This window comes from Streptoverticillium olivoreticuli subsp. olivoreticuli (assembly GCF_003391135.1).
Taxonomy (GTDB): domain Bacteria; phylum Actinomycetota; class Actinomycetes; order Streptomycetales; family Streptomycetaceae; genus Streptomyces; species Streptomyces blastmyceticus.
Genome location: NZ_CP031455.1, coordinates 2,374,441 through 2,829,723, shown reverse-complemented (window position 1 = coordinate 2,829,723; position 455,283 = coordinate 2,374,441). Strand labels below are relative to the sequence as shown.

Sequence of the window (455,283 nt, the reverse complement as noted above, 5' to 3'; positions counted from 1 at the left end):
CACCGGCGTCCACGTCACGCGGGGCCCGGCGGGGCCGGGGCGGGGCGGGGGGGCCGTGCCCGTGGCCGGGGTCTTCAGTTCGTACAGCACCGCGTCCTCGTTGGAGAGCACCCGCCGCAGCTCCGGCCGGCCGTCGAGGGCGCGCCGCACCCGGTCGTCCCAGTCGGGGGCGTAGCCCGAGTCGAGCTGGAGATAGACCGACTGGCCGCGGTCGACCATGATGTACGCCCGGGGCCCGGCCTTGCGCAGGGCGGTCACGAGGTCGTCCACCCGGGCCGGGTCGCGGGGCGCGAGCGTCGGTTCGTACAGCACCCGCTCCATGTCGCGGCTGCCCCACGGCATGGCCGGAGTGACGTTCTTGGCGGTGTCGTTGCTCATCCACAGCAGCTGCACGGTCGGCTTGTCGTGCGCGTACACATAGTCCATGGCGGCGACCTCGCCGGGCCGCACCCGCTCGAAGGACTCGTTGCCCCAGCGGGCCACCAGGAAGCCGAAGACGAGGACGAGCCCGGCCAGCAGCGCGGCCACCGGACCGAGCACACCGGCGCTAGCCGTCGCGCGCGGGCGGGGGAAGAGCGCGAGCGCGGCCAGGACGCAGGCGCCCGGCACCGCGAACAGGAAGACCCGCAGGGCCACTTCACCGCCGTACGACTGCATCCCGAAGGCCAGGAAGGGCACCCCGGTGAGCAGCAGCAGCGCCAGATCGCCGATCCCGGACCGGCGGCGGCGCCACCAGCCGAGCGCGGCGAACGCCAGCACTCCGCCCGCCAGCGCCACCCGGACGTACAGCACCAGCTTGTGCGTGGCGCTGCCGCCCTCGATGCGGCCCGAGACCGACGAGGAGACATTGCCGCCCAGGGACCCCAGACCGCCGAAGAGCTCGTTGAAGTGGCCCGACCAGTAGGGCTCCGCGAGGAAGCCCACCCACACCGCGAGCATCACCGCGCACAGCAGCGGCAGTCCGCGCAGCGTGCAGCGCCGGGTGACGACCAGCGCGGTCAGCACCCCCAGCATCACGAACGGGGTGAGCTGATGGCTCGCGACCGACGCGGCGAACAGCGCGAGCACCACCGCGAGCAGGATCCCCAGCTCGCTGCGGCCCGCAGGGACGACCTCCGCCTCGCCCGGCAGCAGCTTGCCGCGCAGCTGCCTCGGCCAGCGGAACCACACCAGCAGCACGGCCACGAACAGCAGGTAGAAGAGGTAGTTGAGGGCCTGCGGGGAGAAGTAGTCCTGGCCCACCCAGCCGCACAGCACGAACAGCCAGGCCGCCGTCCACTTCGCCCGCCAGCCCGCCCGCACCGCCCGCAGCAGCAGGGCCAGCGGCGCCAGGCTCAGCAGCTGCACGGTCAGCGGCCACCAGCGCAGCACCTCGGTGAGGTCGCTCACCCCGCAGGCCCGGGCGAGGAACGCGGCGAGGGCGAAGAAGCCCGGCCAGCTCCAGCGGGCGTCGAGGTCGGGCGCCGCCACCCCCGTACGGTCGATGAAGTCGATGAACCCCAGGTGCTGCCACGCCGTCGCGAAGCGCGGCTGCGCCTCCAGCACGGCGGGCGCGGCGTGCAGGGACACGACGGTCAGCAGCAGCACCGCCGTCAGCAGCCACCGGCGCTGCCGGGGCAGTGCCAGCGCGGCCGCGAACGATGTCACCAGCAGGGCGGTGCCCACCAGCGTCGCCACCGGCAGCACGGAGATCAGCCCGAGCCCGCCCATGCCGTCCAGGCCGGACTCGCCCAGGGAGCCCAGCGGCGTCCAGTAGAGCGCGAGCGCACCGAGGAACAGCAGCCAGATCCCCGCCTCGGGCCGCCACCACCGGGGGGCGGCCGGGCGGGGGAGCGGGCCTTCCACGGCCGCCGCGGCTGCCCGCGCGGGCGTCACGGGCGCCGCCGTGGGCGCCTTCGGCACGGGCGGCCGAGCCGCGACCGGCACTGGCCGGGCCTCGGGCGGCGCCGTCGCGGCGAGCTTCGCCACGGGCTTGGCCGGGGACGGCCCGGCCGGGGCAGGCCGTGCTGAGGACGCGTCGGCGGCCGAAGGCTTCGGCAGCGGGGGCGGCATCGAGGCCGACCCGACCCCGTCGGGGGTGTGGCGGAGGTCGGGGCGCCGCTCCAAGTGGTCGAAGTCCAGCCGCACACCCAGCGGCATCGTGTCCGCGTCGAGCGCCGCTCTCAGCGCCCAGCGCGTGCCGTACCGCCCGCCCTCGCGCTGCCCGCCGTCCGAGGCCGTCCGGGATCCTAAGCCGCGCCCGATGCCCCGCCGGGCCGGGCGCGGCTCGGTGCGCGGGCCGTCCCGCCGGTCACCGCGCACCGCGAGGTCGGCGAGGTCACCGTCCGGTGCCACGTCGGGCGCGTAGGCCACCGGGGCGCCGAGCGCAGGTGCCGCCGCCTTGAGGATCCTGCGCAGTTTCACCGCGGAGATGGAAACGATCACCGCGAGGCTGGAGATCTCCGCGACGCCCGCGCCGGTGAGCCCCATCCGGGGCAGGAGCAGCAGCGTCAGACCGAGCACCAGCACGCACAACAGACCCTGGAGATAGGCGAGTCCGGCCGTGCGGCTCTGGGCCCGCAGCACCGCGAAATAGGTCTCCATCACCACCCGCAGCGCCGCCCCCACCGCGAACCAGCGCAGCAGCGGCGTCGCCGCGTCCGCGTACCCCTGGCCGAAGACCCGCAGGATGTACGGCGCGAGGACGAACAGCAGCACACAGACCGGCACCATGATCTTCGCCATCCGGCGCAGCGCCGCCCGGCAGTTCTCCGCCAGCCGCGCCGGGTCGTGCGACCCCTCGACCGTGAGGGAGGCGCCCATGTTGATGGCGAGCAGATTCGTGGTGCCGCCGATGGTGGTGGTGATGTAGAAGTACGCGTTGTCGGTGGAGCTGACCTGCGAGGCGATGATCACCGGCACCAGATAGACCACGGCCAGCGAGAACAGCGACCCGGTGTAGTCCCCGGCGAGGAAGCGCCCCATCTCGCGGTACGACGCCGTCCGCGCCGTCGCCTCGGTCGCCGCCACATGCCGCGGCACCAGCCGCCGGAACACCAGCCACCCCAGCGGCACCACCGAGACGGCGATCGAGACGACCCAGGAGACGAACACCCCGGACGTCGGCAGCGCCGCGGACATTCCCACCAGCAGCGCCAGCTTCACGGCCGAGAAGACCGTATTGCCCACCGGCACCCAGAACGCGCTGCGCAGCCCGGTCAGCACCCCGTCCTGAAGGGTGAGCACCGACCAGGCCGCCACGGCGATCACGAACCCGAAGCCGTGCAGGGGCCCGTGCAGGAAGCGGTACGACGGGCCCCACAGGTTGAGCGTGAGCAGGAAGACCGTCGCGGCCAGTGCCACGACCACCGAACTCCCCGCGTACGTACGGAAGACGAGCCGTCCCGTCATCCGTCCGGCGGTGGGGATGAAGCGGGCCAGCGCCCCCGTCAGGGTGACCGCGGTGAGCCCCGCGAGGAGCTTCATCGCGGCGATGGCCGCGGAGCCCTGGCCGACCGCCTCCTCGGAGTAGTACCGGGCGGCGACCAGCCAGTACCCCACGCCGAGAACGGCGCTGATGCCCGTGTTGAGCATCAGCGCGAAGGCGTTGCGGAACAGCGGACTTCCGCCGCCCCGCCCCGGCAGCCGCAACTTGCGGCCGGCCGGCCCCTCCGTCTCCCGTTCCTCGGTGCGGGTGGACGTGTCAGACACGGGCTTCGCTTGCCTTCCTGACGACTTGTCGGGTTCTGCGATATATGGCGTACCCCTTGGTCAGGGTGCGGTCCCGGACGAACAGCCGGCCCAGCGCCCGCCCCTCGACGAGCCGCTCGAACTCGCCGAGCCCGGTCGAACGCCGCACCGTCACCCGCTCCAGGGCGTACGGCCCCTGCGGGCGCGCGGCGAGGGTGTTGCCCACGGCCAGCGAGACGCTGAAGCCCGCCGCCCGGACCGTGCGCCGCACCCGGCGGTCGGAATAACCGTAGGGATAGGCGAAGGACACCGGTGGACGCCCCAGCTCACCCGCAAGGATCTCCCGGCACCGCTGCACCTCGAACCACAGCCGTTCATCGGCCAGTTGATCGAGCTGGGGGTGGGTGTGGCTGTGCCCGCCGATCTCCAACCCGGCCCCGGCCAGCTCCCGCACCTGGTCCCAGGTCAGCATCAGGTCGAGCGCGCCGCCCGTCTCGTGCGCCCCGCGCAGCCACCCCGTGGACGCGAAGAGCGTCGCGGAGAAGCCGTGCTCGACGAGCGCCGGGAGGGCGTGCCGGTGCACGCCCTCATAGCCGTCGTCGAAGGTGATCAGCACCGGCTTCGGCGGCAGCACGGCGCTGGTGCGCCAGGCGACGGCGAGCTGCTCGGCCGTCAGCGGGGTGAACCCGCGCTCGGCCAGCAGCCGCATCTGTCCCGCGAACGAGTCGGGGGACACCGACAGGCCGTACGTCGCCCGGGCGGGTGAGTCCGCCACGGCGTGGTACATCAGTATCGGCACCCGGTCCGCACTCACGCGCCGGCCTCCTCGGGAGGGCCCGCTGCCGGGCCGTTCGGACCGTGCCCACCGTGCGGCTCCTCCGTCGGCGTGCCGCCCGAGGGCACTTCCGCGACCGCGAACCGGACCCCGCCGCGGCGCGCCCGGACGCTGCCGAGGGCATAGCCGCCCACCGTCGCCGCGAGCCCGGCCACGATCGCCCCGGCCCGGCCCGCGCCGCCCGGCCTGCCGAGCAGGGCGTCCCGCACGCCGCGCGCGACGCCCGCGGGCAACACGCGCGTGGTGTAGCGGCGCTCCGAGGACAGCCCCGACTGCGCCCCCACACTGCGGGTGACCAGGGCCTTGGACAGCCCTTCTGCATACGCCCGGGTGCGGAAGTAGCGGAAGCGCTCCCGCACGGCCGGCACCCGGTGGTGGATCACCGACCGGTCGTCGATCAGCAGCACCGCCTCCGGCATGGCCCGGGTCAGCCGGATGCACAGCTCCGTCTCCTCGCCGCCCAGCGGCAGCCGGTCGCCATCCCGCCCGATGCCGCTGGCGAACCCCCCGGCCAGGGTGAACGCCGACCTGCGGAAGGAGGCGTTGCCGCCGAGGACGTTGCGCACCCGGACCCGGCCGGGCGGCAGACCGCGATAGGAACAGCCCACCACCCAGTCGAACTCCTCGGGGAACCAGGCCGGCCTGCGCCGGGACTCCCACACCGGCTCCGTACGGCCGCCGACCGCCATCACCCGGGGGTCGGCATAGGCCCGCGCGAAGTGGCGCAGCCACTCCCGCTCGGCGACCGCGTCGTCGTCCAGGAACGCGATCACCTCGCCGGAGGAGGCGGCGATGCCGGTGTTGCGGCCCGCCGACAGGCCGCGGGGGCCCGCGTTGGCGAGCACCCGCACCCCGGCCGTCGCACCGGCGCCGTCGTCGCCGTACCGCTTGGCGAGGCGGCGCAGCAGCGCGGCGTTGTGGTCCACGACGACCAGGGTCTCCAGGGCGGGCCAGGACTGGTCGCGCACCGAGGCCACCGCGGCGAGGATGTCGTCCCAGCGGTCCTCGGTGTAGACACAGATGACCACCGAGACATCCGGCACGCCGGCCGGGCGGTGGTCGGGTGGGCTGCTCAAGAGACTTCCCTGCGGTTGGCGGCCGGCGCGATGGCGAGGCGGTGCGGGCGCCGGCGACGGGCGCCGTGCTCCTTGAGGATGACCTTCAGGACCCGCAGCCCGTCGCGCACGGCACGCAGATTGCTGGTGCCGTGGATGCGCACGAACTCATGGCTGGGGATCTCCTGGACCTTGAGGCCCGCCTTGACGACTCTGATGTTCATCAGGGTCTCGACCTCGAACCCGGCGCAGTCCAGGGCGATGTCGTCCAGGCAGTGCTTCCAGAAGGCGTTGTATCCGTAGCACAGATCGGTGTAGCGGGCGCCGAACTTGTGGTTGACCAGGGAGCACAGGACGCGGTTGCCGAGCTTGCGGATGGGCGTCATGTCGTCGGTGCCGCCGCCGTTGGCGAAGCGGGAACCCTTGGCGAAGTCCGCGCCGCCGACGAGCGCGGAGACGTAGCTGACGATCTCGTTGCCGTCCGCGGAGCCGTCCGCGTCGACCATCACGATGATCTCGCCCGTACAGGCCGCGAAACCCGTGATCAGCGCGTCGCCCTTGCCCTTGCCGCGCTGCTCGACGACCTTGACGTCGGGCCACAGCCCCCGGGCGACCGCGATGGTGTCGTCGGTCGAATTGCCGTCCACGAGGACCACTTCGTGGATCCAGCCCGGCAGCGTCTTGAACACGTACGGAAGGTTCTCCGCCTCGTTCATGGCCGGGATGACGACGCTCACCGGTGGCGCTATCGCGAGATGCGAGCTCACCGGGCGGTAGTGGCCGGCCGGCGCCGGCTCCTGATCGGTCGCAGGGCGAAGGAAAGAACTCATGAGTCGGATTTCCCTCTCGTCCGGTGGACCGCCCCCCGGCGGTCCAGTGGCTTATCCGGTTCGAAAAGGGGGTACTCGCCTCGCCCGACGCTGCCTGAAGCACCGTACGGCCAGGGTGAGTTGACAACGAAGACCGGTCGCGCGGTACGCGACTGAGCGACCGTGACTACCGAACGCGGCACCCCCCACCGCGCCCCGCCCCCGACACCATCGCGGCGCTCGAGCCCTCCCCTTGAGCCGCTGAAACCGATGGGCCGATGCGGGTGGATGTACGACGGTATTGATGGTTGAGACTGTATGGCAAGAGCTGGTGCGGTGACTCCTCCTTTGGGTGTTTTTTGCGCCCGTTTCACACGTCCGGTTGACGTAGTGCGCCGTCAACGGCGCACTACGGGGGCGCGCCCCCGCGCCTCAACTGCCCGCGCGGAACCGCCCCATGCGCTTGAGCAGCCGGTCCGCGCGCTCGAAGAGCTCCGGCCGGGCCAGCACCGTGTTGCGCAGGGCCCGCACCGGCGCGCGCCGGACCCGGTGCCCCAGGGCCACGGGGTGATGGCGCGTCACCCACCCTTCGGAGACGCTGAGTTCACGTGTCTTGAGGGAGTTCTTGTACGCCTTCTCGCCGCGCCCCAGGTCCAGGTAGGCCATCCCCGCGGCGGCGGCCCCCTCGGCCATCCGCAAGTGCAGCACCAGACCCGGCGAGTACTTCGCGAACGCCGGGTCGTACGCGGGGAACCAGCAGGCGAGCACCGGACCCGAGCACAGCCCGAAGTGCGCCGCGACCGGCCGGCCGCCGGCGTAGAGCACCGACAGCAGACCCGTGAACGACGCGCCGCGGGTGTGGAAGAGCTGCTCCACCAGATGCGAGATCCACGGCCGCGCGAAGCGGTCGCTGCGCCCCGTTCTTCGGTACTGCGCGGACTTCCAGCCGATCAGGGTGCCCAGCACCGTCGGGTCGCGCTCGTCGTGCACATAGCGCACCTCGCCGACGTCCCGGCCGAGCTTGCGCTCCTTGGCGAGGGTGGTGCGGGTGAACTTCGGCGACTGCTTGCGCAGCGCCGCCAGATAGGAATCGAAGCCCTGCTCGACATCGACCACGGGTGAGCCGTACGACCCGGAGGCGCCCACCTCGAAGGGCTTCTGCCCCTCCACCAGGTGGTCGAACTCCCACACCGAGAGCCCGCACGCGATCAGCAACTCCCGTGCGTCCCACTGGAATCCGGGGCGGTGGATCAGGCCCTGGGCGTCCGAGACGCCCAGGCCGATGGCCCGGCCCACCCCCATCGGCGAGCGCTGGTAGGGGAAGAAGGCCACCGGCTCGCCCTCTTCCCGCACGACCGCGATCCGGGCCCCGTGCCGGCAGCGGCCGACGGCCAGGGCGAACTCCGGTGCCAGGAAGGGGTTCGCGAGCTGTGGTGAGCCGTCCTCGACGGCCCGTGACTGCAGGGCGGACCAGGCCGCCCGGTCGGCCGCGGTGAGCTCGCCGGGCCGGTACACGCTGATGTTCACCTCAGGAAGCCCGACTTTTCGCCGCGCGGCCCCGGCGGTGCCGCGCGTGTGCCAGCAGGAACAGGAGGAGGCTGACGGCCGCGACGGCGGCGACGCCACCCCGCACTGTCCAGGTGTGCAGCGCGAGCATGACCTGTGCGATCAGCAGGTCGACGGCGACGGCGCCGCCGGCCGCCACCACGGAGCGGCTGAGCGGGTCGAGGCCGCGCAGCGCGGCCCCGATGGCACACGCCGGCGCGACTATCAGGAAGAACAGGGTGAACGGCGCGCGCAGCGGTGAGCCGATGTCGGCGAGCGCGAGCGCGGCGCCCACCCCCGCGATGGCCGTGGCGGCTCCCGCGATCATGGGAAGGGAGTCGCCGGCCGACGGCATCCCGCCGGCGCCGGTGTACTCCTGGGCCGGGGCGGCCGCTTCGGCGGGCGCGCGGGGCCCGGCGGGTCCGACGGCGGACCCGGAGGACTCGTCAGGTTCGGAAAGCTCAGACAGATCGGTCAGCTCGCTCACGCCGGTTGGACCAGTTGGATCAGTGAGACCGGTGGGATCAGTGAAGCTCTGCATTGGCGACTTTGCCCCCCGAAGCGCCGGATGCCAAGTTTCAATGTCGCGCAATCGGCGGAGGCACGTCAAGATGTGAAGGCCGTGCAAACAGACTCCGGTTACGCCATAGGTGAGCGAACCGGAGTCTTTCCGTCAGGGCGGCCCCCAGCGGAATCTGTCGATCCGTCAGAAGATCTCCACGAGACGATCGTCAAGCATTCACCTTTTCCATGTTCTTGTCATGGACACTTCCATCGCATGAGGGCGACTGCTACTACGGAGTAAGTAGCGCCCCTGGTAAAGGAGGTTCCATGAAGCTGAACAGAGTCGTGGGTTCCGTATCCGCGCTGGCGCTCACCGCCACCCTCGCCTTCCTCGGCGCAGGACCCGCCCAGTCCGCCGAGAAGACCGCAACTACCGGCTATGTGGCCCTCGGTGACTCCTACTCGGCCGGTGTGGGAGCCGGCAGCTACGACTCCGGGAGCGGTTCCTGCAAGCGCAGCACCAAGGCGTACCCCGCGCTCTGGGCCGCCGGGCACACCCCCGCGAGCTTCGCGTTCACCGCTTGCTCGGGCGCCCGAACGGGTGATGTTCTCAGCGGCCAGCTGGACCCGCTCGACGCGTCCACCGGACTCGTCAGCATCACCATCGGCGGCAACGACGCGGGCTTCGCCGACACCATGACGACCTGCGTGTTCAGCAGCGACAGCGGCTGCCTGGACCGGATCGCCCAGGCCCGCGACTACATCCAGAACACGCTGCCCGGCCAGCTGGACGGCGTCTACTCCGCCATCAGCGACAGGGCGCCCTCCGCCCACGTCGTCGTCATCGGCTACCCGCGCTTCTACAAACTCGGCGGGAGCTGTTTCGGCGGCCTGAGCGAGACCAAGAGATCCGCGATCAACGCCGCGGCCGACCACATCGACACCGTCATCGCCAAGCGCGCGGCCGACCACGGCTTCGCCTACGCCGACGTCAACTCCACCTTCGGCGGCCACGAGCTCTGCTCCGGCAGCCCCTGGCTCAACAGCGTGACCCTGCCCGTCGACGAGTCCTACCACCCGACCGCCGCAGGCCAGTCGCAGGGCTATCTGCCGGTCTTCGCCTCAGCCGCCTGACCCGTACGGAGCCGTCTCGCCGTACGTCCCGCCGTACCCCCCGCCGCCCGGGGTCGAGCCGCCCGCCGAGGGTGACCGGCCCGGCGTCCCCGAAGGGCTCCATGAAGGCGACGGGCCGCCCGTCGACGGCTTGTCGCAGCGCACCGTGAACGACACATGAGAGGAGGTCAGCTGCTGCGGGCTCTTGACCTCGACGGCGATCCAGTCGTCGCCCGCGTCCGACGGGCCGCGGTCCGACTCCACATGGCTCAGGGTCTGCGTGCGGGCCGAGGTGAAGCGGAGCGTCCGCCAGCCGCCGTCCGCGACTTTACCGCTGCCCGTCACCCAGCGGTAGACGACGTCCACCGGGGTGCGCCCCACGGCGACGGACGCCTTGAACGCCGGCGCGGACCCCGCCGGGGGCGGGCAGGTGCCGGTGTACTGGTCGCGCTGCGCGGTGACCGTGACGCGCACCCCGTAGTCGGCGGAGTCGCCGGGGGAGGCGGCCGAGGCGGCGGAGCTCCCGGGGCCGGTGGCCGGTGGCGCGCCCGCGTCGCGGCCGTCGGCCGAGGAGGCTCCGCCGGCGGACGCCGTGCCGCCGGAGTCCCCGCCGCCGCGGGTGAGCGCCCACACCAGACCGCCCACCAGCAGCGCGGCGACCAGGGCGGCGACGATCAGCACCGTGGCGGTCCGCCGGTGCTGCCCGTCGGGCTCGGGCCCCGGTGCCGGACCGGCGGCCGCGGGGCCGAAGCTCCCGGGAGGGGTGTGGGCCCCGGCGCCCGCGAGCGGCGCCGGGGCGGCCGGGTGCGCCGGGACCGTCGGCGCGTGGGAGACGGTGGGCGGGGCATCCGCCCCCGCGGGGCCCTCCGCGACCGCGCGCAGCATCCGCTCCGCCTCGGCCGCGTCGAGCCGCCGCTCCGGCTCCTTGCGCAGCAGCCCTTCCAGTACGGGTGCGAGCGCGCCCGCACCGCGCGGCGGCGGCAGCTCCTGGTCGACCACGGCCCTTATCGTGCTCAGCGGGGTGTCCTGGCGGAACGGCGAGAAGCCCTCCACCGCCGCGTAGAGCGTCACCCCCAGCGACCAGAGGTCCGAGGCGGGGCCGGGCGGCCGCCCGAGCGCCCGTTCGGGGGCCAGGTACTCGGGCGAGCCCACCAGCTCACCGGTCCTCGTCAGCGCCGAGCTGCCCGCGACCGTCGCGATCCCGAAGTCGGTGAGCACCACCCTGCCGTCGTTCGCCAGCAGCACGTTGCCCGGCTTCACGTCGCGGTGCAGCACCCCCACCTGATGCGCGGCCCGGAGCGCGGCGACCGTCTCCGCGCCGATGTGCGCCGCGCGCGCGGGCGTGACGCAGCCCTGTGCTTCCAGAACATCGGCGAAGGAGAGGCCCCGGATCAGCTCCATGACGATCCAGGGGCGGCCGTCCTCGGTCACCACGTCGTAGACGGTGACGACATTGGGGTGCGATATGCGGGCCGCCGCCCGGCCCTCGCGCTCCATCCGGGCGTAGAGCTGCCGCACCTCGTGGTCGAGCAGCCCGGCCGGGGCCCGCACCTCCTTCACGGCCACCTCGCGGTCCAGCACCTCGTCCCGCGCCCGCCACACCACGCCCATACCACCTTGGCCGAGCCGGTCCAGCAGTCGGTACCGGTCCGCCACCACCCGATCGCCCTGGTCGCCGTACCCGGCTCCGGAATTCCCGCTCATCGACGGGCCCCCTCCCGCAAGAGAGCAATTCGGGGTGAATGTACCGCAACGGAGCGTGATTGCCCCCCGTTCCGCGCATTCCGGCCCGAGTCAACTAGCGCCCAGTGACGGCAGGTTCACGCCAGGTTCGTCAACGCCCTTGACGGAGTGGTGAATACGGCCCGCCGATGCGCGGGTGACGGAATGGGGCGGTAGGGTTACTCTGCCTGGGCCGGGGTGCCTCGTACGGGTGGGGAGTTTCGATGGATCAGATAGCAATGCGCGGCAGGCCTCGAGTGCCTGCGATCAACTGCAACAGCGGTGCGACCAGTGCGCGCCTCGACCGCCATCTCGCGGTGCTGGGCGGACCCGCCCTGCCGCAGCGGGAGGTCGAGAACGCGACCCTGCTGATGCGGGAGCTGACCGCGCGCGACCGCGCGACGACCAAGCAGAGCAGGACCGCCAAGGTCTCGCTCCTGGCGCCGCTCAGACGCCTGCGCCGCTCACTCTTCGGCAACCACGGCTGACCCGGACCCCGGCCCGGATCACAGAGCCACCCACCACTCCGACCCGGCTCAGCGCCGTCGGCCGTACGCCCTCTCCCCAGGGCCGGCCGGACGGCGCTGTGGCTTGCCCGGGGCCGTCAGGCCGCGTCGCGCCCGTACCGACGGACCGTCAGCGGCACGAAGACCGCCAGCAGGACCGCGGACCAGGCGAGCGACGCCGCGACGGGGTGCGCCACCGGCCAGGGTGCGTCGGCTGACGGTCCGCCGTTGCCGAAGAGGTCCCGCGCCGCAGTGACCACCGCGCTGATGGGATTCCACTCGGCCGCCGTGCGCAGCCAGCCGGGCATGCCGTCGGTCGGCACATAGGCGTTCGACAGCAGCGGGAGCATGAAGGTGGCGGCACCCAGCTGTCCCGCGGCCTCCTCGGTCCCCACCACCAGCCCGAGGTAGTGCCCCAGCCAGGCCGTGACCAGCCGGAAGAGCAGCAGCAGCGAGAAGGCGCCGACGGCACCGGCCACCCCGCCCTCGATGCGCCAGCCCACCGCGAGCCCGCACAGCGTCAGCGGCACCATGCCGAGCGCGGCCAGCACGACATCGGAGGCGGTCTGCCCGGCCGGGATCGCGAAGCGGCTCATCGGCAGGGTGCGGAAGCGGTCCATGACGCCCCGCTGGGAGTCCTGCGCGGAGGCCAGCATCGCGGTCATGACGCCGTTGACCGCGGTCGCGGCGAACAGTCCCGGCACCAGGTAGGCCCGGTAGTTCCCGCCGCCGTCCAGCACCACCGCGCTGCCGAAGACATAGCCGAAGAAGAGCAGCATTGTCACCGGCACGGTCATGGTGATGACGAACAGGCCGGGCGCGTGCTGCATCCGCCGGAGGTTGCGGCCGAGCATCGACCAGCTGTCGGACAGGGCGAGCGTGGTCATGCGAGCGCCTCCTCGGCGTCGGTGAGGGCGGCGGCGGGGGCGGTGAGACGCAGGAAGACCTCGTCCAGGGTGGGCCGGCGCAGGGTCGCGTCGACGACGGGCACGCCCGCGGCGTCGAGTTCGCGCACGATGCGCGGCAGGGTCAGGTCCGGGTCGGTGGTGGCGGCACCCGCCGCGCGGCGTCCGGCGTCGAGCGCCGCGGGCCGGCCGGTGAGGCGGCCCAGTACGACGGCCGCGCCCGGCAGCGCCGCGGCGTCGGCGACGACCACCTCGGCGTACGCGCCGATCTCCGCCTTCAGCGCGGCCGGCGTGCCGCGGACCGTGACCCGGCCCCGGTCGATGAGCGCGATGTCGTCGGCCAGTTGGTCCGCCTCCTCCAGATACTGCGTGGTCAGCAGCACCGTGGTGCCCGCCAGGGTCAGTTCGCGGACGACGTCCCAGATCGCGGTGCGGCTCGCGGGGTCGAGGCCGGTCGTGGGCTCGTCGAGGAAGAGCACCCGCGGCCTCGTGAGCAGGCTCGCGGCGAGGTCGAGCCGCCGCCGCATCCCGCCGGAGTAGGTGCGGGCGGGCCGGTCCGCCGCGTCGCCGAGCGCGAAGCGGTCCAGCAGCACGTCGGCGCGGGCGCGCGCCACCGCGCCGCCCAGCCGGTGCAGCCGGGCGAACAGCCGCAGGTTCTCCCGCCCCGTCAGATCCGTGTCCACCGAGGTGGACTGGCCGGTCACCCCGATGGCCCGGCGCACCGCGGCGGGGTCCCGCGCCACGTCGTGCCCGGCGACCTCGGCCCGGCCCCCGTCGGGCGCGAGCAGGGTGGTGAGCAGCCGGACCGCGGTCGTCTTGCCCGCGCCGTTGGGCCCGAGCAGCCCGCACACGGTGCCCTCGGGCACGGCCAGGTCCAGCCCGCGCAGCGCGTGGACCTGGCCGAATCGCTTCTCCAGACCCTCACTAAGTACAGCGTACGTAGTCATGGAGGTGACCATACTCCACTACGTACGCTGTACGTAACTACGATGGGGGGCGAGGTGATGATCGATGACAGCCAGCGGTCGCCCGTCCGGGCCCGAGGTGATCTGGGCGCGCCCCGAACGCGCCGGCCGCGGCCCGCGCCCCGCGCACACCCGCGCCGAGATCGCGGCTGCGGCGGTGCGCGTCGCCGACGCCGAGGGGCTCGACGGCGTCTCCATGCGGCGCGTGGCGGCCGAGACCGGCTGCGGCACGATGTCGCTGTACAACTACGTGCCGCGCAAGGAGGACCTGTACGAGCTGATGGTCGACGCCGTCGTCGCCGAGTACGAGTTCCCCGACGCGCCATCGGGCGACTGGCGCGCCGACCTCAAGGCGCTCTGCCGGCAGACGCGCGGCATCATGCACCGCCACCCCTGGGTGCCCCGGTTGATGTCGCCCGCCCACGGCTTCAGCCCGAACGCGCTGCGCTACTTCGAATACGCCCTGTGGGCCATGGAGGGGCTGGACGTCGACAACGGCACCAAGGTCGAGCTGCTCGCCATGCTCAACGGCGTCATCACAGCCTATGTCTCCAACGAGCTGTCGACGGCCGAGCGCGCCCGTACCTCGCCGTACTCGCCCGAGCAGGAACAGGCCGCCCGCACGGCCTACATCATGCGGGTGCTGGCCGGTGGCGCGTACCCGCGCATGGCGAAGACGCTGACCGAGGGGCCGGGGAGGTTCGACCCGGACGAGGTGTTCGCCCGCGCCATCGACCGCGTCCTGGACGGCTTCGAGGCCGAGAGCCGCCGCGGCTCATAGCAGCGCGAACTGCCCCTCCGGGCCCTCCTCCTGATGGCCCAGCACCGTCGCGGGCCGCCGGGAAGAGGGCGGCGGCGGGAGCACGCCCGCCCGGCGCAGCCCCGCGGCGTCCGGCCCGCTGTCCGGCACCGGCAGTGGACGCCGGACGGCCGGCTCCGCCAGCAGCGCCAGGACCGTGATCAGCTCCAGCAGCTCGGACGTCCACTCCGGCGGCCAGGCCGCGGGCCGCACGGCCTCCAGCGTCCCGGGCCCGCCCCGCTCCGTACGCTCCGCGAACCAGCTCTCCAGCACCCGCACCCCGCCCGCGCGGAACTCCCAGGCGCCCACCGGCACCGGCGCGATCCTGCCCTCACCCAGCCGCAGCGTCTCCTCCGCCGGGTCGTACTCCAGGCTCCCGGGCAGCCCCGGTGCGAGAGCGGCACGGACGTACGGCCTCCGGCCACCCGGCAGCCGGGGGCGTTCCCCCGGCGTGGGGGCGCACCGCGCGCCCCGGGTGTGCAGCCACAGCGCGCGGCGGCCCAGTGCGACCCCCTCTTCCCACAGCCGGGGCGAGGCGGTCAGCGGCACGGTGGTACCGGCGCGGGAGGGGCGGGCGACGGCGGCGGTCCAGGCGAGGAAGTCCTCGGCGGACACCGGCCGTCCGAGGCGGCCGGTGAGGTGGTCGAGGAGACCGGGCGCGAGATTGGGCTCCAGGCCGCCGGGCCGCCGGTGGAGCGGCCGGATCCGGCCGGGCCTGCCGCCGGGGGAGTGCCCGTCGGGCAACAGGGCCGAGAAGGCCGGGCCGTCCGTGCCGGGCGCCGGGTCAAGCAGGTGGATCTGATGGCCGTCGGCCACCCGCCACAGCTCCGGCCGCGCCGCGTCGACGAGCCGGTGGTCGGGCAGCAACCACTGCTCGTCGTACGGCCCGTGGGCGATCCGCACCGGCTCGGGACACGGCCCCACCTCGCGCGCCAGCCGCCCGGTCGGCGTGGCCTGGCCGGGCAGCTGCGGGACGGCGCTGTGCGGCGTGCGGGAGCGGGTCGGGCGGAAGAGCGCGGCGCGGGCGGCGGGGTCGGCGCCCGCGAGCGCGGCCCAACGGGCCTTCAGCGAACCGGGATCGGGGGCCATGATCCACGCGCGGCCGAGTCTCAGCGGCGCGACGGACCAGGGCATGAGGTCGTCCAGCAGCGGCGCGCCGTCGGGCTGAGGGGTGGTCACGGGCCTGCTCCTCCTCGATCCGCACGGTCGGGCCGGGGCATCGTAGCGGGGGCGGCCCACGCACCGGCTACGGCGCGTCCACCGTGACGGTGAAGGAGAAGCGGTCGCCGCGGTAGTGGATGCGGGCCACGTCCACCACCCGGCCGCCCTCGTCGTACGTGACCCCCGTGTAGTAGAGGATCGGGCTCAGCAGCGGCACCTGGAGCAGCCGCGCCGTCTCCGGGTCCGCGAGCCGCGCCTCGACCGTGTCCGTGATGCGGCTGATGCGCACGCCCACCGCGTCCCGCAGCACCTTGGTCATCGGCCAGCGCTCCAGATCGGCGAGCTCGATGCGCTCGGCGAGCTCGGGGCGGACGAGGTTCTCCGCCCAGTTGGTGGGCTCCCCGGTCCGCTCGTCGCAGCGCAGCCGCCGGTAGGCCACCGCCTCGTCGAGACCGGGGAAGTGCTCGGCCAGCTCGGCCGGTACCTTCTCCGGGCCGTGGCCGAGCACCTCCGTCCGCTCCCCGGACTGCTGGGCCACGATGGCGTCCACCGAACCGAGCAGCCGCACCGGCGAACTCCGCCGCGCGCTCGGCTCGATGAAGGTGCCGCGCCGCCGGTGCCTGCTGATCAGCCCCTCGGTCTCCAGCTCCTTCAGCGCCTGCCGCATGGTGAGCACGCTGACGCCGTAGTGCGCGGCGAGCGCGTCCTCGGTGGGCAGCCGCAGCGGATCGTCGGCGCGCCGCCCGAGTATCGAGGCGCGCAGTGACTGCGACACCTGATACCAGAGCGGCAGCTTCCGGTTGAGCGCGACGGAGTCGGGGGCGAAGGTGGTCACGGAGAACTCCGGCTCTACGGCTACGGCGGCTGGTGGACCATCACCGGCGGTAATGGCGCTCCAGACCCTGCCACACGTCGTCGTAACCCGGCTGAAGGTGGTCCGCCGTCCTGGCCCGCTCCGTCGTCATGACCGGCCAGCGCGTCTCGAACATGAAGGCCAGCCCGTCGTCCACCTTCTGCGGCCGGAGCTCCGCCGCGCTCGCCCGGTCGAAGGTCTCCCGGTCCGGCCCGTGCGCCGACATCATGTTGTGCAGCGACCCGCCGCCGGGCAGGAAGCCCTCCGCCTTCGCGTCGTACGCGCCCTCGATCAGCCCCATGTACTCGCTCATCACGTTCCGGTGGAAGTACGGCGGCCGGAAGGTGTCCTCGCCCACCAGCCAGCGCGGCGCGAAGACGACGAAGTCGACTCCCGCCAGGCCCGGGGTGTCCGACGGGGAGGTGAGCACGGTGAAGACCGACGGGTCCGGGTGGTCGTAGCTGATCGACCCGATCACATTGAAGCGCCGCAGGTCGTAGACGTACGGGACGAGGTTGCCGTGCCAGGCCACGACGTCCAGCGGCGAGTGGTCGTAGGTCGCCGACCAGAGGTTGCCGCAGAACTTGTTGACGACCTCCACGGGGCGCTCGACGTCCTCGTACGCGGCGACCGGCGCCAGGAAGTCCCGGGCGTTCGCGAGCCCGTTGGCGCCGATCGGCCCGAGCTCGGGGAGCGTGAACGGCTGCCCGTAGTTCTCGCAGACGTAACCGCGGGCCGACCCGTCCGGCAGCTCCACCCGGAACCGCACCCCGCGCGGGATCAGCGCCACATGGCCGGGCTCGGCGCGCAGCAGTCCGAACTCCGTCCGCAGCAGGAGCGCCCCGCGCTCGGGGACGATCAGCAGCTCGCCGTCCGCGTCGCTGAACACCCGGTCCGTCATGGAGGCGTTGGCGGCGTAGAGGTGAACGGCCATGCCGGTGCGCTGGGTGACGTCGCCGTTGCCGCCCAGCGTCCACAGCCCGGCGACGAAGTCGGTGCCCTCGGCGGGCTCGGGCAGCGGGTTCCAGCGCAGCCGGTTGGGGTCGGGCACGGAGTCGGTGAAGGGGGCACTGCTGATGTTGCCGTTGCCGGTCCGGGTGAACGGCGGGTGCGCCGCGGAGGGCCGGACGCGGTAGAGCCACGAACGCCGGTTGGTGTGCCGGGGTTCGGTGAACGCGGTCCCGCTCAGCTGCTCCGCGTACAGCCCGAGCGGCGCCCGCTGCGGAGAGTTCCGCCCGTGCGGCAGTGCCCCGGGGACGGCCTCACTGCTGTGCTCGTTGCCGAAACCGGCCGAGTAGGCCAGTGCTCCGGCGGCCTTCCGGGCCTGCTCGTCGCCCGTATCGCTCATCGCGTGCTCCCCGCGCCGATGGATTCCTATGGGAGACCGTAGGATTCCGCGCCGGGCGAGTCAATGGATCAGGGCCGTGGTGCGCGATTCGGCCCGTCGGCGTTCGTCAGCCGGTGTGGCCGACCATGCGGAGGACCAGGTCGGCGTAGAGCTCGCCCACCTCGTCCGGGGTGCGCTTGCCCTCCGCGTTGAACCAGCGGGCCACGTCGATGCACAGGGAGAGCACGGCGAGCGTCGTGCCGCGCACGTCGGGGACGTCGAAGTCGCCCGTCGCGACCCCGTCCTCGACGATCGCGCGGACCGCCGCGTCCGTGTCCCGGCGCAGCTCGACGATCTCGGTGTAGTGCTCCTCGCCGAGCGCCCCCAGCTCGTACTGCACCACGCGGGCGGTGGTGTGGTGCTCCGCGTGCCAGCGGACGAAGGCCCGTACGGCGCGGGCGAGGCGCTCGGCGGGGGTGCCGTCGCGGTCCCGCTCCCGGCGCAGGATGTCGAGGGCGAGCCGGTGTCCGACGCTGCTGATGCGGTAGAGCAGCTCTTCCTTCGTCCGGTAGTGGATGTAGAGCGCGGCGGGGCTCATGCCCGCGCGGCCGGCGATGTCGCGGGTGGTGGTGGCGTGATAGCCGCGTTCGGCGAACGCGGCGACGGCGGCGGTCACCAGCCGGCGCGCGGCGTCGGGCGTGACCTCGGCCCACTCCTCGCTGTGCGTGTGCTTCGCGTCCATCCCGAGCCCCCGCTCTTCGGCTGCGCCGCGGACTGCCCGTCGGCGAGACGAACACCATACCCTTGGGGCTGAGCAAGCGCTTAGGCTGTGGCCTGGGCGACTCCCACTCCCCGCCGTTGCCGGGCCCGGCCCCGGACCCTCGTTCGCGTGCGGCCCGGCGGGCTTCTTCCCCATCCCCGCCCCTTCCCGAAACCGGGGGAAGCCCCCCAGACCCCCGAAGCGGCTGCGCCGCTTGTCCTCAAACGCCGGACGGGCTGATTTCGCGGACCGTAGCCAACGAAATCAGCCCGTCCGGCGATTGAGGACGCGCCCGCAGGGCGCTCCCGCCGCTGGGGGCACCTCCCAGCGGTAGCTGGGGGAGGCAACACACCCGCACTGTTCGCGTATACCGCCCACGACACGGGCATGCATCCCGCAGGGGCAGGCGCGCGCGAGGGCGGGAGACTCACATGGCGAGCAAATGGCAAAGGCAGGCGCAGCGCATCGGCACGCTTCAGGTCGTCGGGCTCGCGCTGACCGCGACCGTGGCGTTGTACACGGCACTCGTCGCCTTCGGCAACATCACCGACTTCGGCACCAACCGGGAGTTCGTCCGGCACGTCCTGGCGATGGACACGACGTTCAAGGACGACGACCTCATGTGGCGGGCGATCACCGACCACGCCCTGCAGGACATCGCCTATGTCGCCATCATCGTCTGGGAGACCGTCGCCGCCCTCGTGCTGATCACCGGCACCGCGCTCTGGGTGCGCGGCCCGGCGGCGCGCAGGGCCGCCCGGCGCGTCACCACCGTGGGGCTCGTGATGATCCTGCTGCTCTTCGGGATGGGCTTCATCGCGATCGGCGGCGAGTGGTTCGCCATGTGGCAGTCCGCCAAGTGGAACGGGCTCCAGGCCGCCGAGCGCAATTTCGTCGTGGCGGGCCTGGTGCTCCTGCTGATCCATCTCCCGGTGCGCGACGATGCGTGAGGCGGCGCGCCCCCTGTTCACCCTTCCGGGAAGACCACCAGCGACCGGCCGCCCCGCCCCGCCAGCATCGCGTCGAACGCCTCCGGGATGCCGTCCAGGCCGATGCGGTCGGTGACCATCGCGGACAGGTCGAACCGCCCGGCGCGCACATGCCCGGCGATCACCGGGAGATCCTCCGCCGGGTCGCTGTTGCCGTAGACGCAACCCGACAGCGTACGGCCGAAGTGGAAGAGCTCCAGGGCCGTGAACGTCACCCGCTGGTCCTTGCCGCCGATGCCCACGACCGTGGTGCGGCCGCCCCTGCGCGTGGACGACCAGGCCGTACGGATCGCCTCGGCGCGGCCCGCGCACTCGATGGCCACGTCGGCGCCGTGGCCGCCGGTGAGTTCACGGATCCGCTTCGCGGTGCCGTCGCCGGCGACGAGGAAGTCCGTGGCACCGGCGGCGCGCGCCAGCTGCTCCTTCTCCGGGGACACGTCGACCGCCACGATCGTCCCCGCACCGGCGATCCGCGCCGACTGCAGGGCTGCCAGGCCCACCCCGCCGATGCCGTGGACGGTGACGGACTCCCCGGCGCGGACCCGTGCCGAGTGGTGCACCGCGCCGTGGCCGGTGAGCACCGCGCAGCCCAGCAGCGCCGCCTCCGCCAGCGGCACGCCCTCCGGCAGGGGGAGGGCGGCGCTCGCCCGGACGACCGTCTCCTCCGCGAAGACGGCGGTGCCGAGGCCCGGGTGGAGCGCGGTGCCGTCCTCGGCGAGCGTGGCGTACGGAACGGTGGCCGCCGCGCCGGCGCCCGCGCACAGCCAGGGCTCGCCGAGCCCGCAGAAGTGGCAGCTGCCGCAGGAGGGAGCCCAGTTGAGCACCACTCTGTCACCGGGCTTCACGTGCGTGACGCCCTCGCCGACGGCGCTGACCGTGCCGGCTCCCTCGTGCCCGAGCACGGCGGGGACGGGCTGGCGGAGCGTGCCGTTGGAGAGGGACAGGTCGGAGTGGCAGACGCCGGCGGCGGCGAGCTTGATCCGCACCTGCCCTTGGGATGGGGCGGGGAGGTCGATCTCGGCTATGCGCAGGGGAGTGCCGGTGGAGTGGAGGACGGCGGCGCGGACCATGGTTCGGGTTTCCTCTCGGTGGTACGAGTCGCGGCGGAACCGGCGGGGCGCCCCGGCAGGGTCAGAACTGGAGGGACTTCGTCTGGAGGTATTCCGCCAGGCCGTGCGCGCCCAGCTCGCGGCCGACACCCGACTGCTTGTAGCCGCCGAACGGCGCCAGGATGTTGAAGCGGCCGCCGTTGATCTCGACCTGCCCCGCCTCCAGGCGGCGCGCGAACGCCGCGGCCTGCTCCTCGTCCGCCGCCCAGACGGCCGCCGCGAGCCCGTACTCCGTGCCGTTGGCGATCCGCAGGGCCTCGTCCTCGTCCTCGTACTTGAGGAGCGAGAGCACCGGGCCGAAGATCTCCTCCCGGGCGATCGTCATCTCCGGGGTGACGTCCGCGAAGACCGTCGGGCGGACGAAGTAGCCCTTGTCCCGGCCCTCCGGCGCGTGGGAGCCGCCGGCGACGAGCCGGGCGCCCTCCTCGACGCCCTTGTCGATGTAGCCGCGGACGCGGGCGTGCTGCTTGGCGTTGACGACCGGGCCGACGCGGACCGCGGGGTCGGTCGGGTCGCCGGGCACGAACGCGGCGACGGCGGCGGCCGCGAGGGAGACGGCCTCCTCGTAACGGTCGGCGTGGACGAGCAGCCGGGTCAGGGCGTTGCAGGACTGCCCGGCGTTGCGGCACACGTCGGCGACATTGGCGGCGACGGCCTTCTCCAGATCGGCGCCGGGGAGGACGACGTTCGCCGACTTGCCGCCCAGTTCGAGGGCGACGCGCTTGACGCCCGCGCCCGCGATCGCGCCGATCCGCCTGCCGACGGCGGTGGAGCCGGTGAAGGAGACCAGGTCGACGCCGGGGTGCTCGGCGAGCGCCTGACCCGCGACCGGGCCGAGGCCGGTGACGAGGTTGAAGACGCCCGCCGGAATCTCCGCCGCGGCCACGCACTCCGCGAACAGCTGGGCGGTGAGCGGCGTGTCCTCGGCGGGCTTCAGGACGATCGTGCAGCCCGCCGCGAGCGCGGGGGCCACCTTGTTGACGATCTGGTGCAGCGGGTAGTTCCACGGCGTGATCGCGCCGACGACGCCGACCGGCTCGTGGAGGACCGTGGAATTGCCGATCCGCTCCTCGAAGGCGTACGTGGCGGCGAGTTCCGCGTACGACCCGGCGACGGCGACGGGCACCCCGGCGTGCACCCGCGTGGCGAAGCCGATCGGCGAACCGAGCTCGGTGGTGACCGTCGCGGCGATCTCGTCCTGCCGGGCGGCGAGCTGGTCGCGCAGCGCGGCGATGCGCTCGCCCCGCAGCGCGGGCGGGGTGGCGGCCCAGCCGGGCAGGGCGGCGCGGGCGGCGGCGACCGCGGCGTCGACGTCCTCGGCGGAACCCGCGGGCACACTGGCGACGACCTGCTCGTCCGCGGGGTTGACGACCTCGATGGTGCCGGTCCCGACGGCGGGCCGCCAGCTGCCACCGATGTACATACCGTCGTGCGCGATCACGGGCCATCTCCCTGCGGTGTCGGTGCCTTGACGTTCCGTACGGAACGTCGCCGTCCGACCTCAACCTAACGCCGCGGGATTCGGGGCACCAGAGGCCCCCGGACGGCCCCTCACCACGTGAAGCGGCTCACCGACTCCGCCACGCACACCGGCTTGTCGCCGCCCTCGCGCTCGACCGTCACCGCCGTCGTCAGCTGGACGCCGCCCTCGACCTCGGACACCCCGGTGATCACCGCCCGCGCGCGCAGCCGCGAGCCGACCGGCACGGGAGCGGGGAAACGGACCCTGTTCAGCCCGTAGTTGACGCCCATCCGCACGGGCGAGATCCGCATCAGGAGCGGCACCAGGGACGGCAGCAGGGAGAGCGTGAGATAGCCGTGCGCGATCGTCGTGCCGAACGGGCCCGCCGCCGCGCGCTCCGGGTCCACGTGGATCCACTGGTGGTCCCCGGTCGCCGCCGCGAAGAGGTCGATCCGCTTCTGGTCCACCTCCAGCCAGTCGCTCGGGCCGAGCTCCTCGCCGACCGCCGCCCGCAGCTCGTCGGACGAGGAGAAGATCCGGGGTTCCGCCATGCCGCTGCCTCCCGTGCACGACCATTGTTTCCAAGCGCTTGCTCAGAATGTTCGGCCCTCGTCACGATGTCAACGCCCACCGCTGACGTAAGGTCGGACGCGTGCCGCAGATTCCTTTCGAGGTCCATGAACTCACCGTCGGACAGCTGTCCGCGCGCAGCGGCGCGGCCGTCTCCGCGCTGCACTTCTACGAGACCAAGGGCCTGATCAGCAGCCGCCGGACCGCGGGCAACCAACGGCGCTACGACCGTGACGCGCTGCGCCGCGTCGCCTTCATCCGGGCCGCGCAGCGCGTCGGCATCCCGCTCGCCACCATCCGTGACGCGCTCGACGGGCTGCCCGACGGGCGCACCCCCAACCGGGAGGACTGGGCGCGGCTTTCGGAGCTGTGGCGTGAGGAGCTCGACCGGCGGATCGAGCAGCTCGGCCGGTTGCGGGACCACCTGGACGACTGCATCGGGTGCGGGTGCCTCTCGCTGAAGAGCTGTGTGCTCTCCAACCCGGACGACGCCATAGGAAGGCTCGGCAGCGGTTCCCGCCTGCTGGTGGAGGGCCGGGGCCCGTCGGACAGCCAGGGCGGTCGGCCCGCGGCCGGGGCTCCGCCCCGGACCCCGGACGGGCCGGATTGCGCACCCAACTTCAGCTGAATCAAGCCCGTGGGGGCACCTCCCAGCAGTAGCTGGGGGAGTTTGAGGACACGCGGCGGAGCCGCGGCAGGGGGTCTGGGGGCTTGCCCCCAGAAGCCCCGGGTCACCACATCGGAGGTCGCCGCGCAGCCCACGGCTTGGCCGACTCCAGCTGTGCCGACAGCGAGATCAGCGTCGCCTCGTCCCCGTACCGGCCCGCGAGCTGGATGCCGATCGGCAGGCCCTGCGCGGTCCAGTGCAGCGGCACGCTCACCGCGGGCTGCCCGGTCGCGTTGCACAGCGGGGTGAAGGGCGTGAAGGGGACCAGGCTCGCGAACTCCGCCGCCGGGTCGTCGTCGTTGCGCAGCGCCCCCACCGGCAACGGCGGCCGGGCGAGCGTCGGGGTGAGGATCACGTCGTAGCCGGTGCCCGGTGTCTGGAGGCCGTCGGCCACCAGCTGGGTGAACTTGCGCAGCGCGTACAGGGCCCGCGCCAGCTCCGGCCCGCCGACCTGTTCGCCGCGCTCGCGCAGATGCCGGGTGAGCGGCGTGAGCAGGTGGGCGCGGGCGTCCGGTACGGGCTGGACCGCCGCCAGCACCCCCCACACGCGCGTGAACGCCTCGGCGAGCGCCGGGTCGGCGGGCAGGGACAGCTCCTCGACCTCGTGGCCGAGATCCCTCAGCAGGGCGGCGGCCTCGTCCGCCGCGGCGCGGCAGTCGGGGTGCACCTCCACGCCCGGCACCGGGGGTCCCGCCAGTTGCACCACCCGCAGCGGCCGCGGGGCGCGCCGCGCGTGGTCGGCGAAGGTCTCGCCCGCCGGCAGCGGGGGCACGCCGTACGGGTCGCCCGGCTCCGGGCCCGCGAGCACGTCGAGGAGCGCCGCCGCGTCGGCGACGGTGCGGGCCAGCGGCCCGGAGGTGGCGAGCCCGGTGACGTCGTGCAGCACGGGGCCGGAACTCACCCTGCCGCGGCTCGGCTTGATGCCGAAGAGCCCGCACACCGACGCCGGGATGCGGATCGAGCCGCCGCCGTCACTGGCGTGCGCGAGCGGCGCGAGCCCGGCCGCCACCGCGGCGGCCGCACCGCCGCTGGAGCCGCCCGCGGACCGGGTGAGGTCCCACGGGGTGCGGGCGGGCGGCGCGATGTCGTTCTCCGTGTGGGACGGCAGGCCGAACTCCGGGGTGTTGGTCTTCCCCAGCAGGATCGTCCCCGCCGCGCGCAGCCGCGTCACCACGTGGTCGTCCACGGCCGGTATGTGGTCCGTCAGCGTCGCCGACCCCAGCGTGCACCGCACGCCCGCGACGAAGTTGAGGTCCTTCACCGGCACCGGCACCCCGTGCAGCGGGGACAGCGCGCGCCCCTCGCGGCGGGCGGCCGCCGCCTCGCTCTCGGCGTCGGCCGCCTGTTTCCGGGCGATCTCCGGGGTGACCGTGATGAACGCCCCCACCGACGCGTCCAGCCGGTCGACGCGCTCCAGGTAGTGCTCGGTCAGCTCGACGGGCGAGACCTGTCCCGCCCGTACCGCCGCACCCTGCTCCAACGCGGTCAGATCGTGCAGCTGCGCCATGCCGTCCGCCTTCTCGTCGCCCGGAAAAGCCGTGTGCGCCGCATCCTCGCACCACGGACGGCCGGCGGTCACCACCTCCTGCTCCGCGCGGTCACACCACCGCGTACCGGTCCTCGAACGTACGGCGCCGCGCGGCCGCCAGCGCCCCGGCGGTGAGCACGGGCACCGGCACCACGATGCCGCAGTCCGTGCAGACGGGCCCTTCCGAGGGGTAACGCTCCAGGTCGGAGCGCCATTCGAGCTGCTCCTGGCGGCACACCGGGCAGGCGTCCCCGGGTCCGGTCTCCATCGCGGCGATCACCCGGCGCAGGACGTCGGCGAGCCGCGGGGCGGGATACACCATGGGGCTCACACAGGGCACGACGTCACAGCCGCCCCAGGTGTTGCGGTGCCAGTCGTCCACCCCGCAGGGCTGGCGGATGCCGTCGTGCTTCTCGCGCTTGCGGCGGTCGGCGAAGGACGCCTCATGGGCCAGCCAGACCGCGCGGGCCTCCTCCAGTTCGGTCAGCGCCGCGATCAGCCGGGCCGGATCGGGGGCGCGGTCCTCGGGGTCGAGCCCCGCCAGGGCGCACAGGTGGTGCCAGGTCGCCCGGTGCCCGTAGGGGGCGAAGCGTTCGAGACATTTGCGCAGGGAGGTCCGTCGCAAAGCGATGGAGTTCCGTGGATTGCGCACCTCTCGTGCGAGTGCTCTGAAACCGGCCACTGCATCCCACCTCCGACTGCGCGGACTCGGATCGACATGGAAGGGACGTAACGCGTCGCGATTCGGATCCATCGGGACGTGCCACGCCGCCGACTCCGCTCTGCTACCCCGAAGTCGTGCACAGATGTGGGGCGGGTGGGAGATTGCGCGGAGGTGGCGGATCCGCGACCTCCGCGCGGCGGACGCCCTGTTCGGGCGCGTACGGTTCCGGGGCGCTCAGCGCGTGATGCCCCCGGCCAGCAGGACCACGCGTGCCAGCTCCTCGTGGCAGATGTCGCCGTGCGCGCCCGACGGCGGCCCGCCGTGCGCGACGACCGCCGAGGCGTCGACGTTCACACAGCCGTACGCCGGGAGCCCGCCGGCCGGCGCCCGCGCGATGGGGAGCCCGGCGCAGGCGTCCACGGACTGCATGCCGTCGTGCCCCAGCGCGCCCCAGCGGGTGTCGTCCAGGCCCAGCACCGAGTCGTCGTCCCCACAGGCCAGGGACGCGAGCGGGTACAGCACCCCGAGCGCCGTGTCGTGGCTCGAATAGCAGCACACCAACGGCCCGTTCACCCGGTCGTACAGCCCGCTCAGCGCGCCGCCCCGGTCGCTCGCGAACGGCAGGCTCGTCGCGAACGCGTAGTGCGAGAAGGCCCCCTGCAGCAGCGTGACGGAGAAGACCGGCGAGGCGCCGTCCGGGAGCCCGCCCAGGGCGAACGACACCAGCCGCGCGCCGAAGCTGTGCCCCACCAGATGCGTCCGCACCCCCGTGCCGGAACCGGCCAGCAGGCCGAGGAAGGGGCCGAGCCCGTGCTCGCCGACGACGCCCGCGCGCCGCTTCATCGTGTAGTACGAGAGCTGCCGCAGCAGTTCGTACGCCCCGTGCCACAGCCGCTTCAGGCCGCTGCCGAGCAGGTCGGACGGCAGGGCGCCCATGCTCGCCAGCGCGGCGGAGAAGCTCTCGCACACCGTCCGCGCGTCGGCCGTGAGGATCGCGGGCAGCGGGCCCGGCCCCAGGTCGGGCACCCCCGGCGGCGGGTCGGCGACCAGCCCGCGGGCGGTGGAGACGAACTCCTCCAGCCGCGCCGGGTCCTCGGGCCGCTGCGCGAGCAGCTCCGACAGCCGGTCCACCACGGCCTCCTCGCACGGCAGGATGCGCACGAGCGCGTCCCGGGTGGCCGGATCGAGCCCGGCCCCGGGCGGGGCCGCGGCAGCCACTGAGGACGGGAAGTGGGGGATCGGCTCGTCGGGGAAGTCCATCGACGGCCAGATCACCCCCGCGTAGCCGAGGCGCTTCCCGCCCGCGGCCCCGGTGAGCAGGCCGGGGAAGGGCGCGAAGAACCGGTCGTACAGCCGGGTCGCCGTCGACCGCTCGTTGTTCCAGCCGTGCGCGAACACCACCAGGTCCGTGACGCCCGCCCGCGCGACCCCCTGCACCAGGGCGTCCCGCTCGGCCGGATCCACGTCCCCGTCCTTGTCGAACGTCAGCTCCCAGTAAGGCTCCACACTCATGTCCGGCATGGCAGGTCCCCCTTGTGCGGCCAGATGCGCGGGCATCGTCCCGCTGTCAAGGGGGCCTGTCCAGCCGTGCGGCACGGTTTCACACTCCCGTGCCGCACGGGGCTCAGGGAGCCAGGAGGTCCGCCGCCCGGATGCGGTGGAGATGGATGAGGATGTCGTACGCGCGGCCCAGCGCGGTCTGGTACTCCGGCGTCGGATAGTCCGTGCCGATGTTGCGCGTCGGCCGTGCCACGTCCAGCCAGGCCCGCGCGGCGGCGGGTGCCGTCCGCATGTCGAGGACGTAGTTGCGGTGGGGCACCTTGTCGAGCGTGTACTCGTTGCTGCCGGGGGCGGCCGGCGGGACGGTGACGACGCGGGTGGGCTGCCCGTCCTGCATGGCGTTGAGGGAGCCCGCGTCGAAGGTGAGCCGCACGTTCACATAGCGCGGGCCCAGCCGGTCCCGCAGGAAGGCCCCTTGCACCTTGGGGTAGTTCTTCGGGTCGTCGGTCACGTAGGAGACGTGCGCGTTGTGCGCGGACAGCAGGATCTTCCGTCCGGTCCGCTCCTGCCACCAGACGGTGTTGGCCGCCATCGTCTCGTCCCGGTAGCGCATGCAGTCGGCGACCTGCTTCGGGTCGTCCAGGTCGAATTCGTACATCCCCGCCACCTGCGCGATGGCCCGCGCGTGCTGCACCGCCCACGCGAAGTCGTCCCGGCTGCCGTCCGGGCGCTGCCGCGACAGCAGGCCGAGGGCCTCGCGCGCGTTGTCGGCCATGGCGCGCCGCTCGCCCATCGGACGCTTGAGGTAGTCGTTCATGTAGCCGTCCACGCCGGTGCCGGGCGCGGGCCGCTGCACGCGGTACAGCTCGGTGAAGCGGGGCAGCAGCGCGGGGTGGTGGGCGCGGACGTAGTCGGTCACCTTGTCGAAGAGCGCGGGCCCCGCGTAGGCCGCGTCGTCCCCCATGAACCGGACCTTCTTCGCGTGGCTCGTGTTGTACGCGCGCATCCACTCGATCAGGTCGAGATATTCGCGGGTGTTCCACATGCGGTACGAGTTCTGGAACTCCTCCCGCATGATCTGCCGCGCGTCGCCCTTGCCGTGCAGCACATAGTCGTCGAGCCGCACGCCCGCGCTCCAGTTCGCCTCCAGGGCGAAGGTGGTGAACCCCTTCTCCTCCACGAGGTAGCGGAAGACGCGGTGCTTGTTGGTGAAGAACTCGTGCGAGCCGTGCGTCGCCTCGCCCAGCCCCACCACCTTGGCATCGCCCACCATGGCGCCCAGCGGCCGCAGGTCCCGCAGGTCACCCGTGGGGTCCGTGGTGCGCAGCGGACGGGCGGCGCGGGTCAGTGCGGACACCGGGTCGGCGGGAACGGGCCGCGCCGCGGCCGGCCGCTCCGCCGCGAGCGTGCCCAGCGCGGCCAGCAGCGGGAGGGCGAGCGCGGACCGGCGGGAAAGCCGTGCGGAAACCATGGGGAACACTCCAGGAGATCGATCGGAACTCTCCCGGTCACCCTCCGTTCCGGGGCGCACCCGCCACCATCCGGTGCGCCCCCCTTCCCGGGTGGGGCCAGCCCCACCCCCGCACCCGACGCCCCCTTCCGCCCTCACATACCGACTGGTTAGTCTGCCCGTGCAGCCGAGCGAGGGAGACGTCAGCGTGGGCACAGTGCGGGACGCGGGAGTTGTGGTCACCGGAGCGGGCGGCGGCATCGGCGCCGCGCTCGCCCGCAGGTTCGCCGCCGAGGGTGCCCGCGTCGTGGTCAACGACCTCGACGTCGACAAGGCCCGGGCGGTGGCCGAGGAGATCGGCGCGACCGCCGTCCCCGGCGACGCCTCCACCGTGGTCCCGGCCGCCCGCGAGGCGCTCGGCGGCCGGGTCGACATCTACTGCGCCAACGCGGGCGTCGCCCCCGCGGGCGGACCCGAGGCGGAGGAGGACCTGTGGGAAGCCGCCTGGGACGTCAACGTCATGGCGCACGTGCGGGCGGCCCGTGAGCTGCTCCCCGAGTGGCTGGACCGCGGCAGCGGCCGGTTCGTCGCCACCGTCTCCGCCGCCGGGCTGCTCACCATGCTCGGCTCGGCGCCGTACAGCGTCTCCAAGCACGCCGCCTTCGCCTTCGCCGAATGGCTCTCCCTCACCTACCGCCACTGCGGGATCGACGTCCACGCCATCTGTCCGCAGGGCGTGCGCACGGACATGCTGCGCGGCACCGGCGCGGCCGGTGAGCTGGTGCTCGTGCCCACCGCGATCGAGCCCGCGCAGGTCGCGGACGCCCTCTTCGAGGGCATGGCCGCGAACCGCTTCCTGATCCTCCCGCACCCGGAGGTCGCCGACTACTACGCGGCCCGCGCCACCGACCCCGACCGCTGGCTGCGCGGCATGAACCACCTCCAGCGCAGGCTCGAAGAGGTGCCCGGCCAGGGCCGGATGTAAGCCATGGCCCCCTCCTACCGGGACACCCCCTGGCTCGCGCGCCTCAGCCCCGCCCAGCGGGTCCCCGGCACCCCGCCGCCCACCGTCCTGCACGCCTTCCGCGCCACCGTGCGGCGCGCCCCGGACCGGTGCGCGCTCGCCTACTTCGACGGGCGGCTGACCTACCGGCGGACCGACGAGCTGTCCGGCGCGCTCGCGGGCGCCCTCGTGGCCTCCGGCTTCCGGCGGGGCGACCGGGCCGCGGTCATGCTCCAGAACACCCCGCACTTCGTGCTCGCCGTCCTCGCCGTGTGGAAGGCCGGCGGCACCGTCGTCCCCATGAACCCCATGTTCAAGGCGGGCGAGGTCCGGCACATCCTCGACGACTCGGGGGCCACCGCGCTGATCTGCGAGGACCGGGCCTGGGCGGCCTTCCTGCGGGACGCGGCGGCCGGCTCGGCCGTCCGCATCGCGCTCACCGCCTGCCCGTTCGGCCTCCAGACGCGCGACGACGCCCGGGTGCTGCGCGGCGAGCGCGTGCCGCCACCCGACGGCGCCGAGGACCTGCTGACCGTCGCGCGCTCCGGGGCCCGCCCGCCCGCCGACCCCGGCCTCGGCCCCCAGGACCCCGCCCTCATCAGCTACACCTCGGGCACCACCGGCGCCCCCAAGGGCGCCGTCAACACCCACGGCAACATCGCCCACAACGCCGAGCGGGCACGCATCGGCTCCGGACTGCCCGACGGATCCACCTACTTCGCGCTCGCCCCGCTCTTCCACATCACCGGCATGGTCGCCGAGCTCGGCTCCTGCCTGGTCAACGCGGGCACGCTCGCGCTCGCGCACCGCTTCGAGGCCGGGGTGGTGCTCGACGCGTTCCTGGAACACCGCCCCGCCTACACCATCGGCCCCGCCACCGCCTTCATGGCCCTCATGGCACAACCGGGCGCCGGCCGCGACCACTTCGCGTCCTTCCGCCTGGTCTCCTCCGGCGGCGCGCCGCTGCCGCCCGCCCTGGTGGAACGGTTCCGCACCGCCTTCGGCCACTACCTCCACAACGGCTACGGCCTCACCGAGACGACCGCCACCACCGCCTCCGTCCCGCCCGGCACCGAGGCCCCGGTCGACCCCGCCTCCGGCACCCTCGCCGTCGGCGTGCCCGGCCCCGGGACGCTCGTGCGCATCGTGGACGAGCGCGGCGCGGAGGTGCCCTTCGGCGGCCACGGCGAGATCGTGGTCAGCGGCCCCCAGGTCGTCCCCGGCTACTGGCGGCGCCCCGACGCCACCGCGGGCGCCCTCCCCGGCGGGGAACTGCGCACCGGTGACATCGGTTTCATGGACCCCGACGGCTGGCTGTACGTGGTCGACCGCAAGAAGGACATGATCAACGCCGCCGGGTTCAAGGTCTGGCCCCGCGAGGTCGAGGACGTCCTCTACACCCACCCCGCCGTCCGGGAGGCGGCCGTCGTCGGGGTGCCGGACGACTACCGCGGCGAGAGCGTCATGGCGTACGTCAGCCTCCGCCCCGGCACCGCGCCACCGGCGGCCGAACTGATCGCGCACTGCCGGGAGCGGCTCGCCGCGTACAAGGCCCCGCGCGAGGTGCGGATCCTCGCGGACCTGCCGAAGACGACCAGTGGCAAGATCCTCCGCCGGGAGCTGCGCGACGAGGCCGCGGACCGGGCACGACAAGGGAAGACAGGTGGCGGCGCATGACCAGGACGGTGACGGCCGGGACGACGGACGGCGGCGCGAGACCCGTGCCGCAGCGGCTGCTGGCCGCCGCCACCCGGCTCTTCGCGGACCAGGGCTACGACCGCACGTCCGTCCAGGAGATCGTCGAGGCGGCGGGCGTCACCAAGGGCGCCCTCTACCACTACTTCGGCTCCAAGGACGACCTGCTGCACGAGGTCTACGGCCGGGTGCTGCGCCTCCAGCAGGAGCGGCTGGACGCCTTCGCGTGCGCGGACGCGCCCGTGGAGCGCAGGCTGCGCGACGCCGCCGCGGACGTCGTGGTCACCACCATCGAGAACCTCGACGACACGAAGATCTTCTTCCGCTCGATGCACCACCTGGGCGCGGAGAAGCACAAGCAGGTACGGGCCGAACGGCGCCGCTACCACGAGCGCTTCCGCGCCCTGGTCGAGGAGGGCCAGCGCGCGGGCGTCTTCAGCGCGGGCACCCCCGCGGACCTCGTGGTCGACTACCACTTCGGCTCCGTCCACCACTTGGCGAACTGGTACCGCCCGGACGGCGCCCTGAGCGCGGCCCAGGTCGCGGACCACCTGGCGGACCTGCTGCTGCGCGCCCTGCGCCCCTGAAGCGTGTCGTGCGGCGCCGGACGTCGTTGAGCGGATGAAGGGCTTTCGGCCCATTCGTCCGCTGTCGAGAAAAAGGATCAGGGATGCGCCTTTTCCGTCCTGTCGTCGTCGCCCTCGCGGGGCTCGCCCTCGCCCTGACCGTGCCCACGGGCCCGGCCGTCGCCTCGGAGGGCCAGTTCTCCTGGGTGGGCCCCAAGGGCAAGCCCTTCTTCGTCGATAACCCGCCGGACGGCAAGTGCCTGACGATGAGTCAGGAGGCCCGCAGCCCGTACAACGGGACGGCGGGCCCGGCCACCGTCTACGCCGGCAAGAAGTGCGACGGGACCTCGCACCGCCTCACCCGCGGCAAGCGGGCCGACGCGACGTTCTCCAGCGTGAGGTTCAGCGCGCACTGACGCTGTCGCCTCGGCCGCCGGGCGGGCCCGGCCCGTCCGGCGGCCGAGGAGCTCAGACGTACCGCTTCAACTCCCGCCGCGCCAGCGACCGCTGATGGACCTCGTCCGGCCCGTCCGCCAGGCGCAGCGTCCGCGCCGCGGCCCACAGCTCCGCCAGCGGGAAGTCCTGGCTCACGCCCCCCGCCCCGTGCAGCTGGATCGCCCGGTCGATGATGCCCACCACCGTCCGCGGTGTCGCGATCTTGATGGCCTGGATCTCCGTGTGCGCGCCGCGGTTGCCGACCGTGTCCATCAGCCACGCCGTCTTGAGCACCAGCAGCCGCAGCTGCTCCACGGCGACCCGGGAGTCCGCGATCCACTCCTGGACGACGCCCTGCCGGGCGAGCGGCTCGCCGAAGGCCGTACGGGAGACCGCCCGTCGGCACATCAGCTCGATCGCGCGCTCGGCCATGCCGATCAGCCGCATGCAGTGGTGGATCCGGCCGGGGCCCAGGCGCGCCTGGGCGATGGCGAAGCCGCCGCCCTCCTCGCCGACGAGGTTCGCCGCGGGGACGCGCACACCGTCGAGGACGATCTCGGCGTGGCCGCCGTGGGCATGGTCCTCGAAGCCGTAGACCCGCATCGCGCGGCGGATCTCCAGGCCGGGCGCGCCCCGGGGGACGAGGACCATCGACTGCTGGCGGCGCGGGTCCGCGCCCTCCGGGTCCGTCTTCCCCATGACGATGAAGATCTCGCAACCGGGGTGCATGGCCCCGGAGATGTACCACTTGCGGCCGGTGATGACGTACTCGTCGCCGTCCCGCTCGATCCGCGTCTCGATGTTCGTCGCGTCCGAGGAGGCGACCTCCGGCTCGGTCATCGCGAACGCCGACCGGATCTCGCCCGCGAGCAGCGGCTCCAGCCACCGCTTCTTCTGCTCCTCGGTGCCGAACTGGGCGAGCAGCTCCATGTTTCCCGTGTCGGGGGCGGCGCAGTTGAGGGCGGTGGGCGCGAGGTGCGGGCTGCGGCCGGTGATCTCGGCGAGCGGCGCGTACTGGAGGTTGGTCAGCCCCGCCCCGTACTCCGCGTCAGGAAGGAACAGATTCCACAGCCCCCGCCGCCGGGCCTCCGCCTTCAGTTCCTCGACGACCGGGGGAGTGTCCCAGGGGGAGGCGAGCGCGGCCCGCTGCTCCTCGGCGGTCGCCTCCGCGGGGTGGACGTGCTCGTCCATGAAGGCCAGCAGCTCGCCGCGCAGCTCTTCCGTACGGGCGTCGAATGCGAAGTCCATGGTGCTCAGCCCTCCTGAAGGGTGGTGAGTCCGTTGTCGATGAAGAGCGGTACGAGCTGCCCGATGCGGTCGAAGCCCGCCCCGACGGTCTGCCCGAGGGTGTAGCGGTAGTGGATGCCTTCGAGGATCACGGCGAGCTTGAAATAGGCGAAGGCGGTGTACCAGGGCAGCGCCGAGACGTCGCGGCCCGACCCCGCCGCGTACCGCTCGACCAGCTCGGCAGGCTCCGGGTGGCCGGGGGCGTCGCGGGTGGTGGCGATGGGCGAGCCGGGCACGGGCCGCTGCTCGCTGTACATCACCAGCAGGCCGAGGTCGGTCAGCGGATCGCCGAGGGTGGACATCTCCCAGTCGAGGACCGCCCCGACGGTGTCGTCCGCGCCGACGAGGACGTTGTCGAGACGGTAGTCGCCGTGCACCACGGTGGGCGCGGGCGATGCGGGCAGCGCCTTGGCCAGCGCCGCGTGGAGCTCGTCGATGCCCGGCAGCTCGCGGCTGCGGGAGGCGTCGAGCTGCTTGCCCCAGCGCCGCAACTGCCGCTCCAGGAAGCCGTCCGGCCGCCCGAAGTCGCCGAGGCCGACCGAGGCCGGGTCCACGGCGTGCAGCTGCACGAGGGTGTCGGCGAGGCCCAGCACGACCCGGCGGGTCCGCTCCGGGCCGAGCGCGCTGAGCTGCCCGGCCGTGCGGTACGGCGTGCCGGTCGCGAACTCCATGACGTAGAACGGCGCTCCCACGACGCTCTCGTCCTCGCACAGCAGCAGCGCCCGCGGCACCGGCACGGCCGTCGGGTGCAGCGCGCTGATCACCCGGTGCTCGCGCCGCATGTCGTGCGCGGTGGCCAGCACGTGCCCGAGCGGTGGCCGGCGCACCACCCAGCGGCCGGTGCCGTCGGTGACGGCATAGGTGAGGTTGGAGCGGCCCCCCTCGATCAGCTCGGCGCTCAGCGGCCCGCGCACCAGCCCCGGCAGCTCGCGCTCCAGGTGTCCCCGCAGCCGGTCCAGGTCGAGTCCTGGGGGATTGCCCTTGCTCATCGAGTGCTCCTCCATGGGGAATTGGGCCCGCGGACGCGTGGGGGCCGGGGCCGCGGCGGGCGCGGCACCGGTCCGGGATCATCATGCCGACCGGTCGGTATGCCGTCCAGACCCCCTGGCGACAAACCGCCACCGGGGTACGGGTCAGGCGTGGCAGACGAGGGGCTGTCCGCCGTTCATCGTCCTCATGTCCCCGAGCACCAGGGGCAGGTCCAGCTGGGCCCCCAGTGGCAGGCCGTCGAGCTCGGCGTACGCGCGGTGCAGGTTGCCCACCAGCCGCTCGCTCTCGTGCAGCTGCGCGAACTCGCCGAGGTCCGCTCGGCGGGCGGCCTCCAGGGGCGTGCGGCCGGCGGCGTGCTCGGTCGCGGCGAGGTCCTGGAGCCAGCGGAAGTAGCGTTCGAGGACGTCGTAGACGCCCGGGTCGGTGACCGGGCCGTGCCCCGGCACGACTCTCTCGGCGTCCAGGCCCCGCAGCACCTCCAGGGCGCGCAGCGACCCGGCGAGGGAGCCCATCGGGATGAAGGGGGTGCCGCCGTTGAAGACGAGGTCGCCGGTGAAGACGATGCCCTGCTCGGGCAGGTGGACGATCGTGTCGCCGATGGTGTGCGCCGGGCCCGGGTGGATCAGCCGCGCCTCGATGTCACCGACGTGCAGGGTGAGCGAGTCGGCGTAGGTGACGAAGGCGGGGGTGATGGCGATGTCGCCGTAGTCGACCCGGGGCCACTGGCCGTGCAGCTGGAAGCCCACGGCGAGGGTCTCCTCGCGGCAGCCGGTGTGCCCGATGATCGTGGCCTCGGGGAAGACGCAGTTGCCGTAGGTGTGGTCGCCGTGGTGGTGGGTGTTGACGACGGTCGTGGGCGGCGCCGCGCCGTGCGCCGTGGCCATCTCGCGCAGCAGCCGGGCGCGGCGCTCGGTCGCCGCCGTGTCGATCAGCGCCGTACGGCCGCCGGAGCCGATGATCCCGGCGTTGTTGAGGCACCAGCCGCCGTCGGGCTGGACGAACGCGCGGACGCCTGGGGCGAGCCCGACGGTGTACGGCTCCGTCGCTTCGGTGCCGGTGGGCGACGCGGTGGTGTTGGTGGACATCGAAGGGCCTCCCCTCGCCGTCCGCGCGGGGTGCGCGGATCGGACTGCCCGTCAGAATACGGGCGCGAGGTGATCAAGGGTGCGGTTCAGCCGCGCCGCTCCATGCCCGGCCGGAGCCGCTCCAGGAGTCCGTAGAGCGTGGTGCGCTCCTCCTCGTCCAGGGCGTCGAGGGCGGTGTGGGTGGCCTGCATCTCGGCCCGCACGCGGCGGATGGTCTCGTGGCCCTCGTCGGTGGCCACCACGTTCTTCACCCGCCGGTCGGCCGGGTCGGGCTCGCGGCGGACGAGCCCGCGCGCTTCGAGGCGGTCCACGATGCCGGTGACGTTGGAGGCGTCGCAGACCAGCAGGGTGGCCAGGCCGCGCATCGGGACCGGGCCCTTGAGCTGGGCGAGGAGCTTGGCCTGCACGGAGGTGAGGCCCTGGCGGGCCGCGGCGGCGGCGAAGTCCTGCCACTGGGCGGTGCCGAGCGCCGCCACCAGCTCCAGGAGCTGGGCCTTCGTCGGGGGCTGTGGGGAGGTGGCGGTCATGCCTCGAGTCTACTCAAGAGCTTGAGGTAATGAAACATTAACTTGACTACCTGAAGTATCTGGGCCTAGCCTTTCCCAGTTGCTTGACGATCTCAAGCATCAACGTCGTGAAGCAATGTCGTGAAGCAATCCGGAGGATTCCCCGCATGAGCTCCCCAGCCCCCGCCACCGAGGGCGGAAGACGCAACGAGACGGTCATCGTCTTCGCCCTGAGCCTCGCCGCCATGGTCGTCTCGATGATGCAGACCCTGGTCGTGCCGATCCTCGGCCTCATCCAGAAGGACCTCGGCACGACCTCGGCCAACGTCAGCTGGGTGACGACCGCCACCCTGCTCTCCGCCGCCGTCTTCACCCCGCTGCTCGGCCGCTTCGGCGACCAGCACGGCAAGAAGAAGACCCTCGTCGGCGTGCTGATCGTGATGGTCGCGGGCTCCGTGCTCGCCGCCGTCACCCACTCCCTGCTGTGGCTGATCGTCGGCCGGGTGCTCCAGGGCGCCGCCACCGCGATCTTCCCGCTCGCGCTCTCCGTGCTGCGCGAGGAGGTGCGCCCCGCCAAGCTGCCCGGCGCCATGGCCATGGTCAGCGGCACCCTCGCCTTCGGCAGCGGCCTCGCGCTCGTCGCCACCGGCCTGCTCACCTCCGGCGACAACCCCGACTACCGCAGCGCCTTCTGGCTGGCCACCGGCCTCGCCGCGCTCGCCCTGATCGCCGTCGTGTTCCTCGTGCCCGCCACCCGGCAGACCACCGGCGGCCGCACCGACGTCCTCGGCGCGCTCAGCCTCGCCGCCACCCTCGTCCTGCTCCTGCTGCCCATCACCCAGGGCCACGAGTGGGGCTGGTCCTCCGCCCGTACGATCGGCTGCTTCGTCGGCGCCGTCGTGATGGCCGCGGTGTGGACGCTCGTCGAGCGCAAGGTGAGCGAGCCGCTGGTCGACATGAAGATGTTCGCCCACCGCCCGGTGCTCTTCGCCAACCTCTCCGGCCTGCTCGTCGGCTTCGGCTCCTTCGCCCTCTTCATCGGCGTCTCCTACCTCGTGCAGATGCCGTCGAAGATCGCGGGCTACGGCTTCGACGCCAGCGTCCTGCGCGCCTCCGTCGAATTCCTGCTGCCCAGCACCATCGTGTCGCTGCTCGCCGCCCCCGTCGGCGGCCAGCTCGTCCGCCACAAGGGCCCGCGCCTGGTCCTGCTGCTCGCCTCGCTCTTCGGCACCGCGGGCTTCGCGTGGATCACCCTCGACCACGACCACGCGTTCTCGGTCATCGCCGCCGGCATCCTCGTCGGCGCGGCCATCAGCTTCGGCTACGCCGCGATGCCCGCCGTGATCGTCTCCAGCGTGCCGCACCACCAGACCGGCATAGCCAACGGCATCAACTCCATCTCCCGCTCCACCGGCAGCGCCATCGGCAGCGCGATGATCACCACGGTGCTGGCCTCCAAGAGCATCGAGCACCTGCCGCCGGGCGCCCCCAGGCTGCCCGCCGAGAGCCAGTTCACGCTGACCTTCGTCATCGCGGGCGTGGCGCTCCTGCTGGTCGCCCTCGTCGCCGGGCTGGGGCTGCGCAAGATCCACACCCTGCGCTCCGAAGTGGCGGGCCACGCCCCCGCGAAGGACGCTGAGACCGCGCGCGCCACCGCCTGACCCGCCTCCCACCCCCACAAGGAGCACCACCATGAAGGCCATCAGCTACCGCGGCTACGGCGGACCCGAGGTCCTGGAGTACGGCGAGCTGCCCGACCCCAAGGTCGGCCCCGACTCCGTCCTGGTCAAGGTCAAGGCCGCGGCCGTCAACCCCGTCGACTGGAAGGCGCAGGCCGGCTACCTCGACGGGGCCCTGGACGCCGTCTTCCCGGTCGTCCCCGGGTGGGACGTGTCCGGCGTGGTGGTGCAGCCCGGCGCCGACGTCCAGGAGTTCGCCGTCGGCGACGAGGTCATCGGCTACGTCCGCGAGGACTTCCTCTCCCGCGGCACCTTCGCGGAGTACGTCGCCGCACCCGTACGGACCCTCGCCCGCAAGCCCGCCAACCTGACCTTCGAGCAGGCCGCGGGGCTCCCGCTCGCGGGTCTGACCGCCTACCAGTCGCTGGTCAAGGCGCTCCGGGTCGGACAGGGGCAGACCGTGCTGATCCACGCGGCGGCCGGGGGCGTCGGCTCCATGGCCGTCCAGATCGCGAAGCACCTGGGCGCGCGGGTCATCGGCACCGCGAGCGAGCGCAACCACGACTACCTGCGCGGCCTCGGCGCGGAGCCGGTCGTCTACGGAGAGGGGCTGGCCGACCGCGTACGGGCCCTGGCCCCGTCCGGCGTCGACGCCGTGCTCGACCTGGCGGGCGGCGAGGCGCTCACCGTCTCCCCGGGCCTCCTCGTCGAGGGCGGCCGCCTCGCCTCCATCGCCGACCCGTCCGTACTCGGCCTCGGCGGCCGCTACGTCTTCGTCCGCCCCGACACGGCCGACCTCACGGCCCTGACGGAACTGGCGGAGAGCGGCGCGCTCACGGTCGAGGTGGCTGAGGTGTTCCCCCTGGAGAAGACGGCCGCCGCGCAGCGGCTGAACGCGGAGGGGCACACGCGGGGCAAGATCGTGGTGACGGTCCCGTAGCACGGCGGCCCTCAAACGCCGGACGGGCTGGATTTCCAGCCCGTCCGGCGTTTGAGGACACCGCGCGAAGCGCGGTTCGGGGTCCGGGGCGGAGCCCCCACGCGGCGGAGCCGCAAATCGACACAGCCGGGAAGGGGCGGGGCTGGGGAACAAGCCCGCCGCAGGCGCAGCGGCGCCGAGGCACTCCCGGTCAAAAACCCTCGCGCAGCAACCGATACGCCGCCAAACCGTCCGGCACCCAGTCCCACTCCGGAAGCCGAGCCTCCAGCTCCTCCTCGGAGAGAAACGCGTGCCACGCCACCTCGGCCACCTGGGGCGAGACGGCCGCCGCGGCGCAGCGGACCTCGTACACCGCCGACCACCACGACTGCCCCGGCGCCTCGTAGAGGAAGCGGAAGAGCGGGGTCGGGGCGGGCAGGCCGCTGACGCCCAGCTCCTCCTCCGCCTCGCGCAGGGCCGCCTCGTCGTAGGACTCGCCCGCCCCGACGACGCCGCCCACGAACATGTCGTAGCGCGAGGGGAAGACGAGCTTCTGCGCGGTGCGGCGGTGGACGAAGATCCGGCCCCGCGCGTCCCGGGCCCGCACGAAGACGCAGCGGTGCCGCAGCCCCCGCGCGTACGCCTCACCGCGCGGCGCCCGGCCCACCACCCGGTCCTGCTCGTCCACGATGTCCAGCACTTCGTCCGCGGGCTGCGGCTGCAGATCGGTCATGCGCCCATCCAACCAGCGGCTGCGACGGGTTGGAATGCGCACTCACATCAGCCATATCCAGCCCGTCCGGCGTTTGAGGACGTGCCCGAAGGGCGCCCCCGCCGCAGGCGGCAACGGACCCGCACCCGGAGACAAACCCGTCGGCAAAGCGCAGCGGATCAGTGGGGCTGGAGGTCCCGCACCCGGTCCGGCTCCGCGGATCCGGACGGCATCGCCGGATGCCGTCCGATCAGCACGATGCCGACCACGATCGCGACCAGGCCCGCCGCCTGCCAGGCCAGCGCCCCCGGCGTCGTCCGCAGCCGGTCGCCCAGGAAGCCCACGCCGCAGGCGATACCGGCCAGCGGCTGGGCCGCGGTCAGGGCGGGCAGCGACAGCCGCAGCGGCGCCGTCTCGAAGGCGCTCTGCACCAGGACCAGCGCCGTGACGCCGAGCACGAGCACCCCGTACGGCTGCCAGCTCACCAGCAGCGAGGTCCAGCCGTCGTGCGCGAGGCGCTGCCCGCTGACCCGGGTGAGGGCGTCCTGCACGCCGTAGAGCAGGCCGGCCGCCACCGCGAGCAGCGCCGCCTCCACGCTCATCCGCAGCCGCTTGGAGACCGTCGCGAGCAGCAGCGCCGAGCCCACCATCAGGCCGATGATCAGCCAGTGCCGCAGCGGGTCGGTGACCGAGTCGCCGCCGTGCGGGCGGCCCGCGACGATGAAGGCCGTCACCCCGCCGGCCAGCAGCCACAGCCCGCACCAGCCCGTGGCGCCCAGCGGCTGCCGGGTGCGCCAGCGCGACAGGGCCATGGCGAACAGCAGGTTCGTCGCCAGCAGCGGCTCCACCAGGGAGACCTCGCCCCGCCCCAGCGCGATCGCGCCGAGCACCATTCCGGCGATCATCAGTGCGATGCCGACCAGCCACTGCGGCATCCGGACCAGGTCGAGCAGCAGCCGGATGGAGAGGAAATCGCTCATCGGGGCCCGCTGCGCCGCGCTCTGCTGGTAGACGAAGCCGACCCCCAGGCAGCAGGCGGCACTCACGGCGAAGGCGAAGACCATCACGTCGCGCACCTCAAGACCACTGGGTCGTAGGGGACTTGACAGAAAAACGATAGCCGCCCCGTGGGCGGTGTGACGGCCGAGTACCCGCCTTTCGGCCGCGCATTCCCTCCCGCGTTCCCCCTAATGGCGTATAGAACGCATGTACGAAAAATGCCCTTCCGGTCACGCCTCCACCGTACGTCCGGGCGGCCGCGGGCGTACCCTGATCCGGGCGAGCCGCCCGACCGCAACCCGATCTGACGGGGTGCCAGTTGAGGTGGTGTCAGTTCCAAGATCGCCCTTGACTCGGAGCCGTGACTACCGCTTTGCTGTGCGTGACCGAAGTGGTCGGTTCGCGGACGCCTCGCGCGGGCGCCGGGAGGGGACGCACGCCCGTGGAGGAAGCCCGCCGATGACGCCCCCACCCTTGGGCCGCCCCCGGAACAAGGACGGACCGGCTTTCGACCCCGCCCTGGACGACACCGAACTCGCCGCCGTGCGCGACGCCCTCGCCCGCGGCCGCTGGACCGAGGCCCGCAGGCTCCTCGCCGAGACCGGCGACGACTGGGACCGCCGCGGCCACCGCCTCGTCGTCCTCGCCGAGGGCGCCGCCAGCAGCGCCTGGGCCCGGGAGTGGCAGCTCGCCGAGCCCGACAGCCCCGACGCCGCCGCGCTCCTCGCCTGCGCCACCGTCTGCCGGGCCGTCCGGGGCCAGGAGATCCCCGAGGTGGCCCGCGCCGCCTGCCTCACCGCGGCGAGGATGGCCCCCGCCGACCCCACCCCCTGGCTCGGCATCCTCATCCTCGCCCGCCGCACCGGCACCGACGACGAGCGCGTCCGCGCCTTCGACCAGGTGCGCGCCCGCCACCGGGACCACCACCACGCCCACCACCTCATGGCCGCCTGCCTCGCCGAACACCAGAGGGGCGACCGCGACGACCCCCTCCACGAGGTCTACGACTTCGCCTCCTGGGCCGCGGAACAGGCCCCCGCCGACTCGCCCCTGGCCGTGCTCCCCGTCGTCGCGCACGCCGAGCGCTACCGCGTACTCGCCCGCGCCGGCGTCGAACCCGGTGACCCCGCACGCTCCGGGCACTGGGCCACCCGCCGGGCCCGCCAGGTCATGAAGGCCGCCTTCGACTGGTGGCTCGAATGGGACGTCGACGACGGCACGGCCCACCCCCGCCGCAAGGTCGACCTCAACTACCTCGCCCACGCCAAGCTCCACGAGGGCCGCCCGGCCGAGGCGGCCGCCCTCCTCACCCGCATCGGCCCGCACGCCACCCACGCCCCCTGGTCCTATCCCGACCAGGACGCGCGCAAGGCGTTCCGGGCCGCCCGCCGGGCCGCGCTCGGATCGGCCTGAACCCCGCCGCGCACGCCCCCGCTCACCCCCATGGGAAGGACGACCCCGCCATGCCGACGGGCACGACGAGCGAGATCAGCACATTCAAGGGCCAGGAGAGACGGCTGCGCGCCGACCGGATAGGACTGGCCGGCCTCCTGCTGTCCGTGGTCGCCGCCAGCGCGCCCCTGATGGTGACGGCGGGCGTCATGCCCACCACGTACGGCACGATGGGCATCGTCGGCCAGCCCCTGCTCTTCGTCATCCTCGGCGTGGTGCTCACCCTCTTCAGCTTCGGCTACGCCGAGATGAGCCGCCACGTCCACAACGCCGGCGCCTTCTACGCCTATATCGCCCGCGGCCTCGGCGGCACCGCCGGAGCCGCCGCCTCCGTCGTCGCCCTGGTCGCCTACAGCGCCCTCCAGTTCGGCATCTACGGCATCTTCGGCTTCGAGCTCGCCGGCCTCCTCGACAAGCACCTGGGCATCAGCGTCGCCTGGTGGGTGCCGGCCCTCGCCGCCGTCCTCGCCGTCGGCGTCCTCGGCTGGCTGAAGATAGACCTCAACGCCAAGGTCCTCGGCGCCCTCCTGCTCGTCGAGTGCGTCATGGTCGTCGTCTTCGACCTCGCGGGCATCGCCAGCCCCGGCAAGGAAGGAGTCTCCTTCCACGCCTTCGACCCCACGACCCTCGGCGGCGGCGGCCTCGGCACCGCCCTGTGCTTCACCATCGCCGCCTTCGTCGGCTTCGAACAGGCCGCCGTCTACGCCGAGGAGACCAGCAGGCCCCAGGTCGTCGTCGCCCGCGTGACCTTCCTCGCCGTCGGCTTCGTCGCCCTCTTCTTCGCCGTCAGCTCCTGGGCGCTCAGCGTCGCCGCCGGACCCGGCAGCGTCGTCGGCCTCGCCCGGGAGCAGGGCCCGAACCTCCTCTTCGCCCTCACCGAGGACCGGCTCGGCGGCGCCGTCGCCGACGTCATGCACGTCTTCTACGTGACCGGCATGTTCGCCGCCATGCTCAGCTTCCACAACGTCGTCGCCCGCTACGCCTTCGCCATGGGCCGCGAGGGCCTGCTGCCCGCCGCCATGGGCCGTACGACCAAGGGCAGCGGCGCGCCCGCCCACGGCTCACTGCTCCAGAGCGCCGTCTCGGTCGTCGCCGTCGTGCTCTTCGCGGTCACCGACGGCCGACCCAACGGCGACCCGACCGCCCCCATACAGCGCCTCTTCACCTGGACCGGCAACGTCGGCGCCCTCGGCGTCATCGTGCTCATGGCCGCCGCGTCCGCCGCCGTCATCGCCTTCTTCGTGCGCCGCGGCGCGGCCCGCGCCCAGGCCCCCCGGCTCATCGCCTCCGGGCTCGCGGGCCTCGCCCTGCTCGTCATCGGCTGCTACGCCGTCAAGGACTTCGACGTCCTCCTGGGCGCCGACCCCGGCTCGCCCCTGCGCTGGATCCTGCCGGGCATCATCGGCGCGGCGGTCGTCGCCGGCATCTGCTTCGGCGTCGTCCTCAAATACGTGCGCCCCGCCGTCCACGCCGCCATCGGCCTCGGCAACGAGGCGTTCCAACTGGAGAAGGCGGCGGCTTCCGAGGCCGGCTGAACGCGGCGGGGCATCTTCTCCGCGGCCCTCCGCTAGCCCTCCAGCGCCTTGCCCACCCGCCGCGACGCGGTGAACTCGTACAGGTCCAACACCCCCGGCGGATCGGCCACCCCCGGTCCGCCGGACCGCACCCACGCCGCGATGTCCGCCAGCGCGTCGTCGTCGTTGACCAGCCCCAGCCACACCGGCCTGCCCCCGGCCGCCCGGCCCGCCGCCGACGGCTGAACGACCATCACATTCGCCTGGTCGCACACGTCGAGGCACTCCGACGCCCGCACCTGCGCCGCGTCCCCGACCGCCGCCCGCAGCCGGGCCGTCTGCCCCGCGTGGTCGACGCCGGGCACCTTCCGCGGATCGCCGCAGCAGCAGCCGCGGCACACGGTGATCCGGCAGGGAGCGGTTTCCTGGGCGGCGCGGCGGGCGCGTTTCGAGGTCATCAGCCAGATGATACGCACGGCCGTTACGCACGGCCGCACCGCTCAACACCCGTGGAGAGGAAGCCCGCGGGGACAGTGCCCCAGAGGCAAACATGAGGCTCATCCTTGCCAAAATCCCCGCCGTTTTCCGGAGTCACGTTTTCAACCCCGTGTCACTTGGGAATCCGTCATCCTTGACGCCGATTTTTCCAAATCTTGATGATTCTGCGATGCAGAGAGGGGGGTCCTTGTCTCCAGAGCACCCCGGCGGGCAGGGGGCCAAGAACCATCTTCGTGAACTCCTGAGACAGTGCCGCGCCCGGCTCGGCCCGGACGACCGCGCGTCCCGCGGTCCGGCCCGGCGCAGACCGGGCATCTCCCAGGAGAGCACGGCCGCGCTCCTGGGCTGCTCGACCCGGTGGTACGCCACTTTGGAGTCCGGGCGCATGGACCACCCCACCAGGGAATTCCTGGAGGGTGTGGCCCGGGCGCTGCGGATGAACTGCCATGAGCGGCAGGCCCTGTTCGTCTACGCCACCGGCCGGCTCCCCCCGCCCGACGACTTCTCCGACGCCCCTCCGCACCCGGACTGGGACACCCTGGTGCAGAGCCAGCCCCAGCCGTCCTGCATCTACACCCGCTCCTGGCGCCTGGTGGCCGCCAACGCCGACTATCTGGACCTCTTCTACGGGGACGCCCGGGGTGGTGTGGCGGGGCTCGACGACCGCAACATCCTGCGCCGGGTGCTGCTGAACCGCGCGCCCCACCTGCCCAGACCGGTGGCCTGGAAGGAAGGGTGGGCCATTCCCATGCTGGGCGAGCTGCGGGCCGCGATCGCCGAGTCCCCCGACTCCCGGGAGCTCAGGGCGCTGCTGCACGGGCTGCTGGCCGACCCGGTGGTCGCCGGGCTGTGGAACGACGCGGCCCTCCTGAGCCACACCCACCCGGACGGCGACACCCGGGCCATCGACCACCCCTGGCGCGGCCGGGTCGAGTTCACCATGCTGGCCGCCAACCTGATGGACGCCAGGGGCCTGCGCTTCGTGACCCTGATGACGTCCGGGCCGGTGTCCGCGGACGCCGCCCCGGCCGGGGCGGTCCCCGGGGGGAACCCCGGCCGGGTGGGCAACTGCCTGTCGGGCCGCTGACCGCGGCCCGGACGGCACGGCGTCCAGGGATCACCTGTGGACGAGGAACGGGCCGAGCGCGAGCGCGTCGAGGGGGGCCCTGGCAAAGGTCGCCAGGGCGTCCCCCGGCGAGCTGACGACGGGCTCGGCGTTGCCGTTGAACGATGTGTTGAGCACCACGGCGTGTCCGGTGTGCTCCGCCACCTGCCCCAGCAGCCGGTGGTACAGCGGATCGGCCTCGGCCGAAACCGTCTGCGGACGCGTGGTGCCGTCCACATGGGTGGCGGCGGCCATCAGGGCGCGGCTGCGCTCGGGAACCGGCGTGGTGACGATCATGTAGGGCAACGGGCGGTCCAGGTCGAGCAGTTCGGCGCCGGACTCCTCCCGCAGGCTCGGTGCGAACGGGCGCCACCGCTCACGGTTCTTGATGGTCAGGTTGATCCGGTCCTGCTGCGTGGCCGGGGACGGCGCCGCCAGGATGCTGCGGTGTCCCAGGGCCCGCGGGCCGCCCTCGCCCCGCCCCTGGTGCCAGCCCACGATCTCCCCCCGCGCCAGCAGCCGCGCGGTGTGCGCCGCGATGTCGTCGGGCTCGGTGTAGGGCGTGCCCGCCCGGTCGAGCACCTGCCGGATGGCCCGGGCGTCCCACTGGGGGCCCCAGGCGACCGTGCCGCGCATGGGCCGGATGCGTTCCCCGGCCTGGGCGGCCACCCACCCGGCCGCGCCCAGGCTCACCCCCTGGTCACCGGCGAGCGGCTGCACGAACAGCTCCCCGACCTGCGGCAGCCGCATCAGCTTGCCGTTGAGCGTGGCGTTGAAGCCCACCCCGCCTGCCACCAGCAGCGTCGACTCGCCGGTGTCGCGCAGCAGGCCGTGCACCATGGCCAGGACGCACTGCTCCAGCGCCTCCTGCGCGGTGGCCGCCAGGTCCCGGTAGTCGAACGGATCCCGGTCGGTGCGGCGGACATAGCGGCCGAGCAGCGGATCGTAGCGGCGTGAGACGCCGTTGGGCGGGGTGCGCAGGACCTTCTCCAGCCGGCTCATCCACAGCCGGATGGTGTCGTCCTCCTCGTCGGTGCGGCCGTGCGAGAGCAGGTCCTCGGGCACCGCGTCCACGCTGTAGCCGTCCTCGTGGACGCGCAGCGCGCCGCCGAAGGTGGTGTCCTGGACGGTTCCGTAGGGGGCCAGCCCCATCAGCTTGCCCGCGGCGTCGGCACCCAGGCCCGCGTACTCGCACACCGCGGCGTAGAAGTACCCCAGCGACCAGCCCGGCGACACCGAGCGCAGCACCTTGAGGTTGCCCCCGCTGCCCAGCGCCAGGGTGGCGCTCTCGGTCTCCCCCTGCCCGTCGAGGATCAGCACCGCGCCGCTGTCGTGCCCCGAGAAGTGGTAGGCGCTGGCGGCGTGGGCCATGTGGTGCTCGACGAACAGCAGCCGGGGGTCCCGGCGCCTGGGGAACAGGCTGCGCGGGAGGAGGAACTCCAGCGCCTCCGAGGTGGTGGGGAACCACTCCAGGCCGCGCCGGGCGAGCAGCTCGGGCATCTCCCAGCCGTGCGCCACGAAGTCGATGTCTTCGATGCCCAGCCCCGCCTCGGCCAGGCAGTAGGCGACCGCGTGGTGCGGGGCCTGGCCGTAGGAGTGCTTGTCGCGGGTGAACCGCTCCTCCTCCGCGAAGGCCACCACCTCGCCGTCGACCAGCAGGCAGGCCGAGGCGTCGTGGCTCGCGCCCGGCCACCCATTCACACCGAGAATTCGCATGAATATCTCCTGAGAACGATATCCGTGGGTGCAGCCGTTGACATTCGCCGCCCCTCACGCCAACACTGGGGAAAGCGCCTCGGAAACGGGAATTAAAATCCCGCCGAGGGTTTCGCGCTCTTTTCCTTCCGGGACTTTGTTCCCACACTCTGAGTCGGGCACCGGCCTCCCGTCAATAGGTATTCCATGACGAGGTGTTCCGTGCCGCCTGCCCTGATTCCGTGCTGGTCCGGTCGATTTTCGGAGGTGCAGTGGTGCGGGTCGAGAACCGTGCTGGAATTACGGTCGAGGATTTCCACGATTACCGGGACTTCCATCAGGACGGCGAGCGGATGCGTTTTCTGCGCCGCCAGGGGGTCGACGTGCGCCGCTTCGCGGCGGGCGATGCCGCGATGCTGCTGGAGAAAGCCGAGGACGGGTGGTTCATGTGGAAGGGGCCCAGCGGGGTTCCCGATGCCGGGGCGCTGCGCCGGCTGCTCGCCGACTGCGCCTCCCTGACCGGGGTCACGCTGGTGCTCCAGCCCGGGTGGGAGATGCCCGACGTGCTGGCCGCCGCCGGGTTCCGGGCGGCCGGGAGGTTCGGCACGCTGCTCGTCGACGCCCGCGGGAGCGATGAGGAGCTGCTGGCCAGGATGCGCCCCAGCACCCGGAGCCGGGTCCGGCGGGCCCTGCGGTCCGGGTTCGCCTTCATCGAGGATCCCGGCCTGCTGGGCCGTTTCCACCCCTTCTACGCCGACGCGATGCGTACCGCGGATTCCCCCGACTTCGCCTCGGAGGAATACCTGCGGGAGCTGCTGGAGCTCCCGCGGGTACGCCTCTTCTCGGCCGTTTCCGGACCGGAAGTGGCCGCGGGCTCGGTGTGCCTGGTCAACGGGACGTCGGTGGAGGCCCGTTATGTGGCCACCAATCCCGAGTTCCGTGCGCAGGCCGCACTGAACTTCGTGCACTTCCGGACGATGAAGTGGGCGGCCGAGCACGGCAAGCGCTATCTCGACCTCAGCGGCATCGACACCGACGGGACCAGCGAGAAGACCCGGCTGATCAACCGGTTCAAGCTCGGTTTCGGCGGCAGCGAGTGCGGTTACCCGGTCTACTGCCGCTGAACCAGGGACGGTTCGGGGGCGGGGACGCGGAAGACCGACAGGTCCTTGACCGGTTCGATGACCCGCCCCCGCTCCCGGTGGGCCTGCCGCAGCTTCTCCCGCTGCTCCGCGGTGAGCTTCGGGCAGTGCTCGGGCACCGACCGCAGCATGCGGGTGCGCCGGGCGTGGGCGGGCAGCCGGCCGCGGACCTGGAACGGGTCGCGCAGCAAGTGGTAGACGGTTCCGGTGTGGAAGGCGGACTGCATCAGGGCGTAGAGGGCCGCCGCGAGCGGCCCTTTGTCCCGGGCGCAGCCGACCAGCGTCCGCGCCGAGTCGTAGACCCGCCACGCCACCGGGATCGCGGGCGTGGTGAAGATGCCGAGCTGCTGCCCGATGCCCTCTCCGATGCCGTAGCGCCAGTAGCTGCGCAGGTTCTGCAGGCCGTGCTGGGCGTCGTGGTGGATCACGGCGTCCGGCAGGTGCACCACCGGGATCTCCGCCAGCTGGAGGCGGAAGTCGAACTCCCGGTCCTCGCACCAGTGGACCAGCGGATCGTAGTGGTAGCCCCCGATGCAGTCCGCGACCCGGCGGTCGTAGACGAGCGGCGGCGACAGGGCGCTGACGTAGTCGCCCTCGTCGAACTCCCGCACCCGGGCGGTGAGCCGGCTCAGCAGCCGGTCCGACTCCCCGTAGACCACCTGGCCCTTGACCACGGGGTGGTCCAGCACGGCCCGGACCATCATCCGGATGACGCCGGGGGCGAAGACGCAGTCGGAGTCCATATAGAGCAGGTACTGGCCGGAGGCCGCCTCGGCCCCCGCGTTGTAGGCGGCGCCGAGGTTGCCCGCGTCGGGGATCTCGGTGACCACCAGCCGGCGCGGGTGCTCGGCGATGACGCGCCGGATTTCGTCGGAGGCGCCGTTGAGCGCCAGGACGATCTCCACCTCCTCGTCCACCGACGCGATGCAGTCGACTATCCGTACGTCGTCCTTGAGCGCGATGACGACGCTGGTGCGGGCGATGCCCTCCTTGAGCGCTGCCTCGGGGTCCTTCATCGTTCTCCCTGATGTGCCTGGGCGGGTCCGTCGGTGGGGTGGTTCAGTCCTTGCGCAGGACGTAGACGTGCGTGGTGTGCTGCGGGGAGTAGGTGTCGCTGTCGATGTTGCGCACCGAGAGGGTCTGGAGCCCGTGCCCGCGCGCGATCTCCTCGAGCGTGAACGGATCCATCACGTACTGGACATGGGTCTCGCGCCAGAGCGTCTGCCCGTCGCGGCGCAGGGTGAGCACGGTGCGGCTGCGGTCGAACGCCGCCTCGTAGTGGTGCCTGCGGTGCAGCCGGTATCCGTCCTTCTCCTGCTCGTACGCGAGCGCCCGCCAGTCCGAGGACAGCACCTTGCGGGAGGAGTAGTCGAAGATCAGGTGTCCGCCGGGCCGCAGGGCGTCGGCGACGCAGGACAGGCAGCTCGCCAGGGCCTGCGGGGGCAGGTAGTTGAGCGCGTCGAAGCCGGAGACGACGAAGTCGTAGACCGAGTCGGTCCGGAAGTCGGCCATGTCACCGACCAGTTGGCGTTCCTTGGGCACCTTGCCCCGGTCGAGCATCTCCGGGGACCGGTCCAGGGAGGTCACCTGGAGTGCGGGCAGCAGCTCGGTGAGCACCCGGGCTCCCACGCCGGTGCCCGCGCCGAGGTCCAGCACGGTGGCCGGTCCTCCGGCCAGCTTGGCCAGATCGGCGGCGATCCCCTGCCGCCAGGTGTCCTGTGCGGTCTCTCCCTCGAACAGCTCATAGGTGTCGGCCCATTGGGCGTAGGCGATCGTCATCGGACCCCTTTCAGGTGGTGTGCGGTGGGTCGAGGGTGTCGGCGGAGAGCTTCAGCGGCAGCCCCGCCAGCACCTCTTGGGCGGTGGCCGCGGCCTGTGCGGTGTCGTCCCCGGTGGCGATCACGCCTGCCAGCGGATCCGAGCCTCCGGTGTAGGGCGGCAGGGTCATGCCCGGCCGCAGTTCCCGTCCCCAGAACACGTCGTGGACCTCCGGCGGGGCGGCGGCCTCGCGGAGGTCGCCGACCCATTCGACGGTGCCGCCGGTGCAGGGCAGATAGCGCTGCACCACGGCCCGGCCGGGACGCGGCGCCGGCTCCGCCAGGTCGACGGGCCGGCCCAGGGCCAGGCGTACCGCGTGGGGCAGCGGGTCGATGCCGCCTCCCAGCGGCATGATCTCGGTGGCGATCCGCGCCCCGGTCAGCCGGCAGGTGAGCTCCAGCAGGACCACCCGGCCGTCCCGGGTGCGCAGGATGTCGGTGTTGACCACGGCCTCGTCCAGGCCGAGCGCCCGTACGCCCGCCCGCACCACGGCCACCACCTCGTCGGCCTGTTCGGTGCTCAGCGCGGTGGGCATGGTGTCGCCGCCCTCGAAGAAGTACGGGGCGAACTCCTCCTTGCGCCCGTACTCGCGGTCGGCGAACCCGGTGACGTGGAAGGTGCCCGCGGTCACCAGTCCGGCGACGGTGTGCTCGGTGCCCGCCAGGAACTCCTCCACCACGACCCGGCCGGAGACGCTCAGCCGCAGTGCCTCGCGGATGCGGTCCGGCGCGGTCCGCGGCGAGTCCAGCTTGTACACCCCCGCGGAACCGGTGAGGTCGCGCGGCTTGACCACCGCGGGCAGCCCGGTCTCCGCCAGGGCGGCCAGCGCGCCCGCCAGGTCGTCGGCGGCCCGGTGCCGGGGCAGGTGCAGGCCCGCGCGGCCCAGGACGGCGAGCCTGCGGTCCTTGAGGGTGCAGTCCAGGGCGACCTCTTCCGGGACGCCCGGGCAGCCGAAGCGGCGGGCGAGCCGGGAGATCACCGGGGGGTTGTCGTACCCGAGCGAGAGGACGCCGTCCACACCCCTCAGCCCGGCCGCGGTGACGGCGCGGTCCACCGACCGCTGGTCGCCCGGGTCGGCGACCAGCACCGTGCCGGTGGCCCGGCCGACCCGCTCGGTGCGGCGGTCGGTGATCACCGCCAGGTCCAGGCCCAGGTCCTTGAGCGCGGCCAGCGACCTGTCCATCCCGGCGCCGATGCCGCACACCAGCAGCCGTTCGCTCATGAGGCTCCCCGGCTCCCCAGGCTGAGCACCTCGAAGACCTCCGCGTGCGAGGTGCCGGTGGCGACCGCGCCCCGGTACTCGGCCAGCGCCCGCACCGCCTGGTCCCAGGCGGCGTGCCGCAGCTGGGACCGGTAGGCGCGCATCGCCTCGACCTTGCGGTCGACGAACCCGGTGACGTCCTCGGCGTACTGGAACTCCGGCAGTGGGGACCAGACCTCGTAGCCGAGCACCAGCCGGGGCGCGGGAGCGGGCTCGCCGCACTCGCCGAAGAACGCGGAGGTGGCCATCCACAGCGCCTCGATCGCCAGTTGGTGCACCATGCGGTGCTCCACGTCCCCGTCCCGGCGGTGCGGTACGTAGAGGACGTCGGGCCGCTCCTCGCGGATCAGACGGACCAGGTCCAGGTGCACCTTGCGGGTGAGCCGGAAGTCCCGCGAGGGCTCGTCCAGCAGCACCCAGCGGTGCACCCCCAGCGCGGCGCAGGATGTGCGGATCTCGTCGGTGAAGTCCTCGTCGGTGCGTTCGGTGTCGTAGAGGCTGCGCTCCCGGCCGATGACGATGGCCACGGTCACCCGGGCGCCCTCCTCGGTGTGCTTGGCCATCGAGGCGCCGCAGCCGATGACGTCGTCGTCCGGGTGCGGGGCGACGACCAGTACCCGGGTCATCCGCCGGCCCCCGCCGCGGTGAGCCTCTTGGCCCCCAGCCCGGCCCACTGGGCCCAGGCGTCGGTCAGGTCCATGCCCTCGCGGAGCGTGGTGGCGCACCGGGTGCCCAGCAGCCGGGCGGCGCGGTCCGAGGCGATGCGCGCGCCCGAGCGGTACAGCTCGGCCTCCCAGTCCGGGACGTCCGCCGCCGCGGCGTCGGCCGCTGCCGGGTCCAGGGCCCGGATGGCGCGGAAGCAGTCGAAGAACCGGCCCCAGGTGATGCGCTCCCGGCCCGCCAGCAGGATGCGCCGGCCCGCGGCGCCGGGGCGATGGCAGGCGGCGAGCACCGCGTCCGCCACATCGTCCACGTACACGGCGTTGCACACTCCGCCGTCCCCGCCCGAGGGGAGCACCGCGTAGTCGGCGGCGGGCCGCCGGAGCTGGGCGGTGGTCCACTGCCCGCCCCACGGCCCGTACACCACTCCCGGCTGGAGCACCACGACGTCGGGACCGCCGTCGCCCGCCCGCAGCACCAGTTCCTCGGCCGCCAGTTTCTGCTGCTCGTACTCGCGATCGGCGGGGTCGGCCGGGCGGGCGGCGGCGGTCTCGTCGAAGTCCCCCTCGGCGGGGGCGTACACGTCGACCGTGCTGAGGTGGACGACCCGGCGCACCCCGGCGGCCCGGGCCGCGGCGAGGACGTTCGCGGTGCCGTCCACGGTGGCCGCCCACCGCTCCTCCACCGTGCCCTCGCTGCCGAAGGCGCAGTGCACCACCACCTCGCAGTCCTCGAACGCAGCCCGCAGCGCGTCGGTACGGCCGAGTTCCGCGATCCGGAAGGCCAGCCGGTCCTGGGGCAGGGCGGAGAGCCGCGAGGCACGGCCGAAGCCGCGCACCAAGGGCCGGACCTCCGCCCGGGTGCCCAGGGCGAGCCGTTCGACGACGCGACCGCCGATGAAGCCGCCGGCCCCGGTGACCGCGATCCGGACCCCGCTCAGCTCGTCCTTGTTCTTCTCGACGTCCTTCTCGACGTCCTTCTCGGCGTTCACGCGCCACTCCTCGTGCGGTCGGTGGTCCAGGGCTGGGGCATGGCCCGTCGGGCCGGTCCGCGGTAGCAGGCGTCGATCAGGTCGACCACCCGCTTGCCGTCCTCGGCCGTGGAGTACGGCTCCACGCCCCGCTTGCCGCAGGCCGTGGCGAAGTTGGCCAGCTGCTCCACGAACAGGGCCTCCCACTCGTCCTGGGCCGGGGCGATGGCGGCCACGTCGCCGCGGTGCAGGACCTTGCCGTTCTTGGTGACCAGGGCGCATTCGCCGGCCGGGAAGTCGGTGCCGATGCTCACCTCGGCCTCGCTGCCGGTGATGACGCAGGCGGTGCCCAGCGGGCGCAGCCGGCTCAACTCCACGATCACGTCGACCGATCCGAAGCGGAGCCAGGTGCGGGTGTCGCTGTCCACTCCGCCCAGCGAGTTGTCCTGGTGGTCCAGCAGGGTCGTCTCCTCGCCCAGCCACCAGAAGAGGGTGTCGAAGACGTGCGATCCGGTGTCGGTGAGCACTCCGCCGTGGGCGAGCCTGCGGTCGAACATGGACCAGGTGAGCGGCTCCCAGCTGTAGGGGTGGCCCTCGGTCCAGTGGATGCGTTCCACGGTCCCCAGCGCCCCGCTGCGGATCAGCCGCCGCACCCAGGCGTAGGCGGGGAACAGACGGCGCGGGTGGGCCATGGCCAGGAGCGTCTCCGGGTGGTCGGCGGCCGTCTTGAGCAGCCGGTCGGCGTCCTCCGGGGTGGTGGTCATGGGCTTTTCCATCAGGACGTGCTTGCCGTTCTCCAGCAGTTCCACGGCGAGTGGGGCGTGCGCGGTGTGCGGCACCGCGACCACCGCGGCGTCGAACGAGCCGAGCGCCTCCTGCCAGGTGGTGGCCAGTTCGGGGGAGCCCTCGCCGCCGAACTCGCGGTAGGCCGCGAGGGCGCTCTCGGCGTGGGCGGCGTCGGAGTCGATCAGCGCGGTGAGCCGGGCCCCCGGGACCCGGGGCAGGGCGGGCAGGTGACAGGCCCGCGCCGCGGCGCCACAGCCGATGACGGCCAGGCGTAGTGAAGACATGAGCACTCCGTTCGGAAAGGGGGATGTCGAGTCCGGTGCCGGGCCCGGTGTCAGGCCCGGTGGAACATCCAGACGTTGGGCTCGGCGTAGGTGGCCGTGCCGTCCGCGTCGGCACGGACCGTGGTGAGGGCGCCGGGCACCGCGTACTGCCCGGGACCGGGCATCGGCAGGTCCAGGGCCTGCTCCCAGCGCCGCACCGGCTGCCGGATCACCAAGGACCGCTCGGCGAGGCCGAGTTGCTCGGCGCCCAGCCGCGCGTGGGTGCGCAGCCAGGGGTCGAAGGGCTCGCCGCCGGGGGTCCGCCACCGCGCGTACCGGCTCATCGGGATCACCGGGTAGCGGGTCTTGCCGGTGGGCCGCACCGGGACGACCAGTCCGCGCCATCCCGCCTGGGCGGCGTCCGTACGGGCCCGCTCCAGCAGCAGTTGCGGCAGCCGGGTGCGGCGGTGTTCGGGGGCCACCGACACCGACAACAGGCACAAGGCGGTGGCCCGTTCGGCCAGGTCGCCGTCGGTGGCCCGCACCAGGACGTCGTCGGCGCCGCCGGGCAGGCCGCCCACGGTGCCGTCCCACCGCACCGGCAGGCCGTTGGCCGCCGCGACCAGGGCGCCCCGCTCGTCGGTCACGCACAGCTGGTGCGCCGCGAACCGTTCGTAGAGGTGGTGCCAGCGCCAGTTCCCCGGGGACTCCCAGGACATGAAGACGGGCATGTTTGCGGTGATCAGCTCGTCCACGGAGTCCCGGAGCCCGGGGGCCCGGTCCAGCGTGGTGATGGCCAGGCGCGCCGGGGCGGCGTTCGACGGCATGGCGGTGCTAGCCGATCAGCCGGGAGTCGGCCGACGCCCGCATCTCACGGGACTTGCGCAGGTCGCTGGTGATGTTGACCCGTTTGAGCCAGCGGTCGGTGCCGTCGTAGCGCGCCTTGAACGGCAGCCGGCCGTGCACCGCGAGGTGGTTGTTGACGCACAGGACGTCGCCCTGGAGGAGGGCGACCTCGCTCATTCCCCGGTCCAGCACCTCGGTGATGGCCTGGAGCGCGGCACCGGCCTCCGGGTCCTCCGGGATCTCCATGAAGTAGGGGTCGAGCCGGACGTACGGCGCGGTGCGCGAGCCGTACAGCACCGCCACCCGCTCGCGGTTGTCGATGAGCCGTTCGATGCTGGCGAAGCGCTCGCCTGCCGCGGTGTCGTCGCCTGCCGAGTTGTTCTTGGGCAGGTGGGACTCGTCCGGGGCGATGTAGTAGCGCGGCTCGAAGAGGGCCTCGAGGTGCTCCGGCGACAGGGCGTCCGGGTCGAGCTCGCCGATGGTGGTGGCCACCCGGTCCGGGTTGCGCAGGGCGGACAGCATCAGATAGTCGCCCCGGTAGGGGTGGAAGGCGTCCTCGATGTGCCAGGTGAGCAGCTCGGCGCTGCCGGTGCCGAGCTGCTCGCCGTCGTGGCCCTCGATGGGGAAGACGTCGTGGACGAGCCGGCCGTCCTGCTGGGTGGCCCAGCCGAACGGTTCGCCGATGACGGCGCCGTAGAGCAGCAGGAGTATTTCCTCGGGGAACTCCGGGGCGGGGCGGGAGCGGCCGCGCCAGTGGTCGGGCGTGGGGCCGATGCGTGCGGAGTCGATGTGGTGCCCGCGCAGCACGCAGTGGCCGTGCCGGTCGCCCAGCGCGAAGTCGCGCAGGAACCTCCGGGTGCGTTCGGGCAGCCGGGCCGCCAGCAGCGGGAGGTCGAACAGGAGCTGGGGGTCTTCGGGCGAGACGTAGCGCCGGGAGAGCTCGACGGTGAGTTCGACGGAGCTCCGGGCCTCCTCCTCGGTGAGTTCGAGGACGTATTCGGTGACGGTTTCCACGGTTCCGGTTCCTGATTCGTGAGGGGATGGAGGTGGTTCAGTGACCGGTGATGCGTTCGGTCAGACGTCGGGGGGTGCGGCAGTCGAAGAGTGCCGAGACCCGCAGGCCGCCTGCCGCCGGGAGCTCCGAGCGCAGCTCGCTGACCAGGCGCATGGCGAGGATCGACTGGCCGCCGTGCGCGAAGAAGTCGTCGTCCGGCCCCAGCGAGGGCGCCTGGAGGACGGTCCGGAAGCGGTGGAGCACGGCTCTCAGCGGGACGTCGCCCGCCTCGGCGGCCGGGTCTGGGGCCGCGTCGGCCGCAGGCCCTGCGAGTGCGGCCAGCGCCGCCGTGTCGATCTTTCCGTGCGGGTTCTTGGGGAGTTCCGCGACCCAGTACAGGCGGGTGGGCACGGCCCAGTCGTGCAGGGCCGCGGCGACCGGGCGCACCGCCCGCAGGCGCTGTGCGGCGGTGAGCCGCCGCGCGGTCCCGGCCGGGGGCCGCAGCGTCCGGTCCGCCGGGACCAGCGCGGCCACCAGCGAGCTGTCGTCCGCCGGGTCCAGCAGCACGGCGGCCTGGGCCACCGCGTCGCCGCTCTCCAGCGCGCGCTCCACGGCGGCGGCCTCCAGCCGGTGCCCGCGGACCTTGAGCTGTGCGTCCTTCCGGCCCAGGAACACCAGGTCGCCGTCGGGCAGTCGGCGCCCGAGGTCGCCGGTCGGATACATCCGCGCCCCGGGCGCGGCCGGGTCGGAGCGGAACCGCAGCGCGGTCTGCCGCTCGTCGTGGAGGAATCCCCGGGCGAGCGAGGGGCCCGCGATGTGGATCTCGCCCACCTCGCCGAGGGGCACCGGCCGTCCGTCGCGGCGCACCGTGACCAGGGCGTTGGCCAGTGGCGAGCCGATGGGCACCTCGTCGGCGTCCTCGGGCAGCCGCCCGGTGTACATGGTGGAGGTCACCGTGGTCTCGGTCAGCCCGTACACATGGACCAGGGCGGCCGCCGGGTGCCGTTGCTGCCAGTCGCGGTAGGCGGCCGGGTCCATCCGCTCGCCGCCGACGAGCACCGTCCGCAGGCTCGCCGGGGTGGTCCGCCCGGCCGCGCGCAGCCAGCGGGCGTACTCGTGCCAGTACTGGGTGGACAGCTCGACCACAGTGGACGCGCTGTCGCTCAGCAGCCGGTGCAGGTCCTCCGGTTCCAGGGGCCGGGAGTCGGGCCGGCACACCACCGCGCCGCCCGCTGCGAGCACCGGGAAGACTTCCTCGATCACCACGTCGAAGCCGAGCGAGCAGACCTGCAGCCAGCGGTCGGCGGAGTCCAGTGCCAGCCGGTCCCGGACCGCCTCGGCGAAGCCGCCCAGCGGCCCCCGCTCGATCATGACGCCCTTGGGGACACCGGTGGATCCGGAGGTGAAGAGGATGTAGGCGAGCCGGGAGTCCTGGACGGGGAGGTTCCGGCGGGGTGGCGCGCTGTCGCCCCCCTCGGCGATGTCCAGCCGGGGAGTGCCGGAGGGCAGCGGGTGCGCGGGCCGTGGGCCGCTGTGCAGCCAGAGGGCGGCGTCGATCTCGCGGACCAGGTGTGCCCGCGGCTCCGGGGGCAGTCCGGGGTCCAGGACGGTGAACGCCGCCTGGGCCTTGAGCACGGCGAGCATGGCGAGTACGGCCTCGCGGGGCCGGTCGAGGGCGAGGCCGACCACGCTCCCGGGCCCGGCGCCCGCCGCCGCCAGCCGCGCGGCGAGGGCCTCGGCCCGGGCGTCCGTCCGGCCGTAGGTCCAGATCTCCGAGCCCTCCACCAGGGCCGGCGCGCAGGGTTGTCGGCCGGTGTGGCGGTCCCAGTGGTGGAGGAAGTCGGCCCCGGTGCCGCTCATCGCCGGCTCTCCCGGGTGCGGAGGAAATCCGAGAGCCGCGCCAGGCCCTCGCTCAGCTCCCGTTCCGCGCCGCCGAACCCCAGGCGCACGCCGTCCGGGAGGTCGAAGGCGGTGCCGGGCACCAGCAGGGTGCCGTGCCGGTCGAGCAGTTCCCGGCAGAAGGCTTCGGTGTCCTCGACCCCGGGCAGCCGGAGCAGCCCGCACACCCCGCCCTGGGGGCGCTGCCAGGCGACGCTGTCCGGGTGCCGTGCCACCCAGGCGTCGACCAGGGCCAGGTTGCGCCGGGCCTGCTGGGCGCGGGGCCCGATCAGCCGGGGTGCGGCGCGCATCGCGTGCAGGGCGATGCGTTCGACGAGGGGCGAGAGGAACAGGGTGGTGCGGTCGCGCAGCGCGAAGGTCGCCTCGATCAGCTCGGGAGCCGCGACGCACCAGCCGAAGCGCAGGCCGGGCAGGCCGAACACCTTGGAGAACGTGCCGTAGGCGATGGTGCGCGGGTAGCTGTGGGCCGGATTGGGCAACACCTCGGTGCCGTGGGTGATTTCGGCGGTGGCGGCGTCCCACACCAGCAGGGCGCCGACCTCGGCCACGCGCCGGACGAAGCTGTCGTAGCCCGCTCCGGAGAGCGTGCGGCCCGTCGGGTTGTGCGGGAAATTCGCCACGACGGCCCTGGTCCCGGGGGTGATCACCTCGTCGAGCACGGATTCCGGGAAGGCGCCCTGGGACAGCGGGCCCAGGGGCAGCGTGCGTACCGCGCAGCCCCGCTCCCGTACGAAGTGTCCGAGCGAGTGGTAGACGGAGTCGGGCAGCACCACCCGGTCGCCCGGTTCCAGCACGGTGGCGAGGGTGAGCGCGATGGCCTCGCTCGAACCGTGGGTCACCATGACGTGGTCGGCCCGGCCGCCCGCATAGCGGTCGGCGATCGCCTGCCGGAGTTCCTGTGGGCCCTGTGAGGTGCTGTCGTCCATGACGACCCGGTCCAGGTCCTCCTGCTCGATCCCGGCGATGCGCCGCAGTTCGGCGAAGGAATAGGGCTGCACGCCGCTGGAGCTGATATCGAATTCGGCCCGGTGCAGCTGCCGCCGGTACCACTCCTCGAGTACGGGTGGCCGTTGCGGAGTGCTCACTGCGCCGTCGTTGAGTACGCGCGACAAATCTACCCCCGATTGCTGGCGGAAAAGCGGGCAGTGGTTGTACGCCGGGAAGCGAACCCCAGGCGTGCGGAGATCCGCAAGCATGAAAGGGCGAAGGCGAGTTCACTTTTCATCGGGCGGAAACTTGGTTAGGGAAGGCTTCGTTGCGGGCAGTGTGGCGGTCATGGACGGGATACCGCTCAGCGTTCCGCAGATGTTGGACCGCGCCATCGGCCACGGCATCCCGGTGGTCCCCGGCTCGGCGGTCGTGGACGAGTCCGGCTGGGATTTCCGGGTCGTGCACTGCACGGACGGTCGCGGCCGGAAGTGGATTCTGCGCTCCCCACGGCGCGCGGAGGTGCCGGTCCGTGCGGCGGTGGAGGCCCGCCTGCTGGAGCTGCTGCACGGCCGGCTGCCCGTTCGGCTGCCCGAATGGCGGGTGCACGAACCGGAGTTGACCGTCTACCCCAGGCTGCCGGGCTCCGCCGCCGGGACCGAGCATCCCGAGACGCTGCGCTACCGGTGGGCCATCGACCCGCTCGCCCGCACCGCGGACTACCTGGGTGCGCTGGGCCGCGTCCTGGTGACGCTGCACTCGGTGCCGGCCCGCGACGCCATCGCCACCGGGGTGCCGGAGGTGTCGGCGCGGCTGTCGAGGGAGCGGGCCGAGCGCGAACTGCGGGAGGCGGACGAGGTGTTCGGGCTGCCGGCCGAGCGCTATCGCCGCTGGCGGCGCTGGCTGGCGGACGACGCGGCCTGGCCCGCGGAGACCGTGCTCGTGCACGGTGACGTGCACCCGGGGCACACCCTGGTCACCCGCACCCCCGACGGCGGCGGGCGGCTTTCCGGACTGCTCGACTGGACCAATTCCCAGCTGGGCGATCCGGCCCTGGATTTCGTCGACATGTACTACGCCGGAGGGCCGGACGTCCTGGACGCGCTGCTGCGGGCCTACCGGGAGCACGGCGGCCGGGTGCCCGAGGGAATGCGCGACCGGATTGTGATGCGCGGCGCCTTTCTGTGGGTCCATGTGGCGCTGCTGGGCCGGCGCACCGATCGCCCGAACCTGGTGAACACCGCCGCGGCACACCTGCTGGGTGCCGCCCCATGACTCCGGTTCCGGAACTGAGACTTCTGGAACGATTCCTTCGTTGAAAATCCGGGGGAGTGTGCCAAGGATGAGCCTCACCCCACGCCCGCCGCTCCTTCTTCAGCACCAGGAAAAACCGTGTGAAGGATGTACCTAAATTGCCGGAAGATATCCCGAAAACCGCTGCCGATCGGGCATTTCGCATACTCAGGGCACTGGACACGCTCGGCCCGGGTGCGCACTCCCTCGACACGTTGACCCGGCTGACCGGCCTGGCCCGCTCCACCGCCCACCGCATCCTGCAGTCGGCCGTCCGCGAGGGCGCGGTCCTGCAGAGCGGGTACGGCCGGTACCGGCTCGCCCAGAGCTTCGCCACACCGGCCGACGGCCCCTTTCCCAACCTCCCGCTCTCCCTGGCCCGAGTGCGCTTCGAGCTCGCCGAGTTGCGCAAGCGGGCGGGCCAGGCGTCCTTCCTCCACGTACCGGTGATGCTCCGGCCCCCGCTGCGGGTCGCCCTGAGCCACGACCAGGAACAGGGCGGTGACTTCGAGACGGTGATGCGCTCCAGCGACCGGGCGTACCTCCTGTTCCGGGCGCCCCTGCGGGCGGACGCCGCGGGCCTGGTCCTGCTGGCGCACCTGCCCGGGGCCTTCCCCGCCGACCCCGTACTGGAGCGCATCCGCGTCCTGGGGCATGCCCGGACCCCGTCGGCCCTGGCGGGCTGGGACCTGGTCGCCGCCCCGGTGCGGCGCGGCACCGTCTGTGTGGCCGCGGTCAGCCTGCTGGTGCGGCGCCCGGAGGAGCCCGGTCAGCGCAAGCGGGAGGCCCTGGAGGTCATGAGGGCCGCCGTCCGCCTGTGTGGTTCGTCCCCCGCCGCCACACCCGCGCCGTCGTCGTCGATGCCCTCGTCCTCCATGCCCCCGCTGCCGGAGGGCGATCCGACACCCGTGGGAGCGTCCTGCCATGCCCGCTGAAATCGTCGTCATCCGGGCGGGCCGGCCGCTGCCCGCGTCGTGGACGGCCTCCGTCTATCTCTGCGGGCCCACCCCCCTGGACCCCGCCGTCCCCTCCTGGCGGGCCGAGGCGGTGCACCACCTCGGCCGGCTCTGGGACGGCGACGGGGAGCTGGCGGTCTTCCTCCCCGAACCCGAGGCGGGAGAGCCGCTCTCCTACCCGGACCAGATCCGGTGGGAGGAGGACGCGATGCGGATGAGCGATGTCGTCCTCTTCTATGTGCCCCGCGCCCTGCCCTCGCTGCCCGGCCTGGTGACCAATGTGAAGTGGGGGGCCTGGCACCGCACCGGCCGGGTGGTGCTCGGCTCGCCCGCCGAGGCGGAGCGGAACGAGTACCTCCTGCACTTCGCCCACGAGCTGGAGGTCCCGGTGGCCGGGTCCGTCGAGGAGACCACCCGCCGGGCGCTGGCCCGGCTGGGGTCCGGCGCCCGGCGGTCGGGCGGCGAACGCCGGATTCCGCTCCAGCTGTGGTCCACACCGGAGTTCCGGCGGTGGTACGGCGAACAGCGGGCCGCCGGGCGGGTGCTGTGCTCGGCCGAGGTGCTGTGGGCCGACGGCAGCCCGGCCCGTGAGTGGGCGCTGCGCGCGGTACTGGCGGAGGCCGCCGCGCCGGAGCGGACGAGCAGCACGCTGGTGGTCCGCGCGGCGGGGTGCGAGGCCCTGGGCTGACCGCCCCGCGTCATGGGTACGGCCCCGGCTCGCCCGAGCCGGGGCCGTACCCACGACCGCCGAGGGCGGCGGGGTCAGTCGGTGTCGAGCACCGGCAGCAGCAGCCGCGACGGCCGGGGGCCGCCGTGGTGCACGGTGTTGACCAGAGCCTCGCCGTACTGCTCGGCGAGCGCCGTGGAAGGCCCGCCGGTTCCCGGATTGACGTCGAACCGCGGGAAGTTGCTCCCCGCCACCTCCAGCCTGATCCGGTGTCCGGCGGCGAACACATGGCCGACGGCACCGAGCCGGACCGTGAGCTCGACGGTCCGGTGCGGGGTGAGCGGCCGGGGCCGGTCGAACGATTCGCGGTAGCGGGCCCGGACGATGCCGTCGCAGAGGATCTCCGCCCGGCCGCTCGGGGCCACGTCCACCAGCTTGGCCGTGAGGTCGGTGTCCGCGCCGGTCGAGGAGAGGTGGGCGATCAGGGTCACCTCGCCGATCACCGTGAGGTCCGCCCGCAGGACGTCGCCGGTGTAACAGAGCACGTCCTGGCGCCGTTCCACCTCCCGCTGGTCCAGCGGGCCGCAGTCACCGCCCGTCGACTGGCCGGTCATCAAGGTCGCACCGCCGGTGGTGGGCACCGGATCGCCGGGGTCGTGGCGGAAGCGGTCGCTGCCGGGCGACCGCGGCCCGGTGGTGAGCAGCCGGCCGTCGCCCGCGGCGGAGTTGGCGTGCCGGGGGCCACTGGTGAGGTGGAGGGCGGTGGGCCGGACGGACGGCACCGGCCACTCCTCGAAGGTCTCCCAGCGGTCGGCGCCGGTCAGGAAGAGCCGCACCCTCCCGCGCGGGGCGCCGCCGACTCCCTTGAGCGCGCGGTCGAAGTGGGCGATGTGCATCGCGGTCACATCCGCGTACTGTTCGTCGGCCCGGATACCGTAGCGGCGCTGCGGGAAGATCCCCCCGGTGACGCCGTGCGCCCAGGGCCCGACCACCAGCGTGGAGAGATCCCGGGCCGCCGCCGAGCCGCCCCGGGCGCGCATTCCCGTGTAGCTCTCGAGAGTTCCGCCCAGGAAGGTGTCGTACCAGCCGCCGATGTGCAGTCCGGCCGCCGTCATGGACCGGTACGTACGGTTGGGGGCGGCCCGCGCCCAGTACGCGTCCGGCACCGGGTGTTCCAGCCAGCGCCGGTAGTAGGGGGCGAGCCGGTCCAGCAGACCGAGTGCGCGCCAGGGCGTGCGGTAGAGGTCCTCGATGCCGTCGAGCGCCTCGAGCACCCGGGCCGTGTCGGGGCTTTCGGGGTCCGCCGGGGGAAGCTGCGGAAGTATCAGGTCCATCAGGGTCCAGTGCAGGCAGAAACCGAGTTGGAAGGCGCCGCCCTGATAACTCCAGCCCTCGTAGAACTCCGAACCGGCCACATGCGGGGCGATCGCCCCCAGGGCGGGGGGTGCCGAACCGGCCGCCAGCAGGGCGGCGGCGCCTTCGTAGGAGCGGCCCAGCATGCCGACCGTTCCGTCGCAATGGGGCTGGGCGGCCGCCCAGTCGACGGTGTCGGCGCCGTCCGCCGCCTCGTTCCGGAAGGGCTCGAAGCCGCCCGCCGAACCGCCGCGCCCCCGCATGTCCTGGACCAGCAGGTTGTAACCGGCCTCCACCAGGCGGAAGGCGTCGAGCGAGGCTCCGCCCGGGGGGCCGCCGCGCCCGTAGGGGGTGCGTCTGACGAGGGTCGGCAGCCGGTTCCGGGAGTCCGGCCGGTAGAGATCGGCCCGGAGCACCGTGCCGTCCTTCAGCGGGACCTTCACATCGTGTTCCACAACGACACGCAAGACCGGATCCTTTCGGGGGAGTTGCCGCCAGCAAGGATCGGCCACTTTCCGGATCACCGGAACGGGAAAAGGCCAAGGTTTCCGTCCCGAGGAATCTTCGGGGCCGCCGGCCGATTCCGGCGAGTACGGTTTCTTCCGACCCTCGCGACTCGATGGTTCCTCGATGGTTGTCGACAGTTCTTGGAGAAAATCCCTTGCCCGTCGGTATGTTCCGGCCCGCCGAGTCCCCGGAGGCCGTTCCCGAAGCCGATCACGGCGGCGCCTGGCGCTTTCTGTGGTGGCTGGTCCGTGTCCGCCCCGGGCCGCTGGTGCTGAGCGCGGTGCTGGGTGCGCTGTGGATGCTTCCGCTGGCGCTCCTGCCGCTGGTCGTCGGATACGCCATCGACGACGGCATCCGCGACGGCTCCACCGGCTCGCTGCTGGGCTGGGTGGGCGTCGTCGGCGTGCTGGCCGTGGTGCAGGCCGCCGCGGGAGCGGGGCTGATCCAGGCGGCGATGGGCGGCCAGATGCACGCGGTCTCCTTCGGCCACCGGGTGCTGGTGCGCCAGGCCGCGCGGCTCGGCGCCTCGCTGCGCCACCGGAGCGGCTCCGGCGATGTGGTGGCCGTCGCCGCGGGCGACGTGCCCAACATCGGCCACGCCTTCGAGGTGGTGGGCAGGTCCTCCGGCGCCGTCGCCTCCTTCCTGGTGATCGCCGTCGCCCTGACCCTCACCTCGCCCGTCCTGGGGGTGGTGGTGCTGATCGGGGTGCCCGCGGCGCTGCTGGGCATCGGCCCCCTGCTGCGACCGCTGCAACGGCGCAACGAGGAACAGCGCGACCGCCTCGGTACGGCGACGGCACAGGCCGGGGACATCTGCTCCGGGCTGCGCGTGCTGCGCGGCATCGGCGGTGAGCGCAAGTTCACCGACCGCTTCGTGGACATCAGCCAACAGGTGCGCCGCGCCGGGGAGTCGGCGGGACGCCTGGAGGCGTGGATCGGGGCCGCCGGGGTCTTCCTCCCCGGTCTGGTCACCATCGGCGTGGCCTGGCTGGGCGCCCGGCTGGTCCTCTCCGGCGACATCACCCCCGGCGAACTGGTCGCGTTCTACGGCGCCTCGGTGTTCCTGGTGATTCCGGTGAGCACCGCGACCGAGGCGGTGGAGGCGATCAGCCTGGCCCATGTGGCGGCCGGGCGGATCTGCCGGTTCCTGAGCCTGACGCCGGAGCCGGTGCCCCCGGCCGAGCCGCTGCCGCTGCCGGACGGCCCGCTGCCGCTGGCCGACCAGGGCAGCGGGATCCACGCCCCGGCCGGGTGTCTCACCACGGTGGTCGCCTCCGGCGAGCACGCCTCCCGGACGGCGGCGCGCCTCACCCACTACGGCCCCTTCGACGACCGCGAAGGCCGGCCCCGCGTCGGCGACGTGCCGCTGGACCGGGCCGACCTCACGGAGCTCAGACGGCGGCTGGTGCTCTCCGGCCACTCGGACATCCTGTTCAGCGGCCCGCTGCGGGCGGAACTCGCCGGCGAACGCGACCGCGGCGACGCCGCGTTGCTCGACGCCCTGCACGCGGCGGCGGCCACCGACGTCCTGGAGGCCCTGCCACAGGGCCTGGACGGTGTTCTGGTCGAAGGCGGCCGGTCGCTGTCGGGCGGCCAGCGACAGCGACTGGTCCTGGCCAGGGCCCTGCTGACCGATGCCGATGTACTGGTCCTCGACGACCCCACCTCCGCGGTGGACGCGTCGACCGAAGCCCTGATCGCCCAGCGGGTGGCGGCCTACCGGGCGGAACGGACCACGGTCGTCTTCAGCGGCAGCCCGCTGTGGGCGAACGCGGCCGACGCCGTGGTCCGCCCCGCCCCGGGCACCGATGGGGACGCCCTGCTGACACCCGGAGCGGAGCAGCCTGCGCCATGACGATCCAGACCACTGACAGCACCGGAGAGGGCGCCGTGCGGACGGCGGCCGCTCCGGGCGCCCCGGAGCCGGACCGGCTGCCGCTGGCCCGCCAGCAGGACGTACGGCGCTGGCTGCGGGAGTTCGTCCGCCGCAACCCCGGCCGGATCTCCGCCATGCTGGCCCTCTTCGGACTCGCCCTCGTCGCCGAACTGGTCGGCCCCCGGCTGCTGGGCTACCTGGTCGAGTCCGTGCAGAAGGACACCACCGTGCACCGCGTCGACCTGGTCGCCCTGGCCTTCGTGGCCGTGCTGGCCGCCCAGGCCGTCCTCAGCGGGTTCGCCCGGGCGCAGACCACCCTGCTCGGCGAGAAGGTGCTCGCCGAGACCCGGGAGAGCTTCGTACGGAGGGTGATGCGGCTGCCGCTGGGCACCGTGGAATCGGTGGGCACCGGCGACCTGCTCAGCCGCGCCACCTCAGACGTCGACCGGCTCAACGAGGGGATCCGGCTGGCGATGCCGCGGATCCTGCTGGCGGCCGTCACCCTCGCCCTCACCGTGGTGGCGATGCTGCTGACCTCGCCGCTCCTCTCCCTGGTGCTGATCACCGGCCTGCCGTTCGCGGTCCTCTCCACCCGCTGGTACCGCCCGCGGGCCACCAGCGGCTATGAGCGCCTGCTGGCGGACGAGGCCGATGTGCTGGCCAGTACGCACGAGACGGTCAGGGGCGCCGCCTCGGTCGAGGCGCTGGGCCTGGCCCGGCGCAGGACGGCCCGGCACGGGGCCGCCGTGGGGCGGGTGGTGGGCCACCGCCGCCGCATCACCTGGCTGCAGACCGTCTGGTACCCCAGCCTGGACCTGTCCACCATGATCCCCATGGCGCTCACCCTGCTCGCGGGCGGAGCCGCCTACCGTCAGGGCTGGGCCGGACTGGCCGAGATCACCGCGATGATGCTCTACATCCAGGGCCTGAACGGTCCGCTGGTCGAACTGCTCTCCTGGACGGACGAGTTGCAGGTGGGCAATGCCGCGCTGCGCCGCATCCTGGGCGTGGAGCGGCTCCCCGTGGAGCGGGCGCAGGACGGTGCCGTGCCGGACGGGCGGCGGATCCGGCTGCGCGATGTGCGCTTCGGCTACGAGGAGGGCCGCGAGGTCCTGCACGGCATCGATCTGGAGATCGCGCCCGGCGAGCGGATCGCCGTCGTCGGCACCTCGGGCGCGGGCAAGTCCACGCTCGGCAAGCTGCTGGCCGGAGTGCACCATCCGACCACGGGCGTGCTGGAGATCGGCGGGGCGGCGGTGACCGCCATGTCCGTGGAGACGCTGCGGCGCGAGGTCGCCCTGGTCACCCAGGAGAACCATGTGTTCGCCGGCAGCGTCCGCGGCAATCTGACCCTGCCGGAGAAGCCGCACGAGCAGGACGGCGGCAACGGCCCCGGGGGCGCTCGCGGAAGCGTCCCCCGGGACGGCTCCTGGAGCGATGACGAGCTCTGGGCCGCCCTGGAGACCGTGGGACTGGCGGACTGGGTCCGCGCCCTGCCCGAGGGCCTGGACACCGGGATCGCGACCGGGAACGTCGACGTCTCCCCGGCCGTCGCCCAGCAACTCGCCCTGGCGCGCCTGCTGCTGGCCGACCCGCACACCCTGGTGCTGGACGAGGCCACGGCGCTGATGGACACCACGGCCTCGCGGCAGGTGGAGCGGTCCATGGCCGCCCTGCTGGAGGGCCGGTCGGTGATCTCGATCGTGCACCGGCTCGACTCCGTGCAGGACGCCGACCGCATCGCGGTGATGGACGGCGGGCGGATCGTCGAGATCGGCAGCCACCGTGAGCTGCTGGCACTGGACGGCGCCTATGCCCGGCTGTGGTCGTCCTGGTCCGCGGCGGCGCGGATCTGAGGCACCCGACCGCCGGAAGGGCGCCCGCGCCCGCGGGCGCCCTTCCGGCGCGCAATCAGCGCTGCGGCTCCCCGAAGAACTCCAGCAGGGCGCCGTTCAGCGCGGCGGGTTGCTCCAGAGCGCCGTAGTGCCCGCAGCCCTCGATCTCCGCATAGCGCCCCCGGGGCAGGGCCGCGGCCACCTCACGGCCGAGCTGCGGCCGCACCACGGTGTCGTGCTGGAAGCCGACGACCAGCACCGGAACGGAAACCCCGGCCAGGGCGGCGAGTTGATCGCCGAACCCGGTGCCCGGATCCGGCGCCAGGGGCGCGCTGCCGGAGCGCGCGGCCGCCTCGAAGAGGTCCAGCCAGTCCAGCACCAGCTCCGGCTGCTGCCGGGTGCCGGGGGCCAGGTGCAGCGCGGCCTGCAGGAACGCCTGGTACTCCGGCGGCAGTTCGACGCCCGAGGCCCGGAACGCCCGCTCCGCGGCCAGCATCGCGTCGCCGACCGGGTCCGGACGCCCCCGGGTGGCCAGCAGCACGGCCTGGGTGCAGACCTCCGGGTGACGGGCGAGCACCTCCTGGACGAGGCGGGCACCGGCGGAGAACCCGACGAGCCGGCACGGCCCGATGCCCAGCTCGCCCACCAGCGAGGCGATCTCGTCCGCCCGCTCCGGCCCGTCGAGGGTGATGGCCTCGTACCCGGCACGGACCAGCGCGGGCACCTGGTGCGGCTGCCACAGACTCCGGCCGACGAGCAGCACCGGTTCCCCCGAACCGCTTCGCTCATATCGCGGTCCTGGCCCGTTCACTTCGGACATCGGCATGGTTGCGTTTCCCCCCAGGAAAGAACTCAGCCACGTGCGGAGGGAAGTACCCTCCGCACGTGGCTGGGTCGCACGGCCCGTTCAGAATGCGGCGTCGGTCAGTGCCATTCCCGGTACACATTCGCGTAGTACGCCACCAGTTCGTCCTGCTCCGCGCGCTCGGAGAACATGATGGCGGTCATCAGGTCGGCGGGCGGCGTATAGGTGTCGCTCAGCCGGTCCGCCAGCTCCGCGAAGGGTGCCTCCAGGAAGGTCTCCATCAAGTGCGGCCATTCCAGCGGCAGCCGCCAGGGGAACTCGTATCCCGTCGCCATGGTGTGGCGCACGACGTCCCGCAGGATCTCCTCCCGGCTCCATGCCGAGATCGGCTCGCGCTCGGGGTGGAATTCCGCCAGTTCGCCGACGCCCGTACCGCCGTTCACCAGCGAGGCGATATGGCGGCCGATGAGCGGGGACATGTGCAGACCGTCGCGGTACGTTCCGGACAGCATCCACAATCCGTCGACCGAGGTGCCGCCGATGAGCGGGAAACCGTCGATCGACGCAGGCCGGCTGCCCGCTTGTATCTTGCGTATCCCGGATCCGTTCAGCCCCCGGTGCAATTGGTGGATCGCACAGTTGAAGAGGAAGACCGCCTCCTCGATGCTGGCCGCACCACGCGGTTCCAGGCAGACCGCGTTGGTGGCGCCGATATAGACCGAACCGCCGGCCCGGGGCACCAGGTGCAGCCCGCAGGCGAAGGCCCGGTTGGTGGTGCGCAGCACCGTGGCGGGCGCCGAGCCGTCCCAGGTGTCGATCAGCGCCGAGACGCCCACGCCGTCGTAGACCCGGGGAACGCGGTGCGCCAGCGAGGGCAGCGTGGAGACCAGCGCATGGCTGCGGGCTCCGGCGGCGACGACCACCTGCCCGGCCGGGAGGAAGTCCCCGGCCTCGGTGACCACACCCTCGATCCGCCCGTTCCCGGCCCGGAGCTCCGCCGCGTCCACCGGCAGGAGCACGCCCCCCGCCCGCTTGAAGGCACGCTCCAGCGAGCTGAGCAGAATCCCGGAGTCGACCGAACCCTCGCCCTCGATGTGCAGGGCGCGCAGCGGACGGGAATTGGGATCCGGATCGATCCAGTCGACCGATTCGACGGCGATTTCCTCGTGCGGCGCGTTCGCCTCCTTCAAAGCCGTGCGAACCGCGGCGAAGTTGGCGTCGTCGAGAGCGGCGTGCCCCACGGTGTTGAGCAGCATCACCGTGTCGTCCGAGGTCCGGATCCTTCCGTCCTCGGCGGAGCCGGTGGCTTCCAGGCTTTCGATCCACTCGGGCCACAGCCGCTGCGCCTGAACGGCGAGCGCGTGCTTCTTCCGGCCGTGTTCGGAAGCGAGCAGATGGGCGGTCACTTCTCCGAAGGCGCCAAGCATGGCCCCGGCGGCGGGAGTTGCCCCATAGCGCCGTGAGGCCTTCCCCAGAACGACCACCCGGGCTTCGGGCCGGGAGCGGGCGATTTCCACGCCGGCTGTCAGACCGAGCACTCCGTTGCCTATGACGACAACGTCCGCGCTGCCAATTGCGTCGACCGTCTCCGACATCTTCACCTCATCCGTGTACGAAGCATCATCGGGCTGGTGCACATGCTGGGAACTGCCCATCGTCAGGCCGGGTGAGGGGGCGGGCAGTGGTGGTGCTGCCGGTAAGCGAACCGCAGCCGATCAAGGGTCCGCAAGGAAGCGCCGGAAAAGGGCGGCCGACATTTCACGCGGCGGAAAGTTGCCCCACGGCGGGACCGCGGCCCGTCCCGCGGGTCGCGCAGGGGCAAGGTCATGATCGCTGGGCCGTTGGTCACGTGATGGTCGCGGCAGGGCCGCGCCAGTGCCCGAAAAAGCAAAAAACCCCAGGTGAACTGGGGTCTCTGCTGGTGTCCGAGGGGGGACTTGAACCCCCACGCCCGATAAAGGGCACTAGCACCTCAAGCTAGCGCGTCTGCCATTCCGCCACCCGGACCAGGTGTTTTGTCTTCCGGGCTGTTCCCCTTCCGACGAGGAAAACAATACCAAAGATCTGGAGTGCTCGATCACGCGGTCGGTCCCACGGCCCGGCGGTCGTGACGGGCACATGTCGGCGGCATTGCGGCCTTGGGCTGCGGAGACGGGAGAGAGAGGATGGCGGAGGACCCACACCGCGTCCCGCCCGGCAGCGGGCGGGACGCGGCAGCGAACCAGAGGAGGCAGCGTGAGCGAGTCGAAGCCGGTCGGCGACGGGCCGGGCAGGAGCGCCGAGGACGAGGTCGTCGACCTGTGCCGCGATCTGATCAGGATCGACACCAGCAACTACGGCGACCACTCCGGGCCGGGCGAGCGCGCCGCCGCCGAGTACGTAGCGGAGAAGCTCGCCGAGGTCGGGCTGGAGCCGCAGATCTTCGAGTCCCACAAGGGGCGGGCCTCGACCGTGGCCCGGATCGAGGGCGAGGACCCGTCGCGGCCCGCCCTGCTCATCCACGGCCACACCGACGTCGTGCCGGCCAACGCCGAGGACTGGACCCACCACCCCTTCGCGGGCGAGATCGCGGACGGCTGCCTGTGGGGGCGCGGCGCGGTCGACATGAAGGACATGGACGCGATGACGCTCGCGGTCGTCCGCGACCGGATGCGCTCCGGGCGCAAGCCCCCGCGGGACGTCGTGGTCGCCTTCCTCGCCGACGAGGAGGCCGGCGGCACCCACGGCGCCCGGTACCTGGTCGACAACCACCCCGGGCTCTTCGAGGGCGTCACCGAGGCGATCAGCGAGGTCGGCGGCTTCTCCTTCACGGTCAACGAGAACCTGCGCCTCTATCTCGTCGAGACCGCCCAGAAGGGCATGCACTGGATGCGGCTCACCGTGGACGGCACCGCGGGGCACGGTTCGATGACCAACACCGACAACGCGATCACGGAGCTGTGCGAGGCGGTCGGGCGGCTGGGGCGGCACGAGTTCCCGGTCCGGGTGACCAAGACCGTGCGGTCCTTCCTCGACGAGCTGTCCGACGCGCTCGGCACCCCGCTCGACCCGGAGGACATGGAGACCACGCTGGCCAAGCTCGGCGGCATCGCCAAGATGATCGGCACGACCCTGCGGAACACCGCGGCCCCGACGATGCTCGGCGCGGGCTACAAGGTCAACGTGATCCCGGGCCAGGCCACCGCGCATGTCGACGGGCGCTTCCTGCCGGGCTACGAGGAGGAGTTCCTCGCCGACCTCGACCGGATCCTGGGGCCGCGGGTCAAGCGCGAGGACGTGCACGCGGACAAGGCGCTGGAGACGAGCTTCGACGGCGCCCTGGTCGACGCCATGCAGACGGCGCTGCGCGCCCACGATCCGATCGCGCGTGCCGTTCCGTACATGCTCTCGGGCGGCACCGATGCCAAGTCGTTCGACGACCTCGGCATCCGGGGCTTCGGGTTCGCCCCGCTCCAACTGCCGCCGGAGCTGGACTTCGCGGGAATGTTCCACGGCGTGGACGAGCGAGTGCCGCTGGAGGGCCTGAAATTCGGGGCACGGGTGCTCGACCGATTCCTCGACGAGTGCTGAAACCTCGCAAATCTGTGCTGAGTTAACCGAAAAGTGTGAACGATCATAGGGTTGCGTAGCCCGATTACCTCCTCGTCGTTACAGGTGTGCGGTCCGCGGCTGGGACCGCATTGCCAACAAGGAGGAACCAATGCTCAAGAAGGTTGCCGCTGCCGCGGCTGCCACCGGTGGTCTCGTGCTCGCGGGTGCGGGTCTGGCCGCTGCCGACTCGGGTGCCCAGGGCGCTGCGGTGAACTCGCCCGGCGTCGTCTCCGGCAACGTGATCCAGGCCCCCATCGAGGTCCCGCTGAACGTCTGCGGCAACTCGATCAACGTCGTCGGGCTGCTGAACCCCACCTTTGGCAACAAGTGCGTCAACGAGTGACGTTGTGCCTCAACCCGTAAGGGTATGAAGGCGGCTCCGGAGTGCGCATATCCGCGCGCTCCGGGGCCGCTGGACTTTCGCGCGTGGGTATTCATCCCGTGCGCATCCCGCAAGAAGGTCTAGAGAGGCAGTACAGAACTCATGCGACACGTGACCAAAAAGAGCCTGATCAGTGTGGCGGCTGCCACCGGTGTCATCGCCATGACCGGTGGCATCGCCAGCGCGGACTCCGGCGCCCGTGGCGCCGCGGTGAACTCGCCGGGCGTCGTGTCCGGCAACACCGTGCAGGTCCCCGTGCACATCCCGGTCAACGCCTGTGGCAACACCGTGACCGTGATCGGGGCTCTCAACCCCGCTGTGGGCAACCGCTGCTTCAACGGCGGGGTCGGCCACGGCCACCAGGGCCACGGAGGCAGCGGCCACGGTGACCGTGACCACGACCACGGCAAGGGCGGGCACAACGGCCACGGCGGCTCGGGTGCCCAGGGGACGAGCGTCGGTTCGCCCGGCGTGATCTCCGGGAACACCGCGCAGGTGCCCGTGGAGGTGCCGGTCAACGCCTGCGGCAACAGCGTCAACGTCGTCGGTGTCGGCAACTCCGCCACCGGCAACGACTGCGTCAACAACGGTGGCCACGACCACCGTGGGTGGGACAACGGCGGGGAGCACAAGCCGCCGCACGAGCCGGGCAAGCCGGGGGAGCACCAGCCCCCCTGCGACGACGACCACGGCCACAAGCCGCCGGCCGGTCACCACCCCGGGGACCACCACCCCGGTGACCACAAGCCGCCGGCCGACCACACGCCGGGCGACCACACGCCCGGCGACCACAAGCCGGACGAGCACGGTCCGGCCCAGCACCCGGGCGGCCACAAGCCGACCGACGTGCACCCGGCGCACCTCACCCCGGCCGGTCACCACACCCCGGCCACCGCGGTGAAGTCGGTGCGCAAGGAGGCCGGCGTCCTCGACGTCGCCGCCGCCCCGGTCACCAAGGCCGCCCAGCTCGCGCACACCGGCGCGGGCCAGCTCGGAATGGCCGGTGCCGCCAGCGCCGGTCTGCTGCTCGGCGGCGCGGTGCTCTACCGCCGCGCGCGCTCCGCGCAGAACTGATCCGGGCACACAGGGCTGACTGCACCTTCAGCACGGAGCGGGCCCCGCAGCAGCGGGGCCCGCTCCGTTCGTGCCTTCACCACGTCGCGCGCAGTTGGCGGATGATCCGACGGCGCAGCCGCACCTTGCGGCTGCCGTCGGGATAGAGACGCAGTCGGTCCAACTCCCAGTGTCCGTACTCGGCGTGATCGGTCAGCAAGCGTGTGGTCGCCCCTCGGGAGACACCCCGCGGCACATACACATCACAGAATTCGTATTCCGGCATCGCATCTATTGTGCGGGAACCGGCCCGGTGCGGATAGCGTCTGCACTATGTCTGATGCTGCGCAGCCATCCGCTGCCGAGGTACGCGCCGCCGCCGAGGCGGTCAAAGCCGCGCTGGACCGCCACCTCGACGCCGTCGAACGCCGGTCGGGGGAGGACGATCCGGCCGTCTACGCCGCGTTCAACGAGCTGGCCGCGACAGCCGAGGCGTACGACGAGCTGCTCTACGACGTCTATGACGAGGTCACGCCCTTCGAGATCCCCGGCGACGACACCCTGCCGGCCTATGCCGGGCCGGAGGAGCCGAGCGCGCTCAGCGTCCTGATCCGCCGGGACTACGCGGTGGTCGAGCCCCCGCGGCTGCTCGCCCAGGCCCAGCGGGTCGCCGACCTGGACCCCGACGTCGACGCGGACACCCCCGGCAGCACGGCGGGCATCGTCGGCAGCAGTGTGCACGCCGCGCTCGGTGTGCTCTTCGGAGAGTACGAACCGGATGAGATCGCCTCCCGGCACAAGGAGTTCGGCCTGGAGGAGGGCGACTCCACGCTCTGGGTCGCCGCGGCCGACCGCCCGGCGGAACCGGGGGACTGGCTGGGCGCCCCCTTCGACCAGGCGGACCCCCAGCGGGTCATCTGCCGCTTCGACGTCAGCGCCGTCTTCGACGAGGAGGCGGATCCGGACGAGGACGGCCTCGACGACGAGGACGCCCTGGACGAGGACGCCCTGGACGAGGACGCTCTGGACGACGACACCCTCGACGACGAGGGCGGCGGCGTACCGGGCCGGGGGACCGCGCCCCGGGGCTGAACCGCGGACACCCCCGCGTGCCGTACGGGGTTCCGGGCGCTCACCCGGAACCCCGTACGCACGCCCCCGGTCAGGCGGGCTGGTTCTGGGCGCGCAGCAGGGACTTCAGCCGGGTCGTCCGCTCCTTCGCGGGGACCTCGGCCACGGCGCGGGGCAGCGCCTGGTCCACCCCCTGCACCACCGACAGGTGGCGCTCCGCCCTGCCGAAGGCCGTGTAGACCCACGACCTCGTCAGCGTCCGGGCGGCGTCGCCCGGCAGCACGACCACGGCCGCGGGCCACCGCGCCCCGACCGCCTGGTGGGCGGTGACGGCCCAGCCGTGCCGCACGGCTTGGCCGACGAGCTCCTTGGGCACGACCACGGGCGTGCCCGCGCAGTCCAGGCGCAGCCCCTCCGCGTCCGCGGAGACCACGGTGCCGGGGAGCATGCGGCCGGGGGCCGGGACGTACGCCACGCGGTCGCCCGGGTCGAAGCCGCCGAACCGGCCGGGCCCGGGGTTGAGCCGCTCCTTCAGCGCCGCGTTGAGGGCGCGCGTACCCGCGGGGCCGCCGTGGCCCGGCGTGATGACCTGGGTCTGCTCGGCCGGCACGCCGATGGCCCGGGGGACGGAGTCCGCGACGAGCTGCACCGTGCGGTGCACGGCCTCGCCCGGGTCCCGGACCGGGACGATCACGACCTCCTTGCCGGGGGCCGCCACCTGGTTCAACTCGCCGATGCCGATGCCCGACACGAGCTCGCCGATCGGGCCCGGGTCCGGGGTGCGCGAGACGACGGCGGGGCACGCCTGGGCGGCCACCACATCGGCGAAGACCCGGCCCGGGCCCGCCGACCACAGCACGCCCGGGTCGCCGCTCAGCACCAGCCGGGTGCCGTCCGCCAGGGACTCCACGAGCACGGCCGCCGTCTCGACGTCGAGCTGGGGGGCGTCCAGAACGGCGAGCACATCGAGGGCGAGCGAGCCGTCGGCGTCGCGGCCGGGACCCTCCAGGCCGGACAGCAGCCCGGCGACGGTCACCGCCGCGGCCTCATCGGGGCCGTGCGCCCGCTGCTTCCCGCTCTCGGCGTGCACGGCCGCCCAGGCCCGCAGCCCGACGGCGCGCGCAGCGCCGACCAGCGCGACGACCTCGGCACGAGCGGCTTCCCCGCCGCTGTGCGTCACCAGCCCGGCACCGGCGACGGCCCGGATCAACTCCTTGGCGGAGGCCGAGGCGTCGGCGGACGACGCGGCGTCGGCGAGGGCCTCCCAGCGGCGGGCCGCGGCGGCGGGGTCGGCAGGGGGCGCGGTGTCGTCCGTAAGGCTTTCGCTCCCGCCTTCGTCCTCGGCCTGGACGGGCTCCTCTTCGGCCCCGGCTCCCTCCGGCCCGGAGCGCGGCCCGAACGTGCTGATCAGCCGCGTCAGGCCGTCGGCGAGGCTCTCCTCCGCCATCGCGCAGCGGTCCAGCCCCAGGAGCACGCGGACCGGCGTCTCCGGCTCCTCGCCGTCCTCGGCGGTCCCCGCGCCCGCGCCCCGCGCACCGGTCGCCGGGGTCTCCAGCGCCTCCTGGAACACCAGCACCGCGCCCTCGGCGATGGCGCTCTGGAGCGCCTCGTCCGGATCCGGCACCGCGTGCCGGGAGAGGGCCTCGCGCAGGGTCGTCGCCTCCAGCACGGTGTGCCCTTCGAGCGCGGCGCGCTCCAGCAGCCAGACGGTCAGGGCCACGGCCCGGCGCTCGTCACCGGGGCCGCACTCGGCGCCCAGCAGCGCCCGTGCGAAGCCGTCGGCCTGCTCGGGGCGCACGCCCTGGACGGCCAGCAGCTGCCAGGGGTCCTCCCGCAGGGCCGCGGCCGCCTGCTCGCCCAGAGCGTCGATCGCCTGCGCGGCCAGCTGCTCCGGGGCACCCCCGGCGGCGAGCACCTCCCGTACGCCACCGAGCCCCTCGGCGAGTGCGGCGTCCGACAGGGGGCGGCGCGGGGCGGCGACGGCGGTCCGGGCGACGGCGGGGCCCGCCGCGGACGCGCCCGCGGCCGGGACGGCGGGCTTGCGGGCGGCGGGCGCCGGACGGCTCGGCTCGGTGAAATACGAGGCGGCCGACCGCTCGCCGCTCTCCACGGCGCGCACCGCGGCGGCCAGCGCCTCGGCCACGGCGGACCGCTTCCCCGGGTCGGCGGCAGGGCCACCCTGCGTCTCACCGGAGCCGGAGCCGGAGCCGGAGCCGGAGACAGAGCCGGAACTCTCGGTGGGCGCCTCGGCGGTGGCGGCCTCGCCCTCGCCCGTCGCCTCCGCTTCCTGTGCCGCGTCCGTCGAAGCGGTGTCCTCCGCGACCGCGTCCCCCGAAGCCGCGTCGACCGAACCCGCGTCAGCCGGAGCCGCGTCGGGTGACGGTGTGCCACGGGACCCCAGGGGCTCCTCCCCCTGGGGGTCCGGCGAGGCGGGGCGGGGGTCGGTGCTCACAGGGTGCTCCAGTCCTGATCGGGGTAGCGGTGCACAGGGGCCGACACGTCGTCGAGCGCCTGGCAGATCTCGTCCGGAAGCGTAAGCGCTTCCACTGACAATGCCGCTCTGAGCTGCTGCTCGTTGCGCGCGCCGATGATCGGGGCGACCACGCCCGGCCGGTCCCGCACCCACGCCAGGGCCACCTTCAGGGGTGTCGTGGCGAGCCCGTCGGCCGCCGTGGTGACGGCGTCCACGATGCGCCCCGCGGGCTCGTCGAGATACGGGGCGACGAAGGGGGCCAGATGCTCGGAGGCGCCCCGGGAGTCGGCGGGGGTCGCGTGGCGGTACTTGCCGGTGAGCACGCCCCGGCCGAGCGGCGAGGACGGCAGGATCCCGATGCCGAGGTCGAGCGCGGCGGGCAGCACCTCGCGCTCGATGCCCCGCTGGAGCAGTGAGTACTCCATCTGCGTGCCGGCCAGCCGCGTCCGGACGCCGGGCGCGGCCAGCTGCCAGGTGGCCGCCTTGGCGAGCTGCCAGCCGCAGAAGCCGCAGACGCCGGCATAGCGGGCGCGCCCGCTGCTGACGGCCATGTCGAGCGCCTGCAGGGTCTCCTCGAGAGGGGTGTACGGATCGAAGGCGTGGAGCTGCCACAGGTCGACGTGATCCGTGCCGAGCCGCTCCAGGGAGGCGTCGAGCGCGTCGAGCAGATGGCCCCGCGAGCCGTCGAACCGCCGGTCGGCGTCGAGGACGCTGCCGGACTTGGTCGCGATGACCAGGTCGCGGCGCGGAACCAGATCCTCCATCAGCCGGCCGAGCAGATACTCGGCGCCGCCGTCCGCGTAGACGTCCGCGGTGTCGACGAGCGTGCCGCCCGCCTCCCAGAACGTCTTGAGCTGGTCGGCGGCGTCGGCCTCGCCGGTGTCCCGCCCCCAGGTGAGCGTGCCCAGCCCGATCCGGGATACCCGCAGGCCCGTGCGGCCCAGATGCCTTTGCTCCATGAGCGCTGAGATTACTGGCCGTGGCGCGGCCCGTGTCCGCCTGTGGACAACTCCTCGCGGCGGCCTGTGGACAACTCACCGATGACGTACCCCCGGCCGGCGCGCTACAGTCCCCGGAACAACGACGTTACTGATGGGTAAGGGGACCGGCATGAGTCGAATGAGGCTCGGGATCAACCTCGGCTACTGGGGAGCCGGGATGGACGCCGACAACCTCGAGGTCGCCCGCGAGGCGGACCGCCTCGGCTACGCGGTCTGCTGGGCCGCCGAGGCGTACGGCTCCGACGCGCCCACCGTCCTGTCCTGGGTCGCGGCGCAGACCGAGCGGATCGACATCGGTTCGGCGATCTTCCAGATCCCGGCCCGTACGCCCACGATGACCGCGATGACCGCCGCCACCCTCGACTCGCTCTCCGGCGGCCGCTTCCGGCTCGGCCTCGGCGTCTCCGGCCCGCAGGTCTCCGAGGGCTGGTACGGCGTGAAGTTCGACAAGCCGCTCGCCCGCACCCGCGAATACGTCGACATCGTCCGCAAGGCCATGTCCCGCGAGCGCGTCACCCACGACGGGGACCACTGGACCCTCCCGCTCCCCGGCGGCCCCGGCAAGCCCATCAAGCTCACGGTCCACCCCGTGCGCGAGCGCATCCCGCTCTACATCGCCGCCATCGGCCCCAAGAACCTCGAGCAGACCGGCGAGATCGCCGACGGCGCCCTCGTCGTCTTCTTCGCCCCCGAGCACGCCGAGGAGACCACCCTGGGCGCGCTCCGCGCGGGCCGCGCCAAGGTCGGCAAGGACCTCGACGGCTTCGACCTGGCCCCGACCGTCCCCATGGCCGTCGGCGACGACGTCGGTGCACTCGCCGACCTCTTCCGCCCCTACACCGCCCTCTACGTCGGCGGCATGGGCAGCGCCAAGCAGAACTTCTACAACAAGCTTGCCCAGCGCATGGGTTACGAGAAGGCCGCCGCCGAGATCCAGGAGAAGTACCTCTCCGGGGACAAGGAGGGCGCCGCCGCGGCCGTCCCGCGCGAGCTGATCGACTCCACCACCCTGCTCGGGCCCGTCGAGCGCATCTCCGACCGCATGCAGGCCTACGCCGACGCCGGGGTGACCACCCTGTCGCTGGCCCCCGCGGGCTTCACCCTGGACGAGCGGATCGCGAGCCTGCGCGCCGGAGTCACCGCCCTGGAGCGCGCCGGACTGGCGTAGCCGCGCGGGGGGTTCGAGGGATCGGACCTGCGGCCGTGGTGGGGGCTCGGGGTGTCTTCCCCGCCACGGCCGGTACAGAACACAACGCCCGTACGGGCGTTGTGGTTACGCGCCCCGGCCACCTTTGACGCACCTTCGACACGCCGGGCCGCGTCCCGCCTCCGCCGCACCCCGTGGGCGCTGCGCGGCTCACAGCCAGCCGCGCCGCCTGAAGTACCGGTGCAGCCAGAACACCAGCCCGGCCATCAGCGCGACCGCCGCCGGATACCCCCAGGGCTGCCGCAGCTCCGGCATGTGCGTGAAGTTCATCCCGTAGATACCGGCGATCATCGTCGGGACCGCCGCCATCGCCGCCCACGCCGAGATCTTGCGCATGTCGTCGTTCTGCTGGACGCCCATCTGCGCCAAGTGCGCGGACAGTATGTCCGTCAGCAGCCGGTCCAGCCCGTCCACGGACTCGTTCGCCCTGGTGAGGTGGTCGCTCACGTCGCGGAAGAACGGACGCGAGGGCTCCGGCACGAAGGGCACGCCCGCCCCCGTCAGCCGCGTCATCGGCTCCGCCAGCGGCCCCGACGCCCGCCGGAACTCCATGACCTGGCGCTTGAACGCGTAGATCCGCGACGCCGTGTTCTTGGTGTCCCGGCTCACCGGGGCGAACACCTCGGTCTCCAGCTCCTCCAGGTCCGCCTGGAGCTCGGACGCCACCTCGGTGTACTGGTCCACGACCGCGTCGCTCACCGCGTACAGCACCGCCGCGGGCCCGTGCCTGAGCACCTCCGGCTCCTGCTCCAGCCGGTGGCGCACCTCCGCGAGCGGGCTGCCCTCGCCGTGCCGCACGGTCACCACGAAGGAGTCGCCGAGGAACAGCATCAGTTCGCTCGTGGTGACGGTGTCCGCGTCGTCGTCATAGGTGACGGGCTTGAGCACGACGAACAGCGAGTCCTCGTAGACCTCCAGCTTCGGCCGCTGATGCGCCTTCAAGGCGTCCTCGACGGCCAGCGGGTGCAGCCCGAACTCACTGGTCACCAGCTCGAACTCGCGCTCCGTGGGCTCGTGCAGCCCGATCCAGAGGAAGGAGTGCCCCTCCGCCCTCGCCTCGTCGAGGGCGTCGGAGAAGTCGGCGGGGCCCTCGGTGCGGCGTCCGTCCCGGTAGATAGCGCAGTCCACGATCACGCGGTGCATTCTGCCGCTGTTCGGCCCCGGAACACCAAGCCCGTACGGGGATTCGCCGCCGGAACCCGGGTGCGGGAAGGTACGGACCACGGCACGACCCCGCCGCCCACCGCCTAAGGTGAACCGCATGCCCACGCTGATCCTGCTCCGGCACGGCCGGTCCACCGCCAACACCGGCGGAGTCCTCGCAGGGTGGACCCCCGGTGTCGCCCTGGACGAGCGCGGCGCCGCCCAGGCCGCCGCCCTCCCCGCCCGGCTCGCGGAACTCCCGCTCGCCGCCGTCGTCACCAGCCCGCTCCAGCGCTGCCGGGAGACCCTCGCCCCCCTGCTCGCCGCCCGGCCCGCGCTGCCCCTGCACGCCGACGACCGGATCGGCGAGTGCCACTACGGCGACTGGTCCGGCCGCAAGATCGCCGAGCTCACCGGGGAACCCCTCTGGGAGGTCGTCCAGCGGCACCCCTCCGCCGCGGCCTTCCCCGGCGGCGAGTCCGTACGCGCCATGCAGGCACGGGCCCTCGACGCCGTACGCGACTGGAACGCCCGCGTCGAGGAGGAGCACGGCCCCGACGCCGTCTACCTCATGTGCTCGCACGGCGACATCATCAAGTCCCTCGTCGCCGACGCCCTCGGCGCCCACCTCGACCTCTTCCAGCGGATCGCCGTCGACCCCTGCTCGGTCACCGCCATCCGCTACACCCGGCTGCGCCCCTTCCTGGTGCGCCTCGGCGACACCGGCGACCTCCGCGGCCTCGCCCCGGCCGAGGAGACGCCCGCCGGGCCGGGCGCCGAGGAGGACGGCGTCGTGGGGGGCGGGGCGGGAGCACCGTGATCGTCGTGCGCAGTAGGGTGGTGACGCGGCCCCGGCCGCCTCTCCACCCGTGATCAGCACCCGGAAGTCCGGTCCCACGACCGGTCCGCCGGCCGACTGAGACCACCAGCCGACCACCCGAAGCAAATGGAGCAGGACGTTGTCCCGTCAGGTGTTCCTCTATGACCCGCCGGACCGTTTCGTCGCCGGTACGGTCGGGCTGCCGGGCCGCCGCACTTTCTTCCTCCAGGCCACCGCGGCCGGCCGGACCACCAGCGTCGCCCTGGAGAAGGCACAGGTCGAGGCGCTCGCCGAGCGCATCGACGAGCTGCTGGACGAGGTCGTCCGGCGCACCGGCGGCAATGCCCCGGTGCCCGCCGTGGCCCCCACGGAGCTCGCCGACACCGCGCCGCTGGAGACCCCCGTCGACGAGGAGTTCCGGGTCGGCACCATGGCCCTGGCCTGGGACGGCGAGGGCCAACGGATGATCGTGGAGGCCCAGGCGCTCGTCGAGCTGGACGCGGACACCGACGAGGACCTCGCCGAGGCCGAGGAGCGCCTGCTCCAGGACGAGGCGAACGGCCCGCCCATGCTGCGCGTACGGCTCACCGGCACCATGGCCCGCGCCTTCGCCAAGCGCGCCCTGGAGGTCGTCAACGCCGGCCGCCCGCCCTGCCCCCTGTGCAGCCTGCCGCTCGACCCGGAGGGACACGTATGTCCGCGCCAGAACGGATACCGCCGCGGAGCGTGACCCCGCACGAGCTGCTCACCCTGGGCGAGCTCACGGTGCGCGGCCGGGTCCGCGAGGCGTCCAACGCCGTCCTCTACTGCACGGTCGAGTACGAGGGCGTGAGCGCCGCCTGTGTCTACAAGCCGGTCGCCGGGGAGCGCCCCCTGTGGGACTTCCCCGACGGCACGCTCGCCCAGCGCGAGGTGGCCGCCTACGAGCTCTCCGAGGCCATGGGGTGGGGCCTCGTCCCGCCCACGGTGCTGCGCGACGGCCCGTACGGCGAGGGCATGTGCCAGCTGTGGGTCGAGGCCTCCGAGGACGAGGCCGACGGCCGGCTCCTCGCCCTCGTCGACGGCGAGGAGCCCGGACAGGGCTGGAAGGCCGTGGGCTTCGCCGACGTGGGGGAGGAGCGCACCGCGCTGCTCGTGCACGCCGACGACGAACGGCTGCGCCGCCTCGCCGTGCTCGACGCGGTGATCAACAACGGTGACCGCAAGGGCGGTCACCTGCTGCCCGCCGCAGACGGCCGGCTCTACGCCATCGACCACGGTGTGACCTTCAACGCCGACGACAAGCTGCGCACGCTGCTGTGGGGCTGGGCGGGTGAACCGCTGCCCGAGGAGGCGATCGAGGCGCTGCGGCGACTTTCGGCCGATCTGGCCGAAGGGCGACCACTGGCCGACCGCCTGGTGGAATTGATCACCCCTGCCGAGATCGACGCGCTGCGCGACCGTGTCGCGGACCTCCTGCGCACGGGGAAGCACCGCGAACCCAGCGGCCAGTGGCCGGCCATCCCCTGGCCCCCGGTGTAACCCACGCCCTGCGGGCTCTGTTCCCGCCGGCGCGGCGGAGCCGCGAAGCACACCCGTGGAGTCATACGCAAGACGGTCTATTCGGCCAACAGCCGGATCCGGTTCGTATCCGGAACATGCGTCCGGTTACGCTCATGGCATGCATGCCTGGCCCGCTTCTGAGGTTCCCGCCCTGCCCGGCAGTGGCCGCGACCTCCGGATCCACGACACCGCGACCGGTGGACGGGTGACCCTCGTCCCCGGCCCCGTCGCCCGTATCTATGTGTGCGGCATCACGCCGTACGACGCGACCCACATGGGTCACGCGGCGACCTACAACGCGTTCGACCTCGTGCAGCGCGTGTGGCTCGACACCAAGCGGCAGGTTCACTACGTCCAGAACGTCACCGACATCGACGACCCGCTGCTGGAGCGGGCCGTGCGTGACGGTGAGGACTGGACGGCCCTCGCCGAGCGTGAGACCGCACTCTTCCGCGAGGACATGACCGCCCTGCGGATGCTCCCGCCCCGGCACTACGTCGGCGCCGTGGAGTCGATACCGAAGATCGTCCCCCTGGTGGAGCGGCTGCGCGACGCCGGGGCCGCCTACGAGCTCGAGGGCGACATCTACTTCTCCGTCGCCGCCGACCCCGCCTTCGGCAGCGTCTCCGGCCTCGACGCCGAGGCGATGCGGCTGCTGTCCGCCGAGCGCGGCGGCGACCCGGAGCGCCCCGGCAAGAAGAACCCCCTCGACCCGATGCTGTGGATGGCCGCCCGCCCGGGCGAGCCCAGCTGGGACGGGGCCTCCCTCGGCCCCGGCCGCCCCGGCTGGCACATCGAGTGCGTCGCCATCGCCCTCGACCACCTCGGCATGGGCTTCGACCTCCAGGGCGGCGGCTCCGACCTGGTCTTCCCGCACCACGAGATGGGCGCCTCGCACGCCCAGGCGCTGACCGGCGAACACCCCTACGCCCAGGCGTACGTCCACGCCGGCATGGTCGCCCTCGACGGCCAGAAGATGTCCAAATCCCGGGGCAACCTCGTCTTCGTCTCCGCGCTGCGCCGCGAAGGGGTCGACCCGGCCGCCATCCGGCTCTCCCTGCTCTCCCACCACTACCGCGCGGACTGGGAGTGGACCGACGCCGTCCTGACCGAGGCGGTGGACCGGCTCGCCCGCTGGCGCGCGGCCGTCTCGCGCCCCGACGGCCCGTCCGCGGACGCGCTGGTGGAAGAGGTCCGCGAGGCCCTCGCGGACGACCTCGACGCACCGCGCGCCCTCGCCGCGATCGACGCCTGGGCCGCGGCCCAGTCCGCCGAAGGCGGCACGGACGAGGGAGCACCGGGCCTGGTCTCCCGCACGGCGGACGCCCTGCTGGGCGTGGCGCTGTAGCCCCACCCTCCGCTCATGGGCGCTCTTCCGGCTTCGGCCGGGGGAGCGCCCCTTGCGTTTGCGATGCCTTGAGGTGCCTTACGGTGTCGCGGTCAGCGCGTCCAGCGCGAGGTGCCACGGGTACGTCTCCCGGCGGCCGTCGCCGGTGCCGGGCGGGTGGGGCGTCCACTCTCCCGGCCCGTGGAGCACCCGGACGCCGGTGGCGCGCAGGGTGTCCACCGCGCGACGTGTCGCGGGGTGGACGTCCAGGGCCGTCGACCAGAACGGGAGGGCCACCACGGGCAGCCCCAGCCCCACGGCTTCGGCGACCACGCCGAGGGCGTACGTGTCGGCGATACCGGCGGCCCACTTGTTGACGGTGTTCATCGTCATCGGCGCCACGACGACAGCGTCCGCCGGAGGGTTGCGCCTCGCCTCGCCGACGCGACGCCACGTGCTCCGCACCGGCCGCCCGGACGCGGCCTCCAGCGCGGGCCGGTCGATGAATTCACCATCGGCGGCGGCGGGGGTGGCGATGACACAGACGTCCCAGCCGCGGTCGGTGGCGGCGGTCACCAGACGCACGGCGTCGGCGGCGGGGCCTGCGGCGCAGATGATGACGTACAGGACTTTGGGGGTGCTCGTGCTCATCGGGGCCGGGCTTCATGTGCCGTGGCGATGCGATCGATCCGTTCCGCCAGGTCGAAATCCGCGACGGTGAGCCGGTGTCCCGCGTCGTGCGTCGTGATCGAGAAACGGACGTGGTCCCATCGCAGGTCGATGTCGGCGTGATGGCCGATGAGCCGTTCGATGTCGGCGACGTGCACGATCAATGCCACCCCGCCGTGGTAGCGGACCGAGAAGGAGCGGGTGATCGCGTCCCCCTGCCGCACCCACCCCGGCACGCCCAGGAGCCGCTCCTCGATCTCGTCATCCGACAGCGGTACGGGCTTCTCGGACACGTCATCCCCTCACTGTCACGGGAGCCAGGACATCGCCCAGCTCGTGGCCGACTGCGGCATCCTGCCATGGCTTCATCGCCGCCTCCAGCAGGCCCAACTCCCGGTGCATCCGGGTTGATCCGGTGTCCACCGCGATCCTGACGGCTTCCCGGGCGACCTCGACCGCCTGCTCAGGCTGCCGGTCCACCGCGGCTGCCGTCGCATACCGCGCCAAATAGACTCCTCGATCACGACGCGCGGTCACCGGCACATCGGCGAGTACCTGGCTCCAGAGGGAACGGGCCTCACCGCCGAGTCCCAGACGCCCGTAGCAGGTGGCACGCTGCACTTCCAGGTATCCCGGGGTGCGGCGACAGGCGTTGCCCCATGGCAGCTCGTCGCTGACACAGGCCAGCACGCTGGTCGCTTTGTCGATGAGCTTGTCCACCGAGCGGCGATCGTTCGTCAGGCTTGCCCCGTGGGCCTGTTGCTGGAGTGCCATGACCCGGACCTTGGGCGCCAGCACATCGGCCTGGTCCAGCGCGGCCTCGCACAGGTCGATGACCCCGTGTCCGTCGCCGAGGTCGGTCCGTACCTGTGCTTGGTTGACGAGGGAATACGCGACCAGTTGCGGGTCGCGGGATCGCATGGCGATCTCCTGGGCCACGCCCCTCCAGAAGCTCGCCGCCCCGAGGTCACCTGCATCTTGGTAGAGCCATCCCACGAGAGCGGCGTAGGCGGCTCCCACCTTCAGCAGCTGTGATCGTGTCGCTGCTTCCGCCACACGAACGAGGCGGTCGACCAACTCGTACTGCGCGGAGACGATCCCGATCAGGTCGTGCGGACCGAGGAGCATGTCCGCTCGGTAATGCCCCTCCAACTGCTTTTCGAAGTACTCGACGAGGGACGGGTCGACATGCCGGGGCCTTGTAGGCCCAACGGTCAAGGCAGCGGCGGTGATCGAGACGAAGGCCCGCCGGTTCACCTCGGCCCCTTCCTCCCGGTCAGCCGGAATCCAGTCGATCGGAGTCTCGAAGCCGAGATCCTCCGGCCATTGTCCGAACGCGGCGTGGAGTGCGATCGCACAGTCCTGACGCGGCCAGCCCGGCTTGCCGGATTCCCACCGGCGCCAAGTACGCGGGGACACCTCGAATCCCGGGTTGTCGAGGCGCTCGCGCCCGGCCTCTGTCACCCCGTGCGCTGCGGCCTCTCCCGAACGCCACCCACGTTTGAGCCGCGCTGCCCTCAGGGCCGGATTGCCACCTGCGTGAAAAGTCCGAGCTGTCATCGATCGCGCTCCTGTGCATGGCCGCGGAGTGGCCATGGAGTGGCCTCGCACCGACCTGGTCGGTACTCATCGTGAAGAACCATCATCCGGGTTGTGACAAGCGAACACACGCCGAACGCCACGGCCCACCAGCCCAGCCGGGCATCCGTAACCTCTCCGTACCGACGCGCCGGTGGCTCGATGACTGCCGTTGCCAGATGGCTCTCCAAAGCCGCCTACGCCCCCCGCGCCGCCCTCGACCTCTGGGCCGCCGACAGGACCGCCCCGCTGGTCATCGGGCGCCGATGGGACCTGGTCCGGGTCGACTTCACCCGGGCCACTTCCGCGATCAGTCGTCTGAAGGCGGGCGGTGACCACATCGGCCCGTACCTGATGGGCGGCATGGAGCACGCCATGTGGTGGCCGGTCCCGCTCGGTACGGGGTATCGGGTCGCCGGGTCGGACGGGGTCACGTTGTGCGCCGTAGGAGGAGAGATTCCTGCCCCGCCTCCGGGCAGATACCTCGGCGACCGCGTCTGGGTACTCCCCGGCCACGGCGACGAGCGATGGAGAACTCTCACCTCGGCGGATGAACTCCATGATGCGCTCGGAGCCCATCACCCCCAGGCCGTGGCCCCGTCCGGCCGCTGAGGACCGGAAGCTCTCACCAAAGATCCCGCCCCGCCCACACCGGGTCCCCGTCGTACGGGTGGTACGCCTCCATGTTGTCCGCCGCCGGGTGCACCCGCCCCGCCGGGCCCGCCGCGAAGGTGCGCAGCACGTTCTCGGTCACCCGTGACGTGAAGCGCGCCGTGTCCGGCGGGATGCCGTGGCCGCCGTCCCCCGCCAGGGACTCCACCCACCGCATGGTCCCGGTGTTGAACACTCCCGCCCCGCTCCGCGCCGTGTAGTACGCCGAGTCGGCGAACGTCCGCACACCCCGGCAGACCAGCGGCGAGTGGGCGACGATCTCGATCGGGCGCGGGGTGCCGCCGCCGGAGTTGACCCGGTCGTACTCCGTGCCGACCAGATTGCGGAAGCTCGTGCCGCGGTCGGCGCCCGTGCCTTCGAAGAGCCAGTGGCCGGGCTCGGTCACCACGTAGTCGGCGGTGGTCGGGTTCGATTCGTAGAGCGTGCCGGTGAGCGCGTTCTCGGGCCGGGCGGCCGGGGGTTCGCGCCAGTCCGTGGTGACGGCAGCGTCGTCCTTGCCGAGCATCGGGTCGAGGGCCCAGTCGCTCTTGTAACAGACGACCAGGCGCCGGTCGCCCGTGGCCGTACGCTCCAGGCGGATGCGCCGGAAGCAGGCGTTCGCCCCCAGGAAGGCGACGTTGGTGCCCGCATCCCGGGCCGCCGTGACGCGCTCGCGCATCGCCGGGGTCCAGTACTCGTCGTGGCCCGGGGAGACCACCCCGTGCGCGCCCCGCAGCAGTTCCGGGTCCCGGTCGAGGTCCATCGTGGTCGTGTACGCCAGCGGCAGTCCGAGCCGCTCGGCGAGCGCGACGGCGGGCTGCTCGTAGGTGGTGAACAGCGGCGCGCCGTCACCGTCGTACGGGCGGTCGCAGCTCACGGCGAGGGACCGCCGGCCGTCGTCGTCCTTGCCGCCGGGGCCGTGGTAGAGGCTGTAGCCGCCCCAGGTGTTGTACGCCTGCCAGGTGCCGACCGCGTTGACCAGCACCAGCTTCCCCTCCGTGCGCGCCGAGCGCACGGTCAGCGGTATGTAGCGCTGCTCGCCCGTACCGGCGGTGAGCCGGATCAGATACGCGCCCTCCGGCCAGCCGCGCGTGGGCACCTCCAGCGACGGCCCCCAGTCGGCGGTGACGGTGCGGGTGGGGCCGGTGGGGTGGGGAAGCGGCTGCGCGGAGCCGCGTATCGCCTCCGAGGACCACACCTTGCGGGCCTGCGCGCCGCCGTACCAGCCCATCCGGAACGCCTCGGCGCGGAACTCCGCGGCCGTGGTGGAGACATGCAACCGCAGCGGCTCACCGGGGAGCACGCTCACCCGGTCCGCGTACCCCTCCACCGCCCGGTCCGTGCCGCGGCGCCGCAGGCCCCAATCGCGGTCGCCCGGCAGCGCGTTCTCCGCCGAGACCGTCCAGGAGCCACCGGTCCGCCGACGGCCCGAGCCATGCCCGTCGGAACACCCGGCCACGAGCGCGCCCGCTCCCGCCCCGGCGACGGCGCCGAGGAAGTGCCGCCGGTCCCACGCGTGCTCGGACATCTCCCTCCCATTGCGCCGGGAGGAGCGTGCCCCCGCACGGCCGGTTGCTCCGTACGGGGGATGTCACGGTGCGAGGGGGCGGGCCAGCTCCGGCAGCTTGCGGGCCGTCTCCGGGTCCGCGGGCATGCAGGAACTCCTCGATCCGGGCCTGGGGGATGCCCACTTGGCAGGGGAATCGGGTGTCGAAGGCGGAGTAGTCCAGCGGCATCCCGGCGAAGTTCCCGGCGGGCAGGGTGGTGACGGCCCGGTCGAGGGCCGGTTCCAGCCAGCCGCGCATCTGGAGCATCTCGGCGGTGCGGGTCAATACACCCAGCGAGGAACCCCGGGCGTTTACGCCCGGGAGGAATCGCTTCTCCCGGCTGCTCTGACGTGCAGAGGAGCATGGACTGATCCCGTTGTCAGTACCTCCTGTTAGGTTGCCGGTATGAAGCTCGTCGTGCAGGTCAAACTGATGCCGGATGCCGTGCAGGCAGCCGCACTTGGGGCGACCCTGCACGCGGTCAACGACCGGGCCAACTGGGTTTCCGCCGTAGCGTTCGAGCGCGGCGTTCCGCGTGAGTACGAGCTGCGCAAGCACACCTACGCCGAGCTGAAGGCGTCGGGTCTCGGCGCGCAGGCCGCACAGCACACCATCAAGAAAGTTCGCGACGCCTACACCACCTTGAAGGCGAACATCAAGGCCGGGAACCTCGGCAAGCCAGGATCCAGGCGGCGAAGCAAGGCCGAGTCCAAGCCGATCGGCTTCCGCCCGGACGCGGCACATCCGTATGACGACCGGTGTCTGTCCTGGCAGTATGACGCTCGGACCGTCAGCATCTGGACCACGTCCGGACGGCTCAGGAATATCCCCTTCACCTGCTCCGCCGACGCGCTCAAGACGCTGCGCGAGCACCGCAAGGGCGAGTCGGACCTGATCGAACGCGACGGCACGTTCTATCTGATCGCGGTGTGCGAGGTGCCCGAGGCACCTTTGAACGAGAACCCGTCCGGATTCATCGGCGTAGACCTGGGCATCGTCAACGTCGCCACCACGTCCACCGGATACCGGGCCGCCGGGCGCGGCCTGAACCGGCACCGCAAACGGCAACTCGACCTGCGCAAGAAGCTCCAGGCCAAGGGCACCAAATCCGCCAAACGCCTACTCAAGAAGCGCAGCCGACGCGAGCAGCGCCACGCCGCCAACCAGAACCACATCATCTCCAAGACCATCGTCACCACCGCTGAACGCACCGGACGCGGCATCGCCCTCGAAGACCTGAGCGGCATCCGTGACCGGGTACGGCTCCGGAAGGACCAGCGGACCACACTGCATTCGTGGAGCTTTCACCAGCTCGCTGCCTTCGTGGAGTGCAAGGCGCGCAGGGCCGGGGTGCCGCTGGTGTACGTCGATCCGGCGTACACCAGCCGGCAATGCTCCGAGTGCGGTTATATCGACCGGAAGAATCGTGTCGATCAGGCAACGTTCGCCTGCCGGTCCTGCGGGACTCTCATGCACGCGGACGACAATGCGTCCCACAACATTGGCTGCAGGGGCGAGGCTGTGTGGACTGCGGGGCGTGAGTCACGCGTCCCTGCCACCCCATAGGGGTTTCTGGGCGGAGGAGCCAACCCAGCAGCCAGTTGGGCGCTACCTCCAAGCCCGGACCTTTAGGGCCGGGTCAAGTTGACCGCCTTGGACTGCCCGGTGCGCTCGGACAGCCTCTCCAGGACGAGGGCGCGGACGCCCGCGAGGCCCAGTTCGTTGGCGAGCGTCAGGCCCGTGGGGCCCGCGCCGACGACGATGACGTCGGTGTCCATGGTGCCTGGACTTTCAGACCGCGCCGGGTGACGAACCGGTTGTGGAAGACGAGCAGCCCCGCCAGCACCACCAGCCACTGCGCTGTGCTCACGCCGGGGACCAGGTCGACGGGCAGCGTGCACGCGAGCACCACCCGGACGCCCGCGTCCAGGGTGAGCACGGCCCCCCACACCGCGGTGATCACCCGGATGTCGTGGCGGAACCGGGGCCGGGTGTCCCAGCGGGACTCCCATGAACGCCAGCCGGTCTCCCCGGCCTTGGCGAGGACGACCGGCCGGGCCGCGGTCAGCATGAACGGCCGCCGGGTCGCCAGCGTGCCGAGCACCCACAGCCCGAACGCGGCGGTGAGCCAGCTGTCCCGGATGAGCAGCACCCGCGGATCGCCGGTGACCATGGACATCAGCGCGCCCATGACCATCATCAGGAGCGTGAAGACCGGCATGGCCTCGATCTTGCGGCGCTTGACGATCCCGTACACGATCCACGGCAGCGCCAGCACGCTGCCCAGCGCCAGCGCCACCCACTGGCCGGCGCCCGCGGCCCGCAGGCCGTAGTAGCCGCCCAGCGGCACCGCCAGCTCGAAGAGGAGCTGCTGGACGACGAGTTTGCGCAGGGCGGCGGACTTGGCCCTGGCCGCCTGCGCCGCCTGCGCCGCCTGTTCCGGTGTCTCCTGTGCCGTCTCCGGGGTCGTGGCCGTCATCGGTTCGCCTTCTTGGTCGCGCGCTCGAAGAGGTCCGCCAGCTCACGGCCGCAGACGTCGGGGTCGATACGGGGATCCTTGGCGGCGCGGGTCACCACGCCGTCGATGGCCCCCCTGATGGCCATGACCATCACCCGGGGGTCGAACTCGCCGAACTCGCCCGCCTCCTGGGCCTCCCGCATGCGCTCCACCTGGAGGTCGACGACCGCCTCCATCGCGGCGGCGAACTCGCGCAGCGACGGGTCCTCGCCCCGGAGGTTGCCGAACACCTCGACCATCGCCGGAAGGTGGTTGGGGAACTCCTTGAGCAGCGCGATGTTCGACTCGATGTACGCCCGCAACCGGCCCGACGCCGTCGACCGGGCCTCGATCCTCGGCCGCATGTACGCGTCGGCGACGCGCAGCACCTCGCCGACGACCTCCCGCATCAGGTCGTCCTTGCCGGAGAAGTGGTACGAGATCATCCCGGTGCTGCTCAGCCCCGCCTGCTTGGCGATCCGGGTGAACGACGCCTTGGCGTAGCCGGATTCGGCTATGACCTCGATGGCCGCGCCCACGATCTGCGCCCGCCGGGCGGCCTCGGTGAAGGTCCTGGACGCTGACGCCCCGCCATTTTGCTTGACCGTGCTGTGACTTGCTTCCATGAGCAAAAAGGTAACGGGCTCTTGCTCGGGCGAGCAAGAGCCCGTTCGGTCAAGCAATCGTCAGGGAATCAGCTCCGCCCGACCGCGCCCGCTCCACGCAGCGCGACCGTGAAGGCCCGGTCCGTCGGCAGGGTGCCCGTCGTCACGTGCACGACGCCGCCGCGGTCGGACGCGTCGTACCACCAGCCCTCGCCCCGGCCCGGCGCCGACAGGCGCGGCAGTGTCCGCCCGTCCAGTGCCACCGACTTCGGCGCCGCACCGCTGTGGACCGTGAAGTCGTACGGCCGCGCCGTCTGCTTGCCGCGGAAGTCGCCCCTGGACGCGCCGAGGTCCAGCGTGATGTCGCCCCGGCCCTCGCGCGGCGCGCGGACCGTCAGCTTCTGCTGGGTGTACGCGCCCGTGCGGTGGGCCCGGGTGACGCCGTCGTCCTCGTAGAGGGTGAAGGAGGAGGTGCCCTTGGGGTAGACGTCCCAGGCGAGCGGGGACGACGCCGTGCGGTCCTCGTACGAGCGGATCCCGGGCCACATCGGGATGTTCGCACCCGCCTTCACGAACAGCGGCAGGGTGTCGAGCGGCGCGCGGTAACCGTCCAGGGTGCGCGGGCCCTCGTAGGTGCGGCCCGTCCAGTAGTCGGTCCAGGTGCCCTTCGGGAGATAGATGCCGTCGCGCACCTCGGAGTCCTCGTAGACCGGCGCCACCAGGAAGGAATCGCCCGACAGGAACTCGTACTTCGCGGCGTCGGAAGCGGCCTTGGGATCGTCCGGGTACTCCAGCGCCAGCGGTCGCACCGGACCGACGCCCGTGCGGGTCGCCTCCGCCGCGTAGGAGTACATATAGGGCAGCAACGACTCCTTGAGCTTGAGGTACTTGCGGTTGATCGAGGTGTACGGATCGCCGTAGCGGTAGGGCTGCTTGTCGCTCGGCGCCCAGCCGTCCATCGTCATCACGGCCGGCAGGAAGGCCTTCCACTGGAGGTCGCGGACGTACGTCCTGGGGCTGCCGCCGAAGATGCCGTCCACGTCGCCCGTGGTGTACGCGAGCCCCGACATGGTCGCGCCCGCGTACGTGGGGATCTGCCAGCGGATGTACTCCCACGAGCCCTTCTGGTCGCCGGACCACTGCACCCCGCAGCGCTGCGCGCCCGACCAGCTCTCCGGCGCCCAGGTGAAGCCCCGGGCGTCGCTGTTGTCCTCGATGCCCTTGTAGGCGTCCTTGCAGCCGTCGAGGGCGAACTTGTAGCCGTCGCCGACCCAGGCGACGTCGAGCTTGGCGACCCGCTGGCCCGCCTTGACCTGGTCGGCGAGTTTCGCCAGGCCGTCCTGGGTCCACAGGCCCATCTTCATCTTGTGCTCGCCGAGGCCCTTGTTCACGTCCGGCAGGTTCTCGTAGCCGCAGCCGTAGCCGTCGTTGACGAGCATCCAGCCGCCCGGCATGTCGTTCGCGGTGTAGCCGTCGGCCACCTTCAGGGCGTCCAGGGTGTGCCGTTCGCCGCGGTTGGCGTTGTGGAGATAGCAGTCGGAGTCGCCGATCTCCAGCCCGTACACCGGCGGCAGGAAGGGGCGGCCGGTCAGCGCGGTGTACTGCCCGATGACGTCCTTGGCCGTGGGCCCCGCGAAGTAGTACGCGTCGAAGCGCCGTTCCTTCTCCGTGGCCGTCACGGGGTCGCCGAAGGCGTACGTGCCGGGGGCGTAGGTGTTGCGGAAGACGCCGTAGCCGGCCGAGGAGAGGTAGTAGGGCACCGAATTGGGGTGCCCGCCGTCGTCCCAGTTGTAGTCGACGCCCACCTCCACGGTCTTCCCGCGGTGCGAGGTGTTGCCGCGGCCGTTCTGCATCCCGGCCCCGTAGAACTGCTCGTTCGCGCCACGGGCGAGCGTCTGGGCCGTGCTGTCCTTGTCCCAGCTCAGGCCCTTGGCCTCGGACCAGACGCGGGTGCCGTCCGCGCGGTACAGCGCGAAGCGCAGCGGCGACTTGTACGCGCGCAGGGTGACCGCCGTCGTGGACAGCTCGTAGCGGTCGCCCTTGTCCTTCCAGCGGGTCCGGGGCGGGGGACCCTGCGGCAGGACGATGTCCTTGCCGGCGGGGTCGGTGAAGGCGCCGTCGGGGGCGAGTTCGATCCGGAACGTCTCGGCGGAGACGAAGGTGACGCGCACCCGGGCCGCACCGGCGGCCAGCCGGTACGCGGCGCCGTCCGCCGCGAAGCCGGTGACGTCGCCGACGATCGTCCGGTCCGCCGCGGCGTGATCCGCGCCCGCGGCCGGGTCGCCGTGCGCGCTGCCCACGGGCCCGGCGAGCGCGGCCGCGAGCCCGAGGAGGGCGGCGGCGACGGCCACTCTCAGTCGTGTCGGTGTTCTCATGCCCGCGTGCTTAGCGACGCCGACGCGTACATGGCCATGGACTCTCGGCGCGGGTGCGTGGACTTCTGCCGGGCCGCGTCCGCGTCGGCCGGCCGCGCCAGGTCCGGGGGACACCCCCCGGACCTGGCTGGCCGTCACTTCACCGCGCTACCGCGCGTTGCTGTGTTTTCCCGGGGGCACCCCCCGGACCCCTGGCCGGGAGGCCTCACCGCGCGTTGCTGTGTTTCCTCGGGGGCAACTCCCGGGCCCCCGGCCGTCACTTCACCGCGCTACCGCGCGTTGCTGTGTTTTCCCGGGGGGCAACCCCCGGACCCCCGGCCGGAAGGCCTCACCGCGCGTTGAAGTACTTCGCCTCCGGGTGGTGGATGACGATCGCGTCCGTCGACTGCTCCGGGTGCAGCTGGAATTCCTCCGAGAGGTGGACGCCGATGCGCTCCGGCTCCAGGAGGGCGGCGATCTTCGCGCGGTCCTCCAGGTCGGGGCAGGCGCCGTAGCCCAGGGAGAAGCGGGCGCCGCGGTACTGGAGGTCGAACATGCCCTCCACGTTCGCCGGATCCTCCGCGGCGAAGCCGAGTTCGCCGCGGACGCGCGCGTGCCAGTACTCGGCGAGGGCCTCGGCCAGCTGGACGGACAGGCCGTGCAGTTCGAGGTAGTCGCGGTAGGAGTCGGCGGCGAAGAGCTCCGCCGTCGCCTCGCCGATGCGGGAGCCGACCGTGACGACCTGGAGGCCCACGACGTCCGTCTCGCCGGACTCCTCCGGGCGGAAGAAGTCCGCGAGGCACAGCCGGCGGCCGCGCCGCTGACGCGGGAAGGTGAAGCGGGTGCGCTCGGTGCCGTCCTCGTGGAGGAGGATCAGGTCGTCGCCCTTGGAGACGCAGGGGAAGTAGCCGTAGACGACGGCCGCTTCGAGCAGATTCTCCGTGTGGAGCTTCTCCAGCCAGCCCCGCAGCCGCGGCCGGCCCTCGGTCTCGACGAGCTCCTCGTACGTCGGACCGCCCGCGCGGGCCTGCTTGAGCCCCCACTGGCCCTTGAAGAGCGCGCCCTCGTCGAGCCAGGAGGCATAGTCCTTGAGGCCGATGCCCTTGATGACCCGGGTGCCCCAGAACGGCGGCGCGGGCACGGGGTTGTCGGTCGCGACGTCGGACCGTACGGCACCCTCCGGCTCCGGGGCGGCCGCCACCGCGGCCTCCCGCTTCGGCACCCGCCGCTGCTTGAGCTCCGGCAGCACCGCCCCCGGCACCCCGCGCTTGACCGCGATCAGCGCGTCCATCAGCCGCAGGCCCTCGAAGGCGTCACGGGCGTAGCGGACCTCGCCCTCGTAGATCTCGTGCAGGTCCTGCTCGACGTACGCGCGGGTGAGCGCCGCACCGCCGAGGATCACCGGGTAGTCGGCCGCCAGCTTGCGCTGGTTCAGCTCCTCCAGGTTCTCCTTCATGATCACGGTGGACTTCACCAGGAGCCCGGACATGCCGATCACATCGGCCCGGTGCTCCTCGGCGGCCTCCAGGATCGCCGAGACGGGCTGCTTGATACCGAGGTTGACGACGTTGTAGCCGTTGTTGGAGAGGATGATGTCGACGAGGTTCTTGCCGATGTCGTGGACGTCGCCGCGGACGGTGGCCAGCACGATCGTGCCCTTGCCCTCGGCGTCGCTCTTCTCCATGTGCGGTTCGAGGTGGGCGACGGCCGACTTCATCACCTCGGCCGACTGCAGGACGAACGGCAGCTGCATCTGGCCCGAGCCGAACAGCTCGCCGACCACCTTCATGCCTTCGAGCAGGGTGTCGTTGACGATGTCGAGGGCGGGGCGGTCGCGCAGCGCCTCGTCCAGGTCGGCCTCCAGGCCGTTCTTCTCGCCGTCGATGATGCGGCGCTGGAGCCGCTCGTCCAGGGGCAGCGCGAGGAGCTCCTCGGCCTTGCCCGCCTTCATGGACTTCATGTTGACGCCCTCGAAGAGCTCCATGAGCTTCTGCAAGGGGTCATAGCCCTCGGCACGCCGGTCGTGGATGAGGTCGAGGGCGGTCTTGACCTGCTCCTCGTCGAGGCGCGCGATCGGCAGGATCTTGCTGGCGTGCACGATCGCCGAGTCCAGCCCGGCCTTGACGCACTCGTCGAGGAAGACGGAGTTCAGCACGACGCGGGCGGCCGGGTTGAGGCCGAAGGAGATGTTGGACAGACCCAGCGTGGTCTGCACGTCCGGGTGGCGGCGCTTGAGCTCGCGGATGGCTTCGATGGTGGCGATGCCGTCCCCCCGGGACTCCTCCTGACCGGTGCAGATGGTGAAGGTCAGGGTGTCGATGAGGATGTCGCACTCATGGATGCCCCAGTTGCCCGTCAGGTCCGCGATGAGCCGCTCGGCGATGGCGACCTTGTTCTCGACCGTGCGGGCCTGGCCCTCCTCGTCGATGGTGAGCGCGATCAGCGCGGCGCCGTGCTCGGCCGCCAGCCGGGTCACCTTCGCGAAGCGGGAGTCGGGGCCGTCGCCGTCCTCGTAGTTGACGGAGTTGATGACGGCGCGTCCGCCGAGCTTCTCGAGACCGGCGCGCAGCACGTCGACCTCGGTGGAGTCCAGCACGATCGGGAGGGTGGAGGCGGTGGCGAACCGGCCCGCGAGCTCCTCCATGTCGGCGACGCCGTCCCGGCCGACGTAGTCGACGCACAGGTCGAGCATGTGCGCGCCCTCGCGGATCTGGTCGCGGGCCATCTCCACGCAGTCGTCCCAGCGGCCCGCCAGCATGGCCTCGCGGAACTTCTTCGAGCCGTTGGCGTTGGTCCGCTCGCCGATGGCCAGGAACGAGGTGTCCTGGCGGAAGGGCACGGTCTGGTAGAGCGAGGCGGCGCCGGGCTCGGGGCGGGGCTCCCGCTCGGTGGGCGTCATGTCGCGGACGCGCTCCACGACCTGGCGCAGGTGCTCGGGCGTCGTGCCGCAGCAGCCGCCGACCAGCGAGAGGCCGTACTCCCGGACGAACGTCTCGTGGGCGTCCGCCAGCTCGGCGGGGGTCAGCGGGTAGTGCGCGCCGTTCTTGCCCAGGACCGGCAGGCCGGCGTTGGGCATCGCGGAGACGCGGGTCCTGGCGTGCCGGGAGAGATAGCGCAGGTGCTCGCTCATCTCGGCGGGGCCGGTGGCGCAGTTCAGGCCGATCATGTCGATGCCCAGCGGCTCCAGGGCGGTGAGCGCGGCGCCGATCTCGGAGCCGAGGAGCATGGTGCCGGTGGTCTCGACGGTGACCTGGACCAGCAGCGGCAGGTCGGCCCCGGCGGCCTGAAGGGCGCGGCGGGCGCCGACGACGGAGGCCTTGGTCTGGAGCAGGTCCTGGGTGGTCTCCACCAGGATCGCGTCGGCTCCGCCGGCGACGAGGCCCTCGACGTTCTGCTGGTAGGCGTCGCGGAGCCGGCCGTACGGCGCGTGGCCCAGGGTCGGCAGCTTGGTGCCGGGGCCGACCGAGCCCAGCACCCAGCGGGTCCGGCCGTCGCGGGCGGTGAAGTCGTCGGCGACCTCGCGGGCGATGCGCGCGCCCGCCTCGGAGAGTTCGAGGATGCGGTCGGCGACGTCGTACTCCCCGAGGGCGGCGAGGTTCGCGCCGAAGGTGTTGGTCTCCACGCAGTCGACGCCGACGGCGAAGTACTCCTCGTGGACCGAGCGCACGATGTCCGGGCGGGTGACGTTGAGGATCTCGTTGCAGCCTTCGAGCTGCTGGAAGTCGTCCAGGGTGGGGTCCTGCGCCTGGAGCATGGTGCCCATGGCCCCGTCGGCGACCACGACCCGGGAGGCGAGGGCCTCCCGGAGTTCGGAGGCTCGGGCGGTGCTTGCGGTCGATGGCGTGAACGAGGCCATGGAAGTGCTCCCGGGGTTGCGACGGCTGTCGGCTTTACGCCTTCCGGCAGAAGGCGCACGCCGTCAGCGTAGCCGCCGACTCGGCCGAAGGGAGGGGCGTCCCACCGCTTGATACGGGGACGACCACGGCCTGACCAGGGCATGCTTGCCCCTCGGCGATCATCGGACGAGCCGCTGCCAGCTATCTCTCGGTCGGCATCGGCCGATAGTGTTCAGCATTGCCGAACGGCATGTGGAGGAGGTTGCGCGATGGCACGGACCATCCAGTCGCTGGAACGAGCGGCGGCGATGCTACGGCTGCTCGCGGGGGGCGAGCGACGGCTGGGGCTTTCGGATGTGGCCTCCGCGCTGGGGCTCGCGAAGGGGACCGCGCACGGCATTCTGCGGACGCTCCAGCAGGAGGGCTTCGTGGAGCAGGACCCCGCGTCCGGGCGCTATCAGCTCGGCGCGGAGCTGCTGCGGCTGGGGAACAGCTATCTGGATGTGCACGAACTGCGGGCCCGGGCGCTGGTCTGGGCGGACGACCTGGCGCGCTCCAGTGGCGAGAGCGTCTATCTGGGCGTGCTCCACCAGCAGGGCGTGCTGATCATCCATCACGTCTTCCGGCCCGACGACAGCAGGCAGGTGCTGGAGGTCGGCGCGATGCAGCCGCTGCACAGCACCGCGCTGGGCAAGGTGCTCTCCGCCTATGACCCGGTGGCGCACAGTGAGGCGACCGAGTCGGACCGTGAGGCGTTCACGCCGCACACCGTGACCGGACTGGCCGATTTCGAGAGTGTGCTCGACCTCACCCGGGCCCGAGGATGGGCCTCGGACGTCGAGGAGACCTGGGCGGGTGTGGCGTCGGTCGCCGCCCCCATCCACGACCGGCGCCGGATGCCGGTGGGCGCGGTGGGCATCACCGGTGCCGTGGAGCGCGTCTGCGAGGGCGGCGAGCTCGGGGCGCAGCTGGTCGCGGCCGTACGGGACTGCGCTCGCGCGGTCTCCCGCGACCTGGGTGCCGGGCGCTTCTAGCCCGGCGGAGGGCGGTGGATCACAGCCTTAGGTCGCGGTTCGGTTACCGGCGGGTATCGATCGAATGTTTTCGGCCTGTTGGCCGGGACTTTTCGGTCACGAAACCCTTGACGCGCCCTTGACCGTGCAGAAAACTGCCGTTCATCGGTCGGCATTGTCGAACGCCTAACGACAATATTCGCTATGGTGGGCTCTGCCGCGGGACCGATCACCGCCCTCTCGGAGGGCGCGGACCACCGGAGGGACCCGGGGTTCGCCTTTCCCCTGGACCAAGGACAAAGGAGTCGCGGGTGTCCAGCTCCGACATCTTCGCCGGCGAGACCATCGGTACCGCCGTGCTCATCCTGCTGGGCGGTGGCGTCTGCGCCGCCGTCACCCTGAAGCGCTCCAAGGCGCTCGACGCGGGCTGGCTCGCCATCACGTTCGGCTGGGGCTTCGCGGTCCTGACGGGTGCGTACATCGCCCACCCGTCCGGCGCGCACCTCAACCCCGCCGTCACGATCGGCCTCGCCATCGACGGTGCGACCAAGTGGAGCGACGTGCCGCTCTACATCGGCTCCCAGATGCTCGGCGCGATGATCGGCGCCACGCTGGTGTGGGTCGCGTACTACGGTCAGTTCCGGGCCCACCTCACGGACCCGGAGATCGTCGCCGAGACCACGGGCCACGAGGGGATAGTGGACAAGTCCGCCTCCCCCCAGGCCGGCCCGGTGCTCGGCGTCTTCTCCACGGGCCCCGAGGTCCGCAACGTGGTGCAGAACCTCGCCACCGAGATCATCGCCACCGCGGTGCTCGTGCTCGCGATCCTCACCCAGGGCCTCACCAAGGGCCTGGCCGTCAGCGGCACCGGTGTGCTGATGACCGCCTTCGTCGTCGTGGGTATCGGCCTCTCGCTCGGCGGCCCGACGGGCTACGCGATCAACCCGGCCCGTGACCTCGGTCCGCGTATCGTGCACGCGCTGCTGCCGCTGCCGAACAAGGGCGGCTCCGACTGGAGCTACGCCTGGATCCCGGTGGTCGGCCCGCTCGTCGGTGCCGCGCTCGCCGCAGGCATCCACAAGCTCGCGTTCTGAGCACCCGCCGAGACCTTCAGACTTCCAGGAGCACACCAGACATGACCACCACCGGCACCCACGGCCAGGGCCCGTTCATCGCGGCGATCGACCAGGGCACCACCTCCTCCCGCTGCATCGTCTTCGACCGCGACGGACGCATCGTCTCCGTCGACCAGAAGGAGCACGAGCAGATCTTCCCGAAGCCGGGCTGGGTCGAGCACGACGCCACCGAGATCTGGACCAACGTCCAGCAGGTCGTGGCCGGCGCCGTCGAGAAGGCGGGCATCACCGCCGCCGACGTCAAGGCGATCGGCATCACCAACCAGCGTGAGACCACGCTGATGTGGGACAAGAACACCGGCGAGCCCGTCCACAACGCCATCGTCTGGCAGGACACCCGCACCGACGCCCTGTGCAAGGAGCTCGGCCGCAACGTCGGCCAGGACCGCTTCCGCCGCGAGACGGGCCTCCCGCTGGCCTCCTACTTCTCCGGTCCCAAGGTCCGCTGGCTGCTGGACAACGTCGAGGGCCTGCGCGAGCGCGCGGAAGCCGGCGACATCCTCTTCGGCACCATGGACTCCTGGGTCATCTGGAACCTCACGGGCGGTGTCGACGGCGGTCGCCACGTCACCGACGTCACCAACGCCTCCCGCACCATGCTGATGAACCTCCGCTCCCTGGAGTGGGACGAGCGCATCCTCGCCTCCATGGAGATCCCGGCCGCCGTGCTGCCGGAGATCCGCTCCTCCGCCGAGGTCTACGGCCACGCCAAGGACGGCGCCCTCGCCGGCGTCCCCGTCGCCTCCGCCCTCGGCGACCAGCAGGCGGCCCTCTTCGGCCAGACCTGCTTCGAGCAGGGCGAGGCCAAGTCCACCTACGGCACCGGCACCTTCATGCTGATGAACACCGGTGACGAGCCCGTCCAGTCGTACAACGGCCTGCTGACCACCGTCGGCTACCGCATCGGCGACCAGAAGCCCGTCTACGCCCTCGAGGGCTCCATCGCCGTCACCGGCTCCCTCGTGCAGTGGATGCGCGACCAGATGGGCCTCATCAAGAGCGCGGCCGAGATCGAGACGCTCGCCAGCTCCGTCGAGGACAACGGCGGCGCCTACTTCGTGCCGGCCTTCTCCGGCCTGTTCGCCCCCTACTGGCGCTCCGACGCGCGCGGTGTCATCGCGGGCCTGACCCGCTACGTCACCAAGGCGCACATCGCCCGCGCCGTGCTCGAGGCCACCGCCTGGCAGACCCGCGAGATCACCGACGCCATGACGAAGGACTCCGGCGTCGAGCTCACCGCGCTCAAGGTCGACGGCGGTATGACCTCCAACAACTTGCTGATGCAGACGCTCTCGGACTTCCTGGACGCCCCTGTGGTGCGCCCGATGGTCGCCGAGACCACCTGCCTCGGCGCCGCCTACGCCGCCGGCCTGGCCGTCGGCTTCTGGCCGGACACCGACGCCCTGCGCGCCAACTGGCGCCGGGCCGCCGAGTGGACCCCCCGCATGGACGCGGACACGCGTGACCGCGAGTACAAGAGCTGGCTCAAGGCCGTCGAGCGGACCATGGGCTGGATCGAGGACGAGGAGTAATCATGACAACCCCGCAGAGCGTTCCGACCCTGGGAACGCACCCGGCCTCCGGTGCCAACCCGGGCCGTGCCGAGACCCGGGAACGGCTGTCCAACGCGACGTACGACCTCCTGGTGATCGGCGGCGGCATCCTGGGCACCTCGGTGGCCTGGCACGCAGCGCAGGCCGGACTGCGGGTCGCCATGGTGGACGCCGGCGACTTCGCCGGCGCCACCTCCTCCGCTTCCTCCAAGCTCGTCCACGGCGGTCTGCGCTACCTGCAGACCGGCGCGGTCAAGCTGGTCGCGGAGAACCACCACGAGCGCCGGGTGCTGGCCAAGGACGTGGCCCCGCACCTGGTCAACCCGCTGACCTTCTACCTGCCGGTCTACAAGGGCGGCCCGGTCGGCGCCGCCAAGCTCGGCGCCGGTGTCTTCGCCTACTCCGCGCTGTCCGCCTTCGGCGACGGCGTCGGCAAGGTGATCTCCCCGGCCAAGGCCAAGGCCGACAACCCCGGTCTGCGCACGGACAACCTCAAGGCCGTGGCGGTCTACTACGACCACCAGATGAACGACTCGCGCGTCGCCGTCATGACGGTCCGCGCGGCGGTCGAGTCCGGTGCCGTGGTCCTCAACCACGCCGAGGTCACCGGCCTGCGCTTCACCCACGGCAAGGTCACGGGCGCCGAGCTCAAGGACCGCCAGGACGGCACCGAGTTCGGTGTCGACGCGCGCGTCGTGCTCAACGCCACCGGCCCCTGGGTCGACCACCTCCGCAAGATGGAGGACAAGGGCGCGGACCCGTCGATCCGCCTCTCCAAGGGCGCGCACATCGTGATGAAGCGCAAGTCGCCCTGGAAGGCCGCCATGGCCACCCCGATCGACAAGTACCGCATCACCTTCGCCCTGCCGTGGGAGGACCAGCTCCTCCTCGGCACCACCGACACCCAGTACGAGGGCGACCCGGCGGACGTGCGCGCCACCGAGGCCGACATCCAGCAGATCCTGGACGAGGCGGCGTTCTCCATCCAGGACGCGGACCTCGACCGCGACCTGATGACGTACGCCTTCGCGGGCCTGCGCGTGCTGCCCGGCGGCCCCGGTGACGTCTCCCAGGCCAAGCGCGAGACCGTCGTCAGCGAGGGCAAGGGCGGCATGCTCTCCGTCGCCGGCGGCAAGTGGACCACCTACCGCCACATCGGCCGTACGGTCATGGCCAAGCTCGCCAAGCTGCCCGGCAGCCCGCTGACCGAGGACATGGAGCCCATCTCCAACCTCGTCCGCCGGACCCCGCTGCCCGGTGTCGCCAACCCCAACGCGGTCGCCCACCGACTGCTGGTGGACCGCGACCCCGGCGCCCGCATGGACCCGCTGACCGCCCGCCACCTGGCCTCGCACTACGGCTCGCTGTCCTTCGACATCGCGCGCCTGGTCAACGAGAACCCGGAGCTCGGCGAGCGCATCCACCCCGACGGCCCGGAGATCTGGGCCCAGGTCGTCTACGCCCGTGACCACGAGTGGGCCGAGACGGTGGACGACGTCCTGCGCCGCCGTACGACGCTGACGATCCGCGGCCTCGACACCGAGGACGTCCGGGCGCGCGTCAAGGGCATGCTGAACGACAAGGGCTGACGCCCACTGCCCGGTGAGGCCCGCTGAGGGGAGAGACGCCATCGGCCGTCTCTCCCCTCAGCGCTGTCCCGGCGGTGCAACTGTCCCGGCGGAGACCGCGTCACTGTAGGAAAAAGGGGGCGATCTTCTCCATGCACCGGCCGGATACCCGTGGACCGCTCACCGCGCTGCGCCGCCTGCGCCCTGGCAGGCGGCTGGTCGTGCGCCTGGCCGTCGTCCTGGCCCTGGTGCTCCTGGCGCCGCTCGTCCTGGCGGGGAGCGCGCTGCGGGCGGCCTATGCCGGAGCCCCCGCGGACGACGCGGTCACCCGCGGCCGCGACGCGGTCTGGCTGGGCCACGCCTGGGTCGACGGCCGCAAGGGCGACGCGGACCTGGCCGCGCTGGGGCGCCGGCTCGCGGGGACGGGCCTGCGCGACCTCTATGTGCACGCCGGGCCGCTGGAGCACGACGGCACGCTGCCCGCCTCGGCCCACCCCCGCGCCCGGTGGCTGGCCGACTCCGTGCACCGCGAGCTGCCGGGAGTGCGGGTACAGGCGTGGCTCGGCGACAAGCTGGTGCGCCCGGGAGAGGGGAGCGACGGGCTCCGGCTGGACTCGGCGCCCGCCCGCGACGCCGTGGTGGAGAGCTCCCGCCAGGTGATGCGGGCCGGATTCGACGGCGTCCACCTGGACGTCGAGCCCGTGCGCTCCGGCGACGGGTCCTTCCTCGCCCTGCTGGACGCCCTCCACCCCGCCGTCACCTCCGCGGGCGGGGTGCTCTCGGTCGCCGCGCAGCAGATCGACCCGCTGCCCTCGATGCACCGGGCCGCCCGCCTGATGGGCAGTCCCAAGTGGTGGACCCAGAAGTACTTCGGGCAGGTCGCGCGCCGCACCGACCAGATCGCGGTCATGTCGTACGACACCGCCCTGCCGGTCGAGAGCCTCTACGGCGGCTATGTGGCCCGGCAGACGGCGCTCGCCCTCCGGGCCACCCCCGCCGGGGTCGACCTGCTGATGGGCCTGCCCTTCTTCCACACCGACGACATGGGCCACCACGGCCACGCGGAGACGGCCGCGGCCGCCGTGCGCGGCGCCCGGCTGGGCCTGACCCGCGAGGGCGGGGACCGGCAGCGGTTCGGGCTGGCGCTGTACGTGGACTTCGCGGCCACCGAGGGGGACTGGCGTGCCTACCGGCGCGACTGGGGTACGAGGGGGTGAGGAAGTGCCCGCACAGGGGCTGCGAACGGGGGGCGCGGAAGTCGTAGTCTTAGGGGTCGCACGACAGGGAAAACGCTGCGGGGGGCCGCTCCGGACGACACGGCACGCCTCCGCACGACGCCGCGCGACACTGAACAACCCTGAACAACACTGCACGGAACTGCAACCGGTGGTACGGACCCGTCCGCCCCGGTCGGAAGGAGGCGCTGGGTGATCGAGCTTGAGGGGGTTCCCGAGCTGATCGACCCGGTCATGATCTGTGCCTTCGAGGGCTGGAACGACGCCGGTGACGCCGCCTCCAGCGCGGTCGCGCACCTGGACCGCGAGTGGAAGGGCGAGGTCTTCGGCGCGCTCGACGCCGAGGACTACTACGACTTCCAGGTCAACCGGCCCACGATCTGGCTGGACGGAGGGGTCCGCAAGGTCACCTGGCCGACCACCCGGCTGTCCGTGGTGCGCACGGGCGGTGCCGGCGGCAAGGGGGCGTCGCGCGACCTCGTCCTGGTGCGGGGCATCGAGCCGAGCATGCGCTGGCGCTCGTTCTGCAACGAGATCCTGGGCTTCGCCCACGAGCTGGGCGTGGAGCTCGTCGTGGTGCTGGGCTCGCTGCTCGGCGACACCCCGCACACCCGGCCGGTGCCGGTCAGCGGGGTCACCTCCGACCCGGACCTGGCGCGGACCATGGATCTGGAGGAGTCCCGCTACGAGGGCCCGACCGGAATCGTCGGCATTCTCCAGGAGGCCTGCGCGCACGCGGGCGTCCCGGCGGTGAGCCTGTGGGCGGCCGTGCCGCACTACGTCTCCCAGCCGCCGAACCCGAAGGCCACCCTGGCGCTCCTGAACCGCCTGGAGGATCTGATCGACCTGCGGATACCGCTGGGCGACCTCCCGGAGGACGCCCGCGCCTGGCAGCTGGGCGTGGACCAGCTGGCGGCCGAGGACAGCGAGGTCGCGGAGTACGTCCAGTCGCTGGAGGAGGCGCGGGACACGGCCGACCTCCCGGAGGCGTCGGGCGAGGCGATCGCCCGTGAGTTCGAACGCTATCTGCGCCGCCGGGACGGCCAGCCGGGCGGCCTCGCGGCCGAGCCGGGGCTCGCGGACGGCTCCTACCTCCGCGACACCTCCAGCGGCCGTACGCGCCCGCCGCGGCCCCCGGCCAAGGACGGCGAGAGCGGCGCCGCGGCGGAGGAGGACCAGGAAGGGCCCGAGAGCGAGGGCTGAGGCCCGGCGCCGGGACGGCCGGTATCCGGCGGGCTCCCGAATATCGAAGCGACGCGGGAGGCGGTCCGCCGTACACTTGTCGGTCCGGTGAAGGCCGGTCCGGTCGCGCCCCTCACGGGTGCGGCGGGGCCGGCCTTCTCGTCCCCTCAGGAGGTGTGCCCGGATGACCAGCAGCATCCCCGCAGTCGAGACCCGTCCGGCCGCCGGATCGGCCCTGCAGGCCGTCCTGCTCGACATGGACGGCACCCTGGTCGACACCGAGGGCTTCTGGTGGGACGTGGAGGTCGCCGTCTTCGCCGAGCTCGGGCACCAGCTCCTGGAGGAGTACCGCGCGGTCGTCGTCGGCGGCCCCATGGCGCGCAGCGCCTCCTTCCTCATCCAGGCCACCGGCGCCAAGATCGCCCTGGCCGAGCTGACCGCCCTGCTCAACTCGCGCTTCTCCGAGATGATCGGGCACGGGGTGCCGCTGATGCCGGGCGCCCGCAGACTGCTCGCCGAGCTCGCCGCCCACTCCGTGCCGACCGCACTGGTCTCCGCCTCGCACCGGCAGATCATCGACCGGGTGCTGCACACGCTGGGCGCGGAGAACTTCACGCTGACCGTCGCCGGTGACGAGATGGAGCGGACGAAGCCGCACCCCGACCCCTATCTGCTGGCGGCCGCCCGGCTCGGCGCCGACCCCGCGCGGTGCGCCGTCGTCGAGGACACCATGACGGGCGTGACGGCCGCGGAGGCGGCCGGCTGCCGGGTGGTGGCGGTGCCGTCGGTGGCCCCGATCCCGCCCGCCGCCGGGCGCACGGTCGTGGGCTCCCTGGAGGAAGTCGATCTCCGTTTTCTGCGCGGGCTGATGACCGGAAAGCACTGACGCGTGCACTGAGCGTGCCCCGGGGAATGCCGGGGGAACTCAGGGCGCCGGGGCGAATGTTTTCCGTGACGAATGCCGTGGCCATGCCGTGGCCGAATTCCCCTGGCCGCCGCGGAGTTCGCCGGAGTGAGTTTCGTCACCGGGTCAAGGGGCGTTGTGTGGGGTGTCGATCACTCTCCCGTACCCCGGACCGGGTTGAAGCGCACCGTTGTGTCCCGATTCATTATCCGGTGTGCGAATCGTTCCGGCGTCCGGATATCGGTGAACTGCCGGTCGTTATCCCGGCGTGATATCGCGTCAACTTCCCCGCGTTCCGCCCGCCGGGGCCCCGCGCACTAATCTCTTCGCGAGAACTTCACGGCTGCCCATGGGCCGACGCAACCGCCGTCGGTATCGTCCCGGGAACCGATCGCATCACAGGGAGAACCCCGCACAATGAACCGCAAGACGTTGGTGCTGCCGACCGTGGCAGGCCTGCTGGCCCCCGTGCTCGTCGCCTGTGGCGGGAGTGCCGGAGCCGGAAAGGGCAACGGCGCCATCGTCATCGGCACGACCGACCGTTTCGAGGAGACGACGGACGCCCCGGCGCCCTTCGACCCGGCCGCCGCGTACGACATCAGCGCGTGGAACGTCCTGCACAGCACCTTCCAGACCCTGTTGCGCCTGCCCCGCTCCGGCGCCACCCCGGTCGGCGACGCGGCGGAGCGGTGCTCCTTCGGGGACCGCAAGAACGAGCAGTTCCGCTGCACTCTGCGCAGCGGGCTGAAATTCTCCAACGGGCACGCGCTCACCGCCGAGGACGTCAAGTTCTCCATCGAGCGTGCCCGCACCATCAACTTCGACAACGGTCCGGTGGGGCTGCTCAGCAACATCGACAAGGTCGAGACGCCGAGCGAGCTGGAGGTCGTCTTCTCGCTGAAGGCGCCCGACGCGACCTTCCCGCAGAAGCTCGCCACCCCGGCCGCGGCCATCGTCGACAGCGAGTCCTACTCCAAGAACGAGCTCAACAACGGCTTCAAGGTGGTCGGCTCCGGCCCGTACACCCTGAAGACCGACGAGAAGGACGGCCGGGTCGTCAAGGCCGTCTTCACCAAGAACTCCAACTACCAGGGTTCGGTGGAGCTCCAGAACGACAAGTTCGAGATGCGGTTCTACGACGACTCGAAGTCGATGGAGAAGGCGCTCAAGGGCGGCGACATCGACATCATGAACCGCACCCTCTCGCCCGAGCAGCTCGCCCGGATGAGCGGCTCCTCGGGCAGCGGCGTCAAGCTGCTGGAGGCGCCCGGCCAGGAGATCAGCTTCCTCGCCTTCAACACCGAGGACCCGACGGTCAAGAACAAGGCCGTGCGCCAGGCCATGGCCCAGCTGATCGACCGCCAGGCGCTGGCCCGCGACGACTACCAGCGGACCAACGACCCGCTGTACTCGCTCGTCCCCAGCGGCATCACCGGCCACCAGAACTCCTTCTCCAACAAGTACGGGGACCCGAGCGTCGACAAGGCCCGCTCGATCCTGCGGGCCGCGAACATCAGCACCCCGGTGCCGCTGACCCTCACCTACACCGACGACCACTACGGTGAGGCCACCGGCAAGGCGTTCAAGACGCTCCAGAAGCAGCTCAACGACAGCCAGCTGTTCAGCGCCAAGATCCAGGGCGTGAAGTGGGCGGACTTCCGTCCGGAGGCCGCGAAGGGCAAGTACGCCGTCTACGGCATGGGCTGGTTCCCCGACTTCCCGGACCCGGACAACTTCGTCGCGCCGTTCTTCGGCAAGGACAACTTCCTCCGCTCCCCGTACCAGAACACCAAGATCACCAGCCAGCTGATCCCGGACTCCCGCGAGACCCCGCAGCGCGAGTCCGCGGCCAAGTTCTTCCAGCAGGCCCAGGACATCGTCGCCGACGATGTGCCGGTGCTGCCGCTGTGGCAGGGGAAGCAGTACGTGGCGGCCCGTGAGAACGTCACGGGTGCCGAGTGGGCGCTCAACTCCGCCTCCGAGATGCAGCCCTGGGAGTTGGCCCGCGGCGTGTGAGGCAACAGGCTCGTCAGACCGGTTCTGCCGAAGATCTCTTCAGACGATCAAGGAAACTGTGAGGAACGTGCACGTGAGGAAACGTGACCAGTGGCTTGCCGCCCCGCTCGGCGCGGGGCTCGCCGCCGCCCTGCTCACCGGGTGCGGTTCGGAAGACGGCAAGGCGGGCGGCACCGGTGAGTCGGTGGTCATGGGGATGTCCGACGAAGTCGTGACCACCGACCCGGCATCCGGCTACGACCCGGGTTCCTGGCTGCTGTTCAACAACGTCTTCCAGTCGCTGCTGAGCTTTCCCAAGGGGAGCACCACCCCGCAGCCGGAAGCCGCCGACAGCTGCAAGTTCCGGGACGACACGAGCAAGACCTTCCAGTGCAAGCTGAAGGACGGTCTGAAGTTCAGCAACGGCCACGACCTCACCTCCGAGGACGTCGCCTTCTCCTTCCGTCGCACCCTGAAGATCCACGACAAGAAGGGTCCGGCGGACTCGCTGCTGTCCTCGATCCAGGACATCAAGACCCCGGACAAGTCCACGGTCGTCTTCGAGCTGAACCGGTCCGACGCCACCTTCCCGCAGAAGATCGCCTCCGGTGCCGGCTCCATCGTCGACCACCAGGAATACCCGGCGGACCGGCTGCGGACCGACGGCAAGGCCGTCGGCTCGGGCGTCTACAAGCTGGACTCCTTCGACAAGAAGCAGGCCGTCTTCTCGGTCAACTCCTCGTACAAGGGCTCGGCCGACACCGTGCAGAACCGCGGCGTCACGATGAAGTTCTTCCACGGCGACCAGGCGGAGCTGAAGACCGCCGTCCAGAAGGGCGGCGTCGACCTCGCCTACCGAGGTCTGGCCATGAAGGACATCGCCGACCTGGACGCCGACGGCGGCAAGCAGAACCTCAAGGTCGTCGAGGGCACCAGTGCCGAGGTCCAGCACCTGGTCTTCAACACCAAGGACCCGGTGGTCGGCAAGCCCGCGGTCCGCAAGGCCATCGCCTACCTGATCGACCGCAGCGCGCTCGTGCGCGACGTCTACAAGCGCACGGCGGAGCCGCTGTACTCCATCGTTCCCACCGGCATCACGGGCCACAAGACCCCGTTCTTCGACGCCTACGGCGACCGGCCGCAGCCCGACAAGGCCGCCGCCGCCCTCAGCACCGCCGACATCAAGGGCAAGGTCAAGCTCACCCTCTGGGCCACGCCGATCCGCTACGGACCGGGCACCGTGCCGGAGTTCGAGGAGATCGCCAAGCAGCTCAACAAGAGCGGCCTCTTCGAGGCGGACGTGAAGAGCGTCCCGCAGGAGGAGTACGACAAGGGCATCGAGGCCGGCCAGTACGGCGTCTACGTCAAGGGCTGGGTCCCCGACTACCCGGACCCCGACAACTTCACCGCGCCGTTCTTCGGTGAGAACAACGTCCTTTCCAACAACTACGACTCCAAGGACATCAACAGCCGCATACTGGCCACCGCCGCCGAGGGCAGCCGCACGGCGACCGTCGGGGACTTCGCCAAGGTGCAGACCGCCGTGGCCCAGGACCTGCCGATCCTGCCGCTGTGGCAGGGCAAGCAGTACGCGGTCGCGAGCGACCGGATCTCCGGCCTCCAGTGGACCCTCGACGCCTCCACCGTCTTCCGCTTCTGGGAGATCGCCAAGGCCGCCAAGGAATAACCGCCCCGCACAACGACGGGTGCCCTCCTCCGGAACTCCGGAGGAGGGCACCTGTCGTCTCCGCTCCTACTGTGCGCCCGGGCGCACCAGACCGCTCTCGTACGCGTACACCGCGGCCTGCACCCGGTCGCGCAGCCCCAGCTTCGTCAGCACGTGCCCCACGTGCGTCTTCACCGTCGTCTCGCTGACGAACAGATCCGCCGCGATCTCCGCGTTCGACAGCCCGCGCGCCACCAGCTTGAGCACCTCGACCTCGCGGTCGGTCAGCGTGTGCAGGGTGTCCGGCAGCGGCTCCTCGCCCGACGGCAGATGGCCCGCGTACTTGTCGAGCAGCCGCCGGGTGATGCTCGGCGCGAGCATCGCCTCGCCGCCCGCCACCACCCGGATCGCCTGCACCAGCTCATTGGCGGGCGCGTCCTTCAGCAGGAAGCCGCTGGCCCCCGCCCGCAGCGCCTCCACCACGTACTCGTCCAGATCGAAGGTCGTCAGCACCAGCACCTTCGCCGGGCCGTTCCGCTCCGGGCCCGTGATCTGCCGGGTCGCCTCGACACCGTCCATCCGCGGCATCCGGATGTCCATCAGCACCACGTCGGGCTGCAGCGCCCGCACCTGGTCGAGCGCCTGAAGACCGTCCCCGGCCTCGCCGACGACCGCGAGGTCCCCCTCCGCCTCGAGGATCATCCGGAAGCCGGTGCGCAGCAGCGGCTGGTCATCGACCAGCAGGACGCGGATCGCCACGTGAACTCCTTCGTTAGACCGCGTCCATTCTGCCCTGAGCCGCCCCGGCGGGGGTCACCTGCCCGGCGCGCTGCGCCACGACCGGCAGCGGATACGGCGGGGGAGTGCCGCCGAACTCGGGGCAGACGGCCTGGTGATCGCACCAGCCGCACAGCTTGGTGGGCCGCGGCCGCCAGTCCCCGGTGTCCGTCGCCAGCTCGATGGCCTCCCACAGGGCGCGCAGCTTGCGCTCCACGGCCAGCAGCTCCGCCTCGGCCGGGTCGTACGTCAGGACGTCGCCGCTGCCCAGGTAGACCAGCTGGAGCCGGCGCGGCATCCGCCCCCGCAGCCGCCACATCACCAGGGCGTAGAACGTCATCTGGAACAGGGCGCCGTCGCGGTACTGCGGGGCCGGGGCCTTGCCCGTCTTGTAGTCCACGATGCGGATGTCGCCGGTGGGCGCCACGTCGACCCGGTCGATGAAGCCGCGCAGCGTCAGCCCCGCACCACCGCCGCCCGCGCCCTCGATCACCGTCTCCACATAGAGCTCGCGGTCCGCGGGCTCCAGCCGCGTCGGGTCCTCCAGCGTGAACCAGCGCTCCACCAGCCGCTCGGCATCCGCCAGCCAGGTCGCCAGGCGGTCGCCGTCGCGCGAGCCGTCCTCCCGGCGGAACAACTCCGCCAGCTCCGGCCGGGCCGCCAGCAGCTTCTCCCACTCGCCCGGCACCAGGCCCTTGGCCCGCGGCGCGGTGCGCTCGGCGGCCGGGGCGTCGAAGAGCCGCTCCAGCACGGAGTGCACCACCGTGCCGCGCGTCGCCGCGGCGCTCGGCTTCTCCGGCAGTTTGTCGATCACGCGGAAGCGGTAGAGCAGCGGACACTGCATGAAGTCGCCCGCGCGCGACGGCGAAAGAGCGGCCGGACGCACGGCGCCGGACGGCCGCTCCGCGGCACCTTCCGGCGCCCGCGCGACCGGCCCGTCCGCACCGGCGGCGTTTTCCTCAGTGGCGATTCCCATGACAGGAACCCTACGGCCCGTGACTGACAGTCGGCCGCATACCATCGACTCAGACGCCCTCGTACATGCATGATCGTGAGAACGCACCGCGTGTGCGGGGGCAGCATCCGACGAGGGGACACCGTGGACAACAGCGGGCAGGGCCGGTCCGGCAGCGGGGGCGCCGGGGCCGAGGGCGAGCCCGGGGACCGCACTCCCAGGCGCCCTCGCGAGAGCGGCGGCGGCATCCTCATGGGCCGCCCCTTCGGCGTGCCCGTCTACGTAGCCCCCAGCTGGTTCCTCGTCGCCGCCCTCATCACCTGGGTCTTCGGCGGCCAGCTCGACCGCGTCCTGCCCGAGCTCGGCCGGATCCGCTACCTCGTCTCGCTGTTCTTCGCCGTCGCCTTCTACGCCTCCGTGCTGGTGCACGAACTGGCGCACACGGTCGCGGCCCTGCGCTTCAAGCTCCCCGTGCGCCGGATCCAGCTCCAGTTCTTCGGCGGCGTCTCCGAGATCGAGAAGGAGACCGAGACCCCCGGCCGCGAATTCGTCCTCGCCTTCGTCGGGCCGCTGCTGTCCCTGGTCCTGGCCGGGCTGTTCTACCTCGGCATGCTGGCCGTCGAGCCGGGCACCGTGCCCGGCGTCCTGCTGGCCGGCCTGATGATCTCCAACCTCCTGGTGGCGATCTTCAACCTGCTGCCCGGCCTCCCCCTCGACGGCGGGCGCATGCTCCGCGCCGTCGTCTGGAAGATCAGCGGCAAGCCCATGACCGGCACCATCGCCGCCGCGTGGATCGGCCGCGCCCTCGCCGTCGCCGTCCTCATCGGCCTCCCGCTGCTCACCCAGGCCGGACTCGGCGACGGGGCGACCGGCTTCGGCGGCGTCGACTCCCTCACCGACGCCCTGCTCGCCGCGATCCTCGCCGCCATCATCTGGACCGGCGCCGGTAACAGCCTGCGCATGGCCCGCCTGCGGGAGCGCCTCCCCGGCCTCAGAGCCCGCACCCTCACCCGCCGCGCCGTCCCCGTCGAGGCCGCCACCCCGCTCTCCGAGGCCCTGCGCCGCGCGGGCGAGGCGGGCGCCCGCGCCCTCGTCGTCGTGGACGGCCAGGGCACCCCCACCGCCCTGGTCCGCGAGGCGGCCATCGTCTCCGTCCCCGAGCACCGCCGCCCCTGGGTCGCCGTCAGCACCCTCGCCCAGGACCTCAAGGACGGCATGCGCGTCCCTGCCGACCTCTCGGGCGAGGACCTCCTGGACATCCTGCGCGCCACCCCCGCCACCGAGTACCTGGTGGTGGAGGAGACCGGCGAGGTCTACGGCGTCCTCGCGACCTCCGACGTCGAACGCGCCTTCGTCGCCGCGATGGCCCGCACGCCCTCCTGACCCCTCCCGGGACGCCCGTGTCCGTACCGCCGCCCGATCACGGGTAGGCTGGTCACATGTCCGAACCGACCGGTGCCGCCCGCCGTCGCGGCCCCTTCCAGGTCGGGGACCAGGTCCAGCTCACCGACCCCAAGGGACGCCACTACACCTTCACGCTCGAAGCCGGGAAGCAGTTCCACACCCACAAGGGTGCCTTCCCGCACGACGAGCTGATCGGTGCTCCCGAGGGCAGTGTTGTCCGTACCACGGGAAACGTCGCCTACCTCGCGCTGCGCCCCCTGCTCCCCGACTACGTCCTGTCCATGCCGCGCGGAGCCGCCGTGGTCTACCCCAAGGACGCGGGGCAGATCCTGGCCATGGCCGACATCTTCCCCGGCGCCCGCGTCGTGGAAGCGGGTGTCGGCTCCGGCTCCCTGAGCAGCTTCCTGCTGCGCGCCATCGGCGACCAGGGCATGCTGCACTCCTACGAGCGCCGCGCCGACTTCGCCGAGATCGCCACGCAGAACGTGGAGCGCTACTTCGGCGGCCCGCACCCCGCGTGGCAGCTGACCGTCGGCGACCTCCAGGACAACCTGTCCGACACGGACGTCGACCGCGTCATCCTCGACATGCTCGCCCCCTGGGAGTGCCTGGAGGCCGTGCGCAAGGCGCTCGTCCCCGGCGGCATCCTGTGCTGCTACGTGGCGACCACCACCCAGCTCGCGCGGACCGTCGAGTCCATCCGCGAGATCGGCTGCTTCGCCGAGCCGTCCGCCTGGGAGACCATGGTCCGCACCTGGCACGTGGAGGGTTTGGCCGTGCGCCCCGACCACCGCATGATCGGGCACACCGGCTTCCTGCTCACCGCCCGCCGCCTCGCGGACGGCGTCGAGCCGCCGCTGCGCCGCCGCCGCCCCGCGAAGGGCGCGTACGGCGAGGACTACGCGGGCCCGGGCAGCCAGAGCGGCTCCGCCGAGCGCTGACCCGCGACACCGTCCACCACGGCGCCGCCGCCGGGAACCGCCTCACGCGGAACTCGGCGGCGGCGTCCGTTCGTTGGGCCCCCGCGAGCCCGGCACGGGCCCGAACCCCCTGTTCCCCGGCGCCGGGCGATATGGCACGATGCGGATCATCCCCGCAGCCCAGCTCACAGGAGTCAGCGCGCGTGCAGCCACCGGCAGGGCCCACCCCGTCCACGGCCTCCGAACCACTCCCGCACCGCCGGTCGCGCCCCGCGCACTGGATGATCACCGCGGCGGCGCTGGCCGCCGTGGTCGCCTGCGGCTCCCTCGTGGGCCCGCGCGACGACACCGCCGCCGCCTCCTCCGTGCCCGGCACCGCCGCCCCGGACGTCCGCGCCGCGCGCTTCCCGCTCGACTGCGGCGGCCGGGCCGTCGACGTCGTGCGCCAGGCCACCGCCGACCTCGACCACGACGGACGGCCCGAGACCGCCGTCGCCGTGCGCTGCGCCTCCGGCGGCGGCACCCCGCCCAGCGGGGTCTACGTGCTCGCCCCGCCGCCCGCCGAGGGGCGGCCGCCGCGCGTCCTGGCCACCCTGGTCGACCCCGCGGAGAAGATGAGCGTCGCGGGTCTGCGGGTGACGGGGGAGACCGTTTCGGCCACTCTGCTCGGCTACTCCACCGCGAGAGTGCCGCGTTGCTGCCCCGACCTGAGCCGCAATGTCGAATGGCGGTGGCGGGACGGCAAGTTCGCGCTCACCGCCCTGCCGGTCGCGGGGAGTGTGTGAGCCGTCACTCCGCGTCGGGGCCGTAGACCTCGACCTTGTCGGAGACGCGGCGGACGTGGATGCAGTCGCCCGGGCAGTCCTTCGCGGAGTCCCGCACGTCGGTCAGCAGCGGCAGCGGCACCGGCGTCGCCGCCCCCGGGTCCTGCAGCAGTTCGTCGTCGGCGCTCTTCACATACGCCAGACCGTCGATGTCCAGCTCGAAGACGTCGGGGGCGTACTGCGCGCAGATGCCGTCGCCCGTGCAGAGATCCTGGTCGATCCAGACCTCCAGCGGCTCCGCGCCCGCGGCCTGTGCCGTGGCGGCCACGGGCTCCCCGGGCAAGGTGGCTTCGGCGACCCCGGAGCCTCCGGGGGCACCGGCGCGGTCTTCGTTCTGCACGGTCATCTCGCCCTGCCGTTTCCTGCGTGTGTGAATCAATTGGAGCCAGCCCTGACGGGTGTTGACCGACTCGACGATACAACCGCCCGCTTTCCGATGTTGATGGGTGGGTATTCCCCTGCTGTGGGGACGTGCGCAAGGGTGAAGATCGGACACACTCCGACCGGGTTTGTGATCTAGGGGTTTCAACCTGCACCTGCCCAGGTAGGGTCAGGAAGCGTCCAGCTCCCCTTGGAGGAGGTGAGGACCGTGGCAGCCCACGACGACGACATGAACCGCGGCATCCGGCCGGGACGAGGGTCTGATGACCTCGCGAGCCAGGTTGCCTATTTCGAGCAGGAGATCGCCGTCCTGCGGCGCAAGCTCGCCGACTCTCCGCGTCACACGAGGATTCTCGAAGAGCGGATCGTCGAGCTCCAGACGAACCTGGCCGGGGTGTCCGCTCAGAACGAGCGGCTCGCCAATACCCTCCGCGAGGCACGCGACCAGATCGTCGCGCTCAAGGAGGAAGTCGACCGGCTCGCGCAGCCGCCGGCCGGCTTCGGGGTCTTTCTGCAGGCGAACGAGGACGGCACGGCGGACATCTTCACCGGAGGCCGCAAACTCCGGGTCAATGTCAGCCCCACCCTCGAGCTCGAGGACCTCCGGCGAGGCCAGGAGGTCATGCTCAACGAAGCGCTCAACGTGGTCGAGGCCATGGAGTACGAGCGGGCCGGGGACATCGTCACCCTCAAGGAGATCCTCGAGGACGGCGAGCGGGCCCTGGTCATCGGGCACACCGACGAGGAGCGGGTGGTGAGGCTCGCCGAGCCGCTGCTGGACATCACCATCCGCCCCGGCGACGCCCTGCTGCTCGAACCCCGGTCCGGCTACGTCTACGAGGTCATCCCGAAGAGCGAGGTCGAGGAGCTCGTCCTCGAAGAGGTCCCGGACATCGACTACACGAAGATCGGCGGACTGGGCAACCAGATCGAGCTGATCCGCGACGCGGTCGAGCTCCCCTACCTCTACCCCGACCTCTTCAAGGAGCACGAACTGCGGCCGCCCAAGGGCGTGCTGCTGTACGGCCCGCCCGGCTGCGGCAAGACGCTCATCGCCAAGGCCGTCGCCAACTCCCTTGCCAAGAAGGTCGCGGAGGTCACCGGCCAGCCCGCGGGGAAGAGCTTCTTCCTCAACATCAAGGGCCCCGAGCTGCTCAACAAGTACGTCGGCGAGACCGAGCGGCACATCCGGCTGATCTTCCAGCGGGCCCGGGAGAAGGCGAGCGAGGGCACGCCCGTCATCGTCTTCTTCGACGAGATGGACTCCCTCTTCCGCACCCGTGGCTCCGGGGTCAGCTCGGACGTGGAGAACACCATCGTCCCGCAGCTGCTCTCCGAGATCGACGGCGTGGAGGGCCTGGAGAACGTCATCGTCATCGGCGCCTCCAACCGCGAGGACATGATCGACCCCGCGATCCTGCGCCCCGGCCGCCTCGATGTGAAGATCAAGATCGAGCGCCCGGACGCGGAGGCCGCCAAGGACATCTTCTCGAAGTACCTGACCGCCACCCTGCCCATCCACACGGACGACCTCGCCGAGCACGGCGGCGACGCCAAGGCGGCCGTGGCCGGGATGATCCAGTCGGTGGTCGAGCAGATGTACGCGGAATCCGAGGAGAACCGCTTCCTGGAGGTCACGTACGCCAACGGCGACAAGGAAGTCCTCTACTTCAAGGACTTCAACTCCGGCGCCATGATCCAGAACATTGTGGACCGGGCCAAGAAAATGGCGATCAAGGCCTTCCTGGACCACAACCAGAAGGGTCTGCGCGTCTCCCACCTGCTCGCCGCCTGTGTGGACGAGTTCAAGGAGAACGAGGACCTGCCCAACACCACCAACCCGGACGACTGGGCCCGCATCTCCGGAAAGAAGGGCGAGCGGATCGTGTTCATCCGGACCCTCGTCACCGGAAAGCAGGGCGCCGACACCGGTCGCTCCATCGACACGGTGGCCAACACCGGTCAGTATCTGTAAAACCGTCGTCCGGCTGCGGATGTCCTTCCCCCCCCCGCTTTGGCGGGGGGACACCCAGGGCGTCCGTGGCCGGACGCGTTTTCCGCCGTGATTCCGGCGGGCCCCCGGTCTCCGCGAGATTTTCCGCCAGGTCTGCACCAGGTTTTCGCCACGACGGCGCCGATCGACCGGGTACGGCACGAACCCGAGCAATGACTGTAATGATCTCCCCACCGCCGCAAAGCCGTTCTAGGCTCTTCGGTACCACCGCTCAGCGCGTGGGGGAGCACACGGACCGGAAGCGCAGCGGTACTTGAGCGCCGACCCCATTCCGGGGCGCCGCCGGGCAAGGAGGGCCGCATGACCGTACGGCGAGTAATGGGCATTGAGACGGAGTACGGGATCTCCGTCCCCGGTCACCCGAACGCCAATGCCATGCTCACCTCGTCCCAGATCGTCAACGCGTACGCGGCGGCGATGCACCGGGCGCGACGAGCCCGCTGGGACTTCGAGGAGGAGAATCCGCTGCGGGACGCCCGAGGCTTCGACCTCGCCCGCGAGGCCGCCGACTCCAGCCAGCTCACGGACGAGGACATCGGCCTGGCCAATGTCATCCTCACCAACGGCGCGCGGCTGTACGTGGACCACGCGCACCCCGAGTACAGCTCCCCGGAGATCACCAACCCGCGTGACGCCGTCCTGTGGGACAAGGCGGGGGAGCGGATCATGGCCGAGGCCGCCGAGCGCGCCGCCCAGCTGCCCGGAGCCCAGCCGATCCACCTCTACAAGAACAACACCGACAACAAGGGCGCGTCCTACGGCACCCACGAGAACTACCTGATGAAGCGGGAGACCCCCTTCTCGGACATCGTGCGCCACCTGACGCCCTTCTTCGTCTCCCGGCAGGTGGTCACCGGAGCGGGCCGGGTGGGCATCGGGCAGGACGGCCGGGAGCACGGCTTCCAGCTCAGCCAGCGCGCGGACTACTTCGAGGTCGAGGTCGGCCTGGAGACCACGCTCAAGCGGCCCATCATCAACACCCGCGACGAGCCGCACGCCGACGCCGAGAAGTACCGCCGGCTGCATGTGATCATCGGCGACGCCAACCTCTCGGAGATCTCCACCTACCTCAAGCTCGGCACCACCGCCCTGGTGCTGTCGATGATCGAGGACCGGTTCATCACCTCCGACCTCGCCGTCGAGCAGCCCGTCCGCACCCTCCACCAGATCAGCCACGACCCCACCCTGAAGCGCCTCGTCACGCTCCGTAGCGGTCGCACGCTCACGGCCGTCCAGCTCCAGATGGAGTACTTCGAGCTGGCCCGCAAGTACGTGGAGGACCGCTTCGGCGCCGACGCGGACGAGCAGACCAAGGACGTGCTCGGCCGCTGGGAGGACGTGCTGGGCAGGCTGGAGCACGACCCGATGAGCCTCGCCGGGGAGCTGGACTGGGTGGCCAAGCGCGAGCTCCTGGAGGGCTACCGGCGCCGGGACGGCCTGGAGTGGGACGCGGCCCGGCTGCACCTGGTGGACCTCCAGTACGCGGACGTACGGGCCGACAAGGGGCTCTACAACCGCCTCGCGGCCCGCGGCAGGATGAAGCGCCTGCTGGACGAGACCGAGGTCGAGCGCGCCCGCACGGCACCGCCGGAGGACACCCGCGCGTACTTCCGCGGCCGCTGCCTGGAGCAGTACGCCGACGACGTGGCGGCCGCGTCCTGGGACTCGGTGATCTTCGACCTGCCGGGCCGTGACTCCCTGCAACGGGTGCCCACCCTGGAGCCGCTGCGCGGCACGCGCAACCACGTCAAGGAGCTCCTCGACCGCTGTCGTACGGCCGAGGAGCTGGTGCGGGTGCTTTCGGGCGGCTGAGGGGTCTGAGAAGCAGGCGAACCGGGAATCATCACGGTGGTTCCGGGACGTTGTAGCAAGTACAGGGCCGATGTCGGACCCTGCTTGTAGGGTCTGAACGAGAACGTCCGATCTTGTACGTCGAACCGAGCGGGGTGAGGGATATGGCGACCAAGGACACCGGCGGCGGGCAGCAGAAGGCCACGCGATCCACTGAGGACGTGGAGGAGCAGGCGCAGGACGCGCAGGTCTCGGAGGATCTCAAGGAGCGGCAGGAGAAGCTGTCCGACGACGTCGACTCCGTGCTCGACGAGATCGACGACGTCCTCGAGGAGAACGCGGAGGACTTCGTGCGGTCCTTCGTCCAAAAGGGCGGCGAGTAGCCCGCTCTTCCCGTCGCGAGTGCGGCCTGGACCAGGCCGAGTTGCCCGCCCGGCGGGGTCGCGGAGAGGTCGCTGACGTGACCTGTGCCGCTGCTCCGTCCGGGCGGGTGGATCGCGATCAAGGGACGGTAAGGTCCCATGCGTACTGTGCTTCGGCTGCAAGCGGCCCCGGGGCATCACGATCGGGCGGACGCCATGGGGCGGGCCGCCGCATATGTGGAAGGAAACGTGTGGAAGCCAACACTCGTAGCACCGGGCGTCTGCCGGCCGCCTTCCTGACACCCGGCTCCTCGTCGTTCATGGACTTCCTCGGCGCGCACTCGCCGCAACTGCTGCCGGGCAACCGCCCGCTGCCCCCGGCGGGCGCCATCGAGGCCCCGCACGGGACGACCATCGTCGCGGCGTCGTTCCCCGGCGGCGTGGTGCTGGCCGGTGACCGCAGGGCGACGATGGGCAATGTCATCGCGCAGCGCGACATCGAGAAGGTCTTCCCGGCCGACGAGTACTCCGCCGTCGGGATCGCGGGCACGGCGGGGCTGGCCGTGGAGATGGTCAAGCTCTTCCAGCTCGAACTGGAGCACTTCGAGAAGGTCGAGGGCGTCCAGCTCTCCCTGGAGGGCAAGGCCAACCGGCTGTCCACGATGATCCGCGGCAACCTCGGCATGGCCATGCAGGGCCTCGCCGTGGTCCCGCTCTTCGCCGGCTGGGACGTCGACCGGCAGAAGGGCCGCATCTTCTCCTACGACGTGACCGGCGGCCGCTCCGAGGAGCACGGCTTCGCGGCCACCGGCTCCGGTTCGGTCTTCGCGCGCGGCTCGCTGAAGAAGCTCTTCCGCGAGAACTTGACGGAGAGTCAGACCACCACGCTCGTCGTCCAGGCGCTGTACGACGCCGCCGACGACGACTCCGCGACGGGCGGGCCCGATCTCGCGCGCCGCATCTATCCGATCGTCACCGTCATCACCGACGAGGGCTTCCGGAAGCTGACCGAGGCGCAGTGTTCCGAGATCGTCCGCGCGATCCACGACCGGCGGCTCGAAGAGCCCGACGGACCGCGCGCAGCACTGCTCTGAGGCCTTAACGGAATGTACTCGTCATTGACAGAAAGGGACGGATAGCCGGTGTCGACGCCGTTCTATGTCTCACCCCAGCAGGCCATGGCCGACCGCGCCGAGTACGCCCGCAAGGGCATCGCGCGCGGCCGCAGCGTCGTCGTACTCCAGTACACCGACGGCGTCGTCTTCGTGGCCGAGAACCCGTCCCGCGCGCTGCACAAGGTCAGCGAGATCTACGACCGGATCGCCTTCGCGGCGGTGGGGAAGTACAACGAATTCGAGAACCTGCGGATCGGCGGGGTCCGCTACGCCGACCTGCGGGGCTACACCTACGACCGTGACGATGTCACCGCCCGTGGTCTCGCCAATGTCTACGCCCAGACGCTGGGCACCATCTTCTCCAGCGCCGCGGAGAAGCCGTACGAGGTCGAGCTGATCGTCGCCGAGGTCGGCGCGGGCCCCGAGGACGACCAGATCTACCGGCTGCCGCACGACGGTTCCATCGTCGACGAGCACGGCTCGGTCGCGGTCGGCGGCAACGCCGACCAGATCAGCAGCTATCTCGACCAGCGGCACCGGGACGGGATGACCCTGGCCGAGGCGCTCAAGCTCGCGGTCGAGTCCCTGACCCGGGACAACAACGGCGGGGAGCGCACGCTCACCGCCGAGCAGCTGGAGGTCGCGGTCCTGGACCGGACGCGGCCGCAGCAGCGCAAGTTCAAGCGGCTGTTGGGCCGTCAGCTGTCCCGCCTGCTCGACGGGGGGACGGCGCCGGCCGACTCCGAGGAGACCGAGGCGGACACGGACGAGTCGGACTCCACGGAGGGCTAGCGGTCCTGTCGTCGAACTCCCCCGGCTGTCAGCCGGGGGAGTTCGACGTACTGCCCCGCACCACCAGCTCGACCGGCAGGGCGTGCGCGGCGGCGGGGCGGTCGTCGAGCACCGCCAGCAGCGCCCGCATGCCCGCCTCGCCGACCGCCTCCGCGGGCAGCCGGACGGTGGTCAGCTCGGGCTCGACGGCCGTGGCCAGGGAGAGGTCGTCGAAGCCGGTCACCGAGACGTCGTCGGGCACCCGCAGCCCGAGCCGCCGGGCGGCCTTGCACGCGCCCGCCGCCAGGATGTCGTCGTCGCAGATCAGCGCGGTCGGGCGGGGGCCGGGCCGGGTCAGGGCGCGCTCCGCGGCCCGCAGCCCGTCGGCGACGGCGAGCGCGGCGGGTTCGGTGTGCAGCTCGGTGCCGGGCACCCGGCGCAGCGCGTCGGCCAGTGCCCGGGCCCGCACGTGGAAGGTCCAGGAGTCCACGTCGGCCGCGAGATGGGTGAAGCGGCGGTGGCCGAGTGAGAGCAGGTGCTCGGTCACCTGGCGCATGCCCTCGGCGACGTCGAAGTTGACGGTCGCCGCCGTCCCGGCGCGCCGCGGGTCGCTGTCGAGCATGACCAGCGGCAGCCCGCCCTCGCGGATGGCGGCCAGGGCGTCCGCCGCCATGGAGGAGGCGATGATGCCGTCCAGCGTGGCGCGGGCCGAGGCGAAGGGGTCGCGCGCGGGGCCGACGCCCTCGGGGGAGGGGTAGAGGAGCACGCCGACGCCGTGTTCGGCGGCGACGCGGGCCGCGCCCGTGTAGACGCGGGCGAAGAACTCGTTGGTGAGCGCCGGGACGACCAGCAGCGCCGTCCGGGCCCGGCCGAGCCTCAGGTCGCGCGCGGCGAGGTTGGGGCGGTAGCCCAGGCTCCGGGCGGTGGACCGTACGGCTTCGGCGGTCCGCTCGGAGACCCGGCCGCGCCACTTCTCGCCCATGACGAGCGAAACGGTGGCCTGCGACACCCCGGCGACGCGCGCCACGTCCCGGCTGGTGGCCCGCGCGCCGGTACGGGGTCCCCGGATGCTCGGCCAACGGCCGGTGGTGTGACCCCCCGGAGTATCGCCGTGACGCCTGCCCGACGGGGCCCCGTCGCCGTCGGGCCCCTGCCGGATAGCCCCGGTACCGTTGTCGTCGCGCGCACGCGCGCGTTCCGTGTCCGAGGCCGGAGTGTCGGCCTGCGACGCGTCGGATCGTCGGTCCGGCCCTGTCGGCTCCCCGGGCCGGCCGGGCAGGGAAGCGGTCGCCCCGGTGCCGCCGTCGTCCCGCGCACGAGGGCGTTCCGCCTCGTCCCGGCGTCGTTCGTGGGACTGCCGGGCATCGCGTGACGTCGGCTGTACGCCGGGACCGGACCCTGCCGGGCCCGGGGCGCCGGTCCGCGTCGCGTCGGCCTGGGGGGCCGCCCCGGTACCGTTGTCGTTGCGCGCACGCGCGCGTTCCGCGCCCTGCCGGTCGGCGGTGGCCTCGTCCCCGCGTCGTTCCCGGCGAGCCGCATCCTCGTCCTGCGCACCTACGCGCCCCGCGGAGCGCCCGGCGGAGCGCCTCCGCGGGCCGTCGGTCCGTCGAGACTCACTCGACACTGGCAGCCTCCCCGATCGCTTGCCCGCCACAGACGGCCCGGTGGACCGGCAGACCGTCATCATGGTACGTATAACGTCAACAGTTATACGTAAAACCCGACGCTCGGGAAGAGAGTGGAGTCATCGATGGCGGCCGGTTACGGCGACATGCTCAGGACGCGGCACGCCGCGCGGCTGCTGACCGGCACCCTCGTGGGACGGCTGCCGAACGCGACCGCCGCACTGGCGATCGTGCTGTTCGTGCGTGCCGAGGGCGGCAGCCTCGCGCTCGCCAGCGCCCTCTCGGCCGTCTACGGCGTGGCCAACGCCATCGGCCAGCCGCTGCTCGGCCGGGCCGTCGACCTGTACGGCCAGCCCAGGGTGATGCTGCCCGCGGCCGTCCTGTCCGCGCTGGGCATGACCCTCTTCGCCGTCGTGGGCCTGGACCCGATGCCGCTGCCCTACATAGGCATGGTCGTGTCCGGCTTCTTCACGCCGCCGCTGGAGGGCGGGCTGCGGGCCCTGTGGCCGTCCGTCCTCAAGGACGAGGGGCGCATCCACGCCGCGTACTCCCTCGACGCCATCGCGCAGGAGGTGATGTACGTCGTCGGACCGCTGATCATCACCGGCTTCGTCGCCTTCTGGTCCCCGGCCGGCGCGCTCTACGTCATCAACCTGCTGGGCGTCATCGGGGCCCTCGCGGTCGTCACCTCGCCGCCGTCGCGGCAGTGGCGCAGCGAGCCGCGCGAGGCGCACTGGCTGGGCGCGCTGCGCTCGCGCGGGCTGCTGGTGCTGCTCGGGACGTTCTTCTGCATCGGTACGGCGCTGGGCTCGATCGCCCTGGCGGCGGTCGCCTACGGCGGCGGGCACGGCGGCGACGGGGTCGCCGGATATCTGCTCTCCGCCCTCGGCGTGGGTGCCCTCATCGGTGGCACGATCTACGGTGCCCGCCAGTGGCCCGGCACCCCGGAGCAGCGGCTGCGGGTGCTCGTGGCCGGGCTCGCGCTCTGCTACGTGCCGCTGCTGCTGGTCCCCGGCGTCGTCATGATGACCGTGCTCGCCGGTGTGGCCGGCATCTTCCTGGCCCCGTCGCTGGCCTGCGCGTTCGTCGTCGTCGACCGGCACGCGCTGCGCGGCACGGTCACCGAGGCCTTCTCCTGGCTGGTGACGTCCTTCGGTGTGGGCGCGGCCATGGGCACCGCCCTCGCGGGCCCGGCGGTCGAAGGCGCCGGTGTCGCGGCGGGATTCGTGGTCGCGGTCTGCGGTGGTTTCGCGGCGCTGCTCGTGCTCGTCCTGGCCCGGCGCTCCCTGCGGGCCCCGGAGGCCGCGTCGACCGTCGTGGCGCGGTCGGAAAATGATCGGAACGGTGCGGTCGAACCCGGTTTCAGCACAGGGGTTCAGGCGTAATGTTCAGGCATGGACCGCCGCATTTTCGGGCTGGAGAACGAGTACGGCGTCACGTGCACCTTCAGGGGACAGCGTCGGCTGTCGCCTGACGAAGTGGCGCGCTACCTCTTCCGCCGTGTCGTTTCCTGGGGGCGCAGCAGCAATGTCTTCCTGCGCAACGGTGCTCGTCTCTACCTGGATGTGGGTTCGCACCCCGAGTACGCAACTCCGGAGTGCGACAGTGTGATCGAGCTGGTCACCCACGACAAGGCGGGCGAGCGCATTCTCGAAGGACTTCTCGTCGATGCCGAACGGCGCCTGCACGAGGAGGGGATCGCGGGCGACGTCTATCTCTTCAAGAACAACACCGACTCGGCCGGGAACTCCTACGGCTGCCACGAGAACTATCTCGTGGCCCGGCACGGCGAGTTCTCCCGGCTCGCGGACATCCTCATCCCCTTCCTCGTCACGCGGCAGCTGCTGTGCGGCGCGGGCAAGGTGCTCCAGACCCCGCGGGGCGCGGTCTACTGCGTGAGCCAGCGCGCGGAGCACATCTGGGAGGGCGTCAGCTCCGCGACGACGAGATCCCGCCCGATCATCAACACCCGGGACGAGCCGCACGCGGACGCCGAGCGCTACCGCCGTCTCCATGTGATCGTCGGCGACTCGAACATGTCCGAGACGACCATGCTGCTGAAGGTCGGCGCCACCGATCTCGTCCTGCGGATGATCGAGGCGGGGACGGTGATGCGCGACCTCACCCTGGAGAACCCGATCCGGGCGATCCGCGAGGTCAGCCACGACATCACCGGCCGCCGCAAGGTGCGGCTGGCCAGCGGCCGCGAGGCGTCCGCCCTGGAGGTCCAGCAGGAGTACTACGAGAAGGCCGTCGACTTCTGCGAGCGCCGCGGCATCCGCACGGGGACGGTCGAGCGGGTCCTGGAGCTGTGGGGCCGCACCCTGGAGGCGATCCGCGACGAGGACCTCGACCGGATCGACACCGAGATCGACTGGGTGATGAAGTACCGCCTCATCGAGCGGTACCGCGCGAAGAACAACATCACCATGTCGCACCCGCGGATCGCCCAGATAGACCTGGCGTACCACGACATCCACCGCCGCCGCGGGCTCTACTACCTCCTGGAGAAGCGCGGCCAGGCCGCCCGGGTGTGCAACGACCTGAAGATCTTCGAGGGCAAGTCGGTGCCCCCGCAGACCACCCGCGCCCGGCTGCGCGGTGACTTCATCCGGCGGGCCCAGGAGCAGCGTCGTGACTTCACCGTCGACTGGGTGCACCTGAAGCTCAATGACCAGGCGCAGCGGACGGTGCTGTGCAAGGACCCGTTCCGTTCGGTGGACGACCGGGTGGAGAAGCTGATCGCCGGGATGTAGGTGTCCCGTCGTCCGGGTGGGCGCGCGCCGGGGGTCCCTCCCGGCGCGTTGCCGTGTCGGGCAGCGGTTGATCCAGGTGGCTCAGGCCGTAGAGTGGCGGGCACTGCCCAGACCCCCCTAGCCCGAGTTGGACTGATGAACCTCACGAAGAACACGCGTCGCCTCGCTGCGGCGTTGGCCGTGCCTGTCCTGCTGTTCACTGCCGCGGCGTGCGGGTCCGACAGCGGTGGCGGCTCGTCCGACTCCAAGGTCAAGGTGGAGGGGAAGTTCGGGGACAAGCCCGACATCTCCGCGCCGAAGGACGCCAAGGCCGGTGACAAGGTCGCCACGAAGACCCTGATCGAGGGCAAGGGCGACACGGTCGAGAAGGGCGCGTTCGTCCGGCTCGACTATGTCGGGCAGGCGATGAAGGCGGACAAGCCGCTCGTCAGCAGCTGGATGTCGCCGACCGGCGGCGCCGAGAAGGGCCCGCGCCGCCAGGCCGTGGCGCAGACCGGCCAGCCGGGCCGCGAGCTGCCCACGAAGGTGCTGGACGAGGTCGTCGGCAAGAAGGCCGGCAGCCGGATCGAGGTCGAGGGCACGGCCAAGGCGCTGGTCGGCGAGGAGCTCAACCCGCAGGCCGGGGTCACCCCGGAGGACGGCCTGGTGTGGGTCATCGACATCGTCGGGACGCAGAAGGTCGACCCGAAGAGCGAGGCCAAGGGCGAGCAGGCCAAGCCGGATTCGGGCATGCCCGAGGTGAAGGCCCCGTCGCAGAAGGCCGCGGAGATCACCATCCCCAAGGACGAGAAGGCGCCGACCGATCTCAAGCAGCAGCTGCTGATCAAGGGCAGCGGCCCGGAGATCAAGGCCGGTGACGGCCTGATCGCCCAGTACACCGGCGTGAAGTGGGAGGACGGCAAGAAGTTCGACTCCTCCTGGGACCACGGTGGCGCCATCGCCTTCCAGATCGGCACCGGCTCGGTCGTCCAGGGCTGGGACAAGGGCCTGGTCGGCAAGCACGTCGGCGACCGCGTCGAGCTGGTCATCCCGCCGAAGCTGGGTTACGAGGGCCAGGCGCAGAGCGGCCTCGACAAGAACACCCTCGTCTTCGTCGTGGACATCGTGGGCAAGGTCTGACCTCCGGTCGGCATCTGCCAGACTTGCCCGGTTGTCTGCACGATTCATCCGTAGGAGCACCCTCGTGAGCATCGACAAGCCTGAGATCGACTTCCCCGACGGCCCGGTCCCGACCGACCTGGAGATCACGGAGATCTGGGAGGGCGACGGCAAGGTCGCCAAGGCCGGCGACTTCGTCAAGGTCCACTACGTGGGCGTGGCCTTCTCCACCGGTGAGGAGTTCGACGCCAGCTGGAACCGCGGCAACCCGCTGGAGTTCAAGCTGGGCGCCGGCCAGGTCATCCAGGGCTGGGACCAGGGCATCCAGGGCATGAAGGTCGGTGGCCGCCGCAAGCTGGTCATCCCCGCCCACCTCGGCTACGGCGACCGTGGCGCCGGTGGCGGCGTGATCGCCCCGGGCGAGACGCTGATCTTCGTCTGTGACCTGATCGCGGTCTGACGCCGACCCGTCGGCGGGCCGAGGGCCCATGCTCCCCGGGAGCATGGGCCCTCGGCTTTTGTCGTACGACCGCTGAGCGGTACGGTCAACGGTTGAGAGCACAAGTAGAGAGGGCGTCGATGGCGATTGCCAAGGCCGAGCGGCTGATGAACCTGGCGCTGTGCCTGCTGGGCACGCGCCGTCCGCTCAGCAAGCGGGAGCTGCGGACCTCGATCGAGGCCTACCTGGAGGCCTTCGGGCCGGGACACGGTACGGGCCCCGGTCCCGGGCGGACCGCGGCCCCGGGCGGCGACGGCACCGGCAACGGCAGCGATGACGCCTTCAACCGCATGTTCGAGCGCGACAAGGACGACCTCCGCGAGCTCGGTCTGATCATCGAGACCGTGGAGAGCGTCGACGGCGAGACCGGCTACCTCGCCCGCCGCGACAGCAACCGGCTCCCTCCCGTCACCCTCGACGTCGAGGAGGCCGCCGCCCTGGGCCTGGCCGCCAAGGTCTGGCAGCAGGCCCGCCTCGCCGGCGCCGCCAGCGGCGCGCTCCAGAAGCTGCGCGCCGCGGGGATGCCGCTCGCGGAGGACCCGTACGAGGGCCACATGGCGCTCGAACCGCGCATCCCCGTCCACGAGGCCGCCTTCGAACCGCTGATGCTCGCCGCCCGTGACCGCCGCCCCGTCGTCTTCGACTACCGCAAGGCGAACGCCGCGCACCCCGAGCAGCGGCACGTCGAGCCCTGGACCCTGGAGTGCTGGCGCGGCCACTGGTACCTGGCGGGCTGGGACCGCGACCGGGGCGCCGAGCGGGTCTTCCGGCTCTCCCGGATCACCGGCCGGGTGCGCTCGCGCGGCATCCCCTTCACCGCCCCCGTGCCCGACCATGTGACGGTCCGCGGGACGGTCGAGAGCTGGGCGGGCGAGACCGCGACCGGCACGGCCCGGATCAAGGTGCGGGCGGGCCACGGCTATCCGCTGCGCGCCCGGGCGCTCTCCGCCCTGGACCTGGGCGACGGCTGGGACGAGCTGGAGATTCCGTACGGTCACGGGCTGGACGCCTGGCTGGTCGAGTTCGGCCCGGACGTGATCGTGCTGGAACCCGCCGAGCTGCGGGCCGAGGTGCTCGACCGGCTGCGCGCCGTGGCCAAGGGCTGAACCGAAGCAGGACCAAAGCGGGAAAGGGAACGGGACCGACTTTTTATGGCCGGAAATGCCATTGACCAGACCCGGCGGATGCTGTCGCTGGTCACCTATCTGAGGGAGCGCCCCGGCGCCCGGGTCGCCGATGTCGCGCGCGCCTTCGGGATCACCGAGGACGAGCTGATCGGCGACCTCGACGTCCTGCCGATGTGCGGCACCAGCTTCCGCGGCGGTGACCTCCTTGACATCGACACCGACGGCGACCGCATCTGGTGGCACAACCCGGACGCCTCCGGCACCAGCACGGGCGAGCCGCTGCGGCTCGCCGCCGACGAGGCCACCGCGCTGCTGGTGGCCGCGCGCGCCGTCGCGACCCTGCCCGGTCTGCGCGAGGGCGACCGGCAGGCGCTGGTGCGCGCCACCGCCAAGATCGAGGCCGCGGCGGGCGAGGCGGCCGGCGCCAGCTCCCGCCTCTCGGTCACCTTCGAGTCCGAGGGCGGCGTCTTCGCCGACGTCGACCGGGCCATCGCCGGGCGCCGCAGGGTCTGGCTGCGCTACTACTCTCCCGCGCGCGACGAGCTCACCGAGCGCGAGGTCGACCCGATCCGGCTGTTCGCCGTGGGCCACACCTATATGGAGGCGTGGTGCCGCCTGTCGGAGGCGCGGCGCACGTTCCGCCTCGACCGGGTGGCCGAGATCAGGATCCTCGACGAGCGGTCCGACCCGCCGCCCGTGGAGCTGCGCGACCTCTCCGAGGGCCTGGTGCAGCCGGCGGCCGAGGACCCGGAGGTCGTCATCGAGGTCGGCCCGGGCGGCCGCTGGGTCGCCGAGTACTACCCGCACGACAGCGCCGAGGAGCTGCCAGAGGGCGGCTTGCGGATCACGCTGCGCACCCCCGACCCAGCGTCGCTGCGCCGGCTGGCGCTGCGGCTCGGCCGCGACGGGCGGATCGTCACCCCGCCGGAGCTGGCGGAGAGCGCCCGCGACGCGGCCCGCGAGGCCCTCGCGGTGTACGGCGAGTGACCACGGTGGCTTCGGGGGGAGGGGCGGGACGCATGGGCGGGGACGTACGGGACGCCGGAAGGGCCATGGCCGCGATCTTCAGGGCGGCCTGCCCCGACTGCCGGGGGCGCTTCGAGCTGGCCGCCGGCGCGCTGCGGCTGGCGATCGGCGCGAGCCGCCGGACGACCTTCTACTCCTTCACCTGCCCCGACTGCGGCGCCGCCGTCCGCAAGCCGGCCGGGGAGCGGATCATCGAGCTGCTCACGGGTGGCGGAGTGCGCACGCTCCGGTTGCACTCTTCGGTGTGACCTCCGGTACGGCCCCGCCGTGACCGCCTTTTTCGGCCATCCCGCACACCCCCGATAGGCTCGCTCCCATGTTCTGGCCCATGCTCGCCATCGCCCTCGCCTTCTGCGGCATCGCCGTGCTCGGCGTGCTCGCCGCCAAGGTCCTCGTCGAGGTGCGGCGCCTGGCCCGGCAGGTGTCCGAGAGCTCGGTCCGGATCACCCGCGCCGCCGAGGACCTCGAACGGGCGGCGACCCCGCTGGCCGGTCACGCGGCGCACACCTTCCGGCAGGACTGAGCGGAAGCGGTCGCGGACCGGCGTGACCGCGATGCCACAGTGGCAGGGTCGGCCGCAGCGCCCTCCTGTGGCCCGGAAGCTGGCGGTACGCTGTTTCGGGTGACCCTGCTGACGAGGCGGAGGGTCGCAACCGGGCGTACGTGCGGGGATTGCCCAGCGTTTACCCCTGCGCGTTACGATCGCTGCCGTACCGCTGGTGGACAAATGTCCGATCAGTCGGCAGTACCCCAACCCCATGCCGCTTCGGTGAGAAGGTAAACGCATATGTTCGGAAGGCTCGGCGCCCCCGAGATCATCCTCATCCTCGTCGTCGTTGTCCTGCTGTTCGGTGCGAAGAAGCTCCCGGACATGGCGCGCTCCCTCGGCAAGTCGGCCCGGATCCTCAAGAGCGAGGCCAAGGCGATGCGGTCGGAGGGCCAGGACAACGCCTCCGCCCCCGCCGACCCGCCCGCCGACACCCAGGCCCCCCGTACGATCAAGGCCGCACCCGGCGACGTCACCGCCCGCCCGGTGAGCGAGCCCAGCGACCGTACGACGCAGCACTGATCCAGGGACGACTGGGACGGCCGCCCGTGGCGACCGTCTGCCGCACGAGATAGGGACGTGGGTTGCCCAAGCCTGCCCGCAAGAAGGAGAAGGACCCCGAGGGGCGGATGCCACTCGCGGACCACCTGCGTGAACTGCGCAACCGCCTGGCGAAGGCGGTGCTGGCCATCGTCGTGGTGGCCGTCGTCGCCGCGTTCTACAACAAGCAGATCATGGACTTCCTGTCCAGTCCTGTGCCCAAGTGCCCCGGCCGCGACCTGGCCCAGAGCCACGGCGGCAACTGCGCGGTGCTGACGTTCAACACCCTGGCGTCGCCGTTCACGACCGTGGTGAAGGTGTGCCTGCTCGCGGGCGTCACCATCTCCTCCCCGGTCTGGCTCTACCAGCTGTGGGCGTTCCTCGCGCCCGGCCTGCACAAGAACGAGAAGAAGTACACGATCGCCTTCGTGGCGACCGCCGCGCCGCTCTTCGTCGCCGGTGCCTACCTGGCCTACCTGATCATGCCCGCCAGCATGCGGGTGCTGCTCAGCGTCACCCCGGAGACCGCGGCCAACACCCTCGGTCTGAACGACATCCTGGACTTCACCGTCCGGATGATCCTCGTCTTCGGCCTCTCCTTCGAGCTGCCGCTGATCCTGGTCATGATGAACCTGGTCGGCCTGGTCTCGGGCAGGACCATGCTGAAGTGGTGGCGCGGCGTCGTCATGGGCACCTTCGTCTTCGGTGCCGTCGCGACCCCCAGCACCGACCCGTTCGGCATGTGCGTCCTCGCCATCCCGATCAGCATCCTCTACTTCGGTGCCGTCGGTTTCGCGATCCTCAACGACAAGCGCCGGGCCCGCAAGAACCCCGACGCCCTCCTCGACGACGACGAGGCCGCACCGCTGGACCTGACCCCGCAGCCCCTCGGCGACTCCGAGCCGATGCCCTCGCTGCCGGCCCACCCGGAGCCCGTCCGCCGCAACGGCTACGACGACGTCACCTGACGTCCCGCACCGGGCACGACAGACGCACGCACCCAGGGGCGGCCGCTGACACAGCGGCCGCCCTTCGGCGTACCCCGACCCGATAGGGTCCGGCGGGTGACCAGCGACATCACCCTTTTCGTGAACCCCACGGCGGGCCGCGGGCGAGGCGCCCGGGCCACCCAGCCGGCCGCCCGGGTGCTCCGCGACGCCGGGTTCCGCGTCCGCACGGTGCTGGGCGAGGACGCCGCCGACGCCCTGACCCGGGCCCGGGCCGCGGTCGCCGGGGGCACCGGGGCGCTGATAGCCGTCGGCGGCGACGGAATCTGCTCCCTCGCGCTCCAGGCGGTCGCCGGGACCACCACCCCGCTCGGCGTGGTCGCCGTCGGCACCGGCAACGACTTCGCCCGCGCGGCCGGCCTGCCCGTACGCGACCCGGCGGCCGCCGCCCGGGTCATCGCCGACTCCCTCAAGGGGGACGGCGGCCTCCCCGTGGACCTCGGGCGCGCCGGGGACACCTGGTTCGGCACCGTCCTCGCCTCCGGCTTCGACTCCCGCGTCAACGACCGCGGCAACCGGCTGCGGTTCCCCACCGGACGCCTGCGCTACGACGTCGCGCTCCTCGTCGAACTCGCCGCCCTGCGCCCCGTCCTCTACCGGATCACCCTCGACGACGGGCCCGCGCGACGGATCGACGCGACGCTCGTCGCGGTCGGCAACGGCGGCTCCTACGGCGGCGGCATGCGCATCTGCGCCGGCGCGCGGCTGGACGACGGGCTCTTCGACATCACGGTCGTCGGCCCGTGCAGCCGCTCCACGCTCCTGACCGTCTTCCCCAAGGTCTACAAGGGCACCCACCTCGGCCACCCCGCGGTCACCGTCCACCGCGCGGCCAGGGTGACCCTGGAGGCGCCCGGCACCACCGGGTACGCCGACGGCGAGCCGCTGGGCCCGCTGCCGCTCACCGCCACCACGGTGCGGGGCGCCGTCCGCCTCCTCGGAGCCCGTACCACCGGCGCTCGATAAAGATCGGGTGCGCTGTCAGGGGTCCCCGGTAGGCTCGTACACAAGATGACCGACGACATGTCCCCTGCTGAGCGCTACGCCCTGTCCCGGGTGCGCGCCGCCGAGCAGGCCACCGCGCTCGCCCCCTTCCGCGAGATGTACGAATTCGAGCTCGACCCCTTCCAGATAGAGGCGTGCAAGGCCCTGGAAGCGGGGAAGGGCGTGCTGGTCGCGGCCCCGACCGGCTCGGGCAAGACCATCGTGGGCGAGTTCGCCGTCCACCTGGCCCTCACCCAGGGCCGCAAGTGCTTCTACACCACGCCGATCAAGGCGCTCTCCAACCAGAAGTACAGCGACCTCGTCAAGCGCTACGGCGCCGCCAAGGTCGGCCTGCTGACCGGCGACAACAGCGTCAACGCCGACGCCCCGGTGCTCGTCATGACCACCGAAGTGCTGCGCAACATGCTCTACGCGGGCTCCCAGGCGCTGGACGGCCTCGGGTATGTCGTCATGGACGAGGTGCACTACCTCTCCGACCGTTTCCGCGGCGCCGTCTGGGAGGAGGTCATCATCCACCTGCCGGACTCGGTGACGCTCGTGTCCCTGTCGGCCACGGTCTCCAACGCCGAGGAGTTCGGCGACTGGCTGGACACCGTCCGCGGTGACACCGAAGTGATCGTCTCCGAGCACCGGCCCGTGCCGCTGTGGCAGCACGTGCTCGCCGGGCGGCGGATGTACGACCTCTTCGAGGAGAAGAACGGCCCCGGGGGCACCCCGGGCACCGGGCGCCGCGAGGTCAACCCCGACCTGGTGCGCCTCGCCCGGATGGAGAACAGCCGCCCCTTCGGCGGCCGCGACCGGCGCCGCGGCAAGAACCTCCGCGAGGCCGACCGCGAGCGCGAGCGCCGCCAGCGCAGCCGGATCTGGACCCCCAGCCGCGTCGAGGTCATCGAGCGGCTCGACGCCGAGGGCCTGCTGCCCGCCATCACCTTCATCTTCAGCCGGGCCGGCTGCGAGGCCGCCGTGCAGCAGTGCATGTACGCCGGGCTGCGGCTCAACGACACCGAGGCGCGCGCGAAGGTCCGGGAGATCGTCGAGGAGCGCACCGCCTCGATCCCCGACGAGGACCTCCACGTCCTGGGCTATTTCGAGTGGCTGGAGGGCCTGGAGCGGGGCATCGCCGCGCACCACGCCGGAATGCTGCCCACATTCAAGGAGGTGGTGGAGGAGCTCTTCGTCAAGGGCCTGGTCAAGGCCGTCTTCGCCACCGAGACCCTCGCGCTGGGCATCAACATGCCCGCCCGCTCGGTCGTCCTGGAGAAGCTCGTCAAGTGGAACGGCGAGCAGCACGCCGACATCACCCCCGGCGAGTACACCCAGCTGACCGGCCGCGCGGGCCGGCGCGGCATCGACGTCGAGGGGCACGCCGTCGTCCTGTGGCAGCGGGCCATGGACCCCGGCGCGCTCGCGGGTCTGGCCGGCACCCGTACGTATCCGCTGCGGTCCAGCTTCAAGCCGTCGTACAACATGGCGGTCAACCTCGTCTCGCAGTTCGGCAGGCACCGCTCGCGGGAGCTCCTGGAGACCTCCTTCGCGCAGTTCCAGGCGGACAAGTCGGTCGTCGGCATCTCCCGCCAGGTGCAGAAGAACGAGGAGGGCCTGGCGGGCTACCGCGAGGCCGTCACCTGCCACCTCGGCGACTTCGAGGAGTACGCGCGGCTGCGCCGCGAGCTGGGGGACCGCGAGACCGAGCTGGCCAAGCAGGGCGCGACGCAGCGCCGGGCGGCCGCCGCCGCGGCGCTGGAGCGGCTCAAGCCCGGCGACGTCATCCACGTGCCCACCGGGAAGTACGCCGGGCTCGCCCTGGTCCTCGACCCCGGCCTGCCCGCGGGCCGCACCGACCGGCACCGCGGCCCCGACCCCTACGACGGGCCCCGCCCGCTGGTGCTCACCGCGGAGCGGCAGGTCAAGCGGCTGGCGCCGATCGACTTCCCGGTGCCCGTCGAGGCCCTGGAGCGGATGCGCATCCCCAAGTCCTTCAACGCCCGCAGCCCGCAGTCGCGGCGCGACCTCGCCTCGGCGCTGCGCACCAAGGCCGGGCACATCGTGCCCGACCGGCACCGCAAGCAGCGGGCCGAGGCCGCCGACGACACCGAGATCAGCCGGCTGCGCACGGCCATCCGCGCGCACCCGTGTCACGGCTGCGACGAGCGCGAGGACCACGCCCGCTGGGCCGAGCGCTACCACCGGCTGCTGCGGGACACCCGCCAGCTGGAGCGGCGCATCGAGGGCCGGACGAACACCATCGCCCGCACCTTCGACCGTATCTGCGCGCTTCTGACCGACCTCGGCTATCTGCGCGCCGACGAGGTGACCGAGGACGGCCGGCGGCTGGCCCGGCTCTACGGCGAGCTCGACCTGCTGGCCTCCGAGTGCCTGCGCGACGGTGTCTGGGACGACCTGGGGCCGGCGGAGCTCGCGGCGTGCGCGTCTGCGCTGGTCTACGAGGCGCGGATGGCCGACGACGCGGCGCCGCCGAAGCTTCCCGCGGGCCCGGCCCAGGCCGTGCTCGGCGAGATGGTCCGGATCTGGGGCCGGCTGGACGCGCTGGAGGAGGCGCACCGGATCAACCAGGCGGAGGGCGTCGGCCAGCGCGAGCCGGACCTGGGCTTCGCCTGGGCCGCGTACCGCTGGGCGCAGGGGCACGGCCTGGACGAGGTGCTCCGTGACATCGAGATGCCGGCGGGCGACTTCGTCCGCTGGTGCAAGCAGCTGATCGACGTCCTGGGTCAGATCGCTGCGGCGGCGCCGCAGGGCAGCCCTGTGGCGCGCAACGCGCGCAAGGCGGTTGACGGTTTGCTGCGGGGTGTGGTGGCGTACTCGTCGGTGGGCTGACGGCCAGTTACTCCGCCTGCGGCGGGCTTGTTCCCCATCCCCGCCCCTTCCCGAAACCGGGGGAGACCCCCGGACCCCCAGCGCCCTGCGGACAGCGCGCGAAGCGTGCTTCGGGGTCCGGGGCGGAGCCCCGGTGGGTTACCAAGAGGCGCCGGGATCCTCCGGCTTCGCCAAGCGCGAGCGCCGCCGCACGAGCGCGTACGTCCCCAGCGCCGTCAAAGCCGCCGCCACCGCGGCGCTGCCCACGCTCACGGCGACGAGAGTGCCGGTGCCCATCCCGGAGGAGCCGGAGTCCTCGTCGTTCTGGAGCGCGGCTTCGCTCGTCTTGTCGACGGCGTCCTCGTAACTCTTCGGGCCCGCGCAGAAGTCACGGTTGCCGGGGTCCATCTCGGGCACCACGGTCAGGTCGACGGTCCGGACCGCCCTGCCCTCGCCGTGGTCCTTGAGGGCCACCGGATACGTGCCGGGAGTGATGTCGCACAGCACCATGGCCGAGGCCATGGCGTAGTGCCTGGCGTCCTTGCCCTCCCGGAAGCGCTTCGCCTTGATCTTGACCGTCTTGGCGAAGGCGGGGGATTCCAGCGTCACATAGCCGTTGTTGTCGTCGAGCGTGCCGTCGTCCACCGTCACGGTGAACGTGGCCTCGCGGCCCCGCTGCGTGGGCTGCTGGCCGGTGACCGTCCAGGACGGGTCGGCCGAGGCGCCGGGGGCGGCTATGAGAACGAGCGCGGCCGCGGCCGCGCTCGTGAGGGCCGTACGGCCACGGGTCGTCATGGGGCGAGGATATCCACGGCCGTTCGACCCGCCGGGGGTCAGGCGACCGGGGCGCTCTCCTGCGCGCTTTCCTGTTCGCGCTCCACCTGCTGGTTCCACTCCTGCTTGGACGCCTGCCAGCCGTCCTCGTCATGGCCGCGGCGCCAGTAACCGGATATCGACAGCCGCTCGCGCGGCATCTCGCGCTCCACCCGCAGGAAGCGCCGGAGCTCCTTCACGAAGCCCGCCTCGCCGTGGACGAACGCCTGGACGTCCCCGGGCGGGAAGTCCAGTGAGCACACCGCCTTGACCAGCGCCTCGCCCACCGGAGCGCCGTCGCGGTGCAGCCAGACGACCTCGACGCCCTCGGGCAGGTCGAGCCGCTGCACCTCCCGGGCGTCCGCGACCTCGACGAAGGCGTGCACGGGCACCCCGGCGGGGATCCGCTCCAGGGACGCGGCGATCGCGGGCAGCGCGCTCTCGTCGCCGGCCAGGAGGTGCCAGTCGGCGGCCGGGTCGGGGGAGTAGGCGCCACCGGGGCCGAGGAAGCGGATCTCCGCGCCCGGCTGCACGGAGGCAGCCCAGGGACCGGCCAGCCCCTCGTCGCCGTGGACGACGAAGTCGATCGCCAGCTCGCGCTTCTCGCGGTCGAAGGCACGCACCGTGTACGTCCGCGTGCTGGGCCACTGCTCGCGCGGCAGGTCCCGGCGGACGACCTCCATGTCGAACGGCTCCGGATAGACGGCACCGGGCACCGGGAAGAGCAGCTTGACGTAGTGGTCGGAGTGCTCACCGGCCCCGAAGTCCGCGAGCCCCTCGCCGCCCAGGACCACTCGCACCATGTGCGGCGTCAGCCGCTCGGTGCGCAGCACGCGGGCGTGGTTGAGCTGGGGCTTCTTCCGGACGGGACGGTCTGCCATGGCTGTCTCCCCTGTACGTGCTGACGAGGACGCACGGAAAACGGGCATCCTTCTAAGTAAGGCACACCTAACTTAACAGCTCAGGCGGCGAGAACGGTCAGAAGCCGCTGGAGCGAACCGCCCAGCCCCCACTGCTCCGCGAGCGCCTCCAGCGCCATCGGGTCACGCGGTTCGCAAGGCAGCGCCGCGTCGAAGGGGGGCAGCGGGACATCCGAGGCGACCCGCACCACCTTGGGCGCGACCGCCAGATACGGGCGGGCCTCCAGCAGCCGCTTGCGCTGCGTCGGGGTGAGCCTGGCCGCCGGATCCTCCGCCGCGGCCATGATCCCGGCCAGGTCGCCATGGGCGGCCAGCAGCTTCGCCGCCGTCTTCTCGCCGATGCCCGGCACCCCCGGCAGGCCGTCGCTCGGGTCGCCCCGCAGCAGCGCCAGGTCGGCGTACCCGGCGCCGTCCACCCCGTACTTCTCCCGCAGCAGCGCCTCGTCGACCATCTGGAGGGTGCCGACGCCCTTGAGCGGATACAGCACCCGCACCCCGCGCCGGTCGTCCACCAGCTGATAGAGGTCGCGGTCGCCGGTGACGATGTCGACCGGGCCCGGCGCCCGGCCCGCGAGGGTGCCGATCACATCGTCCGCCTCGTACCCCGCGGCACCGATCCGGGCGATGCCGACCGCGTCCAGCACGCTCTCGATCACCGGCACCTGCGGGGACAGCGTGTCCGGGGTCTCCTCCTCGTCCGGACCGCCCTCGACCTCCTCCGCCACCCGGTGCGCCTTGTACGAGGGGATCAGGTCGACCCGCCACTGCGGCCGCCAGTCGAAGTCCATGCAGGCCACCAGGTCGTCCGGGTGGTGGTCCTGGACCAGCCGGGCGATGAAGTCGAGCAGGCCGCGCACCGCGTTCACCGGGGTGCCGTCCGGGGCCCGCACGGTGTCCGGCACACCGAAATAGGCGCGGAAATACAGGGAAGCGGTGTCGAGGAGCATCAGGCGTCGCGTCACGCCCCCGATCATGCCGCATCCCACTGACAGGACCCGGCGGACATGTGAACCGGATCACTGTTCCGTTTGCCCCGAATGATCGGGGGCAGGCGCGGCACCGCAGCGGACCCCGCCACCACGCACACGCGTCGCGGCGGGCACGCGGACCGAATCCGCACCGCTCCACGTCCCGGCCCGAAGGGGGGTGCCGGGGCGGCTCTGAGTTCGACCCGAGAGGTTTATGTGTCCAGGCTCAAGGCCGAGCACTTGTACAAAGTGTTCGGCACCCGACCCGAAGCCGCCGTCAAACGACTGGAAGGCGGCGCGGACCGCGACGAGCTGCGCGCGGACGGCACCACCGCCGCGGTCATCGACGCCTCCTTCGAGGTCGAGGCCGGCCAGATCTTCGTGGTGATGGGTCTGTCCGGATCCGGCAAGTCCACGCTGCTGCGCATGCTCAACGGCCTGCTGGACCCCACCGCCGGACGCGTCCTCTACGACGGTCAGGACCTGACCGCCCTCTCCCCGCGCGAGCTGCGCGCCGTGCGCTCGCGCGGCATCAGCATGGTCTTCCAGCACTTCGCGCTCTTCCCGCACCGCAGCGTGCTGGAGAACGCCGGCTACGGCCTCGAGGTGCAGGGCGTACCGCGCGAGGAGCGCGAGCAGCGCGCCACCGAGGCCCTGGAACTCGCGGGCCTGAAGGGCTGGGAGACCTCCTGGCCGGACGAGCTGTCCGGCGGTATGCAGCAGCGCGTCGGGCTCGCCCGCGCGCTCGCCACCGACGCCGACCTGCTGCTGATGGACGAGTCCTTCAGCGCGCTGGACCCGCTGATCCGCCGCGACATGCAGGACCAGCTGCTCGACCTCCAGACGCGGCTGAAGAAGACCATCGTCTTCATCACCCACGACCTCAACGAGGCCATGCGCCTCGGCGACCGCATCGCCGTCATGCGCGACGGCCGCATAGTGCAGAACGGCACCGCCGAGGACATCCTCCTGCGGCCCGCCAACGACTACGTCGCCTCCTTCATCCAGGACGTGGACCGCTCCCGCGTCCTCACCGCCGGATCGGTCATGATCGCGCCGGGCGGCGGCGACAGCGCGCGCGAGATCCTCGCCGCCGCGCCCGCCACCGTCGGCGCAGCGACGCCCGTCGCCGAGCTGTTCGGCCCCTTCGCCCGCAGCGGCGCCCCCGTCGCCGTCGTCGACGACCGCGGCGAGCTCGCCGGGATCGTCACCCGCGACCGCATGCTGGCCGCGCTGGGCGACGAGCCCGCCGCCGCGAGTGCCGACGAGCCCAGGGAAGCGGTGATCGCCGGTGCCTAGGATCCACTTCGGCCAGTGGGTCGAGTCTGCCGTCCACTGGCTCCAGACCCACCTGAACTGGCTGTTCGACGCCATCAGCGCCGTACTCACCGGCGCCTACGACGGCCTGAACGCCGTACTCGGCGCCCCCCACCCGCTGCTGATGGCCGGCATCCTCGCCGTCGTCGCCTGGTGGCTGCGCGGCCTGGCGGCCGCCGTCGTCACCTACGCGGGCCTCGCGCTCGTCGACTCCTTCGGCCTGTGGGACGCGGCGATGGCGACGCTGTCGCTCGTCCTCGTCGCCAGCGTGCTCACCCTCGCGATGGCCGTGCCGCTGGGCATCTGGGCGGCACGCAACCGCACCGTCAGCGGCGCGCTGCGGCCCGTACTGGACGTCATGCAGACGATGCCGGCCTTCGTCTACCTGATCCCCGGCGTGATGTTCTTCTCGATCGGGCCCATGCCCGGTCTGATCGCCACCGTCGTCTTCTCGATGCCGCCGGGCGTCCGGATGACCGAGCTGGGCATCCGCCAGGTCGACGGCGAACTCGTCGAGGCCGCGCGTGCCTTCGGCACCACTCCGCGCGACACCCTCGTCCGCGTCCAGCTGCCGCTGGCGCTGCCCACCATCATGGCGGGCGTCAACCAGGTCATCATGCTGGCCCTGTCCATGGTCGTCATCGCGGGCATGGCGGGCGCGGGCGGCCTCGGCGAGGCCGTGTACGCGGCCGTAACCCAGGTCGACATCGGCGGCGGCGTCGAGAGCGGCCTGGCCGTCGTCATCCTCGCCATCTACCTGGACCGGATGACCGGCTCCCTCAACGAGCGGGTCTCCCCGCTCGGCCGGCGCGCCCTGGCCAAGGCCGCGGCCACCGCCCGCGGCGCCGCCTACGCAACCTTCCTGCGTTACCGCCCCGGCACGGCGGTCGCCACCGTCGGCGTCGTCGTCCTCGCGCTGGTCGCGGGCGGCATGAACCTCACCGGAGGCGGCGGCAAGGACAGCGTGGCCGCAGGCAAGAACGTCGGCCAGGGCAAGCGGATCAAGCTCGGCTACTTCCCCTGGGACGAGGCCGTCGCCACCACCTACCTCTGGCAGAACATCCTGGAGGACCGCGGCTACAAGCCCGACGTCAAGCAGCTCGACCCCGGGCCGCTGTACACCGCGCTCGCCCAGGGGCAGATGGACGTGCAGTTCGACTCCTGGCTGCCCACGACCCACAAGCGCTACTGGGAGCTCTACCACGACCGGCTCACCGACCTGGGCACCTGGTACGGGCCCACGTCGCTGGAGCTGACCGTGCCCGCCTACATGAAGGACGTCAACTCGATCGACGACCTCAAGGGCAAGGGCGGGGAGTTCGGCGGCAAGGTCGTCGGCATCGAGTCGAGCGCCGGCAACATGGGCATCCTCAACAACAAGGTGCTCAAGGAGTACGGGCTGGACGGCGAGTACAAGGTCGTCTCCTCCACCACCTCCACGATGCTCGCCGAGCTGGACCGCGCCTACAACAAGAAGGAACCGATCGTCGTCCCGCTGTGGTCCCCGCACTGGGCGTACGCCAAGTACGACCTGAAGAAGCTCAAGGACCCCAAGGGTGTCTGGGGCACCGGTGAGCAGATCCACACCATCGGCAAGAAGGACTTCGTCAAGGACTTCCCCGAGGCCGCCGGCTGGATGAAGGACTTCAAGATGTCCGAGCAGGAGCTCGCCTCGCTGGAGGCCGAGATCCAGAACGGCGGCAAGGGCAAGGAGAAGCAGTCCGCCCGCCGCTGGCTGGACGCCCACCCGGGCGTGGAGGACAAGCTGGCGCCGGTGGCGTCGTAAGCGACGCGGGACGGGCTGGTTTTTCCAGCCCGTGGGGGCACCTCCCAGCGGTAGCTGGGGGAGTTTGAGGACGTGCCCGCAGGGCACTCCCGCCGCAGGCGGCAACGGCGGGACAGCCGGGGGCCCGGGGCGCGAGCTCCGGTTCGGGAAGGGGCGGGGCTGGGGAACAAACCCACCCGAGCCACCCGCACGCTCACCCCCGCGTCAGCGACAGCAACTCCCGCGCCGGGCCCGCAGGACGCTGCCCCAACGGCCACACCGCCCGCAGGTCGCGTCGCAAGCGCACCGCCACCGGAATCTCCACGAGCCGCCGGGCCGCGAGCTCCTCGCCCACGGCGAGCTCGCTCAGGACGGAGGGGCCCGCTCCGCTGACCACGGCCGCCTTCACCGCCGTCGTGGAGGCGAGTTCGAGCAGCGGGGCCGCCAGGCCGCCGTGGCCCGCCAGGGCCGCGTCGAGGACCTGGCGGGTGCCGGAGCCGCGTTCGCGGAGGATCAGCGGGGTGGCCGCCAGTTCGGCGGGGGAGAGCGGGGCGCGGCGGCGGGCCCACGCGTGGCTCGGGGCGACCACGACGGCCAGCCGGTCGTGGCCGATGACCGCGCCGTCCAGCCCGGCCGGTACGTCGAGGCCCTCGACGAAGCCGAGATCGGCCTCGCCCGCGCGCAGCCGGTCCGCGACGGCCGCGGAGTTCCCGGCGAGCAGCGAGACGGCCGTACCGGGCAGCAGCCCGCGCAGTGCGATCAGCCACCCCGGCAGCAGATACTCGGCGATGGTCATGCTCGCGGCAACGCGCAGCCGGGAGTCCCGGCGGCCGCGCAGCGCCTGCGTGCCCGCGTCGAACGCCTCGGCGGCCTCGACGACCCGCCGCGCCCAGTCGGTGACGAGCGCCCCCGCGTCGGTGAGCCGGGAGCCGCGCGGCGAGCGCTCGACGAGGGCGACGCCGAGCATGCGCTCCATGCTGCGGATCCGGCTGCTGGCGGCGGGCTGGGTGATGCCCACCTCGCGGGCCGCCCGCCCCAGGCTGCCCAGCCGGGCCACGGCGAGCAGCAGCTCCAGCGCCCCGAGATCGGGCACCCGGTGCGCGAGCGGGCTCCTCGGCTCGTCGGCACTCCTCGGATCGCTCATAAACCCAGCTTATGCCCTCATAGACCGATGGCCTCTGGTTGCGCGGAGCGTCGCGGGCGATCGTGGAGACATGACCACGCTCGTCCACCCCAGCCCCACCCCTCTCACACGCGACCACTCGCGGCCCGGTGTCCGTCACCTCGGCCCGAACTGGTACGCCGCCGTGATGGGCACCGCCATCGTCGCGGGCGCAGGTGCCGCCCTCCCGCTGCGGGCACCCGGGCTGCGCGGCGCGTACGAGGTCGTATGGGCGCTGGCCGCCCTCGGGCTGCTCACCCTGCTGACCGCCCGCGCCGCGCACTGGCTGCGCCACCCCGACCAGGCCAGGCGCCACCTCGCCGACCCGATGGTCGCGCCCTTCTACGGCTGCCTGGCGATGGCCCTGCTGGCCGTCGGCAGCGGCACACTCGCCGTGGGCTCGGACGTCATCGGCAAGGACACGGCCGTGGCCGCCGACGCCGTCCTGTGGGTGGCGGGCACGGTGATCGGCCTCGCGGCGGCCGCGGGCATCCCGTACCTGATGGTCACCCGGCACAAGATCGGGATGGACGGCGCCTCGCCCGTCTGGCTGCTCCCGGTCGTCGCGCCCATGGTGTCCGCCGCGACGGGCCCGGCGCTGGTGGCCCACCTGCCGCACGGCCAGTGGCAGGAGGCCATGCTGCTCGGCTGCTACGCCCTGTTCGGCATGAGCCTGCTGGCCACGCTGGTCATCCTGCCGATGGTGTTCTCCCGGCTGATCCACCACGGTGCGCTGCCCCTCGCGCTGACCCCGGCCCTCTTCCTCGTCCTCGGCCCGCTCGGGCAGTCGACCACGGCCGTCAACAACGTCGCCGACGCCGCGCACGGCACCTCCGCCGCCCCCTACGCCCAGGCGATGACCGCCTTCGGCGTGCTCTACGGCACCCCCGTGATGGGCTTCGCGCTGCTGTGGCTGGCGCTGGCCACCGCCATGGTGGTGCGGGCCTTCCGGCGCGGCATGGGCTTCGCGATGACATGGTGGGCCTTCACCTTCCCCATCGGCACCTGCGTCACCGGCGCCGCCGGGCTCGCCCGCCACACCGGTCTGCACGCCTTCAACGGCCTGGCCTACGGGCTGTACGCGCTGCTCGTCGCGGCCTGGCTGGTCGCCGCCGTGTGCACCCTGCGCGGACTGGTCAGCGGCCGGCTGCTCGCAGCGCCGCGGCCAGCACCCGAGGCGCCCGCGTCAGCGAAGGCCCGTACCACGTGAGGTGACGGCCGCTGACGAGCGCGGACGGCAGCCCGGGGAACGCCTCCGGGCCGTCGTCCGCGGTGAAGCGGTACGGCTCGTCCGGCAGGACGACCAGTTCGGCGCCGCACGAGGTCAACTCGTCGAGGGGCACGCGGGGATAGCGCTCCGCGTGCCCCGCGTGCACATGGACGACACCGAGCCGGGCGAGGACGTCCCCCGCGAAGGTGTCCCGGCCCAGGACCATCCACGGCCGCCGCCACACCGGCACCACCGCCCGCACGACCGGGCCCGCGGGCCGCACCTCCCGCCACGCGTCCTCGGCCTCCGCCAGCCACTCCGGCCGCTCCAGCCCGCACCCCTCCACCAGCACCCGCTCCAGCTCCCCGAACGCCTGCTCCAGGGTGCGCACTTCGGTGACCATCACCCGCAGGCCCGCCGCACGCAGCGCGGCGAGGTCGGGGGCGCGGTTCTCCTCCTCGTTGGCGAGGACGAGGTCGGGCGCGAGGGCGACGATCCGGGCCACGTCGGGGTTCTTGGTCCCACCGATCCGCACGACGTCGAGCCCGGCGGGGTGGTCGCACCAGTCGGTGGCACCGACGAGCAGCCCGGGCGCGGAGACGGCCACGGCCTCGGTGAGCGAGGGCACGAGGGACACCACGCGAACGGCCATGATCACAGAGTACGCCCGGGCTGCAACTGCTGTGGCTATGCTGGCCGGTGCAGCTGGTTCGCCCCGTCCGCCAGGCGGGAGCGTCGCAAGAGGGAATCCGGTGCGAATCCGGAACTGCCCCGCAGCGGTGAGTGGGAACGACCGCGGTCATACGCACTGGACACCCGTCCGGGAAGCGACCGCCAGTAGGTGCCCGGCCCTTCGACGAGGGACCGGGACGCGCCCACGAGTCCGAAGACCTGCCACTGCCCGTACACCCGCACGGGGTACGGACCCACCGAACTCCGGAGGAGAGTTCCGTGTCGCAGAAGCATGTCGCACGCGTACGCCCCACTTTGCACGGCTATCCGAGGCAGGGCCCGAACCGCGAGCTGAAGAAGGCCACCGAGGGCTATTGGGCCGGCCGCCTGGACGCAGGTCAGCTGCTGGAAACCGCCGCCGCGCTGCGTGCCGCGGCCCGCGAGGAGCTGCGCGAGGCGGGCATCACCGAGATGGCCACCGGCGACTTCTCGCTCTACGACCACGTCCTGGACACGGCCTGGGCGGTCGGCGCGGTGCCGGAGCGGCACCGGGCGGCGGCCGACACCGAGCTGGACGTCTACTTCGCCATGGCCCGCGGCACGGCACAGGTGCCGCCGCTGGAGATGACGAAGTGGTTCGACACCAATTACCACTACCTCGTGCCCGAGTTGGGGCCGGAGACGGCGTTCGCCCCGGACTCCCGCAAGCAGGTCACCGAGTTCCGCGAGGCACGAGAGGCGGGCTTCACGGCCCGGCCCGTGCTGCTGGGACCGGTCAGCTTCCTGCTGCTGGCCAAGCCCGCGCCCGGTGCCGGGGCGGACTTCGAGCCGCTGACGCTGCTGGACCGGCTGCTGCCGGTGTACGCGTCGCTGCTCGCGGACCTGCGGGCGGCGGGGGCGGACTGGGTGCAGCTGGACGAGCCCGTGCTCGTGCAGGACCGGCCCCGATCGGTGCTCGGCGCCACCGCCCGCGCCTACCGCGAGCTCGGCGCCGCCACCGACCGGCCGAAGCTGCTGGTCGCCTCCTACTTCGACCGGCTCGGCGACGCCCTGCCCGTGCTCGCCCAGTCCCCCGTCGAGGGGCTCGCGATGGACTTCACCGGGCCCGCGGCCGCCAACCTCGACGCGCTCGCCGCCCTCGGCGGGCTGCCCGGCAAGCGGCTGATCGCGGGCGTCGTCGACGGCCGCAACGTCTGGGCCGCCGACCTGGAGCGGGCCCTGTCCACCCTGGCCACCCTGCTCGGCCTGGTGGAACGGCTCGACGTGGCGCCGTCCTGCTCCCTGCTGCACGTGCCGCTCGACGTCGCCGCGGAACGCGACCTCGATCCGCAGGTCGCCCGCTGGCTGTCCTTCGCCCGGCAGAAGACCGTCGAAGTCGCAACCCTGGCAAGGGCGCTGAGCGAGGGCCGCGAGGCGGTGGCACCGCGGCTCGCCGCCAACCGGGCCGCCCTCACGGCCCGCGCGGGCTCGGCGCTGACCCGCGACACGGCCGTACGGGAGCGCTGCGCCGCCGTCACCGCCGCCGACGCGCGCCGACCGCAGCCGTACGCGGAGCGGACCGCCGCCCAGCGCGCCCGGCTCGGCCTGCCGCCGCTGCCGACCACCACCATCGGTTCCTTCCCGCAGACCGCCGAGCTGCGCCGCGCACGGGCGGAGCTGCGCGCCGGGAAGCTGACCGCCGAGGGCTACCGCGAGCGGATCGCCGCGGAGATCCGCGAGGTGATCGCCTTCCAGGAGAAGGCGGGCCTCGACGTGCTGGTGCACGGCGAACCCGAACGCAACGACATGGTCCAGCACTTCGCCGAGCGGCTGAACGGCTACCTCGCCACCCGGCACGGCTGGGTGCAGTCCTACGGCACGCGCTACGTCCGCCCGCCGATCCTCGCCGGTGACGTCTCGCGGCCCGCGCCCATGACCGTCGAATGGACGGGCTACGCCCAGTCGTTGACCCGGCGCCCCGTGAAGGGCATGCTCACCGGCCCCGTCACCATGCTCGCCTGGTCCTTCGTCCGGGACGACCAGCCGCTCGCCGAGACCGCCCGCCAGGTGGCGCTCGCGCTCCGCGACGAGGTCGCGGACCTGGAGGCGGCGGGCACCGCCGTGATCCAGGTGGACGAACCCGCCCTGCGCGAGCTGCTGCCGCTGCGCGCGCCCGCCCGGCCCGGCTATCTGGAATGGGCGACCGAGGCATTCCGCCTGGCGACGAGCGGGGTCCGCGCGGACACCCAGATCCACACGCACATGTGCTACGCCGAGTTCGGCGAGATCCTGCCCGGGATCGAGGCGCTGGACGCGGACGTCATCAGCCTGGAGGCGGCGCGCTCCCGGATGGCCGTCGCGGACGAACTCGCCGCCGCGGGCTATCCGCGCGAGGCGGGCCCGGGGGTGTACGACATCCACTCTCCGCGTGTCCCCTCGGTCGAGGAGATCGCCGCGCTGCTGCGGCACGCGCTGCGGGCCGTACCGGCGGAACGGCTGTGGGTGAACCCCGACTGCGGCCTCAAGACACGGTCCCCGGAGGAAGCGGGGCCGGCACTGGAGAACCTGGTCACTGCGGCCCGACAGGTCCGCGCGACGCTGCCGTACTCCGGCTGAGGAGCCACCGTGGAAGCGCCACCCATCGACAAGGCCCCGGCCGACTCGTCCGTCACCCTCGCCCACATCATGAGCGAGCACGACACCAATCTGTACGGCACGGTGCACGGCGGCGCGCTCCGTAGGTAGCCGTTGTGGACTCCCCGCCGCTCTTGAGGGAGAGCGGCGGGAGCCGGCGGGGAGTGCCGTGTGGTGCGAGTCCGGCTCGTTGTCGCAGCGGGCCGAGAGCCTGCCTGCTCACTGTGTCCATGATCCGCTGAAGGCCGGAGTGCCCCGCCGATCGGTGGCTGTCGTCCCTCCGACCTGCGGTGTAGCGGGTGCTCAGACCGAACCTGACGGGGAGATCCAGCATGGCCGGCAGCACTCAGCAGGCGGCCGTGCAGAGCCCTCAGGCTTCGGCACGTACCAATAGGGTTCCTTCCGTTTGGTCGTCCGGAGGCGGGATGACCTCCACCTGGATGTTCGCGAAGCGTTCCGCCGCGAGGAGGTTCGCCCACTGGTCAGCCGAGTAGTCCCAGCGTGAGACGGCTCGGGCCTCCCGTAGCGTGCCCCCTGCTTGCCGGTCTGCGCGCGGTGGCTTGTGGGAGAAGGCGAACACTCCCCTGGGCGTCAGGCAGTCTCGTACCAAGGGCAAGAGCTGTTCCGGATCGATGAACCACACCGGGCCGAAGATGGACAGCACCACGTCGAAGCTGCCGGGGTGGCGGGCCAGGAACTCCGTCACCTCTGCTGTGTGGAAGGTGAGGCCAGGGAGGTGTCCCCACCGTGCTTCGGCCTTCTGCCGCTGGGTGGGCGCGATGTCCACCCCAGCGCACTCCGCGCCGAGGGTGGCCAGGTGCGCGAGGTTGCAGCCGGTGCCGCAGCCCAGTTCGAGTACGCGACGGCCCTGGATCTCCCCGAGCAACGATTCGTCAGGGCCGTGGTCTGCGTGCTGAGTCCAGTTCAGCCAGGTAGCGGCCCCTGCGGCGTTCCGTTCCCTGCGAGGGGTGCGGTCCGCCGCGTACCGCTCCCACGCTGCGGTGACTGCTTCCATGCGGTTCCTTTCATGCGTGATGGCTCCCCCCGATTCCCAGGGGGGAGCCACCTCGCCCGGCGGATCTTGCTATTACTTGCCGCCGACCGGGCTGTCGGTGCACCCGGCGTGGCACTGTGAGCAGTCGGCTTCACTGGCGTTCCACAGTTCGTGGTCGATGGTGAACCCGGCGGCTTTGAGCGCTTGGACTGTTGCCCTCAACGAGGGCGATCCGGTGGCTTCCCCTGACAGGTGCGGGACGTGATGAACGTAGCGTCCGGCGACCATGAGGCAGAAGTCCGTGTAGTTGATCGTGTCGAGAACGAAGCTGTGAACGCCGAGGTCCACACGGGGCGCGGGCCCCATGGGCACATCGGGGTGTTCGACGGAGGTGACCAGATAGGCGATGGTCTGGCCGAAGGTGCGTTCGGCGGTGTCGCGGTCCAGGTCGTGGTCACGCATGATGAGCTGAACTTCACGGTCCCAGACTTCGGGACTGACGCATGTTCGAGGGTTCCTGAGCTGCACTGCTGTCGTCACAGCGGTCCCTTCGCTCGTCGGGTGGTGCGCTGCACTCGGCCTCGCAACCAGTCAACGCCCACGCGAGCGAGGGAACTTGCACATGCTTTGCACAAGGGCATGCAGGCGCGCGAACCACCTGTGGCGATGGCTGACAGGACCTCTGTCCGCGCGGAAGACTGGGCCCATGAGCACTGATCTCGCCCCCGGCGCCAACCTGGCGGCGCTTCGGAAGGAACGCGGCTGGTCTCAGGTGAAGCTGGCCAAGCAAGCGAACATCTCCGTCTCCCTGTTGTCCAAGATCGAGGTAGGGGACCGGACGCTCACGCCGGCCGTGGCGGCTGCGGTCGGCAAGCCCATGGGGCTGTCCATGGCCGAGGTGCTGGGGAAGACAGAAGTGGGGCGGGAAGGGAAGCGACCTCTCGCCGACTTGCGGGCGGCTCTCCGGGACTACGACCTACCGGACCGCGTGACGGTCAAGGAGCAGAAGCTGAGCGCCGAAATGGGCACGGCGGACGCCTACCGGAAGAAGGCCGATGTCTCCAAGCTCCTGATGGTGCTCCCGAAGCTGCTGAGGGACGCCACGACGAACGCGTACACCGTGAACACGGCAGAGTCCTGGATGGTGCTCGCAGACGTCTGCAGCACCGTTTATTGGCTCGCCGCGCGGCACAGGTGGATGGACATGGCGGAGCTTGCCGTCACCCGTCAGCGGTGGGCCGTCGAACAGCAGCCGAACCCTCTGGGGATGGCAGTGGCGGCCAGGGACCGGGCGGGGACCTACCTGAACTTCGGGGACATCGAGCGGGGGCTGACGCTCGTGGACCGGGCCATTGCTGATGCTCAGCAGCGGCTCGGCAGTACCGAGCGCGACATTGCCGTGTGCATCCTGAACCTTCGCGGGATGACCTTGGCGGGCAGGCTCAAGGACAAGAAGGAAGCGAAGCGGGAAGCGGAGCGGCACATCAGGTCCGCCCTGGCCACATCACAGGACATGAGCCGTGAGCTCGACGTGCATGGCTTGACTGTGGGGCCTCGGAATACGTTCACCCACCGATTGGCCACCTACGTGGACCTTGGCAGGCCTCGTGAGGCCCTGGCCCTGGCGGATGACCTGTCAGTTGCCCTGGCGGGGATGCCTCCCACGCGTGTGGCCCCGACGTACATCAATGCGGCACGGGCACAGCTCGACATCGGGGACCGCGACGCGGCTCTGGAGAGCCTGTCGATCGCGTGGGAGGTGGCTCCCCAGTTTGCCCGTATCCACCCGATGGGCCGGGAGGTGTTCCGTGTGGTGTCCTCTCTGCACCGCCGGAGCAACCCGGAGCTTCTGCGGCTGTCGAAGCTGTCGGGGATCAAGGTCTGAGCAGGCATGGCGAGAACCCCGTGGGGGACCGGGGGCCTGCTGTGTCTCATCCGGTCCTCCGGTCCTCCGGGCCTGCGGCTCAAGTGGCCACCGCCCGACTGACGTTCGTGGTTCCGGGTACGACTTCCCGCCGCTCTTGAGGGAGAGCGGCGGGGGCCGGCGTGCCTCGGTGGGCTAAGGGGCGGTTTCCAGCTGCTGGACTGCCGTTACGTACCAGCTTCCCGAGTCCTGCGACTTCTTCCTGGCCAGCTCCTTGTTCTTGGCGTCGAGCTGGTTGTACTGGGCGCCGCGCCAGCCACTGGTGAGGTCGGCGAGCGAGATGGGGCCGAAGAGCTTGCTCACGCCGGAGGCGTCGTAGACCTGCGCGAGATGAAGCTCCTCGTCCTGCGGGACCTGCCCTTGGATGTTCCGGTTGCAGGCGCTCTCGACGAACTCGGCGTCCTGCACGCGCTGGTAGACGCAGTACGCGCCGTACTGCTGATCCAGAACGCGGTACCACGCGTCCCCGACGCACTTCATCTGCTGGCGCACGGTGGCCTGCCTGAGGTCGATCCCGGTCTCTTCGAAGAACTCGATCCGCCCTCCGGTGATCACGTCGCTCGCCGTGACGGAGCCTCCGGGGATGACGAGCTGCCCGGCCCCGTTCAGCACCGTGCGCGGAGTCGGCTTGCCGCCGAAGCGGGATCCGTACACGTTCTTGTAGGCGACCAGCACCCGGAACGCCTTGGGGTGGGTGCTGGGGATGTCGTAGACCAGGTGGTAGGCGTACACGTCTTCACCTCTCGCTCGGCGCGTGCGGCGGGGACCAATGAGCCAAGCTAGGGCGTCAACCGTCGTGTGCATATGCCCGATCTGGCCATGAGGTTGCCGGAGCTCTCAGCCGTTGGTCAGGGTGCGGCCGAGGAGAGGGAGCAGACGGTCCCAGTGGCGCTGCAGCGCGGCAGGGTCGAAGGCGTCGGTGTCGGACATGGTGAAGCCGTGGACGGTGCCGGGGTAGATCTCGGTGGTGTAGCCGACACCCGCGGCATCGAGGGCCTGGTTGAACTCGCCGAGAGCCTCGGGCGACAAGTCGCCTTCGGCGAGGCCGAGGTGGACTTCCGCGGTGAGCTCGGAGACGAGGCGGTGCGGGCTGTCGGGCGCGTCGGTGACCAGGAAGCCGGGGTGGAATCCGGCGACGGCGGCCACCTGCCCGGGGTGGGCCGCTGCCGTGCGCATCGCCAGGGCGGCGCCCATGCAATAGCCGATCGCGGCGACCGGTCCGGCGCCGACCTCGGGCTGGGCGGTGAGGAACTTGAGGTAGGCGTCGGCGTCGCGCAGGGCACGCTCGGTGGTGTGCGCCCCGATCAAGGGCATCAGCTGGGCGAAGACCGCGGGCCGTGCCTCTTCCCCGATGTGCTCGGGAAGCTCGACCACCGGCGCCGGCCCGTTCCGGTAGAGGACGTTGGGGACGAGCACGTAGTACCCGTGCCCGGCCAGTTCGCGGGCCATCTCCTCGAGCACGGGCCGCAGGCCGAAGGCGTCCATGTACAGCAGCACTCCCGGGTGCCGCTCGCCGTCGTCGGGGAAGGCGGCGAAGGCGTCGGCCTGGCCGTCCGGGGTGGGGATCTGGAGTGTCTTGGTGGGCATGGAGGATCTTCCTTCCGTTGCTTCATAGTTGACCACCAAAGCCGGTCGGAAGTCATCCAACACGGTGGTCACCGTCGTACGGCAGGCTGCTCATGCTCACGTGCGGGTGACTCTCCCGCAGCGGTCGCTGGACCCCGCCTTACCGGACGTGCCTTCGCCGATTTCCAAATCGCGGCTGCGGTCGTACGGGTCGACGGCCGGGCCGGTCGGCTCCGATGCTTCGGGACGACTGGAGGGGAATCCGGGATGCAGGACACCGTCGTAGGTGTTGCAAGCCGAGTTCCCGATGTCCACGTTGAAGGAGCGGAAGGTCAGTTTGCCCGGGGTGACCTTGAAGCGGGCGGGATCGAGGATGCTGATGTCCAATACACGGCGCACGATGGTGCGGGCTACCTCTTGTGAGTCTTGGGCTCGCTTCGTGAGCGGGTAGACGAAGGTGTAGTCCGTGTGAATGATGACGGAGCCGTCCGCGTCCTCCTTGAACGTCATGCGCCCCCGTGTCTTGACTGTCTCACCCACCATGCGCACTTCGTTCTTGTCGAAGCGGCTGAAGAGCTTGAGGGGGTCGTGTTCCCGGTCGGGCTTGTCCAGGGCCGTCGTCACCATGGTGGATACGTCGTCCTGCTGTGGATCGAGCAGAGCCAGTGCCGCAGCAGGACGGTCGCCACGGATGGTCGCCGGTTCGAGATTCGCCGCGATGAGGAAGTCCTTGGTCAGCTCCAGGACGGTGGCGACCCGCTCCTTCGACATGGCGCCGGTGGCAGCAGCCTCGGGCACGACAATGCCCTTCGCGCCGTCGGCGTACTGTTCTGCCGGCGATCCGGCGAAGGGCCGGCTGAGGGTTGGAGTGTCTGCGGACGCTTTTCCGGGCGCCCCGCTGGGGCGCCCGGTCTCCGGCGGCAGGGGTGTCGGGCCTCCGCCGGAGGCTGCTTTCCCTCCGCCTGATCCGCCGGAAAGCCAGGACAGAGCCTTGTCGGGGTTGAGCGCAAACAGTGCCATCGCCAAAGCGACCAAGACGCCGATGCCGCCGAGGAACTGACGCCTACGGGTGGCCCGCCGTCTCGTCTCCTGCCAAGCAGGGCCAGTGCGCCAGCCCTCGGGCCGGTGAGGATCGACCTGTTCCCGGCGCCTCTTCGCGCCTTTGAACCGACTTCCGCCGTTCCGGCGGGCTGCTGCGGCAGCGTTCTCCTCCTCACGCCGCAGTCGCTCGGTCACCATGCGCGCCCGCGCCGACGGCTCCTTGGGAGCAGAGTTACGGATCGCCCCCTCATGGTCGCGGGCAAAACGCTCCCAGACCTCGTCGGGCACAGAGGAGTTTCCCCCGTCATCGCCCGAGGAACTGCCGGGCTGAGGTCGTTCGACTGTCACTGAACCCTCGCTCGTATCAGCGGACTTTCTGCCGGAGTGACAACTTTAGGGTCGTGCCGGGCTGGTCCCCAACCTGCGCCTGCCACCGGACATTTCAGCCGTTGCGCTCCATCCATGGATGGTCCGGATCGGGATGGCTCGGCGGCCCCCACTGAATAGCCCTTGTTGGTTAGATCACAGAGAAACCTGCCACAACGTGGGCAACTCTGCCTCATTGCACCGAATTGTCCGCCAAGGTCAATCACGGGATCACTCGCACAAGTAAATTACTTGTTGTCCTTGGCCCTTATCTCAGTCATACGATCTCGGGCGTCCCGCCGCATAAGCGGTACCCATGTGGCGGACCTCCTTCTCTCTGACCAGGAAAAGGCTCCAGTGAACCTTCGCCGCACCCTCGCGACCGCCGTCGCCGCCGCCGTGACCGCGCCCGCCGTCCTGCTCTCCGCGGGCTCCGCCTGGGCCGACGCAAAGCCTCCGGCGCAGACGCAGCAGAAGCCGACCTACGCGGAGCTCCAGAAGGCCGCCGATGACGCGGACCAGGCGTACAAGGACGCGGTCGCCGCCAAGAAGGCCGCGCGAGAGAAGCTGGACGCCGCCTTTGCCGCCCTGGATCAGGACTCCCACCCGCTCAAGGCGGCCTGCCTCGCTGCGGACAAGGTGGCCAAGGCCGCCGCCGCCGACAAGACAACCGCCGACAAGACCGTCACGGACGCCAAGGCCAAGCTGGAAGCGGCCAAGGACGAGGCCGAGAAGGCCACGGCGCGGAAGGCGCTCGAGGCAGCCGAGGCCGAAGCCAAGAAGGCCACTGACGCCAAGACGGCCGCGGACACCAAGCGCGAGACGGCCTGGGGCGCATGGAACGACGCCCGGATCGCGGCGACCCGGGAATACAGCAAGGTCCAGGACGCCCCGGCCACAGCCCTCAAGGCCAAGGAAACGGCCGACAAGGCGCTCGCCACGGCCAAGGAGTGCGTACGTGTGTCGGGCCTGACCGTCCTTGCGAACGGCCTGCCCTCGAAGGTCGTCGCCGGGACCACGGTCGACTTCGCGTTCACGGTGGCCAACGGCACCGACCGCACGCTGAACGTGGATCCGCTGGTCCTCTTCCGCTTGGACGCCAAGAACCAGGACCAGCACTTCATGAAGGTGCAGTGGTCCGACGGCTCCAACTGGAAGGAACTGGACCTTGAGAACAGCTACCACATCGCGTCCGCCAAGGACATGAAGCCCGGCGCCCGCACGGATGTGAAGATGCGCATGACGATCGCAGCGGGAGCCCCTGCCGATAAGGCCATGGCCCTCTTCGCGGGCGACGCCTCCGATCAGTACAACCCCTGCGTTCTCGGCCCCATGAAGCGCTACGACCTCCAGGTGCTGCCCGCCGGCAGCAAGCCCGGGAAGGTCGACGAGGCCAAGCCCGGCAAGGTCGACGACAAGGACCGCCCGAAGCCGGGCCCGCAGGGCGGCACCTCCGGCAAGCCGGCGCCTGCCACCACCGGCGACGCCTCCGCCAAGCCGGTGCCGACCGCCGCCGATGGCGACCTCGCCAAGACCGGTTCGTCATCCGCCATGCCACTTGCCCTCGCGGGCGGCGCCGCCGTGCTGCTCGGCGCCGGGGCGGTCTTCGTCGTACGCCGCCGCGGAGGCAAGGGCACCAACTGATCCGACGCCCGCCCTCCGGTGGGGGGCGGGCCCTTGCCCGGCGCGGCGGGTTTCGGTCAGGCGGGGAGGTCGCCGTTGGCGACGGCCGTGACGAAGGCTGACCAGGCGGTGGTGGTCGGGGTTATGGCGGGGCCGTCGGGGTTCTTGCTGTCCCGTATGGGTACGGTGCCGGGGAATTGGCGGTCGGCGACTTCGACGCAGTCGTTGTCGTTGAGCCCTGTGTAGCTGCTCTTGCGCCATACGGCTGCGGTCAGGTCAGGTCGGCTGGTGGACACGGATACTTCTCCTCAAGCGCTTTACGAATCAATGCGATTGACTCTCCCGGGGGCAGAGATTCACGCCACAGCTGCTCATACACGGCTGAGTATTGGGCTACCTCCGTCGCATTGGTGACGTAGAGACCCCCTTTGGTGGGGGCAGCCCGATAGACGATCCTCCGGCCACCCTTGAAGGCCATGATCTGGGTCAGGCCGAAATCGCGGGTCGCTCCGCTGATGGCGAAGGGAATCAGTCTCAGGTCTACGTTCGTCCGCGTCATCCTGTCGAGCATGTAGAGAAGCTGGCCCCGCATGAGCTTGGCATCGCCAATGGTGCGGTCGAGCGCCGACTGGTCAATGACCGCTTTGAATGATGGCGGATCGGGACGATCGAGGAGGGCGCGCCTACGTTGGCGATACGCGACCTTCGCGTCGAGGTCGCCGCCGTAGTAGGGCATGCCGAGCTGGAGGATCGCCCTGATGTAGTCGTCGGTTTGGAGTAGGGCAGGCAAGGTGCTGGCCAGTTGGCAGATCTCGACGGCCTTAGACTCGTAGCCGAAATATTTCACGACCCATTTCGCCGAGGGATCGTCGTTGAGGCGATCCCAGATTCCAAATAACGCACCGTCTGCTTCGAGGGCTCGATCCAACGCTTCCGCGACCTCCCGGACGGGAAGTGCGTGTCCGTTCTCGAACTTCGAGATCGCGGTGTTCGAGATCCTGATGGCCTTGCCAAGCTCGGCCTGGGACCAGCCCTTGGCTTCGCGTAGAGACCGGATCGCCACTCCGAACGGGGCGATGTGGGACCGCGACGGGTCGAGCCGTGTGGGCGCGGGCATAGGTGCAACCCCCATTTGAATCTCCGCAGAGGCAAGCTCTCAACCGGCCTGAGCATAGGCGGCCCGGCGGATACTTGGAGCCGGAACCGTTCGCCCAACTCCGTTGGTTTGACGCTGTGTTCGAATCTATTCGGTGATGCCCGCCGTGCGGCGCCGCACACATCGTAGGGCTCGGTTCCAGCCCATGCGCTCAGCCCGAAGGAGATCGCCCCGCCATGCCCGTCTGGCCCGGTACCGCCGTCACCACCGCAGGTTCAACCACCCCACCGCGAGCCGAAGGCGACGACGGTATCGAGTGGGCGATCAGGGCGATCCTGGACGCGCCCTCCCACATCTCCCCGCCCATGGGCAGGGTGTCCTCCTCCACGGTCGTCCTCCGCGCGTACGTCAAGAAGGCGGCCCAGGACGTACGGCACGCGGCCGCTGGCCTGCCCGCCGACGATCCGCGTCGCGCCGCCGCCGAGAGCAGCGCTGCGGAAGGACTCCACCGGGCCAACGAGCTCGGCCCCGGCAGCGGGCTCCGGTCCGCGTTCGACTACGCCCGGGGCCTGGCTCTGTCGGCCCAGGCACTCCGTGACCACAGGGCGGAGCTCGCGTCGTGAACGCCCCGCGCTCCTGGCCTGCCGTCGTCCCGCTGCCCCACACGGGCGGACCGCCCTGCACCCCGCGTCCGCAGAAGCCCCCGTGCGGGGAATGCCGACGCCTGGACGCCGAGGGCTGGCGGGCCCTGTTCGCGGATGACCTCGATGAGCTGAAGGCCGTGAACGAGCGGCAAGCCCGCCACTACACCGAGGCCCACGCGGTGCGGGCAGTGGTGCGCTGAGCTGGTCCTTCAGGCCGTCACCGCTCAACGACCTCGCCAGCGCCCTGACGCGTGGACCTCGCCTCATCTGTCTGAGGTGAAGGCTCCCGCACGCCGTTGGAGTCCGGCAAAGCAGCGTGCCCAGCGTTCGGCTCCGGAAGTCCTTCGGGTTGCAGGGCCTCCCTACGGGGTCAGCCAAGTGAGATGAGAACGAGTTCCTGGTCAGACTTGATCTTCACGGGGCCCGCCTCCGGATAGGCGGTCTTGCGTTTCTGCCGGCCTGGCGAATTTCCCCAGCTGCGAGCAGGCTCCTTTTGGAGGCCCCTGCCCCTCTGGCTGGATCTTGCGCATTCGTGGCCAACGAAAGCACTTGCGGCACTGTCACTCCAGGGTTGACGTCCATCCGTCAACCATTAACTTGCCCATGCAGTAAGTAAGTTGGCGTACGTGCGCATGGGTATCGGGGGATCATGACGGGCTTAGGTGTCGCACGGCTTCGCTGCGCCGCGCTGGCCGTGACCACCGTCCCGCACCTGCACATCTGGGCAGCCGACGGCAAGGCGGGTGACCATGCCGAAACCCCCATACGCCGCCCCGCACTCGACTACACCGACACCGAGACCTTCGAGATCCTCCGCCGCTACCAAGGCTTCGGTGACCAGGCAGTCTCCGACGCGAAGCTGCGGATGCCCCTTTACGCCATCTTCGAGAAGTACAACCGCATCATTCGCGAGTCCTGACAGATCATGATCACGGCATCCAACCCCTGGCAAGGGCACGACTTCGCCGCCATGCTCGCCGTCCTGGCCGCCGGGGCGGCAACCCTGCTGAGCCTGGCCGGGTACCTGTGCTCACGGCTCACCCGCGAGGCCCGCCGGGAATACACAACCTTCCGCCTATGCCGGGACCTGTCCCTGCTGACAGCCGCCGCCGCGCTCGCCGTCTACCTATGGGGGTGCCTCCACAGCCTCTTCCTCGCAGACCAGGAGCTGGCCCACAGATGCGAGCAGCAGAAACCTGCGGGAACACCGGCCCTGGTCGGCCTCAGAGGCGACTTCATCCCGCTGCGTGTCGTGTGCGAGACATCGAATGGCCACGACTACTCCATCGCCATCCCCGGCTACATCAACCCAACCGTCGCTCTCCTGCTGCTGCTCGCCCTCACCTGCGCCCTCACCTCCGCCATCCTCCACTACAAGCAGCGCACGACAACACGGAAGAAGGGCTGACCCGTTGAGTCCCACCGGCATAACTCGCAGACACGCTGTCACCGCCGCGGCCGGTCTCGGACTCCTCGCCACCCCGGCCATCGCCGCACCGCAGCCCCTCAAGGACGACAAACTGTCGGAGGCCGGGTGGTACCCGACGTGATGGAGCCCTCCCGGCGCCGCAAGGCCGCCCACTACCGCTGAGCGATCCGACAGCTGACGGCGTCGTCACCGTTCGCCGGCTGCCGTCAGAGGGCTGCGGGGCAGCCGGTGACCTGTCTCCAGGAGGTCGGCGTCTCCGCCGCCAACACCCACGACAGCCAAGCCCTGAAGCCCATGGTCGAGGGTCACGTGGGAAGCACATCGGCGTGCGCATCGCGCGCAAGGGCATCGACCACCGCTATGAACGCGCTCCCGCAACTACCTGACCTTTCTCGGGCTCGCAGCCGCGATCTGCTGCTATAAACGACTCGTCCGCCTCACCACATAGGACACGGTCTAAGCGAGCCCGCCGTACCTCACGGTCCTGCCCGGGGCCAGCTCGCGAGCGACCCGTTCGGTCAGTTCCTCACCGCGACGGTCCAGTTCCCTGCGGCGGGCATCGTCCTTTTCCCCGTCACGCTCCTCCAAGTACAGGTTCATGTTGGCGTCGAAGTCCGCCGACCATTTGTACAAGTCGTCGACCAGGTCGTCGGAGAGCCCGAGGGCGGCAGCTGGATCGTCCGGCATGAAATCGCCGAACCCCTCCGCACGGAGCGGACCCCACTTGTACTCGCCTTCGACGACCATGTGGAGGGGATGAGGCGGATTACCGTGTGCGTCGAGGGTCCAATGCAGGCGTTGGCATCCCCAGCACACGAACTTCGCTGAGCCGTGTTGTTCGTCCCAGTAGCGCACGACCCACGTGGGGCCCAAGTGCTTCGCCAGCGTCTGGACGAGCTCCAAGCCCTTCTTGACATGCTTGCGCAGCGGGGGACGGGAGGCAAAGCCCCCCAGCGGGCGGGCCGTGGACCAAGAGACCAGGCCGTGCGCCAGGTCCCCGGAAAGCCCCAGGCCTGGATCGTCGACCGGAACACCGCTGGTGAAGTCGTCGGGGTCTGCGTAGAACCCTGCATCCGACGTGTACAGGGGCGACCGGTCTCCTCTTGCGCGTACGAGGAGATGACGAGGTTCGTCCTGGTGGCTCATACGGGGTTCGCTCCTACGATGAAACCGTTGTCGCCCACTGTGATGGCGCCTCGGTGGGTTCTCCCATTGAACACGGCTTCGTAGATCGGTCGTTCGCCGTCGGCACCCTGTTGGCCGACGGTCTTGCCATCGGTCAGGGCATTCTTGAGGTGTTTCGGGATGTCCTCCGCGGCGACGCCCTTCTCGATGAATTCGCCCGCATGCCGGAAGGGGGCTGGCTCTGTCGGCCCAGGCACTCCGTGACCACAGGGCGGAGCTCACGCCGTGAACGCCCCGCGCTCCTGGCCCGTCGTCGTCCCGCTGCCCCACACCAGTGGGCCGCCCTGCACCCCGCGTCCGCAGAAGCCCCCGTGCGGGGAATGCCGGCGCCTGGACGCCGAGGGCTGGCGGGCCTTGTTCGCGGATGACCTCGACGAGTTGAAGGCCGTGAACGAGCGGCAAGCCCGCCACTACACCGAGGCCCACACAGTGCTGAGCTGATCCCTCAGGAGGAGGAGCGTGATGGCTGCCAGGCAGACCGCCGGACCGGCCAAAGTGGCCGGTCCGGCGGTCTGGCCCGCTGACAGCGCGAACGCGATTATTCATGGGCACGCCGCCCCTGCGAGCGGGGAATCCCATGAGCGTTCGTCGCCGGCCGGACCGTCGCTGTGCGGGGAAACGGTGCTCGCTCCCGGGGCCGAGGTCAACCTAGGAAAGCGGGAGCTCAATGAAGACTTGTTTCCCTTCGGGACCGAGCGGGCCCGGAATATCCGGTCGGGACAGCAGGGCGACCAGACGCCGCGGCATACCGCGGCTGGCGGCCGTCGTCATCGCCGCCGCCGTGGCGATGACGACGGCCGTGTCGGCGCAGGCGCAGCCGGCCGCCGACCACGCCGACACCCAGGCACTGCTCGACAGCTATCAAGTCGGTGCCGGGCCGGGTGCGGCTGTCCACGCCGGCAACCGCGTCGGCTCGTGGGATCTGCACAGCGGGACCGCGGACACCGGCGCCAAGCGGCCCATCGGGCCCAACGACCAGTTCCGCATCGCCAGTCAGACCAAGACGTTCGCCGCGGTCGTGGTCCTGCAACTGGTCGACGAGGGCAAGGTCGAGCTGGACGCGCCGATCGAGCGGTATCTGCCCGGCGTTGTCGCAGGCAACGGCTACGACGGGAACAAGATCTCGGTACGGCAGATCCTGCAGCACACCAGCGGAATCGCGCGCGACGTGACCAATGCCAAGGCCAACCCGGACGGCACCTACAGCCTGCGGGAGCTGGTCCGTGCCGGGCTGACCAAACCCCCGCAGTTCGCACCGGGCGCCGGCTGGGGGTACTCCAACGTCGACTACCTGGTGATCGGCATGCTGATCGAGCAGATCACCGGCATGCCGGCCGGGGACGCGATCACCGCCAGGATCATCAAGCCACTCGGCCTGACCCGGACCGCCTACCCCCGTGCCGGCGACAGGAGGCTCGACGACCCGTATCTGCCCGGCTATCTCGGCGGCCGGGTGGGCCCGTTCTTCCTCTGGACCAACGCGACCTTCGCCGTGGAGCTGTCCAAGTTCGCCACGGCCGGGGCCATGGCCTCGACCGAACAGGACATGACCGCGTTCGACCAGGCACTGGCCGACGGCAAACTCGTGTCACCGGCGATGCTGGCCCAGATGCGTACGACGGTGCCCATGCCCGGTCTTCCCGCCAATATGGGTTACGGCCTCGGGCTGTGGCGGCTCGACCTGTCCTGCGGCGGGCAGGCCTGGGGCCACTTCGGCGACTTGCTGACCGGCCACTCGTCCGGGACCTTCGCCACCGACGACGGCCGGCACGCGGCACTGGTGACCAACGGCTACCTCCTGGTGAGCAACGCAGGAGGGACGAAGCGGGAGCAGGTCGTCGACTCCGCGCTGTGCGGCACGCCGGTGGGCTGATCCACCGCCCCGGTGGGGGGTTGCCTGCCCGGCGCCGCCGCTGTCCGAAGCGGATATCCGCGAAGCGGAGGCGGAGCTGGGCATCGCGTTCCCGGACCAGTACCGAGAGTATCTGCTCCGGCAGAGCGCCGGCGGCGCGGTGAACCTCCTGTCCCGATCCGGGGCGGGCTGGGGCTGGCACGCGGACTCAAGCACCAACTACGACCTGCTCACCACTGCCTTCCCGCATCCCGACTCCTACCGTGTGCACGAGGACGATCTGGACGCACGCGAGCCGCCGGTCCAACTCTCGGTCACGTCAATTTTCGGGATGCGGCCGAGGTGTCGTGAACGAGCGGCAAGCCCACCATTGCGTAAAAGCGCACCTGACGCACTGAAATCGCGCACCCCGAATCCGGGATAAACAATTGCTCAACGCCCGCCGTACCCCGCAGCCCGCCAAGAGATTTCAGCCGACCTCCCGGCGGTGAACCATGGCGCCGCATCCGCCGCCGCAAGCCGAGCGCCTCGCGCCGCGGCAGCGATACCGGACGAATCGCCCACCGCGGGCAGCAGTCATGTGGCAGGCCTCACGGCGGGATCAGGACCACGGTGGCGCGCAGCCCTATGGGATCAACGGGGGATGGGCGGGAATTCCGGACGAGGCGCCGGGCGGCCGCGCAGGGGAAAAGCCGTGGAGAACCGCCACCCTGCGCATCCGTTCCACTGAGCCGGCAGTGGCGGCGAGGCGCTGTCAAGAGGGCCCGTGCGTCGACAGTCGATAAACGGCGCAAAACAAGCACGTTGGCGCTTATTCGCCCCGGCGACCGAAAAAACCGGCCGCGCTCCAGGGGCGGTCAATACTTCTGCTGCCTCGCCAAGTGCCCCATGGGCAGCGTCCGCTGTGACTCCTGCGGTGAACACAGTTGCTGGTGTGACGTGAGAGGTAGTTGAACGGCCGCCCCGACCCGCTCGGCCGGTGGCCGAGATCAATTTCCGCGCAATTGACGCCCCTTCCGGAGAAGTATTGAATTGCCGCTCACTGCCCCGGAGTCGGGCACACTCCCGCAAACCGTATGCGAAAGCACGCCGACCCCAATCCCTTGACTCTCGACGAAGAGGAGAGAAATCCGCATGAGCACGCCCGTATTACCCACCGAGGCCGTGACGTTGGACCCCGAATGGACCGGCATCCGCACCCTCGGTCATGCCAACCGGTTCGCCACCTGGGACAGTGAGTTCCGCTTCGACGGCCGCATCCGGGTGCCGATGGGGGTGAAGATCAAGGAGATCAAGTACTCCTACACCGGCAACGGCCAGGCGGACATGAACACCGCCGAGGTCAAGCGCGGCCGCGGTGGCATCGACCAGGAGTTCGAGGTCATCGACCTCACCTTCCTCGACGACTCCGACCTCATCACCTTCACCCTGCGCGGTGACCTCAACGTCGACGCCGATCCCCGTCCGGCCTACAGCCGTAAGTACCCGATCCGCGTCGACGTCGTCCTCGACAGCGGGGACGTCCGTACGGCGAACCCGGAGATCGAGGTGCTCGCCGGGGCCTGGCAGAAGAGCGACCCGGAGAAGGTCGGCCGGCCGTTCGTGCGGCTGCCCTACGACAACAACTGGGGCGGCTCGCCCAACAGTCAGGCCGGCTTCGGTTTCGTGGCGGACAACGGCCGCATCCCCGGTGACAAGTTCATCATCGACCTGGTCAACCTGCGCCAGGGCGAGCAGGGCGTGGCGGGGAGCAACAGCGACCACGTCTACTACCAGCTGGTGCACGAGGACGGCACGCCGTCCCACTACACCCCCACCCCGCAGCTGCAGAAGGCCGAGGGCCACAAGGACTCCGGTACGGGCCGCAAGGTGACCCTGCCCGCACTCGACCTGCGGCAGCTCGGGGACAAGCCCGGTTACTACCGCTTCCTGGTCTGGCCCCAGGCCCTCAACCCCGACGGCTCGCCGAGCGCCATCGGCTGGGACCCGGCCAAGCTGGAGGACGCCTTCCAGCTCGGCAGCGTCTACTACCGCTACACCGCGCCCCGCACCATCGACCCGGGGCTGCGCGCCACCATCAAGACGGTGCGGCTGGAGGCGACCGCCGGGCAGGACCGCTGGGTCTACCCGCCGTTCGTCGTCCGCAACACCGGTCAGCGCACCATCGGGACGACCAAGATTGTCTTCACCGCCCCCGAGGGCACGCGCTTCACCGAGGACCACGTGGCCTTCACCCGGTGGACGGACGAGAGCCGGGAGGTCGTCGCCCAGGGCGTGCTGTCGGCCGATCAGCGCACCCTGACCTGCCCCGCCGTCGCGCTGAACCTGGAGCCGAGCGGCCCCGGCAAGGACGCCTGGGTGTCGCTGTACCCGGCCCTGCAGGTCGAGGGCACCGCCCGCGGTCAGCTCCAGGTCGGCATCCAGCTGGGCGAACCGGTCTTCGCCACGGCGAGCGACACGATCGACGTCAAGCCCGCCAAGTGACCGGCCGGTCGGCCGGCCGACCGGGATGACACAGGGGGGTGCGGCGCCCCGTGCGCCGCACCCCCGCCCGCGCCGCCAGGACGACGGCACCACCCACAGCATCGCCGCGACAACGGTTCCAGGAGTGCACCCTCATGCGAAGGCCGCGCATCGCCCGCAGAGCCCGCCGCGTCCCCGTCCCCGAACGGCAGGACGACACCGGCCCCGGGCCCCGCATCGTGGCGCTGATCCCCGCCCACAACGAGGCTCAGCGCATCGCCGCGTCGATCGCGGCCCTGTACCGTCAGGAACGCCCGCCGCACCGCGTCGTCGTGGTGGCCGACAACTGCACCGACGACACCCCGGCGATCGCCCGCGCCAACGGCGCGACCGTCATCGCCTCGCACCTCAACCGGCACAAGAAGGCCGGCGCCCTCAACCAGGCCCTGGACAGCCTCCTGCACGAGCTCGCGGCCGGTGACTTCGTCCTCGTCCAGGACGCCGACACCGTCCTGCGGCCCGCCTTCCTCACCAGCGCCGTCGAGGCCATGGACCGCACCGTCGGGGCGGTCGGCGGCATCTTCTACGGGGAGCGCGGCGGCGGCCTCCTCGGTGCCCTCCAGCGCATCGAGTTCCACCGGTACGCCCGCGAGATCGCCCGCCGCGGCTACCGCGCCGACGTCCTCACCGGCACCGCCACCCTCTTCCGCGTCCGTACGCTGCGGGAGGTCAAGGCCGCCCGGCTCGCCGGGCGCATCGGCGGCGGCACCTCCTACTACTCCCTCGCCTCGCTCACCGAGGACGACGAGATCACCAAAGCCGTCCGGACGCTGGGCTACCGCACCGTCTCCCCGCCGGGCTGCGCGGTCGTCACCGAGGTCATGACCAGCCTGCCCGCCCTCTGGCACCAGCGGCTGCGCTGGCAGCGCGGGGCCCTGGAGAACCTGCGCGACTACGGCTGGACCCGGGTCACCGCCCCTTACTTCCTCCGCCAGGGCTTCATGGGCCTGTCCGTGGTCTTCCTCGCCCTCTACCTCTTCTTCACCGGCTGGATGCTGAAGCGCGGGCGCCCGGAGTTCACGCCCTTCTGGATAGCCGTCGGCCTGGTCTTCGTCGCCGAGAAGACCGTCACCGCCCGCGGCGCGGGCTGGAAGTCGCAGGTGCTCGCGGGCACGCTCGCCGTCGAACTCGGCTACGACATGTTCCAGCACGCCGTCTACCTGCGCTCTTTGTGGGACATGGCCCACCGGCGCGAGGAACGCTGGTGCGCCACATGATGTACGGAGCTCTGCCGCCCCTCGGCGCGGTCGGCGCCGCCGGGGCCTCCGCCCTCTCTTCCAGGAGGCCCGGCTCCGGCTTCCAGGCCCTCGCCACCGTGGTCGCCGCGACCACCTTGATCATGGCCGGGACCTCGCTCGTCAAACTCCTGCCGCCCCGACGCCGGTTCACCGAGGGCGCCGTGGCCTGGCGCACGCCTTCGCGGACCGCCGCACACGACCGCATCCGGCATGACGGCACCGCATGGATCGCGGTGCCGTGACCGACCCCCACCACCACGAGAAGGAGAACTCCGCGATGACCGAGGACAACAGCGGCGAGGCCCAGCCGCCGAACGACTTCGAAAGCGTCGAGGCGCAGCTGCCGCCCGGTTTCGAGATACCGGACGACTCCGAAGTAACGGTCCAGGCGGTCGATCCGCAGGGCAGGTCCCTGTGGATCCCGCTCCCGTGGATTCCCGTGCCCACGAAGCCGCCGGCCCCGCCGGTGACGACGACGCGCCCGCCGGTCACGACGCCTCCGCCGGTGACCACCACCCGCCCGCCGGTCACGACGACACGTCCGCCCGTGACGACGACACCTCCGCCGGTCACCACGACCCGTCCGCCGGTGACCACCACGCGTCCGCCGGTCACGACGACACCTCCACCCGTGACCACGACACGTCCACCGGTGACGACAACACCTCCACCGGTCACCACGACCCCGCCTCCCGTCACCACCACGCCCCCGCCCCTCACCGCCACCATCGCGCCACGGACCCCGCAGCCGGGCGGTCCGGGCTCCCAGGTGATCGCCTCTGTGCTGGTGACGAACACCGGGGCCACCACGATCGGCATCCAGACCGTGGTGCTCACCGCCCCGGCCGGAACGCGGCTCGCCAACGGATACCTGGGCACCTGGCGCGACGGAGAAGGCGACCTGAGCCACCCGGGCACGCTCTCCCCGGACGGGAGCACGTCGACGTGCTCCGGCGTACCGGTGAACCTCGCCCCCGGCCAGTGGATCGTCTTCTACACCGCCGTCCTCATCGAGGCGGGTGCCGCGCCCGGCCCCGCGCCCGTCACCTTCGCCCTCGGATCGCCCGCCTTCGCCACCGGCACCGGCAGCGTCACCGTCATCTGAGCCCGCCACCGCCGGCGCCCACTCCGCGGACGCGGAGTGGGCGTCACCGCACACAGCCACCACCCCACCGGAAAGGGCACGTCGATCTCCGCAGAACACCACGACCCCGAACCCGTCATGGTGGCCTACCGCCTGCCGGACACCCCGGACATGCCCATCGTCCCCGCCCCCGCCCAACGGGACTGGCTGGACCGGGCCACCCTCCGCCACACCTACCGCTGCCTCCCCCTGCGCGTCGCCAACCAGAACGGCTGGTGGATCCTCAACAACAGCACCTTCACCGTGCGCTGGAACGGCGGGGACGCGACGGAGGACCTGACCGTCCGCTACGCCCGCGAGGACGCCCCCGCCCCGGCGATGAGCCACTTCGGCCACGGCATCCTGACCTTCCACGTCCCCTATCTGATCCGGACGCCACCCGGCTGGAACCTGCTCGTCCGCGGCCCCGCCAACGCCCCCAAGGACGGGGCGCACCCGCTCGAAGGGCTGGTGGAGGCCGACTGGGCCGTCGCCACGTTCACCATGAACTGGAAGATCACCCGGCCCGGCGCCGACATCACCTTCGCGGCGGGCGAACCCGCCCTCATGCTCGTCCCCCAGCGGCGCGGCGACCTTGAAAGCCTCCGCCCCCGGCGCGCCCCGCTCGCCCGTATGCCGGACGCCGACGACCACCGGGCCTGGCACGAGAGCCGCATCGACTTCGCCCAGGCCTTCGTGGCGGGCGACCCGTCCGCCGCGGACGGATGGCAGCGCCACTACATGAGGGGTACGCACCCGGCCACGACCCGGGCCTTCCCCGACCACCAGCGGGTCCTGCGCCTGCGCGGCTTCTCGGAGGCCCCCGGCGAGGACCCCGGCGACGAAGGGAACGCACCATGAGCCGGATCACCGTCGGCATGGCGACCTACGACGACTACGACGGCGTGTACTTCACGCTCCAGGCGCTCCGGCTGTCCCACGCCCCGGAACTGGCCGACGCGCAGTTCGTCGTGGTGGACAACAACCCGTCCGGGCCGGTCGCGCCCGCGCTGCGCGCCCTCGCGGACCGCATACCGGGCTACCGCTACCTGCCCTTCGGGCAGTACGCGAGCACCGCCGTCCGGGACCTCGTCTTCAGGGTGTCGGAGTCGCCCGTCACCCTGTGCCTGGACTCCCACGTCCTGCTCGCCCCGGGGGCCGTGCGCGCGGTGCTCGACCACTTCGAGCAGCGCCCGGACAGCCGTGACCTGCTCCAAGGGCCCATGATCGCGGACGGGTTGGACGACGGCCGCGAGCCGCCGTCCACCCACCTGGACCCCGAGTGGGGCGACGGCATGTTCGGCGTGTGGCGGACCGACCCGCGGGGCGCCGACCCCCGGGGGAAGCCGTTCGAGGTGGGCATGCAGGGCCTCGGCCTGTTCGCCTGCCGCACCGACGCCTGGCCCGGCATCAACCCGCGTTTCCGCGCCCACGGCGGGGAGGAGGGCTACCTCCACGAGAAGGTCCGGCGCGGCGGCGGCCGGGTGCTGTGCCACCCGGGCGTCCGCTGGCTGCACCGCTTCACCCGGCCGCAGGGGCCGACCTTCCCCCTCACCCTGCTCGAACGCGTACGCAACTACCTCATCGGCCACCGTGAACTCGGCCTCGCCGCCGACGGTCTGACGGAACATCTGCGCGGCCTGGTCGGCGAGGACCACACGCGGGACGTGCTCGACCGGGCGCACAGGCAACTCGACAGCCCCCTCGCCGACTTCGACGCCGTCGTCTGCCTGGTCGCCGACGGCTCCCGGGAGACCTGGGAGGAGGCCCGGCGGGTCCTCGACGACCTCGACATCGGCTGGCTCGCGGAATGGCTCGTGCCCGCCGCCATGGGGAACGACCGGGAGACGGCGCTCCGGCAGATCGTGACGGACGCCGCCACCAGAGGACTCGACCGCGTCCTCGTCCTCGACGCCGCCTCCCTGTGCGCGCCCGGAGCCGCGGAACACCTCCGCCGGGCCGTGGCCCCGCTGCGGACCGTCACCTGGCGCATCCGCCCCCTGGCGGCACCAGGCTCCGGCTGCCCCGGACTCGCCGTGCGGCGCGGAGCGTTCGGCCCGATCGGGCGGGGGGAGCCGGCGGCCCTGGCCGCCGCCGCGCCCTGGCTCGGCGGGTGCCCCGCACCGGGCTGATGCCCGCGGGGCCGGGCGGGGCCGGGCCCGATGCCACCGGAGTGCGGGGCACCCGTGACGACGGCCGGGCCCACGGATCCTCGGGCCGTGGGCCGATGCGGACGAGATTTCGATCCCATCGTCCTGATGCGCTGGATCATGGTTCAATGCCGTCCGTGATACCGCCCGCAATCCCTGGCAGATTCGAGTAGCGCATGGTCGAGCCCCTGGGCCCCGGAGACCCCCGGCGTGTCGGCCCGTACCAACTGGAGGGCCGGCTGGGCGCGGGCGGCATGGGGCAGGTCTACCTCGCCGCTTCGCCGGGCGGGCGCAAGGTCGCGGTGAAGGTGATCCGGCCGGAGCTGGCCGCGACCCCGCAGTTCCGGGCCCGTTTCGCCCGTGAGGTGGATGCCGCGCGCCAGGTCGGCGGGTTCCACACCGCCCAGGTCGTCGACGCCGACCCCGGTGCCGAATCCCCTTGGCTGGTCACCGCCTACATACCCGGCGCCACCCTCCAACAAGTCGTCGTCGAGCGGGGCCCCCTCGCCCCCGAGGTCGTGCTCCGCCTGGGCGCGGGCCTGGCCGAGGGACTCGCGGCGATCCACAAGTGCGGCCTCGTGCACCGTGATCTCAAGCCCGGCAACGTGATCCTCGCCGAGGACGGGCCCCGCATCATCGACTTCGGCATCGCGCACGACCAGGGCGCCGAGACGATGACCCGCACCGGCGCGGTCATCGGCACGTACGCCTATATGTCGCCGGAGCAGATACGTGCCGACCGGGCCGGGCCCGCCAGCGATGTGTTCGCGCTCGGTTCGGTCCTGGCCTTCGCCGCCACCGGCCGCAGCCCCTTCGACGCGACGACCGTGCCGGCCATCGTCCATCGGGTCACCAGTGAACCTCCCCGGCTCGACGGACTCTTCGGCGGCCTGCGCGACCTGGTCACCGCGTGCCTGGCCAAGGACCCCGCCGACCGGCCCTCCACCGCCGACGTCCTGACCCGCCTCTCGGTCACCGGGGCTGTCACCGCGCCCGATGTCGTGTTCAACGACCTGCCCACCGCACCGGGCGCCGACCCCACTGCACCGGCCGCCGACCCCACCACCTCGCCCGCCGCCCCCGCCAAGTCGCTTCCCCGGCGCGCGCTGTTGTTCGGCGGGATAGCCGCCACCGCGACGGCTGCGGCCGCCGTCCCCGCGTACTTCCTCTGGCGGGGGTCCGGCACGGACCCGGACCCCGCCAAGCCCGTCACGCGCCTGAGCGGCCACACCTCCGAGATCGAGTGCCTCGCCTTCGCCCCGGACGGCAAAACCCTGGCCAGCGGCAGTTACGACAACACGGTCCGGCTGTGGGACGTCGCCACCGGCCGTACGCTCACGACGTACCAGGGGCACACCGCCAACGTCATGTCCCTGGCCTTCAGTCCGGACGGCCACACCCTGTACTCCGGTGGCTTCGACAAGACCCTGCGGAGCTGGGACCTGCGCACCGGCAGGCCGATGAGCGTCGCCGCCTCGTACGACGGCCAGAACGACTACGTCAACTGCCTGGCGTTCAACCCGGACGGCACGACGCTCGCCGTGGGCGTCGCCGGACGGGTCGAGCTCATGACGCCGTCCACCGGTCGCGTCTTCGCCACCCTCGGCGGTCACGCCGGCAGCATGAATCGCATCGCGTTCAGCCCGGACGGCAAGACCGTGGCCAGCGTGGCCTCGGAAGCCGCAGGCGGCAGGATCTGGCTCTGGGCCGCCGACACCGGCCGTCACCTCAAGACCCTCACCATCGAGGGGCGGGAACACTTCAACTGGGTGATGTTCAGCCCGGACGGCAAAACCGTGGCCGGCGCGGGCCCCGGCGTCCACCTGTGGGACCTGGCCAGCGAGCGGCACACGGCGACGCTCACCGACGCCCATCCGTACGTCTACACGGCGGCGTACCGCCCGGGCAAAGCGATGATCGCGGGTGCCGGAGGCGTGCGCGAGCCCAACACCCAGGACAACACGGGCAAGACCGTCAGCCTCTGGGACCTGTCCACCGGGCGCGTCACCACGACCCTGACCGGCACCATGCCCGAGTCCGACAGGGACACCTCGATCTCGGCGCTGGCCATCAGCCCGGACGGCGGGACTCTCGCGGCCGCTCTCAACCAGGTCGGCGCGACCGTGGAGTCCGCCGTCTCGATCCAGCTCTGGAAGCTTCCGTAGCGACCCCGCCTCCCCGGCGGACGCCCCCACCCCTTCAACGGACGGTAATCATGGACGCGTTGTGGCCCGACGATCCCCAGCGGGTCGGCCCCTATCGGCTGGACGGCCGGCTGGGCGCGGGCGGCATGGGGCACGTCTACCTCGCCACCTCGCCGGGCGGCCGCAAGGTCGCGGTGAAGGTGATCCGGCCCGAGCTGGCCGCGACCCCGCAGTTCCGGGCCCGTTTCGCCCGTGAGGTGGATGCCGCGCGCCAGGTCGGCGGCTTCCACACCGCCCAGGTCGTCGACGCCGACCCCGACGCCCCTTCCCCCTGGCTCGTCACCGCGTACATCCCCGGCCCGACCCTGCAGCAGGTCGTCGCCGACCAGGGGCCCCTCGCCCCCGACGCCGCCCTCCGCCTGGGCGCGGGCCTGGCCGAGGGACTCGCGGCGATCCACAAGTGCGGCCTGGTCCACCGCGATCTCAAGCCCGGCAACGTCATCCTCGCCGAGGACGGGCCCCGCATCATCGACTTCGGCATCGCCCGTGCCGTGGACGCCAGTTCACTCACCGCCACCGGCGCGGTCATCGGCACCTATTCCTATATGTCGCCGGAGCAGATACGTGCCGACCGGGCCGGGCCCGCCAGCGACGTGTTCGCGCTCGGTTCGGTCCTGGCCTTCGCCGCCACCGGCCGCAGCCCCTTCGACGCACCCACCCTCCTGACGGTCGTCCAGCGGATCCTGGACGAGCCGCCCGCGCTCGACGGCCTCGACGGCGAGCTGCTGCGCCTTCTGACCTCCTGCCTGGCCAAGGACCCGGCCGACCGGCCCTCCGTCGCCGACCTCCCCGCCCGCTTCGCGGGAGCCCCCGTGAGCGGGGCGGCCCTGCCCACGGCCCGGCCCGAGCAGACGGTGGTCCTGACCCCGGCGCGGCACGCACCGCCGCACCGGCCACCTGCTCAGCAGACGCGGCCCGCTACGGTACCGGACCCGGGCGTGGGCGCGAATCCGTACGCCGCCACACAGGCGGCCCCCGTTCCGGCAGTGCCCTCCACCCCGATGCCGCCCGCCCCGCCGATGCCGCCCGCCCCCGCACCGGCCACGCGACGCGTGTCACGGCGCACGCTGATCTTCGGCGGCCTCGCGGTCGGCGCGGCCGCGGCGGTCGGAGTCCCCCTCCTGCTGAGCCAGGACGACGGCAACTCCCTCAAGGGACCCGACGGCGCCGAGGGCCTCGCCTTCAGCCCGGACGGCAGGACGCTGGCCGCCTCCAGCCCGGACGGCACGATCTGGCGGTGGGACATGTCCACCCGGCACAGCACCGTCACACACATCGACATCGCCAAGTACAGCCAGCCGAACGTGTTCAGCCGGGATCTCGGACTCCTGGCCAGGGCGGACGAGAACAAGATCCAGCTGTACGACGTGGCCACCGGCCGCGCCGGCGCCGCCTTCACCGGGTCCACGTCGTACCAGCTCCAGGACGGCTACCTCGACTCCGTCGGCCTCAGCCCGGACGGCAGGACGCTGGCCGCGAGCAGCGCCAAGGGGCTGTACGTGTGGGACGTGCCCTCGGGCCGCACCCTCGCCGTCCACGAGGAATCGAAGAACGGGCCGACGGCGTTCAGCCCGGACGGCACCCTGCTGGCCGCCGGTGATCCCTTCCAGCTGCGGCAGATGCCCGCCGATCAGGTCGTGGCCACCGTCGGCGACGGCAAGACCAAGTTCTGGAGGTATGCGGTGTTCAGCCCGGACGGCCAGATCCTGGCCGCCGTGCAGCCGGGTTACACGGTGCGGCTGTGGAACGCCGGTACCCGCAAGGACATGGCCGTCCTGGACCGCCACAAGGCCACGGTCCAAGCGCTCGCGTTCCACCCCGGCAGCCGGTTGCTGGCCAGCGCCGACAGGGACGGGACCGCCTTCGTGTGGGACACGGCCTCGGGCTCGGTGACCGCCACCTTCACCAGCGGCAGCGCCATCCAGCAGCTGGCGTTCAGCCCGGACGGGAAGACCCTCGCGGCGGGCCTCGAAAGCGGCACCGTCCGCCTCTGGGCCGTACCCTGATGTGACTGAGCGTGGTAGTTGGCCAGTTGAGCGTGCGGGTGGGCAGGCTGCGTACCTGGAAGGCGGGCAAGACCGAGCTGCCGGTTGGCGGGGACGAGATCCAAGGCCCTCAGCGGTGGTGAGTGCTTTCCTTCATGCCACGCGAGCGCGAATGCCGGGATCCGCACCGCGGGCGAAAGCCACCAGGGCGGCAATCTCACACCTCTGCTCCTCCAGGGACACGCTTGCCGAACCCGGCCACTGCGCCCAGGGCCCGCCTGCAGCGAGGATCGCTGCGGCATGGTCGGTGCCGAGGTCGTGATCGAGATACAGCAGTGCCCCCATGGCATCAGCCTGGCAGTGCCGCTCGTCCTCCCCGACCAGCGCGAGGCACATGGTCAGATAGTCTCTCAGGATCCGGGCATCCTGCTCCGTGCCGAGGCAGGCCAGCGCGACGCAGTGCAAGCTCAGGTCTCCCTGCGGCCGCGGATCGCCCAGATCCTGCGCGATGCGAGGCCGCAGCTCGCTACGGCGCCCAGCCGCAATCAACCAGCAGACCACCAGACGTTCTCGCCAGCCGTAGTCGAACAACTCCACCAGGTCCGCCGCGCTGGCGCGCCGGGCGCAGCGCCGCAGGCGCCACTGGAACACCTGTTGACGCGCCCGTGGCATTACCAGCGCGCGCCCCATCAACTCCCGGTAGCGCCAACCCCCGCACCGCTGCCGCACCCGCCGCTGATGCCGCACGGTCGAATCGAGCACGGCCACCCCCATAACCGATCCCTCCCGCGCTTCGATCACCTGTCGAGCTGCAGGTCGCACGCACGTCAACTCACGTGCGACCAGGTTCCAACCAGCATGTCACGGTCCAACCAGTTCCTCCCGGTCCCGCAGGCCCGGTAGCGGCGGTCAGTTCCGGGAGGCCGCCACCAAGGCCTCCGCCAACCGTAGGTCCGGCCGCACCTCCGGGTGCCACTGGACCCCCAGGGCGAAGGCCGCGCGGCCCTCGTACTCCAGCGCCTCGACCGTGCCGTCCTCCGCGTACGCCGAGACCACCAGGCCCTCGCCCAGCCGGTCCACGCCCTGGTGGTGGTGGGTCGCCACGTCGCACGGCTCGGGCAGCAGCTCGCCCAGGCGCGTCGACGGGAGCGGTTTGACCAGGTGGTCGCAGAAGGCGCCGGCGACCGGGTTGTGGCCCTCGTGGCCGACCACGTCCGGCAGGTGCTGCACGAGTGTGCCTCCCGCGTGCACGTTCATCAGCTGCATGCCGCGGCAGACGCCGAGCACGGGCAGCTCCTGCCGCAACGCCTCGGCGAGCAGGGCCAGTTCCCAGCGGTCGCGCTCCGGGACGGGGGCTCCCGCGCGGGGGTGCCGCTCCTGTCCGTACAGCGCCGGGTCCAGGTCGTCGCCGCCCGCGAGGACCAGGCCGTCCAGGAGCCGGACCATGGCCCGTGCCGTCGCCGGATCGTCCGGCGGGAGCAGGACGGCCAGGCCGCCCGCGCGCTGGACGTGCTCCGCGTACGCGGCGGGGAGCACGGCCGCTCGGGTGTCCCACGCGACGCCCCAGCGGGCCCGTGTGAGGTAGGTGGTGATGCCGATCAACGGCTGTGCGTCCATGCGTGCTTGTCCTTCCGGGTCGGTCGTGTGTCAGTCATGTGCGAGCTCGGCTTCCGCCGCGGCGAGCGCCGCGAACTCCTCCTCCGGCGCGCTCGCCACCAGCCGGTGCCTGCTGTAGAGGGCGAAGTACGCGGCGGCGACCGCGTAGACGCCCAGCGCGATCATCGCGGCCACCGTGTCCACCAGGAACGTCGCGACCAGGGCGGCGCACGCGAGCACGAAGGCGACGACCGAGGTCACCACGCCGCCCGGCGTGCGGTACGGCCGCTCAAGACCCGGCTCGCGGCGGCGCAGCACGATATGGGAGAGCGACATCAGGGCGTAGGAGATGGTGGCGCCGAACACCGCGACGTTCAGCATGCGCGCCCCGTCGCCGGTCGCCGCGGCGAGGGTGAAGCCGAGCGCGCCGGGCACCAGCAGCCCGAGGTAGGGGGCCTTGCGGCGGCTGGTGAGGGAGAGGAGGCGGGGGAGGTAGCCGGCCCGGGAGAGGGCGAAGAGCTGGCGCGAGCCGGCGTAGATGAGGGAGAAGAAGGAGGCCACCAGGCCCGCGAGCCCGGCGTAGTTGACGATCCGGCCCAGTACGGTCGCGTGCCCGTCGCTCTGCACCGCCGCGACCAGTGGGTTGCCCGCGTCCTTCAGGGCGTCGGCGCCGCCCGCGCCGGTGGCGGCGAGGAACGTGCCGAGGGCCAGGACGAGCAGGATGCCCATGGAGGTGGCCATGGCCCTCGGCAGCGAGCGCGCCGGGTCCTTGGTCTCCTCGGCGGCCAGCGGCACGCCCTCGACGCCGAGGAAGAACCACATGCCGAAGGGGAACGACGCCCAGATGCCCAGCACCCCGAACGGCAGCCAGGACGTGGCGCCGAAGGCGCCGTGGTCGACGGGGATGTCCCGCAGCCGTCCCGCGTCGAAGTCCGTGAACGCGCCCACCGCGAAGATCAGCAGTGCGGCGACCGCCACCCCCGTCACGACGAAGCTGAACTTCAGCGCCTCGCCGACGCCCCACAGGTGGATGCCGATGAAGACGGCGAAGCAGGCCAGGTAGACAGGCCAGGACGAGGTGAGCCCGAAGAGGTGCAGCGACTCGACGTAGTCGCCGATGAAGACGGAGATCGCCGCGGGCGCGAGGACGTACTCGATGAGGATGGCGGTGCCGGTGAGGAAGCCGCCCCAGGGGCCGAGCGCGCGGCGTGCGAAGCCGTAGCCGCCGCCCGCCGTGGGCAGCACGGAGGCCAGCTCGGCGAGCGCGAAGACCATGCAGGTGTACATCAGGCCCATGAGGGCGGCGGCGACGGCGAGCCCGCCGAAACCGCCGTGCGCGAGGCCGAAGTTCCAGCCGGAGTAGTCGCCGGAGACGACGTACGCCACGCCCAGGCCGGTCAGCAGGAGCGGACCGGCGCTGCCCCGGCGCAGCGTGCGCTTCTCCAGATAGCCGGCCGGGCTGTGGTGGGGGGCGGCGGGCGGTGCGGGGGGTGTCTCCGTGCGATCGGCCATGAGCCGCTCCTGCCCTCGGGAGTAAAGGTTTCGCGCCATACCTTTGCCTTGGTGTGGCGCGTAAGGCAACCCCCTTGCGTAAAACCCTGGTTACCGATGCCCCTCCCCGGTGCCCGTCAGGACAGGAAGCCGCGCAGCAGCGCCGCCGTGCCGCAGCAGTGCTCGCGCATCACCTCGCGCGCGGCCTCCGCGTCCCCGGCCAGCACGGCGTCGACCAGCGCGGTGTGCTGGAGCTGCGAGTGTTCGAGGTTGCGGACCAGCAGGGGGATGCGGTCGAGCAGCTCGTTGACCGTCGCCCGGACCGCCGCGTACTGCGCCGCCAGCGTCGGCGACCCCGACAGCTCCGCGAGCGTCAGGTGGAACAGCGTGTCCAGACGCCGGTATTCGGCCAGGGGCGCGTCGTGCGTGGCGTCCAGCGCCGCCCGCAGCCGGGCCGCCTGCTCCTCGTCGAGGCAGTGGGCGGCGCACAGCCCCGCCGCGCCCACCTCCAGCACCTCCCGGAACCGCAGCGTGTCCTCGACGTCGACCTCCGCCCGGGCGGCGCCCGCCCGCTCCCCGGCCGCCGTGGCGGGTCGGGCGCGCACGAACGTCCCCCCGTACCGCCCGCGCCTGCTCTCCACCAGCCCCTGGTCCTGGAGCACCTTCAGCGCCTCGCGCAGCGTGACCCGGCTGATCCGCAGCCGCTCCGCCAACTCGCGCTCGGAGGGGAGCCGTTCCCCCTCCGGCACCAGCCCCAGGCGGACGATCTGGAGTATCTGCTCCAGCGCCTCCTCGAAGCCGTTGCCCGCGCGGACCGGCCGCAGCACCGGCGCCAGCCGGTCCGTTGAACTCCCGTCCATCGAGACCCCTTCCCAATCAATGGTCCACGGGCCTACCTTAAGACCTCCCGGCCGGACCGACAGGAGGCAAAACCGTGGCAGACCGCACGCCCCCGCTCGCCGTCGAGGAGCTGCGCAGGCTCGTGGACTCCGGGGAGATCGACACCGTCGTCCTCGCCTTCACCGATATGCAGGGAAGGCTCCAGGGCAAGCGGTTCGCGGCCCGCTACTTCCTCGAACAGGTCCTGGAAGGCGGCACCGAGGGCTGCAACTACCTCCTCGCCGTGGACGTCGACCTCAACACCGTGCCCGGCTACGCCATGTCCTCGTGGGAGCGCGGCTACGGCGACTTCGCCATGCACGCCGACCCCGCCACCCTGCGCCGCGCCCCCTGGCACCCCGGCACCGCCCTGATCACCGCCGACCTCGCCTGGCACGACGGCTCGCCCGTCCTCGCCTCCCCGCGGCAGATCCTGCGCGGCCAGCTCGACCGGCTCGCCGAGCACGGCTGGACCGCGTACGCGGGCACCGAGCTGGAGTTCATGGTCTTCAAGGACACCTACGAGGAGGCGTGGGGCCGCGCCTACCGCGGCATGACCCCCGCCAACCAGTACAACAGCGACTACTCCGTCCTCGGCACCGGCCGCGTCGAACCGCTGCTGCGCCGCATCCGCAACGAGATGGGCGCGGCCGGGCTCACCGTCGAGTCCGCCAAGGGCGAGTGCAACCTCGGCCAGCACGAGATCGTGTTCGTCTACGACGAGGCGCTGACCACCTGTGACCAGCACTCCGTCTACAAGACGGGCGCCAAGGAGATCGCCGCCCAGGAGGGCATGGCCCTCACCTTCATGGCGAAGTACGACGAGCGCGAGGGCAACTCCTGCCACATCCACCTCTCGCTGCGCGACGAGGCCGGACGGCCCGTGCTCGCCGACGACGACGGCCCGTACGGCATGTCGAGGACGATGCGGCACTTCCTCGCCGGACAGCTCGCCGCGCTGCGGGACTTCACCCTGCTCTACGCGCCGAACATCAACTCCTACAAGCGCTTCCGCCCCGGCTCCTTCGCCCCCACCGCCGTCGCCTGGGGGCCCGACAACCGCACCTGCGCCCTGCGCGTCGTCGGCCACGGCCCCGCGCACCGCTTCGAGAACCGCCTGCCCGGCGGCGACGTGAACCCCTATCTCGCCGTCGCGGGCATGGTCGCCGCCGGCCTCCACGGCATCGAGCAGGAACTGGAGCTGCCCGAGCCCTGTACGGGCAACGCGTACGCGGGCGACGCCGCCCACGTGCCGACGACGCTGCGCGAGGCGGCGGACCTGTGGGAGGCGAGCCCCGTCGCACGCGCGGCCTTCGGCGACGAAGTCGTCGAGCACTACCTCCACATGGCGCGCGTCGAGCAGACCGCGTACGACACGGCCGTCACGGACTGGGAGCGGTTCCGTTCCTTCGAGCGCATGTGACGCCCGCCGCGGGCTCCGCACGACCCAGGTACGACGAGCAGGGAGAAGACTTGCACGAGCACGACGTCATCAACCCGGCGACCGAGGAACTGGTCGCCACGGTCCGGGCGGCGACGCCGCAGGACGTGGACGCGGCTGTCCGGCGCGCCACCGAGGCCCAGCGCCGCTGGGCCGAGTTCGCTCCGGGCGACCGCGCCCGCCACCTGCGCCGCTTCGCCGCCGCGGTCGACACGCACCTGGAGGAACTGGCCCTGCTGGAGGTCCGCGAGGCCGGGCACCCCATCGGCAACGCCCGCTGGGAGGCGGGCAACGCCCGCGACCTGCTCGACTACGCGGCCTCAGGCGTCGAACGCCTCACCGGCAGCCAGATCCCCGTCGCCGGGGGACTGAACGTCACCTTCCACGAACCGCTCGGCGTCGTCGCCGTCATCGCCCCGTGGAACTTCCCGATGCCCATCGCCGCCTGGGGCCTCGCCCCCGCCCTCGCCGCGGGCAACGCCGTCCTCCTCAAACCCGCCGAGACCACCCCCCTCACCGCGCTGCGGCTCGCCGAACTCGCCCTGGAATCGGGCCTGCCCGAAGGGCTCTTCCAGGTCCTCCCCGGCGACGGGCCCGTCGCGGGCGACGCCCTCGTCGAACACCCCGGCGTCGCCAAGGTCGTCTTCACCGGCTCCACCGCCGTCGGCAAACAGATCATGGCCAAGTGCGCCGCGCACGTGAAGCGCGTGACCCTCGAACTCGGCGGCAAGAGCCCCAACATCGTCTTCGTCGACGCCGACGTCGAGCGGGCCGCCGCGGCCGCCCCCGGCTCCTTCCTCGACAACACCGGCCAGGACTGCTGCGCCCGCAGCCGCATCCTGGTCCAACGGAGCGTGTACGACCGCTTCATGGAGCTCCTGGAGCCCGCCGTCCGCGCCTTCACCGTGGGCGACCCGACGGACCCGGCCACGCAGATGGGCCCGCTGATCTCCGCCGCGCACCGGGAGCGCGTACGGGGCTACGTCCGCGAGGACGCCCCGGCCGCCATCCGCGGCGAGGCCCCCGAGGGCAAGGGCTTCTGGTATCCCGCGACCGTCCTGGAGGCCGCGCCCGACGACCGCACGGCCACGGAGGAGATCTTCGGCCCGGTCGCCGTCGTCATCCCCTTCGAGGACGAGGCCGACGCCGTACGGATCGCCAACGCCACCGACTACGGGCTGTCCGGGTCGATCTGGACCCGGGACGTCGGCCGGGCGATCCGCGTCTCCCGCGCCGTCGCCGCGGGCAACCTCTCCGTCAACTCCCACAGCAGCGTCCGCTACTGGACCCCCTTCGGGGGCTTCAAGCAGTCCGGCCTGGGCCGCGAACTCGGCCCTGGCGCACTCGCCGCGTTCACCGAGACCAAGAACGTGTTCATCAGCACCGAGGAGACCCCGTGACCGACCAGAACCCCGTCTGCCGCCGCCTCGTCGGACGCACCGCCGTGATCACCGGAGCCGGCAGCGGCATCGGCCTGGCGACCGCCCGGCGGCTCGCCTCCGAAGGTGCGAACGTCGTCTGCGCGGACATCTCCGAGGGCGCCGGCAAGGCCGCCGCCGAGGAGGTCGGCGGGCTCTTCGTCCAGGTCGACGTCACCGACCCCGAGCAGGTCGAGGCCCTCTTCAAGACCGCCTACGACACCTATGGCTCGGTCGACATCGCCTTCAACAACGCCGGGATCTCGCCGCCCGACGACGACTCCATCCTCACCACCGGACTCGACGCCTGGAAGCGCGTCCAGGAGGTCAACCTCACCTCCGTCTACCTCTGCTGCAAGGCCGCCCTCCCCTATATGCGGGAGCAGCGCAGGGGCTCCATCATCAACACCGCCTCCTTCGTCGCCGTGATGGGCGCCGCCACCTCGCAGATCAGCTACACCGCCTCCAAGGGCGGCGTGCTGGCCATGTCCCGCGAGCTGGGCGTGCAGTTCGCACGCGAGGGCATCCGCGTCAACGCCCTGTGCCCGGGGCCGGTGAACACCCCGCTCCTGAAGGAGCTCTTCGCCAAGGACCCTGAGCGCGCCGCGCGCCGCCTGGTCCACGTGCCCGTGGGCCGCTTCGCCGAGCCCGAGGAGATCGCCGCCGCCGTCGCCTTCCTCGCCAGCGACGACTCCTCGTTCGTCAACGCCGCGGAGTTCCTGGTGGACGGTGGCATCGCGGGCGCCTATGTGACACCTGTGTAAGGTCCATGATCAAACGCCGGGGCCGGCCACCCGCCGGCCCCGGCGTACGTCCTGCCCCTCACGCACGTAAGAGAACGCATGCGCAAGAAGCCCGCCATCGTCGTCGGCCTCCTGGCCGCCGCGGCCCTCGTCTCCTCGGTGCCCGCCCAGGCCGCGCCCGCCCACGCGGCCCGCACCGCCGCCAAGTGCCCCCAGCTCGACAAGAAGCTCACGTGGTTCGGCGACAACCGCGCCAAGCTCCAGAAGATGATCGACGAGCGGGGCACCTGCTCCGGCAAGGGCGGCCCCCGGCCCGTCGCGGCCTTCGACTGGGACAACACCGTCGTCAAGAACGACATCACCGACGCCACGCTCGCCTGGGCCCTCAACCACGACAAGATCCTGCGGCCCAAGAGCTGGCGCGACACCAGCACCTGGCTGACCTCGGCCGCCGACCGCGCCCTCACCAAGGCGTGCGGCACCGCCGTGCCCGCCGGCCGCCCGCTGCCCACCTCGAAGAACACCGCGTGCGCCGACGAGATCTTCGAGATCCGCGAGAAGTCGCAGACCATGAGCGGCGAGGCCGCCTTCGCGGGGGAGTGGAACCACCGCCGCACCGTGCCCGGCTACGCCTGGATACCCCAGCTCTTCGCCGGCCGCACCCCCGCCACCGTCACCGCGTACGCGAAGCAGGCCCGCGCCGAGCAGCTCGCCGCGCCCATCGGCCGCAAGCAGACCGTGGGCACGCACAGCATCGCCGGGTACATCCGCTACTACGACCAGCAGAAGGACCTGATCCGCACGCTCAAGGCCGCGGGCTTCGACGTCTACATCGTCTCCGCCTCCTCCGAGCCGATCGCCGAGGCGTGGTCGGGCGGCGTCGGTCTTGACCGCGAGCACACCATCGGCATCCGCAACATCCTCGACCGCCACGGCCGCCTCACCACCGGCATCAAGGGCTGCGGCGGCGTCGCGGACGGCCCCGGCGGCGCCCTGCCGTACATGGACGGCAAGCGCTGCATGATCAACCAGGAGATCTTCAAGATCAAGGGCGCGGCCGCCTGGAAGCAGCAGGACCCGGCGCACCGCATCGCCCTCGGCGCGGGCGACGCGGACACCGACGTGACCTTCGTGAACGACGCGACCGGCGCCCACGTCGCGATCAACCGCAACAAGGCCGAGCTGATGTGCCGCGCCTTCGACGACGCGGACGGCCGCTGGGTCGCCAACCCGATGTTCATCGACCCGATGCCGCGCAAGGCGGGCACGTATCCGTGTGCGACGACCGGCGCCACGCTGCCTGACGGCAGTCACGCCCCGGTGCGCCGGGCGGACGGCTCGATCATCCCGGACCAGCTGGATCCGGCTTCCTGAACCACGAAGCGGCTGCGCCGCTTGTCCTCAAACGCCGGACGGGCTGAATCAGCCCGTGGGGGCACCTCCCAGCGGTAGCTGGGGGAGTTTGAGGACAGCGCGCGAAGCGTGCTTCGGGGTCTGGGGCGGAGCCCCAGTTTCGGGAAGGGGCGGGGCTGGGGAACGAAACCGCCGCCGCGGGGCACCTCAAGACCGGTCACAGAAACGTGCGGCCCTCGCCCCGATACGTCGGTACCGTCCGAATCACCCGGTCGCCGTCGATCAAGTGCAGCGTGTCGAAGCGCTCGCACAGCTCGCCCGCCTTCGCGTGGCGGAACCACACCTTGTCGCCCACCAGCAGATCATCGGTCGGCCGCCCGAGCAGCGGCGTCTGCACCTCGCCCGCCCCCTCGCGCGCGTCGTGGCGCAGGCCGGCCGGGAGGTACGGCGTCGGCAGCCGGTCGCGGCCCGCGGCCCCCGATGCCGGGTAGCCGCCGCCCGCCACGGTCACCACCCCCACCCCCGGGCGCCGCACCACGGGCAGGGCGAACAGCGCCGCCGGGCGGCCCCGGAACGAGCTGTAGTGGTCGAACAGCCGCGGCACGAACAGCCCCGACCCCGCGGCCACCTCCGTGACCGCCTCCTCCGCCGCGGTGGACGCGACGCTCCCCGTGCCGCCGCCGTTGACGAACTCCAGCTCCGCCACCGCCTGTACGGCCCGCACCGCCTCGGCCCGGCGCGCCGCGAGTTCCTTGCGGGCCACGGCCTGCATCAGCCGCACGGCCCGGGACCGCACCGGATGCCCCGCCACCGCATCACCCACGCCCGCCACATGAGCCTCGTACGCCATCAGCCCCACCAGCCGGAACCCCGGACGGCGGTCGATCGCCCGCGCCACCTCCGCCAGCCGCACCGGATCGCGCAGCGGCGAACGCAGCGCGCCGATCCGCACCCGGCCGCCCAGCAGCCGCAGCGAGGTGTCCATCTCCAGGCAGACCCGCACCTCTTCGGACCGCCGGCCTCCGGCACGCGCGGCGTCGATCAGCGCGAGCTGTGCCGGGTCGTCCACCATCACCGTGACCGCCGCCGCGAGCTCGGGGTCCGACGTCAGCTCGGCGAAACCCGCGCGGTCCGCCGACGGATACGCCAGCAGGACGTCGGGGAAGCCCGAACGCGCCAGCCACAGCGATTCCGCGAGCGAATAGCTCATCACCCCCGAGAACCCGTCCCGCGCCAGCACCCGCTCCAACAGCACCCGGCAGCGCACCGACTTGCTCGCCACCCGCACCGGCTTGCCGCCCGCCCGCCGCACCAGATCCCGGGCATTGGCGTCGAACGCCTGAAGGTCGACCACCGCCAGGGGCGCGTCGAGAGATGCGGTGGCCCGGTCGTAACGGGCCCGATCGGCGGGGGAACCGGCGATGCGAGGCGGCATGCGCGCAGCTTGCCAGAGGGAGTTCACCGCTGAACAGAGGCCGGACAGACGTCGGAGAGAGGCCGGATGGCGATGGCAGAGGCCACCACCGTCCCCGTAGAGTGACGGGCACGCCGCGGGCGCACACCGCCGGTGGCGGCATGTCAGGAACCGAACCGGCGAGCCGGCTCGCGAGGGGGAGAGCGCAGGTTGACCACGGAAGCGGAGCCACCTCCGACGGGGGTGCGCCCGAATCCCGCCCCGACCGAGCTCCCGGTACGCTCCAGACCCGGCGCGGGTCCGACGCCGTCCGTGCCCCGCCCCCGCCTGCCGGAGCGGCCGTACCCGCCGTGCCCGTCCACGCCGCCGCGCGTCCCGGGCGGGCCGGGCCGTCCCGTACGGAATCCGGGGACGCCCGCCGAAGGCACGACGGAGCCGCACCCGGCCCGCCGGACCGTCGCGGCGGCGACCTGCCTCGTCCTCGGCATCGGCCTCATCGGCGGCGCCGCGGCCGGAAGTTGGCTCACCGGGGAACCGGGTCGGCGGTCCGCCGCGGAACGCTCCTTCGAGCGCGGTCGCACCCTCTGGCACACCGTCCCCGTCGACGACCTCTTCCCGCGCACGCTCCACGACGACTCCGCCGGCCCCGGCGGAGCGGCCCGCGACTGGACCCGCGTCGGCGTCGCCCCGGACGGCGACTGCGCGGGCGCCTTCGACCCCCTCCTCGCGAAGGCGCTCGCGCCGGTGGGGTGCGAGCGGCTGCTCCGGGCCACGTACACGGACGCGACCGCCACCCGCGTCACCACCGTCGGCCTCGTCGTCACGGCCGCCGACGGCACCGGCATGCGCGCCCTGCGCAGACGCTTCTCCGACGAACGGCTCGACGAGCGCGCCGATCTGATGCCCCGCCCGTACGCGCCCAGGGGCACCGCCGCCGAACACTTCGGTGACGCGCAGCGCGCCAGCTGGCACATCGGCGTCCTGACCGACCTGCCCGCCGTCGTCTACACGGTGTCCGGGTTCGCGGACGGCCGTACGGGCACGCCCCCGCAGCCCGCCGACCGGGCGGTCGGCCCCGGCGCCACCACCGCACCCGCCCAGGCCGGGCTCGGCCACGACGCGATCGCCCTGGCCGACCACCTGGAACGAGGGCTCCACCGGGCCCTGCGCACCACCGCCAAGGGGGCCCGGGGATGAGGGTGTTCACCGGCGCCGCGGGCAGCCGTGTCACCGCGGCGATCACCGTCGCCGTCGCCTGCGCCGTGCTGCCCGCCGGGCCCGCGCGCGCGGACGCGATACGCGCGCAGGAATGGGCCCTCGACGCCCTGCACACGGAGGACGCCTGGCGCACCACCAAGGGCGCCGGGGTGACCGTCGCCGTCCTCGACACCGGGGTCGACGACGGGCACCCCGACCTCCGCGGGCAGGTGCTGGCGGGCAAGGACCTCGTCGGTTTCGGCGCAGGCCCCGGCGACCGCTCCTGGGCGCGGCACGGCACCGCGATGGCCGGGATCATCGCCGGGCGCGGGCATGGTGACGATGGCTCGGACGGTGTGCTCGGCATCGCGCCCGAGGCGAAGATCCTGCCGGTCCGGGTGATCCTGGAGGACGGCGACCCGGCCCGGCCCAAGGCCCGCGGCGCCCGCGGCAGCGCCCTCGCGGACGGCATCCGCTGGGCCGCCGACCACGGTGCCGACGTCATCAACCTGTCCCTCGGCGACGACAGCGCCACCGCGCACCCCGAACCGCGCGAGGACGCCGCCGTGCAGTACGCGCTGAGCAAGGGCGCCGTCGTCGTCGCCTCGGCCGGCAACGGCGGCGAGCAGGGCGACCACGTCTCCTACCCCGCCGCGTACCCGGGCGTCATCGCCGTCACCGCCGTCGACCGCTACGGCAACCGCGCGCCGTTCTCCACCCGCCGCTGGTACGCGGCCGTCAGCGCGCCCGGTGTCGACGTGGTGATCGCGGACCCCGACCGGCGCTACTACGAGGGGTGGGGGACGAGCGCGGCCTCCGCCTTCGTGTCGGGCGCGGTGGCGCTGGTGCGCGCCGCGCATCCCGGGCTGAGCCCGGCGCAGGTCCGTGAGCTGATCGTGGACACGGCGAGCGGCGGCCCGCCGGGCGGGCGGGACGACGCGCTGGGCGCGGGGCTCGTGGACCCGGCTGCGGCGATCGCCCGCGGCGCGGCCGTACGCCCGCTCCGGGCGCAGGGCCCTCCGCCGCGCTTCTTCGGGCCTGCCGCTGCGGAGGCGTCGCCCGAGCGTGCGACGTTTCCCAGCCCGGTGGCGCTGGGTGCGGCGTCGCTGGGGGCCCTCTTCTTGATCGCGTCAGCGGCTCTTTGGCGGCGGCGCGCGCCGTGACGTGCCTGTGCTCGGGTGCGGCCCGGCGGGCTTTGTTCCCCTATCCCGCCCCTTCCCGGCTGTATCCGATATGCGGCTCCGCCGCGTGAGGGGGGCAAGCCCCCCAGACCCCCCGGGGGTGCGCAAATTCAGCCCGTGGGGGCACCTCTGGGGACCCCCAAGGGCGCTCCCGGCGCAGGCGGAAACAGCGGGACAGCCGGGGGTCTGGGGCACGCGCCCCAGCTGCGGCGGAGCCGCGCATCAGATGCTGTGGGAAGGGGCGGGGCTGGGGAAGCAAACCCGCCGGGCCGCACCCGGGCACGGGTCCGGGGCGGAGCCCCGGCTGCGGCGGAGCCGCGCATCGGATGCTGCGGGAAGGGGCGGGGCTGGGGAAGCAAACCCGCCGCAGGCGCAGCGGACCCGCACCCGGCAACGGCGGGCCCACGGGCCCCCGCACCAGCGGGTCACGGCACCCCGATAGGGTCGGCGCGTGGCTCTCAAGAACATTCCCGACCCCGGGTTCTCCGACGACGACGGTTCCGCCGACCCCGAGCTGACGGCAGCCCTCGCCGCCTGGGCGGGCGACCCCGCCGCCGAGCCGGCCGTGCTCGCCGCCCTCCGCGGCGCCCGCCTGCTCGTCCCCGTCGTCGCCGTGCTCGGCGAGGTGGAGACCGGACCGGACGGGCTGAAGCGCGAGAAGACCAGCGACATGGCCGTGCCCACCCTTCAGGCCCCGGACGGCCGCAAGGCGCTGCCCGCGTTCACGTCGATCGAGAGCCTCGCCCGGTGGCGCGCGGACGCGCGGCCCGTGGCCGTACCCCTGCACCAGGCGTTGCAGGCCGCCGCGCACGAGAAGGCGGACACGGTCGTCATCGACCTCGCGGGCCCGGTGCCGTACCAGCTGACGGGCCCCGCCCTGCTGGCCCTCGCGGAGGGGCGGCAGAGCGCGGATCCGCTGGCGGACCCGTCGGTCACGGACGCCCTGCGGGCCGTCCTGGCGGCGCAGCCGGGTGTGCTGCGCGCCCACCTGGTGCCGTCCGGGGACGCGGACGGCACGCTGGCGCTTGAACCCGCCCCTGGCACGGCGCCCGCCGAGGTCGCCCAGCGGATCGCGGAGGCGCTGGCCGCCGACGAGGTCCTGCGCGCGCGGCTGGTGCGCGGCCTGGACCTGGCGCTGCTGCCGCCGGGCGCGGACGTCCCGGGGGAGCCCCTCTTCACCCGCTGATCGCCCGACAGGCGGCTCGTCCTGGATCGTCCGACAATGCGAAGACAGTCCACGATCCTCTGGAGGACGCCATGGACGCCGTCAAGCTGGGGTCGGTGACTCTCGATCCCGTGCAGACGAGAACCGTCGCGGCCGAATTCCTCGGCACCGCGCTGCTGGTTTTCTTCGCCGTCGGTTCAGCGGTTCTCGCGGCCGACTACATCGGCGTGCTCGGTATCGCGCTGGCCTTCGGGTTCACCCTGCTGGCCCTCGCGTACGCGCTGGGTCCGGTCTCGGGCTGTCACGTCAACCCGGCGGTGACGCTCGGCCTGCTCGTGGAGGGCCGCATCACGCTCCGTACGGCCATCGAGTACTGGATCGCCCAGCTGCTCGGCGGCATCGTGGGCGCGGCGATCCTGTTCCTGCTGGCCAAGCAGGTGCCGGGGCTCAAGACCCACGGCGCCTTCGGCAGCAACGGCTTCGCGGACCGCTCGGCCGTGCACCTCAACACCGGCGGCGCGTTCCTCGCGGAAGTCGTCATGACCTTCCTGCTGGTCTTCGTCTACCTCGCGGTGACGCACAAGATCGCCGTGGTCGGCTTCGACGGGCTGCCCATCGGCCTGACGCTCGCGGTGATCCACCTGATCGGCATCCCGCTGACGGGCACATCCGTGAACCCGGCCCGGAGCATCGGCCCGGCGCTCTTCGCGGGCGGCGGCGCGCTGTCCCAGCTGTGGCTGTTCATCGTCGCCCCGCTGATCGGCGGCGCGCTGGCGGCCCTGGCGCACCAGGTCACCCACCCCCGTCAGGGGCCCGCGATCCTCGCGGACGAGCTGTCGACGGCGCCGCGCCCGGACACCGGGCCGAAGAGCCGCGACGCCGGGCCGGAGCCCGGCGCCTGACGGGGCCGCGGGAGCGCGGCGGCTCAGCCGAAGACGGGGCCGGTGAACTTCTCGCCCGGCCCCTGGCCCGGCTCGTCCGGGACGACGGACGCCTCGCGGAAGGCCAGCTGGAGCGACTTCAGGCCGTCGCGCAGCGGGGCCGCGTGGAAGTTGCTGATCTCGGTGGCGCCCGCGGTGACCAGGCCGGCGAGCGCGGTGATCAGCTTGCGGGCCTCGTCCAGGTCCTTGTGCGCCTCACCGTCCTCGGCGAGGCCGAGGTTGACCGCCGCCGAGCTCATCAGGTGCACCGCGACCGTGGTGATCACCTCGACCGCGGGCACGTCCGCGATGTCACGGGTCATGGTGTCGAAGTCCGGCGCCTCCTCGGAGGGGGCCGGCGTGGACTCGGGGGTGGCGTCGCTCATCGTTGCTCTTCCGCTTGTGTGGGGTCTCCCGCCGCGCGCGGGCGGCGGAACAGTGCCCCAGCCTAGGGCCCCGGTGCGCACGGGTGGGGACCGGGCCGGGTCGCTGGTATGCTGGACAACGACCGGCTGGTCACTAGCGTGCCCGGCCCACAAGTGGAGGCTCCGATTCTCCCACCTGACCGACTCATGGGTCGGCAGGTCTCCGGTCAGGCGGCGCCCATCGTTCCGTACGGACGATGCGGAACCGTCGTGTGCGCCTCGCGGTTGACCGCGGTGGTGCTCCCGGTGTTTGAGGAGCCCCCGCCTGTGTCCCGTCCGGGGCGTTTTTTGCGTCACGAGCCATGACGCGGGGGTCATCCCGAACAGACGTTACGCGGCTGTCCGCCAGACAACCGTGTGGTGCAACCTAGGAGGCCCCATCAGCACCGAGCCCCGCATCAACGACCGGATTCGCGTCCCCGAGGTGCGACTCGTCGGTCCGAGCGGCGAGCAGGTGGGCATTGTGCCGCTCGCCAAGGCCCTTGAGCTCGCGCAGGAGTACGACCTCGACCTGGTCGAGGTCGCCGCTTCCGCCAGGCCGCCGGTCTGCAAGCTCATGGACTACGGCAAGTTCAAGTACGAGTCGGCCATGAAGGCCCGTGAGGCGCGCAAGAACCAGGCGCACACGGTCATCAAGGAGATGAAGCTCCGGCCGAAGATCGACCCGCACGACTATGACACCAAGAAGGGTCACGTCGTCCGGTTCCTCAAGCAGGGCGACAAGGTCAAGATCACGATCATGTTCCGTGGTCGCGAGCAGTCCCGGCCGGAGCTCGGCTACCGACTGCTCCAGCGACTGGCGGAGGACGTCCAGGAGCTCGGTTTCGTCGAGTCGAACCCGAAGCAGGACGGCCGAAACATGATCATGGTCCTCGGTCCGCACAAGAAGAAGACCGAGGCGATGGCCGAAGCCCGCGAGGCGCAGGCCGCCCGCAAGGCGGAGCGCCAGGGTGTCTCCGCCGAGCAGGAGCAGTCCGCCGAGCAGGAGTCGTCCGCCGAGGAGCCTGCAGAGGCGTGATCCAGGGGCCTGTGCCCCGGATTACCCCCCGGGGCACCCGCCCCGGGCAGCAACCGAACACAGCTGACGCTCCCGTGCGCCCGGTAACGGGCTCGAGGGAGCGCCACCGACGAGGAGATACGGCGCGATGCCGAAGAACAAGACGCACTCCGGTGCCAGCAAGCGCTTCAAGATCACTGGCTCCGGCAAGGTCATGCGCGAGCGCGCCGGCAAGCGCCACCTGCTCGAGCACAAGTCGTCCAAGCTGACGCGTCGCCTCACCGGCAACGCCGAGATGGCCCCGGGCGACGCCAAGAAGATCAAGAAGCTTCTCGGCAAGTGACGCTCCGCGCCCCGTCCACACGGGGTGCGCGTCGGACCGGGACCCATTCGAATTCGGGCCGCGTGAGAACGCACCGCGGCCCCGCTACAAGGAGTTAACAAGTGGCACGCGTCAAGCGCGCAGTCAACGCGCACAAGAAGCGTCGGGCGATCCTCGAGGCGGCCAAGGGCTACCGCGGCCAGCGGTCGCGCCTGTACCGCAAGGCCAAGGAGCAGGTCACCCACTCCCTGGTCTACAACTACAACGACCGCAAGAAGCGCAAGGGCGACTTCCGTCAGCTGTGGATCCAGCGCATCAACGCCGCTGCCCGCCAGAACGGCATGACGTACAACCGCCTCATCCAGGGTCTGAAGGCCGCCAACATCGAGGTGGACCGCAAGATCCTGGCCGAGCTCGCGGTCAACGACATGAACGCGTTCGCCGCGCTCGTCGAGGTGGCCCAGAAGGCGCTGCCGGCCGACGTCAACGCGCCGAAGGCCGCCGCCTGATTGTCGGCGCCGTAAGGCACAACGACCGGACCCGCAGGCTTCTGGCCTGCGGGTCCGATCGCGTCCGGGCCTTGACGCACCGGCCCGGCCCGTACCACCCAGCAACCGAAAGTGAGCCCATGGCGGCCCCCGAGCTGACCTCCCTGCGATCGCCCCGTGTCGTCGCGGCCCGTCGGCTGACCAAGCGCAGCTTCCGCGGCAAGGAACGCCGCTTCCTCGCGGAGGGCCCGCAGTCCGTCCGCGAGGCCGCCCGGCACCTGGTCGAGGTGTATGTCACGCCGGACGCCGCCGAGCGCCACGCGGACATCGTCGCCGCCTCCCGGGCCGCCGGCGTGCCGGTGCTGATCGCGACGGACGAGGTCATCGCCGCGATGTCCGACACCGTGACCCCCCAGGGCATCGTCGGGCTGTGCCGCTTCCTCGACTCGCCCTTCGAGGAGATCCTCGCCGCCCGGCCCAAGCTGGTCGCCGTCCTCGCGCACGTCCGCGACCCCGGCAACGCCGGTACGGTCCTGCGCTGCGCGGACGCCGCGGGCGCGGACGCCGTGGTGCTCACCGACGCCTCCGTGGACCTCTACAACCCCAAGTCCGTACGGGCCTCGGTCGGCTCCCTCTTCCACCTGCCGGTCGCCGTCGGCGTCCCCGTGGAGCAGGCGGTGCGCGGCCTGAAGGACGCCGGGGTGCGCATCCTGGCCGCCGACGGCGCGGGCGAGCGGGACCTGGACGCGGAGCTCGACCAGGGCACCATGGGCGGGCCCACCGCCTGGGTCTTCGGCAACGAGGCCTGGGGCCTGCCCGAGGAGACGCGCGCCCTCGCCGACGAGGTCGTGCGGGTCCCGATCCACGGAAAGGCCGAGAGCCTGAACCTCGCGACGGCCGCCGCCGTGTGCCTTTATGCCTCCGCCCGTGCGCAGCGTGCACCCGGAGGGTGCCGCTCCGTGACCTTCAGCTAGTAGGGTTGCCCCCCGGGGGTTCGGGAGGGGGTGCGGGTGATGAACGTCAGGACTTCCGGGAGTGTGGCCGACGCGTGTCCGGCCGCGGTGCACGGATCCCAAGGTGCCGGTGGTGCCCGTGACGCGCCCGCGCACGGCCTGGACGGCCTCGGGCTGGATCCCGACGACCTCCCCGACGGCCTGGTGGTCGCCGACGAGAACGGCCGGGTGACCTGCTTCAACGCCGCCGCCGCCCGCATCACGGCGGTCTCGCCCCGCGAGGCGATGGGCCGGCCGCTGGAGAGCGCCCTGCCCCTGGAGGATCTGGAGGGCCGCCGCTGGTGGTCCCTGACCGATCCCTACGGCGGCCTCGCCACCCGGATCGGGCAGCCCGAGCGCAATCTGCTGCTGCCCGGCGGCCGTGAGGTGCTCGTCTCCGCCCGCTATGTGCGCGAGCGCCCCAGCGGGCCCGTGCGCCGCCTGGTCGTCCAGCTGCGCGGCACCGACGCCCGCCGCCGCACCGAGCGCAGCCACGCCGAGCTGATCGCCACCGTCGCCCACGAGCTGCGCTCGCCGCTGACCTCGGTCAAGGGCTTCACGGCGACCCTGCTCGCCAAGTGGGAGCGCTTCACCGACGACCAGAAGCGGCTGATGCTGGAGACCGTCGACGCCGATGCCGACCGCGTCACCCGGCTGATCGCCGAGCTGCTCGACATCTCCCGGATCGACTCCGGGCGGCTGGAGGTGCGCCGCCAGCCCGTCGACATCGTCGCCGCGGTCCGGCGGCACGTCCAGGCGCACACCGCGGCCGGGCAGCCCGAGGACCGCTTCGAGGTCGAGGTCGCGGGGCCGCTGCCCCAGCTCTGGGCGGATCCGGACAAGATCGACCAGGTGCTGGGCAACCTCCTGGAAAATGCGGTGCGCCACGGCGAGGGACTCGTCACGATAGCGGTGTCACCGGCGCTGACCAAGGCCCGGGCAGAGGGTACGGCGGTCACCGTGAGCGATGAGGGGCCCGGCATTCCGGAGGAGTCGATGGGCCGCGTCTTCACCCGCTTCTGGCGGGGCAGCAAGCGCGGTGGCACCGGCCTGGGCCTGTATATCGTCAAGGGCATCGTCGAGGCGCACGGCGGCACCATCACCGTCGACCGGGCCCCCCGCGGCGGCGCCCGGTTCCGCTTCACCCTGCCCGTGGGCGCGCCGGCCTTTCTCTCCCAGGGGTGAGAGCGAAGGGGCCGAGCACCGGCCCGCGGGCCCACCCCACCACACGCGCCCTTTAGACTCGACCTTTGGCACCTTTGGCACGACCTTGGCACCAACACAGTCGGGCAGAGCCGCGCAGCGAAGCGAGGCCAGGGGCACCTCCCAGCGGTAGCTGGGGGACAATCGGAAGCACGGGAAGAGATGTCCGCACCCAATAAGTCGTACGACCCTGTCGAGGTCGAGGCACTGAAACCGGAAGAGATCGAGCGCATGCGGAGCGAGGCGCTCGCCGCCTTCGCCGCCGCCGGCGACCTCGAGGCCCTTCACGAGGCGAAGATCGCCCACACCGGGCCGACCTCGCCGCTGTCCCTCGCCAACCGTGAGATCGGCGCCCTGCCCCCGCAGGCCAAGGCCGAGGCCGGCAAGCGCGTGGGCATGGCCCGCGGCGTCGTGAGCAAGGCCCTCGCCGCCCGCCAGGCCGAGCTGGAGGCCGAGCGCGACGCCCGGGTGCTGGTCGAGGAGGCGGTGGACGTCACCGTGCCGTACGACCGCGTACCGGCCGGCGCCCGCCACCCGCTGACCACGCTCTCCGAGCGCATCGAGGACGTCTTCGTCGCGATGGGCTACGAGGTCGCGGAGGGCCCCGAGGTCGAGGCGGAGTGGTTCAACTTCGACGCCCTGAACTTCGAGCCCGACCACCCGGCCCGCGCCATGCAGGACACCTTCTTCGTCCAGGGCCGGGGCACCAAGGACGACGAGTCCGGCGTCGTGCTGCGCACCCACACCTCCCCGGTGCAGGTCCGCTCGATGCTCGACCGCGAGCCCCCCATCTATGTGGTCTGCCCGGGCCGCGTCTACCGCACCGACGAGCTGGACGCCACCCACACCCCGGTCTTCAACCAGGTCGAGCTCCTCGCCATCGACGAGGGCCTGACCATGGCCGACCTCAAGGGCACCATCGAGCACATGGTGCGCTCGCTGTTCGGCGAGGGCCTCACGACGCGGCTGCGCCCCAACTACTTCCCCTTCACCGAGCCCTCCGCCGAGCTGGACATGCAGTGCTATGTCTGCCGCGGCGAGTCGGTCGGCAACCCCGAGGCGCCCTGCCGCACCTGCTCCAGCGAGGGCTGGATCGAGCTGGGCGGCTGCGGCATGGTCAACCCCCGGGTGCTGGTCGCCGCGGGCATCGACCCGGAGAAGTACAGCGGATTCGCCTTCGGGTTCGGCATCGAACGGATGCTGATGTTCCGCCACAACGTCGAAGACATGCGAGACATGGTCGAGGGTGACGTGCGTTTCACCCGGCCGTTCGGGATGGAGATCTGATGCGGGTCCCGCTTTCTTGGCTGCGGGAGTACGTCGACCTGCCGGCCGGTACCACCGGCCGCGACGTGCAGGCCAAGCTCGTCGCCGCCGGCCTCGAGGTCGAGCGCGTCGAGCAGCTCGGCACGGGCCTGAAGGGCCCCCTCGTCGTCGGCCAGGTCCTCACGATCGAGGAGCTGGAGGGCTTCAAGAAGCCCATCCGCTTCTGCACGGTCGACGTCGGCGGCGCCAACGGCACGGGCGAGCCGCAGGAGATCGTCTGCGGCGCCCGCAACTTCTCCGTCGGCGACAAGGTCGTCGTCGTGCTGCCCGGCGCCGTGCTGCCCGGCGACTTCGCGATCGCCGCGCGCAAGACGTACGGCCGCACCTCGCACGGCATGATCTGCTCCGGCGACGAGCTGGGCATGGGCGACGACGGCACGCACGGCATCATCGTGCTGCCGCAGGAGTACGAGCCCGGCACCGACGCCATCGAGCTGCTGGAGCTCGTCGACGAGGTCCTCGACATCGCCGTCACCCCCGACCGGGGCTACTGCCTGTCGATGCGCGGCGTCGCCCGCGAGGCCGCCACCGCCTACGGCCTGCCGCTGCGCGACCCGGCCCTGCTGGACGTGCCCGCGCCCAACAGCTACGGCTACCCCGTCCAGGTCGCCGACCCGGCCGGCTGCGACCGCTTCACCGCCCGTACGGTGACCGGTCTCTCCCCCGAGGCGCGCTCGCCGATCTGGCTCCAGCGCCGCCTCCAGAAGGCCGGCATGCGCACGGTCTCGCTCGCCGTCGACGTCACCAACTACGTGATGCTCGAGCTCGGCCAGCCGCTGCACGCCTACGACCGCTCCCGCGTCGACGGGACGATCGGCGTGCGCCGCGCCAAGGCGGGCGAGAAGCTCACCACCCTCGACGGGGTCAAGCGGGTCCTGCACCCCGAGGACCTCGTCATCACCGACAACCGCGGTCCCATCGGCCTCGCGGGTGTCATGGGCGGTGCCGACACCGAGATCGCCGACCACGCGGCCGGTCAGGGCTCCACCGAGATCGTCGTCGAGGCCGCGCACTTCGACGCCATCTCCGTCGCCCGCACGGCCCGCCGCCACAAGCTGTCCTCCGAGGCGTCCAAGCGCTTCGAGCGCGGCGTCGACCCGCAGGCCGCCTCCGCGGCGGCGCAGCGCACCGTCGACCTGATGGTGCTGCTGGCGGGCGGCACCGCCGAGGCCGGGGTCACCGAGGTCGTCGCCCCCAGCGGGCCGCGCACGATCGCGATGAGCGCCGACCACCCGGACCGCGTCGCCGGTGTCGAGTACGGCCGGGAGACCGTCGTCCGCCGCCTCCAGGAGGTCGGCTGCGACGTCTACGGGCAGGACGAGCTGATCGTCACCGTGCCCAGCTGGCGCCCCGACCTCACCGACCCCAACGACCTCGCCGAAGAGGTCATCCGGCTGGAGGGCTACGAGAACCTGCCCTCCACCCTGCCGCAGCCGCCCGCCGGGCGCGGGCTGACCGAGCGGCAGCGCCTGCACCGCCGCGTGGGCCGCGCCCTCGCCGGCGCCGGCTATGTCGAGGCCCCCAGCTACCCCTTCCTCGGGGAGGCCGCCCTCGACCAGCTCGGCCTGGAGGCCGACGACCCGCGCCGCCTCGTGGTGCGCCTGGTCAACCCGCTCTCCGACACCGAGCCCGCGCTGCGCACGACCCTGCTGCCGGGGCTCTTCGCCGCCCTGCGCCGCAACGACGGCCGCGGTGAGCACGACCTCGCGCTGTTCGAGACCGGGCTGGTCTTCCGGCCGACCGGTGCCGAGCGCCCGGCGGTCCGGCTGCCCGTCGACCGCCGTCCGACCGACGAGGAGATCGCCGGTCTGAACGCCGCGCTGCCCCGGCAGCCGCGCCGTGCGGCCGTCGTCCTCGCCGGCGCGCGCGAGCAGGCCGGCTGGTGGGGCAAGGGCCGCCCGTCGACCTGGGCGGACGCCATCGAGGCGGGCCGCGCGGTCGCCCGCGCGGCGGGCGTCGAGCTGATTGTCCGTCAGGACCAGACGGCCCCGTACCACCCGGGCCGCTGCGCCGCGCTGCTCGCCCTGGTCGACGGCGAGGAGGTGCTCGTCGGCAACGCCGGTGAGCTCCACCCGCGCGTCACCAAGGCGTTCGGCCTGCCGGAGCGCACCTGCGCCATGGAGATCGAGCTCGACCTCCTGGAGCGGGCCGGCACCGGCGCCGTCGAGGCCCCGCACGTGTCCGCCTTCCCGGTGGCCACCCAGGACGTCGCGCTGGTCGTGGACGCCTCCGTCCCCGCCGCCGAGGTCGAGGCCGCGCTGCGGTCCGGCGCCGGTGAACTCCTGGAGTCGCTGCGCCTGTTCGACATCTTCACCGGCGAGCAGCTCGGCGAGGGCAAGAAGTCGCTGGCGTACGCGCTCCGCTTCCGCGCCGCCGACCGCACCCTGACCGCCGACGAGGCAACTGCCGCGCGCGACGCGGCCGTTGCCTCGGCCGTCGAGAGCACGGGAGCGGTGCTGCGCGGCGCGTGACGCCCGCGGGGCGCGGGGCCTGACCCCGCGCCCGCCGCCCGGCGGTGAAAGTCGCTGAACAGCAGAGGGGCGCACCCGGGTCACCGGGTGCGCCCCTCATGCGTGCCATCGTTCCTGAGTGTCCGAATATCACTCAATAGGGTGGAAATGAAGGCCCTGGTCGTTACTTGGCGCTGAGCACTCGCGAGAATCAAGCGCGTCATTGCTGCTAGGGGGGCCGACGGCATGATCCGGACAAGGGCGGTGCACTGGCGGAGGAGGGTCGTGCTCGCCCTTCCCGGACTGTGGATCCTGGGAGTCCTGGCGTGGGGGCTCCTCGCCCCCCACGGCACCCAGGTCGTCCAACTGCTCGCGGCCGCGCCCGTCATCGCCTGCGCGGGCAGCGGCCGGCGCCAGTGCGTCGCGCTCGCCGGCCTCTGCGCGGTGTTCGCGCTCGCCCCCTTCGGCCCCACGGCCCGGCTGGATCACGGCGTCAGACTGGGCACGTGCTGCGCCGTCGTCGCCGTCGCCGGGGCCAGCTACTCCATCACCCGCCGCCGGCGCCGGCTCGTGCGGGATCTGGAGCGCGCCCGCGAGATCGCCGACACCGCCCAGCGGCTGCTGCTGCGCCCCCTGCCGCCGCGGCTCGACGGGATGACGCTCGCGGGCGGCCACCTCTCGGTCAGCGAGGGCACGCTCGTGGGCGGCGACCTCTACGAGGCCCTGGCCACCCCGCACGGCGTCCGCGTCGTCATAGGCGATGTGCGCGGCCACGGCTTCGCGGCGATCGCCACCGTCGCCGCCGTGCTCGGCAGCTTCCGCGAGGCGGCGTACGACGAACCGCGGCTGGCGGACGTGCTGCGCCGGCTGGAGCGGGCCCTGCAGCGGCACCTGGGAGAGCGGGCCGCGGCCGAGGCGAAGGACGCCAAGGAGCGGCCGTCCGGCGAGGAGTTCGTCACCATCCTCCTGCTGGAGGTGTGCGCCGACGGCGTCGTCATGGCCCTCAACTGCGGCCACCCCTGGCCGTACCGCCTCTCCGGCGCCTCCGGCCGCCGGGCCAGGGCCGCCCCCGTGGGCCGGGGCGACCCGATGCCCCCGCTCGGGCTCTTCCCCCTGCCGTCCGAACTGCCCGTGGCCCGGCTGACCCGGCTGCACCCCGGCGACGCCCTGGTGCTGCACACGGACGGCGCCGAGGACGCGCGGGACGCCGCGGGCGCCTTCTTCCCGCTCGCGCGGACCCTCGCCGAGGCCGCCCGCGGCGCGCCCATCGTCCCCGCCGCCGTGATCGAGCGCGTCCAGGCCGCCCTGCTGCGGCACACCGGCGGCCGCCTCTCCGACGACATCGCCCTCCTGGTGCTGCGCAACGACCGGCAGCGCGTCCCCTCCCCGTCGCCCGCCGCCCGACTGGCCCGCTCCGGCGGCAGGCCGCGCAGGCAAGGAGCCGCTTCGTGACAGAGCCCCACGGCCACCCCGGACCCGCCGCACCGCCCGGTGCCGTACGCAGCCTCATCCCCGCCCGGATCGACCGGCTGCCCTGGTCCGGCTTCCACACCAGGATGGTGGTGGCGCTCGGCGTCGCCTGGATCCTGGACGGCCTGGAGATCACCGTCGCGGGCGCGGTGGCGGCCGTCCTCACCCGCGAGGACACCCTCCGCCTCTCCTCGGGCGAGGCGGGGCTGATCGCCACCGTCTATCTCGTCGGACAGGTGGCGGGCGCGCTGTTCTTCGGGCGGCTCGCGGACCGGCTCGGCCGGCGCAGGCTCTTCCTGCTCACCTTCGGCGTCTATCTCTTCGGCAGCGGCCTGACGGCACTGACCCTCGGCCAGGGCACCGGCTGGTACGCCTTCCTCTGCTTCACCCGCTTCCTCGCCGGCACGGGCATCGGCGGCGAGTACTCCGCCATCAACTCCGCGATCCAGGAAATGGTGCCCGCCCGCCACCGCGGCCGCGTCGACCTCCTGGTCAACGGCACCTACTGGGCGGGCGCGATCCTCGGCACCGTGGCCGAACTCTGGCTCCTCCAGGTGCTTGCCGACCGCCTCGCCTGGCGGGTGGGCTTCCTCCTCGGCCCGCTCCTCGGCCTCGCCGTCTTCCTGATCCGCCGTCATCTGCCGGAGAGCCCGCGCTGGCTGGCCATGCACGGCAGGCAGGCGGAGGCCGAGGAGGCCATCGCCCGTATCGAGAGCGAGGTCGAGCGCGCCGGGCACGTCCTCGCACCCGTGGACGCGGGCAAGGCGATCCTGCTGACGGAGGCGCCGCGGGCCGGCTATCCCACCCTGCTGCGGCTGCTGTTCAAGCGCTACCCCGGCCGCTCCGTGCTCGGCTCGACCCTGCTGATCACCCAGTCCTTCCTCTACAACTCGATCTTCTTCACCTACACCCTCGTCCTGACCAAGTTCTACGGCGTCCACGAGAACCGCGCCCCGCTCTACCTCATCGCCTTCGCCGCCGGGAACCTCCTCGGTCCCGTCCTGCTCGGCCCGCTCTTCGACACCGTCGGCCGCCGCCGCATGATCAGCGGCACCTATCTCTTCTCCGGCTGCGCCCTGGCCGTCACCGCCGCGCTGTTCCAGGCCGACCTGCTGACCGCGGCGAGCCAGACCGCCGCCTGGTGCGTGATCTTCTTCTTCGCCTCGGCCGGGGCGTCCGCCGGATATCTGACGGTCGGTGAGATCTTCCCGCTGGAGGTGCGGGGCCAGGCCATCGCCGTCTTCTTCGCCCTCGCCCAGTGCGTGGGCGCCGCCGGCCCGTATCTCTACGGCCGGCTGATCGGCGACGGCAGCGACCGCACCCTGCTCTTCCTCGGCTATCTCCTGGGCGCGGCCGTCATGGTGATCGGCGGCCTCACCGAGCACTTCCTGGGCATCGACGCCGAGGGCCGGTCCCTGGAGGAGATCGCCACCCCGCTCTCGGCCGCACCGCCCCCGCCCGGCGAGACGGCCCGGGAACGGCCGGAAGCCACCGGTGGCCCCAACTCCCGAGGCCCTGCTTCCGTTTGACGCTGCGCGACGTCCGGTTCACACCCCGTGCGAAGCGATCTCCATTACGCTGATCCCACCGAGCACTTCGGAGGGCAGGATGGAGCCCAACACACTCCTTGACGCCATCCTCGACGAAGCGGGGATCTCCCACGCCGGACTGGCCGCCCATATCAACGCGGCGGGCCGCGCCCGGGGACTGGCACTGCGGTACGAACACACCGCCGTCGCACGCTGGTTGCGCGGCCAGCGCCCGCGCGGCCAGGTGCCGGACCTCATCTGCGAGGTGCTCGGCGAGCGACTGCACCGCGCGCTGACCCTGGACGACATCGGCCTGGGCACCCCCGGCAGCCCCCGCCTGCCCAACACCCCGCTCTCCGGCTTCGTGGAGCGCGCCACCGCCCTGTGGCGCTCCGACGAGCAGCAGCGGGAGCACGTCGTCACCGCCCCCGCCGTGACCGGGACGCCCGCCGTCATCCCGGTCTGGGAGTGGGAGAACCCGCCCGAGGACGCCGATGTCTCCCGGCGCGGCCTCACCCGCGTCTCCATGGACGACATCGAGATGCTCCGCGCCGCCCGCACCCACTACGAGCAGATGTACCGCAAGGCGGGCGGCATCGCGACCCGCGCCCGCGTCGTCGGCTTCCTCAACGCCGAGACCGCGCCCCTGCTCCGGGGCAGCTACACCGACGCGACCGGCCGCCAACTGCACCGTGCCACCGGAGGGCTGGTCGCCGTCGCGGGGATCTGCGCCTACGACTCCGACGCGCACGGGCTCGCCCAGCGCTATTTCCACCAGGCGCTGCGGCTGGCCAAGGCCAGCGGGGACCGGGGCCTCGGCGCGTATGTCATCGCCCTCCTCGTCAACCAGTCGCTCTTCATGCGGGAGTACCGGCAGGCGGTCGCGTTCGCCGAGTCGGCGCTGCGGGCCGCGGGCCCGGAGCTCACCCCCGCCCTCGCCGCCGATCTCTACGCCATGCAGGCCAAGGCATACGCCCGGCTCGGCGACGGCGTCGGCGCGCTCGCCTGCATCCGCCGCGCCGAGAGCGCGGCCGAGCGCATCCGCCGTGGCCAGGAGCCGGCCGAGACCGGCTATGTGCAGCCCGGTCTGGTGAATGTGCAGGTGGCGGAGGCGCTGTTGAGCCTCGGCGATCTCGGACCCGCCCGTGAGCACGCGGACCGGGCCGTCGACACCCCCGCCCACGACCGGGGCCGTGTCCACCGGCTCGCCATGCTCACGCACATCGAGCTGCGTCAAGGAGACGCGGACAAGGCGGTGGCCACCGCACGGGAGATGACCGAGCAGGCGAGAGGCATGGAATCGCAGCGCTTACGGGATCGGCTCCGGGCGGTGCGCGAGCACCTGATCGAGAGTGGGTGTGCGGCCACTGCCGAGGCCGCCGAGATGATCGACGGGGCGTTGCGCGTGCCCTTGTGAGGAAAGCGCCCGGGGAGGTGGCCACCTCGGCGGAAGGTGGCAACACGTGCGTTGGAAGAATCTCAGGGAACGGACCGTCTACTCGAACCGCTGGTTCCGGGTCAATCTCGCAGACGTCCAACTCCCCGACGGCCGCCACCTCGACCACTTCCTCATCAGGCTGCGGCCCGTCGCCGTGGCCACGGTGGTCAATGAGGCCAATGAGGTCCTGCTGCTGTGGCGGCACCGCTTCATCACCGACAACTGGGGCTGGGAACTGGCCGCGGGCGTCGTCGAGGACGGTGAGGACCTGGCCTTCGCGGCGGCCCGCGAGATGGAGGAGGAGACCGGGTGGCGGCCCGGCCCCCTGCGGCACCTGATGTCCGTGGAACCGTCCAACGGTCTCACCGACGCCCGCCATCACATCTACTGGTCCGACGAGGCCGAGTACATCGGTGAGCCGGAGGACGACTTCGAGTCGGACCGCCGCGAGTGGGTGCCGCTCAAGCTGGTGCCCGACATGATCGGCCGCGGCGAGGTGCCGGCCGCCAACATGGCGGCCGCGCTGCTGCTGCTGCACCACATCCGGCTCGGCTGAACCTCCGTACGGCGACCGGATTCACGCACACCCCGCGCTCATCGGCCTGTCGCCTGCCAGACGGCGAGTGCCAGGGCGGCGACGCCGGTGAGCGCGGCTATCGACGGCAGGGGCCAGGTGCCGTGTTCCAGGGCCCGTACGCGCTCGCCCAGCTCGGCGATCTCGTGCTCCGTCTGGTCGCCGCGCTGGGTGAGGAGGGCGAGGTGCCCGTCGATGCGGACGACGCCGACATCGAGGCTCCGCCTGAGCTCCGCGAGCTCGGCCGATTTGACGGCGTGCTCGGGATGGCTGGTCACGGTCCGTACTCCTTCCGGAGAATGCTGTCTGTACCAACGGAAGCGAGTCAACCGCGCCGGGCCGCCGAGCGGGAGCGTGTGCGGGGGGTATATGCGAGTCACCGCCGCACACCCCGTGCGAACACGGGTGTGCGGCGGTGACTTTGCGTAGTGGTCGGGCCAGGGGCTCAGTACGAGTAGAAGCCCGAGCCCGTCTTGCGGCCGAGGCGGCCCGCGTCGACCATGCGCTGGAGCAGCGGGGGAGCGGCGTAGAGCGGCTCCTTGAACTCCTCGTACATGCTGTTCGCCACCGACGCGACCGTGTCCAGGCCGATCAGGTCGGAGAGCTTCAGCGGGCCCATGGGGTGGGCGCAGCCGAGCTCCATGCCGTTGTCGATGTCCTCGCGGCTGGCGATGCCCGACTCGAACATCCGGATGGCGGAGAGCAGATACGGGATGAGCAGGGCGTTGACGACGAAGCCCGAGCGGTCCTGGGCGCGGATCGCGTGCTTGCCCAGGACCTGCGCGACCAGGGCCTCGGCGCGCTTGATGGTCTCCTCGCCGGTGGTGAGCGCGGGGATCAGCTCGACGAGCTTCTGCACCGGGGCCGGGTTGAAGAAGTGGATGCCGATGACCTGGTCCGGGCGGGAGGTCGCCACGGCCAGCTTCACCAGCGGGATGGAGGAGGTGTTGGAGGCCAGGATCGCGTCCGGGCGGGTGACGACCTGGTCCAGGACCTGGAAGATCTCGGTCTTGATCTGCTCGTTCTCGACGACGGCCTCGATGACGAGGTCGCGGTCGGCGAACTCGCCCAGGTCGGTGGTGAAGCTCAGCCGGGCGAGCGTGGCGTCGCGCTCGGCCTCGGTGATCTTGCCGCGCTCGGCGGCCTTGCCGAGGGAGTTGGTGAGCCGGGTGCGGCCCAGCTCCAGGGCCTCGCCGGTGGTCTCCGCGACCATGACGTCCAGGCCGGAACGGGCGCACACCTCGGCGATGCCCGCGCCCATCTGGCCGCAGCCCACTACTCCGACGCGTGCGATGTCGGTCGTCACATCGTGCCTTTCGCTGTTCTCGGTCGTCCGGCGGCGGCCGTACCCCGCGCCGGGTCCCGGCGCGCGGGACCCCCGGTCCCCGCCTCGTTCCAGACGTTACTCCGCGCCGTGCGGTGCCGAGGGTGCCGGGGCGGGCATGCTCTGTCCGTATGGTGTGACCGATCCGACAAGGAGTGGGCCGCATATGGGGCGTATGAGCCGAAGAGGGTTCACCGTGGCGGCCGCGGGCGTGATGTCCGCGATGCTGACTACGGGTGAGGCGGGTGCGCTCGGTGACGCCGACTCGAGCGGCACTCGCCGGAAGCGCGAGTTCCGCGGCCTGTGGGTCGCCACCGTCGGCAATATCGACTGGCCGTCCGCGCCGGGCCTCGATCCCGGCAGGCAGCAGGACGAGCTGCTGGACCTCCTCGACGCCGCGGTGGAGCGCCGGCTCAATGCCGTGCTCCTCCAGCTCCGGCCCACCGCCGACGCGTTCTGGCCCTCGCCGTACGAGCCGTGGTCGGAGTATCTGACGGGGACTCAAGGCGGCGACCCGGGCTGGGATCCGCTGGCCTTCGCGGTGCGCGCGGCGCACGAGCGCCGCCTGGAACTGCACGGCTGGTTCAACCCCTACCGCATCGCCAACCACACCGACCCCGGCCGGCTGATCCCCACCCACCCGGCGCGGCTGCACCCCGACTGGGTGGTGCCGTACGGCGGGAAGCTCTACTACAACCCGGGCCTGCCCGAGGTGCGGCGCTTCGTCCAGGACGCGATGCTCGACCCCGTCGCCCGCTACGACCTCGACGGCGTGCACTTCGACGACTACTTCTACCCCTACCCGGTGGCCGGGCAGCGCTTCGACGACGACGCGGCGTACGAGCGCTACGGCGCGGGCCACCCCGACCGGGGGGCCTGGCGGCGCGACAACATCGACCTGCTCGTACGGGAGATGGGCGAGCGCATCAAGCGGCGCAAGCGTCATGTGCGGTTCGGGATCAGCCCGTTCGCCGTCTGGCGCAACAGGGCGACGGACCCACGGGGGTCGGACACCCGGGCCGGGGTGCAGACATACGACGACCTGTGCGCCGACACCCGCAAGTGGGTGCGCGAGGAGTGGATCGACTACATCGTCCCCCAGGTCTACTGGCCCATCGGCTTCCCGGACGCGGACTACGCCGAGCTCGTGCCGTGGTGGGCGCGGACCGTGCGGGGCACCGGCGTGCACCTCTACATCGGCGAGGCGCTCTACCGCGCCGGCGACCCCGCGCAGCCCGCACCCTGGCAGGACCCGGCCGAGCTCTCCCGCCACCTCACGCTGTGCGGCGCACACCGCGAGGTGCTCGGGAACGCGTACTTCTCGGCGAAATCGCTGCTCGACGACCGGATCGGGGCGATGGAACGCGTGGTCCACGACCACTATCCGCGCAGGGTGCGCCCACCGCGGTGAGGGCTGAGGCGCTGCCCGACCGGTGTTGACTTGGGTCCGCTCGAAGGCGCGGGTCCGTTGTTCCCCCGGACTCCGTCCGGGGGTGCCCCCACGGCGGGTGGCCTCAATCGCCGGCCGGGCTTGATCGTGCGGGCCTCGGGACTTCATCCCTGGATACGATCCAAGGCGGCTTGGCCACATCAAGCCCGTCCGGCGTCCGAGGACACGCGGTGCAGCAGCGTCCATGGGCCGACCGGACGCTGCTCTGCGGCAGGCGGCTACGCGCCGTCCGTCGCCTTGCGGTGCTCCACCACGCTGTCCGGGCCCGGCGACATGATCGTCTCGTGGCCGTTCTCCGCGCGGACGCGATACGGGGGCGTGCCCTTCGGCCCCAGCACCTCGACGATCTCCACGACGTGGTCGTGCTCCCCGACAACCCGGCCGTGTGTTACCAAACGGTCGCCCTTGCTCGCATGCATCGGCGGTGATCCTTCCGATCGAGGTTCCACTGGTGCGCTCGGGTGCCGTCAATTCTACGGCGATCGGGGGCATATGGCCCGCTCTACGGCGCATTCGGGGGAGCGCCGACCGCACCGTGCTACCCGCGCGTGCGCTGGGTCACCGCGATGCAGACGAGCACCGCGACCGCGGCGACGGGCGCGGCCGGGGTCAGCCGTTCACCGAGCAGCGACACGGACCACACCAGGGTCAGCAGCGGCTGCGCGAGCTGGAGCTGGCTCGCCCTGGCCACACCGATCACGGCCATGCCGCGGTACCACACCAGCATGCCCAGGAACTGCGACCCCGCCGCCAGCCACAGCAGCCCGGCGACGGTGTGCCCGGTGAGATGCGCGGGCTCGGCGTACAGAGCCGCCGCCGCACCCGCCACGGCCACCGGCAGGCAGCCGACGAGCGCCCAGCCGATCACCTGCCACCCCGGCATCTCCCGCGCCAGCCTGCCGCCCTCCGCGTAGCCCGCCGCGCACACCAGCAGGGCGGCGAACAAATACAGGTCGCCGAGCGTCGGCGTGCCACCGCTCTGTTGCAGGGCGAAGCCGATGACCACAGCCGCCCCCGCCAGTGCCGCCGCCCAGAAGGCGCGCGAATGCCGGGTACGGGTCCGCACCGCCGCGTACGCGGCCGTGGTCAGCGGCAGCAGGCCCACGACCACCGCGGCGTGCGAGGTCGTGGACGTCCGCAGGGCCAGCGTCGTCAGCAGGGGGAATCCGACGACGGTGCCACCGGCGACCGCGAGCAGCCCCGGCCAGTGGCGCCGCGCGGGCGGCGGCACGCGCCCCGCCAGCAGGAAACCGGCCGCGATCAGCCCGGCCAGCACCATCCGGCACGTGGTGACGGACCACGGGCCGAGCCCCTCCAGCGCCCAGACGGTCGCGGGGAACGTCAGGGAGAACGCGGCCACCCCGAGGGCGGCGAGCAGGGTGCCCCCGGTGGCGGGGCCGAATCGGCGCGTACGACCGACGGTGTGCGCGGAGCCGTTCCCCGCCTCGCCCTCGACGGCGGCCGGGCCGCTCACTGCTATCGCCGCGGCGCGAGTAGCGCTATCTTTCACTCTCATGCATGAGCGTAACAGCGTCGCGGAACTGGCAGGAGTCCTGCGCGGGGAGATGAACCGCTACTCTCCAGGTGAGAAGCTGCCGTCCAGCCGCGCCCTCATCGAGCGCTTCCGGGTCAGCCCCGTCACCGTCTCGCGGGCCCTCGCCGCCCTGGCCGCGGAGGGCCTGGTCGTCACCCGCCCCGGCGCGGGCGCCTTCCGGGCCGCGCCGCACGGCGCGCCCGCGCGCCTCGGCGACACGTCCTGGCAGGAGGTCGCCCTCAGCGCCGAGGCGGCCGGGGACGCCGTCCCCCGCACCGTCGACGCCACCGGGGTGCTGGCCACGCTCGCCGAACCGCCACCCGGCGTCATCGAGCTCAGCGGCGGCTACCTCCACCACACCCTCCAGCCCGAACGCGCCCTCGCCGCCGCCCTCGCCCGGGCCGGCCGCCGCCCGGGCGCCTGGGGCCGCCCGCCCCTCGAAGGGGTCGCCGAGCTCCGCGCGTGGTTCGCCCGCGAGATCGGCGGCCCGGCCGGCACGGTCGCCCCCTCCGACGTGCTGATCACCGCGGGCGGCCAGAGCGCGCTCACCACCGCCCTGCGCGCCCTCGCCCCGCCCGGCGCCCCCGTGCTCGTCGAGTCCCCGACCTATCCCGGCATGGTCGCCGCGGCGCGCGCCTCCGGGCTGCGGCTCGTGCCCGTGCCGACGGACGCGCGGGGGGTGCGCACCGATCTGCTCGCCGAGGCGTTCCGGGTGAGCGGCGCCCGCGTCTTCGCCTGCCAGCCGCTCTTCCAGAACCCCACCGGGGCCGTCCTGGCCGACGACCGGCGCCGCGAGGTCGTCCGCGCCGCCCGCGCGGCCGGTGCCTTCGTCGTCGAGGACGACTTCGCCCGCCGCCTCGCCCACGAGGACGCCCCACCGCTGCCGCCCACGCTCGCCGCGGAGGACCCCGACGGCATCGTCGTCCACGTCTGCTCCCTGACCAAGGCCACCTCGCCCAGCCTGCGCGTCGGCGCCCTCGCCGCCCGGGGCCCGGTGCTGGAACGGCTGCGGGCCATCCAGGTCGTCGACAGCTTCTTCGTGCCCCGCCCGCTCCAGGAGGCCGCGCTCGAACTCGTCGGCTCGCCCGCCTGGCCCCGTCACCACCGCACGGTCGCGGCCGAGCTGCGCACCCGGCGCGAGGCGCTGCTCACCGCCCTGCGCCGGGAACTCCCGGAGCTGGAAGTGGAGTTCGTGCCGCCCGGCGGCTTCCACGTCTGGGCCCGGCTGCCGGACGGCACGGACGAGGCCGCGCTGGCGGCCGCGGCGCTGCGCGCGGGCGTCGCCGTCGCCCCCGGGCGCCCCTATCACGCCGCCGAGTCCGCCGCCCCGCACCTGCGCCTGAGCTTCGCCGCGGTGGCCGGCACGGCCGAACTCGCCGAAGGCGTGGCCCGACTGGCCTCGGCCTGCCGTGAGGCGCTGTCGTGAGCCGAGCCGTGACATCACGCGCGCCCGACCGCCGGTACTCCGGTACTAGAGTCGGGTCATGGCTTCAGACGAGGAGACCGGGACCGTACGGGTCGACAGCTGGATCTGGTCCGTGCGGCTGACGAAGACGCGTTCCCAGGCCGCGACCGCCTGCCGCGCGGGTCACGTGCGCGTCAACGGCGAGCGCGCCAAACCGGCCCAGACGGTGGGCCCCGGCGACGAGGTGCGGCTCCGGCTGGCCGGGCACGAGCGGATCGTCGTCGTCTCCCGGACCATCCGCAAGCGGGTCGGCGCCCCCGTCGCGGCCGAGTGCTACGTCGACAACAGCCCGCCCCCGCCGCCGCCCACCGCGCTCGCGGCGGTACCGGTCCGCGACCGCGGCGCGGGCCGCCCCACCAAGCGGGACCGGCGCGAACTGGAGCGTCTGCAGGGCCTCTGAGTACGCCGAAGGGCGGCGGCACCGGTGTGGTGCCGCCGCCCTTCGGCGCGTGAGGTTCCCGCTGTGTGTCGGTCCGGTCAGTAGGCGGAGTTGACGTTGTCCATGGAGCCGTAGGTCTTGGCGGCGTAGTTGCAGGAGGCGACGATGTTGGCGACCGGGTCGTAGATGTCCCAGGACGTGCCCTCGACGTGGAAGGCCTTGAACGTCGGGTCGATGATCTGCAGCAGGCCCTTGGAGGGGATGCCGGCGACGGCGTTGGAGTCCCAGTTGTTGATGGCCTGGGGGTTGCCGGTGGACTCGCGCATGATGTTGCGCTTGAGGCCTTCGTAGGTGCCGGGGATGCCCTTGGTGTGCATGATGTCCAGGGCCTGGTTGATCCAGCCGTCGAGGTTGTCGCCGTAGGCCTTCGCGGGGGCCGGGGCCGGGGCCTGCTGGGCGGGGGCGGCGGGGGTGTTCTGGACGGGGGTGCGGTCCTGGGAGCGGCTGGCGGTTTCCTTGGCGGCGCGGTCCTGCTCGGCCCTGGCCTTGGCCTGGGCGGCGGTCCTGGCGGCGGCGTCGGTGGCGGTCCTGTGCTGCGCTGCGGCTTCGGTCTTCGCCCGGTCGGCTGCCTGGCCGGTGGCCTGGGTGAGGCGCTCCTGCTGCTCCTGGTCGCTGGTGCCGGCGTCGTGGGTGGTCCAGGCGACGTGCTTGACGTCGATGGACTGGGCGGCGGTGGCCTGGCCGGGGACCGCGGCGAGGGCGAGGGCGGTGAGGCCCGCGGCGGTCAGGCCGGCGGCGGAGAGCTTGTGGGCGGCGGTCAGGCGGTGGCGGGAGACGGTGGAGCGCATACGGAGCTGAACCTCTTCCAGTTTCGCGGATGTCGTACGGAGGCCGGTGCGGCGCGGTGCGACTCGGCAATTGTTAGCGGCCGGAAACGGGGGTGGCAAAGGTGTGACGTACGACCGGGGCTCGTAGGCACACACCCCCACACCACGCCCGGAACGTCCGATTTGGGCGGGTCGGGGCCACTAGCCGGAGTCGTACGTGACGTGGGCCCTATGCGGGGGTTCACACCCGGGGGGTACGCAGGTCACTACGCGTGAGCGATCGTGCACGGCGGAAAGGGTGCGGGTTTCGTTGCCGCCTGCGGCGGGGGCGCCCTGCGGGCGCGTCCTCAAACGCCGGACGGGCTGGAAAATCCAGCCCGTCCGGCGTTTGAGGACAGCGCGCGAAGCGTGCTCCGGGGTCTGGGGCGAAGCCCCAGTTTCGGGAAGGGGCGGGGCTGGGGAACAAGCCCGCCGCAGGCGCAGCGGGCCCGCACCCTCAAGCGCGCCCCCTTACATAGGAAGCCCCCGCAACCGCTCCACATCCGCCAGGATGTCGATCGTCGTGACCTTGCCGTCCGTGATCGTGAAGCCGAGCACCGCCATCGCCTGCCCGTCCACATCGGTGACGATCCCGACGGAGCCGTTGACGAGCGCGGGCCGCGCCAAGAGGGCCATGCGCTGGAAGGTGAGCGCCTGCCCGGCGACGGCCGCGGCGCCGCGTACCTCCAGCGGGGCCCCCGCGCCCGTGTCCGCGCGGAGCACGACGGCCGGGTCGAGCACCGCGACGAGCGCGTCGAAGTCGCCGCCGCGCGCCGCGGTGAGGAAGGCGTCGACGACCTGCCGCTGCCGGGTGAGGTCGCTGTCGGGCGTGGGCACGGACCCCTGCACCCGGCGGCGCGCCCGGCTGGCCAGCTGCCGTGCCGCCGCGGGGGTGCGCCCGACCATCGGGGCGATCTCGTCGAACGGCACGGCGAACATGTCGTGCAGCACGAACGCGAGCCGCTCCGCGGGCGCCAGCGTCTCCAGGACGACCAGCAGCGCGAGGCCGACGGAGTCGGCGAGCAGCGCCTGGTGCTCGGGGTCGACGCCGTCCACGCTGCCGACGATGGGGTCGGGCACCCGCGCGTCCAGCGGCTCCTCGCCGCGCGAGGTGCGCGAACGCAGCATGTCCAGGCACACCCGGCCGACGACGGTGGTCAGCCAGCCGCCCAGGTTCTCGACGCTTTCGCTGTCGGAGCGGCTGAGCCGCAGCCATGCCTCCTGCACGGCGTCGTCGGCCTCGGTCAGCGAGCCGAGCATCCGGTAGGCCACCGCGCGCAGGTGGGTGCGGTGCGTCTCGAATCGCTCCGCCAGCAAGTTCTTGTCGTTCATCTGTCACATTCTCCTGTCGCGATCCGTCAGTGCTGTGACGGACCGGAGCCCGTCGATGTGACAGCGACATGAGGAGACCGCCATGGAAGCACGGCTGCAGAACCCCGCAGTGATCATTCCCGAGGCCTTGCCGGCCGTCCTCGGTGTCATGAAGGCGGCGAAGAAGGGTGGAGTGCCCGAGGTGACGCTCGAACTCGTCCACCTCCGGGCCAGCCAGATCAACGGCTGTGGCTACTGCGTCGACGGGGGAGTGAAGAGCGCCAGGAAGGCGGGCGAGAGCGACGAGCGGCTCGCCGCCGTCGCGGCCTGGCGGGACACGCCCTATTTCACCGACGCCGAGCGCGCGGCGCTGGCCCTCGCCGAGTGCGTGACTCGGCTCAGCGACCGGCCGGACCCGGTGCCGGACGAGATCTGGGCCGAGGCCGCCGAGCACTACGACGAGCGGCAGCTCGCGGGCCTGACCCTGTGGATCGGTCTGACCAACCTCTTCAACCGCATCAACGTCACCACGAAGCAGCCGGCTGGCGCGGGCTGGTGACCGACCCGCGCCGTACGAGGGCGGGGAGAGCTACGAGGCGGCCGTGAAGACGAGTGACGCGTTGTGACCGCCGAAGCCGAACGAGTTCGTCAGGGCCGCCGTCACCTTGCCGTACCTCGGCCGGCCGGTGACGACGTCGAGCTTCACGGCCGGGTCGAGCGCGTCGAGGTTCTGCGTCGCGGGGATCACGCCCTCGCGGACCGCGAGGATCGAGGCGAGCGCGCCCATCGCCCCGGCGGCGCCGAAGAGGTGGCCGGTCATGGACTTGGTCGCGGTCACGGTGGGGTGGAGGCCGATGGCCTCGGTGACCGACTCGGCCTCGACCAGGTCGCCCTTGGGTGTGGACGTCGCGTGCGCGTGCACGTGGTCGATCGCCAGCGGCGACAGCCCGGCCTCTGCCAGGGCCCTCCGCATGGCGCGCACCTGACCCTCGGGGTGCGCGGCCGTGATGTGGTGGGCGTCCGACGTCACACCGGCCCCGGCGAGGCGGGCGTGCCGGCGGGCGGCCCGGGCGGCCGCGAACCCGGCGCGTTCCAGGACGACCACGACCGCTCCCTCGCCGATGACGAACCCGTCCCGGTCCACGTCGAAGGGCCGTGACGCCCGCTGCGGGTCGTCGTTGCGCGTTGAGTGGGCCCTGGCCTGGGCGAACCCGGCCAGCGGCAGCGGGTGGACGCATGCCTCCGTTCCGCCCGCGACGACCACGTCGGCCCGGCCGAGGCGGATCAGGTCCAGCCCCATCGCGATCGCCTCGGCCCCGGACGCGCAGGCGCTGACCGGCGTGTGGGCGCCGCCGCGTGCCCCCAGGTCGATGCTGACCCAGGCCGCGGGGCCGTTCGCCATCAGCATCGGGACGGTGTGCGGGGACACCTTCCGCACCCCGGACGCCTCCAGGACGTCGTCCTGGCCGAGCAGGGTGAGCGCGCCGCCGGTGCCCGTGCCGATCACCACGGCCAGCCGCTCCGGATCGACGTCCGGCCGCCCCGCGTCCGCCCACGCCTCGCGCGCGGCGACCAGCGCGATCTGCTCGCAGCGGTCCATGCGGCGCGCCTGCACCCGGTCCAGCACCTCGGTCGGCTCGACCTTGAGCCTGCCCGCGATCCGCACCGGCAGGGCGGCCGCCCACTCCTCCTCGATCGCGCTGATCCCCGACCGCCCCGCCAGCAACGCGGACCAGGTCGAGGCGACGTCCCCGCCGAGCGGTGTCGTGGCCCCGAGACCGGTGACCACCACGTCCTTGCTGTCAGCACTCATTGACTGAACCCCCATTTGTCGTAGAGATACAACTCCTCGCGCGAAGTCGCCACGGGAGAAGACCGGCTCACGGGCCACTCTGCCAAGGTCGACGAGGTGGCTCAGGTGCGGTGATCGACGGAGTCCTGCGCGCGGGTCTTGTAGGGTTCGGCTATTCACCGGAGGAGGAAGTGCGGCACGGCGCACGGGCCGCGACCCCCTACCCGTCATACCTCGGAGCTACGCGGAAGTGGGCTCCCTGGTGGGACGCCGACCACACGGGCTGATCCATAACTTCCCTATCGGATGCGCGACCGGCATCCGGTACGGAAGGAACCTCCCGCCATGACGCCCCGCCCCCGCCCCCGCCGCAGCCGCCTGCGCCGCACGCTGCTCGCCGCGCTCGTCGCCGCCTCGGTGGCGGTCCCGGTGTCGGGCATGGCCCGCCCCGCGGCCGTACCGGCCCCGGCCCCCGCCACCCTCGCCCCGATCCGGGCCGCGACCCCGGCCGCGCTCGCCGAGCGGTACGCGGCCGCCCGGGGCGCCGTCGAGGCGGCCGAACGGGCGGCCGACGGCCACGGCGACCACAGGCGGGCCGCCGCGCTGCGCGCCATGGCGGATCCGGCGCGGCACTTCCTCTCCTTCGACGGCCGCGACGGCGGCCGCACCGCCGAGGTCTTCGGCGACCTGTCCCGGGCCGACCGCGTCGCTGTCCTCGTCCCGGGCTCGGACACCAACCTCGACACGTACGAGCGCTTCCGGGCCGGTGCCACGGCGCTCCGGCAGGAGCTCGGCGCCCGGGTCGCCGTCGTCGCCTGGCTCGGCTACAAGACGCCGGGCACGATCAGCACGGAGGTGCTGACGCCGGGCCGTGCCGACAGCGCCGCGAGTGAACTGCGTTCTTTCGTACGCCAGTTGGGCGAGCTCAAGCCCGCCGCCCGGATCTCCCTGCTGTGCCACTCCTACGGATCTGTGGTCTGCGGGCGGGCCGCGCCCGGCCTCGACGTCGCGGACATCGTCCTCTACGGCAGCCCCGGCACCGGCGCCGACGACGTCGCCGCGCTGCGCACCCGGGCCACCGTCTGGGCGGGCCGGGGCGCCGACGACTGGATCGCCGACGTGCCGCACGTACGGCTCGACCTGCCCTTCGCCACGGTCGGGTTCGGGACGGACCCGGTCTCGCCGGAGTTCGGCGCCCGGGCCTTCGCGGCGGGCGACGGCGGCCACAGCGACTACCTCAAGCCCGGTTCCACCGCCCTGAAGAACATCGCCCGGATCGTCTCCGGAGAACTCCCTTCCCAGGAGGGCCGTCATGCGTGACCTCGTCCGGCGGATCGACGCCGCCACCCCGCCCGGGCGCGACCGCGCCGTCGACGCCCTGCGCGCCTTCGCCATCCTCGGCGTGGTGCTCGGCCACTGGCTGGTGACCGCCCTGGTCGCCGACAGCGGCACGGTGCGCGCCGCCAGCCCGCTCCAGTTCCTGCCCGGCCTGGCCCCGGTCTCCTGGCTGGTCCAGACCCTCGCGGTGTTCTTCCTGGTCGGCGGCCAGGTGGCGGCGAAGAGCCACGCCTCCGCGGTCGCCCGGGGCGAGTCGTACGGGCGGTGGCTCCGCGCCCGGCTGGCCCGGCTGTTCCGCCCGGTCGCCGCCCTCCTGGTGGTGTGGACCGCGGCAGTGGCCGGAATGCTCGTCTCCGGGGTGGGCCCGGACACCGTGTACACCCTGGGCAAGCTGGTGCTCTCCCCGCTCTGGTTCCTCCTGGTCTTCGCCGCGCTGACGGCGGCGACCCCGCTGGTCTCGAAGCTGCACCCGCTGTGGCCGCTCGCCGTCGTGCTGCACGTCGACCTGATCCGGTTCGGCCTGGGCGGGCCCGCCGCGCTCGGCTGGATCAATGTCGCGGCGGGCTGGCTGGTCCCGTACTGCCTGGGCGCCGCGTGGGCGCGCGGCCACGTGAGCAGCCGTGCCACCGGCTGGGTGCTGCTGCTCGGCGGGGCGTCCGCCACGGCCCTGCTCGTGCTGTTCGCGGGCTATCCGGCCGCCATGGTCGGGGTCCCCGGCGCCGCGATATCCAACCTCAACCCGCCCACCCTCGCGGCCGTCACCTTCGGCCTCGCCCAGTGCGGGGCGGCCCTGCTGCTCCTCGGCCCGCTGCGGCGGGTACTCGCGCGGCCCGCCGCCTGGGCGGCGGTGGCGCTGGTCAACCTCTCCGCGATGACGATCTTCCTCTGGCACCAGACGGCGATGATGGCGGTCACCGCGACGGGCCTGCTCACGGGCGGAGCCCTGCCCGGCCTGCACACCCTCCCCGACGGCCCCGGCTGGATACTCGCCCGCCTGGCATGGCTGCCGGTGTTCGGCGCGGCGCTGCTGATCTGCTGGGCGGCGTTCCGCACGTACGAACAGGGGCGGCGGGCGGAGGGGAACGGGCGGGCCGACAACCGGCCCGTCCGGCGGTCGGGGCGGTCGGGGCGGCCGGGGGAAAGAGCCGCCGCGCACCCGCCTAGGGTTGATCTTGGAATGAGGGGGACACGATGGAGCGCCTGACGGCAGCGCTGAAGGCCGCACCGCGCACGCTGCGCGAGGACCTGTGGCCGGTGAACGCCGCCCCGCCGCCCCGCGCCGGGCAGCCGCGCTGGCTCGACTGGCGACCCGCCATCGTCGTGCCCCTCGTGCTGGTCGCGCTGCTCCTCACCATCCCGAGCGCGAACTTCTACGCCTTCAACTACCGGCTGGGCGCCCCGGAGGGGATCCTGCTCGCCGGGATCCAGTCGGCGGCGCTCGTCGTCGCGCTGTTCCGGCCGGTACCGGCCTGGTGGGCGTCGACGGTCGTCATGATCACGGTCACGCTGTCCGCGGAGTCCCCCGCGGTCTTCCACATGGGCACCACGCTGTCCCCCTGGGCGGGCCCCGGACTCGCCGTGCAGGCCGGGGTGCTGTTCCTGGCCGCGCTGCGGGTCCGCCCCCGGGTCGCGGTCGAGATGCTGGTCGTCAGCGTGCTGGCGGGCCTGGCCTGCGAGACGACCCTCACCGGCTACGCCGGCGACCCGCGCCTGACCGCCGCGTCCCTCGCGATCGCCGTACTGGTCGGCGCCGCGCTGCGCGGCCGCCAAGTGGCCCGTACGGAGCTGGTCGTCCAGGAGGAGCTCACCGCCGAGGAGCGGGCCCGGCGCACGCTCCTGGAGGAGCGCAACCGCATCGCCCGCGAGCTGCACGACGTCGTGGCCCACCACATGTCGGTCATCTCCATCCAGGCGCAGGTCGCCCCGCACCTCGTCGAGAACCCGTCCGAGGAGCTCAAGGAGAACCTCGCGGGCATCCGCGGGAACGCGGTCGAGGCGCTCACCGAACTCCGCCGCGTGCTGGGCGTGCTGCGCTCCGAGGACGCCCTCGCGGACGGCGTGCGGCACACCCCCCAGCCCACCCTCGACCGGCTGGACGAGCTGGTCGCGAACGTCCGCGCCGCCGGGCTCACGGTCGCCACCGAGACCATCGGCACCCCGCGCACGCTGTCGCCGGGCGTCGAACTGTCGGCGTTCCGCATCGTGCAGGAGGCGCTCAGCAACGCGATGCGGCACGCGCCCGGGGCGGCGGTGCGGGTGGAGATCGGATACCGCGGGACCGGGCTGACGGTGCGGGTCACCAACAGCGCGCCGGGCGGCGCCGCCCCGCCCTCGCCGGGCGCCGGCCAGGGCCTGCTCGGCATGCGCGAGCGCACTGCGATGCTAGGGGGCGAACTGGCCACCGGAGCCACCCCCGACGGCGGCTACGAAGTGACCGCGCTGCTGCCCACGCGGCCCCCCGCCGAACCCGTTGAGGACACCGCATGACCACGATCCGCGTCCTGATAGCCGACGATCAGATGATGGTCCGTCAGGGCTTCACGGTGCTGCTCAACGCCGAACCCGGCATCGAGGTCGTCGGGCAGGCCGTGGACGGCCTCGACGCCGTCGCCAAGGTCGCCGAACTCGCCCCCGACGTCGTCCTGATGGACATCCGGATGCCCGGCCTCGGCGGCATCGAGGCGACCCGCCGCATCACCGGCCCGGACGGCGCGGCCGTCAAGGTCCTCGTCCTGACCACCTTCGACCTCGACGAGTATGTCTACGAGGCGCTGCGCGCGGGCGCGTCCGGGTTCCTGCTGAAGGACGCGTCGGCCGCCGAACTCGCCCAGGCCGTACGCGTCGTGGCCGCCGGGGACGCCCTGCTCGCCCCGAACATCACCAAGCGCCTGATCGCCGAGTTCTCCCGGATGACCGGCACGCCCCGCGCCCCGCTCAAGGACCGCGTCGGCGGCCTGACGGAACGCGAGACCGAGGTGCTGTCCCTGGTCGCCCAGGGCCTGTCGAACGGGGAGATCGCCGAGCGCCTGGTGGTGGCGGAACAGACCGTGAAGACCCACGTGAGCCGCATCCTGGTCAAGCTGGGCCTGCGCGACCGCACGCAGGCGACGGTCTTCGCGTACGAATCGGGCCTGGTGCGGCCGACGGGTTACTGAAGGGGGCGCCCCACCGCGCCTGCGGCGAGCTCTGTTCCCCACCCCGCCCCTTCCCGAACTGGGGCTCGTGCCCCAGACCCCCGGCCGCGAGTCCGTTGCCGCCTGCGGCGGGAGCGCCCTTCGGGCGCGTCCTCAATCGCCGGACGGGCTGATTTCAGCCCGTCCGGCGATTGAGGACAGCGCGCGAAGCGTGCTTCGGGGTCTGGGGCGAAGCCCCAGTTTCGGGAAGGGGCGGGGCTGGGGAAACAAACCCGCCGGCCTGCACCCGGGCACGGGTCCGGGGCGGAGCCCCGGCCTCGGCGGAGCCGAGCATCAGATGCTGCGGGAAGGGGCGGGGTGGGGAAAAAGAACCGCCCCGGCCGGCGCGAGGCCGACCAGGGCGGAACGAGGGAGAAGCTGAGATCAGGCGAGGATCTCGAGTGCCGTGTTGAACGCGGCACTCGGACGCATGACCGCCGCCGCCTTCGACGCCGAAGGCTGGTAGTAGCCACCGATGTCGGCCGGCGCACCCTGCACCGCGATGAGCTCGTCGACGATCGTCCGCTCCTGCTCGGCCAGCGTCTTGGCGAGCGCCGCGAACGCCCCCGCGAGCTGCGCGTCGTCGGTCTGCTTCGCCAGCTCCTGCGCCCAGTACAGCGCCAGGTAGAAGTGGCTGCCGCGGTTGTCGATGCCACCGAGGCGACGGCTCGGCGACTTGTCCTCGTCGAGGAAGGTCGCCGTCGCGCGGTCCAGGGTGTCGGCGAGCACCTGGGCGCGCGCGTTGCCCGTGGTCTGCGCGAGGTGCTCGAAGCTGGCCGCGAGCGCGAAGAACTCGCCCAGGCTGTCCCAGCGCAGGTAGTTCTCCTTGACGAGCTGCTGGACGTGCTTGGGCGCGGAGCCACCGGCACCGGTCTCGAACAGGCCGCCGCCGTTCATCAGCGGGACGACGGAGAGCATCTTCGCGCTCGTGCCCAGCTCGAGGATCGGGAACAGGTCCGTCAGGTAGTCACGCAGCACGTTGCCGGTGACCGAGATCGTGTCCTCGCCCCGGCGGATGCGCTCCAGGGAGAACTTGGTCGCCTCGACCGGCGACATGATCTCGATCCGCAGGCCCTCGGTGTCGTGACCGGCGAGGTAGGACTTGACCTTCTCGATGAGCTTCGCGTCGTGCGCGCGGTTCTCGTCGAGCCAGAACACGGCCGGGGCGCCGGTCGCGCGGGCGCGGGTGACGGCGAGCTTGACCCAGTCCTGGATCGGCGCGTCCTTGGCCTGGCACATGCGGAAGATGTCGCCCGCGGCCACCGGCTGCTCCAGCACGACCTCGCCCGCGGCGTCGACGACCCGCACCGTGCCCGGGGCGGCGATCTCGAAGGTCTTGTCGTGGCTGCCGTACTCCTCGGCCTTCTGCGCCATCAGACCGACGTTGGGCACCGAGCCCATGGTCGACGGGTCGAAGGCGCCGTTGGCGCGGCAGTCCTCGATGACGGCCTGGTAGACACCGGAGTAGCTGCTGTCCGGGAGGACGGCGAGGGTGTCGGCCTCCTGGCCGTCCGGGCCCCACATGTGGCCGGAGGTGCGGATCATCGCCGGCATGGAGGCGTCGACGATGACATCGCTCGGGACGTGCAGGTTGGTGATGCCCTTGTCGGAGTCGACCATCGCCAGGGCCGGGCCCTCGGCGATCTCGGCCTCGAAGGACGCCTTGATCGCGTCGCCCTCGGGCAGCGCGGCCAGGCCGGCCAGGATGGAGCCGAGGCCGTCGTTCGGGCTCAGGCCCGCCGCGGCGAGCGTCTCGCCGTACGCCGCGAACGTCTTCGGGAAGAAGGCGCGCACCACGTGGCCGAAGACGATCGGGTCGGAGACCTTCATCATCGTGGCCTTCAGGTGCACCGAGAACAGCACGCCCTCGGCCTTGGCGCGGGCGATCTGCTCGCCGAGGAACGTGCGCAGCGCGGCCACGCGCATGACGGAGGCGTCCACGACCTCGCCCGCGAGGACGGGGACCGACTCGCGCAGGACGGTGGTGGTGCCGTCCTCGCCCGCCAGCTCGATGCGCAGCGAACCGTCCGCGGCGACGACCGCGGACTTCTCGGTGGAGCGGAAGTCGTCGACGCCCATGGTCGCGACGTTCGTCTTGGAGTCGGCCGTCCACGCGCCCATGCGGTGCGGGTGCGTCTTGGCGTAGTTCTTGACCGAGGCGGGGGCGCGGCGGTCGGAGTTGCCCTCGCGCAGCACGGGGTTGACGGCGCTGCCCTTGACCTTGTCGTACCGCGCGCGGACGTCCCGGTCCTCGTCGGTCTTCGGGTCGTCCGGGTAGTCCGGAAGTGCGTAGCCCTGCTGCTGGAGCTCGGCGATGGCCGCCTTCAGCTGCGGGATCGAGGCCGAGATGTTCGGCAGCTTGATGATGTTGGCACCGGGCGTCTTGGCCAGCTCGCCGAGCTCGGCGAGGGCGTCGTCGATCCGCTGGCCCTCTTCCAGGCGCTCCGGGAAACCGGAGATGATCCGCCCGGCCAGGGAGATGTCACGGGTCTCCACAGTGACACCGGCCGTCGAGGCGTACGCCTGGACCACGGGCAAGAACGAATACGTCGCCAGGGCCGGGGCCTCGTCGGTGTGCGTATAGATGATGGTCGAGTCAGTCACCGGTGCTCCGCTCCACGTCTGCAACATTGCTCGACATCAAGATATCTCGTGACCGGTCCCCTCTCGACAGGGGTACCGCTCCGGTCAGGCGCTGCGGGGCCGGGTGGAGACGAGCTGGATGGACTGGAGCAGGCCGACGGCCAGGCAGACGGCGAACATCGAGGAGCCGCCGTAGGAGACCAGCGGCAGGGGGATGCCCGCGACGGGCATGATGCCCAGGGTCATGCCGATGTTCTCGAAGGACTGGAAGGCCAGCCAGCAGACGATGCCCACGGCCAGCAGCGTGGCGTACATGTCCTCGGCGCGGCGGGCGATGGCCAGGGCGCGCCAGAGCACGACGCCGAGCAGGGCGATCACGGCGCCCGCGCCGAGGAAGCCGAGCTCCTCGCCGGCGACGGTGAAGATGAAGTCGGTCTGCTGCTCGGGGACGAAGCCGCCGGTGGTCTGGTCGCCGTGGAAGAGGCCCTGGCCGAGCAGGCCGCCGGCGCCGATGGCGATGCGGGCCTGCTGGGTGTTGTAGCCGACGCCGGAGGGGTCGAGGTTCGGGTCGGCGAAGGCCGCGAAGCGGTTGAGCTGGTAGGCGCTGAGCAGGTGCAGGGTGACGACGGCGGTGGCCGCCGCCGCGGCCAGGGCGCCGAGGACGCCGAGGATGCGGCCCGGGACGCCGGACGCGTAGAGCAGCCCCACGGTGATCGCCACCAGCACCAGGCTGGTGCCCAGCTCGTGGCTGGCCATGATGACCGCCGCCGGTACGGCCACCAGGGCGAGGGAGGCCGCGACCTGCCGGGTGCGGGGGACCTCCCCGCACCGGGCCTCGCGCGCCTCCGTCAGCAGCGCCGCGAGCATCACCACCACGGCCGGTTTGACGAACTCCGACGGCTGGAGCGAGAAGCCGGCGCCCAGCACGATCCAGGAGTGCGCGCCGTTGACCGTGCTGGCCAGCGGGGTCAGCACGGTGGCCAGGAACAGCACGGCCGCGCCGTAGAAGACGGGGGCGTAGCCGCGGGAGCGGCGGTAGTCGACCGCGGTGACCGCGGCGCACAGCACCAGTCCGAGCGCCAGGTTGAGCAGGTGCCGTTCGAGGTAGAGGTCGGGGTCGGCACCCAGGGCCACCTGGCGGTAGCGGGTGGCCGACCAGGCCAGCAGCGCCCCGGTCGAGCCCAGGGCCACCACGGCGCCGAGCAGGATCCAGTCCAGGCGCCACAGCGGCGACAGGCGGCCCCACAGCTGCAGGTGCCGGCCCCGGCCCATGGGGCGGGCGGCGAGCGGGAAGTTCACGGTCACGGCCCTCGGCTCGGGGAAGGGACATGTCGAGCGGCCACGACCGGGCCGCGGCACGGCAGCACCCTACAGTTTCGTAGTTGCGCAAATAGCAAAACGTCGATGTCTTCCCGCGGCCGGGGACGCGGGGGGGACCCGCCGACAGCATCATGGCGGCCGTGCGCCGCATCCGGGCGGATATCCGTGGTGGCACACCCGGAGTCGTCACGGCTGCCGGGCCCCGGGGCTACGGCTGGAGCAGGTGGTGGCCGTCGAGGGGGTGGGCCGTGATGCGCGGCCGGTGGTGGGCGGGGGCGCGTTCGATGACCAGGAGGGCGGCGTCGTCGGCGGGCGGCCCGCCGATGTGGGCGACCAGGTCGCGGTGGATGTGGCGCAGCAGGGTCTCGGGACTGGAGGCGGGGAAGGAGGCGAGCCGCTCGGTGAGCGGATAGAAGTCCCCGGACGGTGAGCGGGCCTCGATGACCCCGTCGGTGTAGAGCAGGAGGAGGTCGCCGGGCTCGAAGGCGAACGGGTCGGTGGGGTGGTGGGGTGCGGGCAGCCCGCACATGCCCAGCGGGGGTGTGGGGCTGCGCGGGCTGAGAGTGGTGACCTTCCGGCCGTGGCCGTCGATCAGCAGGGGAGGCGGATGGCCGCAGCTGACCATCTCGGCCTGCGGGCCGTGGTCCGGGATGTCGAGCACGAGGGCGGTGATGAAGTGCTCGCCGGGGTCGTGCTCGGTGTCGGCGACCTCCTCCAGGTCCCGGCAGACGCTCTCCTCCAGGGCGGTGACGAGCTCGGGCAGGGTGGCGTACCGATGGGCGCCCTCGCGGAAGGCGCCCAGCACCACCGAGGCCTCGCCGATGGAGGCCAGGCCCTTGCCCCGTACGTCTCCGATGATCACCCGGGTGGAGTCGTGCGCGGCGCGGGCGACCGCGAACAGGTCTCCTCCGATCTGGGTCTCGTCCTCGGCCGCCAGATACAGCCAGGCCACCCGCAGCGGCCCGATCCGGTGGGGCGGCGGCCGCAGCAGGGCCAGCTGCGCCGTCTCGGCCACCGACCGCGCCCGGCTCAGCTCCCGCCCGCGCCGCTCCCGCAGCAGGCAGACGAACACCCCCACGGCGGAGAGCACGGTCAGGGCGATGATCTGCGCCACGTGGTTGGTCGTGGCCAGCCCGCCGTGGAACACGGCGATGAAGACCTGGGCGGCGACCGCCAGCACCCCGATCAGGGCGGTCAGCCGCGGCCCGGCGAAGGAGGCGGTGAGCGCGGGCGCGATGACCAGCAGCGGGCCCAGGTGGACGTCCATCCCGGAGTGGAGGTCCACGACGGTGATCACCACGATCAGCACGAGCGGGATCGCCACCAGCCCGCGGCCCGACGGCTGCGCCAGGAGGCGGTCCACCGACACACGCCGGACGCCCACGTGCCCATTTTGCCCCTGTTCGGTGGCACTCGCTCTCCCCTCGGGCAGGTGTGGGGCGGCATCTCCGGTACTCATTGCATAAAACTTCAATCCTTCGTATAGTCATGCCATCGACCAGGAGGGGCCCGATGGCAATCCGTGCGGCAGTGGCAGGAGCGAGTGGGTACGCGGGCGGTGAGGTGCTGCGTCTGCTGCTCGCGCACCCTGAGGTGCGGATCGGGGCCCTCACCGCGCACTCCAGCGCCGGGCAGCGGCTCGGGGCGGTGCAGCCGCACCTGCTGCCGCTCGCCGGGCGCGTGCTGGAGGAGACCTCGGCCGAGGCGCTCGCCGGGCACGACGTCGTCTTCCTCGCGCTGCCCCACGGGCAGTCCGCCGCCGTCGCCGCGGAGCTCGGCGACGAGGTGCTGGTCGTCGACTGCGGAGCGGACTTCCGGCTGCGGGACGCCGGGGAGTGGGAGCGGTTCTACGGCTCGCCGCACGCCGGCACCTGGCCGTACGGACTGCCCGAGCTGCCCGGCGCGCGGGAGGCCCTGCGCGGCAGCGCGCGGATATCCGTCCCCGGCTGCTATCCCACGGCCGTGTCGCTCGCGCTCTTCCCCGCCTACGCCGCCGGGCTCGCCGAGCCCGAGGCCGTGATCGTCGCCGCCTCCGGCACCTCGGGCGCGGGCAAGGCGGCCAAGCCGCACCTGCTCGGCAGCGAGGTCATGGGCGCCATGAGCCCCTACGGCGTCGGCGGCGGCCACCGGCACACCCCCGAGATGATCCAGAACCTCACCGCCGCCGCGGGGGAGCCCGTCACCGTCTCCTTCACCCCGACCCTGGCGCCCATGCCCCGCGGCATCCTCGCCACGTGCAGCGCCAAGGCGCGGCCGGGCGTCACCGCGCAGGGCCTGCGGGCCGCGTACGAGAAGGCCTTCCGGGACGAGCCGTTCGCTCACCTCCTCCCGGAGGGGCAGTGGCCCTCCACCGCCGCCGTCCTCGGCTCCAACGCCGCGCTCGTCCAGGTCGCGCACGACCCCGCGGCCGGCCGGATCGTGGTCGTCTGCGCCATCGACAACCTCACCAAGGGCACCGCCGGCGGCGCGGTGCAGAGCATGAACATCGCCCTCGGGCTCCCCGAGGAGCTGGGACTGCCCGCCACGGGAGTGGCGCCATGAGCCCGCGGGGCCGGTTCGGGGCCGCGCACATCCGCCGCGCCCTGGCCGTCCTCCTCACTAGGGCGGCGCCCTGCGACCGGACGGCCGGCACCGTTCAGAACGTCACGAGCAGTCGCCTCCACGGCGGCGTGGAGAAGGAGAAGACAGCGTGAGTGTGACCGCAGCACAGGGGTTCACGGCGGCGGGCATCGCCGCCGGGATCAAGGAGAGCGGCGGCGCCGACCTCGCCCTCGTCGTCAACACCGGGCCCCGCCTGGCCGCTGCCGGAGTCTTCACCTCCAACCGCGTCAAGGCCGCCCCGGTCCTGTGGTCCGAGCAGGTCCTCAAGGGCGGGCAGGTCTCCGCGGTCGTCCTCAACTCCGGCGGCGCCAACGCCTGCACCGGCCCGCAGGGCTTCCAGGACACCCACGCCACCGCCGAGAAGGCCGCCGAGGCGCTGGGTGTGGACGCCGCCGAGATCGCCGTGGCCTCCACCGGCCTCATCGGCGTCCGGCTGCCGATGGACAAGCTGCTCCCCGGCATACAGAAGGCCGCCGCCGAACTCTCCCCGCACGGCGGCGAGAAGGCCGCCATCGCCATCAAGACCACCGACACCGTCCACAAGACCGCCGTCGCGCAAGGCGACGGCTGGACCGTCGGCGGCATGGCCAAGGGCGCGGGCATGCTCGCCCCGGGCCTCGCGACCATGCTGGCCGTCATCACCACCGACGCCGACGTGGACGCGACCGTCCTCGACCGGGCCCTGCGCGCCGCCACCCGCACCACCTTCGACCGGGTCGACTCCGACGGCTGCATGTCCACCAACGACACCGTGCTGCTGCTCGCCTCCGGCGCCTCCGGCGTCGTCCCCGCCCACGACGACTTCGCCGAGGCCGTACGGACCGTCTGCGACGACCTCGCCCGCCAGCTCATCGGCGACGCCGAGGGCGCCTCGAAGGAGATCCGCGTCGAGGTCGTGGGCGCGGCCACCGAGGCCGACGCCGTCGAGGTCGGCCGCACCATCGCCCGCAACAACCTCCTCAAGTGCGCCCTCCACGGCGAGGACCCCAACTGGGGCCGGGTGCTCTCCGCCATCGGCACCACCGCGGCCGCCTTCGACCCGGACCGGCTCAACGTCGCGATCAACGACGTCTGGGTCTGCAAGAACGGCTCGGTGGGCGAGGACCGCGACCTCGTCGACATGCGCTACCGCGAGGTCCGCATCACCGCCGACCTGTCCGCGGGCGAGGAGAGCGCGGTCATCTGGACCAACGACCTCACCGCCGACTACGTCCACGAGAACAGCGCGTACTCCTCATGACGACTCCCGGTGCCACGAGCACCCGCAAGCACACCGCCCTGCCCAAGGCCCGCACGCTCATCGAGGCGCTGCCCTGGCTGACGCGGCATCACGGCAAGACCGTCGTCATCAAGTTCGGCGGCAACGCGATGGTCGACGAGGAGCTGAAGTCGGCCTTCGCCCAGGACGTCGCCTTCCTGCGCCACGCGGGCCTGCGCCCGGTCGTCGTGCACGGCGGGGGACCGCAGATCAGCGCCCAGCTGGACCGGATGGGCCTCACCTCGGAGTTCAAGGCCGGCCTTCGGGTCACCACGCCCGAGGCGATGGACGTCGTACGGATGGTGCTCGCCGGACAGGTGCAGCGCGAGCTGGTCGGCCTGCTCAACCGGCACGGCCCGCTCGCCGTGGGCATGACCGGCGAGGACGCCCGCACCATGACCGCCACCAAGCACTACGCCGAGATCGACGGCGAGCGCGTGGACCTCGGCCGGGTCGGCGAGATCACCCAGGTCGACACCGGTGCCGTCCAGGCGCTGCTGGACGACGGCCGGATCCCGGTGATCTCCTCCATCGCCCGCAGCGCGGACGTCGCGGACGCGGAGGGCCACGTCTTCAACGTCAACGCCGACACCGCCGCCGCGGCCCTCGCCGCCGCGCTCGGCGCCGAGACGCTGATGGTCCTCACCGACGTCGAGGGCCTCTACGAGGACTGGCCCCGCAGCGACGAGGTCATCAGCCGGCTCACCGCGAGCGAGCTGGAGCGGCTGCTGCCCGAGCTGACCAGCGGCATGGTCCCCAAGATGGAGGGCTGCCTGCACGCCGTGCGCAACGGCGTCACCACCGCCCGCGTGATAGACGGGCGGGTCCAGCACTCGATCCTGCTGGAGATCTTCACCGACGAAGGCATCGGCACGATGGTCGTGCCCGACGAGCCCCAGGAGAGGGAAGCATGAGCAACGCCGAGCTCACCCGGCGCTGGCAGGGCGCCCTGATGGACAACTACGGCACCCCCCGCATCCCCCTCGTGCGCGGCGCGGGCAGCACCGTGTGGGACGCCGACGGCAGGCCCTACCTCGACCTCGTCGGCGGCATCGCCGTCAACGCCCTCGGCCACGCCCACCCGGCGGTCGTGCGTGCCGTCTCCGACCAGATCGCCACGCTCGGCCACGTCTCCAACCTCTTCACCGCCGAGCCTCCCGTGGCCCTCGCCGAGCGCCTCCTCCACCTCGCGGGCCGCCCCGGCCGCGTCTACTTCTCCAACTCCGGCGCGGAGGCCGTCGAGGCCGCGTTCAAGATCGGACGGCGTACGGGCCGCACACACACGGTCGCGGCCGTCGGCGGCTTCCACGGCCGCACCATGGGCGCCCTCGCCCTCACCGGCCAGCCCGCCAAGCAGGAGCCGTTCCTGCCGCTGCCGGGGGACGTCACGCACGTGCCGTACGGGGACGCCGAGGCGCTGCGGGCCGCGGTCACCACCGACACGGCGCTCGTGGTGCTGGAGCCGATCCAGGGCGAGAACGGCGTCGTCGTACCGCCCCCGGACTACCTGACCGCCGCCCGGGAGATCACCCGGGCAACCGGGACACTGCTCGTCCTGGACGAGATCCAGACAGGTATCGGCCGCACCGGCCACTGGTTCGACCACCGGGCGCAGGGCGTCGAGCCCGATGTGATCACCCTCGCCAAGGGGCTCGGCGGCGGCCTGCCGATCGGCGCGACCCTGGCCTTCGGCCCGGCCGCCGACCTGCTGACGCCCGGTCAGCACGGCTCGACCTTCGGCGGCAACCCCGTGGCCTGCGCCGCCGCCCTGGCCGTCCTGGACACCCTGGAGACCGAGGGAATCCTGGACCGGGTGAAGCGAACGGGGGAGCGACTGCGTGACGGGATCACGGCGCTCGCCCACCCCCTCGTCGACCAGGTCCGTGGCTCCGGCCTGCTGCTGGGTATTGTCCTTTCCGAGCCCCTTGCACCGAAGGTGCAGCAAGCAGCACAGGACACCGGACTCCTGGTGAACGCGGTCGCGCCCCACGTGGTGCGGCTGGCCCCACCGCTGATCATCACCGAAGATGAGGTGGAAACGTTCCTCCAGGCCCTGCCCGGGGTCCTGGACACTGTCGCCGCCGGCGGAGGTGCGTAAGCGCGGGGCCACAGGTGCGGCCGGCCGACGGGGGCCACGGGAACGACGAAGCGGAGACTGACGAGACGATGACCGAGGCGCAGGAGCCCGAGCCGTTCCACGGCGGACAGGCCGTACCGCAGACCCGCACCGCCCGCCACCGCCGGATCGTGGACATCCTCGGCAGGCAGCCGGTGCGGTCGCAGAGCCAGCTCGCGAAGCTGCTCGCCGACGACGGACTGTCCGTCACCCAGGCCACCCTCTCCCGGGACCTCGACGAGCTGGGCGCCGTGAAGATCCGCAACACCGGCGGTGAACTGATCTACGCGGTCCCCTCGGAGGGCGGCGACCGCACCCCCCGCGCCCCGCTGGGGGAGTCCGCCACGGAGGCCCGCATGGGCCGCCTGGCGGGCGAGCTGCTGATCTCGGCGGAGGCGTCCGCCAACCTCGTCGTGCTGCGCACCCCGCCGGGCGCCGCGCAGTTCTTCGCCTCGGCCATCGACCAGGCGGGCGTCCACGAGATCATCGGCACCATCGCGGGCGACGACACGGTCATGCTCATCAGCCGCGACCCCAAGGGCGGCCAGGCCCTGGCGGACCACCTCCTGAGACTGGCCCAGAAGGAACGCTGACGCTCTTCGCCAAGGGGCGCGGACCCGCCGGGTCCGCGCCCCTTGCCGTTTTCCTGTCAGCAGGCCGTGCGCTCCGCCGACTTCTCCCGCCCCACGGGGAAATCATGATGTCGCCGGGCTTAACACGAGGCTTCCACCGGGCAATTGACGGGGGCCATCAGTGAGTTGAGCACAGCCGATTGAACACAGGAGGAGCCATGCTCGCCGTACGCGCGCGATCGCTGTTCGACGGGGCGGGGCCGGAGCCCGTGGAACGGCCGTTGGTGCTGGTGGAGGGCGGGCGGATCGTCGACGTCCGCGCGGGCGGGGAGCCGCCCGCCGGCGCCGGGCAGGTCGACCTGGGCGGGGCCACGCTGCTCCCCGGGTTCGTGGACACCCACGTCCACCTGGCCTTCGACGCGAGCGACGACGTGGTGGGCAGCCTGCGGTGCGCCGGCGACGGGGAGCTGCTCGACCGCATGCGGGCCGCGGCCCGCGCCACGCTCGCGGCGGGCGTGACGACCGTACGCGACCTGGGCGACCGCGGCTATCTCGCGCTGCGGCTGCGCGAGGAGACTGCGAAGGACCCCGCCGCGGGCCCGCGGGTGCTCGCCTCCGGCCCGCCGCTCACCACGCCCCACGGGCACTGCTGGTTCCTCGGCGGCGAGACCGAGGGGATCGAGGGGGTGCGCGCGGCGGTGCGCGAACGCGCGGAGCGCGGCGTGGACGTGGTGAAGATGATGGTGACCGGCGGTGGTACGACACCCGGCTCGGACCCGTACCGCACGCAGTACGGCCACGCCGAACTGCGCGCGGCCGTACGCGAGGCGCACCGGCACGAACTGCCCATCACCGCGCACGCGCACACGGCCTCCGGCATCGCCCGCGCCGTCGCCGCCGGGTTCGACTCGATCGAGCACTGTTTCTTCGTCACCGACGACGAGGCCGGGGTCCACTACGACCGCCGGGTGATCGACGAGATGGTCCGGGCGGGTGTCGTCGCCTCGCTCACCCTGGGCTCGCTGCCGGGCGTACCGCCACCGCCCGGGATCGCCCGGCGGATCCCCGGAACGATCGCGGGACTGGCGGCGATGCGGCAGGCCGGCGTGGTCATGGCATGCGGCAGCGACTCCGGCATCCACCCGGTCAAGGCGCACGGCAGCCATTCCCACTGCATCACGGCCATGGTGGAACTGGGCTTCAGCCCGCTGGAGGCGCTGCGCGCCGTGACCTCCACGGCGGCCCGCGTCTGCGGCGTCGCCTGCCACAAGGGCTCCATCGCCCCCGGCTACGACGCCGACCTCGTCGCCGTGTCCGGCGACCCGCTCACCGACATCACGGCCGTGCACGCGGTGACGGCGGTCTTCCGCGGCGGCGTACGCATCGTCTGAGCCCCGCACGCAAGAGAGCGGCCCGGAGGAAACCTCCGGGCCGCTCACCTTCACTGCACCGTCGGGACGACAGGATTTGAACCTGCGACCCCTTGACCCCCAGTCAAGTGCGCTACCAAGCTGCGCCACGTCCCGGTGCCGCGTCCCTCCGGGTTTTTCTTCCCGGTGGGGCGTGCAAGAAGAAAATATCCTGTTTGGCGCCGTGATCCAAATCCGGGTCCGGCCGCCCCCGACATGCCCGCCCACCGGCTATTGACGAAGCATACGGCGCAGTGCATAGTTATACCCATCAGCGTATGCATCGTAAGGAGAAACCAGTGACCGAGCGCGTCGTACTCGCCTACTCCGGCGGCCTGGACACCTCCGTCGCCATCGGCTGGATCGCCGAGGAGACGGGCGCCGAGGTCATCGCCGTTGCCGTGGATGTCGGCCAGGGCGGCGAGGACCTGGACGTCATCCGCAAGCGCGCGCTCGCCTGCGGTGCGGTGGAGGCGGAGGTCGCCGACGCCAAGGACGAGTTCGCCGAGGAGTACTGCCTCCCGGCGATCAAGGCCAACGCCCTCTACATGGACCGCTATCCGCTGGTCTCCGCGCTCTCCCGGCCGACGATCGTCAAGCACCTCGTCGCCGCCGCCAAGAAGCACGGCGCGAGCACCGTCGCCCACGGCTGCACCGGCAAGGGCAACGACCAGGTGCGGTTCGAGGCGGGCATCTCCTCCCTCGCGCCGGAGCTCACCTGCATCGCCCCGGTCCGGGACTACGCCATGACCCGGGACAAGGCCATCGCCTTCTGCGAGGCGAAGCAGCTCCCGATCGCGACCACCAAGAAGTCGCCGTACTCCATCGACCAGAACGTCTTCGGGCGGGCCGTGGAGACCGGCTTCCTGGAGGACATCTGGAACGCCCCGATCGAGGACGTCTACGACTACACGGCGAACCCGGCCACCCCCCGGGAGGCCGACGAGGTGATCATCACCTTCGAGCAGGGCGTCCCGGTGGCCATCGACGGCAAGGCCGTCACCGTGCTCCAGGCCATCCAGCAGCTCAACGACCGGGCCGGCGCCCAGGGCATCGGCCGGCTCGACATGGTCGAGGACCGCCTCGTCGGCATCAAGTCCCGGGAGATCTACGAGGCGCCCGGCGCGATCGCGCTGATCACCGCCCACCAGGAGCTGGAGTCCGTCACCGTCGAGCGCGAGCTGGCCCGCTACAAGCGGCAGGTCGAGCAGCGGTGGAGCGAGCTGGTCTACGACGGCCTGTGGTTCTCGCCGCTCAAGCGGGCGCTGGACGGCTTCATCGCCGAGGCCAACCAGCACGTCTCCGGCGACATCCGGATGACGCTGCACGGCGGCCGCGCCGTCGTCACCGGCCGGAAGTCCGAGCAGTCGCTCTACGACTTCAACCTCGCCACCTACGACACCGGCGACACCTTCGACCAGTCGCTCTCCAAGGGCTTCATCGAGATCTTCGGCCTTTCGTCGAAGATCGCCGCCAAGCGTGACCTGGTCTGACCCCGGGCTCGTTGAACCCTCTGCAAGAAAGCCGCCTCCCCGCCCGAAGCGGGGAGGCGGCCGCACACCACCAGCCTTGAGGAGCAGCAAGTGAGCAACGGCAACAGCGGCGGCGACGTACGGCTGTGGGGCGGCCGGTTCGCGGACGGGCCCGCCGAGGCACTGGCCAAGCTCTCCGCCTCCGTCCACTTCGACTGGCGCCTCGCCCCGTACGACATCGCGGGCTCCCGCGCGCACGCGCGCGTGCTGCACAAGGCCGGTCTGCTGACGGCCGACGAGCTCCGGCGGATGACCGACGGCCTCGGGCTGCTCGAAGCCGATGTCGCGGCGGGCACCTTCACCGGCACCATCGCCGACGAGGACGTGCACACCGCCCTGGAGCGCGGCCTGCTGGAGCGGCTCGGGCCCGACCTCGGCGGCAAGCTGCGCGCCGGACGGTCCCGCAACGACCAGGTCGCCACCCTCTTCCGGATGTATCTGCGCGACCACGCCCGGATCATCGGCGGGCTGATCGCCGACCTCCAGGAGGCCCTGGTCGGCCTGGCCGAGGCGCACGCGGACGTCGCCATGCCGGGGCGCACGCACCTCCAGCACGCCCAGCCCGTGCTCTTCGCCCACCACGTCCTCGCCCACGTCCAGGCGCTCGGCCGGGACGCGGAGCGGCTGCGGCAGTGGGACGAGCGCACGGCCGTCTCCCCGTACGGCTCGGGGGCGCTCGCCGGGTCCTCGCTCGGCCTTGACCCGGAGGCGGTCGCCGCGGACCTGGGCTTCGAGCGCGGCTCGGTCGGCAACTCCATCGACGGGACGGCCGCCCGGGACTTCGTCGCGGAGTTCGCCTTCATCACGGCGATGATCGGCGTCGACCTGTCGCGGATCGCCGAGGAGGTCATCATCTGGAACACGAAGGAGTTCTCCTTCGTGACCCTCCACGACGCCTTCTCCACCGGCTCCTCGATCATGCCGCAGAAGAAGAACCCCGACATCGCCGAGCTGGCGCGGGGCAAGTCCGGGCGGCTCATCGGCAATCTGACCGGCCTGCTGGCGACGCTCAAGGCGCTGCCGCTCGCCTACAACCGCGACCTCCAGGAGGACAAGGAGCCCGTCTTCGACTCCTGCGACCAGCTGGAGGTCCTGCTCCCGGCCTTCACGGGGATGATGGCGACCCTCACGGTCAACCGGGCCCGGATGGAGGAACTGGCGCCGGCCGGTTTCTCGCTGGCCACCGACATCGCGGAGTGGCTGGTCAAGCAGGGAGTGCCGTTCCGGGTCGCGCACGAGGTCGCGGGGGAGTGCGTCAAGGAGTGCGAGGCCCACGGCATCGAGCTCGACCAGCTCACGGACGAGCAGTTCGCCGCGATCTCGCCGCACCTCACCCCGGAGGTCCGCACGGTCCTCGACGTGCCCGGGGCGCTCGCCTCGCGCAGCGGGCGGGGCGGCACGGCGCCCTCGGCGGTCGCCGTGCAGCTCGGCGAGGTCAAGGCCGATCTGGCGGTGCAGCGCGAGTGGGCGGAGGCCAAGCGCGGCTAGGGCGCCCATCGGGCGTTCGATGAGACGTCGACCACCCGAATGAGACATCACTGTCTCATTCGGGTTATGGTCGTCTCATGAGTGTCGACCCTGACCATGTGCTCGAAGCAGCCGCCGGGCTGCTCACCCGCAAGGCGACCGCCTCCATGGACGAGATCGCCAGAGCCGCGGGGATCAGCCGCGCCACCCTCCACCGCCACTTCTCCGGGCGCGACGCGCTCGTGCGCGCCCTGGAGGATCTCAGCATCCGGCAGTTCGAGCACGCCCTGGACGAAGCCCGCACCGAGGAGGGCGACGCGGCCGACGCCGTCCGCCGGCTGATCGCGAAGACTGAGCCGGTGGCCGGGCTCATGGCGTTCCTGTTCACCGAGAACCAGCTCTACGAGGCCGGTGTCAACGAGGGCTGGAACCGGCTCGACGCCCGCGTCACCGCCCTCTTCCTGCGCGGCCAGGAAGAGGGCACCTTCCGGCTCGACCTCTCGCCCGCATGGCTCACCGAGGCGCTCTACGGGCTGATCGGCTCCGGAGCCTGGGCCGTCCAGGAGGGCAGGGTCGCGGCCAAGGACCGCACCCACATGGTCGCCGAGCTGCTGCTCGGCGGAGCGGAGCGGAGGATGAAGCCGTGACCGGTCACACCGACACCCCGCAGTCGGACGCCGCGCCGGAAGCGCCGCGTCCGGGGCGCTGGCTGGCGCTGGCCGTCCTCGTCCTGGCCGTCCTCCTGGTCGCCGTCGACGCGACCGTGCTGGGCCTCGCGACCCCCTTCCTCAGCGAGGACCTGCGCCCCTCGGGCACCCAGCTGCTGTGGATCGGCGACATCTACTCCTTCGTCATCGCCGGGCTCCTGGTCTCCATGGGCAGCCTCGGCGACCGCGTCGGCCGTAAGAAACTGCTGCTCACGGGCGCGGTGGCGTTCGGCGGCGTCTCCGTGCTCAACGCCTATGCGACGACCCCGGAGATGATGATCGCCGCCCGGGCCCTGCTGGGCGTGGCGGGTGCGACCCTGATGCCCTCGACCCTGGCCCTGATCCGCAACCTCTTCCACGACCCCAAGGAGCGCAGCTTCGCGATCGGCATCTGGGGCGCGATGGCCTCCGCCGGCGCGGCCGTGGGCCCGGTGGTGGGCGGCTTCCTGCTGGAGAACTTCTGGTGGGGCTCGGTCTTCCTGATCAACCTGCCGGTCATGGCCGTGCTTGTCATCGTCGGCCTCAAGCTGCTGCCCGAGTCCAAGGACCCCTCGCCCGGCCCCTGGGACCTGCTCAGCGTGGGTCTGTCGATGGTCGGCATCGTGGCGGTCGTCTACGCCGTCAAGGAGTCGGCGGCGAACGGCTTCCGCTGGTACTTCCTCCTGGCGGGCGTCGCGGGACTGCTGGCGATGGTGTGGTTCGTACGGCGCCAGCTCAAGCTGTCCAAGCCGCTGCTGGACATGCGCCTCTTCCACCACCGCGGCTTCTCCGGGGCGGTCCTCGCCGACCTGCTGACCATCCTGGGCCTGTCGGGGCTGGTCTTCTTCCTGTCGCAGTTCCTCCAGCTGGTCCAGGGCCGCAATCCGCTGCAGGCGGGGCTCGCCGAACTGCCCGCCGCCGTCGGCGCGGTGACCGCGGGCCTGCTCGCCGGGCGCGCCGCCCGGCGCTGGTCCGTGCGGTCGGTGGTGGCGGGCGGACTCGCCGCGATCGGCGTCGCGCTCGCCGTGCTCACCTGGCTGCACGCGGGCACCGCCTATCCGGTCCTGGGCGCGGTGCTGCTGGTGGTCGGCGTCGGCGCGGGCTTCTCCTTCACCGTCACCGCCGATGTGATCCTCTCCAGCGTCCCCAAGGAGCAGGCGGGCGCCGCCTCGGCGGTCTCCGAGACGGCGTACGAGCTCGGCGCGGCGCTCGGCATCGCGCTGCTCGGCTCGATCGTCACCGGCGTCTACCGCGGCTTCGACGTGTCCGCCACGGTGCCGGACCGGGCCGCGGCCGAGGCCCACGACTCCCTGGGCGGCGCGGTCGAGGCGGCGGCCGGGCTGCCGCGGGAGACGGGCGACGCCCTGCTCTCCTCGGCGCAGGACGCCTTTGTCGAGGGGCTGCGGATCGCCTCCGGCATCGGCGCGGCGGTGCTGCTGGCCACGGCGGTCGCGGCCTGGTTCCTGCTGCGCGGCCAGCGGCTGGAGGAAGGCGCGGGAGGCCACTGAGCGACGCACAACTCGGATGAGCAGCAAACCGCACACGGGTCGGGGCGACAAGCCCCGGCCCGTGTGACATTTACCGGAAACAATTGCCCTTGACGCGATCCTTATGCGCACGCAAACATCTCGTCCACCGGTCGACATTGTCGAACATGGTTCGGACGAGAGTCCCGTTGCCCAAAGGACCCCCCATGCGTCTGCGTAGAACTGTCAGGCTCCTCCTCGCCGCCGCGGCCACCGCGACCCTCGGCCTCGCGGGCCTCGCCTCCCCGGCCTCCGCCTCCGTCCTCGACATACCGCCGCGCGGTGCCAACGACTGGTCGTGCAAGCCGGATTCGGCCCACCCCCAGCCGGTGGTGCTGGTCAACGGCACCTTCAAGCTGATGGCCGAGAACTGGGCCGCCCTCTCGCCCAAGCTGAAGTCCGAGGGCTACTGCGTCTTCGCCTTCAACTACGGGCACATGGAGACCGACCCGATCCCCCAGGCGGCCGCCGAGCTGCGGGACTTCGTCGAGGCCGTGCGGGGCGCGACGGGTGCCGCCAAGGTCGACATCGTCGGTCACAGCCAGGGCGGCATGATGCCGCGCTACTACGTGAAGTTCCTGGGCGGCGCGGACAAGGTGGACGACCTCATCGGCATCGTCCCGTCCAACCACGGCACCAAGAACCCGCTCGCGATCCCCGCGGGCTGGACCTTCTGCCCGTCCTGTGTGGACCAGCAGGTCGGCTCCGACCTGCTGAAGAAGCTCAACGCGGGCGACGAGACCCCGGCCGGCCCGGACTACACGGTGATCACCACCCGGCACGACGAGGTGGTCATCCCCTACACCAGCGCCCTGCTGACCGGGCCCGCCGAGCACCTCACCAACGTGGTGCTCCAGGACAAGTGCCCGCTCGACCCCTTCATGCACGACCAGGCCACCAAGGACCCGGTCGTCGCGCAGTGGGTGCTCAACGCCCTGGCACGCAAGGGCCCGGCCGACCCGGGCTTCCAGCCCGCGTGCATCGGCCGGGCCTAGAGCGATCCCGGGTCAGGAGTGCGTGACGTCAGGCGGCCTTCGCCTTGGTGGCGTACATGTCCACGTACTCCTGGCCCGACAGGCCCATGACCTCGGTCATCACCTCGTCGGTGACGGCCCGCAGCACATAGCGGTCGCGGTCCATGCCCTCGTAGCGGGAGAAGTCCAGCGGCTTGCCGAAGCGGATCGTCACCGGGGCGATGCGGAGCTTGCCCTTGCCGCCCGGCTGGACCTTGTCCATCCCGACCATCGCGAACGGCACCACCGGCGCGCCCGTCATCAGCGTCAGCCGGGCGATGCCCGTACGGCCGCGGTAGAGGCGGCCGTCGGGGGAGCGGGTGCCCTCGGGGTAGATACCGAAGACCTGGCCCTCGTCCAGCACCCGCTTGCCCGTCATCAGGGCGGCGACGCCGCCGCGGCCGCCGTCGCGGTCCACCGGGATCATCCCGGAGCTGCCGAAGAACCAGGCCATCAGCCGGCCCTTGATCCCCTTGCCCGTGACGTACTCGTCCTTGCCGATGAAGAACACCTGCCGCTTGACCACCAGCGCGAGGAACAGCGAGTCGACGAAGGTGACATGGCTGCCGGCCAGGATCACCGGGCCGCTCTCGGCGATGTGCTCCGCGCCCTCCACCTTGGGGCGGTACAGGACGCGCATGAGCAATCCGAGAAACGCCTTGAGCAAGATGCGGGACAACGGGCCCTCCGGTCGTGGTGGTCGAGGTGGCGCACGCCTGCGCAGGGGCTGACCATACTCGCCGGTACCCCGGGTGCGCACGCCGGGTTCATGGACCCGATACGCAGTGTTGACGTGAGTTTGCACCCTGTTTGACCTTCGTCTTCCCATCGGAAAGTCGTACGTGCCTACGATCGGCGCGTCTGACAGGTGCCGGACAGGCACTGAGAGCAACACAACGCTAGGAGCGTTCATGGAGCAGGAGCAGCGGCCGGGCAGGCGCACCCTTCTGGGGGCCGCGGCGGCCCTCGGGGCCGGGGCGGTCGTCCTCGGCGGCGGAGCGGGCACGGCGACGGCCGCGCAGCGCGGGCCGGGCGCGGACCCCGCGGCGTACGGGCGCGGGCACGGTGACTCCGGCTCGTACAAGGACCTGCCGACGCCGACCGTCATAGGCCACCGCGGCGCCTGCGGCTACCGCCCCGAGCACACCTTCGGCTCCTACGAGTACGCCCTGGCCAACGGCGCGGACGTCATCGAGCAGGACCTGGTGCCCACCAAGGACGGGCACCTGGTCTGCCGGCACGAGAACGACATCACCGCCACCACCGACGTCGCCTCCCGCAAGGAGTTCGCCTCCCGCAGGACGACCAAGACGGTCGACGGCGAGGCGCACACCGGCTGGTTCACCGAGGACTTCACGCTGGCCGAGCTGAAGACGCTGCGCGCCATCGAGCGCATCCCGGGCAACCGGCAGCGCAACACCCTCTACGACGGCCGCTGGGACGTGCCGACCTTCGAAGAGGTCCTCAAGTGGGCCGACGAGCAGGGCCGCAAGCGCGGCCGCAAGATCTGGCTGCACGTCGAGACCAAGCACCCCACGTACTTCCGCAAGGCCGGGCTCGGCCTGGAGGAGCCCCTCGCCAAGCTGCTGCGCCGTTACGGCCGCTCGGGCCGCAACGGGCACACCTTCCTCCAGTCCTTCGAGCCCAGCAGCCTCCAGCGGCTGGGCAAGCTGGGCGTCGACGGCCCGAAGATCCTGCTGCTGGACGACCTGCCCACCAAGCCCTGGGACTTCGTCGAGGCCAAGGACCCGCGCACGGTCGCGGACCTCATCACCCCCAAGGGCCTGAAGTGGGTCTCCGGCTTCGCCCAGGGCATCGGCCCGTGGGTGAACCTGATCATCCCCCGGGACAAGAACGACCGGCTCACCAAGCCGACCACGCTGGTGCGCGACGCGCACGCGCAGGGCCTGATCCTGCACCCCTACACGATGCGCAACGAGAACAGCTTCCTGCCCGCCGACTTCCGGCGCGGCACGGACCCCAACGCCTACGGCGACGCGTTCGGCGCGTTCAAGACGTACTTCGCCACCGGCATCGACGGGATCTTCTCCGACAACTGCGACACGGCGGCGCTCGCGCGGGCGGACTTCCGCAAGTAGTGGCGCACGGACGTCAACCGTAAGCACGGCGCGCGATCTCACCCGGAAGGGTGGCCGCGCGCCCTGGCGGCAACCGGCGGGCGGGCCGCTCACGTCCCGCCCGTCATGACACCGAACGATCTTCTGACCGCACTGCGGCCGCTGCTGGCGGCCGAGTGCGCGGCGGAGGCACCGGCCGCGGGCATCGAGGCCGCCGACCTCGAACAGTCCGTGTGGGTACGGCTGCTGAGCGACCGGCGCGCCGCCCGCGGCCGGTGGTCCGTCTCCGCGCTGCGGCTGCGTGCGGCCGTACGGGCCGAGGCCCGCGTCGCGCGCCGCCGGGCCCGCCGTGAGGTGCTCTTCGACCCGACCGCGGGCGAGCCGCCCGGTGAGTCCTGTGTGGAGCAGGCGGTGCTCGCCGCCGAGGAGAGCCGCGCGCTGCGCGCCACCGTGCGCCGCCTGCCCGGCAGATGCCCGGGGCTGCTGGGCGCGCTGCTCTCCCGGAGCGACCCCACCTACCGGGAAATCGCAGGCGAGTTGGGTATCTCACAAGGATCTTTGGGGCCCGTGCGTTCCCGTTGCCTTGGTTGTCTGCGCAGAATGCTCGCGGCGGAGGTTGCGGCTCCTGAACGTGGGGGAAAGGAGCGTTAGACAGCCGGCGCCATGGAGGCGGCGTACATCGCGACGGCTCCTGTCAGGGCGGACCGAACCGGAAAAGGGGAGGCGTGCGCACATGGGCATGAGCGTGACCATCTCTGCGGCGACCGAAGACGATGCCGAACAGATCCTCAAGCTCCAGTACCTCTGTTACCAGGGCGAGGCCGAGCTCTACGGCGACTACTCCATCGAACCCCTCACCCAGACCCTCGACGGGCTCCGCACGGAGCTGGCCGGCGGCTGTGTGCTGGTGGCCCGGCTCGGCGACGAGGTCGTCGGCTCGGTGCGCGGCACGGTCGACACGGACGGCACGGCGTCCATCGCGGGCCTGATCGTCCACCCGCGGATGCAGCGGCACGGTCTGGGCGGGCGGCTGTTGAGCGCGGTCGAGGACCGGCTCGCGGACGAGTGGTCCGCGCGGCGCTTCCGGCTCGCGACGGGCCACCGCAACGAGGGCAACCTGCGGCTGTACCGCAAGTGGGGGTACGCGCAGGTGGGCACGGAGCGGGTCTCCGCGAAGGTCACGCTGGTGACGCTCGAGAAGGGCGTGGGGGTCTTCGCGGCCAGCGCGTAGCCGGGAGTCCTCAGACGCCGGACGGGTCGGCCTCGCCGGTCCGTCCGGCGTTCGACGGCGCCCGCCGCAGCCACATCATCGCCGTCACCGGCAGGATCACCGGGATGAAGAGGTAGCCCATCCCGTAGTCCGACCACACCGTCGCGTCGGGGAAGGCCGACGGCGCGACCAGGGTCCAGGTCCCGACGACGAGCACGCCGGCCAGTTCCGCCCCGCAGCACACCAGCGCCGCCTTGCGGGCCGCGGGCCCGCCGCGTACCAGTGAGTAGGTGATGAAGGCGTAGACCACCGCGGCCACCGCCGACAGCACGTACGCCAACGGTGCCCTGCCGAAGTCCAGGATCATCTGGACGATCGAGCGGGAGGCCGCCGCGACGGTGAAGACGCCGTAGAGCCAGACCAGCAGCCGGCCCGGCCCCTGGCCGAGGTCGAAGGCGGCCTTGGCGGGCTGCTCGGAGGTTCGGGTCATGGTTCAGCCTCCCCAGATGTCGTAGAGCCGGACTTCGAGCACGGCCAGGATCACGCCGCCCGCCGCGACGGTCGCCGAGCCCCAGCGCGTGCGCTCCACGAGCGACATGAACCCGGCGGCGGGCACGGCGGCGGCCGAGCCGATCAGATAGGCGACGAAGATGGCCATGCCCTGCGCGGGCTTGTCGCCGCCCGCCAGCCGTACGACGCCGATGACGAGCTGGACGAGGGCCAGGACGGACACCACGGCCATGCCGATGAAGTGCCAGTCCTTGGTGGACTGGTCGCGCGAGAAGGCGAAGCCGCACCAGGCGGCCAGCGCGAGGGCGGTCAGGCCGACCGCGAGCGTCAGCGCGTCGATCACCGCGGCCGCCGGGCGGCGCGGGTGTGCGCGGGGGGCTGGACAAGCATGGGACGACTTTAATGGCCCGCCGTGACCGCCCCGCGCGCGACCCCGGGCCCCGCGCCCGGCCCCGCCCGCCGGGCCGGGCGCCGTGGTCTTGGCCACATACGGCGGGTCGCCGGACCCCGCGCGGCGTGCGGCCCACGCGCCCTCCGGTCACATCCGCGCAGGCCACGGGGGTGACCTCAAGATCATCTGTAATCGGCCGGTGATGTCCACGCTTCGGCCAATCGCGTCCGCTATTCGGACAGGCTTGGCCGACTCGCACACGCTTCTGTTTTACTTTCCCGCATGACCACGACGAGCAGCCGCACCCTTGCGACCGAGGCGATGATGACGCCCGGTGCTCGTTGCATGTGTCGAATGTGTGACCGCTGAGGGCCCCCGTTCTGTGCCTCGCGCCCCGAAGCGAGACTCCTGGAGCCCGACCCGTGTCCCCAGGACCGGACCGGAAGCTCCGCCCCGCGTCACCAGGACCCCGAAGCCGCGCGCCACGCGCCCGCCGGGGATCACCGATGCCGCGTTCCGCAATGAATTCCCGTGCCCGGCACCACCACCGCCGCGCACTCGACAGTGACGGAAACCCCTGTGATCACCACTACGGGCCTGACAAAGGTCTACCGCTCACGCGGCCGCGAGGTCACCGCCCTCGACGGCGTCGACCTCCATGTGCGCGAAGGCGAGGTGTACGGCGTCGTGGGCCAGAGCGGCGCCGGCAAGTCGACCCTCATCCGCTGCGTCAACCTCCTGGAGCGCCCCAGCTCCGGCACGGTCACCGTGGCCGGACAGGACCTCACGGCGCTCGCCGGCCGCGGCCCCCGCGCAGGCGCCGAGCTGCGCAAGGCCCGCAGCCGCATCGGCATGGTCTTCCAGCACTTCAACCTGCTCTCCTCGCGCACGGTCCAGAGCAACATCGAGCTCCCGCTCGAGATCCTCGGCATCTCCGGCAAGGAACGCAGCCGCAAGGCACTCGAACTCCTCGACCTCGTCGGCCTCGCCGACAAGGCCAAGGCCTACCCCGCCCAGCTCTCCGGCGGCCAGAAGCAGCGCGTCGGCATCGCCCGCGCCCTGGCCGGCGACCCCAAGGTGCTGCTCTCCGACGAGTCGACCTCCGCGCTCGACCCGGAGACCACCCGCTCCATCCTCCAGCTGCTGCGCGACCTCAACCGGCAGCTCGGCCTGACCGTCCTCCTCATCACCCACGAGATGGAGGTCGTCAAGACCATCTGCGACTCCGCGGCCCTCATGAAGGGCGGCCGTGTCGTGGAGTCCGGCACCGTCTCCGAACTGCTCGCCACCCCCGGCTCCGAGCTGGCGGCCGAGCTCTTCCCCGTCGGCGGCGAGCCCTCCGGCGAGGACCGCACGGTCGTCGACATCACCTTCCACGGCGAGGCCGCGACCCAGCCGGTCATCTCCCAGCTGTCGCGCACCTACAACGTCGACATCTCGATCCTGGGCGCCGCGATGGACACCGTCTGCGGCAAGCAGGTCGGCCGGATGCGCATCGAGCTCCCCGGCCGCTTCGAGGAGAACGTCGTCCCCATCGGCTTCCTGCGGGAACAGGGCCTCCAGGTCGAGGTCGCCCCCGTGAAGACACCGGCGCCCGCCGACGAGCTCCTCAAGGAAGGTGCCAAGTGACCTGGTCCGAAATGCAGCCCTTGCTGCGCGACGCGTGTCTGGACACCCTCTTCATGGTGTGGTGGTCCACGGTCTACGCCATCATCGGCGGCCTGCCGCTCGGCATCCTGCTGGTCCTCACCGACCGCGGCGCGCTGCTCCAGAACGTCGTGGTGAACAAGGTCATCGGCGCGGTCGTCAACCTCGGCCGCTCCCTGCCCTTCATCATCCTCCTCGTCTGGCTGATCCCCTTCAGCCGCTTCGTGGTCGGCACCTCCATCGGCCCCAGCGCCGCCGTCGTCGCCCTCGCCGTCGGCGCCATCCCCTTCTTCGCCCGCCTGGTGGAGACCTCCGTCCGCGAGGTCGACCACGGACTGGTCGAAGCCGTCCAGTCGATGGGCGGCGGCACCTGGACCGTCGTCCGCAAGGTGCTGCTCCCGCAGGCACTGCCCTCGATCGTCGCCGGCCTGACCACCACCGTGATCGCCCTCATCGGCTACTCCGCCATGGCCGGCGCCGTCGGCGGCGGCGGGCTCGGCAACCTCGCCATCTCCTACGGCTTCCAGCGCCACGAGACGGGCCTGATGAACATCACCATCGTGCTGCTCATCGTCATCGTCACCGCCGTCCAGCTCGCCGGCGACCTCGTCGTACGGCGCCTCGCCGGACGCGGCGCCCGCCAGACGGCCTCCGTCGGACTGCGCGGACTCCTGCCCTCCGCCCGCAAGGCCGCCCCGGCGAAGACGCCGGACCCGGCCGTGGGCGAGGCCGCGGCGCTCACCGAGACCCGCTGAGCGCAACGGGCCCCGGCCCATCAGAACTCCACGAGCCCGGACCCTTTGCCGGGCGGCAACACCTCGTGAGATCAAGAAAGAGGCACTCTTCGTGCGTACCACCATCAAGATCACCACTGCCGTCGCCGCAGCCGCCTTCACCCTCGGCCTGAGCGCGTGCAGCGCCCCCTCCGACACCTCGAGCAGCTCGGAGAAGAAGGGCAAGGACGCCGACCCCGAGGCCACCCTCGTCGTCGCCGCCAGCCCCACGCCGCACGCCGACATCCTGAACTTCGTGCGCGACAACCTCGCGAAGAAGGCCGGGCTCAACCTCAAGGTGCGGGAGTTCAGCGACTACGTCCTCCCCAACACCGCCACCCAGAACGGTGAGGTCGACGCCAACTTCTTCCAGCACAAGCCCTACCTCGACGACTTCAACAAGAAGAACAAGACGGACATCGTGCCCGTCGTCAACGTCGAGCTCGAGCCGCTCGGCCTCTACTCCAAGAAGGTCAAGAAGGTCTCCGACCTCTCCGACGGCTCCACCGTCGCCGTGCCCAACGACGCCACCAACGAGGGCCGCGCCCTCAAGCTGCTGGCCGACAACGGCGTCATCAAGCTGAAGGACGGCGTGGGCGCCGAGGCCAAGCTCTCGGACGTCGAGGACAAGAAGGGCATCAAGTTCACCGAGCTCGCCGCCGACCAGATCCCCTCGCGCCTGGCCGACGTCGACGCCGCCGTCATCAACGGCAACTTCGCCATCGGCGCCAAGCTCAACCCGGCCAAGGACTCCATCGCCCTGGAGAAGGCCGACGGCAACCCCTACGCCAACTTCCTCGCCGTGAAGAAGGGCAACGAGGCCGACCCGCGCATCGCCAAGCTCGCCAAGCTCCTCAACTCCGACGAGGTCAAGAAGTTCATCGAGCAGAAGTTCAGCAACGGCGCCGTCCTGCCCGCCTTCGGGCCCGTGAAGGGCTGATCCCGGCCCCGCGACCGGACACCCACCGCCGCCCGTACGGCCGCAGGCCCGCGCACCCTCGACGTGCACGGGCCTGCGGCCGTACGGGGTCGCGCTTGGCGCACCCGCGCACCCATGCTGCATGCTGGTGCACCCGAAGCCCGGACCGAGACCGTCCCGAGCCCACCCTCCCCGGCGTTGGAGCAGCACATGACATCCACCTTTCCGGACATCTCCATCAGTACGGACCGGCTGGTGCTGCGCCCGTTCGACGCCCAGGACGTGCCCGCGCTCGCCGAGATGATGAACGACGAGCTCGTCACCGCCTGGACCTCCGCGCCCCACCCCTACACCACCGCCGACGCCCGCGACTGGGCGCTGCGCCAGGCGCCCGCCGAGCGCACCCAGGGGCGCGGAATCGTCTTTGCGGTCACCGAGTTCCTCACCCAGCGCCTCGTGGGCTGCGTGCACCTGCACCACACCGACTGGCGCACCCTCTCCGCCGAGATCGGCTATGTCGTCGCCCCCTGGGCCCGCGGCGAGGGCTACGCCTGCGAATCCGTGCTCGCCGTCGCCGAATGGCTCTTCCGCGACCAGCGGTTCGAGCGCCTCGAACTGCGCACCGCGGCCGACAACACCGCCTCCCAGCAGGTCGCCCAGAAGATCGGCTGCATCAGCGAGGGAGTCCTGCGCAACGCCTGGATAGGCCGCGGCCGCACGGCCGACGGCAGCTGGACGGAGATCCGCAGCGACCTCATCGTCTGGAGCCTGCTCCCCGAGGACCTCGACGAGGTGCGCGAACAGCACGCGAGCGGCCCCGGCTACGCGGGAGCCTTCCGCGACTGGCGCTGAACCGGCGCACGCCCGCGGGCGCACCCGCCCGTACGACCGCACGCGCCCACTTCCGGACCGTCCGCGCGCCCTCCGGCCCGGACCGACCGGGGTAACCTCACCCTGCCCACGCCTGTGTGGGCTACCGACCCGCGACAACGAGCCCCAGGAGACTGACGACGATGGCCGACCGGGTCACGGTGATCGGGTGGGACGGCTCACCGCTGACGGACACGGCCCGCTCGGCCCTGGCCGCCGCCACCCTGGTGGCGGGCGCGGGATACCACCTCGCACTGCCCGAGGTCCCGCCCACCGCCGAACGCGTCAGGCTCGGCAGCGTCGACCTCGCCGCCCGCCGCATCGCCGGACACCGCGGCTCCGCCGTGGTCCTCGCCGACGGCGACCCCGGCTTCTTCGGCGTCGTGCGCGCCCTGCGCGCCCCCCAGCACGGCCTGGAGGTCGAGGTCGTCCCCGCCGTCTCCGCCGTCGCCACCGCCTTCGCCCGCGTGGGCATGCCCTGGGACGACGCCCAGGTCGTCGTCGCCCACAGCCGCGACCTGCGGCGCGCCGTCAACGTCTGCCGCGCCCACACCAAGGTCGCCGTCCTCACCTCGCCCGGCGCGGGCCCCGCCGAACTCGCCCTCCTCCTCGGGCCCGTGCACCGCACCTTCGTCATCTGCGAGGAACTGGGCACCGACCGCGAACAGGTCACCGTCCTCACCTCCGACAAGGTCCCCGACCACACCTGGCGCGACCCCAACGTCGTCATCGTCATCGGCGGCTCGGGCCCCGGTGCCGCCCAGCCCGCGGCCCAGGGCTGGGGAGCCACCCGGCAGCGCACCGCCGGCGGCTGGATCGCGGGCCGCGACCCCGGCTACCCCCCGGCCGTCCGCGGCTGGGCCCTGCCCTCCGACGCCTACGGCGCCGGTCTCGGCGAAGGCGAGTCCGCCGAACTGCGCGCCGCCCAACTGGCCCGGCTGGGGCCCCGCGTGGGCGACCTCGTCTGGGACATCGGGTCCGCGAGCGGAGCGGCCTCCGTCGAGGCCGCCCGGTTCGGCGCCGCCGTCATCGCCGTCGACCGCGACGCCGACGCCTGCGCCCGCACCACCGCCGCCGCCCGCCGCTACGGCGTACAGCTCCAGGTCGTCCACGGCACCGCCCCCCAGGTCCTGGAGGACCTCCCCGAACCCGACGTCGTCCGCGTCGGCGGCGGGGGAGCGCCCGTCGTCGCCGCGTGCGCCGCGCGCCGGCCCGAGCGGATCGTCGCCCACGCCGCGACCCGCGACGAGGCCGAGGCCATCGGCCGGGCGCTCGCCGAGGGCGGCTACGCCGTGGAGTGCGCGCTGCTCCAGGCGGTGGAGCTCGACACCGGCGCGTGGACCGAGCGCGAGCGCGCCGTGGCCTTCCTCCTGAGTGGTCGCCACACCCACCTGTGAGCCCGGCGCGCCGGGCGGAGGGTAGGGTTGCGGATCGTTGTACCGCCCCTCGGTGTCCGACACCACAGTCGTCAATGTCCCGAACGTTCCCTCCTTTTGGCGGGAGCACGGCAAGGTAGGGGCGGGCGACATGCAACGTGCCGCGAGGCATGGACGCTCGTTCTTGACTATGGGCGTGAGCGGTTGGAAGGAGCACTACCGATGGGCGAGGGGTACGCATGACCGACACCGGCCAGTTCCCGGGCGAGGGACAGCCGGAGAACGCAGGCGAGCTTCCCGGCCCCTCGTTCCCCGCGGATGCCGTGGCCCCTGCCGATCCCGGCGCCCCGGCCGCCTACACCTTCCTGGACCACGGTGGTGAGGCGGACGGCGCCGAGGAGGACGACCTCCTGCTGATGCCGGGCGCCCAGGGCGCCTGGATGGAACAGCCCGCCGTCCAGGGCGGCACGCACGAGACCGGCGGCCGCGACACCGGCTCCGTCGACTACGGCGACGTCCGGACGCCGCCCGCGTCCGCCGCCCCTGCCGCGCCCGCCGCCCCGCGGCGCCCCCTGCACATGGGCCCGCCCGTGCCGGATCCCACGGGCGGGGTCGTGCGCTCCCTCGCCGACCGCGGCCCGGCGGCCCCGCACCAGGCGCCCGCGCCCGGGCGCCAGCCCGCGCCGCCCGTGACGCCGGGCCAGGGCCCCGAATACCTCGACGTCCCGCACGAGGACGCGGACGTCCAGCAGGCCCCGCGGCTCGGCGAGGTGCCGCAGCAGCAGCCGGGCACCTGGGACGCGCAGCCGCAGCACGTGGCCGCGGAGCCCGCCCCGGCACCCGTCGCCGAACCCGTGGCGGAGCCGGCTCCCGCGCCGGTCGCGGAAGCGCCCGCGGCTCCCGCCGTCGCCTTCGTGCCCGCGCAGGGCACCGCCGCACACCCGGCCGACACGGGCCACGGGATAGTCGCCGACGGTTCCGGACAGACCGCGCCGGGCACGGAGGCCGTCGCCGCCGAGCAGATCCCGGCCGAACACCCGGTCGTCACACAGCAGCCGGTGGCACCGGCCGTGGCACGGAGCGAGCCCGCCGCCGCACCTGCCGAGGTGCCTGTTGACGTGACGTCAGCCGTCATGGCTCCGCCGGTCGCGGCCGAGCCCGTCGTGGCCGAGCCGGTGGCGCCCGTGCACCAGGCCGCACCCCAGGTCGCCGTCACCGCTGTCGCGGAGGCCGCGCCCGTATCCTCCGAGGCACCCCGGGCCGCGCCCGCCGACGCGCACGTCGCGCCCGAGCCCCTGCCCGAGCCGACGGGTCCGGCCGTGGAGCCCGTCCAGGTCCAGGAGAGCGACCGGCCCGCGCCCGTACCGCAGGAGGCCGCGCCCGCCGGGGCCGCCCCGGTGTACGCGGACGCCGGTTCCGGTGAGCAGGTCCCCGTGGCCGTGGCACCGGCCGTCGACAGCGCGCAGCAGGCTCCGGTCGCCGTCGAGGGCACTGCTGTCACCGAGGCTCCCGCTGTCGCCATGAACAATGCCGTCGAGGACGAAGCCGCCGGAACCGGCGGCGTCACCGAAGCGGCCGCAGAGCAGGTCCCGGCACCGGTGGCCGCCGAGGCGCCGCAGCCCGCGCCGGCCGTGGTGGAGGCGCCCGCATCTGTAGACGCCGGTTCCGGACAGCCGGTTCCCGTCGCCGTGCCGCTTTCCGAGGAGGCGCCGGCGGCCCCGGCCGCCGCCGCTCCCGAGCAGGTCCCGGCCCCGGTCGCCGAGGCCGCCGAGCCCGTACCGGCCGCTCCCGTCACGGCTGTTGCCCCCGAGCCGCAGGCCGCACCGGCCCCCGAGGCCGCCCGGCAGCCGCAGGCCCCCGCGCCCGTCGCAGCCGTCGAGGCCGTCGCGCCGCAGGCACCGGTCGTCGAGCAGGAGGCCGCACCGCAGGAGCAGGTCTCCGAGGACGTGCACCTCGTACCCCGGCCGCAGGACACGATGGTTCGGCAGACCGCCGCCCCCGCACAGGACACCGCGGTCGTGCACGCCGAGCCGCGGCCCGTACCGGCCGAGGCGACCGCGCCCGACGCCGTGGAGCCCGTACCCGCGCAGCAGGAGGAGCAGGCGGCACCCGCCGCCGCGCACATCCCCGCCCCGCAGCAGGAGCCGGTCCCCGCCGCCGAGCCCGTGGCCGTCCCCGCGCCGCGCACCGCCGTCGCCGCCGAGGCCACCGCGGAGCCGGACCCGGCCCCCGGGCCCGTGCAGTCCGCTCCCACGCCCGAGGAGGCACCGGAGGTGGTGTACGAGGAGCCGGCCGGCCCCGCGGCCGTCGGCTACGGCGACGCGGAGCGCGCCGCCGTCCACCGCGTGATGCGGGAACGGCGCGACATCCGCAAGGGCTTCCGCACCGACCCCATCCCGCACGAGGTGCTGCTGCGCGTCCTGGAGGCCGCGCACACCGCGCCGAGCGTCGGGCACTCCCAGCCCTGGGACTTCGTCGTCATCCGCTCCGCCGAGACCCGGCAGGCGATGCACGAGCTGGCGGCGCGTCAGCGCGACGCGTACGCCAAGTCCCTCCCCAAGGCGCGGGCCAAGCAGTTCAAGGAACTGAAGATCGAGGCGATCCTCGACACGCCCGTCAACATCGTCGTCACCGCCGACCCCACCCGCGGCGGCCGCCACACCCTCGGCCGGCACACCCAGCCGCAGATGGCCCCGTACTCCTCCGCGCTCGCCGTCGAGAATCTCTGGCTCGCCGCGCGCGCCGAAGGGCTCGGCGTCGGCTGGGTCAGCTTCTTCGACGAGCGGGAGATGGTGCGCGAACTCGGGCTGCCCGAGCACCTGGAGGTCGTCGCCTACCTCTGCGTCGGGTACGTCGACGAGTTCCCCGACGAGCCCGAGCTGATGCAGGCGGGCTGGGCCAAGCGGCGCCCCCTGTCGTGGGTCGTGCACGAGGAGACGTACGGGCGGCGCGCGCTGCCCGGCGAGGACCCGCACGACCTCCTCTCGGAGACCCTGCGCGGCATCCGGCCGCTGGACGCCAAGGCGCTCGGCGAGGCGTGGGAGCGCCAGAAGCGGATGACCAAGCCGTCCGGCGCGCTCGGCATGCTGGAGATCATCTCCGCGCAGCTGTGCGGACTGTCCCGCAAGTGCCCGCCGCCGATCCCGGAGCCCGCCGCCGTGGCGATCTTCGCGGGCGACCACGGCGTGCACGCCCAGGGCGTCACGGCGTGGCCGCAGGAGGTCACCTCGCAGATGGTCGCCAACTTCCTGGGCGGCGGCGCCGTGTGCAACGCCTTCGCCAACCAGGTCGGCGCCGAGGTCTGCGTCGTGGACGTCGGCGTCGCGGGCGACCTGCCCAGCACCCCCGGTCTCCTCCCGCGCAAGATCCGGCCCGGCACGAGCGACTTCACGACCGGCGCCGCGATGTCCCGCGAAGAGGCGCTGCGCGCGATCGAGGTGGGCATCGAGACGGCCCGCGACCTCGTCGCGGCGGGCAACAAGGCGCTGCTGACCGGCGAGATGGGCATCGCCAACACCACCGTGTCGGCCGCCCTCATCGCCGTCTACACCGAGGCGGACCCCGCCGAGATCACCGGCCGCGGCACGGGCATCAACGACGAGATGCACGCCCGCAAGGTCGACGTCGTCCGGCGCGCGCTCGAACTCCACCAGCCGGACCCGAAGGACCCGATCGGCGTCCTCGCCGCGGTCGGCGGCCTGGAGCACGCCGCGCTCGTCGGCCTGATCCTGGGCGGCGCGTCGCTGCGCACGCCCGTGATCCTGGACGGCGTGAGCGCCGGGGCGGCCGCGCTGGTGGCGCGGGCGATCGCCCCCGAGGCGCTGGCCGCGTGCATCGCCGGTCACCGCAGCGCGGAGCCGGGCCACGTCGCGGCCCTGACCAAGCTGGGCCTGCGCCCGCTGGTCGACCTCGACCTCCGCCTCGGCGAGGGCACGGGCGCGCTGCTGGCCCTGCCGGTCGTGCAGAGCGCCGCGCGGGCGATGCACGAGGTGGCGACGTTCGATGCCGCGGGTGTCACCGAGAAGGGCTGACCCTTCCGGGACTCCGCCCCACCCCGCCGGTCGAGCCCACCGGGGTGGGGCGTGAGCCCGGATCGCGTCCGCGGGTCGTCCGTGGCCGGTCGCGCAGTTCCCCGCGCCCCTGACGGGGCGCAACCCCCGGAACCCGGACAGGGGACGGGCCCCTGTGCGGGAGCCCATAGAGTGTCACCAGCACCCTGACCAGCCACTCCGGAGGAGCCATGGCCGAGCCCGCGCGCAGCGAAAGCGCATACCCCGTCGGACTGCGCCTCTCCGGCCGGCGCGTCGTTGTCCTCGGTGGCGGCCAGGTCGCCCAGCGCCGACTGCCCGCGCTGCTCGCCGCCGGCGCGGACGTCACTCTGATCTCCCCGTCCGCCACCCCCTCCGTCGAGGCCATGGCGGAAGCGGGCGAATTCCGCTGGGAGCGCCGCCGTTACCTGGACGGCGACCTGGACGGCGCCTGGTACGCGCTGATCTCCACCGACGACCCGGCCGCCAACGAGGCGGCCTCCGCCGAGGCGGAGGCCCGCCGGGTGTGGGCCGTGCGCAGCGACGACGCCGCCGCGGCCACCGCCTGGACCCCGGCCACCGGCCGCAGCGAGGGCGTCACCGTCGCCGTGCTCACCGGCCAGGACCCGCGCCGCTCCGCCGCCGTGCGCGACGCCGTCGTGGAGGGCCTGCGCGACGGCTCCCTCGCCGCCCCGCGCTACCGCGGCACCGGCCCCGGCAGCGTCGCCCTCGTCGGCGGCGGGCCCGGCGACCCCGACCTGATCACCGTGCGCGGCCGCAGGCTGCTCGCGGAGGCGGACGTGGTCATCGCCGACCGCCTCGGCCCCCGCGACCTCCTCGACGAACTCCCGCCGCACGTCGAGGTGATCGACGCGGCGAAGATCCCGTACGGCCGGTTCATGGCCCAGGAGGCCATCAACAACGCCCTCGTCGAGCACGCCCGCGCCGGGAAGACCGTGGTCCGGCTGAAGGGCGGCGACCCCTTCGTCTTCGGCCGCGGCATGGAAGAGGTCCAGGCGCTGGCCGAGCAGGGCATCCCCTGCACCGTCGTACCCGGCATCTCCAGCACCATCAGCGTGCCCGCCGCCGCGGGGATCCCGGTCACCCACCGGGGCGTGGCCCACGAGTTCACCGTCGTCAGCGGGCACGTCGCCCCCGACGACGCGCGCTCCCTCGTCGACTGGGCCGCCCTCGCCAAGCTGCGCGGCACGCTCGTGCTGCTGATGTCGGTGGAGAACATCGGCGCGATCGCCGCCACCCTCATCCACCACGGCCGCCCCGCCGACACCCCCGTCGCGGTGGTCCAGGAAGGGACGACCGCCGCCCAGCGCCGCATCGACGCGACCCTCGCCACCGCGGGGGAGCGGGTCAGGGCGGAGGGCATACGCCCCCCGGCCGTCATCGTGATCGGCGACGTCGTGACGGTCGGCCCGCAGCCCCGCGGCTGACCCGCACCAACGAGGACCAGGACACAGCATGGCCGAGCTCATCACCATCGACGACCCCGACGACCCCAGGCTGCACGACTACACCGGCCTCACCGACGTCGAGCTGCGGCGCAGGCGCGAGCCCGCCGAAGGACTCTTCATCGCCGAGGGCGAGAAGGTCATCAGGCGGGCCGGGCAGGCCGGGTACGCGATGCGGTCCATGCTGCTCACGGCCAAGTGGGTCGACGTCATGCGCGACGTCATCGACGGGAGCGACGCCCCCGTCTACACCGTCACCCCCGAGCTCGCCGAGCGGGTCACCGGCTACCACGTCCACCGCGGCGCCCTCGCCTCCATGGCGCGCAAACCGCTCCCGGACGCCGGTGAACTGCTGCGGGACGCCCGGCGTGTCGCCATCCTCGAAAGCCTGGTGGACCACACCAACATCGGTGCGATCTTCAGAAGTGCGGCCGCCCTCGGCATGGACGCCGTCCTGCTCTCCCCGGACTGCGCCGACCCGCTCTACCGGCGCTCCGTGAAGGTGTCCATGGGCGCCGTCTTCTCCGTGCCCTACGCCCGCCTGGAGACCTGGCCCCAGGACCTGGACACCGTCCGGGCCGCCGGGTTCCGGGTCCTGGCCCTGACCCCGGCCGAGAAGGCCGTCTCCATGGACACCGCCGCCCCGCACCGGCTCGACCGGGTGGCGCTCATGCTCGGCGCGGAAGGCGACGGACTGTCCGCCCGCGCCCTGCGCGCCGCCGACGAGTGGGTCCGTATCCCCATGGCCCACGGCATCGACTCCCTCAACGTCGGAGCGGCCGCGGCCGTGGCGTTCTACGCCGTGACGACGGGCCGCCCGGAGAGCTGACGCCCCGCGGCCCCCGACGTGACGTCAGGAACCGTCCGGGGCCGACGGCGTGTCACCGGCCGCCGCCGGGCCCTGCGACGCCACGGGCACCCGGGGGAGCCCGCCCATGCTGTGCGCCGGGCCCTGACAGCCCTGCGCCACCGCGATGCCCAGCGCGACCAGCAGCGTCACCACGACGAAGACCGTCAGGCGCTGCCGCAGCAGCCGCCGGTCCGGCCCCGGCCGCCGGGCGCCGGAGCCCGTCCGCACACCGGGACGAGCCCCGCCGTGCGCCCCGCCGGGCCGCGCCGGACGCGGCACCGCGGGCCGGGCCGGGCCCGACTGGCGCGGCGGCTGCGGGCGCGGGGTGTGCGCCTGGACCGCACGCCGCTCGGTGCGCTGCTCCGCGTACTCCGCGGCCCGCCGGCCCGCCGGCCGCTCGGGCTCCCGGCGCGCCGCCGGGTGTCTGCCGTCCGGCAGCCCGTGCGCCTCGCGCGCCGCGATCTCCTTCAGCCGCAACGACAGCTGGAGCGTGCTCGGCCGCTCCTCGGGATCCTTGGCCAGACACGCGTGCACCAGCGGCGCCAACGCGTCCGGCACGGCCATGAGCTGCGGCTCCTCGTGCACGACGCGGTAGAGCATGACCTCCGAACTGCCCTGGCCGAACGGGGAGTCCGCCGTGGAGGCGTACGCGAGGGTCGCGCCCAGCGCGAAGACGTCCGTCGCGGGCGTCACGGCGGCACCGCGCACCTGCTCGGGCGCCAGGAAGCCCGGCGAGCCGACCGCCGTGCCGACGTGCGTCAGCGTGCTCGCCCCGGTCGCCCAGGCGATGCCGAAGTCGATGATGCGGGGGCCCTTGGGCGACAGCAGGATGTTCGACGGCTTCAGGTCGCGGTGCACCACCCCCGCGTCGTGCACGGCCAGCAGACCTTCGGCCAACGCCGCCCCGATGGACGCGGTCTGAGCCGCCGACAGCGGCCCCTCCTCGTTCACCTTGTCGTGCAGGGAGGGCCCCGGTACGTACTGCGTGGCGAACCACGGGCGGTCCGCGTCCAGATCGGCGGCCACCAGCCGCGCCGTGCACCCGCCGCGGATCCGCCGGGCCGCCTGCACCTCACGCGCGAACCGCGACCGGAACTCCTGGTCCTCGGCCAGGTCCGGCCTGATCACCTTGAGCGCCACCCGCTGTCCGCGCCGGTCGGAGCCGAGGTACACCACGCCCATGCCGCCTGCGCCCAGCCGGCGGTGAAGCCGGAACGAGCCGACGACACGCGGGTCCTCGCGCCGGAGCCGCATCATCGCCATCTTCATCCCCGCTGCCCGGTCCGTCTGACGTGCCCAGCTTACGGATTGCCGGGCGGCCGCGCTGATAGGCCGCGCATGCGTCGGCGACCGGTTTGCCGGAGCCCCGTGGGATCCCCGACGCCCGGGCCCGGGGAGCGGGTTGCGTACGGCCGGGCCGGCCATGATCACCCAAGCCGCAGCCGGAGAAGGGGGATTGGGCGGCCCGCCGGCCTGCGGGGCGACGCCGCGGCGGGCATGGCGGACCCGGCCGGGGCGTGCGGAGCGGGCACGGGCGGGGGAGTGGAAAAGATGAAGATCACCCGGCGGCGCGGCCCGCCCGAAGTGAGCGAAGTCACGCCCCCGGCAGGCGTACGGGCCCCGGGCACCCCCTCAGGGAAGACCCGGGGACCCGGCCCGTCCGTCTCCAACCAGAGGAGTAGCCGCCCGGCGCGCGGTCATCCTCGGGGAGGCCCGGCAATCGGTACGAGGGCATGACGCCCCCGCGGGACCCCGCGCCTAGTGTTTGAGGAAGAGCGGCGGGTGACGCACTCGTCCCCCGAGGTCAGCGCCCGCCGCTCGTCGATCACGGCAAGCGTGAACGGCGGGACGGGATCGCACGGCGGGAGAGGACCATGGCGCAATCCGCGGGACGTTCGGTCATCCGGGCACACGCCCAGCGGGCCGTCGACGCCTTCGGCCCCCGCCCGTCCGGCACCCGCCACCCCCTCGTCGCGGCGGCCATGGTGCTGCCCCTCGCGGGTTTCCTCGCCGTGCTCTTCGGCGGCTGGGACGCCGTCGTCGTCCAAGCGTCGTCCGTGGCCGGAATGCTGGGGCGCTGAGGCGCCCCGGGCCCGGGAGAGCGGCCCGGGCCGGGGACAGGACCGGCTGATCAACCCCGTGGGGACGGGGGTACGGCGGACGGCACGACGGGCCGGGCACCTGGGGAGGTGCCCGGCCCGTCGCGCGTCCCGGCACGGCTGAATACCAGCACGGAAAACGGCCGGAGGCCGGAGCTCGAAGCCCCGGCCTCCGGCCGATCCATGTGCGCGATACTGGGATTGAACCAGTGACCTCTTCCGTGTCAGGGAAGCGCTCTCCCGCTGAGCTAATCGCGCGGGGAGATCCGTGCGGATCTCGGTGGACGATACTGGGATTGAACCAGTGACCTCTTCCGTGTCAGGGAAGCGCTCTCCCGCTGAGCTAATCGTCCGGGATGTTGCTGCGTGCGCGATACTGGGATTGAACCAGTGACCTCTTCCGTGTCAGGGAAGCGCTCTCCCGCTGAGCTAATCGCGCGGGAAGGTCCGTGCGGACCTTGGTGGACGATACTGGGATTGAACCAGTGACCTCTTCCGTGTCAGGGAAGCGCTCTCCCGCTGAGCTAATCGTCCTTGGAGGTGGAGACGGGATTTGAACCCGTGTAGACGGCTTTGCAGGCCGTTGCCTCGCCTCTCGGCCACTCCACCAGGAGTGCGGGGGTTCGGGAAGATCCCCCAGACTGCGAGCGGACGACGAGACTCGAACTCGCGACATCCACCTTGGCAAGGTGGTGCTCTACCAACTGAGCTACGTCCGCAGTGTCTGTCCGGTTCGCTTCCGCGTCCCGGCGACGTGTTGAACTCTAGCGGATTCCAGCGCCAGCTCAAATTCCGTTTCCCCAGCGTGCTGCGCTGATTGTCCGTCCCGGCCGCCCGGCGCGGCCCCGCCATAGACTCGTTGACGTGCACCGCTCCCCTCCGATGTCCCTCCCGATGGCCCGCTTCGGCGGCCTCCTCGCCACCGATCTCCGCGATGTCACCCGCGATCCGGCAGCCCTGGACTCCACGGGCTGGTGGGCGGTGGTCGCGGACTTCGAGGGAGGCCTGCTGTGCGCCCGCTTCGGGGACGTACGGCCCGCTCCCGCCCCCACGGCGGCCCCCGGCCGCTGGCGCGGCCCCGCGCGCGAGGACTGGACGTCCTCCCTGGACCGGGCCGCCTACGTCGCGGGCGTGCGCCGCATACGCGAGCACATCGCGGCCGGCGAGGTCTACCAGGCCAACCTCTGCCGCGTCCTGAGCGCGGCCCTGCCGGACACCGCCGACGGCGCCCCCGCAGACATCGACGCCCTGACCGCGCTCCTCGCCCACGGCAACCCCGCCCCCTACGCGGGCACCGTCCGCCTGCCCGCCCACGGCGTGGAGGTCGCGACCGCCTCCCCGGAGCTCTATCTGCGCCGCACCGGCCGCACCGTCGAATCCGGGCCGATCAAGGGCACCGGCCGCACCGCGGCGGACCTCCTGGAGAAGGACCACGCCGAGAACGTCATGATCGTGGACCTCGTCCGCAACGACCTCGGGCGTGTCTGCGCCACCGGCTCCGTGACCGTCCCCGCACTCTGCGCGGTCGAACCCCACCCCGGCCTCGTCCACCTCGTCTCCACCGTCCGCGGCACCCTCGCCGACGGCGCCGGATGGGCGGAGCTCTTCGCGGGTACCTTCCCGCCCGGCTCGGTCACCGGCGCCCCCAAGGCCAGCGCCATGGACGTCATCCGGTCCCTGGAGACCGCGCCCCGCGGCCCCTACTGCGGCGGCGTCGGCTGGGTCGACGCCGACCGCGGCACCGGCGAACTCGCCGTGGGCATCCGCACCTTCTGGATCGACCGCACCACCCGCCCCACCCTGCGCTTCGGCACCGGCGCCGGGATCACCTGGGGGTCGGACCCCGAGCGGGAGTGGGCCGAGACGGAACTCAAGGCGTCCCGGCTGCTCGCGATAGCGTCGGGCACACACCAGCCGCTCGGAGGGACGAAACGGTGACGATCTGGCTCAACGGCTCCCTGCACGACGAGGACGGCGCCCGTGTCTCGGTCTTCGACCACGGGCTGACGGTCGGCGACGGCGTCTTCGAGACGCTCAAGGCCGTCCACGGCCGCCCCTTCGCCCTGACCCGCCACCTCACCAGGCTGGCCGCCTCCGCCCGCGGCCTCGGCCTGCCCGAACCCGACCTCGACGAGGTCCGCCGGGCCTGCGCGGCGGTCCTCGACGCCAACCCCATGCCGCTCGGCAGGCTCCGGATCACCTACACCGGCGGCCTCGCCCCCCTAGGCTCCGACCGCGAGGCCACCGCCCCCACCCTCGTCGTCGCCCTCGGCCCGACCACCCGGCGGCCCGACACCACCACCGCCGTCACCGTCCCCTGGACCCGCAACGAACGCGGCGCGCTCGCCGGGCTCAAGTCCACCTCGTACGCCGAGAACGTCGTCGCCCTCGCCCGCGCCCGGGAACACGGCGCGACCGAGGCCCTCTTCGCCAACACCGCCGACGAGCTCTGCGAGGGCACCGGATCCAACGTCTTCGTCGTCCTCGACGGGGAACTCCACACCCCGCCCCTCGCCTCCGGCTGCCTCGCCGGGATCACCCGCGCCCTCGTCGTCGAGTGGACCGGCGCCCACGAGACCACCCTGCCCGCAGACGTCCTGGACCGCGCCGAAGAGATCTTCCTGACCTCCACCCTGCGCGACGTCCAGGCCGTGCGCGCCGTCGACGGACGCCAACTGCCCGCCGCCCCGGGCCCCGTGACCGCCAAGGCCGCGCGGATCTTCGAGGAGCGGTCGGCCGCGGACATCGATCCGTAAAGCCCGTGACGTACGGGCGCGCGGCAGGTAGAAAACTTCCGTGACCACCACCCTGCGCCCCACCGCACCCGAACAGCGCACCGCCGCCGGCGGCCGGTCCCGCTCGTACGAGGTCTGCGTCAACAGCAGACCTGTCGGCCGGATCGACCTGGCCACCGACGACCGGTTCGGCCCCGAGGTCGGCCGGATCGTCCGGCTGGGGATCGACGAGCGGGACCGCCACCGGGGCCGCGGCACCGTCGCCGCGCTCGCCGCCGAGGAGGTGCTGCGCGGCTGGGGATGCGGCCGCGTCGAGCTCTCCGTGGACGCGCAGGCGGAGGTCGCCCTGGGACTCGCGGGCGCGCTCGGCTACGTCGAACGCAACCGCAACATGGCCAAACCGCTCACCACCGCCCCCCGGCTGCCCGAGGGCACCGAGGGGCGGCCCATGACCGAGGACGAGTACACCGCCTGGGACGAGCACGCGCGGGCCGACTACGCCAGGAGCTGGATCGACCGGGGCGTGCCCGCCGACGAGGCGCACGCCAAGGCCGCGGCCGACCACCGCAGCGCGCTCCCCGACGGCCTGGCCACCACCCACGCGCTGCTGAAGGTCCTCACTCACCACGGCACCGCCGTGGGCACCCTCTGGGTGGCCCTGCGCGACCGCGGCCCCGACGAGCCCGGCGCCTACGTCTACGACGTCGAGGTCGCCGAGGAGCACCGCGGCCACGGCCACGGCCGCTCCCTGATGCTGCTCGCCGAGGCGGAGTCGCTGGCCGCCGGTGCCACGCAGATCGGGCTCAACGTCTTCGCGGGCAACACACCCGCCCTGCGCCTGTACGAGTCCCTGGGCTACCGGCCGACGGAGTACCACCTCTACAAACCACTGCTGTAGCCGGTCGCGGCGGCCCGGGGGAGGGGAACGGGATCTCAGCCCGCCAGCAGCCGGTCCGCGATCGCCTCGACGCGGGACCGCAGACCGGTCTGGTCCTTGGAACCGTCCAGCAGCTCCCCGCCGATCACATACGTCGGAGTGCCCTTGACCCCGATCGCCTTCCCCTCCGCCTGGTCCGCGTCGACGATCAGCAGATGGCGGCCGTCGATCAGCGCCGTGTCCACCTCGTCGGCGTCCAGCCCCAGCTCACCGGCCACCTCGACGAGCAGCTCCTCGCCCCGGGCGGCCAGCTCCTCCACACGGGCCAGCACCGCCTCGACGTACGGCCACGCCTTGCCCTGCTCGGCGGCCTCCTCGGCGGCCTGCGCGGCGGCGTAGGAATGCTTGTGCTTCTCCAGCGGGAAGTGCCGCAGCCGGATGTCCAGCCGGTCGCCGTAGTGATCGCGCAGGGCGCGCAGGTCGGTGAGGGCCGTCCGGCAGTCCGGGCACTGCAACTCGCACCAGACGTCGAGGGTGGCACGCGCGGTGGTGCCGGTGTTGGTGTCGCTCATGGGGTCAGTCTCCCAGCCCCGGCGCCCCGGGGGCGCGTCAGCCCTGGGGAGGAGCGCGCCCCCGAGATGACCCCCAGATCTCCCCGGGCCCCCGGCCGATCGTGGCCAGTGCGGCGCGGCGCGGTGCAGGATGGAAGGAGGCACCCCGCCCGGGGAGCCCCCGCGCAGCACGAGAAGCAGGAGGAGCAGGATGCTCGCCTCGACGATCTGTGCCACGGCGGTGTCCGCGGCCGGCCTGGGCATCGCGGTGCTGACGGCCTACCGCAAGCGCTTCCTCGCCGCGGCCCGAATAGCCGCGTACGCCCTCGTCCCGGTCGGCCTGGCCATGACGGGGATCCTCCGATGGGTCACCGGCCTGGTCTTCGACCCCGGGGTCTGGCTGGGCTTCGGCGTGCTGGCGCTCTCGGCCGTCCTCTTCATGATCACCAGAGCGGTGGAGCGGCGCGGAGCCGAGGGCGGCAAGGCCGGCCGCAAGGAGCGCAAGGTCGCGGCCGCCGCCGCGAGCCGCGAGGCACTGGCCCCCGGCGCCTCCGCTCCGTCACTGGATCCGGCACGCACCGCGACCCGACCTCAGGCCAAGGGTAAGAAGGCCGGCGGAGCCGAGGACTTCTCGGATATCGAGGCCATTCTGAAAAAGCACGGAATTTAGCGAACCCGCCCCGACGGCCGCCCGCTTGTCGCCCCGTCAGTCACGGATGCTCCGGGCGACCGAATCCCGGGCCGCCCCCGCGCCTTTCCCGAATTTCTCCACGCGATTTCCGGCATCCGTATTCCGGCGCGTTTTCCCGGCTGCCGGCCGCCCTTGCCGAAGGGGCGCTCCCTCAGCCCGTGGCCTCCTTGCGCCGGGCCCGGTACGCGGCGACGTGGAGCCGGTTCCCGCACGTGCGCCCGTCGCAGTAGCGGCGCGAGCGGTTGCGGGAGAGGTCCACGAAGGCGCGCCCGCAGTCCGGCGCCTCGCAGCGCCGCAGCCGCTCCCGCTCGCCCGCCACCACGAGGAAGGCCAGCGCCATCCCGCCGTCCGCGGCGAGGTGCTCGGCGAGGGACGCCCCCGGCGCGAAGTAGTGCACATGCCAGTCGTAGCCGTCGTGATCCGTCAGCCGGGGCGTCGTCCCGGCCTCGGCCACCATGGCGTTCAGCAGCTCCGCGAGCGCCGCCGTCTCCCCGGCCGCGAAGGCCCGCGCGAACCGGTCCCGCACCGCCCGTACGGCCACGAGATCCCGCTCCCCGAGAGCGCCGACACCGCTGATGTCGTGGCGCTCGACGAACTGCCGCAGCGCGGCCGGATCGGCGAGACCGTCCGGCGGCCCGCCCCCGGGCCCCGCGGTCGAGGTGTTCACGAGGTCGACCACGGCGTCGAGCGCGCACCGGGTGTCGTGGTTGATCAGCACGGTTCGTTCGCTCCCTGGCCGACGGGGGTTGGGGCGGCATTTGTTCGATCGGGAGCACCGACTCTAGCGGCTCCACAACGCGACGGCGCCGTCGCCCGCGGTGGATCCGCGGTGACGGCGCCGTACGGCCCGCACTGTGCGAGGTGGTGCGCACCCGACCCCCCGAGTGGGCGGGCGCGCCGGTGTCAGCCCCGGCCCGGGCTCAGCTCTCGGCCAGGATGTGCGAGAGCTCCGTATCCAGGTCGAAGTGACGGTGCTCGGTGCCCGGCGGCACCGCGGCGTCGGTCCGCTTCAGGAACGACTCCAGGGCCCGGGCCGGGGCCTCCAGCAGGGCCTCGCCCTCGGGCGAGCTCAGGGCGATGCAGACGACGCCCTGACCGTGGCTGCGGGACGGCCAGACACGGACGTCTCCGGTGCCGGTGGGCCGGTGCAGCCCCTCGGCGAGCAGATCTCTGGCGAAGACCCACTCGACCGTCTCCTCGGCTCCGGTGTGGAAGGTGGCGTGCACTGCATACGGATCGGCCGTGTCGTACCGCAGGCCTGCGGGTACAGGCAGTGAGGATTCGCTCGACACGACGAGGCGCAGGTGCAGCTCGCAGCTGACCGTGGTGTTCATAAGCGCCAGGGCCTTTCGCTCAGTGTGCGCTCGGGGATTCGCACGTCGGCGAAATCGACATGCCACCTACGGTGCCGTTGTAAACCCCTCTGACCGTTTTGAGACTGTTCGGATACCTCGTACGGCGGAGCCGTTCCCCGGCGAATACCGCCATTCCGGTGAGTTCCGGTTCGGTCCGGTACGTTGGGGCGTATGAATGCGGAGAGTGACGAGCGGCGGCCCCGCGCGACGGCGGCCGGCGGCCGGACCGAGGCGCCCGCGCACGGGGAGCGGACCACGGCGGAGCCACCGGCCCTCGGCTCCCGGGCCCCGCACTTCGTCAAGCGCTCCCGCGCCCTGCACATCAGCTGGCAGGCCGGGGTCTTCGTGGTCGGCCTCGCCGTGGTCGTGGCCGGCGTCATCATGCTGCCCCTGCCCGGCCCCGGCTGGCTGGTGATCTTCGCGGGCATGGCGATCTGGGCGACCGAGTTCGTCTGGGCGCAGCTCGTGCTCCGCTGGACCAGGCGCAAGGTCACCGAAGCGGCACGGCGCGCCCTCGACCCCGCGGTCCGCCGCCGCAACATCGCGCTCACCGTCACCGGACTGCTGATCGTCGCCGTGCTCGTCGGCGTCTACCTGTCGCAGTACGGCATGACCATGCCGTGGAACGCCCACCGCTGAGCCGCCCCCCGAGCCGGTTCCGAACACCGTCTGACATGCGGTAATGTTTGCGGTGCGCCCGGGCGATTAGCTCAGCGGGAGAGCGCTTCGTTCACACCGAAGAGGTCACTGGTTCGATCCCAGTATCGCCCACACAGGACCGAGGGTCCGCAAGGTTTCACCCCTTGCGGACCCTCGGTTTTTTGTTGTGTCCTGGGCCCATGCCCCTCCCGCCGGCACTGGTCGACCCGAACCGGTACCGCTTCCACGCCGCTTGGGCCTTCGCCGTCCCGCCCGAGACCCTCTACGCCTGCCTGGAGATCCCGGAGGACTACCCCTCCTGGTGGCCCCAGGTGCGGGAGGTCAGGCGCACCGGCACCGACGCGGGCACCCTCCGGGTCCGCTCCTTCCTCCCGTACGAGCTGGCCTTCGCCGTCCACGGCGGCCGCCGCGACCCCGTCGCCCGCACCCTGGAGCTCGCCATGACCGGCGACCTGGAGGGCTGGGCGCGCTGGACCGTCCTGCCGTACGGGCGCACCGGCAGCCAGGCCCGCTTCGAGCAGGACGTCGAGGTGCGCAAACCCCTGATGAGGCGCCTCGCGATCCCCGCGCGGCCGCTCTTCGTCGCCAATCACGCCTGGATGATGCGCGGCGGACGGCGGGGTCTCAGGGCCCGCCTGGAGGCCGGAGGCGACCGAATTTGATGAAGGGCCGCCACGGCCTGTATTGTTCAGTGCGTTCCCGGGGGAGACCCCGAGAGCCACTCGGGCGATTAGCTCAGTGGGAGAGCGCTTCGTTCACACCGAAGAGGTCACTGGTTCGAACCCAGTATCGCCCACCCCGAGAAGGCCGTCACGTCAACCGACGTGGCGGCCTTGTGCGTTGACCGGCAGTAGCACGTCTTCCGCGAGCCGCACCCCCCGCCGCCCTCACGCCGCCGCGGGCAGAGCCGGCCGCAGCGGCCACGCCGGATCGCACGCCTCCTGCGAACCATTGCGGGCGAACCACGCCTGGAGCCCCCGCGCCTGCGCCGCGTGCCACACCGCCTGCCGCGCGTGCAGCTCCACCGGCGTCAGCCGCTCCAGCCGCGCCGCGAAACGCCGGCCCACCGCCCGCACGACCTCCAGCGACGCCAGCGCGTCCGCGGCCGCGTCATGCGCACCCGTCAGCTCGACCCCGTACTGCGCACAAAGATCCGTCAGCGTGCGGCGGCCCTTGCGATAGCGGTCCAGGTGCTTGTCCAGCACCCACGGATCCAGCACGCACAGCGCCGCCGACCCGAGATACGCCGCCAGCGCCGAGGCGCGGTGCCGCCGCAACTCCCGGTCCAGCAGCGTCAGATCGAACGGCGCGTTCATCACCACCAGGGGTATGCCGTGCGCCGTCTGCTCGGCCAGCGACCGCGCCACCTCCTCCATCACGGGCGCCGGCCAGCGCCCGTTCCGCTGGAGGTGCTCGTCCGTCAAGCCGTGTATGGCCGTCGCCCCCGGCGGAACCGGGACCCCCGGATCCACCAGCCAGCGGGTGACCGACGGCTCCGCCCCCTCCGACGGCTGCACCACCACCGCGGCCGAGACGATCCGGTCGTGCTCGACATCGACTCCCGTGGTCTCGGTGTCGAAAGCGGCGAGTGGTCCCTCGAACCAGCACATGTGCCCAACTCCTCGCGCTTGTCTGCCGAATGGCGTGTTTTCGCCCTCCCCGCGAGGTGATACCCGGGGAATCCGTCACGCGAACCGCCCTTGTTTGCAGTGGAGTTGCAAAGGAGACAACACAGATGTACGGACCGAAGGGTCCGACGACGCCCGGAGGGATTCGGACATGGCGTTCCCGCGGCCCGAACGGGGCGGGCCGGCCCCCGCGAATGGAAGGCGCGACCGGCCAGGACCGCCCGACCCCACGCGCGGCGCACTCGCCACCACCGCCTGCATGGAGACGCTCCAGGTCGGCTATCTGCACGCGGTCGCCGCGGCGGCCGGCTGCTCCCTGGCCCAGCCCTTCCCCGACTACGGCATCGACTGGCACGTCAGCCACAGCGCCCCCGGCCACACCGTCGACGACGAAGTCACCATCAAGGTCCAGCTCAAATGCACCTATCAGCTGGGGCCCCGGCTGCCCGCCCGCCCCGACCCCCGCCCGGCCAGACCACCGGGCACCACCCGCCCCACCGACCGGCTCGACCCCCGCCCGCCCGCACAGTCCGCCCCGACCTTCGCCTTCACCCTCGACAACGACCACCTGGCCAAGCTCGCCCGCACCCCCGTCTCGGTCCACAAGATCCTCGTCGTGATGATCGTGCCCCGCGCCCGTGACGACTGGATCCGCGCCGGCCACGACGGCCTCGAACTACGCCACTGCTGCTACTGGACCAACCTCGCCGGACACCCGGTGACCGGCAGGAGCAGGACCACCGTGCGCATCCCCACCACACGCATCTTCGACGACCGTGCGCTCTGCGAGATCATGACGCGGGTCGGGGCGGGAGGGAGACCCTGATGCACCGGCCGAGCCACCGCTCCGCACGACCCCCCACCCCTCCCGACCCCGCCGTCCTCGGCGCCCTCCTCGCCCGCCACGGCTGGCGACGGCGCGGCGGCACCCCCGGCGCGTACAGCCGCTGGACCCCGCCCGACGGCACCGGCACCAGCCTGCTGCTCCCCGAGAGCCGCGGTTACCCCGACAGCGCCGACCTGCTCACCGAGGCGCTCACCGCCCTCGAGCGCAGCCCCGCCCCCTCCGCGCGCGACATCCTCCTGTCCCTGCGCGTGCCGGGCGACGAGATCCGCTGGCGGCGCGAGGTGCCCGACCCCGGCGTCCCGGCCGCCGTCTGGGCGGCACAGGAGCGGTTACGGGCCGGGGCACGGGCGATGCTGCTCGCCGCCGCCCTCGCCGCCCACGAACCGGCCGGCTACCACGGCGCCCGCCACCGCCGCCGCGCGGAGGCCGCCCTGGACCGGCTGCTGGTCGGGCCCGCGCCCGGCGGCCGGGAGCTGACCGTCCTCCTGCCCGTCGGCTCCGAGGAAGGGGACGCCCGCCCGGTCACCACCGCCCTGCTCCGCGCCCTCTACGCGGCCCGGGACGCCACCGACTACCAGCGCGCCACCGGGGGCCGGGAGGCATTCGAGTCCGCCGTCGAGGCGGGGGTGTGCCAGGAGCTGACGGAGGCGATCATCACGCTCGTACGCGGCTCCGAGGGCATCCGCATGGACCTGCACTGGTCCCCGGCGGCCGGACCGCCCGAGGGGTTCGCCGCGCACCCCGAACCGGTGGAGTTCTCGCCCGGCGACCTGCCCGTACTCCGCGAGGCGGGCGCCCGCTACGTCCGCAACGAACCCTCGGTGCCCGTACGGCTCACCGGCGCGGTGGTGCGGATGCGCCGAGACCGGCCCGGCGGGGCGGGAGTGGTGCGGCTCCGGGTCCTCACCGGAGCGGAGGTGACCCAGGTGCGGATCGCCCTCGGCGAGGACGACTACCGCATCGCGGGCCACGCGCACCTGCTCGGGCTGCCGGTCCGGGTGAGCGGACGGCTGGAGAGCCGGGGCGGCTTCCGGCGGCTGGCGGACGCGGCCGGCGTCATGCCGGTGACCGTGGACGACGCCGAGCGGGACCGCCTGCTCAAGACGTTGCAGGAGAATCCGGACTTCTTCGAGGAGGCCTGCGAAGGCGAGTGACCGGCCCGGTTCCGGAGCCTTCCGCACGCGGTGGCAAACCGTTTCGCGACCAAGGGGCCGGGCTCGGTACGATTCAGGCGCGCAGTGTCCACTGTCGCGCCCCTTTAGTCAGGAGAGACCGGTGTCAGACGTCCGTGTGATCATCCATCGCGATTCCGAGCGGGAAGAGCGCGTGGTGACGACGGGCACTACTGCCGCCGACCTGTTCGCCGGGGAGCGCACCATCGTCGCCGCACGCATCGCGGGCGAGCTGAAGGACCTCGCGTACGTCGTCGCCGACGGCGAGGAGATCGAGCCCGTCGAGATCTCCTCCAAGGACGGCCTGGACATCCTGCGCCACTCCACCGCGCACGTCATGGCGCAGGCCGTGCAGGAGCTCTTCCCCGAGGCCAAGCTGGGCATCGGCCCGCCGGTCAAGGACGGCTTCTACTACGACTTCGACGTCGAGAAGCCCTTCCACCCCGATGACCTCAAGGCCATCGAGAAGCGCATGCAGGAGATCCAGAAGCGGGGCCAGAAGTTCTCCCGCCGAGTGGTCACCGACGAGGCCGCCCGCGAGGAGCTCGCCGACGAGCCGTACAAGCTGGAGCTGATCGGCCTCAAGGGCTCCGCCTCGCACGACGACGGCGCGGACGTCGAGGTGGGCGCGGGCGAGCTGACCATCTACGACAACCTCGACCCGAAGACGGGCGAGCTGTGCTGGCGCGACCTGTGCCGCGGCCCGCACCTGCCGACCACGCGGTTCATCCCGGCGTTCAAGCTCATGAGGAACGCGTCGGCCTACTGGCGCGGCAGTGAGAAGAACAAGCAGCTCCAGCGCATCTACGGCACCGCCTGGCCGTCGAAGGACGAGCTGAAGGCGCACCTGGAGTTCCTGGCGGAGGCCGAGAAGCGCGACCACCGCAAGCTCGGCAGCGAGCTGGACCTCTTCTCCATCCCGGACGAGATCGGCTCGGGTCTCGCGGTCTTCCACCCGCGTGGTGGCATCATCCGCCGGGTCATGGAGGACTACTCGCGGCGGAAGCACGAGGAAAACGGCTACGAGTTCGTCTACACCCCGCACGCCACCAAGGGCGCCCTCTTCGAGAAGAGCGGCCACCTGGACTGGTACGCCGACGGCATGTACCCCCCCATGCAGCTCGACGCGGGCACGGACTACTACCTCAAGCCCATGAACTGCCCGATGCACAACCTGATCTTCGACGCGCGCGGTCGTTCGTACCGTGAGCTGCCCTTGAGGTTGTTCGAATTCGGCACCGTCTACCGCTACGAGAAGTCGGGCGTCGTGCACGGCCTGACTCGTGCGCGTGGCTTCACCCAGGACGACGCGCACATCTACTGCACCCGCGAGCAGATGGCGGAGGAGCTCGACACGACGCTCACCTTCGTCCTCGACCTGCTGCGTGACTACGGTCTGACCGACTTCTACCTGGAGCTGTCCACCAAGGACGAGGAGAAGTTTGTCGGCAGCGATGAGAACTGGGAGGAGGCCACCGAGACCCTGCGCAAGGTGGCCGAGAAGCAGGGCCTGGAGCTCGTCATGGACCCGGGCGGCGCGGCCTTCTACGGCCCGAAGATCTCGGTGCAGGCGCGGGACGCCATCGGTCGTACGTGGCAGATGAGCACCATTCAGCTGGACTTCAACCTGCCCGAGCGTTTCGACCTGGAGTACACCGGTGCCGATGGCGCCAAGCAGCGTCCGGTCATGATCCACCGTGCGCTGTTCGGCAGCATTGAAAGGTTCTTCGCGGTGCTGCTGGAGCACTACGCGGGCGCGTTCCCGGCGTGGCTGGCCCCGGTGCAGGCGGTCGGCATCCCGATCGGTGACGCGCACGTCGAGTATCTGCAGGAGTTCGCCGCCGAGGCGAAGCGGAAGGGCCTGCGCGTGGAGGTGGACGCCTCCTCGGACCGGATGCAGAAGAAGATCCGCAACCAGCAGAAGCTGAAGGTTCCGTTCATGATCATCGTCGGTGACGAGGACATGCAGGCGGGTACGGTCTCCTTCCGCTACCGCGACGGTTCGCAGGAGAACGGGATCCCGCGTGACCAGGCGCTGGCGAAGCTCGTTGACGTGGTGGAGCGTCGCGTACAGGTGTGACCTGGTCCCCGCGTAGGCGGGGGTGTTCCACCGATGCTGCACCGCATGTACGGAACTGCATGTTGGTCCCCGCATCTGCGGGGTTGGAGGGGCGGCCCGCCAGGGCCGCCCCTCTCCGTTCTCCCGCCGGGGAATATGCTGGCCCGCATGACGACTGAGCCGGAGCAGCAGATCGGAGTAGGGTCCCCGGACGCGTTCCAGCGCCTGTGGACGCCCCACCGGATGGCGTACATCCAAGGGGAGAACAAGCCGAGCGGCCCGGGGGCCGGTGACGGCTGTCCGTTCTGCTCGATTCCGGCCAAGTCCGACGAGGACGGCTTGATCGTCGCGCGCGGCGAGCGCGTCTACGCGGTGCTGAATCTGTATCCGTACAACGGTGGACACCTCATGGTCGTCCCGTTCCGCCATGTCGCCGACTACACCGAGCTCGACGAGGCCGAGACGCTGGAGCTCGCCGATTTCACCAAGCGGGCGATGGCCGCGCTGCGCACCGCCTCCGGTGCGCACGGCTTCAACATCGGCATGAACCAGGGTGACGCCGCGGGCGCGGGTATCGCCGCTCACCTGCACCAGCACGTGGTTCCGCGCTGGGGCGGGGACACCAATTTCATGCCGGTCGTGGGCCACACCAAGGTGCTGCCCCAACTGCTCGCGGACACCCGCAAGATGCTCGCGGACGTCTGGCCCGCCGGTTCCTGAGGCGGCCGGGTTCACCCGTATACCCGGGCGGACGGTGACACGCGTCCGTGAAAACCGGGCAAATCTCCCAAAGTCTTAATAACAAGAAGTTCTAATGGTGCGGTGACTTTCCTTCACCGCCGCACCGTGTTGCGCGCGGCCGCCGGTGGCGCCCTCGCCGGGGCGGCCGCCGTGGGCTGCGGCCGGAACGACGGGTCCACCGGCTCCCGGGCCGCCGACCCGTCCGTACGGGCGACGGCGCCGCCGCGGCCGCCCGGATCGCCGTCCGCCCTGCCCACGCTCCCGGCGGGGCTGCCCGTCCAGATCGAGCACGGCCCCCGTACCGGCACGGCCGTGGCGCTCACCTTTCACGGCCAGGGCGACCCGCGGTCCGCGACGGGGCTGCTGGGGGAGGCCGAGCGGGCCGGGGCGCGGGTGACCGTGCTCGCGGTCGGCGAGTGGCTCGACGCCCATCCGGAGATGGCGCACCGGATCCTCGACGGCGGTCATGAGCTGGGCAATCACACCATGCGCCACCTCGACATCTCGGCGATGGGCGAGGCCGACGCCTATGCGGAGATCACCCGGTGCGCGGACCGGCTGCGCCGGCTGACGGGCGGGATCGGGCGCTGGTTCCGGCCGTCGCGCGCGCAGTTCGCCACCGACCGGGTGGCCGGGCTGGCGCGCAAGGCCGGTTATGAGCACGTCCTCTCCTATGACGTGGACTCCCTCGACTTCACCGACCCCGGCGCGGAGGAGGTCCGGCGTACCGTGTTGGGCGCGGTGCGGCCCGGGTCGGTCGTGAGCCTGCACTTCGGGCACGACGGCACGGTGGCCGCGCTGCCCGCGATCCTCGACGGCCTGCACCGCCGCGGTCTGCGTGCGGTGACGACTACGGAGCTGCTGACCCGATGATCCAGTCCTCGCACGACCGACACTGCCGTCGCTCCCCCCTCCGGTCCCGTTTCCGTGGGGCCCGCCTGGCCCTGCTGTGTGTCACCGCCGGTGCTCTCCTGGTCTCCGGCTGCGGCGGGGATTCCGCTGACGAGGCGGCCGACACGCATCCTCGCGAAGGCACGCACCGGAAGGCGCAGGCGGCTCCGCAGGGGCTGCCGGGGATGCCGCCGCTGCTGGATCCGCACGACCTGTACGCGGCGGACCGGCCGAATCTGCTCTCGCCGGTGGTGAAGGACTTCCCGTCGCGGGTGTATGTGCCCAACACGGAGTCGGACTCGGTCAGCGTCATCGACCCCAGGACGTACAAGGTGATCGAGACGATCCCGGTGGGGGCCCAGCCGCAGCATGTGGTGCCGTCGTGGGATCTGAAGACGCTGTGGGTCAACAACGACCGGGGGCACACCCTGACGCCCATCGACCCGGCGACCGGCAAGGCGGGGAAGCCGGTCGACGTGCACGATCCGTACAACCTCTACTTCACGCCCGACGGCAAGTACGCGGTGGTGATGGCGTCGATGGACCGGGAGCTGGTCTTCCGGGACGCGCACACGATGAGGCGGAAGAAGACGGAGCCGGTGAAGTGCAAGGGGGTCAACCACGCGGACTTCTCGCCGGACGGGAAGTACTTCATCGTCTCCTGTGAGTTCTCGGGGGAGCTGCTGAAGGTCGACACGGCGAAGATGAAGGTCATCGGTCAGCAGAAGCTGCCGTTCGACGGGGCCATGCCGCAGGACGTGAAGATCTCCTCGGACGGCAGGACGTGGTACATCGCGGACATGATGGCGGACGGCATCTGGGTGCTGGACGGCGACAAGTTCACGGAGCCGTGGCTGATGCCCACGGGCAAGGGCGCGCACGGGCTGTACGTCAGCCGGGACTCGAAGTCGATGTACATCTCCAACCGGGGCGAGGGGTCGATCTCGGTGCTGGACCTGCCGAGCCGGAAGCTGGTGGAGAAGTGGGAGCTGCCGGGCGGCGGCAGCCCGGACATGGGCGGGGTGTCGGCGGACGGCAAGGTGCTGTGGCTGTCGGGGCGTTATGACTCGGAGGTGTACGCGATCGACACCGGTGACGGGCATCTGATCGCGAAGATCCCGGTGGGCGCGGGGCCGCACGGGCTGGCCGTCTATCCGCAGCCGGGCCGGTATTCGCTGGGCCACACCGGGATCTTCCGGTGAGGCCCGGCGGTTGACGGCGGGTCGGGCGGGTCGGGTGGGGCGCCTGCTCGGGGGCGCCCCACCGGCTCAGGCGTTGTAGACGTCGGCCGCGCGCGGCTGGGGGTCCTGGACCGCGCCGCTGAGGTTCATGGCGCGGCCGGCGAAGCGCTCGGTGTTCACGCCGTTCTCCGCGAGGACGCGGAGCGCGGCCTCGTGGACGACGCGGAGGACGGGGGTGGTGGCGCGCAGGGCGTCGTCGGCCATGAAGCGGTGGCGCCATGGCTTGTCGGCCCAGGCGTGGCGCAGGCCGAAGGGCTCGGGCAGGACGAGCTTGCCGCCCCAGAACTCCAGCAGGGGCGGATACCAGGTGAGGGGGGCGCGGGCGGCGAGCCGGACGACCTCCTTGGCGGGCACGATCGACAGGTTCCGGGTGCGGGTCTCCCAGAATTTGACGGTCTTGGTGACGGTCTTGGTGCGGGGTGAGGGCTTGCCCATGAAGAGGCCGTGGACGGGGCCGAGCGCGTGGCCGGTGACCTCGATGCGCAGGGTCTTGTGCAGGACGGTGACGGTGATCAGGAGGGTGATCACCAGCTGGCCGTCCCAGAGGACGAACTGCACGCCGAGATAGTGCCTGCTGCCCGCGCCGAACTGTTGCTCGTTGCAGATCTTCTGGAGCTCCGCGCCCCGTATCTGGAAGCCGTCGGTGCCTTCGGGGCGGGAGACGGCGCCCGCGCCCTCGCCGACGGGGGAGACCACCCAGTGCTCGACGGCCGGGGTGGGGAAGCCGCCGGTGTGCAGGGGGCTGCGCTCCAGCAGGCGGAGCTGGTCGTGGATGGCGCGGATGACGTCCCAGCTGCGGAAGGGGTTGATCTCCTTCTCGGGGTCGGCGGGGACGAGCTCCTCGGCGAGCTGCCAGCTGCCCCAGCGGGTGCCCATGCCGAGTATGCCCTTGGGGCCGGCGTAGAAGACGACGTTGCTGTGCTGTTCGGCGGCGAGCCGTTCCAGGGACTGGCGCAGGCGCTCGGCGGCGGTCTCGCCGGGGTTCTTGGGCACGGCTTCCGGGATCTTCGCGCCGATGCCGCCGCCGGAGAGCAGGCCGGTCCAGCGGTCGCGGAGGTCCTTGGCGGTGTTCTCGCAGACGCGGTGGGCGAGGAAGCCGCCGATGAGGGGGGCGATGAGCATGGCGCGGAGGTAGATGCCCCAGAAGCCGTGGAACGGCAGCTTGATCATGAAGATGACCGCGCCGACGGCGAGGGCCGCGAGGAGGGCCATGCCGAGCGCCCCGGTCTTCTTGTTCTGCGCGCCCGCGAAGGAGCGGCGCAGCTGGAAGGAGCCGAGCCACAGGAGGACGCCGGGGAGGAAGAGCACGCCGGCGACGAGCATGATGACGGTGAGCCGGATGTCGCGCTGTTTGCGGATGCGGCTGGCGGCCAGGCAGTGCTCGACGACGGGCTGGGGGTCGAGGCCGAAGGACTGGATGAGGGGTTTGCGGCCGCCGCCGAGCACGCGGAGCTGCACGGCGCGGGAGAAGGCCTCGCCCAGGTTGGGCTCGAACAGTGATATGCGGGGCGGCTTGACCTCGGAGGTGGCCCAGTCGGAGTTGGCCTTGAGGAGCTCGTCGACGGGGCCGTCGCGGTAGGCGGCCGAGGCGAGCGCCTGGGTCGCGGCGGTCTGCCCGGAGGAGCCCGAGAGCGGGATCTGCGCACCCGGACTGAAGTCGAACGGATCCCCTGCTGCCACTGTTGCCCCCAATGCCGCGCATGCCCGATGACGCGGCCGCTTCCGACGGCCGCCCGTGTCATACGTGTTGGTCCGCGTATCCAGCGTATCCGGGCGAGGTGCCGGATGTCGCCGGAGATCGCAAAGCCGCCCGCCTCCGGTGAGTTGGGGCGGGCGGCTTGCGAACTATGCTCCGTTCTCGGTGAGTTCGCCGATGCGCTCGGCGAGCTGCGGGGGCATCGGTTCGTGGCGGGCGTAGGAGCGGGTGAAGCGGCCGGTGCCGTGGGAGAGGGAGCGCAGGTCCACGGCGTACCGCCCGATCTCGATCTCGGGGACCTCGGCCCGTACGAGGGTGCGGCCGCTGCCGGACTGCTCGGTGCCGACGACGCGGCCGCGGCGGCCGGAGAGGTCGCTCATGACGGGGCCGACGTAGTCGTCGGAGACCAGGATCTCCATCTCGGCGACGGGTTCGAGCAGGTGGATGCGGGTGTCGGCGGCGGCTTCGCGGAGGGCGAGGGCGCCGGCGGTCTGGAAGGCGGCGTCGGAGGAGTCGACGGAGTGGGCCTTGCCGTCGAGGAGTGTGATCCGGACGTCGACCAGGGGGTATCCGGCGGCGACGCCGCGGGCGGCCTGGGCCCGTACGCCCTTCTCGACGGAGGGGATGAACTGGCGGGGGACGGCGCCGCCCACGACCTTGTCGACGAATTCGATGCCGGAGCCGCCGGGGAGGGGCTCGACCTCGATCTCGCAGATGGCGTACTGGCCGTGGCCGCCGGACTGTTTGACGTGCCGGCCGCGGCCGGTCGCCTTCGAGCCGAAGGTCTCGCGGAGCGAGACCTTGTGGGGGACGGTGTCGACGCGTACGCCGTAGCGGGTGCGCAGCCGTTCCAGGGCGACGTCGCGGTGGGCCTCGCCGAGGCACCACAGGACGACCTGGTGGGTGTGCTGGTTCTGCTCCAGCCGCATGGTGGGGTCCTCGGCGACGAGGCGGGCGAGGCCCTGGGAGAGCTTGTCCTCGTCGGCCTTGCTGTGGGCCTGGATGGCCACGGGCAGCAGGGGGTCGGGCATCTGCCAGGGCTCCATCAGGAGCGGGTCGTTCCTGGCGGAGAGGGTGTCGCCGGTCTCGGCGTGGCCGAGTTTGGCGACGCAGGCGATGTCCCCGGCGATGGCCTGGCCCAGCTGGCGCTGGTGCTTGCCGAAGGGGGAGGAGAGGGCGCCGACGCGCTCGTCCACGTCGTGGTCCTCGTGGCCGCGGTCCTCCAGGCCGTGGCCGGAGACGTGCACGGTCTCGTCGGGGCGCAGGGTGCCGGAGAAGACGCGGACGAGCGAGATCCGGCCGACGTAGGGGTCGGAGGAGGTCTTGATCACTTCCGCGGCGAGGGGGCCGGCGGGGTCGCAGGCGAGAGGGGCGTGCGGGCGGCCGTCGGGGGTGGTGACGGCGGGGGCCGTGCGCTCCAGGGGGGTGGGGAAGCCGCCGGTGATCAGCTCCAGCAGCTCGACGGTGCCGAGGCCCTGGCGGGCGCCCTCCGGGGCGGGGGCGGCGGCGAGGACGGGGTGGAAGGTGCCGCGTGCGACGGCGCGTTCGAGGTCCTCGATCAGGGTCTTGACGTCGATCTCCTCGCCGCTCAGATAGCGGTCCATGAGGGTCTCGTCCTCGCTCTCGGCGATGATCCCCTCGATGAGCCGGTTGCGGGCGTCGTCGATGAGCGGGAGCTGGTCGGCGCCGGGGGCGGCCTCGGCGCGTTCGCCCGAGGAGTAGTCGAAGACGCTCCGGGAGAGGAGGCCGGTCAGGCCCGCGACGGTGCGGTGGCCGTCGGGTCCCTCGGGGCCGTGCAGGGGGAGGTACAGCGGCAGCACCCGGTCCGGGGAGTCGTCGCCGAAGGCGGTGCGGCAGGTCTCGGTCATCGCCTCGAAGTCGGCGCGCGCGGCCTCCAGATGGGTGATCACGATCGCGCGGGGCATGCCGACGGCGGCGCACTCCTCCCAGACCATGCGGGTGGCGCCGGTGATGCCCTCGGTGCCCTCCGCCGCGGAGACGACGAAGAGGGCCGCGTCCGCGGCGCGCAGACCGGCCCTCAGCTCGCCGACGAAGTCGGCGTAGCCGGGTGCGTCCAATAGGTTGATCTTGATCCCGGCCCATTCCACGGGGACCAGGGACAGCTGTACGGAGCGCTGCTGGCGGTGCTCGATCTCGTCGTAGTCGGAGAGCGCGCCGCCGTCCTCGACGCGTCCGGCCCGGTTGACGGCTCCGGTCGCCAGGGCCAGTGCCTCCACCAGCGTGGTCTTTCCGGAGCCGCTGTGGCCGACCAGCACCACGTTGCGCACTTGACCCGGCCGGTCGGCCGACACCGCCCTGCCCGCGGCCCCTGGATATGTGCCCGTCTTCTCGCCCATGTGTCCCGCCTCCCGGTCGACACCTGCGGTACTTCGAGCTTTCCACTGCGGTAACGCTGCGTCCATACATCGCACACGCAGGCGTATACCGGAAGCGGTTCCCCGGCGGTGGGCGCGCTTGGCCGGAAACGGCCCGGAAACGGGCAGGGAACGGGTCATGGCCGTGCCGTGGCGCGCCCGCGGCGAGGGGGACGGGGGCGGGGTGGAGTGATGCGTGCGCGGCGGCCCCCGGCCGCCTGGCTACGATGGGCCAGCCGGTGGCCTCCTGACCACGCGGCCCGCCACGACCCTCCGGGAAGGCCATGCTGAACAAGTACGCGCGTGCGTTCTTCACGCGTGTTCTCACGCCGTTCGCCGCCCTGCTCATCCGCCTGGGCGTCAGCCCCGACGCGGTCACCCTCATCGGGACCGGCGGTGTGATGGCGGGTGCGCTGGTCTTCTACCCCCAGGGCGAGTTCTTCTGGGGCACGGTCGTCATCACGCTGTTCGTCTTCTCCGACCTGGTCGACGGCAACATGGCCCGCCAGCTCGGCCGCTCCAGCCGCTGGGGTGCCTTCCTGGACTCGACGCTCGACCGCGTCGCGGACGCGGCGATCTTCGGCGGTCTGGCCCTCTGGTACGCCGGGCGGGGCGACAGCCTCACCCTGTGCGCGGTGACGATCTTCTGCCTGGCCAGTGGGCAGGTGGTGTCGTACACCAAGGCGCGCGGCGAGAGCATCGGGCTGCCGGTGAACGTCAACGGCCTGGTCGAGCGCGCCGAGCGGCTCGTGATCTCGCTGGTGGCCTGCGGCTTCGCCGGGCTGCACAAGTTCGGCGTCCCCGGGATCCAGTACCTGCTGCCCGTCGCGCTGTGGATCGTCGCCGTCGGAAGCCTGGTCACGCTGATCCAGCGCGTGGTGACCGTGCGCCGGGAGGCCGCCGAGGCGGACGCCGTCGCGGCCGGGGCGGGGGACCAGGGGGACGCGTCGGCGTGAGGGAGAAGCTGACCGACGCCCTCTACGGGCTCGGCTGGGGCACGGTCAAGCGGCTTCCCGAGCCCCTCGCCGTCGGGCTGGGGCAGCGGATCGCGGACACGGTCTGGAAGCGGCGAGGCAAGGGCGTGCTGCGCCTGGAGGCCAATCTCGCCCGGGTGCTGCCCGACGCGTCCCCGGGCCGCCTGGCCCAGCTCTCGCGCGAGGGCATGCGCTCGTACATGCGCTACTGGATGGAGTCCTTCCGGCTGCCTGCCTGGAGCGAGGAGCGCATCCGCAACGGCTTCTCCGCCGAGGACCTGTACCGCCTGGAGGAGGCACTGGCCGGCGGCCGCGGCGTGGTGCTGGCCCTGCCCCACATGGGCAACTACGACCTCGCGGGCGCCTGGGTGACCACCCGGCTCGGGGTCCCCTTCACCACGGTCGCCGAGCGGCTCAAGCCCGAGTCGCTCTACGACCGCTTCGTGGCCTACCGCGAGGGGCTCGGCATGGAGGTCCTGCCGCACGCGGGCGGCAGCGCCTTCGGGACGCTCGCGCGGCGGCTGCGCGCCGGGGGGCTGGTCTGTCTGGTGGCCGACCGTGATCTCTCCTCCTCCGGGATAGAGGTCAAGTTCTTCGGCGAGGCGGCGAAGATGCCCGCGGGGCCGGCGATGCTGGCGGTGCAGACCGGTGCGCTGCTGCTGCCGGTGACCCTCTGGTACGACAGCTCGCCGGTGATGCGGGGGCGTATCCACGCGCCGGTCGAGGTGCCCGAGACGGGCACCCGGGCGGAGAAGGCCGCCGTGATGACCCAGCAGCTCGCGGATGCCTTCGCCTCGGGCATCGCCGAGCACCCGCAGGACTGGCATATGCTCCAGCGACTGTGGCTCGCCGACCTCGGTCGGCGCGATGATGAGCCCACCGACAAGAGCTCCGGAACGGAGAAGCCTTGAGGATCGGGATCGTCTGTCCTTATTCGTGGGACGTCCCCGGCGGCGTTCAGTTCCACATCCGGGACCTGGCCGAGCACCTCATCCGGCTGGGCCACGAGGTGTCGGTGCTGGCCCCGGCGGACGACGAGACGCCGCTGCCGCCCTTCGTCGTCTCGGCGGGCCGTGCCGTGCCCGTGCCCTACAACGGGTCGGTGGCGCGGCTGAACTTCGGCTTCCTGTCGGCCGCCCGGGTGCGCCGCTGGCTGCACGACGGCGACTTCGACGTCATCCACATCCATGAACCCACCTCCCCCTCGCTGGGCCTGCTGACCTGCTGGGCCGCGCAGGGCCCGATCGTGGCGACCTTCCACACCTCCAATCCGCGCTCGCGCGCGATGATCGCGGCCTATCCGATCCTCCAGCCGGCGCTGGAGAAGATCAGCGCGCGGATCGCGGTGAGCGAATACGCCCGCAGGACGCTCGTCGAGCACCTGGGCGGCGACGCCGTCGTCATCCCCAACGGCGTCGACGTGGACTTCTTCGCCCGCGCCGAGCCCAAAGAGGAGTGGCAGGGCACCCCCGGTGCCCCGACCATCGGCTTCATGGGCCGCATCGACGAGCCCCGCAAGGGCCTGCCCGTCCTGATGCGCGCTCTGCCGAAGATCCTCGCGGAGTGCCCCGGCGCCCGGCTGCTGGTGGCCGGGCGGGGCGACGAGGAGGAGGCCGTCGCGAGCCTGCCCCGGGAGATGCGGTCCCGCGTCGAATTCCTCGGCATGGTCAGCGACGAGGACAAGGCACGGCTGCTGCGCAGTGTCGACGTCTATGTGGCGCCGAACACCGGTGGCGAGTCCTTCGGCATCATCCTCGTCGAGGCGATGTCGGCGGGCGCCGCCGTCCTCGCCAGCGATCTGGACGCCTTCGCGCAGGTCCTCGACCAGGGCTCGGCGGGCGAGCTGTTCGCCAACGAGGACGCGGACGCGCTGGCCGCCGCCGCCGTACGGCTGCTGGGCGACCCCGCGCACCGGGCGGGGCTCAGCGAGCGGGGCAGCAAGCACGTACGCCGCTTCGACTGGTCGAGGGTCGGCGCGGACATCCTGGCGGTCTACGAGACGGTGACGGCCGGTGCGGCTTCGGTCGCCGCCGACGAACGCACCGGCCTATTCGCCCGCTTCGGGCTGGCGAGGGACTGACGGCGGAGGCCCCGGGGCCCCGCTCAGACCCTGCTGGGAGCCTCTTCCAGGCGCTCCCGGCTGCCGGGCCCGGCGGTACCGAACAGGGACCGGCCGTGCCGGGCCCGGAAGCGCCTGCTGCGCCGCACCGTGGCCACGATCACCAGGCCCAGCAGGGTGAAGGACTGTATCCGCCCGACCAGCGGCACCACGTCGACCGGCAGCGTCAGCGCCAGCACCGTGCTCAGGGCCGCGTCGAGGAGCTGCACGCAGCCCCAGAGGGTGGTGAGCCCGCGCAGGGCGCTGCGGTACTCCGGCATCTCGTGCCAGGCGCGCTCGGCGTCCTCCACCGCGGCTCCGGTGCGCAGGCGCTCACCGAAGCGGAACGCGAAGGGCCGTGCGGCGAGGAGCGTGGCCAGGATCCACAGCCCCAGCAGCGCGGGCAGCGCGGCGTCCTTCAGCAGCAGCACCCGTGGATTCCCGCTGATCAGTGAGGTCGCGGCCGAGACGGCGAGCAGTCCCACGACGAACAGGTCGAAGAATTCGAGGCGTCGGCGGAGGACGGCCGTGCCGAGCGCGTGGGCGGCCGGGACCACACTGCTGAGCAGGAGGGCCTGCCACTGGGCCGCGCCCTGCGCCCGCAGTATGTAATACACCGCGAGCGGCAGCGCGATATTGACGGCCAGGGGGACGAGCAGGGCTCGCCTGGAGTGCGATTCCATGAGGTGCCTCCGTGGGTGTGGCGTCCTGCTCCCGAAGTTAGGCGCGGCCCGGGTGGAGGCGGATCGGCGCCAGGGTCGAGTCCGGGTGGATGTCCGCGCGTCACCGCTCCACCCCTGGGTGGAGCGGTCGGGGGCGCCCGCGGCGGGCGCGACGGACCGGCGGCTTCGAGCCGGGCGCGGAGCCGGCCGGGCGGTGAGCGGTAACGTGGGCCCGCGTGACCACTTTGATCTGGATCGTCGCCGCGCTCGTCGTCATCGGCGTCTATCTGAGCTGGACCGCCGGCCGGCTGGACCGCCTGCACAGCCGTATCGACGCCGCGCGCGCCGCGCTGGACGCGCAGCTGCTGCGGCGTGCCTCGGTCGCCCAGGAGCTCGCCACCGCCGGGGTCCTCGACCCGGCGGCCTCGATCGTGCTCTACCAGGCCGCGCACGCCGCCCGGCAGGCGGAGGAGGAGCACCGCGAGGTCGCCGAGAGCGAACTGAGCCAGGCGCTGCGCGCGGTGTTCGCCGAGGCGCCGCAGGTCGAGGCGGTGCGGGCGGCGCCCGGTGGTGAGGAGTCGCTCGGGGAGCTGACCGCGGCGGTCCGCAGGGTGCCCATGGCCCGGCGCTTCCACAACGACGCGGTCCGCGCCGCACGGGCGGTCCGTACGCACCGGGTGGTGCGGTGGTTCCGGCTGGCGGGGCACGCGCCGTTCCCGCTCGCCTTCGAGATGGACGACGAGCCGCCGGTCGCGCTGGGCGCCGGGGCCCACGACTGACCCTCGGGCCCGGTGGCACCGGGCCCGAGGCGGCCCGACCGGGGTGAATCCGCCTGTCACGGCCGCCCCGACAAGCCACCGGCCTCGGATTGGCCCTTTTTCCCGGGCCGAGGTGGCCGCTTGTATGAGGGAGCAGCATCACCGCCCTTGATAGCGAGGTCACAACGTGTCCAGCACGTCCCCCAGCACCACCACCCCCGAGACCGGCACCGCGCGCGTCAAGCGCGGCATGGCCGAGCAGCTCAAGGGCGGTGTGATCATGGACGTCGTCACGCCCGAGGAAGCCAAGATCGCCGAGGACGCGGGCGCGGTCGCGGTCATGGCCCTCGAGCGGGTGCCCGCTGACATCCGCAAGGACGGCGGCGTGGCCCGGATGTCCGACCCGGACATGATCGACGGCATCATCAACGCGGTCTCCATCCCGGTGATGGCCAAGTCCCGCATCGGTCACTTCGTCGAGGCCCAGGTGCTCCAGTCCCTCGGCGTCGACTACATCGACGAGTCCGAGGTCCTCACCCCGGCCGACGAGGTCAACCACAGCGACAAGTGGGCCTTCACCACCCCCTTCGTCTGCGGTGCCACCAACCTGGGCGAGGCGCTCCGCCGGATCGCCGAGGGCGCGGCCATGATCCGCTCGAAGGGCGAGGCCGGCACCGGCAACGTCGTGGAGGCCGTGCGCCACCTGCGTCAGATCAAGGGTGAGATCGCCCGTCTGCGCGGCTACGACAACAACGAGCTGTACGCCGCCGCCAAGGAGCTGCGCGCCCCGTACGAGCTCGTCAAGGAGGTCGCCGAGCTCGGCAAGCTGCCGGTCGTGCTGTTCTCCGCCGGTGGTGTCGCCACCCCCGCCGACGCCGCGCTGATGCGCCAGCTCGGCGCGGAGGGCGTGTTCGTCGGCTCCGGCATCTTCAAGTCCGGTGACCCGGCCAAGCGCGCCGCGGCCATCGTGAAGGCCACCACCTTCTACGACGACCCGAGCGTCATCGCGGACGTGTCCCGCAACCTGGGCGAGGCCATGGTCGGCATCAACTGCGACACCCTCCCCGAGTCGGAGCGCTACGCCAACCGCGGTTGGTAGTCCCGTCGTCCCGAACGTGAACCGGTGGGCGGCCCGCAGCTGCGGGCCGCCCACCGGCCGTCCCCGTGTTGAGAGGTACTCACCGTGTCCACCGCCGACAGCCCCGTCATCGGCGTACTCGCCCTCCAGGGTGACGTCCGCGAGCACCTGATCGCCCTCGCCGCGGCCGACGCCGTCGCGCGCCCGGTCCGCCGGCCCGGGGAACTCGACGGCCTCGACGGCCTGGTGATCCCCGGTGGCGAGTCCACCACCATGTCCAAGCTGGCCGTCGCCTTCGGGATGCTGGAGCCGCTGCGCGAGCGCGTACGGGCCGGGCTGCCCGTCTACGGCACCTGCGCCGGCATGATCATGGTCGCGGACAAGCTCCTGGGCGGCCGGGAGGACCAGGAGACGCTGGGCGGCATCGACATGATCGTGCGCCGCAACGCCTTCGGCCGCCAGAACGAGTCCTTCGAGGCGTCCGTCGAGGTCTCCGGCATCGAGGGCGGCCCCGTCGAGGGCGTCTTCATCCGTGCCCCCTGGGTCGAGTCCGTCGGCGCGGCCGCCGAGGTGCTCGCCACCTACGACGGTCACACCGTCGCCGTGCGGCAGGGCAACGTGCTCGCGACGTCCTTCCACCCGGAGCTCACCGGCGACCACCGTGTGCACGCGCTGTTCGTGGAGATGGCCCGTGACCACGCCCGTGCGGAGCTCGCCCCGGGCGGCAGGGGCGCGTGCGTCACCGCCGCGTGAGGGGTGGTGGTTGGGAGACCGGTGGGCCGATCCCGGTAGGATCACAGTCGTTCGTTCAGAATTTGGTTACGCGAAGGAGACAGGCGGATGTCCGGCCACTCTAAATGGGCTACGACTAAGCACAAGAAGGCCGTGATCGACGCCAAGCGCGGCAAGCTCTTCGCGAAGATGATCAAGAACATCGAGGTCGCCGCCCGCACCGGCGGCGCCGACCCGGCCGGCAACCCGACGCTGTTCGACGCCATCCAGAAGGCGAAGAAGAGCTCGGTCCCGAACAAGAACATCGACAGCGCCGTCAAGCGCGGTGCCGGTCTCGAGGCGGGCGGCGCCGACTACGAGACGATCATGTACGAGGGTTACGGCCCGAACGGTGTCGCCGTGCTCATCGAGTGCCTCACCGACAACCGCAACCGCGCCGCCTCCGACGTCCGCGTCGCCATGACCCGCAACGGCGGCTCGATGGCCGACCCGGGCTCGGTGTCCTACCTCTTCAACCGCAAGGGCGTCGTGATCGTCCCCAAGGGCGAGCTCACCGAGGACGACGTCCTCGGCGCGGTCCTGGACGCGGGCGCCGAGGAGGTCAACGACCTCGGTGAGTCCTTCGAGGTCCTCAGCGAGGCCACGGACATGGTCGCGGTCCGCAGCGCGCTCCAGGAGCAGGGCATCGACTACGACTCCGCCGAGGCCAACTTCGTGCCCACCATGCAGGTGGAGCTCGACGAGGAAGGCGCGCGCAAGATCTTCAAGCTGATCGACGCGCTGGAGGACAGCGACGACGTGCAGAACGTCTTCGCCAACTTCGACGTCTCCGACGAGGTCATGGCCAAGGTCGACGCCTGACGCAGGCGCGCACCACGGGCTCACCGACGGGCCGACGGGACACCACCCGTCGGCCCGTCGGCGTGATCCGCCGTTGTCAGTGGCAGCCGATAGCCTGCGACAGCAGCAGGAACACACGGTCGTACGGCGAAGGGGAGGGCACGCGATGCGGGTGCTGGGGGTGGACCCGGGGCTGACCCGGTGCGGCATCGGCGTGGTCGAGGGCGTCGCCGGACGGCCGCTGCGCATGCTCGGCGTGGGCGTCGTCCGCACCCCCGCCGACGCCGAGGTCGCCGACCGCCTCGTCCTCATCGAGCGCGGCATGGAGCAGTGGCTGGACGAGCACCGCCCCGAATTCGTGGCCGTGGAGCGGGTCTTCAGCCAGCACAACGTGAGCACGGTGATGGGCACCGCACAGGCCAGCGCCGTCGCCATGCTCTGCGCGGCCCGCCGCGGGCTGCCCGTCGCCCTGCACACCCCCAGCGAGGTCAAGGCCGCCGTCACCGGCTCGGGCCGGGCCGACAAGGCGCAGGTCGGAGCCATGGTCACCCGCCTGCTCCGGCTCGACGCGCCCCCCAGACCGGCGGACGCCGCCGACGCCCTCGCCCTGGCCATCTGTCATATCTGGCGGGCCCCCGCGACCAACCGCCTCCAGGAGGCAGTCGCCGCCCACCGCCGCACCACGCGCCCGCAGGACGCGGCCGTACGAACCCTGAAGGGCAGCGCATGATCGCCTTTGTCTCCGGCCCGGTCGCGGCCCTCGCCCCCGACACCGCCGTCGTCCAGGTCGGCGGCATCGGCATGGCCGTCCTGTGCACACCGAACACCCTCTCCGGCCTCCGGATCGGCCAGGAGGCCAAGCTCGCGACCTCCCTCGTGGTGCGCGAGGACTCCCTCACCCTCTACGGCTTCGCCGACGACGACGAGCGGCAGGTCTTCGAGCTGCTCCAGACCGCCAGCGGCGTCGGCCCGCGCCTCGCCCAGGCCATGCTCGCCGTGCACTCCCCGGACGCCCTGCGCCGCGCCGTCTCCACCGGTGACGAGAAGGCGCTCACCGCCGTGCCCGGCATCGGCAAGAAGGGCGCGCAGAAGCTGCTCCTGGAGCTCAAGGACCGTCTCGGCGAGCCGGTCGCCCCCGCCGGCGCCGCGCGACCGGGCGCGGGCGCCCCCGGGGCGGTGGGCTGGCGCGAGCAGCTGCACGCGGCGCTCGTCGGCCTGGGGTACGCGGCCCGGGAGGCGGACGAGGCGGTCACCACCGTGGCGCCGCAGGCCGAGGCGACGGTCGCCGCGGGCGGCGTGCCTCAGGTGGGGCAGCTGCTGCGCGCGGCCCTCCAGACCCTGAACCGGGCCCGGTGACCCGATGACCGCCGACCGGGGCCCCGGCCCTCAACTGCCGCGCGGGCTTGGACAAACGCCCGACCTCGACCGTCACGAATCGTGAGGCACCACCCGTGAACTGGGAAGACGACTCCGCACCCACCGCGGCCGACAGGCTGGTCGGCACCACCGCCGACGGCGAGGACCAGGCCGTCGAGGCCGCCCTGCGCCCGAAGGACCTCGGCGAGTTCGTCGGCCAGGAGCGCGTGCGCGAGCAGCTCGACCTCGTCCTGAAGGCCGCGCGCGCCCGTAACGCCACGGCCGACCACGTCCTGCTGTCCGGCGCCCCCGGGCTCGGCAAGACCACCCTCTCGATGATCATCGCGGCCGAGATGGGCGCCCCCATCCGCATCACCTCCGGCCCCGCCATCCAGCACGCCGGCGACCTCGCCGCGATCCTGTCCTCCCTCACCGAGGGCGAGGTGCTCTTCCTCGACGAGATCCACCGCATGTCCCGGCCCGCCGAGGAGATGCTCTACATGGCGATGGAGGACTTCCGGGTCGACGTCATCGTCGGCAAGGGCCCCGGAGCCACCGCCATCCCCCTGGAGCTGCCGCCCTTCACCCTCGTCGGCGCCACCACCCGGGCCGGGCTGCTGCCGCCCCCGCTGCGCGACCGCTTCGGCTTCACCGGGCACATGGAGTTCTACGCCCCCGCCGAGCTCCAGCGGGTCATCCACCGGTCGGCCCGCCTGCTCGACGTCGAGACCGACGTGGAGGGCGCGGCCGAGATCGCGGGCCGCTCCCGGGGCACCCCCCGCATCGCCAACCGCCTCCTGCGCCGCGTCCGCGACTACGCCCAGGTCAAGGCCGACGGCGTCATCACCCGGGAGATCGCCGCACAGGCACTCGACGTCTACGAGGTCGACGCCCGCGGCCTCGACCGGCTGGACCGCGCCGTGCTGACCGCGCTGCTCAAGCTCTTCGGCGGCGGCCCCGTCGGCCTGTCCACCCTCGCCGTCGCCGTGGGCGAGGAGCGCGAGACGGTCGAGGAGGTCGCCGAGCCCTTCCTCGTGCGCGAAGGACTGCTCGCCCGTACGCCCAGGGGCCGCGTCGCCACGCCCGCGGCCTGGGCGCACCTCGGTCTGGAGGCGCCGCGGCGGCCGGCGGGCGGGGCCGCAGGACCGGGGCTGTTCGACGCGTGACGGCGCGTGGGCTGGTCCGGTCAGGAACCCCGGTGCCATGCTGAGCGTTGTTCCCTAGGCGCGGACTCGCTTAGACTCCGCCGATGCCGTCCGTATCGGTGCGGCATACCACCCCCGTAGACCAGGCCGCGCCTCCGTGGTCGTGTGAAGGAAACCCCGTCCCGTGAATATCATGACTCTCCTGCCGTTCATCGTGCTTATCGGGGCCATGTTCCTGATGACCCGGTCGGCCAAGAACAAGCAGCGCCAGGCGGCCCAGATGCGCGACCAGATGCAGCCGGGCACCGGCGTGCGGACGATCGGCGGCATGTACGCCACCGTCAAGGAGGTCAACGACGACTCGGTCCTCCTCGAGATCGCCCCGGGCGTGCACGCCATCTTCGCGAAGAACTCCATCGGTGCCGTCCTCCAGGACGACGAGTACAACCGCATCGTCCACGGCATCGAGCCCGACGAGTCCGAGACCCCTGTCGTCCCGGACGACGCCTCGTCGCTGACCGAGGCCGACACTCCGGCCGACACGAAGATCGACCTCGGCAAGGAGACCCCCGCCGAGGACAAGGCCGACAAGGTCGAGAAGGCCGACGAGGCGGGCACGACCGAGGCCGGGGACGCCAAGCGGGACGGCAAGCCGGGCGACACCGACGCCAAGTAGCACCACCCGGGAACCGCGGAGCACTCACCGATCAGTGCGCCGCGGTTCCCTTTCGGTCTAGGCTCCGGCGGGGGCAGGTCCCCACAACACTTCGTGGCCGTCCGGGAAACACCCGACGCCGGGCGGTTGGACAGGGAGAAACGACAAGGTGGCAGCACCGAAGAAGGGCCGCAGGTCCCCGGGCGGCCAGGGCAGGCCGGGCCGTGTCCTGGCCCTGATCCTGATCGCCATGGTGGCGCTCACCGGGGGGATGTTCGCCTCCGGGCGCACCACACCGCGGCTGGGTATCGACCTCGCGGGTGGCACCAGCTTCACGCTGAAGGCCAAGAACGAACCCGGCAAGCCCAATGCGATCAATGACACCAATATGAACACGGCCGTCGGCATCATCGAGCGGCGTGTCAACGGCCTCGGTGTCAGCGAGGCCGAGGTTCAGACGCAGGGCCGCGACCACATCGTCGTGAACATCCCCAAGGGGACGAACGCGGAGCAGGCCCGGCAGCAGGTCGGTACGACCGCCAAGCTGGGCTTCCGGCCCGTGCTGAGCGTCGCCCCCGGTGCCAAGGCGCCCGAGCCCAACACCAGCCCCTCCGCCGGGGGCAAGGACAAGGGCGACAAGAGCGGTGACAAGAGCAAGGACGACAAGAACAAGCCGTCCGGCTCCCCCTCGCCCTCCGCGAGCACCCAGGGCCGCGCCGTCACCGACGCGCTGAAGGCCGACGCCGCCACCACCCCGAGCGCCTCCGCCTCCGCGGGCACGGACGACAAGGGCGCCAAGAAGGACGACAAGTCCAAGCAGGACACCAACCCCTCGCCGGCCCCCGCCGACGTCGCCGCGCTCCAGAAGAAGCTCGACGCGCTGGACTGCTCCACCAAGGAAGGCCGCTCCGCCGCGAGCGAGGCCGCCGCCCGCTCCGCCGTGACCGACACGATCGTGGCGTGCAAGAAGGACGGCTCCGCCAAGGAGATCCTCGGCCCGGTGTCCGTCGAGGGCACCGGCGTCAGCAGCGCCTCCGCCGTCTTCGACAGCCAGCAGGGCCGCGGCTGGATCGTCCAGCTGAAGTTCACCTCCGGCGGCTCCAAGAAGTTCGCCGACGTGACCGGCCAGCTGGCCACCAAGCAGTCCCCGCAGAACCAGTTCGCGATCGTCCTGGACGGCGAGGTCGTCTCCGACCCCTCCGTGTCCACTTCGATCAACGGCGGCCAGGCGGAGATCAACGGCGGCTTCACCCAGCAGAGCGCCCAGGACCTGGCCAACGTGCTGTCCTACGGCTCCCTGCCGCTGTCCTTCAGCGTCGAGACCGAGACGACCGTCACCGCCGCGCTCGGCGGCGAGCAGCTGCGCGCCGGCCTCATCGCCGGTGCCATCGGCCTCGCCCTGGTCATCATCTACCTGGTGGCCTACTACCGCGGTCTCGCGCTCGTCGCCCTCGCCAGCCTCCTGTGCTCCGCGATCCTCACGTACGTGATCATGGTGCTGCTGGGGCAGGCCATCGGCTTCGCGCTGAACCTGCCGGCCGTCTGCGGTGCCATCGTCGCGATCGGCATCACCGCCGACTCCTTCATCGTCTACTTCGAACGCATCCGTGACGAGATCAGGGAGGGCCGGACGCTGCGCCCGGCCGTCGAGCGGGGCTGGCCGCGTGCCCGCCGCACCATCCTGGTCTCCGACTTCGTGTCCTTCCTCGCCGCCGCGGTGCTCTTCATCGTCACCGTCGGCAAGGTGCAGGGCTTCGCGTTCACCCTCGGTCTGACCACGCTCCTCGACGTCGTCGTGGTCTTCTTCTTCACCAAGCCGCTGATGACGCTCCTCGCCCGCCGTAAGTTCTTCGCCAGCGGCCATCCGTGGTCCGGGCTGGACCCCAAGCGGCTCGGCGCCAAGCCGCCGCTGCGGGGCTCCCGCCGTCGCCCCTCCGCTCCCGTCGACCCCAAGGAGGCGTGAGATGTCCAAGCTCGGCAACCTCGGCGCCCGGCTCTACCGCGGTGAGGTCGGCTACGACTTCGTCGGCAAGCGGAAGATCTGGTACGGCATCTCGATCCTCATCACGATCACGGCCATCGTCGGCCTGGCCGTGCGCGGCCTGAACATGGGCATCGAGTTCTCCGGCGGCGCGGTCTTCACCACGCCCACGACCTCCGTCTCGGCCGAGCAGGCCAAGCGGACGGCCGAGGACACCTCGGGGCACCCCGCCATCGTCCAGAAGCTCGGCAACAACACGCTGCGCGTCCAGGTCAGCGAGCTGACCACCGAGCAGTCGCGGACGACGCAGGCGGCGCTGGCCAAGAAGCTCGACGTCCCGCTGAACAAGATCAATGCCGATATCGTCGGCCCCAGCTGGGGCGACCAGATCGCCAACAAGGCCTGGACGGGCCTGGCGGTCTTCATGATCCTCGTGGTGATCTATCTGGCGATCGCCTTCGAATGGCGCATGGCGATCGCCGCCCTCATCGCCCTGATCCACGACCTCACCATCACCGTCGGCGTCTACGCCCTGGTGGGCTTCGAGGTCACCCCGGGCACGGTGATCGGTCTGCTGACCATCCTCGGTTACTCCCTCTACGACACCGTCGTCGTCTTCGACGGTCTGAAGGAGAGCTCGAAGGAGATCACCAAGCAGACCCGCTGGACCTACAGCGAGATCGCCAACCGCAGCCTCAACGGCACCCTGGTGCGCTCCATCAACACCACTGTCGTGGCGCTGCTGCCGGTCGCCGGCCTGCTCTTCATCGGCGGCGGCTTCCTGGGCGCGGGCATGCTCAACGACATCTCCCTCGCCCTCTTCGTCGGCCTCGCGGCCGGTGCGTACTCCTCGATCTTCATCGCGACCCCGCTGGTCGCCGACCTCAAGGAGCGCGACCCGCAGATGCGGGCCCTGGCCAAGCGGGTGGCGGCCAAGCGCGCCGCCGCGACCGCCAAGGCCGAGTCCGGCGAGGGCGAGCCGCAGGACGAGGAGTCCTACGGCGAGGAGCCGGAGGACGCGGCCCCGGCGGGCATCGTCCGCCAGGCCACCCCCCGCAACCGCGGCGGCCGCGGCCGTCCCTCGGGGAAGCGCCGATGAGCGCCGTGGAGGTCGGCATGACCGACGAGAAGCTGCGTGAGGCGCTGCTCGCGCACATCCACGATGTGCCGGACTACCCGAAGCCGGGCGTGATGTTCAAGGACATCACCCCGCTGCTCGCCGACGCCAAGGCGTTCGGTCTGCTCACCGACACCTTCGCCGAGCTCTGCGAGCGCCTCGGCGCGACCAAGGTCGTCGGCCTGGAGGCCCGCGGGTTCATCCTGGGCGCCCCGGCCGCCGTCCGCGCCGGCATCGGCTTCATCCCCGTGCGCAAGGCGGGCAAGCTCCCCGGCGCCTGCCTCGCGCAGTCGTACGAGCTGGAGTACGGCACCGCCGAGATCGAGATGCACGCCGACGCCGTGGGCCCGGGCGACCGGGTGCTGGTCATCGACGACGTGCTGGCCACCGGCGGCACGGCGGAGGCGGCGCTCCAGCTGATCCGCCGGGCCGGCGCCGAGGTCGCGGGCGTCGCCGTGCTGATGGAGCTCGGCTTCCTCGACGGCCGTCGGCGACTGGCCGAAGGCCTCGGCGACGCGCCGCTGGAGGCACTGATCACGCTCTGACCCGTACGGGACGGCAACGACGCGATCGACGACGCGGGGCGGGCACCGGGAACATCCGGTGCCCGCCCCGCGTTCGTGCTCGGCACCACCCGGCCGCGCGGCAGCCACGCCGCCCGGCTCGATACCATGGCAGTCCGGACCTGAACGGGGGGCCGGACCCGCATGAGGAGTGCTCTTGCCAGACGAGGCCCAGCCGCTCACCGCCGCACAGCCGGACAAGCCGTCTCCCGAGGCCGCGGCGGCCACGGGCACGCCCCAGGGCCGCCCCGACAGCGCGGCTGAGCCCGAGGGCCGCACGGCTCCCGAGGACCCCAAGGGTCCCGCGGCCGACGCGCGGACGGCCCCGGCGCCCGCCGCCGCCGGCAAGGCGGCCGTCGTGCCCGCGGGTGCCTCACCCGTCCGGCCCACCGCCCCGCAGGGACCCGCCCCGCGCTCCGGCTCCTCCAGCCGGGTCCGGGCCCGCCTCGCCCGCCTGGGCGTCCAGCGCTCCAGCCCGTACAACCCGGTGCTCGAACCGCTGCTGCGCGTCGTCCGCGGGAACGACCCCAAGGCCGACACCGCCACCTTGCGGCAGATCGAGCGCGCCTATCAGGTCGCCGAGCGCTGGCACCGCGGACAGAAGCGCAAGAGCGGCGACCCGTACATCACCCACCCCCTCGCGGTGACCACGATCCTCGCCGAGCTGGGCATGGACCCGGCCACGCTGATGGCGGGCCTGCTGCACGACACCGTCGAGGACACCGAGTACGGCCTGGACACCCTGCGCCGTGACTTCGGCGACCAGGTCGCCCTGCTGGTGGACGGCGTCACCAAGCTCGACCGGGTCAAGTTCGGCGAGGCGGCGCAGGCCGAGACCGTGCGCAAGATGGTCGTCGCCATGGCCAAGGACCCGCGCGTCCTGGTCATCAAGCTCGCCGACCGCCTGCACAACATGCGCACCATGCGCTACCTCAAGCGGGAGAAGCAGGAGAAGAAGGCCCGCGAGACGCTGGAGATCTACGCCCCGCTGGCGCACCGGCTGGGCATGAACACCATCAAGTGGGAGCTGGAGGACCTCGCCTTCGCGATCCTCTACCCCAAGATGTACGACGAGATCGTCCGCCTTGTCGCCGAGCGCGCCCCCAAGCGGGACGAATACCTGGCCATCGTCACCGACGAGGTCCAGGCCGACCTGCGCGCCGCCCGGATCAAGGCCACCGTCACCGGCCGCCCCAAGCACTACTACAGCGTCTACCAGAAGATGATCGTGCGGGGCCGCGACTTCGCCGAGATCTACGACCTGGTGGGCATCCGCGTCCTCGTCGACACCGTCCGCGACTGCTATGCGGCGCTCGGCACCGTCCACGCCCGGTGGAATCCGGTCCCTGGGCGGTTCAAGGACTACATCGCGATGCCGAAGTTCAACATGTACCAGTCGCTGCACACGACGGTCATAGGTCCCAGCGGCAAGCCCGTAGAGCTGCAGATCCGCACCTTCGACATGCACCGGCGCGCGGAGTACGGCATCGCCGCGCACTGGAAGTACAAGCAGGAGGCCGTCGCCGGGGCCTCCAAGGTCCGCACCGACGTCCCCAAGAACGCCGGGAAGAACCAGGACACCGTCAATGACATGGCCTGGCTGCGGCAGCTCCTGGACTGGCAGAAGGAGACCGAGGACCCGGGCGAGTTCCTGGAGTCCCTGCGCTTCGACCTCTCGCGCAACGAGGTCTTCGTCTTCACGCCCAAGGGCGATGTCATAGCGCTCCCGGCCGGGGCCACCCCGGTCGACTTCGCCTACGCCGTCCACACCGAGGTCGGCCACCGCACCATAGGCGCCCGGGTCAACGGCCGTCTCGTCCCGCTCGAATCGACCCTGGACAACGGCGACCTGGTCGAGGTCTTCACCTCCAAGGCGCCCGGCGCCGCCCCGTCCCGCGACTGGCTCGGCTTCGTCAAGTCACCGCGCGCCCGCAACAAGATCCGCGCCTGGTTCTCCAAGGAGCGCCGCGACGAGGCCATCGAGCAGGGCAAGGACGCCATCGCGCGCGCCATGCGCAAGCAGAACCTGCCGATCCAGCGGATCCTCACCGGCGACTCGCTGGTCACCCTCGCGCACGAGATGCGCTACCCCGACATCTCCTCCCTCTACGCCGCCATCGGCGAGGGCCACGTCGCGGCGCAGGGCGTCGTGCAGAAGCTGGTCCAGGCCCTCGGCGGCGAGGACGCGGCCACCGAGGACATCGAGGAGTCCGCGCCCATCCGCGGCCGCTCCAAGCGGCGTTCCAGCGCGGACCCCGGCGTGGTCGTCAAGGGCGTCGACGACGTGTGGGTGAAGCTGGCCCGCTGTTGTACGCCGGTGCCCGGCGACCCGATCATCGGCTTCGTCACCCGGGGCAACGGCATCTCGGTGCACCGCGCCGACTGCGTCAACGTCGACTCGCTCTCGCAGCAGCCCGAGCGGATCATCGAGGTCGAGTGGGCGCCGACCCAGTCGTCGGTCTTCCTCGTCGCCATCCAGGTGGAGGCGCTGGACCGGTCCCGGCTGCTGTCGGACGTCACCCGCGTCCTGTCCGACCAGCACGTCAACATCCTCTCCGCCGCCGTGCAGACCTCCCGCGACCGGGTGGCCACCTCGCGCTTCACCTTCGAGATGGGCGACCCCAAGCACCTGGGGCACGTCCTCAAGGCGGTGCGGGGCGTGGAGGGTGTCTACGACGTCTACCGCGTGACCTCCGCCCGCAGGCCGTAGCCGGCGCGGACATCGGGGAAGCGGACATGAGTAAGGGGCTCCGGCCATAGCCGGAGCCCCTTACTTCCTACTTCATGTGACGGCTTCTCAGCCGCCGAACTCCTCCAGGCCCTTCAGGGCCTGGTCCAGCAGCGCCTTGCGGCCCTCCAGCTCCTTGGTGAGCTTGTCGGCCTTGGCGTCGTTGCCCGCGGCACGCGCCTTGTCCGCCTGCTCCTGCAGCTTGTCGACCGCGGCCTGCAGCTGCCCGGTCAGACCGGCCGCGCGCGCCCGTGCCTCCGGGTTGGTACGCCGCCACTCGCTCTCCTCGGCCTCCTGGAGCGCGCGCTCGACGGTGTGCATCCGGCCCTCGATCTTCGGCCGGGCGTCCCGCGGCACGTGGCCCACGGCCTCCCAGCGCTCGTTGATCGAACGGAACGCCGCCCGCGCCGCCTTGAGGTCCGTCACCGGCAGCAGCTTCTCCGCCTCGGTGACCAGCTCCTCCTTGCGGGTGAGGTTGACCTGCTGCTCGGCGTCGCGCTCGGCGAACACCTCGCCGCGCGCCTGGAAGAAGACGTCCTGCGCGCCGCGGAAGCGGGCCCACAGCTCGTCCTCCGCCTCGCGCTGGGCGCGCCCGACGGCCTTCCAGTCCGCCATCAGCTCGCGGTAACGCGCGGCCGTCGGGCCCCAGTCGGCCGACCCGGAGAGCGACTCGGCCTCGGCGACCAGCTTCTCCTTGGCCTTGCGGGCCTCCTCGCGCTGGGCGTCCAGCGACGCGAAGTGCGCCTTGCGCCGCTTGGAGAACGCCGAGCGGGCGTGCGAGAAGCGGTGCCACAGCTCGTCGTCCGCCTTGCGGTCCAGCCGCGGCAGGCCCTTCCAGGTGTCGACCAGGGCGCGCAGCCGCTCGCCGGCCGACCGCCACTGCTCGCTCGCGGCCAGCTCCTCGGCCTCGGCGACCAGTGCCTCCTTCGCCGTGCGGGCCTCGTCGGACTGCTTCGCCTTGGCGGCCTTGCGCTCCTCGCGGCGCGTCTCGACCGTCGCGACGAGCTTGTCGAGCCGGACGCGCAGCGCGTCCAGATCGCCGACCGCGTGGTGTTCGTCGACCTGCGTCCGCAGGTGGTCGATCGCGGTCGTCGCGTCCTTGGCCGACAGGTCGGTGGTCCTGACCCGGCGCTCGAGGAGGCCGATCTCGACGACCAGGCCCTCGTACTTGCGCTCGAAGTAGGCGAGTGCCTCGTCGGGGGAACCCGCCTGCCACGAGCCGACGACCTGCTCGCCGTCGGCGGTACGCACGTACACAGTCCCCGTCTCATCGACGCGGCCCCATGGGTCGCTGCTCACAGCGCCTCCTCCACATGATGCCGGGGCCGGTGCGCGGCCCCTCGGGCATCGTCCACAGTTGTTCCGGCAGGGCCGCGCCCTGACCGGTCCGACGGCTTGATCGATTGGGTGCGGGCAGCCGTCGGATCAGGCACCCTACACAACGCCAACATAGGCGACCGGTGGCCCGGCTGTCCGTATCCCGCGCGACCGAAATTTCGCCGTGCGCAGGCCCGGAAGGCCCCGGTGGCGAGGCGGGAGGGCGGCCGCGGACGGCGAATACCCCGGCGGGGCTCAGGACTTGGCCACGGTCGCCTTGTCGATCGTGACGGTCGCGTTGGGCGCGCCGTCGGGGGCGCCGCCCTGCACACCCGCGTCGGCGATCTTCTTGAGCACCTTCATGCCGTCGGCGCCGATGGTGCCGACCGGGGTGTACTTCGGGTCCAGCTTGCTGTCCTGGTAGACGAGGAAGAACTGGCTGCCGCCGGAGTCCGGCTGGCCGGTGTTGGCCATCGCGACCGTGCCCGCCGGATAGATCCCGTCCTTGATCCGGGTGTCCTTGAGGTTCTCGTCCGGGATCGTGTAGCCGGAGCCGCCCGTGCCGTTGCCCTTGGGGTCGCCGCACTGGAGGACGTAGATGTTGGCGTTGGTGAGCCGGTGGCACGAGCTGTGGTCGTAGAACCCCTCGCCGGCCAGGAAGTTGAACGAGTTCACCGTGTGCGGCGCCTTGTCGGCGTCGAGCTTGATGTCGATGCCGCCGCAGGTGGTCTTCAGATCCATCGCGTACGAGGCCGACTTGTCGACGGCCATCGCGGGCTCCGACTTCCACGACTTGGCGGAGGGCGAGCCCGGGGCCGCCTTGGCGCACGGGTCCGGGCCCTTGCTCGGCGGCGTGGAGCTGTCCGGCGCCGCGGCGTCCGTGGTGTCCTTCCCGCCGCCGCCGGACAGCGCGCCCGTGGCGTACGCGGTCGCGCCCGCGGCCAGCACCACGGCCAGGCCCGCGGCGATCACCGCGTTCCGGCGGCGCGCCTTGCGGCGGGCCGCCTCGCGGCGCTCCTGCTGCCGCTCGAACTTCTCCCGGGCGAGCTGCCGCCGCCGCTGCTCGTTACTGACCACCGGGTCGTCTCCTCGTGGCGTCTGGTCCATGGTGGATCCGGATGTTGCGGGGTGTGCCCGTACCGTATACGGGTTCGCTGTGACGGGAGTGCCGCCGGTAGGCTCTGTACCGGCCGGGGTTCCCCGCCGGGGAGTCCCCGCCGGTCCACTGCTGGAATTCTGCTGGTCGATCATTAAGGACGAATGTGCTTATCGCCGGGTTCCCCGCCGGGGCCTGGGGCACCAATTGCTATCTGGTCGCCCCGGCCGCAGGCGAGGAGTGCGTGATCATCGACCCGGGCCACCAGGCCGCCCAGGGCGTCGAGGAAGCGCTCAGGAAGCATCGGCTCAAGCCCGTCGCCGTCGTCCTCACCCATGGACACATCGACCATGTCGCCTCGGTCGTCCCGGTGTGCGGCGCCCACGACGTCCCCGCCTGGATCCACCCCTCGGACCGCTACATGATGAGCGACCCGGAGAAGGCCCTCGGCCGCTCCATCGGGCAGCCCCTCATGGGCGAGCTGACCGTGGGGGAGCCGGACGACGTCAAGGAGCTCACCGACGGCGCCCGGCTGGACCTCGCCGGGCTGGAGTTCTCCGTCGCGCACGCGCCCGGCCATACCAAGGGGTCGGTGACCTTCCGGCTGCCCGAGACCTCCGACGTGCCGTCGGTGTTCTTCTCGGGCGACCTGTTGTTCGCCGGCTCCATCGGACGCACCGACCTGCCCGGCGGCGATCACGCCGAGATACTCCGGTCGCTGGCACGCGTGTGCCTGCCCCTGGACGACTCGACCGTGGTGCTGTCCGGCCACGGCCCCCAGACCAGCATCGGCCGCGAGCGCGCCACCAACCCGTACCTGCGGGACCTGGCAGAAGCGCGCCACGGCCTCGGAGGCGGCGCCACCGCCCCTCCGCGACGAGGAATGTGAAGATTTTTCCCGTGAGTACGTTCAAGGCCCCCAAGGGCACCTACGACCTGACCCCGCCCGACTCCGCGGTCTACCTCGCGGTGCGCGAGGCCATCTCCGCGCCGCTCAAGCGCTCCGGGTACGGCTATATCGAGACCCCCGGCTTCGAGCAGGTCGAGCTGTTCTCCCGCGGTGTGGGCGAGTCCACCGACATCGTGACCAAGGAGATGTACACCCTCACCACGCGCGGCGGCGACCAGCTCGCGCTGCGCCCCGAGGGCACCGCCTCCGTGCTGCGCGCGGCCCTGGAGGCCAACCTGCACAAGGCCGGCAACCTCCCGGTCAAGCTCTGGTACTCCGGCTCGTACTACCGCTACGAGCGCCCGCAGGCCGGCCGCTACCGGCACTTCTCGCAGGTCGGCGCCGAGGCCATCGGCGCCGAGGACCCGGCGCTCGACGCCGAGCTGATCATCCTGGCCGTCGACGCCTACAAGTCGCTGGGCCTGAGCAACTTCCGGCTGCTGCTGAACTCCCTCGGTGACAAGGAGTGCCGCCCCGCCTACCGCGACGCGCTCCAGTCCTTCCTGCGCGGCCTGGACCTCGACGAGGACACCCGGCGCCGCATCGAGATCAACCCGCTCCGGGTCCTCGACGACAAGCGCGAGGCCGTGCAGAAGCAGCTCGTCGGCGCCCCGATGCTCCGCGACCACCTCTGCGAGGCGTGCAAGGAGTACCACGAGCGGGTGCGCGAGCTGCTGACCGCGGCGGGCGTCGCCTTCGAGGACGACGAGAAGCTGGTCCGCGGCCTGGACTACTACACCCGCACCACCTTCGAGTTCGTCCACGACGGCCTCGGCTCGCAGTCCGCGGTGGGCGGCGGCGGCCGCTACGACGGCCTGTCCGAGATGATCGGCGGACCGGCGCTGCCGTCCGTCGGCTGGGCGCTCGGCGTCGACCGCACGGTGCTGGCGCTCAAGGCCGAGGGCATCGAGCTCGACCTGCCCGCCGCGACGCAGGTCTTCGCCGTGCCGGTGGGCGACGAGGCCCGGCGGGTGCTGTTCGGCCTCGTGACCGAGCTGCGCCGCGCCGGTGTCGCCACCGACTTCGCGTTCGGCGGCAAGGGCCTGAAGAACGCCATGAAATCGGCCAACCGCTCGGGCGCCCGCTTCGCGCTCGTCGCGGGCGAGCGGGACCTCGCCGATGGCATGGTGCAGCTCAAGGACCTGGAGACCGGCGAGCAGACACCCGTCGCCCTCGACGCGGTGGTGGGCGAACTCCTCACCAGGCAGGGCTGATTGCCGGGGCCCTGGTGCAGAATGGCCGCACGGACCGACTGATGGGATCAATGGCGCTATGACCACTTCGGCACTCGACCGCTCCGACACCGACGGCGAGGAGCGGGACGGCCCGGCCACGGGTTCCGTGGGCGGCGGCCGCGCGTTCTCCCTGCTGCTGGTCGTCACCGGTGCCATGGGGCTGCTGGCGTCCTGGGTCATCACGCTCGACAAGTTCGAGCTGCTCAAGGACCCGAACTTCGTCCCGGGGTGCAGCCTCAACCCGATCGTCTCCTGCGGCAACATCATGAAGAGCGAGCAGGCGGAGGCGTTCGGGTTCCCCAACCCGATGCTCGGTCTGGTCTGCTACGGCGCGATCATCGCGATCGGTCTCGCGCTGCTCTCCGGCGCCCGCTTCCCGCGGTGGTACTGGCTCGGCATGCAGGCCGGCTGCCTCTTCGGCGTCGGTTTCGTCAGCTGGCTGCAGTACGAGTCGCTGTACGTGATCGGCTCGCTGTGCCTGTGGTGCTGCCTCGCCTGGGTCGGCACGATCGTCATGTTCTGGTACGTGACCGTGCAGAACCTCCGCAGTGGCTTCATCCCCGCCCCGCGGGCGCTGCGGAGCGCGCTGCTGGAGTTCCACTGGGTGATCCCGGTGCTGCACATCGGCATCATCGGCATGCTGATCCTCACCAAGTGGTGGGACTTCTGGACCGGCGGCACCGCCTGACCGCCGCCCTCCGCGCCTGAACGAACGCCGTCGGACCTCTGGGTCCGGCGGCGTTGTCAGTGTGGTGGCATAGGGTTTCGGGCGTGGAACCCGACCTCTTCACCGCAGCCGCCGAGGACCGCCAGGAGAAAGACCCGGCGAGCAGTCCGCTGGCCGTCCGGATGCGCCCGCGGACCCTCGACGAAGTCGTCGGCCAGGGCCACCTCCTCAAGCAGGGTTCCCCGCTGCGCCGGCTCGTGGGGGAGGGGAGCGGCGGTCCTGCCGGGCCGTCCTCGGTGATCCTCTGGGGCCCGCCGGGCATCGGCAAGACGACCCTGGCCTATGTCGTCAGCCAGGCCACCAACAAGCGCTTCGTGGAGCTGTCCGCGATCACCGCCGGGGTGAAGGAGGTGCGGGCCGTCATCGACGGCGCCCGCCGCGCCTCGGGCGGTTACGGCAAGGAGACCGTCCTCTTCCTGGACGAGATCCACCGCTTCAGCAAGGCCCAGCAGGACTCCCTGCTGCCCGCCGTCGAGAACCGCTGGGTCACCCTGATCGCGGCCACCACGGAGAATCCGTATTTCTCGATCATCTCGCCCCTGCTGTCCCGCTCCCTGCTGCTGACCCTCCAGGCCCTCACCGACGACGACCTGCGCGGGCTGCTGCGCCGCGCGCTCACCGACGAGCGCGGCCTGGGCGGCGCGGTGACGCTGCCGGAGGACGCCGAGGGGCACCTGCTGCGGATCGCCGGAGGCGACGCGCGGCGGGCGCTGACGGCCCTGGAGGCGGGCGCGGGTTCGGCCATCGCCAAGGGCGAGGCCGAGATCACCCTGGAGACGCTGGAGGAGGCCGTCGACCGCGCGGCCGTGCGCTACGACCGCGCCGGGGACCAGCACTACGACGTCGCCAGCGCCCTGATCAAGTCGATCCGCGGCTCCGACGTGGACGCCACCCTGCACTACCTGGCCCGGATGATCGAGGCGGGGGAGGACCCGCGGTTCATCGCCCGGCGGCTGATGATCTCCGCGAGCGAGGACATCGGCCTGGCCGACCCCACCGCGCTCCAGACGGCGGTCGCCGGTGCGCAGGCCGTCGCGCTGATCGGCTTCCCGGAGGCCCGGATCGTGCTCGGCCAGGTGGCCGTGGCGCTCGCGCTCGCGCCCAAGTCCAACGCGGCGTACCTCGCGATCGACGCGGCCCTCGCGGACGTCCGGGCGGGCCTCGCCGGGCCAGTGCCCCCGCACCTGCGCGACGGGCACTACAAGGGGGCCGAGAAGCTCGGCCACGCGCAGGGCTATCTCTACCCCCACGACCTGCCCGGCGGCATCGCCGCCCAGCAGTACGCGCCGGACGCGATCCACGGCAAGCGCTACTACGAGCCGACGCGGTACGGCGCGGAGGCGCGCTACGCGGACGTGGTGGAGCGGGTCCGCAAGCGGCTGCGGGGCGAGTCGGAGGGCTGAGCACCGGCCCACCCCTGAAGGCCGCGCCGGCTCATTCCTCCGCGGCGTCGAAGAGGGCGTGCATCGCCTGCCGCAGGGAGGCGATGTCCCGCACCGGCTCGGGGAATTCGAAGCGCACGTCGAAGGACCGGTCGGCCGCCGTGCCCTCGCCGTGCGCGGCGGTGAACCGCACGCGCAGCCCGAAGCGGTCCAGGGAGAGCGGCACGGCCCGGTCACGGGCGCAGCGCGGCCGCCGCTCGCCGAGGAGCGAGCTCAGCGCGCGCACCTGGTCGCCGTGCGAGGAGTACAGGTGCTGGAGCAGCTCCGCCTCGTGCTCGACCAGGGGGTCGGGGTGGGCGCGGGCGAAGTCGTCCGGTTCGACGCTCTCCGCACCCCACAGGTCGTCCACGCTGCTCTCGCCGACCTCCAGCCGCAGCATCATCCGGCCGGGCTCGGTCACCCCGGGCACCGAGGTCACCCAGCCGGAGAGCCAGGCGCGGCCCCGGATCCGGTTGGGCACGGAGACCGGCGCGACGTCGGTGATCTCCAGCACGGCGGCCAGCTCGTCGTCCTGGGCGTGCGTGGCGGCGCGTACGACCGGTGAATCCGCGGGGAAGACCAGGAACACCTCGCCGTCCGGCCCCACGCTGCGGGCCTCGGGCGCGAGCAGTTCGGCGGGCAGTGCGGTGCCCGCGCCGGTCCCGCCCGTCAGCCCGGGGATCAGCAGTACCGCGGAGCATGTACTCTGTACGAGAGTTCGTGTGCGCTCGGCTGCTGACGGCATCCGCGCGATTTCAAGTCCGCTGGGACGCGGCTGACCACGATCTGATCGGACCTCCGTCGCGTCGACGCCATCAGTTGCGTCGGCCTCTTTCGTGCTGTCCGTGATGTGACTGGTGTTCCCCGGACGAGACATGCGATCTCCTTGAGTAAGGTGAGCCTAACCTAACCCACAACGGAGGTCTGGAGAACGTGCCTAACCAGTCGCGTCCCAAGGTCAAGAAGTCTCGTGCGCTCGGCATCGCGCTGACGCCGAAGGCCGTCAAGTACTTCGAGGCCCGCCCCTACCCGCCGGGCGAGCACGGCCGTGGCCGCAAGCAGAACTCGGACTACAAGGTCCGTCTGCTCGAGAAGCAGCGTCTGCGCGCCCAGTACGACATCAGCGAGCGCCAGATGGCCCGCGCCTACGACCGTGCCAAGAAGGCCGAAGGCAAGACGGGCGAGGCCCTGGTCGTCGAGCTCGAGCGCCGCCTCGACGCGCTGGTCCTGCGTTCGGGCATCGCCCGCACCATCTACCAGGCCCGCCAGATGGTCGTCCACGGCCACATCGAGGTCAACGGTGGCAAGGTCGACAAGCCGTCGTTCCGCGTCCGTCCCGACGACGTCGTGATGGTCCGCGAGCGCAGCCGCGCCAAGCACCCGTTCCAGGTCGCCATGGCCGGTGGCTACGACACCGAGGGCGAGACCCCGCGCTACCTGCAGGTCAACCTGCCGGCGCTGGCCTTCCGCCTGGACCGGGAGCCGAACCGCAAGGAGATCCCCGTGATCTGCGACGAGCAGCTCGTCGTCGAGTACTACGCCCGCTGATCCTGCGGAAGTAGCTGCTCCTCAGAGCTCCTCGCTCAGCCCGTCGTCTCCCCGGCCCCCGTGGCCGGCGAGCCGGCGGGCTCGTGCGTTCCCGGTCTCCGTACGCCCGTGACCGGCGGGGGCGCGGCCGCCCGGGCCCCCGGCACCGGCGCCCGGTCCGCCCGCGGCCCGCACCGCGCCACCACCGCGCCCAGGTCCAGCCGGGCCCCCTCGCGCACGCACTCCTCGTACCGCCGCGCGCCCAGCACCTCCCGCAGCCGGCGCTCGCACAGCGCGTGCGGCGCGTTGAAGTGGCGCGAACCGAACAGCGGCAGCCCCACCGAGCGCCACAGCCGCCCCGCCGCACCCTGGAGCACCGCGGCCTCCTCGGCGCCGCCGTCGGCCGTCCCGTCCGCGCCGCCCTCCTCCAGCGTCACCAGCGCCAGCAGCTCCACCGCGAGCACCGCGCCCACCAGGCCGTGGAAGGCGTGGTCGACGGCCAGGCACTCCTCCAGCAGCGGCCGGGCACCCGCGGTGTCCCCGCCGCTCCACGCCGCGAAGCCCAGCACGTACAGCGCGTACGCCAGCGCCCAGCGCTCGCCGTGGTCCGCGCAGACGTCCCGGACCTCCTCGCACAGCCGCACCGCGCCCGCCAGATCACCCTGGAAGGCGACGGCCGTCGCCAGCTCCACCTGACCCATCAGGACATTGCTGTTCAGCTCGCCGATCTCCTGATAGCGCGCCAGCGCCGACCGCAGCAGCTCCTCGGCGCGCGGCAGGTCGTCCGAGACCAGGGCCAGCGCGCCCGCCCGGTGCTCGGCATAGGCCAGGCCGCGGGCGTGACCGCTGCGCTCGGCCGTCTCCCGGCACTCCGCCAGCGCCCCCACCGCCCGGGCCGGGTCGCCCTGGAGCACCGCCACATGACCCAGCACCCACAGGGTCTTCAGCCGGGTCTCCTCGTTGTCCGCCTCGGCCTCCAGCGCGCGGTCCAGCCAGTGCCGCCCCTCCGCCAGCCGCCCGCAGCCGACCCAGTAGAACCACAGCGTCGCCGCGAGGTACTGCCCGATGTGGGCCTCGCCCTTCTCCTCCAGGCTGTACTCCAGGGCGATCCGCAGGTTCGGCAGCTCCGCCTCGATCCGGGCCGCCACCTCCGCCTGCCGGGGGCTGAACCAGTCCAGCTCGCACCAGGTGACCAGGCCCATGTACCAGTCGCGGTGCCTGCGCCGCATCCGCTCGCCGTCCGCCAGCGCGTCCAGCCAGCCGGCCCCGTAGATCCGCACCGGGTCCAGCAGCCGGTAGCGCGGACCCAGCGGGGTGTCCTCCCGCACCACCACGGACTGCGCCACCAGCTCGGCGAGCACGTCGAGCAGCCCCTCGGCGGGCAGCTCGGGACCCGAGCAGACGTACTCCGCCGCCTCCAGGTCGAACAGGCCCGCGAAGACCGTCAGCCGCGCCCACAGCAGCCGCTCGGCCGGCGTGCACAGCTCATGGCTCCAGCCGATGGCCGTACGCAGCGTCTGATGGCGCGGCAGCGCGCTTCGCACCCCGCCGGCCAGCAGCCGGAACCGGTCGTCGATCCGCTCCAGCGCCTGCGCCACCGACAGCGGGCCCAGCCGCGCCGCCGCCAGTTCCAGGGCCAGCGGGATGCCGTCCAGCCTGCGGCACAGCTCGTCCGTGGCGGTGCGCTCCGCCTCCCCGCCGCGGAGCCACGCCGCGGCGCGGTCCTCGAAGAGCTCGGCCGCCTCCGGGTCCGACAGCGGCGGCAGCGGGAAGACCTGTTCGCCCGCGATCCCCAGCGGCCGCCGGGAGACCGCCAGGATCCGCAGCCCCGGCGCCCCCCGCAGCAGCGCGTGGACCAGTGCCGCGCAGCCCTCCGTCAACTGCTCGCACCCGTCCAGGACCAGCAGCAGCCGCCGCTCGGCGAGCTGCTCCAGCAGGGACGCGCGCGGCGGCCGGTCCGTGTGGTCGGTCAGCCCCAGGGCCTCGGCGACCGTGTGGTCCAGCAGGGCCGGGTCGGTGAGCGAGGAGAGCCCGGCCAGCCACGCCCCGTCGCAGAAGCGATCCTGCAAAGCAGTGGCGAGCCGGAGCGCCACCCGGGTCTTGCCGACGCCGCCGACCCCGGTGACCGTCACCAGCCGGGCCCGCTCCACCTGCGCGGCGAGCGCGTCCAGTTCGCGACCGCGGCCGATGAGACGGCTGGGCTCGGCGGGCAGATTGCCCGGCGGCCCGGGCCGGTGGCAGCCCGGTGCGGCGGCACCGTGGGGGCCGGGGGAGGGGGTGCCGGGGAGCGGAGAGCCGGAGAGAGGTGGCATGGCACACAGAGAGTACTGATGAGTGTGCGCACCGTAAACTCCGGCTGGTCGGCAGGGTGGTCGCCGCGGCAATCCGGTACGGGCGCCGAGGCCCGGCGCGATAAGGTCGTACAGGACGTCAAGGGGCGTCCGCAGACGTCCTGAGACAGCAAGCGGCAGTCGAGCAACGACGACCAGCAGGGAGCGGTGCAGCGTGTCCGGTGGAGAGGTGGCCGGGATCCTCGTGGCCGTCTTCTGGGCGATCCTCGTGTCGTTCATGGCCCTGGTCCTGGTGCGGCTCGCGCAGACGCTCAAGGCCGCCACCAAACTGGTGGCCGACGTCTGCGAGCAGGCCGTGCCGCTGCTCGCCGACGCCTCCGCGACCGTGCGCTCCGCCAACACCCAGCTCGCCCGCGTCGACTCGATCGCCGCGGACGTCCAGGAGGTCACGGCGAACGCCTCCGCGCTCTCCTCGACCGTCTCCTCCGCCTTCGGCGGGCCCCTGGTCAAGGTCGCGGCGTTCGGCTACGGCGTGCGGCGCGCGATCGGCCGCAAGACCACGCCCGCGGAGGCGCCGCCGCAGCGCTCCGTGTTCGCAGGCAAGACCGTCGGCCAGAAACTGCCGTCCGCCAGGCGCGGCAGCCGCCGAATCCGTGGGAAGGGTTGACCCCAGGAATGTTCCGCCGCACCTTCTGGTTCACGACCGGTGTAGCCGCCGGTGTCTGGGCCACGACCAAGGTCAACCGCAAGCTGGCCCGGCTCACCCCGGAGAGCCTGGCTCTCCAGGCAGCGGACCGCGCGGTCGTCGCGGGCCGCCGGGTCAGGCTCTTCGCCCTCGACGTCCGCGACGGCATGGCGCACCGCGAGGCGGCGCTCAAGGACGCGCTCGGCCTCACGGCCGACCCCGACCCCGAGCGCCGGGAGCTTCCCGAGCAGCGCCGGCTGGTCGCACTCGAACAGCAGCACACCTACCACTCGTTCACCCGGAAAGAGGACCACTGATGGAGTCGGCTGAAATCCGCCGCCGCTGGCTGCGCTTCTTCGAGGAGCGCGGGCACACCGTCGTGCCGTCGGCGTCGCTCATCGCGGACGACCCGACGCTGCTCCTGGTCCCCGCGGGCATGGTCCCCTTCAAGCCGTACTTCCTCGGCGAGGTCAAGCCCCCCTTCACGCGCGCCACCAGCGTGCAGAAGTGCGTCCGCACGCCGGACATCGAAGAGGTCGGCAAGACCACCCGCCACGGCACGTTCTTCCAGATGTGCGGCAACTTCTCCTTCGGCGACTACTTCAAGGAAGGCGCCATCAAGCTCGCCTGGGAGCTGCTCACCGGCTCCGTGGCGGACGGCGGCTACGGCCTGGAGCCGGAGAAGCTCTGGATCACCGTCTACCTCGACGACGACGAGGCCGAGCGGATCTGGCGCGACGTGGTGGGCGTCCCCGCCGAGCGCATCCAGCGCCTGGGCAAGAAGGACAACTTCTGGTCCATGGGCGTCCCCGGCCCGTGCGGCCCGTGCTCCGAGATCAACTACGACCGCGGCCCCGAGTTCGGCGTCGAGGGCGGCCCGGCCGTCAACGACGAGCGGTACGTGGAGATCTGGAACCTGGTCTTCATGCAGTACGAGCGCGGCGCCGGCGAGGACAAGGAGAACTTCCCGATCCTCGGCGACCTGCCGTCGAAGAACATCGACACGGGCCTCGGCCTCGAGCGCCTCGCCATGATCCTGCAGGGCGTACAGAACATGTACGAGACCGACACCCTGCGCGTCGTCATGGACAAGGCCACCGCCCTCACCGGCGTGGCCTACGGCGCCGCCCACGACACCGACGTGGCCCTGCGCGTGGTCGCCGACCACATCCGCACCTCCGTGATGCTCATCGGCGACGGCGTCACCCCCGGCAACGAGGGCCGCGGTTATGTGCTGCGCCGCATCATGCGCCGCGCCATCCGCAACATGCGCCTGCTGGGCGCCACCGAGCCGGTCGTCGGCGAGCTCGTCGACACCGTCCTGACGACGATGGGCGAGCAGTACCCGGAGCTGCTCACCGACCGCAAGCGGATCGAGACGGTCGCCCTCGCCGAGGAGGCCGCCTTCCTCAAGACCCTCAAGACCGGCACCAACATCCTCGACACCGCCGTCACCGAGACCAAGACCTCCGGTGGCACGGTGCTCCCCGGTGAGAAGGCGTTCCTGCTCCACGACACCTGGGGCTTCCCGATCGACCTCACCCTGGAGATGGCCGCCGAGCAGGGCCTGACGGTGGATCAGGACGGCTTCCGCCGCCTGATGAAGGAGCAGCGCGAGCGGGCCAAGGCCGACGCCAGGGCCAAGAAGACCGGTCACGCCGACCTGTCGGCCTACCGCGCGCTGGCCGACACCGCCGGCGAGACCGACTTCACGGGCTACACCCGCACCGAGAACGAGGCCACGGTCCTCGGCCTGCTGGTCGACGGCGTGCCCTCGCCCGCCGCCACCGAGGGCGACGAGGTCGAGGTCGTCCTCGACCGCACCCCCTTCTACGCCGAGGGCGGCGGCCAGCTCGCCGACCAGGGCCGGATCCGCCTCGACAGCGGTGCCGTCATCGAGGTCCGCGACGTGCAGAAGCCCGTCCCGGGCGTCAACGTCCACAAGGGCGTCGTCCAGGTCGGCGAGGTCACCGTGGGCGCGTCCGCCTATGCCTCCATCGATGTGACGCGCCGTCGGGCCATCGCCCGTGCCCACAGCGCCACCCACCTCACCCACCAGGCGCTGCGCGACGCCCTGGGCCCGACGGCCGCCCAGGCCGGCTCGGAGAACTCGCCCGGCCGCTTCCGCTTCGACTTCGGTTCCCCGGCCGCGGTGCCCGGCAGCGTCCTCACGGACGTCGAGCAGCGGATCAACGAGGTCCTCTCCCGTGAACTCGACGTCCAGGCCGAGGTCATGAGCATCGACGAGGCCAAGAAGCAGGGCGCCATCGCCGAGTTCGGCGAGAAGTACGGCGAGCGGGTGCGCGTCGTGACCATCGGCGACTTCTCCAAGGAGCTGTGCGGCGGTACGCACGTCGCCAACACCGCCCAGCTGGGCCTGGTGAAGCTGCTCGGCGAGTCCTCCATCGGCTCCGGCGTGCGCCGCGTCGAGGCCCTGGTGGGTGTGGACGCCTACAGCTTCCTCGCCAAGGAGCACACGGTCGTCGCCCAGCTCCAGGAGTTGGTCAAGGGCCGCCCGGAGGAGCTGCCGGAGAAGATCTCCGGGATGCTCGCCAAGCTCAAGGACGCCGAGAAGGAGATCGAGCGCTTCCGCGCCGAGAAGGTGCTCCAGGCCGCCGCCGGTCTCGCCGAGGGCGCCAAGGACATCCACGGCGTGGCCCTGGCCATCGGCCGGGTGCCGGACGGCACCGGCGCCGACGACCTGCGCAAGCTCGTCCTCGACGTCCGCGGCCGGATCCAGGGCGGCCGGGCCGCCGTCGTCGCGCTGTTCACCGTGGTGAACGGCCGGCCGCTGACCGTCATCGCCACCAACGAGGCCGCCCGTGAGCGCGGGCTCAAGGCCGGCGACCTGGTGCGTACGGCCGCCAAGACCCTCGGCGGCGGAGGCGGCGGCAAGCCGGACGTCGCCCAGGGCGGCGGTCAGAACCCGGACGCCGTCGACGAGGCCGTCGCCGCCGTCGAGCGCCTCGTCGCCGAAGCGGCCTGATCGCCGTGCGACGTGGCAGGCGCATCGCCGTCGACGTGGGGGACGCCCGGATCGGGGTCGCCTCGTGCGACCCCGACGGGATCCTCGCCACCCCGGTCGAGACCGTGCCGGGGCGGGACATCCCGCAGGCCCACAAGCGGCTGGTGGCGATCGTCGAGGAGTACGAACCGATCGAGGTCGTCGTCGGCCTGCCCCGCTCCCTCAAGGGGGGAGAGGGGCCGGCCGCGGCCAAGGTGCGGACCTTCGCCAAGGAGATGGCCCGGCGGATGGCGCCCGTGCCGGTGCGGCTGGTCGACGAGCGCATGACGACCGTCACAGCCGCGCAGGGACTGCGCGCCTCCGGAGTCAACACCAAGAAGGGGCGCTCGGTCGTCGACCAGGCCGCCGCCGTGGTCATCCTGCAGAACGCGCTGGAGATCGAGAAGGTCTCCGGCCGGCCTCCCGGCGAGGCCGTCGACGTGGTCATCTGATCGCAGTACGGTAACGTTCCGCGCTGACATGGCAGCCGTTCGAACGTCTCCCGTACAGGACCGGACGATTCGAAGCCCGCACTCCACGGAGTGCCGACCGGCTGCCGCTGTGCGGCACTAGGGGATTGATGACTGAGTATGGCCGGGGCCCCGGGTCCCAACCGTGGCATCCCGAGGACCCTCTGTACGGGGGCCAGGGATACGACGGTCAGCAGCAGCACCCGCAGCATCAGCATCCCCAGCAGCCGTCACAGCCCCAGTACGGTCAGCAGCAGTACGGCTGGGACCCCTCGCAGGGCGCGGGGGGTCCCTACGGCACCGGTGCCGGGGACCAGTACGGGCAGCAGCCCGTCGACCCGTACACCGGTGCCCCCCCGGACTACTACGGCACGCAGGACGCCTACCCGCCGCCGCAGCCCCAGCACCAGCGCGGGCCGCAGGGGCAGCAGCACGTACCCCAGCAGCAGGTGCCGCAGCAGGCTCAGCAGCACGACACCCAGCAGCAGCCGGCGCCGACGTTCGAGCAGCACGCGCAGTGGCGTTCGGAGCCCGACGAGGAGAAGCTCTCCCTCTTCGACGACCTCCCCGGGCCCGCCCGGACGGAGGCGGAGGAGGACGAGCCGGCCGAGGAGCGCCCGCGCGGCCGTGACCGGCGCGGCAAGAAGACCAAGAACAAGCGCCGCAGCGGCACCGCCTGCCTCCTGGTCGCCGTGGTGCTCGTCGGCGTCGTGGGCGGTGGCGGCTACCTCGCCTACGACTACTGGCAGACCCACTTCGGCGCCGCGCCCGACTACGACGGCGAGGGCACCGGCCAGGTCCAGGTCGAGATCCCCAAGGGCGCGGGCATCGGGCAGATGGGCGAGATCCTCCAGAAGGCGGGCGTCGTCAAGAGCGCGGGCGCCTTCACCGAGGCCGCGGGCAAGGACCCCAAGGGCAAGGCCATCCAGCCCGGCACGTACACCCTGCACCAGGAGATGTCGGGTGCGGCGGCCGTGACGATGATGACCAACACGGCCAACTTCCTCACCATCCCCGAGGGCCGCCGGGCCGTCGCGATCTACGCCGCGATCGACACGAAGCTCGGTCTCGCGCAGGGCACCACCAAGGACGTCGCCAAGAACCAGGCGAAGAACCTCGGGCTGCCCGACTGGGCCGACAGCGACCCCAAGATCAAGGACCCCCTGGAGGGCTTCCTCTATCCCTCGCAGTACAACGCGAGCAAGGGCACCAAGCCCGAGGAGATCCTCAAGCAGATGGTCGCGCGGGCCAAGGAGAACTACGCCAAGGTCGACCTGGAGGGCAAGGCCAGGGAACTCGGCCTGAAGTCCCCGCTCCAGCTGATCACGGTGGCGAGCCTGGTCAACGCCGAGGGCATGACCCACGACGACTTCCGCAAGATGTCCCGGGTCATCTACAACCGGCTCAAGCCGACCAATACCGTGACGAACGGCAAGCTCGAGTTCGACTCGACGTACAACTACATCAAGAACCAGAGCAAGCTCGACCTCGACCCCAAGCAGCTCCGGTCGTACGACGACCCGTACAACACGTACCACGTCAAGGGTCTGCCGCCCGGTCCCATCGGCAACCCCGGCGAAGAGGCGCTGAAGGCCGCGATGGACCCCGAGCCGGGTGACTGGTACTTCTTCGTCTCCGTCGACGGCAAGACGACGAAGTTCGCCAACACGCTGGCCGAGCACGACAAGCTCGTCCAGGAGTTCAACGAGAACCAGAAGAAGAAGCAGGGATGAGCCCCGACCCAGGACGCCGCAGGGCGGCCGTGCTCGGATCGCCGATCGGCCACTCCCTCTCCCCGGTCCTGCACCGCGCCGCCTACGCGGAGCTGGGCCTGGGGGAGTGGACGTACGACCGCTTCGAGATCGACGAGGCCGGGCTGCCCGGCTTCTTCGCGGGGCTCGACGGCACCTGGGCGGGGTTCTCGCTCACGATGCCGCTCAAGCGCGCGGTGATCCCGCTGCTCGACGAGGTGAGCGACACCGCCGCCTCCGTCGAGGCCGTCAACACCGTCGTCCTCGCCGAGGACGGCCGCCGCCTCGGCGACAACACCGACATCCCGGGCATCGGGGCCGCCCTGCGCGAGCGCGGCGTCGAGAAGGTCGGCTCCGCCGCCGTCCTCGGCGCCGGGGCCACCGCCTCCTCCGCCCTCGCCGCCCTCGCCCGGATCTGCACCGGCGAGGTCACCGCCTATGTGCGCAGCGAGGCGCGGGCCGCCGAGATGCGCCAGTGGGGCGAGCGGCTCGGCGTGGCCGTCACCACCGCCGACTGGTCCCGGGCCGCCGAGGCGTTCACCGCGCCCCTGGTCGTCGCCACCACCCCGGCCGGCGCCACGGACGCCCTCGCCGCCGCGGTCCCGGACCGCCCCGGCACCCTCTTCGACGTGCTCTACGAACCGTGGCCGACCCCGCTGGCCGCCGCCTGGACGGCGCGCGGCGGTGCCGTCCTCAGCGGTCTGGACCTCCTGGTGCACCAGGCGGTGCTCCAGGTCGAGCAGATGACCGGCCGTACGCCGGGCCCCCTGGCGGCGATGCGCGCGGCGGGCGAGAGCGCCCTCGCGGCCCGCGCCCGCTGACCACGACCTGACCAGGTCCGTCCACAACCCGGACCTGCGGCCGGGAAAGGGCCCGGGACGTGGGAGGATCGGAGACGGCGGGCCAGGGCCGCGCGCCCCCAGCCAGCACTGGGAGGTACCCCCGGGTCGCGCCGCAGCATGATCAGAAGGTGCGAGCAGAGGAGTCCCGTTGAGCAGGTTGCGCTGGCTGACGGCCGGAGAGTCCCATGGTCCGGCACTGGTGGCGACGCTGGAGGGTCTTCCCGCCGGTGTGCCGATCACCACGGACATGGTGGCGGACCACCTGGCCCGGCGGCGCCTCGGCTATGGCCGCGGCGCGCGCATGAAGTTCGAGCGCGACGAGATCACCTTCCTCGGCGGAGTCCGGCACGGCCTGACCATGGGCTCTCCGGTCGCCATCATGGTGGGCAACACCGAGTGGCCCAAGTGGGAAAAGGTCATGTCGGCCGACCCCGTGGACCCCGCGGAGCTGGCCGAGCTGGCTCGTAACGCCCCGCTGACCCGGCCGCGCCCCGGTCACGCCGACCTCGCGGGGATGCAGAAATACGGCGTGCCGGATGCCCGCCCGATCCTGGAGCGCGCCTCCGCCCGCGAGACCGCGGCCCGCGTCGCCCTCGGTGCCGTCGCCCGCTCCTACCTCAAGGAGACGGCCGGGATCGAGATCGTCTCCCACGTCGTCGAACTGGCCGCCGCCAAGGCGCCGTACGGCGTCTACCCCGAGCCCTCCGACGTCGAGCGCCTGGACGCCGACCCGGTGCGCTGCCTGGACGCGGACGCGAGCAAGGCGATGGTCGCCGAGATCGACCAGGCCCACAAGGACGGTGACACCCTCGGCGGCGTCGTCGAGGTGCTCGCCTACGGCGTCCCCGTCGGCCTCGGCTCGCACGTCCACTGGGACCGCCGGCTCGACGCGCGCCTCGCCGCCGCGCTGATGGGCATCCAGGCCATCAAGGGCGTCGAGGTCGGCGACGGCTTCGACCTGGCCCGTGTGCCCGGCTCGAAGGCGCACGACGAGATCGTCGCCACCGACGAGGGCATCCGCCGCACCTCCGGCCGCTCCGGCGGCACCGAGGGCGGCCTCACCACCGGCGAGCTGCTGCGGGTGCGGGCCGCGATGAAGCCGATCGCGACCGTGCCGCGCGCCCTGGCCACCGTCGACGTGGTCACCGGCGAGGCCACGCAGGCGCACCACCAGCGCTCCGACGTCTGCGCCGTCCCGGCCGCGGGCATCGTCGCCGAGGCCATGGTGGCGCTGGTGCTGGCCGACGCGGTGGCGGAGAAGTTCGGCGGCGACAACGTCGCCGAGACCCGCCGCAACGTCCGGGGCTACCTCGACAACCTGGCCATCAAGTGACCTCCCCCGCCGTCGTGCTGGTGGGCCCGCCGGGAGCCGGCAAGTCCACCATCGGTGCCCTGCTCGCCCAGCGGCTGGGCACCGGCTACCGCGACACCGACGCCGACATCGAGCGGACCGCGGGCAAGCCCATCCCGGAGATCTTCATCGACGAGGGCGAGCCGCACTTCCGCGCGCTGGAGCGGCAGGCCGTCCGCACCGCCGTGGCCGAGCACCCCGGGGTGCTCGCCCTCGGCGGCGGGGCGGTCATGGACGACGGCACCCGCGCCCTGCTCAAGGGCCTGCCGGTGGTCTTCCTCGACGTCGAACTCGCCGACGCCGTGCACCGGGTGGGCCTGGACGCCCCGCGCCCGCTGCTCGCGGTCAACCCGCGGCAGCGCTGGCGGGAGCTGATGGCGGCGCGCCGCCCGCTCTACACCGAGGTCGCCCGCGCCACCGTCGCCACCGGCGGCCGCACCCCGGCCGAGGTGGCCGACGCCGTGCTCGACGCGCTGGCGCTGCCCCGGGACCGTACCCCCGACACCACGCAGTGAGGAACGCATGACCGACGCCCCCACCCGCATCCGGGTCGCCAGCGCGGGCTCCGCCCCGTACGACGTCCTGGTCGGCCACCGGCTGCTGGACGAGCTGCCCGGCCTGATCGGCACCGAGGCCAAGCGGGTCGCCGTCCTCCACCCGGAGGCGCTCGCCGAGACCGGCGAGGTGCTCCGCCAGGACCTGGCCGCGCAGGGCTACGAGGCCATCGCGATCCAGCTCCCCAACGCCGAGGAGTCCAAGACCGTCGAGGTCGCGGCCTACTGCTGGAAGGCGCTGGGCCAGACCAACTTCACCCGCACCGACGTCATCGTCGGCGTCGGCGGCGGCGCCACCACCGACCTGGCCGGCTTCGTCGCCGCGACCTGGCTGCGCGGGGTGCGCTGGATCGCCGTGCCCACCACCGTGCTGGGCATGGTCGACGCCGCGGTCGGCGGCAAGACCGGCATCAACACCGCCGAGGGCAAGAACCTCGTCGGCGCCTTCCACCCCCCGGCCGGGGTCCTGTGCGACCTCGCCGCGCTGGAGTCGCTGCCCGTCCACGACTACGTCAGCGGGCTCGCCGAGGTCATCAAGGCGGGCTTCATCGCCGACCCGGCCATCCTCGACCTGATCGAGGCCGACCCCGAGGGTGCCCGCACCCCGCAGGGCCCGCACACCGCGGAGCTGATCGAGCGCGCCATCCGGGTCAAGGCGGACGTCGTCTCCGCCGACCTCAAGGAGTCGGGCCTGCGCGAGATCCTCAACTACGGGCACACCCTCGCCCACGCGATCGAGAAGAACGAGCGCTACAACTGGCGGCACGGCGCCGCCGTCTCCGTCGGCATGGTCTTCGCCGCCGAGCTCGGCCGGATCGCCGGACGCCTGGACGACGCGACCGCCGACCGGCACCGCGCCATCCTCCAGTCGGTGGGCCTGCCCGTCACCTACCGCGGCGACCAGTGGCCCAAGCTCGTGGAGACCATGAAGGTCGACAAGAAGTCCCGCGGCGACCGGCTGCGCTTCATCGTCCTCGACGGCCTCGCCAAGCCCACGGTCCTGGAGAGCCCCGACCCCGCCATGCTGCTCGCGGCGCACGCGGAGATCGCGGCGTGAGCGGGCGGGTGCTCGTGCTCAACGGGCCCAACCTCGGCCGGCTCGGCTCGCGCGAGCCCGACGTCTACGGCTCGACCTCCTACAAGGGACTGGTCGAGGCCTGCACGGAGCTCGGTGCGGAGCTCGGCTTCGCCGTCGAGGTCCGCGAGACCAACGACGAGGGCGAGCTGGTCCGCTGGCTGCACGAGGCGGCCGACGGGCGGATCCCGGTCGTCATCAACCCCGGGGCGTTCACCCACTATTCGTACGCGATGCGGGACGCGGCGGCCCAGCGCACCGCGCCGCTCATCGAGGTGCACATCTCCAACCCGTACGCGCGGGAGGAGTTCCGCCACACCTCGGTGATCGCGGCGGTGGCCAGCGGCACGGTGGCGGGCTTCGGCATCGGCTCGTACCGGCTCGCGCTGCGGGCCCTGGCGGAGGAACTCGCGGGCTGAGCCGGGCGTTCCCGGTGCGAGGGCCGGGGAGAGGGCTCTCGGGTACTCTCCCGTCTGGTCGGCCCGGGGGGTGGCCGGGGGGATGAACCGCCCGTGACCACCCACCCGCAGGCCCCCCTTCACCACGCGGCGGAGCCGCGTCCGTACGAGACGGAGTGCCACCGGATGCAGCACCCAGTGGGACCGCCGCTGCCACCGCCCCACCCGCCGGTGCCGCCGCACCCCGCACCGGCGCCCGGGTGGCCCGCCCCCGTGCCCCACCCCATGGCACCGCTTCCCGCGCCGGACCCGACCGGGCACCTCCAGCTCCCGCCCGACGCCCCCGTCCTCGCCGCCGACGCCGCGCACGCGGCCGTCGCGGTGCTGCTCATCGGCCCCGCCGGGGCCGGGAAGACGACCGTGGCCCGGCACTGGGCGGACACCCGCCGGGTGCCCACGGCGCACATCAGCCTCGACGACGTGCGCGAGTGGGTGCGCTCGGGTTTCGCCGACCCGCGGTCCGGGTGGAACGACCACTCCGAGGCGCAGTACCGCCTCGCCCGCCGCACCTGCGGCTTCGCCGCCCGCAACTTCCTCGCCAACGGCATCTCCTGCGTCCTGGACGACGCCGTCTTCCCCGACCGGCCCGTCGTCGGCCTCGGCGGCTGGAAGCGGCACGTCGGCCCGGGGCTGCTGCCCGTGGTCCTGCTGCCCGGCCTGGAGATCGTCCTGGAGCGCAACGCCCAGCGCACCGGCAACCGGCGCCTCGGCGACGAGGAGGTCGCCCGGATCCACGGCCGGATGGCCGGCTGGTACGGCTCCGGCCTGCCGATCATCGACAACTCCCAGCAGGACGTCGCCACCACGGCCCGGCTGCTCGACGACGTCGTCGCCCGCGCCCTGGCCGCCCCGCCGGGCCACCGGTAGCGCCCGGTCGGACGCGCTGGGACGGCCCGCCGCGGCACCCGGCCGTAGGCTCGGAAGCATGTCCGAGGTGTACGCGGCGCGCCGCGCGCGGCTGCGTGAGCGCTGCGAGGCGGCCGGGAGCGAGGCCGCGCTGGTGTCCGGCGACGCCAACGTCCGGTATCTGGCGGGCGGGGCGCCGACGGGTGCCGCGCTGCTCGTCGGGCCCGCCGAAGACTCCCTGCTGTGTCCCGGCGACCCCGTCGTGGAGAGCTCGGCCGACCGCCCCGCCGAGGGGCTGCGGATCGTGGTGCTGCCCGCGCCGGACGGCGATCCCGCCGTGGCCGGGGCCGAGCGCGCCGCCGCGGCCGGGGCCCGCTCGCTGGCCGTGGAGGAGCACCACCTGACCGTCTCCCGCCACCGCGCCCTGCGCTCGGTCGCGCCCCGGCTGCGCCTGGACGACCTGGGCACGGCCGTGGAGCAGCAGCGGGTGGTCAAGGACAACGAGGAGATCTCCGCGCTGCGGATCGCCGCGGAGATCGCCGACCAGGCGCTGGGCGAGCTCCTCGAATCGATCCTCGTCGGCCGCACGGAGCGGCACCTGGCGCTGGAGCTGGAGCGCCGCCTGGTCGACCACGGCGCGGCCGGCCCGGCCTTCACCACCTCGGTCGGCACGGGCCCCAATTCGGGGCTGGCCGGGCACGTGCCCACCGACCGCCGGGTGGAGGAGGGCGATTTCCTCTGTGTGTGCCTGGGCGCCGACTACCGCGGCTACCGCAGCGAGGTGGCCCGGACCTTCGTCATCGGCACCACCCCCGCGGACTGGCAGATCGAGCTCTACGAGCAGGTCTTCGCCGCCCAGCGGGCGGGCCGGGAGAAGCTCGCGCCGGGCACTCCGTACCGCGATGTGGACCGCGCGGCACGGGTCGTCCTGGAGGCCGCGGGCCACGGTGAGCGGCTCGGACCGCGCATCGGACACGGCGTCGGACTCGAAAACGACGAGGACCCTCGGCTGACGCCCTCGGCAATGGGTAAACTGGACGCTTGCGTGCCGGTCACCGTAGATCCGGGGGTTCACCTCCCGGGGCGGGGCGGCGTCCGGATCGATGACACGCTCGTCGTCCGCCCCGAGGCGGACGGCGGACCCGAGCTACTCACCATCACGACCAAGGAGCTGCTCGCGCTGTAGCGCGTGCCTTCGGGGTCCCAGCTTCAGTCCAGGAGATTCCGCAACCGTGGCTTCCACGAACGACCTCAAGAACGGCATGGTGCTCAAGCTCGACGGAGGCCAGCTCTGGTCCGTCGTCGAGTTCCAGCACGTCAAGCCCGGCAAGGGCCCCGCCTTCGTCCGCACGAAGCTGAAGAACGTGCTCTCCGGCAAGGTGGTCGACAAGACCTTCAACGCCGGTGTGAAGGTCGAGACGGCCACCGTCGACAAGCGCGGTATGCAGTTCTCGTACATGGACGGCGAGTACTTCGTGTTCATGGACATGGACACGTACGACCAGCTGCACGTCGACCGCAAGGCCGTCGGTGACGCCGCCAACTTCCTGATCGAGGGCTTCGAGGCCGTCGTCGCGAAGCACGGCGACGAGGTGCTCTACGTCGAGCTCCCGGCCGCCGTCGAGCTGACCATCGAGCACACCGACCCGGGTGTCCAGGGCGACCGCTCCACCGGCGGCTCCAAGCCCGCCAAGCTGGAGACCGGCTACGAGATCCAGGTCCCGCTCTTCATCACCACGGGTGAGAAGATCAAGGTCGACACGCGCACCGGCGATTACCTCGGTCGGGTGAACAGCTAACCGTGGCCGCCCGCAGCAAGGCCCGTAAGCGCGCCTTCCAGATCCTCTTCGAGGCCGATCAGCGCGGTACCACCGTGCAGAACGTCCTCGCGGACTGGGTCCGGCATTCGCGCTCCGACGACCGGCAGCCGCCGGTCAACGAATACACGATGCAGCTGGTCGAGGGGTACGCGGAGCACGTCTCCCGTATCGACGAGCTCATCGCCACCTATGCGGTCGACTGGGACCTGGACCGGATGCCGGTCGCGGACCGGAACATCGTGCGGCTCGGTGCCTACGAGCTGATCTGGGAGGACGAGACCCCGGACGCGGTGGCGATCGACGAGGCGGTGCAGCTCGCCAAGGAGTTCTCCACGGACGACTCGCCGTCCTTCGTGAACGGCCTGCTCGGCCGTTTCAAGGACCTCAAGCCGAGCCTTCGTCGCGACGAGAGCTGACAGACGGCAAAAAGCCGCGGGGCGGGGAGAAACCTTCGAAGGTTTCTCCCCGCCCCGCGGCTTTTCTCCAATGGGCCGAGGCTCAGGCGTCCTCGTGCTGGACGGCGCGGCGCGCGTCCGCGTCGAGCACTCCCCAGCTGATCAGCTGCTCGGTGAGCACCGAGGGCGACTGGTCATAGATCACGGCAAGAGTGCGCAGGTCGTCCTGGCGGATCGACAGGACCTTGCCGTTGTAATCGCCGCGCTGGCTCTGGATGGTCGCGGCATAGCGCTGGAGCGGGCCCGCCTTCTCGGCCGGCACGTGGGCCAGGCGCTCAAGGTCCAGGACCAGCTTCGGCGGCGGCTCGGCGGCCCCGCCCGGCGTGGTGCCCGGCAGCAGTTCCTGCACCGGAACGCCGTAGAAGTCGGCCAGCTCGGCCAGGCGCTGCACGGTCACGGCACGGTCGCCGCGCTCGTACGAACCCACTACCACGGCCTTCCAGCGGCCCTGGGACTTCTCCTCGACGCCATGGAGGGAGAGGCCCTGCTGGGTGCGGATGGCGCGGAGCTTGGCCCCGAGCTGTTTGGCGTATTCGCTGGACATAAAGCTCCCCGGACGCGTATAGACGTGCGGCTCCGCCGCGCGGCTGGTAACTCACTGTGAGGTTACGCAGCGTAATCTGCCTTCGTCAAGCCGAATGGTCCACAGCATCCTCCGTGCGGGGCGGTGGCCGGTGTCCGCCGCGGACCCTGGTAACGTGAAGAGCGTTAATCCGACGTCCTTTAATGTCCGTCCCGTGAGGCGGAGAAGGGGGTCCGTTTCGTATGGACGCAAACCGTGACGTGAACCAGGCCGGTTCCGCCGCCCGTCCCGTGCTCGAAGCACCGGACATCGCCCGGGTCCTGATCCGTATCGCCCACGAGATCGTCGAGCGCGCCAAGGGTGCCGACGACGTGGTGCTCCTCGGCATCCCGACGCGCGGGGTCTTCCTCGCCCGCCGGCTGGCCGCCAAGCTCGAGGAGATCACCGGAGGCAAGACCCCGGTCGGCTCCCTCGACATCACCATGTACCGCGACGACCTGCGGCTCCGCCCTGCCCGCGCGCTCGCCCGCACCGACATCCCCGGTCCGGGCATCGACGGGCGCCTGGTGATCCTCGTCGACGACGTGCTCTTCTCCGGCCGGACGATCCGCGCCGCGCTCGACGCGCTCAACGACATCGGCCGCCCCCGCGCCGTCCAGCTCGCGGTCCTCGTCGACCGCGGCCACCGCGAGCTGCCGATCCGCGCCGACTACGTCGGCAAGAACCTCCCCACGTCGCTGCGGGAGACGGTCAAGGTGCAGCTCACCGAGGAGGACGGCCGCGACAGCGTGCTCCTCGGCGTGCGCGAGACCGCTCCGGCCCAGCAGTAGCGGTCCCCTCCGGCCCCGGCGACCGCCGGTTCCGCGCGGCCGCATGCCCGGCTGCGGGGGCCGCTCGCCACCCCCACACACCTCCTCGACCACGGAGCATCCGGATGAAGCGCCACCTCATCTCGGCCACCGACCTCACGCGCGACGACGCCGTCCTGATCCTCGACACCGCCGAGGAGATGGCCCGGGTCGCCGACCGGCCGATCAAGAAACTGCCGACCCTGCGCGGCCGTACCGTCGTCAACCTCTTCTTCGAGGACTCGACGCGGACCCGCATCTCCTTCGAGGCGGCCGCCAAGCGGCTCTCCGCCGACGTCATCAACTTCTCCGCCAAGGGCTCCTCGGTCTCCAAGGGCGAGTCCCTCAAGGACACCGCCCTGACCCTGGAGGCCATGGGCGCCGACGCGGTCGTCATCCGCCACCACGCCTCCGGCGCCCCCTACCGGCTGGCGAACTCCGGCTGGATCGACGGCGCCGTGGTCAACGCCGGTGACGGCACCCACGAGCACCCCACCCAGGCGCTCCTGGACGCCTTCACCATGCGCCGCCGCCTGGTCGGGCGCGACGCCGGGCTCGGCGAGGATCTCGCGGGCCGCCGGATCACGATCGTCGGCGACGTCCTGCACAGCCGGGTGGCCCGCTCCAACGTCCACCTGCTGCACACCCTCGGCGCTCACGTCACCCTGGTCGCACCGCCCACCCTGGTGCCGATCGGCGTCGAGCAGTGGCCCTGCGAGGTCTCCTACGACCTGGACGCGGTGCTGCCGAAGTCCGACGCCGTCATGATGCTGCGCGTCCAGCGCGAGCGCATGAACGCCGCCTTCTTCCCCACCGAGCGTGAGTACTCCCGCCGCTACGGGCTCAACGGCGACCGGATGGCCCGTATGCCGGAACACGCCATCGTGATGCACCCCGGCCCGATGAACCGGGGTATGGAGATCACCGCGGAGGTCGCCGACTCCGACCGCTGCACCGCGGTCGAGCAGGTCGCCAACGGCGTCAGCACCCGCATGGCCGTCCTCTACCTGCTGCTCGGCGGCTCCGAGCCGGCCGTCACCACCACCCGCACCGAGGAGAACAACTAATCATGAGCAAGATCCTTATCCGCGGTGCGAAGATCCTCGGTGGCGAGCCCCAGGACGTCCTCATCGACGGCGAGACCATCGCCGAGGTGAGTACCGGCATCGAGGCGGGCGACGCCACCGTCATCGAGGCCGACGGCAAGATCCTGCTGCCGGGCCTCGTCGACCTCCACACCCACCTGCGCGAGCCGGGCCGCGAGGACTCCGAGACCGTCCTCACCGGCACCCGGGCCGCGGCGAGCGGCGGCTACACCGCGGTCTTCGCCATGGCCAACACCTTCCCGGTCGCCGACACGGCCGGCGTCGTGGAGCAGGTGTGGCGGCTGGGCAAGGAGTCCGGCTACTGCGACGTCCAGCCCATCGGCGCCGTCACCGTCGGCCTGGAGGGCAAGCAGCTCGCGGAGCTGGGCGCCATGCACGACTCCGCCGCCGGGGTCCGCGTCTTCTCCGACGACGGCAAGTGCGTCGACGACGCGGTGATCATGCGCCGCGCCCTGGAGTACGTGAAGGCGTTCGGCGGCGTCGTCGCCCAGCACGCCCAGGAGCCCCGCCTCACCGAGGGCGCCCAGATGAACGAGGGCATCGTCTCCGCCGAGCTGGGTCTGGGCGGCTGGCCCGCCGTCGCCGAGGAGTCGATCATCGCCCGCGATGTGCTCCTCGCCGAGCACGTCGGCTCCCGGGTGCACATCTGCCACCTCTCCACGGCGGGCTCGGTGGAGATCGTCCGCTGGGCCAAGTCGCGCGGCATCGACGTCACCGCCGAGGTCACCCCGCACCACCTGCTCCTCACCGACGAGCTCGTCCGTTCGTACAACCCCGTCTACAAGGTGAACCCGCCGCTGCGCACCGAGCGCGACGTGCTGGCGCTCCGTGAGGCGCTGGCCGACGGCACGATCGACATCGTCGCCACCGACCACGCCCCGCACCCGCACGAGGACAAGGACTGCGAGTGGGGCGCCGCGGCCATGGGCATGGTCGGCCTGGAGACTGCCCTGTCGGTCGTCCAGCACACCATGGTCGACACCGGCCTCCTGGACTGGGCGGGCGTCGCCGAGCGGATGTCCTTCCGCCCGGCGGAGATCGGCCGCCTCGCCGGCCACGGCCGTCCGGTCGCCGCGGGGGAGCCCGCCAACCTCACCCTGGTCGATTCCGCTTACCGTGGACCTGTGGACCCCGCGGGCTTCGCCTCCCGCAGCCGCAACACCCCGTACGAGGGCCGTGAGCTGCCGGGTCGCGTCACCCACACCTTCCTGCGGGGACGGGCGACGGTCGTGGACGGGAATCTCGCGTGACACCTGCACTGATCAATCTGGCGGCCGGGGAGAAGTCCCAGGCGGTCACGGACTGGGCCGCACGGATCGGCTGGGTCGTCGGGCTGCTGCTCTTCATCGCGCTGGTCTACTGGCTGATGCGCGAGGGCTGGAAGTGGCGCGGCACGCTCCAGGGCGACCTGCCCGAGCTGCCCACCGCCCCTGAGGCGCCCGCCGAGCCGCGGCTGACGATGACGGGCCGCTACCACGGCTCCACCACCGCCGGGCAGTGGCTCGACCGGATCGTCGCGCGCGGCCTCGGCACCCGCAGCCGCGCCGAGCTCACCCTGACGGACCGGGGCGTCACCGTCGTACGGCCCGGTGCCCAGGACTTCTTCATCCCCGCGGACCGGCTGCGCGGCGCCCGGCTCGACAAGGGCATCGCCGGCAAGGTCCTCACCGAGGGCGGCCTGCTGGTGATCACCTGGGCGCACGGCGACCGGGAGATCGACTCCGGTTTCCGCTCCGACACCGCCGCCGAGCACCCCGCCTGGGTCGAGGCCCTCACCCAGTTGCACCACATGAACCACGACACGGAAGGCGCACGATGACGACCTCCACCAGGGGGACCGCCAAGGTCCCCGCCGTACTCGTCCTGGAGGACGGCCGGACCTTCCGCGGCCGCGCCTACGGGGCCGTGGGGGTGACCTTCGGCGAGGCGGTGTTCTCCACCGGCATGACCGGCTACCAGGAGACCCTGACCGACCCGTCGTACCACCGCCAGGTGGTCGTCATGACCGCCCCGCACGTCGGCAACACCGGCGTGAACGACGAGGACCCCGAGTCGCAGCGGATCTGGGTCGCCGGCTACGTCGTCCGCGACCCCGCCCGGATCCCCTCCAACTGGCGCTCCCGCCGCTCGCTGGACGAGGAGCTGGCCCACCAGGGCGTCGTCGGCATCAGCGGCATCGACACCCGCGCCCTCACCCGCCACCTGCGCGAGCGCGGCGCGATGCGGGTCGGCATCTTCTCCGGCAACGCCCTGCCCGACGAGGGCACGATGCTCGCCGAGGTGCGCCAGGCCCCCGAGATGCAGGGCGCCGACCTCTCCGCCGAGGTCGCCACCAAGGAGGCGTACGTCGTCCCCGCGATCGGTGAGAAGAAGTTCACCGTCGCCGCGGTCGACCTGGGCATCAAGGGCATGACCCCGCACCGTATGGCCGAGCGCGGCATCGAGGTGCACGTCCTGCCCGCGACCGCCACGGTCGAGGACATCTACGCGGTCGACCCCGACGGCGTGTTCTTCTCCAACGGCCCGGGCGACCCGGCCACCGCCGACGGCCCCGTCGCCGTCATGCAGGCCGTCCTGGAGCGTAAGACCCCGCTCTTCGGCATCTGCTTCGGCAACCAGATCCTCGGCCGGGCCCTCGGCTTCGGCACCTACAAGCTGAAGTACGGCCACCGCGGCATCAACCAGCCCGTGCAGGACCGCACGACCGGCAAGGTCGAGGTCACCGCGCACAACCACGGCTTCGCCGTCGACGCCCCGCTCGACCGGGCGACCGACACCCCCTACGGCCGCGTCGAGGTCTCCCACGTCTGCCTCAACGACAACGTGGTCGAGGGTCTCCAGCTGCTCGACCAGCCGGCCTTCAGCGTCCAGTACCACCCCGAAGCAGCAGCGGGTCCGCACGACGCGGCCTACCTGTTCGACCGCTTCGTCCAGCTCATGGAGGGCCAGCGTGCCTAAGCGCACCGATATCCAGTCCGTCCTGGTCATCGGCTCCGGCCCGATCGTCATCGGCCAGGCCGCGGAGTTCGACTACTCCGGCACCCAGGCCTGCCGGGTCCTCAAATCCGAGGGCCTGCGGGTCATCCTGGTCAACTCCAACCCGGCCACGATCATGACCGACCCGGAGATCGCCGACGCCACCTACGTCGAGCCGATCACCCCCGAGTTCGTCGAGAAGATCATCGCCAAGGAGCGCCCCGACGCCCTCCTGCCCACCCTCGGCGGCCAGACCGCGCTCAACACCGCGATCTCCATGCACGAGAACGGCGTGCTGGAGAAGTACGGCGTCGAGCTCATCGGCGCCAACGTGGAGGCGATCCACAAGGGCGAGGACCGCGACCTGTTCAAGGGCGTCGTCGAGGCCGTCCGCGCCAAGATCGGCCACGGCGAGTCCGCCCGCTCGGTCATCTGCCACACCATGGACGAGGTCGTCGCGGGCGTCGGGACGCTCGGCGGCTACCCCGTCGTCGTGCGCCCCTCCTTCACCATGGGCGGCGCCGGCTCCGGCTTCGCCCACGACGAGGAGGAGCTGCGCCGCATCGCCGGCCAGGGCCTCACGCTCTCCCCGACCACCGAGGTGCTCCTGGAGGAGTCCATCCTCGGCTGGAAGGAGTACGAGCTGGAGCTGATGCGCGACAGGAACGACAACGTCGTGGTCGTCTGCTCCATCGAGAACTTCGACCCCATGGGCGTGCACACCGGTGACTCGATCACCGTCGCCCCGGCGATGACGCTCACCGACCGCGAGTACCAGCGGCTGCGCGACATCGGCATCGCGATCATCCGCGAGGTCGGCGTCGACACCGGCGGCTGCAACATCCAGTTCGCGGTCAACCCCGACGACGGCCGGATCATCGTCATCGAGATGAACCCCCGCGTCTCCCGCTCCTCGGCGCTCGCCTCCAAGGCCACCGGCTTCCCGATCGCGAAGATCGCCGCCCGGCTCGCCGTGGGCTACACCCTGGACGAGATCCCCAACGACATCACCGAGAAGACCCCGGCGTCCTTCGAGCCCACGCTCGACTATGTCGTGGTCAAGGCCCCGCGCTTCGCCTTCGAGAAGTTCCCGGCCGCCGACGCCACCCTCACCACCACCATGAAGTCGGTGGGCGAGGCCATGGCCATCGGCCGCAACTTCACCGAGGCGCTCCAGAAGGCCCTGCGCTCCCTGGAGAAGAAGGGCTCGCAGTTCGACTTCGTCTCCGCGCCCGGCGACAAGGCGGAGCTGCTGGAGAAGGCGGTCGTCCCCACCGACGGCCGGATCAACACCGTCATGGCCGCGATCCGCGCCGGGGCCACCCCGGAGGAGGTCTTCGACGCGACGAAGATCGACCCGTGGTTCGTCGACCAGCTCTTCCTGATCAAGGAGATCGCGGACGAGCTGGCCGCGGCCGAGAAGCTCGGGGCCGAGCTGCTCGCCGAGGCCAAGCGGCACGGTTTCTCCGACGCCCAGATCGCCGCGATCCGCGGCCTGCGCGAGGACGTCGTCCGCGAGGTCCGGCACGCCCTCGGCGTCCGCCCGGTCTACAAGACGGTCGACACCTGCGCCGCCGAGTTCGCCGCGAAGACGCCGTACTTCTACTCCTCCTACGACGAGGAGAGCGAGGTCGCGCCGCGCGAGAAGCCCGCCGTGATCATCCTCGGCTCGGGCCCCAACCGCATCGGCCAGGGCATCGAGTTCGACTACTCCTGCGTCCACGCCTCCTTCGCGCTCAGCGACGCGGGCTACGAGACCGTGATGGTCAACTGCAACCCCGAGACCGTCTCCACCGACTACGACACCTCCGACCGGCTCTACTTCGAGCCGCTCACCCTGGAGGACGTCCTGGAGATCGTCCACGCCGAGACCCTCGCCGGTCCCGTCGCGGGTGTCGTCGTCCAGCTCGGCGGCCAGACCCCGCTGGGCCTCGCCCAGGCGCTCAAGGACAACGGCGTGCCGATCGTCGGCACCTCGCCCGAGGCCATCGACCTCGCCGAGGAGCGCGGCGCCTTCGGCCGCGTGCTGACCGAGGCCGGGCTGCCCGCGCCGAAGTACGGCACCGCCTTCTCCTTCGAAGAGGCCAAGGGCATCGCCGCCGAGATCGGCTACCCCGTCATGGTCCGCCCGTCCTACGTGCTCGGCGGCCGCGGCATGGAGATCGTCTACGACGAGCCGTCGCTGGGGGAGTACCTCACCCGCCACGCCGGCCTGATCTCCGAGCACCCGGTGCTCATCGACCGCTTCCTCGACGACGCCATCGAGATCGACGTCGACGCGCTCTACGACGGCCACGAGCTCTACCTCGGCGGCGTCATGGAGCACATCGAGGAAGCGGGCATCCACTCCGGCGACTCCGCCTGCGCGCTGCCCCCGATCACCCTCGGCGGCCACGACATCAAGCGGCTGCGCACCTCCACCGAGGCCATCGCCAAGGGCGTCGGCGTCCGCGGCCTGATCAACATCCAGTTCGCCATGGCCGGGGACATCCTCTACGTGCTGGAGGCCAACCCGCGCGCCTCCCGCACGGTCCCCTTCACCTCGAAGGCGACCGCCGTGCCGCTCGCCAAGGCCGCCGCCCGCATCTCGCTGGGCGCGACCGTCGCCGAGCTGCGCGCCGAGGGCATGCTGCCCAAGGAGGGCGACGGCGGCACCCTGCCGCTGGACGCGCCGATCTCCGTCAAGGAGGCCGTGATGCCGTGGAGCCGCTTCCGCGACGCCTCCGGCCGCGGCGTGGACACCGTCCTCGGCCCGGAGATGCGCTCCACCGGCGAGGTCATGGGCATCGACTCGGTCTTCGGCACGGCGTACGCCAAGTCGCAGGCCGGCGCGTACGGCGCGCTGCCCACCAAGGGCCGCGCGTTCGTGTCCGTCGCCAACCGCGACAAGCGCTCGATGATCTTCCCGGCGCGCGAGCTGGTCGCCCACGGCTTCGAGCTGCTCGCCACCTCCGGCACCGCCGAGGTCCTCAAGCGCAACGGCATCAACGCCACCGTCGTGCGCAAGCAGAGCGAGGGCGAGGGCCCCAACGGCGAGAAGACCATCGTCCAGCTCATCCACGACGGCCAGGTCGACCTGATCGTCAACACCCCGTACGGCACCGGCGGCCGCCTCGACGGCTACGAGATCCGCACCGCCGCGGTCGCCCGCGCCGTGCCCTGCCTGACCACGGTCCAGGCCCTCGCGGCCGCCGTCCAGGGCATCGAGGCGCTCACCCGCGGCGACGTCGGCGTGCGCTCCCTCCAGGAACACGCCGGAGCGCTGACCGCCGCCCGCGAGGCGTAGGCCACGGAGGGGGACACCGGAAGGTGTCCCCCTCTTCGTGAGCCCCTCGCCCCTCCTCGCCCAAGAAGGCTTGAAATGTACCGTCTCCTCTTCGACCTGCTCTTCAAGCGCATGGACCCGGAGAAGGCCCACCACCTGGCCTTCGCCTGGATCCGCGCCGCCGCCCGCGTGCCGGTCCTGCGGACCTTCGTCGCGGCCGTCCTCGCCCCCCGCCACAAGGCGCTGCGCACCGAGGCCCTGGGCCTGCGGATGCATGGGCCCTTCGGGCTCGCCGCGGGCTTCGACAAGAACGCCGCCGCGATCGACGGCATGGCGATGCTCGGCTTCGACCACGTCGAGATCGGCACCGTCACCGCGCAGCCCCAGCCCGGCAACCCCAGGAAGCGCCTCTTCCGCCTCGTCGCGGACCGCGCGCTCATCAACCGCATGGGCTTCAACAACGACGGCTCGGCGGCCGTCGCGGAGCGCCTCGCGGCCCGCAACCCGGTCTTCGGGACGACGGTCGGCGTGAACATCGGCAAGACCAAGGTCGTCCCCGAGGAGGAGGCCGTCGCCGACTACGTCACCTCCACCGAGCGCCTCGCCGCCCACGCCGACTACCTCGTCGTCAACGTCTCCTCCCCGAACACGCCGGGCCTGCGCAACCTCCAGGCCACCGAGGCGCTGCGCCCGCTGCTGAGCGCCGTCCGCGAGGCCGCCGACCGCACGGTCACCACCCGCCGGGTGCCGCTGCTGGTGAAGATCGCCCCCGATCTGGCCGACGAGGACGTCGACGCCGTCGCCGACCTCGCCGTCGAGCTCGGCCTGGACGGCATCATCGCCACCAACACCACCATCGCCCGCGACGGCCTCGGCCTCGCGACCCCGAAGCGCACCGTCGAGGCCATCGGCGCGGGCGGCCTGTCCGGCGCCCCCCTCAAGGCCCGCTCGCTGGAGGTCCTGAGCCGCCTGTACGCCCGTGTGGGCGACCGGATCACGCTGGTGGGCGTCGGGGGCGTCGAGACCGCCGAGGACGCCTGGGAGCGCATCCTGGCGGGCGCGACCCTGGTCCAGGGCTACAGCGCCTTCATCTACGAGGGCCCCTTCTGGTGCCGCCGCATCCACCGGGGCCTCGCCGAGAAGCTGGCCGCCAGCCCGTACGCCACCCTCGCCGACGCGGTCGGCGCCGAGCACCGGAAGGTGACCGCATGACCCTGGAACCCTTCGGCACCCGCCTGCGCCGGGCCATGGACGAGCGCGGCCCGCTCTGCGTCGGCATCGACCCGCACGCCTCGCTCCTCGCCGACTGGGGCCTCTCCGACGACATCGCCGGCCTGGAGCGCTTCACGCACACCGTCGTGGAGGCGCTCGCCGACCGCGTCGCCGTCCTCAAGCCGCAGTCCGCCTTCTTCGAGCGCTTCGGCTCGCGCGGCATCGCCGTCCTGGAGCGGGCCGTCGCCGACGCCCGGGAGGCCGGCGCGCTGGTCCTCATGGACGCCAAGCGGGGCGACATCGGCTCCACCATGGCCGCGTACGCCGCCACCTACCTCGACCCCGCGTCGCCGCTCTTCTCGGACGCCGTCACGGTCAGCCCCTACCTCGGCTACGGCTCGCTGCGCCCGGCGCTGGACCTGGCGCGCGAGAGCGGCACCGGCGTCTTCGTCCTCGCGCTCACCTCGAACCCCGAGGGCGCGGAGGTGCAGCACGCGGTGCGGGCCGGTGGCGCGAGCGTCGCGGCGACCATGCTGGACCACCTGCGGGCCGAGAACGCGGGCGCCGCGCCCATGGGCTCGTACGGCGCGGTCGTCGGCGCGACGCTGGGCGACTCGCTCGCCGCCGCCGGGGCCGACCTGGCGATCAACGGCCCGCTGCTCGCCCCCGGCATCGGCGCGCAGGGCGCGACCGCGGCCGACCTGCCGAAGGTCTTCGGCGCGGCCGTCCGCGACGTCGTCCCGAACGTCAGCCGGGGCGTGCTGCGGCACGGTCCGGACGTCGCCGCGCTGCGCGAGAGCGCCGGGCGGTTCGCGGACGAGGTGCGGGCCGCGGTGGAATCGGATGGCCCGACGGCAGGTTAGCGCCAATCCCGGACAAGAATTGTCGGCCAGTATGTCCGGAAAAGTCCTGGTCGAGCGAGTCTGACCAGGACTTTTCGTCTGTTCTCGCTGACTGGAGCGGGATCGGCCGCTAGTCTCCGACGAGAGCGAACGTGCAAGCGCGTTGCGCGTTGCTCCGCAGGTGTGGGCCGACTAGGTTCCACACCGGTCCGTTATCCGACAGTTCGATATCCGAGGTGACGTAGGCGTGGCTCTTCCGCCCCTTACCCCTGAACAGCGCGCAGCCGCGCTCGAAAAGGCCGCCGCGGCTCGCCGGGAGCGCGCCGAGGTCAAGAATCGGCTCAAGCACTCCGGCGCCTCGCTGCACGATGTGATCAAGCAGGGCCAGGAGAACGAGGTCATCGGCAAGATGAAGGTGAGCGCACTCCTGGAAAGCCTTCCCGGCGTGGGCAAGGTCCGCGCCAAGCAGATCATGGAGCGGCTCGGGATCTCCGAGAGCCGCCGGGTGCGCGGTCTCGGCTCCAACCAGATCGCGTCACTGGAGCGTGAGTTCGGCGGCAAGGCCGCCTGACGTTCCCAGGCACTCCCGGGAACCGGGATAATCACTGCATGAGTACTGCAGTCTCCCGGGGGACGTCCCCCGTATCCCCGGCCAGACAACCGCGGCTGACCGTGCTCTCCGGCCCCTCCGGGGTCGGCAAGAGCACGGTCGTCGCCCACATGCGCAAGGCCCACCCCGAGGTGTGGCTCTCGGTCTCCGCCACCACCCGCAAGCCGCGACCCGGCGAGCGGGAGGGCGTCCAGTATTTCTTCGTCGACGACGAGCAGTTCGACAAGCTCGTCGCCAACGGGGAGCTGCTGGAGTGGGCCGAGTTCGCGGGCAACCGCTACGGCACCCCGCGCCAGCCGGTCCTCGACCGGCTGGCCGCGGGGCAGCCGGTGCTGCTGGAGATCGACCTCCAGGGCGCCCGGCAGGTCCGCGAGAGCATGGCGGACGCCCGGCTGGTCTTCCTCGCGCCGCCGAGCTGGGACGAGCTGGTCCGCCGGCTCACCGGCCGGGGCACGGAGTCGCCCGAGGTCATCGAGCGGCGCCTGGCCGCGGCCAGGATCGAGCTGGCCGCCGAGTCCGAGTTCGATGTGACGCTCGTCAACACCTCCGTCGAGGACGTGGCGCGCGAGCTGCTAGCCTTGCTGCGTTGAACTGGGGGTATCCCCAGACCCCGAAGTTCTTGATCTCCACCCCCATCGGAAGGCAGACAGTGTCCTCTTCCATCACCGCGCCCGAGGGCATCATCAACCCGCCGATTGATGAGCTGCTCGAGGCAACCGACTCGAAGTACAGCCTGGTGATCTACGCCGCCAAGCGTGCCCGCCAGATCAACGCGTACTACTCGCAGCTCGGTGAGGGCCTGCTGGAGTACGTCGGCCCGCTGGTGGACACCCACGTCCACGAGAAGCCGCTCTCCATCGCGCTCCGCGAGATCAACGCCGGTCTGCTGACCTCCGAGGCCATCGAGGCCCCGGCCCAGTAAACGGCTCGTTTCGACGTCATCGAGGGCCCGGCAGCGCCGCTGCCGGGCCCTTGGTGTGTCATGGGGTAGGTAGACCCACGGAAGTGTGCGAGAGCGCGGGGAGAAGCGAAGCGATGGACAAGCCCAAGGTCGTCCTGGGGGTCAGCGGCGGGATCGCCGCATACAAGGCGTGCGAGCTGCTGCGCCGCCTCACCGAGTCGGGGCACGACGTACGCGTCGTACCGACGGCCGCCTCCCTGCACTTCGTCGGCGAGGCCACCTGGTCCGCGCTCTCCGGCCACCCCGCGGCCACCCAGGTGTGGGACTCCGTCCACGAGGTGCCGCACGTGCGCATCGGCCAGGAGGCGCAGCTCGTCGTGGTCGCGCCGGCCACCGCCGACATGCTGGCCAAGGCCGCCCACGGCCTCGCCGACGACCTGCTGACCAACACGCTGCTCACCGCGCGCTGCCCGGTCGTCTTCGCGCCCGCCATGCACACCGAGATGTGGGAGAACCCGGCCACCCAGGAGAACGTGGCGACCCTGCGCCGCCGCGGCGCGATCGTCATCGAGCCCGCCGTCGGCCGCCTCACCGGCGTCGACACCGGCAAGGGCCGCCTCCCCGACCCCGAGGCGATCTTCGAGGTCTGCCGCCGGGTGCTGGCCCGCGGCGCCCGGGCCCAGGAGGCCGACCTGGCCGGCCGCCACGTGGTCATCAGCGCGGGCGGCACCCGGGAGCCCCTGGACCCCGTCCGCTTCCTCGGCAACCGCTCCTCCGGCAAGCAGGGCTACGCCCTGGCCCGTACCGCCGTGGCCCGGGGCGCCCGGGTCACCCTCGTCGCCGCCAACACCGCGCTGCCGGACCCCGCCGGGGCCGACGTGGTCCGGGTCGGCACCGCGATACAGCTGCGGGAGGCCGTGATCGAGGCCGCGGCCGACGCCGACGCGGTGGTCATGGCCGCCGCGGTCGCCGATTTCCGGCCCGCGCACTACGCCGAGGGCAAAATCAAGAAGCGGGACGGGCAGGAGCCCGCGCCCGTCGAGCTCGTCCGCAACCCCGATGTGCTCGCCGAGCTTTCCGTCGCCCGGGCCCGCCCCGGGCAGATCGTCGTGGGCTTCGCCGCCGAGACCGACGACGTGCTCGCCAACGGCCGGGCCAAGCTCGCCCGCAAGGGCTGTGACCTGCTGGTCGTCAATGAAGTGGGGGAGCGCAAGACCTTCGGCGCGGAAGCGAGCGAGGCCGTGGTCCTCGCCCCCGACGGCTCCGAGACCCCGGTCCCGTACGGGCCGAAGGAGACCCTCGCCGAGACCGTCTGGGACCTGGTGGCCGAGCGCCTCTCCTGATGTGCCGGGGCGTTGCCTGAGGCGGGGATCACAGGTCACGGCGCCGTGGATGCGCGACAGGATGTCCCAATGGCGGGAACGCCGGATAAACTGACCTCTGGATCCCGCGTCGAGCGCAGCTCTCGGCCGGGTCCGTCAATGATCAGCCAGCAGCCGCTGCAACCCCAGGGAGCGATGTGTCCCGCCGCCTGTTCACCTCGGAGTCCGTGACCGAGGGTCACCCCGACAAGATCGCTGACCAGATCAGCGACACCATTCTCGACGCGCTCCTCAAAGAGGACCCGACCTCGCGCGTCGCCGTCGAGACCTTGATCACCACCGGCCTGGTGCACGTCGCCGGCGAGGTGACGACGAAGGCCTACGCCCCGATCGCCACGCTCGTCCGCAACAAGATCCTCGAGATCGGCTACGACTCCTCCAAGAAGGGCTTCGACGGCGCCTCCTGCGGCGTGTCGGTGTCCATCGGCGCGCAGTCCGCGGACATCGCGCAGGGCGTCGACACGGCGTACGAGAGCCGTGTCGAGGGCGACGAGGACGAGCTCGACAAGCAGGGCGCGGGCGACCAGGGCCTGATGTTCGGCTACGCGTGCGACGAGACGCCGGAGCTGATGCCGCTCCCGATCCACCTCGCGCACCGCCTGTCCCGCCGCCTGTCGGAGGTCCGCAAGAACGGGACCATCCCCTACCTGCGCCCCGACGGCAAGACCCAGGTCACCATCGAGTACGACGGCAACAAGGCCGTCCGCCTGGACACCGTGGTGGTCTCCTCCCAGCACGCGTCCGACATCGACCTGGACTCGCTGCTCGCGCCCGACATCCGCGAGTTCGTCGTGGAGCACGTCCTCAAGGAGCTCGTCGAGGACGGCATCAAGCTGGACACCGAGGGCTACCGCCTCCTGGTGAACCCGACCGGCCGCTTCGAGATCGGCGGCCCGATGGGCGACGCCGGCCTCACCGGCCGCAAGATCATCATCGACACCTACGGCGGCATGGCCCGCCACGGCGGCGGTGCCTTCTCCGGCAAGGACCCGTCCAAGGTCGACCGCTCCGCCGCGTACGCGATGCGCTGGGTCGCCAAGAACGTCGTCGCCGCCGGTCTGGCCACCCGCTGCGAGGTGCAGGTCGCGTACGCGATCGGCAAGGCCGAGCCGGTGGGTCTGTTCGTCGAGACCTTCGGCACCGCCACCGTCGACGTCGAGAAGATCGAGACGGCGATCGCCGAGGTCTTCGACCTCCGCCCGGCCGCGATCATCCGCGACCTGGACCTCCTGCGCCCGATCTACGCGCAGACCGCCGCCTACGGCCACTTCGGCCGCGAGCTCCCGGACTTCACCTGGGAGCGCACGGACCGCGTGGACGCCCTGAAGAAGGCAGCGGGCCTGTAGGTTCCGCACCAGGCACGTACGACAGCGGCCCGGCCACCCCTGAAGCGGGGTGGCCGGGCCGCTGTCGTACGCGGGGCCGCGTTGTCAGTGGGGTCTGCTAAGACTTGAGCTGTGAGCAGCGACAAGGGGGCGGGGGAGCCGCAGGGCGGGGAGCAGCTTGCGCTGATCCGGGAGACCGTGCGGCAGGCCAAGGTGCCGCGGGCCAAGCCGCGGACGTGGCGGGGGGCGGCGCTGGCCGAGGAGTTCCCGGTGGCGCGGGTGCTCGTCGACAAGGGGCTCATCCACCTCGACCAGTATTTCGACTACGCCGTGCCCGCGGCGATGGACGCCGAGGCGCGGCCCGGGGCGCGGGTGCGGGTGCGGTTCGGGGCCCGGGTCGCCAAGGGGCGGCGCGAGGGCGGCGAGCTGCACAACGGGTTCATCGTCGAGCGCCTCGCCGAGAGCGAGTACCGCGGCCCGCTGGCCCCCCTCGCCCAGGTGCTGTCCCCGGAGCCGGTGCTCGGGCCGGAGCTGCTGAAGCTCTGCCGCGCGGTCGCCGACCGCTATGCCGGCACCCTCGCGGACGTCGTGCAGCTGGCCGTGCCGCCGCGCAGGGCCCGCGCGGAGGCCGCCGCGTCCCCCGAGCCGCTGCCGCCGCCCGCCGCTCCGGAGCCCGGCAGCTGGTCGCGCTATGCCACCGGGCCCGCCTATCTCGCCGCCGTGGCCCGCGGTGACTCACCGCGCGCGGTGTGGACGGCGCTGCCCGGCCCGCACTGGCCGGACGAGCTGGCGCGCGCCGCCGCCGCCGCGCTGTCCTCGGGCCGGGGCGTGCTGATCGTCGTGCCGGACGGCCGCTGCGCCGCCCGCGTCGACGCGGCACTGACCGCGCTGCTCGGCGAGGGCCGCCATGTGCTGCTGACGGCGGAGACCGGGCCGGAGGAGCGCTACCGCCGCTGGCTCGCGGTCAGCCGGGGCTCCGTGCGGGCGGTGGTCGGCACCCGGGCCGCGATGTTCGCGCCCGTGCGCGACCTGGGCCTCGCGGCCATCTGGGACGACGGCGACTCCAGCCACAGCGAGCAGCACGCACCCCAGCCGCACGCGCGCGAGGTGCTGCTGCTGCGGGCGGCCCATGAGAAGGCGGCGTTCCTGCTCGGCGGCTTCGGCTGCACGGTCGAGGCGGCCCAGCTGGTGGACACCGGCTGGGCGCTGCCGCTGACGGCCGCCCGCGAGCAGGTCCGGGCGGCGGCGCCGCTGATCCGTACGGTCGGCGACGCCGAGCAGGCGCGGGACGAGGCCGCGCGCGCCGCCCGGCTGCCCACGCTCGCCTGGCAGGTCGCGCGGGAGGGCCTCAAACACGGCCCGGTGCTCGTCCAGGTGCCGCGCCGCGGGTATGTGCCGCGGCTGGCCTGCGAGCGCTGCCGGGAGCCCGCGCGCTGCGCGCACTGCGCGGGCCCGCTGGAGGCCCGCGGCGGCGACGGCGGACTGCACTGCGGCTGGTGCGCCCGGCAGGCCCCGGACTGGCACTGCGCCGAGTGCGGGGGCACGCGCCTGCGCGCCATGGTCGTGGGCGCCGGGCGGACCGCCGAGGAGCTGGGCCGGGCCTTCCCTGCCGTGCCCGTACGGACCTCGGGGCGTGACCATGTGCTCGACACCGTCCCCGACCGGCCCGCCCTGATCGTCTCCACGCCCGGCGCCGAGCCGGTCGCAGAGGGCGGCTACGCGGCGGCCCTGCTGCTGGACGGCTGGGCGATGCTCGGCCGCCCCGACCTGCGTGCGGGCGAGGAGGCGCTGCGCCGCTGGCTGGGCGCCGCCGCGCTGGTGCGCGGCCAGGACGCGGGCGGCACCGTGGTCGTCGTCGCCGAGCCCACCCTGCGGCCCGTGCAGGCGCTGGTCCGCTGGGACCCGGCCGGGCACGCGGTCCGCGAGCTCGCGGACCGCGCGGAGCTGGGCTTCCCGCCCGTGTCCCGGATGGCGTCGGTGGCCGGGCCCCCGGAAGCCGTCGCGGATCTGATCGCGTCGGCGGAGCTGCCCGCGGGGGCGGAGGTCCTCGGCCCGGTGCCGCTGCCCGTGACCCTGCCGGGCCGCCCGCGCCGCGCGGGTGACCCACCGCCGGGGGAGCACTGGGAGCGCGCGCTGGTACGGGTCCGCCCGGGGCAGGGCGGCGAGCTGGCGGCGGCGCTCAAGAGGGGCCGGGCGGCCCGGCTGGCGCGCCGCGACGGCGAGCCGGTGCGGCTGCGGATCGACCCGCCGGACATCGGCTGACGTCCCGTGCGCCCGGGCGTACGGCGGGGCCGGGCCGACGACGCGCGCTCGGGCGTTGCGCGTCGGCCGTCGCGCGTCAGCCGTTGCGCGGGCCCGGGAAGGCCGGTGGCCTCGGCTCGTCGCGCGCGACGGAGGGCTGGCCCGGCACCGCGCGGGCGGCGGGCACGACCGGCACGGCGGACGGCTCGGCCGTACGGACCGCCTCCGCGCCCTCGGCGCCGGCCTGCCCGGTGGAGCGGCGCGCTCCGTAGCGCCGGTGCACCGCCTGCTTGGTGACGCCCAGCGCCGAACCCACCGCGTCCCACGAGAAGCCCAGCGAGCGGTCGAAGTCCACCGCCGCCGTCACCAGCGTCTCGACGCTGTCCCGCAGCTCCTGGGCCAGCCGGACGGTCGGTGCGGGCGCCCGCCCGTAGACGACGAAACCGGCGGACGGGCCGGTGCGCCGCGGGCGGTAGACGTTGCCCAGCTGAGCGGTGAGGGTGCGCAGGGCGTCCACCTGCCTGCGGACCCGCTCGATGTCCCGGACCAGAAGATGCAGGCTGGCCCGTGCCTGGGCGTCGTGGGTTGCGTGGTCGGCCATGAAGAAGCCTCTCGGACCGGCGGGGTAAAAGGACTAAAAAAGGGCGAGAGTTGACATCCAACGCAAGCGGGCCGCGGCAGCGGCCCGTTCAGGTCAATCTCTCTTGACCACAACGCGCCACGGCCCGCCGGGTCACGGTATGGGGGCGCACATCCTCCGGAATGGGGCGCGGGACGGCCCGTACGCCCCCTGATCCCCGGGCGCCTAGACTGGTGGGCTGTTCCGTTCGGCGCTCGAGGAGAGGTAGTTCGCCACCCATGAGGCTCGTCTTCGCCGGTACCCCCGAGGTCGCCGTCCCCGCCCTCGACGCCCTGATCGCCTCCGGCCGCCATGAGGTCGTCGCCGTCGTCACCCGGCCCGACGCCCCCGCCGGGCGCGGCCGCCGACTGGTCGCCAGCCCCGTCGCCGAGCGCGCCGAGGAGGCGGGCATCGAGGTGCTCAAGCCCGCCCGGCCGCGCGATCCGGACTTCCTCGCCCGGCTGCGGGAGATCGCCCCCGACGCCTGCCCGGTCGTCGCCTACGGCGCCCTGCTGCCCAAGGCCGCGCTGGAGATCCCGGCGCACGGCTGGGTCAACCTCCACTTCTCGCTGCTGCCCGCGTGGCGCGGCGCCGCCCCCGTCCAGCACGCGATCCTCGCGGGCGACGAGGTCACCGGGGCCTCGACCTTCCAGATCGAGGAGGGGCTGGACTCCGGGCCCGTCTTCGGCGTGCTCACCGAGGAGGTCCGGCCCACCGACACCAGCGGCGATCTGCTGACCCGCCTCGCCTTCGCGGGCGCCGGGCTGCTCACCGCCACCATGGACGGCATCGAGGACGGCACCCTCGATGCCGTGCCGCAGCCCGCGGACGGCATCTCCCTCGCCCCGAAGATCCAGGTCGAGGACGCGCGGCTGGACTGGTCCGTGCCCGCGCTGCGGGTCGACCGCGTGGTGCGCGGCTGCGCGCCCGCGCCGGGCGCGTGGACGGTCTTCCGCGGCGAGCGGCTGAAGGTGATGGCGGTCTCGCCCGCGCCCGGCCGTGACGGTCTCGCGCCCGGGGAGATCGCGGCCGCGAAGAACTCCGTGCACGTGGGCACCGGTTCGCACGCGGTGGAACTGCAGTGGGTGCAGCCGCAGGGCAAGAAGCCGATGGCCGCCGCGGACTGGGCGCGCGGCGTCCGGATCTCCGAGGGCGAGCGGCTCGACGGGTAGGTTTTCGACACCGGGGGCTTGCGCCCCCGGACCCCCGGACCGCGCTTCGCGCGGTGTCCTCAAACGCCGGACGGGCTGGAAGGTCCGCCTCGTGGGCCACCGCGTACGCTGGAGGCTTCACCACCCAGCTTCCGGAGCACCTTCGTGAACGATCAGGCCCCTCGCCGCCCCGCAAGACCGCACCGCCGGCCCAAGAAGGACCCGGTGCGCATCCTCGCCTTCGAGGCGTTGCGGGCCGTGGACGAGCGGGACGCGTACGCGAACCTCGTGCTGCCGCCGCTGCTGCGCAAGGCCCGTGAGAAGGGCAAGGAGAACGGCGGCATCGACGCGCGCGACGCCGCGCTCGCCACCGAGCTGGTCTACGGGACGCTGCGCCGCCAGGGGACGTACGACGCGATCATCGCCGCCTGCGTCGACCGGCCGCTGCGCGAGGTCGACCCGCCCGTGCTGGACGTACTGAGCCTGGGCGCGCACCAGTTGCTCGGCACCCGCATCCCGCCGCACGCGGCGGTGTCGGCCAGCGTCGAGCTGGCGCGGGTCGTGCTCGGTGACGGCCGGGCGAAGTTCGTCAACGCCGTCCTGCGCCGGATCACCGCGCACGACCTCGACGGCTGGCTGGAGAAGGTCGCCCCGCCCTACGAGGACGACCCCGAGGAGCACCTCGCCGTCGTGCACTCGCACCCGCGGTGGATCGTCTCCGCGCTGTGGGACGCGCTCGGCGGCGGCCGCGCCGGTATCGAGGACCTCCTCGACGCCGACAACGAGCGGCCCGAGGTCACCCTCGTCGCCCGCCCGGGGCGCGCCACGCCGCAGGAGCTGCTGGCCGCGGTCGGCGAGGAGTCGGCGCTGCCCGGCCGCTGGTCGCCCTACGCGGTGCGGCTCGCCGAGGGCGGCGAGCCCGGCGCGCTGGACGCCGTGCGCGAGGGGCGGGCGGGCGTCCAGGACGAGGGCAGCCAGCTGGTCGCCCTCGCCCTCGCGAACGCCCCGCTGGAGGGCCCGGACGGCCGCTGGCTGGACGGCTGCGCCGGCCCCGGTGGCAAGGCCGCCATGCTCGGCGCGCTCGCCGCGCAGCGGGGCGCCGCGCTGCTGGCCTCCGAGAAGCAGCCGCACCGCGCCCGGCTCGTCGAGCGGGCGCTGGCCGACAACCCCGGCCCGTACCAGGTCATCGCCGCCGACGGCACGCGCCCGCCGTGGCGGGAGGGGACCTTCGACCGTGTCCTCGTCGACGTGCCCTGCACCGGGCTCGGCGCCCTGCGCCGGCGCCCCGAGGCGCGCTGGCGCCGCCGCCCCGAGGACCTCGCGGGCTTCGCGCCGCTCCAGCGCGACCTGCTGCGGGAGGCGCTGCGGGCGGTACGCGTCGGCGGCGTCGTCGGCTACGCGACGTGCTCGCCGCACCCCGCGGAGACGCGGGCGGTTGTGGAGGACGTCCTCAAGCGGCAGGGCGTGGCCGCGGAGTGGATCGACGCACGGCCCCTGATGCAGCAGGTCCCGGCGCTGGGCGAGGGCCCGGACGTCCAGCTGTGGCCCCACCTGCACGGCACGGACGCGATGTACCTGGCGCTCCTGCGCCGCACGGCCTGACGAGTCCCGGTGGCGGGAAGCGGCACCCGAATCGGAACCGTGGCCACGACATGGCAAGCTAAACGCATGGCCGCGCAGATCAACCCCAGCATCCTCTCCGCCGATTTCGCCCGCCTCGCCGAGGAGGCGAAGGCGGTCGAGGGCGCCGACTGGCTCCATGTCGATGTCATGGACAACCACTTCGTCCCCAACCTCACGCTCGGGGTGCCGGTCGTCGAATCGCTCAGCAGGGCCACGCACACCCCCCTCGACTGTCACCTGATGATCGAGGACCCGGACCGCTGGGCCCCGCAGTACGTCGAGGCGGGCGCGGGGTCGGTCACCTTCCACGCGGAGGCCGCCGCGGCGCCCGTGCGGCTGGCGCGGGAGATCCGGGCCAAGGGCGCCCGCGCCTCGATGGCGCTCAAGCCCGCGACGCCCATCGAGCCGTACGAGGACCTGCTGCCCGAGCTCGACATGCTGCTGATCATGACCGTGGAGCCCGGCTTCGGCGGCCAGGCGTTCCTGGACATCATGCTCCCCAAGATCCGCCGCACCCGCGAGCTGATCCAGCGGCACGGTCTGGAGCTGTGGCTCCAGGTGGACGGCGGGGTGTCGGCGCAGACGATCGAGCGCTGCGCGGAGGCCGGGGCGGACGTCTTCGTGGCCGGCTCCGCCGTCTACGGTGCGCAGGACCCGGCCGCCGCCGTACGCTCGCTGAGGGCACAGGCGGAGCAGGCCACCGCGGCCGCGCCCTGGGCCTGCGCGCACTGACCCGGTCCCGCACGCGCCCGAAAAACCGCGGCGCGGCGCAGGGCCTGATCAAAGGACCGCCGTTTCTGACAGGATGACGGTCGAGTCCACAGCTTGAACACAGTAGTGAGGAGACCGCGGTGTCGACGGGCCGTTCAGCCACGCCGATGGGGCCCGCCGAGCTGGTGCAGGCGGCGGCCATGGCCCGCCGCTTCTACCTCGAGGGCAAGTCGAAGATCCAGATCGCCGAGGAGTTCGGCGTGAGCCGCTTCAAGGTGGCCCGCGTGCTGGAGACCGCTCTGGAGCGGGATCTGGTGCGGATCGAGATCCGGGTGCCCGCCGAGCTGGACGCGGAGCGCTCCGACGCGCTGCGCGCCCGCTACGGCCTGCGGCACGCCGTGGTCGTCGAGTCCCCGGCCGACGCGGCCGACGACGCGCCCGACCCCGAGAACCTCGGCGAGGTGGCGGCGGACCTGCTCGGCGAGCTGGTGCACGAGGGCGACGTCCTCGGCCTCGCCTGGGGCCGTTCCACCATCCACATGGCCGCGGCCCTGCACCGGCTGCCGCCGTGCACGGTCGTCCAGCTCACCGGCGTCTACGACGCGGGCACCGCCGAGCGCGGTTCGGTGGAGGCCGTGCGCCGCGCGGCGCAGGTGTCCGGCGGCGAGGCGCACCCGATCTACGCGCCGATGCTGCTGCCCGACTCCGCGACCGCCGCGGCCCTGCGCGGCCAGACCGGCATCGCGCGGGCCTTCGACTACTTCGACAAGGTCACGGTGGCCGCCGTGTCCATCGGCTCCTGGGCGCCCGGCATCTCGACCGTCTACGACATGCTCGGCGAGGAGGAGCGCGCGCACTACGCCTCGCTCGGTGCCGCTGCCGAGATGTCCGCGCACCTCTTCGACGCCGACGGCCGGCGCATCGGCCGCGACCTGGGCGAGCGCTGCATCACCGTCGAGGCGGACCGGCTGCGCCGCATACCGGAGGTCGTCGCGATCGCCGGTGGCCTGCGCAAGGCCGCCGCGATCGGCGCGGTGCTGCGGTCCGGCCTGGTCACCAGCCTGGTCACCGACACCGCCGCCGCCGACTACCTGCTGCTCGAGACCGGCCCGGGCCCGCGCCCGGCGCTGGACCGGGCGGACCCGGACGGCAGCTGAACCGCCGTCGGCACCCGGCGTACACAGGGCCTCGCCTTCGGGCGGGGCCCTTTTCGCGGCCCTCTTCCCCGACCGCCCGCTCCCGGCGGCGGCTGACACCCCCTCAGGCGTGCTCTCACGCCACCCGGCTGTGAGAATGCTGCGAGAAGTCCCGTGCCCGCATGTCCGGTTCCGTCGAGGGAGAGCACGCATGACCCGAAAGCCCGTCAACAGCCGCCTGGCGGAGTTCGGCACCACCATCTTCGCGGAGATGTCCGCCCTGGCGGCCCGGACCGGTGCGATCAACCTCGGCCAGGGCTTCCCGGACACCGACGGACCCGAGGAGATCCGCGAGGCGGCCGTGCGCGCCCTGCGCGACGGCCGCGGCAACCAGTACCCGCCCGCCCCCGGCATCCCCGAGCTGCGCCTCGCCGTCGCCGACCACCAGGCGCACCGTTACGCGCTGCCGTACGACCCCGACACCGAGGTCCTGGTCACCGCGGGCGCGACCGAGGCGATCGCCGCCGCGCTGCTCGCGCTGGTCGAGCCCGGCGACGAGGTGATAGCGCTGGAGCCGTACTACGACTCGTACGCGGCCTGCGTCGCCATGGCCGGCGGCAAGCGGGTCCCCGTGACGCTGCGCCCCCGCGACGGGGCCTTCCGGCTGGACCTCGACGAGCTGCGCGACGCGGTCACCCCCCGGACCCGGGTGCTCCTGATCAACACCCCGCACAACCCGACCGGCACGGTGCTCACCCGCGAGGAGCTGACGGCCGTGGCCGCCCTCGCGGTCGAGCACGACCTCCTCGTCATCTCCGACGAGGTCTACGAGCACCTCGTCTTCGACGGCGCGGAGCACATCCCGCTCGCCTCCCTGCCCGGCATGCGCGAGCGCACCGTCACCATCGGCTCGGCGGGCAAGACCTTCTCCTTCACCGGCTGGAAGGTCGGCTGGGTGACGGCACCGGCGGCCCTGGTCACCGCGGTCCGCTCGGCCAAGCAGTTCCTGACGTACGTCTCGTCCGGCCCGTTCCAGTACGCGATCGCGGAGGCGCTGCGGCTGCCCGACAGCTACTTCGAGGACTTCCGCGCGGACATGCGGGCCAAGCGCGACCTGCTGGCGGCCGGGCTCACGGACGCGGGCTTCACCGTGCACCGCCCGGCGGGCACGTACTTCATCACGACCGACATCCGCCCCCTGGGCGAGAGCGACGGCCTCGCCTTCTGCCTCGGCCTCCCCGAGCGGGCGGGCGTGGTCGCCGTCCCCAACGCCGTCTTCTACGACAACCACGCCGAGGGCGCCCCCTTCGTCCGCTTCGCGTTCTGCAAGCGGGTCGCCGTGCTGGAGGAGGCGGTGGCGCGCCTCAAGGGCCTGGCGGCCTAGCGGCCCGGACGGGTCCGGCGCGCACCGCCGGATCCGTCCTGTGCCGCAGACGCGCGTCCCGGGGCCGGACTGCCTCAAACCGCCCTCACCTGCGCCGACTTCCGGTGTGACGTCCATCTCCAGAGGCCTGAAAACATTTGCTACCTTCGCAAAGGTTTGATCTTCTTGGATCGTTGCTTCGTGCACGCATTTTCATACGAGCGTCTGTTCTGGGGGGAACAATGACTGAAGCAGTCCATTCGGCCGGGCTCTTTGCCAAGGGCGAGCGCATCGACTCATGGCGGGTTCGGGCCGTCAAGCCCGTGTCCTACGAAGTCCGGGTCTGCGACGACGCGTTCGACCTGCAGAGCACCGCCTTGCTCGACGTCGGCGGCCGGACCGCCGAGGGCCGTCTCCGCCGGTTCCTCGTGATCGACGAGAACGTGGACGCGTTGCACGGTGAGCGGATCCGGAAGTACTTCGACCACCACGGCGTCGACTACCACGCCCACCTGGTGCACGTCGACGAGACCGTGAAGGACTTCGACACCGCCACGGGCATCGCCCAGGCGATCGACGCCTTCGGCATCGATCGCCGCCGGGAGCCGATCATCGTGATCGGCGGCGGTGTCCTGATGGACATCGTCGGGCTGGTGGCCAACCTCTACCGCCGCGGCACCCCCGTCCTGCGCGTGCCCACCACGCTCATCGGCCTGGTCGACGCCGGCGTCGGGGTCAAGACCGGCGTGAACTTCAACGGCCACAAGAACCGTCTCGGCACCTACTTCGAGACCTCGCTCACCCTGCTGGACCGCTCCTTCCTCTTGACCGTCGAGCGCCGCCACATCTCCAACGGCCTGGCCGAGATCCTGAAGATGGCGCTGATCAAGGACGCGCGCCTGTTCGATCTTCTGGAGGAGCACGGGGCCCGTCTGCTCGACGTCCGCTTCCAGGGCGATACCGCCGCCGAGCAGCGGGTGGCCGCCGAGGTCGTGCAGCGCGCGGTCCACGGCATGCTGGAGGAGCTCCAGCCCAACCTCTGGGAGACCGAGCTGGAGCGCGTCGTCGACTACGGCCACACCTTCAGCCCCACCGTCGAGATGTATGCCCTGCCCGCCCTCCTGCACGGTGAGGCGGTATGCGTGGACATGGCCCTGACCACGGTCCTCGCCTGGCGCCGCGGCCTGGTCGGCGAGGAGCAGCGCGACCGCATCCTCGGGGTCATGCGCACCCTCGAACTGCCCCGCTGGCACGACCTGCTGGAGCCCGGCCTGCTGGCCGCCGCCCTGGCGGACACCGTGCGCCACCGCGACGGCAAGCAGCGGCTCCCGCTGCCCGTGGGGATCGGCGATGCCACGTTCGTCAACGACGTGACGGCCGAGGAGCTCGCCGTCGCCGTCGACGACCTGCGCCGGCTGGGCAGTTCGGACGCAGTGGCCGGTCTGCGGCCCGCGGCCGCGGCCTGATCGCGGTCACGTCATGTCGCACACGACCGACGACATCCACATACCTGGCAGCGCCCACAGATCCGACGGTGCGCTGCCCGTCGGTACCACCGGGGCCGTCGACCCCAAGTCCTCCCGGCTGCCCTCCCTGACCGGCATGCGGTTCCTCGCCGCCGTGCTCGTCTTCGTCACCCACGTCGCCGTGGTCAACCCGTTCACGGACAGCGGGCTGAACCACGCCTTCTGGAAGTACTTCAGCAGGGCCGGATATCTGGGCGTCGGCTTCTTCTTCGTCCTGAGCGGATTCGTCCTGACCTGGTCCGCCCGCCCGGAGGACAGCCCCGGGCGGTTCATCCGCCGCCGCCTGATGAAGATCTTCCCCAACCACCTCGTCACCTGGCTCGTCGGACTGCTGCTGATGCTGTCCGCGGGGATGCATGTCTGGGCCGGCAACACGATCCCCAGCCTGTTCCTCGTCCAGAGCTGGGTGCCCAAGCTGGAGATCATGGCCGGCCCCAACGGGCCCAGCTGGTCGCTCGCCTGCGAGTTGCTGTTCTACCTGGCCTTCCCGGTGCTGATCCGACCGATCCTGAGGATCCGCCCGGAACGGCTGTGGCACTGGGTCGGCCTTGTCATGGCCGCACTTGTGGCCGTGCCCGCGCTGGCCCAGCTGCTCCCGGACAGCCCCGCGGCGCCGGACCAGCCGATGTCCTGGTGGGAGTACTGGACCGTGTACTTCTTCCCGGGCGCCCGGCTGCTGGACTTCGTCCTGGGCATCCTGATGGCCCGGATCGTGCTGACCGGCCGCTGGATCGGCATGAGCCGGCTGACGGCCCTGGTCTCGCTGGCCGCGGGCTACACCCTGATGGTGTTCCTCCCGCACGCCTACGGCATGGTGGCGCCGACCGCGCTCCCGGTGGCGCTGCTGATCGCGGCCAGCGCGGTCGCGGACGTCAAGGGCACCCGCTCCGTCTTCACCGGCCGGACCATGCTGTGGCTGGGCGAGGTGTCCTTCGCCTTCTACATGGTGCACTTCCTGGTCCTCTCCCACGGACCCATGCGCCTCGCGACGGCCCCGCCCGCCGGCCGCCACTGGGACACCCCGGCAGCACTGGGGCTCATGGCGGTCAGCCTCGGCCTGAGCCTGCTGCTCGGCTGGCTCCTGTACAAGCTGGTCGAGGTCCCGGCCATGAGCCGCTGGGCCCGGCCGCGCCGCGTCGGACACGCCACGGCCACCGGTGCCGCGGCCAAGAGAATCGTTTCCACGGGGGATTAGTCAGTGAACGACAACCTGCACACAAAGACTCCGGCCGCCGGTACGGGGGGCCGCCTGACCAATCTGGACCGCCGCCGGTTCCTGCTGCGCGGGTCGGGCGCCGCGCTCGGGGCTGTGGCCGCCACCCAGATCGGCCTGCCCGCGGCGCGGGCCGCCGCGGCCCCGGCGACTGGCACCGCGGCGGCGCCCGCCGTCACCGTGACACCGGACGACACCAGGTACATCGACCTCACCTCCGGGCTCAACCAGCGCTGGACCGCCGAGCCCGAGCGCATCGTGCTGCCCCGGACCACCGAGCAGGTCGTGGCAGCCGTCCAGGACGCCGTACGGCGCGGCAAGCGGATCAGCGTCCGCGGCGGCGGCCACTGCTTCGAGGACTTCGTCTACCACTCCGAGGTCCAGGTCCTCATCAACATGAACCTGATGGACGACGTCTCCTTCGACGAGAAGCGGAACGCGTTCGCGGTCGAGGGGGGCGCCACCCTGCTGCGGGTCTACGAGGAACTGTACGAGAGCTGGGGCGTCACGCTCCCGGGCGGCGCCTGCTTCTCGGTCGGCGTCGGCGGCCACGTCAGCGGCGGCGGGTACGGCATGCTCTCGCGTCGGCACGGTCTGAGCGTCGACCATCTCGAAGCCGTCGAGGTCGTCGTCGTCGACGCCCAGGGCAACGCCCGGAGCGTGGTGGCGAGCCGCGACCCCAAGGACCCCAACCACGAGCTGTTCTGGGCGCACACGGGCGGGGGCGGCGGCAACTTCGGCATCATCACCAAGTTCTGGTTCCGCTCCCTGGACGCGACCGGTACGGACCCCCGCAAGCTGCTGCCCGCACCGCCCGCCGAGGTGTTCGTCACCAGCGCCGTGTGGCCGTGGGAGAAGGTCACCCGCGAAGGCTTCGTCAAGCTCGTCGACTTCTACGGGAAGTGGCTGGAGGCCAACAGCTCCCCGCAGTCGCCGTACGCGGACCTGTGCAGCTGGCTGTTCCTGAACCACAAGTCCCTCGGTTCCCTCGGCATGATGGTGCAGATGGACGCGACGGTCCCGAACGCGGCCAAGCTGCTGACGGACTTCCTCTCCGGCCTCGACCGGGCGCTCGGCGTCAGCGACACCCCCGGCGTGCCACAGCGCAGTGGCGACCGTGCCGTCTCGCAGTTCTTCACCACCCACCGGCTGCCGTGGCTGCGGGCGACGAAGTACGTGGGCACCGCGGCACCGCAGCAGACCGACCCGACCATGCGCGGCAAGCACAAGTCGGCTTTCCACCGCAAGGGTCTGCCCACGGCCGCCATCGAGACCCTGTACACCCAGCTGACGTCGACGACGCACAAGGCGCGGTTCGCCGGCCTGGTCGTCCCGTCGACCGGCGGACGGATCAACAGCCGCTCCGCGACGGACACCGCCGTCGCCCAGCGCGACTCGATCATGAAGGTCACGTACGAGACGTACTGGCAGGACCGCGGCGACGACGACGTCAACATCGCCTGGGTCCGGGACGTGTACCAGGCCGTCTACGCGGACACCGGCGGGGTACCCGTCCCCAACGCGCTGACGGACGGCTGCTACGTCAACTATCCCGACGCGGACATCAGCGACCCGCAGTTCAACAAGTCCTCCGTCCCCTGGACCGAGCTCTATTACAAGGGCAACTACCAGAGGCTGCAGCAGGTCAAGCGGACCTGGGACCCGAAGGACATCTTCCGGCACCGCCAGTCCGTCCGGCCGTGACGCGCACCCGCGCGGCCATCCATCCCCCGAGAGAACGGATCTCAGCATGCGCACCACCACCCTGGGCAAGAACGGCCCGGTCGTGGGCCGCATCGGCCTCGGCACCATGGGCATGTCCTTCGGTTACGACCCCAACGGCCGGGACGACGAGACTTCGGTCAAGGTCATCCACCGCGCCCTCGAACTGGGCGTCAACCTCCTGGACACCGCCGACGTCTACGGCCCCTTCACCAATGAGGAGCTCGTCGGCCGCGCCATCGCCGGCCGCCGCGCGGAGGTCGTGCTGTCCACCAAGGGCGGCCAGACCGTCGACGAGAACGGCATCCACCCCGACGCGGGCCGCCCCGAGCAGCTCCGGGCCGCCGTCGACGCCAGCCTCCGGCGCCTGGGCACGGAATACGTCGACCTGTACTTCATCCACCGCCTCGATCCGAGCGTGCCGCTGGAGGAGAGCTGGGGTGCCCTCGCCGAGCTCGTCCAGGCCGGCAAGCTCCGCGCGCTGGGCCTGTCGGAGGTGTCGCTGGAGGAGATCCGGCGAGCGGAGAAGGTCCACCCCGTCACGGCCGTGCAGTCCGAGGCGTCGCTGTTCACCCGTGGCTCCCTCGGTGACGTCCTGGCCCACTGCAACGAGCAGGGCATCGCGTTCATGCCGTACTCGCCGCTGGGCCGCGGCGTGCTGGCCGGTGCCTTCAGCAAGCCCTCCGACCTCCCCGAGGGCGACTGGCGCAAGTTCCTCCCGCGCTTCGGCGAGGAGGCCATGGCCCACAACAACGCCATAGTGGACGTCGTCCGGGGCGTCGCCGACCGCCACGGCGTCACGCTCTCCCAGGTCGCCCTGGCCTGGCTGCTGGAGCAGGGCGAGCACGTCGTCCCGATCCCCGGCACCAAGCGCCTGAAGTACCTGGAGGACAACGCGGCCGGCGCCGACGTGCGGCTGTCCGCCGAGGATCTCGCGCAGCTCGACGCCCTCCCCGAGCCGCTCGGCGCCTCGGAGTAGGGACACCACGACCCATGAACCCCTCGATCGTGGTCGTCGACGTCGGCGGCACCCATCTGCGCCGGGCCCGCTGGACGGAGACGGACGGACTGACCGAACGGACCGTCCTGCCCTCGCCCGGCAAGGAACGGCACCCCGGGGAGCCGGTCGGCCGGCTGCAGGCCCGTATGGCCGACGCGCTGTGCGACGCCGTCCCGTTCGAGGCGGGGGTCGTCGCCGGGATCTCCTTCGGCGCGGCACTGGACCACCGCGGCTGCGTCGTCTACGCGTCGGCGCCGCTGTGGGGCCCGGCCGGTGAACCGTTCGACCTGCTCGGCGCCCTGCGCCGACGGCGCCCGGACGTCACCTGGCACGTCGTCAACGACGTCACCGCGGCCCTGGTGCACCTCGCCGCCGCACCGGGCCGCGCGCGGCACCGCAGGATCCTGCTCGCGACCATCAGCACCGGCATCGCCTGCCGGACCCTCGACCGGACCACCGGCACCGTCGACGGCTGCGGCCTGCAGGGGGAGATCGGCCATCTGCCGGCCACGGCGACGCTGGCCGGCAGGCCCGTCGAGCTGGTCTGCGACTGCGGTACGCCGGGCCACGTCGCGGCGTACTCCTCGGGGCCCGGCATCCGACGCATGGCCGAGGTGCTGCGGCAGCGGGAGCCGGGCCGCTGGCGGGACTCGCGCCTCGGCGCGGAACACGAGCGCGGCACCGCGTTCGAGGACGCTTTTCCCCGGGCCCTGGAGGAAGGCGACCCGCTCGCCCACGACCTGCTCACCGCGGTCACCGGCCCGGTGGCCGACGTCCTGCGCACGGCGTTGTGCCTGAGCCCGGACATCGACGAGGTGGCCCTCACCGGCGGCGTGGCCGTCGGGCTGGCCGGCCACTACCGCCGGGCGCTCCTCGGCCACTTGGAGCGGAGCGGGCTCTACCTCACCGGCGAGCGCGCGCCCGAGTGGATCGCCGACCGCCTCACCGTCTGCGGACCGGGCGAGGCCGACGGGCTGGTCGGCGCGGGCATCGTCGCGCTGACGGCACTGCGCGCGGCGGACCGGGGAACCGTGGAAACCGCAGAAGCAGCAGGACATCGAATCGGAGGAGAACCCCTGTGAGCACGGCAGTCGCACCGGACGACGCGCAGGCCGGCGCCGGTGAGCAGGTGCCGCTGCCCGTCCACCGCGCCATCGTCCGGGAAGGCGGGGCCGTACGGGTCCGCCGGCGCCCGACCCTGGCGCCGGCCGCCGGCGAGCTGAGCATCGCCCCGCTCGTCGCGGGTCTGTGCGGCACCGATCTGCAGATGCTGCGCGGGCTCCGTGACGACCCCGCCCCGGTCATCGGGCACGAGGGCGTCGCGCGGGTGGTCGCAGCGGGTCACGGTGTCGACAGCGCCCTGGCCCCGGGCACCCTCGTCGTCGTCAATCCCACCCACCCCACCGACCCGTCGTTCCTCCTCGGCCACAATGTGGACGGGCTGCTCCAGGAGCGCACCCTCATCCCCGCCACCGCGGTCCACGGCGGCCAGGTGATCGCCCTGAGCGAGGCGCCCGAACCGGACCTGGCGGCCCTGCTGGAGCCGCTCGCCACCGTGAGGTACGCCTTCTCCGTCCTGGCCGTCGCCCGGCCGCGCACCCTCGTCGTCATCGGCGACGGCACCGTGGGGCACCTCGCGGTCCGTGCCGCCCGCCACTGGCTCGGCGACGGCGTCCGCACCGTCCTGGTCCACCACACCCGGCAGGGCAGGGAGTGGAGCGCCCGCTCCCGGATCCGGGCCGACGTCCTGCTCACGCAGGGCCTCGACAGCGCCGGGGAGTTGACCGGGGCGTTCGCCGACGGTCCCGTCGCCGTCCTGCTCGCGACCCCCCGCGACGCGACTTTGTCCTGTCTGGAGACCGTGCTGCGCGCCGCGCGTGGCGAGGTGACGGTCGACCTCCTCGGCGGGCTGCCGCCCGGCGCGGGGACCGACCTGCTTGCCCGGCGTCGACCTCGCGGCCGTCCGCGCGGCCAACTGCGCGGGCCTGCCCGATCCCGCCGAGACGGTCACGGTCCGCTCCACCACCGGCGTCCCCGTCCGCCTGTTCGGCCACCGAGGTGTCGGCAACGCCCATCTGCTCGCTTCGGCCGCCGAGTTGTGCCGGTCCCCCGAGCGCTACCGCGACCTGGTCACCCACGCCGTCGACCTGACCGAGGCGGCGGCGATCATGGGCCGCCTGGCGCTGAGCCGGGACCGGAACGTTGCCGGACGCCGCCTCATCAAGCTCGCGGTGCGCATCGCACCGCCCCACCGCACCACCCTGGAGAACTGATGCCCGCAACCACCGAACCCCTCGAAGGGCAGCGGGGGTTGGTCGTCGGCGGCTCCACCGGCATCGGCCGCGCGATCGCCGACGCCTGGGCGCGCGCGGGCATGGACGTCCTCGTCCTGGAGACCGACCACCGGGCCGGCGACCCGGCCCGGCTCGCCGAGAACCTCGCTCGCGCCCGGGCCCACGCACGCACCGTCACCCGCACGGTCGCCCCGACCGTTGCCCCACCGTCACGACCGGCAGATGAGGACACACGATGACCGCAGGAGCGGAACTGACCGCCGAATCACTGCTGTTCGACATGGACGGCACGCTCGTCGACTCGACGCCCGTCGTCGAGCGCACCTGGCGGCGGTTCGCCCGCCGCCTGGGCCTCGACGCGGAGGAGATCCTCGCGACGGCGCACGGCCGGCGCACCGGCGAGACCGTCGCCCGCTTCGTGCCCGCGGGTGTGGACGCGGAGGTCGAGACCGCCCGGCTGGTGGCCGAGGAGATCGCGGAAACGGAGGGCATCGTCGCCGTGCCCGGCGCCCGGGAACTTCTGGCCTCGCTGCCCAAGGACCGCTGGGCGGTCGTCACTTCGGCGAGCCGGGAGCTCGCGGTCCGCCGGATGGGCGCCGCGGGGCTGCCGCTGCCCCGGCTCCTGGTCTCCGCCGACGACGTCACCCGGGGGAAGCCGGACCCCGAGGGCTATCTGACGGCCGCCCGCAGGCTGCGGGTGCGCCCCGGCGCCACGATCGTGTTCGAGGACGCCGAGGCGGGGCTGCTGGCCGCCGCCGCTTCCGGAGCCACGCCCGTCGTCGTGGGCGGTCACGCCGGCCCGTCGACCAGGGGCCTGATCCGCGTCGGTGACCTGCGCGAGGTCTCCGCCACAGTGACGCCGCACGGCATCCTGCGCGTGGGTTTCGCCCTGACCGGGGCCACGGCCTGACCGGGCGTCCGCTTCGCCCCTTGTCCTTGATTTTCCCCCCGGTTCTCTCCGCCCCCTGGCCACGATTTTTCTTCTCTCTCACTACGGACGACACGGAACGAGATCGCCATGACAACGACATCCGACAGCGCGACCAGCACGACGCCCCAGGTGTCCGGGTATGTTGCCGAGGGCTTCGAGGCCATCCGGGAGGAGTTCGCGCGCAACCTGCGGGAGCGCGACGAGCTCGGCGGCGCCTTCTGCGCGCGCGTTCACGGCGTCCCGGTGGTCGACATCTGGGGTGGCGTCGCGGATGCCACCACCGGCAGGGCCTGGGAGCGGGACACCCTGGAAATGATCTTCTCGGGCAGCAAGGGCATCGTCGCGATCACCCTGCTGGTCCTGGTCGACCGGGGCCAGTTGGACCTGGACACCCCCGTCGCCCGTTACTGGCCGGAGTTCGGTGCCGCAGGCAAGGACCGCATCACCCTGCGGGAGGTCGTGACCTACTCCGCGCGGATCCCCGGCCTGCGCGCCCAGGTGTCCCAGGAGGAGATCCTGGACCCGCTGGCCATGGCCAAGCTGATAGCCGATCAGGAGCCGGAGAGCGACCCCCGGGCGGAGGGCATCCTCTACGGCCCGTACACCGCGGGATGGATCGTCGCCGAGGTGATCCGGCGTGTGGACGGGCGGACGATCGACCGGTTCTTCGCCGAGGAGATCGCGGACCCGCACGGGCTGGACGTGCACTTCGGCGTCCCCGCCGAGCTGGAGCACCGCGTCGCCCGCCTGGAGTACGGTGCGAACTTCCTCGACCAGTACACGGGCTTCTTCACCAGCGGCGACCCCATGACCCAGCGCGTCTGGCAGAACCCGATCCCGTTCCCCCGCGAGGAGATGCTGTGGAACCGCAGTGAGCGCCGCACCGCCCTGGTGCCGGCGGCCAATGTGTTCGGCACCGCCCGCTCGCTGTCGGCGCTGTACGGCATCCTCGCCACCGACGCCACCCGTGCGCCGGGGGAGGAGTACACCCTGGTCTCGCGGGCCGTCATGGACGACGCCCGCGGTGAGTACATCCGTAAGGTCGACCAGCTGATCGACATTCCCATGGTCTACGGCGGCGCCGGTTTCCGGCTGCGGACCACGCCCCGTCCCGGCGCGGACGGCGACTCCTTCGGCCACGACGGCGGTGGCGGTTCGGCGCACCTCGCCTGGCCGGGGGCGGGTGTCGGGGTCTCGTACATCACGAACCGGCTCATCGCGGTCGGCCCCGACGACAAGCGCGCCGGATCCCTGCTGAAGGCCCTGGCCGCCAAGCTGAACGGCTGACCGCGGGGGCTCTCCGGGAAGACACCGGGGACGGCGGGAAACACCGAGCGGTGCCCGGCGCCGCCGGGCACCGATGAGCACCACCGAACAAGGGGGTACGAGCCGTGGAGACCGGCGCCACCGTCTTCGCCACGACGGCGACCATGGAGCCCGGGGCACTGGCCCGGCGGCTGGAGGAGCGGGGCCACAGCGCCCTGTACTTCGCCGAGCACACCCATCTGCCCGCGAACGAGCGCACGGCGAGGCTGCCGCACGCGTTCCGGAGCACGTTCGACCCGTTCGTGGCGTCCACGGCCGCCGCGCTCGCCACGCGTCGCCTCCGCGTGGGCAGCGCGATCTGTCTCGTGGCGCAGCACGACCCGGTCGTGCTGGCCAAGACGATCGCGAGCGTCGACCAGCTCTCGGGCGGCCGGGTCGACTTCGGTGTGGGAGGCGGCTGGGTCGAGGAGGAGATGGCCCACCACGGTGTGGATCCGGCGCGGCGCTTCGCCCGGATGCGGGAGCACGTGGAGGCGATCAGGACGATCTGGCGGGAGGACGAGGCCTCCTACCAGGGCCCGCACGTGTCCTTCGAGCGGATCTGGTCGTGGCCCAAACCGGTCCAGTGGCCGCATCCTCCGGTACTCGTCGGCGGCATGGGCCCGAAGGTTCTCGACCGTGTTCTCGCGTACGGCGACGGCTGGTTGCCGGACTACGCGAACGCGGAGTCCTTCGAGCGCACGCTGCGGCGGGTGGCCGAGCTGCGGTCCCGCGCCGCCGATGCCGGGCGCGGTCGGATCCCCGTGGTCCTGGCCGGAGTTCCGCACGATCCCGAGGTGCTGGAGCGGTGTGAGGCGGCGGGTGTCAACCGTGTCCTCACCCTGCTGCCGGCCGCCGGCGGCGGGGTCGTCGAGAGGGTGCTGGACGGCTATGAGCGGGCGATCGCCGACTGGCGGGGGGAGTGACCGCGGGCTCCTGGCCCCCCGGTGTCAGGCGTCCGCCGGGGGAGCGGTGACCAGGCCCGCGAAGACGATGTCGCGCATCTCTTCGTAGCGGTCCATCATGTCGGCCCGGCCGTGCAGGACGTCGGAGATGTGCTGCAGGCCGAAGAGGGTGGAGACGAGGACCCGTGCCAGCGCCCCGGGGTCCACCTCGGGGCGCAGCTGGCCGGACTCCCGGGCCGCACGGCACAGGGAGGTGAAGGCCGCGGTCCAGCTGATGTACGGCGTCGGCAGGTCGGCGTTGATGAGCGAGCGCTCCAGCTGGAGGCGCGCGCCCCCCTGGATCATGATGTCCTCGCGGAAGGCCCTCGCGATGCTCTCCAGCACGGCGAACAGGGAGCTCAGCGGGGACAGACCCCGGTCCAGAATCTCCTGCACGATCGGGTCCCAGCGCCGGTAGTGCTCCTGCACGACCGCCACGGCCAGGGCTTCCTTGTTGGCGAAGTGGAAGTACACCGCGCCCTTGGTGAGGGAGACCCCCTCGGCCACGTCCTGCAGGGTCACCGAGGGGTAGCCGTTACGGGCGAACAACTCGGCGGCGGTGTGCAGGATCTGGCCCCTGGTGATGCGGGCGCGCTCCTGCTTGAGTTCCTTCTGCGCCGGACGTGTCGCCCGTGTTCCGGTCGTGGCCTCCGCCGTGCGGTCGGTAGCGGGCATCAGTCGTCCGTCTCCTGGTGTGTCGCGAGAATGTGAATTCTTCCGGCCCCCTCCCGGATATACCTTCCCAAAGGCCTGTTCAGGGCCGCCGACGGGGCCCCCGTTCCCGTCACCTCACCACAAGCCCCGGGCGGCCTTGGCGGAACCTACAAGAGCCGGCCCGGGCACCCTGGCCGAAGTCATGAAATGTGCCCCGGGTTCGCCAGGTCTCGGAGGCATCATGGATGATGGGTCCAGGAACCTCAGCCCGATCCGGTGCTGGCTCGGTGCTGACTCCCCACCCGCTTTGTACTCAAAAACCGCAGGTGAGAGAGCCAGTATGCGATTCCTCAACGACCAGAAGCCGCCGTACGACCTGACGTACGACGATGTGTTCATGGTGCCCAGCCGCTCCGCGGTCGGCTCCCGGCAGGGCGTGGACCTCTCCGCCCCCGACGGGACCGGCACCACCATCCCCCTCGTGGTCGCCAACATGACCGCGATCGCCGGCCGCCGCATGGCCGAGACGGTCGCCCGCCGCGGCGGCCTCGTCGTCATCCCGCAGGACATCCCGATCGAGGTCGTCACCGAGGTCATCTCCTGGGTCAAGGGCCGCCACCTCGTGCTCGACACCCCGATCGTCCTCGCGCCCACGCAGACCGTCGCCGACGCGCTGTCGCTGCTGCACAAGCGCGCGCACGGCGCCGGTGTCGTCGTCGACGGCGACCACCGCCCGGTCGGCGTCGTCACCGAGTCCGACCTGACCGGCGTGGACCGCTTCACCCAGCTCTCCGAGGTCATGTCCAAGGAGCTGCTGCTCCTCGACGCCGACATCGACCCGCGCGAGGCCTTCAACCAGCTCGACGCCGCGCACCGCAAGCTGGCGCCCGCCGTCGACAAGGACGGCCGCCTCGCGGGCATCCTGACCCGCAAGGGCGCCCTGCGCGCGACGCTGTACACCCCCGCCACCGACGCGGACGGCAAGCTGCGCGTCGCCGCCGCCGTCGGCATCAACGGCGACGTGGCCGGCAAGGCCAAGGCCCTGCTGGAGGCCGGTGCCGACACCATCGTCGTGGACACCGCCCACGGCCACCAGGAGTCGATGATCGCCGCGGTCAAGGCGGTCCGCGGCCTCGACCCGCAGGTCCCGATCGTCGCGGGCAACATCGTCGCCGCCGAGGGCGTGCGCGACCTCATCGAGGCCGGCGCGGACATCATCAAGGTCGGCGTGGGCCCCGGTGCCATGTGCACCACCCGCATGATGACCGGCGTGGGCCGCCCGCAGTTCTCCGCGGTCCTGGAGTGCGCCGCCGAGGCGAAGAAGTTCGGCAAGCACGTCTGGGCCGACGGTGGCGTCCGCCACCCGCGCGACGTCGCCATGGCGCTCGCCGCCGGTGCCTCCAACGTCATGGTCGGCTCCTGGTTCGCCGGGACGTACGAGTCCCCGGGCGACCTCCAGCAGACCGCCGACGGCCGGCTCTACAAGGAGAGCTTCGGCATGGCCTCGGCCCGCGCCGTGCGCAACCGCACCAGCGAGGAGTCGGCCTACGACCGGGCCCGCAAGGGTCTGTTCGAGGAGGGCATCTCCACCTCGCGGATGTTCCTCGACCCGGCCCGCCCGGGCGTCGAGGACCTGATCGACTCGATCATCGCGGGCGTCCGCAGCTCCTGCACCTACGCGGGCGCGGGCTCCCTGGAGGAGTTCGCCGAGCGTGCCGTCGTCGGCGTCCAGAGCGCCGCGGGCTACGCCGAGGGCAAGCCGCTGCACGCCAGCTGGCAGTAATCCGCACACCCCGAAGGGGCGCGGTCCGGTTCTCCGGGCCGCGCCCCTTCGCGTTTTCCGGAGCGGCCCTCGCGTTTTCCGAAGCGGCCTTCACGCCGTGCCCCGGTCACACCCCTTGGCGACGACATGTACCGATTCATAAGGTGACGTGCAACGATCGCCCGTTCCGGCCCCCCACGCGCAATGATCGTACGGGCATACGCAAGAATGGTGCATTACGAGCGCACGCACCCACCTCGTAGGGTCTGCGCTGTACGTGGAGTGGCGGATACCGCTTGCTCGCGGTCCCCCTCCCTCCATGGGTTTGCTCCGCTCTGCCGGCGCGCCCCGGTCGGGTGCCGTCGGCGGTCGTCCCCTCCGCCCTCGACAGGCAGCGACGAATGGAGCCACCCAGTGTTGGACCACGGCACAGCGCCCCCCGCCGCAGGCGACGACCAGCGCTCCGCGCGCCCGGCCGCCGGCTTCGCGGCCGGTCTCATGCGGCGCAAGCCGGTCGAGCGCCTCGTGGCCGAGGGCGGCCAGGGCGAGGGCGGCTCGCTGCGCCGCTCGCTCGGCATGTGGCAGCTGACGATGATCAGCATCGGCGCGACCCTCGGCACCGGCATCTTCGTGGTGCTCGGCGAGGCGGTGCCCAAGGCGGGCCCCGCCGTCATCGTCTCGTTCGTCATCGCCGGCATCACGGCGCTCTTCTCGGCCCTCTCCTACGCGGAGCTGGCCGGCACCATCCCGGTCTCCGGCTCCTCGTACTCCTACGCCTACGCCACCCTCGGCGAGCTCGTCGCCTGGGTCTGCGGCTGGTGCCTGATCCTGGAGTACGGCGTCTCCGTCGCGGCCGTCGCCGTCGGCTGGGGGCAGTACCTCAACGAGCTGCTCGACGGCACGATCGGCGTCACCATCCCCGCCTCGCTGGCCAACCCGCCCGGCGACGGCGGCGTCTTCAACCTGCCCGCCCTGCTCGTCGTGCTGCTGTGCATGGCCTTCCTGCTGGGCGGGGCCAAGGAGAGCGCCCGCGCCAACACCATCATGGTCGCGGTGAAGATCGTCGCGCTGCTGCTCTTCTGCGGCGTCGCCTTCCAGGGCATCAAGGCCGGCAACTACACCCCCTTCATGCCGCTCGGCGTCGCGGGCCTGAGCTCCGCCGGGGCCTCGCTGTTCTTCTCCTACATCGGCTTCGACGCCGCCTCCACCGCGGGCGAGGAGGCCAAGGACGCCCAGCGCGACCTGCCGCGCGCGATCATGCTCTCCCTGATCATCGTCACCGCGCTCTACTGCCTGGTCGCGGCCGTCGCCGTCGGCGCCATGCCCTGGCAGAAGTTCGAGGGCAGCGAGGCCGCGCTCGCCGGGATCATGAAGGACGTGACCGGTCAGAGCTTCTGGGCCGTGCTGCTCGCCGCGGGCGCCGTCATCGCCATCGCCTCCGTCGTGCTGACCGTGCTCTACGGCCAGACCCGCATCCTCTTCGCGATGTCCCGCGACGGCCTGGTGCCCAAGGTCTTCTCCAAGGTCCACGCGAAGAGCGGCACGCCCCGCGCCAACACCGTCATCGTCTCCCTCTTCTGCGGCGTCCTCGCCGCCGCCATCCCGCTCGGCCAGCTCGCCGACGCCACCAGCATCGGCACGCTCTTCGCGTTCGCCCTGGTCAACGTGGCCGTCATCGTGCTGCGCCGGACCCGCCCCGACATGAAGCGCACCTTCCGGGTGCCGCTCAGCCCGGTCTTCCCGGCCATCGGCTTCCTCCTGTGCGTCTACATGATGGGCAGCCTGGACAAGGTCACCTGGATGGTCTTCGGTGTCTGGATGGCCGTCGGGCTTGTGATCTACTTCGGGTACGGGAAGAGCCGCTCGCGGCTCGCCCGGGAAGAGACGCAGGTACCCCTAGAGAAGTGATCCACCCGCAGTGCGACTGAACGATCTCGACGAACGCATCGTCCACGCCCTCGCCGAGGACGCCCGCCGCTCCTACGCCGACATCGGCACCGAGGTCGGGCTGTCCGCGCCCGCGGTCAAGCGCCGCGTGGACAGGCTGCGGGCCGAGGGCGCCATCACCGGGTTCACCGTGCGCGTGGACCCGGCGGCGCTGGGCTGGGAGACCGAGGGCTTCATCGAGATCTACTGCCGCCGGAACACCTCTCCCGAGGCCATCCACCGCGGCCTGTCGCGCTATCCGGAAGTGGCGTCCGCCTCCACCGTCACCGGTGAGGCGGACGCCATCGTCCAGGTCTTCGCCTCCGACATGCGCCACTTCGAGCGGGTGCTGGAGCGCATCGCGGGCGAGCCCTTCGTGGAGCGCACCAAGTCCGTCCTGGTGCTCTCCCCGCTGCTGCGCCGCTTCAGCTCCGGCGCCCCCTCCTGAGCGGCGTGGGCGCAGAACCGGGCGGGCGGCCGCCGGCCCGCGCCACGCCCGACCTCAATCTCCTGACGGCCCTCGACGCGCTGCTCACCGAGGAGTCCGTCACCGCGGCCGCCGACCGGCTCGGGCTGTCCGGCCCCGCCATGAGCCGCACCCTCGGCCGGATCCGCCGCGCCCTGGGCGACCCCGTGCTCGTACGCGCCGGACGCCGCATGGTCCCCACCCCGCGCGCCCTCGCCATGCACGCGGACGTCCGCAGGCTCCTCGACGACGCCCGCGCCCTCTTCGCCGCCGGACGGCCCCTCGACCCCGCCACCCTGGACCGGGTCTTCACGCTCAGCGCCCACGACAGCCATGTGCTGACCTTCGGCACCGGGCTCCTCGGCCGCGCCGCCCGCGAGGCACCCGGCGTCACCCTGCGCTTCCTCGCCGAAGGCGCCGCGGGGGTCCCCTCGCTGCGCGACGGCACCGTCGACCTGGAGCTCGGCGTCATCGACCGCGACGAACCCGAGATCCGGATCGAGCCCCTGCTCACGGACCGCATGGTCGGCGTCGTACGCCCCGGCCACCCTCTCCTCGACGCGCCCGTCACGCTGCGCCGCTACGCCGCCGCCGGGCACGTGCTCGACTCCCGGCGCGGCAGGCTGACCGGGCCCGTCGACGAGGCGCTCGCCGCCCACGGGCTGCGCCGCCGCGTCGTCGCCACCGCGCCCACCCTCGCCTCCGCCCTCTTCCTGGTGTCCGGCGGCGACGCGGTCGGGATGCTCCCCGAGCGGATCGGCGGACCGGCCGCCACCGCGCTCGGCCTGCGCACCTTCGAGCTGCCCCTGGACCCGCCCCCGCTGACGATCTCCATGGCCTGGCACCCCCGCCACGAGGCGGACAGCGGCCACCGGTGGCTGCGCGACCTCGTCCGCGGCACCGTGCGCGGCTCCGCGCAATGAATCGACGCCGAGCCGGGGCAATGCGCAACGAATGACGTGTCGGTACGCAATGGACGCGCCTTGTCGGGCGGAGTTACCGGCCCGTACCGTCAAGGCGTCTCAACGAACATCCCTTCGCAACAGGTGAAGAGAGGCCGCATGACGCCGCTGCGCACCGCGCTGTACCAGGGCCGCCCCGGCGTTCCCTCCTCCACCGCCGAGACCCTCGACGCCCTGGCCGCCGCCGCGCGCCGGGCCGCCGACGCGGGCGCCCGGCTGCTGCTCACCAACGAGCTGTACCTCACCGGCTACGCGCTGGGCGCCGCCGTCCAGGGCCGGGCCGAGACCAGCGACGGCCCCGGCGCCCGGGCCGTCGCCCGCATCGCCGCCGAGCACGGCCTGGCCATCGGCTACGGCTACCCCGAGCGCGCCGGCACGGCGATCCACAACTCCCTCCAGCTCATCGGGCCGGACGGGGACCGCCTCGCGCACTACCGCAAGACCCACCTCTTCGGGGACTACGAGGGCGCCTACTTCACGCCCGGCGACGAGCCGGTCGTCCAGGCCGAGCTCGATGGCGTCCGCCTCGGCATGCTGATCTGCTACGACGTCGAGTTCCCCGAGCCGGTGCGCGCCCACGCCCTCGCCGGCACCGAGCTGCTGCTCACGCCGACCGCGCTGATGCGGCCGTACGAGATCGTCCCGCAGACGATCGTCCCGGCCCGCGCCTGGGAGAGCCAGCTCTACATCGCCTACGCCAACCGCTGCGGCACCGAGGGCGACTTCGCCTTCGCCGGGCTCAGCTGCCTCGCCGCCCCCGACGGGACCGTACGGGCGCGGGCGGGCGCGGGCGAGGACCTGATCATCGCCGACGTGGACCCGGCGCTGCTCAAGGCCTCCCGCGCCGAGAACACCTATCTGCACGACCGCCGACCGGAGCTGTACAGCTCGCTCACCTGACCCGCCCGGGCCCCCACGGCCCCGCTCCGAGCCGCCACCCCCCATCCCCGCAGGAGAGTTCAGCCGATGACGTCCATGGTGCCCAACGCCGCCCACGACGAGCAGTCGCAAGCGGCCCTGCCGCCGATCACCATGTTCGGCCCGGACTTCCCCTTCCCGTACGACGACTTCCTCGCCCACCCGGCGGGCCTCGGGCAGATACCCGCGACCGAGCACGGCGCCGAGGTCGCCGTCATCGGCGGCGGCCTGTCGGGCATCATCGCCGCCTACGAGCTGATGAAGATGGGGCTCAAGCCCGTCGTCTACGAGGCCGACCAGATCGGCGGCCGGCTGCGCACCGTCGGCTTCGAGGGCTGCGACCCCTCGCTGACCGCCGAGATGGGCGCGATGCGCTTCCCGCCGAGCTCCACGGCGCTGCAGTACTACATCGACCTGGTGGGCCTGGAGACCAAGCCGTTCCCCAACCCGCTCGCGCCCGACACCCCGTCGACCGTCGTCGACCTCAAGGGCGAGACGCACTACGCGAAGACCATCGACGACCTGCCGCCCGTCTACCGCGAGGTCGCGGAGGCGTGGAACGCCTGCCTGGAGGAGGGCGCCGACTTCTCCGACATGAACCGCGCCCTGCGGGAGCGCGACGTGCCGCGCATCCGGGAGATCTGGGCGAAGCTCGTCGAGAAGCTCGACAACCAGACCTTCTACGGCTTCCTCTGCGAGTCCACCGCCTTCAAGTCCTTCCGGCACCGCGAGATCTTCGGCCAGGTCGGCTTCGGCACCGGCGGCTGGGACACCGACTTCCCCAACTCCATCCTGGAGATCCTGCGCGTCGTCTACACCGAGGCGGACGACCACCACCGCGGCATCGTCGGCGGCAGCCAGCAGCTCCCGCTGCGACTGTGGGAGCGCGAGCCCGGCAAGCTCGTCCACTGGGCGCCCGGCACCTCGCTGTCCTCGCTGCACGGCGGCGAGCCGCGCCCGGCCGTGACCCGGCTGCACCGCACGGCCGGCAACGGCATCACGGTGACCGACGCGTCGGGCGACATCCGCACGTACAAGGCGGCCGTCTTCACCGCCCAGTCGTGGATGCTGCTGTCGAAGATCGCCTGCGACGACTCGCTCTTCCCCATCGACCACTGGACGGCGATGGAGCGCACCCACTACATGGAGTCGTCCAAGCTGTTCGTCCCCGTCGACCGGCCGTTCTGGCTGGACACCGACGAGGAGACCGGGCGGGACGTGATGTCGATGACGCTCACCGACCGGATGACCCGCGGCACGTACCTCCTGGACGACGGCCCCGACAAGCCGGCCGTCATCTGCCTCTCGTACACCTGGTGCGACGACAGCCTCAAGTGGCTGCCGCTGTCGGCCGGCGAGCGGATGGAGGTCATGCTGAAGTCGCTCGGCGAGATCTACCCCAAGGTCGACATCCGGCGGCACATCATCGGCAACCCGGTCACCGTCTCCTGGGAGAACGAGCCCTACTTCATGGGCGCGTTCAAGGCCAACCTGCCCGGCCACTACCGCTACCAGCGGCGCCTGTTCACCCACTTCATGCAGGACCTCCTGCCGGAGGACAAGCGCGGCCTGTTCCTCGCGGGCGACGACATCTCCTGGACGGCGGGCTGGGCGGAGGGCGCGGTGCAGACGGCGCTCAACGCGGTGTGGGGTGTGATGCACCAGTTCGGCGGCGCGACGGACGCGACGAATCCGGGCCCGGGCGACGTCTACGACGAGATCGCCCCGGTCGAACTCCCGGAGGACTGACCTCGAACGCCGGACGGGCTGGAACCGGCCCGTCCGGCGATCACCCCAGTGGGGTCAGCAGGCAGCGGCTCACCAGGCCCACCGCCGCGTCGAGCCGCTCCGTGAACTCCTCGGTCACATCCGGAAGTTCGCGCATCGCGAAGAGCGCGCGAAACGTCGTCCAAGCCGCGCCCCGCGCAGCCTCAAGACTCCACGCCCCCACCAGATGCGTCAGCGGATCCGCCACATCCACAAGCTCCGGCGCCAAGCCCTCCCGCACCCGCTCCTCCAGGGCGACCAGCACCTCGCCCACCCGGTCGAAGTCGCCTTCGAGCGCGCACGGTTCGAGGCCGAGGGCCCGGCACGTGTCGGCGAGGGCCAGCGGCAGGTCGTGCCCGATGTGCGCGTTGATGCCCGCGAGGGCGAACTGCAGGGGCCGTACGGCCGGGTGCCCGCGCAGCTGGAACAGCGGGCGCCAGCAGGCGGGCGCCCGCCGTCCCGCCGCCGCGCGGTCGACGGCGGTCAGATACCGCGCGGCGAACCGTACGTCCAGCTCCGTCGCCGTCACCCGGTTCTCGAACGCGCCCGCCGCGACCCGCCGTCCGATCTCCTCGGTGACCGTGAGGTAGACCCGGTTGAAGACCGCCACCCCGTCCCGCGGCGGCAGGTCCTGTGCCAGTCGGCGCATCCGCGCCACGACGCCCTCGATGCCGGCCGGTGCCGCCCGTACCCCTGCCGTCGTCATGTGCACACAGTGACATGCGCGTACGCAGCGTAGGTGCCCGGCGTCCGTGGATGACCGGAACGGATGACGGGGTCAGCGCTCGTCGCGGCCCGCGTCCTGCTCGGCGGCCGCGTCGTAACCGCTCGTCCCCGCGTCGAGCAGCGGCTCCTGCTCCCTGAGGTGGGCCGGGGCCAGGGCGCGCAGGACGTGGTAGCCGGAGAGGACCACCATGGTGCCCAGGGCGATGCCGCTGAGCTCGAAGTTGCTGCTGACCTTCAGGCTGACGCCGCCGATGCCGATGATGATGCCCGCGGCGATGGGCACCAGGTTCAGCGGATTGCGCAGGTCGACCTTGTTGTGGACCCAGATCTGCGCGCCGAGCAGGCCGATCATGCCGTAGAGGATGACGGTGATGCCGCCCAGCACCCCGCCGGGCACGGCCGCGACGACGGCGCCGAACTTGGGGCAGACGCCGAAGAGCAGGGCGAAGCCCGCCGCCGCCCAGTAGGCGGCAGTGGAGTAGACGCGGGTGGCCGCCATGACGCCGATGTTCTCGGAGTAGGTGGTGTTGGCCGGGCCGCCGACCGCGGTGGAGAGCATCGTGGCCGCGCCGTCCGCGGAGATCGCGGTGCCGAGCTGGTCGTCCAGCGGGTCGCCGGTCATCTCGCCGACGGCCTTGACGTGTCCGGCGTTCTCGGCGATCAGGGCGATGACGACGGGCAGGGCCACCAGGATCGCGGACCAGCTGAACGTCGGCCCGTGCAGCGACGGCAGGCCGATCCAGTCGGCCTTGGAGACGCCGGAGAGGTCGAGCCGCCAGTGGTCTGTGGCCTCCGGGCCGCCGTTCACGGAGTGGATCTTCCCGAAGACCCGGTCGAACACCCAGGAGATCCCGTAGCCGAAGAGCAGGCCCAGGAAGATCGCGACGCGGGACCAGAACCCCCGCAGGCAGACCACGGCGAGCCCGGTGACGAGCATCGTCAGCAGCGCCGTCCACTGGTCCTGCGGCCAGTACGTCCGCGCGGTGACCGGCGCGAGGTTGAAGCCGATCAGCATGACCACGGCGCCGGTGACCACCGGCGGCATCGCCGCGTGGATGATCCGCGCGCCGAACTTCCGTACGGCCAGGCCGCTCAGGAACAGGGCCGCGCCCACCACGAAGATCGCGCCGGTGACGGCCGCGGTGCCGCCGCCCTGCGCCCGGATGATCGCGGCGACGCCCACGAAGGAGAGGCTGCATCCCAGATAGCTGGGCACCCGGCCGCGCGTGGCGAGCAGGAACAGGATGGTCGCGACGCCCGACATCATGATCGCGAGGTTGGGGTCCAGGCCCATGAGGACCGGGGCCACGAACGACGCCCCGAACATGGCGACCACGTGCTGCGCGCCGAGCCCCGCGGTCCGGGGCCAGGAGAGCCGTTCGTCCGGCCGCACGACGGCCCCGGGTGCCGGGGTGCGCCCGTCCCCGTGCAGAGTCCAGCGCACGCCGAGGCCCATGAGTGCTCCAAGTGTTCGGGGTGGGGGAATCCGGACCATGTTAAGTGGCGCCGGCCCCTGCTCCCGGCCGTCGCCGCCGGGCCGGCCGCGCGCTGAGCTGCTGCAATCGGGGCAATCAATGGTCCGTACGACTGTATGACCGTGAACCGGTGCTGTTTCTTGCTTCATGCGAGGTATGGGTCTCTGTGTCCGATTCCTGCAATCCAGGAGACATTCATGCGTAACCTCGTCGGCCGCACCGCGGCCGCCACCGTTCTCGCAGCGGCTGCCATCGTTCCGATCGCCGGCGTGGCCCAGGCCGCTCCGGCCACGACCGCCACGGTCCAGACGTGGCACCACGACCACGACCACGACGGTGACCGCGGTGACCGTGGTGACCGTGACCACGGCCGCGACCACGGCCGCTGGGACCATGGCCGTGACCACGGCCGCTGGGGCCACGACGACTGCGACCGTGGCTGGGGCGACGGCCGCTGGGGCCACCGCCACGACCGTGAGGACTGCGACGACTGGGGCTGGGGCGGTCGTGGCGGTCGTTGGGGCGAAGAGGGCCGCTGGGGCGGCTGTGGCCGTCACGAGGGTCGCGAGGGCTGGGAGTTCGGCCACCGTGGCTTCGGCGGTCTCGGCGGTCTGTTCGGCATCCTCTAACCACCCACGGCACACCGTCGGCTGGTTCCGGGCCGTACGGGGGATCCCTTGAGGGTCCGCCGTACGGCCCATCACCGTTCCGGACCCGGTGACTCCGCCGCGGAGCCCGAGCGCTCCGGCGCGGCCCGCGCCGCACCCACCGCACCGCGCGCGGGAGTACGCAGCACCCCCGCCCCCACCGCCACCCCCGTCGTCAACACGGTGACCAGGACGAACGACATCACCAGCGAACCGGCGGCCGCGACCTGGCCGATGGCGGCCGGCGCGACCAGCCCCGACGTATAGGTGATCGTCGCGACCCCGGCGATGGCCTGGCTCGGCGCCGGACCGCTGCGCCCCGCCGCCGCGAACGCCAGCGGCACCACCACCGCGATGCCCAGGCCGATCAGCGCGAAGCCCGCGATCGCCGCCGGCGCCCCGGCCGCGGACACCACCAGCACCCCGCCCGCCGTGGCCAGCGCGCCCCCGGCCCGTACGGTCCGCACCGGGCCGAACCGGCGCACCGCCGCGTCCCCCGCGAACCGGGCCGCCGCCATCGTGCAGGAGAACGCCGTGGTGCAGGCGGCCGCGACGCCCGGATCGGATCCGATGACGTCACGGAGATAGACCGCCGACCAGTCCAGGCTCGCGCCCTCCGCGAACACCGCGCAGAACCCCACCGCGCCGATGGCCAGCGCCGCGCGCGGCGGAACCGAGAAGCGCGGCGGCGGGTGCTCCTCGGGCGCGGTCCGCAGATCGAGCACCCACCGGCAGGCGAGCGCGCCGAGCAGCAGGAGCGCACCCGCCGCGATCCCCAGGTGGACCCGGGCGTCCGTACCGGCGTGCGCGGCGACCGTGCCCGCCCCCGAACCGGCGAGCACCCCCACGCTCCACATCCCGTGCAGCCCCGACATGATCGAGCGCCCGATCCGGTTCTCGGTCTCCACGCCCAGCGCGTTCATCGCCACGTCCGCCATCCCCGCCGTCGCGCCGTAGACGGCCAGCGCCGCGCACAGCGCGAGCAGGCCGGGGGAGAGGGCGGGCAGCGCCAGGGACGCGCACCACAGGGACAGCAGTACGCGCAGCGCGGCCCGCGAACCCAGCCGGTGACCCACCCACCCCGCGAGCGGCATCGCCAACGACGCCCCGATCGCGGGGAACGCCAGCGCCAGCCCCAGCCGGCCCGCGCCGACGTCCGTGTGCGCCTGGATCCATGGGACGCGGGTCGCGAAGCTGCCGGTCACCGCGCCGTGCACGGCGAACACCACGGCCACGGCGCAGCGCGCCCGGCGTAACCGGCCGTCCGTACCCCTCTTGTCGGCACCCATGGACGCGCATCCTCCCGGACCCGGACGGGCCGGTCGACCCCCCTTGGCGATCTACATCACCGTGGACACCGCGCCGCCCCTCGGCGTACGCTCAAAGGCGTCGGACCGGCAGTGTTCAAGGAACGCGCAGGTCAGACTCCATGTAGCATCAAAAGACAACTAGTTACGCAGCGCACTCCGGGGTCGGTGAAAGTCCGAACCGGCGGTTACAGTCCGCGACCCGTCCGCATCCAGCGGCCGGTTGACCAGGTGAAATTCCTGGACCGACGGTTAAAGTCCGGATGGGAGGCAGTGCGCGGCGGGCACGCATACCGGCACACCGGCGTCAGGTGATCCGGCCCTCTTCAGGGGCGGACCCCTCTTTTTCGGCCTCGGTGCACCCCCGGTCCGCGTCCCCGCTCTCTTCGTCGTCCCGTGCGACAGCCCCGGAGTCCGTGCCCGAAGAGGCAGGAGGACCCGGTGGCCACCCAGGCCGAAGCCGACGCGATGCGTCGGGCCATCGCACTCGCCGCGCGCGCCCTCGGCTCCACCAGCCCCAACCCCGTCGTCGGCTGTGTCCTGCTCGACGCCCGGGGCCGCACCGCGGGTGAGGGCTGGCACCGGCGCGCCGGAGGCCCGCACGCCGAGGTCGCCGCCCTGCGCGACGCCGCGGACGCCGGCCACGACGTCCGCGGCGGCACCGCCGTCGTCACTCTCGAACCCTGCAACCACACCGGACGCACGGGCCCTTGCGCACAGGCCCTGCTCGCCGCCGGAGTGGCCCGCGTCGTCTACGCCGTCGCCGATCCCAACCCCACCGCCACCGGAGGCGCCGCCACCCTGGCCGCCGCCGGGGTCGACACGGAGGGCGGGCTGCTCGCCGAGGAGGCCGCCGCGGGCAATGCCGCCTGGCTCACCTCGGTGCTCCGCGGCCGCCCCTTCGTGCTGTGGAAGTACGCGGCGACCCTCGACGGCCGCAGCGCCGCCGCCGACGGCACCAGCCGCTGGATCACCTCCGCCGCCTCCCGCGCCGACGTCCACCGGCTGCGCGCAGAGGCCGACGCCGTCGTCGTCGGCTCCGGCACCCTGCGCGCCGACGACCCGCACCTGGCCGTCCGCGGCCGGGACGGTGTCACCCAGCCCCTGCGCGTCGTCGTCGACACCCACGCCACGATCAAGCCGGGCGCCCGGGTCCTGGACGACGCGGCACCCACCCTGATCGCCGTCGGCGAGGACGCCGACACCGGGCACCTGCCCGGCACCGACACCGTCCGGCTGCCGTACGGCGGGGCGGGCCTCGATGTCCACGCCCTGCTCGCCGAGCTCCACGGGCGCGGCGTCCGCTCCGTCCTGCTGGAGGGCGGGCCCTCGCTCGCCGGCTCCTTCGTCGCCGCCGGGGCCGTCGACCGCGTCGTCGGCTACCTCGCGCCCGCGCTGCTCGGCGCCGGGCCCACCGCCCTCGGCGACGCGGGCATCACCACCGTCGCGCAGACGCTGCGCCTGGAGGTGACCGACGTCGCCCGCCTCGGCCCCGACCTGCGGATCACCGCCACCCCCACCGCTTCCGCCCCTGAGGAGAACTGAACGTGTTCACCGGAATCGTCGAAGAACTGGGCGAGGTCGTCGCCGTCGAGAACCGCGGTGACTCCTCGGTCTTCCGACTGCGCGGCCCGCTCGTCACCGAAGGCGCCAAGCACGGCGACTCCATCGCCGTCAACGGCGTCTGCCTCACCGTCGTGGACACCGCCGACGGCGAGTTCACCGCCGATGTGATGGCCGAGTCCCTCAAGCGCTCCAGCCTCGGCGCCCTCGCCCCCGGCTCCCGGGTGAACCTCGAACGGCCCATGGCACTCGGCGGCCGCCTCGGCGGCCACATCGTGCAGGGCCACGTCGACGGCACCGGCACCGTCGTGGCGCGCACCCCCGGCGAGCACTGGGAGATCGTCAGGATCGCCCTCCCGGCCGGGCTGCGCCGCTATGTGGTCGACAAGGGCTCCATCACCGTCGACGGTGTCAGCCTGACCGTGGTCGAGGCGGGCGAGGACTTCTTCACCGTCAGTCTCATCCCCACCACGCTCCAGCTGACCACCCTGGGCATCAAGCAGCCCGGCGACCCCGTCAACCTCGAGGTGGACGTGCTCGCCAAGTACGTCGAGCGGCTCCTGGCCGACGGCGCGGTCCCCGGCACCGGGGAGCCGGTGGCATGAGCGAGCGCAGCGAGCGAATCATTGAAAGGTGCGTGCCGCGCGAAGGCGGGCCCGAGCGAAGCGAGGGACGCGCATGAGCGCCGTGCAGTGGCTCAACGGCGAGGCGTTCTCCGTCCTCGGGCAGCACGTCATCTGGTCCGACATGATCGGCAACACCGTGGGCCTCGTCGCGCTCGCCCTCGGCTGGCGGCGCTCCATATGGACCTGGCCCGCCCAGTTCCTCTCCGGCGTGATCCTCGTCGCCGCCTACGCCTCCGCCCACCTCAGCGGCGGCATCGGCAAGCAGCTCCTGGTCATCGGCGTCGCGCTGTGGGGCTGGCGGCAGTGGCAGCGCGGCAGGCGCGACGCCCAGGACGGCTCGATCGCCGTCCGCTTCGCGACCTGGCGCGAGCGGGGCCTCCTGCTGGCGGGCACCGCGCTCGGCACGCTCGCCGTCGGCGCCCTCTTCACCGCCGTGCCCGAACTGTCCTGGAACCCCTGGCCGGACGCGTACATCTTCGTCGGCACGCTCGCCGCGATGGTCTGCCAGGCCCGCGGCCTCATCGAATTCTGGTTCGCCTGGCTGCTCGTGGACGTCGTCGGCGTCCCGCTCGCCTTCAGCAGCGGGCTCGCCTTCTCCGGCCTCGTCTACGTCGTCTACCTCGCCCTCGTCCTGTGGGGCATGCGCGACTGGTGGCTGCGCTCCCGCGCCCGTACGGACGCCGCCGAACAGACCGCACTGGAAGGGGCACTGTCATGACCGAAGGAAGAGGAATCATGACCGTCGTGCAGAACCGGTCCGAGACCGAGGACTTCGCCCTCGACCCGGTCGAGCGCGCCATCGCCGACATCGCGGCCGGGCGGCCCGTCGTGGTCGTGGACGACGAGAATCGCGAGAACGAGGGCGACCTCGTCGTCGCGGCCGAGAAGGTCACCACCGAGATCGTCGCGTTCATGATGAGCGAGTGCCGCGGTCTGATCTGCGTGCCGCTGGAGGAGCCGGACATCGCCCGGCTCGACCTGCCGCAGATGGTCGAGGCCAACACCGAGTCGATGCGCACCGCCTTCACCGTCTCCGTCGACGCCGCCCCCGCCCACGGCACCTCCACCGGGATCTCCGCCGCGGACCGCGCCACCACCATCCGGCTGCTCGCCGACCCCACGGCCGTCCCCGGCGACTTCGTCCGCCCCGGCCACGTCTTCCCGCTGCGCGCCCGGCCCGGCGGCGTCCTCGTCCGCAACGGCCACACCGAGGCGGGCGTGGACCTCGCCCGCCTCGCCGGGCTGCGCCCCGCCGCCGCGATCGTGGAGATCGCGGGCGAGGACGGCGCGATGCTGCGGCTGCCCGAGCTGATCCCCTTCGCCCGCAAGCACGGACTCGCGGTCATCTCCATCGAGGACCTGATCGCCTACCGCCGGTCCGCCGAGCCCACCGTCCGGCGCGAGGCCGAGACCCGGCTGCCCACCGCCTTCGGCGACTTCCGGGCCGTCGGCTACCGCTCGACCGTCGACGGCGTCGAGCACATCGCCCTCGTCGCGGGCGAGGTCGGCGACGGCGAGGACGTCCTCGTGCGCGTCCACTCCGAGTGCCTCACCGGCGACGTCTTCGGCTCGCTGCGCTGCGACTGCGGCCCGCAGCTGCACGCCTCCCTCGAACGGATCACCGCCGAGGGCCGGGGCGTCGTCCTCTACCTCCGCGGCCACGAGGGGCGCGGCATCGGCCTGCTGCCCAAGCTGCGCGCCTACGAGCTCCAGGAGGACGGGCGCGACACGCTGGACGCCAACCTGGAGCTCGGCCTGCCCGCCGACGGCCGCGACTACGCGGCCGGCGCGCGGATCCTCGCCGACCTCGGGGTGCGCTCGCTGCGGCTGATGACCAACAACCCCGACAAGACCGCGGCCCTCGTCCGGCACGGCCTGAAGGTCACCGGGCGCGAGCCGATGCCCGTCCAGGCGGGCGAGCACAACCTCCGCTACCTGCGGACCAAGCGGGACCGGATGGGGCACGACCTGCCCTGGCTCGACCCCGACCCGGTCTCCGCCTGCGGCAACCAGTAATCCACCCGACCAATCCACTCGACCCGTCACCCGACCAGAAACCCGAGGAGAAACGTGAGCGGCAAGGGCGCCCCCGAGCTGAGTGTGCGGAACTGCCAGGACCTGCGCGTGGCCGTGATCGCCGCGCAGTGGCACGAGAAGGTGATGGACGGACTCGTCGACGGCGCCCTGCGCGCCCTGCACGACCTCGGCATCGACGAGCCGACCCTGCTGCGCGTGCCCGGCAGCTGGGAACTCCCCGTGGTCGCCAAGGTGATGGCGGGCCGCGGCTACGACGCGATCGTCGCCCTCGGCGTGGTCGTCCGCGGCGGCACCCCCCACTTCGACTACGTGTGCCAGGGCGTCACCCAGGGCCTCGCCCAGGTCTCCGTCGACACCGGGGTCCCCGTCGGCTTCGGCGTCCTCACCTGTGACGACGAGACGCAGGCCCTGGACCGGGCCGGCATCGAGGGCTCGCACGAGGACAAGGGACACGAGGCCGTCACCGCGGCCATCGCCACCGCGGCGATCCTCCGCTCGGTGTCCGAGCCCTGGCACTGAAGCGGGCGGGGACCGGCGTAGGGTAGGACCACCATGTCCAAGAAGACGTTCGAGGAGCTCTTCACCGAGCTCCAGCAGAAGGCCGCCACCGGCGACCCCGCCACCTCCCGCACCGCCGAGCTCGTGGGCAAGGGCGTCCATGCCATCGGCAAGAAGGTGGTCGAGGAGGCCGCCGAGGTGTGGATGGCCGCCGAGTACGAGGGCGCCGACGCCACGGCCGAGGAGATCTCCCAGCTCCTCTACCACGTTCAGGTGATGATGGTCGCCCGGGGAATCTCCCTCGACGACGTATACGCTCACCTCTGATCAGCACCACCCCAGCACATCCCCCCAGCATCCCCACGCACAAAGGAAAACGACCTCATGCTGCGCATCGCCGTCCCCAACAAGGGTTCTCTCTCCGAGCCTGCGTCGGCGATGCTCCATGAGGCCGGATACCGCCAGCGCAAGGACCGCAGGGAACTGGTCCTGGTCGACGCCGCCAACGACGTCGAGTTCTTCTTCCTGCGCCCCCGTGACATCGCGGTCTACGTGGGCTCCGGCAAGCTCGACATCGGCATCACCGGCCGGGACCTCCTGCTGGACTCCGGCTCGCGGGCCGAGGAGATCATGCAGCTCGGCTTCGCCGGGTCCACCTTCCGCTACGCGACCCGCCCGGGCACCGCGAAGCACGTCGGCGAGTTCGGCGGGATGACCGTCGCCACGTCCTTCTCCGGCCTGGTCACCAAGCACCTCGCCGACAACGGCGTGGACGCCTCCGTCGTCCACCTCGACGGCGCCGTCGAGACCGCCATCCAGCTCGGCGTCGCCGAGATCATCGCGGATGTCGTCGAGACCGGCACCACCCTGCGCAACGCCGGGCTGGAGATCATCGGCGAGCCGATCCTGGAGTCCGAGGCGATCGTCATCCGCCGCGCGGGTGCCCCGGCCGACGACCCCAAGGTCCAGCAGTTCCTCCGCCGCATGCAGGGCGTCCTCGTCGCCCGCCGCTACGTGATGATGGACTACGACATCCGGGTCGAGCACGTCGAGCGCGCCGTCGCCCTCACCCCGGGCCTGGAGTCGCCCACCGTCTCCCCGCTGCACCACGAGGGCTGGGTCGCGGTCCGCTCCATGGTCCCGTCCAAGGACGCCCAGCGGATCATGGACGAGCTCTACGACCTGGGCGCGCGCGCCATCCTCACCACCGGCATCCACGCCTGCCGCCTCTGACGGCCCGTCCCGCCCCGCACGCGAGCCCCGACGACGCCGAGAGAACGTAACGACGTGTCCACCCCCGCACCGCTGCCGGACCTTCCGGTCACCTTCCGCCCGACCGTCACCCGGGCCGTGCTGCTCGGCCTCGGCGCCGCACTGTTCGTCGTGCTCACGGCGGGTGCCCTGCTGACCGGCAGCTTCACCACGGGGGACCGGATCACCTTCACGGCCGCCGGACTCCTCGTCTTCGGGGTCCTCGCGCTGCTCGCCCGCCCCAAGGTCGTCGCCACCGAGGACGGCGTCACCGTCGTCAATCTGGCGACGACCCGCCGGCTGGCCTGGGCCCAGATCGTCCGCGTCAACCTGCGCGCCGGCGACCCCTGGGTCCGCCTCGACCTCTCCGACGGCACCACCCTGCCCGCCATGGGCATCCAGCCGGGCATCGCCAAGCACCAGGCCGTCGCCCACGCCCGCGCGCTGCGGGCCCTCGCCGAGGCACACGGCACCGCACCGTCCGCGACCTGACCGCGGCCGACCGCCCCGAGATCGCGAGTCCTTGATTACTCTGGTGCCACGGGCACACCTTGCCCCGCCCCGCACCGCGCGATCCCGCCGTGGTCCCCACGGCCCAGCGGGGCACCTGCGAACCGAGGAGTGACTCCCTCCGGCAATGGACGGATCGTCCTGTAGTACCTGCGCCGCCGCCCACCGTGACGAGGCGGCGGCATGAGTGTCACCGTGTCCCTGCTGCTCCTTGCGGCAGCACTGCTCCTCATCCTCGCGAACGGCTTCTTCGTCGCCGCCGAGTTCGGCCTGGTGACCGTCGAGAAGCCGGAGGCCGAACGGGCCGCCGCCGACGGCGACCGCCGCGCCCGCACCGTCGTCGCCTCCCTGCGCGAGCTGTCCTTCCAGCTCTCGGGCACCCAACTCGGCATCACCATCACCTCCTTGGTGGTCGGCATGCTCGCGGAGCCCGCCCTCGGCGGACTGCTCACCGGACCGCTCACCCTGGCCGGACTGCCGGGCGGCGCCGCCCCCGGGGTCGCCGTGGTGACCGGCATGCTGATCGCGTCCGCCGTCCAGATGGTCATCGGCGAACTGGTGCCCAAGAACTGGGCCGTCTCCCGGCCCCTCCAGGTCGCCCGGTTCGTCGCCGGCCCGCAGCACGCCTTCGCGCACTTCTTCCGGCCCGTGATCACCCTGCTCAACACGGTCGCCAACCGGCTCGTGCGGGCCCTGGGCGTCGAGCCCGCCGAGGAGCTGGCCTCGGCCCGCACCCCCGGCGAACTCGTCTCCCTCGCCCGCCACTCGGCCCGCGCCGGCACCCTGGAGCAGGACACCGCCGACCTGTTCGTACGGACCCTCTCGCTCGGCGAGCTCACGGCCCAGCACGTGATGACCCCCCGGGTGAAGGTCAGCGCCCTCCAGTCCACCGCGACCGCCGAGGACGTCCTCAACCTCACCCGCGCCACCGGCCTCTCCCGCTTCCCGGTCTACCGGGAGCGCCTGGACGAGGTCGTCGGCATGGTCCACCTCAAGGACGCCCTCGCGGTCCCCGGCCACGACCGGCTGCGCACGCCGGTCGGCCGGATCGCGGTCGCGCCCATGCTCGTACCGGAGACCCTGCCCGTGCAGCCGCTGCTGGAGCAGCTGCGCAGCGAGCAGCCGATAGCCGTCGTCGTCGACGAGTACGGCGGCACGGCCGGTGTGGTGACCCTGGAGGATATCGTCGAGGAGCTCGTCGGGGACGTGCGCGACGAGCACGACCACGAGGACGCCCACCGGCCCGAACTGGCCCCCGTCGCCTGCGAGGACGGCCGCTCGGCGTGGGACGCCGACGGCGGCTGCCGGGTCGACACCCTGCGCCGCGTCGGCCTGGAGGCGCCCGACGGCCCCTACGAGACCGTGGCCGGTCTGGTCGCCGGTCTCCTCGGCCGGATCCCCGCCCCCGGCGACACCGCGGAGCTGCCCGGCTGGCGGCTGTCCGTGCGGCAGGTGGCACACCACCGTGCCGAACGGGTGCGCCTGGTGCGCACCGGCGGCGCCAAGGGGGAGCAGCGATGAGCGTGCTGCAACTCCTCTTCGCCGTGCTGCTGGTGCTCGCCAACGGCTTCTTCGTGGGCGCCGAGTTCGCGCTCGTGTCCGTGCGCCGCAGCCAGATCGAGCCGAAGGCCGCCGAGGGCTCGGCGCGGGCCCGCACGGTGCTGACCGGGCTGGAGAACTTGCCGCAGATGATGGCGGCCGCGCAGTTCGGCATCACCATCTGCTCCCTGACGCTCGGCGCGGTCGCCGAGCCGACGGTCGCGCACCTGCTGGAGCCCGTCTTCCACGCGGTGGGGCTGCCCGACGGGCTGGTCCATCCGCTGGGCTATGTGATCGCCCTGGCCCTCGTGGTCTTCCTCCACCTCGTCATCGGCGAGATGGTGCCGAAGAACCTCGCGATGTCGGCGCCCGACCGCGCCGCGCTGTGGCTCGGCCCGGGGCTCGTCGCCTTCGCCCGGCTGTGCCGGCCGGTCACGGCCCTCCTCGGCGCCTGCGCGCACGCGGTGCTGAGGCTGTTCCGGGTCGAGCCCAAGGACGAGGTCGAGGCGGTGTTCACCAGCGAGCAGCTCAACCGCCTGGTGGAGGACTCCCGGCAGGCCGGTCTCCTCGAACCGGCGGAGCAGGAGCGGCTGGAGGACGCGCTGGAGCTGGGCAGCCGCCCGGTCACCGACGTCCTCCTCGACCCGGCGGCGCTGGTCACGGTCGCCCCGTCGGTCACCCCCCGGCAGATCGAGGAGCTGACCGTGCGCACCGGTTTCTCCCGCTTCCCGGTGGCCGGGCCCGGCGGGGCCTTCATGGGCTATCTGCACGTGAAGGACGTCCTGGACCTGGAGGACCGCGAGCGGGCCGTGCCGCAGCACGTCTGGCGGCGCGTCGAGACCCTGCGCGCGGAACTCCCGCTGGACGACGCGCTCACCGTGATGCGGCGGGCCGCCGCGCACTTGGCGGCCGTCGCCGATGCGTCGGGGCGGGTGCTGGGGCTTGTGGCGCTGGAGGATGTGCTGGAGATGCTGGTGGGTGAGGTGCGGGATCCTTCGCACCGGGCGGTCACGACGGTCCGGCCCGTAGTGGCGGACCCGCGCGTCGAAGTCCTCGTCCCTCAGGAACGGGGCGTGATGACGGCCTGAGGCCGGGGGGCTTTTCCCCAGCCCCGCCCCTTCCCGAAACCGGGGGGAGCCCCCCGGACCCCCAAAGCGGCTGCGCCGCTTGTCCTCAAACGCCGGACGGGCTGGATACCGGTCCGTCCGGCCTCACGGAGGATCCTGCGGGTCGCGGGACTCCCGGCGGGGGGAGGACCAGCCCGGGCCCGACAGGACCTCGCCGTACGCCTGCATCAGGTCCGCCAGGCGGAGCGTGGCGAGGTCATCGCGAGTGGGGGTGCCCGAGTACCCCGACAGCCGCAGATCCCTGTACGCGCAGCTCTTCTCGTAGAGCGTGCGCAGGAAGCGGCCGTTGCCGAGCTCGTCGATCCACCCCTGCTCGACGACGTGGGCGCTGATGCTGCGCAGCTCGTCCAGCGCCTCCTCGTCCCACTGGTCGCCGTTCTCCGCGGCCAGCACCTGCCCGATGCTGGTGAGTTCGCGGGGGCGGTAGCTGGGGAAGTCCACCCGGGTGGTGAAGCGGGAGCCCAGGCCGGGGTTGGTGGCGAGCAGCCGGTCCATGCCCTCGGGGTAGCCGGCGAGGATGACGACCAGGCGGTCGCGGTTGTCCTCGGCGCGCTTGAGCAGCACCTGGAGGGCCTCGTCGCCGTAGGCGTCGCCCTTGCTGTAGCCGGAGTTGGAGAGGCTGTACGCCTCGTCGACGAAGAGCACCCCGCCGAGCGCCGAGTCGATCAGCTCATTGGCCTTGACCGCGGTCTGCCCGAGGAACTCGCCGACCAGGTCGGCGCGCTGGGCCTCCACCAGGTGGTCACCGCCGAGCAGCCCCAGGGCGTAGAAGACCCGGCCCAGGATGCGGGCCACCGTGGTCTTGCCGGTGCCCGAGGGGCCGGAGAAGACGAAGTGCCGCTTGGGCGGCTGCACGGGCAGCCCCTGCCCGGCCCGCAGCCGCGCCATGTGCAGCTGGGCGGACAGCGCCCGCACCTGCCGTTTGACGGGCTCCAGGCCCACCATCCGCTCCAGCTCGGAGAGGGCCTTCGCCAGCAGCACCGGGTCGGAGGGGCCCGGCACCGGCTGGGGCGCGGGCTGCCCGGGCACCGGGATGCGGGACATCCGGCGCATGCCGTCGGGCCCGGCCTGCGCCGTCCCCGTGGGCTCGGGTCCGGTGCCCGTGAGCAGGTCGCGGCCGCCCGGGAGGTCCGGCGCGGACAGCGCGTCGGGCTCGCCCGCCGGGTCGGCGGGGCTCCCGGGGTCCTGGCCGCTCGGACCGCCCGACGGCACCGACGCCAGGTCCAGATGGTCGTCCAGGCCGTCCCCGTCGGCGATGGCGGTGAGCCGGGCGGAGGTGTCCATGAACGACGGGTCGACGCGGTGCACGGCGCGGTAGAGGGGGAGGGCGGCGGCGCTGCGGCCGGTGCCCTCGTGGGCGCGGGCCAGCCAGTAGCGCAGTTCCTTGCGCTGCGGCTGCTCGCTGCGGCAGCGCATCAGGGCGGCGGCCAGCAGCGGTTCGGCCTGTCCGTACATCTCCAGGCGCACCCGGGCCATGCCGCCGAACAGCCCGGCCTCGATGCCCAGCAGCGGATCGTCGATCAGCGGCTCGGTGTGCCGGACGAGCTGCTCCCAGTCCTTGACGAGGTAGGCGCGGCACGCGTGCAGGAAGCGGGCCTGGAGGTCGGTGTCGACGGGCGGGCAGTCGGCCAGGGCCCGGTCGAGCTCGGGCACATGGCGGCCGTCGAGCCAGTGCGAGGCGTGGGCGAGGAGCAGGTCGCGGCCGCTCTCCAGCACGGGCTGGACCCACCAGCCCAGCCAGTACCAGGAGTTGAGCGTGCGTCGGTGGCGGGTGCGCTGCTCGCCGAACCGCTCGCGGTGGCGGTACATGCGCAGCAGTGCGGTGGTCGTCTCGGCGCGCAGGGCGTGCAGCCCGAGCCAGGCGTCGGCCATGCCGGGGTCCGCCCGGACCGCGGCCCGGAACTCCTCCTCGGCCTGTGCGTACGCGCCCATGGTGTAGGCGTCGACGGCGCGCAGCCAGGCGAGATCGGCCGGGGCGGGTGGGCCCTGCATGCCGATGTCCATCACGTCCCCCACAAACCCTGCCCCCGTAGCGTGCTGCCGGGCGATTGCCCGGCGCGCCTTTGCCGAACCGCTGTGCTGTGGACGGGAGTTGACCAGTGTGCCGACACGCCAGCCGATAGGTGTGCCGACTGGCATCGTACCTGCGTGGTCGGCATGGGCCGAAGGGTGCCGCACCGCTGTTCACGGCGCGGGGGCGATCCCGAGGGGCCGGAAAGCGCTCCGGAAGATGGTCACCCAGTGTGAAGGGGACGGCGGAGCAAAGTGCTCAAATGGGTGTTCCGCGGAGAGTACGAAGCCCCCGATCACGGGGGAACAACCGGGGGCTTCGCGTCCTGAGGCGGCTTGTGTCAGCTGCCTAATGAGAACGTAAGTCCTGTACGCCCCCTCGGTCAAGCGGAGTTGGCGCACTCGGCGGGGATCGGTCGGCGACGACCGGCTGACCGGCCCCGGTTGCTCACCGAGCGTGACGGTGAGGGCGGTTCACGGGCTCTCGTGGGGTCCCGGCAGCACCTTGTACCCCTCCTGGCACTGGAGAATCAGGAGTTGTGCGCGCGGGCGCGTCGGGTCCGTGGCGAAGTGGCGCTGCTCCGCTCGCTTCCAGCCGTCCCAGAAATCGGTCAGTTCGGGACCGTCACGGAGTTGACCCCTTTCCCACGAGCTCTCATGGGTCAACTCCATCCACAGCAGGCTTGCCAGATGGGGTGACAGCTCCCGGCGGCCGGCGCCCACGCCCTCCACGAGCACGACCGGCGCGGCCGGCAGCTCGCGCTCCTCCGCGAACCGGCGCGCCACCCAGTCGTAGGCGCGGTAGTGGGCGGTCTCGCCCCGGGCCAGGGGTTCGAGGACCCAGGAGCGCAGCCGTCCGGTCCACGCGAAGAGCTCCTCATGGGTGGCGAGGTCGTCCAGATGGAGGACCGGGGCGCCGCCCAGGGCGGCCGCGAGGCGGGCGGCGAAGGTGGTCTTGCCGGAGCCGGCGTGGCCGTCGACGGCGACCAGGCGGGTGCGGCCGATGGACGGGGGCAGGGCGCGCAGCCTCTGGGCGAGGGTCTCGACGGTGGGTTCGTTCACCGCACCACGGTAGGCCGTGACCGGCGGGTTTCTCCCCAGCCCCGCCCCTTCCCGAACCGGGGGAGGCCCCCGGACCCCCGACCGCGCTTCGCGCGGTGTCCTCAATCGCCGGACGGGCTGGAAAACCAGCCCGTCCGGCGATTGAGGACCGGGGTCCGGGGCGGCGCCCCGGTTCGGGAAGGGGCGGGGCTGGGGACAATCGCTTAGCCCCCGCTCCGTCCCCGACCACGAGGCCCGATCATGAGCAGACCCACACCCCGCCGCACCGTCCTGGCCGCCGCCCTCGGAGCGGCCGCCGCCGCGGTCATCACCCCCGGGCCCGCCATCGCGGCCCCTTCCGGAGGAGGACGCATCGACTACCGCGCCTGGCTCACCCCCGCCGACTGGCGGCACGGCACCGCCCACGGCACCTGCCCCCGCACCGGCCACCGCACCGGTCTGGTCATCGACCGCGCCGTCGGCACGCTCGACTATCCCGACCCGCACACCGGCACCACGGCCACCTGGGAGTACGCCACCTGGACCGGCCCGGTCCACCGGTTGCCCGCCCCCGCGAGCGAGGTCGTCGCCTCCTGGAACGCCCACGCGCCCGCCGGCACCTGGCTCCAGGTGGAGCTCCGCGGCGCCTACACCGACGGCGGGCACACCCCCTGGTACGTGATGGGCCGCTGGACCGCCGGCGACGCGATCGGTGACATCCGGCGCACCTCCGTCGACGGGCAGAAGGACGGCAGGAGCAACGTCTCCACCGACACCCTCGCCGTCGACAGCCCCGCGACGGGCCTCCGGTTCGTCTCGTACGAGCTGCGCCTCACCCTCTGCCGCAGGCCCGGCAGCGGCCTCACCCCCGTGGTGTGGCGGCTCGGCGCCATGGGCTCCGACATCCCCGACCGCTTCACCGTGCCGGCCTCGGCGCCGGGGGAGGGGTGCGAGCTGAAGGTGCCGCGCTATTCGCAGGAGATCCACAAGGGGCAGTACCCGCAGTACGACAACGGCGGCGAGGCGTGGTGCAGCCCGACCTCCTCGCAGATGGTCCTCGAGTACTGGGGCCGGGTGCCGTCCGCCGCGGACCTCGCGTGGGTGGACCGGTCCTACGCCGATCCGCAGGTCTGTCACGCCGCCCGGTACACGTACGACTACCAGTACCAGGGCTGCGGCAACTGGCCGTTCAACGCCGCCTACGCCGCGACGTACCGCGACATGCAGGCCGTGGTCACCCGGCTGCGTTCCCTGAACGACGTGGAGAAACTGATCCACGCGAGGATCCCCGTCATCACCTCGCAGTCCTTCCTCGCCTCGGAACTCGACGGCGCGGGATACGGCACCGCGGGCCACCTGATGTGTGTCGTCGGCTTCACCCGGGACGGCGATGTGGTGGCCAACGACCCGGCGAGTCCGTCGGACGCCGCGGTCCGACGCGTATACAAACGCCGCCAGTTCGAGAACGTCTGGCTGCGGACGAAGCGCCGCAATGCGCAGGGGCAGGTCAAGAGCGGTACGGGAGGGGTCTGCTATCTCTACTTCCCGGCGGAACCGTCGGCCGCGCAGCGCCGGGCACTGGCCGCCGTCGGCGTCCGCTGACGCTCTCGCACCGGTGAATACCGCCGCATTCACCGGGCATTCGGAGCGGTCGCCGAGCGCGTTCCACCGGTCCGTACGATCGACGTGAACGTGAACGCCACGTCAATTCGTACGCAGGGAGCGACCGTGACCGTGCATCAGGAAGCCGCCGCCATAACGGGAATCCGCCGGGCGGTGAAGGAGGAGCGGGACGAGATCAGCCTGCTGATCGGGGAGGCGTTCATGGCCGACCCGGTCAGCGGCTGGGTCTTCCCGGACGAGGAGTACCGGCGCGCGGTCCACCCGGTCTTCTTCGGCGTGTATCTCGACGCGGCGCTGCGCGACGGCTGGGTGGACGTGACGGACGACCTCTCGGCGGCCGCGCTGTGGCTGCCGGTCCGGGCGGCCGACGACGGCGCGGCCGGTGGCGGCGAGGACGACGAGCTCGGTGAGCGACTCGCCGGGGCCGCGCCGGACAACGACCGCGCCCGGGTCGTCGGCGAGCTGACGGGCCTCGCGCACCCCATGGACCGGTCGCACTACTACCTGCCGGTCATCGTCGCGGCCCCCGGCCGCCGCGGCCAGGGCCGCGGACGGGCGCTGCTGACGCCCGTCCTGGACCGCTGCGACCAGGAGGGCATGCCCGCCTATCTGGAGGCGAGCAACGAGCGCAGCAAGGCGCTCTACGAGCGCCTCGGCTTCGTCTCCACGGGCACGGTCGTCGACCTCCCCGGCGGCCCGCGGATGTGGCCGATGTGGCGGGAGCCCCGGCCCTGAGCACACGCCCGTTCCTTGCATGATCAAATCGATGTGGGACCGTATAAAGGGTTGTGCACGTGCCTGCTGTGGCCGTAGAGGTATGTGATGGGGGAAGTGAGAGAGATGCATCTCACGTGCGAATGTGGTTTTGGGGTACTTCGGGGGGAGCACCCGCAAGGGGTAGGGGCGAACTGCAGTTAAATGCGGATCGTTGTTTTCCACTTGCTTCTTCCATTCGAACGGGCGATCAGTAGCCTCTGCTCACACGTCCGTTCGATGAGCTGGAGAGACAGACTGATGGAGCGTCCCACCTGGGCCCCCCAAGGCATCGACCTTTCCGTGCCGAGCGTGTCCCGCATCTACGACTACTACCTGGGCGGCTCGCACAACTTCGAGGTCGACCGGGAGGCCGGGCGCCGGGCCATCGACGCCTTCCCGGGCCTGCCGAAGGTCATGCAGGCCAACCGGGCCTTCATGCGGCGCGCCGTGCGGTACGCCGTCGGCCGGGGCGTGACGCAGTTCCTCGACATCGGCTCCGGCATCCCGACCTTCGGCAACGTCCACGAGATCGCCCAGCACGCGGACCCCGGGGCGCACGTCGTCTACGTCGACCACGACCCGGTCGCCGTCGCGCACAGCCGGGCCGTCCTCGCGGGCAACGAGCGCGCCGCCATCGCGTCCGCGGACCTGCGGGCACCGCGGGACATCCTGGACGGCGAGGAGGTCGGCAGGCTCCTCGACCTGCGACGGCCGGTCGCGCTGCTGCTGGTGGCCGTCCTGCACTTCATGGAGGACCGCGAGGACCCGTGGGGCGCCGTCGCGGAGCTGCGCGACGCGCTGGCCCCCGGCAGCCTGCTGATCCTCACCCACGCCACCACCGACAGCGGCCCGATCAAGCCGGAGGAGGGCGAGCGGGTTGAGGGCGTCTACCGCGGGGTCGGTTCACCGCTGCTGATGCGCTCGCACGCCGAGGTGGCCCGCTTCTTCGACGGGTTCGAGATGGTCGAGCCCGGCCTGGTGCCCATGCCGATGTGGCGGCCCGAGGCCCCGGCGAAGGGCCCCGGCGGCGGCGCGGGGAGCACGGACGACGACCCGGCGATGTACGTGGGCTTCGCCGGGGTGGGGCGCAAGCCGTGACCGAAACAGCGAGCGGAACCATAAGCGGAATCGGAAGCAGAGCCGGGGCCGGGGTGACTGCAGGGAGCGGGGCGACGGCCCTGGACGCCGCGGACGGCAGGGCCGCGGGGTTCTGCGTACGCGACGGCCGGGCACCGGACTGCCCCCCGCAGGATGGCCACTTGGGGGCCGGTCGAACGGAAGGCGACCGGATGGGGACCGAGGACCCCTGCTGCGAGGAGGGCCTCACGGAGCCGGGGGAGCCGTACGGCTTCCACGCCCGGGGGCGCAACACCCACGCGTACCGCGAGCGGCATCCGGAACCGGACACCGGCCCGGCCGCGGAACCGGAACGCGCACCGGACGGCTGGGCCGGCGGCCACCGGGGCATCGGCATCCAGGGCCCCGACGGCCGGGCCCTCGGGATCCTCGGCCCTCCCGTCCGCGACGGCGGCATCGCCCGTGACGACAGCCTCAGGCGCTTCGCCGCGATCTGGAGCCGGACGATCTATCCGGCGACGGCCACCCACCTGACCCGCGCCGAGTTCGAGGACCGCCTCGTCCCTCTCGCCGGACGGCTCGGCGCCGCCCTGCGCACCCGCCCGTTCGACCCCGCACCCGCCGCCGAGGTCGGCGCCGCGCTCGTGGGCGCCCACTGCACCGAGCCCGAGGCCCTGCCGCTGATCCTCGGCGCCATCGACTCCTACCTCCTCGTCTACTGCCCGCCCGGCGGCGGCCTCTCCGACACCGAGGCCCGCGCCCGGTGCGCCCGCCTCCAGCACTCCCTCGCCGCCGGCTTCGCCGACGCCCTGCGCGAGCGCACCCTGGCCGAGCAGGAAGCCCTCTCCCGCGCCGCGCTGGCCGCGCAGGCCGAGACGGAGAGGGCCCTGCACACCAGCGAGGCCCGGTTCCGCGCGGTGTTCGAGGGCGCCGCCATCGGCGTCGGCATCGCGGACGTCGACGGCCGCATCATGGACGTCAACGACGCCCTCACCCGGATGTTCGGCGGCATGGCCCACGACGTGATGGGCCGGAACGTCGGCGAGATGGTCCACCCCGACGACTCACCCGACGTCTGGGGCCTCTACAAAGAGCTGATCAGCGGCGAACGCGACTACTACCGCGTCGAGAAGCCGTACTACCGCGGCGACGGCAGCGTGCTGTGGACCGACCTGTCCGTGGCCCTCCTCCGCGATGCCCACGGCCGGCCCCAGTACCAGCTCGCGCTCATGGAGGACATCACCGAGCGCAGGCTCCTCCACGAGCGGCTGCGCTACGAGGCCACCCACGACGCCCTCACCGGCCTGCCCAACCGCACCCTGTTCTTCGAGAGCATCGACCGCGCGCTTAGCCCGGCCGGGGACGACGGCGCACCCGCCCGCTTCGGCCTCTGCTACCTCGACCTCGACGGCTTCAAGGCCGTCAACGACAGCCTCGGCCACGCCGTCGGCGACGAGCTCCTCGTCGCCGTCGCCGAACGCCTGCGCGCCTGCGCCACCGGCCCCGCCGAACTCGTCGCCCGCCTCGGCGGCGACGAGTTCGTGGCCCTCCTCACCGGCCCGTCCGCGCAGGCCGACGCCATCGCCCTGGCCCGCCGCATGCTGACCGCGCTCTCCCGCCCCATCCGGCTCGACGGCCGCGACCTGTCCGTACGGGCCAGCATCGGCATCGTCGAAGGCGCCGCCGGCGAGCTGGGCGCGGCGGAGGTGCTGCGCAGCGCCGACATCACGATGTACCGCGCCAAGGCCGCGGGCGGCAACCGCTACGAACTCGCCGACGCGGACTCCGACGCCCGGGTCATCGCCCGGCACAGCCTCACCAACGGGCTGCCCGCGGCGCTCGACAACAGCGAGTTCTTCATCGAGTACCAGCCGCTCGTCGGCCTCGCCGACGGGGCGGTGCGCGGCGCGGAGGCGCTCGTGCGCTGGCTGCACCCCGTCCACGGCGTGCTCGGCCCCGACCAGTTCATCCCGCTCGCGGAGAGCACCGGCCTGATCGTGCCGCTCGGCCGCTGGGTCCTGGAGGAGTCCCTGCGGCAGGCGCGGGCCTGGTGGCAGGAGGGCTCCGGCCAGGCGCCCATGCGCGTCAACGTCAACCTCTCGCCGTCCCAGCTGCGTTACCCCTCCCTGGTCGCCGACACCGTCGCCGTCCTGGAGAACGCGGGCCTCGACCCGTCCGCGCTCTGCCTGGAGGTCACCGAGAACGCCCTGATCGGCGCCGACGAGGAAGAGCTGCGCCCGCTGCGCCAACTCGCCGACATGGGCGTGGACATCGCGCTCGACGACTTCGGCACCGGCTACTCCAACCTCTCCTACCTGCGCCGACTGCCCGTCAGCACGCTCAAGCTGGACCGCTCCTTCACCCGCGGCATGCAGCACTCGCCCGCGGACCCGGTCGACGTGAAGATCGTCGAGGGAATCGTCTCCCTCGCCCACACCCTCGACCTGTCGGTCACGGTTGAGGGCGTCGAGACCGGCACCCAGGCCGAACACCTGCGGATCCTGGGCTGCGACACCGCGCAGGGCTGGTACTACGCGCGGCCCGGCCCGCCGGAGCGCCTGCGCATGCTGTCGCTGGTGGACGCGGCGTCCTGAGGGCGCTGCCGCCGATCGCCGGGCGGGCCGGGGCACGCGGCCGGTCCGCGCCGCCGGGCCCGCCCGGCGGCCGGTTCCCCGCGGACCGGTCAGGCCGCCTTCAGCCCCGGCCGAACGCCCCCGCCTCCGCGTCCGTCAACAGTCGCGACCGCACCAGGAACCGCACGCCCTCCGGCGCCTCCAGCGAGAACCCGCTGCCCCGCCCCGGCACCACGTCCACCGTCAGATGCGTGTGCCGCCACCGCTCGAACTGGTCCGCCGACATCCAGAACCCGATCCGCTCCGCCACCCCCTCCACCGCGAGCGAGGCCAGCAGCACATCGGAGGCGCCCGTACGGAACTCGCCGTACGGATAGCACATCGGCGAACTGCCGTCGCAACAGCCGCCGGACTGATGGAACATCAGCGGCCCGTGCGCCTCCCGGAGCCGGCGGATCAGCTCGGCGGCGGCAGCGGTGAGCGCGACACGGGAGAGGTCCTTGTCCATTCGCACAGCCTGCACCGGAACGGGCGCCGCCCGCCAGACGCGGTGGCTCCCGCATGCGAACGTCCCCGGGCGGGAGCGGAGTTTGCACCGATCGAGCGGAAAGGGGGGATCTCCAGCATGACCGGACCACCCACCGGCCCGCACGCGCCGAGTCCGCGAAGCCGTGGCGGGCCAGCTCTCTGTTCGGAAGGTGCTCGATGAACCTCCTCGTCCAGGCCTTGCCCATAGCCGCGCCGACCGTCGGCTGGGCAGCACACGCGATCGTCCTCGTCCGCCGCCTCCGCACCGCCCGCACCGACCCCCTCACCGGCCTCATGTGCCGCGATGAGTTCACCTCCCGGGCACGGCGGGCCGTCAAGCACCCGGACGCCGCCGTGCTGCTCCTCGACCTCAACGGCTTCAAGCAGATCAACGACACCCACGGCCACGCCGTGGGCGACCGGGTCATCGCCGCGGTCGGACGGCGGCTCGACGCGTGGTGCCGGGAACGGGGCGGGTTCGCGGCGCGGCTGGGCGGCGACGAGTACACCGCCGTGGTCCGTCTCGCACCGGACGCCGACCTGGACGGCGAGCTGACGTACGGCCTCTCGGCCCGGCTCTCCGCACCGCTCGACACCGGTGCCGTCACCCTCTCGCCCCGCGCGTCGATCGGCCTGTGCCGCGTCGGCCGTCGGCCCGGTGCCGGGCTGTCGGACCTGCTGCGCGGCGCGGACGAGGCGATGTACACGGCGAAGCGCCTCGGCCTGCACTGGCGTCCGGCCGGCCCGGTCGACGTCTACCCCACCGCCAACGGCCGCCGCGCGGGCCGCCCGGGCACGCATCTGACCCTGCTCCCCACCACCCGAAGGAGGGCCTCGTAGCTCCCCCGGGCGGCTTCGCGCGGGGCCCGCTCCCTGTTCCCGTCGGCCGGGACGGCCTACAGCTCCGGCAGTTCGGGCAAGGGGGACGGCGGTGGTGGCGGGCCCTTTCCCGCTTTGGCCTTCGACGTCAGCTTTCCCTCGGCGAGGGATCTCAGCACGTCGACGTGCTTGACCGCGTAATGGCGGTGCCCGGTCGTCAGAATTCCCATCATGCGCATTTCCGCCATGACGTTCTCGATGGTCGCCCGGCCGAGCATCAGGGCCTCACCGAGTTCCGCCTGGGTCGGTCCCGATACCTCGACCGAGGAATCGGGCAGCAGCCGGGAACTCGTGCCGGACGTCCGGTGCAGTTCCAGCAACAGGGTGCAGACGCGCTGAATGGGCGAGTGCCGGGAGTTGGCGTACACCCGGTCATTCGTCTCCAGGCGTTCGGCGATACTCGCGGCCACGCCTTTCATGATGGAGATGTCGCTCTCGGCGAGCATGCGCATCCGGGACATCGCGCAGGACAGGGTCCAGGTGGTCGTCAGGCATTCGGCCGCCGCCGGATCCGCCGCCTCGTTGACGATCTCCACGTCCCCGAGCAGGGAGTCGGCCCCGCGGAAACGCAAGGTGGCGGACCCCGCGGACGTGGTCCGTTCCGCCACACAGCCGGACAGGACGAAATGCACTTCGCCCGCCCCCGGGGCGACTCCGCGCAGCCGGTCCCCCTTTCCGTACTGCCTGCTGACCAGGTGGTCGCCGAGAGCGTCCCGTACGGGCCCGGGCAGGGAGGTGAAGAAGCGGACGGAGCGCGCCCGTTCGGCCTGCCGTATCACCCGCTCGTTGAGCGTCGCCATCCAGTCCGGAGGAAGTCGACGGCTCAACGCCCCACCCCTGACGCCGGGGACACCGGCCTCGGCGGTGGCGCCGAGGGCATCGTGTGGAGCTCGTCGACCAGCGGCACCATCGCGCCGACCAGGGTGGCCAGCGCGACGATCGTCGCCGCTATTCGCATCGGCTGTCCGGCCAGGCGTTTGATCGCGTAGACCACGACGAACGCAATGATCGCAAAGATCGTCACCGCTGCGACAAGGAATGCGGCGTTTCCGCTGTCCACCGTTGATCTCCACTTCTCCGTGAAGTGACTTGGCAGGTCCAGTTCACCTTTGGCCGTTGGTCCGGACCGGCGCCCGTGGTGAGCGAGCGCCCCGAACGAGCGAACTCGGGTAGCCCAGAAGCGTATCCGACAGAGCGGGTACCCGCGCGCTTCGTCCCTGCATGTAGGGACCCACTCTTGACAGCCCGGACCATGGTGGGAATACGGGTACCGCCAGGCGGATCGGCCAGGTGGGTGCTGAATTCGTGTGCTAGGATCCGCGCCCCGACTTCCCTGTGTGCAGGGAATATCGAGGCCCTCGGCGGCGTGCGTCCGTATCCCCGCGCCATATTCCCCGACATCAGGGAAAACGCCGTCAGTTCGAGTTAAGGTCCCTGAGGGTAGGGAATCCTGTGCGGGACTATCGCGTTAGCCAGTCACCGGCCACTGGCTGGACAGAGCGCTGTCGTTGACCCTGGCAGGTCCAGCGCAGCACGGGCGGTCCCCCGGGGGTGGTGCCCCGGGGGACCGGCCTCTCCCCATCCCGCGATGCGGGCCCACTCGCGCGCGACCGGCGGCAGGGCCGGTATGCGATCACGAAGGCGCCGGGACCGCGGCGGCGGCCCCGCGCACCGTCAACTCATCGGCCTCGGAACAGCACATGCCGCCCGGACATCGACCCCTCGGTGGATCTTTAGGCCGGAAAGTCGCTATCCGAGGTTGATCATCTACCCGTAGGAATGGCTCTCGGCCCGACCGGCCGTCCGCGATCAAAAGGAGCCATCACCCATGACCCGCCTCCGCACCACGTGCATGACCCTCGCCGGCGCCGCGGCGATGTTCGCCCTGACCGCCGCGCCCGCCCACGCCGCCCCCGGTGACGTCACCACCTCCTGTGCGAACACGCTCACCCCGACCGGCTTCGTCGACGTCAGCTGGGGCTACAGCAGCAACTGCGGCACACAGAGCTTCAGTCCGAACATCAAGCAGATAAAGCAGCTCACCGGCCTGCCCGTCGGCACCGTGGTCCAGGCCTGCGCCTCCACCTACCAGCCCGCGGGCTGGGTCCAGACCGGTTCGTACTACAGCAGCAGCTGCGTCTACTCCTCGAACCCCAGCTTCAACAACAACGCCTGGCAGCTGAAGCGCGTCTCCTGACCCAGGGCATGTCATGACCCGCCGCCTCATGGGCGAGGCGGCGGGTTGACGCAAAAGATGAGGGGCTGCCGGGGCCGAAAGATGGGACCCTTCCAGGACCGAAGCGCTCACCAGTACGGTCACCGCGCGGCCGCGCGGGACCGGTGTTCGCGGATCGGGACCGGTGACGTGGAGGGGGACGGCGATGAAGAAGGTGCTCCTGACAACTGCTCCCATAGAGGCGTTGGTCGAGCCGAATGGAATCGGCGGGAACTGGTACGACCGGACCGACACATACATGGCCTGGACGTGTGCGGTGGACCTCGAGGACCGGCTGTCCGTCACATGTCCGCCGACGGGTCTCCGCTTCCTCAAGCACAATGTGCCGGACGTCGAGATCCTTGAATATCCGACCTGGCAGGAATATCTCACCGCGCTGAATTCCGAGACGTGGGACATGGTGGGCATCAGCTTCTACACCTGGTCCACGCCGGTCGCCGTCGAGATGGCCGAAGCCGCGCGGGAGGCCGGCGTGCCGGAGATCTGGGGCGGAAACTACGGCGTCCTCACGCCCGGCATCGATCGTCACTTCACCAAGCTGGTGAAAGGCGCGGGGGAGTCGCCGCTCCATCAGTACGTCTACGGCAAGCCGTTGGAGCGGGTGCGGCATCCGGCGATGCTGGGACAGAGCGGCTTCCGCGGCATCAGCTCGCCGGTCGGATATCTCTACTCCAAGCGTGGCTGCAACATCGGTTGCACTTTCTGTTCGACGCCGATCTTCAATCCCAAAGAAGAGGCCATCTTCATGGAGGACACGTACGCGGCGCTCGACGCGTACAGGGAGGCGAAGGTCGCGCACGTCATCATCTACGACGAGAGCTTCTTCCTCACCAATCAGCTGGCGGAGCAGGTCGTGGACGCCCTGGCGGAACGCGAGCTGCCATGGATCTGTCTGACCCGCGCCGATCTGATCCGGGGCCGGATCCCCGAACTCACCGACCGGTACATGGACGGCGCGATCGTCGGCATCGAGTCCTACCGCGACAAGAACGTCGCCGACGTGAAGAAGCGCGACGATGTCTACAACGTCAGGCAGACGGTGCAGGAGCTCATCACCCATGGCCGCCGGGCGCTCGGCACGTTCATGGTCGGGTTCGCCGAGGACAGCATCGAGGACATGCAGTTCGACATCGAGCAGCTCAACCAGGAAGGGCTGTTCGCCTGCCAGTTGACGCTGCTGACCCCGTTCCACGGCACCCGTCTCTACCGGCAGATGGAGCATCTGATCGACGAGCCGGATCTCAGCAAGCACGACCTGTACAACCTGGTGTGGAAGCACCCGAAGATGAACCGCGACGAAGCGCGCGACCTGCTCGCCTGGGCCCAGCGCCGGGTCAACGATCCGACCCGCATCGCCGTCAAGCTCAAGCAGGAGATGAAGGAGAAGGTGCGCAAGCAGCTCGCGCACCGGCACCACGAGGCGCAGGTCCAGTCATGAAGAGCCTCAACATCCTCTGCGTCCAGCTGGGGTTCCACGACGCCTATCCCGACGCGTCGACGCTGGCGACCACCTACAACGACGGCATCTACTACGTCGCCTCGTTCATCCAGCAGGAGTATCCGGACGCGCGGGTCGAGATGTGCCAGATGTTCTGGGGCGAGAAGCCCGAGGACTTCCCCCTCGCGAGCTACGACTACATCCTGATCTCGGCGCTCGCGACACACTTCTGGTCGAACATCGAGACGCTGGAGCTGATCCGGCGCGACAAGCGTCCGGGCTGTGTGGTGATCATGGGCGGGCCCCACGCCGCGTTCGCGCCCTACGAGGCCTTGCGCTACGCCGACTACGCGGTGATCGCCGAGGGGGAGATCCCGTCCGTCCAGCTGATCAGGGCGCTGGAGGCCGGCGACCCCCTCACCGACGTCGACAACCTGGCCTACATCGGTGCCCATGGCGAGCTGACGCTGAACAAGATCGCCCGCTACGGCAATATCGCCAACGCGATCAATCCGAAGTTCCTGGCGCGGGCGCCGAAGCTGCACTGGGCAACGGTCTCGATGTCGCGCGGCTGCCCGTTCGACTGCTCGTTCTGCTACGCGATCCGGCTGCTCGGACGGCGCTTCCGCACCAAGACCGCGGAAGACGTGCGCAGCGAGCTGGACGCCATCCATCGGCAGACCGGCTGCAACCGCTTCTACGTCACGGATCTGAACTTCACGACCCGCAAGGGATATTGCCGTGAGATCGCCGAGACGTTCCGCGACCGCGACTACAAATTCATCGCGATGAGCCGGGTCAACCACGCCGACGACATGGAGCTGGTCCTCGACCTCAAGCGGTCGGGATTCGAGGAATACTGCCTCGGGGTGGAGTCGGAGGACCCCAGTGTCCTGCAGGCGTTCAACAAGCGTGTCGACCCCTCAGAGCAGACCCGGCGCCTGTTGCGCTTCGCCGAGAACGACATAGCCATTCACTCCGCGATCATCTTCGGACTGGAGGTCCAGGACCGCCGGGCGATCGAGGCCACCGCGTATTGGTGTGCCGAGGCGCGGATCATGCACCCGGTCTTCGTATGCCTCGCCGAATACCCGTTCCAGGGCCTGCTCTACGGGGCCCGTCAGGACATCGAGGACCACCGGATCATCATGGAGGTGCCCACCTACCAGCATTACTCGTTCGTCGGCATCTTCCCGCGCCATATGCGCCCCAGTGAACTGCAGCGCGGCATTCTCGACAGCTACGGGATCTTCTTCAAGCGGGCATTCGAAATCGAGCAGCGGCCGCAACGGCGGGCGCGCCTCAAGTCGTACTCGCTCAGTGTCGATCGCGGCCGGGCCGGCATGGAGCACCACATCCGCTTCCTGGAGGAGCTCGAGAAGCCGTACTACACGGCGTCCGGGACGCTGAAGGAGGACTTGCTGAAGGCCGACTTCGACTCGCGGCACGGCGAGCTCCGTACCTGGCTGGAGCGGTCCTCCAAGCGCACCGATCTGCAGTTCGTGAAGGGGTACGCCCGATGACGGGAGGTCATCGACCGGAGACCGTCATCGACGCGCTGCTCGAAAGCGCCGACCGGACTCCGGACCGGTTGGCGTTCCGTGTGATCGAGAGATCCGGGGAGGAGTTCGCACTCGGCTGCGCGGACGTGTACCGCCTCGCCGGACAGGCCGTGGCCGGACTCGAAAGGCATGGAATCGAGGAAGGGGACCGCGTCGTCATCGTCCTGCCCACCTCGCGTGACTTCCTCTCGGTCTATCTCGGCTGTCTGTACGCCGGGGTCGTGCCGATCGTCGTGGCGGAGCCGATGGACGGCCGTATCGCGCACTACGCGGCAAACCTCCGAGGGCTGGCCGAGCACGCGCGGGCCAGGCGGGTCGTCGCGTCCCCGGAGTGGGAGAACGCGCTCGCGCCGGCGCTGCCGATCCCGGTCGTGACGCCGGACGCCCTTCGCGGCTCACCCCTCCACATGGGCCCGCCGCGCGCGACGCCGACGTCGCTCGCCCATCTTCAGGCGACCTCCGGCTCGACCGGCGCGCCGAAGCTGGCCGTGGTCCGGCACGGCAACATCGTCGCCAATGTCCGTGCGATCGCAGAGGCGATCCGGGGCAAAGCCGATGATTCGCTGGTGAGTTGGCTTCCGCTGTTCCACGACATGGGGCTCATCGGGATTTCCTACGCGCTCCACTCCCGCATCCCGATGGTGCTGGCGGACCCGGTCAACTTCCTGCGGAACCCGCTCTCGTGGCTGCAATGGATCAGCCGATACCGGGGCACTTTGTCGCCCGCGCCGAGCTCCGCGTTCCATATCTGCGCGCGAGTCGCGAAGCGACGCCCGCCGGACGATCTCGATCTGTCGTCCTGGCGTGTCGCGCTGTGCGGCGCGGAGCCGGTGCACGAGAGCACGATGCGAGAGTTCCAGGCGATTTTCGGCCGTTTCGGTCTGCCCGGAACGACGCTCAGGCCCGTGTACGGGCTCGCGGAGGCGACGCTCGCGGTCACCATCTCCGACGTCGGCCGGCCGTACTCGGTCGACCGGGTCGACACGGAGGCGATCGCGGCGAGGGGACGTGCAGAGCCCCGCCCGGCCGCGGATCCGCACACCACGAGCATGGTGTGCGTGGGCCGGGTGCTGCCCGGCCATCGTCTGCGGGTGGTCGACGCGGACGGGGCGCCCCTGCCCGACCGTGAGATCGGCGAGATAGAGGTGTCCGGACCCAGCGTGATCGACGGCTGCCTCGCGGCTCCGGGCGACGCGCGGGCGAGCGCGTCCGACGATCGGCTCGAGCGGACGGACGGCTGTCTGCGCACGGGCGACCTCGGATATCAGGTCGACGGAGAGCTGTATGTCACCGGCCGCCGCAAGGACATCGTGATCATCGCGGGCCGCAACTACATCCCCGACCAGCTGGAGACGTTCGTGGAGGCCGTCACGGAGAGCCCGCGTACCCCGGCGGTCGTCGCGGTCGGCATCCCCGACCCGACGCTGCGGACCGAGCAGCTCCACCTCCTGCTCGACGAGCGGCTCGCCGACGGCCGCGACCGACGGGAGGTCACCGGCCGGGTGAGCGACGCGCTCGCGGAGGCGTTCGGCATCGGCGGCGTCACCTTCCACTGGGTCGGCCGAGCCATGCTTCCCCGGACCACCAGCGGCAAGATCCAGCGCCATCTGTGCCGAAAGATGATCGAAGAACGGTTCACCGCGAGCACGAGCGATTGAGAGGTGCGCACGATGCATGACGAGAAGAGGGATCAGGAGCTGTTCGAGAAGATCGTCGGGCACATCGGCGAGTTCGTGGAAGCCGATGTCTCCCATCTCGCTCCGGATTCGCATCTCGCCACGTCCATCGAGGGGATGAGCTCGCTCAAGATGGTCGAGCTGCTTCTCTATATGGAGGACTGTTTCGGGTTGGAGTTCGACGGGTCCGTCATGGACAAGTTCGGGACGATGCGGGATCTCGTGACCTACATACGGGATCTGCAGGACGCACCCCAGCAGCCGGCGTGACGCGGTCCCGACAGTGCCACGACGCAGCGTAGTGGTGACCGGTATGGGGGTGGTCTGCCCGCTCGGCCCGACGGTCGACGACCTGTGGCAAGGCCTCGTCGGCGGCCGCTCGGGGATCGTCCCGCTGACGCGCTTCGACCCCGGCCGTTTCCGCAGCCGGTGTGCGGGCCAGATCGACGACGCCGTCGTGACGTTCCCGCCGGGCCCCTTCCAGTTCGAGATCAAGCGCATGAGCGCTTTCGTGCGCTACGCGCTGTTCGCCGCGGACCGGGCACTGGAGGACAGCTTTCCTCCGGCGGCGGAGGACGACCGGAACGCCGAGGAGGAGCCACCGAGTTGCCCACCGGGCGGGGCCGTCTTCCTCGGCGTGGCGATGGGCGGCCTGCCCAGCATCGAGGCCGGCGTGCTCAAGCAGGAGCAGCAGGGCGTGCGCAGGACCAGCCCCTTTCTGATCCCCTCCCTCATCCCGAACATGGCGGCGAGCGCGATCGCGCTGCGCCACGGGATCGAGGAGGAGCAGATGACGATCGCCGGCGCTTGCGCGAGCGGCACTCAGGCACTGGGCCAGGCGATGCGCGCGATCCGGTCCGGCGCCCGTACGTGGGCACTCGCCGGAGGGGTAGAGGCGGTGACCACTCCGATCACCTACTCCGGCTTCGAAGCGATGAGAGCTCTCAGCGGACGCGACGATCCGGCGAGCACACCCCGCCCGTTCGACCGCGAGCGGGACGGCATGGTCGTCGGCGAGGCGGCCGCCGTCTTCGTGCTGGAGGACCGTGCCCACGCCGAGGCGCGCGGCGCGGTGGTCCACGGCGAACTGACCGGCTTCGCCACGAACGGTGGTTGCGACGGCATCACCGCCATCTCGCCCCGCCACGTCGCGCGTTGCATGACCGGCGCACTCGCCGACGCCGCGGTGGGACCGGACGCGATCGACTGCGTCTTCGCGCACGCCTCCGGCATGATCCAGGGCGATGCCGCCGAACTCGAGGCACTGCGGTCCGTGACGGCGGACGCCCGCCGGAAGCCGATCGTCACCTCGCTCAAGGGGCACACAGGGCATACGTTCGCCGCGAGCGGCCCGATGAACCTCGTTGCCGCACTCATGGCGCTGCGCCACCAGACCGTGCCCCCTACCCTGAAGCTCGAAAAACCCGATCCCGCGTTCGCCGACATGGACATCGCCCGCGAAGCCCGCACCACCGAGGTGCGCCGTTGCCTGGTCAACGCCTCCGGCTTCGGCGGGATCAACGCCGGCCTGGTCGTGTCGCGCGCGTAGTCATGCCCTCGCATTCGGAAGGAGCACCGCCATGGGTTCTTCGTCGACACATTTCGAGAAGCTCACCCGCTGTTGCATGAACTGCAAGATCTCCCGATTCCTGAACAAGACGATCACGATCGAGAAGGCCGGGGCCGCGCGCGTGGCCATTCCGTTCCACGGCGATCTCACGCAGAACTCGGACTTCCTGCACGCCGCCATGCTGTTCGAGGTCGGGGACACCGCCGGGTTCATGGCGGCCAACTCGATGGAGGAGACCTACAGCGTCCTCACGGTCGACTATCACATCAACCTGATCCGGCCGGTGCGGAAAGAGGGAATCCACGCCATCGGCGAGGTGGTTTCCGCGGGGAAGACCGTGTACGTCGCGCGCAGCGACATCTACGCCGACAGCGGCAAACTCGTGGCGGCCGGGCAGGGCACGTACACGGTCTCGAAGATCCTGCTCACCGACCTCGACGGCTACGACGACTGAAGGACCGCCGGATGATCGAGACAGCCGACCACGACGGCATCGCCGTCCTGACCCTGGACCACGGACCGGTGAACGCACTGGATCTCGAGTTGCTCACCGCCGTTCCGACGACCCTGGCCGCCGTCGCCGACGCCCGCGCCGTCGTGCTGACCGGCAGCGGGCGGTCCTTCTCGGCGGGTGTGGATCTGAAGCGGATCGTCGACGGCGGCCCGCCGTACGTCGAGAAGTTCCTCCCGGCGCTGAGCCTCGCGATGCTCGCCCTGTTCGGGCATCCGAGGCCGGTCGTCGCCGCGGTGAACGGGCACGCCCTGGCCGGCGGATGCGTGCTGGCGGCCGCGTGCGACATCCGGCTCATGTCGCGCGGCACCATCGGGCTCGCCGAGCTCGCCGCGGGCGTGCCGTTCCCCACGGTGCCCCTGGAGATCATGCGCCACGCCGTAGGCCCGGCGCTGGACGCGATGGTGCTCGGGGCCGGCCGGCTCGCCCCGGAACAGGCCGCCTCGATCGGCCTGGTGCACGAGATCGTCGAGCCCGACGCTCTGCTCGCCGCGGCGCTGCGCCGGGCGGACGGGCTCTGCGCCACTCCGCCCGACGTCTACGCCTTCTCCAAGCACCAGCTCCACCGGCCCGCCCGCGAACGCATCGCCGCCGCCCGGCCGTCGGAGGACCCCCAGGTGCTCGAGCTCTGGAGTGCCGAGCGCACCGCCCGGACCCTGCGCGACTACCTCGCATCCCTGCGCCGGGACTGAGGAGGGGCGACGGGACCCGGTCGGCTAGGACCGGTTCTCGCAGAGCGCGGTGTCCAGCAGTTTGTACATCTGCGGGGTGGGCGGGTTGGTCGTGAGATGGGCGTTGGTCACCACGGACGCGTGGCGGCCGTCCGCGGTGACGAGCGTCTCCGTGTAGTAGCCCGGCACCTCGCCGTCGTGTCCCCAGGCCACGCCGCCGCAGGACAGGTCGTAGCGGATGAGGCCGAGGCCGTAGGCGAGGGCGTGGCCGTTCACCGCACCGACGGGAACGGTCTTCTCCATCTCGCCCAGGGTCGCCTGCGAGACGACCTTGCCCGCGGCCAGCGCCTGGTAGAAGGCGGTGAGGTCCTCCTGGGTCGAGACGATCGCCCCGGCGCTGTTGAAGACGGACGGGTCATAGCTGACCACGTCGGTCCAGAAGAAGAACGGGCCGACCCGGACGCCGTGGTATCCGTGCACGGCCGGGGCCGGCAGGGAGCGGTCGCCCGGACGCGGGAAGGTGGTCCCGGTCAGGCCGAGCGGCGCGATGATCCGGCTCGTGACGGCCTTGTACACCGGCATTCCGGTCGTCTTCTCGATGAGCATGCCGAGGATCAGATAGTTGGCGTTGGAGTAAGTGAAGGTGCCGCCGGGCGCGGAGGTCGGGGCCGCCTTCAGGGCTTCCCGCACCAGTGCTTCGATCGGGTACGAGCCGTCGGGGTTGGCGGGCGCCGAGGTGAACAGCGGCTCGTACCTGGCGATTCCGCTGGTGTGCTGGAGGAGTTGCCGCACGGTGATGGTGTTGCCGTCGTAGCCGTTGCCGTCGACGACACCGGGCAGGTAGCGCTCGATCGGCGCGTCGAGCGCGACCTTGCCCTCGTCGACGAGCTGGAGCACCACGGCCGCGGTGAAGCTCTTGGTCTGGCTGCCTATGCGGTAGTGGTCGGTCGATTGGAGAGGCGTATTCGTGTTGATGGTGCCCGTGCCGGTGGAGAGCGTCCAGGAACCCGCTCCGTCACCGGCGTGGATGCCCGCGCCCGGACCCCCGGCCGACTGGAACGCCTTCAGCGCCGCCAGCGTCCCGGCGTGGTCGCCGTCGGCCGTCCCGGCCTGCGCCGGGGCCGCCAGTGCCAGCATCGCCGCGCACACCGTGCCGACGACGAACGGCAGCTTCGTCCCGCGCCATTGCATCTTCATCTCTCGTGTCCTGACTCTCGCATACGATCCGATGCCGTCGACAGGGCGATCCACCCTGCCGCGCCGGACCCACCGCGAGCCGGACAGACCTCCTGATGACCGCGTTGCCCCCGAAGGATGACGGGATCAGATCAGAAGGTCCATAACGTTTCTCGTCACAACCCGGGAGGGGCCGTCCCGCAGGAGACCAGGGAACCGCCGTGCCGGACGCGTGACATGGCACTCCGTCAGGGCTGGACGGCGCCCACCGGTGAGCACTCCCGCTCGTGCTGGTCGGGGATGGTGCCGCAGACCGTCACCGAGTCCGGGGCGTCCCCGGCGACCGCGAGCATCCGGGTGTAGGTGTCCGTGCCCACCCTGATGGCGGCCTGCTCCTCGCGTCCCCGTTTGTCCTTGATCGTCACGGAGTCGCCGACCGTCCCGTTCTCGATCCGCCCCCACACCGCCTCACAGGCGGTGCTGTACCGCAGTTGGATGTGCAGACCGCGCAGCCAGGTCTGCCGGACCGTCGTCGCGTCCCAGTGGCAGTCCATCGCCTGCGGCTCCCGGCTGAGACAGCTGTCCCCCTCGCAACCGGGCTTGATGCCGCCGACCGCCGGGGCGACCGCCGGGGCGACCGCCGGGGAGGTGACGGGCTGGGGTGCGCCGCCCTGGGCGGCCGGGTCACCGGCACCGGTTCCGGTTCCGCCGAGCACGGCCACCGTCACCAGACTTCCGGCGGTGGCACCGGCGGCCACGAGGCCGAGGGCATAGCCGCGGCGCAGCAGCCGGCCGGCGAGCCCCTTGTCCCACTTGTTCCACGTGCCCTTGACGTCCCCTTCGGCGCTCTCCTGCTCCTGTTTCCCGTCATCCTCGCTGTCCAGGGCGGGCCGCTCGGCCTCCGCCGGTCCGGCCGCCGGCGCAGTGGCCTCGTCGGCCTTCGGGGGTTCCTCGTCCTGCCGCCGTTCGCGCTCGGTCGCGGCGTCCAGCAGGGCGAGCAGGGCCCGCGGGTCCTCCTTCCCCGCGGCCGCCGCGAACTGCTCCACGGCCACGCGCGTCGGCAGCTGCTTGCCGTTGAGGAACCGCTCCCACGACGAGCGGCTGTAGTGGGTGCGGTCGGCCAACCGGCCGTAACTGAGCTGGGACTCCCCCTTGAGCCGTCGCATCTCCGCGGCCAGCAGGTCTCTCGGTGACAGATCCCCGTCGGCTTCCGCCCTCTGCTCCACCATCTGCCGTTTCCCTCTTCACTCATGAGTCGCGGTCCGCGCGGTCCGCCCGGCGCCCATGATGATCCGCGATCACCCATGACACCAAACGATCGAAGGAAACCCCATATGCAGTCGATTACGACCACAAAGTCGCTGACTCCCGGACAGATCGTCCGAGCGGTCACCGCGGCCGGATGGTACTGAGCACCCGACGACAGCGGGGGAGGGGAGCACCGGCCGCCGCCGGTGCTCCCCTCCCCTGTGCCGTGCCCCTTCGCCGTGGCGGAGCGATCCCGCCTCGGTGGAGGTCAGTTCATGAAGGTCACGTCCCAGTGGCTGCCCTCGTTGGCGTAGATGTTGCCCGAGGGAGCCGTGTACAGGGCGGCGCCGTCACCGCGCGTACCGCTGTGCGTGAACGTGCCGGTGATGTAGCTGCTGAGGCAGCCCACCATGCCGAAGTCGAGCTTGTAGCCGTTGCCGTGGCTGTACGTACCACTGGCGTGGCCCGTCTCGGTGCCGCCGGTGATGTTCAGGGGGCAGCTGCCGACCGCCCGCTTGAGCGCGACGGCGCCGTCCGCGGAGGCGCGGCGGAGGCCGTCGAAGGAGGTGCAGCTGCTGCTGTCGCGGTTGGCGCAGTCGCCCGAGGAGGACCAGGTGATCCCGGCGGCCGAGAGCATCGAGGCGGCCTGCGACTGGCTCAGGTTCCCGCTGCCGGTGTCGCCACCGGTGCTGCCGCCACCGGAGAGCAGGGCGGCCCAGGTGGCCGGGCCGACGATGCCGTCGACCGGGTTCAGCCCCTTGGCCTGCTGGAAGCCCCGCACCTTGGAGTCGGTGCCGGCGCCGAAGGCGCCGTCCACGGCGAGCCCGCCGCCGTGGGCGTTCAGCTGGACCTGGAGCGCCTTGACGGCGTCGCCCTTGTCGCCCTGGCGGACGGTGACGATCAGCTTGGACCAGGTGTCGGGGCCGACGATGCCGTCCACCGGGGTCAGGCCGTTCGCGCCCTGGAAGCCCTTGACCTTGTCCTCGGTGCCGGGACCGAAGGCGCCGTCGGCGCCGGTCTCGTAGCCGTGGGCGGCCAGCAGGTACTGGACGGTGGTCACGCTGTCGCCCCTGTCACCGTTGTGCACGGTGGGCCAGCTCGCGGCCTGGGCGGCGGGGGCGGCGAGCAGTGCCGCGAGAAGCGCGGCGAACATCGCGGCGACCAGGGCCGGGATGCGTCTCATGAAGGTTCCTCACTGAAGCGGAAATCGAAAGGTGGGACGAGGTGGGGTGGGAAAACGTTTCAGCGGTAGCGGACCGACCGCCCGTCAGACGACCAGCCGGCTCCAGGTACGGGTGTCCACCACACCGTCGGCGGGCAGCGACCGGGTGCTCTGGAACCTGGTCACACCGGCCTGGGTGCCGGGGCCGAAAGCGCCGTCCACGTCGGTGGGGATGCCGTGCGCCGTGAGTTGGCTCTGCACGGCCTTGACCGCCTCGCCGGAATCGCCGTTCCGGGCCGGGCCGACGAGCCCGTGCCAGGTCTGGTTGCCGGCGACGCCGTCCTGGCCGGCGTTGACGAACTTCTGGAAGTCGCGCACCGCGGCCTCGGTGGCCGGCCCGTAGGAGCCGTCCGCGGTCAGGGTCGCGCCGTGTTGCCGCAGCAGGTACTGGAGGGTGCGCACCGACTCCCCCGTGGCGCCGGTGCTCATCATCGGCCATACCGGCCCCGTCGGGTCGCCGCCGATGCGGGCCGCCACGTCCGCGCGCAGCTTGGGCAGCATGGCGTAGAGGCGGTCGCCGGGGCACTCGGTGTTGTTGAAGTCCCGGTGCCCGTAGATCTGGTAAGCGGCCAGGCCGTACTGGCGGCATATGTACGTGCAGAGGTCGACCAGGGTCGCGTAGTGGACGTCGCGCGGCTCCACCGTGCTGTACGTGCCCTCGTTCTCGATGCCGATCGCGACGGTGTTCTGGCCGGTGCAGTGCGCCGACTCCACCATGTGCGTACCGCCCTGGAGCGTCGCCAGGCTGTTGTGCCGGCCCTCCATGACGACGGCGCCCCGGCTGATCGTGAAGTTCTGGCCGGTGTCGATCCAGTGGCGCACGTCCATCTGGTCGTTCTGCATGATGTGCGCCAGCGAGAAGGCCGCCGTCCGCGAGTAGTCCGTGGTGTTCGGGGTCGCCGTGTGGTGGACGATGATCTTCTGGGGCGGTGTGGTGAGGATCTTGAGGGGACTGCTCGACGGCCGGGCGCCCCAGGTCGCGCAGTCCAGGATCGCGGGCCCGTCCGCGGCGCGCGCCCGCATCGCCGTGGCCAGCGGCAGCACCGTCGCCGCGCCGATCGCGAGCGCGCCGGTGAGCACGGCCCGACGGTGCGGATGAAGGTGCGGCTGATCGCCCGAAGTCATGCTGAAGTCCTTTTTGTGGAGGCAGGGGAGGAGGCGGGGCGGCCGCTCGTGGCAGGTGCCCCGCCGGGCCGCGGGTGGTCCGGCCGCTAGGAGGGCATGTTCGCCCAGCACGTGTTGCCCCAGTCGTGCTCGTTGTGGACGATCAGCTCCATCAGCTGGTGGCCGGTGTTGGTGCCGACGACGCCGTCCACGTCGAGCTTCCCGCCCCACTGGTCGGTGTTCATCTGCTGGAACTTCCGCACGGCGTCCTCGGTGCGCTTGCCCCAGACGCCGTCCGGGTCCAGGCCGGGGTGCACGTTGGAGGCGTTCAGCGCCAGCTGGACGCACTTGACGCCGATTCCGCGGTCGCCGTAGGCGATGACGCTGTCCGTCGGGTGGGCGCTGGCCGTGCCGCCCAGCGCGACCAGCGCCAGACCGGCGGAGGCTGCGACCACGGCGGCGCGCTTGACGTTCGAGAGCTTGAGCATGGGGAGTTCTCCTGAAGCGAAGGACGTCGGTCCGCAACCGGCCGACGCCGACAGACGCTAGGAGGCCCCGGGGGCGTCCCGCCAACGTTCTCCGTCCCAGGGACGCCCCGTCGTCACAGCCGGGACGGCCGGGCGCGGAATCCGGCCGCGCCGACGCTTCCGGCAGGACGGCCGGACACCCTTCCCCGGCCCGGTCCCGGGCGTCCCGGGACGGGGGAGACGGCGCCGCCCACCCCGCGACCCCGGCCCAACGCCACCGCGTCAGGCTCCAGCACCTCTGTGACCTGTGGCAATGGCGACTGAATCCTGTCGTCCGCCTTCCGGACAAGTTCTGTCCGATGGGGTCATTGAGCTCTTATCATCCCTGGACGGAAGCTGCACGGCAGCTAGCTGCCACGGAACGAGAAAGTTGTGTATGAAGACCAAGTCCCGCATTCCGCAGCCTTTGATCAGCGACGAGGTACTGCAGGGGGTGTACGGCTACGCGCTGACCCTTCCACTCGATGACGTCGTCGACGTCGAGGCCGCGGCCGCACAGCTCGACCTCTCCGTCCTCGACACCCGGGCGGCCTTCGCCGAGCTGACCGACATGGGCCTCCTGCGGGACCGGCCGGGGCGCGGCATCGTGGCGGTGTCGCCGGAGGAAGCGGTCAGCCGGGTGCTCGGTCCGCTGGAGTTCGAGATACGCACCCGGCGAGCGCAGGCCGAGGAGGCGCGGCGGAGGCTCATGTCGTTCGCACCGCTCTTCGAGGCGAGCCACAGCGTCAGCGGGCAGCGCCGGCAGGTCGAGCTCATCGAGAGTCTCGCGGAGGTCCGCACCGCCATCGCCGAGTTGTCGGCGAGCTGCAGTTCGGAGATCCTCACCGCTCAGCCCGGCGGCGGGCGCCGGGAGGACGTGCTCGTGGAAGCGGCGCCGCGCGACTACGAGACGCTCCGCAGGGGGGTGGAGATGCGCATCCTCTACCAGCACACCGCGCGGTCGAGCCGCGGCACCCATTCCTACGTCGAGCAGGTGACTCGCCTCGGCGCCGAAGTACGCACACTGGACGACCGGTTCATGCGGTTCCTGATCTTCGACCGGGAGTGCGCGATGTTCGCCACACCCGGCAACCCGAACGGTGCCGCGCTCGTCCGGGACCCCTACGTCGTGGCCTTCATGGTCGAGGCGTACGAGCGGCTGTGGCTGACGGCGGAGCCCTTCGTCGTCGACTGCGACCCGCAGCCCGAGATCGCGGACGCCCTGAAGGAAACCATTGTCCGGCTGCTCACCACGGGCCTGACCGACGAGGCCGTCGCACGGCGCCTGGGCATGTCGGTCCGCACCTGCCGGCGCCACGTCGCCGAGCTCATGGCGGTGCTCAACGCCGAGAGCCGTTTCCAGGCCGGGTACCTGCTCGCATCGCAGGAGCAGTCCGAGTAGCGCCCTCGCTCCCTGCCGTCCTCCTTCGGCTCTCCACCCCAAGAGCGGAAGAATGATCCTTTTTGCCCTCTTCTTCCCTCGGGCATCAAGCTGCCATGCAGCATGATGCTCAGCCGTGCCGACGCATTCCCGGCCCCGTTACTGGCACCGTCATGGCAGAGCTGAGCACCGCCTTCGCAATGAAGCGGAGTTCCGGCGCCGTGGAAGTTGCACCAGGGTCAGTGCGGGGAGCGGGGAAAGTGAAGCGATTTGGCAAGTTTTCCAGCGTCGGGTTCGCGGTTTTCTTGGTCATCGCGATGGGCGAGCACATGACCGCGGCCGAGCCGCGGCATGTGGCCACGGCGACGATCTCGGCGGCCCAAAGCGATACCGGCTGGGGGTGAGCCTGCGTTCGCTCGTCGTTTCCAGTTCCTGGAGTCCTGCGAACGAACCGAGGATTACTTTGCCGATCAACGAACTTTATAAAAACCTGGCCAAGCATGCGGATCGCCGGATGCAATTCTTCGCCATCGACGGGAGAACGGTCACCAAAACGTTCCCGGAAGTCCACGATGACGTCGTACGGCTCATGTCCGAGCTGCGCGACTGCGGTATCGGGGCCGGGGACCTCGTGGGCCTCGCCGGGCCGAACTCATACGAGTGGGTTGTCGCCGACCTCGCTCTGCTGGGGCTGGAGTGCGTCTCCGTGGCGCTGCCGCTGGAGCGCCGGACGGACGCGGCGACAGTGGACGAACTGGCCGGGAAATACGGGCTCTCGGCCGTCCTGGTGACCCGGGCGCCGGCAGGCGAATCCGGCCTTCCGCAGGGCATCGCGCGGCTGGAGGACCGGCCGCTGAGGCTCGAGAGGAGAACGCGGTCCGGGAGCGGGCCGGAATCCGGGGACGGCGGCCGTCCGCCGCTGGCCCTGCCGGACGACGTCTTCTCCATCGCCTTCTCCTCGGGCACGTCGGGCAGCAAGAAGGGCCTGATGATGTCCAAGAAGGGCGTCGAGAACACCATCCGGACATCCGGCGAGGCATGGCGGGTGGACGGGCGTGACAACCTCCTGATCGTCATGCCGTTCTCCAACTTCCAGCAGCGCTACCTGATGTACCTGGCCGTTCGGTACGGAGCCGACGCGACCGTCGTGGCGCCGGAGCGGATGTTCCAGAAGCTCAAGGACTTCGAGCCGACCATCATTCTCGGTCCCCCTTCGTTCTTCGAGGTCGCCTGCAACCGGGTCGACTCCGCCGGGCTGAAGGAAAGGCTGCCGGTGTTGCTGGCCACCGTGCTCGACACCGTGGCGCCGGGCCGGGCCAGCCGGGGTCTGCGGAGGCGCCTGGGCGCGAAGTGGATGGGCATGTACGGCTCCCGGGTACGGCTGATGCTCACCGGATCCGCACCGGTGCCGCCGCGCACGGTCCGGCTGTTCCAGTTGCTCGGAGCCCCCCTCCACGAGGTGTACGGGAGCACCGAGATCGGCTGGATCGCCCTCAACCTGCCGGGGCGCAGCAAGGTGGGCAGCGCGGGCCGGCCGGTCGACGGGATCGAGGTCGAGGTCGCCGACGACGGCGAGGTCGTGGTGCGCACGGACCGTCCGCAGTGCCTCGGCTACGTCTTCGAGGGGACGGAGACCCAGGACGCGGTCTTCCTGCCCGGAGAGCGGGTGGCGACCGGGGACCTGGGCCGGTTCGACGAGGCGGGGTTCCTGCGCCTGGTCGGCCGGAAGAAGAACGTGATCATCACGCGCAGCGGGGTCAAGATCAACCCCGAGGAACTCGAACTCGCCGTGGAGAAGGGCTGCCGCGCCGACCGGGCGATGGTCCTGTCACCCGACGGGGACGGGCTGCTGACCTGTGTCGTCTGGCTCGACGACTGGCAGTCGCCCGAGCGCACGGCCGAGGTCGAGGCGTACGTCAACGAGTCGAACAAACAGCAGGAAGCCGCCCGCAGGATCTCGGACGTCGTCTTCAGACCCGCGTCCGAACTGACGGTGGAAAGCGGTCTGCTGACAAGGAACTTCAAGGTCGACAGGGGCGCGGTCACGCGCAGGATATTCGGCGAGAGCACCCGGGCGGGACGATGAACAAAGGCCATGTGAGCGACGACGAGATCTGCCGGATCATCGCGAGCACAATCGCGCAGAAGGCAGCCAAGAAAGGAGTTTCACCGGAAATGAGCCTCCGGGGCGATTTGGGCGTCGATTCGCTCACGCTCATGAGCATTGTCTTCGTCCTGGAGGAGAAGACCGGCATCGATGTCTTCGGCCGTGTCGAGGAGTTCGTCCGCGCCGAATCCGTCGCGGACATCATCAAGGTCGTACGGCAGAGTTGAGGGGCCTTTCCGTGTCCGACGTTCCGAAGATCATCGATTTCCACAGCCACATTGCCTCGGGCATGTGTTTTCCGCAGTCCTTCCAGGGCGGTGTCGTCGACAACATGACGGTCGCCCTGGAGAGCCACGGGCTGCCCGTGACCCGGGAAAAGGTCGCGAGGATGCACGCCGGCACGCTGACGGACCCGCTCTGCGACGAGTTGGTCGTGCAGATGGACGAGGCCGGCATCGCGGAGTCCGTCCTTCTGCTGCCCGATTTCACCTATGCGCTCAAGGACAGCACGCACACCATCGAAGAGCTCGTCGAGCACCACAAGAAGGTCGTGGAGCGCCACCCGGGCCGTTTCCGGGTCTTCGTGGGCGTCGATCCCCGGTGGGGCGCGGACGGCCTGGCGCTCTTCGAGAAGGCGATCGTCGACTACCGCTTCGACGGGATGAAGCTGTACCCGCCGTGCGGGTACCGGCTCTCGGACGACATGCTCTACCCGTACTACGAGATCTGCGCGCAGTACTCGCTGCCCGTCCTCTCGCACATCGGGGCGACGTCGCCCGTGCTCGACTTCGAGATCGCGCAGCCCATCTACGTCGACAAGGCGGCCAGGGACTTCCCCGGCATCGACTTCGTGCTCGCGCACGGCAGCGTCCACTACCCGGACGAGGTCGCCATGCTGTGCAACAACCGGCCGAACATCTACGTGGACGTCAGCGGTTACGAGGCATTCGGCACCGCGGCACTGAACACGCTCTTCCGGCGCGGGATCAACCACAAGATCCTCTTCGGTACGGACTGGCCGGTGTTCCGGCTCCAGGGCCGTCAGAAGAGCCTGGTCGAGAAGCTCGACAAGGAAGGCGCGTTTCCCGAGTCGATGACCGATGCGGACCGGGATCTCTTCTTCTACAAGAACGCGGCGCGGCTGCTCGGCAAGAACAAGCTGAAGTCCGCAGAGGCCGCTGCCGCGCTCTGACAGCCGGCAACCACAGAAAGGCATGAAGGTGACAGAACCTCAGATGGAGACGGAATTCCTCGGACTGACCGAGGAGCAGATCGAGTTCTTCGAGGAGAACGGTTTCGTGGGGCCGTTCGACCTCTACCCGGAGGAAGAGGCTCCGCTGCTGTGGAACCAGGCCATGATCGAGATGGTCACCTCCGCGAACAAGCCCCACAACTCGACGGTCATCAACTACGACCGGCACCTGGACTGCAACACGCTGTCCGACCACATCGGCCGGCCGGAGATCGTCCACAAGCTCCGCAGCCTCATCGGTGACGACGTCCTGTGCTGGAAGACGAACATCTTCAAGAAGGCGCCCGGTGAGGCCGGAACCGGCTGGCACCAGGTGGAGACCTTCGTGGTCGGCGAGACCACCACCTCGGCCACTCCCTCTCTCAAGTACACCGAGGAGACGGAGAAGGTGACGCAGGAGCTGACCGTGTGGACCGCGTTCTCCCCCGCGGGCCGGGAGAACGGCTGCCTGCGCTACATCCCCGGCAGCCACAAGAGGTGGTACTACGACGAGAGCAAGCCGCTGACGCGCAACGTGGAGAGCAAGTCCCACGACTTCTTCGGATACGACTACGCGGAGCTCAAGCTCGACCAGGACTGGGACCCCAGTGACGAGCGGGTCGTCGAGATGGAGATGAAGCCCGGCCAGTTCGTGATCTTCCTGGCCAAGTGCATCCACGGCTCCCTGCCCAACGTCAGCGACACCACCCGCCTGGGCTTCGCCTCGCGCTACGTCTCGCCGTCGGTGAAGGTGTACGAGGACGTCGACAGCCTCAGCGAGTTCGGCGACACCATCAGCCTCGACTACCACGGCAGCGTCCTGGTCTCCGGCGAGGACAAGTACGGCCACAACCGGCTTCACGACAAGAACCTGAACGGGCACTCCTTCAAGAAGGTCGACGCCGATGAGCACTGATGAATACCGGAAGAAGTTCGCGGAATACCTCCGGACACAGCCCATGACCGAGGGGCTGGCCTACGAGGACGTCATCAAGGCGAAGACGCGCGACGAACTGGGCATCGGCTCGCTGAACATCATCCTGCTCCTGCTGAACTACATCAAGGAGCACAAGAACGACAGCGTGCAGCTCAAGCCCGAATGGGTGTCCCTGCTCAACGACATCGACGGCATCGCGTCCGTACTGCGTGAGATAGACGAGACCGGCCTCGCGCAGGCGTCGGCGTGACGTCCACCGTGATGCGCTCCCCGGGCCCGGAGGCCGTGACGGCCTCCGGGCCCGGTGCGGCGGAGGCGAGGCATGGTGAGCACTGACCACTCCGGCATCGGCATCGGCTCGTTCGCCTGCATCTGGGGAGAACAGCAGCGCACGCCGTACGACATACCGGACTTCGAAAGGCTCTGGCGCGAGAGGTCATCCGACGCCGACTTCTCCTCCATGGGCTGCGAGACCTTCCGGACGATGACGGCTCCGGTCGAGGAGTACGTGATCGAGGCGGTGCGGCGGACGCTGGCCGACGGCTCCGTCTCCCCCGAGGACGTCGACCACATCCTCTTCACCACCAGCGACGGCCGACTGGCCTCGCTCGGCGGCGACTTCACCACCCGCGTCCTCGACGCGCTGGGACTGGTCGACTGCGTCCCGATGATGCTCTCCTTCCAGCAGTGCTGCAGCTCCCTGACGGCCCTGCGCCAGGGGTACGAACTGCTGCTGCGCGATCCGGACGTGCGCAACGTCGTCCTCGTCTCGCTGGACTTCACCCCGGACGACAGCGACCGCGTGCGCTCCTTCGCCCTGTTCGGCGACGCGGTGGCCAGCTGCCTGATCGCCCGGGGCGGCCAGGGGCTGGTGCGGCTGCTCGCCTCGGCGGTGCGTGTCGACCACGAAGGGCTCCTGGGCCGCGAATCGTTCGTCTCGCGGCAGAAGGCCGCGCAGTCCGCGCTCGCCAAGGTCGCCGCGGACAGCGGCCGTCGGCTCGCGGACGTCACCAAGGTGTTCCCCACCAACCTCTACACGCCGATCACGCTGTTCAACAGCACGATCGCGGGGTTGCAGCGGGACCGCCTGCACTTCGCCAGGACTCTTGCCGCGTACGGTCACTGCGGGAACTCCGACTGGATGATCAACCTCGTCGACCACCACGGCGACACCGGGATCCGTCCTGGGGAGACCCATCTGGCCGTTTCCTCGGCACCCGGATTTTTCGCCTGCGGGCTGCTCGAGGGAATCTGAGTCGGCACCGCTGAACAACGTCCGGGGAAACCCGAAGAAAGGGGACACCCATGCAGATTTCCGTCGACGACCTCTCCGGGCCGGAGATCGCCGCCTTCCTGGAGGAGCACGTCCGGGACATGAGGGCCGTCACACCGCTGGAGAGCAAGCACGCGCTCGACCTCGACGGTCTGCGCGGGCCGGAGGTGACCTTCTGGGCGGCCAGGGACGGCGGGACGCTGGTGGGCTGCGGCGCCGTCAAGCGGATCGACGCCACGCACGGGGAGATCAAGTCGATGCGGACCGCCCCCGCGCGCAAGCGCGGCGGGGTGGCCTCGCGCCTGCTGGCCCACGTCATCTCCGAGGCCCGGCGCATGGGGTACACCCGGCTCAGCCTCGAGACGGGGGCGACGGAGTTCTTCGCCCCCGCCCGCGCCCTGTACGAGAAGTTCGAGTTCGAGTACTGCGCACCCTTCGCGGACTACAAGGAAGACCCCAACAGCGCGTTCATGACGCGGCCGCTCTAGCCCGATCCCCGAGGGGGACCCCAACCGATGGACGTGACCTATCCGTACGACAGAGAGCTGTACAGCCGGCTTTTCCTGAATTGTTCCCAGCGCCAGTCGCTCGTGATGCTCGCCGAGCGCGAGCCGCTGGCGTACCAGCTGCTCCACCGGTGCATGGTCAGCACCGACGAGATCCTGCGGCAGATCGTCAGGGAGCAGCGGCCCAAGTACTCCTTCGAGAGCGGGCTCCTCCACCGCGACGACCTGGCGAACATCGGGATCGTCGCGGAGGAGGCCGCCTTCGACACCTACGCCGAGGCGCGCGGGCTGCTGCTGGACGTGGTGGCCCAGGAGGGGTACGCGATCCTGGTGGGGGACGTGTTCTACTGGCCGCACTGTCCCGAGTACACCAACCAGCACTTGATGCACACCATCGTGCTCAAGGGGTATGACGAGGACACCGCCCGGTGGTCGCTCATCGACGACAACCCGGCGAGCCTGCTGTGCGCGTACACCTACCCCGAGGAAGTGATCGCGGCCGGCTTCGACAACAACGAGCTGCGCCGGGTGCGCTACTTCACCACCAAGGACTTCGACGCGTCACAGGCCGCGGCGGCCTCGCGCGGGGCCTTCGCCGGGCAGCTCGACCGGTACGAGGACGGCCTCACCTTGTTCTCCGGGGTCGGGGAGCTCATCGCCTGCCCCTGGATCGCGCCGGAGCGGGTCGTCTTCCTGCTGCACGACGCCTTCTCCCTCTACCAGGGATCGCGCGCCGGACTCCTCGAGTACGTGCGCCGCACGCTGGACGACGCCCGTGCCGAGGAGCTCCTCACGTCGATCGTGCGCCAAAGCGCCGACGTACGGAACCAGTTGCTGCTCGGCAAGGTCACCGGCTCCCTGGACGCCGACCGGACGGCCGCGGCCTGCCTCGTGCTCAAGGAGGCCGAGGAGGAGCTGCTGCCGCGGCTGCGGGCCGCGGCGGGGGAGCGGGCATGACGGAAGGACAGGTCACTCTCCTGCTCGTCGACCTCGCCCTGATCATCGCGCTGGCGAAGGCCGCGGGCCGGCTGGCCCGGGCGCTCGGGCAGCCGCCGGTCATCGGCGAGATCCTGATCGGCGTGGCGCTCGGCCCCACCCTCTTCGGCGGCGCGCTCTCCGACGCGCTGCTGCCGGTGGAGGTGCGGCCCTACCTCGGCGCCCTGGCCAACCTGGGCCTGGTGCTGTTCATGTTCGTCGTGGGCCTGGAGCTCGACTTCGGGCGGCTGCGGGGCTCGGGCCGGATGGCCGGGGCGGTCGTCGCCGGGTCCACCCTCGTGCCCTTCGCGCTCGGGCTGGGGCTCGCGGCGTACTTGCTGCGTACGTACGAGCCTGCCGACCACACCGCCTTCGTGCTGTTCATCGGGGTCGCGGTGTCGGTGACCGCCTTCCCGGTCCTGGCCCGGATCCTGTCCGACCGGGGCATGAGCGGCACCTGGCTGGGCGCCGTGGCCCTGTCCACGGCGGCGGTCTGCGACCTCGCGGCGTGGACGGCGCTCGCCGGCGTCCAGGCCCTGGCCGGCGCGAGCGGCGGGCACCACTGGAAGGTGCTGCTGGTCGTGCCGTACGCGGCCGTGCTGTTCCTGGTCGTACGGCCGCTGCTCAAGCGGTTCCTGTCCGGGGAGAGCGCCACGGGGTCCCGGTCCGCGGGCGGCCTCGCCCTCGTCCTGGCCGGCGCCCTGGTCTCGGCCGCGGTGACCCAGTGGATGGGCCTGCACTTCGTGATGGGGGGTTTCCTGTTCGGGCTCGTCGTGCCGCGTCTGAAGGGGACCTCCGTACGCGAGGACCTGCTGCAGCGCACCCAGTACACGACCGAGCTCCTGCTGCCCGTGTACTTCGTCGTCGCGGGCCTGAAGGTGAACCTCTCCGGTATCGGCGCCGACGGACTGGTGCAGCTGGCCGCGATCCTCTTCGTGGCGATCACCGGCAAGTTCGCGGGCACCTGGCTCGCCGCCAGGTCCCAGGGGCTGTCGGCCCGGGGCTCCGCGGTGCTGGCCTGCCTGATGAACACCCGGGGGCTGACCGAGCTCATCGCCCTGGGCATCGGCCTGCAGGCGGGACTGCTCGACGAGCGGCTCTACTCGCTCTTCGTCGTCATGGCGGTCCTCACGACGGCCATGGCCGGCCCCCTGCTGCGGCTCCTGACGGGGCGCGGCGACGAGCCGCTCGAACTGGACTACATCGTGCCCGCGCCCAGCCCGCGCGCCGAGCCCCGTCCACCGGGGCAGGGCCCCGCACGCGGGCCGAGGACCGCCCCGGCGCGCCCCGAGCTGCCCCGCGCGCGCTGGTGAGCGGAACGTCCCCGCGCGCAGGGGAGTTGTGCCCGATTTGTGGCCCTACTTCTGTCCTGCATCAAGTTGCCATGCAGCTTGTGCGCCGATAGGCCGAACCCATTCGACGGCCTGGTCTGGCACGGTTGTCCCAGCTGCCATACGGAAACCGTCGACATATCGAAATCCGCTGAGCGCCGCCATTGCTGCGCACGGTGGGTCCCATGCGCCTCGATTCCGGGCGCAGCTTTTTCTTCGTGAACCGAATCCTTCGCAAAAAGAATCCTCCGCAAACCGAATGCAACGCTTTCCGGAGCCTTCGCGTGCCGAACGCTCCGGGCGGTTGGATTCCTCGAATTCCCAAGGGGTGAAGTGATTGAGCGGCGTGGTGGGCTGGATCGACTTCCGGCGTGATCTGGGCGACCAGGGCGACGTGCTGTACTCGATGACGGAGGCACTGCGTCACCGTGGCCCGGACACCCAGGACGTCTGGCTGTCCGCGCAGGCCGGCATCGGGCACCGGGGACTGGCCACCTCGGGGTCGCCGGACGACGTCCGGCCCGCGCGGGCCGAGACGGACCGGGGTGTCGTGTATGTCGCGCACGCCGGCGAGGTCTTCAACGGGGACGAACTGCGGCGGGCCGTCGAGGCGGCCGGCGGCCGCCTCAGGAACCGCTCCACTGCCGAGGTCCTGCTCCAGGCATTCCTGCTGTGGGGGCCGGAGTTCGTGGACCGGATCGATGGCACCTTCGGCCTCGCCGTCTGGGACGGCAGGGACCGCCGGCTGCACCTGGCCCGCGACCGGATGGGCATCAAGCCCCTCTACTACTACGCGTACCCGGGCGGCGTCCTCTTCGCCTCCGAACCCAAGGGCGTCATCGCCAACCCCCGCTTCGAGGCGCGCCTGGAGCTCTCCGCGCTGCCCATCGTCCTGCAGCCGAGGCTGAGCCTGCCGGGAGAGACCCCGTTCAAGGACCTGTACGAGGTCCCGCCCGCCCACGTCGTCACCTTCACGGAGTCCGGCACGTCGCGCCGCCGTTACTGGGAGCTGGTCAGTCGGCCGCACCACGACACCTTCGACGTGACGGCGCGGCGTGTGGCCGAGCTGCTCGACGACGCGGTGCGCCGGCAGCTCGTCACGGATGTGCCACTGGGCGCGATGCTCTCCGGCGGCGTCGACTCGACCTCCGTCGCCGCCCTCGCGATGCGGGCGCTGCGCGAGGAGGACCCGGACCGCGAGCTGGACTCGTACTGCGTACGGTTCGAGAGCGACCCGGCGCACTTCGTAGCCACGGAGCTGCGGCCCGACGTCGACGCCCCGTACGCCGCCGCGGCCGCCGAGTTCATCGGCACCCGGCACACCACGCTCACGGCCACGCTCCAGGACGTCCTGGACGTCATCCCCGCCACGCGGCGCGCCCGCGACCTGCCGGGCTGGGGCCAGTTCGACGCGTCGATGTACCTCATCTTCCAGCAGATCAGGCGCGGTTCGACGGTCGCGCTGACGGGAGAGGCCGCCGATGAGATCTTCGGTGGGTACCCGTACTTCTTCAAGCCCGAGGTCGTGGGGCACGACGGCTTCCCCTGGCTCGGCGACGGACCCAAGCTCTCCCGCTTCCTCAGCCCCGAGCTGCTGACTGCGGCCGACGCGGCCGAGGGCGAACGCGCCCGCTACAGCGAGCTGTTGTCGCGCGTGCCGCGCCTGCCCGGCGAGAGCGCCGAGGAGGCCCGGATGCGGGAGGTCTTCTTCCTCGGGCTGTCCGGGCCGCTGTCGGTGATCCTCGACCGCAAGGAGCGGATGAGCATGGCGCACGGGCTGGACGTGCGCGTCCCGTTCTGCGACCACCGGCTCGTCGAGTACGTCTGGAACGTCCCCTGGGCACTGAAGTCCCAGGGCGGTGTGAAGGGCCTGCTGAAGGCCGCCATGGCCGACGTCCTGCCGCCGAGCACGGCCGGCCGCAAGAAGAGCGCCTATCCGCACGTGCAGAACCCGGTGTACGACCAGGCCCTGATCCGCGAGGCCGCGTGGATCGTCGGCGACAAGGAATCCCCGCTGTCCGGGATGTTCGACGGCGAGGGGCTGAACGGGCTGATCGAGCAGATTCGCGCCAACGCGGTGCGCGGCGAGCTGCCCGGCGGATCCAACCAGGCCGCCCTGCTGATCCAGCTCGTCGAAATGCGCAACTGGATGGACGAGTACCAGGTGTCCCTCCCCTGACGGGGAGCCGCCTGATGTCACGACGGAATCCCCAGGGAGTCTCCTTTCATGCTTGAACTGGTCCCCATCACCGATGGCATCGGCACGGAAGTCCGTGGCATCGATGTCTCCGGTCCGATTTCCGACCGCGATTTCGACCGTATCTACCAGGCCTGGATCGACACCACGATCCTGCTGTTCCGCGGGCAGCAGATGACGCCCGAGCAGCACATCGCGTTCACCCGGCGCTTCGGCGAGGTCTACGCCTACACGCGCTCGCAGTTCAACCACGACGAGCACCCCGAGATCCTGATCCTGTCCAACATCACCCGTGACGGGAAGCCGATCGGCTCCGCCTACAGCGGGCGTGTGTGGCACAGCGACGGCGCCTATCTCACGGACCCTCCGGTCGGTTCCATGCTGTACGCCCGCGAGGTCCCGCCGGAGGGCGGCGACACCTGGTACGGCAACATGTACGCCGCGTACGAAGCCCTGCCCCCGTCGGTCAAGGAGCGCATCGAGGACCTGAAGGTGGTCATCAGCCGGGTCCGGTCCCGGCCGTACAACTACCCCGACCGTCCCGCGCCCACCGCGCAGGAGCGCGCCGAGTGGCCCGACGTCACCCACCCGTTGGTGCGCGTCCACGAGGAGAGCGGCCGCAAGGTGCTGTACGCGGGCGGCAACGTGCCCTGGCGCATCGAGGGCATGTCCGAGGACGAGAGCGCACCCCTGATCACCTTCCTTCAGGAGTTCTCGATCCAGCCCCGGTTCACCTACCGCCACCAGTGGCGGGCCGGCGACATCGTGCTGTGGGACAACCGCAGCGCGATGCACCGGGCCACCTACTACGACCACGTCAAGCACCGTCGGCTGATGCACCGCACGACGATCTCGGGGGGCCGCTCATGACCCGCTACGACTACGTCGTCGTCGGCGCGGGCGCCGCGGGCTGCATCCTGGCCGGACGGCTCACCGAGGACCCCTCGATCAGGGTGCTGCTGCTGGAGTCGGGCGCCGAGCGGCGCAGCCCGCTGCTGACCGTCCCCGCCGCCGAGACGGTGCTGATGGGCAACCCGAAGTACGACTGGTGCTTCGAGACCGACGCCGACCCCACGATCGAGGGCCGCAGCGTGAGCATCCCCCGGGGACGGCTCCTGGGCGGGTCCAACGCGATCAACGGCATGATCTTCGTGCGCGGCCAGCGGGAGGACTACGACGACTGGGAGCGGCTGGGCAACCCCGGCTGGTCCTGGGAGGGCGTCCTGCCGTACTTCCGCAGCATGGAGCGCGCCGCCGAGTTCGCGGGCGACAGCCGTGGCCACGCCGGGCCGATCTCGGTCGGGGCGCCGCGCGACCGGGACGAGCTGACGGACGCGTTCCTCGACGCGGCCGCGCAGGTCGGCTACTCGCGGAACGCGGATTACAACTCCGGGGACCAAGAGGGCTTCGGCTACTACCAGGTCAACCACGAGGGCGGACGGCGCTCATCGGCGCTCGGCGGCTATCTCAAGGAGGCCAGGAACCGCCCGAACCTCACCCTGGTCACCGAGGCGCATGTCACCCGGCTGCGCTTCGAGGGCACCCGGTGCACCGGTGTCAGCTTCCGCCATGGCGACACCGAGCGGACGGTCCGCTGCGGCCGCGAGGTGATCGTCAGCGCCGGGACCGTCCAGTCCCCGCAGCTCCTCGAGCTCTCCGGAATCGGCTCGGCGGAGGTCCTGGGCGAGGTGGGGGTGCCGGTGGTGCACCACCTGCCCGGTGTGGGCGAGAACTTCCGTGACCACTTCGCGTCCCGGCTCCGGTGGCGGGTGCGGCAGCCGATCACCTTCAACGAGCGCTCCCGCGGTCTCGCCCTGGCCCGCGAGGTCGGCCGGTACGCGCGCGAGCGCCGGGGGCTGCTGAGCCTGCCCATCGCGCTGGGGTACGGCTTCGTCCGCTCGACGCCGGAACTGACGCGCCCCGACCTGCAGTTCCACTTCGCTCCGGCGAGCTACGGCGGCGGAGCGAGCAGGCGCCTGGACACCAAGCCCGGCATGACGCTCGGGGTGTACCCACTGCGGCCGGAGTCCAAGGGCTCCATCCACATCCGCTCCCGCAACCCGATGACCGCGCCGTCCATCCGACCGCGCTTCCTGGACTCCGAGCGCGACCGCGCCACGCTGATCGAGGGCATGCGCATCGGCCGGAGGATCGTGGGCGGGCCGGGCCTGGAGGACTACCGCTCGTTCGAGCTGATGCCCGGCAGCGACGTGCACACCGACGACGAGCTGCTGGCGTACGCCCGACAGCACGGCGACACCTCGTACCACCCCGTCGGCACCTGCCGGATGGGCAACGACCCACTCGCGGTGGTGGACGAGCGGCTGCGCGTGCACGGCGTGCACGGCCTGCGGGTCATCGACGCGTCCGTCATGCCCGCCATGGTCTCGGGCAACACCAACGCCGCGAGCATGATGATCGGCGAGAAGGGCGCGGCGCTGGTCCTGGCGGACCACAAGGAGCGCGACCGCACGTAGCCGAAGGCACCGAGGGCCTCCAATTCCGATTCCAGAAAGGGAAGTTCCATGTCTGAAAAGCTCACGGCGGACCGCTTCGACTACACCGTCAACCTCGAACGGGCCGGTTCGTACCGCACGCGCCGCAGCGCCTTCTGGCCGCCGTCCGGTTCCTACGCGCTGGGCTGCCTGGACCTCGCCGGGGCGACCCCCGACCTCGGCGACGGCTTCCGCCGGGCGCTGGCCGCCCTCAAGGGCGCCGTCGAGGCCGAGTGGCACACGGTCAAGGAGATCGGCATCCCGGCCCGCCGCCGCTTCAACGACCCGTCGGCGGCCGCCGGGGCCCTGCGCGACGTCGCCGGGCAGCTGCCGGGCGAGGCCGACCGGCGGGCGGCCGAGCTGCGCGCCGAAGCCGTCCAGAACGGTTACGACGACGACATCCTGAAGGAACTCGCCTCCCTCGAGGAGGAGTTCACCGTCGTCGCCGGGCAGATCTCCACCTGGTACGGCAAGGACGTGCGCGGCCTGCCGACGGCCTTCGCGTGCCGCACCGACGGCGCCCGTCAGGAACTGGTCGGCCGGGCCCTGGCCCTGCGGGACGAGGCGGCCGACTACCTGCGCCGCCTCCACCCCGGCCTGCGGCTGGGGGAGCTTCCGGCCTTCGGCGCGGCCGAACTCTTCTTCATGGCCGGCGAGGGCAACCTGCACCCCAAGCACATCGCCTACTTCCTCCCCGAGGACGAAGGCGTGAAGTACTCGCCCTTCAAGAAGACGTACTACTTCGCCAACACCCACCGGGCCCTGCTGGAGACGGTCTCGGCCCCGCTGGCCGCCCGCCACGTCGAGGCCGGACCGCGCTTCGCCCCGGCCGACGAGCGCTTCGCGGCCATCCCGGTACTCGGGGTGCTCGGCCACGAGCTGGGCCACTTCGTCCACCGGGCCGCCACTGACTTCAAGGATCTCAACGCCGAGGACCGCTGGGCCTCCGTGGTCCTCCAGGAAGTCGCCGCCGACGTCTTCGGGATCCTGATCCTGGCCGACGTATGGGCGCCGCGCCTGGGCATCGCCGCCGAGGACTGCGTCGCGTACTACCTCGCGGAGTGCCTGCGCTACCTGGACCGCGGACTGGGCCACTTCCCCGACAGCGACGGCATGTTCCTCCAGCTGTCCTACTTCGTGCAGCTGGGCGCCCTGGAAGCGGATCCGGACGGCACACCGCGCCTGAAGGGCGACCCCGGCGCCGTCCTGGCCGGACTGCGCTCGCTGGCGCGGGTCCTGGCCGACACCCTGCTCGCCACCGACGCCGGCCGGGCGGTCCACCTCCACCGGACCTTCGGTCCGGCGACGGCTTCCCCGCTGTCATTCCTCGTCGAGGAGCTGCGCGGCCAGCCGCTGTCCTCCGTCGAGTACACGCAAGAGCACCTCCACACCGCCGCCACCCCGGCCTCCTGAAAGCGGGACATGATGATCACCGAGACTCAGCAGGACCTCGACCGCGTGCGCGACTACTACACGTCGAGGCGTGCCGCGGGCGACGGCGAGGAGAGCATCTACGCCATCTGGGAGAAGGGCGGGGCGTTCAACGACTCGATAACGCCGTCGACGTACGTGCCCGAGTACCGGTCCCACATGGCGCTCAAGCTGCTCTCGCTGACGCAGGACGGCGCGAACGTCTTCTCCCTGGGCTGCGGCAACGCCGCCGTGGAAGGGGTCGTCTCCGGCCTCAACCGGACGGTGCGCGGCATCGACTTCAACGAGGAGGCCGTCGAACTGGCCCGGCGCAAGGGCGTCGACGCGTTCGCCGCCGACTACTTCGCGCTGAAGCCGTCCGACGTCGCCGACGCCGACCTCATCTACGCGGACGGCTTCTTCGGCCACCTCTTCGACAGCAAGCAGGAGATCGGCCCGGCCCTGGCCAAACTCGCCTCCCTGAAGCCGAAGCCGGGCGCCTACCTGGTGCTCTCCAACGACGCGCCGGCCGACCCCCAGGCGCCGTTCGCCCCGCACGAGCGGGTCGAGGACTTCTGGTTCCTGTCCAGGGGCTACCTCCAGGACCGCCTCTCGGACCTGGGCTACGTCCCGGTGGAGAGCTACTACTTCCCGTACATGCGCCCCGTCAGCGGCATGCGCAACCGCACCGTCTGCGTCGCCCGGGTCCCGTAACCACCGGTCGTCCGTCCCACCCCGAAGGGGAAGACCTTGCCCATAGCCGATGGGTTCGAGCGGCGCCTGCGGCCGCTGCTCGAAGAGATCGTGGCCGTCTACGGCACTCCGTTCCACCTCTACGACGCCCGGGGAATCATCGACACCCACCGTGCGATGGCGGCCGCCTTCGCCGGTGTCCCCTACCGTCAGCACTTCGCGGTGAAGGCGCTGCCCAACCCCGCCGTCCTGTCCCTGCTCCTGGCGGAGGGCAGCGGACTCGACTGCGCCTCGCCCGTCGAGCTGGAACTGGCGCGGAGCGTCGGGGCCGGTGGCGACGACGTCGTGTTCACCTCCAACAACACCACTCCGCAGGAGTACGAACTCGCCCTGAAGACAGGGGCATTGATCACCTTCGACGACCGTTCGCTGCTGGACCGGGCCGACACCCTGCCGGAGACCGTCGCCTTCCGGGTCTCGCCGCACGGGCTCTCCGCCGGCTCCCGCCTCATGGGTGACGCGAAGGCGACGAAGTTCGGGGTGCCGGTGCCCGAACTCGCCGACGCCTACCGGGAGGCCAGGCGGCGCGGGGTCACCCGCTTCGGCATCCACGGCATGACCTGCGCCAACGAACTCGACGTGGACCGGGCGGCGCGCGCCGCGGTGGACGTGATCGAGCTGGGCGCGCGGATCGCCGAGGACGTGGGCATCACGCTCGACTACATCAACGTCGGCGGCGGCCTCGGGATCCCCTACCGCCCCGAGGACCGGCCGTTCGACTTCACGGCGTACGCGGACGCCATCGTGGCCGCCCGCCGCCGCTGCTTCCCCCGCTCGACACCGAGGATCCTGATGGAGTGCGGACGGTACGTCACCGGCCCGCACGGGGTCCTGGTGACCCGGGTCGTCAACCGGTGCAGCAAGGGCCAGGAGATCGTCGGCGTCGACGCCTCGATGTCCGCGCTGATGCGCCCCGGGTTCTACGGGGCGTACCACCACGTCAGTCTGCCCTTCGCCGCGGGACGGCCCGAGTCGCGCTACGACGTCGTGGGCTCGCTCTGCGAGAACATGGACAAGTTCGCGATCGACCGGTCGCTGCCCGACCCCCGCGTGGGCGACATCGCGCTCGTGCACGACACCGGCGCCCACGGGCACGCGATGGGCTTCACCTACAACGGGCGGCTGCGGCCCGCGGAACTCCTGCTGACGCCGGACGGCGATGTCGTCGAGATCCGGCGCGCCGAACGGTTCGAGGACTACGTCGCGACCGTCCGCACGCAGCCCGTCCCCGTCCTGAGCGCGGCGGCCCGCCCCGCCGCCCGGACAGCACGCGCCACAGGCGAACAGGAGTGAACGGCATGGATTCCAGAGCGCTGATCGAGGGCGCCTTCGAGCGCCGCGCCGAGCTGACACCGGCGGACCTCGCGGAGCTCGCCCCGCACGTCGAGGCCGGCCTGGCCGCCCTCGACCGGGGCGAACTGCGGGCCGCGAACCCGGTCGACGGGGCGTGGGTCGCCGACACCTTCGTCAAGAAGCTGATCCTGCTGTCCTTCCCGCTCGGGCGGAACGAGCTCGCGGACTCCGGCCCCGGCCGGCCCAGGACCTTCGACAAGGTGCCGCTGAAGTTCGAGGACTGGCAGGAGGCCGACTTCGAGAAGGCGCGGATCCGGGTGGTCGCGGGAGCCGTCGTGCGCCGCGGCGCCCACGTGGCACCGGGCGCCGTACTCATGCCGTCCTTCGTCAACATCGGCGCCTACGTGGGCGCCGGAACCATGGTCGACACCTGGGCCACGGTCGGCTCCTGCGCCCAGGTGGGCGAGCGCTGCCACATCTCCGGCGGCGCCGGTATCGGCGGCGTCCTCGAACCGATCGGCGACAGCCCCGTGGTCATCGAGGACGACGTGTTCATCGGCGCGCGCAGCGAGATCGCCGAAGGCGTACGGGTGCGGCGCGGAGCCGTCATCGGCATGGGCGTCTACCTCGGCGCGTCCACCCCCATCGTGGACCGGGCGAGCGGCGAGGTGCTGCGCGGCGAGGTTCCGGAGAACGCCGTCGTGGTCGCCGGGGCGCGCACCGACCCGAACCGGCCCGAACTCTCCACGTACGCCGCGGTGATCGTCAAGTACGCCGACGAGCGCACTCGGGGCAAGACCGCGCTGAACGACCTGGTGCGGGACTGAACCGTGAGCCCACTCGCCGGAGCCTTCGCCCGGCTGCGCGCCCTGCAGCACGGCATCCCCACGCCACCGGGGCTCGACCCGGTCCAGCTCCACCTGGGCGAGGCCCGCCTCGGGGGCGGCGGCCCCGACACCGCGCTCCTGGCCGACGCCGACGGCTGGAGCGGCTATCCGCGCCTGGGCGGCACGGACGAGCTGCGCGGCGCCTACCAGGGGTGGCTGGCACGGCGCTTCGGGGTGCGGGAGGGGCCGGCCGACGGACGCGTGGCGGTCGAGCCCACCCCGGGCAGCAAACAGGCCGTGGCCGTCGCCGTGGCCCGCGCGGTGGCCCGGGTCCGGCCGGAGGGCGGCCCGGCGGCGGTCGTCATGCCGAACCCGTTCTACCCGACCTACCACGCCGCCGCCCTGGCTGCGGGTGCCCGGCCGGTGTTCTACCGCGCCGACGGCGACACCGCCGCCGGAGTGGAGGCGGCCGTGGCGGCGGCCGCGGCGGCGGGCGCCCCCGTCGCGGCGGTCGTCGTGTGCAGCCCCGGCAACCCGCACGGCGAGGTCCTCCCCGAGGACGCCCTGCGGGCCGTGGCGAGGACCGCGGCCGCCGCCGGGGCCCTGCTCGTCGTCGACGAGTGCTACACCGACCTCTGGCTCGGACGGCCGCCGACCGGGTTCCTGTCGCTGGTGGAGCGCGGCGATGTGGAGTCCGGCCGGTTCCTCGTGCTGCACAGCCTGTCCAAGCGGTCCGGTGCGCCGGGGCTGCGCAGCGGGTTCGCCGCGGGCGACCCGGCGACCGTGGCCGACTACGCGCACTACAACCGGGCGTGCGGCGTGTCGACCCCCGCGCCCGTGTGCGCCGCGGCCGCCGCGCTGTGGCGCGACGAGAACCACGTACGGCGGGCGCGGCGGGCCCTGGCCCGCAACTGGGAGCTCGCGGGCGAACTGCTGGCCGCCGTACCGGGCTACCGCAGGGCGCCGGCCGGGTTCTTCCTGTGGCTGCCGGTCGACGACGACGAGGCCACGGCCCGCCGGCTCTGGCGCGACCACGCCCTGTCCGTGATGCCCGGCCGCTATCTCGCCGCCGAGGAGCCCGAGGGCGGCAACCCGGGCGCCGGACACCTGCGGATCGCGCTCGTGCACCCGGAGCCGGTGATGCGCACAGCGCTCGACCGCCTGCGGGACGCCATGGTGCCCGGCCCCCGCCCGGCGGCCTGATCCCGGCCGCGCCGGCGCACCACCCGAAGACCCTCTCACCGACCCGAGGACGCCTACCATGACGCACCCCCAGGAGAAGCCGCTGCTGCTGGTGATCACCAGCGGCCTGCGGCACTACCGCGAGTACCTGTTGCGGTCGATGTCCGACCGCTACCGGGTCCATCTGATCGACTCCGCCGCCCCCACCTGGGAGCTGCCCTACCTCTACGGCTCCACCGTGGTGTCCGACACCGGCGCCCGGTCCGTGCTGGAGGCCGCCCGGGAGGTCGCGGCCCGCGAGGCGGTGTCCGGCGTCATGAGCTGGCACGAGGAGCACATCGTGCAGGCGGCCCTGGTCGCCGAGGAGCTCGGCCTGCCCGGCACCGCGGCCGATGCCGTCCGCCGCTGCCGGGACAAGTTCGCCACCCGTACCGCGCTCGCCGCCGCCGGACTGCCCCAGCCGCGCTTCGAGCTGACCGGCAGCCGCGAGGAGGCGCTGGCCGCCGCCGAGCGGCTGGGCTACCCGGTGGTGATCAAGCCGCGCGCCGCCGGCGGCAGCCAGGGCGTCGTCCTGGTCCACGACGCCGCCGGGCTCTCCCGGCAGTTCGAGACCACCCGCGACGTCCCGGTCCCGCACGCACCCGACTTCGACCAGGTGGTGCTCGTCGAGGAGTACCTGGAGGGCCCGGAGATCAGCGTCGACGCGGTGGTCCGAGGCGGCCGTGTCACCCCGTTGTTCGTGGGGCGCAAGGAGGTGGGCTACCCGCCGTACTTCGAGGAGACCGGGCACCGCGTCGACAGCGCCGACCCGCTGCTGAGCGACCCCGACCTCCTGCGCACCCTGACCGGCATCCACGAGGCCCTCGGCTGCAGCGACGGCTGGACGCACAGCGAGCTCAAGCTCACCCCCCAGGGCCCCAAGCTGATCGAGGTCAACGGACGCCTGGGCGGCGACCTGATCCCCTACCTCGGCATGCGCGCCTCGGGCATCGACCCGGGGCTGGCCGCGGCCGACGTCGCCTGCGGCGCCGCCCCGCACACGGACCCGTCGGCCGCGGGCGTGGCGGGCGTGCGGTTCTTCTACCCGGAGCGCAACGACTCCGTCATCGCGTCGGTCGGCTTCGACGACGACGGGCTGCCCGCCGGGACCGACCTGCTGGTGACGCTGGTGGAGCCGGGCGACGTGGTGTCCCCGCCGCGCCAGGGCCTGATCGACGGGCGCGTCGCCCTCGCCACAGCGGTGGCCGCCACCGCGCGGGAGTGCGCGGACGCCCTCGACCAGGCGCAGCGAGCGCTGCGCCTGTCGGTCGCCGAGCCGTCCCTCGCACCGGTGCGATAGGGGAACGCCATGCACATCCTGGTCATGCACCGCGTCCCCGACTCGTTCGTGCGCTACGCCGAACAGATCGACCACGAGGCCCACGACGTCACCTACGTGAGCGCCCCCGACCGGCTCGCCACCCTCCCCGACGGCGTGCGCGGCCGCCGCATCGAGCGCGCGGGCACCGGCGACACCGCCGACGAGGTGCTCGCCGCCGTGGCCGGTCTGCCCCGGCCCGACCTGGTCGTCGCCCTGTCCGAGTACGACCTGCTCCCCGCCGCCCGCGTACGGGAGGCGCTGGGGGTCGACGGCCCCGACGTACGGGCCGTGCTCCCCACGCGCGACAAGGTCGTGATGAAGTCGGCGGTCGCCGCGGCGGGCATCCGCGCCCCCCGCTTCTCCCCGCTGGCCACGGCGCTCGCACAGGGCGCCGGGTCCCTGCCCTGGAGCGGACGCACCGTCCTCAAGCCGCTCGCGGGCGCCTCCAGCGAGGGGATCTCCACGCATCCCGGACCGGCCGAGGCGCTGGCGGCGGCCACCGGCGTCGACGTGGACTCCTTCGAGGTCGAGGAGTTCGTCGAGGGGCCGATCATCCACGTCGACGGGCTGCTGACGAAGGGCGCCCCCGTCGCCGTCCAGGCGAGCCGGTACGTCGGCACCTGCCTGGGCTACGCCGCGGGCCGGCCGCTGGGATCGGTGCAGATCGACACCACGCCCGGGATCACCGAGTGGGCGCTGGCCTGTCTGCGCGCCGTCGGCATCGAGGACGGCCCCTTCCACCTGGAGGGCATCCAGACCCCCGAGGGCCTGGTCTTCCTGGAGGTGGGGGCACGCGTCGGCGGCGCGGACGTGGTCGACACCTTCGAGCTGGCCACCGGGGTGCACATGCCCTCCGTCCAGGTCCGGCTGATGGTCGACGGGTCCGGCGCCCTGCCCCTCGCCCGGACCCCGGGCCCCGACGAGCGGTACGGCTGGTTCGCCGTGCCCGGCCACACCCTCGGCACCCGCTACTGCCGGATCGAGGGGGAGAAGCCTTTCCGCGACGACCCGGTGGTGCTGCGCTGGTTGCAGCGCACCCCCGACGAGCCGGTCAAGGACGTGATCACGTACGCCGACGCCGACGTCCCGATCGCGGGCGTGGTCGGCCCCGCCACCACCGACCGACTGGAGCGCTTCTTCACCGAGTTCTTCGCGTCGGTGAGCGTGACCCCGGCAGAGGAGCCCTCATGACCCTGCAGCCCCGCCTCGTCGTGGCCGCCCGCACCGAGGACGGCACGTCCGTCGTCGCCGCCGACGGCCCCGTCCCGCCCGTCACCGTCGGCGCCTGGCCCGGCTCGCGGTTCCACCTCGCCTGGGGCAGCGAGGACGGTGGCGCCCGGGTCGGCAACGGCACACCCGCGCCCGTCACCCTGCCCTTCTTCCCCGGCCCCGGCGGCACCCGGCTGCTGTTCGCCCACTATGAGCCGCAGTCCACCACCCCGGTGCCGGCGGGCGACCCGGACGAGCTCGCCGCCGAGGTCGAGGAGAAGCTGCCCGGCCTCCTGGATGTCTTCGAACCCGGCGGGTCCCCCCTGCACACCACCGACACTCTCGACTACGGGATCTGTCTGCAGGGCGAGCTCCACCTCGAACTCGACGACGGCCGGGAGGTATTGATCACCCCCGGCACCTGCGTCGTCCAGGTCGGCACCCGCCACGCCTGGCACAACCGCGGCACCGAGGCCGCCCTGATGTGCTTCGTGGGGATCGGGGCCGACCGTGACGGCTGAGCCGAGCCCCCGGCGGGCGGCCGACGGGCCGCGCGAGTCCCGCACGCCGCTCGCCCTGCTGCGCTCCTGGCTGCCCCCCGGCCACAGCGCGCGCAGGCTCATCGCCGCGTCGTTCGTCGACTCCCTGGGCACCGGTCTGTTCATCGCGGGCTCGGCCCTCTTCTTCACCCGGGTCCTGGGCCTTACGACCGTCCAGGTCGGGGTCGGTCTGTCCCTGGCCGGGCTGGCCGGGTTCCTGGGCATGGTGCCGCTGGGCCGGCTGGCCGACCGGATCGGCGGCAAGCGCGCCATCATGGCCCTGTACGTGTGGCGGGGCGCCTGCTTCGCCGTCTATCCCCTCGCCCGCGAGCCCGAGGTCTTCTTCGTCCTCGCGTTTCTCATCGGCATCGCGGAATGGGGCGGCGGCCCCATCGTCCAGGGCATCGTCGGCGCCGTCGAGGGCGAGGCGTCGCGAGTGCGGACCATGGCCGTGATCGCCTCCGTCCGCAACGTCGGGTTCAGCCTGGGCGCGGTGCTCGCCTCCCTCGCCCTGGCCACGGACAGCGGTACGGCGTTCACCACCCTGGTGTTCGCCGACGCGCTGACGTTCTTCGCCGCCGCGGCGCTGCTGTCCCGGCTGCCCGCCGCCGCCAACGGCGCGGCCGCCGGCCCCGCGGCCGCCCGAGCCCCGGCGGGCGGCTCCGTGCTGCGGGTGCACGACCCCAGGTTCCTGGCCCTGTCGGTCCTCAACGGCGTGCTGTTCCTGCACGCCATCCTGCTCACCGCGGCGCTCCCGCTGTGGATCGCGACCAGGACCCAGGTGCCCCCGGCGGCCATCGGCGCCGTCGTCGTTCTCAACACCGTGCTCGTCGTGCTGCTCCAGGTCCGCCTCAGCCGCGGCTCCCTCGACCTGCGCAGCGCCGCCCGCCGCCAGCAGTGGTCCGGCTGGACCCTGGCCGGCTGCTGCCTGCTGGTGGCCCTTTCCGCGAGTGGCGGACCCGTCGTGGCGACCGCTCTGGTCATCGCCGCGACGGTGGCGCTGACCCTGGGCGAGATCTGGCAGTCGGTCGGCGCGTGGCGGCTGTCCTACGCGCTGTCCCCCGAGGACCGCCGCGGCTACTACCTGTCGGTTTACGAACTGGGCACCAGCGGCGCCTCCGCGGCGGGACCCGCGCTCCTCACCTGGGCGGTGATCGAGAACGGCCGGGCGGGCTGGATCGGCCTGGCCGCCTGCTTCGCCCTCACCGGCCTCGCGATCACATCGATCGCGCACCGGGCGGGCCGCGCGGCCGGCGCCCCGGCCCCCACGACGCCGGAGGACCAGGCGCTGTCCCCGGCACACGAGTCATCACAGGAGAGGTGAACCATGCAGAGGCTGCTGCTGGTCGGAGTCGGACTGACGGGGCGGCCCTACGCCGCCGCCGCCCGCCGGCTCGGCGTGCGGGTGCACGCTGTGGAGACCGAGCCCATGGCGGCGGCGCTGGCCGGCCGGGTCGACGAGGTGACGGTGTGCCGGGGCCGCTCGGACGAGCTGTGGTACGAGGCCGTCGGCGCGGCGGTGCGCACCGCCCGGCCCGACGGGGTGCTGGCCTTCAGCGAGCCGCACGTCCTGGCCGCCGCACTGGTCCAGGACGAACTCGGGCTGCCGGGCCCCTCGTTGCGCGCCGCCGCGACGTCGCGCAACAAGGCGCTGCAGCGGGCCCGGTTCGCGGCGGCGGGCATCGGCCAGCCCGACTACCTGGTGACCGACCGGCTCGCCGACGCCGCCGAGTGGGCCGAGTCCCGGTTTCCCGTGGTCGTCAAGCCGCTGTCCTCGGCGGGCAGCGCGGGCGTCGAACTCGTCGCGGACCGGCCCGCGTTCGCCGAGGTGGCCGCGCGCCGGGGCGGCGAGGGCCGCCTCCTGGTCGAACAGGCCGTGAGCGGACCCGAGTACAGCTGGGAAGCGCTGGTGCGCGAGGGCAAGGTGTGGTTCGCCAACCTGACCGAGAAGGAGACCAGCGGCCCGCCCCACTTCGTGGAGACGGCGCACCGCGTCCCGGCCCCGGTCGACGGGGTCACCCGGGCGGTCGCCGACGACCTCGGCGCGGCGGTGCTCGACGCCCTCGGCATGCGCACCGGCATCGTGCACCTGGAGTTCCGTCTCACCCCGACGGGACCCTCGGTCATGGAGATCGCCGTACGCACACCGGGGGACCGCCTCATGGACCTGCTCGGCCTCGCCCACGGCGTCGACTGGTACGAGGCGGCGGTCCGCATGGCGCTCGGCCGGGACCTGCCGGCCCCGCCGCCCGGCCCGGCGCGGCACACGGCGGTCTACCTTCCCTCGGCGTCCCCCGGCACCGTCACCGCCGTCCACGGGCTCGCCGACGTCCTCGCCCACCCTTGCGTGGTGGAGGCCGAGGTGAGCGTCGCGCCGGGCGGTGCCGTCGCACCGGTCCGCTCCTCGGCCGAGCGCGTCGGCCAGGTCCTCCTCGCCGCCGACGACCCGGCCGTGCTCTCGGCGGCGCTCGCCGACGTCCGCGCCGCGCTCCGTGTCGAGACCCGTCCGGAAGGCGCCTGACATGACCGGCATCACCGATGCGCGGGTGAGCGCCGCGCTCGCCCTCGACCTGGCCCGGGCCCGCGAGTCCGTCGGCCTCCACACGTACGACGGGCAGGTCCAGGACCTCTCGCCCGAGGGCGTGAGCGGCACGCTCGCCCGCCTGGGGCGCGGCCCGTCACCCGAGGACCCGTTCGACGCCGAGGTCACGCTGATCCACGAGGACGGCCTGCGCGCCCGGTTCGCCGAGGCCCAGCTGCACCGCCGCGATCCGCTCCTGCACGTCGCCGCCATGGATCTGGCCTGCTACGACCGGCAGTACGCCCCGGCCGGGCAGCGCCACCAAGCCCGGACGCGGCACCTGGCGGGCTGGCCGGACGCGGTGGACAACGCGATCGAGGCCCTGGACCGGGTGCCCGCGCCGGTGGCGACCGCCACGCTGCCCGCGGTCCGCGGCCTCGCGCACGGCGTGGACGACGCCCGCGCCCTGGCCGCGCTGCGGCGCCTGGTCCGCCACGTCGAGAAGGCCGCGCGGAGCGGGGACCCCTCGGCGGCCCTGGGCACCGCCGCGTTCGAGCGGCTGCTGGGCGCCGGAGAGGGCCTCACGTACGACGTCACGGAGCTGACGGCCACGGCCGAGCGCGAACGGGCCCGCCTGTGGGAGCTGTTGAGGGACGCCGTGGACCGGCTCGCCCCCGGCGAGCGCCCCGCCGACGTCCTACGGGCCCTGCTGAGCGATCACCCGGTGACCGCCGACGGCGTCTTCGTCGAGGCCGCCGCCCTGATCGACGAGGTCACCGCTTTCGCCGTCGAGCGGGATCTGATCGCCGACCCCGGCGGCGTCTGCCGGGTCGGACCCGCCCCGGCCTCACGGGCCTTCGCACAGGCGATGATGTCCTGGTCCGCGCCGTACGAGGCCGACGCCCCCAGCTGGTACTACGTCGTGCCGCCCGACCCGGCGTGGCCGCCGCGGGAGGCCGAGGAGTGGTTGGCCGTCTTCAGCCGCACCTCGCTGCCCGCCATCACCGTGCACGAGGTGACGCCCGGCCACTATGCGCACGGCCGTGCGCTGCGGGCGCTGACCAGCGACGTGCGCCGCTCGCTGGAGTCCCCCGGGTTCGTCGAGGGCTGGGCGCACTACACCGAGGAACTGTACGCAGAGGAGGGCTTCAGGGCCGACGACCCGCGCTATGTGATCGGCATGGCCGTCGAGGCGCTGCTGCGGGTGACCCGGCTGGCCTGCTCGATCGGCCTGCACACCGGGGCGATGACCGTCGACGAGGCCACGGCCCGCTTCGAGTCCGACGCGTTCCTGCGCGGCCGGGCCGCCCGGGGCGAAGCCCTGCGCGGCACCGTCGAGTCCACGTACGGGCGGTACACGCTGGGCAAGATGGCGATCCGTCAGGTACGTGCCCGCGCACGCGACAGCTGGGGGCGGCGCTATACGCACCGACGCTTCCACGACGCGCTGCTCGCCCTCGGCATGCCTCCCCTCGGGCTGCTGGAGCGGGCAGTCGTCGGAGACCTCGCGCCCCGGTCACCGACGGCCGTCGGCTGACCGGGACGGCTCGGCCGTCACCGCCACGCCGCCCGCCCCGGGGCGCGGGCTTCGTCGGCGAGGCTCATCGTCGTCCCGCGAAGGGGCCGTCGGCGGTGAAGGCCCGCTCGGCGAAGCGTTCGCCGATGAGCCGGTGGGTGGCGGCGTCGGGGTGGAGCCGGTCGGGCAGCGGCAGCTTCGCGGAGTCGGCCCGGCCGTAGAGGTCACGGCCGTCGAGGTAGTGCAGGTCCGGGTCCTCGGCCGCCCGCTGCTCCACGATCCGGGCCAGCTCGTCCCGGATGACGCCCAGGGTCAGTTTCCCGCTCGCGCGCTCCGCCGGATCACCCGTGGCCCGGAACCGCAGTTGCCCGGTGCGGAGAGCGCCGAAGTCCGGGGCGCTGGGGCCGGGCGTGTCCTCGTGGATGGGGCACAGGATGGGCGAGACGACCAGCAGCGGTGTGGTGGGGTGGCCTTCACGGATGGTGTCGAGGAAGCCGTGGACGGCGGGGGTGAAGGCGCGCAGGCGCATCAGATCGGTGTTGACCAGGTTGATGCCGATCTTGACGCTGATCAGGTCGGCGGGGGTGTCCCGCAGGGCGCGCGCGGTGAACGGGTCGAGCAGGGCGCTGCCGCCCAGCCCCAGGTTGATCAGTTCCACGCCGCCGAGGGAGGCGGCGAGCGCGGGCCAGATGGTGGTGGGGCTCGCGGCGTCGGAACCGTGGCTGATCGAACTGCCGTGGTGCAGCCACACCTTGCGGCCCCGGTCCGGCGTGGGCTCGATGGGGGCGTCGGTGCGCAGGGCGACGAGTTCGGTGGTCTCGTTGTGCGGCAGCCAGATCTCGACGTCCTTGACGCCGTCGGACAGGCCGGTGAAGCGGAGGGTGCCCACCGGGCCGGGCCGGTGCTCGGCGGTCCCGGTGGTCATGTCGACGGTCAGGGTATTGCCGCCGGTCACCCCGGCCCGGCCGGCCGGACGGCCGTCGACGAGCAGGTCGTACACGCCGTCCGGGCGGGGCGGTGCGCCGACGTAGACGCGCTTGGTGGGCAGCGTGTCCAGTTCGACGGCGGTGGCACGGGTCCGGAAGGCCAGCCGTACGCCGGAGGGCTGGGATTCCGCCATGGTGAGTTGTCCGTCGGAGCACTGGGCGCGGGCCCGGGCGGGCAGCCGGTGCGGCAGCAGCCCCTGCGCGGTGCGTTCCAGCTCGAGGGCGCCGCGCAGGATGTCCGCGGTGATGGGCGTGGTGAACCAGTCGGGCTTGTCGGTGTGCATCATTTCAGCCTGTAGATCGGAGGGGCAGGGCCCTGGCGGATCGGGTCGCGCCGCCGGTGTGTCGAACGGCACGGCACACCGGAATCCGCGCCCGCGCCGCTAGTAGCGGATGGCGTCGTCCACGTCGGACTGCCAGTAGGTCACGCGGACCGTGTTGTCGACCCAGGTGTCGGGCAGGGCCGGCAGGACATGTCCGCTCCGCTGCTCCCCGCCGTCCCTGTCCGACAGGGCCACCCGGATGTTCGCGGCGCGGTGCCCGTCGGAGCCCTCGGCGGAGGACAGCAGAATCCCGGCGTAGGCGGACTGCCCGGGGTTCAGGACGACAGTGGACTGCGGCTGGGAGTCCTCGACGACTCCGGCCAGATCCTGACGGGCGCCGAACGTCGTCCACGGAGCACCGTAGGCGATGCAGCGACCGGTGCCGGTGTTGGTGAGCGTCAGCAGGTGGTGGTTGACGGGCCGCGGCAGGTCCCGCACCGTGACCTCGGTGTCGTGGAACGAGCAGGCCGCAATGGCGGTCGGGTCCCCGGCCGGAACGGCCTGGGCCTGGGCGACGGTGCCGGCCAGTGCCGCGGCCGTCAGCGCGCCGGCTGCGAGGACGGTGCCGGTGTTCTTCTTCAAGACTGCTCCCTTGGACTGACGAGATCACTGCCGCGCGGTACGGCCGGTCAAGAATCGGCCGGAGGGAGATCCTGAGGGAGTGCAGACCCTGCCCTGTTCCGTCGCGTCCACAGCCGCTTGCATAGTGGTTTTGACCCGCCTCTGCCGAATGTCAGAATTCCCGGGTGGACTCCAAGATCGCGCTACGTGACTTCCTGCTCTTCTGCCGTTCGCGGCTGAGGCCCGAAGATGTGGGGCTGCCTGTCCACGGTCCCCGCAGGGTCCCCGGCCTCCGCCGGGACGAGGTGGCCGCGCTCGCCTCCGTCAGCGTCGACCAATACATCCGCCTCGAACGAGGCCACGTTTCCCTGATATCCGACTCCGTGCTCGACGCGATCGCGGAGGCCCTGGGCCTCACCCCCGGCGAGCAGGGTTATCTGCGCGCCCTCGCGCGCCGTGGCGCCGCGGACCGCAAGCGGTCACAGGCCGCCGAGAAGGGCGTACGCGACAGCGTGCAGCGCATCCTCGATTCCCTGCACGGCACCCCTGCCTACCTCGTCGGCCGCAACGGTGCCATCCTGGCGTGGAATCGGCTCGCCACACTCGTGTTCTTCGACTTCGCCCGGATTCCGCCGCGCGACCGGTCTCTCGGCCGGCTGGTCTTCACACATCCGCGCGCCCGCTCGCTGTATCTCAACTGGGATGGTCTGACACGGGAGATCGTGGCCTACCTGCGCACGGAAAACGCCAGACGCCCGCACGATGCCGAGCTCTCGGCATACCTGCGCCAACTGATGGCCGACAGCCCCGACTTCCGGCGCCTGTGGACCGAGCAATTCGCCTTCGCCGGCACGCAGACCCCGTCCAGGCTGGCCTGCCCCGCTCTCGGAACCACCCTGCACCTTTCCTGGGAGCTGCTCCAACTCACGGACTCCCCCGAGGAGAAGATCGTCGTGTACACCGCGGCCGAGGGATCGCCGTCCTCCGAAGCGCTGCGCCGCCTCGAGGCTTACGCACTCGCGTGACAGCGGCTGTTCGTCCCATGGTGGTCACGGCACGACGTATGCGCCGCCTCGGGCAACGGAGCTCCTCTCCTGGTGACAGGAGAGGAGCACGGGATCACTTCTTCCGGCGCTTGCGGGGCGCGGGCACGGTCGGCGCCTCGGTTTCGCGGGCGGCGGCGAAGAAGGGCGCCATTACCTCCTCGTACTGCTTAAGGGATTCGGACCCCAGGTCGATTTCGAGCCACTTGGGCACCTGGATTTCCTTGATTTCCGTCACCGGGGAACCGTCCTCGTCCACCTCCCCCGTCAGGTCCTCCATTTCCTCGGCCACCGTTACGGCGAACCTGACCGTGGTCAGATTGTCGGTCACCTCGGGGGCGAGGTCGTCGAAGTCGATCCGCTGCACGAAAATCGGCGTCGTGATCGTCTGATCACCGACCTCGATCGTCTTCACCCCTTCTTCCACGCCGGGCTGACCCTTGTGGGATTCGTCTACCTCAATGAATTTGGTGCCCATGGATGGCGCCCCTCCTTTTGCCGGTACGTGCGGAAATCCTAGTGGAGCAGGGGCTGTTGACGCCAACTCAGAGGGGCGCTGTTCATGCTCGCGCGGGCGTCGGCTGTCGCCGAGCAGTAAGGGGGTAAACCGGGCGGGCAGGGAGGGAAAGGGGCTCCCGAAGCCTGTTGGCGGCTCGACTGGTGAGCCCTTTCCGATTGGAGAACCGAATCACCGGAGACGGCCGCTCTTCGTGGAGTCCGTTCGGAGCCGGTCGGTGACCACATGGGCGTCGTACAGGCGCACCGCCGCCCACTTCCGGCTCTAGAAGAAGCCGAGCTTCTTCGGCGAGTAGCTCACCAGGAGATTTTTGGTCTGCTGATAGTGGTCCAGCATCATCCTGTGCGTCTCCCTGCCGATTCCCGACTGCTTGTAGCCGCCGAAGGCGGCGTGCGCCGGGTAGGCGTGGTAGCAGTTGGTCCAGACCCGGCCCGCCTGGATCGTGCGGCCCGCGCGGTAGGCCGTGGTGCCGTTGCGGGTCCAGACGCCCGCGCCGAGGCCGTAGAGGGTGTCGTTGGCGATCGTCATCGCGTCGTCGAAGTCGGTGAAGGACGTCACCGCCACGACCGGGCCGAAGATCTCCTCCTGGAAGACGCGCATGCGGTTGTCGCCCTCGAAGATGGTGGGGCGGACGTAGTAGCCGCCTTCGAGTTCGCCGCCGAGTTCGGCGCGGGTGCCGCCGGTGAGGACGCGGGCGCCCTCCTGGCGGCCGATGTCGAGGTAGGAGAGGATCTTCTCCAGCTGGTCGTTGGACGCCTGGGCGCCGATCATGGTGGTGGTGTCCAGCGGGTGGCCCGCGACGATGCGTTCGGTGCGGGCGACGGCCGCCTCCATGAAGGCGGCGTAGTGGCCCCGCTGGATCAGGGCGCGGGACGGACAGGTGCAGACCTCGCCCTGGTTGAGGGCGAACATCGTGAAGCCTTCGAGCGCCTTGTCGAGGAAGTCGTCGTCGGCCGCGGAGACGTCGTCGAAAAAGATGTTCGGGCTCTTGCCGCCGAGTTCGAGGGTCACCGGCTTCAGGTTCTCGGAGGCGTACTGCATGATCAGGCGGCCCGTCGTCGTCTCGCCGGTGAAGGCGATCTTGGCGACGCGCGGGCTGGACGCCAGCGGCTTGCCGGCCTCCACACCGAAGCCGTTGACGATGTTGACGACGCCGGGCGGCAGCAGGTCGGCGACGAGGTCCAGCCACACGTGGATCGACGCGGGGGTCTGCTCGGCCGGCTTGAGGACGACCGTGTTGCCCGCCGCCAGCGCCGGGGCGAGCTTCCACGTGGCCATGAGGATGGGGAAGTTCCAGGGGATGATCTGGGCGACCACGCCGAGGGGCTCGTGGAAGTGGTAGGCGACGGTGTCGTCGTCGATCTCGGAGAGACCGCCCTCCTGCGCCCGGATCGCGCCCGCGAAGTAGCGGAAGTGGTCGATGGCGAGCGGGATGTCGGCGGCGAGGGTCTCGCGGACGGGCTTGCCGTTCTCCCAGGACTCGGCGACCGCGAGCTCCTCCAGGTGCTGCTCCATGCGGTCGGCGATGCGGTGGAGGACCAGCGCGCGGTCGGCCGGTGAGGTGCGGCCCCAGGCCGGGGCGGCGGCGTGGGCGGCGTCCAGCGCGCGCTCGACGTCCTCGGCGGTGCCGCGGGCGATCTCGGTGAACGGCCGGCCGTTCACGGGGGTGGGGTTCTCGAAGTACAGGCCCTGCTTGGGCGGTACGTACTCGCCCCCGATCCAGTGGTCGTACCGCGGGCGGTAGGAGACGATCGCGTCGGGGGAGCCGGGGTCGGCGTAGCGAGCCATGGGGACGGCCTTCCGTCGGGAGTGCGGGAGTGAGGGGGCGCGGGAGTGCGCCTGGGGCGGTACGGCGGGGTTGCCGTGCGGCCGGGAGGAAGCTAGTCCCGCGCAGGTTGCGCGAACGTTGCCCCGCGCGGCGCCCGGCGGGCCGCCCCGCCCCGCGCCCCGTACGCCGCCACACCCGCCGCCGCACCCGTCGGCGCGTACGCCTCGCGCAGCCTCCGCGCCTCCGCCGCCACCGACCGCCGCTGCGGCGCGCTCATCGGCAGCGCGGCCAGCAGCCGCTCCCACACCTCGAGGTCCTCCTCGCCCCACGGGGTGTCGGCCCACAGCTGGAGCGCCGCGCTGTCGCCGCCGCTCAGCACCGCTCTGCGCAGCCGGGTCTCCAGGAGGCGTCGCATCCGGCACACGCCGGGCGCCTCCGACATCGGGAGCAGGGGGCCGTCGTAGGCGCGCAGGGCGGCGCGCAGACCGCCCGCGGCCAGTTCCCGTTCCAGGCGGTCGAAGTCCGTGTCGACTTCTCCGCGCAGCCGGTAAGGGCGCGACGCGAGCAGCGGGCCGACCAGCCTCCGCAGCCGGGACAGCTCGGCGCGCAGGGTCACGGACGGCACCGGGCGGTCGCCGTACAGCGCCGTCGCGAGCTGCTCGCCGGTCAGCCCGTCGGGGTGGCCGGCCAGCAGGGCGAGGATCTCGCTGTGCCGTCGGCCCAGGCGTAACCGCCGCCCGTCCACGACCAGCAGCGCCTCGTCCCGGCCGAGCACCGACAGGACGCAGCCGGGCGCGGGCTCCGGCGCGGCCAGCTGCGCCTCGGCCGCGCGCGCCGTCGCCTGGACCAGCGCCAGGCTCTGGGGCGTCGCCAGCCGGTCGCCGCCGGTGATGTCCACCGCGCCCAGCAGCCGCCCGGTGCGCGGGTCGTGGACGGGGGCGGCGGCGCAGGTCCACGGCTGGACCAGGCGGTTGTAGTGCTCGGTGGCGAAGATCTGGACGGCGTGGTCCAGGGCCAGGGCGGTGCCGGGTGCGTTGGTGCCCGCGTGGCTCTCGTCCCAGCGGGCGCCGGGGACGAAGTTCATGCGCTCCGCCCCCCGCCGCAGACCCGCGTGCCCCTCCACCCACAGCAGCCGGCCCGCCGCGTCGCAGACCGAGAACAGGTGCGCGCCGTCGGCGGCGATGGAGCCGAGCAGCTCGCGGAAGAGGGGGAGCGCGGCGGCCAGCGGGTGCGTCCGGCGGTAGCCCTCCAGCTCGGCGCCGGTCATCTCGACCGGCGCGAGGAACTCGGGCGCGGGCAGGGCCGTCGCCGAGCGCCGCCAGGAATCGGCGACCACGGCGCGTACGTGGGGACCGGCCGGGCCCCCGGCCACGAAGGCCGCGTGGGCGCCGCGGACCGTGCGGCACCGCTCCGCGGGGTCGTCGCCGGACACCAGTGCCAGCCATGGGTTGACCATGCGGACCCTCCCAGCCCTTGGCGCCCCCGCAAAGTGGGCAGCATCCCACAGGGGGCGGCGCCCGGACAGGGCTCCGCAGGCCGTGTTCCGCGGCCCGCCCCGGGGGACGTTCCGTACATACACCCCCGTCGGCGCCTCACGGACCGTCAGGCCTTGCGGTACGGGCCACCCACCCACCACGCTGCATCCCGAGCCATCCGACGCGAACGGAAGAGACACGAGAAGGCCATGACTGCCCTGTCCAAAAAAGTCCTCATCGACATCCTCGAGCGCACCCTCGCCGCCTACGTCACCACCTTCCTCGGTCTCCTCATCGCCGACGGCTTCGATCTCACCAGCGTCTCCGCGCTCAAGGCGGCCGCCATCGCCGCCCTGCCCGCCGCGCTCTCCGTGATCAAGGGGGCGATAGGCAGCCGCTTCGGGGACCAGTCCAGCGCCGCCTGGCTGCCCGGCCGGGGCGGCGGGGGCGACGCGGGCAACGCGGGCAAGGACGCCTCGCCCGCGGGGCGGCAGCCGAGCGGAGGCTGACGATTCACACGGGGTGTGCGCGGCGCACCCGTGCCCGGCCCCCGCACACGCTTCCCGGCGCCCCCGCCGCACGGTTGACTCGAAGTCGCGAGTCCCACTGGAGCGACGGGACCCGGGCCGTCGGCCCTTCCCCCGAGTCGACGGCCCACCGCCTCGTACCGCCGGGCGGACGGTACGGGGCGGACCCATGCGCCCGAGCGGGGGGTCGTGCGGGCGTCAAGGCGCCCCCCGCCGTCGGGCCGCGCGGCGCGGGTGCAACGATGTGCACGTCATGAGAGCAGGGCAGGCGCACCAGGGACCGCGAGCGCTGCGAGCCGCGGTGTTCGCAGCGGTCTGTGTGCTGCTCGCTGCCCTGGGACACGCGGTCATGTCCGGGACGACCGTCCCGTGGTGGGCCGTCGCGGTCGCGCTGTGCACGACGGGCAGCGGTGCCTGGTTCATGGCGGGGCGCGAACGCGGTCCGCTGCTGATCACGCTCGCCACCGTCGGGGCGCAGACCGGACTGCACTTCTTCTTCGCCCTCTCCCAGAACGTCGTGGTCAACACGGCACGTGCGGCCGCGGCGGCACGCGCCGGGCTGCCGACGGGCGTGCCGGGGACGGACCCCGGCATGCCCATGGGGCACGACATGGCCGGGTCCATGAGTGACATGGGCGGAATGGCTGGCATGGCCGGTATGCCCATGGGTCATGACATGACCGGCATGGGCGGTGGCATGGACGCCATGTCCGGTCACTCCATGGCCATGCACGCCGGTCACGGCGCCCTCGGCATGTGGTCCGCGCACGTCCTGGTCGCGGTCGTCTGCGGGATCTGGCTCTCCGGCGGCGAACAGGCCGCCTTCCGGCTCGCCCGCACCCTGCGCACCCGGCTCTTCGCCCCGCTGCTCGTCCTCTTCCGGGACGTACCCACGCCTTTTGTCCCGCCGCGCATCCGCGCCGACCGGACGCGCGCCGCGCAGCGGCTGCGGCAGCTGCTCTACGCCCATGTCCTGGCCACACGTGGTCCACCGGCCCGCGTCGCCGTCGCCGTCGCCTTCGGCTGACGGCGACACCTCGCGCCGAACCACGTCACCGGGCGGTCCCGCACTCAAGGGCGCCCGGATTCCAGGAAGGACCCAGGGCGATGACCCCTGCCCGTACACGGGACGTGCCACGAGCGCACGTTCCCCCCGCCGTCGGCACATGCCGTACGGCCGTCCGTAGCGCGTCAGATTCCGGTCCCGTTGCCGAGGCCCGCCGCCAGAAGCCTCAGCCGGCGGGCCCGCTCACCCCAGTGCCGGCACTCGGCGCACTCCCGCAGATGCGCGTCGAGCGCCGGGCCGGAGACCTCCGGTGGCAGCTCCTCGCCGTCGACGCGGGCGGACAGGGCGGTACGGAACTCGACGCAGTGCACCCCGCCATCGTCCCCGGCGCCGCCGGAGCCCCGCGCACCACCCCCCGCGCGGGGGGCCGCCGTGCGTGACGACGAGGCGGTGACCACCTGGGCACTCGCGGCCCGCGGCGGCGACGCCGACGCCGTGGAGCGCTTCATCCGCGCCACCCAGAGCGACGTACGGCGGTACGTTGCGCGGCTCAGCAACGACCCGCAGGGCGCGGACGACCTCGTCCAGGAGACGTATCTGCGGGCCCTGCGCTCGCTGCCGCGCTTCGAGGGGCGCTCCTCGGCGCGCACCTGGCTGCTGACCATCGCCCGCCGCACGGTCGTGGACCGGCTCCGCTTCAACGCGGCCCGGCCCCGGCTGTCCGACACGGACGACTGGCAGTCGGCCGCCGAGCGGACCCAGTCCGCGGAGCTGCCCGGCTTCGACGAGGGCGTCGCCCTCTCGCAGCTCCTCGACCGCCTGCCGTACGAGCGGCGCGAGGCGTTCGTCCTGACCCAGCTGCTGGGTCTGCCGTACGCCGAGGCCGCGGTCGTCGCGGGCTGCCCGGTCGGCACGGTGCGCTCCCGCGTGGCGCGCGCCCGTGAGGCACTGATCTGCCAGCTGGAGACGGCCGAGCGGGAAGCCGTACGGGTGCCGGTCGCGGCATAGCCGGACATACGACGGGCCCTGTTCCTCCCGCACCCTCGGGTGCGGGAGGAACAGGGCCCGTTCTTCCGGGTCCCTACGGCCGGCTTCCCGGGCGGACCACGACGGCCTCGACCTTCACCGGGCCGCTCTCGCGGAAGCGCAGGGTGAGGGGGAGCCGGTCGCCGAGGCGCAGCCGGGGCGGGGACGACACCATGACGTCCAGGCCGTGCGGCGACATCTCCAGGGTGCCGCCCGCGGGGACGGGCGCGGACGGGACCATCCGCATGGAGCCCGCCCCGTTCTCGACCACGGTGCGGCTGAGCATCGCGCGGCCCGCGGTCGGGGCGTCGACGCCGACGAGCTCGTCGTCGACGTCCCCGTCGTTGCGGAGCCGGAAGAACGCTGCGGTGTCGTCCGTGCCGAAGGGGAGCAGGACGCGGGGGTCCTCGACCTCGATGGCCGCGGGCCGGCCCGCGGCGCCGGAGGCGGTCCACGCGCACAGCCCGCCGAGCGCCACCGCGCAGGCGAGCACGGGCACGAGAGCCGCACGGGCAGTGGCGACGACCGGCCTGGCGGCCCGGCCGGGAAGCTGCGTCTTCACGCGTCACCTCGTGTCTCGACGGTGTTGTCCTCGGTCGCCGGACGGGCCCGGCCCGCCGTGCGGCGCTGTGCGGGCGCGTGCGACCGGGCCCCGCCGCGGCCCGCCGCCCGCGCGGGCACCGGCTGCCAGCCGCGCAGGCGGAGGCTGTTCGCCACCACCAGCACCGAGCTGACCGACATCGCCGCCGCCGCGAGCATCGGGCTCAGCAGGCCGACCGCGGCGAGCGGGACGGTGACCAGGTTGTAGCCGAACGCCCAGACCAGGTTCGCGCGGACCGTCGTCGACGTGCGGCGGGCCAGGCGGACCGCGTCCGCCAGCACCCCCATGTCCTCGCGGACCAGCGTCACGTCCGCCGCGCCGATCGCCGCGTCCGTACCGCTGCCCATCGCGATGCCCAGGTCCGCGCCGGCCAGCGCCGCGGTGTCGTTGACGCCGTCCCCGATGACCGCGACCCGGCGCCCCTGGGCGCGCAGTTCACGGACGAGCTCGGCCTTGTCCTCGGGCGTGGCGCGCGCGTGGACCTCGGTGATGCCGAGCTCCTCGGCGACCGCCCGCGCGGCGCCCTCGCTGTCGCCCGTGGCCAGCACCGGCCGCAGGCCGAGCCGCTTGAGGTGGTCGACCGCGCGGTACGAACCGGAGCGCACGGAGTCGCCGAGGGCGAGCACCGCCTCGGACGTGCCGTCCACCCGCACCAGCACCACGGTCCGGCCGTCCCGCTCCGCCGCGCGCACGGCCGAGGCCAGTGATTCCGGCAGCCCGCCCTTGCGCGGCTTCTGCCCCTTCCGCGGCGCTGCGCCGTCCTCCGGGCGCACGACCTCCACGAGCCGGTCCCCGACCCGCCCCGAGACGCCCCGGCCCGGCGTCGCGGTGAACTCCGTGACGTCCGGCAGGGGAGCGGCGTCCGTCACGTACGCGCACACCGCCCGGCCCACCGGGTGCTCCGAGCCCCGCTCGACCGCCGCGGCCAGCCGCAGCGCCTCGTCCTTGCCGAGCCCGTCCGCGCGGGCCGTCACCCCGGTGACCGTCATCGAACCGGTCGTCAGCGTGCCCGTCTTGTCGAGCACGACGGTGTCCACCCGGCGCAGCCCCTCCAGCGCCTGCGGCCCCGCCACCAGGATGCCGAGACCCGCGCCCCGGCCCGTGGCGGCGAGCAGGGCGGTGGGCGTGGCCAGGCCGAGCGCGCACGGGCAGGCCACCACGAGCACCGCGACGGCGGCCGTGACCGCCGACTGCGGTGGCGCGCCCGCGCCCAGCCAGAAGCCGAGCACGGTGACGGCGACGGCCAGCACCGCCGGGACGAAGACACCCGCCACCGCGTCGGCGACGCGCTGCACCCGGGCCTTGCCCGCCTGCGCGTCCTCCACCAGGCGTGCGATCCGGGCCAGTTGGGTGTCCGCGCCGACCGCCCCGGCCCGCACCTCCAGCAGACCGCCGGAGTTGACGGCACCGCCGACCACGGCCGTGCCGGGACCGGCCTCGACCGGGGCGCTCTCGCCCGTCACCAGCGACAGGTCCAGCGCGGAGCTGCCCGAGACCACCACGCCGTCGGTGGCCACGCGCTCACCGGGGCGTACGACGAAGTGGTCGCCGACCCGCAGCTGTCCGATCGGCACCCGGCGCTCGGCGCCGTCGGCGGCCCGCACGACGACGTCCTTCGCCGCGAGCGAGGCCAGCGCCCGCAGCGCCGACCCCGTGCCGTGCCGGGCCCGCGCCTCCAGCAGTCGGCCGACCAGCACGAACAGCGGTACGCCGACCACCGCTTCGAGATAGACGTCCGCCGTGCCGCCGCCCATGGACGGCACCAGCGTGAACGGCATCCGCATGTCCGGATCGCCCGCACCGCCGAGGAACAGCGCGTACGCCGACCAGGAATAGGAGGCCAGCACGCCGAGCGAGACGAGGGTGTCCATGGTCGCGGTGGCGTGCCGCAGGCCGCGCAGCGCCTTCTCGTGGAACGGCCACGCGCCCCACACGGCGACCGGGGTCGCCAGCGCGAAGCACAGCCACTGCCAGTTGCGGAACTGCAGCCCCGGAGCCATGGACAGCACCAGGACGGGCACGGACAGCAGGGCCGTGACGACCAGCCGGGTCATCGCGGAGGCCGCGGCCGCGCCGTCGGCGGGCTCCTCGGGGCGCTCGGGCTCCGGCAGCGACGCCGTGAAGCCCGCGCCCTCCACCACGGCCATCAGCTCCGCCGCGGTCACCGCGGCGGGGTGGCTGACCCGGGCCCGGCCGGTGGCCAGGTTGACGGTGGCACTCACGCCCTCGAGCCGCCCGAGCTTCTTCTCCACCCGCGCCACGCACGCCGCGCAGGTCATCCCGCCGACGACGATCTCGGTCGCGGCGTCGGCGGTCACGGTGCTCGTGGTGTTCGCGGTGCTCATCGGACCACCACCGGGCCCACAGGGGCACCCATGTCGTGCATGCCGTCCATCCCGCCCATGCCACCACCGCCGGAACCCGAGCCGCCGCCGGAGCCACCGCCGGTGCGGTGTATGCCGGGGGCCGCGGGTCCGGCGGCCGATCCGACGGCGTACGCGACACCGAAGAGGGCGGCCAGCAGCAGGACGAAGCCGGTCAGGGATCCGTACGGACTGAGAAGTCGACGAGCGGTCATCGCCGCATCGTGGCACGCCGCGCGCCGCGTTCGGCCGCCCGCGACGGGCTCACGGCGCGTGAGGATTGTCCCTTTCGCGAACGGGAACCAGCGGGCCTTCCCGGCCGACTACCCAGGAATCGCCCGCCACGGTCCGTGAGCCGCCTTCGAACGGACGGGAACTCACCGCGCGGCCCGTCCGACTTCCTTGGGGTCCACGACTTCGCGAGGAGACCTCCACCGTGTCGCTGCCCGACCCGATCCGCCTCTACGGACCCGAATACAAGCGGGACCCGTACCCGCTGTACGAGCGCATGCGCGCGGCCGGGCCCATCCACCGGGTGAGCTTCCCCAGCGGGGTCACCGCCTGGCTGGTCACCGGCCACGCCGCCGCCCAGCGGACCCTCGCCGACCCCCGGCTGGGCAAGAATCACGCGCTCGGCAACGACCGCTGGCGCGAACACGCCTCGATCATGCCCGAGCCGCAGCACTCCCAGCTCCAGGTCCACCTCCTCCACCAGGACGCGCCCAAGCACACCGCGATGCGCCGCCTGATCACCGACGCCTTCGCGACGCGCCGCGTCGAGGAGCTGCGCCCCCGCTTCCAGGAGATGGCCGACGCGCTCGTGGACGCCATGCCCGCCGACGCCGGGTCCGCGGACCTCGTCAGCTGCTTCGCCGCGCGGTTTCCCTTCCAGGTGCTCGCCGAGGTCATCGGCCTGCCGCCGTACCTCGCCGACCGCTTCCGGCGCGACTGGGGCAAGGTCGTCGCCCCCGTCGGCCCCACCGACCCGGGCCGCCCCGCCTACGAGGCACGGCTGCACGAACTCCAGGGCTACATCGCCGAGGTGGTCGCCGACCGGCGCGCCGCACCAGGCGACGGGCTGCTCTCCCGCCTGGTCACCGCCCGCGACGAGGGCGAGCTGACCCAGGAGGAGCTGGACTCCATGATCTTCCAGCTGCTGGTGGCCGGCCAGGAGCCCGTCACCAACCAGATCACCACCGCCGTCGTGGCACTGCTGCGGGACCCCCGTCGAGAAGCCGTACTGGAGCGGCTGCGCGCCGAGCCCGCGCTGCTGCCCGCCGCGGTGGAGGAACTCCTGCGCCTCGACAGCGCCTTCGAGCTGACGACCTGGCGCTTCCTCGCCGAGGACGCCGACCTGCACGGCACGCGCGTACCGGCCGGTGACTCCGTCATCGTCTCCCTCTGCGCCGCCAACCGCGACCCCGAGCGCTTCCCCGAACCCGACACCCTCGACCTCGACCGGGCGCAGGGCCCGCACATGGCCTTCGGGCACGGCAGCCACTTCTGCCCCGGCGCCGCCCTGGCCCGCGTCGAACTCCAGGTCGCCCTCGGTACCTTGACCGCCCGCCTGCCGGGCCTGCGCCTCGCCGTCCCCGACGAGGAGCTCCCCTGGATCCCCGCCGTCCTCGGCCGGGGCGTGGGCGAACTGCCCGTCGCCTTCGACCGGCCCGCCTGCCCCTATCGTGGATGACCGACGCATGTCCTACGCAGCAACCCTGACCCAGACCTCCGTCGAGGCCCGCGTGCTGGGCCTCCTCCTGCCCTACCACCGCACCACGGACGCGGCCCCCTCGGAACCCGGTGACCATCCGGCACAGCTGGGACAGATACGGCAGTTCACGGAGGCGGGCGAGACGATCGTCTTCACCCTCCCCGGCTTCCCCTGCAAGTCCCCGAACCCGGCCAAGGTCCTCGGCCACCTCCCCGACGAGGGCGAGCGGCTCTCGCTGCGCTTCCTCGACCGGCTGTGCGCCCGCATCGGCGAGATATACGCGCCCGGGGCCCGCATCGTCATCTGCTCCGACGGCCACATCTTCGGCGACCTCATCCGGGTCCCCGACCCCCACATCGACGCCTACGGCGACGAACTGCGCGCCCTGATCGGCCGGGAGCGGCTGCGCCACCTCGACACCTTCGACCTCCGCGACGTGCACGGGGACCTGGACCACGACACCAAGCGCGAGCTGGTCACCACCGCCTACGCCCCCTCGCCCGACGCGCTGCGCGCGCAGGTCCGGGCCGGTGACGAGGAGACCGTCCGCCTCTACCGCGGCATCACCCGCTTCCTCTTCGAGGACACGCCGGACTTCACCGGCACCAACTCCGCGCTCCAGCGCGAGTGCAAGCGGCGGGCGTACGGGGTCATCGCGCGGAGCCGGGCGTGGGGCGACCTCGTCGCCGACTGCCATCCGCGGGCGGTGCGGCTGTCCATCCACCCGCGGCCCGCGGGCGCCGAGAAGTTCGGCATCCGGTTGCTCGACTCCGCGGATGCGTGGGCGACGCCTTGGCATACGACGGTGCTTCGGGGTGCGGGGGGAGAGGCTCGGCTGATGCATCGGGTGGATGCGGAGCGGTTGGGGCGGCTCGTGTTGCGGGACGGTCGGCCGAGCCATTTCGAAGTGGCGGCCTGAGCGCGGATTCTTCCCCGGCCCCGCCCCTTCCCGAAGCTCGTAACGGGGTGTTCTGCGGATGAGGCTCCGCCCGGCGACCGGGCAGGGCGGGGTGCTTCAGCGGTTCCGGATCACGTCGTCCGGGTGGGGGCCGAAGTCGGCTGCGTGCTCGGGGTGGCGCTCATGCGCTCACCGCCGCGCGGACCCGGTCGAACGTCTCGGGGTTCGGGTAGTCGTAGCCCGTGCTCGCCGCGACGGCTGCCGGACACCGTTCCCTTTGCCCCTCGCGTTCCTCCTCCTGCTTGATCCACTCCTGTATGAACAAGGGGACGAGTGGCCGGGTTCCCTCGGGGATGGGCATGGTCCGGGCGAGAACGTGCGGCGGGATGCGCTTCCGGGGCCCACAGATCACGTGCGAGGTCGGGGTCTGCGGGGGGTTTGTGCCGGGGCAGGTCATGTGCCGCTGTGGCGCCCGTGGGCGGGCAGCAGCCCCGGAACGACGCGGGCGATCAGGCTCGGTAGACGCGGACTTTGCCCGCGCTTCCGAAGGGGTGATCGGGACCCGCCCAGTCAAAGGAATCCCGCCCGCACGCCTCGGGGAAGCGCACGGGCGGGGCGGTCTACGGGCTATGTCGGTCAGCCGGACTGCGGCCGGTGTCGTCCACTCACTTCGTTACGTCCACTCGTTGCCGCAGCTCTGGCAGATGAACTTACGGCCGTCGGGTGTCCACACGAGCGGGCTATGGCAGCTCGGGCAATTGGTGTTCGCCAGGATCGGGAGCCACCGGAATGCATTGCGGAACTGTCGACCGTTCATGATCCCTCCATGCGATTACATGTACTCGTCGGGTTCCCCTCCGTGCTGGTCCATCGGCCAGGCAACCCGACAGCCCAGGCATGTGAGCCGCCACTCCTCTTCGCCAGTGCGCGGGTTCATGGCCTTTGTGGTGATGACCTTGTCGGGGTTCTGGCACTTGACGCACTTCACAGGGGGTTTTTGCGGCCCGCCGGATCGATAGGCGTCGGGCCACGTTCCGTTACCGTTGTTCATGGTCCTCACTGTGTCAGCCCGGGAGTGGCGGCAACCGCAATTCGCGCCGCTGGTCGGCGACTTGACGGCATCATCCCGCGCCCGTCCGGCCGGTGTCGTGACCAGCGACGGCCGGACGGGTGATGCCGAACTCGTCGCCCGTCGCCTGAGCCAACGCGAAGCCAGCGATCACCTCGTCACATCCCACGCACTTCTCAGCAGGGAGCGGGGTGGAAGGGGTGGGCGTGACCATCCAGTGCCCACCGGAGAGTGGGAGGGAGATCGCGGGCGTGGGCATCAGTCCATGCTCCGGGGGCCGAGTCCGAGGGTGCGGCGCTCCTCGTCGGTGGCCAGGTGGACGGCCCTCGCCGGCGCCGTCCACCTCTCGGAGCTTCCGACCCCTGCGAGTGTGTACTTCTCGCCGTCGAACGCGTGGGACACGCCCAGCCGATCGGCGGTCCTGTCCACCAGCAGGGCGCCGGACCGGTAGCCGGTCCACCGCGCCGCACCCGTCGTCTCCGTCATCGTGTTCGAGCCTCCGTGTGTCCCGCTCATGGGGAGCGGGCATCAACCGTGAAGCTCAGGTTCCACCGGCATCGCTACGCTGACCAGGGCCCTGGCCATGCCAAACAGCTTTGGAATAACGGGAGTTGAACGCATGAGCGATGATTCGGAGTCTCCGGCGAAGGAGTTCGGCAAGGAGATCAAGTACGCCCGAGAGGCAGAGAGCTGGTCGCAACAGCAACTTGCCGCCAAGCTGCTCTGCGGGCAGCCGTACGTCAGCAAGGTCGAGACAGGGCAACAGCTGGCCAGCCCGCAGTTCGCGGAACAGTGCGACAGAGTGTTTGGCGCACGCGGCGTCTACGCGCGGATGCGTCAGCGAGCGGCCGACGCGGGCAACCCTGTTTGGTTCATCCCGTACCTGGAGCTTGAACGCGAAGCTACAGCCATCTGCGGTTACTCAAGTCTCTTCGTGATGGGAATACTGCAAACGCCGGAGTACGCCGAGGCTGTCTATCGGGCCGCCCACCCAGAGGAGACTACGGCTCAGATCAAAAAGCTCGTAGAACGGCGCATGCGGCGTCGGGAGCTGTTCGACAGTCTCAACCCGCCATCCCTGTGGGTGATCCTCCATGAGTCGGTCCTGTGGTCCGGCGTGGGAGGCGCAGAGGTCATGCGGGGCCAGTTGGCGCACCTCATAGCGGTCACGGGGTCTCCGCGTATCGACCTTCAGGTGTTCCCCACCGATGCGGGCACTCCGGCCCGAGGGACGCCCTTTATTGTGCTCACACGGCAGGACAGCAGCGAAGTTCTGTACACGGAGACCTATACGAGAGGGCAGGTGGACGACTCGGCGGAAGCGGTCTCCGATGCGCGGGCAGCGTACGAACGACTGCGTGCCGACGCTCTGTCACGTCACGAATCTCTTTCCCTCATCCGGCACACAATGGAGGCGTACACCCATGAGTACCACCCGCGAGTTCCCCAACGCGATATGGGTGAAGTCGAGTTTCAGCGAGGGCAACGGCGGCGAATGCGTCGAATGGGCCCCCGGGTTCGCAGCTTCCGGCGTCGTCCCCGTCCGTGACAGCAAGACCCCGCAGAACCCCGCGCTCATGCTCCCGTCCGGCGCCTGGTCCTCGTTCGTCTCCGCCGTCCGGGGCGACACGTTCACGGTGCGGACCGCGTAGCGCATCTTCGGGTCGATGGCACCTAAACGCAGAATGCCCCAGTTCCCGTCCCTCTGGTGAGGGGTGACGGGAACTGGGGCTTACGAGGCATGGGGGGTCTCCGAAGAAGCGGGGGGATCGTTTCACCAGCCACGTTCGGGTGGCTAGTGCATGTTCCTACGTGGCGCCGGGCAGTCATGCGGCGACTCGAACCAGCCGCCGAGTCAACCCCTGACAACCCTGATCCAAAGAGGAGTTGACGTGCGCCGATTGGTCGCCGCAATCGTCGGAACCGCCTGCATCCTCGGCCGCACAGTCGCCACCGCAACCCCGGCAAGCGCACGGACCTGCGCTGAAGTGTGCAAGGAACGCGGTTATGACTACATCTACGTAGGAGCCCTGGGAAATCTCTGCGTCTGTCTGCCGGAACCAGGCAATGCGTTGGGCTGAACGCCTGCACCCCGTGCCCCCTACCGCCCCCGTAGCCTGATCGGGCTGGTAGGAGCGGTCCCTCCCGTCGCGAGGGGCCTCGCATGGCCCGCGTCCACGGTGGATGCGTCCCGAGGCGGGGTCCGTCCTCGGGCAGGGCGCGGCCGTCACCCGTTCGGACCAATCCATCCCACGCCCCGCATACCCGCCGTGCCGACCGCGCGCATGCTGAAACCAGGGGCTCTTTCGGCGTGGCCCCGCCCACCGGCACCCAGGAGGAGACCGCAATGGGGATCTTCGACATCTTCAAGGACAAGTCCAAGGACACTTCCGACGCCGTTGAGGAAGAGGTCAACGAGAAGACAGGTGGCAAGTTCGCCGACCAGGTCGACGCAGTACAGGAAAAGGCGGAGGGCGCGGTGGCGATCGACGACGATAAGCCCGACGAGTAGCCTCCAACCGCCGACTGCACCCCCGGGGAAGCGCCTTCCCGAGGGGCGCACTCCCCTCGCGAGGGGAGTGCACATGGTCCACGTCCAGCATGCTCACGGGGAAGGGCTCCAGGCGCCAGTAACCGGGGCTTCGCCCCAGACCCCGAAGCCGCGCCGTCACATGGCCCGGTGGTCGAAGGCGATCAGCGGGTCGCCCGTCAGCGGGTGGTCCACCACCGCCACCCGTACGCCGAACACCTCCGCAAGAAGCTCCGGCGTCAGGACCTCGCGAGGGGTGCCCGATGCCACGAGGGAGCCCTCGTGCAGCACATGCAACCGGTCGCACAGGGACGCCGCCGCATTGAGGTCGTGCAAGGACAGCAGCGTCGTACGGCGCTGCGCGCGCAGCAGGGCCAGCAGTTCCACCTGGTGCTGCACGTCGAGGTGGTTGGTCGGCTCGTCGAGGACGAGCACCTTCGGGTCCTGCGCGAGCGCCCGTGCCAGCAGCACCCGCTGGCGCTCGCCACCGGACAGGGCCGAGAAGCGGCGCCCGCCCGCACCGGCCATGCCCACCTGCTCCAGGGCCGCCGTGACCAGGTCCGCGTCGGCGCGGTCCTCGCCCGCGAACGCCCGCTTGTACGGGGTGCGGCCCATCGCCACGACCGCGCGGACCGACAGTTCGAAGTCGCTGCCGCGCTCCTGCGGCAGGGCGGCCACCAGCCGGGCCGACGCGGCCGGGGTCAGCGACCGGATGTCCGTACCGCCGAGCAGCACCCGCCCGGCGTGCGGCCGCAGATAGCGGTAGACGGTCCGCAGCAGGGTCGACTTGCCGCTGCCGTTCGGGCCGATCAGCCCGGCGATCTCGCCGTCCTCCGCGAGCAGGTCCACCCCGGAGACCACCGTCCGTCCGGACAGGGCCACTTCGAGTCCCTCGATGGCGACACGCATGCCGCTACCCCCTCTCCAGCCGTCGGTCCAGCAGATACAGCAGCGTCGGCGCCCCGATCAGCGCGGTGACCACGCCCACCGGCAGCTCCTGATCCGGCAGGGCCGTACGCGCCACGAGGTCGACCACCACCAGGAGCACGGCGCCGAACAGCCCGGCCACCGGCAGCAGCCGGCGGTGGGCGCCGCCCACCACCATCCGGCAGACGTGCGGCACCATCAGCCCCACGAAGCCGATCGCCCCGGACACCGACACCAGCACACCGGTGAGCACGCTCGTGACCACGAACAGCTCACGCCGCAGCCGGGCCACGTCCACACCCAGCCCGGCCGCCGTCTCGTCGCCCATCAGCATCGCGTCGAGCGCCCGGGCCCTGGCCAGCAGCACCACCAGGCCCAGCAGCACCGCCGCCACGGGCAGCGCGAGCGTGGACCACTGGGCCCCGCCGAGCGAGCCCATCAGCCAGAACAGCACCCCGTGCGTCTGCTGGTCGTCCCCGGCCTGCAACACCAGATAGTGGGTGAAACCCGACAGGAACTGCCCGATGCCCACCCCCGAGAGCACCAGGCGCAGCGGCGAGAACCCCCCGTCGCGCCGGGCCATCGCCCACACCAGCGTGAAGGACGCCAGGGCCCCGACGAACGCCGCCGAGGACAGCCCGAGTCCGAGCAGCCCGCCCGCACCCGCGCCCAGCACGATCGCCGCGACCGCGCCCAGCGACGCCCCGCTGGAGATGCCCAGCAGATAGGGGTCGGCGAGCGGGTTGCGTACCAGCGCCTGGACTGCCGTGCCGACCAGCCCCAGACCCGCGCCCACCACGGCCGCCAGCAGCGCGCGCGGCACCCGCAGCTGCCACACGATCAGGTCCCGGGTGCCCGGCACCGGCTCCTCGCCGCTGATGCCGCGCGCCACCGAGGACCACACCTCACCGAGCGGCACGTCGGACGAGCCCAGGCACACGGACGCGATCAGCGCGGCCACCAGGGCCACGCCCAGCAGCGCGCCGACCCACCCGGCCCGCGCGCCCGGCTCACGCTCCGCCTCCGCTTCCGCGGCCGTGGCGAGCGCCGTCATCTACTTCACCAGGTCCGGGTGGAGCGTGTGCGCGATCTCCCGCACGGTGTCGGCGCTGCGCACCCCGCCGATCGTGGTCCGCTCCGAGCCGATGCGCACGAAGTGGCCCTCCTTGACCGCGGTGAGGTCCTTGGTCGCGGGGAAGGAGCGCAGGAAGTCGGCGGCCTCGTCGAACGCCTTCTTGTTCGCCTCGTCACTGCCGCGGTTGCGGACGCCGAGCTGGATCCAGTCCGGGTTCTTGGCGACGACGTCCTCCCAGCCCACCGGCTTGAAGTCGCCGTCGCAGTCGGCGAAGACGTTCCGGCCGCCGGCCTGGGTGATCACCGCGTTGGCGACCTGCCGGTTGCACACCGCCATCGGCTGCTTGGTGCCGGCGTCGAAGTCGAAGAAGAAATACGTCGGCCGCTTCGCCTCGGGCACGCCCTTGAGCGCGTCGCGGACGGCGTCCGTCTTCTTGCGCATGTCGCCGACCAGTTCACCGGCGCGCTGCGAGGTGCCGGTGATCCTGCCCAGGTCCTGGATGTCGGCCTCCACGCCGGAGAGGTCCGTACGCGGGGACTTGCTCATCGCCGCGCACGCCGTCGACTTCAGGAAGACGTGCTTGATGCCCGCGGTCTCGAACTCCTTGGCCGTCGGGGCGTCGCCCATCTTGCCCATGTTCTTCATGGAGGAGAACGCGTCGACATACAGATCGGCGCCCGAGCTCAGCAGCTTCTCCTTGGGGATGCCCATCTTGCCCAGCACCGGCACCTGCGCCGCCCGGTCGGCGAACTGCCCCGGCAGCGCGCCCTTGCCCGGGGGGAAGCCCGTGCCGGCCAGCTTGTCGCCCGCGCCCAGCCACATCAGCAGCTCCAGGCTCGCGGCGTTGCTGGTGACGATCTTCTTCGGTGCAGACTCGAACGTCGTCTTCGCCCCCATGCAGTCGGAGACGCTCACCGGGAAGCCCGCGCGCGCCGAGGACTCCGAGGACGCCGCCCCCGCGTCATCCGACTTCGCGGCTCCGCCGCCACCGCCACAAGCCGTCGCCGACAGGGCCACAGCGGCCAGCACACCGCACCACACACGAGGGCGCATCACAAACACTCCAGAACTCGACATCCGCTCGAGCCCGCCCGTGCGGGCCCGGATCAGGTAGTCGGACCGTCGGCCCGCCCGGTTCCCGCGCGTCGCGAAGAATCACGACGTACGCTGCCCGGACACGTGCCGACGAGCGAAGGAGACCGCCGTGGCGGACCAGCTCAAGGAGATGCCCACCGACTGGCGGCGCGCCCTGGCCGTCGTCGCCCACCCCGACGACCTGGAGTACGGCGCCTCCGCGGCCGTCGCGAGCTGGCTCGACGGCGGCCGCGAGTGCGTCTATGTGCTGGCCAGTGTCGGCGAGGCGGGCATCGACACGATCGCGCCCGCCGAGGCCGGACCGCTGCGGGAGGCGGAACAGCGCGCCTCCGCGGCCGCCGTCGGCGTCGCGACCGTGGAGTTCCTCGGCCACCGCGACGGCGTCATCGAGTACGGGCCCCGGCTGCGCCGCGACTTCGCCGCCGCCATCCGGCGCCACCGCCCCGAACTCGTCCTGACCCTCAACCACCACGACACCTGGGGCGGCGTCTACTGGAACACCCCCGACCACCGGGCCGTCGGCCGGGCCGTCCTCGACGCCGTCGCCGACGCGGGCAACCGCTGGATCTTCCCCGAGCTCGCCGACGAGGGCCTGCTGCCCTGGGACGGCGTCCGCTACGTCGCCGTCGCGGGCTCCCCGCAGCCCACCCACGCCGTCGACGCGAGCGCCGGGTTCGAGCGGGCCGTCGCGTCCCTGCTCTGTCACCGCACCTATATCGAGGCGCTGACGAAGGACGACCCGGAGGAGTACTGCCGCGGCTTCCTCGAGGGCAATATGAAGGCCGTCGCGGAGCGGTTCGGCGGGCGGCCGGGCGTGGCCTTCGAGCTGTTCAGTCGCTGACCGCCCCCGGAGCCGCGCGTTCCATCACCAGCACCGCCACGTCGTCCTGCAGCCTTCCGCCCGTGTGGGCGTCGAGGTCCGCGCGCAGCCGCCCCAGCAGCTCGGGCGTCGGCAGCGTGGCCCACGCGTCCAGCCGTTCGGCCAGCGGGTAGAAGCCGCCGTCCGGGGCGCGCGCCTCCGTCACCCCGTCGGTGCAGGCCAGCACCCGGCTGCCCGCGGGCAGCTCGACCCGCTGGGCGGTGCGCGTCGCCGTGGACAGATCGCCCAGGCCCAACGGCAGCCCGGGGTCCGGCGACTCCAGCTCCCGCACCCGGCCCTCCGGCCCGATCAGGAACGGCGCCAGGTGACCGCAGTCGACGAAGACCACGGGCACCGCGCCGCCACCTTCCCCTTCCTCCGGCTCCTCCTGCCCGGGGCTCTCCTCGGTCCCGAACACCAGCGCCGTCACGAACTCCTCCGACGCGCGCAGCACCACGTCCTCCACGCCCGCCCCCGTCCGCCCGCCGTCCGCCGCCTCGTACGCCGCCGACCGGTGGTAGCGGTAGAGCCCCTGCTCCATCGCCTCCACCCCGCTCTCCAGGTCGCGCCGGTGGTACGCCGCCTCCCGGAACGCCGTCAGCACCGCGGCCCCCGCGCCCAGCGTGCCCAGGCCCTTGCCCCGCACGTCACCGATCAGCACCCGCGTCCCGTACGGCGTGTCCACAACCTCGTAGAGGTCCCCGCCGATCAGCGCCTCCCGCTGCGAGGACACATAGAAGCCGTCCACGACCACGCTGTGCGTACGCAGCGGCAGGGGCCGCAACAGCGCCCGCTGCGCGGCCTCCCCGGTGGCCCGCACCCGCTCCAGCAGGTCGTCCCCGTCGCGCCGCAGCCGGGCCACCGCGATGCTCGCGCCCACCATCAGGGCGTTGCCCACGAAGGACCCGACGCGGTTGACCGCAACGTCGCTCGTCAGCACCCCGTGGTGCGCCACCATCACACAGAAGTCGAGGAGGCCGACGAAGACCGTCTGCCGGTAGGTGCACAGCGCGGCCGCCGTCATCGGCGCGAGCGCCGCGAAGACGTCCAGCCGCAGTTCGGACGGGGTCATCAGATCGATGGCCACGATGACCATGAGATAGACGAGGACGAGCGCGAAAGGCATGCTGCGCGACGACACCGTGGCGGGACCTCCACGCCGGAAATGGGCTGCATAGGGTATTTCGCCAGCTCCAGCCTTCCATGGCCGCCGCGCCTCGGCCACCCGGTGCGATCTTGACTTCGGGTTGCCTCAGAGTTTGCGGTAGGTCCGCGCGTCGTCCGTCGCCGCGAGCACCGCGGCCAGGTCGCCACCGGCCGAGGCCGTCACCAGGGCGGTGACCGCGCCCTCCACGAAGGGGGCGTCCGCGATCCGCGCGTCGGCCGCGCCCAGCGAGCCGTCCGCCAGCAGCGCCTTGACCGTCAGCACCGCGCTGCCCATGTCGCACAGCACCACCACGCCCGCGCCCTCGTCGACGTTCGCGACCGCCGCGCGGACCAGCTCCGCGCTGGTGCCGACGGAGCCGTCCGGCAGGCCGCCCGCCGCCGCGACCGGCGCGGGGGAGCCCGTGCCGGTCAGTGCCCGGGCGAGCGCGGCGGTGGCGGCGGCCACGTCACGGCTGTGCGAGACCAGCACCATGCCGACCCGGCCCGGGGCGCGCTCGGGCTCCGGCGCCGAGACCTCCGTGGCCTCGACGGGTGCCGCGCACAGCTCCGGGTCGGTGGCCTCGTACAACGCCGTCACCAGCAGCGCCGACGACGTGGCGCCCGGGTCCTGGTGGCCGATGCTGCGGTCGCCCAGATAGCTGGCCCGGCCGCGCCGCGCCCGCATCGGAATGGTCGCCTCCGCACCCGCGCGGGCCGCCCGCGCCGCCGCGTCCAGCGCCGCCGTCACCCCGCCCCGCGCCAGGGCCTCGGCGTACGCGTCCGCGGCCGGCTGCAACGCGTCGACCATCGTCTTGTCACCGGGCGCCGCGTCACCGAGCCGCCGTACGCTCGCCACGGCCGCGGCCAGCGCCCGCCCCAGCGCCTCCGGTTCGACGACGGGCTCGTCGCCGAGGATCTTGCCCATCCGGCGCAGGACCGTCCCGTAGAGCGGGCCGGACGCGCCGCCGACGGTGTTGGTGAGGTGCACGCCGACGGCGGTGAGCAGGGCGCCCGGAGTCGCGGGCGGTTCGGCGGCCAGGGCGTCCGTGGCGGAGGTGAAGCCGCGCTTGAGGTTCGCGCCGTGGTCGGCGTCGCCGATGGCGGCGTCGAGGTCGGTCAGATACGCGGCCTCCGCGACGATCACGCGCGTGGCGCGGTCGAGGAACCGGTGGAAGAAGGCCAGGTCGAGCGCTGTCATGGGGGCGGTTCTCCTTGTCGCTGCGGCATGATCTCCGGTCGGGCTCAGGGTACGGTGCGGGCTTTTCCGGGTGCGGGTTGCCGGCGCCTGCGGCGGGCTTGTTCCCCAGCCCCGCCCCTTCCCGGCTGTGTCGATTTGCGGCTCCGCCGCGTGGGGGCTCTGCCCCAGACCCCGAAGCACGCTTCGCGCGCTGTCCTCAAGCGCCGGACGGGCTGGATTTCGCGGACCGTAGCCGGAAATCAGCCCGTCCGGCGTTTGAGGACGCGCCCGCAGGGCGCTCCGCCCAAGGCGGCAACGGACCCGCAGTCTCTAACGGCCCAGCACCGCCCCACCGTTCAGCCCGATCACCTGACCCGTCAGATAGCCCGCCGCCGGGGACGCGATGTAGCGGACCGCCGCCGCGACATCGTCGGGCGTGCCCGCGCGGCCGACGAGTGTGTCGGCGATCTTTCCCGCGTGGAACTCCTGGGTCATCCGGTCCCCGAAGATCGGAGTGTCCGTCACATAGCCGGGCGCCAGCACATTGACCGTGATCCCGTCCGGGCCCAGCGCCCGGGTGAGCCCGAACGCCCAGCCGTGCAGGCCCGCCTTGGCGGCGGCGTACGAGCCCGCCGAGTGGGAGCCCGCCCCGCCGCGCTGGGCCGCCGCCGAGCTGATGACGATCAGCCGTCCGCCGGGGCGCCGCAGGTGATCGGTCAGCGCGGTCGTGAGCAGGACGGCCGACAGCAGATTGACGTCCAGGTCCCGCCGCCACGCCTCGGCGAGCGCCTCCAGACTGCCGTCGGCGGGCGGGGTGATGATGGCCCCGGCGTTGTTCACCAGCACGTCGACGGTGCCCAGGGCGCCGATCGCCTCCGCCGCCCGCGCCACCTGGCCGGGGTCGGTGAGGTCGGCGGGGACTGCGACGGTCCTGGCCGCGCCCACGGCGCCGTCGATCTCCTCGCGCGCCCGCTCCAGGACCTCGGCCCGCCGGCCGATGATCACCACGCGGTGCCCGTCGTCCGCGAGCCCCCGGGCGATCGCCTTCCCGATTCCCGTGCCACCGCCCGACACCACCGCAAGCCGCTCGCCCACTGCCGCCCCCTTCGCCCGAAGATCTTCGTGACCCCACCGTATCGCCACCTCGGTACCGGGGTTGGGCGGGAAAGGGCGGAACAGGCGGGCGGCCGACGGGGGTTCCCCGCTCGGACCGTCGGTGACATAGTGCGTCTCCCTCGCCGACCGCCCGTCCCGGAAGGGCTCCTGTATGCGACGCGCCCTCGTGCCCCTCCTGCCGTTCCTGCTCGCGGCCACCGCCCTGGGCACGGCACCGGCCCGGGCCACGCCCGCGCCGAACCCGGTGATCTTCGTGCACGGCCGCAACGCCGGACCCGGCGTGTGGGACGGCATGCGTGCCGGCTTCGTCCGTGCCGGATACCCCGAGGACCGGCTCGACGCCTGGTCGTACGACACCAGCAGGTCGACCAACGAGGTGCTGGCCGGGGAGTTCGCCGCCCACGTCGACGCCGTGCTGGCCCGCACCGGCGCGGCGAAGGCGGACATCGTCGCCCACAGCCTGGGCAGCCTGCCGTCCCGCTGGTACCTCGCGTTCGGCGGAGGCACCGCCAAGGTCGCGCACTGGGCGTCGCTGGCCGGCCCCAACCACGGCACCACCGTGGCGTATCTGTGCGCGCTGTGGGACCAGGGGTGCCGGGACATGACCCCAGGTTCGTACGTCCTGTCCCACCTCGACGCGGGGCCGGAGACACCGGGCCCGGTGCGGTACGCCACGTGGTGGTCGTCGTGCGACGAGCAGATCGCCCCGGTCTCCAGCACCGCGCTGGCGGGCGCCGTCAACACGCGGACGGCGGCCTGCCTGAAGCACAACGACCTGCTGACCGACGCCACGGTCGCGGAGCAGGTGCGCGCCTTTCTGGCGGGGTGACCCGCGGCGCCGGCCCGGGCGGCTGGCACGATGGCCCGCATGACCGCATATGTGATCTCCGAGTCCGAGGTGCTGGACGAGGAACTGGCCGTCTCCTACCGCACCTTGGCCGCCGCCGCCATCCGCCACCACGGCGGCCGCTACGTCGTCCGCGGCGCGGAACCAGAGGCCGCCGACGGCCTCTGGCCGGTCGGCAGGAGGCTGATCGTCGTGGAATTCGCCGACATGGAGCGGCTCAAGGCGTGGTACGCGTCCCCCGAATACGCCGAGGCCCGCGAGATCGCGAAGAAGGCACTCAAGCGCCGCCTTCTCTTCGTGGAGGGCGCCCCCGGATAGAGCCCCTGTGGGGCGCGGCCGGGGCGCGCTAACCTCGGGCTCCATGACGCGAACGAGCCGTACGCCCATGCGGAAGCTGACCTTCGTCGTCGGGACCGGGCGCAGCGGTTCGTCCGCCCTCTCCCGCGTCCTCAACGCGCATCCCGAGGTGCTCAGCCTCAATGAGTTCCTGGCCTCGCTCGGGTCGGGCGCGCTGTCCGAAGGGGAGCTCACCGGGGAGGAGTTCCGGCGGCTGCTCACCCGGCCGAACCCCGTCTTCGAGACCATGAACCGCAGCGGGATGCCGCTGCCGGAGTTCCTCTACGTCAAGCGGCCAGGCCGGTACGCGACGGGGACCACCGGCATTCCCGCCCTCTCCCTCATGGTCCTGCCGCACCTCACCGACGACCCGGACGGCCTGCTCGACGGGATCGAGGCGCAGGTCGCCGCCTGGCCCGCGCGGACCGCGGCCGCGCACCACGAGGCGCTGTTCGACCTGCTGGCCGCGCGGTTCGGGCGCACGGCCGTCGTCGAGCGCTCGGGGTATTCGGTCCAGTGGGTGCCACGGCTGCGCGCCGCCTTCCCGTACGCCCGCTTCGTGCACCTCTTCCGGGACGGCCCCGACTGCGCGCTGTCGATGAGCCGCCATGTGGGCTATCGGACGATCTTCCTCTTCCGGAGGATCCAGGAGCTGACCGGAGTCAAGGACTTCACGGAGCTGTCCGAGGCCGATGTGCGCTCGCTGCCCCCGGATCTCGCCGGGGTGCTCGGCGAACGCATCGACCCGGCCCTGGTGTGGGACCGGGAGCTTCCCGTCGAGGAGTTCGGCGCGCTGTGGTCGGAGCTCGTCGCCCAGGGCGCCGGGCACCTCGCCGAGGTGCCCGCGCCGCAGCGCACCACCCTCGCGTACGAGGACCTCCTCGACCGCCCGGGGGAGGAACTGGCCCGGCTGGCCCGCTTCGTCGGTGTCGAACCGCTCCCGGAGTGGCTCGACACCGGCCGCGCGCTGCTGGACGGCAGCCGGCGGGGAGCGTCCCGGCGGCTGCCGCCCGGCCGGCTGGCCGCGCTGAGGGAGAGCTGCGCGCCCGGCACGCGCGCCCTGGAGGACTACCGGCGGCGGTGTCGGGTCAGTTGATCGCCTTGATCAGCTCGCCGTTCGCCGTGTCGCCGCTCAGCTCCCAGAAGAACGTCCCGCCCAGGCCCTGCCGGTCCTTGTACGCCATCTTCCCGGCGATCGTCGTGGGGGTGTCGTAGCTCCACCAGTCGCCGCCGCACGCGGCGTAGGCGGTCCCGGCCACCGTGCCGGTGGCCGGGCACTTGGACTTGAGGACCTTGTAGTCGTCGATGCCCTGCTCATAGGTGCCCGCCGCGGGACCCGTGGCGGTGCCGCCCGGCGCCGCCTGGCTCACGCCCGTCCAGCCGCGGCCGTAGAAGCCGATGCCCAGCAGGAGCTTCGAGGGCGGCACGCCCAGCGACCTGAGCTTCTGGATCGCGCTGTCGGTGTCGAACCCGGGCTTGGGGATGCCGTTGTAGGAGGTCAGCGGGGAGTGCGGGGCCGTCGGGCCCTTGGCGTCCCACGCGCCGAAGAAGTCGTAGGTCATGGGGTTGTACCAGTCGACGTAGCGCGCCGCGCCCGCGTAGTCGGCGGCCTCCAGCTTGCCGCCCGCCGAGCCGTCCGCCGTGATCGCCGCGGTGACCAGGTTGTTGCCGCCGAACCGCGTCCGCAGTGCCGCCATCACGTCGCGGAAGGCGTCCCGGCCGCTGGTGTCGCAGGTCAGACCGCAGGCGTTGGGGTACTCCCAGTCGATGTCGATGCCGTCGAAGACGTCGGCCCAGCGCGGGTCCTTGACGAGGCCGTAACAGGACTCGGCGAACGCTGCCGGGTTCTTGGCGGCCTCGCCGAAGCCGCCGGACCAGGTCCAGCCGCCGAAGGACCAGATGACCTTGAGGTTCGGGTGGAGCTTCTTGAGCTTGCGCAGCTGGTTGAAGTTGCCGCGCAGGGCGCCGTTGTCCCAGGTGTCCGCCTGGCCGTCGACGCTGCCGGCCGCGTCGTAGGCCCGGTCGTAGTCGGCGTAGGAGTCGCCGATCGCGCACTTGCCGCCGGTGACGTTGCCGAAGGCGTAGTTGATGTGGGTGAGCTTGGCCGCGGAGCCGGAGGTCTCGATGTTCTTCACGTGGTAATTGCGGCCGTAGACGCCCCAGTCGGTGAAGTATCCGACGACCCGGTGACCGGCCCCGGCATCGCCGGTGCCGTCGCCTCCGTCGGTGGCGGCCGCGCCCGCCGTGCCGGTGAACAGCGTGGTCGCGAGCATCGCTCCGGCGGCGGCGAAGGCCGCGAACAGCGTCCGGGCGCGGCGGCGGGGGGCGTTCTGGTGCGGTCCGTACATGGTTCTCCTCGGTGGGTGGGGAGAGCAGGGGGATGACGCGCACGCGCTCCTGCGTTGGCATGAACGCGGTGAACGGTGCGGAAACCGTAGAAGGACTAGACCAGTACGGTCAATGGTTTGGACCAATTCGGTTCAGTGGTCGGTCCGGCGGTCCTCCGGGATTTGTCAACCCGTGACGTCCGGCCGCCGATCGGGCATACTCCAACCCGCCACAGCCGCAGGTCATCCGATGCCGAGACCCGGCGGGGGACCATGGGCTGGGCACCACGGACGGCGGGAAACACACCCTTGCGCTTCCGTCGCCGCAGCGCCCTACAGGGAGGAGAGCGCCACCATGACCGACCACGGCCCGCAGCCGGTGGAGCGTCAGCTGCCCACCGAGGAGGCCCGCGATCTGATCGCGCTCGTACGCGATCTGGTGCAGCGGGAGATCGAGCCCCACGCGGCCGAGGAGGAGGACGCCGGGCGCTTCCCGCGCGAGGTCTTCGGACTGCTCTCCACGTCCGGACTGCTCGCCCTGCCCTACGCCGAGGAGTTCGGCGGCGGCGACCAGCCGTACGAGGTCTACCTCCAGGTCCTGGAGGAGCTCGCCGCGGCCCGCCTCACCGTGGGGCTCGGCGTCAGCGTGCACACCCTCGCCTGCCACGCCCTCGCCGGCTACGGCACCAAGGAGCAGCAGGCCGAGCACCTGCCCGCGATGCTCGGCGGCGGACTGCTCGGCGCCTACTGCCTCTCCGAACCGTCCGCCGGATCCGACGCCGCGGCACTGCGCACCCGCGCCACGCGCGACGGCGACACCTGGACGCTGGAGGGCACCAAGGCGTGGATCACCCACGGCGGCATCGCCGACTTCTACACGGTCCTGGCCCGCACGGGCGGCGAGGGCGCGCACGGCATCACCGCGTTCCTCGTGCCCGGGGACGCGCCCGGCCTGTCGGCGGCACCGCCCGAGCGGAAGATGGGCATGAAGGGCTCGCCCACCGCCCAACTCCACTTCGACGGCGTGCGGATCCCCGACGCCCGGCGTATCGGCGAGGAGGGGCAGGGCTTCGCGATCGCGCTGTCCGCCCTCGACTCCGGCCGGCTCGGCATCTCGGCCTGCGCCATCGGCATCGCCCAGGCGGCCCTGGACGAGGCGCTGTCCTTCCTCGCCGAGCGGCGGCAGTTCGGCCGCCCCCTGGTGGACTTCCAGGGCCTGCGCTTCATGCTCGCCGACATGGCCACCCAGATAGAGGCGGGCCGCGCCCTCTACCTCGCCGCCGCGCGCCTGCGCGACGCGGGCCTGCCGTTCTCCAAGCAGGCGGCGATGGCCAAGCTCTTCTGCACCGACGCCGCGATGCGCGTGACCACCGACGCCGTGCAACTCCTCGGCGGCTACGGCTACACCGCGGACTTCCCCGCGGAGCGCTACATGCGCGAGGCCAAGGTGCTCCAGATCGTCGAGGGCACCAACCAGATCCAGCGGCTGGTCGTCGCCCGCCACCTGGCGGGGCCCGAGTCCCGCTGAGCCACTCGGTTCGCTTCCGTACGGGGGCGGGGCGGGCGGTCCCCGACCCGTACGGGTGACGATCGACCGGGCGGTGTACGCCCGGACCGGCGCGGCGGGACGATGCCGGTATGAACGCGGTCGACGTGCCGGAGCGGAGGGCGCCGACCGGCGGCGCCCCCGGGCGTCACCGGGACGGGCGCCGCATCCCCGGGACGCGCACCGGGCGCGAGCCGGGGCCGCCGATGTGCGAGAACGGCTGGGTGCGCCAGTCGAGGCTCTCCGGCAGCGTCAGCATCAGGGCCGCGTCGAACTCCTGGGTGCCCTGCGCCTCGTCGGTGGGCGCCGCCTTCTCCACGCCGCTGCCCGAGCCCGGGCAGACCGTGAGCCCGAAGGGGTTCCACGGCGACGGGCACAGGGCATGCTCGGGGAGCACGTCCTCGTCCTCGAGCAGCGCGATCGGGCGCGCGCAGTCCGGGCATGTCACCCGGAACATCGCGGGGATCTCATACGTCTCGTACGGGCTGCTGCCGTCACCCTCATCGAGGCGTTCCAGGCTGGGCATATGTCTTTCTCCCCCTCGGATTGGCCGGCCAGGCACCTCGGCCTCGGCCACAGCAAGCACTTCCCGCGTCGCGAGGGCGGTAATCGCCGCACCCGGGAGGACACGGGTGCATAGGTGTGTTGTTCGTCACATGCTCTGCGCGGGCGGTCGGGCCGTCGACTGTGCCGGGCCGCCTCTCACCCAGTAGGTTGATCCGCGTGGAGGAGCTGGACAGAGAAATCGTGGAACTGCTCGTCAAGGACGGGCGGATGAGCTACACCGACCTGGGAAAGGCCACGGGCCTGTCGACCTCGGCGGTGCACCAGCGTGTGCGCCGGCTCGAACAGCGCGGTGTCATCCGCGGCTATGCGGCCGTGGTCGACCCCGAGGCCGTCGGCCTGCCGCTGACCGCGTTCATCTCGGTGAAGCCGTTCGACCCCAGCGCTCCGGACGACATCGCCGACCGGCTCGCCGAGATCCCCGAGATCGAGGCCTGCCACAGCGTCGCGGGCGACGAGAACTACATCCTCAAGGTGCGCGTCGCGACCCCCTTGGAACTGGAGCACCTGCTGGCGCGGATCCGCTCCTTGGCGGGGGTGTCGACCCGCACGACGATCGTCCTGTCGACGCCGTACGAGGCGAGGCCGCCGAGAGTGGGCTGACTTCCGGGGGAGGGGGTGGGCCCAGGGGAACAACCAGCCGACGGCGGACCCCCGCGTACGGTCACCGCCCCAGGACGCGACAGACTTACCCCATGAGCGACCGCCCCGACACCGCAGGCAACAACACTCGCACCGTGCTGCTGCGCCGCGGCAATGTGCACAGCCCCGCCGACCCCTTCGCCACCGCCATGGTCGTGGAGCGGGGGAGCGTCGCCTGGGTCGGGTCCGAAGGGGCCGCCGACTCCTTCGCCGACGGGGTGGACGAGGTCGTCGACCTCGAAGGCGCGCTGGTCACCCCCGCGTTCACCGACGCACATGTGCACACCACCGCCACCGGCCTCACCCTCACCGGTCTCGACCTCGCCGGTGCCCGCACCCTGGCCGAGGCGCTGGACCGGGTGCGCGCCCACGCGGCCGCCCGGCCCGCCGACCGGGTGCTCCTCGGGCACGGCTGGGACTCCAGCGTCTGGCCCGAGCGCCGGCCGCCGTCCCGCGCCGAGCTGGACGAGGCCGCCGGCGGCCGCCCGCTCTACCTCACCCGGGCCGACGTGCACTCCGCCGTCGTCACCACGGCCCTCCTCGACCTCGTCCCCGACCTGCGCGGACCCCGGCCGGACGCCCCGCTGACCGGCGACGCCCACCACGCCGTGCGCGCCGCCGCGTACGGCAGCCTCACCGCCGCCCAGCGCACCGAGGCCCAGGTAGCGGCGCTCGACCGCGCCGCCTCCCTCGGCATCGGCTCCCTGCACGAGTGCGCCGGGCCGCTGATCTCCAGCACGGACGACTTCACCGCCCTGCTGGCCCTCGCCGCCGAACGCCGTGGCCCCCGTGTCGTCGGCTACTGGGCGGAGGCCATCGGCTCCGTCGCCGAAGCCGATCGCATTCGCGAACTCGGCGCGCTCGGCGCGGCCGGGGACCTCTTCGTGGACGGCTCCCTCGGCTCGCACACCGCCTGCCTCCACCAGCCGTACGCCGACGGCCCGCACGCCGCCCACACCGGCACCGCCCACCTCGACGCCGGCACCGTCACCGCCCACCTCGTCGCCTGCACCGAGGCGGGCCTCCAGGCGGGCTTCCACGCCATCGGCGACGCCGCCCTGACCACCGTGGTCGAGGGCGTGCGGGCCGCCGCGGACAAGCTCGGCCTCGCCGCCGTCCGCGCCGCCCGGCACCGCGTCGAGCACGCCGAGATGCTCACCCCCGAACACATCGCCGCCTTCGCGGAGTTCGCCCTCACCGCCTCCGTGCAGCCGGCCTTCGACGCCGCCTGGGGTGGTGACGACGCGATGTACGCGCAGCGCCTGGGCGTCCCGCGGGCCCGCACCCTCAACTCGTACGCCGCCCTGCTGCGCGCCGGGGTGCCGCTCGCCCTCGGCTCCGACAGCCCGGTCACCCCGCTCGACCCCTGGGGCGCCGTGCGCGCGGCGGCCTTCCACCGCACCCCCGAGCACCGGATCTCGGTCCGCGCCGCCTTCACCGCGCACACGCGCGGCGGCTGGCGGGCCATCGGCCGCGACGACGCGGGCGTCCTGGTGCCGGGCGCACCCGCCGACTACGCGGTCTGGGAAGCCGGCGACCTCGTCGTCCAGGTGCCGGACGAGCGGGTCGCCAGCTGGTCCACCGACCCCCGCTCCGGCACGCCCGGACTGCCCGACCTCACCCCCGGCGGCCCGCTGCCCACCTGTCTGCGCACGGTCGTCGGCGGGCACACCGTCCACACGGGGCAAGGGCGTCCGAACGAGTGATTGAGGCGGCGCCGCGTACCGCCGAACGACGTGCCGTCGGCCTGTCGCCGCACATGATCACCCGCCTTACTGACCTGCTGATTTGAAACATCTGCGCAGGTCAGAGAGGTGTTGACAGGGTGTGGGCGGCGGCGGGTAGGTTCGGCGGAGTCCACCAAGGACGTCCGGCCGGTGAATCTCCACACAGTCGTCGAACGCCGCTGGGCCATGGGGCGGTGCGCCGGACCGGCACACCGCCACTGGCAGCCAGGTTCCAGCGCACGGGGGCGAGGGACGGTTCCGCCAGGCCGGCAGGTGCGACCCGGGTGGGGCCCGGACGTTCAGTAGACAACGGTCTCGGCCGACCCGCAGCCAGCGGTTCCCGGGCCGGCCCGAAGGACGCCGGGCCCCCATTCGCCGCTCGCGCGCGAAAGCGCGTTCTCCATGGCCCAGGATCCGGGGTGCGACCCGCGCGGGGTACCGTCGGCACATCACCGCTCAGCTCGCAGGAAGGCGCGACCGTGCCCCCGGGTCCCGAAACCACCGCCGATGGCGAGAGCCGCGCCGCCGACCTCACCGAACCGGTGCCGGCCGCGGAGCCCGCCGCGCCACCCGCGCCGCGCCCGGGCAGGCTCACCCGTCTCGGCCGCCTCGCCCGCCGTGAGGCGCCCCGCACGGGCCTCGCCGCGCTCGGCGGCCTCGCGCTCGCCGTGGCCTTCCCGCCGTACGACCTGTGGCCGCTGTCGGTCGTGGCCGTCACCGCGCTGGCGCTGCTGACCCGCGGGCGCACCGCCCGCCAGGGCGCCTGGACCGGCTTCGCCTTCGCGCTGCCGTTCTTCTTCGTCCTGCTCCGCTGGCTGCGGGTCGTCGGCTACGACGCGGTGGTCGGGCTCTCCTTCGTCGAGGCTCTGTTCATCGCGGTGCTCGGCGCCTGCCTGGCCCTGGTCTCCCGGCTGCCCGCGTGGCCGCTGTGGGGCGCCTGCCTGTGGGTCGCCGAGGAGCTGGCCCGCGACCGGCTGCCGTTCGGCGGCTTCCCCTGGGGGCGGCTGGCCTTCGCCAACACCGCCTCGCCGTTCACCCCGCTCGCCGCCCTCGGCGGCGCCCCGCTGGTGACCTTCGCCGTGGCTCTCACGAGCGGCCTGCTCGCCTGCGCGGTGATCACCGGCCTTCGGCTGCGCCGCGGGCCCCGTACGGTCCGTATGGCCCTGCCGGGGGTCGAGGCCGTCGCGCTGGCCGCGGCGCTCACCCTCGCCGGATACGCCGTGCCCGTCCCCACGAAGGCCGCCGACACCGTGAAGATCGCCCTGGTCCAGGGCAATGTGCAGCGCCCGGGCATCGACTTCCTCGGCCGCCCGATGATGATCCTCGACAACCACGTCGACGCCACCCTCCAGCTGGCCCGCGACATCAAGGCGGGGCGGACGGAAAAGCCCGACCTGGTGATCTGGCCGGAGAACTCCTCGGACCTCGACCCGTTCCAGTACCCGCAGGCGTACGACCGCATCGACGAGGCCGTCAAGGCCGTCGGCGTGCCGGTCCTCGTCGGCGCCCTGGTCGACCACCCGGGCAAGGGCGGCTACATCGACAACAAGGGCATCGTCTGGGACCCGAGGACGGGCCCCGGCGCCTCCTACGCCAAGCAGCACCCCGTGCCGTTCGGCGAGTACGTGCCCTTCCGCGACCAGCTGAGCAAGGTCATCACCCGGCTCCAGCGCGTCCAGCGCGACTTCTACCCCGGCGACCACACCGGCGTGATGCAGATCGGCCCGGCCCGGCTCGGCGACGTGATCTGCTTCGAGGTCGCCTACGACGAGATCGTCCGCGACACGGTCAAGGCCGGTGCCCGCGCCCTCGTCGTCCAGACCAACAACGCCACCTACGGCCGCACCGGCCAGCCCGAGCAGCAGCTGGCCATGTCCCGGCTGCGGGCCGTCGAGCACGGCCGCGCGGTGGTCACCGCGGCGACCAGCGGCATCAGCGCCGTGGTCGCCCCGGACGGCAAGGTGCTCCAGCGGAGCGAGGAATTCACCCGGGATGTCATCAGTGCCCGGATTCCCCTGCGGGACGGGACCACCGTCGCGGACCGCACCGGTGCGGCGCCCGAATGGGCGCTCGCTATGGTGGGCGTTCTCTCCTGTGCGGCCGCACTCCTGATCGGCCGTCGGGGACGTACGGACGAGAAGGGGCAGCAGTGAACGACGGTGGTCAGCGGAGATACGGTCCGCTCGGCACGGCCTTGGTGATCATCCCGACCTACAACGAGGCGGAGAACATCAAGTCCATCGTCGGCCGGGTGCGGTCGGCCGTGCCCGAGGCGCACGTTCTCGTCGCCGACGACAACAGCCCCGACGGCACCGGCAAGCTGGCCGACGAGCTGGCGGCCGACGACGACCAGATCAAGGTCCTGCACCGCAAGGGCAAGGAGGGTCTCGGCGCCGCCTATCTCGCGGGCTTCCGCTGGGGCCTCGACCACGGCTACGGCGTCCTGGTGGAGATGGACGCCGACGGCTCCCACCAGCCGGAGGAGCTGCCCCGGCTGCTCACCGCCCTCAAGGGCGCCGACCTGGTGCTCGGCTCCCGCTGGGTGCCCGGCGGCCGGGTCGTGAACTGGCCGAAGTCCCGCGAGTTCCTCTCCCGCGGCGGCTCCACCTACTCCCGGCTGCTCCTGGACGTCCCGCTGCGCGACGTCACCGGCGGCTACCGCGCCTTCCGCAGGGAGACCCTGGAG

At 72.1% G+C, this 455,283-nt stretch carries 417 protein-coding genes, 10 tRNA genes, 4 pseudogenes and 2 riboswitches (2 of these 433 cut by a window edge); of the genes and pseudogenes, 283 read left to right on the top strand and 148 right to left on the bottom strand.

Going from position 1 to position 455,283, the window contains the following annotated elements; translation table 11 throughout:
* The 6 genes from DXZ73_RS11885 to DXZ73_RS11860 all read right to left on the bottom strand — a co-directional run.
* Positions 1-3,690 carry the 5' portion of a lipopolysaccharide biosynthesis protein gene (locus tag DXZ73_RS11885; protein ID WP_116210971.1) on the bottom strand. Its footprint begins 186 nt before the window's first position, so the window shows 3,690 of its 3,876 coding nt (coding positions 1-3,690); the start codon lies at positions 3,688-3,690; the stop codon falls past the left edge of the window.
* Positions 3,683-4,456, bottom strand: a complete 774-nt coding sequence (locus DXZ73_RS11880; protein ID WP_116215557.1) for a polysaccharide deacetylase family protein — start codon at positions 4,454-4,456, stop codon at positions 3,683-3,685. Before DXZ73_RS11880 ends, DXZ73_RS11885 begins: the two co-directional genes overlap by 8 nt.
* Positions 4,457-4,479: 23 nt before the next feature.
* Positions 4,480-5,580 carry a glycosyltransferase family 2 protein gene (locus DXZ73_RS11875; RefSeq protein WP_240351312.1) on the bottom strand — a complete coding sequence of 367 codons (1,101 nt, stop codon included), beginning with the start codon at positions 5,578-5,580 and terminating at the stop codon, positions 4,480-4,482.
* Entirely contained in the window at positions 5,577-6,389 is an 813-nt protein-coding gene (locus DXZ73_RS11870; RefSeq protein WP_116210970.1) for a glycosyltransferase family 2 protein, read from the bottom strand. Before DXZ73_RS11870 ends, DXZ73_RS11875 begins: the two co-directional genes overlap by 4 nt.
* Positions 6,390-6,800: 411 nt before the next feature.
* On the bottom strand, positions 6,801-7,895 hold the full coding sequence (locus tag DXZ73_RS11865) for a GNAT family N-acetyltransferase (RefSeq protein ID WP_116210969.1): 1,095 nt from the start codon (positions 7,893-7,895) through the stop codon (positions 6,801-6,803).
* Between the two features lies 1 nt (position 7,896).
* Complete coding sequence (locus DXZ73_RS11860) at positions 7,897-8,400, bottom strand: hypothetical protein (protein ID WP_240351311.1); 504 nt, start codon at positions 8,398-8,400, stop codon at positions 7,897-7,899.
* Positions 8,401-8,744: 344 nt separating this feature from the next.
* On the opposite strand from DXZ73_RS11860, the gene DXZ73_RS11855 reads away from it, so the two are divergent.
* Positions 8,745-9,551 (top strand): SGNH/GDSL hydrolase family protein, encoded by an 807-nt coding sequence (locus tag DXZ73_RS11855; protein ID WP_116210967.1) that lies wholly within the window; start codon positions 8,745-8,747, stop codon positions 9,549-9,551.
* Here the strand turns inward: DXZ73_RS11855 and DXZ73_RS11850 are convergent.
* On the bottom strand, positions 9,540-11,234 hold the full coding sequence (locus DXZ73_RS11850; RefSeq protein ID WP_116210966.1) for a serine/threonine-protein kinase: 1,695 nt from the start codon (positions 11,232-11,234) through the stop codon (positions 9,540-9,542). The two genes, DXZ73_RS11855 and DXZ73_RS11850, sit on opposite strands and share 12 nt — an antisense overlap.
* Before the next feature lie 242 nt (positions 11,235-11,476).
* Between DXZ73_RS11850 and DXZ73_RS11845 the strand changes: the two genes are divergently transcribed.
* The gene (locus DXZ73_RS11845; RefSeq protein ID WP_116210965.1) at positions 11,477-11,740 is read left to right on the top strand and encodes a hypothetical protein; all 264 of its coding nucleotides are present in this window, start codon (positions 11,477-11,479) and stop codon (positions 11,738-11,740) included.
* Between the two features lie 116 nt (positions 11,741-11,856).
* Here DXZ73_RS11845 and DXZ73_RS11840 read toward each other — a convergent pair whose 3' ends face one another.
* Together DXZ73_RS11840 and DXZ73_RS11835 are read right to left on the bottom strand one after the other, a co-directional pair.
* Positions 11,857-12,645, bottom strand: coding sequence for an ABC transporter permease (locus DXZ73_RS11840; RefSeq protein ID WP_116210964.1), 789 nt, complete (start codon positions 12,643-12,645; stop codon positions 11,857-11,859).
* A complete protein-coding gene (locus DXZ73_RS11835) occupies positions 12,642-13,610 on the bottom strand; it encodes an ATP-binding cassette domain-containing protein (protein WP_425315824.1) in 969 nt (322 codons plus the stop codon). The genes DXZ73_RS11840 and DXZ73_RS11835 overlap by 4 nt, the downstream gene beginning before the upstream one ends.
* A gap of 64 nt (positions 13,611-13,674) precedes the next feature.
* On the opposite strand from DXZ73_RS11835, the gene DXZ73_RS11830 reads away from it, so the two are divergent.
* The gene (locus DXZ73_RS11830) at positions 13,675-14,409 is read left to right on the top strand and encodes a TetR/AcrR family transcriptional regulator C-terminal domain-containing protein (RefSeq protein ID WP_116210962.1); all 735 of its coding nucleotides are present in this window, start codon (positions 13,675-13,677) and stop codon (positions 14,407-14,409) included.
* Here the strand turns inward: DXZ73_RS11830 and DXZ73_RS11825 are convergent.
* The 4 genes from DXZ73_RS11825 to DXZ73_RS11810 form a co-directional block, all read right to left on the bottom strand.
* Positions 14,404-15,561 (bottom strand): type ISP restriction/modification enzyme, encoded by a 1,158-nt coding sequence (locus DXZ73_RS11825; RefSeq protein WP_116215555.1) that lies wholly within the window; start codon positions 15,559-15,561, stop codon positions 14,404-14,406. The genes DXZ73_RS11830 and DXZ73_RS11825 overlap by 6 nt on opposite strands.
* Positions 15,562-15,673: 112 nt before the next feature.
* Positions 15,674-16,423: a GntR family transcriptional regulator gene (locus DXZ73_RS11820; protein ID WP_116210961.1), complete on the bottom strand. Its 750-nt coding sequence runs from the start codon at positions 16,421-16,423 to the stop codon at positions 15,674-15,676.
* A 40-nt stretch (positions 16,424-16,463) separates the two neighbouring features.
* Complete coding sequence (hmgA, locus tag DXZ73_RS11815) at positions 16,464-17,789, bottom strand: homogentisate 1,2-dioxygenase (protein ID WP_116210960.1); 1,326 nt, start codon at positions 17,787-17,789, stop codon at positions 16,464-16,466.
* A 106-nt stretch (positions 17,790-17,895) separates the two neighbouring features.
* A complete protein-coding gene (locus tag DXZ73_RS11810) occupies positions 17,896-18,510 on the bottom strand; it encodes a TetR/AcrR family transcriptional regulator (protein WP_116210959.1) in 615 nt (204 codons plus the stop codon).
* Between the two features lie 449 nt (positions 18,511-18,959).
* On the opposite strand from DXZ73_RS11810, the gene DXZ73_RS11805 reads away from it, so the two are divergent.
* Positions 18,960-19,478 carry a DUF2165 domain-containing protein gene (locus DXZ73_RS11805; RefSeq protein ID WP_116210958.1) on the top strand — a complete coding sequence of 173 codons (519 nt, stop codon included), beginning with the start codon at positions 18,960-18,962 and terminating at the stop codon, positions 19,476-19,478.
* Positions 19,479-19,495: 17 nt separating this feature from the next.
* Here DXZ73_RS11805 and DXZ73_RS11800 read toward each other — a convergent pair whose 3' ends face one another.
* From DXZ73_RS11800 to DXZ73_RS11790, 3 genes are all read right to left on the bottom strand, one after another.
* Positions 19,496-20,587 carry a Zn-dependent alcohol dehydrogenase gene (locus DXZ73_RS11800; protein WP_116210957.1) on the bottom strand — a complete coding sequence of 364 codons (1,092 nt, stop codon included), beginning with the start codon at positions 20,585-20,587 and terminating at the stop codon, positions 19,496-19,498.
* Positions 20,588-20,648: 61 nt separating this feature from the next.
* Entirely contained in the window at positions 20,649-22,067 is a 1,419-nt protein-coding gene (locus DXZ73_RS11795) for an aldehyde dehydrogenase family protein (protein WP_116210956.1), read from the bottom strand.
* Between the two features lie 110 nt (positions 22,068-22,177).
* Positions 22,178-22,639, bottom strand: a complete 462-nt coding sequence (locus DXZ73_RS11790; RefSeq protein ID WP_116210955.1) for a MaoC family dehydratase — start codon at positions 22,637-22,639, stop codon at positions 22,178-22,180.
* A gap of 101 nt (positions 22,640-22,740) precedes the next feature.
* On the opposite strand from DXZ73_RS11790, the gene soxR reads away from it, so the two are divergent.
* A complete protein-coding gene (gene soxR, locus DXZ73_RS11785; protein WP_116210954.1) occupies positions 22,741-23,286 on the top strand; it encodes a redox-sensitive transcriptional activator SoxR in 546 nt (181 codons plus the stop codon).
* A 103-nt stretch (positions 23,287-23,389) separates the two neighbouring features.
* Here the strand turns inward: soxR and DXZ73_RS11780 are convergent, their stop codons facing one another.
* The 4 genes from DXZ73_RS11780 to DXZ73_RS11765 all read right to left on the bottom strand — a co-directional run bounded on the left by DXZ73_RS11780 (position 23,390) and on the right by DXZ73_RS11765 (position 28,488).
* Complete coding sequence (locus DXZ73_RS11780; protein WP_116215554.1) at positions 23,390-24,832, bottom strand: amidase; 1,443 nt, start codon at positions 24,830-24,832, stop codon at positions 23,390-23,392.
* Positions 24,833-24,923: 91 nt separating this feature from the next.
* Positions 24,924-25,535, bottom strand: coding sequence for a hypothetical protein (locus tag DXZ73_RS11775; RefSeq protein WP_116210953.1), 612 nt, complete (start codon positions 25,533-25,535; stop codon positions 24,924-24,926).
* Positions 25,536-25,751: 216 nt separating this feature from the next.
* Complete coding sequence (locus DXZ73_RS11770) at positions 25,752-27,038, bottom strand: serine-threonine protein kinase (protein ID WP_205519155.1); 1,287 nt, start codon at positions 27,036-27,038, stop codon at positions 25,752-25,754.
* Positions 27,039-27,141: 103 nt separating this feature from the next.
* The gene (locus DXZ73_RS11765; RefSeq protein ID WP_116210951.1) at positions 27,142-28,488 is read right to left on the bottom strand and encodes an erythromycin esterase family protein; all 1,347 of its coding nucleotides are present in this window, start codon (positions 28,486-28,488) and stop codon (positions 27,142-27,144) included.
* A gap of 187 nt (positions 28,489-28,675) precedes the next feature.
* Here DXZ73_RS11765 and DXZ73_RS11760 point away from each other — a divergent pair, with 187 nt between their 5' ends.
* From DXZ73_RS11760 to DXZ73_RS11745, 4 genes are all read left to right on the top strand, one after another.
* Positions 28,676-29,452 (top strand): SDR family oxidoreductase, encoded by a 777-nt coding sequence (locus DXZ73_RS11760; RefSeq protein ID WP_116210950.1) that lies wholly within the window; start codon positions 28,676-28,678, stop codon positions 29,450-29,452.
* Between the two features lie 3 nt (positions 29,453-29,455).
* Positions 29,456-31,147 (top strand): class I adenylate-forming enzyme family protein, encoded by a 1,692-nt coding sequence (locus tag DXZ73_RS11755; protein WP_116210949.1) that lies wholly within the window; start codon positions 29,456-29,458, stop codon positions 31,145-31,147.
* Positions 31,144-31,752: a TetR/AcrR family transcriptional regulator gene (locus DXZ73_RS11750; RefSeq protein ID WP_116210948.1), complete on the top strand. Its 609-nt coding sequence runs from the start codon at positions 31,144-31,146 to the stop codon at positions 31,750-31,752. The genes DXZ73_RS11755 and DXZ73_RS11750 overlap by 4 nt, the downstream gene beginning before the upstream one ends.
* 83 nt (positions 31,753-31,835) lie before the next feature.
* Positions 31,836-32,147, top strand: coding sequence for a hypothetical protein (locus DXZ73_RS11745; protein ID WP_116210947.1), 312 nt, complete (start codon positions 31,836-31,838; stop codon positions 32,145-32,147).
* Positions 32,148-32,199: 52 nt separating this feature from the next.
* Here the strand turns inward: DXZ73_RS11745 and DXZ73_RS11740 are convergent, their stop codons facing one another.
* The 4 genes from DXZ73_RS11740 to DXZ73_RS11725 form a co-directional block, all read right to left on the bottom strand.
* Positions 32,200-33,414 carry an acyl-CoA dehydrogenase family protein gene (locus tag DXZ73_RS11740; protein WP_116210946.1) on the bottom strand — a complete coding sequence of 405 codons (1,215 nt, stop codon included), beginning with the start codon at positions 33,412-33,414 and terminating at the stop codon, positions 32,200-32,202.
* A gap of 5 nt (positions 33,415-33,419) precedes the next feature.
* Complete coding sequence (locus DXZ73_RS11735) at positions 33,420-34,442, bottom strand: phosphotransferase family protein (RefSeq protein WP_116210945.1); 1,023 nt, start codon at positions 34,440-34,442, stop codon at positions 33,420-33,422.
* Between the two features lie 144 nt (positions 34,443-34,586).
* Positions 34,587-35,528, bottom strand: a complete 942-nt coding sequence (locus tag DXZ73_RS11730; protein ID WP_116210944.1) for an MBL fold metallo-hydrolase — start codon at positions 35,526-35,528, stop codon at positions 34,587-34,589.
* Positions 35,529-35,614: 86 nt separating this feature from the next.
* Complete coding sequence (locus tag DXZ73_RS11725; protein WP_116210943.1) at positions 35,615-36,055, bottom strand: MarR family winged helix-turn-helix transcriptional regulator; 441 nt, start codon at positions 36,053-36,055, stop codon at positions 35,615-35,617.
* A gap of 146 nt (positions 36,056-36,201) precedes the next feature.
* Here DXZ73_RS11725 and DXZ73_RS11720 point away from each other — a divergent pair, with 146 nt between their 5' ends.
* A complete protein-coding gene (locus DXZ73_RS11720; protein ID WP_116210942.1) occupies positions 36,202-37,695 on the top strand; it encodes an MFS transporter in 1,494 nt (497 codons plus the stop codon).
* 31 nt (positions 37,696-37,726) lie between these two features.
* Positions 37,727-38,653 (top strand): NADP-dependent oxidoreductase, encoded by a 927-nt coding sequence (locus DXZ73_RS11715; RefSeq protein WP_116210941.1) that lies wholly within the window; start codon positions 37,727-37,729, stop codon positions 38,651-38,653.
* A gap of 190 nt (positions 38,654-38,843) precedes the next feature.
* On the opposite strand, the gene DXZ73_RS11710 is transcribed toward DXZ73_RS11715, so the two are convergent.
* Positions 38,844-39,365, bottom strand: a complete 522-nt coding sequence (locus DXZ73_RS11710; RefSeq protein ID WP_116210940.1) for an NUDIX domain-containing protein — start codon at positions 39,363-39,365, stop codon at positions 38,844-38,846.
* Positions 39,366-39,523: 158 nt separating this feature from the next.
* A complete protein-coding gene (locus tag DXZ73_RS11705) occupies positions 39,524-40,408 on the bottom strand; it encodes a DMT family transporter (RefSeq protein WP_116210939.1) in 885 nt (294 codons plus the stop codon).
* Positions 40,409-40,802: 394 nt separating this feature from the next.
* Between DXZ73_RS11705 and DXZ73_RS11700 the strand changes: the two genes are divergently transcribed.
* A complete protein-coding gene (locus DXZ73_RS11700) occupies positions 40,803-41,756 on the top strand; it encodes a hypothetical protein (RefSeq protein ID WP_116210938.1) in 954 nt (317 codons plus the stop codon).
* Positions 41,757-41,806: 50 nt separating this feature from the next.
* Positions 41,807-43,330 carry an APC family permease gene (locus DXZ73_RS11695; RefSeq protein ID WP_116210937.1) on the top strand — a complete coding sequence of 508 codons (1,524 nt, stop codon included), beginning with the start codon at positions 41,807-41,809 and terminating at the stop codon, positions 43,328-43,330.
* A gap of 32 nt (positions 43,331-43,362) precedes the next feature.
* Here DXZ73_RS11695 and DXZ73_RS11690 read toward each other — a convergent pair whose 3' ends face one another.
* Positions 43,363-43,767 carry a (2Fe-2S) ferredoxin domain-containing protein gene (locus DXZ73_RS11690; RefSeq protein WP_116215553.1) on the bottom strand — a complete coding sequence of 135 codons (405 nt, stop codon included), beginning with the start codon at positions 43,765-43,767 and terminating at the stop codon, positions 43,363-43,365.
* A 227-nt stretch (positions 43,768-43,994) separates the two neighbouring features.
* On the opposite strand from DXZ73_RS11690, the gene DXZ73_RS11685 reads away from it, so the two are divergent.
* Positions 43,995-44,894: a helix-turn-helix domain-containing protein gene (locus DXZ73_RS11685; protein WP_162890149.1), complete on the top strand. Its 900-nt coding sequence runs from the start codon at positions 43,995-43,997 to the stop codon at positions 44,892-44,894.
* Positions 44,895-44,924: 30 nt separating this feature from the next.
* Here DXZ73_RS11685 and DXZ73_RS11680 read toward each other — a convergent pair whose 3' ends face one another.
* A complete protein-coding gene (locus DXZ73_RS11680; RefSeq protein WP_116210935.1) occupies positions 44,925-46,628 on the bottom strand; it encodes a carbamoyltransferase family protein in 1,704 nt (567 codons plus the stop codon).
* Between the two features lie 254 nt (positions 46,629-46,882).
* Here DXZ73_RS11680 and DXZ73_RS11675 point away from each other — a divergent pair, with 254 nt between their 5' ends.
* Positions 46,883-47,731, top strand: a complete 849-nt coding sequence (locus DXZ73_RS11675; protein ID WP_162890148.1) for a GNAT family N-acetyltransferase — start codon at positions 46,883-46,885, stop codon at positions 47,729-47,731.
* Here the strand turns inward: DXZ73_RS11675 and DXZ73_RS11670 are convergent.
* From DXZ73_RS11670 to vioD, 10 genes are read right to left on the bottom strand one after another with little or no spacing between them, the layout of a single operon-like run.
* Positions 47,719-48,765, bottom strand: coding sequence for a glycosyltransferase (locus DXZ73_RS11670; protein WP_116210933.1), 1,047 nt, complete (start codon positions 48,763-48,765; stop codon positions 47,719-47,721). The two genes, DXZ73_RS11675 and DXZ73_RS11670, sit on opposite strands and share 13 nt — an antisense overlap.
* A 43-nt stretch (positions 48,766-48,808) precedes the next feature.
* Complete coding sequence (locus tag DXZ73_RS11665; protein WP_116210932.1) at positions 48,809-49,528, bottom strand: class I SAM-dependent methyltransferase; 720 nt, start codon at positions 49,526-49,528, stop codon at positions 48,809-48,811.
* Positions 49,529-49,538: 10 nt separating this feature from the next.
* Positions 49,539-50,789, bottom strand: coding sequence for an ATP-grasp domain-containing protein (locus tag DXZ73_RS11660; protein ID WP_116210931.1), 1,251 nt, complete (start codon positions 50,787-50,789; stop codon positions 49,539-49,541).
* Positions 50,786-51,454, bottom strand: coding sequence for a PIG-L deacetylase family protein (locus DXZ73_RS11655; protein ID WP_116210930.1), 669 nt, complete (start codon positions 51,452-51,454; stop codon positions 50,786-50,788). Before DXZ73_RS11655 ends, DXZ73_RS11660 begins: the two co-directional genes overlap by 4 nt.
* Positions 51,451-52,479, bottom strand: coding sequence for an NAD-dependent epimerase/dehydratase family protein (locus DXZ73_RS11650; RefSeq protein WP_162890147.1), 1,029 nt, complete (start codon positions 52,477-52,479; stop codon positions 51,451-51,453). Before DXZ73_RS11650 ends, DXZ73_RS11655 begins: the two co-directional genes overlap by 4 nt.
* On the bottom strand, positions 52,476-53,528 hold the full coding sequence (locus DXZ73_RS11645; RefSeq protein WP_116210928.1) for a Gfo/Idh/MocA family protein: 1,053 nt from the start codon (positions 53,526-53,528) through the stop codon (positions 52,476-52,478). Before DXZ73_RS11645 ends, DXZ73_RS11650 begins: the two co-directional genes overlap by 4 nt.
* A 50-nt stretch (positions 53,529-53,578) precedes the next feature.
* A complete protein-coding gene (locus DXZ73_RS11640) occupies positions 53,579-54,334 on the bottom strand; it encodes a hypothetical protein (RefSeq protein ID WP_116210927.1) in 756 nt (251 codons plus the stop codon).
* 7 nt (positions 54,335-54,341) lie between these two features.
* Positions 54,342-55,367, bottom strand: a complete 1,026-nt coding sequence (gene vioC / locus DXZ73_RS11635; RefSeq protein ID WP_116210926.1) for an arginine beta-hydroxylase, Fe(II)/alpha-ketoglutarate-dependent — start codon at positions 55,365-55,367, stop codon at positions 54,342-54,344.
* 37 nt (positions 55,368-55,404) lie between these two features.
* On the bottom strand, positions 55,405-57,207 hold the full coding sequence (locus tag DXZ73_RS11630) for a non-ribosomal peptide synthetase (protein WP_116210925.1): 1,803 nt from the start codon (positions 57,205-57,207) through the stop codon (positions 55,405-55,407).
* Entirely contained in the window at positions 57,204-58,331 is a 1,128-nt protein-coding gene (gene vioD, locus DXZ73_RS11625; protein ID WP_240351310.1) for a capreomycidine synthase, read from the bottom strand. The genes DXZ73_RS11630 and vioD overlap by 4 nt, the downstream gene beginning before the upstream one ends.
* 190 nt (positions 58,332-58,521) lie before the next feature.
* Between vioD and DXZ73_RS11620 the strand changes: the two genes are divergently transcribed.
* The 3 genes from DXZ73_RS11620 to DXZ73_RS11610 all read left to right on the top strand — a co-directional run bounded on the left by DXZ73_RS11620 (position 58,522) and on the right by DXZ73_RS11610 (position 61,110).
* Positions 58,522-59,448 carry a macrolide 2'-phosphotransferase gene (locus DXZ73_RS11620; RefSeq protein WP_240351309.1) on the top strand — a complete coding sequence of 309 codons (927 nt, stop codon included), beginning with the start codon at positions 58,522-58,524 and terminating at the stop codon, positions 59,446-59,448.
* 119 nt (positions 59,449-59,567) lie between these two features.
* The gene (locus DXZ73_RS11615) at positions 59,568-60,401 is read left to right on the top strand and encodes a helix-turn-helix domain-containing protein (protein ID WP_116210923.1); all 834 of its coding nucleotides are present in this window, start codon (positions 59,568-59,570) and stop codon (positions 60,399-60,401) included.
* Complete coding sequence (locus tag DXZ73_RS11610) at positions 60,391-61,110, top strand: nucleoside 2-deoxyribosyltransferase domain-containing protein (RefSeq protein WP_116210922.1); 720 nt, start codon at positions 60,391-60,393, stop codon at positions 61,108-61,110. Before DXZ73_RS11615 ends, DXZ73_RS11610 begins: the two co-directional genes overlap by 11 nt.
* A 74-nt stretch (positions 61,111-61,184) precedes the next feature.
* On the opposite strand, the gene DXZ73_RS11605 is transcribed toward DXZ73_RS11610, so the two are convergent.
* The gene (locus tag DXZ73_RS11605) at positions 61,185-62,909 is read right to left on the bottom strand and encodes a CocE/NonD family hydrolase (protein WP_116210921.1); all 1,725 of its coding nucleotides are present in this window, start codon (positions 62,907-62,909) and stop codon (positions 61,185-61,187) included.
* Positions 62,910-63,103: 194 nt separating this feature from the next.
* Between DXZ73_RS11605 and DXZ73_RS11600 the strand changes: the two genes are divergently transcribed.
* A complete protein-coding gene (locus DXZ73_RS11600; protein ID WP_205519154.1) occupies positions 63,104-64,804 on the top strand; it encodes an ABC transporter transmembrane domain-containing protein in 1,701 nt (566 codons plus the stop codon).
* On the top strand, positions 64,801-66,681 hold the full coding sequence (locus DXZ73_RS11595; protein WP_116210919.1) for an ABC transporter ATP-binding protein: 1,881 nt from the start codon (positions 64,801-64,803) through the stop codon (positions 66,679-66,681). The genes DXZ73_RS11600 and DXZ73_RS11595 overlap by 4 nt, the downstream gene beginning before the upstream one ends.
* A gap of 55 nt (positions 66,682-66,736) precedes the next feature.
* Here the strand turns inward: DXZ73_RS11595 and DXZ73_RS11590 are convergent, their stop codons facing one another.
* The 3 genes from DXZ73_RS11590 to DXZ73_RS11580 form a co-directional block, all read right to left on the bottom strand.
* Positions 66,737-67,423 (bottom strand): alpha/beta fold hydrolase, encoded by a 687-nt coding sequence (locus DXZ73_RS11590; RefSeq protein ID WP_240351308.1) that lies wholly within the window; start codon positions 67,421-67,423, stop codon positions 66,737-66,739.
* Positions 67,424-67,584: 161 nt separating this feature from the next.
* Entirely contained in the window at positions 67,585-69,060 is a 1,476-nt protein-coding gene (locus DXZ73_RS11585) for an NAD(P)/FAD-dependent oxidoreductase (RefSeq protein ID WP_162890145.1), read from the bottom strand.
* Positions 69,061-69,384: 324 nt separating this feature from the next.
* Positions 69,385-69,472, bottom strand: a tRNA-Leu gene (locus tag DXZ73_RS11580).
* A 228-nt stretch (positions 69,473-69,700) separates the two neighbouring features.
* Between DXZ73_RS11580 and DXZ73_RS11575 the strand changes: the two genes are divergently transcribed.
* From DXZ73_RS11575 to DXZ73_RS11565, 3 genes are all read left to right on the top strand, one after another.
* On the top strand, positions 69,701-71,035 hold the full coding sequence (locus tag DXZ73_RS11575; protein WP_116210916.1) for a M20/M25/M40 family metallo-hydrolase: 1,335 nt from the start codon (positions 69,701-69,703) through the stop codon (positions 71,033-71,035).
* Between the two features lie 130 nt (positions 71,036-71,165).
* Complete coding sequence (locus DXZ73_RS11570) at positions 71,166-71,399, top strand: chaplin (RefSeq protein WP_116210915.1); 234 nt, start codon at positions 71,166-71,168, stop codon at positions 71,397-71,399.
* A 141-nt stretch (positions 71,400-71,540) separates the two neighbouring features.
* Entirely contained in the window at positions 71,541-72,512 is a 972-nt protein-coding gene (locus tag DXZ73_RS11565) for a chaplin (protein WP_116210914.1), read from the top strand.
* A gap of 76 nt (positions 72,513-72,588) precedes the next feature.
* Here DXZ73_RS11565 and DXZ73_RS11560 read toward each other — a convergent pair whose 3' ends face one another.
* Positions 72,589-72,777 carry a DUF5703 family protein gene (locus DXZ73_RS11560; protein ID WP_116210913.1) on the bottom strand — a complete coding sequence of 63 codons (189 nt, stop codon included), beginning with the start codon at positions 72,775-72,777 and terminating at the stop codon, positions 72,589-72,591.
* A gap of 47 nt (positions 72,778-72,824) precedes the next feature.
* Here DXZ73_RS11560 and DXZ73_RS11555 point away from each other — a divergent pair, with 47 nt between their 5' ends.
* Positions 72,825-73,583 carry a hypothetical protein gene (locus DXZ73_RS11555; protein ID WP_116210912.1) on the top strand — a complete coding sequence of 253 codons (759 nt, stop codon included), beginning with the start codon at positions 72,825-72,827 and terminating at the stop codon, positions 73,581-73,583.
* A gap of 70 nt (positions 73,584-73,653) precedes the next feature.
* Here DXZ73_RS11555 and DXZ73_RS11550 read toward each other — a convergent pair whose 3' ends face one another.
* On the bottom strand, positions 73,654-76,014 hold the full coding sequence (locus DXZ73_RS11550) for a helix-hairpin-helix domain-containing protein (protein ID WP_240351307.1): 2,361 nt from the start codon (positions 76,012-76,014) through the stop codon (positions 73,654-73,656).
* Positions 76,011-76,994, bottom strand: a complete 984-nt coding sequence (locus DXZ73_RS11545) for an aldo/keto reductase (RefSeq protein WP_116210911.1) — start codon at positions 76,992-76,994, stop codon at positions 76,011-76,013. Before DXZ73_RS11545 ends, DXZ73_RS11550 begins: the two co-directional genes overlap by 4 nt.
* A 160-nt stretch (positions 76,995-77,154) precedes the next feature.
* On the opposite strand from DXZ73_RS11545, the gene DXZ73_RS11540 reads away from it, so the two are divergent.
* Positions 77,155-78,204, top strand: a complete 1,050-nt coding sequence (locus DXZ73_RS11540) for an LLM class F420-dependent oxidoreductase (RefSeq protein ID WP_116210910.1) — start codon at positions 77,155-77,157, stop codon at positions 78,202-78,204.
* Between the two features lie 189 nt (positions 78,205-78,393).
* Here DXZ73_RS11540 and corA read toward each other — a convergent pair whose 3' ends face one another.
* The gene (gene corA, locus DXZ73_RS11535; protein WP_116210909.1) at positions 78,394-79,386 is read right to left on the bottom strand and encodes a magnesium/cobalt transporter CorA; all 993 of its coding nucleotides are present in this window, start codon (positions 79,384-79,386) and stop codon (positions 78,394-78,396) included.
* A 118-nt stretch (positions 79,387-79,504) separates the two neighbouring features.
* Here corA and DXZ73_RS11530 point away from each other — a divergent pair, with 118 nt between their 5' ends.
* The 4 genes from DXZ73_RS11530 to mshC all read left to right on the top strand — a co-directional run bounded on the left by DXZ73_RS11530 (position 79,505) and on the right by mshC (position 83,096).
* Positions 79,505-80,206 carry a histidine phosphatase family protein gene (locus DXZ73_RS11530; RefSeq protein ID WP_116210908.1) on the top strand — a complete coding sequence of 234 codons (702 nt, stop codon included), beginning with the start codon at positions 79,505-79,507 and terminating at the stop codon, positions 80,204-80,206.
* Between the two features lie 139 nt (positions 80,207-80,345).
* Positions 80,346-80,936, top strand: coding sequence for a DUF3090 domain-containing protein (locus tag DXZ73_RS11525; RefSeq protein WP_116210907.1), 591 nt, complete (start codon positions 80,346-80,348; stop codon positions 80,934-80,936).
* Positions 80,900-81,727 (top strand): SCO1664 family protein, encoded by an 828-nt coding sequence (locus DXZ73_RS11520; RefSeq protein ID WP_116210906.1) that lies wholly within the window; start codon positions 80,900-80,902, stop codon positions 81,725-81,727. The genes DXZ73_RS11525 and DXZ73_RS11520 overlap by 37 nt, the downstream gene beginning before the upstream one ends.
* Before the next feature lie 139 nt (positions 81,728-81,866).
* Complete coding sequence (gene mshC, locus DXZ73_RS11515; RefSeq protein ID WP_116210905.1) at positions 81,867-83,096, top strand: cysteine--1-D-myo-inosityl 2-amino-2-deoxy-alpha-D-glucopyranoside ligase; 1,230 nt, start codon at positions 81,867-81,869, stop codon at positions 83,094-83,096.
* Between the two features lie 78 nt (positions 83,097-83,174).
* Here mshC and DXZ73_RS11510 read toward each other — a convergent pair whose 3' ends face one another.
* The 3 genes from DXZ73_RS11510 to DXZ73_RS11500 are packed head-to-tail and all read right to left on the bottom strand — an operon-like array spanning position 83,175 to position 85,304.
* Positions 83,175-83,726, bottom strand: a complete 552-nt coding sequence (locus DXZ73_RS11510; protein WP_116210904.1) for a flavoprotein — start codon at positions 83,724-83,726, stop codon at positions 83,175-83,177.
* A complete protein-coding gene (locus DXZ73_RS11505; protein WP_116210903.1) occupies positions 83,723-84,037 on the bottom strand; it encodes a 4a-hydroxytetrahydrobiopterin dehydratase in 315 nt (104 codons plus the stop codon). Before DXZ73_RS11505 ends, DXZ73_RS11510 begins: the two co-directional genes overlap by 4 nt.
* 1 nt (position 84,038) lies before the next feature.
* The gene (locus tag DXZ73_RS11500) at positions 84,039-85,304 is read right to left on the bottom strand and encodes a Twin-arginine translocation pathway signal (RefSeq protein WP_116210902.1); all 1,266 of its coding nucleotides are present in this window, start codon (positions 85,302-85,304) and stop codon (positions 84,039-84,041) included.
* Positions 85,305-85,484: 180 nt separating this feature from the next.
* On the opposite strand from DXZ73_RS11500, the gene DXZ73_RS11495 reads away from it, so the two are divergent.
* Positions 85,485-85,934 carry a hypothetical protein gene (locus tag DXZ73_RS11495; RefSeq protein WP_116210901.1) on the top strand — a complete coding sequence of 150 codons (450 nt, stop codon included), beginning with the start codon at positions 85,485-85,487 and terminating at the stop codon, positions 85,932-85,934.
* 13 nt (positions 85,935-85,947) lie between these two features.
* Here the strand turns inward: DXZ73_RS11495 and DXZ73_RS11490 are convergent, their stop codons facing one another.
* Entirely contained in the window at positions 85,948-87,501 is a 1,554-nt protein-coding gene (locus tag DXZ73_RS11490; protein WP_240351306.1) for a N,N-dimethylformamidase beta subunit family domain-containing protein, read from the bottom strand.
* 424 nt (positions 87,502-87,925) lie between these two features.
* On the opposite strand from DXZ73_RS11490, the gene DXZ73_RS11480 reads away from it, so the two are divergent.
* Entirely contained in the window at positions 87,926-89,086 is a 1,161-nt protein-coding gene (locus DXZ73_RS11480; protein ID WP_116210899.1) for an RNA-guided endonuclease InsQ/TnpB family protein, read from the top strand.
* A 74-nt stretch (positions 89,087-89,160) separates the two neighbouring features.
* On the opposite strand, the pseudogene DXZ73_RS11475 reads toward DXZ73_RS11480, so the two are convergent.
* From DXZ73_RS11475 to metH, 5 genes and pseudogenes are all read right to left on the bottom strand, one after another.
* A pseudogene (locus DXZ73_RS11475) lies at positions 89,161-89,298 on the bottom strand (FAD-dependent monooxygenase); the annotation flags it as partial.
* The gene (locus DXZ73_RS11470; protein ID WP_205519153.1) at positions 89,253-89,999 is read right to left on the bottom strand and encodes a VC0807 family protein; all 747 of its coding nucleotides are present in this window, start codon (positions 89,997-89,999) and stop codon (positions 89,253-89,255) included. The pseudogene DXZ73_RS11475 and the gene DXZ73_RS11470, both read right to left, overlap by 46 nt.
* On the bottom strand, positions 89,996-90,643 hold the full coding sequence (locus tag DXZ73_RS11465; RefSeq protein WP_116210898.1) for a TetR/AcrR family transcriptional regulator: 648 nt from the start codon (positions 90,641-90,643) through the stop codon (positions 89,996-89,998). The genes DXZ73_RS11470 and DXZ73_RS11465 overlap by 4 nt, the downstream gene beginning before the upstream one ends.
* 77 nt (positions 90,644-90,720) lie before the next feature.
* Positions 90,721-92,997: pseudogene (locus tag DXZ73_RS11460) on the bottom strand (TIM-barrel domain-containing protein); the annotation flags it as partial.
* 328 nt (positions 92,998-93,325) lie between these two features.
* Positions 93,326-96,832: a methionine synthase gene (gene metH / locus DXZ73_RS11455; protein ID WP_116210896.1), complete on the bottom strand. Its 3,507-nt coding sequence runs from the start codon at positions 96,830-96,832 to the stop codon at positions 93,326-93,328.
* A gap of 249 nt (positions 96,833-97,081) precedes the next feature.
* On the opposite strand from metH, the gene DXZ73_RS11450 reads away from it, so the two are divergent.
* The 9 genes from DXZ73_RS11450 (at position 97,082) to DXZ73_RS11410 (ending at position 109,085) form a co-directional block, all read left to right on the top strand.
* Positions 97,082-97,846, top strand: a complete 765-nt coding sequence (locus tag DXZ73_RS11450; protein ID WP_116210895.1) for an IclR family transcriptional regulator — start codon at positions 97,082-97,084, stop codon at positions 97,844-97,846.
* Between the two features lie 290 nt (positions 97,847-98,136).
* Positions 98,137-98,919 (top strand): MIP/aquaporin family protein, encoded by a 783-nt coding sequence (locus tag DXZ73_RS11445; RefSeq protein ID WP_116210894.1) that lies wholly within the window; start codon positions 98,137-98,139, stop codon positions 98,917-98,919.
* Positions 98,920-98,960: 41 nt separating this feature from the next.
* Positions 98,961-100,493 carry a glycerol kinase GlpK gene (glpK, locus tag DXZ73_RS11440; protein ID WP_116210893.1) on the top strand — a complete coding sequence of 511 codons (1,533 nt, stop codon included), beginning with the start codon at positions 98,961-98,963 and terminating at the stop codon, positions 100,491-100,493.
* A gap of 2 nt (positions 100,494-100,495) precedes the next feature.
* On the top strand, positions 100,496-102,103 hold the full coding sequence (locus DXZ73_RS11435; protein WP_116210892.1) for a glycerol-3-phosphate dehydrogenase/oxidase: 1,608 nt from the start codon (positions 100,496-100,498) through the stop codon (positions 102,101-102,103).
* A 131-nt stretch (positions 102,104-102,234) separates the two neighbouring features.
* Entirely contained in the window at positions 102,235-103,299 is a 1,065-nt protein-coding gene (locus DXZ73_RS11430) for a hypothetical protein (protein WP_116210891.1), read from the top strand.
* A gap of 210 nt (positions 103,300-103,509) precedes the next feature.
* Positions 103,510-104,520 carry a PAC2 family protein gene (locus DXZ73_RS11425; protein WP_116210890.1) on the top strand — a complete coding sequence of 337 codons (1,011 nt, stop codon included), beginning with the start codon at positions 103,510-103,512 and terminating at the stop codon, positions 104,518-104,520.
* 163 nt (positions 104,521-104,683) lie between these two features.
* The gene (locus DXZ73_RS11420) at positions 104,684-105,385 is read left to right on the top strand and encodes an HAD family hydrolase (protein WP_116210889.1); all 702 of its coding nucleotides are present in this window, start codon (positions 104,684-104,686) and stop codon (positions 105,383-105,385) included.
* Between the two features lie 435 nt (positions 105,386-105,820).
* Positions 105,821-107,419 (top strand): ABC transporter substrate-binding protein, encoded by a 1,599-nt coding sequence (locus tag DXZ73_RS11415; protein WP_116210888.1) that lies wholly within the window; start codon positions 105,821-105,823, stop codon positions 107,417-107,419.
* 73 nt (positions 107,420-107,492) lie between these two features.
* Positions 107,493-109,085: an ABC transporter substrate-binding protein gene (locus DXZ73_RS11410; protein WP_116215550.1), complete on the top strand. Its 1,593-nt coding sequence runs from the start codon at positions 107,493-107,495 to the stop codon at positions 109,083-109,085.
* Positions 109,086-109,151: 66 nt separating this feature from the next.
* Here DXZ73_RS11410 and DXZ73_RS11405 read toward each other — a convergent pair whose 3' ends face one another.
* Both DXZ73_RS11405 and DXZ73_RS11400 read right to left on the bottom strand, forming a co-directional pair.
* Complete coding sequence (locus tag DXZ73_RS11405; protein WP_116210887.1) at positions 109,152-109,823, bottom strand: response regulator; 672 nt, start codon at positions 109,821-109,823, stop codon at positions 109,152-109,154.
* Positions 109,824-109,836: 13 nt separating this feature from the next.
* On the bottom strand, positions 109,837-110,817 hold the full coding sequence (locus tag DXZ73_RS11400) for a RecB family exonuclease (protein WP_116210886.1): 981 nt from the start codon (positions 110,815-110,817) through the stop codon (positions 109,837-109,839).
* A 123-nt stretch (positions 110,818-110,940) separates the two neighbouring features.
* Between DXZ73_RS11400 and DXZ73_RS11395 the strand changes: the two genes are divergently transcribed.
* From DXZ73_RS11395 to DXZ73_RS11385, 3 genes are all read left to right on the top strand, one after another.
* Positions 110,941-112,179, top strand: coding sequence for a site-2 protease family protein (locus DXZ73_RS11395; protein ID WP_240351305.1), 1,239 nt, complete (start codon positions 110,941-110,943; stop codon positions 112,177-112,179).
* A 56-nt stretch (positions 112,180-112,235) separates the two neighbouring features.
* Entirely contained in the window at positions 112,236-113,141 is a 906-nt protein-coding gene (locus tag DXZ73_RS11390; RefSeq protein ID WP_116210884.1) for a tRNA (adenine-N1)-methyltransferase, read from the top strand.
* Between the two features lie 182 nt (positions 113,142-113,323).
* A complete protein-coding gene (locus DXZ73_RS11385; RefSeq protein ID WP_338059117.1) occupies positions 113,324-113,905 on the top strand; it encodes a hypothetical protein in 582 nt (193 codons plus the stop codon).
* 4 nt (positions 113,906-113,909) lie between these two features.
* Here the strand turns inward: DXZ73_RS11385 and DXZ73_RS11380 are convergent, their stop codons facing one another.
* The gene (locus DXZ73_RS11380; protein ID WP_116215548.1) at positions 113,910-114,212 is read right to left on the bottom strand and encodes a ferredoxin; all 303 of its coding nucleotides are present in this window, start codon (positions 114,210-114,212) and stop codon (positions 113,910-113,912) included.
* A 321-nt stretch (positions 114,213-114,533) separates the two neighbouring features.
* Here DXZ73_RS11380 and arc point away from each other — a divergent pair, with 321 nt between their 5' ends.
* The 5 genes from arc to prcA all read left to right on the top strand — a co-directional run bounded on the left by arc (position 114,534) and on the right by prcA (position 120,399).
* Entirely contained in the window at positions 114,534-116,300 is a 1,767-nt protein-coding gene (gene arc / locus DXZ73_RS11375) for a proteasome ATPase (RefSeq protein ID WP_116215547.1), read from the top strand.
* Between the two features lie 339 nt (positions 116,301-116,639).
* A complete protein-coding gene (gene dop, locus DXZ73_RS11370; protein ID WP_116210883.1) occupies positions 116,640-118,151 on the top strand; it encodes a depupylase/deamidase Dop in 1,512 nt (503 codons plus the stop codon).
* Between the two features lie 143 nt (positions 118,152-118,294).
* On the top strand, positions 118,295-118,513 hold the full coding sequence (locus DXZ73_RS11365; protein ID WP_058045164.1) for a ubiquitin-like protein Pup: 219 nt from the start codon (positions 118,295-118,297) through the stop codon (positions 118,511-118,513).
* 230 nt (positions 118,514-118,743) lie between these two features.
* Entirely contained in the window at positions 118,744-119,586 is an 843-nt protein-coding gene (gene prcB / locus DXZ73_RS11360) for a proteasome subunit beta (RefSeq protein WP_116210882.1), read from the top strand.
* Positions 119,587-119,634: 48 nt separating this feature from the next.
* Entirely contained in the window at positions 119,635-120,399 is a 765-nt protein-coding gene (prcA, locus tag DXZ73_RS11355) for a proteasome subunit alpha (protein ID WP_116210881.1), read from the top strand.
* A 28-nt stretch (positions 120,400-120,427) separates the two neighbouring features.
* On the opposite strand, the gene DXZ73_RS11350 is transcribed toward prcA, so the two are convergent.
* Positions 120,428-121,405: a LacI family DNA-binding transcriptional regulator gene (locus DXZ73_RS11350; protein WP_116210880.1), complete on the bottom strand. Its 978-nt coding sequence runs from the start codon at positions 121,403-121,405 to the stop codon at positions 120,428-120,430.
* Between the two features lie 723 nt (positions 121,406-122,128).
* On the opposite strand from DXZ73_RS11350, the gene DXZ73_RS11345 reads away from it, so the two are divergent.
* The 12 genes from DXZ73_RS11345 (at position 122,129) to DXZ73_RS11290 (ending at position 134,443) form a co-directional block, all read left to right on the top strand.
* Positions 122,129-123,388, top strand: a complete 1,260-nt coding sequence (locus DXZ73_RS11345) for an MFS transporter (RefSeq protein WP_116210879.1) — start codon at positions 122,129-122,131, stop codon at positions 123,386-123,388.
* Positions 123,389-123,397: 9 nt separating this feature from the next.
* The gene (gene pafA, locus DXZ73_RS11340; protein WP_116210878.1) at positions 123,398-124,759 is read left to right on the top strand and encodes a Pup--protein ligase; all 1,362 of its coding nucleotides are present in this window, start codon (positions 123,398-123,400) and stop codon (positions 124,757-124,759) included.
* A gap of 135 nt (positions 124,760-124,894) precedes the next feature.
* Positions 124,895-125,878, top strand: a complete 984-nt coding sequence (locus DXZ73_RS11335; RefSeq protein WP_116210877.1) for an FKBP-type peptidyl-prolyl cis-trans isomerase — start codon at positions 124,895-124,897, stop codon at positions 125,876-125,878.
* Between the two features lie 64 nt (positions 125,879-125,942).
* Complete coding sequence (locus DXZ73_RS11330) at positions 125,943-126,317, top strand: FKBP-type peptidyl-prolyl cis-trans isomerase (RefSeq protein ID WP_116210876.1); 375 nt, start codon at positions 125,943-125,945, stop codon at positions 126,315-126,317.
* A 119-nt stretch (positions 126,318-126,436) separates the two neighbouring features.
* A complete protein-coding gene (locus DXZ73_RS11325) occupies positions 126,437-127,462 on the top strand; it encodes a helix-turn-helix transcriptional regulator (RefSeq protein WP_116210875.1) in 1,026 nt (341 codons plus the stop codon).
* 45 nt (positions 127,463-127,507) lie between these two features.
* Entirely contained in the window at positions 127,508-128,470 is a 963-nt protein-coding gene (locus DXZ73_RS11320; RefSeq protein ID WP_116210874.1) for a helix-turn-helix transcriptional regulator, read from the top strand.
* A 32-nt stretch (positions 128,471-128,502) separates the two neighbouring features.
* Positions 128,503-128,757, top strand: coding sequence for a CpXC domain-containing protein (locus tag DXZ73_RS11315; protein ID WP_240351304.1), 255 nt, complete (start codon positions 128,503-128,505; stop codon positions 128,755-128,757).
* A 68-nt stretch (positions 128,758-128,825) separates the two neighbouring features.
* Positions 128,826-129,032, top strand: coding sequence for a hypothetical protein (locus DXZ73_RS11310; protein WP_116210872.1), 207 nt, complete (start codon positions 128,826-128,828; stop codon positions 129,030-129,032).
* A gap of 264 nt (positions 129,033-129,296) precedes the next feature.
* Positions 129,297-129,578 (top strand): Sec-independent protein translocase subunit TatA, encoded by a 282-nt coding sequence (tatA, locus tag DXZ73_RS11305; protein WP_116210871.1) that lies wholly within the window; start codon positions 129,297-129,299, stop codon positions 129,576-129,578.
* 107 nt (positions 129,579-129,685) lie between these two features.
* Positions 129,686-130,564 (top strand): twin-arginine translocase subunit TatC, encoded by an 879-nt coding sequence (tatC, locus tag DXZ73_RS11300; RefSeq protein ID WP_116215546.1) that lies wholly within the window; start codon positions 129,686-129,688, stop codon positions 130,562-130,564.
* 96 nt (positions 130,565-130,660) lie between these two features.
* Positions 130,661-131,569, top strand: coding sequence for a diacylglycerol kinase (locus tag DXZ73_RS11295; RefSeq protein ID WP_116210870.1), 909 nt, complete (start codon positions 130,661-130,663; stop codon positions 131,567-131,569).
* Between the two features lie 45 nt (positions 131,570-131,614).
* Entirely contained in the window at positions 131,615-134,443 is a 2,829-nt protein-coding gene (locus DXZ73_RS11290; RefSeq protein ID WP_116210869.1) for a DEAD/DEAH box helicase, read from the top strand.
* Between the two features lie 138 nt (positions 134,444-134,581).
* Here the strand turns inward: DXZ73_RS11290 and DXZ73_RS11285 are convergent, their stop codons facing one another.
* The 3 genes from DXZ73_RS11285 to DXZ73_RS11275 form a co-directional block, all read right to left on the bottom strand.
* On the bottom strand, positions 134,582-135,217 hold the full coding sequence (locus DXZ73_RS11285; RefSeq protein WP_116210868.1) for a hypothetical protein: 636 nt from the start codon (positions 135,215-135,217) through the stop codon (positions 134,582-134,584).
* A gap of 38 nt (positions 135,218-135,255) precedes the next feature.
* Entirely contained in the window at positions 135,256-136,116 is an 861-nt protein-coding gene (locus DXZ73_RS11280; protein ID WP_116210867.1) for a siderophore-interacting protein, read from the bottom strand.
* Positions 136,117-136,196: 80 nt separating this feature from the next.
* On the bottom strand, positions 136,197-137,102 hold the full coding sequence (locus DXZ73_RS11275; RefSeq protein ID WP_116215545.1) for a 5'-3' exonuclease: 906 nt from the start codon (positions 137,100-137,102) through the stop codon (positions 136,197-136,199).
* A gap of 237 nt (positions 137,103-137,339) precedes the next feature.
* Here DXZ73_RS11275 and DXZ73_RS11270 point away from each other — a divergent pair, with 237 nt between their 5' ends.
* Positions 137,340-138,422, top strand: coding sequence for a quaternary amine ABC transporter ATP-binding protein (locus DXZ73_RS11270; RefSeq protein ID WP_240351302.1), 1,083 nt, complete (start codon positions 137,340-137,342; stop codon positions 138,420-138,422).
* Positions 138,415-140,226, top strand: coding sequence for an ABC transporter permease/substrate binding protein (locus DXZ73_RS11265; RefSeq protein ID WP_116210865.1), 1,812 nt, complete (start codon positions 138,415-138,417; stop codon positions 140,224-140,226). Before DXZ73_RS11270 ends, DXZ73_RS11265 begins: the two co-directional genes overlap by 8 nt.
* Before the next feature lie 193 nt (positions 140,227-140,419).
* Here the strand turns inward: DXZ73_RS11265 and DXZ73_RS11260 are convergent, their stop codons facing one another.
* Positions 140,420-141,349: a LysR family transcriptional regulator gene (locus DXZ73_RS11260; RefSeq protein WP_116210864.1), complete on the bottom strand. Its 930-nt coding sequence runs from the start codon at positions 141,347-141,349 to the stop codon at positions 140,420-140,422.
* 70 nt (positions 141,350-141,419) lie between these two features.
* Here DXZ73_RS11260 and DXZ73_RS11255 point away from each other — a divergent pair, with 70 nt between their 5' ends.
* Positions 141,420-142,577 carry a TDT family transporter gene (locus DXZ73_RS11255; RefSeq protein ID WP_116210863.1) on the top strand — a complete coding sequence of 386 codons (1,158 nt, stop codon included), beginning with the start codon at positions 141,420-141,422 and terminating at the stop codon, positions 142,575-142,577.
* Here the strand turns inward: DXZ73_RS11255 and DXZ73_RS11250 are convergent.
* On the bottom strand, positions 142,504-143,229 hold the full coding sequence (locus tag DXZ73_RS11250) for a helical backbone metal receptor (protein WP_116215544.1): 726 nt from the start codon (positions 143,227-143,229) through the stop codon (positions 142,504-142,506). The two genes, DXZ73_RS11255 and DXZ73_RS11250, sit on opposite strands and share 74 nt — an antisense overlap.
* 36 nt (positions 143,230-143,265) lie before the next feature.
* Positions 143,266-143,490: riboswitch (cobalamin riboswitch) on the top strand.
* A 38-nt stretch (positions 143,491-143,528) separates the two neighbouring features.
* Between DXZ73_RS11250 and metE the strand changes: the two genes are divergently transcribed.
* Positions 143,529-145,844: a 5-methyltetrahydropteroyltriglutamate--homocysteine S-methyltransferase gene (gene metE / locus DXZ73_RS11245; protein ID WP_205519152.1), complete on the top strand. Its 2,316-nt coding sequence runs from the start codon at positions 143,529-143,531 to the stop codon at positions 145,842-145,844.
* A 388-nt stretch (positions 145,845-146,232) separates the two neighbouring features.
* On the opposite strand, the gene DXZ73_RS11235 is transcribed toward metE, so the two are convergent.
* On the bottom strand, positions 146,233-146,877 hold the full coding sequence (locus tag DXZ73_RS11235; RefSeq protein ID WP_116210862.1) for a class I SAM-dependent methyltransferase: 645 nt from the start codon (positions 146,875-146,877) through the stop codon (positions 146,233-146,235).
* Positions 146,878-146,949: 72 nt separating this feature from the next.
* Positions 146,950-147,318 carry a glycine-rich domain-containing protein gene (locus tag DXZ73_RS11230; RefSeq protein ID WP_240351301.1) on the bottom strand — a complete coding sequence of 123 codons (369 nt, stop codon included), beginning with the start codon at positions 147,316-147,318 and terminating at the stop codon, positions 146,950-146,952.
* Positions 147,319-147,562: 244 nt separating this feature from the next.
* Here DXZ73_RS11230 and DXZ73_RS11225 point away from each other — a divergent pair, with 244 nt between their 5' ends.
* Positions 147,563-148,741 carry a helix-turn-helix domain-containing protein gene (locus DXZ73_RS11225; RefSeq protein ID WP_116210860.1) on the top strand — a complete coding sequence of 393 codons (1,179 nt, stop codon included), beginning with the start codon at positions 147,563-147,565 and terminating at the stop codon, positions 148,739-148,741.
* Positions 148,742-148,915: 174 nt separating this feature from the next.
* Here DXZ73_RS11225 and DXZ73_RS11220 read toward each other — a convergent pair whose 3' ends face one another.
* The 3 genes from DXZ73_RS11220 to DXZ73_RS11210 all read right to left on the bottom strand — a co-directional run bounded on the left by DXZ73_RS11220 (position 148,916) and on the right by DXZ73_RS11210 (position 151,675).
* Entirely contained in the window at positions 148,916-149,512 is a 597-nt protein-coding gene (locus DXZ73_RS11220; protein ID WP_116210859.1) for a hypothetical protein, read from the bottom strand.
* A gap of 105 nt (positions 149,513-149,617) precedes the next feature.
* On the bottom strand, positions 149,618-150,367 hold the full coding sequence (locus DXZ73_RS11215) for a dienelactone hydrolase family protein (protein ID WP_116210858.1): 750 nt from the start codon (positions 150,365-150,367) through the stop codon (positions 149,618-149,620).
* 96 nt (positions 150,368-150,463) lie between these two features.
* Positions 150,464-151,675: a hypothetical protein gene (locus tag DXZ73_RS11210; RefSeq protein WP_240351300.1), complete on the bottom strand. Its 1,212-nt coding sequence runs from the start codon at positions 151,673-151,675 to the stop codon at positions 150,464-150,466.
* A gap of 435 nt (positions 151,676-152,110) precedes the next feature.
* On the opposite strand from DXZ73_RS11210, the gene DXZ73_RS11205 reads away from it, so the two are divergent.
* Complete coding sequence (locus tag DXZ73_RS11205) at positions 152,111-153,397, top strand: LPXTG cell wall anchor domain-containing protein (protein ID WP_116210856.1); 1,287 nt, start codon at positions 152,111-152,113, stop codon at positions 153,395-153,397.
* Between the two features lie 56 nt (positions 153,398-153,453).
* Here the strand turns inward: DXZ73_RS11205 and DXZ73_RS11200 are convergent, their stop codons facing one another.
* Positions 153,454-153,672: a DUF397 domain-containing protein gene (locus DXZ73_RS11200; protein WP_116210855.1), complete on the bottom strand. Its 219-nt coding sequence runs from the start codon at positions 153,670-153,672 to the stop codon at positions 153,454-153,456.
* Positions 153,648-154,493, bottom strand: coding sequence for a helix-turn-helix domain-containing protein (locus tag DXZ73_RS11195; protein WP_162890144.1), 846 nt, complete (start codon positions 154,491-154,493; stop codon positions 153,648-153,650). Before DXZ73_RS11195 ends, DXZ73_RS11200 begins: the two co-directional genes overlap by 25 nt.
* A 215-nt stretch (positions 154,494-154,708) precedes the next feature.
* Between DXZ73_RS11195 and DXZ73_RS11190 the strand changes: the two genes are divergently transcribed.
* From DXZ73_RS11190 to DXZ73_RS38775, 6 genes and pseudogenes are all read left to right on the top strand, one after another.
* A complete protein-coding gene (locus tag DXZ73_RS11190) occupies positions 154,709-155,095 on the top strand; it encodes a DUF6415 family natural product biosynthesis protein (protein WP_116210853.1) in 387 nt (128 codons plus the stop codon).
* A complete protein-coding gene (locus tag DXZ73_RS11185; protein ID WP_116210852.1) occupies positions 155,092-155,316 on the top strand; it encodes a hypothetical protein in 225 nt (74 codons plus the stop codon). Before DXZ73_RS11190 ends, DXZ73_RS11185 begins: the two co-directional genes overlap by 4 nt.
* A gap of 449 nt (positions 155,317-155,765) precedes the next feature.
* On the top strand, positions 155,766-156,035 hold the full coding sequence (locus tag DXZ73_RS11180) for a hypothetical protein (protein ID WP_240351299.1): 270 nt from the start codon (positions 155,766-155,768) through the stop codon (positions 156,033-156,035).
* A gap of 6 nt (positions 156,036-156,041) precedes the next feature.
* Positions 156,042-156,524, top strand: coding sequence for a hypothetical protein (locus DXZ73_RS11175; protein WP_116210851.1), 483 nt, complete (start codon positions 156,042-156,044; stop codon positions 156,522-156,524).
* A 4-nt stretch (positions 156,525-156,528) separates the two neighbouring features.
* Positions 156,529-156,666, top strand: coding sequence for a hypothetical protein (locus DXZ73_RS38055; RefSeq protein WP_162889879.1), 138 nt, complete (start codon positions 156,529-156,531; stop codon positions 156,664-156,666).
* A 125-nt stretch (positions 156,667-156,791) separates the two neighbouring features.
* A pseudogene (locus tag DXZ73_RS38775) lies at positions 156,792-156,993 on the top strand (IS5/IS1182 family transposase); the annotation flags it as partial.
* Between the two features lie 8 nt (positions 156,994-157,001).
* Here the strand turns inward: DXZ73_RS38775 and DXZ73_RS11165 are convergent.
* Both DXZ73_RS11165 and DXZ73_RS11160 read right to left on the bottom strand, forming a co-directional pair.
* Entirely contained in the window at positions 157,002-157,691 is a 690-nt protein-coding gene (locus DXZ73_RS11165) for a hypothetical protein (protein WP_116210850.1), read from the bottom strand.
* Positions 157,688-157,927 carry a hypothetical protein gene (locus DXZ73_RS11160; protein WP_116210849.1) on the bottom strand — a complete coding sequence of 80 codons (240 nt, stop codon included), beginning with the start codon at positions 157,925-157,927 and terminating at the stop codon, positions 157,688-157,690. The genes DXZ73_RS11165 and DXZ73_RS11160 overlap by 4 nt, the downstream gene beginning before the upstream one ends.
* Before the next feature lie 28 nt (positions 157,928-157,955).
* On the opposite strand from DXZ73_RS11160, the gene DXZ73_RS11155 reads away from it, so the two are divergent.
* The 11 genes from DXZ73_RS11155 to DXZ73_RS11105 all read left to right on the top strand — a co-directional run bounded on the left by DXZ73_RS11155 (position 157,956) and on the right by DXZ73_RS11105 (position 170,826).
* On the top strand, positions 157,956-158,171 hold the full coding sequence (locus DXZ73_RS11155; protein WP_116210848.1) for a hypothetical protein: 216 nt from the start codon (positions 157,956-157,958) through the stop codon (positions 158,169-158,171).
* A gap of 346 nt (positions 158,172-158,517) precedes the next feature.
* Positions 158,518-159,603, top strand: coding sequence for a serine hydrolase domain-containing protein (locus DXZ73_RS11150; RefSeq protein ID WP_240351719.1), 1,086 nt, complete (start codon positions 158,518-158,520; stop codon positions 159,601-159,603).
* A 40-nt stretch (positions 159,604-159,643) separates the two neighbouring features.
* On the top strand, positions 159,644-160,006 hold the full coding sequence (locus DXZ73_RS40570; RefSeq protein WP_116210846.1) for an SMI1/KNR4 family protein: 363 nt from the start codon (positions 159,644-159,646) through the stop codon (positions 160,004-160,006).
* A gap of 710 nt (positions 160,007-160,716) precedes the next feature.
* The gene (locus tag DXZ73_RS11140; RefSeq protein WP_116210845.1) at positions 160,717-162,066 is read left to right on the top strand and encodes a hypothetical protein; all 1,350 of its coding nucleotides are present in this window, start codon (positions 160,717-160,719) and stop codon (positions 162,064-162,066) included.
* Between the two features lie 134 nt (positions 162,067-162,200).
* Positions 162,201-163,322 (top strand): glycosyltransferase, encoded by a 1,122-nt coding sequence (locus DXZ73_RS11135; protein WP_116210844.1) that lies wholly within the window; start codon positions 162,201-162,203, stop codon positions 163,320-163,322.
* On the top strand, positions 163,319-163,585 hold the full coding sequence (locus DXZ73_RS11130) for a hypothetical protein (protein ID WP_162889878.1): 267 nt from the start codon (positions 163,319-163,321) through the stop codon (positions 163,583-163,585). The genes DXZ73_RS11135 and DXZ73_RS11130 overlap by 4 nt, the downstream gene beginning before the upstream one ends.
* Positions 163,582-164,448, top strand: a complete 867-nt coding sequence (locus DXZ73_RS38770) for a hypothetical protein (protein WP_205519150.1) — start codon at positions 163,582-163,584, stop codon at positions 164,446-164,448. Before DXZ73_RS11130 ends, DXZ73_RS38770 begins: the two co-directional genes overlap by 4 nt.
* 36 nt (positions 164,449-164,484) lie before the next feature.
* The gene (locus tag DXZ73_RS11120; RefSeq protein WP_116210842.1) at positions 164,485-165,327 is read left to right on the top strand and encodes a DUF6065 family protein; all 843 of its coding nucleotides are present in this window, start codon (positions 164,485-164,487) and stop codon (positions 165,325-165,327) included.
* Positions 165,324-166,598: a glycosyltransferase gene (locus DXZ73_RS11115; RefSeq protein WP_116210841.1), complete on the top strand. Its 1,275-nt coding sequence runs from the start codon at positions 165,324-165,326 to the stop codon at positions 166,596-166,598. The genes DXZ73_RS11120 and DXZ73_RS11115 overlap by 4 nt, the downstream gene beginning before the upstream one ends.
* A gap of 194 nt (positions 166,599-166,792) precedes the next feature.
* Positions 166,793-168,781 (top strand): WD40 repeat domain-containing serine/threonine protein kinase, encoded by a 1,989-nt coding sequence (locus DXZ73_RS11110; RefSeq protein ID WP_116210840.1) that lies wholly within the window; start codon positions 166,793-166,795, stop codon positions 168,779-168,781.
* Between the two features lie 50 nt (positions 168,782-168,831).
* A complete protein-coding gene (locus tag DXZ73_RS11105; RefSeq protein WP_116210839.1) occupies positions 168,832-170,826 on the top strand; it encodes a WD40 repeat domain-containing serine/threonine protein kinase in 1,995 nt (664 codons plus the stop codon).
* A gap of 132 nt (positions 170,827-170,958) precedes the next feature.
* Here the strand turns inward: DXZ73_RS11105 and DXZ73_RS11100 are convergent, their stop codons facing one another.
* From DXZ73_RS11100 to DXZ73_RS11085, 4 genes are all read right to left on the bottom strand, one after another.
* Positions 170,959-171,567 carry a DUF6000 family protein gene (locus DXZ73_RS11100; RefSeq protein WP_162890143.1) on the bottom strand — a complete coding sequence of 203 codons (609 nt, stop codon included), beginning with the start codon at positions 171,565-171,567 and terminating at the stop codon, positions 170,959-170,961.
* 147 nt (positions 171,568-171,714) lie between these two features.
* Positions 171,715-172,422, bottom strand: coding sequence for a gamma-glutamyl-gamma-aminobutyrate hydrolase family protein (locus DXZ73_RS11095; protein ID WP_116210837.1), 708 nt, complete (start codon positions 172,420-172,422; stop codon positions 171,715-171,717).
* 30 nt (positions 172,423-172,452) lie between these two features.
* Positions 172,453-173,913, bottom strand: a complete 1,461-nt coding sequence (gene eat, locus DXZ73_RS11090) for an ethanolamine permease (protein ID WP_116210836.1) — start codon at positions 173,911-173,913, stop codon at positions 172,453-172,455.
* A 116-nt stretch (positions 173,914-174,029) separates the two neighbouring features.
* Entirely contained in the window at positions 174,030-174,752 is a 723-nt protein-coding gene (locus DXZ73_RS11085) for a FadR/GntR family transcriptional regulator (RefSeq protein WP_116210835.1), read from the bottom strand.
* 74 nt (positions 174,753-174,826) lie between these two features.
* Between DXZ73_RS11085 and DXZ73_RS11080 the strand changes: the two genes are divergently transcribed.
* The 4 genes from DXZ73_RS11080 to DXZ73_RS11065 all read left to right on the top strand — a co-directional run bounded on the left by DXZ73_RS11080 (position 174,827) and on the right by DXZ73_RS11065 (position 179,747).
* Positions 174,827-176,194: a glutamine synthetase family protein gene (locus tag DXZ73_RS11080; protein ID WP_116210834.1), complete on the top strand. Its 1,368-nt coding sequence runs from the start codon at positions 174,827-174,829 to the stop codon at positions 176,192-176,194.
* 50 nt (positions 176,195-176,244) lie between these two features.
* Positions 176,245-177,612, top strand: a complete 1,368-nt coding sequence (locus tag DXZ73_RS11075; protein ID WP_116210833.1) for an aldehyde dehydrogenase family protein — start codon at positions 176,245-176,247, stop codon at positions 177,610-177,612.
* Positions 177,609-178,394, top strand: coding sequence for a 3-oxoacyl-ACP reductase (locus tag DXZ73_RS11070; RefSeq protein ID WP_116210832.1), 786 nt, complete (start codon positions 177,609-177,611; stop codon positions 178,392-178,394). Before DXZ73_RS11075 ends, DXZ73_RS11070 begins: the two co-directional genes overlap by 4 nt.
* 78 nt (positions 178,395-178,472) lie before the next feature.
* A complete protein-coding gene (locus tag DXZ73_RS11065) occupies positions 178,473-179,747 on the top strand; it encodes a haloacid dehalogenase-like hydrolase (protein ID WP_116210831.1) in 1,275 nt (424 codons plus the stop codon).
* A gap of 196 nt (positions 179,748-179,943) precedes the next feature.
* Here the strand turns inward: DXZ73_RS11065 and DXZ73_RS11060 are convergent, their stop codons facing one another.
* Positions 179,944-181,161: an alanine racemase gene (locus DXZ73_RS11060; protein WP_116210830.1), complete on the bottom strand. Its 1,218-nt coding sequence runs from the start codon at positions 181,159-181,161 to the stop codon at positions 179,944-179,946.
* A 291-nt stretch (positions 181,162-181,452) separates the two neighbouring features.
* Between DXZ73_RS11060 and DXZ73_RS11055 the strand changes: the two genes are divergently transcribed.
* From DXZ73_RS11055 to DXZ73_RS11040, 4 genes are all read left to right on the top strand, one after another.
* Positions 181,453-182,337 carry a hypothetical protein gene (locus DXZ73_RS11055; protein WP_162890142.1) on the top strand — a complete coding sequence of 295 codons (885 nt, stop codon included), beginning with the start codon at positions 181,453-181,455 and terminating at the stop codon, positions 182,335-182,337.
* A complete protein-coding gene (mycP, locus tag DXZ73_RS11050) occupies positions 182,334-183,500 on the top strand; it encodes a type VII secretion-associated serine protease mycosin (RefSeq protein WP_116210828.1) in 1,167 nt (388 codons plus the stop codon). The genes DXZ73_RS11055 and mycP overlap by 4 nt, the downstream gene beginning before the upstream one ends.
* Positions 183,501-183,969: 469 nt before the next feature.
* Entirely contained in the window at positions 183,970-184,704 is a 735-nt protein-coding gene (locus DXZ73_RS11045) for an SseB family protein (protein WP_116210827.1), read from the top strand.
* A 71-nt stretch (positions 184,705-184,775) separates the two neighbouring features.
* The gene (locus DXZ73_RS11040) at positions 184,776-185,585 is read left to right on the top strand and encodes an MIP family channel protein (protein WP_425315823.1); all 810 of its coding nucleotides are present in this window, start codon (positions 184,776-184,778) and stop codon (positions 185,583-185,585) included.
* Positions 185,586-185,608: 23 nt separating this feature from the next.
* Here DXZ73_RS11040 and DXZ73_RS11035 read toward each other — a convergent pair whose 3' ends face one another.
* Entirely contained in the window at positions 185,609-185,989 is a 381-nt protein-coding gene (locus DXZ73_RS11035; RefSeq protein ID WP_116210826.1) for a DUF1844 domain-containing protein, read from the bottom strand.
* A gap of 394 nt (positions 185,990-186,383) precedes the next feature.
* Here DXZ73_RS11035 and infC point away from each other — a divergent pair, with 394 nt between their 5' ends.
* The 11 genes from infC (at position 186,384) to DXZ73_RS10980 (ending at position 198,799) form a co-directional block, all read left to right on the top strand.
* The gene (gene infC, locus DXZ73_RS11030; RefSeq protein WP_116210825.1) at positions 186,384-187,046 is read left to right on the top strand and encodes a translation initiation factor IF-3; all 663 of its coding nucleotides are present in this window, start codon (positions 186,384-186,386) and stop codon (positions 187,044-187,046) included.
* A 127-nt stretch (positions 187,047-187,173) separates the two neighbouring features.
* The gene (gene rpmI, locus DXZ73_RS11025; protein ID WP_071964711.1) at positions 187,174-187,368 is read left to right on the top strand and encodes a 50S ribosomal protein L35; all 195 of its coding nucleotides are present in this window, start codon (positions 187,174-187,176) and stop codon (positions 187,366-187,368) included.
* A gap of 101 nt (positions 187,369-187,469) precedes the next feature.
* Positions 187,470-187,856 carry a 50S ribosomal protein L20 gene (gene rplT / locus DXZ73_RS11020; RefSeq protein WP_102921913.1) on the top strand — a complete coding sequence of 129 codons (387 nt, stop codon included), beginning with the start codon at positions 187,470-187,472 and terminating at the stop codon, positions 187,854-187,856.
* 119 nt (positions 187,857-187,975) lie between these two features.
* Positions 187,976-188,809 (top strand): TrmH family RNA methyltransferase, encoded by an 834-nt coding sequence (locus DXZ73_RS11015; protein ID WP_116210824.1) that lies wholly within the window; start codon positions 187,976-187,978, stop codon positions 188,807-188,809.
* A gap of 39 nt (positions 188,810-188,848) precedes the next feature.
* The gene (locus tag DXZ73_RS11010) at positions 188,849-190,012 is read left to right on the top strand and encodes a sensor histidine kinase (protein WP_116210823.1); all 1,164 of its coding nucleotides are present in this window, start codon (positions 188,849-188,851) and stop codon (positions 190,010-190,012) included.
* Positions 190,013-190,192: 180 nt separating this feature from the next.
* Positions 190,193-191,317 carry a phenylalanine--tRNA ligase subunit alpha gene (pheS, locus tag DXZ73_RS11005; protein ID WP_116210822.1) on the top strand — a complete coding sequence of 375 codons (1,125 nt, stop codon included), beginning with the start codon at positions 190,193-190,195 and terminating at the stop codon, positions 191,315-191,317.
* Positions 191,317-193,827, top strand: a complete 2,511-nt coding sequence (gene pheT, locus DXZ73_RS11000) for a phenylalanine--tRNA ligase subunit beta (protein WP_116210821.1) — start codon at positions 191,317-191,319, stop codon at positions 193,825-193,827. Before pheS ends, pheT begins: the two co-directional genes overlap by 1 nt.
* Before the next feature lie 225 nt (positions 193,828-194,052).
* Complete coding sequence (locus DXZ73_RS10995) at positions 194,053-195,258, top strand: PP2C family protein-serine/threonine phosphatase (RefSeq protein WP_116210820.1); 1,206 nt, start codon at positions 194,053-194,055, stop codon at positions 195,256-195,258.
* Complete coding sequence (locus tag DXZ73_RS10990) at positions 195,255-196,805, top strand: MFS transporter (protein WP_240351298.1); 1,551 nt, start codon at positions 195,255-195,257, stop codon at positions 196,803-196,805. Before DXZ73_RS10995 ends, DXZ73_RS10990 begins: the two co-directional genes overlap by 4 nt.
* Positions 196,806-196,884: 79 nt before the next feature.
* Complete coding sequence (locus tag DXZ73_RS10985) at positions 196,885-198,222, top strand: transcriptional regulator (protein ID WP_116210819.1); 1,338 nt, start codon at positions 196,885-196,887, stop codon at positions 198,220-198,222.
* A gap of 46 nt (positions 198,223-198,268) precedes the next feature.
* The gene (locus tag DXZ73_RS10980) at positions 198,269-198,799 is read left to right on the top strand and encodes an NUDIX hydrolase (protein ID WP_116210818.1); all 531 of its coding nucleotides are present in this window, start codon (positions 198,269-198,271) and stop codon (positions 198,797-198,799) included.
* 38 nt (positions 198,800-198,837) lie between these two features.
* On the opposite strand, the gene DXZ73_RS10975 is transcribed toward DXZ73_RS10980, so the two are convergent.
* Positions 198,838-199,095: a hypothetical protein gene (locus DXZ73_RS10975; protein WP_116210817.1), complete on the bottom strand. Its 258-nt coding sequence runs from the start codon at positions 199,093-199,095 to the stop codon at positions 198,838-198,840.
* 167 nt (positions 199,096-199,262) lie between these two features.
* Positions 199,263-200,123, bottom strand: coding sequence for a 3-hydroxybutyryl-CoA dehydrogenase (locus DXZ73_RS10970; RefSeq protein WP_116210816.1), 861 nt, complete (start codon positions 200,121-200,123; stop codon positions 199,263-199,265).
* A 184-nt stretch (positions 200,124-200,307) separates the two neighbouring features.
* On the opposite strand from DXZ73_RS10970, the gene DXZ73_RS10965 reads away from it, so the two are divergent.
* A complete protein-coding gene (locus DXZ73_RS10965) occupies positions 200,308-201,552 on the top strand; it encodes a glycoside hydrolase family 10 protein (protein WP_116210815.1) in 1,245 nt (414 codons plus the stop codon).
* Between the two features lie 257 nt (positions 201,553-201,809).
* Here DXZ73_RS10965 and DXZ73_RS10960 read toward each other — a convergent pair whose 3' ends face one another.
* Together DXZ73_RS10960 and DXZ73_RS10955 are read right to left on the bottom strand one after the other, a co-directional pair.
* A complete protein-coding gene (locus DXZ73_RS10960) occupies positions 201,810-202,010 on the bottom strand; it encodes a DUF1918 domain-containing protein (RefSeq protein WP_116210814.1) in 201 nt (66 codons plus the stop codon).
* A gap of 119 nt (positions 202,011-202,129) precedes the next feature.
* Complete coding sequence (locus DXZ73_RS10955) at positions 202,130-203,107, bottom strand: DMT family transporter (protein WP_116210813.1); 978 nt, start codon at positions 203,105-203,107, stop codon at positions 202,130-202,132.
* Between DXZ73_RS10955 and DXZ73_RS10950 the strand changes: the two genes are divergently transcribed.
* Both DXZ73_RS10950 and DXZ73_RS10945 read left to right on the top strand, forming a co-directional pair.
* Positions 203,106-204,551 (top strand): PLP-dependent aminotransferase family protein, encoded by a 1,446-nt coding sequence (locus DXZ73_RS10950; RefSeq protein ID WP_116210812.1) that lies wholly within the window; start codon positions 203,106-203,108, stop codon positions 204,549-204,551. The two genes, DXZ73_RS10955 and DXZ73_RS10950, sit on opposite strands and share 2 nt — an antisense overlap.
* Positions 204,552-204,609: 58 nt before the next feature.
* Positions 204,610-204,990, top strand: a complete 381-nt coding sequence (locus tag DXZ73_RS10945) for an RNA-binding S4 domain-containing protein (protein WP_116210811.1) — start codon at positions 204,610-204,612, stop codon at positions 204,988-204,990.
* A gap of 77 nt (positions 204,991-205,067) precedes the next feature.
* Here DXZ73_RS10945 and DXZ73_RS10940 read toward each other — a convergent pair whose 3' ends face one another.
* The gene (locus tag DXZ73_RS10940) at positions 205,068-205,817 is read right to left on the bottom strand and encodes a transglycosylase SLT domain-containing protein (protein WP_116210810.1); all 750 of its coding nucleotides are present in this window, start codon (positions 205,815-205,817) and stop codon (positions 205,068-205,070) included.
* Between the two features lie 489 nt (positions 205,818-206,306).
* Positions 206,307-207,167 carry a sigma-70 family RNA polymerase sigma factor gene (locus DXZ73_RS10935; RefSeq protein ID WP_116210809.1) on the bottom strand — a complete coding sequence of 287 codons (861 nt, stop codon included), beginning with the start codon at positions 207,165-207,167 and terminating at the stop codon, positions 206,307-206,309.
* An 82-nt stretch (positions 207,168-207,249) separates the two neighbouring features.
* Between DXZ73_RS10935 and DXZ73_RS10930 the strand changes: the two genes are divergently transcribed.
* Positions 207,250-207,705, top strand: a complete 456-nt coding sequence (locus DXZ73_RS10930; protein ID WP_116210808.1) for a carboxymuconolactone decarboxylase family protein — start codon at positions 207,250-207,252, stop codon at positions 207,703-207,705.
* 30 nt (positions 207,706-207,735) lie between these two features.
* On the opposite strand, the gene DXZ73_RS10925 is transcribed toward DXZ73_RS10930, so the two are convergent.
* Positions 207,736-208,959: a beta-ketoacyl-[acyl-carrier-protein] synthase family protein gene (locus tag DXZ73_RS10925; RefSeq protein ID WP_116210807.1), complete on the bottom strand. Its 1,224-nt coding sequence runs from the start codon at positions 208,957-208,959 to the stop codon at positions 207,736-207,738.
* Between the two features lie 324 nt (positions 208,960-209,283).
* On the opposite strand from DXZ73_RS10925, the gene DXZ73_RS10920 reads away from it, so the two are divergent.
* Genes DXZ73_RS10920 through DXZ73_RS10905 form a run of 4 tightly spaced genes read left to right on the top strand, consistent with a single transcriptional unit; the run spans position 209,284 to position 213,431 of the window.
* The gene (locus tag DXZ73_RS10920; protein ID WP_116210806.1) at positions 209,284-210,258 is read left to right on the top strand and encodes an alpha/beta hydrolase; all 975 of its coding nucleotides are present in this window, start codon (positions 209,284-209,286) and stop codon (positions 210,256-210,258) included.
* The gene (locus DXZ73_RS10915; protein ID WP_116210805.1) at positions 210,251-211,480 is read left to right on the top strand and encodes an acyltransferase family protein; all 1,230 of its coding nucleotides are present in this window, start codon (positions 210,251-210,253) and stop codon (positions 211,478-211,480) included. The genes DXZ73_RS10920 and DXZ73_RS10915 overlap by 8 nt, the downstream gene beginning before the upstream one ends.
* A complete protein-coding gene (locus DXZ73_RS10910; RefSeq protein ID WP_116210804.1) occupies positions 211,468-212,763 on the top strand; it encodes a sensor histidine kinase in 1,296 nt (431 codons plus the stop codon). Before DXZ73_RS10915 ends, DXZ73_RS10910 begins: the two co-directional genes overlap by 13 nt.
* Positions 212,760-213,431, top strand: a complete 672-nt coding sequence (locus DXZ73_RS10905) for a response regulator (RefSeq protein ID WP_116210803.1) — start codon at positions 212,760-212,762, stop codon at positions 213,429-213,431. The genes DXZ73_RS10910 and DXZ73_RS10905 overlap by 4 nt, the downstream gene beginning before the upstream one ends.
* A gap of 402 nt (positions 213,432-213,833) precedes the next feature.
* On the opposite strand, the gene DXZ73_RS10900 is transcribed toward DXZ73_RS10905, so the two are convergent.
* The 3 genes from DXZ73_RS10900 to DXZ73_RS10890 all read right to left on the bottom strand — a co-directional run bounded on the left by DXZ73_RS10900 (position 213,834) and on the right by DXZ73_RS10890 (position 218,736).
* Positions 213,834-216,053: an NADP-dependent isocitrate dehydrogenase gene (locus DXZ73_RS10900; RefSeq protein WP_116210802.1), complete on the bottom strand. Its 2,220-nt coding sequence runs from the start codon at positions 216,051-216,053 to the stop codon at positions 213,834-213,836.
* An 84-nt stretch (positions 216,054-216,137) separates the two neighbouring features.
* Positions 216,138-217,337, bottom strand: coding sequence for a rod shape-determining protein RodA (rodA, locus tag DXZ73_RS10895; protein WP_425315822.1), 1,200 nt, complete (start codon positions 217,335-217,337; stop codon positions 216,138-216,140).
* Positions 217,338-217,560: 223 nt separating this feature from the next.
* Entirely contained in the window at positions 217,561-218,736 is a 1,176-nt protein-coding gene (locus tag DXZ73_RS10890) for a PP2C family protein-serine/threonine phosphatase (RefSeq protein WP_240351297.1), read from the bottom strand.
* 128 nt (positions 218,737-218,864) lie between these two features.
* On the opposite strand from DXZ73_RS10890, the gene argC reads away from it, so the two are divergent.
* From argC to DXZ73_RS10860, 7 genes are all read left to right on the top strand, one after another.
* Positions 218,865-219,893, top strand: coding sequence for an N-acetyl-gamma-glutamyl-phosphate reductase (gene argC / locus DXZ73_RS10885; RefSeq protein ID WP_116210800.1), 1,029 nt, complete (start codon positions 218,865-218,867; stop codon positions 219,891-219,893).
* Entirely contained in the window at positions 219,890-220,045 is a 156-nt protein-coding gene (locus DXZ73_RS38050) for a hypothetical protein (protein ID WP_162890141.1), read from the top strand. Before argC ends, DXZ73_RS38050 begins: the two co-directional genes overlap by 4 nt.
* Positions 220,042-221,193 carry a bifunctional glutamate N-acetyltransferase/amino-acid acetyltransferase ArgJ gene (gene argJ, locus DXZ73_RS10880; RefSeq protein WP_116210799.1) on the top strand — a complete coding sequence of 384 codons (1,152 nt, stop codon included), beginning with the start codon at positions 220,042-220,044 and terminating at the stop codon, positions 221,191-221,193. Before DXZ73_RS38050 ends, argJ begins: the two co-directional genes overlap by 4 nt.
* Entirely contained in the window at positions 221,190-222,125 is a 936-nt protein-coding gene (gene argB / locus DXZ73_RS10875; RefSeq protein ID WP_116210798.1) for an acetylglutamate kinase, read from the top strand. Before argJ ends, argB begins: the two co-directional genes overlap by 4 nt.
* A complete protein-coding gene (locus DXZ73_RS10870; RefSeq protein WP_116210797.1) occupies positions 222,122-223,309 on the top strand; it encodes an acetylornithine transaminase in 1,188 nt (395 codons plus the stop codon). The genes argB and DXZ73_RS10870 overlap by 4 nt, the downstream gene beginning before the upstream one ends.
* 68 nt (positions 223,310-223,377) lie before the next feature.
* Entirely contained in the window at positions 223,378-223,920 is a 543-nt protein-coding gene (locus tag DXZ73_RS10865; protein WP_116215539.1) for an arginine repressor, read from the top strand.
* Between the two features lie 197 nt (positions 223,921-224,117).
* On the top strand, positions 224,118-225,290 hold the full coding sequence (locus DXZ73_RS10860; protein ID WP_116210796.1) for an amidohydrolase family protein: 1,173 nt from the start codon (positions 224,118-224,120) through the stop codon (positions 225,288-225,290).
* A 61-nt stretch (positions 225,291-225,351) separates the two neighbouring features.
* On the opposite strand, the gene DXZ73_RS10855 is transcribed toward DXZ73_RS10860, so the two are convergent.
* A tRNA-Pro gene (locus DXZ73_RS10855) sits at positions 225,352-225,425 on the bottom strand.
* Positions 225,426-225,607: 182 nt separating this feature from the next.
* On the opposite strand from DXZ73_RS10855, the gene DXZ73_RS10850 reads away from it, so the two are divergent.
* From DXZ73_RS10850 to DXZ73_RS10830, 5 genes are all read left to right on the top strand, one after another.
* The gene (locus DXZ73_RS10850; protein WP_116210795.1) at positions 225,608-226,801 is read left to right on the top strand and encodes an argininosuccinate synthase; all 1,194 of its coding nucleotides are present in this window, start codon (positions 225,608-225,610) and stop codon (positions 226,799-226,801) included.
* Positions 226,802-226,891: 90 nt separating this feature from the next.
* The gene (argH, locus tag DXZ73_RS10845) at positions 226,892-228,328 is read left to right on the top strand and encodes an argininosuccinate lyase (RefSeq protein ID WP_116210794.1); all 1,437 of its coding nucleotides are present in this window, start codon (positions 226,892-226,894) and stop codon (positions 228,326-228,328) included.
* Positions 228,329-228,405: 77 nt separating this feature from the next.
* Positions 228,406-228,954: a TetR/AcrR family transcriptional regulator gene (locus DXZ73_RS10840; protein ID WP_240351296.1), complete on the top strand. Its 549-nt coding sequence runs from the start codon at positions 228,406-228,408 to the stop codon at positions 228,952-228,954.
* Positions 228,951-230,501 (top strand): MFS transporter, encoded by a 1,551-nt coding sequence (locus DXZ73_RS10835; protein WP_116210792.1) that lies wholly within the window; start codon positions 228,951-228,953, stop codon positions 230,499-230,501. Before DXZ73_RS10840 ends, DXZ73_RS10835 begins: the two co-directional genes overlap by 4 nt.
* Positions 230,502-230,686: 185 nt before the next feature.
* Positions 230,687-231,514, top strand: coding sequence for an alpha/beta fold hydrolase (locus tag DXZ73_RS10830; protein ID WP_116210791.1), 828 nt, complete (start codon positions 230,687-230,689; stop codon positions 231,512-231,514).
* Between the two features lie 28 nt (positions 231,515-231,542).
* Here DXZ73_RS10830 and DXZ73_RS10825 read toward each other — a convergent pair whose 3' ends face one another.
* Positions 231,543-232,211, bottom strand: coding sequence for a lysophospholipid acyltransferase family protein (locus DXZ73_RS10825; RefSeq protein ID WP_116210790.1), 669 nt, complete (start codon positions 232,209-232,211; stop codon positions 231,543-231,545).
* Positions 232,212-232,443: 232 nt separating this feature from the next.
* Between DXZ73_RS10825 and DXZ73_RS10820 the strand changes: the two genes are divergently transcribed.
* The 3 genes from DXZ73_RS10820 to DXZ73_RS10810 all read left to right on the top strand — a co-directional run bounded on the left by DXZ73_RS10820 (position 232,444) and on the right by DXZ73_RS10810 (position 234,841).
* On the top strand, positions 232,444-233,631 hold the full coding sequence (locus tag DXZ73_RS10820) for a glycerophosphodiester phosphodiesterase (protein ID WP_116210789.1): 1,188 nt from the start codon (positions 232,444-232,446) through the stop codon (positions 233,629-233,631).
* Positions 233,632-233,736: 105 nt separating this feature from the next.
* The gene (locus DXZ73_RS10815) at positions 233,737-234,261 is read left to right on the top strand and encodes a sigma-70 family RNA polymerase sigma factor (RefSeq protein ID WP_116210788.1); all 525 of its coding nucleotides are present in this window, start codon (positions 233,737-233,739) and stop codon (positions 234,259-234,261) included.
* An 82-nt stretch (positions 234,262-234,343) separates the two neighbouring features.
* Positions 234,344-234,841: a GNAT family N-acetyltransferase gene (locus tag DXZ73_RS10810; protein ID WP_116210787.1), complete on the top strand. Its 498-nt coding sequence runs from the start codon at positions 234,344-234,346 to the stop codon at positions 234,839-234,841.
* Between the two features lie 10 nt (positions 234,842-234,851).
* Here the strand turns inward: DXZ73_RS10810 and DXZ73_RS10805 are convergent, their stop codons facing one another.
* On the bottom strand, positions 234,852-235,310 hold the full coding sequence (locus tag DXZ73_RS10805; protein WP_116210786.1) for a hypothetical protein: 459 nt from the start codon (positions 235,308-235,310) through the stop codon (positions 234,852-234,854).
* Between the two features lie 3 nt (positions 235,311-235,313).
* Positions 235,314-235,673, bottom strand: a complete 360-nt coding sequence (locus DXZ73_RS10800; protein ID WP_116210785.1) for a hypothetical protein — start codon at positions 235,671-235,673, stop codon at positions 235,314-235,316.
* A 627-nt stretch (positions 235,674-236,300) separates the two neighbouring features.
* Here DXZ73_RS10800 and DXZ73_RS10795 point away from each other — a divergent pair.
* The 8 genes from DXZ73_RS10795 to DXZ73_RS10760 all read left to right on the top strand — a co-directional run bounded on the left by DXZ73_RS10795 (position 236,301) and on the right by DXZ73_RS10760 (position 247,629).
* On the top strand, positions 236,301-237,350 hold the full coding sequence (locus tag DXZ73_RS10795) for a methionine ABC transporter ATP-binding protein (RefSeq protein WP_116215538.1): 1,050 nt from the start codon (positions 236,301-236,303) through the stop codon (positions 237,348-237,350).
* The gene (locus tag DXZ73_RS10790; protein ID WP_116210784.1) at positions 237,347-238,123 is read left to right on the top strand and encodes a methionine ABC transporter permease; all 777 of its coding nucleotides are present in this window, start codon (positions 237,347-237,349) and stop codon (positions 238,121-238,123) included. The genes DXZ73_RS10795 and DXZ73_RS10790 overlap by 4 nt, the downstream gene beginning before the upstream one ends.
* 91 nt (positions 238,124-238,214) lie before the next feature.
* Positions 238,215-239,081: a MetQ/NlpA family ABC transporter substrate-binding protein gene (locus tag DXZ73_RS10785; protein WP_116210783.1), complete on the top strand. Its 867-nt coding sequence runs from the start codon at positions 238,215-238,217 to the stop codon at positions 239,079-239,081.
* Between the two features lie 189 nt (positions 239,082-239,270).
* Positions 239,271-239,912: a GNAT family N-acetyltransferase gene (locus tag DXZ73_RS10780; protein WP_116210782.1), complete on the top strand. Its 642-nt coding sequence runs from the start codon at positions 239,271-239,273 to the stop codon at positions 239,910-239,912.
* A 161-nt stretch (positions 239,913-240,073) separates the two neighbouring features.
* Positions 240,074-241,327 (top strand): precorrin-6y C5,15-methyltransferase (decarboxylating) subunit CbiE, encoded by a 1,254-nt coding sequence (gene cbiE, locus DXZ73_RS10775; protein ID WP_116210781.1) that lies wholly within the window; start codon positions 240,074-240,076, stop codon positions 241,325-241,327.
* 218 nt (positions 241,328-241,545) lie between these two features.
* Positions 241,546-245,337: a nicotinate-nucleotide--dimethylbenzimidazole phosphoribosyltransferase gene (cobT, locus tag DXZ73_RS10770; RefSeq protein WP_116210780.1), complete on the top strand. Its 3,792-nt coding sequence runs from the start codon at positions 241,546-241,548 to the stop codon at positions 245,335-245,337.
* Between the two features lie 209 nt (positions 245,338-245,546).
* Positions 245,547-246,782, top strand: coding sequence for a uroporphyrinogen-III C-methyltransferase (gene cobA / locus DXZ73_RS10765; protein ID WP_116210779.1), 1,236 nt, complete (start codon positions 245,547-245,549; stop codon positions 246,780-246,782).
* A 28-nt stretch (positions 246,783-246,810) separates the two neighbouring features.
* Positions 246,811-247,629 (top strand): TrmH family RNA methyltransferase, encoded by an 819-nt coding sequence (locus tag DXZ73_RS10760; RefSeq protein WP_116210778.1) that lies wholly within the window; start codon positions 246,811-246,813, stop codon positions 247,627-247,629.
* A 24-nt stretch (positions 247,630-247,653) separates the two neighbouring features.
* On the opposite strand, the gene DXZ73_RS10755 is transcribed toward DXZ73_RS10760, so the two are convergent.
* Entirely contained in the window at positions 247,654-248,913 is a 1,260-nt protein-coding gene (locus DXZ73_RS10755) for a serine/threonine-protein kinase (protein ID WP_116215537.1), read from the bottom strand.
* 611 nt (positions 248,914-249,524) lie between these two features.
* Between DXZ73_RS10755 and DXZ73_RS10750 the strand changes: the two genes are divergently transcribed.
* Positions 249,525-249,731: a hypothetical protein gene (locus DXZ73_RS10750; RefSeq protein ID WP_116210777.1), complete on the top strand. Its 207-nt coding sequence runs from the start codon at positions 249,525-249,527 to the stop codon at positions 249,729-249,731.
* A gap of 204 nt (positions 249,732-249,935) precedes the next feature.
* Here the strand turns inward: DXZ73_RS10750 and DXZ73_RS10745 are convergent.
* The 6 genes from DXZ73_RS10745 to DXZ73_RS10720 all read right to left on the bottom strand — a co-directional run bounded on the left by DXZ73_RS10745 (position 249,936) and on the right by DXZ73_RS10720 (position 250,468).
* Positions 249,936-250,007, bottom strand: a tRNA-Val gene (locus DXZ73_RS10745).
* Positions 250,008-250,030: 23 nt separating this feature from the next.
* Positions 250,031-250,102, bottom strand: a tRNA-Val gene (locus tag DXZ73_RS10740).
* A 14-nt stretch (positions 250,103-250,116) separates the two neighbouring features.
* Positions 250,117-250,188 (bottom strand) — tRNA-Val (locus DXZ73_RS10735).
* A 20-nt stretch (positions 250,189-250,208) separates the two neighbouring features.
* Positions 250,209-250,283, bottom strand: a tRNA-Val gene (locus DXZ73_RS10730).
* 1 nt (position 250,284) lies between these two features.
* Positions 250,285-250,358, bottom strand: a tRNA-Cys gene (locus tag DXZ73_RS10725).
* A 37-nt stretch (positions 250,359-250,395) separates the two neighbouring features.
* Positions 250,396-250,468 (bottom strand) — tRNA-Gly (locus DXZ73_RS10720).
* Positions 250,469-250,631: 163 nt separating this feature from the next.
* On the opposite strand from DXZ73_RS10720, the gene DXZ73_RS10715 reads away from it, so the two are divergent.
* The 3 genes from DXZ73_RS10715 to DXZ73_RS10705 are packed head-to-tail and all read left to right on the top strand — an operon-like array spanning position 250,632 to position 253,382.
* A complete protein-coding gene (locus tag DXZ73_RS10715; protein WP_116210776.1) occupies positions 250,632-251,687 on the top strand; it encodes a chorismate-binding protein in 1,056 nt (351 codons plus the stop codon).
* The gene (locus tag DXZ73_RS10710) at positions 251,684-252,505 is read left to right on the top strand and encodes an aminotransferase class IV (protein WP_116210775.1); all 822 of its coding nucleotides are present in this window, start codon (positions 251,684-251,686) and stop codon (positions 252,503-252,505) included. The genes DXZ73_RS10715 and DXZ73_RS10710 overlap by 4 nt, the downstream gene beginning before the upstream one ends.
* Before the next feature lie 40 nt (positions 252,506-252,545).
* Positions 252,546-253,382: a GNAT family N-acetyltransferase gene (locus tag DXZ73_RS10705; protein WP_116210774.1), complete on the top strand. Its 837-nt coding sequence runs from the start codon at positions 252,546-252,548 to the stop codon at positions 253,380-253,382.
* A gap of 35 nt (positions 253,383-253,417) precedes the next feature.
* Here the strand turns inward: DXZ73_RS10705 and DXZ73_RS10700 are convergent, their stop codons facing one another.
* Positions 253,418-253,933, bottom strand: a complete 516-nt coding sequence (locus tag DXZ73_RS10700) for a DsbA family protein (protein WP_116210773.1) — start codon at positions 253,931-253,933, stop codon at positions 253,418-253,420.
* Positions 253,934-254,123: 190 nt separating this feature from the next.
* On the opposite strand from DXZ73_RS10700, the gene DXZ73_RS10695 reads away from it, so the two are divergent.
* Positions 254,124-254,582, top strand: coding sequence for a hypothetical protein (locus DXZ73_RS10695; protein ID WP_116210772.1), 459 nt, complete (start codon positions 254,124-254,126; stop codon positions 254,580-254,582).
* Between the two features lie 172 nt (positions 254,583-254,754).
* Here DXZ73_RS10695 and DXZ73_RS10690 read toward each other — a convergent pair whose 3' ends face one another.
* Positions 254,755-255,321 carry a CGNR zinc finger domain-containing protein gene (locus DXZ73_RS10690; RefSeq protein WP_116210771.1) on the bottom strand — a complete coding sequence of 189 codons (567 nt, stop codon included), beginning with the start codon at positions 255,319-255,321 and terminating at the stop codon, positions 254,755-254,757.
* A 202-nt stretch (positions 255,322-255,523) separates the two neighbouring features.
* Entirely contained in the window at positions 255,524-255,937 is a 414-nt protein-coding gene (locus tag DXZ73_RS10685) for an SsgA family sporulation/cell division regulator (protein WP_003959770.1), read from the bottom strand.
* Positions 255,938-256,129: 192 nt separating this feature from the next.
* On the opposite strand from DXZ73_RS10685, the gene DXZ73_RS10680 reads away from it, so the two are divergent.
* The 4 genes from DXZ73_RS10680 to DXZ73_RS10665 all read left to right on the top strand — a co-directional run bounded on the left by DXZ73_RS10680 (position 256,130) and on the right by DXZ73_RS10665 (position 257,414).
* On the top strand, positions 256,130-256,597 hold the full coding sequence (locus DXZ73_RS10680; RefSeq protein WP_116210770.1) for a TIGR02611 family protein: 468 nt from the start codon (positions 256,130-256,132) through the stop codon (positions 256,595-256,597).
* A gap of 60 nt (positions 256,598-256,657) precedes the next feature.
* A tRNA-Val gene (locus DXZ73_RS10675) sits at positions 256,658-256,729 on the top strand.
* 68 nt (positions 256,730-256,797) lie between these two features.
* A complete protein-coding gene (locus DXZ73_RS10670; protein ID WP_116210769.1) occupies positions 256,798-257,280 on the top strand; it encodes an SRPBCC family protein in 483 nt (160 codons plus the stop codon).
* Between the two features lie 62 nt (positions 257,281-257,342).
* Positions 257,343-257,414, top strand: a tRNA-Val gene (locus DXZ73_RS10665).
* A gap of 91 nt (positions 257,415-257,505) precedes the next feature.
* Here the strand turns inward: DXZ73_RS10665 and DXZ73_RS10660 are convergent.
* Complete coding sequence (locus DXZ73_RS10660) at positions 257,506-258,228, bottom strand: 3'-5' exonuclease (protein ID WP_116210768.1); 723 nt, start codon at positions 258,226-258,228, stop codon at positions 257,506-257,508.
* Between the two features lie 169 nt (positions 258,229-258,397).
* Here DXZ73_RS10660 and DXZ73_RS10655 point away from each other — a divergent pair, with 169 nt between their 5' ends.
* From DXZ73_RS10655 to DXZ73_RS10630, 6 genes are all read left to right on the top strand, one after another.
* Positions 258,398-259,072, top strand: coding sequence for a DUF4365 domain-containing protein (locus tag DXZ73_RS10655; RefSeq protein WP_116210767.1), 675 nt, complete (start codon positions 258,398-258,400; stop codon positions 259,070-259,072).
* Positions 259,072-260,247, top strand: coding sequence for a hypothetical protein (locus DXZ73_RS10650; RefSeq protein ID WP_116210766.1), 1,176 nt, complete (start codon positions 259,072-259,074; stop codon positions 260,245-260,247). The genes DXZ73_RS10655 and DXZ73_RS10650 overlap by 1 nt, the downstream gene beginning before the upstream one ends.
* 121 nt (positions 260,248-260,368) lie before the next feature.
* Complete coding sequence (gene thrS, locus DXZ73_RS10645; protein WP_116210765.1) at positions 260,369-262,345, top strand: threonine--tRNA ligase; 1,977 nt, start codon at positions 260,369-260,371, stop codon at positions 262,343-262,345.
* 135 nt (positions 262,346-262,480) lie between these two features.
* The gene (locus DXZ73_RS10640) at positions 262,481-263,044 is read left to right on the top strand and encodes an HIT family protein (protein WP_116210764.1); all 564 of its coding nucleotides are present in this window, start codon (positions 262,481-262,483) and stop codon (positions 263,042-263,044) included.
* A gap of 102 nt (positions 263,045-263,146) precedes the next feature.
* Positions 263,147-263,938, top strand: coding sequence for a polysaccharide deacetylase family protein (locus DXZ73_RS10635; protein WP_240351295.1), 792 nt, complete (start codon positions 263,147-263,149; stop codon positions 263,936-263,938).
* Positions 263,935-265,158 carry a YncE family protein gene (locus tag DXZ73_RS10630; RefSeq protein ID WP_116210763.1) on the top strand — a complete coding sequence of 408 codons (1,224 nt, stop codon included), beginning with the start codon at positions 263,935-263,937 and terminating at the stop codon, positions 265,156-265,158. The genes DXZ73_RS10635 and DXZ73_RS10630 overlap by 4 nt, the downstream gene beginning before the upstream one ends.
* 66 nt (positions 265,159-265,224) lie before the next feature.
* On the opposite strand, the gene DXZ73_RS10625 is transcribed toward DXZ73_RS10630, so the two are convergent.
* On the bottom strand, positions 265,225-266,877 hold the full coding sequence (locus DXZ73_RS10625; RefSeq protein ID WP_116210762.1) for a hypothetical protein: 1,653 nt from the start codon (positions 266,875-266,877) through the stop codon (positions 265,225-265,227).
* 165 nt (positions 266,878-267,042) lie between these two features.
* The gene (locus DXZ73_RS10620; protein WP_116210761.1) at positions 267,043-269,250 is read right to left on the bottom strand and encodes an elongation factor G-like protein EF-G2; all 2,208 of its coding nucleotides are present in this window, start codon (positions 269,248-269,250) and stop codon (positions 267,043-267,045) included.
* A 302-nt stretch (positions 269,251-269,552) separates the two neighbouring features.
* Here DXZ73_RS10620 and pgsA point away from each other — a divergent pair, with 302 nt between their 5' ends.
* From pgsA to DXZ73_RS10605, 3 genes are read left to right on the top strand one after another with little or no spacing between them, the layout of a single operon-like run.
* Complete coding sequence (pgsA, locus tag DXZ73_RS10615) at positions 269,553-270,224, top strand: phosphatidylinositol phosphate synthase (protein WP_116210760.1); 672 nt, start codon at positions 269,553-269,555, stop codon at positions 270,222-270,224.
* Positions 270,221-271,153, top strand: coding sequence for a phosphatidylinositol mannoside acyltransferase (locus DXZ73_RS10610; RefSeq protein ID WP_116210759.1), 933 nt, complete (start codon positions 270,221-270,223; stop codon positions 271,151-271,153). The genes pgsA and DXZ73_RS10610 overlap by 4 nt, the downstream gene beginning before the upstream one ends.
* A complete protein-coding gene (locus DXZ73_RS10605; RefSeq protein ID WP_116210758.1) occupies positions 271,150-272,322 on the top strand; it encodes a glycosyltransferase family 4 protein in 1,173 nt (390 codons plus the stop codon). Before DXZ73_RS10610 ends, DXZ73_RS10605 begins: the two co-directional genes overlap by 4 nt.
* Positions 272,323-272,345: 23 nt before the next feature.
* On the opposite strand, the gene DXZ73_RS10600 is transcribed toward DXZ73_RS10605, so the two are convergent.
* Positions 272,346-273,023 carry a VC0807 family protein gene (locus DXZ73_RS10600; protein WP_116210757.1) on the bottom strand — a complete coding sequence of 226 codons (678 nt, stop codon included), beginning with the start codon at positions 273,021-273,023 and terminating at the stop codon, positions 272,346-272,348.
* A 215-nt stretch (positions 273,024-273,238) separates the two neighbouring features.
* Between DXZ73_RS10600 and DXZ73_RS10595 the strand changes: the two genes are divergently transcribed.
* The 12 genes from DXZ73_RS10595 (at position 273,239) to DXZ73_RS10535 (ending at position 285,937) form a co-directional block, all read left to right on the top strand.
* The gene (locus tag DXZ73_RS10595) at positions 273,239-273,781 is read left to right on the top strand and encodes a hypothetical protein (RefSeq protein ID WP_116210756.1); all 543 of its coding nucleotides are present in this window, start codon (positions 273,239-273,241) and stop codon (positions 273,779-273,781) included.
* A gap of 166 nt (positions 273,782-273,947) precedes the next feature.
* Complete coding sequence (gene pdxS, locus DXZ73_RS10590) at positions 273,948-274,859, top strand: pyridoxal 5'-phosphate synthase lyase subunit PdxS (protein WP_116210755.1); 912 nt, start codon at positions 273,948-273,950, stop codon at positions 274,857-274,859.
* Positions 274,860-274,943: 84 nt separating this feature from the next.
* Positions 274,944-275,591 (top strand): pyridoxal 5'-phosphate synthase glutaminase subunit PdxT, encoded by a 648-nt coding sequence (gene pdxT / locus DXZ73_RS10585; protein ID WP_116210754.1) that lies wholly within the window; start codon positions 274,944-274,946, stop codon positions 275,589-275,591.
* An 87-nt stretch (positions 275,592-275,678) separates the two neighbouring features.
* Entirely contained in the window at positions 275,679-276,431 is a 753-nt protein-coding gene (locus DXZ73_RS10580) for a YebC/PmpR family DNA-binding transcriptional regulator (RefSeq protein WP_116210753.1), read from the top strand.
* 145 nt (positions 276,432-276,576) lie between these two features.
* A complete protein-coding gene (gene ruvC / locus DXZ73_RS10575; RefSeq protein WP_116210752.1) occupies positions 276,577-277,140 on the top strand; it encodes a crossover junction endodeoxyribonuclease RuvC in 564 nt (187 codons plus the stop codon).
* The gene (gene ruvA / locus DXZ73_RS10570) at positions 277,137-277,766 is read left to right on the top strand and encodes a Holliday junction branch migration protein RuvA (RefSeq protein WP_116210751.1); all 630 of its coding nucleotides are present in this window, start codon (positions 277,137-277,139) and stop codon (positions 277,764-277,766) included. Before ruvC ends, ruvA begins: the two co-directional genes overlap by 4 nt.
* A gap of 95 nt (positions 277,767-277,861) precedes the next feature.
* Positions 277,862-278,932 (top strand): Holliday junction branch migration DNA helicase RuvB, encoded by a 1,071-nt coding sequence (gene ruvB, locus DXZ73_RS10565; protein WP_116210750.1) that lies wholly within the window; start codon positions 277,862-277,864, stop codon positions 278,930-278,932.
* Between the two features lie 163 nt (positions 278,933-279,095).
* Entirely contained in the window at positions 279,096-279,587 is a 492-nt protein-coding gene (yajC, locus tag DXZ73_RS10560; RefSeq protein WP_116210749.1) for a preprotein translocase subunit YajC, read from the top strand.
* 148 nt (positions 279,588-279,735) lie between these two features.
* Entirely contained in the window at positions 279,736-281,529 is a 1,794-nt protein-coding gene (secD, locus tag DXZ73_RS10555) for a protein translocase subunit SecD (protein WP_116210748.1), read from the top strand.
* A gap of 1 nt (position 281,530) precedes the next feature.
* Positions 281,531-282,646 (top strand): protein translocase subunit SecF, encoded by a 1,116-nt coding sequence (secF, locus tag DXZ73_RS10550; RefSeq protein ID WP_116210747.1) that lies wholly within the window; start codon positions 281,531-281,533, stop codon positions 282,644-282,646.
* A complete protein-coding gene (locus tag DXZ73_RS10545) occupies positions 282,643-283,209 on the top strand; it encodes an adenine phosphoribosyltransferase (protein WP_205519149.1) in 567 nt (188 codons plus the stop codon). Before secF ends, DXZ73_RS10545 begins: the two co-directional genes overlap by 4 nt.
* Positions 283,210-283,384: 175 nt before the next feature.
* Positions 283,385-285,937, top strand: a complete 2,553-nt coding sequence (locus DXZ73_RS10535) for a RelA/SpoT family protein (protein ID WP_116210746.1) — start codon at positions 283,385-283,387, stop codon at positions 285,935-285,937.
* 87 nt (positions 285,938-286,024) lie between these two features.
* Here the strand turns inward: DXZ73_RS10535 and DXZ73_RS10530 are convergent, their stop codons facing one another.
* Both DXZ73_RS10530 and DXZ73_RS10525 read right to left on the bottom strand, forming a co-directional pair.
* Positions 286,025-287,254 carry a DUF349 domain-containing protein gene (locus DXZ73_RS10530; RefSeq protein WP_116210745.1) on the bottom strand — a complete coding sequence of 410 codons (1,230 nt, stop codon included), beginning with the start codon at positions 287,252-287,254 and terminating at the stop codon, positions 286,025-286,027.
* A gap of 273 nt (positions 287,255-287,527) precedes the next feature.
* Complete coding sequence (locus tag DXZ73_RS10525) at positions 287,528-288,349, bottom strand: peptidylprolyl isomerase (protein ID WP_116210744.1); 822 nt, start codon at positions 288,347-288,349, stop codon at positions 287,528-287,530.
* Between the two features lie 185 nt (positions 288,350-288,534).
* On the opposite strand from DXZ73_RS10525, the gene DXZ73_RS10520 reads away from it, so the two are divergent.
* The 4 genes from DXZ73_RS10520 to DXZ73_RS10505 all read left to right on the top strand — a co-directional run bounded on the left by DXZ73_RS10520 (position 288,535) and on the right by DXZ73_RS10505 (position 292,682).
* Entirely contained in the window at positions 288,535-289,257 is a 723-nt protein-coding gene (locus tag DXZ73_RS10520; protein WP_116210743.1) for an MBL fold metallo-hydrolase, read from the top strand.
* Between the two features lie 11 nt (positions 289,258-289,268).
* The gene (gene hisS, locus DXZ73_RS10515) at positions 289,269-290,531 is read left to right on the top strand and encodes a histidine--tRNA ligase (RefSeq protein WP_116210742.1); all 1,263 of its coding nucleotides are present in this window, start codon (positions 289,269-289,271) and stop codon (positions 290,529-290,531) included.
* A 58-nt stretch (positions 290,532-290,589) separates the two neighbouring features.
* Positions 290,590-291,240, top strand: coding sequence for a vitamin K epoxide reductase family protein (locus DXZ73_RS10510; RefSeq protein WP_116210741.1), 651 nt, complete (start codon positions 290,590-290,592; stop codon positions 291,238-291,240).
* 83 nt (positions 291,241-291,323) lie between these two features.
* Positions 291,324-292,682 carry a replication-associated recombination protein A gene (locus DXZ73_RS10505; protein ID WP_116210740.1) on the top strand — a complete coding sequence of 453 codons (1,359 nt, stop codon included), beginning with the start codon at positions 291,324-291,326 and terminating at the stop codon, positions 292,680-292,682.
* A 31-nt stretch (positions 292,683-292,713) separates the two neighbouring features.
* On the opposite strand, the gene DXZ73_RS10500 is transcribed toward DXZ73_RS10505, so the two are convergent.
* On the bottom strand, positions 292,714-293,445 hold the full coding sequence (locus DXZ73_RS10500; protein WP_116210739.1) for a DUF2470 domain-containing protein: 732 nt from the start codon (positions 293,443-293,445) through the stop codon (positions 292,714-292,716).
* Positions 293,446-293,633: 188 nt separating this feature from the next.
* Between DXZ73_RS10500 and rpsD the strand changes: the two genes are divergently transcribed.
* Positions 293,634-294,248, top strand: a complete 615-nt coding sequence (gene rpsD, locus DXZ73_RS10495) for a 30S ribosomal protein S4 (protein ID WP_116210738.1) — start codon at positions 293,634-293,636, stop codon at positions 294,246-294,248.
* A gap of 35 nt (positions 294,249-294,283) precedes the next feature.
* Here the strand turns inward: rpsD and DXZ73_RS10490 are convergent, their stop codons facing one another.
* Complete coding sequence (locus DXZ73_RS10490; RefSeq protein ID WP_162890140.1) at positions 294,284-296,539, bottom strand: ATP-binding protein; 2,256 nt, start codon at positions 296,537-296,539, stop codon at positions 294,284-294,286.
* A gap of 193 nt (positions 296,540-296,732) precedes the next feature.
* On the opposite strand from DXZ73_RS10490, the gene DXZ73_RS10485 reads away from it, so the two are divergent.
* The 14 genes from DXZ73_RS10485 (at position 296,733) to nusB (ending at position 309,790) form a co-directional block, all read left to right on the top strand.
* Complete coding sequence (locus DXZ73_RS10485) at positions 296,733-297,185, top strand: DUF948 domain-containing protein (RefSeq protein ID WP_240351294.1); 453 nt, start codon at positions 296,733-296,735, stop codon at positions 297,183-297,185.
* Positions 297,186-297,193: 8 nt separating this feature from the next.
* Positions 297,194-297,520 (top strand): DUF6167 family protein, encoded by a 327-nt coding sequence (locus DXZ73_RS10480; RefSeq protein WP_116210737.1) that lies wholly within the window; start codon positions 297,194-297,196, stop codon positions 297,518-297,520.
* Positions 297,520-300,189 carry an alanine--tRNA ligase gene (gene alaS, locus DXZ73_RS10475; protein ID WP_116210736.1) on the top strand — a complete coding sequence of 890 codons (2,670 nt, stop codon included), beginning with the start codon at positions 297,520-297,522 and terminating at the stop codon, positions 300,187-300,189. The genes DXZ73_RS10480 and alaS overlap by 1 nt, the downstream gene beginning before the upstream one ends.
* Before the next feature lie 5 nt (positions 300,190-300,194).
* A complete protein-coding gene (gene ruvX, locus DXZ73_RS10470) occupies positions 300,195-300,659 on the top strand; it encodes a Holliday junction resolvase RuvX (RefSeq protein WP_116210735.1) in 465 nt (154 codons plus the stop codon).
* A gap of 128 nt (positions 300,660-300,787) precedes the next feature.
* A complete protein-coding gene (mltG, locus tag DXZ73_RS10465) occupies positions 300,788-302,410 on the top strand; it encodes an endolytic transglycosylase MltG (RefSeq protein ID WP_116210734.1) in 1,623 nt (540 codons plus the stop codon).
* Positions 302,407-303,249: a shikimate dehydrogenase gene (locus DXZ73_RS10460; RefSeq protein ID WP_116210733.1), complete on the top strand. Its 843-nt coding sequence runs from the start codon at positions 302,407-302,409 to the stop codon at positions 303,247-303,249. Before mltG ends, DXZ73_RS10460 begins: the two co-directional genes overlap by 4 nt.
* Positions 303,250-303,418: 169 nt before the next feature.
* On the top strand, positions 303,419-304,603 hold the full coding sequence (aroC, locus tag DXZ73_RS10455; protein ID WP_116210732.1) for a chorismate synthase: 1,185 nt from the start codon (positions 303,419-303,421) through the stop codon (positions 304,601-304,603).
* Positions 304,600-305,136 (top strand): shikimate kinase, encoded by a 537-nt coding sequence (locus DXZ73_RS10450; RefSeq protein WP_116210731.1) that lies wholly within the window; start codon positions 304,600-304,602, stop codon positions 305,134-305,136. The genes aroC and DXZ73_RS10450 overlap by 4 nt, the downstream gene beginning before the upstream one ends.
* Before the next feature lie 7 nt (positions 305,137-305,143).
* On the top strand, positions 305,144-306,232 hold the full coding sequence (aroB, locus tag DXZ73_RS10445) for a 3-dehydroquinate synthase (protein WP_116210730.1): 1,089 nt from the start codon (positions 305,144-305,146) through the stop codon (positions 306,230-306,232).
* Positions 306,229-306,669 (top strand): type II 3-dehydroquinate dehydratase, encoded by a 441-nt coding sequence (gene aroQ / locus DXZ73_RS10440; RefSeq protein ID WP_116210729.1) that lies wholly within the window; start codon positions 306,229-306,231, stop codon positions 306,667-306,669. Before aroB ends, aroQ begins: the two co-directional genes overlap by 4 nt.
* 165 nt (positions 306,670-306,834) lie before the next feature.
* Positions 306,835-307,575, top strand: coding sequence for an AAA family ATPase (locus DXZ73_RS10435; protein ID WP_116215531.1), 741 nt, complete (start codon positions 306,835-306,837; stop codon positions 307,573-307,575).
* A gap of 58 nt (positions 307,576-307,633) precedes the next feature.
* Positions 307,634-308,740 (top strand): M24 family metallopeptidase, encoded by a 1,107-nt coding sequence (locus DXZ73_RS10430; protein WP_116210728.1) that lies wholly within the window; start codon positions 307,634-307,636, stop codon positions 308,738-308,740.
* 46 nt (positions 308,741-308,786) lie between these two features.
* Complete coding sequence (gene efp, locus DXZ73_RS10425; protein ID WP_102921817.1) at positions 308,787-309,353, top strand: elongation factor P; 567 nt, start codon at positions 308,787-308,789, stop codon at positions 309,351-309,353.
* 2 nt (positions 309,354-309,355) lie between these two features.
* Positions 309,356-309,790, top strand: coding sequence for a transcription antitermination factor NusB (gene nusB / locus DXZ73_RS10420; RefSeq protein ID WP_116210727.1), 435 nt, complete (start codon positions 309,356-309,358; stop codon positions 309,788-309,790).
* Between the two features lie 82 nt (positions 309,791-309,872).
* Here the strand turns inward: nusB and bldD are convergent, their stop codons facing one another.
* Positions 309,873-310,373, bottom strand: coding sequence for a transcriptional regulator BldD (bldD, locus tag DXZ73_RS10415; RefSeq protein WP_004948690.1), 501 nt, complete (start codon positions 310,371-310,373; stop codon positions 309,873-309,875).
* Positions 310,374-310,594: 221 nt separating this feature from the next.
* Here bldD and pyrR point away from each other — a divergent pair, with 221 nt between their 5' ends.
* The 14 genes from pyrR (at position 310,595) to DXZ73_RS10345 (ending at position 327,081) form a co-directional block, all read left to right on the top strand.
* Complete coding sequence (gene pyrR, locus DXZ73_RS10410) at positions 310,595-311,182, top strand: bifunctional pyr operon transcriptional regulator/uracil phosphoribosyltransferase PyrR (RefSeq protein WP_116210726.1); 588 nt, start codon at positions 310,595-310,597, stop codon at positions 311,180-311,182.
* 104 nt (positions 311,183-311,286) lie between these two features.
* Positions 311,287-312,267, top strand: coding sequence for an aspartate carbamoyltransferase catalytic subunit (locus DXZ73_RS10405; protein ID WP_116210725.1), 981 nt, complete (start codon positions 311,287-311,289; stop codon positions 312,265-312,267).
* Between the two features lie 2 nt (positions 312,268-312,269).
* A complete protein-coding gene (locus DXZ73_RS10400; protein ID WP_116210724.1) occupies positions 312,270-313,556 on the top strand; it encodes a dihydroorotase in 1,287 nt (428 codons plus the stop codon).
* The gene (locus DXZ73_RS10395) at positions 313,553-314,125 is read left to right on the top strand and encodes a hypothetical protein (RefSeq protein ID WP_116210723.1); all 573 of its coding nucleotides are present in this window, start codon (positions 313,553-313,555) and stop codon (positions 314,123-314,125) included. Before DXZ73_RS10400 ends, DXZ73_RS10395 begins: the two co-directional genes overlap by 4 nt.
* Positions 314,122-315,264 carry a glutamine-hydrolyzing carbamoyl-phosphate synthase small subunit gene (gene carA, locus DXZ73_RS10390; RefSeq protein WP_116210722.1) on the top strand — a complete coding sequence of 381 codons (1,143 nt, stop codon included), beginning with the start codon at positions 314,122-314,124 and terminating at the stop codon, positions 315,262-315,264. The genes DXZ73_RS10395 and carA overlap by 4 nt, the downstream gene beginning before the upstream one ends.
* A complete protein-coding gene (gene carB / locus DXZ73_RS10385) occupies positions 315,257-318,568 on the top strand; it encodes a carbamoyl-phosphate synthase large subunit (protein WP_116210721.1) in 3,312 nt (1,103 codons plus the stop codon). The genes carA and carB overlap by 8 nt, the downstream gene beginning before the upstream one ends.
* A gap of 75 nt (positions 318,569-318,643) precedes the next feature.
* Positions 318,644-319,759, top strand: coding sequence for a quinone-dependent dihydroorotate dehydrogenase (locus DXZ73_RS10380; RefSeq protein ID WP_116210720.1), 1,116 nt, complete (start codon positions 318,644-318,646; stop codon positions 319,757-319,759).
* The gene (pyrF, locus tag DXZ73_RS10375; RefSeq protein WP_116210719.1) at positions 319,756-320,622 is read left to right on the top strand and encodes an orotidine-5'-phosphate decarboxylase; all 867 of its coding nucleotides are present in this window, start codon (positions 319,756-319,758) and stop codon (positions 320,620-320,622) included. Before DXZ73_RS10380 ends, pyrF begins: the two co-directional genes overlap by 4 nt.
* 226 nt (positions 320,623-320,848) lie before the next feature.
* The gene (locus DXZ73_RS10370; protein ID WP_116210718.1) at positions 320,849-321,172 is read left to right on the top strand and encodes an integration host factor; all 324 of its coding nucleotides are present in this window, start codon (positions 320,849-320,851) and stop codon (positions 321,170-321,172) included.
* 38 nt (positions 321,173-321,210) lie between these two features.
* A complete protein-coding gene (gmk, locus tag DXZ73_RS10365) occupies positions 321,211-321,801 on the top strand; it encodes a guanylate kinase (RefSeq protein WP_116210717.1) in 591 nt (196 codons plus the stop codon).
* Between the two features lie 59 nt (positions 321,802-321,860).
* The gene (gene rpoZ, locus DXZ73_RS10360) at positions 321,861-322,133 is read left to right on the top strand and encodes a DNA-directed RNA polymerase subunit omega (protein WP_004948662.1); all 273 of its coding nucleotides are present in this window, start codon (positions 321,861-321,863) and stop codon (positions 322,131-322,133) included.
* A 113-nt stretch (positions 322,134-322,246) separates the two neighbouring features.
* The gene (gene coaBC / locus DXZ73_RS10355) at positions 322,247-323,455 is read left to right on the top strand and encodes a bifunctional phosphopantothenoylcysteine decarboxylase/phosphopantothenate--cysteine ligase CoaBC (RefSeq protein ID WP_116210716.1); all 1,209 of its coding nucleotides are present in this window, start codon (positions 322,247-322,249) and stop codon (positions 323,453-323,455) included.
* A gap of 176 nt (positions 323,456-323,631) precedes the next feature.
* On the top strand, positions 323,632-324,840 hold the full coding sequence (metK, locus tag DXZ73_RS10350) for a methionine adenosyltransferase (RefSeq protein ID WP_116210715.1): 1,209 nt from the start codon (positions 323,632-323,634) through the stop codon (positions 324,838-324,840).
* A gap of 111 nt (positions 324,841-324,951) precedes the next feature.
* Positions 324,952-327,081 (top strand): primosomal protein N', encoded by a 2,130-nt coding sequence (locus DXZ73_RS10345; RefSeq protein ID WP_116210714.1) that lies wholly within the window; start codon positions 324,952-324,954, stop codon positions 327,079-327,081.
* 76 nt (positions 327,082-327,157) lie between these two features.
* Here DXZ73_RS10345 and DXZ73_RS10340 read toward each other — a convergent pair whose 3' ends face one another.
* A complete protein-coding gene (locus DXZ73_RS10340; protein WP_116210713.1) occupies positions 327,158-327,661 on the bottom strand; it encodes a hypothetical protein in 504 nt (167 codons plus the stop codon).
* A 257-nt stretch (positions 327,662-327,918) separates the two neighbouring features.
* Here DXZ73_RS10340 and fmt point away from each other — a divergent pair, with 257 nt between their 5' ends.
* The 14 genes from fmt (at position 327,919) to DXZ73_RS10270 (ending at position 344,580) form a co-directional block, all read left to right on the top strand.
* Positions 327,919-328,851 carry a methionyl-tRNA formyltransferase gene (gene fmt, locus DXZ73_RS10335; RefSeq protein ID WP_116210712.1) on the top strand — a complete coding sequence of 311 codons (933 nt, stop codon included), beginning with the start codon at positions 327,919-327,921 and terminating at the stop codon, positions 328,849-328,851.
* Between the two features lie 144 nt (positions 328,852-328,995).
* The gene (locus DXZ73_RS10330; RefSeq protein WP_116210711.1) at positions 328,996-330,432 is read left to right on the top strand and encodes an RsmB/NOP family class I SAM-dependent RNA methyltransferase; all 1,437 of its coding nucleotides are present in this window, start codon (positions 328,996-328,998) and stop codon (positions 330,430-330,432) included.
* A 66-nt stretch (positions 330,433-330,498) separates the two neighbouring features.
* A complete protein-coding gene (gene rpe, locus DXZ73_RS10325) occupies positions 330,499-331,185 on the top strand; it encodes a ribulose-phosphate 3-epimerase (RefSeq protein WP_116210710.1) in 687 nt (228 codons plus the stop codon).
* A 146-nt stretch (positions 331,186-331,331) separates the two neighbouring features.
* Complete coding sequence (locus tag DXZ73_RS10320) at positions 331,332-332,321, top strand: sugar-binding transcriptional regulator (RefSeq protein ID WP_205519335.1); 990 nt, start codon at positions 331,332-331,334, stop codon at positions 332,319-332,321.
* A 190-nt stretch (positions 332,322-332,511) separates the two neighbouring features.
* On the top strand, positions 332,512-333,684 hold the full coding sequence (locus DXZ73_RS10315; protein WP_116210708.1) for a pyridoxal phosphate-dependent aminotransferase: 1,173 nt from the start codon (positions 332,512-332,514) through the stop codon (positions 333,682-333,684).
* A gap of 221 nt (positions 333,685-333,905) precedes the next feature.
* Positions 333,906-335,129: a sedoheptulose 7-phosphate cyclase gene (locus DXZ73_RS10310; RefSeq protein WP_116210707.1), complete on the top strand. Its 1,224-nt coding sequence runs from the start codon at positions 333,906-333,908 to the stop codon at positions 335,127-335,129.
* Between the two features lie 13 nt (positions 335,130-335,142).
* Complete coding sequence (locus DXZ73_RS10305; RefSeq protein WP_116210706.1) at positions 335,143-336,384, top strand: acyltransferase family protein; 1,242 nt, start codon at positions 335,143-335,145, stop codon at positions 336,382-336,384.
* Between the two features lie 3 nt (positions 336,385-336,387).
* Positions 336,388-338,106: an FAD-binding oxidoreductase gene (locus DXZ73_RS10300; protein WP_240351293.1), complete on the top strand. Its 1,719-nt coding sequence runs from the start codon at positions 336,388-336,390 to the stop codon at positions 338,104-338,106.
* A 46-nt stretch (positions 338,107-338,152) separates the two neighbouring features.
* Positions 338,153-339,103 (top strand): aldo/keto reductase, encoded by a 951-nt coding sequence (locus DXZ73_RS10295; protein ID WP_116210705.1) that lies wholly within the window; start codon positions 338,153-338,155, stop codon positions 339,101-339,103.
* A 14-nt stretch (positions 339,104-339,117) separates the two neighbouring features.
* Positions 339,118-340,206: an ROK family protein gene (locus tag DXZ73_RS10290; protein WP_116210704.1), complete on the top strand. Its 1,089-nt coding sequence runs from the start codon at positions 339,118-339,120 to the stop codon at positions 340,204-340,206.
* The gene (locus DXZ73_RS10285; protein WP_162890139.1) at positions 340,203-341,657 is read left to right on the top strand and encodes an MDR/zinc-dependent alcohol dehydrogenase-like family protein; all 1,455 of its coding nucleotides are present in this window, start codon (positions 340,203-340,205) and stop codon (positions 341,655-341,657) included. Before DXZ73_RS10290 ends, DXZ73_RS10285 begins: the two co-directional genes overlap by 4 nt.
* Positions 341,654-342,328 carry an HAD-IA family hydrolase gene (locus tag DXZ73_RS10280; RefSeq protein WP_116210703.1) on the top strand — a complete coding sequence of 225 codons (675 nt, stop codon included), beginning with the start codon at positions 341,654-341,656 and terminating at the stop codon, positions 342,326-342,328. The genes DXZ73_RS10285 and DXZ73_RS10280 overlap by 4 nt, the downstream gene beginning before the upstream one ends.
* A 108-nt stretch (positions 342,329-342,436) precedes the next feature.
* The gene (locus tag DXZ73_RS10275; protein ID WP_116210702.1) at positions 342,437-343,636 is read left to right on the top strand and encodes a serine hydrolase domain-containing protein; all 1,200 of its coding nucleotides are present in this window, start codon (positions 342,437-342,439) and stop codon (positions 343,634-343,636) included.
* A gap of 104 nt (positions 343,637-343,740) precedes the next feature.
* The gene (locus DXZ73_RS10270; RefSeq protein WP_205519148.1) at positions 343,741-344,580 is read left to right on the top strand and encodes an LLM class F420-dependent oxidoreductase; all 840 of its coding nucleotides are present in this window, start codon (positions 343,741-343,743) and stop codon (positions 344,578-344,580) included.
* A gap of 24 nt (positions 344,581-344,604) precedes the next feature.
* Here the strand turns inward: DXZ73_RS10270 and DXZ73_RS10265 are convergent, their stop codons facing one another.
* Complete coding sequence (locus DXZ73_RS10265; RefSeq protein WP_116210701.1) at positions 344,605-345,273, bottom strand: ScbR family autoregulator-binding transcription factor; 669 nt, start codon at positions 345,271-345,273, stop codon at positions 344,605-344,607.
* A 319-nt stretch (positions 345,274-345,592) separates the two neighbouring features.
* Here DXZ73_RS10265 and DXZ73_RS10260 point away from each other — a divergent pair, with 319 nt between their 5' ends.
* The 6 genes from DXZ73_RS10260 to DXZ73_RS10235 all read left to right on the top strand — a co-directional run bounded on the left by DXZ73_RS10260 (position 345,593) and on the right by DXZ73_RS10235 (position 353,035).
* Positions 345,593-347,035: a GuaB1 family IMP dehydrogenase-related protein gene (locus DXZ73_RS10260; protein WP_116210700.1), complete on the top strand. Its 1,443-nt coding sequence runs from the start codon at positions 345,593-345,595 to the stop codon at positions 347,033-347,035.
* 393 nt (positions 347,036-347,428) lie between these two features.
* Positions 347,429-348,922 carry an amino acid permease gene (locus DXZ73_RS10255; RefSeq protein ID WP_240351292.1) on the top strand — a complete coding sequence of 498 codons (1,494 nt, stop codon included), beginning with the start codon at positions 347,429-347,431 and terminating at the stop codon, positions 348,920-348,922.
* A gap of 10 nt (positions 348,923-348,932) precedes the next feature.
* Positions 348,933-349,388 (top strand): Lrp/AsnC family transcriptional regulator, encoded by a 456-nt coding sequence (locus tag DXZ73_RS10250; RefSeq protein WP_095580789.1) that lies wholly within the window; start codon positions 348,933-348,935, stop codon positions 349,386-349,388.
* A 5-nt stretch (positions 349,389-349,393) separates the two neighbouring features.
* The gene (locus DXZ73_RS10245) at positions 349,394-350,329 is read left to right on the top strand and encodes a LysR family transcriptional regulator (protein WP_116210699.1); all 936 of its coding nucleotides are present in this window, start codon (positions 349,394-349,396) and stop codon (positions 350,327-350,329) included.
* 138 nt (positions 350,330-350,467) lie between these two features.
* Positions 350,468-351,268: a carbon-nitrogen hydrolase family protein gene (locus DXZ73_RS10240; RefSeq protein WP_116210698.1), complete on the top strand. Its 801-nt coding sequence runs from the start codon at positions 350,468-350,470 to the stop codon at positions 351,266-351,268.
* Positions 351,269-351,334: 66 nt separating this feature from the next.
* The gene (locus tag DXZ73_RS10235; RefSeq protein WP_116210697.1) at positions 351,335-353,035 is read left to right on the top strand and encodes a flavin monoamine oxidase family protein; all 1,701 of its coding nucleotides are present in this window, start codon (positions 351,335-351,337) and stop codon (positions 353,033-353,035) included.
* 40 nt (positions 353,036-353,075) lie between these two features.
* Here DXZ73_RS10235 and DXZ73_RS10230 read toward each other — a convergent pair whose 3' ends face one another.
* Both DXZ73_RS10230 and DXZ73_RS10225 read right to left on the bottom strand, forming a co-directional pair.
* Positions 353,076-353,759, bottom strand: a complete 684-nt coding sequence (locus tag DXZ73_RS10230) for a DUF5995 family protein (RefSeq protein ID WP_116210696.1) — start codon at positions 353,757-353,759, stop codon at positions 353,076-353,078.
* A 72-nt stretch (positions 353,760-353,831) separates the two neighbouring features.
* On the bottom strand, positions 353,832-355,235 hold the full coding sequence (locus tag DXZ73_RS10225; protein WP_116210695.1) for a uracil-xanthine permease family protein: 1,404 nt from the start codon (positions 355,233-355,235) through the stop codon (positions 353,832-353,834).
* 216 nt (positions 355,236-355,451) lie between these two features.
* On the opposite strand from DXZ73_RS10225, the gene DXZ73_RS38765 reads away from it, so the two are divergent.
* Positions 355,452-355,883: a hypothetical protein gene (locus tag DXZ73_RS38765; protein ID WP_205519147.1), complete on the top strand. Its 432-nt coding sequence runs from the start codon at positions 355,452-355,454 to the stop codon at positions 355,881-355,883.
* Positions 355,884-355,954: 71 nt separating this feature from the next.
* On the opposite strand, the gene DXZ73_RS10215 is transcribed toward DXZ73_RS38765, so the two are convergent.
* Complete coding sequence (locus tag DXZ73_RS10215) at positions 355,955-357,190, bottom strand: MFS transporter (RefSeq protein WP_116210694.1); 1,236 nt, start codon at positions 357,188-357,190, stop codon at positions 355,955-355,957.
* Positions 357,191-357,358: 168 nt separating this feature from the next.
* A riboswitch (FMN riboswitch) is annotated at positions 357,359-357,489 on the top strand.
* Between the two features lie 160 nt (positions 357,490-357,649).
* Between DXZ73_RS10215 and ribD the strand changes: the two genes are divergently transcribed.
* The 10 genes from ribD to DXZ73_RS10165 all read left to right on the top strand — a co-directional run bounded on the left by ribD (position 357,650) and on the right by DXZ73_RS10165 (position 366,320).
* Positions 357,650-358,753: a bifunctional diaminohydroxyphosphoribosylaminopyrimidine deaminase/5-amino-6-(5-phosphoribosylamino)uracil reductase RibD gene (gene ribD, locus DXZ73_RS10210; RefSeq protein ID WP_116210693.1), complete on the top strand. Its 1,104-nt coding sequence runs from the start codon at positions 357,650-357,652 to the stop codon at positions 358,751-358,753.
* Between the two features lie 2 nt (positions 358,754-358,755).
* A complete protein-coding gene (locus tag DXZ73_RS10205) occupies positions 358,756-359,376 on the top strand; it encodes a riboflavin synthase (RefSeq protein WP_116210692.1) in 621 nt (206 codons plus the stop codon).
* Positions 359,377-359,449: 73 nt separating this feature from the next.
* Positions 359,450-360,115 carry a nicotinamide mononucleotide transporter family protein gene (locus tag DXZ73_RS10200; protein WP_116210691.1) on the top strand — a complete coding sequence of 222 codons (666 nt, stop codon included), beginning with the start codon at positions 359,450-359,452 and terminating at the stop codon, positions 360,113-360,115.
* 17 nt (positions 360,116-360,132) lie between these two features.
* Positions 360,133-361,413: a bifunctional 3,4-dihydroxy-2-butanone-4-phosphate synthase/GTP cyclohydrolase II gene (locus tag DXZ73_RS10195; protein WP_116210690.1), complete on the top strand. Its 1,281-nt coding sequence runs from the start codon at positions 360,133-360,135 to the stop codon at positions 361,411-361,413.
* Between the two features lie 54 nt (positions 361,414-361,467).
* A complete protein-coding gene (gene ribH / locus DXZ73_RS10190) occupies positions 361,468-361,953 on the top strand; it encodes a 6,7-dimethyl-8-ribityllumazine synthase (RefSeq protein ID WP_116210689.1) in 486 nt (161 codons plus the stop codon).
* A gap of 33 nt (positions 361,954-361,986) precedes the next feature.
* Positions 361,987-362,259 carry a phosphoribosyl-ATP diphosphatase gene (locus DXZ73_RS10185; RefSeq protein ID WP_116210688.1) on the top strand — a complete coding sequence of 91 codons (273 nt, stop codon included), beginning with the start codon at positions 361,987-361,989 and terminating at the stop codon, positions 362,257-362,259.
* 57 nt (positions 362,260-362,316) lie between these two features.
* Positions 362,317-363,165 carry an ATP phosphoribosyltransferase gene (hisG, locus tag DXZ73_RS10180; RefSeq protein ID WP_116210687.1) on the top strand — a complete coding sequence of 283 codons (849 nt, stop codon included), beginning with the start codon at positions 362,317-362,319 and terminating at the stop codon, positions 363,163-363,165.
* Between the two features lie 54 nt (positions 363,166-363,219).
* The gene (locus DXZ73_RS10175) at positions 363,220-363,675 is read left to right on the top strand and encodes a PH domain-containing protein (protein ID WP_116210686.1); all 456 of its coding nucleotides are present in this window, start codon (positions 363,220-363,222) and stop codon (positions 363,673-363,675) included.
* Positions 363,676-363,876: 201 nt separating this feature from the next.
* A complete protein-coding gene (locus tag DXZ73_RS10170) occupies positions 363,877-365,214 on the top strand; it encodes a hemolysin family protein (RefSeq protein ID WP_116210685.1) in 1,338 nt (445 codons plus the stop codon).
* On the top strand, positions 365,211-366,320 hold the full coding sequence (locus DXZ73_RS10165) for a hemolysin family protein (protein WP_116210684.1): 1,110 nt from the start codon (positions 365,211-365,213) through the stop codon (positions 366,318-366,320). Before DXZ73_RS10170 ends, DXZ73_RS10165 begins: the two co-directional genes overlap by 4 nt.
* A gap of 123 nt (positions 366,321-366,443) precedes the next feature.
* On the opposite strand, the gene DXZ73_RS10160 is transcribed toward DXZ73_RS10165, so the two are convergent.
* Together DXZ73_RS10160 and DXZ73_RS10155 are read right to left on the bottom strand one after the other, a co-directional pair.
* Positions 366,444-368,363, bottom strand: a complete 1,920-nt coding sequence (locus DXZ73_RS10160; RefSeq protein ID WP_116210683.1) for an AAA family ATPase — start codon at positions 368,361-368,363, stop codon at positions 366,444-366,446.
* Positions 368,364-368,843: 480 nt separating this feature from the next.
* A complete protein-coding gene (locus DXZ73_RS10155; protein WP_116210682.1) occupies positions 368,844-369,431 on the bottom strand; it encodes a uridine kinase family protein in 588 nt (195 codons plus the stop codon).
* Positions 369,432-369,671: 240 nt separating this feature from the next.
* On the opposite strand from DXZ73_RS10155, the gene DXZ73_RS10150 reads away from it, so the two are divergent.
* From DXZ73_RS10150 to DXZ73_RS10135, 4 genes are all read left to right on the top strand, one after another.
* Positions 369,672-371,012 carry a peptidase C39 family protein gene (locus tag DXZ73_RS10150; RefSeq protein ID WP_116210681.1) on the top strand — a complete coding sequence of 447 codons (1,341 nt, stop codon included), beginning with the start codon at positions 369,672-369,674 and terminating at the stop codon, positions 371,010-371,012.
* A gap of 126 nt (positions 371,013-371,138) precedes the next feature.
* Positions 371,139-371,768, top strand: a complete 630-nt coding sequence (locus DXZ73_RS10145) for a GNAT family N-acetyltransferase (protein ID WP_240351291.1) — start codon at positions 371,139-371,141, stop codon at positions 371,766-371,768.
* 279 nt (positions 371,769-372,047) lie between these two features.
* Positions 372,048-372,887, top strand: a complete 840-nt coding sequence (locus tag DXZ73_RS10140) for an SAM-dependent methyltransferase (RefSeq protein ID WP_116210680.1) — start codon at positions 372,048-372,050, stop codon at positions 372,885-372,887.
* Positions 372,888-373,078: 191 nt separating this feature from the next.
* Positions 373,079-375,460, top strand: coding sequence for a putative bifunctional diguanylate cyclase/phosphodiesterase (locus tag DXZ73_RS10135; RefSeq protein ID WP_240351290.1), 2,382 nt, complete (start codon positions 373,079-373,081; stop codon positions 375,458-375,460).
* A 100-nt stretch (positions 375,461-375,560) separates the two neighbouring features.
* Here DXZ73_RS10135 and DXZ73_RS10130 read toward each other — a convergent pair whose 3' ends face one another.
* The gene (locus tag DXZ73_RS10130) at positions 375,561-375,947 is read right to left on the bottom strand and encodes a DUF779 domain-containing protein (protein WP_116210679.1); all 387 of its coding nucleotides are present in this window, start codon (positions 375,945-375,947) and stop codon (positions 375,561-375,563) included.
* Positions 375,948-376,144: 197 nt separating this feature from the next.
* Here DXZ73_RS10130 and DXZ73_RS10125 point away from each other — a divergent pair, with 197 nt between their 5' ends.
* Positions 376,145-376,807 (top strand): GGDEF domain-containing protein, encoded by a 663-nt coding sequence (locus tag DXZ73_RS10125; protein ID WP_116210678.1) that lies wholly within the window; start codon positions 376,145-376,147, stop codon positions 376,805-376,807.
* A 56-nt stretch (positions 376,808-376,863) separates the two neighbouring features.
* Here the strand turns inward: DXZ73_RS10125 and DXZ73_RS10120 are convergent, their stop codons facing one another.
* Together DXZ73_RS10120 and DXZ73_RS10115 are read right to left on the bottom strand one after the other, a co-directional pair.
* Positions 376,864-377,673 carry a Crp/Fnr family transcriptional regulator gene (locus DXZ73_RS10120; RefSeq protein ID WP_162890138.1) on the bottom strand — a complete coding sequence of 270 codons (810 nt, stop codon included), beginning with the start codon at positions 377,671-377,673 and terminating at the stop codon, positions 376,864-376,866.
* On the bottom strand, positions 377,670-377,906 hold the full coding sequence (locus DXZ73_RS10115) for a hypothetical protein (RefSeq protein WP_162890137.1): 237 nt from the start codon (positions 377,904-377,906) through the stop codon (positions 377,670-377,672). The genes DXZ73_RS10120 and DXZ73_RS10115 overlap by 4 nt, the downstream gene beginning before the upstream one ends.
* Before the next feature lie 768 nt (positions 377,907-378,674).
* Between DXZ73_RS10115 and DXZ73_RS10110 the strand changes: the two genes are divergently transcribed.
* The 8 genes from DXZ73_RS10110 (at position 378,675) to DXZ73_RS10075 (ending at position 386,531) form a co-directional block, all read left to right on the top strand.
* Positions 378,675-379,043 carry a hypothetical protein gene (locus tag DXZ73_RS10110; RefSeq protein WP_116210675.1) on the top strand — a complete coding sequence of 123 codons (369 nt, stop codon included), beginning with the start codon at positions 378,675-378,677 and terminating at the stop codon, positions 379,041-379,043.
* Positions 379,044-379,227: 184 nt separating this feature from the next.
* Positions 379,228-380,520, top strand: coding sequence for a B12-binding domain-containing radical SAM protein (locus DXZ73_RS10105; RefSeq protein WP_116210674.1), 1,293 nt, complete (start codon positions 379,228-379,230; stop codon positions 380,518-380,520).
* Positions 380,517-382,043 carry a B12-binding domain-containing radical SAM protein gene (locus DXZ73_RS10100; RefSeq protein ID WP_116210673.1) on the top strand — a complete coding sequence of 509 codons (1,527 nt, stop codon included), beginning with the start codon at positions 380,517-380,519 and terminating at the stop codon, positions 382,041-382,043. Before DXZ73_RS10105 ends, DXZ73_RS10100 begins: the two co-directional genes overlap by 4 nt.
* Positions 382,040-383,740, top strand: coding sequence for an AMP-binding protein (locus DXZ73_RS10095; RefSeq protein ID WP_116210672.1), 1,701 nt, complete (start codon positions 382,040-382,042; stop codon positions 383,738-383,740). Before DXZ73_RS10100 ends, DXZ73_RS10095 begins: the two co-directional genes overlap by 4 nt.
* Positions 383,741-383,752: 12 nt before the next feature.
* Positions 383,753-384,028, top strand: a complete 276-nt coding sequence (locus DXZ73_RS10090) for an acyl carrier protein (protein WP_116210671.1) — start codon at positions 383,753-383,755, stop codon at positions 384,026-384,028.
* A gap of 13 nt (positions 384,029-384,041) precedes the next feature.
* Positions 384,042-385,307, top strand: a complete 1,266-nt coding sequence (locus DXZ73_RS10085; protein WP_162890136.1) for a beta-ketoacyl-[acyl-carrier-protein] synthase family protein — start codon at positions 384,042-384,044, stop codon at positions 385,305-385,307.
* Between the two features lie 31 nt (positions 385,308-385,338).
* Entirely contained in the window at positions 385,339-385,782 is a 444-nt protein-coding gene (locus DXZ73_RS10080) for a PaaI family thioesterase (RefSeq protein ID WP_116210669.1), read from the top strand.
* An 11-nt stretch (positions 385,783-385,793) separates the two neighbouring features.
* Entirely contained in the window at positions 385,794-386,531 is a 738-nt protein-coding gene (locus DXZ73_RS10075; RefSeq protein ID WP_116210668.1) for an enoyl-CoA hydratase/isomerase family protein, read from the top strand.
* 24 nt (positions 386,532-386,555) lie between these two features.
* Here DXZ73_RS10075 and DXZ73_RS10070 read toward each other — a convergent pair whose 3' ends face one another.
* From DXZ73_RS10070 to DXZ73_RS10050, 5 genes are all read right to left on the bottom strand, one after another.
* Entirely contained in the window at positions 386,556-387,707 is a 1,152-nt protein-coding gene (locus DXZ73_RS10070) for a serine hydrolase domain-containing protein (protein WP_240351289.1), read from the bottom strand.
* Between the two features lie 227 nt (positions 387,708-387,934).
* Entirely contained in the window at positions 387,935-388,915 is a 981-nt protein-coding gene (locus DXZ73_RS10065) for a helix-turn-helix domain-containing protein (RefSeq protein WP_116210667.1), read from the bottom strand.
* A gap of 287 nt (positions 388,916-389,202) precedes the next feature.
* The gene (locus tag DXZ73_RS40565; RefSeq protein ID WP_116210666.1) at positions 389,203-390,117 is read right to left on the bottom strand and encodes a peptidoglycan-binding domain-containing protein; all 915 of its coding nucleotides are present in this window, start codon (positions 390,115-390,117) and stop codon (positions 389,203-389,205) included.
* Between the two features lie 84 nt (positions 390,118-390,201).
* Entirely contained in the window at positions 390,202-391,281 is a 1,080-nt protein-coding gene (locus DXZ73_RS10055) for a peptidoglycan recognition protein family protein (RefSeq protein WP_116210665.1), read from the bottom strand.
* Between the two features lie 86 nt (positions 391,282-391,367).
* Positions 391,368-391,748: a peptidoglycan-binding domain-containing protein gene (locus DXZ73_RS10050; RefSeq protein ID WP_116210664.1), complete on the bottom strand. Its 381-nt coding sequence runs from the start codon at positions 391,746-391,748 to the stop codon at positions 391,368-391,370.
* A gap of 415 nt (positions 391,749-392,163) precedes the next feature.
* On the opposite strand from DXZ73_RS10050, the gene DXZ73_RS10045 reads away from it, so the two are divergent.
* The 25 genes from DXZ73_RS10045 to DXZ73_RS09930 all read left to right on the top strand — a co-directional run bounded on the left by DXZ73_RS10045 (position 392,164) and on the right by DXZ73_RS09930 (position 418,830).
* Positions 392,164-393,168, top strand: a complete 1,005-nt coding sequence (locus tag DXZ73_RS10045) for a LuxR C-terminal-related transcriptional regulator (RefSeq protein ID WP_240351288.1) — start codon at positions 392,164-392,166, stop codon at positions 393,166-393,168.
* A gap of 152 nt (positions 393,169-393,320) precedes the next feature.
* Complete coding sequence (locus DXZ73_RS38045) at positions 393,321-393,551, top strand: hypothetical protein (RefSeq protein ID WP_162890135.1); 231 nt, start codon at positions 393,321-393,323, stop codon at positions 393,549-393,551.
* A complete protein-coding gene (locus tag DXZ73_RS10040; RefSeq protein ID WP_275898575.1) occupies positions 393,548-395,233 on the top strand; it encodes an AMP-binding protein in 1,686 nt (561 codons plus the stop codon). The genes DXZ73_RS38045 and DXZ73_RS10040 overlap by 4 nt, the downstream gene beginning before the upstream one ends.
* 11 nt (positions 395,234-395,244) lie before the next feature.
* Positions 395,245-395,481 carry an acyl carrier protein gene (locus tag DXZ73_RS10035; protein WP_162890134.1) on the top strand — a complete coding sequence of 79 codons (237 nt, stop codon included), beginning with the start codon at positions 395,245-395,247 and terminating at the stop codon, positions 395,479-395,481.
* 11 nt (positions 395,482-395,492) lie between these two features.
* The gene (locus DXZ73_RS10030) at positions 395,493-396,446 is read left to right on the top strand and encodes an amidohydrolase family protein (RefSeq protein ID WP_116210661.1); all 954 of its coding nucleotides are present in this window, start codon (positions 395,493-395,495) and stop codon (positions 396,444-396,446) included.
* Positions 396,447-396,474: 28 nt separating this feature from the next.
* Positions 396,475-397,401, top strand: coding sequence for a chlorinating enzyme (locus tag DXZ73_RS10025; RefSeq protein WP_162890133.1), 927 nt, complete (start codon positions 396,475-396,477; stop codon positions 397,399-397,401).
* Positions 397,391-397,672 carry a hypothetical protein gene (locus DXZ73_RS10020; RefSeq protein WP_116210659.1) on the top strand — a complete coding sequence of 94 codons (282 nt, stop codon included), beginning with the start codon at positions 397,391-397,393 and terminating at the stop codon, positions 397,670-397,672. Before DXZ73_RS10025 ends, DXZ73_RS10020 begins: the two co-directional genes overlap by 11 nt.
* Before the next feature lie 72 nt (positions 397,673-397,744).
* Positions 397,745-398,677, top strand: a complete 933-nt coding sequence (locus tag DXZ73_RS10015; protein ID WP_116210658.1) for a hypothetical protein — start codon at positions 397,745-397,747, stop codon at positions 398,675-398,677.
* Between the two features lie 50 nt (positions 398,678-398,727).
* Complete coding sequence (locus tag DXZ73_RS10010) at positions 398,728-399,183, top strand: GNAT family N-acetyltransferase (protein WP_116210657.1); 456 nt, start codon at positions 398,728-398,730, stop codon at positions 399,181-399,183.
* Positions 399,184-399,210: 27 nt separating this feature from the next.
* Entirely contained in the window at positions 399,211-400,158 is a 948-nt protein-coding gene (locus DXZ73_RS10005) for a hypothetical protein (RefSeq protein WP_116210656.1), read from the top strand.
* Positions 400,155-401,489, top strand: coding sequence for a cation:proton antiporter (locus DXZ73_RS10000; RefSeq protein WP_116210655.1), 1,335 nt, complete (start codon positions 400,155-400,157; stop codon positions 401,487-401,489). The genes DXZ73_RS10005 and DXZ73_RS10000 overlap by 4 nt, the downstream gene beginning before the upstream one ends.
* A gap of 364 nt (positions 401,490-401,853) precedes the next feature.
* Positions 401,854-403,686 (top strand): asparagine synthase (glutamine-hydrolyzing), encoded by a 1,833-nt coding sequence (gene asnB / locus DXZ73_RS09995; RefSeq protein ID WP_240351716.1) that lies wholly within the window; start codon positions 401,854-401,856, stop codon positions 403,684-403,686.
* Positions 403,687-403,734: 48 nt separating this feature from the next.
* Complete coding sequence (locus tag DXZ73_RS09990; RefSeq protein ID WP_116210653.1) at positions 403,735-404,574, top strand: TauD/TfdA dioxygenase family protein; 840 nt, start codon at positions 403,735-403,737, stop codon at positions 404,572-404,574.
* The gene (locus DXZ73_RS09985; protein WP_116210652.1) at positions 404,571-406,181 is read left to right on the top strand and encodes a GMC family oxidoreductase; all 1,611 of its coding nucleotides are present in this window, start codon (positions 404,571-404,573) and stop codon (positions 406,179-406,181) included. Before DXZ73_RS09990 ends, DXZ73_RS09985 begins: the two co-directional genes overlap by 4 nt.
* A 48-nt stretch (positions 406,182-406,229) precedes the next feature.
* Positions 406,230-407,612, top strand: a complete 1,383-nt coding sequence (locus DXZ73_RS09980) for a hypothetical protein (protein ID WP_116210651.1) — start codon at positions 406,230-406,232, stop codon at positions 407,610-407,612.
* A gap of 9 nt (positions 407,613-407,621) precedes the next feature.
* The gene (locus DXZ73_RS09975) at positions 407,622-408,323 is read left to right on the top strand and encodes a class I SAM-dependent methyltransferase (protein WP_205519146.1); all 702 of its coding nucleotides are present in this window, start codon (positions 407,622-407,624) and stop codon (positions 408,321-408,323) included.
* Positions 408,324-408,359: 36 nt separating this feature from the next.
* Positions 408,360-409,655, top strand: a complete 1,296-nt coding sequence (locus DXZ73_RS09970; protein ID WP_116210650.1) for a diaminopimelate decarboxylase — start codon at positions 408,360-408,362, stop codon at positions 409,653-409,655.
* A 5-nt stretch (positions 409,656-409,660) separates the two neighbouring features.
* On the top strand, positions 409,661-410,482 hold the full coding sequence (locus tag DXZ73_RS09965) for a 2,3,4,5-tetrahydropyridine-2,6-dicarboxylate N-succinyltransferase (protein WP_116210649.1): 822 nt from the start codon (positions 409,661-409,663) through the stop codon (positions 410,480-410,482).
* Positions 410,483-410,485: 3 nt separating this feature from the next.
* The gene (locus tag DXZ73_RS09960) at positions 410,486-411,685 is read left to right on the top strand and encodes an aminotransferase class I/II-fold pyridoxal phosphate-dependent enzyme (RefSeq protein WP_116210648.1); all 1,200 of its coding nucleotides are present in this window, start codon (positions 410,486-410,488) and stop codon (positions 411,683-411,685) included.
* A 58-nt stretch (positions 411,686-411,743) separates the two neighbouring features.
* Complete coding sequence (locus DXZ73_RS09955; protein ID WP_116210647.1) at positions 411,744-413,003, top strand: ATP-grasp domain-containing protein; 1,260 nt, start codon at positions 411,744-411,746, stop codon at positions 413,001-413,003.
* A gap of 9 nt (positions 413,004-413,012) precedes the next feature.
* Entirely contained in the window at positions 413,013-414,215 is a 1,203-nt protein-coding gene (locus tag DXZ73_RS09950; RefSeq protein ID WP_240351287.1) for an ATP-grasp domain-containing protein, read from the top strand.
* On the top strand, positions 414,212-414,754 hold the full coding sequence (locus DXZ73_RS09945; protein WP_116210646.1) for a cupin domain-containing protein: 543 nt from the start codon (positions 414,212-414,214) through the stop codon (positions 414,752-414,754). Before DXZ73_RS09950 ends, DXZ73_RS09945 begins: the two co-directional genes overlap by 4 nt.
* The gene (locus DXZ73_RS09940; protein WP_116210645.1) at positions 414,744-416,096 is read left to right on the top strand and encodes an MFS transporter; all 1,353 of its coding nucleotides are present in this window, start codon (positions 414,744-414,746) and stop codon (positions 416,094-416,096) included. The genes DXZ73_RS09945 and DXZ73_RS09940 overlap by 11 nt, the downstream gene beginning before the upstream one ends.
* Positions 416,097-416,099: 3 nt before the next feature.
* A complete protein-coding gene (locus DXZ73_RS09935) occupies positions 416,100-417,293 on the top strand; it encodes an ATP-grasp domain-containing protein (protein WP_116210644.1) in 1,194 nt (397 codons plus the stop codon).
* Between the two features lies 1 nt (position 417,294).
* Positions 417,295-418,830, top strand: coding sequence for a DUF885 family protein (locus tag DXZ73_RS09930; protein WP_116210643.1), 1,536 nt, complete (start codon positions 417,295-417,297; stop codon positions 418,828-418,830).
* A 64-nt stretch (positions 418,831-418,894) separates the two neighbouring features.
* On the opposite strand, the gene DXZ73_RS09925 is transcribed toward DXZ73_RS09930, so the two are convergent.
* Both DXZ73_RS09925 and DXZ73_RS09920 read right to left on the bottom strand, forming a co-directional pair.
* A complete protein-coding gene (locus DXZ73_RS09925; RefSeq protein ID WP_116215520.1) occupies positions 418,895-420,079 on the bottom strand; it encodes a GDSL-type esterase/lipase family protein in 1,185 nt (394 codons plus the stop codon).
* 99 nt (positions 420,080-420,178) lie between these two features.
* Complete coding sequence (locus tag DXZ73_RS09920) at positions 420,179-420,700, bottom strand: DUF4232 domain-containing protein (RefSeq protein WP_116210642.1); 522 nt, start codon at positions 420,698-420,700, stop codon at positions 420,179-420,181.
* A gap of 164 nt (positions 420,701-420,864) precedes the next feature.
* Between DXZ73_RS09920 and DXZ73_RS09915 the strand changes: the two genes are divergently transcribed.
* Complete coding sequence (locus tag DXZ73_RS09915) at positions 420,865-421,704, top strand: helix-turn-helix domain-containing protein (RefSeq protein ID WP_116210641.1); 840 nt, start codon at positions 420,865-420,867, stop codon at positions 421,702-421,704.
* A 94-nt stretch (positions 421,705-421,798) separates the two neighbouring features.
* Here DXZ73_RS09915 and DXZ73_RS09910 read toward each other — a convergent pair whose 3' ends face one another.
* The 3 genes from DXZ73_RS09910 to DXZ73_RS09900 form a co-directional block, all read right to left on the bottom strand.
* On the bottom strand, positions 421,799-422,200 hold the full coding sequence (locus tag DXZ73_RS09910; protein WP_116210640.1) for a hypothetical protein: 402 nt from the start codon (positions 422,198-422,200) through the stop codon (positions 421,799-421,801).
* Between the two features lie 303 nt (positions 422,201-422,503).
* Positions 422,504-424,027, bottom strand: coding sequence for an aldehyde dehydrogenase (adh, locus tag DXZ73_RS09905; RefSeq protein WP_116210639.1), 1,524 nt, complete (start codon positions 424,025-424,027; stop codon positions 422,504-422,506).
* Positions 424,028-424,119: 92 nt separating this feature from the next.
* Entirely contained in the window at positions 424,120-425,463 is a 1,344-nt protein-coding gene (locus DXZ73_RS09900; protein WP_116210638.1) for a helix-turn-helix domain-containing protein, read from the bottom strand.
* A gap of 228 nt (positions 425,464-425,691) precedes the next feature.
* Here DXZ73_RS09900 and DXZ73_RS09895 point away from each other — a divergent pair, with 228 nt between their 5' ends.
* Positions 425,692-425,991: a holin gene (locus DXZ73_RS09895; RefSeq protein WP_116210637.1), complete on the top strand. Its 300-nt coding sequence runs from the start codon at positions 425,692-425,694 to the stop codon at positions 425,989-425,991.
* Positions 425,992-426,262: 271 nt separating this feature from the next.
* Positions 426,263-427,036, top strand: coding sequence for a hypothetical protein (locus DXZ73_RS09890; protein ID WP_240351286.1), 774 nt, complete (start codon positions 426,263-426,265; stop codon positions 427,034-427,036).
* 164 nt (positions 427,037-427,200) lie between these two features.
* On the opposite strand, the gene DXZ73_RS39395 is transcribed toward DXZ73_RS09890, so the two are convergent.
* Positions 427,201-427,386, bottom strand: a complete 186-nt coding sequence (locus DXZ73_RS39395) for a zf-HC2 domain-containing protein (RefSeq protein ID WP_116210635.1) — start codon at positions 427,384-427,386, stop codon at positions 427,201-427,203.
* 61 nt (positions 427,387-427,447) lie between these two features.
* Here DXZ73_RS39395 and DXZ73_RS09880 point away from each other — a divergent pair, with 61 nt between their 5' ends.
* Positions 427,448-428,023 (top strand): sigma-70 family RNA polymerase sigma factor, encoded by a 576-nt coding sequence (locus DXZ73_RS09880; RefSeq protein WP_116210634.1) that lies wholly within the window; start codon positions 427,448-427,450, stop codon positions 428,021-428,023.
* Positions 428,024-428,096: 73 nt separating this feature from the next.
* Here DXZ73_RS09880 and DXZ73_RS09875 read toward each other — a convergent pair whose 3' ends face one another.
* From DXZ73_RS09875 to DXZ73_RS09865, 3 genes are read right to left on the bottom strand one after another with little or no spacing between them, the layout of a single operon-like run.
* Positions 428,097-428,603 carry a copper chaperone PCu(A)C gene (locus DXZ73_RS09875; protein WP_116210633.1) on the bottom strand — a complete coding sequence of 169 codons (507 nt, stop codon included), beginning with the start codon at positions 428,601-428,603 and terminating at the stop codon, positions 428,097-428,099.
* A complete protein-coding gene (locus DXZ73_RS09870; RefSeq protein WP_116210632.1) occupies positions 428,600-430,987 on the bottom strand; it encodes a heavy metal translocating P-type ATPase in 2,388 nt (795 codons plus the stop codon). The genes DXZ73_RS09875 and DXZ73_RS09870 overlap by 4 nt, the downstream gene beginning before the upstream one ends.
* Positions 430,984-431,220: a hypothetical protein gene (locus DXZ73_RS09865; RefSeq protein ID WP_116210631.1), complete on the bottom strand. Its 237-nt coding sequence runs from the start codon at positions 431,218-431,220 to the stop codon at positions 430,984-430,986. The genes DXZ73_RS09870 and DXZ73_RS09865 overlap by 4 nt, the downstream gene beginning before the upstream one ends.
* Before the next feature lie 221 nt (positions 431,221-431,441).
* Between DXZ73_RS09865 and DXZ73_RS09860 the strand changes: the two genes are divergently transcribed.
* Positions 431,442-432,695, top strand: a complete 1,254-nt coding sequence (locus DXZ73_RS09860) for a cytochrome P450 family protein (RefSeq protein ID WP_116210630.1) — start codon at positions 431,442-431,444, stop codon at positions 432,693-432,695.
* A gap of 7 nt (positions 432,696-432,702) precedes the next feature.
* On the top strand, positions 432,703-433,635 hold the full coding sequence (locus DXZ73_RS09855) for an L-tyrosine/L-tryptophan isonitrile synthase family protein (protein WP_116210629.1): 933 nt from the start codon (positions 432,703-432,705) through the stop codon (positions 433,633-433,635).
* A 160-nt stretch (positions 433,636-433,795) separates the two neighbouring features.
* On the opposite strand, the gene DXZ73_RS09850 is transcribed toward DXZ73_RS09855, so the two are convergent.
* The 3 genes from DXZ73_RS09850 to DXZ73_RS09835 all read right to left on the bottom strand — a co-directional run bounded on the left by DXZ73_RS09850 (position 433,796) and on the right by DXZ73_RS09835 (position 435,169).
* Positions 433,796-433,939, bottom strand: coding sequence for a hypothetical protein (locus tag DXZ73_RS09850; protein WP_162890131.1), 144 nt, complete (start codon positions 433,937-433,939; stop codon positions 433,796-433,798).
* Positions 433,940-434,735: 796 nt separating this feature from the next.
* Entirely contained in the window at positions 434,736-434,942 is a 207-nt protein-coding gene (locus DXZ73_RS09840; RefSeq protein ID WP_116210626.1) for a hypothetical protein, read from the bottom strand.
* Positions 434,942-435,169 carry a hypothetical protein gene (locus DXZ73_RS09835; protein WP_116210625.1) on the bottom strand — a complete coding sequence of 76 codons (228 nt, stop codon included), beginning with the start codon at positions 435,167-435,169 and terminating at the stop codon, positions 434,942-434,944. The genes DXZ73_RS09840 and DXZ73_RS09835 overlap by 1 nt, the downstream gene beginning before the upstream one ends.
* Positions 435,170-435,266: 97 nt before the next feature.
* Here DXZ73_RS09835 and DXZ73_RS09830 point away from each other — a divergent pair, with 97 nt between their 5' ends.
* From DXZ73_RS09830 to DXZ73_RS09820, 3 genes are all read left to right on the top strand, one after another.
* Positions 435,267-436,232 carry a helix-turn-helix transcriptional regulator gene (locus DXZ73_RS09830; protein WP_338059116.1) on the top strand — a complete coding sequence of 322 codons (966 nt, stop codon included), beginning with the start codon at positions 435,267-435,269 and terminating at the stop codon, positions 436,230-436,232.
* Entirely contained in the window at positions 436,144-436,335 is a 192-nt protein-coding gene (locus tag DXZ73_RS09825) for a DUF397 domain-containing protein (RefSeq protein WP_162890130.1), read from the top strand. Before DXZ73_RS09830 ends, DXZ73_RS09825 begins: the two co-directional genes overlap by 89 nt.
* A 695-nt stretch (positions 436,336-437,030) precedes the next feature.
* A complete protein-coding gene (locus tag DXZ73_RS09820; RefSeq protein ID WP_116210622.1) occupies positions 437,031-437,195 on the top strand; it encodes an Rv0909 family putative TA system antitoxin in 165 nt (54 codons plus the stop codon).
* A gap of 156 nt (positions 437,196-437,351) precedes the next feature.
* Here the strand turns inward: DXZ73_RS09820 and DXZ73_RS09815 are convergent, their stop codons facing one another.
* Genes DXZ73_RS09815 through DXZ73_RS09805 form a run of 3 tightly spaced genes read right to left on the bottom strand, consistent with a single transcriptional unit; the run spans position 437,352 to position 440,268 of the window.
* Positions 437,352-438,122, bottom strand: a complete 771-nt coding sequence (locus tag DXZ73_RS09815; RefSeq protein ID WP_116210621.1) for an ABC transporter ATP-binding protein — start codon at positions 438,120-438,122, stop codon at positions 437,352-437,354.
* A 4-nt stretch (positions 438,123-438,126) separates the two neighbouring features.
* On the bottom strand, positions 438,127-439,194 hold the full coding sequence (locus DXZ73_RS09810; protein WP_116210620.1) for a FecCD family ABC transporter permease: 1,068 nt from the start codon (positions 439,192-439,194) through the stop codon (positions 438,127-438,129).
* Positions 439,195-440,268, bottom strand: coding sequence for an ABC transporter substrate-binding protein (locus tag DXZ73_RS09805; RefSeq protein ID WP_116210619.1), 1,074 nt, complete (start codon positions 440,266-440,268; stop codon positions 439,195-439,197).
* Between the two features lie 151 nt (positions 440,269-440,419).
* On the opposite strand from DXZ73_RS09805, the gene DXZ73_RS09800 reads away from it, so the two are divergent.
* Positions 440,420-441,151: a PIG-L deacetylase family protein gene (locus DXZ73_RS09800; RefSeq protein ID WP_116210618.1), complete on the top strand. Its 732-nt coding sequence runs from the start codon at positions 440,420-440,422 to the stop codon at positions 441,149-441,151.
* Here DXZ73_RS09800 and DXZ73_RS09795 read toward each other — a convergent pair.
* The 4 genes and pseudogenes from DXZ73_RS09795 to DXZ73_RS09785 form a co-directional block, all read right to left on the bottom strand.
* Entirely contained in the window at positions 441,141-442,295 is a 1,155-nt protein-coding gene (locus tag DXZ73_RS09795) for a PP2C family protein-serine/threonine phosphatase (protein WP_116210617.1), read from the bottom strand. The genes DXZ73_RS09800 and DXZ73_RS09795 overlap by 11 nt on opposite strands.
* A gap of 126 nt (positions 442,296-442,421) precedes the next feature.
* Complete coding sequence (locus DXZ73_RS39390) at positions 442,422-442,808, bottom strand: PTS-dependent dihydroxyacetone kinase phosphotransferase subunit DhaM (protein WP_240351715.1); 387 nt, start codon at positions 442,806-442,808, stop codon at positions 442,422-442,424.
* A gap of 84 nt (positions 442,809-442,892) precedes the next feature.
* A pseudogene (gene dhaL, locus DXZ73_RS39385) lies at positions 442,893-443,513 on the bottom strand (dihydroxyacetone kinase subunit DhaL); the annotation flags it as partial.
* 309 nt (positions 443,514-443,822) lie between these two features.
* Positions 443,823-444,587, bottom strand: coding sequence for an SDR family NAD(P)-dependent oxidoreductase (locus DXZ73_RS09785; RefSeq protein ID WP_116210616.1), 765 nt, complete (start codon positions 444,585-444,587; stop codon positions 443,823-443,825).
* Between the two features lie 172 nt (positions 444,588-444,759).
* On the opposite strand from DXZ73_RS09785, the gene DXZ73_RS09780 reads away from it, so the two are divergent.
* The 3 genes from DXZ73_RS09780 to DXZ73_RS09770 are packed head-to-tail and all read left to right on the top strand — an operon-like array spanning position 444,760 to position 446,887.
* Positions 444,760-445,437, top strand: coding sequence for an esterase/lipase family protein (locus tag DXZ73_RS09780; protein ID WP_116210615.1), 678 nt, complete (start codon positions 444,760-444,762; stop codon positions 445,435-445,437).
* Positions 445,438-445,476: 39 nt separating this feature from the next.
* Entirely contained in the window at positions 445,477-445,773 is a 297-nt protein-coding gene (locus DXZ73_RS09775; RefSeq protein ID WP_116210614.1) for a DUF1330 domain-containing protein, read from the top strand.
* A gap of 43 nt (positions 445,774-445,816) precedes the next feature.
* Complete coding sequence (locus tag DXZ73_RS09770) at positions 445,817-446,887, top strand: sulfotransferase (RefSeq protein ID WP_240351285.1); 1,071 nt, start codon at positions 445,817-445,819, stop codon at positions 446,885-446,887.
* Here the strand turns inward: DXZ73_RS09770 and DXZ73_RS09765 are convergent.
* On the bottom strand, positions 446,880-448,139 hold the full coding sequence (locus DXZ73_RS09765) for a glycoside hydrolase family 18 protein (RefSeq protein ID WP_116210612.1): 1,260 nt from the start codon (positions 448,137-448,139) through the stop codon (positions 446,880-446,882). The genes DXZ73_RS09770 and DXZ73_RS09765 overlap by 8 nt on opposite strands.
* Positions 448,140-448,473: 334 nt before the next feature.
* Here DXZ73_RS09765 and DXZ73_RS09760 point away from each other — a divergent pair, with 334 nt between their 5' ends.
* Complete coding sequence (locus tag DXZ73_RS09760; RefSeq protein ID WP_116210611.1) at positions 448,474-449,646, top strand: acyl-CoA dehydrogenase family protein; 1,173 nt, start codon at positions 448,474-448,476, stop codon at positions 449,644-449,646.
* A gap of 166 nt (positions 449,647-449,812) precedes the next feature.
* Here the strand turns inward: DXZ73_RS09760 and DXZ73_RS09755 are convergent, their stop codons facing one another.
* On the bottom strand, positions 449,813-450,190 hold the full coding sequence (locus DXZ73_RS09755) for a hypothetical protein (RefSeq protein WP_116210610.1): 378 nt from the start codon (positions 450,188-450,190) through the stop codon (positions 449,813-449,815).
* 197 nt (positions 450,191-450,387) lie between these two features.
* Between DXZ73_RS09755 and DXZ73_RS09750 the strand changes: the two genes are divergently transcribed.
* From DXZ73_RS09750 to DXZ73_RS09735, 4 genes are all read left to right on the top strand, one after another.
* Positions 450,388-450,831 carry an Lrp/AsnC family transcriptional regulator gene (locus DXZ73_RS09750; RefSeq protein WP_030365423.1) on the top strand — a complete coding sequence of 148 codons (444 nt, stop codon included), beginning with the start codon at positions 450,388-450,390 and terminating at the stop codon, positions 450,829-450,831.
* A gap of 92 nt (positions 450,832-450,923) precedes the next feature.
* Positions 450,924-452,576, top strand: a complete 1,653-nt coding sequence (locus DXZ73_RS09745) for an amidohydrolase (protein ID WP_116210609.1) — start codon at positions 450,924-450,926, stop codon at positions 452,574-452,576.
* A gap of 500 nt (positions 452,577-453,076) precedes the next feature.
* Positions 453,077-454,750, top strand: coding sequence for an apolipoprotein N-acyltransferase (lnt, locus tag DXZ73_RS09740; RefSeq protein WP_116210608.1), 1,674 nt, complete (start codon positions 453,077-453,079; stop codon positions 454,748-454,750).
* On the top strand, positions 454,747-455,283 hold the 5' portion of the coding sequence (locus DXZ73_RS09735; protein WP_116210607.1) for a polyprenol monophosphomannose synthase. It continues 225 nt past the right edge of the window; 537 of the gene's 762 nt are visible here — the first part of the coding sequence; its start codon is at positions 454,747-454,749; its stop codon lies off the right edge, out of view. The genes lnt and DXZ73_RS09735 overlap by 4 nt, the downstream gene beginning before the upstream one ends.

Bases quoted from the DNA above. Each gene is read 5' to 3' on its own strand.
- DXZ73_RS11880 (WP_116215557.1), bottom strand. From the start codon at position 4,456: ATGTACCACGCCGTGGCGGACTCACCCGCCCGGGCGACGTACGGCCTG.
- DXZ73_RS11870 (WP_116210970.1), bottom strand. From the start codon at position 6,389: ATGAGTTCTTTCCTTCGCCCTGCGACCGATCAGGAGCCGGCGCCGGCC.
- DXZ73_RS11855 (WP_116210967.1), top strand. From the start codon at position 8,745: ATGAAGCTGAACAGAGTCGTGGGTTCCGTATCCGCGCTGGCGCTCACC.
- DXZ73_RS11850 (WP_116210966.1), bottom strand. From the start codon at position 11,234: ATGAGCGGGAATTCCGGAGCCGGGTACGGCGACCAGGGCGATCGGGTG.
- DXZ73_RS11845 (WP_116210965.1), top strand. From the start codon at position 11,477: ATGGATCAGATAGCAATGCGCGGCAGGCCTCGAGTGCCTGCGATCAAC.
- DXZ73_RS11840 (WP_116210964.1), bottom strand. From the start codon at position 12,645: ATGACCACGCTCGCCCTGTCCGACAGCTGGTCGATGCTCGGCCGCAAC.
- DXZ73_RS11835 (WP_425315824.1), bottom strand. From the start codon at position 13,610: ATGACTACGTACGCTGTACTTAGTGAGGGTCTGGAGAAGCGATTCGGC.
- DXZ73_RS11830 (WP_116210962.1), top strand. From the start codon at position 13,675: ATGACAGCCAGCGGTCGCCCGTCCGGGCCCGAGGTGATCTGGGCGCGC.
- DXZ73_RS11825 (WP_116215555.1), bottom strand. From the start codon at position 15,561: ATGCCCTGGTCCGTCGCGCCGCTGAGACTCGGCCGCGCGTGGATCATG.
- hmgA (WP_116210960.1), bottom strand. From the start codon at position 17,789: ATGAGCGATACGGGCGACGAGCAGGCCCGGAAGGCCGCCGGAGCACTG.
- DXZ73_RS11810 (WP_116210959.1), bottom strand. From the start codon at position 18,510: ATGGACGCGAAGCACACGCACAGCGAGGAGTGGGCCGAGGTCACGCCC.
- DXZ73_RS11805 (WP_116210958.1), top strand. From the start codon at position 18,960: ATGGCGAGCAAATGGCAAAGGCAGGCGCAGCGCATCGGCACGCTTCAG.
- DXZ73_RS11800 (WP_116210957.1), bottom strand. From the start codon at position 20,587: ATGGTCCGCGCCGCCGTCCTCCACTCCACCGGCACTCCCCTGCGCATA.
- DXZ73_RS11790 (WP_116210955.1), bottom strand. From the start codon at position 22,639: ATGGCGGAACCCCGGATCTTCTCCTCGTCCGACGAGCTGCGGGCGGCG.
- DXZ73_RS11780 (WP_116215554.1), bottom strand. From the start codon at position 24,832: ATGGCGCAGCTGCACGATCTGACCGCGTTGGAGCAGGGTGCGGCGGTA.
- DXZ73_RS11770 (WP_205519155.1), bottom strand. From the start codon at position 27,038: ATGCCGGACATGAGTGTGGAGCCTTACTGGGAGCTGACGTTCGACAAG.
- DXZ73_RS11765 (WP_116210951.1), bottom strand. From the start codon at position 28,488: ATGGTTTCCGCACGGCTTTCCCGCCGGTCCGCGCTCGCCCTCCCGCTG.
- DXZ73_RS11755 (WP_116210949.1), top strand. From the start codon at position 29,456: ATGGCCCCCTCCTACCGGGACACCCCCTGGCTCGCGCGCCTCAGCCCC.
- DXZ73_RS11750 (WP_116210948.1), top strand. From the start codon at position 31,144: ATGACCAGGACGGTGACGGCCGGGACGACGGACGGCGGCGCGAGACCC.
- DXZ73_RS11745 (WP_116210947.1), top strand. From the start codon at position 31,836: ATGCGCCTTTTCCGTCCTGTCGTCGTCGCCCTCGCGGGGCTCGCCCTC.
- DXZ73_RS11740 (WP_116210946.1), bottom strand. From the start codon at position 33,414: ATGGACTTCGCATTCGACGCCCGTACGGAAGAGCTGCGCGGCGAGCTG.
- DXZ73_RS11735 (WP_116210945.1), bottom strand. From the start codon at position 34,442: ATGAGCAAGGGCAATCCCCCAGGACTCGACCTGGACCGGCTGCGGGGA.
- DXZ73_RS11730 (WP_116210944.1), bottom strand. From the start codon at position 35,528: ATGTCCACCAACACCACCGCGTCGCCCACCGGCACCGAAGCGACGGAG.
- DXZ73_RS11725 (WP_116210943.1), bottom strand. From the start codon at position 36,055: ATGACCGCCACCTCCCCACAGCCCCCGACGAAGGCCCAGCTCCTGGAG.
- DXZ73_RS11720 (WP_116210942.1), top strand. From the start codon at position 36,202: ATGAGCTCCCCAGCCCCCGCCACCGAGGGCGGAAGACGCAACGAGACG.
- DXZ73_RS11715 (WP_116210941.1), top strand. From the start codon at position 37,727: ATGAAGGCCATCAGCTACCGCGGCTACGGCGGACCCGAGGTCCTGGAG.
- DXZ73_RS11710 (WP_116210940.1), bottom strand. From the start codon at position 39,365: ATGACCGATCTGCAGCCGCAGCCCGCGGACGAAGTGCTGGACATCGTG.
- DXZ73_RS11705 (WP_116210939.1), bottom strand. From the start codon at position 40,408: ATGGTCTTCGCCTTCGCCGTGAGTGCCGCCTGCTGCCTGGGGGTCGGC.
- DXZ73_RS11700 (WP_116210938.1), top strand. From the start codon at position 40,803: ATGACGCCCCCACCCTTGGGCCGCCCCCGGAACAAGGACGGACCGGCT.
- DXZ73_RS11695 (WP_116210937.1), top strand. From the start codon at position 41,807: ATGCCGACGGGCACGACGAGCGAGATCAGCACATTCAAGGGCCAGGAG.
- DXZ73_RS11690 (WP_116215553.1), bottom strand. From the start codon at position 43,767: ATGACCTCGAAACGCGCCCGCCGCGCCGCCCAGGAAACCGCTCCCTGC.
- DXZ73_RS11680 (WP_116210935.1), bottom strand. From the start codon at position 46,628: ATGCGAATTCTCGGTGTGAATGGGTGGCCGGGCGCGAGCCACGACGCC.
- DXZ73_RS11670 (WP_116210933.1), bottom strand. From the start codon at position 48,765: ATGAAGGACCCCGAGGCAGCGCTCAAGGAGGGCATCGCCCGCACCAGC.
- DXZ73_RS11665 (WP_116210932.1), bottom strand. From the start codon at position 49,528: ATGACGATCGCCTACGCCCAATGGGCCGACACCTATGAGCTGTTCGAG.
- DXZ73_RS11660 (WP_116210931.1), bottom strand. From the start codon at position 50,789: ATGAGCGAACGGCTGCTGGTGTGCGGCATCGGCGCCGGGATGGACAGG.
- DXZ73_RS11655 (WP_116210930.1), bottom strand. From the start codon at position 51,454: ATGACCCGGGTACTGGTCGTCGCCCCGCACCCGGACGACGACGTCATC.
- DXZ73_RS11645 (WP_116210928.1), bottom strand. From the start codon at position 53,528: ATGTCTTCACTACGCCTGGCCGTCATCGGCTGTGGCGCCGCGGCGCGG.
- DXZ73_RS11640 (WP_116210927.1), bottom strand. From the start codon at position 54,334: ATGCCGTCGAACGCCGCCCCGGCGCGCCTGGCCATCACCACGCTGGAC.
- DXZ73_RS11630 (WP_116210925.1), bottom strand. From the start codon at position 57,207: ATGAGCGGCACCGGGGCCGACTTCCTCCACCACTGGGACCGCCACACC.
- DXZ73_RS11620 (WP_240351309.1), top strand. From the start codon at position 58,522: ATGGACGGGATACCGCTCAGCGTTCCGCAGATGTTGGACCGCGCCATC.
- DXZ73_RS11610 (WP_116210922.1), top strand. From the start codon at position 60,391: ATGCCCGCTGAAATCGTCGTCATCCGGGCGGGCCGGCCGCTGCCCGCG.
- DXZ73_RS11595 (WP_116210919.1), top strand. From the start codon at position 64,801: ATGACGATCCAGACCACTGACAGCACCGGAGAGGGCGCCGTGCGGACG.
- DXZ73_RS11585 (WP_162890145.1), bottom strand. From the start codon at position 69,060: ATGTCGGAGACGGTCGACGCAATTGGCAGCGCGGACGTTGTCGTCATA.
- DXZ73_RS11570 (WP_116210915.1), top strand. From the start codon at position 71,166: ATGCTCAAGAAGGTTGCCGCTGCCGCGGCTGCCACCGGTGGTCTCGTG.
- DXZ73_RS11565 (WP_116210914.1), top strand. From the start codon at position 71,541: ATGCGACACGTGACCAAAAAGAGCCTGATCAGTGTGGCGGCTGCCACC.
- DXZ73_RS11560 (WP_116210913.1), bottom strand. From the start codon at position 72,777: ATGCCGGAATACGAATTCTGTGATGTGTATGTGCCGCGGGGTGTCTCC.
- DXZ73_RS11555 (WP_116210912.1), top strand. From the start codon at position 72,825: ATGTCTGATGCTGCGCAGCCATCCGCTGCCGAGGTACGCGCCGCCGCC.
- DXZ73_RS11545 (WP_116210911.1), bottom strand. From the start codon at position 76,994: ATGGAGCAAAGGCATCTGGGCCGCACGGGCCTGCGGGTATCCCGGATC.
- DXZ73_RS11540 (WP_116210910.1), top strand. From the start codon at position 77,155: ATGAGGCTCGGGATCAACCTCGGCTACTGGGGAGCCGGGATGGACGCC.
- corA (WP_116210909.1), bottom strand. From the start codon at position 79,386: ATGCACCGCGTGATCGTGGACTGCGCTATCTACCGGGACGGACGCCGC.
- DXZ73_RS11530 (WP_116210908.1), top strand. From the start codon at position 79,505: ATGCCCACGCTGATCCTGCTCCGGCACGGCCGGTCCACCGCCAACACC.
- DXZ73_RS11520 (WP_116210906.1), top strand. From the start codon at position 80,900: ATGTCCGCGCCAGAACGGATACCGCCGCGGAGCGTGACCCCGCACGAG.
- mshC (WP_116210905.1), top strand. From the start codon at position 81,867: ATGCATGCCTGGCCCGCTTCTGAGGTTCCCGCCCTGCCCGGCAGTGGC.
- DXZ73_RS11510 (WP_116210904.1), bottom strand. From the start codon at position 83,726: ATGAGCACGAGCACCCCCAAAGTCCTGTACGTCATCATCTGCGCCGCA.
- DXZ73_RS11500 (WP_116210902.1), bottom strand. From the start codon at position 85,304: ATGACAGCTCGGACTTTTCACGCAGGTGGCAATCCGGCCCTGAGGGCA.
- DXZ73_RS11495 (WP_116210901.1), top strand. From the start codon at position 85,485: ATGACTGCCGTTGCCAGATGGCTCTCCAAAGCCGCCTACGCCCCCCGC.
- DXZ73_RS11490 (WP_240351306.1), bottom strand. From the start codon at position 87,501: ATGTCCGAGCACGCGTGGGACCGGCGGCACTTCCTCGGCGCCGTCGCC.
- DXZ73_RS11480 (WP_116210899.1), top strand. From the start codon at position 87,926: ATGAAGCTCGTCGTGCAGGTCAAACTGATGCCGGATGCCGTGCAGGCA.
- DXZ73_RS11470 (WP_205519153.1), bottom strand. From the start codon at position 89,999: ATGACGGCCACGACCCCGGAGACGGCACAGGAGACACCGGAACAGGCG.
- DXZ73_RS11465 (WP_116210898.1), bottom strand. From the start codon at position 90,643: ATGGAAGCAAGTCACAGCACGGTCAAGCAAAATGGCGGGGCGTCAGCG.
- metH (WP_116210896.1), bottom strand. From the start codon at position 96,832: ATGGCCTCGTTCACGCCATCGACCGCAAGCACCGCCCGAGCCTCCGAA.
- DXZ73_RS11450 (WP_116210895.1), top strand. From the start codon at position 97,082: ATGGCACGGACCATCCAGTCGCTGGAACGAGCGGCGGCGATGCTACGG.
- glpK (WP_116210893.1), top strand. From the start codon at position 98,961: ATGACCACCACCGGCACCCACGGCCAGGGCCCGTTCATCGCGGCGATC.
- DXZ73_RS11435 (WP_116210892.1), top strand. From the start codon at position 100,496: ATGACAACCCCGCAGAGCGTTCCGACCCTGGGAACGCACCCGGCCTCC.
- DXZ73_RS11430 (WP_116210891.1), top strand. From the start codon at position 102,235: ATGCACCGGCCGGATACCCGTGGACCGCTCACCGCGCTGCGCCGCCTG.
- DXZ73_RS11420 (WP_116210889.1), top strand. From the start codon at position 104,684: ATGACCAGCAGCATCCCCGCAGTCGAGACCCGTCCGGCCGCCGGATCG.
- DXZ73_RS11415 (WP_116210888.1), top strand. From the start codon at position 105,821: ATGAACCGCAAGACGTTGGTGCTGCCGACCGTGGCAGGCCTGCTGGCC.
- DXZ73_RS11400 (WP_116210886.1), bottom strand. From the start codon at position 110,817: ATGGGAATCGCCACTGAGGAAAACGCCGCCGGTGCGGACGGGCCGGTC.
- DXZ73_RS11390 (WP_116210884.1), top strand. From the start codon at position 112,236: ATGTCCGAACCGACCGGTGCCGCCCGCCGTCGCGGCCCCTTCCAGGTC.
- dop (WP_116210883.1), top strand. From the start codon at position 116,640: ATGACCGTACGGCGAGTAATGGGCATTGAGACGGAGTACGGGATCTCC.
- DXZ73_RS11365 (WP_058045164.1), top strand. From the start codon at position 118,295: ATGGCGACCAAGGACACCGGCGGCGGGCAGCAGAAGGCCACGCGATCC.
- DXZ73_RS11345 (WP_116210879.1), top strand. From the start codon at position 122,129: ATGGCGGCCGGTTACGGCGACATGCTCAGGACGCGGCACGCCGCGCGG.
- pafA (WP_116210878.1), top strand. From the start codon at position 123,398: ATGGACCGCCGCATTTTCGGGCTGGAGAACGAGTACGGCGTCACGTGC.
- DXZ73_RS11335 (WP_116210877.1), top strand. From the start codon at position 124,895: ATGAACCTCACGAAGAACACGCGTCGCCTCGCTGCGGCGTTGGCCGTG.
- DXZ73_RS11325 (WP_116210875.1), top strand. From the start codon at position 126,437: ATGGCGATTGCCAAGGCCGAGCGGCTGATGAACCTGGCGCTGTGCCTG.
- DXZ73_RS11320 (WP_116210874.1), top strand. From the start codon at position 127,508: ATGGCCGGAAATGCCATTGACCAGACCCGGCGGATGCTGTCGCTGGTC.
- DXZ73_RS11315 (WP_240351304.1), top strand. From the start codon at position 128,503: ATGGGCGGGGACGTACGGGACGCCGGAAGGGCCATGGCCGCGATCTTC.
- DXZ73_RS11310 (WP_116210872.1), top strand. From the start codon at position 128,826: ATGTTCTGGCCCATGCTCGCCATCGCCCTCGCCTTCTGCGGCATCGCC.
- tatA (WP_116210871.1), top strand. From the start codon at position 129,297: ATGTTCGGAAGGCTCGGCGCCCCCGAGATCATCCTCATCCTCGTCGTC.
- tatC (WP_116215546.1), top strand. From the start codon at position 129,686: ATGCCACTCGCGGACCACCTGCGTGAACTGCGCAACCGCCTGGCGAAG.
- DXZ73_RS11290 (WP_116210869.1), top strand. From the start codon at position 131,615: ATGACCGACGACATGTCCCCTGCTGAGCGCTACGCCCTGTCCCGGGTG.
- DXZ73_RS11285 (WP_116210868.1), bottom strand. From the start codon at position 135,217: ATGACGACCCGTGGCCGTACGGCCCTCACGAGCGCGGCCGCGGCCGCG.
- DXZ73_RS11280 (WP_116210867.1), bottom strand. From the start codon at position 136,116: ATGGCAGACCGTCCCGTCCGGAAGAAGCCCCAGCTCAACCACGCCCGC.
- DXZ73_RS11275 (WP_116215545.1), bottom strand. From the start codon at position 137,102: ATGCTCCTCGACACCGCTTCCCTGTATTTCCGCGCCTATTTCGGTGTG.
- DXZ73_RS11260 (WP_116210864.1), bottom strand. From the start codon at position 141,349: ATGAGCGATCCGAGGAGTGCCGACGAGCCGAGGAGCCCGCTCGCGCAC.
- DXZ73_RS11255 (WP_116210863.1), top strand. From the start codon at position 141,420: ATGACCACGCTCGTCCACCCCAGCCCCACCCCTCTCACACGCGACCAC.
- DXZ73_RS11250 (WP_116215544.1), bottom strand. From the start codon at position 143,229: ATGGCCGTTCGCGTGGTGTCCCTCGTGCCCTCGCTCACCGAGGCCGTG.
- DXZ73_RS11235 (WP_116210862.1), bottom strand. From the start codon at position 146,877: ATGGAAGCAGTCACCGCAGCGTGGGAGCGGTACGCGGCGGACCGCACC.
- DXZ73_RS11230 (WP_240351301.1), bottom strand. From the start codon at position 147,318: ATGCGTGACCACGACCTGGACCGCGACACCGCCGAACGCACCTTCGGC.
- DXZ73_RS11225 (WP_116210860.1), top strand. From the start codon at position 147,563: ATGAGCACTGATCTCGCCCCCGGCGCCAACCTGGCGGCGCTTCGGAAG.
- DXZ73_RS11215 (WP_116210858.1), bottom strand. From the start codon at position 150,367: ATGCCCACCAAGACACTCCAGATCCCCACCCCGGACGGCCAGGCCGAC.
- DXZ73_RS11195 (WP_162890144.1), bottom strand. From the start codon at position 154,493: ATGCCCGCGCCCACACGGCTCGACCCGTCGCGGTCCCACATCGCCCCG.
- DXZ73_RS11190 (WP_116210853.1), top strand. From the start codon at position 154,709: ATGCCCGTCTGGCCCGGTACCGCCGTCACCACCGCAGGTTCAACCACC.
- DXZ73_RS11180 (WP_240351299.1), top strand. From the start codon at position 155,766: ATGACGGGCTTAGGTGTCGCACGGCTTCGCTGCGCCGCGCTGGCCGTG.
- DXZ73_RS11175 (WP_116210851.1), top strand. From the start codon at position 156,042: ATGATCACGGCATCCAACCCCTGGCAAGGGCACGACTTCGCCGCCATG.
- DXZ73_RS11165 (WP_116210850.1), bottom strand. From the start codon at position 157,691: ATGAGCCACCAGGACGAACCTCGTCATCTCCTCGTACGCGCAAGAGGA.
- DXZ73_RS11150 (WP_240351719.1), top strand. From the start codon at position 158,518: ATGACGACGGCCGTGTCGGCGCAGGCGCAGCCGGCCGCCGACCACGCC.
- DXZ73_RS11140 (WP_116210845.1), top strand. From the start codon at position 160,717: ATGAGCACGCCCGTATTACCCACCGAGGCCGTGACGTTGGACCCCGAA.
- DXZ73_RS11135 (WP_116210844.1), top strand. From the start codon at position 162,201: ATGCGAAGGCCGCGCATCGCCCGCAGAGCCCGCCGCGTCCCCGTCCCC.
- DXZ73_RS11130 (WP_162889878.1), top strand. From the start codon at position 163,319: ATGATGTACGGAGCTCTGCCGCCCCTCGGCGCGGTCGGCGCCGCCGGG.
- DXZ73_RS11115 (WP_116210841.1), top strand. From the start codon at position 165,324: ATGAGCCGGATCACCGTCGGCATGGCGACCTACGACGACTACGACGGC.
- DXZ73_RS11110 (WP_116210840.1), top strand. From the start codon at position 166,793: ATGGTCGAGCCCCTGGGCCCCGGAGACCCCCGGCGTGTCGGCCCGTAC.
- DXZ73_RS11105 (WP_116210839.1), top strand. From the start codon at position 168,832: ATGGACGCGTTGTGGCCCGACGATCCCCAGCGGGTCGGCCCCTATCGG.
- DXZ73_RS11095 (WP_116210837.1), bottom strand. From the start codon at position 172,422: ATGGACGCACAGCCGTTGATCGGCATCACCACCTACCTCACACGGGCC.
- eat (WP_116210836.1), bottom strand. From the start codon at position 173,913: ATGGCCGATCGCACGGAGACACCCCCCGCACCGCCCGCCGCCCCCCAC.
- DXZ73_RS11085 (WP_116210835.1), bottom strand. From the start codon at position 174,752: ATGGACGGGAGTTCAACGGACCGGCTGGCGCCGGTGCTGCGGCCGGTC.
- DXZ73_RS11065 (WP_116210831.1), top strand. From the start codon at position 178,473: ATGCGCAAGAAGCCCGCCATCGTCGTCGGCCTCCTGGCCGCCGCGGCC.
- DXZ73_RS11060 (WP_116210830.1), bottom strand. From the start codon at position 181,161: ATGCCGCCTCGCATCGCCGGTTCCCCCGCCGATCGGGCCCGTTACGAC.
- mycP (WP_116210828.1), top strand. From the start codon at position 182,334: ATGAGGGTGTTCACCGGCGCCGCGGGCAGCCGTGTCACCGCGGCGATC.
- DXZ73_RS11040 (WP_425315823.1), top strand. From the start codon at position 184,776: ATGGACGCCGTCAAGCTGGGGTCGGTGACTCTCGATCCCGTGCAGACG.
- DXZ73_RS11035 (WP_116210826.1), bottom strand. From the start codon at position 185,989: ATGAGCGACGCCACCCCCGAGTCCACGCCGGCCCCCTCCGAGGAGGCG.
- rpmI (WP_071964711.1), top strand. From the start codon at position 187,174: ATGCCGAAGAACAAGACGCACTCCGGTGCCAGCAAGCGCTTCAAGATC.
- DXZ73_RS11015 (WP_116210824.1), top strand. From the start codon at position 187,976: ATGGCGGCCCCCGAGCTGACCTCCCTGCGATCGCCCCGTGTCGTCGCG.
- DXZ73_RS11010 (WP_116210823.1), top strand. From the start codon at position 188,849: ATGAACGTCAGGACTTCCGGGAGTGTGGCCGACGCGTGTCCGGCCGCG.
- pheS (WP_116210822.1), top strand. From the start codon at position 190,193: ATGTCCGCACCCAATAAGTCGTACGACCCTGTCGAGGTCGAGGCACTG.
- pheT (WP_116210821.1), top strand. From the start codon at position 191,317: ATGCGGGTCCCGCTTTCTTGGCTGCGGGAGTACGTCGACCTGCCGGCC.
- DXZ73_RS10995 (WP_116210820.1), top strand. From the start codon at position 194,053: ATGATCCGGACAAGGGCGGTGCACTGGCGGAGGAGGGTCGTGCTCGCC.
- DXZ73_RS10985 (WP_116210819.1), top strand. From the start codon at position 196,885: ATGGAGCCCAACACACTCCTTGACGCCATCCTCGACGAAGCGGGGATC.
- DXZ73_RS10965 (WP_116210815.1), top strand. From the start codon at position 200,308: ATGGGGCGTATGAGCCGAAGAGGGTTCACCGTGGCGGCCGCGGGCGTG.
- DXZ73_RS10960 (WP_116210814.1), bottom strand. From the start codon at position 202,010: ATGCATGCGAGCAAGGGCGACCGTTTGGTAACACACGGCCGGGTTGTC.
- DXZ73_RS10950 (WP_116210812.1), top strand. From the start codon at position 203,106: ATGCATGAGCGTAACAGCGTCGCGGAACTGGCAGGAGTCCTGCGCGGG.
- DXZ73_RS10955 (WP_116210813.1), bottom strand. From the start codon at position 203,107: ATGAGAGTGAAAGATAGCGCTACTCGCGCCGCGGCGATAGCAGTGAGC.
- DXZ73_RS10945 (WP_116210811.1), top strand. From the start codon at position 204,610: ATGGCTTCAGACGAGGAGACCGGGACCGTACGGGTCGACAGCTGGATC.
- DXZ73_RS10940 (WP_116210810.1), bottom strand. From the start codon at position 205,817: ATGCGCTCCACCGTCTCCCGCCACCGCCTGACCGCCGCCCACAAGCTC.
- DXZ73_RS10935 (WP_116210809.1), bottom strand. From the start codon at position 207,167: ATGAACGACAAGAACTTGCTGGCGGAGCGATTCGAGACGCACCGCACC.
- DXZ73_RS10930 (WP_116210808.1), top strand. From the start codon at position 207,250: ATGGAAGCACGGCTGCAGAACCCCGCAGTGATCATTCCCGAGGCCTTG.
- DXZ73_RS10925 (WP_116210807.1), bottom strand. From the start codon at position 208,959: ATGAGTGCTGACAGCAAGGACGTGGTGGTCACCGGTCTCGGGGCCACG.
- DXZ73_RS10920 (WP_116210806.1), top strand. From the start codon at position 209,284: ATGACGCCCCGCCCCCGCCCCCGCCGCAGCCGCCTGCGCCGCACGCTG.
- DXZ73_RS10915 (WP_116210805.1), top strand. From the start codon at position 210,251: ATGCGTGACCTCGTCCGGCGGATCGACGCCGCCACCCCGCCCGGGCGC.
- DXZ73_RS10910 (WP_116210804.1), top strand. From the start codon at position 211,468: ATGGAGCGCCTGACGGCAGCGCTGAAGGCCGCACCGCGCACGCTGCGC.
- DXZ73_RS10905 (WP_116210803.1), top strand. From the start codon at position 212,760: ATGACCACGATCCGCGTCCTGATAGCCGACGATCAGATGATGGTCCGT.
- argC (WP_116210800.1), top strand. From the start codon at position 218,865: ATGGCAATCCGTGCGGCAGTGGCAGGAGCGAGTGGGTACGCGGGCGGT.
- DXZ73_RS38050 (WP_162890141.1), top strand. From the start codon at position 219,890: ATGAGCCCGCGGGGCCGGTTCGGGGCCGCGCACATCCGCCGCGCCCTG.
- argB (WP_116210798.1), top strand. From the start codon at position 221,190: ATGACGACTCCCGGTGCCACGAGCACCCGCAAGCACACCGCCCTGCCC.
- DXZ73_RS10870 (WP_116210797.1), top strand. From the start codon at position 222,122: ATGAGCAACGCCGAGCTCACCCGGCGCTGGCAGGGCGCCCTGATGGAC.
- DXZ73_RS10865 (WP_116215539.1), top strand. From the start codon at position 223,378: ATGACCGAGGCGCAGGAGCCCGAGCCGTTCCACGGCGGACAGGCCGTA.
- DXZ73_RS10860 (WP_116210796.1), top strand. From the start codon at position 224,118: ATGCTCGCCGTACGCGCGCGATCGCTGTTCGACGGGGCGGGGCCGGAG.
- DXZ73_RS10840 (WP_240351296.1), top strand. From the start codon at position 228,406: ATGAGTGTCGACCCTGACCATGTGCTCGAAGCAGCCGCCGGGCTGCTC.
- DXZ73_RS10830 (WP_116210791.1), top strand. From the start codon at position 230,687: ATGCGTCTGCGTAGAACTGTCAGGCTCCTCCTCGCCGCCGCGGCCACC.
- DXZ73_RS10820 (WP_116210789.1), top strand. From the start codon at position 232,444: ATGGAGCAGGAGCAGCGGCCGGGCAGGCGCACCCTTCTGGGGGCCGCG.
- DXZ73_RS10815 (WP_116210788.1), top strand. From the start codon at position 233,737: ATGACACCGAACGATCTTCTGACCGCACTGCGGCCGCTGCTGGCGGCC.
- DXZ73_RS10810 (WP_116210787.1), top strand. From the start codon at position 234,344: ATGGGCATGAGCGTGACCATCTCTGCGGCGACCGAAGACGATGCCGAA.
- DXZ73_RS10805 (WP_116210786.1), bottom strand. From the start codon at position 235,310: ATGACCCGAACCTCCGAGCAGCCCGCCAAGGCCGCCTTCGACCTCGGC.
- DXZ73_RS10780 (WP_116210782.1), top strand. From the start codon at position 239,271: ATGACATCCACCTTTCCGGACATCTCCATCAGTACGGACCGGCTGGTG.
- cbiE (WP_116210781.1), top strand. From the start codon at position 240,074: ATGGCCGACCGGGTCACGGTGATCGGGTGGGACGGCTCACCGCTGACG.
- cobT (WP_116210780.1), top strand. From the start codon at position 241,546: ATGACCGACACCGGCCAGTTCCCGGGCGAGGGACAGCCGGAGAACGCA.
- cobA (WP_116210779.1), top strand. From the start codon at position 245,547: ATGGCCGAGCCCGCGCGCAGCGAAAGCGCATACCCCGTCGGACTGCGC.
- DXZ73_RS10760 (WP_116210778.1), top strand. From the start codon at position 246,811: ATGGCCGAGCTCATCACCATCGACGACCCCGACGACCCCAGGCTGCAC.
- DXZ73_RS10755 (WP_116215537.1), bottom strand. From the start codon at position 248,913: ATGGCGATGATGCGGCTCCGGCGCGAGGACCCGCGTGTCGTCGGCTCG.
- DXZ73_RS10750 (WP_116210777.1), top strand. From the start codon at position 249,525: ATGGCGCAATCCGCGGGACGTTCGGTCATCCGGGCACACGCCCAGCGG.
- DXZ73_RS10715 (WP_116210776.1), top strand. From the start codon at position 250,632: ATGTCCCTCCCGATGGCCCGCTTCGGCGGCCTCCTCGCCACCGATCTC.
- DXZ73_RS10700 (WP_116210773.1), bottom strand. From the start codon at position 253,933: ATGAGCGACACCAACACCGGCACCACCGCGCGTGCCACCCTCGACGTC.
- DXZ73_RS10695 (WP_116210772.1), top strand. From the start codon at position 254,124: ATGCTCGCCTCGACGATCTGTGCCACGGCGGTGTCCGCGGCCGGCCTG.
- DXZ73_RS10685 (WP_003959770.1), bottom strand. From the start codon at position 255,937: ATGAACACCACGGTCAGCTGCGAGCTGCACCTGCGCCTCGTCGTGTCG.
- DXZ73_RS10680 (WP_116210770.1), top strand. From the start codon at position 256,130: ATGAATGCGGAGAGTGACGAGCGGCGGCCCCGCGCGACGGCGGCCGGC.
- DXZ73_RS10670 (WP_116210769.1), top strand. From the start codon at position 256,798: ATGCCCCTCCCGCCGGCACTGGTCGACCCGAACCGGTACCGCTTCCAC.
- DXZ73_RS10660 (WP_116210768.1), bottom strand. From the start codon at position 258,228: ATGTGCTGGTTCGAGGGACCACTCGCCGCTTTCGACACCGAGACCACG.
- DXZ73_RS10655 (WP_116210767.1), top strand. From the start codon at position 258,398: ATGGCGTTCCCGCGGCCCGAACGGGGCGGGCCGGCCCCCGCGAATGGA.
- DXZ73_RS10650 (WP_116210766.1), top strand. From the start codon at position 259,072: ATGCACCGGCCGAGCCACCGCTCCGCACGACCCCCCACCCCTCCCGAC.
- DXZ73_RS10640 (WP_116210764.1), top strand. From the start codon at position 262,481: ATGCTGGCCCGCATGACGACTGAGCCGGAGCAGCAGATCGGAGTAGGG.
- DXZ73_RS10630 (WP_116210763.1), top strand. From the start codon at position 263,935: ATGATCCAGTCCTCGCACGACCGACACTGCCGTCGCTCCCCCCTCCGG.
- DXZ73_RS10620 (WP_116210761.1), bottom strand. From the start codon at position 269,250: ATGGGCGAGAAGACGGGCACATATCCAGGGGCCGCGGGCAGGGCGGTG.
- pgsA (WP_116210760.1), top strand. From the start codon at position 269,553: ATGCTGAACAAGTACGCGCGTGCGTTCTTCACGCGTGTTCTCACGCCG.
- DXZ73_RS10600 (WP_116210757.1), bottom strand. From the start codon at position 273,023: ATGGAATCGCACTCCAGGCGAGCCCTGCTCGTCCCCCTGGCCGTCAAT.
- DXZ73_RS10580 (WP_116210753.1), top strand. From the start codon at position 275,679: ATGTCCGGCCACTCTAAATGGGCTACGACTAAGCACAAGAAGGCCGTG.
- ruvC (WP_116210752.1), top strand. From the start codon at position 276,577: ATGCGGGTGCTGGGGGTGGACCCGGGGCTGACCCGGTGCGGCATCGGC.
- ruvA (WP_116210751.1), top strand. From the start codon at position 277,137: ATGATCGCCTTTGTCTCCGGCCCGGTCGCGGCCCTCGCCCCCGACACC.
- secF (WP_116210747.1), top strand. From the start codon at position 281,531: ATGTCCAAGCTCGGCAACCTCGGCGCCCGGCTCTACCGCGGTGAGGTC.
- DXZ73_RS10545 (WP_205519149.1), top strand. From the start codon at position 282,643: ATGAGCGCCGTGGAGGTCGGCATGACCGACGAGAAGCTGCGTGAGGCG.
- DXZ73_RS10510 (WP_116210741.1), top strand. From the start codon at position 290,590: ATGACCACTTCGGCACTCGACCGCTCCGACACCGACGGCGAGGAGCGG.
- DXZ73_RS10500 (WP_116210739.1), bottom strand. From the start codon at position 293,445: ATGCCGTCAGCAGCCGAGCGCACACGAACTCTCGTACAGAGTACATGC.
- DXZ73_RS10490 (WP_162890140.1), bottom strand. From the start codon at position 296,539: ATGCCACCTCTCTCCGGCTCTCCGCTCCCCGGCACCCCCTCCCCCGGC.
- DXZ73_RS10480 (WP_116210737.1), top strand. From the start codon at position 297,194: ATGTTCCGCCGCACCTTCTGGTTCACGACCGGTGTAGCCGCCGGTGTC.
- alaS (WP_116210736.1), top strand. From the start codon at position 297,520: ATGGAGTCGGCTGAAATCCGCCGCCGCTGGCTGCGCTTCTTCGAGGAG.
- mltG (WP_116210734.1), top strand. From the start codon at position 300,788: ATGACTGAGTATGGCCGGGGCCCCGGGTCCCAACCGTGGCATCCCGAG.
- DXZ73_RS10460 (WP_116210733.1), top strand. From the start codon at position 302,407: ATGAGCCCCGACCCAGGACGCCGCAGGGCGGCCGTGCTCGGATCGCCG.
- aroB (WP_116210730.1), top strand. From the start codon at position 305,144: ATGACCGACGCCCCCACCCGCATCCGGGTCGCCAGCGCGGGCTCCGCC.
- DXZ73_RS10435 (WP_116215531.1), top strand. From the start codon at position 306,835: ATGCAGCACCCAGTGGGACCGCCGCTGCCACCGCCCCACCCGCCGGTG.
- DXZ73_RS10430 (WP_116210728.1), top strand. From the start codon at position 307,634: ATGTCCGAGGTGTACGCGGCGCGCCGCGCGCGGCTGCGTGAGCGCTGC.
- bldD (WP_004948690.1), bottom strand. From the start codon at position 310,373: ATGTCCAGCGAATACGCCAAACAGCTCGGGGCCAAGCTCCGCGCCATC.
- pyrR (WP_116210726.1), top strand. From the start codon at position 310,595: ATGGACGCAAACCGTGACGTGAACCAGGCCGGTTCCGCCGCCCGTCCC.
- DXZ73_RS10405 (WP_116210725.1), top strand. From the start codon at position 311,287: ATGAAGCGCCACCTCATCTCGGCCACCGACCTCACGCGCGACGACGCC.
- DXZ73_RS10400 (WP_116210724.1), top strand. From the start codon at position 312,270: ATGAGCAAGATCCTTATCCGCGGTGCGAAGATCCTCGGTGGCGAGCCC.
- carA (WP_116210722.1), top strand. From the start codon at position 314,122: ATGACGACCTCCACCAGGGGGACCGCCAAGGTCCCCGCCGTACTCGTC.
- DXZ73_RS10380 (WP_116210720.1), top strand. From the start codon at position 318,644: ATGTACCGTCTCCTCTTCGACCTGCTCTTCAAGCGCATGGACCCGGAG.
- pyrF (WP_116210719.1), top strand. From the start codon at position 319,756: ATGACCCTGGAACCCTTCGGCACCCGCCTGCGCCGGGCCATGGACGAG.
- gmk (WP_116210717.1), top strand. From the start codon at position 321,211: ATGAGTACTGCAGTCTCCCGGGGGACGTCCCCCGTATCCCCGGCCAGA.
- coaBC (WP_116210716.1), top strand. From the start codon at position 322,247: ATGGACAAGCCCAAGGTCGTCCTGGGGGTCAGCGGCGGGATCGCCGCA.
- DXZ73_RS10340 (WP_116210713.1), bottom strand. From the start codon at position 327,661: ATGGCCGACCACGCAACCCACGACGCCCAGGCACGGGCCAGCCTGCAT.
- fmt (WP_116210712.1), top strand. From the start codon at position 327,919: ATGAGGCTCGTCTTCGCCGGTACCCCCGAGGTCGCCGTCCCCGCCCTC.
- rpe (WP_116210710.1), top strand. From the start codon at position 330,499: ATGGCCGCGCAGATCAACCCCAGCATCCTCTCCGCCGATTTCGCCCGC.
- DXZ73_RS10320 (WP_205519335.1), top strand. From the start codon at position 331,332: ATGGGGCCCGCCGAGCTGGTGCAGGCGGCGGCCATGGCCCGCCGCTTC.
- DXZ73_RS10315 (WP_116210708.1), top strand. From the start codon at position 332,512: ATGACCCGAAAGCCCGTCAACAGCCGCCTGGCGGAGTTCGGCACCACC.
- DXZ73_RS10310 (WP_116210707.1), top strand. From the start codon at position 333,906: ATGACTGAAGCAGTCCATTCGGCCGGGCTCTTTGCCAAGGGCGAGCGC.
- DXZ73_RS10305 (WP_116210706.1), top strand. From the start codon at position 335,143: ATGTCGCACACGACCGACGACATCCACATACCTGGCAGCGCCCACAGA.
- DXZ73_RS10295 (WP_116210705.1), top strand. From the start codon at position 338,153: ATGCGCACCACCACCCTGGGCAAGAACGGCCCGGTCGTGGGCCGCATC.
- DXZ73_RS10290 (WP_116210704.1), top strand. From the start codon at position 339,118: ATGAACCCCTCGATCGTGGTCGTCGACGTCGGCGGCACCCATCTGCGC.
- DXZ73_RS10280 (WP_116210703.1), top strand. From the start codon at position 341,654: ATGACCGCAGGAGCGGAACTGACCGCCGAATCACTGCTGTTCGACATG.
- DXZ73_RS10275 (WP_116210702.1), top strand. From the start codon at position 342,437: ATGACAACGACATCCGACAGCGCGACCAGCACGACGCCCCAGGTGTCC.
- DXZ73_RS10265 (WP_116210701.1), bottom strand. From the start codon at position 345,273: ATGCCCGCTACCGACCGCACGGCGGAGGCCACGACCGGAACACGGGCG.
- DXZ73_RS10260 (WP_116210700.1), top strand. From the start codon at position 345,593: ATGCGATTCCTCAACGACCAGAAGCCGCCGTACGACCTGACGTACGAC.
- DXZ73_RS10240 (WP_116210698.1), top strand. From the start codon at position 350,468: ATGACGCCGCTGCGCACCGCGCTGTACCAGGGCCGCCCCGGCGTTCCC.
- DXZ73_RS10235 (WP_116210697.1), top strand. From the start codon at position 351,335: ATGACGTCCATGGTGCCCAACGCCGCCCACGACGAGCAGTCGCAAGCG.
- DXZ73_RS10230 (WP_116210696.1), bottom strand. From the start codon at position 353,759: ATGACGACGGCAGGGGTACGGGCGGCACCGGCCGGCATCGAGGGCGTC.
- DXZ73_RS10225 (WP_116210695.1), bottom strand. From the start codon at position 355,235: ATGGGCCTCGGCGTGCGCTGGACTCTGCACGGGGACGGGCGCACCCCG.
- DXZ73_RS38765 (WP_205519147.1), top strand. From the start codon at position 355,452: ATGCGTAACCTCGTCGGCCGCACCGCGGCCGCCACCGTTCTCGCAGCG.
- DXZ73_RS10215 (WP_116210694.1), bottom strand. From the start codon at position 357,190: ATGGGTGCCGACAAGAGGGGTACGGACGGCCGGTTACGCCGGGCGCGC.
- DXZ73_RS10200 (WP_116210691.1), top strand. From the start codon at position 359,450: ATGAGCGCCGTGCAGTGGCTCAACGGCGAGGCGTTCTCCGTCCTCGGG.
- DXZ73_RS10195 (WP_116210690.1), top strand. From the start codon at position 360,133: ATGACCGTCGTGCAGAACCGGTCCGAGACCGAGGACTTCGCCCTCGAC.
- DXZ73_RS10185 (WP_116210688.1), top strand. From the start codon at position 361,987: ATGTCCAAGAAGACGTTCGAGGAGCTCTTCACCGAGCTCCAGCAGAAG.
- hisG (WP_116210687.1), top strand. From the start codon at position 362,317: ATGCTGCGCATCGCCGTCCCCAACAAGGGTTCTCTCTCCGAGCCTGCG.
- DXZ73_RS10170 (WP_116210685.1), top strand. From the start codon at position 363,877: ATGAGTGTCACCGTGTCCCTGCTGCTCCTTGCGGCAGCACTGCTCCTC.
- DXZ73_RS10165 (WP_116210684.1), top strand. From the start codon at position 365,211: ATGAGCGTGCTGCAACTCCTCTTCGCCGTGCTGCTGGTGCTCGCCAAC.
- DXZ73_RS10160 (WP_116210683.1), bottom strand. From the start codon at position 368,363: ATGGACATCGGCATGCAGGGCCCACCCGCCCCGGCCGATCTCGCCTGG.
- DXZ73_RS10150 (WP_116210681.1), top strand. From the start codon at position 369,672: ATGAGCAGACCCACACCCCGCCGCACCGTCCTGGCCGCCGCCCTCGGA.
- DXZ73_RS10140 (WP_116210680.1), top strand. From the start codon at position 372,048: ATGGAGCGTCCCACCTGGGCCCCCCAAGGCATCGACCTTTCCGTGCCG.
- DXZ73_RS10135 (WP_240351290.1), top strand. From the start codon at position 373,079: ATGGGGACCGAGGACCCCTGCTGCGAGGAGGGCCTCACGGAGCCGGGG.
- DXZ73_RS10130 (WP_116210679.1), bottom strand. From the start codon at position 375,947: ATGGACAAGGACCTCTCCCGTGTCGCGCTCACCGCTGCCGCCGCCGAG.
- DXZ73_RS10125 (WP_116210678.1), top strand. From the start codon at position 376,145: ATGAACCTCCTCGTCCAGGCCTTGCCCATAGCCGCGCCGACCGTCGGC.
- DXZ73_RS10110 (WP_116210675.1), top strand. From the start codon at position 378,675: ATGACCCGCCTCCGCACCACGTGCATGACCCTCGCCGGCGCCGCGGCG.
- DXZ73_RS10105 (WP_116210674.1), top strand. From the start codon at position 379,228: ATGAAGAAGGTGCTCCTGACAACTGCTCCCATAGAGGCGTTGGTCGAG.
- DXZ73_RS10100 (WP_116210673.1), top strand. From the start codon at position 380,517: ATGAAGAGCCTCAACATCCTCTGCGTCCAGCTGGGGTTCCACGACGCC.
- DXZ73_RS10095 (WP_116210672.1), top strand. From the start codon at position 382,040: ATGACGGGAGGTCATCGACCGGAGACCGTCATCGACGCGCTGCTCGAA.
- DXZ73_RS10090 (WP_116210671.1), top strand. From the start codon at position 383,753: ATGCATGACGAGAAGAGGGATCAGGAGCTGTTCGAGAAGATCGTCGGG.
- DXZ73_RS10080 (WP_116210669.1), top strand. From the start codon at position 385,339: ATGGGTTCTTCGTCGACACATTTCGAGAAGCTCACCCGCTGTTGCATG.
- DXZ73_RS10075 (WP_116210668.1), top strand. From the start codon at position 385,794: ATGATCGAGACAGCCGACCACGACGGCATCGCCGTCCTGACCCTGGAC.
- DXZ73_RS10070 (WP_240351289.1), bottom strand. From the start codon at position 387,707: ATGAAGATGCAATGGCGCGGGACGAAGCTGCCGTTCGTCGTCGGCACG.
- DXZ73_RS10065 (WP_116210667.1), bottom strand. From the start codon at position 388,915: ATGGTGGAGCAGAGGGCGGAAGCCGACGGGGATCTGTCACCGAGAGAC.
- DXZ73_RS40565 (WP_116210666.1), bottom strand. From the start codon at position 390,117: ATGAGACGCATCCCGGCCCTGGTCGCCGCGATGTTCGCCGCGCTTCTC.
- DXZ73_RS10055 (WP_116210665.1), bottom strand. From the start codon at position 391,281: ATGACTTCGGGCGATCAGCCGCACCTTCATCCGCACCGTCGGGCCGTG.
- DXZ73_RS10050 (WP_116210664.1), bottom strand. From the start codon at position 391,748: ATGCTCAAGCTCTCGAACGTCAAGCGCGCCGCCGTGGTCGCAGCCTCC.
- DXZ73_RS10045 (WP_240351288.1), top strand. From the start codon at position 392,164: ATGAAGACCAAGTCCCGCATTCCGCAGCCTTTGATCAGCGACGAGGTA.
- DXZ73_RS38045 (WP_162890135.1), top strand. From the start codon at position 393,321: ATGGCAGAGCTGAGCACCGCCTTCGCAATGAAGCGGAGTTCCGGCGCC.
- DXZ73_RS10020 (WP_116210659.1), top strand. From the start codon at position 397,391: ATGAGCACTGATGAATACCGGAAGAAGTTCGCGGAATACCTCCGGACA.
- DXZ73_RS10015 (WP_116210658.1), top strand. From the start codon at position 397,745: ATGGTGAGCACTGACCACTCCGGCATCGGCATCGGCTCGTTCGCCTGC.
- DXZ73_RS10010 (WP_116210657.1), top strand. From the start codon at position 398,728: ATGCAGATTTCCGTCGACGACCTCTCCGGGCCGGAGATCGCCGCCTTC.
- DXZ73_RS10005 (WP_116210656.1), top strand. From the start codon at position 399,211: ATGGACGTGACCTATCCGTACGACAGAGAGCTGTACAGCCGGCTTTTC.
- DXZ73_RS10000 (WP_116210655.1), top strand. From the start codon at position 400,155: ATGACGGAAGGACAGGTCACTCTCCTGCTCGTCGACCTCGCCCTGATC.
- DXZ73_RS09990 (WP_116210653.1), top strand. From the start codon at position 403,735: ATGCTTGAACTGGTCCCCATCACCGATGGCATCGGCACGGAAGTCCGT.
- DXZ73_RS09985 (WP_116210652.1), top strand. From the start codon at position 404,571: ATGACCCGCTACGACTACGTCGTCGTCGGCGCGGGCGCCGCGGGCTGC.
- DXZ73_RS09980 (WP_116210651.1), top strand. From the start codon at position 406,230: ATGTCTGAAAAGCTCACGGCGGACCGCTTCGACTACACCGTCAACCTC.
- DXZ73_RS09975 (WP_205519146.1), top strand. From the start codon at position 407,622: ATGATGATCACCGAGACTCAGCAGGACCTCGACCGCGTGCGCGACTAC.
- DXZ73_RS09965 (WP_116210649.1), top strand. From the start codon at position 409,661: ATGGATTCCAGAGCGCTGATCGAGGGCGCCTTCGAGCGCCGCGCCGAG.
- DXZ73_RS09955 (WP_116210647.1), top strand. From the start codon at position 411,744: ATGACGCACCCCCAGGAGAAGCCGCTGCTGCTGGTGATCACCAGCGGC.
- DXZ73_RS09950 (WP_240351287.1), top strand. From the start codon at position 413,013: ATGCACATCCTGGTCATGCACCGCGTCCCCGACTCGTTCGTGCGCTAC.
- DXZ73_RS09945 (WP_116210646.1), top strand. From the start codon at position 414,212: ATGACCCTGCAGCCCCGCCTCGTCGTGGCCGCCCGCACCGAGGACGGC.
- DXZ73_RS09935 (WP_116210644.1), top strand. From the start codon at position 416,100: ATGCAGAGGCTGCTGCTGGTCGGAGTCGGACTGACGGGGCGGCCCTAC.
- DXZ73_RS09930 (WP_116210643.1), top strand. From the start codon at position 417,295: ATGACCGGCATCACCGATGCGCGGGTGAGCGCCGCGCTCGCCCTCGAC.
- DXZ73_RS09925 (WP_116215520.1), bottom strand. From the start codon at position 420,079: ATGCACACCGACAAGCCCGACTGGTTCACCACGCCCATCACCGCGGAC.
- DXZ73_RS09910 (WP_116210640.1), bottom strand. From the start codon at position 422,200: ATGGGCACCAAATTCATTGAGGTAGACGAATCCCACAAGGGTCAGCCC.
- adh (WP_116210639.1), bottom strand. From the start codon at position 424,027: ATGGCTCGCTACGCCGACCCCGGCTCCCCCGACGCGATCGTCTCCTAC.
- DXZ73_RS09900 (WP_116210638.1), bottom strand. From the start codon at position 425,463: ATGGTCAACCCATGGCTGGCACTGGTGTCCGGCGACGACCCCGCGGAG.
- DXZ73_RS09895 (WP_116210637.1), top strand. From the start codon at position 425,692: ATGACTGCCCTGTCCAAAAAAGTCCTCATCGACATCCTCGAGCGCACC.
- DXZ73_RS09890 (WP_240351286.1), top strand. From the start codon at position 426,263: ATGAGAGCAGGGCAGGCGCACCAGGGACCGCGAGCGCTGCGAGCCGCG.
- DXZ73_RS09870 (WP_116210632.1), bottom strand. From the start codon at position 430,987: ATGAGCACCGCGAACACCACGAGCACCGTGACCGCCGACGCCGCGACC.
- DXZ73_RS09865 (WP_116210631.1), bottom strand. From the start codon at position 431,220: ATGACCGCTCGTCGACTTCTCAGTCCGTACGGATCCCTGACCGGCTTC.
- DXZ73_RS09855 (WP_116210629.1), top strand. From the start codon at position 432,703: ATGTCCTACGCAGCAACCCTGACCCAGACCTCCGTCGAGGCCCGCGTG.
- DXZ73_RS09840 (WP_116210626.1), bottom strand. From the start codon at position 434,942: ATGCCCACGCCCGCGATCTCCCTCCCACTCTCCGGTGGGCACTGGATG.
- DXZ73_RS09835 (WP_116210625.1), bottom strand. From the start codon at position 435,169: ATGACGGAGACGACGGGTGCGGCGCGGTGGACCGGCTACCGGTCCGGC.
- DXZ73_RS09830 (WP_338059116.1), top strand. From the start codon at position 435,267: ATGCCAAACAGCTTTGGAATAACGGGAGTTGAACGCATGAGCGATGAT.
- DXZ73_RS09820 (WP_116210622.1), top strand. From the start codon at position 437,031: ATGGGGATCTTCGACATCTTCAAGGACAAGTCCAAGGACACTTCCGAC.
- DXZ73_RS09815 (WP_116210621.1), bottom strand. From the start codon at position 438,122: ATGCGTGTCGCCATCGAGGGACTCGAAGTGGCCCTGTCCGGACGGACG.
- DXZ73_RS09810 (WP_116210620.1), bottom strand. From the start codon at position 439,194: ATGACGGCGCTCGCCACGGCCGCGGAAGCGGAGGCGGAGCGTGAGCCG.
- DXZ73_RS09805 (WP_116210619.1), bottom strand. From the start codon at position 440,268: ATGCGCCCTCGTGTGTGGTGCGGTGTGCTGGCCGCTGTGGCCCTGTCG.
- DXZ73_RS09795 (WP_116210617.1), bottom strand. From the start codon at position 442,295: ATGCCTTTCGCGCTCGTCCTCGTCTATCTCATGGTCATCGTGGCCATC.
- DXZ73_RS39390 (WP_240351715.1), bottom strand. From the start codon at position 442,808: ATGGTGCTGGTCTCGCACAGCCGTGACGTGGCCGCCGCCACCGCCGCG.
- DXZ73_RS09780 (WP_116210615.1), top strand. From the start codon at position 444,760: ATGCGACGCGCCCTCGTGCCCCTCCTGCCGTTCCTGCTCGCGGCCACC.
- DXZ73_RS09775 (WP_116210614.1), top strand. From the start codon at position 445,477: ATGACCGCATATGTGATCTCCGAGTCCGAGGTGCTGGACGAGGAACTG.
- DXZ73_RS09770 (WP_240351285.1), top strand. From the start codon at position 445,817: ATGACGCGAACGAGCCGTACGCCCATGCGGAAGCTGACCTTCGTCGTC.
- DXZ73_RS09765 (WP_116210612.1), bottom strand. From the start codon at position 448,139: ATGTACGGACCGCACCAGAACGCCCCCCGCCGCCGCGCCCGGACGCTG.
- DXZ73_RS09760 (WP_116210611.1), top strand. From the start codon at position 448,474: ATGACCGACCACGGCCCGCAGCCGGTGGAGCGTCAGCTGCCCACCGAG.
- DXZ73_RS09755 (WP_116210610.1), bottom strand. From the start codon at position 450,190: ATGCCCAGCCTGGAACGCCTCGATGAGGGTGACGGCAGCAGCCCGTAC.
- DXZ73_RS09745 (WP_116210609.1), top strand. From the start codon at position 450,924: ATGAGCGACCGCCCCGACACCGCAGGCAACAACACTCGCACCGTGCTG.